At 45.8% G+C, this 461,373-nt stretch carries 425 protein-coding genes, 8 tRNA genes, 5 pseudogenes and 6 riboswitches (2 of these 444 running past the window's edge); of the genes and pseudogenes, 118 read left to right on the top strand and 320 right to left on the bottom strand.

Translation table 11 applies throughout. The annotated features are described in order from the left end of the window. On the bottom strand, window positions 1-94 hold the 5' portion of the coding sequence (locus MKY75_RS07630) for an ABC transporter substrate-binding protein (RefSeq protein ID WP_340884887.1). It extends 902 nt beyond the left edge of the window; the window shows 94 of its 996 coding nt (coding positions 1-94); its start codon is at window positions 92-94; its stop codon lies beyond the left edge, outside the window. A gap of 168 nt (window positions 95-262) precedes the next feature. Here MKY75_RS07630 and infC (MKY75_RS07625) point away from each other — a divergent pair, with 168 nt between their 5' ends. Further along, window positions 263-775 carry a translation initiation factor IF-3 gene (gene infC, locus MKY75_RS07625; protein WP_340884885.1) on the top strand — a complete coding sequence of 171 codons (513 nt, stop codon included), beginning with the start codon at window positions 263-265 and terminating at the stop codon, window positions 773-775. A gap of 185 nt (window positions 776-960) precedes the next feature. On the opposite strand, the gene MKY75_RS07620 is transcribed toward infC (MKY75_RS07625), so the two are convergent. Next, window positions 961-2,658 (bottom strand): DUF4179 domain-containing protein, encoded by a 1,698-nt coding sequence (locus MKY75_RS07620; protein ID WP_029516554.1) that lies wholly within the window; start codon window positions 2,656-2,658, stop codon window positions 961-963. Continuing rightward, entirely contained in the window at window positions 2,615-3,196 is a 582-nt protein-coding gene (locus MKY75_RS07615; RefSeq protein ID WP_238794812.1) for an RNA polymerase sigma factor, read from the bottom strand. The genes MKY75_RS07620 and MKY75_RS07615 overlap by 44 nt, the downstream gene beginning before the upstream one ends. A gap of 607 nt (window positions 3,197-3,803) precedes the next feature. Between MKY75_RS07615 and MKY75_RS07610 the strand changes: the two genes are divergently transcribed. Further along, window positions 3,804-4,574, top strand: a complete 771-nt coding sequence (locus tag MKY75_RS07610) for an ANT(4')-I family aminoglycoside nucleotidyltransferase (protein ID WP_029516553.1) — start codon at window positions 3,804-3,806, stop codon at window positions 4,572-4,574. Between the two features lie 450 nt (window positions 4,575-5,024). Then, on the top strand, window positions 5,025-5,573 hold the full coding sequence (locus MKY75_RS07605) for a hypothetical protein (protein WP_029516552.1): 549 nt from the start codon (window positions 5,025-5,027) through the stop codon (window positions 5,571-5,573). Between the two features lie 106 nt (window positions 5,574-5,679). Here the strand turns inward: MKY75_RS07605 and MKY75_RS07600 are convergent, their stop codons facing one another. Next, on the bottom strand, window positions 5,680-6,063 hold the full coding sequence (locus MKY75_RS07600; RefSeq protein ID WP_029516551.1) for a DUF423 domain-containing protein: 384 nt from the start codon (window positions 6,061-6,063) through the stop codon (window positions 5,680-5,682). 219 nt (window positions 6,064-6,282) lie between these two features. On the opposite strand from MKY75_RS07600, the gene MKY75_RS07595 reads away from it, so the two are divergent. The 3 genes from MKY75_RS07595 to MKY75_RS07585 all read left to right on the top strand — a co-directional run bounded on the left by MKY75_RS07595 (window position 6,283) and on the right by MKY75_RS07585 (window position 9,423). Beyond that, window positions 6,283-6,756 (top strand): hypothetical protein, encoded by a 474-nt coding sequence (locus MKY75_RS07595; protein ID WP_069012792.1) that lies wholly within the window; start codon window positions 6,283-6,285, stop codon window positions 6,754-6,756. A 32-nt stretch (window positions 6,757-6,788) separates the two neighbouring features. After that, a complete protein-coding gene (locus MKY75_RS07590) occupies window positions 6,789-7,640 on the top strand; it encodes a DegV family protein (protein WP_340884883.1) in 852 nt (283 codons plus the stop codon). Window positions 7,641-7,797: 157 nt separating this feature from the next. Further along, a complete protein-coding gene (locus MKY75_RS07585; protein ID WP_340884881.1) occupies window positions 7,798-9,423 on the top strand; it encodes an S-layer homology domain-containing protein in 1,626 nt (541 codons plus the stop codon). A 69-nt stretch (window positions 9,424-9,492) separates the two neighbouring features. Here the strand turns inward: MKY75_RS07585 and MKY75_RS07580 are convergent, their stop codons facing one another. Further along, on the bottom strand, window positions 9,493-11,082 hold the full coding sequence (locus tag MKY75_RS07580; RefSeq protein ID WP_340884878.1) for an amidohydrolase: 1,590 nt from the start codon (window positions 11,080-11,082) through the stop codon (window positions 9,493-9,495). A gap of 45 nt (window positions 11,083-11,127) precedes the next feature. Further along, on the bottom strand, window positions 11,128-11,826 hold the full coding sequence (locus tag MKY75_RS07575) for a 4'-phosphopantetheinyl transferase family protein (protein WP_340884876.1): 699 nt from the start codon (window positions 11,824-11,826) through the stop codon (window positions 11,128-11,130). A gap of 227 nt (window positions 11,827-12,053) precedes the next feature. Here MKY75_RS07575 and MKY75_RS07570 point away from each other — a divergent pair, with 227 nt between their 5' ends. Further along, complete coding sequence (locus tag MKY75_RS07570) at window positions 12,054-13,523, top strand: RICIN domain-containing protein (RefSeq protein ID WP_340884875.1); 1,470 nt, start codon at window positions 12,054-12,056, stop codon at window positions 13,521-13,523. Between the two features lie 109 nt (window positions 13,524-13,632). Here MKY75_RS07570 and MKY75_RS07565 read toward each other — a convergent pair whose 3' ends face one another. Both MKY75_RS07565 and MKY75_RS07560 read right to left on the bottom strand, forming a co-directional pair. Next, entirely contained in the window at window positions 13,633-14,148 is a 516-nt protein-coding gene (locus MKY75_RS07565; protein ID WP_013309488.1) for an acyl-CoA thioesterase, read from the bottom strand. Window positions 14,149-14,247: 99 nt separating this feature from the next. Next, window positions 14,248-14,796, bottom strand: a complete 549-nt coding sequence (locus MKY75_RS07560; RefSeq protein WP_029516544.1) for a helix-turn-helix domain-containing protein — start codon at window positions 14,794-14,796, stop codon at window positions 14,248-14,250. A gap of 334 nt (window positions 14,797-15,130) precedes the next feature. Here MKY75_RS07560 and MKY75_RS07555 point away from each other — a divergent pair, with 334 nt between their 5' ends. The 3 genes from MKY75_RS07555 (at window position 15,131) to MKY75_RS07545 (ending at window position 17,835) form a co-directional block, all read left to right on the top strand. Then, window positions 15,131-16,369 (top strand): MFS transporter, encoded by a 1,239-nt coding sequence (locus MKY75_RS07555; RefSeq protein WP_340884872.1) that lies wholly within the window; start codon window positions 15,131-15,133, stop codon window positions 16,367-16,369. 420 nt (window positions 16,370-16,789) lie between these two features. Continuing rightward, window positions 16,790-17,515 carry an AzlC family ABC transporter permease gene (locus MKY75_RS07550; RefSeq protein WP_340884870.1) on the top strand — a complete coding sequence of 242 codons (726 nt, stop codon included), beginning with the start codon at window positions 16,790-16,792 and terminating at the stop codon, window positions 17,513-17,515. Next, on the top strand, window positions 17,512-17,835 hold the full coding sequence (locus MKY75_RS07545) for an AzlD domain-containing protein (protein WP_340884868.1): 324 nt from the start codon (window positions 17,512-17,514) through the stop codon (window positions 17,833-17,835). Before MKY75_RS07550 ends, MKY75_RS07545 begins: the two co-directional genes overlap by 4 nt. A 44-nt stretch (window positions 17,836-17,879) precedes the next feature. Here MKY75_RS07545 and MKY75_RS07540 read toward each other — a convergent pair whose 3' ends face one another. From MKY75_RS07540 to MKY75_RS07520, 5 genes are all read right to left on the bottom strand, one after another. Beyond that, window positions 17,880-19,634: an ABC transporter ATP-binding protein gene (locus tag MKY75_RS07540; RefSeq protein ID WP_340884866.1), complete on the bottom strand. Its 1,755-nt coding sequence runs from the start codon at window positions 19,632-19,634 to the stop codon at window positions 17,880-17,882. Between the two features lie 133 nt (window positions 19,635-19,767). Continuing rightward, entirely contained in the window at window positions 19,768-23,022 is a 3,255-nt protein-coding gene (locus MKY75_RS07535; RefSeq protein ID WP_340884865.1) for a lantibiotic dehydratase, read from the bottom strand. Continuing rightward, window positions 22,997-23,674: a winged helix-turn-helix domain-containing protein gene (locus MKY75_RS07530; protein WP_165145125.1), complete on the bottom strand. Its 678-nt coding sequence runs from the start codon at window positions 23,672-23,674 to the stop codon at window positions 22,997-22,999. The genes MKY75_RS07535 and MKY75_RS07530 overlap by 26 nt, the downstream gene beginning before the upstream one ends. A 50-nt stretch (window positions 23,675-23,724) precedes the next feature. Beyond that, entirely contained in the window at window positions 23,725-24,987 is a 1,263-nt protein-coding gene (locus tag MKY75_RS07525; RefSeq protein WP_165145122.1) for a lanthionine synthetase C family protein, read from the bottom strand. Between the two features lie 76 nt (window positions 24,988-25,063). After that, window positions 25,064-25,216 (bottom strand): FDLD family class I lanthipeptide, encoded by a 153-nt coding sequence (locus MKY75_RS07520; protein ID WP_023987834.1) that lies wholly within the window; start codon window positions 25,214-25,216, stop codon window positions 25,064-25,066. A gap of 197 nt (window positions 25,217-25,413) precedes the next feature. On the opposite strand from MKY75_RS07520, the gene MKY75_RS07515 reads away from it, so the two are divergent. Continuing rightward, window positions 25,414-26,775 (top strand): lanthionine synthetase C family protein, encoded by a 1,362-nt coding sequence (locus MKY75_RS07515; RefSeq protein WP_165145119.1) that lies wholly within the window; start codon window positions 25,414-25,416, stop codon window positions 26,773-26,775. Here the strand turns inward: MKY75_RS07515 and MKY75_RS07510 are convergent, their stop codons facing one another. The 5 genes from MKY75_RS07510 to MKY75_RS07490 all read right to left on the bottom strand — a co-directional run bounded on the left by MKY75_RS07510 (window position 26,776) and on the right by MKY75_RS07490 (window position 31,083). Beyond that, on the bottom strand, window positions 26,776-27,510 hold the full coding sequence (locus tag MKY75_RS07510; RefSeq protein WP_165145116.1) for an ABC transporter permease: 735 nt from the start codon (window positions 27,508-27,510) through the stop codon (window positions 26,776-26,778). It abuts the gene before it with no gap. Between the two features lie 14 nt (window positions 27,511-27,524). Beyond that, a complete protein-coding gene (locus tag MKY75_RS07505) occupies window positions 27,525-28,232 on the bottom strand; it encodes an ABC transporter permease (protein WP_023987832.1) in 708 nt (235 codons plus the stop codon). Continuing rightward, entirely contained in the window at window positions 28,229-29,152 is a 924-nt protein-coding gene (locus tag MKY75_RS07500; RefSeq protein ID WP_023987831.1) for an ABC transporter ATP-binding protein, read from the bottom strand. The genes MKY75_RS07505 and MKY75_RS07500 overlap by 4 nt, the downstream gene beginning before the upstream one ends. Before the next feature lie 144 nt (window positions 29,153-29,296). After that, on the bottom strand, window positions 29,297-30,367 hold the full coding sequence (locus MKY75_RS07495; protein WP_340884863.1) for a sensor histidine kinase: 1,071 nt from the start codon (window positions 30,365-30,367) through the stop codon (window positions 29,297-29,299). Beyond that, window positions 30,364-31,083 carry a response regulator transcription factor gene (locus MKY75_RS07490; protein ID WP_340884861.1) on the bottom strand — a complete coding sequence of 240 codons (720 nt, stop codon included), beginning with the start codon at window positions 31,081-31,083 and terminating at the stop codon, window positions 30,364-30,366. The genes MKY75_RS07495 and MKY75_RS07490 overlap by 4 nt, the downstream gene beginning before the upstream one ends. A 164-nt stretch (window positions 31,084-31,247) precedes the next feature. Here MKY75_RS07490 and yhbH point away from each other — a divergent pair, with 164 nt between their 5' ends. The 3 genes from yhbH to MKY75_RS07475 all read left to right on the top strand — a co-directional run bounded on the left by yhbH (window position 31,248) and on the right by MKY75_RS07475 (window position 35,098). Continuing rightward, the gene (gene yhbH, locus MKY75_RS07485) at window positions 31,248-32,414 is read left to right on the top strand and encodes a sporulation protein YhbH (RefSeq protein WP_029516533.1); all 1,167 of its coding nucleotides are present in this window, start codon (window positions 31,248-31,250) and stop codon (window positions 32,412-32,414) included. Beyond that, a complete protein-coding gene (locus MKY75_RS07480) occupies window positions 32,411-33,853 on the top strand; it encodes a SpoVR family protein (RefSeq protein ID WP_069012807.1) in 1,443 nt (480 codons plus the stop codon). The genes yhbH and MKY75_RS07480 overlap by 4 nt, the downstream gene beginning before the upstream one ends. A gap of 213 nt (window positions 33,854-34,066) precedes the next feature. Continuing rightward, the gene (locus MKY75_RS07475) at window positions 34,067-35,098 is read left to right on the top strand and encodes an aromatic ring-hydroxylating oxygenase subunit alpha (protein ID WP_165145104.1); all 1,032 of its coding nucleotides are present in this window, start codon (window positions 34,067-34,069) and stop codon (window positions 35,096-35,098) included. Here the strand turns inward: MKY75_RS07475 and MKY75_RS07470 are convergent. The 3 genes from MKY75_RS07470 to MKY75_RS07460 all read right to left on the bottom strand — a co-directional run bounded on the left by MKY75_RS07470 (window position 35,085) and on the right by MKY75_RS07460 (window position 38,655). After that, on the bottom strand, window positions 35,085-36,266 hold the full coding sequence (locus MKY75_RS07470; protein WP_165145101.1) for a WD40 repeat domain-containing protein: 1,182 nt from the start codon (window positions 36,264-36,266) through the stop codon (window positions 35,085-35,087). The two genes, MKY75_RS07475 and MKY75_RS07470, sit on opposite strands and share 14 nt — an antisense overlap. A 122-nt stretch (window positions 36,267-36,388) precedes the next feature. Further along, complete coding sequence (locus MKY75_RS07465) at window positions 36,389-37,972, bottom strand: sensor histidine kinase (RefSeq protein WP_165145098.1); 1,584 nt, start codon at window positions 37,970-37,972, stop codon at window positions 36,389-36,391. After that, window positions 37,969-38,655, bottom strand: a complete 687-nt coding sequence (locus tag MKY75_RS07460; RefSeq protein WP_165145095.1) for a response regulator transcription factor — start codon at window positions 38,653-38,655, stop codon at window positions 37,969-37,971. Before MKY75_RS07460 ends, MKY75_RS07465 begins: the two co-directional genes overlap by 4 nt. Before the next feature lie 252 nt (window positions 38,656-38,907). On the opposite strand from MKY75_RS07460, the gene MKY75_RS07455 reads away from it, so the two are divergent. From MKY75_RS07455 to MKY75_RS07425, 7 genes are all read left to right on the top strand, one after another. Continuing rightward, window positions 38,908-39,609, top strand: a complete 702-nt coding sequence (locus MKY75_RS07455) for a response regulator transcription factor (protein ID WP_069012810.1) — start codon at window positions 38,908-38,910, stop codon at window positions 39,607-39,609. Then, window positions 39,606-40,967 carry a sensor histidine kinase gene (locus MKY75_RS07450; RefSeq protein WP_165145092.1) on the top strand — a complete coding sequence of 454 codons (1,362 nt, stop codon included), beginning with the start codon at window positions 39,606-39,608 and terminating at the stop codon, window positions 40,965-40,967. The genes MKY75_RS07455 and MKY75_RS07450 overlap by 4 nt, the downstream gene beginning before the upstream one ends. Before the next feature lie 22 nt (window positions 40,968-40,989). Then, entirely contained in the window at window positions 40,990-41,583 is a 594-nt protein-coding gene (locus MKY75_RS07445) for a PepSY domain-containing protein (RefSeq protein WP_165145089.1), read from the top strand. A gap of 118 nt (window positions 41,584-41,701) precedes the next feature. After that, on the top strand, window positions 41,702-42,253 hold the full coding sequence (locus MKY75_RS07440) for a PepSY domain-containing protein (protein WP_165145086.1): 552 nt from the start codon (window positions 41,702-41,704) through the stop codon (window positions 42,251-42,253). A gap of 206 nt (window positions 42,254-42,459) precedes the next feature. Further along, window positions 42,460-43,470: an aminoglycoside phosphotransferase family protein gene (locus MKY75_RS07435; protein ID WP_340884859.1), complete on the top strand. Its 1,011-nt coding sequence runs from the start codon at window positions 42,460-42,462 to the stop codon at window positions 43,468-43,470. An 18-nt stretch (window positions 43,471-43,488) separates the two neighbouring features. Next, window positions 43,489-44,385 carry an aminoglycoside phosphotransferase family protein gene (locus MKY75_RS07430; RefSeq protein WP_340884856.1) on the top strand — a complete coding sequence of 299 codons (897 nt, stop codon included), beginning with the start codon at window positions 43,489-43,491 and terminating at the stop codon, window positions 44,383-44,385. A 243-nt stretch (window positions 44,386-44,628) separates the two neighbouring features. Further along, complete coding sequence (locus tag MKY75_RS07425; protein WP_340884854.1) at window positions 44,629-45,504, top strand: arylamine N-acetyltransferase family protein; 876 nt, start codon at window positions 44,629-44,631, stop codon at window positions 45,502-45,504. 41 nt (window positions 45,505-45,545) lie between these two features. Here MKY75_RS07425 and MKY75_RS07420 read toward each other — a convergent pair whose 3' ends face one another. Then, a complete protein-coding gene (locus MKY75_RS07420; RefSeq protein ID WP_340884852.1) occupies window positions 45,546-46,568 on the bottom strand; it encodes a globin-coupled sensor protein in 1,023 nt (340 codons plus the stop codon). Window positions 46,569-46,863: 295 nt separating this feature from the next. Further along, window positions 46,864-48,759: a PrkA family serine protein kinase gene (locus MKY75_RS07415; protein WP_340884849.1), complete on the bottom strand. Its 1,896-nt coding sequence runs from the start codon at window positions 48,757-48,759 to the stop codon at window positions 46,864-46,866. A gap of 283 nt (window positions 48,760-49,042) precedes the next feature. Here MKY75_RS07415 and MKY75_RS07410 point away from each other — a divergent pair, with 283 nt between their 5' ends. After that, window positions 49,043-49,876, top strand: a complete 834-nt coding sequence (locus MKY75_RS07410; RefSeq protein ID WP_340884846.1) for a DUF2161 domain-containing phosphodiesterase — start codon at window positions 49,043-49,045, stop codon at window positions 49,874-49,876. A 19-nt stretch (window positions 49,877-49,895) separates the two neighbouring features. Here MKY75_RS07410 and MKY75_RS07405 read toward each other — a convergent pair whose 3' ends face one another. Both MKY75_RS07405 and MKY75_RS07400 read right to left on the bottom strand, forming a co-directional pair. Beyond that, complete coding sequence (locus tag MKY75_RS07405; RefSeq protein ID WP_165145068.1) at window positions 49,896-51,149, bottom strand: aminotransferase-like domain-containing protein; 1,254 nt, start codon at window positions 51,147-51,149, stop codon at window positions 49,896-49,898. A 50-nt stretch (window positions 51,150-51,199) separates the two neighbouring features. After that, window positions 51,200-51,856 carry a response regulator transcription factor gene (locus tag MKY75_RS07400; protein WP_029516517.1) on the bottom strand — a complete coding sequence of 219 codons (657 nt, stop codon included), beginning with the start codon at window positions 51,854-51,856 and terminating at the stop codon, window positions 51,200-51,202. Window positions 51,857-52,131: 275 nt separating this feature from the next. Here MKY75_RS07400 and MKY75_RS07395 point away from each other — a divergent pair, with 275 nt between their 5' ends. Further along, complete coding sequence (locus tag MKY75_RS07395; RefSeq protein WP_340884843.1) at window positions 52,132-52,539, top strand: hypothetical protein; 408 nt, start codon at window positions 52,132-52,134, stop codon at window positions 52,537-52,539. Continuing rightward, on the top strand, window positions 52,536-53,603 hold the full coding sequence (locus MKY75_RS07390) for a phosphodiester glycosidase family protein (RefSeq protein WP_340884839.1): 1,068 nt from the start codon (window positions 52,536-52,538) through the stop codon (window positions 53,601-53,603). Before MKY75_RS07395 ends, MKY75_RS07390 begins: the two co-directional genes overlap by 4 nt. Window positions 53,604-53,701: 98 nt before the next feature. On the opposite strand, the gene MKY75_RS07385 is transcribed toward MKY75_RS07390, so the two are convergent. From MKY75_RS07385 to MKY75_RS07330, 12 genes are all read right to left on the bottom strand, one after another. Continuing rightward, window positions 53,702-53,950, bottom strand: a complete 249-nt coding sequence (locus MKY75_RS07385) for an AbrB/MazE/SpoVT family DNA-binding domain-containing protein (RefSeq protein WP_013309439.1) — start codon at window positions 53,948-53,950, stop codon at window positions 53,702-53,704. 375 nt (window positions 53,951-54,325) lie between these two features. Next, window positions 54,326-54,790: a tRNA (uridine(34)/cytosine(34)/5-carboxymethylaminomethyluridine(34)-2'-O)-methyltransferase TrmL gene (trmL, locus tag MKY75_RS07380; protein ID WP_023987805.1), complete on the bottom strand. Its 465-nt coding sequence runs from the start codon at window positions 54,788-54,790 to the stop codon at window positions 54,326-54,328. A gap of 239 nt (window positions 54,791-55,029) precedes the next feature. Continuing rightward, on the bottom strand, window positions 55,030-56,121 hold the full coding sequence (gene serC, locus MKY75_RS07375) for a 3-phosphoserine/phosphohydroxythreonine transaminase (RefSeq protein ID WP_185156330.1): 1,092 nt from the start codon (window positions 56,119-56,121) through the stop codon (window positions 55,030-55,032). A 265-nt stretch (window positions 56,122-56,386) separates the two neighbouring features. Then, window positions 56,387-57,811, bottom strand: a complete 1,425-nt coding sequence (gene glnA, locus MKY75_RS07370; RefSeq protein ID WP_029516512.1) for a type I glutamate--ammonia ligase — start codon at window positions 57,809-57,811, stop codon at window positions 56,387-56,389. Between the two features lie 271 nt (window positions 57,812-58,082). Continuing rightward, window positions 58,083-59,120 carry a 3-deoxy-7-phosphoheptulonate synthase gene (aroF, locus tag MKY75_RS07365; RefSeq protein WP_013309435.1) on the bottom strand — a complete coding sequence of 346 codons (1,038 nt, stop codon included), beginning with the start codon at window positions 59,118-59,120 and terminating at the stop codon, window positions 58,083-58,085. A 261-nt stretch (window positions 59,121-59,381) separates the two neighbouring features. Then, on the bottom strand, window positions 59,382-60,338 hold the full coding sequence (locus MKY75_RS07360; protein ID WP_340884836.1) for a 4-hydroxy-3-methylbut-2-enyl diphosphate reductase: 957 nt from the start codon (window positions 60,336-60,338) through the stop codon (window positions 59,382-59,384). A 111-nt stretch (window positions 60,339-60,449) separates the two neighbouring features. Beyond that, window positions 60,450-61,928: a sensor histidine kinase gene (locus MKY75_RS07355; RefSeq protein WP_029516510.1), complete on the bottom strand. Its 1,479-nt coding sequence runs from the start codon at window positions 61,926-61,928 to the stop codon at window positions 60,450-60,452. Window position 61,929: 1 nt separating this feature from the next. Continuing rightward, window positions 61,930-62,619 carry a response regulator transcription factor gene (locus MKY75_RS07350; protein WP_029516509.1) on the bottom strand — a complete coding sequence of 230 codons (690 nt, stop codon included), beginning with the start codon at window positions 62,617-62,619 and terminating at the stop codon, window positions 61,930-61,932. A 149-nt stretch (window positions 62,620-62,768) separates the two neighbouring features. Then, entirely contained in the window at window positions 62,769-64,355 is a 1,587-nt protein-coding gene (locus MKY75_RS07345) for a S1C family serine protease (RefSeq protein ID WP_029516508.1), read from the bottom strand. A gap of 196 nt (window positions 64,356-64,551) precedes the next feature. Next, on the bottom strand, window positions 64,552-64,860 hold the full coding sequence (locus tag MKY75_RS07340; protein WP_029516507.1) for a hypothetical protein: 309 nt from the start codon (window positions 64,858-64,860) through the stop codon (window positions 64,552-64,554). An 84-nt stretch (window positions 64,861-64,944) separates the two neighbouring features. Next, window positions 64,945-65,520 carry a 3D domain-containing protein gene (locus MKY75_RS07335; RefSeq protein WP_013309429.1) on the bottom strand — a complete coding sequence of 192 codons (576 nt, stop codon included), beginning with the start codon at window positions 65,518-65,520 and terminating at the stop codon, window positions 64,945-64,947. A gap of 61 nt (window positions 65,521-65,581) precedes the next feature. Beyond that, entirely contained in the window at window positions 65,582-66,463 is an 882-nt protein-coding gene (locus MKY75_RS07330; protein WP_029516506.1) for a putative sporulation protein YtxC, read from the bottom strand. A gap of 240 nt (window positions 66,464-66,703) precedes the next feature. Here MKY75_RS07330 and MKY75_RS07325 point away from each other — a divergent pair, with 240 nt between their 5' ends. The 4 genes from MKY75_RS07325 (at window position 66,704) to MKY75_RS07310 (ending at window position 69,980) form a co-directional block, all read left to right on the top strand. Then, a complete protein-coding gene (locus MKY75_RS07325; RefSeq protein ID WP_029516505.1) occupies window positions 66,704-67,099 on the top strand; it encodes a hypothetical protein in 396 nt (131 codons plus the stop codon). 208 nt (window positions 67,100-67,307) lie between these two features. Beyond that, the gene (locus tag MKY75_RS07320; RefSeq protein WP_029516504.1) at window positions 67,308-67,802 is read left to right on the top strand and encodes a cation:proton antiporter regulatory subunit; all 495 of its coding nucleotides are present in this window, start codon (window positions 67,308-67,310) and stop codon (window positions 67,800-67,802) included. A gap of 4 nt (window positions 67,803-67,806) precedes the next feature. Then, complete coding sequence (locus MKY75_RS07315) at window positions 67,807-69,033, top strand: cation:proton antiporter (RefSeq protein WP_023987794.1); 1,227 nt, start codon at window positions 67,807-67,809, stop codon at window positions 69,031-69,033. A gap of 83 nt (window positions 69,034-69,116) precedes the next feature. Further along, complete coding sequence (locus MKY75_RS07310) at window positions 69,117-69,980, top strand: YitT family protein (RefSeq protein ID WP_340887075.1); 864 nt, start codon at window positions 69,117-69,119, stop codon at window positions 69,978-69,980. 96 nt (window positions 69,981-70,076) lie between these two features. Here the strand turns inward: MKY75_RS07310 and mqnC are convergent, their stop codons facing one another. The 4 genes from mqnC to metA form a co-directional block, all read right to left on the bottom strand. Then, window positions 70,077-71,210 (bottom strand): cyclic dehypoxanthinyl futalosine synthase, encoded by a 1,134-nt coding sequence (gene mqnC, locus MKY75_RS07305; protein WP_340884834.1) that lies wholly within the window; start codon window positions 71,208-71,210, stop codon window positions 70,077-70,079. A 432-nt stretch (window positions 71,211-71,642) separates the two neighbouring features. Further along, window positions 71,643-72,821, bottom strand: coding sequence for an aminotransferase class I/II-fold pyridoxal phosphate-dependent enzyme (locus MKY75_RS07300; protein ID WP_340884831.1), 1,179 nt, complete (start codon window positions 72,819-72,821; stop codon window positions 71,643-71,645). Then, complete coding sequence (locus tag MKY75_RS07295; protein ID WP_069012830.1) at window positions 72,818-74,002, bottom strand: PLP-dependent transferase; 1,185 nt, start codon at window positions 74,000-74,002, stop codon at window positions 72,818-72,820. Before MKY75_RS07295 ends, MKY75_RS07300 begins: the two co-directional genes overlap by 4 nt. Window positions 74,003-74,127: 125 nt before the next feature. Further along, window positions 74,128-75,045 (bottom strand): homoserine O-acetyltransferase MetA, encoded by a 918-nt coding sequence (metA, locus tag MKY75_RS07290; RefSeq protein WP_039269776.1) that lies wholly within the window; start codon window positions 75,043-75,045, stop codon window positions 74,128-74,130. Window positions 75,046-75,163: 118 nt separating this feature from the next. Next, window positions 75,164-75,289: riboswitch (SAM riboswitch) on the bottom strand. Between the two features lie 552 nt (window positions 75,290-75,841). Here metA and corA point away from each other — a divergent pair. Next, the gene (corA, locus tag MKY75_RS07285; RefSeq protein ID WP_023987788.1) at window positions 75,842-76,777 is read left to right on the top strand and encodes a magnesium/cobalt transporter CorA; all 936 of its coding nucleotides are present in this window, start codon (window positions 75,842-75,844) and stop codon (window positions 76,775-76,777) included. A gap of 160 nt (window positions 76,778-76,937) precedes the next feature. Here corA and MKY75_RS07280 read toward each other — a convergent pair whose 3' ends face one another. From MKY75_RS07280 to MKY75_RS07225, 12 genes and pseudogenes are all read right to left on the bottom strand, one after another. Further along, complete coding sequence (locus MKY75_RS07280; RefSeq protein WP_069012831.1) at window positions 76,938-77,945, bottom strand: HRDC domain-containing protein; 1,008 nt, start codon at window positions 77,943-77,945, stop codon at window positions 76,938-76,940. A gap of 166 nt (window positions 77,946-78,111) precedes the next feature. Beyond that, window positions 78,112-78,990 carry an ROK family protein gene (locus MKY75_RS07275; RefSeq protein WP_069012832.1) on the bottom strand — a complete coding sequence of 293 codons (879 nt, stop codon included), beginning with the start codon at window positions 78,988-78,990 and terminating at the stop codon, window positions 78,112-78,114. Window positions 78,991-79,212: 222 nt separating this feature from the next. Then, window positions 79,213-80,109 carry a 5'-3' exonuclease gene (locus MKY75_RS07270; protein ID WP_080710677.1) on the bottom strand — a complete coding sequence of 299 codons (897 nt, stop codon included), beginning with the start codon at window positions 80,107-80,109 and terminating at the stop codon, window positions 79,213-79,215. 72 nt (window positions 80,110-80,181) lie between these two features. Further along, the gene (locus MKY75_RS07265) at window positions 80,182-80,547 is read right to left on the bottom strand and encodes an arsenate reductase family protein (protein ID WP_141695545.1); all 366 of its coding nucleotides are present in this window, start codon (window positions 80,545-80,547) and stop codon (window positions 80,182-80,184) included. 12 nt (window positions 80,548-80,559) lie between these two features. Then, a pseudogene (locus tag MKY75_RS07260) lies at window positions 80,560-81,513 on the bottom strand (RluA family pseudouridine synthase); the annotation flags it as partial. A gap of 21 nt (window positions 81,514-81,534) precedes the next feature. Next, on the bottom strand, window positions 81,535-82,098 hold the full coding sequence (locus MKY75_RS07255) for a cob(I)yrinic acid a,c-diamide adenosyltransferase (RefSeq protein WP_029516494.1): 564 nt from the start codon (window positions 82,096-82,098) through the stop codon (window positions 81,535-81,537). A gap of 18 nt (window positions 82,099-82,116) precedes the next feature. Beyond that, window positions 82,117-82,686 (bottom strand): hypothetical protein, encoded by a 570-nt coding sequence (locus MKY75_RS07250; protein WP_069012834.1) that lies wholly within the window; start codon window positions 82,684-82,686, stop codon window positions 82,117-82,119. A 101-nt stretch (window positions 82,687-82,787) separates the two neighbouring features. After that, a complete protein-coding gene (locus MKY75_RS07245) occupies window positions 82,788-82,994 on the bottom strand; it encodes an aspartyl-phosphate phosphatase Spo0E family protein (RefSeq protein WP_069012835.1) in 207 nt (68 codons plus the stop codon). Between the two features lie 113 nt (window positions 82,995-83,107). After that, entirely contained in the window at window positions 83,108-84,319 is a 1,212-nt protein-coding gene (locus MKY75_RS07240; protein ID WP_029516491.1) for an aminotransferase class I/II-fold pyridoxal phosphate-dependent enzyme, read from the bottom strand. Between the two features lie 12 nt (window positions 84,320-84,331). After that, a complete protein-coding gene (locus MKY75_RS07235) occupies window positions 84,332-84,832 on the bottom strand; it encodes an Lrp/AsnC family transcriptional regulator (protein WP_340884829.1) in 501 nt (166 codons plus the stop codon). Window positions 84,833-84,975: 143 nt separating this feature from the next. Beyond that, window positions 84,976-85,362 (bottom strand): spore coat protein, encoded by a 387-nt coding sequence (locus MKY75_RS07230; RefSeq protein WP_069012837.1) that lies wholly within the window; start codon window positions 85,360-85,362, stop codon window positions 84,976-84,978. Between the two features lie 32 nt (window positions 85,363-85,394). After that, on the bottom strand, window positions 85,395-85,631 hold the full coding sequence (locus MKY75_RS07225; protein ID WP_013370103.1) for a hypothetical protein: 237 nt from the start codon (window positions 85,629-85,631) through the stop codon (window positions 85,395-85,397). A gap of 114 nt (window positions 85,632-85,745) precedes the next feature. Between MKY75_RS07225 and MKY75_RS07220 the strand changes: the two genes are divergently transcribed. Further along, window positions 85,746-86,984, top strand: a complete 1,239-nt coding sequence (locus MKY75_RS07220) for an NAD(P)/FAD-dependent oxidoreductase (RefSeq protein WP_165145053.1) — start codon at window positions 85,746-85,748, stop codon at window positions 86,982-86,984. Window positions 86,985-87,059: 75 nt separating this feature from the next. Here the strand turns inward: MKY75_RS07220 and MKY75_RS07215 are convergent, their stop codons facing one another. The 4 genes from MKY75_RS07215 to MKY75_RS07200 all read right to left on the bottom strand — a co-directional run bounded on the left by MKY75_RS07215 (window position 87,060) and on the right by MKY75_RS07200 (window position 92,034). After that, complete coding sequence (locus tag MKY75_RS07215) at window positions 87,060-88,313, bottom strand: MFS transporter (RefSeq protein WP_322251382.1); 1,254 nt, start codon at window positions 88,311-88,313, stop codon at window positions 87,060-87,062. 114 nt (window positions 88,314-88,427) lie between these two features. Next, a complete protein-coding gene (locus tag MKY75_RS07210) occupies window positions 88,428-89,138 on the bottom strand; it encodes a hypothetical protein (protein WP_069012840.1) in 711 nt (236 codons plus the stop codon). Window positions 89,139-89,192: 54 nt separating this feature from the next. Then, window positions 89,193-89,606 (bottom strand): DUF350 domain-containing protein, encoded by a 414-nt coding sequence (locus MKY75_RS07205; RefSeq protein WP_340887074.1) that lies wholly within the window; start codon window positions 89,604-89,606, stop codon window positions 89,193-89,195. Between the two features lie 58 nt (window positions 89,607-89,664). After that, the gene (locus MKY75_RS07200; RefSeq protein WP_340884827.1) at window positions 89,665-92,034 is read right to left on the bottom strand and encodes an endonuclease MutS2; all 2,370 of its coding nucleotides are present in this window, start codon (window positions 92,032-92,034) and stop codon (window positions 89,665-89,667) included. Window positions 92,035-92,183: 149 nt separating this feature from the next. On the opposite strand from MKY75_RS07200, the gene MKY75_RS07195 reads away from it, so the two are divergent. Further along, a complete protein-coding gene (locus MKY75_RS07195; RefSeq protein WP_029516484.1) occupies window positions 92,184-92,543 on the top strand; it encodes a phage holin family protein in 360 nt (119 codons plus the stop codon). A gap of 151 nt (window positions 92,544-92,694) precedes the next feature. Here MKY75_RS07195 and zapA read toward each other — a convergent pair whose 3' ends face one another. The 15 genes from zapA to ilvB form a co-directional block, all read right to left on the bottom strand. After that, a complete protein-coding gene (gene zapA / locus MKY75_RS07190; protein WP_340884825.1) occupies window positions 92,695-94,719 on the bottom strand; it encodes a cell division protein ZapA in 2,025 nt (674 codons plus the stop codon). A gap of 209 nt (window positions 94,720-94,928) precedes the next feature. Continuing rightward, on the bottom strand, window positions 94,929-97,376 hold the full coding sequence (gene pheT / locus MKY75_RS07185; RefSeq protein ID WP_340884824.1) for a phenylalanine--tRNA ligase subunit beta: 2,448 nt from the start codon (window positions 97,374-97,376) through the stop codon (window positions 94,929-94,931). A 28-nt stretch (window positions 97,377-97,404) separates the two neighbouring features. Further along, complete coding sequence (pheS, locus tag MKY75_RS07180; RefSeq protein ID WP_273041806.1) at window positions 97,405-98,436, bottom strand: phenylalanine--tRNA ligase subunit alpha; 1,032 nt, start codon at window positions 98,434-98,436, stop codon at window positions 97,405-97,407. Window positions 98,437-98,887: 451 nt separating this feature from the next. Continuing rightward, complete coding sequence (gene abc-f, locus MKY75_RS07175) at window positions 98,888-100,738, bottom strand: ribosomal protection-like ABC-F family protein (RefSeq protein WP_340887073.1); 1,851 nt, start codon at window positions 100,736-100,738, stop codon at window positions 98,888-98,890. Between the two features lie 365 nt (window positions 100,739-101,103). Continuing rightward, a complete protein-coding gene (locus MKY75_RS07170) occupies window positions 101,104-102,144 on the bottom strand; it encodes a polysaccharide lyase family 1 protein (RefSeq protein WP_318626829.1) in 1,041 nt (346 codons plus the stop codon). Window positions 102,145-102,423: 279 nt separating this feature from the next. Continuing rightward, window positions 102,424-102,494: transfer RNA gene (locus tag MKY75_RS07165), tRNA-Gly, on the bottom strand. A gap of 107 nt (window positions 102,495-102,601) precedes the next feature. Beyond that, a complete protein-coding gene (locus tag MKY75_RS07160; protein WP_340884822.1) occupies window positions 102,602-104,743 on the bottom strand; it encodes a bifunctional diguanylate cyclase/phosphodiesterase in 2,142 nt (713 codons plus the stop codon). Window positions 104,744-105,084: 341 nt separating this feature from the next. Further along, window positions 105,085-106,188 carry an ATP-binding protein gene (locus tag MKY75_RS07155; RefSeq protein WP_039269745.1) on the bottom strand — a complete coding sequence of 368 codons (1,104 nt, stop codon included), beginning with the start codon at window positions 106,186-106,188 and terminating at the stop codon, window positions 105,085-105,087. Window positions 106,189-106,525: 337 nt separating this feature from the next. After that, the gene (locus MKY75_RS07150; protein ID WP_029516478.1) at window positions 106,526-106,942 is read right to left on the bottom strand and encodes a hypothetical protein; all 417 of its coding nucleotides are present in this window, start codon (window positions 106,940-106,942) and stop codon (window positions 106,526-106,528) included. 263 nt (window positions 106,943-107,205) lie between these two features. Beyond that, window positions 107,206-107,745 (bottom strand): peroxiredoxin, encoded by a 540-nt coding sequence (locus MKY75_RS07145; RefSeq protein ID WP_023987763.1) that lies wholly within the window; start codon window positions 107,743-107,745, stop codon window positions 107,206-107,208. Window positions 107,746-108,068: 323 nt separating this feature from the next. Continuing rightward, the gene (gene leuB / locus MKY75_RS07140; RefSeq protein ID WP_029516477.1) at window positions 108,069-109,145 is read right to left on the bottom strand and encodes a 3-isopropylmalate dehydrogenase; all 1,077 of its coding nucleotides are present in this window, start codon (window positions 109,143-109,145) and stop codon (window positions 108,069-108,071) included. A gap of 203 nt (window positions 109,146-109,348) precedes the next feature. Continuing rightward, entirely contained in the window at window positions 109,349-110,890 is a 1,542-nt protein-coding gene (locus MKY75_RS07135; protein WP_069012849.1) for a 2-isopropylmalate synthase, read from the bottom strand. Window positions 110,891-111,014: 124 nt separating this feature from the next. Further along, window positions 111,015-112,007 carry a ketol-acid reductoisomerase gene (ilvC, locus tag MKY75_RS07130; protein ID WP_013309387.1) on the bottom strand — a complete coding sequence of 331 codons (993 nt, stop codon included), beginning with the start codon at window positions 112,005-112,007 and terminating at the stop codon, window positions 111,015-111,017. A 163-nt stretch (window positions 112,008-112,170) separates the two neighbouring features. Beyond that, complete coding sequence (gene ilvN, locus MKY75_RS07125; RefSeq protein ID WP_023987760.1) at window positions 112,171-112,656, bottom strand: acetolactate synthase small subunit; 486 nt, start codon at window positions 112,654-112,656, stop codon at window positions 112,171-112,173. 1 nt (window position 112,657) lies between these two features. Further along, on the bottom strand, window positions 112,658-114,403 hold the full coding sequence (ilvB, locus tag MKY75_RS07120) for a biosynthetic-type acetolactate synthase large subunit (protein WP_029516475.1): 1,746 nt from the start codon (window positions 114,401-114,403) through the stop codon (window positions 112,658-112,660). Window positions 114,404-115,016: 613 nt separating this feature from the next. On the opposite strand from ilvB, the gene MKY75_RS07115 reads away from it, so the two are divergent. Continuing rightward, complete coding sequence (locus MKY75_RS07115) at window positions 115,017-115,457, top strand: GNAT family N-acetyltransferase (protein ID WP_029516474.1); 441 nt, start codon at window positions 115,017-115,019, stop codon at window positions 115,455-115,457. Window positions 115,458-115,491: 34 nt separating this feature from the next. Here the strand turns inward: MKY75_RS07115 and MKY75_RS07110 are convergent, their stop codons facing one another. The 9 genes from MKY75_RS07110 to MKY75_RS07070 form a co-directional block, all read right to left on the bottom strand. Beyond that, window positions 115,492-115,839 carry a hypothetical protein gene (locus MKY75_RS07110; RefSeq protein WP_023987757.1) on the bottom strand — a complete coding sequence of 116 codons (348 nt, stop codon included), beginning with the start codon at window positions 115,837-115,839 and terminating at the stop codon, window positions 115,492-115,494. Window positions 115,840-116,100: 261 nt separating this feature from the next. Then, entirely contained in the window at window positions 116,101-117,060 is a 960-nt protein-coding gene (locus MKY75_RS07105) for an ABC transporter permease (RefSeq protein ID WP_340884820.1), read from the bottom strand. A 1-nt stretch (window position 117,061) separates the two neighbouring features. Further along, window positions 117,062-118,141 (bottom strand): ABC transporter permease, encoded by a 1,080-nt coding sequence (locus MKY75_RS07100; protein WP_069012850.1) that lies wholly within the window; start codon window positions 118,139-118,141, stop codon window positions 117,062-117,064. After that, window positions 118,134-119,672: an ABC transporter ATP-binding protein gene (locus MKY75_RS07095; RefSeq protein ID WP_029516472.1), complete on the bottom strand. Its 1,539-nt coding sequence runs from the start codon at window positions 119,670-119,672 to the stop codon at window positions 118,134-118,136. The genes MKY75_RS07100 and MKY75_RS07095 overlap by 8 nt, the downstream gene beginning before the upstream one ends. Window positions 119,673-119,813: 141 nt before the next feature. Next, on the bottom strand, window positions 119,814-120,851 hold the full coding sequence (locus MKY75_RS07090; protein WP_165145041.1) for a BMP family lipoprotein: 1,038 nt from the start codon (window positions 120,849-120,851) through the stop codon (window positions 119,814-119,816). 378 nt (window positions 120,852-121,229) lie between these two features. Beyond that, the gene (gene rplT, locus MKY75_RS07085) at window positions 121,230-121,589 is read right to left on the bottom strand and encodes a 50S ribosomal protein L20 (protein WP_007429517.1); all 360 of its coding nucleotides are present in this window, start codon (window positions 121,587-121,589) and stop codon (window positions 121,230-121,232) included. A 51-nt stretch (window positions 121,590-121,640) separates the two neighbouring features. Continuing rightward, entirely contained in the window at window positions 121,641-121,841 is a 201-nt protein-coding gene (gene rpmI, locus MKY75_RS07080; RefSeq protein ID WP_013309379.1) for a 50S ribosomal protein L35, read from the bottom strand. Between the two features lie 20 nt (window positions 121,842-121,861). Continuing rightward, on the bottom strand, window positions 121,862-122,359 hold the full coding sequence (infC, locus tag MKY75_RS07075; RefSeq protein ID WP_010349250.1) for a translation initiation factor IF-3: 498 nt from the start codon (window positions 122,357-122,359) through the stop codon (window positions 121,862-121,864). 309 nt (window positions 122,360-122,668) lie between these two features. Then, complete coding sequence (locus tag MKY75_RS07070; protein WP_029516470.1) at window positions 122,669-123,907, bottom strand: glycosyltransferase family 2 protein; 1,239 nt, start codon at window positions 123,905-123,907, stop codon at window positions 122,669-122,671. A gap of 610 nt (window positions 123,908-124,517) precedes the next feature. Between MKY75_RS07070 and MKY75_RS07065 the strand changes: the two genes are divergently transcribed. Together MKY75_RS07065 and MKY75_RS07060 are read left to right on the top strand one after the other, a co-directional pair. Further along, window positions 124,518-125,045: a phosphatase PAP2 family protein gene (locus tag MKY75_RS07065; protein ID WP_029516469.1), complete on the top strand. Its 528-nt coding sequence runs from the start codon at window positions 124,518-124,520 to the stop codon at window positions 125,043-125,045. 51 nt (window positions 125,046-125,096) lie between these two features. Next, window positions 125,097-126,230 (top strand): MGDG synthase family glycosyltransferase, encoded by a 1,134-nt coding sequence (locus MKY75_RS07060; RefSeq protein WP_029516468.1) that lies wholly within the window; start codon window positions 125,097-125,099, stop codon window positions 126,228-126,230. Between the two features lie 41 nt (window positions 126,231-126,271). On the opposite strand, the gene trmB is transcribed toward MKY75_RS07060, so the two are convergent. Both trmB and MKY75_RS07050 read right to left on the bottom strand, forming a co-directional pair. Beyond that, on the bottom strand, window positions 126,272-126,985 hold the full coding sequence (gene trmB, locus MKY75_RS07055; protein WP_340884817.1) for a tRNA (guanosine(46)-N7)-methyltransferase TrmB: 714 nt from the start codon (window positions 126,983-126,985) through the stop codon (window positions 126,272-126,274). A gap of 104 nt (window positions 126,986-127,089) precedes the next feature. After that, window positions 127,090-127,287: a hypothetical protein gene (locus tag MKY75_RS07050; protein WP_013309373.1), complete on the bottom strand. Its 198-nt coding sequence runs from the start codon at window positions 127,285-127,287 to the stop codon at window positions 127,090-127,092. 307 nt (window positions 127,288-127,594) lie between these two features. On the opposite strand from MKY75_RS07050, the gene MKY75_RS07045 reads away from it, so the two are divergent. The 4 genes from MKY75_RS07045 to MKY75_RS07030 all read left to right on the top strand — a co-directional run bounded on the left by MKY75_RS07045 (window position 127,595) and on the right by MKY75_RS07030 (window position 131,307). Then, window positions 127,595-128,548 carry a TIGR01212 family radical SAM protein gene (locus MKY75_RS07045; protein WP_029516466.1) on the top strand — a complete coding sequence of 318 codons (954 nt, stop codon included), beginning with the start codon at window positions 127,595-127,597 and terminating at the stop codon, window positions 128,546-128,548. Beyond that, window positions 128,549-129,130, top strand: coding sequence for a class I SAM-dependent methyltransferase (locus MKY75_RS07040; RefSeq protein WP_029516465.1), 582 nt, complete (start codon window positions 128,549-128,551; stop codon window positions 129,128-129,130). 169 nt (window positions 129,131-129,299) lie between these two features. Then, window positions 129,300-130,274, top strand: a complete 975-nt coding sequence (locus MKY75_RS07035; protein WP_340884814.1) for a type I phosphomannose isomerase catalytic subunit — start codon at window positions 129,300-129,302, stop codon at window positions 130,272-130,274. Window positions 130,275-130,299: 25 nt separating this feature from the next. Then, on the top strand, window positions 130,300-131,307 hold the full coding sequence (locus MKY75_RS07030) for an alpha/beta fold hydrolase (protein WP_029516463.1): 1,008 nt from the start codon (window positions 130,300-130,302) through the stop codon (window positions 131,305-131,307). A gap of 98 nt (window positions 131,308-131,405) precedes the next feature. On the opposite strand, the gene MKY75_RS07025 is transcribed toward MKY75_RS07030, so the two are convergent. From MKY75_RS07025 to MKY75_RS07015, 3 genes are all read right to left on the bottom strand, one after another. Further along, window positions 131,406-131,936 carry a YfiT family bacillithiol transferase gene (locus tag MKY75_RS07025; RefSeq protein ID WP_029516462.1) on the bottom strand — a complete coding sequence of 177 codons (531 nt, stop codon included), beginning with the start codon at window positions 131,934-131,936 and terminating at the stop codon, window positions 131,406-131,408. 139 nt (window positions 131,937-132,075) lie between these two features. Continuing rightward, window positions 132,076-133,374, bottom strand: coding sequence for a 2-oxoglutarate dehydrogenase complex dihydrolipoyllysine-residue succinyltransferase (odhB, locus tag MKY75_RS07020; protein ID WP_029516461.1), 1,299 nt, complete (start codon window positions 133,372-133,374; stop codon window positions 132,076-132,078). 5 nt (window positions 133,375-133,379) lie between these two features. Then, entirely contained in the window at window positions 133,380-136,271 is a 2,892-nt protein-coding gene (locus tag MKY75_RS07015; protein ID WP_340884812.1) for a 2-oxoglutarate dehydrogenase E1 component, read from the bottom strand. 521 nt (window positions 136,272-136,792) lie between these two features. Between MKY75_RS07015 and MKY75_RS07010 the strand changes: the two genes are divergently transcribed. Next, window positions 136,793-138,064, top strand: a complete 1,272-nt coding sequence (locus MKY75_RS07010) for an MFS transporter (RefSeq protein WP_340884810.1) — start codon at window positions 136,793-136,795, stop codon at window positions 138,062-138,064. A 222-nt stretch (window positions 138,065-138,286) separates the two neighbouring features. Here MKY75_RS07010 and MKY75_RS07005 read toward each other — a convergent pair. Beyond that, window positions 138,287-138,360, bottom strand: a tRNA-Pro gene (locus tag MKY75_RS07005). A 117-nt stretch (window positions 138,361-138,477) separates the two neighbouring features. Between MKY75_RS07005 and MKY75_RS07000 the strand changes: the two genes are divergently transcribed. Further along, window positions 138,478-138,783: a hypothetical protein gene (locus MKY75_RS07000; protein WP_318626831.1), complete on the top strand. Its 306-nt coding sequence runs from the start codon at window positions 138,478-138,480 to the stop codon at window positions 138,781-138,783. Between the two features lie 43 nt (window positions 138,784-138,826). On the opposite strand, the gene MKY75_RS06995 is transcribed toward MKY75_RS07000, so the two are convergent. Beyond that, window positions 138,827-139,231, bottom strand: coding sequence for a hypothetical protein (locus MKY75_RS06995; protein ID WP_340884808.1), 405 nt, complete (start codon window positions 139,229-139,231; stop codon window positions 138,827-138,829). Window positions 139,232-139,515: 284 nt separating this feature from the next. Between MKY75_RS06995 and MKY75_RS06990 the strand changes: the two genes are divergently transcribed. Then, a complete protein-coding gene (locus tag MKY75_RS06990) occupies window positions 139,516-139,728 on the top strand; it encodes a helix-turn-helix domain-containing protein (RefSeq protein WP_016820594.1) in 213 nt (70 codons plus the stop codon). Window positions 139,729-140,575: 847 nt separating this feature from the next. On the opposite strand, the gene MKY75_RS06985 is transcribed toward MKY75_RS06990, so the two are convergent. The 3 genes from MKY75_RS06985 to MKY75_RS06975 all read right to left on the bottom strand — a co-directional run bounded on the left by MKY75_RS06985 (window position 140,576) and on the right by MKY75_RS06975 (window position 148,984). Beyond that, window positions 140,576-141,013 carry a hypothetical protein gene (locus MKY75_RS06985; protein WP_340884806.1) on the bottom strand — a complete coding sequence of 146 codons (438 nt, stop codon included), beginning with the start codon at window positions 141,011-141,013 and terminating at the stop codon, window positions 140,576-140,578. Between the two features lie 23 nt (window positions 141,014-141,036). Beyond that, window positions 141,037-146,886, bottom strand: a complete 5,850-nt coding sequence (locus MKY75_RS06980) for an RHS repeat-associated core domain-containing protein (protein ID WP_340884803.1) — start codon at window positions 146,884-146,886, stop codon at window positions 141,037-141,039. Window positions 146,887-146,968: 82 nt separating this feature from the next. Then, entirely contained in the window at window positions 146,969-148,984 is a 2,016-nt protein-coding gene (locus MKY75_RS06975; RefSeq protein ID WP_340887072.1) for a fibronectin type III domain-containing protein, read from the bottom strand. Between the two features lie 358 nt (window positions 148,985-149,342). On the opposite strand from MKY75_RS06975, the gene MKY75_RS06970 reads away from it, so the two are divergent. Together MKY75_RS06970 and MKY75_RS06965 are read left to right on the top strand one after the other, a co-directional pair. Beyond that, entirely contained in the window at window positions 149,343-150,101 is a 759-nt protein-coding gene (locus MKY75_RS06970) for a DUF2087 domain-containing protein (protein WP_029516451.1), read from the top strand. A 155-nt stretch (window positions 150,102-150,256) separates the two neighbouring features. Further along, entirely contained in the window at window positions 150,257-150,598 is a 342-nt protein-coding gene (locus MKY75_RS06965) for a GIY-YIG nuclease family protein (protein WP_209949591.1), read from the top strand. A gap of 1 nt (window position 150,599) precedes the next feature. On the opposite strand, the gene MKY75_RS06960 is transcribed toward MKY75_RS06965, so the two are convergent. The 12 genes from MKY75_RS06960 to MKY75_RS06905 all read right to left on the bottom strand — a co-directional run bounded on the left by MKY75_RS06960 (window position 150,600) and on the right by MKY75_RS06905 (window position 159,651). After that, complete coding sequence (locus MKY75_RS06960; RefSeq protein ID WP_029516449.1) at window positions 150,600-151,160, bottom strand: GNAT family N-acetyltransferase; 561 nt, start codon at window positions 151,158-151,160, stop codon at window positions 150,600-150,602. Window positions 151,161-151,190: 30 nt separating this feature from the next. Next, window positions 151,191-151,748, bottom strand: coding sequence for a hypothetical protein (locus MKY75_RS06955; RefSeq protein ID WP_029516448.1), 558 nt, complete (start codon window positions 151,746-151,748; stop codon window positions 151,191-151,193). 306 nt (window positions 151,749-152,054) lie between these two features. Next, window positions 152,055-152,999, bottom strand: a complete 945-nt coding sequence (locus MKY75_RS06950) for a class I SAM-dependent methyltransferase (RefSeq protein WP_340884800.1) — start codon at window positions 152,997-152,999, stop codon at window positions 152,055-152,057. 115 nt (window positions 153,000-153,114) lie between these two features. Continuing rightward, on the bottom strand, window positions 153,115-154,326 hold the full coding sequence (locus MKY75_RS06945) for a rhamnogalacturonan acetylesterase (protein WP_209949683.1): 1,212 nt from the start codon (window positions 154,324-154,326) through the stop codon (window positions 153,115-153,117). Window positions 154,327-154,386: 60 nt separating this feature from the next. Next, window positions 154,387-154,869 (bottom strand): ribosomal maturation YjgA family protein, encoded by a 483-nt coding sequence (locus tag MKY75_RS06940; RefSeq protein WP_340884798.1) that lies wholly within the window; start codon window positions 154,867-154,869, stop codon window positions 154,387-154,389. Between the two features lies 1 nt (window position 154,870). Continuing rightward, a complete protein-coding gene (locus MKY75_RS06935; protein ID WP_209949598.1) occupies window positions 154,871-155,029 on the bottom strand; it encodes a hypothetical protein in 159 nt (52 codons plus the stop codon). A 62-nt stretch (window positions 155,030-155,091) separates the two neighbouring features. Then, the gene (locus tag MKY75_RS06930) at window positions 155,092-155,679 is read right to left on the bottom strand and encodes a GNAT family N-acetyltransferase (RefSeq protein ID WP_209949601.1); all 588 of its coding nucleotides are present in this window, start codon (window positions 155,677-155,679) and stop codon (window positions 155,092-155,094) included. Beyond that, the gene (locus MKY75_RS06925) at window positions 155,676-156,389 is read right to left on the bottom strand and encodes an HAD family hydrolase (RefSeq protein WP_039269708.1); all 714 of its coding nucleotides are present in this window, start codon (window positions 156,387-156,389) and stop codon (window positions 155,676-155,678) included. The genes MKY75_RS06930 and MKY75_RS06925 overlap by 4 nt, the downstream gene beginning before the upstream one ends. Window positions 156,390-156,639: 250 nt before the next feature. Further along, entirely contained in the window at window positions 156,640-157,197 is a 558-nt protein-coding gene (locus MKY75_RS06920) for a hypothetical protein (RefSeq protein ID WP_029516442.1), read from the bottom strand. 25 nt (window positions 157,198-157,222) lie between these two features. Continuing rightward, window positions 157,223-157,618, bottom strand: coding sequence for a hypothetical protein (locus tag MKY75_RS06915; RefSeq protein ID WP_029516441.1), 396 nt, complete (start codon window positions 157,616-157,618; stop codon window positions 157,223-157,225). A 145-nt stretch (window positions 157,619-157,763) separates the two neighbouring features. Next, window positions 157,764-158,849, bottom strand: a complete 1,086-nt coding sequence (locus MKY75_RS06910) for a saccharopine dehydrogenase family protein (protein ID WP_340884796.1) — start codon at window positions 158,847-158,849, stop codon at window positions 157,764-157,766. Further along, entirely contained in the window at window positions 158,836-159,651 is an 816-nt protein-coding gene (locus MKY75_RS06905; protein ID WP_340884794.1) for a class I SAM-dependent methyltransferase, read from the bottom strand. Before MKY75_RS06905 ends, MKY75_RS06910 begins: the two co-directional genes overlap by 14 nt. A gap of 172 nt (window positions 159,652-159,823) precedes the next feature. Here MKY75_RS06905 and MKY75_RS06900 point away from each other — a divergent pair, with 172 nt between their 5' ends. Further along, window positions 159,824-160,837, top strand: a complete 1,014-nt coding sequence (locus tag MKY75_RS06900; protein WP_318626841.1) for a LuxR C-terminal-related transcriptional regulator — start codon at window positions 159,824-159,826, stop codon at window positions 160,835-160,837. Between the two features lie 76 nt (window positions 160,838-160,913). Here MKY75_RS06900 and MKY75_RS06895 read toward each other — a convergent pair whose 3' ends face one another. From MKY75_RS06895 to MKY75_RS06825, 15 genes are all read right to left on the bottom strand, one after another. Then, the gene (locus MKY75_RS06895) at window positions 160,914-161,093 is read right to left on the bottom strand and encodes a hypothetical protein (protein ID WP_013309345.1); all 180 of its coding nucleotides are present in this window, start codon (window positions 161,091-161,093) and stop codon (window positions 160,914-160,916) included. Between the two features lie 77 nt (window positions 161,094-161,170). Further along, window positions 161,171-162,172, bottom strand: coding sequence for a sugar kinase (locus tag MKY75_RS06890; RefSeq protein ID WP_340884792.1), 1,002 nt, complete (start codon window positions 162,170-162,172; stop codon window positions 161,171-161,173). Then, window positions 162,169-163,230, bottom strand: a complete 1,062-nt coding sequence (locus tag MKY75_RS06885; protein ID WP_013309343.1) for an SPFH domain-containing protein — start codon at window positions 163,228-163,230, stop codon at window positions 162,169-162,171. Before MKY75_RS06885 ends, MKY75_RS06890 begins: the two co-directional genes overlap by 4 nt. A 169-nt stretch (window positions 163,231-163,399) precedes the next feature. Next, window positions 163,400-164,065 (bottom strand): HD domain-containing protein, encoded by a 666-nt coding sequence (locus tag MKY75_RS06880; protein ID WP_318626842.1) that lies wholly within the window; start codon window positions 164,063-164,065, stop codon window positions 163,400-163,402. A gap of 146 nt (window positions 164,066-164,211) precedes the next feature. Further along, entirely contained in the window at window positions 164,212-165,246 is a 1,035-nt protein-coding gene (locus tag MKY75_RS06875) for an NAD(P)/FAD-dependent oxidoreductase (RefSeq protein WP_340884790.1), read from the bottom strand. 189 nt (window positions 165,247-165,435) lie between these two features. Next, window positions 165,436-165,885: a hypothetical protein gene (locus MKY75_RS06870; RefSeq protein ID WP_340884787.1), complete on the bottom strand. Its 450-nt coding sequence runs from the start codon at window positions 165,883-165,885 to the stop codon at window positions 165,436-165,438. A gap of 28 nt (window positions 165,886-165,913) precedes the next feature. After that, the gene (locus MKY75_RS06865) at window positions 165,914-166,435 is read right to left on the bottom strand and encodes a GNAT family N-acetyltransferase (protein ID WP_340884785.1); all 522 of its coding nucleotides are present in this window, start codon (window positions 166,433-166,435) and stop codon (window positions 165,914-165,916) included. Window positions 166,436-166,482: 47 nt separating this feature from the next. Beyond that, window positions 166,483-167,481, bottom strand: coding sequence for a phosphotransferase family protein (locus MKY75_RS06860; protein WP_340884782.1), 999 nt, complete (start codon window positions 167,479-167,481; stop codon window positions 166,483-166,485). Window positions 167,482-167,483: 2 nt separating this feature from the next. Then, window positions 167,484-167,975, bottom strand: coding sequence for an 8-oxo-dGTP diphosphatase (locus tag MKY75_RS06855; protein WP_069012034.1), 492 nt, complete (start codon window positions 167,973-167,975; stop codon window positions 167,484-167,486). 267 nt (window positions 167,976-168,242) lie between these two features. Then, window positions 168,243-169,199 carry an aldo/keto reductase gene (locus MKY75_RS06850; RefSeq protein WP_318626846.1) on the bottom strand — a complete coding sequence of 319 codons (957 nt, stop codon included), beginning with the start codon at window positions 169,197-169,199 and terminating at the stop codon, window positions 168,243-168,245. Window positions 169,200-169,304: 105 nt separating this feature from the next. Continuing rightward, window positions 169,305-170,120: a helix-turn-helix transcriptional regulator gene (locus MKY75_RS06845; protein WP_318626847.1), complete on the bottom strand. Its 816-nt coding sequence runs from the start codon at window positions 170,118-170,120 to the stop codon at window positions 169,305-169,307. A 36-nt stretch (window positions 170,121-170,156) separates the two neighbouring features. Beyond that, entirely contained in the window at window positions 170,157-170,618 is a 462-nt protein-coding gene (locus MKY75_RS06840) for a hypothetical protein (RefSeq protein ID WP_318626848.1), read from the bottom strand. 11 nt (window positions 170,619-170,629) lie between these two features. Then, window positions 170,630-171,058 carry a GNAT family N-acetyltransferase gene (locus MKY75_RS06835; RefSeq protein WP_165144965.1) on the bottom strand — a complete coding sequence of 143 codons (429 nt, stop codon included), beginning with the start codon at window positions 171,056-171,058 and terminating at the stop codon, window positions 170,630-170,632. A 296-nt stretch (window positions 171,059-171,354) separates the two neighbouring features. Beyond that, window positions 171,355-171,708 (bottom strand): FlxA-like family protein, encoded by a 354-nt coding sequence (locus tag MKY75_RS06830; protein WP_165144962.1) that lies wholly within the window; start codon window positions 171,706-171,708, stop codon window positions 171,355-171,357. Window positions 171,709-171,809: 101 nt separating this feature from the next. Further along, window positions 171,810-172,052 (bottom strand): hypothetical protein, encoded by a 243-nt coding sequence (locus MKY75_RS06825; protein ID WP_340884779.1) that lies wholly within the window; start codon window positions 172,050-172,052, stop codon window positions 171,810-171,812. A gap of 287 nt (window positions 172,053-172,339) precedes the next feature. Here MKY75_RS06825 and MKY75_RS06820 point away from each other — a divergent pair, with 287 nt between their 5' ends. From MKY75_RS06820 to MKY75_RS25570, 3 genes are read left to right on the top strand one after another with little or no spacing between them, the layout of a single operon-like run. Next, window positions 172,340-172,915 carry a class I SAM-dependent methyltransferase gene (locus tag MKY75_RS06820; RefSeq protein WP_029516416.1) on the top strand — a complete coding sequence of 192 codons (576 nt, stop codon included), beginning with the start codon at window positions 172,340-172,342 and terminating at the stop codon, window positions 172,913-172,915. Window positions 172,916-172,930: 15 nt separating this feature from the next. Then, window positions 172,931-173,536, top strand: coding sequence for a DedA family protein (locus tag MKY75_RS06815; RefSeq protein WP_029516415.1), 606 nt, complete (start codon window positions 172,931-172,933; stop codon window positions 173,534-173,536). A gap of 39 nt (window positions 173,537-173,575) precedes the next feature. Then, the gene (locus tag MKY75_RS25570) at window positions 173,576-173,665 is read left to right on the top strand and encodes a putative holin-like toxin (protein ID WP_367988533.1); all 90 of its coding nucleotides are present in this window, start codon (window positions 173,576-173,578) and stop codon (window positions 173,663-173,665) included. Between the two features lie 202 nt (window positions 173,666-173,867). Here MKY75_RS25570 and MKY75_RS06810 read toward each other — a convergent pair whose 3' ends face one another. From MKY75_RS06810 to recQ, 3 genes are all read right to left on the bottom strand, one after another. Further along, on the bottom strand, window positions 173,868-175,181 hold the full coding sequence (locus MKY75_RS06810) for an alkaline phosphatase (protein ID WP_029516414.1): 1,314 nt from the start codon (window positions 175,179-175,181) through the stop codon (window positions 173,868-173,870). 176 nt (window positions 175,182-175,357) lie between these two features. Beyond that, a complete protein-coding gene (locus tag MKY75_RS06805; protein WP_069012020.1) occupies window positions 175,358-177,226 on the bottom strand; it encodes a B12-binding domain-containing radical SAM protein in 1,869 nt (622 codons plus the stop codon). Window positions 177,227-177,280: 54 nt separating this feature from the next. Further along, window positions 177,281-179,179, bottom strand: coding sequence for a DNA helicase RecQ (gene recQ, locus MKY75_RS06800; RefSeq protein ID WP_340884776.1), 1,899 nt, complete (start codon window positions 179,177-179,179; stop codon window positions 177,281-177,283). A gap of 223 nt (window positions 179,180-179,402) precedes the next feature. On the opposite strand from recQ, the gene MKY75_RS06795 reads away from it, so the two are divergent. Continuing rightward, window positions 179,403-180,416: an RluA family pseudouridine synthase gene (locus MKY75_RS06795; RefSeq protein WP_340884774.1), complete on the top strand. Its 1,014-nt coding sequence runs from the start codon at window positions 179,403-179,405 to the stop codon at window positions 180,414-180,416. An 86-nt stretch (window positions 180,417-180,502) separates the two neighbouring features. Here MKY75_RS06795 and MKY75_RS06790 read toward each other — a convergent pair whose 3' ends face one another. After that, complete coding sequence (locus tag MKY75_RS06790) at window positions 180,503-181,351, bottom strand: hypothetical protein (protein WP_029516410.1); 849 nt, start codon at window positions 181,349-181,351, stop codon at window positions 180,503-180,505. A gap of 684 nt (window positions 181,352-182,035) precedes the next feature. On the opposite strand from MKY75_RS06790, the gene speD reads away from it, so the two are divergent. Then, window positions 182,036-182,842: an adenosylmethionine decarboxylase gene (gene speD / locus MKY75_RS06785; protein ID WP_029516409.1), complete on the top strand. Its 807-nt coding sequence runs from the start codon at window positions 182,036-182,038 to the stop codon at window positions 182,840-182,842. 273 nt (window positions 182,843-183,115) lie between these two features. Beyond that, window positions 183,116-184,534 (top strand): NAD-dependent malic enzyme, encoded by a 1,419-nt coding sequence (locus tag MKY75_RS06780; RefSeq protein WP_029516408.1) that lies wholly within the window; start codon window positions 183,116-183,118, stop codon window positions 184,532-184,534. 85 nt (window positions 184,535-184,619) lie between these two features. Here MKY75_RS06780 and MKY75_RS06775 read toward each other — a convergent pair whose 3' ends face one another. Next, window positions 184,620-185,300, bottom strand: coding sequence for a serine/threonine protein kinase (locus tag MKY75_RS06775; protein ID WP_029516407.1), 681 nt, complete (start codon window positions 185,298-185,300; stop codon window positions 184,620-184,622). Between the two features lie 137 nt (window positions 185,301-185,437). Further along, on the bottom strand, window positions 185,438-186,169 hold the full coding sequence (locus tag MKY75_RS06770; protein ID WP_340884771.1) for an HAD family hydrolase: 732 nt from the start codon (window positions 186,167-186,169) through the stop codon (window positions 185,438-185,440). Window positions 186,170-186,527: 358 nt separating this feature from the next. Between MKY75_RS06770 and MKY75_RS06765 the strand changes: the two genes are divergently transcribed. From MKY75_RS06765 to MKY75_RS06755, 3 genes are all read left to right on the top strand, one after another. Continuing rightward, window positions 186,528-187,382, top strand: coding sequence for a hypothetical protein (locus MKY75_RS06765; protein ID WP_340884769.1), 855 nt, complete (start codon window positions 186,528-186,530; stop codon window positions 187,380-187,382). 112 nt (window positions 187,383-187,494) lie between these two features. Further along, window positions 187,495-188,250 carry a threonine/serine exporter family protein gene (locus tag MKY75_RS06760; protein WP_029516404.1) on the top strand — a complete coding sequence of 252 codons (756 nt, stop codon included), beginning with the start codon at window positions 187,495-187,497 and terminating at the stop codon, window positions 188,248-188,250. 20 nt (window positions 188,251-188,270) lie between these two features. Beyond that, entirely contained in the window at window positions 188,271-188,705 is a 435-nt protein-coding gene (locus MKY75_RS06755; RefSeq protein WP_013309318.1) for a threonine/serine exporter family protein, read from the top strand. 119 nt (window positions 188,706-188,824) lie between these two features. Here MKY75_RS06755 and MKY75_RS06750 read toward each other — a convergent pair whose 3' ends face one another. Beyond that, window positions 188,825-189,337 (bottom strand): GNAT family N-acetyltransferase, encoded by a 513-nt coding sequence (locus tag MKY75_RS06750; protein ID WP_069012554.1) that lies wholly within the window; start codon window positions 189,335-189,337, stop codon window positions 188,825-188,827. A gap of 197 nt (window positions 189,338-189,534) precedes the next feature. Between MKY75_RS06750 and MKY75_RS06745 the strand changes: the two genes are divergently transcribed. Continuing rightward, entirely contained in the window at window positions 189,535-190,263 is a 729-nt protein-coding gene (locus MKY75_RS06745; RefSeq protein WP_069012553.1) for an MBL fold metallo-hydrolase, read from the top strand. Between the two features lie 72 nt (window positions 190,264-190,335). Then, window positions 190,336-191,424: a M24 family metallopeptidase gene (locus tag MKY75_RS06740; RefSeq protein ID WP_069012552.1), complete on the top strand. Its 1,089-nt coding sequence runs from the start codon at window positions 190,336-190,338 to the stop codon at window positions 191,422-191,424. A 58-nt stretch (window positions 191,425-191,482) separates the two neighbouring features. Here MKY75_RS06740 and MKY75_RS06735 read toward each other — a convergent pair whose 3' ends face one another. From MKY75_RS06735 to MKY75_RS06725, 3 genes are all read right to left on the bottom strand, one after another. After that, window positions 191,483-192,181: a queuosine precursor transporter gene (locus tag MKY75_RS06735; protein WP_165144939.1), complete on the bottom strand. Its 699-nt coding sequence runs from the start codon at window positions 192,179-192,181 to the stop codon at window positions 191,483-191,485. Between the two features lie 250 nt (window positions 192,182-192,431). Continuing rightward, a complete protein-coding gene (locus MKY75_RS06730; protein WP_029516398.1) occupies window positions 192,432-193,829 on the bottom strand; it encodes an L-cystine transporter in 1,398 nt (465 codons plus the stop codon). Between the two features lie 216 nt (window positions 193,830-194,045). Next, the gene (locus MKY75_RS06725) at window positions 194,046-195,281 is read right to left on the bottom strand and encodes a PTS transporter subunit EIIC (RefSeq protein ID WP_340884767.1); all 1,236 of its coding nucleotides are present in this window, start codon (window positions 195,279-195,281) and stop codon (window positions 194,046-194,048) included. A 502-nt stretch (window positions 195,282-195,783) separates the two neighbouring features. Here MKY75_RS06725 and MKY75_RS06720 point away from each other — a divergent pair. Then, entirely contained in the window at window positions 195,784-197,484 is a 1,701-nt protein-coding gene (locus MKY75_RS06720) for a methyl-accepting chemotaxis protein (RefSeq protein ID WP_318626855.1), read from the top strand. A 121-nt stretch (window positions 197,485-197,605) separates the two neighbouring features. Here the strand turns inward: MKY75_RS06720 and MKY75_RS06715 are convergent, their stop codons facing one another. From MKY75_RS06715 to cobD, 10 genes are all read right to left on the bottom strand, one after another. Beyond that, on the bottom strand, window positions 197,606-199,225 hold the full coding sequence (locus tag MKY75_RS06715) for a cobyric acid synthase (RefSeq protein WP_069012674.1): 1,620 nt from the start codon (window positions 199,223-199,225) through the stop codon (window positions 197,606-197,608). 38 nt (window positions 199,226-199,263) lie between these two features. Next, the gene (gene cobS, locus MKY75_RS06710; RefSeq protein WP_340884764.1) at window positions 199,264-200,133 is read right to left on the bottom strand and encodes an adenosylcobinamide-GDP ribazoletransferase; all 870 of its coding nucleotides are present in this window, start codon (window positions 200,131-200,133) and stop codon (window positions 199,264-199,266) included. Further along, a complete protein-coding gene (cobU, locus tag MKY75_RS06705; protein ID WP_069012672.1) occupies window positions 200,130-200,696 on the bottom strand; it encodes a bifunctional adenosylcobinamide kinase/adenosylcobinamide-phosphate guanylyltransferase in 567 nt (188 codons plus the stop codon). Before cobU ends, cobS begins: the two co-directional genes overlap by 4 nt. Then, window positions 200,693-201,763, bottom strand: a complete 1,071-nt coding sequence (cobT, locus tag MKY75_RS06700; protein ID WP_340884761.1) for a nicotinate-nucleotide--dimethylbenzimidazole phosphoribosyltransferase — start codon at window positions 201,761-201,763, stop codon at window positions 200,693-200,695. The genes cobU and cobT overlap by 4 nt, the downstream gene beginning before the upstream one ends. A gap of 43 nt (window positions 201,764-201,806) precedes the next feature. After that, entirely contained in the window at window positions 201,807-202,640 is an 834-nt protein-coding gene (locus tag MKY75_RS06695) for an ABC transporter ATP-binding protein (protein ID WP_340884760.1), read from the bottom strand. Beyond that, window positions 202,637-203,683 (bottom strand): FecCD family ABC transporter permease, encoded by a 1,047-nt coding sequence (locus tag MKY75_RS06690; RefSeq protein WP_103047604.1) that lies wholly within the window; start codon window positions 203,681-203,683, stop codon window positions 202,637-202,639. The genes MKY75_RS06695 and MKY75_RS06690 overlap by 4 nt, the downstream gene beginning before the upstream one ends. After that, window positions 203,680-204,687: an ABC transporter substrate-binding protein gene (locus tag MKY75_RS06685; protein ID WP_029516389.1), complete on the bottom strand. Its 1,008-nt coding sequence runs from the start codon at window positions 204,685-204,687 to the stop codon at window positions 203,680-203,682. Before MKY75_RS06685 ends, MKY75_RS06690 begins: the two co-directional genes overlap by 4 nt. A gap of 207 nt (window positions 204,688-204,894) precedes the next feature. Then, window positions 204,895-205,086, bottom strand: a riboswitch (cobalamin riboswitch). 122 nt (window positions 205,087-205,208) lie between these two features. Continuing rightward, window positions 205,209-205,961: a histidine phosphatase family protein gene (locus MKY75_RS06680; protein WP_340884757.1), complete on the bottom strand. Its 753-nt coding sequence runs from the start codon at window positions 205,959-205,961 to the stop codon at window positions 205,209-205,211. A gap of 49 nt (window positions 205,962-206,010) precedes the next feature. Further along, the gene (gene cbiB / locus MKY75_RS06675; RefSeq protein ID WP_318626864.1) at window positions 206,011-206,982 is read right to left on the bottom strand and encodes an adenosylcobinamide-phosphate synthase CbiB; all 972 of its coding nucleotides are present in this window, start codon (window positions 206,980-206,982) and stop codon (window positions 206,011-206,013) included. Further along, on the bottom strand, window positions 206,972-208,075 hold the full coding sequence (gene cobD, locus MKY75_RS06670; protein ID WP_029516386.1) for a threonine-phosphate decarboxylase CobD: 1,104 nt from the start codon (window positions 208,073-208,075) through the stop codon (window positions 206,972-206,974). Before cobD ends, cbiB begins: the two co-directional genes overlap by 11 nt. A gap of 160 nt (window positions 208,076-208,235) precedes the next feature. Here cobD and MKY75_RS06665 point away from each other — a divergent pair, with 160 nt between their 5' ends. After that, on the top strand, window positions 208,236-209,237 hold the full coding sequence (locus MKY75_RS06665) for a lipoate--protein ligase (RefSeq protein ID WP_029516385.1): 1,002 nt from the start codon (window positions 208,236-208,238) through the stop codon (window positions 209,235-209,237). Window positions 209,238-209,399: 162 nt separating this feature from the next. Then, window positions 209,400-210,200 carry a Cof-type HAD-IIB family hydrolase gene (locus MKY75_RS06660; RefSeq protein ID WP_029516384.1) on the top strand — a complete coding sequence of 267 codons (801 nt, stop codon included), beginning with the start codon at window positions 209,400-209,402 and terminating at the stop codon, window positions 210,198-210,200. Between the two features lie 139 nt (window positions 210,201-210,339). On the opposite strand, the gene MKY75_RS06655 is transcribed toward MKY75_RS06660, so the two are convergent. Then, entirely contained in the window at window positions 210,340-211,251 is a 912-nt protein-coding gene (locus MKY75_RS06655; protein ID WP_029516383.1) for a DMT family transporter, read from the bottom strand. A gap of 132 nt (window positions 211,252-211,383) precedes the next feature. On the opposite strand from MKY75_RS06655, the gene MKY75_RS06650 reads away from it, so the two are divergent. Next, a complete protein-coding gene (locus MKY75_RS06650; protein WP_318626867.1) occupies window positions 211,384-212,877 on the top strand; it encodes an aminotransferase-like domain-containing protein in 1,494 nt (497 codons plus the stop codon). A 15-nt stretch (window positions 212,878-212,892) separates the two neighbouring features. On the opposite strand, the gene MKY75_RS06645 is transcribed toward MKY75_RS06650, so the two are convergent. Beyond that, window positions 212,893-213,663, bottom strand: coding sequence for an MBL fold metallo-hydrolase (locus MKY75_RS06645; RefSeq protein ID WP_340884755.1), 771 nt, complete (start codon window positions 213,661-213,663; stop codon window positions 212,893-212,895). Window positions 213,664-213,852: 189 nt separating this feature from the next. Next, window positions 213,853-214,914 carry a sulfate/molybdate ABC transporter ATP-binding protein gene (locus MKY75_RS06640; protein ID WP_029516380.1) on the bottom strand — a complete coding sequence of 354 codons (1,062 nt, stop codon included), beginning with the start codon at window positions 214,912-214,914 and terminating at the stop codon, window positions 213,853-213,855. A 221-nt stretch (window positions 214,915-215,135) separates the two neighbouring features. On the opposite strand from MKY75_RS06640, the gene MKY75_RS06635 reads away from it, so the two are divergent. Further along, window positions 215,136-215,537, top strand: a complete 402-nt coding sequence (locus MKY75_RS06635) for a secondary thiamine-phosphate synthase enzyme YjbQ (RefSeq protein WP_318626868.1) — start codon at window positions 215,136-215,138, stop codon at window positions 215,535-215,537. 172 nt (window positions 215,538-215,709) lie between these two features. On the opposite strand, the gene MKY75_RS06630 is transcribed toward MKY75_RS06635, so the two are convergent. The 3 genes from MKY75_RS06630 to MKY75_RS06620 all read right to left on the bottom strand — a co-directional run bounded on the left by MKY75_RS06630 (window position 215,710) and on the right by MKY75_RS06620 (window position 218,433). Next, complete coding sequence (locus MKY75_RS06630; RefSeq protein ID WP_029516378.1) at window positions 215,710-216,291, bottom strand: TetR/AcrR family transcriptional regulator; 582 nt, start codon at window positions 216,289-216,291, stop codon at window positions 215,710-215,712. Window positions 216,292-216,296: 5 nt separating this feature from the next. Further along, window positions 216,297-216,929, bottom strand: coding sequence for a YigZ family protein (locus MKY75_RS06625; RefSeq protein ID WP_023987635.1), 633 nt, complete (start codon window positions 216,927-216,929; stop codon window positions 216,297-216,299). Between the two features lie 148 nt (window positions 216,930-217,077). Beyond that, entirely contained in the window at window positions 217,078-218,433 is a 1,356-nt protein-coding gene (locus tag MKY75_RS06620) for a glucose-6-phosphate isomerase (RefSeq protein WP_013369975.1), read from the bottom strand. 250 nt (window positions 218,434-218,683) lie between these two features. On the opposite strand from MKY75_RS06620, the gene MKY75_RS06615 reads away from it, so the two are divergent. Continuing rightward, on the top strand, window positions 218,684-219,583 hold the full coding sequence (locus tag MKY75_RS06615; protein ID WP_340884752.1) for an NAD(P)-dependent oxidoreductase: 900 nt from the start codon (window positions 218,684-218,686) through the stop codon (window positions 219,581-219,583). A 108-nt stretch (window positions 219,584-219,691) separates the two neighbouring features. Here the strand turns inward: MKY75_RS06615 and ppnP are convergent, their stop codons facing one another. The 4 genes from ppnP to MKY75_RS06595 form a co-directional block, all read right to left on the bottom strand. Continuing rightward, entirely contained in the window at window positions 219,692-220,006 is a 315-nt protein-coding gene (ppnP, locus tag MKY75_RS06610) for a pyrimidine/purine nucleoside phosphorylase (protein ID WP_013309288.1), read from the bottom strand. Between the two features lie 214 nt (window positions 220,007-220,220). Continuing rightward, window positions 220,221-222,266, bottom strand: coding sequence for a transketolase (gene tkt, locus MKY75_RS06605; RefSeq protein WP_029516375.1), 2,046 nt, complete (start codon window positions 222,264-222,266; stop codon window positions 220,221-220,223). Between the two features lie 414 nt (window positions 222,267-222,680). Further along, window positions 222,681-223,580 carry a formyltetrahydrofolate deformylase gene (gene purU, locus MKY75_RS06600; protein ID WP_023987631.1) on the bottom strand — a complete coding sequence of 300 codons (900 nt, stop codon included), beginning with the start codon at window positions 223,578-223,580 and terminating at the stop codon, window positions 222,681-222,683. Between the two features lie 22 nt (window positions 223,581-223,602). Beyond that, complete coding sequence (locus MKY75_RS06595) at window positions 223,603-224,730, bottom strand: deoxyribonuclease IV (protein ID WP_029516373.1); 1,128 nt, start codon at window positions 224,728-224,730, stop codon at window positions 223,603-223,605. 416 nt (window positions 224,731-225,146) lie between these two features. On the opposite strand from MKY75_RS06595, the gene MKY75_RS06590 reads away from it, so the two are divergent. After that, complete coding sequence (locus tag MKY75_RS06590) at window positions 225,147-226,061, top strand: TIGR01777 family oxidoreductase (protein WP_029516372.1); 915 nt, start codon at window positions 225,147-225,149, stop codon at window positions 226,059-226,061. A gap of 201 nt (window positions 226,062-226,262) precedes the next feature. On the opposite strand, the gene MKY75_RS06585 is transcribed toward MKY75_RS06590, so the two are convergent. From MKY75_RS06585 to MKY75_RS06515, 15 genes are all read right to left on the bottom strand, one after another. Beyond that, window positions 226,263-228,065, bottom strand: coding sequence for a DUF6382 domain-containing protein (locus MKY75_RS06585; RefSeq protein ID WP_340884749.1), 1,803 nt, complete (start codon window positions 228,063-228,065; stop codon window positions 226,263-226,265). Between the two features lie 63 nt (window positions 228,066-228,128). Next, a complete protein-coding gene (locus MKY75_RS06580; RefSeq protein WP_025722689.1) occupies window positions 228,129-228,641 on the bottom strand; it encodes an A24 family peptidase in 513 nt (170 codons plus the stop codon). 86 nt (window positions 228,642-228,727) lie between these two features. Continuing rightward, window positions 228,728-229,723, bottom strand: a complete 996-nt coding sequence (locus MKY75_RS06575; RefSeq protein ID WP_039269666.1) for a TadE/TadG family type IV pilus assembly protein — start codon at window positions 229,721-229,723, stop codon at window positions 228,728-228,730. Further along, window positions 229,692-231,908, bottom strand: coding sequence for a DUF5702 domain-containing protein (locus MKY75_RS06570; RefSeq protein ID WP_165144916.1), 2,217 nt, complete (start codon window positions 231,906-231,908; stop codon window positions 229,692-229,694). The genes MKY75_RS06575 and MKY75_RS06570 overlap by 32 nt, the downstream gene beginning before the upstream one ends. A 40-nt stretch (window positions 231,909-231,948) precedes the next feature. Further along, window positions 231,949-232,617: a TadE family protein gene (locus tag MKY75_RS06565; RefSeq protein ID WP_029516367.1), complete on the bottom strand. Its 669-nt coding sequence runs from the start codon at window positions 232,615-232,617 to the stop codon at window positions 231,949-231,951. Then, on the bottom strand, window positions 232,617-232,808 hold the full coding sequence (locus tag MKY75_RS06560; protein WP_013309278.1) for a Flp1 family type IVb pilin: 192 nt from the start codon (window positions 232,806-232,808) through the stop codon (window positions 232,617-232,619). The genes MKY75_RS06565 and MKY75_RS06560 overlap by 1 nt, the downstream gene beginning before the upstream one ends. Before the next feature lie 13 nt (window positions 232,809-232,821). Continuing rightward, window positions 232,822-233,706, bottom strand: a complete 885-nt coding sequence (locus MKY75_RS06555; protein WP_340884746.1) for a type II secretion system F family protein — start codon at window positions 233,704-233,706, stop codon at window positions 232,822-232,824. Between the two features lie 6 nt (window positions 233,707-233,712). Next, a complete protein-coding gene (locus tag MKY75_RS06550) occupies window positions 233,713-234,504 on the bottom strand; it encodes a type II secretion system F family protein (protein ID WP_340884744.1) in 792 nt (263 codons plus the stop codon). Further along, complete coding sequence (locus MKY75_RS06545) at window positions 234,501-235,748, bottom strand: CpaF family protein (protein WP_340884742.1); 1,248 nt, start codon at window positions 235,746-235,748, stop codon at window positions 234,501-234,503. The genes MKY75_RS06550 and MKY75_RS06545 overlap by 4 nt, the downstream gene beginning before the upstream one ends. Window positions 235,749-235,763: 15 nt before the next feature. Beyond that, window positions 235,764-236,921, bottom strand: coding sequence for a ParA family protein (locus MKY75_RS06540; protein ID WP_340884740.1), 1,158 nt, complete (start codon window positions 236,919-236,921; stop codon window positions 235,764-235,766). 533 nt (window positions 236,922-237,454) lie between these two features. Next, window positions 237,455-239,782, bottom strand: a complete 2,328-nt coding sequence (locus tag MKY75_RS06535) for a histidine kinase (RefSeq protein WP_340887071.1) — start codon at window positions 239,780-239,782, stop codon at window positions 237,455-237,457. Window positions 239,783-239,997: 215 nt separating this feature from the next. After that, a complete protein-coding gene (locus tag MKY75_RS06530; RefSeq protein WP_069012197.1) occupies window positions 239,998-240,885 on the bottom strand; it encodes a metal ABC transporter permease in 888 nt (295 codons plus the stop codon). Next, the gene (locus MKY75_RS06525; RefSeq protein ID WP_029516359.1) at window positions 240,882-241,811 is read right to left on the bottom strand and encodes a metal ABC transporter permease; all 930 of its coding nucleotides are present in this window, start codon (window positions 241,809-241,811) and stop codon (window positions 240,882-240,884) included. The genes MKY75_RS06530 and MKY75_RS06525 overlap by 4 nt, the downstream gene beginning before the upstream one ends. A 5-nt stretch (window positions 241,812-241,816) precedes the next feature. After that, the gene (locus MKY75_RS06520) at window positions 241,817-242,581 is read right to left on the bottom strand and encodes a metal ABC transporter ATP-binding protein (RefSeq protein WP_029516358.1); all 765 of its coding nucleotides are present in this window, start codon (window positions 242,579-242,581) and stop codon (window positions 241,817-241,819) included. Window positions 242,582-242,595: 14 nt separating this feature from the next. Next, entirely contained in the window at window positions 242,596-243,567 is a 972-nt protein-coding gene (locus tag MKY75_RS06515; protein WP_340884737.1) for a metal ABC transporter solute-binding protein, Zn/Mn family, read from the bottom strand. A 238-nt stretch (window positions 243,568-243,805) separates the two neighbouring features. Here MKY75_RS06515 and MKY75_RS06510 point away from each other — a divergent pair, with 238 nt between their 5' ends. Next, window positions 243,806-244,582, top strand: a complete 777-nt coding sequence (locus MKY75_RS06510) for a DUF3153 domain-containing protein (protein WP_049816931.1) — start codon at window positions 243,806-243,808, stop codon at window positions 244,580-244,582. Between the two features lie 8 nt (window positions 244,583-244,590). On the opposite strand, the gene MKY75_RS06505 is transcribed toward MKY75_RS06510, so the two are convergent. The 3 genes from MKY75_RS06505 to MKY75_RS06495 form a co-directional block, all read right to left on the bottom strand. After that, window positions 244,591-245,016, bottom strand: coding sequence for a thiol-disulfide oxidoreductase DCC family protein (locus tag MKY75_RS06505; protein ID WP_340884734.1), 426 nt, complete (start codon window positions 245,014-245,016; stop codon window positions 244,591-244,593). Between the two features lie 128 nt (window positions 245,017-245,144). Continuing rightward, window positions 245,145-245,471 carry a hypothetical protein gene (locus MKY75_RS06500; protein ID WP_013309265.1) on the bottom strand — a complete coding sequence of 109 codons (327 nt, stop codon included), beginning with the start codon at window positions 245,469-245,471 and terminating at the stop codon, window positions 245,145-245,147. A gap of 123 nt (window positions 245,472-245,594) precedes the next feature. After that, entirely contained in the window at window positions 245,595-246,014 is a 420-nt protein-coding gene (locus MKY75_RS06495; RefSeq protein ID WP_029516355.1) for an organic hydroperoxide resistance protein, read from the bottom strand. A 585-nt stretch (window positions 246,015-246,599) separates the two neighbouring features. Here MKY75_RS06495 and MKY75_RS06490 point away from each other — a divergent pair. From MKY75_RS06490 to MKY75_RS06480, 3 genes are all read left to right on the top strand, one after another. Further along, window positions 246,600-247,919 (top strand): Nramp family divalent metal transporter, encoded by a 1,320-nt coding sequence (locus tag MKY75_RS06490; protein ID WP_340884731.1) that lies wholly within the window; start codon window positions 246,600-246,602, stop codon window positions 247,917-247,919. Between the two features lie 387 nt (window positions 247,920-248,306). After that, the gene (locus tag MKY75_RS06485; protein WP_340884729.1) at window positions 248,307-248,849 is read left to right on the top strand and encodes a PadR family transcriptional regulator; all 543 of its coding nucleotides are present in this window, start codon (window positions 248,307-248,309) and stop codon (window positions 248,847-248,849) included. A 13-nt stretch (window positions 248,850-248,862) separates the two neighbouring features. Beyond that, entirely contained in the window at window positions 248,863-250,062 is a 1,200-nt protein-coding gene (locus MKY75_RS06480) for an MFS transporter (protein ID WP_340884727.1), read from the top strand. A 99-nt stretch (window positions 250,063-250,161) separates the two neighbouring features. Here MKY75_RS06480 and kdpC read toward each other — a convergent pair whose 3' ends face one another. From kdpC to MKY75_RS06460, 5 genes are all read right to left on the bottom strand, one after another. Then, window positions 250,162-250,890 (bottom strand): potassium-transporting ATPase subunit KdpC, encoded by a 729-nt coding sequence (kdpC, locus tag MKY75_RS06475; RefSeq protein WP_340884725.1) that lies wholly within the window; start codon window positions 250,888-250,890, stop codon window positions 250,162-250,164. Between the two features lie 19 nt (window positions 250,891-250,909). Beyond that, window positions 250,910-252,940, bottom strand: coding sequence for a potassium-transporting ATPase subunit KdpB (gene kdpB, locus MKY75_RS06470; protein WP_340884722.1), 2,031 nt, complete (start codon window positions 252,938-252,940; stop codon window positions 250,910-250,912). Between the two features lie 37 nt (window positions 252,941-252,977). After that, window positions 252,978-254,654 carry a potassium-transporting ATPase subunit KdpA gene (gene kdpA, locus MKY75_RS06465; protein WP_340884719.1) on the bottom strand — a complete coding sequence of 559 codons (1,677 nt, stop codon included), beginning with the start codon at window positions 254,652-254,654 and terminating at the stop codon, window positions 252,978-252,980. Between the two features lie 149 nt (window positions 254,655-254,803). After that, window positions 254,804-254,881: a potassium-transporting ATPase subunit F gene (locus tag MKY75_RS25565; RefSeq protein ID WP_071559652.1), complete on the bottom strand. Its 78-nt coding sequence runs from the start codon at window positions 254,879-254,881 to the stop codon at window positions 254,804-254,806. A gap of 183 nt (window positions 254,882-255,064) precedes the next feature. Then, window positions 255,065-255,460, bottom strand: a complete 396-nt coding sequence (locus MKY75_RS06460; protein WP_340884718.1) for a hypothetical protein — start codon at window positions 255,458-255,460, stop codon at window positions 255,065-255,067. 115 nt (window positions 255,461-255,575) lie between these two features. After that, window positions 255,576-255,748, bottom strand: a riboswitch (cyclic di-AMP (ydaO/yuaA leader). A gap of 466 nt (window positions 255,749-256,214) precedes the next feature. On the opposite strand from MKY75_RS06460, the gene MKY75_RS06455 reads away from it, so the two are divergent. Next, window positions 256,215-256,700 (top strand): glutathione peroxidase, encoded by a 486-nt coding sequence (locus tag MKY75_RS06455; protein WP_029516350.1) that lies wholly within the window; start codon window positions 256,215-256,217, stop codon window positions 256,698-256,700. A gap of 145 nt (window positions 256,701-256,845) precedes the next feature. On the opposite strand, the gene MKY75_RS06450 is transcribed toward MKY75_RS06455, so the two are convergent. Then, window positions 256,846-256,928, bottom strand: a tRNA-Leu gene (locus tag MKY75_RS06450). Window positions 256,929-257,270: 342 nt separating this feature from the next. On the opposite strand from MKY75_RS06450, the gene MKY75_RS06445 reads away from it, so the two are divergent. Next, entirely contained in the window at window positions 257,271-257,492 is a 222-nt protein-coding gene (locus MKY75_RS06445) for an XRE family transcriptional regulator (protein WP_340884716.1), read from the top strand. A 125-nt stretch (window positions 257,493-257,617) separates the two neighbouring features. On the opposite strand, the gene MKY75_RS06440 is transcribed toward MKY75_RS06445, so the two are convergent. From MKY75_RS06440 to MKY75_RS06415, 6 genes are all read right to left on the bottom strand, one after another. Then, window positions 257,618-258,001, bottom strand: a complete 384-nt coding sequence (locus tag MKY75_RS06440; protein WP_013309253.1) for a helix-turn-helix domain-containing protein — start codon at window positions 257,999-258,001, stop codon at window positions 257,618-257,620. 93 nt (window positions 258,002-258,094) lie between these two features. Beyond that, a complete protein-coding gene (locus MKY75_RS06435; protein WP_029516348.1) occupies window positions 258,095-258,469 on the bottom strand; it encodes a helix-turn-helix domain-containing protein in 375 nt (124 codons plus the stop codon). Window positions 258,470-258,654: 185 nt separating this feature from the next. Next, on the bottom strand, window positions 258,655-259,110 hold the full coding sequence (locus MKY75_RS06430; RefSeq protein ID WP_023987598.1) for a MarR family winged helix-turn-helix transcriptional regulator: 456 nt from the start codon (window positions 259,108-259,110) through the stop codon (window positions 258,655-258,657). Between the two features lie 163 nt (window positions 259,111-259,273). Beyond that, window positions 259,274-259,356, bottom strand: a tRNA-Leu gene (locus MKY75_RS06425). A 15-nt stretch (window positions 259,357-259,371) separates the two neighbouring features. Continuing rightward, a tRNA-Lys gene (locus tag MKY75_RS06420) sits at window positions 259,372-259,447 on the bottom strand. An 86-nt stretch (window positions 259,448-259,533) separates the two neighbouring features. Continuing rightward, window positions 259,534-259,605 (bottom strand) — tRNA-Glu (locus tag MKY75_RS06415). A 245-nt stretch (window positions 259,606-259,850) separates the two neighbouring features. Between MKY75_RS06415 and MKY75_RS06410 the strand changes: the two genes are divergently transcribed. Together MKY75_RS06410 and MKY75_RS06405 are read left to right on the top strand one after the other, a co-directional pair. Next, on the top strand, window positions 259,851-260,612 hold the full coding sequence (locus MKY75_RS06410; RefSeq protein WP_029516347.1) for a DeoR/GlpR family DNA-binding transcription regulator: 762 nt from the start codon (window positions 259,851-259,853) through the stop codon (window positions 260,610-260,612). Window positions 260,613-260,681: 69 nt separating this feature from the next. Then, the gene (locus MKY75_RS06405) at window positions 260,682-261,557 is read left to right on the top strand and encodes a Cof-type HAD-IIB family hydrolase (RefSeq protein WP_340884714.1); all 876 of its coding nucleotides are present in this window, start codon (window positions 260,682-260,684) and stop codon (window positions 261,555-261,557) included. Between the two features lie 179 nt (window positions 261,558-261,736). On the opposite strand, the gene MKY75_RS06400 is transcribed toward MKY75_RS06405, so the two are convergent. The 3 genes from MKY75_RS06400 to MKY75_RS06390 form a co-directional block, all read right to left on the bottom strand. Then, window positions 261,737-261,825, bottom strand: a tRNA-Ser gene (locus MKY75_RS06400). Window position 261,826: 1 nt separating this feature from the next. Beyond that, a tRNA-Asn gene (locus tag MKY75_RS06395) sits at window positions 261,827-261,902 on the bottom strand. Between the two features lie 44 nt (window positions 261,903-261,946). Beyond that, the gene (locus MKY75_RS06390) at window positions 261,947-262,471 is read right to left on the bottom strand and encodes a SprT family protein (protein ID WP_340884712.1); all 525 of its coding nucleotides are present in this window, start codon (window positions 262,469-262,471) and stop codon (window positions 261,947-261,949) included. A gap of 144 nt (window positions 262,472-262,615) precedes the next feature. Here MKY75_RS06390 and cmpA point away from each other — a divergent pair, with 144 nt between their 5' ends. After that, entirely contained in the window at window positions 262,616-262,750 is a 135-nt protein-coding gene (gene cmpA / locus MKY75_RS06385; RefSeq protein WP_007429337.1) for a cortex morphogenetic protein CmpA, read from the top strand. Between the two features lie 104 nt (window positions 262,751-262,854). On the opposite strand, the gene MKY75_RS06380 is transcribed toward cmpA, so the two are convergent. The 6 genes and pseudogenes from MKY75_RS06380 to MKY75_RS06355 all read right to left on the bottom strand — a co-directional run bounded on the left by MKY75_RS06380 (window position 262,855) and on the right by MKY75_RS06355 (window position 269,672). Next, window positions 262,855-265,077 (bottom strand): Tex family protein, encoded by a 2,223-nt coding sequence (locus tag MKY75_RS06380; RefSeq protein ID WP_039269623.1) that lies wholly within the window; start codon window positions 265,075-265,077, stop codon window positions 262,855-262,857. 179 nt (window positions 265,078-265,256) lie between these two features. Continuing rightward, window positions 265,257-265,607 carry a type II toxin-antitoxin system PemK/MazF family toxin gene (locus MKY75_RS06375; RefSeq protein ID WP_007429335.1) on the bottom strand — a complete coding sequence of 117 codons (351 nt, stop codon included), beginning with the start codon at window positions 265,605-265,607 and terminating at the stop codon, window positions 265,257-265,259. A gap of 6 nt (window positions 265,608-265,613) precedes the next feature. Then, a complete protein-coding gene (locus MKY75_RS06370; protein WP_007429334.1) occupies window positions 265,614-265,895 on the bottom strand; it encodes a CopG family ribbon-helix-helix protein in 282 nt (93 codons plus the stop codon). Window positions 265,896-266,186: 291 nt separating this feature from the next. Then, window positions 266,187-267,383: an alanine racemase gene (gene alr, locus MKY75_RS06365; protein WP_340884711.1), complete on the bottom strand. Its 1,197-nt coding sequence runs from the start codon at window positions 267,381-267,383 to the stop codon at window positions 266,187-266,189. 269 nt (window positions 267,384-267,652) lie between these two features. After that, window positions 267,653-268,930 (bottom strand): outer membrane lipoprotein-sorting protein, encoded by a 1,278-nt coding sequence (locus MKY75_RS06360; RefSeq protein ID WP_340884708.1) that lies wholly within the window; start codon window positions 268,928-268,930, stop codon window positions 267,653-267,655. 110 nt (window positions 268,931-269,040) lie between these two features. Next, window positions 269,041-269,672 (bottom strand): annotated as a pseudogene (locus tag MKY75_RS06355) (LysE family translocator). A gap of 234 nt (window positions 269,673-269,906) precedes the next feature. Between MKY75_RS06355 and MKY75_RS06350 the strand changes: the two are divergent. Continuing rightward, entirely contained in the window at window positions 269,907-270,899 is a 993-nt protein-coding gene (locus MKY75_RS06350; RefSeq protein WP_340884705.1) for an ABC transporter substrate-binding protein, read from the top strand. 108 nt (window positions 270,900-271,007) lie between these two features. Continuing rightward, entirely contained in the window at window positions 271,008-272,738 is a 1,731-nt protein-coding gene (locus tag MKY75_RS06345; protein WP_340884702.1) for an ABC transporter substrate-binding protein, read from the top strand. Window positions 272,739-272,761: 23 nt separating this feature from the next. Here the strand turns inward: MKY75_RS06345 and MKY75_RS06340 are convergent, their stop codons facing one another. From MKY75_RS06340 to MKY75_RS06330, 3 genes are all read right to left on the bottom strand, one after another. Beyond that, window positions 272,762-274,393, bottom strand: a complete 1,632-nt coding sequence (locus tag MKY75_RS06340; protein ID WP_340884700.1) for a formate--tetrahydrofolate ligase — start codon at window positions 274,391-274,393, stop codon at window positions 272,762-272,764. 212 nt (window positions 274,394-274,605) lie between these two features. Then, on the bottom strand, window positions 274,606-274,914 hold the full coding sequence (locus MKY75_RS06335; protein ID WP_029516338.1) for a hypothetical protein: 309 nt from the start codon (window positions 274,912-274,914) through the stop codon (window positions 274,606-274,608). Window positions 274,915-275,012: 98 nt separating this feature from the next. Continuing rightward, the gene (locus MKY75_RS06330) at window positions 275,013-275,516 is read right to left on the bottom strand and encodes a DUF6933 domain-containing protein (RefSeq protein WP_029516337.1); all 504 of its coding nucleotides are present in this window, start codon (window positions 275,514-275,516) and stop codon (window positions 275,013-275,015) included. 303 nt (window positions 275,517-275,819) lie between these two features. On the opposite strand from MKY75_RS06330, the gene MKY75_RS06325 reads away from it, so the two are divergent. From MKY75_RS06325 to MKY75_RS06300, 6 genes are all read left to right on the top strand, one after another. After that, on the top strand, window positions 275,820-276,527 hold the full coding sequence (locus MKY75_RS06325) for a response regulator transcription factor (RefSeq protein ID WP_029516330.1): 708 nt from the start codon (window positions 275,820-275,822) through the stop codon (window positions 276,525-276,527). Between the two features lies 1 nt (window position 276,528). Further along, window positions 276,529-277,473 carry a sensor histidine kinase gene (locus MKY75_RS06320; RefSeq protein ID WP_049816929.1) on the top strand — a complete coding sequence of 315 codons (945 nt, stop codon included), beginning with the start codon at window positions 276,529-276,531 and terminating at the stop codon, window positions 277,471-277,473. Window positions 277,474-277,581: 108 nt separating this feature from the next. Beyond that, entirely contained in the window at window positions 277,582-278,505 is a 924-nt protein-coding gene (locus MKY75_RS06315) for an ABC transporter ATP-binding protein (RefSeq protein WP_029516328.1), read from the top strand. Next, window positions 278,498-279,193 (top strand): hypothetical protein, encoded by a 696-nt coding sequence (locus tag MKY75_RS06310; protein WP_029516327.1) that lies wholly within the window; start codon window positions 278,498-278,500, stop codon window positions 279,191-279,193. The genes MKY75_RS06315 and MKY75_RS06310 overlap by 8 nt, the downstream gene beginning before the upstream one ends. Window positions 279,194-279,315: 122 nt before the next feature. Then, window positions 279,316-279,460: riboswitch (FMN riboswitch) on the top strand. 178 nt (window positions 279,461-279,638) lie between these two features. Next, the gene (locus MKY75_RS06305) at window positions 279,639-280,586 is read left to right on the top strand and encodes a DMT family transporter (protein ID WP_165144889.1); all 948 of its coding nucleotides are present in this window, start codon (window positions 279,639-279,641) and stop codon (window positions 280,584-280,586) included. A gap of 240 nt (window positions 280,587-280,826) precedes the next feature. Next, window positions 280,827-282,857: a methyl-accepting chemotaxis protein gene (locus tag MKY75_RS06300; protein ID WP_165144886.1), complete on the top strand. Its 2,031-nt coding sequence runs from the start codon at window positions 280,827-280,829 to the stop codon at window positions 282,855-282,857. An 88-nt stretch (window positions 282,858-282,945) separates the two neighbouring features. Here the strand turns inward: MKY75_RS06300 and MKY75_RS06295 are convergent, their stop codons facing one another. Then, window positions 282,946-284,427, bottom strand: coding sequence for a carboxylesterase/lipase family protein (locus MKY75_RS06295; RefSeq protein ID WP_340884699.1), 1,482 nt, complete (start codon window positions 284,425-284,427; stop codon window positions 282,946-282,948). 153 nt (window positions 284,428-284,580) lie between these two features. After that, window positions 284,581-285,144: a GbsR/MarR family transcriptional regulator gene (locus MKY75_RS06290; protein WP_028543060.1), complete on the bottom strand. Its 564-nt coding sequence runs from the start codon at window positions 285,142-285,144 to the stop codon at window positions 284,581-284,583. 515 nt (window positions 285,145-285,659) lie between these two features. On the opposite strand from MKY75_RS06290, the gene MKY75_RS06285 reads away from it, so the two are divergent. Both MKY75_RS06285 and MKY75_RS06280 read left to right on the top strand, forming a co-directional pair. After that, window positions 285,660-286,883, top strand: a complete 1,224-nt coding sequence (locus MKY75_RS06285; protein WP_029516322.1) for a quaternary amine ABC transporter ATP-binding protein — start codon at window positions 285,660-285,662, stop codon at window positions 286,881-286,883. Next, window positions 286,858-289,455: a glycine betaine ABC transporter substrate-binding protein gene (locus MKY75_RS06280; protein WP_165144883.1), complete on the top strand. Its 2,598-nt coding sequence runs from the start codon at window positions 286,858-286,860 to the stop codon at window positions 289,453-289,455. The genes MKY75_RS06285 and MKY75_RS06280 overlap by 26 nt, the downstream gene beginning before the upstream one ends. A gap of 97 nt (window positions 289,456-289,552) precedes the next feature. Here the strand turns inward: MKY75_RS06280 and MKY75_RS06275 are convergent, their stop codons facing one another. From MKY75_RS06275 to MKY75_RS06250, 6 genes are all read right to left on the bottom strand, one after another. Beyond that, window positions 289,553-290,776, bottom strand: a complete 1,224-nt coding sequence (locus tag MKY75_RS06275; protein ID WP_029516319.1) for an ABC transporter permease — start codon at window positions 290,774-290,776, stop codon at window positions 289,553-289,555. A gap of 1 nt (window position 290,777) precedes the next feature. After that, on the bottom strand, window positions 290,778-292,142 hold the full coding sequence (locus MKY75_RS06270; RefSeq protein ID WP_165144881.1) for an HlyD family secretion protein: 1,365 nt from the start codon (window positions 292,140-292,142) through the stop codon (window positions 290,778-290,780). 23 nt (window positions 292,143-292,165) lie between these two features. Then, on the bottom strand, window positions 292,166-292,750 hold the full coding sequence (locus MKY75_RS06265) for a TetR/AcrR family transcriptional regulator (RefSeq protein WP_069011115.1): 585 nt from the start codon (window positions 292,748-292,750) through the stop codon (window positions 292,166-292,168). Window positions 292,751-293,005: 255 nt separating this feature from the next. Beyond that, a complete protein-coding gene (locus MKY75_RS06260) occupies window positions 293,006-294,370 on the bottom strand; it encodes an ABC transporter substrate-binding protein (protein WP_165144879.1) in 1,365 nt (454 codons plus the stop codon). A 125-nt stretch (window positions 294,371-294,495) separates the two neighbouring features. Next, window positions 294,496-295,317, bottom strand: a complete 822-nt coding sequence (locus MKY75_RS06255) for a carbohydrate ABC transporter permease (protein ID WP_029516315.1) — start codon at window positions 295,315-295,317, stop codon at window positions 294,496-294,498. Further along, window positions 295,314-296,279, bottom strand: coding sequence for a carbohydrate ABC transporter permease (locus MKY75_RS06250; RefSeq protein ID WP_069011113.1), 966 nt, complete (start codon window positions 296,277-296,279; stop codon window positions 295,314-295,316). Before MKY75_RS06250 ends, MKY75_RS06255 begins: the two co-directional genes overlap by 4 nt. Window positions 296,280-296,743: 464 nt before the next feature. Between MKY75_RS06250 and MKY75_RS06245 the strand changes: the two genes are divergently transcribed. After that, complete coding sequence (locus MKY75_RS06245; RefSeq protein WP_165144877.1) at window positions 296,744-297,535, top strand: polysaccharide deacetylase family protein; 792 nt, start codon at window positions 296,744-296,746, stop codon at window positions 297,533-297,535. A 153-nt stretch (window positions 297,536-297,688) separates the two neighbouring features. Here MKY75_RS06245 and MKY75_RS06240 read toward each other — a convergent pair whose 3' ends face one another. Continuing rightward, window positions 297,689-299,017, bottom strand: coding sequence for a prolyl oligopeptidase family serine peptidase (locus MKY75_RS06240; RefSeq protein ID WP_340884697.1), 1,329 nt, complete (start codon window positions 299,015-299,017; stop codon window positions 297,689-297,691). A gap of 101 nt (window positions 299,018-299,118) precedes the next feature. Then, window positions 299,119-300,000, bottom strand: coding sequence for an AraC family transcriptional regulator (locus MKY75_RS06235; protein WP_029516309.1), 882 nt, complete (start codon window positions 299,998-300,000; stop codon window positions 299,119-299,121). Between the two features lie 951 nt (window positions 300,001-300,951). Here MKY75_RS06235 and MKY75_RS06230 point away from each other — a divergent pair. Further along, window positions 300,952-301,752, top strand: a complete 801-nt coding sequence (locus tag MKY75_RS06230) for a Cof-type HAD-IIB family hydrolase (RefSeq protein WP_165144873.1) — start codon at window positions 300,952-300,954, stop codon at window positions 301,750-301,752. 218 nt (window positions 301,753-301,970) lie between these two features. Continuing rightward, window positions 301,971-302,540 (top strand): site-specific integrase, encoded by a 570-nt coding sequence (locus tag MKY75_RS06225; protein WP_238437686.1) that lies wholly within the window; start codon window positions 301,971-301,973, stop codon window positions 302,538-302,540. Between the two features lie 98 nt (window positions 302,541-302,638). On the opposite strand, the gene groL is transcribed toward MKY75_RS06225, so the two are convergent. The 7 genes from groL to MKY75_RS06190 form a co-directional block, all read right to left on the bottom strand. Then, the gene (groL, locus tag MKY75_RS06220; RefSeq protein ID WP_013309215.1) at window positions 302,639-304,267 is read right to left on the bottom strand and encodes a chaperonin GroEL; all 1,629 of its coding nucleotides are present in this window, start codon (window positions 304,265-304,267) and stop codon (window positions 302,639-302,641) included. A 73-nt stretch (window positions 304,268-304,340) separates the two neighbouring features. Then, a complete protein-coding gene (gene groES / locus MKY75_RS06215) occupies window positions 304,341-304,622 on the bottom strand; it encodes a co-chaperone GroES (protein WP_007429271.1) in 282 nt (93 codons plus the stop codon). Between the two features lie 359 nt (window positions 304,623-304,981). Further along, window positions 304,982-305,749: a twin-arginine translocase subunit TatC gene (gene tatC, locus MKY75_RS06210; RefSeq protein WP_069011109.1), complete on the bottom strand. Its 768-nt coding sequence runs from the start codon at window positions 305,747-305,749 to the stop codon at window positions 304,982-304,984. Between the two features lie 109 nt (window positions 305,750-305,858). Further along, window positions 305,859-306,116, bottom strand: coding sequence for a twin-arginine translocase TatA/TatE family subunit (locus tag MKY75_RS06205; RefSeq protein ID WP_039269589.1), 258 nt, complete (start codon window positions 306,114-306,116; stop codon window positions 305,859-305,861). A gap of 104 nt (window positions 306,117-306,220) precedes the next feature. Beyond that, window positions 306,221-306,703, bottom strand: coding sequence for a MogA/MoaB family molybdenum cofactor biosynthesis protein (locus MKY75_RS06200; protein WP_013309212.1), 483 nt, complete (start codon window positions 306,701-306,703; stop codon window positions 306,221-306,223). Window positions 306,704-306,817: 114 nt separating this feature from the next. Then, window positions 306,818-307,306: a cyclic pyranopterin monophosphate synthase MoaC gene (moaC, locus tag MKY75_RS06195; protein WP_029516247.1), complete on the bottom strand. Its 489-nt coding sequence runs from the start codon at window positions 307,304-307,306 to the stop codon at window positions 306,818-306,820. Between the two features lie 38 nt (window positions 307,307-307,344). After that, entirely contained in the window at window positions 307,345-307,998 is a 654-nt protein-coding gene (locus tag MKY75_RS06190; protein ID WP_069011108.1) for a 5-formyltetrahydrofolate cyclo-ligase, read from the bottom strand. Window positions 307,999-308,268: 270 nt separating this feature from the next. Between MKY75_RS06190 and MKY75_RS06185 the strand changes: the two genes are divergently transcribed. After that, on the top strand, window positions 308,269-310,233 hold the full coding sequence (locus tag MKY75_RS06185) for an ABC-F family ATP-binding cassette domain-containing protein (RefSeq protein ID WP_340887070.1): 1,965 nt from the start codon (window positions 308,269-308,271) through the stop codon (window positions 310,231-310,233). Window positions 310,234-310,780: 547 nt separating this feature from the next. Here the strand turns inward: MKY75_RS06185 and tsaD are convergent. From tsaD to tsaE, 4 genes are read right to left on the bottom strand one after another with little or no spacing between them, the layout of a single operon-like run. After that, window positions 310,781-311,845: a tRNA (adenosine(37)-N6)-threonylcarbamoyltransferase complex transferase subunit TsaD gene (gene tsaD / locus MKY75_RS06180; RefSeq protein ID WP_208332462.1), complete on the bottom strand. Its 1,065-nt coding sequence runs from the start codon at window positions 311,843-311,845 to the stop codon at window positions 310,781-310,783. After that, window positions 311,842-312,357: a ribosomal protein S18-alanine N-acetyltransferase gene (rimI, locus tag MKY75_RS06175; RefSeq protein WP_029516243.1), complete on the bottom strand. Its 516-nt coding sequence runs from the start codon at window positions 312,355-312,357 to the stop codon at window positions 311,842-311,844. Before rimI ends, tsaD begins: the two co-directional genes overlap by 4 nt. A gap of 17 nt (window positions 312,358-312,374) precedes the next feature. After that, window positions 312,375-313,211 carry a tRNA (adenosine(37)-N6)-threonylcarbamoyltransferase complex dimerization subunit type 1 TsaB gene (gene tsaB, locus MKY75_RS06170; RefSeq protein WP_340884694.1) on the bottom strand — a complete coding sequence of 279 codons (837 nt, stop codon included), beginning with the start codon at window positions 313,209-313,211 and terminating at the stop codon, window positions 312,375-312,377. 3 nt (window positions 313,212-313,214) lie between these two features. Next, window positions 313,215-313,694: a tRNA (adenosine(37)-N6)-threonylcarbamoyltransferase complex ATPase subunit type 1 TsaE gene (gene tsaE, locus MKY75_RS06165; protein WP_340884691.1), complete on the bottom strand. Its 480-nt coding sequence runs from the start codon at window positions 313,692-313,694 to the stop codon at window positions 313,215-313,217. A 134-nt stretch (window positions 313,695-313,828) separates the two neighbouring features. On the opposite strand from tsaE, the gene MKY75_RS06160 reads away from it, so the two are divergent. The 5 genes from MKY75_RS06160 (at window position 313,829) to MKY75_RS06140 (ending at window position 318,291) form a co-directional block, all read left to right on the top strand. Then, the gene (locus tag MKY75_RS06160) at window positions 313,829-314,359 is read left to right on the top strand and encodes a cysteine hydrolase family protein (RefSeq protein WP_340884689.1); all 531 of its coding nucleotides are present in this window, start codon (window positions 313,829-313,831) and stop codon (window positions 314,357-314,359) included. 590 nt (window positions 314,360-314,949) lie between these two features. Beyond that, a complete protein-coding gene (locus tag MKY75_RS06155; protein WP_209949652.1) occupies window positions 314,950-316,134 on the top strand; it encodes an acetyl-CoA C-acetyltransferase in 1,185 nt (394 codons plus the stop codon). Between the two features lie 54 nt (window positions 316,135-316,188). Further along, window positions 316,189-316,929 (top strand): acetoacetate decarboxylase, encoded by a 741-nt coding sequence (locus MKY75_RS06150; RefSeq protein ID WP_039269579.1) that lies wholly within the window; start codon window positions 316,189-316,191, stop codon window positions 316,927-316,929. 43 nt (window positions 316,930-316,972) lie between these two features. Then, window positions 316,973-317,638 carry a CoA transferase subunit A gene (locus MKY75_RS06145; RefSeq protein WP_029516237.1) on the top strand — a complete coding sequence of 222 codons (666 nt, stop codon included), beginning with the start codon at window positions 316,973-316,975 and terminating at the stop codon, window positions 317,636-317,638. After that, window positions 317,635-318,291 carry a 3-oxoacid CoA-transferase subunit B gene (locus tag MKY75_RS06140; RefSeq protein WP_029516236.1) on the top strand — a complete coding sequence of 219 codons (657 nt, stop codon included), beginning with the start codon at window positions 317,635-317,637 and terminating at the stop codon, window positions 318,289-318,291. Before MKY75_RS06145 ends, MKY75_RS06140 begins: the two co-directional genes overlap by 4 nt. Window positions 318,292-318,489: 198 nt before the next feature. On the opposite strand, the gene MKY75_RS06135 is transcribed toward MKY75_RS06140, so the two are convergent. Genes MKY75_RS06135 through MKY75_RS06120 form a run of 4 tightly spaced genes read right to left on the bottom strand, consistent with a single transcriptional unit; the run spans window position 318,490 to window position 319,945 of the window. Further along, window positions 318,490-319,194 (bottom strand): hypothetical protein, encoded by a 705-nt coding sequence (locus MKY75_RS06135; RefSeq protein WP_340884687.1) that lies wholly within the window; start codon window positions 319,192-319,194, stop codon window positions 318,490-318,492. 57 nt (window positions 319,195-319,251) lie between these two features. Further along, window positions 319,252-319,470 (bottom strand): hypothetical protein, encoded by a 219-nt coding sequence (locus tag MKY75_RS06130; protein ID WP_340884686.1) that lies wholly within the window; start codon window positions 319,468-319,470, stop codon window positions 319,252-319,254. Window positions 319,471-319,473: 3 nt separating this feature from the next. Beyond that, window positions 319,474-319,653, bottom strand: coding sequence for an H-type small acid-soluble spore protein (locus MKY75_RS06125; RefSeq protein WP_029516235.1), 180 nt, complete (start codon window positions 319,651-319,653; stop codon window positions 319,474-319,476). 52 nt (window positions 319,654-319,705) lie between these two features. Next, window positions 319,706-319,945, bottom strand: a complete 240-nt coding sequence (locus tag MKY75_RS06120; RefSeq protein WP_029516234.1) for a hypothetical protein — start codon at window positions 319,943-319,945, stop codon at window positions 319,706-319,708. 210 nt (window positions 319,946-320,155) lie between these two features. Between MKY75_RS06120 and ku the strand changes: the two genes are divergently transcribed. Next, entirely contained in the window at window positions 320,156-321,070 is a 915-nt protein-coding gene (gene ku / locus MKY75_RS06115) for a non-homologous end joining protein Ku (protein WP_340884684.1), read from the top strand. Window positions 321,071-321,092: 22 nt separating this feature from the next. On the opposite strand, the gene MKY75_RS06110 is transcribed toward ku, so the two are convergent. The 8 genes from MKY75_RS06110 to MKY75_RS06075 form a co-directional block, all read right to left on the bottom strand. After that, window positions 321,093-322,946 (bottom strand): ABC transporter ATP-binding protein, encoded by a 1,854-nt coding sequence (locus MKY75_RS06110; protein WP_340884682.1) that lies wholly within the window; start codon window positions 322,944-322,946, stop codon window positions 321,093-321,095. A 142-nt stretch (window positions 322,947-323,088) separates the two neighbouring features. After that, window positions 323,089-324,582, bottom strand: a complete 1,494-nt coding sequence (locus MKY75_RS06105; protein WP_165144699.1) for a nucleotidyltransferase domain-containing protein — start codon at window positions 324,580-324,582, stop codon at window positions 323,089-323,091. Window positions 324,583-324,610: 28 nt separating this feature from the next. After that, window positions 324,611-325,096: a lasso peptide biosynthesis B2 protein gene (locus MKY75_RS06100; RefSeq protein ID WP_029516230.1), complete on the bottom strand. Its 486-nt coding sequence runs from the start codon at window positions 325,094-325,096 to the stop codon at window positions 324,611-324,613. Window position 325,097: 1 nt separating this feature from the next. Continuing rightward, the gene (locus MKY75_RS06095) at window positions 325,098-325,400 is read right to left on the bottom strand and encodes a lasso peptide biosynthesis PqqD family chaperone (RefSeq protein ID WP_340884680.1); all 303 of its coding nucleotides are present in this window, start codon (window positions 325,398-325,400) and stop codon (window positions 325,098-325,100) included. Then, on the bottom strand, window positions 325,387-326,430 hold the full coding sequence (locus MKY75_RS06090; RefSeq protein WP_069011101.1) for a serine kinase: 1,044 nt from the start codon (window positions 326,428-326,430) through the stop codon (window positions 325,387-325,389). The genes MKY75_RS06095 and MKY75_RS06090 overlap by 14 nt, the downstream gene beginning before the upstream one ends. Before the next feature lie 199 nt (window positions 326,431-326,629). Beyond that, window positions 326,630-326,758, bottom strand: a complete 129-nt coding sequence (locus MKY75_RS06085; RefSeq protein WP_134902123.1) for a paeninodin family lasso peptide — start codon at window positions 326,756-326,758, stop codon at window positions 326,630-326,632. Window positions 326,759-326,810: 52 nt separating this feature from the next. Then, complete coding sequence (locus MKY75_RS06080; RefSeq protein WP_340884678.1) at window positions 326,811-328,736, bottom strand: asparagine synthase-related protein; 1,926 nt, start codon at window positions 328,734-328,736, stop codon at window positions 326,811-326,813. Continuing rightward, window positions 328,733-330,001 carry a sulfotransferase family protein gene (locus MKY75_RS06075; RefSeq protein ID WP_340884676.1) on the bottom strand — a complete coding sequence of 423 codons (1,269 nt, stop codon included), beginning with the start codon at window positions 329,999-330,001 and terminating at the stop codon, window positions 328,733-328,735. The genes MKY75_RS06080 and MKY75_RS06075 overlap by 4 nt, the downstream gene beginning before the upstream one ends. Window positions 330,002-330,214: 213 nt before the next feature. Here MKY75_RS06075 and ligD point away from each other — a divergent pair, with 213 nt between their 5' ends. Beyond that, a complete protein-coding gene (gene ligD / locus MKY75_RS06070) occupies window positions 330,215-331,117 on the top strand; it encodes a non-homologous end-joining DNA ligase (RefSeq protein WP_029516225.1) in 903 nt (300 codons plus the stop codon). A gap of 69 nt (window positions 331,118-331,186) precedes the next feature. Here the strand turns inward: ligD and MKY75_RS06065 are convergent, their stop codons facing one another. Both MKY75_RS06065 and cls read right to left on the bottom strand, forming a co-directional pair. Beyond that, window positions 331,187-332,131, bottom strand: a complete 945-nt coding sequence (locus MKY75_RS06065; protein ID WP_029516224.1) for a YitT family protein — start codon at window positions 332,129-332,131, stop codon at window positions 331,187-331,189. Between the two features lie 192 nt (window positions 332,132-332,323). After that, window positions 332,324-333,754: a cardiolipin synthase gene (cls, locus tag MKY75_RS06060; protein ID WP_029516223.1), complete on the bottom strand. Its 1,431-nt coding sequence runs from the start codon at window positions 333,752-333,754 to the stop codon at window positions 332,324-332,326. Window positions 333,755-333,900: 146 nt separating this feature from the next. Here cls and MKY75_RS06055 point away from each other — a divergent pair, with 146 nt between their 5' ends. Next, window positions 333,901-334,932: a M23 family metallopeptidase gene (locus MKY75_RS06055; protein ID WP_029516222.1), complete on the top strand. Its 1,032-nt coding sequence runs from the start codon at window positions 333,901-333,903 to the stop codon at window positions 334,930-334,932. Between the two features lie 45 nt (window positions 334,933-334,977). Further along, a complete protein-coding gene (locus MKY75_RS06050; protein WP_340884674.1) occupies window positions 334,978-335,439 on the top strand; it encodes a bactofilin family protein in 462 nt (153 codons plus the stop codon). 39 nt (window positions 335,440-335,478) lie between these two features. On the opposite strand, the gene MKY75_RS06045 is transcribed toward MKY75_RS06050, so the two are convergent. The 16 genes from MKY75_RS06045 to MKY75_RS05970 form a co-directional block, all read right to left on the bottom strand. Next, entirely contained in the window at window positions 335,479-336,564 is a 1,086-nt protein-coding gene (locus tag MKY75_RS06045; RefSeq protein WP_029516220.1) for an AI-2E family transporter, read from the bottom strand. A gap of 241 nt (window positions 336,565-336,805) precedes the next feature. Further along, entirely contained in the window at window positions 336,806-337,588 is a 783-nt protein-coding gene (locus MKY75_RS06040) for an ABC transporter permease (RefSeq protein ID WP_029516219.1), read from the bottom strand. Beyond that, entirely contained in the window at window positions 337,581-338,501 is a 921-nt protein-coding gene (locus tag MKY75_RS06035; protein ID WP_340884670.1) for an ABC transporter ATP-binding protein, read from the bottom strand. Before MKY75_RS06035 ends, MKY75_RS06040 begins: the two co-directional genes overlap by 8 nt. A gap of 108 nt (window positions 338,502-338,609) precedes the next feature. Next, on the bottom strand, window positions 338,610-339,101 hold the full coding sequence (locus MKY75_RS06030; RefSeq protein WP_039269558.1) for a hypothetical protein: 492 nt from the start codon (window positions 339,099-339,101) through the stop codon (window positions 338,610-338,612). A 131-nt stretch (window positions 339,102-339,232) separates the two neighbouring features. Next, window positions 339,233-340,210, bottom strand: a complete 978-nt coding sequence (locus tag MKY75_RS06025; RefSeq protein WP_029516216.1) for an LCP family glycopolymer transferase — start codon at window positions 340,208-340,210, stop codon at window positions 339,233-339,235. 14 nt (window positions 340,211-340,224) lie between these two features. Continuing rightward, window positions 340,225-341,565 (bottom strand): UDP-glucose dehydrogenase family protein, encoded by a 1,341-nt coding sequence (locus MKY75_RS06020; protein WP_165144669.1) that lies wholly within the window; start codon window positions 341,563-341,565, stop codon window positions 340,225-340,227. 51 nt (window positions 341,566-341,616) lie between these two features. Further along, window positions 341,617-342,426, bottom strand: coding sequence for a WecB/TagA/CpsF family glycosyltransferase (locus MKY75_RS06015; RefSeq protein ID WP_340884667.1), 810 nt, complete (start codon window positions 342,424-342,426; stop codon window positions 341,617-341,619). After that, window positions 342,404-343,645, bottom strand: coding sequence for a glycosyltransferase family 4 protein (locus tag MKY75_RS06010; RefSeq protein WP_340884665.1), 1,242 nt, complete (start codon window positions 343,643-343,645; stop codon window positions 342,404-342,406). Before MKY75_RS06010 ends, MKY75_RS06015 begins: the two co-directional genes overlap by 23 nt. After that, a complete protein-coding gene (locus MKY75_RS06005) occupies window positions 343,642-344,874 on the bottom strand; it encodes a glycosyltransferase family 4 protein (RefSeq protein WP_340884663.1) in 1,233 nt (410 codons plus the stop codon). The genes MKY75_RS06010 and MKY75_RS06005 overlap by 4 nt, the downstream gene beginning before the upstream one ends. Before the next feature lie 752 nt (window positions 344,875-345,626). Beyond that, complete coding sequence (locus MKY75_RS06000; protein WP_340884658.1) at window positions 345,627-346,889, bottom strand: hypothetical protein; 1,263 nt, start codon at window positions 346,887-346,889, stop codon at window positions 345,627-345,629. Then, entirely contained in the window at window positions 346,876-348,219 is a 1,344-nt protein-coding gene (locus tag MKY75_RS05995; RefSeq protein ID WP_340884655.1) for a flippase, read from the bottom strand. Before MKY75_RS05995 ends, MKY75_RS06000 begins: the two co-directional genes overlap by 14 nt. A 79-nt stretch (window positions 348,220-348,298) precedes the next feature. After that, window positions 348,299-349,288, bottom strand: coding sequence for a GDP-mannose 4,6-dehydratase (gmd, locus tag MKY75_RS05990; RefSeq protein WP_029516209.1), 990 nt, complete (start codon window positions 349,286-349,288; stop codon window positions 348,299-348,301). 21 nt (window positions 349,289-349,309) lie between these two features. After that, a complete protein-coding gene (fcl, locus tag MKY75_RS05985; protein WP_069012566.1) occupies window positions 349,310-350,248 on the bottom strand; it encodes a GDP-L-fucose synthase in 939 nt (312 codons plus the stop codon). Between the two features lie 36 nt (window positions 350,249-350,284). Beyond that, on the bottom strand, window positions 350,285-350,983 hold the full coding sequence (locus MKY75_RS05980; protein ID WP_029516207.1) for a sugar transferase: 699 nt from the start codon (window positions 350,981-350,983) through the stop codon (window positions 350,285-350,287). Window positions 350,984-351,068: 85 nt separating this feature from the next. Further along, on the bottom strand, window positions 351,069-351,755 hold the full coding sequence (locus MKY75_RS05975) for a CpsD/CapB family tyrosine-protein kinase (RefSeq protein ID WP_069012565.1): 687 nt from the start codon (window positions 351,753-351,755) through the stop codon (window positions 351,069-351,071). Then, window positions 351,736-352,485 carry a YveK family protein gene (locus tag MKY75_RS05970; RefSeq protein WP_340884653.1) on the bottom strand — a complete coding sequence of 250 codons (750 nt, stop codon included), beginning with the start codon at window positions 352,483-352,485 and terminating at the stop codon, window positions 351,736-351,738. Before MKY75_RS05970 ends, MKY75_RS05975 begins: the two co-directional genes overlap by 20 nt. A gap of 326 nt (window positions 352,486-352,811) precedes the next feature. Between MKY75_RS05970 and MKY75_RS05965 the strand changes: the two genes are divergently transcribed. Beyond that, window positions 352,812-353,180 (top strand): helix-turn-helix domain-containing protein, encoded by a 369-nt coding sequence (locus MKY75_RS05965; RefSeq protein ID WP_025720479.1) that lies wholly within the window; start codon window positions 352,812-352,814, stop codon window positions 353,178-353,180. Between the two features lie 53 nt (window positions 353,181-353,233). Here the strand turns inward: MKY75_RS05965 and MKY75_RS05960 are convergent, their stop codons facing one another. The 4 genes from MKY75_RS05960 to MKY75_RS05945 all read right to left on the bottom strand — a co-directional run bounded on the left by MKY75_RS05960 (window position 353,234) and on the right by MKY75_RS05945 (window position 359,299). Beyond that, window positions 353,234-353,416, bottom strand: coding sequence for a hypothetical protein (locus tag MKY75_RS05960; protein WP_029516204.1), 183 nt, complete (start codon window positions 353,414-353,416; stop codon window positions 353,234-353,236). 309 nt (window positions 353,417-353,725) lie between these two features. Next, window positions 353,726-356,023 carry a hypothetical protein gene (locus MKY75_RS05955; protein ID WP_029516203.1) on the bottom strand — a complete coding sequence of 766 codons (2,298 nt, stop codon included), beginning with the start codon at window positions 356,021-356,023 and terminating at the stop codon, window positions 353,726-353,728. A gap of 48 nt (window positions 356,024-356,071) precedes the next feature. Further along, window positions 356,072-357,673 carry a glycosyl hydrolase gene (locus tag MKY75_RS05950; protein WP_340884651.1) on the bottom strand — a complete coding sequence of 534 codons (1,602 nt, stop codon included), beginning with the start codon at window positions 357,671-357,673 and terminating at the stop codon, window positions 356,072-356,074. A gap of 13 nt (window positions 357,674-357,686) precedes the next feature. After that, window positions 357,687-357,767: riboswitch (cyclic di-GMP riboswitch) on the bottom strand. Window positions 357,768-357,922: 155 nt separating this feature from the next. Continuing rightward, window positions 357,923-359,299 carry a sugar phosphate nucleotidyltransferase gene (locus tag MKY75_RS05945; RefSeq protein ID WP_029516201.1) on the bottom strand — a complete coding sequence of 459 codons (1,377 nt, stop codon included), beginning with the start codon at window positions 359,297-359,299 and terminating at the stop codon, window positions 357,923-357,925. A gap of 49 nt (window positions 359,300-359,348) precedes the next feature. Between MKY75_RS05945 and MKY75_RS05940 the strand changes: the two genes are divergently transcribed. After that, on the top strand, window positions 359,349-359,675 hold the full coding sequence (locus tag MKY75_RS05940) for a hypothetical protein (RefSeq protein WP_322251287.1): 327 nt from the start codon (window positions 359,349-359,351) through the stop codon (window positions 359,673-359,675). Window positions 359,676-359,871: 196 nt separating this feature from the next. Here MKY75_RS05940 and MKY75_RS05935 read toward each other — a convergent pair whose 3' ends face one another. The 20 genes from MKY75_RS05935 to thpR form a co-directional block, all read right to left on the bottom strand. Next, window positions 359,872-361,200, bottom strand: a complete 1,329-nt coding sequence (locus MKY75_RS05935; RefSeq protein ID WP_340884649.1) for a UDP-glucose dehydrogenase family protein — start codon at window positions 361,198-361,200, stop codon at window positions 359,872-359,874. Window positions 361,201-361,205: 5 nt separating this feature from the next. Then, on the bottom strand, window positions 361,206-362,306 hold the full coding sequence (locus MKY75_RS05930) for a glycosyltransferase (RefSeq protein ID WP_029516199.1): 1,101 nt from the start codon (window positions 362,304-362,306) through the stop codon (window positions 361,206-361,208). 28 nt (window positions 362,307-362,334) lie between these two features. Continuing rightward, window positions 362,335-363,483: a glycosyltransferase family 4 protein gene (locus MKY75_RS05925; RefSeq protein ID WP_340884647.1), complete on the bottom strand. Its 1,149-nt coding sequence runs from the start codon at window positions 363,481-363,483 to the stop codon at window positions 362,335-362,337. Then, window positions 363,480-364,667, bottom strand: coding sequence for a glycosyltransferase family 4 protein (locus tag MKY75_RS05920; protein ID WP_340884644.1), 1,188 nt, complete (start codon window positions 364,665-364,667; stop codon window positions 363,480-363,482). Before MKY75_RS05920 ends, MKY75_RS05925 begins: the two co-directional genes overlap by 4 nt. Next, window positions 364,654-365,493, bottom strand: coding sequence for a glycosyltransferase family 2 protein (locus MKY75_RS05915; RefSeq protein WP_039269533.1), 840 nt, complete (start codon window positions 365,491-365,493; stop codon window positions 364,654-364,656). The genes MKY75_RS05920 and MKY75_RS05915 overlap by 14 nt, the downstream gene beginning before the upstream one ends. Window positions 365,494-365,515: 22 nt before the next feature. Continuing rightward, complete coding sequence (locus MKY75_RS05910; RefSeq protein ID WP_029516196.1) at window positions 365,516-366,895, bottom strand: lipopolysaccharide biosynthesis protein; 1,380 nt, start codon at window positions 366,893-366,895, stop codon at window positions 365,516-365,518. 5 nt (window positions 366,896-366,900) lie between these two features. Then, window positions 366,901-368,343, bottom strand: coding sequence for an O-antigen ligase family protein (locus MKY75_RS05905; RefSeq protein ID WP_340884641.1), 1,443 nt, complete (start codon window positions 368,341-368,343; stop codon window positions 366,901-366,903). A 5-nt stretch (window positions 368,344-368,348) separates the two neighbouring features. Next, complete coding sequence (locus MKY75_RS05900; RefSeq protein ID WP_013309155.1) at window positions 368,349-369,119, bottom strand: WecB/TagA/CpsF family glycosyltransferase; 771 nt, start codon at window positions 369,117-369,119, stop codon at window positions 368,349-368,351. A 4-nt stretch (window positions 369,120-369,123) separates the two neighbouring features. Then, entirely contained in the window at window positions 369,124-370,461 is a 1,338-nt protein-coding gene (locus MKY75_RS05895; RefSeq protein WP_165144645.1) for an O-antigen ligase family protein, read from the bottom strand. A 10-nt stretch (window positions 370,462-370,471) separates the two neighbouring features. Next, window positions 370,472-371,407, bottom strand: a complete 936-nt coding sequence (locus MKY75_RS05890; RefSeq protein WP_039269526.1) for a glycosyltransferase — start codon at window positions 371,405-371,407, stop codon at window positions 370,472-370,474. Then, window positions 371,407-372,105: a sugar transferase gene (locus MKY75_RS05885; protein ID WP_029516192.1), complete on the bottom strand. Its 699-nt coding sequence runs from the start codon at window positions 372,103-372,105 to the stop codon at window positions 371,407-371,409. Before MKY75_RS05885 ends, MKY75_RS05890 begins: the two co-directional genes overlap by 1 nt. Before the next feature lie 16 nt (window positions 372,106-372,121). Continuing rightward, window positions 372,122-373,015, bottom strand: a complete 894-nt coding sequence (gene galU, locus MKY75_RS05880) for a UTP--glucose-1-phosphate uridylyltransferase GalU (protein WP_013309151.1) — start codon at window positions 373,013-373,015, stop codon at window positions 372,122-372,124. A 39-nt stretch (window positions 373,016-373,054) separates the two neighbouring features. Beyond that, entirely contained in the window at window positions 373,055-373,693 is a 639-nt protein-coding gene (locus MKY75_RS05875; protein ID WP_029516191.1) for a CpsD/CapB family tyrosine-protein kinase, read from the bottom strand. Further along, window positions 373,677-374,420 carry a YveK family protein gene (locus MKY75_RS05870; RefSeq protein ID WP_029516190.1) on the bottom strand — a complete coding sequence of 248 codons (744 nt, stop codon included), beginning with the start codon at window positions 374,418-374,420 and terminating at the stop codon, window positions 373,677-373,679. Before MKY75_RS05870 ends, MKY75_RS05875 begins: the two co-directional genes overlap by 17 nt. A gap of 281 nt (window positions 374,421-374,701) precedes the next feature. Beyond that, on the bottom strand, window positions 374,702-375,340 hold the full coding sequence (locus MKY75_RS05865; RefSeq protein ID WP_029516189.1) for a response regulator: 639 nt from the start codon (window positions 375,338-375,340) through the stop codon (window positions 374,702-374,704). Between the two features lie 116 nt (window positions 375,341-375,456). Next, entirely contained in the window at window positions 375,457-377,094 is a 1,638-nt protein-coding gene (locus tag MKY75_RS05860; protein WP_029516188.1) for a sensor histidine kinase, read from the bottom strand. Between the two features lie 315 nt (window positions 377,095-377,409). Further along, entirely contained in the window at window positions 377,410-382,008 is a 4,599-nt protein-coding gene (gltB, locus tag MKY75_RS05855) for a glutamate synthase large subunit (RefSeq protein WP_340884638.1), read from the bottom strand. A gap of 463 nt (window positions 382,009-382,471) precedes the next feature. Next, complete coding sequence (locus MKY75_RS05850) at window positions 382,472-383,155, bottom strand: metal-dependent hydrolase (protein ID WP_104496511.1); 684 nt, start codon at window positions 383,153-383,155, stop codon at window positions 382,472-382,474. Window positions 383,156-383,310: 155 nt separating this feature from the next. Then, the gene (locus MKY75_RS05845) at window positions 383,311-384,123 is read right to left on the bottom strand and encodes a cell wall hydrolase (RefSeq protein ID WP_029516185.1); all 813 of its coding nucleotides are present in this window, start codon (window positions 384,121-384,123) and stop codon (window positions 383,311-383,313) included. Window positions 384,124-384,224: 101 nt separating this feature from the next. Then, the gene (gene thpR, locus MKY75_RS05840; RefSeq protein WP_340884635.1) at window positions 384,225-384,800 is read right to left on the bottom strand and encodes an RNA 2',3'-cyclic phosphodiesterase; all 576 of its coding nucleotides are present in this window, start codon (window positions 384,798-384,800) and stop codon (window positions 384,225-384,227) included. A 225-nt stretch (window positions 384,801-385,025) separates the two neighbouring features. On the opposite strand from thpR, the gene MKY75_RS05835 reads away from it, so the two are divergent. Beyond that, window positions 385,026-385,982, top strand: coding sequence for a D-2-hydroxyacid dehydrogenase (locus MKY75_RS05835; RefSeq protein ID WP_039269519.1), 957 nt, complete (start codon window positions 385,026-385,028; stop codon window positions 385,980-385,982). Window positions 385,983-385,986: 4 nt separating this feature from the next. Here MKY75_RS05835 and MKY75_RS05830 read toward each other — a convergent pair whose 3' ends face one another. The 4 genes from MKY75_RS05830 to MKY75_RS05815 all read right to left on the bottom strand — a co-directional run bounded on the left by MKY75_RS05830 (window position 385,987) and on the right by MKY75_RS05815 (window position 390,700). After that, window positions 385,987-386,973, bottom strand: coding sequence for a methyltransferase domain-containing protein (locus tag MKY75_RS05830; protein WP_340884633.1), 987 nt, complete (start codon window positions 386,971-386,973; stop codon window positions 385,987-385,989). A gap of 24 nt (window positions 386,974-386,997) precedes the next feature. Then, a complete protein-coding gene (locus MKY75_RS05825; RefSeq protein ID WP_165145386.1) occupies window positions 386,998-387,939 on the bottom strand; it encodes an MsnO8 family LLM class oxidoreductase in 942 nt (313 codons plus the stop codon). A 69-nt stretch (window positions 387,940-388,008) separates the two neighbouring features. Further along, window positions 388,009-389,424 carry a deoxyguanosinetriphosphate triphosphohydrolase family protein gene (locus MKY75_RS05820; RefSeq protein WP_340884631.1) on the bottom strand — a complete coding sequence of 472 codons (1,416 nt, stop codon included), beginning with the start codon at window positions 389,422-389,424 and terminating at the stop codon, window positions 388,009-388,011. Window positions 389,425-389,857: 433 nt separating this feature from the next. Then, window positions 389,858-390,700 (bottom strand): MerR family transcriptional regulator, encoded by an 843-nt coding sequence (locus MKY75_RS05815; protein WP_029516179.1) that lies wholly within the window; start codon window positions 390,698-390,700, stop codon window positions 389,858-389,860. Between the two features lie 120 nt (window positions 390,701-390,820). On the opposite strand from MKY75_RS05815, the gene MKY75_RS05810 reads away from it, so the two are divergent. From MKY75_RS05810 to MKY75_RS05795, 4 genes and pseudogenes are all read left to right on the top strand, one after another. Beyond that, window positions 390,821-390,985: a hypothetical protein gene (locus MKY75_RS05810; protein WP_239645149.1), complete on the top strand. Its 165-nt coding sequence runs from the start codon at window positions 390,821-390,823 to the stop codon at window positions 390,983-390,985. An 18-nt stretch (window positions 390,986-391,003) separates the two neighbouring features. Next, window positions 391,004-391,321 (top strand): annotated as a pseudogene (locus MKY75_RS05805) (DedA family protein); the annotation flags it as partial. Between the two features lie 18 nt (window positions 391,322-391,339). Then, window positions 391,340-391,903 carry a GNAT family N-acetyltransferase gene (locus MKY75_RS05800; protein WP_029516178.1) on the top strand — a complete coding sequence of 188 codons (564 nt, stop codon included), beginning with the start codon at window positions 391,340-391,342 and terminating at the stop codon, window positions 391,901-391,903. After that, window positions 391,903-393,621 (top strand): ABC transporter ATP-binding protein, encoded by a 1,719-nt coding sequence (locus tag MKY75_RS05795; protein ID WP_209949668.1) that lies wholly within the window; start codon window positions 391,903-391,905, stop codon window positions 393,619-393,621. The genes MKY75_RS05800 and MKY75_RS05795 overlap by 1 nt, the downstream gene beginning before the upstream one ends. Before the next feature lie 157 nt (window positions 393,622-393,778). Here MKY75_RS05795 and MKY75_RS05785 read toward each other — a convergent pair. The 22 genes and pseudogenes from MKY75_RS05785 to MKY75_RS05680 form a co-directional block, all read right to left on the bottom strand. Continuing rightward, a pseudogene (locus MKY75_RS05785) lies at window positions 393,779-394,154 on the bottom strand (transposase); the annotation flags it as partial. Between the two features lie 151 nt (window positions 394,155-394,305). After that, window positions 394,306-395,217, bottom strand: coding sequence for a nickel transporter permease (gene nikC, locus MKY75_RS05780; protein WP_103048940.1), 912 nt, complete (start codon window positions 395,215-395,217; stop codon window positions 394,306-394,308). A gap of 35 nt (window positions 395,218-395,252) precedes the next feature. After that, on the bottom strand, window positions 395,253-396,257 hold the full coding sequence (locus tag MKY75_RS05775) for an ABC transporter permease (RefSeq protein WP_029516174.1): 1,005 nt from the start codon (window positions 396,255-396,257) through the stop codon (window positions 395,253-395,255). Between the two features lie 29 nt (window positions 396,258-396,286). Continuing rightward, window positions 396,287-397,942 (bottom strand): ABC transporter substrate-binding protein, encoded by a 1,656-nt coding sequence (locus MKY75_RS05770; RefSeq protein WP_340884629.1) that lies wholly within the window; start codon window positions 397,940-397,942, stop codon window positions 396,287-396,289. Window positions 397,943-398,695: 753 nt separating this feature from the next. Beyond that, window positions 398,696-399,661, bottom strand: coding sequence for a glycoside hydrolase family 25 protein (locus MKY75_RS05765; RefSeq protein WP_340884626.1), 966 nt, complete (start codon window positions 399,659-399,661; stop codon window positions 398,696-398,698). A 153-nt stretch (window positions 399,662-399,814) separates the two neighbouring features. Beyond that, entirely contained in the window at window positions 399,815-400,261 is a 447-nt protein-coding gene (locus tag MKY75_RS05760) for a phage holin family protein (RefSeq protein WP_318626987.1), read from the bottom strand. An 88-nt stretch (window positions 400,262-400,349) separates the two neighbouring features. After that, window positions 400,350-400,616 (bottom strand): hypothetical protein, encoded by a 267-nt coding sequence (locus MKY75_RS05755; RefSeq protein ID WP_340884623.1) that lies wholly within the window; start codon window positions 400,614-400,616, stop codon window positions 400,350-400,352. A 58-nt stretch (window positions 400,617-400,674) separates the two neighbouring features. Then, the gene (locus tag MKY75_RS05750; RefSeq protein ID WP_165144612.1) at window positions 400,675-401,286 is read right to left on the bottom strand and encodes a hypothetical protein; all 612 of its coding nucleotides are present in this window, start codon (window positions 401,284-401,286) and stop codon (window positions 400,675-400,677) included. 14 nt (window positions 401,287-401,300) lie between these two features. Further along, entirely contained in the window at window positions 401,301-403,850 is a 2,550-nt protein-coding gene (locus MKY75_RS05745; protein ID WP_340884620.1) for a hypothetical protein, read from the bottom strand. Window position 403,851: 1 nt separating this feature from the next. Beyond that, window positions 403,852-404,526 (bottom strand): YmfQ family protein, encoded by a 675-nt coding sequence (locus MKY75_RS05740; RefSeq protein ID WP_165144606.1) that lies wholly within the window; start codon window positions 404,524-404,526, stop codon window positions 403,852-403,854. Next, entirely contained in the window at window positions 404,519-405,670 is a 1,152-nt protein-coding gene (locus MKY75_RS05735) for a baseplate J/gp47 family protein (RefSeq protein WP_340884618.1), read from the bottom strand. Before MKY75_RS05735 ends, MKY75_RS05740 begins: the two co-directional genes overlap by 8 nt. Continuing rightward, window positions 405,670-406,134: a DUF2634 domain-containing protein gene (locus MKY75_RS05730; RefSeq protein ID WP_165144600.1), complete on the bottom strand. Its 465-nt coding sequence runs from the start codon at window positions 406,132-406,134 to the stop codon at window positions 405,670-405,672. The genes MKY75_RS05735 and MKY75_RS05730 overlap by 1 nt, the downstream gene beginning before the upstream one ends. Next, window positions 406,127-406,534, bottom strand: coding sequence for a hypothetical protein (locus MKY75_RS05725; protein ID WP_014280222.1), 408 nt, complete (start codon window positions 406,532-406,534; stop codon window positions 406,127-406,129). Before MKY75_RS05725 ends, MKY75_RS05730 begins: the two co-directional genes overlap by 8 nt. Then, on the bottom strand, window positions 406,527-407,504 hold the full coding sequence (locus MKY75_RS05720) for an XkdQ/YqbQ family protein (protein ID WP_340884616.1): 978 nt from the start codon (window positions 407,502-407,504) through the stop codon (window positions 406,527-406,529). Before MKY75_RS05720 ends, MKY75_RS05725 begins: the two co-directional genes overlap by 8 nt. Further along, on the bottom strand, window positions 407,501-408,145 hold the full coding sequence (locus tag MKY75_RS05715) for a LysM peptidoglycan-binding domain-containing protein (protein ID WP_165144594.1): 645 nt from the start codon (window positions 408,143-408,145) through the stop codon (window positions 407,501-407,503). Before MKY75_RS05715 ends, MKY75_RS05720 begins: the two co-directional genes overlap by 4 nt. Window positions 408,146-408,181: 36 nt before the next feature. Then, entirely contained in the window at window positions 408,182-409,969 is a 1,788-nt protein-coding gene (locus MKY75_RS05710) for a hypothetical protein (protein ID WP_340884614.1), read from the bottom strand. 176 nt (window positions 409,970-410,145) lie between these two features. Continuing rightward, the gene (locus MKY75_RS05705; protein WP_007429164.1) at window positions 410,146-410,580 is read right to left on the bottom strand and encodes a phage tail assembly chaperone; all 435 of its coding nucleotides are present in this window, start codon (window positions 410,578-410,580) and stop codon (window positions 410,146-410,148) included. Window positions 410,581-410,656: 76 nt separating this feature from the next. Further along, a complete protein-coding gene (locus MKY75_RS05700; protein ID WP_007429163.1) occupies window positions 410,657-411,064 on the bottom strand; it encodes a phage tail tube protein in 408 nt (135 codons plus the stop codon). Between the two features lie 122 nt (window positions 411,065-411,186). Further along, on the bottom strand, window positions 411,187-412,653 hold the full coding sequence (locus MKY75_RS05695; protein WP_165144587.1) for a phage tail sheath family protein: 1,467 nt from the start codon (window positions 412,651-412,653) through the stop codon (window positions 411,187-411,189). Between the two features lie 2 nt (window positions 412,654-412,655). Beyond that, window positions 412,656-412,874 carry a hypothetical protein gene (locus MKY75_RS05690; RefSeq protein WP_340884611.1) on the bottom strand — a complete coding sequence of 73 codons (219 nt, stop codon included), beginning with the start codon at window positions 412,872-412,874 and terminating at the stop codon, window positions 412,656-412,658. A gap of 10 nt (window positions 412,875-412,884) precedes the next feature. Beyond that, window positions 412,885-413,745 carry a hypothetical protein gene (locus MKY75_RS05685; RefSeq protein ID WP_165144581.1) on the bottom strand — a complete coding sequence of 287 codons (861 nt, stop codon included), beginning with the start codon at window positions 413,743-413,745 and terminating at the stop codon, window positions 412,885-412,887. 468 nt (window positions 413,746-414,213) lie between these two features. Further along, window positions 414,214-414,690: an ArpU family phage packaging/lysis transcriptional regulator gene (locus tag MKY75_RS05680; RefSeq protein WP_165144578.1), complete on the bottom strand. Its 477-nt coding sequence runs from the start codon at window positions 414,688-414,690 to the stop codon at window positions 414,214-414,216. A 302-nt stretch (window positions 414,691-414,992) separates the two neighbouring features. Between MKY75_RS05680 and MKY75_RS05675 the strand changes: the two genes are divergently transcribed. From MKY75_RS05675 to MKY75_RS05660, 4 genes are all read left to right on the top strand, one after another. Then, entirely contained in the window at window positions 414,993-415,466 is a 474-nt protein-coding gene (locus tag MKY75_RS05675; RefSeq protein WP_029516156.1) for a helix-turn-helix domain-containing protein, read from the top strand. An 11-nt stretch (window positions 415,467-415,477) separates the two neighbouring features. Further along, a complete protein-coding gene (locus tag MKY75_RS05670; protein WP_029516155.1) occupies window positions 415,478-415,903 on the top strand; it encodes an ImmA/IrrE family metallo-endopeptidase in 426 nt (141 codons plus the stop codon). 194 nt (window positions 415,904-416,097) lie between these two features. Then, window positions 416,098-417,999 (top strand): 5'-nucleotidase C-terminal domain-containing protein, encoded by a 1,902-nt coding sequence (locus MKY75_RS05665; RefSeq protein ID WP_340884608.1) that lies wholly within the window; start codon window positions 416,098-416,100, stop codon window positions 417,997-417,999. A gap of 235 nt (window positions 418,000-418,234) precedes the next feature. Then, on the top strand, window positions 418,235-418,906 hold the full coding sequence (locus MKY75_RS05660) for a 3'-5' exonuclease (protein ID WP_029516153.1): 672 nt from the start codon (window positions 418,235-418,237) through the stop codon (window positions 418,904-418,906). A 46-nt stretch (window positions 418,907-418,952) separates the two neighbouring features. Here the strand turns inward: MKY75_RS05660 and MKY75_RS05655 are convergent, their stop codons facing one another. The 3 genes from MKY75_RS05655 to MKY75_RS05645 all read right to left on the bottom strand — a co-directional run bounded on the left by MKY75_RS05655 (window position 418,953) and on the right by MKY75_RS05645 (window position 421,148). Further along, window positions 418,953-419,930 (bottom strand): helix-turn-helix transcriptional regulator, encoded by a 978-nt coding sequence (locus MKY75_RS05655; RefSeq protein ID WP_029516152.1) that lies wholly within the window; start codon window positions 419,928-419,930, stop codon window positions 418,953-418,955. A gap of 71 nt (window positions 419,931-420,001) precedes the next feature. Beyond that, window positions 420,002-420,769, bottom strand: a complete 768-nt coding sequence (locus tag MKY75_RS05650) for a hypothetical protein (protein WP_029516151.1) — start codon at window positions 420,767-420,769, stop codon at window positions 420,002-420,004. Between the two features lie 223 nt (window positions 420,770-420,992). Further along, window positions 420,993-421,148, bottom strand: a complete 156-nt coding sequence (locus MKY75_RS05645; RefSeq protein ID WP_165144572.1) for a hypothetical protein — start codon at window positions 421,146-421,148, stop codon at window positions 420,993-420,995. 314 nt (window positions 421,149-421,462) lie between these two features. Here MKY75_RS05645 and MKY75_RS05640 point away from each other — a divergent pair, with 314 nt between their 5' ends. The 6 genes from MKY75_RS05640 to queF all read left to right on the top strand — a co-directional run bounded on the left by MKY75_RS05640 (window position 421,463) and on the right by queF (window position 425,629). After that, entirely contained in the window at window positions 421,463-421,903 is a 441-nt protein-coding gene (locus MKY75_RS05640) for a hypothetical protein (protein WP_069011543.1), read from the top strand. Between the two features lie 25 nt (window positions 421,904-421,928). Further along, window positions 421,929-422,633: an AIM24 family protein gene (locus MKY75_RS05635; protein WP_069011542.1), complete on the top strand. Its 705-nt coding sequence runs from the start codon at window positions 421,929-421,931 to the stop codon at window positions 422,631-422,633. Window positions 422,634-422,712: 79 nt separating this feature from the next. Beyond that, window positions 422,713-422,756: riboswitch (PreQ1 riboswitch) on the top strand. 133 nt (window positions 422,757-422,889) lie between these two features. Beyond that, window positions 422,890-423,573 (top strand): 7-cyano-7-deazaguanine synthase QueC, encoded by a 684-nt coding sequence (gene queC, locus MKY75_RS05630; RefSeq protein WP_025720578.1) that lies wholly within the window; start codon window positions 422,890-422,892, stop codon window positions 423,571-423,573. Next, the gene (queD, locus tag MKY75_RS05625) at window positions 423,566-424,057 is read left to right on the top strand and encodes a 6-carboxytetrahydropterin synthase QueD (RefSeq protein WP_318627003.1); all 492 of its coding nucleotides are present in this window, start codon (window positions 423,566-423,568) and stop codon (window positions 424,055-424,057) included. Before queC ends, queD begins: the two co-directional genes overlap by 8 nt. Further along, on the top strand, window positions 424,050-424,913 hold the full coding sequence (queE, locus tag MKY75_RS05620) for a 7-carboxy-7-deazaguanine synthase QueE (protein WP_340884606.1): 864 nt from the start codon (window positions 424,050-424,052) through the stop codon (window positions 424,911-424,913). Before queD ends, queE begins: the two co-directional genes overlap by 8 nt. A 218-nt stretch (window positions 424,914-425,131) precedes the next feature. Beyond that, a complete protein-coding gene (gene queF, locus MKY75_RS05615; RefSeq protein WP_029516147.1) occupies window positions 425,132-425,629 on the top strand; it encodes a preQ(1) synthase in 498 nt (165 codons plus the stop codon). A gap of 113 nt (window positions 425,630-425,742) precedes the next feature. On the opposite strand, the gene MKY75_RS05610 is transcribed toward queF, so the two are convergent. The 5 genes from MKY75_RS05610 to MKY75_RS05590 all read right to left on the bottom strand — a co-directional run bounded on the left by MKY75_RS05610 (window position 425,743) and on the right by MKY75_RS05590 (window position 433,906). Beyond that, window positions 425,743-426,576: an AraC family transcriptional regulator gene (locus MKY75_RS05610; RefSeq protein ID WP_029516146.1), complete on the bottom strand. Its 834-nt coding sequence runs from the start codon at window positions 426,574-426,576 to the stop codon at window positions 425,743-425,745. A gap of 216 nt (window positions 426,577-426,792) precedes the next feature. Further along, the gene (locus MKY75_RS05605; RefSeq protein ID WP_340884604.1) at window positions 426,793-428,172 is read right to left on the bottom strand and encodes a glycoside hydrolase family 32 protein; all 1,380 of its coding nucleotides are present in this window, start codon (window positions 428,170-428,172) and stop codon (window positions 426,793-426,795) included. Then, complete coding sequence (bglX, locus tag MKY75_RS05600; protein ID WP_340884603.1) at window positions 428,165-430,420, bottom strand: beta-glucosidase BglX; 2,256 nt, start codon at window positions 430,418-430,420, stop codon at window positions 428,165-428,167. Before bglX ends, MKY75_RS05605 begins: the two co-directional genes overlap by 8 nt. A gap of 18 nt (window positions 430,421-430,438) precedes the next feature. Continuing rightward, the gene (locus MKY75_RS05595; RefSeq protein ID WP_322251256.1) at window positions 430,439-431,845 is read right to left on the bottom strand and encodes a sucrose-specific PTS transporter subunit IIBC; all 1,407 of its coding nucleotides are present in this window, start codon (window positions 431,843-431,845) and stop codon (window positions 430,439-430,441) included. Between the two features lie 291 nt (window positions 431,846-432,136). Next, on the bottom strand, window positions 432,137-433,906 hold the full coding sequence (locus MKY75_RS05590) for an acid phosphatase (RefSeq protein WP_340884602.1): 1,770 nt from the start codon (window positions 433,904-433,906) through the stop codon (window positions 432,137-432,139). A gap of 286 nt (window positions 433,907-434,192) precedes the next feature. Here MKY75_RS05590 and MKY75_RS05585 point away from each other — a divergent pair, with 286 nt between their 5' ends. Both MKY75_RS05585 and MKY75_RS05580 read left to right on the top strand, forming a co-directional pair. Further along, complete coding sequence (locus MKY75_RS05585) at window positions 434,193-434,879, top strand: hypothetical protein (protein ID WP_165144557.1); 687 nt, start codon at window positions 434,193-434,195, stop codon at window positions 434,877-434,879. Window positions 434,880-435,087: 208 nt separating this feature from the next. Beyond that, entirely contained in the window at window positions 435,088-436,356 is a 1,269-nt protein-coding gene (locus MKY75_RS05580; protein WP_029516140.1) for an MFS transporter, read from the top strand. A 101-nt stretch (window positions 436,357-436,457) separates the two neighbouring features. Here the strand turns inward: MKY75_RS05580 and MKY75_RS05575 are convergent, their stop codons facing one another. After that, on the bottom strand, window positions 436,458-437,372 hold the full coding sequence (locus MKY75_RS05575; RefSeq protein ID WP_340884600.1) for an EcsC family protein: 915 nt from the start codon (window positions 437,370-437,372) through the stop codon (window positions 436,458-436,460). A 133-nt stretch (window positions 437,373-437,505) separates the two neighbouring features. Here MKY75_RS05575 and MKY75_RS05570 point away from each other — a divergent pair, with 133 nt between their 5' ends. Beyond that, entirely contained in the window at window positions 437,506-437,982 is a 477-nt protein-coding gene (locus MKY75_RS05570; RefSeq protein WP_340887069.1) for a GNAT family N-acetyltransferase, read from the top strand. A 249-nt stretch (window positions 437,983-438,231) separates the two neighbouring features. Here MKY75_RS05570 and MKY75_RS05565 read toward each other — a convergent pair whose 3' ends face one another. Further along, window positions 438,232-438,657, bottom strand: coding sequence for an Lrp/AsnC family transcriptional regulator (locus MKY75_RS05565; protein WP_165144551.1), 426 nt, complete (start codon window positions 438,655-438,657; stop codon window positions 438,232-438,234). Between the two features lie 159 nt (window positions 438,658-438,816). On the opposite strand from MKY75_RS05565, the gene MKY75_RS05560 reads away from it, so the two are divergent. Beyond that, on the top strand, window positions 438,817-439,569 hold the full coding sequence (locus MKY75_RS05560) for an MBL fold metallo-hydrolase (RefSeq protein WP_165144548.1): 753 nt from the start codon (window positions 438,817-438,819) through the stop codon (window positions 439,567-439,569). 76 nt (window positions 439,570-439,645) lie between these two features. Next, entirely contained in the window at window positions 439,646-440,545 is a 900-nt protein-coding gene (locus tag MKY75_RS05555) for an SDR family oxidoreductase (RefSeq protein WP_069011529.1), read from the top strand. 105 nt (window positions 440,546-440,650) lie between these two features. Here the strand turns inward: MKY75_RS05555 and mmsB are convergent, their stop codons facing one another. The 13 genes and pseudogenes from mmsB to MKY75_RS05490 form a co-directional block, all read right to left on the bottom strand. Next, complete coding sequence (gene mmsB / locus MKY75_RS05550; protein ID WP_039269462.1) at window positions 440,651-441,814, bottom strand: multiple monosaccharide ABC transporter permease; 1,164 nt, start codon at window positions 441,812-441,814, stop codon at window positions 440,651-440,653. Further along, window positions 441,798-443,348, bottom strand: coding sequence for a multiple monosaccharide ABC transporter ATP-binding protein (gene mmsA / locus MKY75_RS05545; RefSeq protein ID WP_340884599.1), 1,551 nt, complete (start codon window positions 443,346-443,348; stop codon window positions 441,798-441,800). Before mmsA ends, mmsB begins: the two co-directional genes overlap by 17 nt. Before the next feature lie 32 nt (window positions 443,349-443,380). Next, on the bottom strand, window positions 443,381-444,466 hold the full coding sequence (gene chvE, locus MKY75_RS05540; protein ID WP_061831190.1) for a multiple monosaccharide ABC transporter substrate-binding protein: 1,086 nt from the start codon (window positions 444,464-444,466) through the stop codon (window positions 443,381-443,383). A 361-nt stretch (window positions 444,467-444,827) separates the two neighbouring features. Then, a pseudogene (locus tag MKY75_RS05535) lies at window positions 444,828-445,011 on the bottom strand (DUF255 domain-containing protein); the annotation flags it as partial. 74 nt (window positions 445,012-445,085) lie between these two features. Next, a complete protein-coding gene (locus MKY75_RS05530; protein ID WP_340884598.1) occupies window positions 445,086-446,189 on the bottom strand; it encodes a hypothetical protein in 1,104 nt (367 codons plus the stop codon). A 272-nt stretch (window positions 446,190-446,461) separates the two neighbouring features. Next, window positions 446,462-447,370, bottom strand: coding sequence for a hypothetical protein (locus tag MKY75_RS05525; RefSeq protein WP_340884597.1), 909 nt, complete (start codon window positions 447,368-447,370; stop codon window positions 446,462-446,464). 30 nt (window positions 447,371-447,400) lie between these two features. Continuing rightward, window positions 447,401-447,628, bottom strand: coding sequence for a hypothetical protein (locus MKY75_RS05520; protein WP_340884595.1), 228 nt, complete (start codon window positions 447,626-447,628; stop codon window positions 447,401-447,403). Then, window positions 447,628-448,557 carry a GapS4a family protein gene (gapS4a, locus tag MKY75_RS05515; RefSeq protein ID WP_340884593.1) on the bottom strand — a complete coding sequence of 310 codons (930 nt, stop codon included), beginning with the start codon at window positions 448,555-448,557 and terminating at the stop codon, window positions 447,628-447,630. Before gapS4a ends, MKY75_RS05520 begins: the two co-directional genes overlap by 1 nt. A 22-nt stretch (window positions 448,558-448,579) precedes the next feature. After that, window positions 448,580-449,638 carry a nucleoid-associated protein gene (locus tag MKY75_RS05510; protein ID WP_340884590.1) on the bottom strand — a complete coding sequence of 353 codons (1,059 nt, stop codon included), beginning with the start codon at window positions 449,636-449,638 and terminating at the stop codon, window positions 448,580-448,582. A gap of 414 nt (window positions 449,639-450,052) precedes the next feature. Next, window positions 450,053-450,430, bottom strand: coding sequence for a transposase (locus MKY75_RS05505; protein ID WP_340884588.1), 378 nt, complete (start codon window positions 450,428-450,430; stop codon window positions 450,053-450,055). A gap of 12 nt (window positions 450,431-450,442) precedes the next feature. Further along, entirely contained in the window at window positions 450,443-450,718 is a 276-nt protein-coding gene (locus tag MKY75_RS05500) for a hypothetical protein (RefSeq protein ID WP_340884587.1), read from the bottom strand. A gap of 28 nt (window positions 450,719-450,746) precedes the next feature. After that, on the bottom strand, window positions 450,747-450,905 hold the full coding sequence (locus MKY75_RS05495) for a hypothetical protein (RefSeq protein WP_340884585.1): 159 nt from the start codon (window positions 450,903-450,905) through the stop codon (window positions 450,747-450,749). A gap of 9 nt (window positions 450,906-450,914) precedes the next feature. Then, window positions 450,915-451,454: a hypothetical protein gene (locus tag MKY75_RS05490; RefSeq protein ID WP_340884583.1), complete on the bottom strand. Its 540-nt coding sequence runs from the start codon at window positions 451,452-451,454 to the stop codon at window positions 450,915-450,917. A 353-nt stretch (window positions 451,455-451,807) separates the two neighbouring features. On the opposite strand from MKY75_RS05490, the gene MKY75_RS05485 reads away from it, so the two are divergent. After that, entirely contained in the window at window positions 451,808-452,155 is a 348-nt protein-coding gene (locus MKY75_RS05485; RefSeq protein WP_029516129.1) for a helix-turn-helix domain-containing protein, read from the top strand. Window positions 452,156-452,198: 43 nt separating this feature from the next. On the opposite strand, the gene hcp is transcribed toward MKY75_RS05485, so the two are convergent. The 4 genes from hcp to MKY75_RS05465 form a co-directional block, all read right to left on the bottom strand. Continuing rightward, complete coding sequence (gene hcp / locus MKY75_RS05480; RefSeq protein WP_028543172.1) at window positions 452,199-453,491, bottom strand: hydroxylamine reductase; 1,293 nt, start codon at window positions 453,489-453,491, stop codon at window positions 452,199-452,201. A 145-nt stretch (window positions 453,492-453,636) separates the two neighbouring features. After that, window positions 453,637-454,938, bottom strand: coding sequence for a response regulator (locus tag MKY75_RS05475; RefSeq protein WP_069010373.1), 1,302 nt, complete (start codon window positions 454,936-454,938; stop codon window positions 453,637-453,639). Further along, window positions 454,889-456,889 (bottom strand): cache domain-containing sensor histidine kinase, encoded by a 2,001-nt coding sequence (locus MKY75_RS05470; protein ID WP_340884582.1) that lies wholly within the window; start codon window positions 456,887-456,889, stop codon window positions 454,889-454,891. The genes MKY75_RS05475 and MKY75_RS05470 overlap by 50 nt, the downstream gene beginning before the upstream one ends. A gap of 34 nt (window positions 456,890-456,923) precedes the next feature. Then, window positions 456,924-457,931 (bottom strand): substrate-binding domain-containing protein, encoded by a 1,008-nt coding sequence (locus tag MKY75_RS05465; RefSeq protein WP_165144527.1) that lies wholly within the window; start codon window positions 457,929-457,931, stop codon window positions 456,924-456,926. Between the two features lie 218 nt (window positions 457,932-458,149). On the opposite strand from MKY75_RS05465, the gene MKY75_RS05460 reads away from it, so the two are divergent. After that, window positions 458,150-459,376 (top strand): acyltransferase, encoded by a 1,227-nt coding sequence (locus MKY75_RS05460; RefSeq protein WP_340884581.1) that lies wholly within the window; start codon window positions 458,150-458,152, stop codon window positions 459,374-459,376. Window positions 459,377-459,556: 180 nt separating this feature from the next. Here the strand turns inward: MKY75_RS05460 and MKY75_RS05455 are convergent, their stop codons facing one another. Then, window positions 459,557-459,826 (bottom strand): aspartyl-phosphate phosphatase Spo0E family protein, encoded by a 270-nt coding sequence (locus MKY75_RS05455; protein ID WP_141695431.1) that lies wholly within the window; start codon window positions 459,824-459,826, stop codon window positions 459,557-459,559. A 226-nt stretch (window positions 459,827-460,052) separates the two neighbouring features. Beyond that, window positions 460,053-461,373: the 3' portion of a helix-turn-helix domain-containing protein gene (locus tag MKY75_RS05450; protein WP_318627019.1), read on the bottom strand. It continues 77 nt past the right edge of the window; only the last 1,321 of its 1,398 coding nucleotides appear in the window; its start codon lies off the right edge, out of view; the stop codon is at window positions 460,053-460,055.

Raw genomic sequence — 461,373 nt, 5'->3', positions numbered from 1 at the left:
CTTCCGTCTTCGAGCTATCCCCAGCCGCACCGCAGCCCGCCAATACAATAGTAAAAACTACAAAAAATAATAGGCTATTCAACATCTTTTTCATTTCTCTCAATCACCCCTGTATGTATATTGCATTGGAAAATGATAATCATTATCAGTAAAAGATTATAGGGCTTAGTGACTTTTGTCAATACAGATAAATCTAAAATTGAATCGCAAACAGGTTCCGTATATGATAGCTTTATCATTATTTAAGGGAGGCTTCATTTACGTGGCGGTATTAATCAACGAGCAAATTAAAGCTGACGAAGTGGTACTCACTGGACTCGCAGGGGAGAAGCTCGGCGTTGTATCCAAGTCAGAAGCCTTGGCTATGGCCCGATCCAAAGGGGTGGACCTGGTCTGCACCTCACTGATGAGCTGTCCACCGCCCTGTAGCTTGGTCGCGAAGGGTAACGGAAAAGCGCTGGCGCAAAAAGAAGCCGCAGCAAGCAAAAATGTCGGCCGAGCCGCAAAAAACAGCGGCAAAGAAAAGATCAAGGAGCTTCGCTTCACTGCTCATATTGAGGAACATGATTACGACACGAAGCTGCGTCAGGCAGACAAACATCTGCGTTCCGGCAAACCGGTGCAGCTGGTCGTTAAAGCGTCTGGTGCAAAAGAAGCGCCTGTCGCCAAAGCGGTACTAGAGCGGCTACTAGTGGATTTGAAGGAAGCCGGAGTGAAGGATACTGGAATCCAGACGGGCGGCAAGGGCTCACAAGTGAAATTAAACCCTCGCTGAATGGCGAATCAGTAAATTGGACCAGTCACTTAGACCGTAGGAAACAGAGGGCCCATTCGGCCCTCTGTTATAAATTCCTTGGTTACAGGGTATGATTCAGGCTCTTTCTTGTCATAGCTACTTTGCACCAAGGGAGCATACCAAAAACGCTTCTCATCCATCAACCTCGATACATACCCGCTTGCTTATTTTAGGATGACGCCGTTCGTTCCCGTTTGCGGTATGACAAACGACCAATCGGCATCCTTGTACAAATGGTTGACGACCTTTCGTTTTAGCGTGAGCTGTTTCGGCATTTGATTTAGCCCATCAACGAAATATCCGGCATCCTCCTGCAGCTCGATTACACCTGAACGATCTGTTGTGTAGCCTCCGCCAAAAAACATCGAATACTCCTTATTATTTTCGTCAACGGCAACCCAAATGTCTTGCGTGAAGTTAGGACTACTGAAGATACCGCCTATCGGAATGGTCGCATACATTTTGCCCGAATTAGAACTGTTGGAACGAAGTTTGAGCCCCTTGAACAGATAAGCATCACCCGAGTCTTCGAATTTAACGGGATGCACAGCTGAAGTTTGAGCCGGGTCGAGCACGACCGACGCCTCGCTTCTCTCTCGAATTATATAGCCGTCCAATACGAATCGAATTTGCTGCTTATCATAGGCAAAATCATTAAACTGGTAGAACCAGTGCGTCTTGCCACTCCAACGGTCCAATCCAGATCGACGTCCGAATTCAGGGTCTCTGTTATCCCCAAGCCATTTCCCGTGTGCATCTTCCAGATGATACTTAAGCTCGTGGAACCCGCTTTGTCCGTTCAGCGCTCGGTCTGCGGCTTCTGGGGTCAACTCTGTAGTATATTCCAATGATCCGCCGCTCGGCGTCCGGGTAGCTCCCTGCATGTGAATACGTAAGCCGCTTGGCGTCTCATACGTTTTATCAATCGGAGTCAGCAACGTTTGCGCTTTGGCTTTGGTTAGATCTGCCTCCACATCCAGTCTCCAATCTCCTTTTACCGTTTTAATAGGAGCTTCCACATTAAGTTTGTCCGCATACAGCCTCAATTCACGGATATGTGCACTAAGCTGCAGCTTGTCGGTCAGTACCGGCCGCATAAAGTCGAACTCAATCCTACTAATATTCTCGTTGCCCCCTGTGCTTACTTCAAAAGGAACAGCGCCAACATCACCTCTCTGGTTATCAAAGAGGCTGAAATCGACATCTTGAATACTAAAATCCCCGGTTACAGCATTTCCTTCAACATCGAAAACTTCGATTCCGATAATCATTCTAGTCGAATCGGCGATAAGTTCGTTGACTTTCAGAGTGTAACCCTGATCTTTAGCACTGGCACCCGAAATCTGTACCAGTCCTGCTTCACGGACCTTCTTCATGCCATTATCCACATAGCTGTCTTTCGCAAACAGCGACCTCACCATATCTGCAAGAGTCGGCTGCGTATACAGCAGTGTGCTAACCACAAATACAACGACGGCGACCACCAAACTCCATACTTTAAACTGTGAAGTGCGTCTGGCAGCGCGGTAATGTTTCACCTGGGCGACGATGGACGTGTCATCGTACGCGGCTGCGTTCTGTTGCCGATTCCTGTATTCAGTCGGTCCCGTCAAGATCTGTGCCTCCGTTTCCGCTGGTTGCTCGCTCGGAGAGTATCTGGATACATCATGATCGCTCGCGTCGGCTCTGTCAGCTGGTTCGATCTCGATTCCTTCCAGCGCCAGCATCACCTGGTCGGTAAACTCATTAGATAGCCTTTCGTGAAACAACAAAATTTCCCAGTTTCTGTCTTCTATCGTCGATTTGCCGTCCTCTGTTTCAAGATTGGCTTTTTTCGTTGTTGTACGATCCCAGACTCTCATAACGTTGCCCCTCCTTGGCTTCTACGGTTTTGCGCAGACTGATTTTAGCACGGTGGACGGCGTTGTTAACCTGCCGAACCGACATGCCAGTAATACCAGCGATCTCCTTGTGACTCAGTTGGTTGGTGTAGCGCAGAATCAACACAAGTCGATAATGCTCGGGCAGCGTCTCTAACAAGCAATCCAATTCGAAACGCAGTTCCTTTTGCAGCAACTTCGATTCAGGTGTTTCACGTTCATATGTATCTTCCTGTGTCAGAGACTTTGGATCTTTTCGGCGTCCACGGTCCTTCTGCAAATTGACAGCAATTGTATACATCCAACCGGCAAAACTCTGCGTCGGGTTATGCGCTCCCAGTTTACGATAGGCTTTAAGTAGTGTCTCCTGAGTCAGATCCTGAGCATCCGCTTCGGAAGACCCCATCTTGCGGAACAATCCGTAAAGCTTATTCTGATAGCGCCGGACAATGCCCGCGTACGCTTGTTTATTGCCTTTTAGTACAGCTTCAATAATTGAATGATCGTCTGTCAGCTCCACGCGTTCCCCTCCTTTTAGGTCTGGCTTTTGTTTGTCTTGCTTCTAAGACTCCTAATCTGCATTTTTTCTCTCACTCGATCCATATAAAAAAGACCTTGAGTTTTTGTTGCCCTCGAGGTCTGAACATATGACTCATTCCTCTATGCCTAGTTCAGCTATGAGAAGATCAGCCTGTCCCGTTTTCATCTGTTTCTTTCTGGGCTAGTCCCATCCAAGTGCTATATCGTAGGGCACAAGTATTGGGTTTACGAAGATTGATTCGAGAAAAGAAAATTATTGACCATAATTTTTCTAGTTCCCTTAAAAAATAACTTCTTCAGATCATCGCTTTACTCATAAAATATATGCATTAAACTTGCCGCTATTTTCCACAGCTCTCCAGCAACAATTTTCAGCTATGGATTCACCCTATAACCCCCTATCATAGCCGTAAGCAAGATAGAAAAGGCAACATGCTTGCTAAAATAAACCCGTTTGGGTACAATCCCCATAACAAAATCGCTTGGGAGGAATTCGAATGAATCGAAAAAATGTCCCCCGTTAAGCCCGAGCTCCTCCATCCATGTTTTAGTTTCAACTCACCCTAATAAAACAGAGGAGGATACTAATGAACATGAATGGACCTGTCAACATTTCTCGAAGTGAGAGACTTCAGACTTGCCACGATATAGCTGCGAGGTTACATGAAGTATATAGAGACAAAATTCTGGCTATAGGGGTCTATGGATCTGTTGCCAAAGGTACTGACGGCCCTTTCTCGGACATTGAAATGTTTTGTGTACTAAGTGAATCAAACGGCCCCGTAGAATTTAGCCATGAATGGTCAGCGGGACCCTGGAAAGCGGAGGTGAACGTCTGTAGTTCAGACGTTCTTCTTAAAATTGCCTCTACTGTTGAGGGCGAATGGCCGTTGACACATGGCCCCTTCTTTTCCCCACTTCGTCTGTATGATCCTGAAGACTTTTTTTCTATATTAAAGGAAGCTGCCGAATCCCCCACAAAGGAAGATTTCAGGCATGCCATCAACGAAGTGCTTGTAGGTGAAATGTACGAGTTTATAGGAAAGCTTAGAAATATCCGTGTACATGGTCCTCTTACCTACTTGCCGTACTTGGTAATGCAGTTTGCTCAATATGGGGCTATGTTAGTTGGGTTGCATAATCAGAAGCTTTTCTCAACGGGTTCAATGGTTCTACCGGAGGCCCTGGAACTGCCGAGTCGTCCAGAAGGATTCGATCATGTAGTTAAGTTGGTTATGTCCGGAGATTTAGCTGAACCAGCGAAGATCATTTCAGCCTGTGAAGATTTCTGGAGTGGTCTTGTGAATTGGGCAGTCGAACATGACTACCTTATTCGATCACAACGGATCCCCTTTTGATCAAAAATAAAATTCGCTTTAATTTCACTTACTATAATATACCATGTTAATATATCATGTTTTTTATATGCCGAGTCCCCCTTTCGTTAAGGGGGAATTTTACTTTTCTTCTGGATGAATAGTACTTCTCCGTTATGTTTTTCCACTGTAATATATTTAAAATTTAAACTACTTGATTTCACCCACTACCTCCTTTATTCTCTGTATATGTAACTCTGTCTTTGCTTATCTATATCCGATGCTCACATACTTTCCTCATTCGTATACACATGCAAAAAATGTACAATTCCAGTGTACTCCATTAAAATTTTACACATAAAGCTTTATATAGATTTTATTTTTGTTAATATCCAACAACAGGGCCTTAGGCACTATGATAGATTACATTTTAATGATATATTGATAGGTACCATAAAAGACTAATTACCCATGGCTTGGGCTGGAGGATGTATGAAAAAGGAATCAAATCAAGACGAAACCAGTTATTTATTTAATGTAGATGTATTAGTTAAAGGCCGTTCGAATGTAGAGGCCCTTCAGTTCCTGCTTAATCTCTTGAGCCAAAACGAACACATTGCGGATAGCCGGATTCAATCCGGTATCGAACTTGGCAATTTAATTGAAGCTGCACTGTACCTAAAAAAACAGTCAGCCGTGAATAGCCCATCTGATGCAGCCGCTACGCTCGCGGAAAAATTTTCTAAAAAGAAATCAGCCGCAATTACGAACAAGCCGCCAGTCGTTCAAGAGATCAAACAATCCCACGTACAGCCAAAGCCTGCAACACAACAAGACCTTAGTACGTATGAATGGATCAAACGCTATATACATGATAATACGCTTGTACGGTTAATCGTAAACCGCTATGGTGGACAACGCAGCATTCCTTGCCGCATCCTCAATCTGGACCATGATAATAGCCTGCTGAGTGTGTATCATGTAGATGAGAAGCAAGTGTACTCCTTTAAAATGAATGAGATCGATGAAATCACATCGTAAATGTAAATACTTCACCAAAAAACGAAGCATGAAAAAAGAGAACGGTCAGGAAAAACATGATGTCTTTCTTGTCCACTCTCTTTTTTTGTATTATCCGAAAAGAACTTTAATCCTCTTTCTTCAGACCCATGGCAGCCCATGCCAGCAATATCCATCCTGCTATAAAACACACGCCTCCTAGAGGGGTGATAGCTCCCAGCACACGGATTCCGGTCAGACTTAGCACATACAAGCTACCAGAAAACAAAATGATACCCGTCAATAACAGACGAGCTGCCCATCTTAGACGGTTGGAAGGCCCCCACTGTCCAGCAGCCAACGCAATGATCAGCAAACCGACAGCGTGAATCATATGATATTTCACACCTGTTTCATATACGGCCAAAGCATCCGCGTCGATCCGGGCTTTCACAATATGTGCCCCGAACGCTCCAATGGCTACCGCCAACATCATCATTATAGATCCCGTAAATATCCATTTCCGTTGCATGTTTGTGTACTCCTTTTCATCTCATCCTTTTAGCCGAATGTTCTTCTTATTTTATCGAAACCGTATGAAGTTTACCAGCCAGCGTGTGTGAACAGACCGCATACAGAATTGGATGATTAGACCCTGTCTTTTGAAGGGTAATGTGTAGGGTGGCTTGCTTTTTTGTTTATTTTGTGGAAAATTAGTACCTGTTCGGACTATGTTCAAGGAGTGGAAAAAATGAGTAACCAAGATCCTAATTTGCAAAAGCCTGCTGCGTCTGAGGAGCACCCTGTTTTTTCAGAATCTCCTGTGTTCCAGCCTCCGGTCAAGCTCAAACATTCCGGTCCCGGAATTGCTTCTTTTATTATGTCGCTTGTCAGTCTGATCGGATATATTATTCTGGCTATTATGGTTATTAATCTACTGGCTCATTTCGGCCAATACCAGACGATGAACCCGGAAATCGCTCTGCAGCAAACCGGAACGGTATTGCTTCCTTTTATTTTTTTAGGCAGCCTGTTGCTGAATTGTAGCGGACTTGTCGTTGGTATCATTGGAATTGCGTTAAAAAATCGTAAGAAAACCTTTGCTATTACAGGCTTAATCATTAATGCACTTATTATTGTAGGCTTTATTGCACTTCTTGCCATCGGTCTTTCCGTTCCGAATAGCACAGCGGATATCTATCCTTCCTCCGTGCAATCTTTATAATTTTTCTGCATCACACAGAGAGGATTCAATGTATGAACAAAATTAAAATTTTTGCCGACAGTACCAGTGATATTCCTACTCACTGGCGGCAACAGTACGAGATTAGCATTGTACCTTTGTATACGGTATTTGGTGATGAAGCATTGCAAGATGGGGTGAACATTCAGCCGGAACAATTATTTCAACGTGTAAGCCGCGAGGGACATTTACCACGTACCGCCGCACCTTCTCCGTCGGATTTTATTCAAGCCTTTACGCCCTACATAGAACAAGGGGACGACATTTTATATATCAGTCTGTCTTCCGAGCTATCATCAACGTACCAGAATGCGCTACTCGCTGCCTCCGAATTTCCGGAAGGCCGCATTACGGTTTTTGATTCCTTGAATTTGTCGTGCGGCTTTGGCCTGCTTGTGATGAAAGCTGCTCGTGCGGCAACCAACGGCAATACGATAGAGCAGATTGTAGACATGTTGACGAAAACCAGGCCGCTAATAGATACGGAATTTGTCATTGATACACTTGAATACCTGTATAAAGGCGGAAGATGCTCAGGCATGCAAAATCTGATCGGCAGTCTTCTCAAAATTCGTCCGGTGATCAAAGTAATTGACGGAAAAATGACGCCAGCCTACAAAGTCCGCGGCAAACGTGAAAAAGCACTGGATCAGATGCTGCAAAACGCTCTGAATCAACGAGATCAGATGGATAACGATATCATTATTGTCGTGCACGCTTTGGCCGAGGAAGATGCGCTGATGCTGCAAGCTCGCTTGAAAGAAGAAACGAACGCACATGAGGTACTGCTAACTACAGCAGGCTGTGTTATTTCCAGTCATTGTGGTCCACAGACTATCGGTATTATGTATGCCAAAAAGGCATAGTTTATCCAATATCAGACCCGTTGCCGCATAGGTAGCGGGTTTTTTGGTATTTTTCCAGCAATTTAGCAATGAATAACTTTCCTCTTTTTGATAGTATTATTCGTCGAGTAACGAACTATGAATCTACAATCTATCATAAAAAAGAAGGTTATTTGGTATGAGTTCCAAACGATCACGTTGGTTAGCCAAGCTTACCCTATCAGCAACGGCAGCCATCACAATATTCACAACATTCTCTTCATACTTAGCTGCTCCAGCAGCAGCATCCGGCGCTACGTTCCAAGATACTGCACACAGCTATGCCTATCAGTCTATTATTTCCCTGCACGCTAAAGGAATTTTGAACGGTACACGACCTGGTTACTTCTCTCCTAAAAAGGCTGTTACCAGAGCCGAATGGGTTACCGCACTGGACCGTACACTCGGTCTGGAGCCTGTACAAGCACCCGTTCCCTCCTACCGAGATGTTGCCAAAAAGACGTGGTACTATGGATGGATTGAAGCGGCTTCGCAGCTCAATATCGTTCAGGGGGGAACGTCTGCCACATTCCAACCTAATAGTCCTATAACCCGTCAAGAAGCGGCTTTGATGATCGCACGTCTCATCCGCTCTTCGGGCGGATCAGGAGATGCTACTTCCTCCTTTACAGATACTGGCGAAATTGCAGATTGGGCTCTTGATGCGGTAATCACCGTAAATCGTTACGGCTTTATGAAAGGTGAAAGTAACTATTTTCGTCCTGCATCCTCTCTGACTCGTGAAGAAACAGCGGTCTTACTGGAGCGACTGCTAACGTATTCAACAAAACATGCTAACCAAACTGCTTCCACTGCTTCTTCCATCCGAATTGGCTGGCAATATGATCAAACCATTCAGCAGTTTGAAAATACGGTGCTCCAATCCAACATCAACACCCTGTCACCACGTTGGTTTTTTCTGAATGAAACAGGTATTATCAGCGATTATACCAATTCATCGCTGCTCACCTGGGCCAAACAGCATCATAAAAATATCTGGGCGATGGTAGGCAACCGTTCCAACCTGGCACTGACGCACCAAATTTTGTCCAGTGAGGTTCTACGAAATACAACCATAAGTCAGCTTGCTAATGCTGTATCTGTATACGGTTTGAACGGACTTGTCATTGATTTTGAAAATGTAGATGGTCAGGATCGTGCCAATTTAACATTGTTCGTCCAACAATTAAAAGCTAAGTTGAAGAGTCAGAATACGGTACTGGCGATTTGTGTATCTCCTGATTACGGAACGGACTGGACTGCCGCCTTTGATTATAAACAGCTTGGCGCTGCGGCAGACTATCTGATCCTGATGGGATATGACGAGCATTGGGGAGGTAGCTCGATCCCCGGCTCTGTGTCCTCACTGCCATGGCTTCGTGAAAGCGTGCGGCGTTTTGTACAAACCACCTATCCGGAGAAAGCGATCTTGGCGTTGCCATTATTTACACGGAACTGGACGCTTAACGCTAGCGGGCAATCAATCGCTTCCTCTGATATTTCACTAGATCAGCAAAACCAGCTCATATCCCGTTCCGTCTCCCAACCAATCTGGAATGAGGATATTCAGCAGTATACCGTGTCTTACAAAGACACACAGCTTCATAAGTTGTGGCTCGAGGAAGGACGATCCTTCACTCGTAAGTATCGCTTGGGACAGGATGCTGGGTTTGCTGGCTTCGCCTACTGGTATGCGGGCGGAGCCAGCTCTGATCTGTGGTCCAGTGTAAAAAACGCTGACCGATTTATAGAGCGTGGTTTATAAAATACAAAGCCTTCAACCTCACATGAAAAGTGAAGTTGAAGGCTTTTGGCATACATACTTAGCATCGGCCTATGACCGATATGCAACTTTCCCGTTTACAACGGTCATCCGTACCTTAACATCAAGTAAAGCTTGCGGGCTTTCCGATACATCACGGTCAATGACTGTAAAGTCAGCGGCTTTCCCTTCAGCTATCGTCCCTCTTTCATCAGCCTCACCAGCTGCTACTGCGCTTCCCGTGGTAAACAAACGAATGGCTTCATGTACATCCAGCTTTTCAGCGGGAAGATAGCCCTCATGCATTTCTTCCGGTTTGGCACGAGTCACTGCCGCGTGAATACCAAGAAAAGGGTTTAACGGCTCAATCGGCGCGTCACTACCTCCAGCACATGGAATACCTGCTTCCAGCAGCTTTTTCCAGGCGTATAAATATTCCGTCCGCTCTTTCCCCACCCGATCCAGTACCCAAGGGAAGTCACTTGCGACAAAACGGGGCTGGATGTCCGCAATCAGCGGCAGCTTCGCCATTCTCTTGACCAAATCCCCCCTAAGCACCTGTCCATGGATCAGGCGATCTGGCAAACCGCTTTCCTCCGTGAGCGCATGGGCCTCCATCGCTGTCAAAATCATGTGCGCTGCCCCATCCCCTATTGCATGTACAGCCACTGGAAAGCCTGCGGCCCTGGCAGCTGCCACCATCTGATTCAGCTCTGGCTGCGGTTGAATCGCCATTCCGCAGGTACGTGGAGCATCACTATAGGGTTCAGACAATAATGCCGTTCTTCCGCCAATAGCCCCATCGGCAAACATTTTTATCGCACCAATTTTAATCCACTCATTTCCAGTACCTGCACGCAGCCCTTGCATTTTCGCTTCTTCCAAAAATGGATGATAGATGAGCTGGTGTGTGCGAAAAGGAAGGCCTTCTTCTCTCAGCTCCCTGTAAATTCGCTGCATCGTCTCCACGCTGCCCAAAAAACGTAAATCCTCTGTGTGCGCAGCAGTCAAACCAAGCCTTAACGCATCCATAGAAGCCCGCCGAATCGTATCCTTCTTAACCGAATAATCCGGTTCTGGCTGCACGCTAGTAAAGGCAAAGGAGGCTTCCTCATAAACCAATCCGTTCAACCGTCCATCTGCGTCTCGTCCATAGGCCCCCGAAGCCGGGTCAGGGGTGTCCTCGTTAATACCCGCACGTCGAAATGCCTCTGAATTGGCCAAAAACGTATGAAAGCACGTACGAGTGAGATATACCGGATGCTGATCTGTAATGGCATCCAGCTCGGATATATCCGGAATTTCAACAGGAATAAAAGCATTTTCGTTCCAGTTAAGTCCTAAAATCCACTCTCCCGGCGGTGTTACAGCGACCCGTTTGCGTAGCATAGCCAGCATCTCGCCCTTGGAGGTAGCTGATGTTAAATCGAGCATAGATAACTTCATACCATGCATAGACAAATGCATATGTGAATCGGTTAAGCCTGGCAGTACATAGGCATCTTCCCAATCCACGGTTTCATATTCCTTACCGGACAACTGCAATTCAAGCTCCCGAGCATATCCGACGGCCTGTATCCGACCCTGCTGTACAACGATGGAGTCTCCTTTGGAAGCCCACTCCCCATACAACCGGCCGTGCTTGAACAAAACGAATGTCAACGCCACTCATCTCCTTTTTTCAACTATACGCATATCCACTACATATTAAGCCTGTGTTGCCACTTCCAAGCGTAGTGTATTTATATCTATCTGCTGCACCTGCTCGGCAAATTGGTCATGAGCTGCACAGACAGCCATTTTATAATCCTGATCCAGCTCATACTGATTAAAATGACAATACTCGGTGGTAAAGCCCTCTGTCGTGAAGCCTATGAATGGTTGTGCCTTTAGCTCAAATGAAAAAGACTTCAAGGGTAGGGTTAGTCCCTGCCCTACGGCCTTGACAAAGCTTTCCTTAAGCGTCCATAGATCGTAAAAATAGGATAAGCGGCTGTCTGCATCCTGACGCATTAACGCATTATACTCTGTGTCCGAAAAGCACACCCTACCTACCTCAAAATCAATAGGACGAAGCTGCTCAATGTCGATTCCAAGCGGGTGATCATCAATAGCGCATACCACCCATTTTCCCGAGTGAGAAACATTAAAATGGAATGCAGGTGCATTTATTAAGGAAGGCTTACCGAATGCATTGTATGTAAATTGAAGACTGGCATTCGATACCTTCAATTGCCGGCAGGCCAACCATCTTAGCAACACATCGGCATATAAGCCCCTCAAAGCATCTTCCCGATGTAAAAAACGATCTAACTTGTGCTGCTTTTCTAGTGAAACCCGATGTACCAGTAATTCATAATGCTCCTCAGCTTCCGGCTTGCTCGTATCAATCGCGTATATTTTCATGGTCGCCTCCTATATACCTAATGAATATCAGCCAGTTTGTAACACTCACCGTTCGATGGAAGTCTGTTAGATATGGATGGCGTGTGCCGTGTACATGGTCAATATACTACTCTAGCACTTTCAATTCAATATGGATACAATTGGGATAAGTAGCTCTATTAAAACTACTTTATAGAGACCATCAATGAAAGCGCTTTAAAACAGCACATACAGAGGAGGACGAAACAATGAAATATGATTTTGCCCGCTTGCTGTGTATTATGCTCTCTATTTTGCTGACGTTGAGCATTTTTCAGATGTTTTCACCTAAGATCGCTTCAGCCGCTTCAGCGAATGTCGTGAATGGCATTCAGTTTAAAGATACAGATGGAAACGTGGTCCATGCCCATGGGGGTGGTATGATTAAAGTAGACGGTTACTATTATTGGTTTGGTGAAAATCGTAATCCTAACGGCACGTTCAAGGCGGTATCCGCCTACCGTTCCTCTGATTTAAAAAACTGGGAGTTTCGTAAAAACGTACTGACCAGCAGCTCCGCCGTAGAGCTGAATGTTTCGAATATTGAACGTCCGAAAGTGATTTATAATGAAAAAACACGCAAATACGTATTATGGATGCACAAGGAGAATGGGGTTAATTACAACGAGGCCCGAGTGGCTGTCGCCTCCTCCGATACGGTGGACGGCGATTACACATATCAGGGTAGCTTCCGTCCTCTGGATTACGATTCGCGCGATATGACCGTATACAACGATAACGGTACAGCTTACCTTATTTCGGCTACCCGGGTAAACGCGGATCTGAACATTTATCGTCTGACACCGGATTTTCTGCAAGTTGAGTCGCTAGTGACTACACTTTGGCCTGGACAATACCGTGAAGCTCCAGCGATGTTCAAAAAAGGAGACGTCTACTTCCTGATTACATCTGGGGCGACCGGCTGGAATCCCAATCAGGCCAAGTATGCTACCGCATCCAGCATTGAAGGAACCTGGAGTAATACGATAAACTTCGGGGACGGTACGACTTATGGTTCTCAGTCGGCTTACGTGATTCCTGTTGAAGGGGCCCAGACAACTTCATACCTGTATTTGGGCGACCGATGGGCGGGTGCGTGGAGCGGTCCTGTGCAGGATTCTCAATATGTATGGTTGCCACTACGTTTTCCAACAGCGACTTCATTAGCTATGGATTGGTTCGACAGCATTAATATTGACACCGCCAGTGGTGTGGTCGAGGGGATAACAACGCCCCCCATTGCCATTGATCCGGATGCCTATTATCAGCTAGTGAATCGCAAGAGTAATAAGCCACTAAGCATTATTGGCAATGCAACGACGGACGGCGCAGACCTGGAGCAGCGTGCAGATTCTGGTGCAGCAAACCAGCAATGGCAGCTCAAAGATGCAGGCAGCGGATATTATAAAATTGTGAACCGCAACAGCGGAAAGCTAATTGGTGTTGAAAGCGGTACTACAACGGATGGTACAGTTATTGAGCAGTGGAGCGACGGAGGCTGGTCCAGTCAGCACTGGCAATTAGTATCCGTAACCGGTGGTTATTACAAGCTGAAAAATCGGGCAACTGGCAAGCTGATCGATATTTCTGAAGGCGCCACCGCCGATGGAGCCAAAGCCATTCAATGGGGCGATAATGGTGGGACAAATCAGCATTTCCGTGTAGTTAAAGTAGAATAGCCCAAGTTATTTTCAAAAGGAGCCGTATTCCGAGCAGATCATGGTGACTGCTAACGGAAATAACGGCTCCTTTTTACGTAAAACGATGAAATTGATAATCTTTAGTACGTTATAGTTCCCACGGATAATCTGTTGTCAGAAAACTAGCCAGCTGCTTGCTTTCTTCCCTCCGCTGACGCCGTATGGCTGCGCGTGATGGAGCCGTCTGGTGCAATTGTAACTGCTCTTCTGTTTCTGGAATCACCTGCGGCACGGTCACTTTACGGTTGTTCTCGTCCAATGCCACAAAGGTCAGGAAGGCGGTGGCTGCGATTTTTCGGTCGCCAGTCATTAGTCCTTCACGAATTACCTTTACGAACACCTCCATCGAGCTACGGCCTGTCCAGGTTACGAACGCTTCTAGCGTGACAGAATCACTCGGATGGATAGGTAGCAAAAAATCCACCGAATCCGTAGAGGCTGTAACTGTGTTCGTACGACACAGCTTAGCAGCTGCAATAGATGCGATATCGTCGATATACGACATCAATCGGCCGCCGAAGAGCGTGTTATGATTGTTGATATCGTTGGGAAATACTCGGGATGTCTTAAAGCAGTAGGTTTCTCGGATGTACTTGCTTTCCATGGGTTCTTTCCTCTCTTTTCCTCGTTGCTCTCTTTTATATCTCAGGATTTTGCAAAATCCTGATGTGGAAGCCTGTTTTAGACTATGCTAATCATCCCACTAATCCGCATAATAAATCAATACATAAAAATCGGCATCCTCATCCGAATCATTGCGGTAGGTATGTATGTCAGATACTTGAAATTGCACGGCATCCCCTGCACTCAGCTTGAGCTGTTGCCCCTGCATCTCAAAGTACATTTCCCCACGGATCATGAGAATCGTTTCCTCTCCCAAATGCTTCTCTGCCTGGTGTGTAAAGCCTGGCTTCAGACTTACCGTGAACACCTCAAACTTCTTTTCAGCGTGATACGGGAATACAGGGTAAACAAAATAGTTACCGTCTTCATCAATAACCGGATGCAGGTCTTCCCTTCGAATCTTCGTGATTTGCGGCGGGTCTTCTTTAAGAAAGGTGGAGAAGGATACGTGCAAACCGTTCGCAATTTTCCAAAGGGTTGTTACCGTAGGATTGGATTTCCCCTTCTCAATCTGAGCCAGCATTCCTTTGCTGACCCCTGTCAGTTCAGCCACCTTATCCAAACTTAATCCTCTAGTCTTCCTGATTTGAGCCAAATTAGAGCCAATAATATACTGCATTGAATCCACGGACGATGCCTCCTTGTATCCAAAAGTCTATATATGAAGAATACACAAAAGACTGTGTGTTCGCTATATATAGAAGCCGATCAAGGTATATACAAGGCTTAAACGGGAAGTAGGCATGCTATAATTTACTGTAATATGGTCAGGTTCCTCGTTAACTTCAACATGCCAATAAAAACATTTGACATTGAATATAAATGTCCTTAAACTTCACTTATTAAAACGTTTTTCAAAACTATTGTAATATCCTGAAGGAGGGCTGCTATCCTATGACTTTTCCGTCCCTGAACACCCAACAGGTGAGAAAACCAACGTTGACTATCTAGGAGGGACTAAATTGAATTCGCAAACCCGCAAGTCCCGTTACATGTACACGATGCAGCTGGCGACAATTTTTATTGGCTTTATTGTATTTGGCATCTCGGAAAATATTAAAGGCCCTGCTATTCCACGCATTCAATTCGACTTCAATCTGGATGAACAGCAGCTCGGAACATTGTTGTCTCTAAACGCACTTGGTTATTTGATTGCCTGCTCGTTCACCGCCGTTCTTGTCCGTAAGTGGGGAATCAAGGCGGTCAGCATCATTTCCTTTGCTTCCATGATCATCTCGGGAGTGTTCATCTATCTGTCGCACACGTATCCTTTCTTCGCCTCGTCCTACTTCTTGATGTATATTGGGAACGGCATGCTGGAGATTGCGCTCGCCATTTTGGGGGCGAGGATTTTTGTGAAAAATACCGGCACGATGATGAATTTGTCCCACTTTTTCTATGGGCTCAGTTCAACAGTCGCCCCTTTGCTGGCGACGGGCGTCATGTCACTGACGATATTTGGACATACGCTGGACTGGCGGGGGATGTATCTGGCTATGTTGTCTCTCTGCCTGCTGCCGATTGTGGCCGCGCTGCTCAGCACCTTCCCGGGAGACGATCTGCAGCATGAGGAACGGACCTCACTCAAGACCCTAACCCGCGATCCGGCACTCTGGATGATGGTAATGATCCTGTCGTTTGGGGTAGTCTCTGAGCTCGCAGTTGGGGGCTGGCTAGTTAACTTCTTAGAGAAAGCGTATTCATGGAGTACGGTGAAGGCGTCCAGCATGCTCTCAGCGTTCTTTCTTACCTTCTCGTTGGGGCGCCTGTTGCTTGGTCCGCTCACTGACCGGATGGGGTTTGTGCTTTCGACGATTCTATTCTCCGCCTTCTCAGCGATATGTACGTTCGCAGCAATCGCGGGTGGGGAGAGACTGGCGTTTCTCTTTGCCGTATCGGGTGCAGGCATTGCAATGATCTATCCGACCGTGATGGCGTTCATAGCACGGAGATATCCGAAGGATAGTGATACAGCTATTACATTCGTCGTCACGCTGATGGGTATAGGTAGTGTCATTGGCAACTATGTGATCGGCTGGGTAATCGAAGGGGTCAAGATAGTCTACGGCGCAACTACTGAGCTTGGCATGTTGCGCGGGCTTCAGGCGGGATATGGAGTTATCGGTCTATGCGCAGCCATCTGCGCGGTCTCGGGAATTATTCTCTACAGATATCTGAAAAAACGGCAGGAGCTTATATAAGTCACCATCTTAGGGTTGTCCCATAAGTCATGAACTGACTGGGACGCCCTTTTTTTACGAACTCCCCATTCAGTCAAAACAGTCCTTGTATGAACACATCCGATTTGAACACCGCTTTTGGATGCTGGCTGCTGCCAAATCGTCTGCAACCGGAACACGAGCGAAGCTTTTTGGTAAATACATAGCCTTCCTTGGGTCATCAATAGTAAATCAAACAGCTTTTTAAGGGCAATTCTCCTGTAGTCTACTTTATTAGACTGTAATTCTTCTGATTAGAAGAGTGTAGCCGAGAACGGATAATAAGACTACGTGTTCGCTATAGGTACTATTCAATATAACATACAATTGTGTAATATATTGATACATTACGACTTCCGTTATATACTATTAAAAAATTTATACACTGGGGGTAAGATTAAAATGTCCATAGCTTCGGAGTTGAGCGGAACGAAGCATGATTCACTCAGCTTTTTACAAGGGGTTAAAGATTGCATTCCTACATTGCTTGGTTATGTATGTATTGGGTTCGCGGCAGGGATTGTGGGTGCTTCGTCAGGGGTTAGCACCATGGAAATTGCCCTGATGTCGGCGCTTGTATACGCAGGAGCCTCCCAGTTTATTATGTGCTCCATGCTGGCTATAGCCAGTCCTCCATCTGTCATTATTTTAACGACATTCATTGTGAATGCCCGCCATCTGCTGCTAAGTGCATCGTTGGCTCCTTACTTTTCTAAATATTCACTATGGAAAAATATAGGTATCGGCGTTCTTTTGACGGACGAATCCTTTGGGGTAGCGTCGGATAAATTGGCTAAAGGCGGGCAGGTCAATGACCGCTGGATGAACGGGCTTAATATTACAGCTTATCTCGCCTGGATTGCATCCTGTGTGGCAGGAGGGATTCTCGGAAACTGGATTTCCCGACCGGAGGTTTTTGGTCTGGATTTTGCCTTGCCTGCGATGTTTCTTGCCCTACTCATTTCCCAGCTCCAAAGTGTCCATACCTCCAAACTCAAGCATCGTCTGCTGCTTGTGCTATGTATGGCTGTTCTGATGTACCTTTTGTCCTGGTGGGTGCCGTCACATATTGCTGTCATTGTAGCGACCATGATCACCGCAACGATTGGAGTGTTAACCGACAAATGAACATTAATCCCCATGTCCTGTATATCATTATCGGTGCCATGATTGTCACGGCGATCCCAAGGATCATTCCCTTTGTCGTGCTGCAAAGGCTGGCGCTACCCAAGCCAGTGCTACAATGGCTTTCCTATATTCCTATTTGTATTTTCACTGCACTCGTGATGGAAAATCTACTCGTCCGAACCGAGACCTCCGTCACTTTTAATGGGCAAGTGCTTATGGCTGTCTTTCCAACGCTAGTGACCGCCTTGTGGAGCAAAAACCTGCTGGCTACCGTCGTTGTCGGTATTGTGAGTATGGCTGTAATTCGACTGTTGTGGTGAAAATAAAAGTTACCCTCCTACAATAGGAGGGCGTCTGTCCTTTCTTAGGTTCCACCTGTCGTCCTTACTAACGAGGGCGACAAATCTCCTTCCTCAAAACCATGCGCTCGTTGTGAAAGATACGAGGAGGCTTGCAGCCTGAACATTTCTGCATACACTCCGTCTATATCCATTAAGTGTTCATGACTACCTGCTTCTACAATTCTGCCCTCCTCCATTAAAATAATGGTATCCGCCATACGTGCGGAAGACAATCTGTGTGAAATAAACACTCCTATTTTCTCATGAATAAGCTGATCAAACTTTTGAAAAACCTCTTTTTCCGCGTGTGGATCCAAAAAAGAGCTCGGTTCGTCCAAGACATATATATCGGCATTTCTCATAAAAGCCCTGGCTATTGCAATACGTTGCCACTGTCCTCCAGATAGCTGCTGTCCATCTTCAAACCATTTTCCAAGCAAGGTATTCATTTTATCAGGCATGCCGACTATCAAATCTGTAATTCCCGCCTTATCTATAGCTGTCCAAATAGCCTCATCATTTTCTCTGGAAACCACATTCCCAAAGCCTATATTATCTCTAACAGCCATCTCATAATGTACAAAATCCTGAAAAACAACGCCTATTTTTTCTCTAAAACTGTCTTTATCCAATTCATGTATAGAGTGTCCATTAATTAAGATTTCTCCTTCAAAATCGGAATACAGATGAGTTAGTAACTTCACAATCGTTGATTTACCCGATCCATTTCTCCCTACAATGGCCAGCTTCTCTCCTTGATGAAGCTTGAAGCTAACATTAGAAATGGCATTCTCCTCCGTGTTCGGATATCTAAACGATACATTCCGAAATTCAATACTGTGAATAGCGGACAAAGGCAATTGCTGAACTGATTTTTGTATTTTTGCCTCTTCTGGCATATCCAAAAAGTCAAATAGCTGCTTGATATATAAATTATTTTGACACAAGCTTAAAATCCCTTGTACAATGCTCTGCGATGTTGACTGGGTTAACGTGATACCCTGAATTAAGCTCACCAAGTTCCCCACTAAAATTTGACCAACATAAGTGGCTTGTATGGCCATGAAAATAATAAATGCACACGCACCCTGATTTACAATCTGAAATACAAGAGAAGTATAGGATCTACGAACCGCTAGCACTTTATCCTCGCGATAAAACCCTTCGAGTATCGTTTTGTATCTTTTTCGCAGATAGTCTCCCAATTGAAATATTTTCACTTCTTTAAAACTATTATCTCTTGTCACTAAAAACGACAAATACCAGGATTCACGTTGTCTTCCTGCTCTTTGAAAGTGAACATTAAATTCTCTTTGCCCGATACGTAAAAAAGAATAGAATGATAAGCATGGAATGAGAAAAATGAATAAGAACGCCCACCATCTCCATGCGATGAGAATAGCACCCGTCGAGAATAAGGTTACAACACTGCTAATAATGGCAAGAATTTGAGTAAATATTTCAAACGGCCTAAAATCTGCCTCTCCCTGAGCACGTTGGAGCATATTTTGCACATCTGCATCCTCAAACGACTGCAAAGACATCTTTTGTGCTTTTTCAATAATTCTGATATTTACCTGGTTCGATAGCCGGCTTTGAAACATTTTACGAAAAAAGCTTTCGCCAATATTGATCAGATCGTACAGCAAATTGACACCGATCAAGACGCCAAAAGCTATAAAAACAGGTTGAAAGCTGCCCCCTGACGCTCCGGCCACGACACTGTTGATTAATTCTCTCGTGGTTAAAAGGATCACAGCAGGAATTGCACCCTTCAATAAATTCGTAATGAGTATAGCAATCAAAAAGGAAGGATGTGTGTCCCAAAGCAGCCTGAATATACGAGGCCAAAATAAAAAGGTACGAAATATATTTTTATAGGACAAAGAGATCAGGTCATTGGTTTGTCCATTAGACTGTGACATAGCTTACCCCTTTCCTATGCAACAGGTTAGCTACTGTATGCTTAGCTAAAGCCATACATTTTATTTCTCGCTCCCTATTTACACCAAGCAGACGATTCAAATGCATATGAATGATACTGCCTAAAATATCATCAGGAGGATTGGTAAGTTCGTGATTATTTTTAGCCAGGATTATCGCTTGAGCATACTGCTGAATCATAGTCTGTCTTTTTTCTACAAGCGCTAAGAAAGCAACCTGTGTGTTCGTATCTGCTTGTCCAATCCATTCATAATTCGATTCTACAGCGGTAATCAATGTTTTTTTGACATCCCTGAACGCCTTCATATGAGGCTTGCAATCAATTCTCTCTTCTAGCCATTTCACTTGCTCCTGAATCGTTAAACCAAAACCACTCAGATAATGAATAATGTTAATCACAGCCGCAATCTCTATGTCCAGATTGAAAGCATTAGAGCGAATTCCCTTCATATAGGCGATGACCCATTGACTATCCACGTCAAAAACCTGTTCTGCCAGCTCCATAAGTGTCTGTCCTCCATACCTCTCCAATTCAGGATGGTATGTATCTATGACCATATTCGTTATTAGCCCCTCTTCACGTAACTCGGCTGCCCACTGATTTAATTGCGCCAAACCAGCTGCCCATAGCTTATCGGGCTCTCCCTGAAAACGTAAACGGATATGATGTTCAGGATCAACGTATCGCAAAAAGTAAAATTTTCGACTCCAATCCTTAAACCCCGGCTGTTTTAAGAGATGCCCTAGGCTTAAGCCTACCAGGTCAGTCTCTCTTTCCTTGACTCCGTACAATTTAAGGTATAGCCACTCCCCTCCTGGAAATATGCCTCTATGAATGCTGGAAGGAGGATGAGCAATGAAGTTTTGAGAATCCATATGGCTTTGTGAACTAGGGATACTCGGTTTCACCTTTATTTTTTTCTTCTTTAGTGGAAACACAAATTCTCCCATATATCTTCCTGCCGTCCCCTGTACTGGGGTATGGAAGGGATTACCCAAACACTCGGTAAGAAGAAGTTCCTGTCCTTCACGTGTCTTGCTCACCTCATGTAGCAATTCTTTGATATGGAAGAGGTTGCATAGGTCTAATAAAAGGCGATTATCCCCCATCGTTAGGTAAACATAACGCGGTACATTCCATTGTTGTCTCCACACATGGAAAAGTTCTTCTCCTTCTTTGGACTCGCATGATTCTGAAATATTCAATGAAGCTTTGCTCAGTTTCCACTGCGCAGCACTAATAATGATCTTTTTATAAACTAGTCTTGGCAAAAAAGGGGACTGCTCTAATGGCCCCCAGTCAAAATAAGACCATGTACCAATCTCTTTATTGGTAATATCCGTTAGAAATCTGAAAATATGTGGTGAAAGCTTGTAATTCAGCATATGTGTTTGCAAGGGGATTATTTCCTTACCCAAACGTCTGGACTTGACATAAAAACGATCATGAGTAGCACCCACCACTAAATCATCAATACAGAGTGTATGGTCCTCATCTTTAGAAGAGGTGGTTCCCGACACAATCTCATATGCCATTAAATTTTTGCTTAATGAGATATTTGATATTTTCCCCTGTTCCGGCATAAAAACCATCTCTGACAATAACGCATCGGGATGAAAGCATCGGTGATGATCATATATTTCAGAGAATTTTTGTACAAACTCCTCACTCAACATATCCAGAAAACGTCCAAAGGTTTTACCCGCTCTATTCGAGCCAGCACTGGCTCCAAGTAAAAGCGAATAGTCTCCAGCATCAACTTTTTCAGGAGAATCAGCAAATATACTGTAATAGATCTCCATTGATTCTGGGGAAGTGTCGTAGTTATCGGAAATCATCAGTTGCTCTAATTGTTCATCTGTAAGGGCGAGTTCTATTTCATGTTTAGAAATGGCATCCGAAACCCATTGAAAGAGAACTGCGTTGCGTTTAAATGCCTCCATGCCCATTGATTTTTTTTCATTTGAACGATACATTTCCGGTATACCCAGACCCCAATCCTCATCAAACAGTTCATGAATAGGAACCTCCTGATACACACCGTACTTTTCCAAGAAACGATTCAAATATTCAGCCAATTCGTCCGTTTTGGGGGATGCATACAATTTGCACATGACTTCAGCCCCTAATGAAACCTCATCAAGCACATGTTTCGGCAGCGTTACTTCTTTATCCAATTTAACATCAACTTGTACAGGTGTTTTTACAGAAATGATATCCAGCATTTTGTCACATAATTTCCGGTAGACCTTCTCTCCTTCTCCAATCGTGCATTGATTATATTGAAGTAACAAAGCATCAATTTCGTGTAAAATGTGAATCCAAGGATCGGAAATGTCCAGATTTTTAATTTTTTCGAATATGTAATGAAAGGGTGAATGATCCATTAACGGAGGTCTAAGCTCGCTCAAAATAAACTCTTGCTCTACTAGTTGCTGCAAATAATCAGCTATGATTTCCAAAGTAGCGTCAGGGAATGCCTTTAATAGTATTTCTTTCAGTTCCATCACCCGAATTGGATGTTCTGCAGCTTCAAACGTCATTCGAACAACGTCAGTAAGCCGAATGGAATTAAAAATTTCTGCCGAATCATCAGCTTCTGCTGCTCCATGCTTAGGTCGGAATGGTAATTTGGCTCGATTTCCTTTGATCATAACCGTTTTGTTTAGGAAAACCTTTAGTTGATTAAATATGGCCGGATCAGCTTCTATTTTTTGAATCAGTTTATATATCCATTCCATGTCGGGTCTAGCTCTCTTCAGATGCTTAGGATAGCTACCAATATCCAGATCGGTAGTCTTCCCGCAAATCCCCTGCCCCACTCCTGAAAATAACCCAAATGGAGTCGTTCGGGTAGTCATCCGAATAAAATAACGATAAAAGCTATTCAGCGTCTTCTCATACTTTTGTAGCTCTCCTTTATCATCCAAAGCATGACCATCATTCAAGTAATGTAAAAACTGCATTAGGGACGGAGAGGCTAATGATATGGCTTCTTGAACAACAGCTTCTTGGGATATCAACTTTAATCGACGAGTTATTTCCTCCAAAGTAAGCTGGCTGTCCACATCTTGATCCGAAAACACCTGAAAATATCGGTCTAGCGATAGTAATGGAGCTCTGATTAGAAAAAAATCACATGCACTAAACCATCTTTCATCCCGATCTCTCACTTCATTATGTAGTTTATGCGCATCAGTGTAATGCAGTTGTCTCTTCACAACTGACCACCTCCAAGTTTTTAGGAAATATATTCAACTTGTAACCGATTCCATGACATGTTACCAGAATTTTTGGATGACTTGGATCATCTTCTATTTTCTCTCTCAATTTTCGGATGTGCACATACACCGTATTAGACGTAGTAAAAGCATCCACTCCCCAGACTCTGTCTATAATGTGATCAATCGTAGAAGCACACTCTTTTGCAGTTAGAAGATACATTAATAATCGGAATTCCATCATAGTCAGCATATGCTCATGCCCTTGCTTCCAAATAACCTTTCCAGCAGGATCAAAAATGACATTGGGTGATAAACTAATAGCCTGCTGTTCTCTTTCCACTCCATATGCAGATGAAGCCATTGAAAACAGTTGTTTGAGGAGATCCAATTGCCGTTGGTCATCACTATGATAGGAAAGAAAGATAAATGGAACCGTGAATTTTTCTTTAATGGTGTGCCAGTAAGACAAGTCCTCTAGCGTTATATGATCCTGATTCAAAGCTACACCGATACACTGCTCATCAATCTCCGGTAGAGCCTGGTAAAGCGAATCATAAAACATGATTCGAATGTTTTCTGGAGTGCTTAAAGTCTCAAAAAAATGCTTAATCTTCCTAAAAGATGATATAACCATAAATTTTTGTTTCATCTAATCCCCCCAAAACCAATGCTTCAGATAAGCAATAAGGTAGAGCGCCCTTAAGAAATTAGAAACAATTCACTCCATCTCCCTGAATATTTAGGATGTTCTTTCCCAATTCCATAGTCCAGCAAACTTAACCCAATCCCTGTTGCTCCTTGCAGTATTCCTACATTATGAACATGAGTTGTCCCCTCCAAATCCCGGTATCCAAATGGGAGCTCTTCGTCGTATAAATTTACTAACTTTAAAGCTATCTGATCGGCAAAGTGTAAGGCTGCTATATTACCGGTTAAGCTATAGAATCTATGAGCCATATGAAGCAAACCGGCCAACCCGTGACAGAAAGTAGGGGATAGCGCGTTTAGTAGCTCATCATCTAAGCAAAATATGGATTCCATAGCTTTTTCCGCTATCTTTTTCCATTCTTCATTACTACACTCAATTCCTGCTCTGAATAATGTCCAAGCTATTCCAAAGGTTCCATGACACCAGCCTTCAATTTCTCTCATCCCTACTTTTTTCTCTCTCTTGTTCATTGAAGACGCTTGAGAGTTTACAGGCCAATACCAGCCATATTGATCCTCCTGAATTTGAATAAGCAAAAAATCAGCTATATGTTTTATAGCCTCATGTAGTCCTTCAACTTTGATCTTTTTTTGTAGGGCAGTGACAAGCAGTGCAAGTATTCCGGTGATACCATGCGCCAAACCTAGATGGATTGAAGCCGAATCTTCCCTTGACGACAAATGTATATATTCAGGTATAAAGTGCGTAATGGTGTCTAATAATTGACGAGACAGATCACACATCGTCTTGTCTTCAGCAACCTCCAGAGTGTATCTGCCCACTCCGAGCAGCCCATTGATGATATCCATTTGCCTACTGAACTCTGTAATTGTGTCAATTACAGGTAAATCCCCCCACTTTACTTCAATATACTTATTAAGCTGAGAGATTAGTTTGTTATAATTAGCTCTGTTATTGGAAGCTAATAATATGCCATAAGCTACTCCTGTTGTTCCATAATAAAGAGAAATACGAGGCAATAATAATAGAGAGTTAGTATCTAAGTACCGTAACTGACTATGCACATGCTCTGCCCAATTTTGATCTGGCTCCAGGTAACCCCATTCGGACAACAGCGCAAACACACCCGGAATTCCATCGGCAAGCGAGCCAGGATTCCAAGGGGGATTTCCACGTGAAGGTGAAAGGTTGTTTGTATGATTAACTATCTTTTCTGTATATGATAGGTCTATTAGCTTTTGTGCTATATACTTACTGATTTCAACTGATCTCCCCTTCAAATCTTCAACCATAAATCCTTCCCTCATTTTCGTAACTGGAAAAGACACGGTTATAGAAACCGTGCCTTTTTTCCATGTATTTTCGTTATTAACACGTTTTGCAGAAGGTAAGACTAACTTGACAATTCAAAGTACCTGTTGCACATGAAGGAGTACAGATAATACCACTGGCTGGTTGAACTCCTTTTGGAGCAACCTCATTTTTAGCTACTTGCAAGTCCAGATCAAATTGATTTTTCATCTTGTTACCTCCTTTTATTTTTTACAATTTTATTATAAGTTATATAATCTTAACTAGACTTTATATAATTCTTACATTTGTCTTAATTTCAACGAGTACATTTAAGATAAACCTTCATTATTTTTTAGTATTTTTAAGGACAACACACTAGATTTTAGTGACAATATAATGAAGAAAAAAATAATGGAGGCTTTCATATGAAAATGGATAGTTTTGTTATACAACAATCCGACCAAGTTCGTGCAAGAGATATTAGTAAAAAAATTGCTTTACGTCTATGCGAGCCCGAATCCGTCTATGCAGCAGTCCATGCGGAACACAATGTTTCGCCAGAAACAAAGTACCACCCATGGGGAGAAACTTCACTTTCGCATGGTTACCCTGGTAACATTCATTTACTATCGCAATGGCGTGCCTCAGACCCTTCGTATGATTGGAATAGAGCCATACATTCAAACATGGCTCAGATCCAATCCTCACTTGCTAAAAATGGTCTTCACGATCTCTCTCTTTACAGTGGCTGGGCAGGCATCGCTTCGTCCGTAAGAGAGGCTTCTAATCATGGAAAATACTACAGTAATTTCTTACAGCAAATACATCAATGGATGATGCCTCTTACAGAGCAATGGCTTCAGTCGAACACAGAACAATTAAGCCTTCACGAAGGTATGCCCATGCAAGCCTTTGACACCATTTCGGGAGCTTCAGGGATTGGAAGATATATTTTGATGAACTCAACCGATCCTATCTGTACTCCTCTTGTTGAGCCAATTCTTCAATTTCTTACCGATCTTACACATCCCATACATATTCACAATCGTTATGTCCCAGGGTGGTACTCCCCGCAAAAGTTTCAATTTTTAGACCGGGATAAACGTAACTATCCTCTGGGCAATTTTAATTGTGGAATGGCACACGGGATTCCTGGACCGTTGGCTTTATTATCTGTAGCTTACAGTGCTGGAATTGAAGTAAAAGGCCAATATCAAGCGATCGAAACCATTACGGAATGGTTGCTTAAGTATAAATATGAAGATACCTACGGCTACTACTGGCCTCATGTCGTTCCATTTGAAGCTGAAACAGGCTCTTTGCAGTTTGATTTGGAACGAGCAAGAGAAGCATGGTGCTACGGTACACCCGGCATCGCCTGTTCCCTATTTCTTGCCGGAAAGGCTCTCCATAACGATAATCTGCAAAAATTGGCTGTGAAAGCTTGTGTCGGTGCAATCTCCTATGAGATAGCTAAGCGGGAAATGGACTCTTCTGCACTCTGTCACGGTCTTGCCGGATTACTTACCATCTCTTGGCGAATGTGGTGTCATAGTAAAGAGCCTGCGTTTCTCCCGCTTATTCAACAGTTAACGAATTGTCTGCTTGATCGCTTTCAAATGGATAGCCCACTTGGATATCTGGACCCCGAGCCAAGGTCAGATGGCTCTTTAACTTGGCTGACAAAAGCGGGCATGCTTGAAGGCGTTGCTGGGATTGCAGCTGCTTTATTAAGTGTTTCTGAGAACAAAGAGATCGGTTGGGATTACATCCTCATGCTATCCTAACTACAACCAGTCCCTATTCACAAACATCTTTCTTCCACCATACAGATAGGCTAAAAACGTAAAAATGACAATCAGTCCGAGACTATAAGGCTCAACTCTGGGTGCATAAGTCGCTGTTTGCGGCATCATAATATAATAAGGAATCGTAAAAGGAAACCACGCACCTATGGAAGAGTGAAAGCCTGTTATGACAATATTAGGAACCACACAACAAATGGACATTCCCAGAGAAGCTCCAAAATTCCGAATTTTTATCGAGAGCATAAGCTGTAGTGCTGCCAGGGGAAAAATCCCAAGCCACCCTCCCAAACCGGTAGAAAGAACGACAGACCAAGGGATTTCTCCTGGAGCACCTACTATATTTCCACTTACAAAATAGCCTACTATAAATATAAGCTGATCCAGACCCAGTATGAGAATGAGCAATATATATTTTGCATAATAAATTTGTTGACGAGGATACGGGCTGCTTAATAAAATCTTCCATCCCCCATCCCGATGCTCATACGCACACAAAAGAGAAGCGATAATTCCACAATAGAGCGGATAAAAAAACATAGAGTGAAATTGCGCTGAATACGTATATAAAGTTAACCAACTGGGCGAAAAAAACTGCTTCAAATCATTCAGTTCCAGGACTCCCATTAAAGAATTTATGACCGCATCCAATATAATGAGAATCCAAACCATGATCCATTGAAGCTTTATTGTCTCCACGCGTAAAATAGAGCCCATGTATCTTTTCCTCTCTATTTGAATTCATGCTTGGTAAACTGTAGTGTACCAAGTCCCGTAAAGATGACTCCTGCACTTAAAGCAACGATCACCCAAATCATGTGTTCCTTCATCAGAGGACTTGATAATGCAGGGTACGACCAAGGCAATATTTTAATCCACAGAATACTTGTGCGTGCCAAAAACAAGCTTGCAATTGAACCGAATATACCAAACGCTAATGGGAATGCCTGATTAGTGAAAAGCGTAGACAGCCAAAGTTGAATTGCAAGTACTGGTAGGGTAGCCAAGCTTGCATTAATCGGCTGTAACAACATGATCCGCCAAGGAATGGGTTCGTTTGTATATAACACCCAGATGAGGCTCATACCTGCTACAGTGATCAAGGCGGTACCCAACTGCAGAATCACAATCCATACGATTTTGGATAAATAGATATAACTTCTGGGAACAGGCATGGCCATAAGCTGCTTCCATGTTTGAGTATCATGCTCTGTACCGGCCATAATGCTCGCCAAAAGTGTACCGCCAAGCAGCATCACAAACGAAAGGAACATAAACATAACGGCAAAACCAGCGTAGACACCTCCCGGTCCTTGCCGAAAGTAAAGATACCATTCCACAGCAGTCATGCCTGTAAGTACACACCCCTGTATAAGAGGAATCCACCAGCATATTTTCTTCAGCTTAAGCCCCTCTGCCTTTATAACCCGGAGTATCATAAGCTTCGCTCCTTACCTGTCAGTTCCAGGAATATCTCCTCCAATGTTTTTTTCTTCTCTGTGACCCGATAAATGGGATGATTGTGCTCCACAAGCACCTTGATCATCTCCGAAGATTGTTGCCGATCTACAATAGGAGTCACGACCTCATTTTGTTCAATCGATTCAGCCCCGGCCGTCCACCCATGCTGAATCAGTGCACCGGCAGCCAGAACAGGATCTGGGGTTTCAATGAATAATTGAGGCTTGCTTTTGGCGGTGAGTTCCTTCATCGTTCCCTGGAAGATCATTTCACCCTGATTAATAATTCCTACATAGGTTGCAATCTGCTCAATTTCGCTTAATAAATGGCTCGAAACCAGTACCGTCATTCCGTAGGCGCCAGGGAGGCTCATAATTAACTCCCGAATTTCCTGAATACCAGACGGGTCCAAACCATTCGTCGGTTCATCAAGTATTAACAATTTGGGGTTGGCAATAAGCGCCATAGCAATCCCCAGTCTTTGTCGCATCCCCAAGGAATATCCCTTTACCGGACGATACGCATCCTTGGTTAATCTCACTAAATCCAGCACTTCATGAATTCTTCGGGTCGGCAGTCCACGCATGGTTGTAACGATTTCTAAATTTCGATATGCGGATAAATGGGCATAATAGGCAGGTGATTCAACCAAGGAACCAATATCCTTCAATATTTCCATACGCTGATCCTTCAGCTTTTTCCCAAAAATCTCAATTTCCCCGGATGTGGATTTAATCAGCCCAAGTAGCATACGAATCGTGGTTGTTTTACCCGCTCCATTAGGTCCTAAAAATCCATAAATCTGCTGTCCGGGTACCTGGAGATTTATTCGTTTTACAAATTCCCGTTTTCCAAAACGCCTAGTTAGCTGCTGTGTATGTATTACATATTCAGACATTTCCTGATCTCCTCTCGACTTCTAATGCTGAAGCTTAAGTTACATACAGTTTACTGAAGTAAAGTAAACATCAGGTAAACAGTCCCTAAACAACAGGCAAAAAAACCGAGCAAACTGCAAAATGTGAGATTAGATGTTAAAAAATTAGATATTTAGCGGCAGTGAAATCTCCATCCTTGTACCCGCTTTACTGCCTGGTAGGATACGAAGCGTTCCGTTATGCGCCTCAATAAAGCTTTTGGCAATAGGTATTCCATGCCCTTGGGAATGAGATACCTGCATGTACTCATTGGAATTCATTCCTATTCCGTCGTCTTCGATAGAAATATGAAGCTTATCGTTCGCTTTGCTTACTTCCATGGAAACGTGTGTACCTGGAGGATTATGAATGATAGCATTAATCAAAAAATTCTGCAGCGCTCTGCCTAATAATTTACTATCGAAGGGCATAATACATGCCGCGTCCATTGACGTAAAAGAAAATTCGTATTGCTCGGCTGAAGGATGGTTAGCGATATCTATGACTGTACTACGGAGAAACTCCACAATGTCCTCCTTCTCCAATTGGATTGGCAATGGACCTTCCTTAAGCTGCATAGAAGCATTCAAATCCTGAATCAACTGCTTCATTTCCGTCACTTTCTCACTGATACCCATACTAAAGCTTCTTCTTTCTTCATCAGACCAGTCATACTCTTGAGCAGTTAGCATAGCCGCATATCCTTCAATATAAGATAATGGTGTTTTGAGATCATGGCTTACACCTGCTACCCACTGCTGTTTTCGTTTCTCTAATTCCACTCTCTCTTCCTCATTGCTGCGCAATTGAGCCGATAAGATGTTCATTTGTTCAAAAACTTCTTTATACAATTGATACGGAGGTTTATAACTATTTTTCTGATTTTTTTTGCCCTCCGGCAGTTCCAGTTCACTTAGCGGCGCTTGGAATTCCCCTGTCGCAATATTTCCAATCCATTTGATTACATACACCAAAGGTTTGCCTATATACCATCCGTAAGCAACTATGAACACAACACTCTGCACGATACCAAGTCCTGCCCAGAAGAGATCAATATTTATATTTTGAGATGCTCCAAATATACTTTTTATAAAAATATATAAGATCGTGCAAATAACAAAACATAGGACATAGGCCAGTACAAAGCACAACGTTACTTTCATAAAACGAAAGGACATCTTAACCAGAGAGTTCATCCTTGCTCCTCCATCTTGACTGACATCATTTTATAACCAAGCCCTCTTACATTGATTAAAAATTGCGGGTGCTTGGGATCAGGTTCTATTTTTTTCCGCAAACGGGAAATATGAATCACTACAGTCTTCTCATCACCCAAGAAGGCCTCGCTCCATATCGCCTCGTAAAGCTGCCGTACACTGAAAATACGGTTAGGGTGCTTGCACAAAAATACCAGCAGCAGCCATTCACGTGCCGGACACTCGACCTGCTTGTCCTCCACATACAACACACCGGATTCCAGTTCCAATCGAAAATATCCAAAATCTAAACTGCGTAAGGTCGGTTTCATGACCACTGTCGAAACTTTCCGATATTTCATTCGAGCCTTCATACGGGCAACGACTTCCAGCGGGTTAAACGGTTTGGTAATATAGTCATCTCCTCCGATACCGAACCCCATTAATTTGTCTAGGTCTGTATCTCTTGCCGTCAAAAAAAGAATAGGGGCATCGGTATATAGTCGCATTTGACGACATATCTCAAACCCATCACTATCAGGCAGCATGACATCAAGTACAATCACATCCACATGCGATTCCATCACGACTTGCAGCGCTTCCCGACCTGTTGCAGCGTGCTTAACTTGAAGGAACCCTTCTTTTTTCAACACCGTTGTTAGCATATCCCGCAATCCCTGCTCATCGTCTACTATAAGTACTGCAATTTCTTCCATAACCCAAGGTTCTCCATTCTTTTTTTACATTTTTTACTTTCATTATAAAAGCAAACGGGCAGAATTTAAATCGAGTTCCATCACATATCGTTCATCCCCGTGAATATACTTAATAACCAACAAGGCCAAACTGTGCCGTGTATCCACTTGGGGGGTGCCTAATAATGCCGGAACCACGCCAGCCATATTCATTCGTCGTATCCCGCGAAGATTGGTCGCTGCATCGCAAAGGGTACCAGGACCAGCAACGTCATCAGCAGAAGGTCAAAGATGTCATTAAGCAAAATCTACCCGATCTGATAACGGAAGAAAATATTATTATGTCGGACGGTCAACAGATTATTAAAGTGCCAATTCGCAGTCTTGATGAATATCGCTTCATTTATAACTATCAAAAGCAAAAGCATGTAGGCCAAGGGGATGGAGATAGTCAGGTGGGAGATGTCATCGGGCGTGATTCTGCCTCCCAGAAGCCTGGTAAAGGTGAGAAAGCCGGCGACCAGCCGGGACACGATATTATGGAGACGGAAGTCAGCATAGAAGAACTGGAAGATATGCTGTTCGAGGAAATGGAATTGCCGAATTTACAGCAAAAAGACAAGGATCAAATTGAGGTTGAATCTATCGTGTTCAATGATATACGTAAAAAAGGCATGCAAGCGAACATTGACAAGAAACGAACCATTCTCGAAAATCTACGCCGCAACGCCCGTGAAGGGAAACCGGGCATTCATCATATTAGTCCGGACGATCTTCGTTACAAGACATGGGAAGAGAAGACTATTCCCCAATCCAACGCGGTCATTATAGCCATGATGGACACCTCAGGCTCAATGGGCGCTTTTGAAAAATATTGTGCTCGCAGCTTCTTTTTCTGGATGACCCGCTTTTTGCGCCGTCAGTATGAAAAGGTGGAAATTGTCTTTCTCGCGCATCATACCGAGGCTAAAGAGGTTACGGAAGAAGAATTTTTTACCCGCGGAGAAAGTGGCGGCACGATCTGCTCTTCCGCTTATTTGAAAGCACTAGAGATTATCGACAAACGATATCCTCCTTCCAGCTACAATATTTATCCCTTCCATTTCTCGGATGGCGATAACCTGACCTCGGACAATGAGCGGTGCGTGAAGCTAATCGAGGAACTTATAAAGCGGAGCAATATGTTCGGCTATGGCGAAGTGAATCAGTATAATCGCAGCAGCACGCTGATGTCAGCCTACAAGAATATTAAAAAGGATCAGTTTATGTACTATGTCATCAAGGAAAAAGGTGAGGTATACCAAGCCTTACGCACCTTTTTTCGCAAACGGGAAGGGGGAACGGTGGGATGAGCACCGACCAGAAGGAGCTAGAATATGCGATATCAGAAATTATGGAGATTGCCGATGGATTCGGGCTCGACTACTACCCGATGCGATATGAGATTTGTCCGGCGGATATTGTTTATACGTTCGGAGCCTATGGTATGCCCACGCGCTTCAGCCACTGGAGTTTTGGAAAAACGTTTCACAAGATGAAAATGCAGTACGATTTTGGATTGAGCAAAATTTATGAGCTGGTCATTAACTCCAATCCCTGCTATGCCTTCCTGCTGGAAGGAAATTCTTTGGTGCAAAATAAACTAATTGTCGCTCATGTACTGGCACACTGTGATTTTTTCAAACACAACGCCCGCTTTTCAGCTTCTAATCGCAATATGGTGGAGAGTATGTCGGCCACAGCAGATCGAATCAACAGCTATGAAATGGAATATGGTTCAAAGACTGTTGAATCCTTCATTGACTCTGTACTGGCGATACAGGAGCATGTAGACCCACAGCTTATCAAACCAAGGCATCTGGATAAACAGCGCTATATGGAACTCAAAATCAAGGAGCAAAAAGAACCCAAAAAACACCAGCGTCCCATCGGACCTTACGATGATCTGTGGTCACTGGACACAGTAAAGCAGCATGATTCGGCCGAGACCGAGGGTATTAAGGTACGCCAGTTCCCACCGGAACCTGAAAAAGATATCGTCTGGTTTATTCAGGAATTCTCCGAGGTACTGGAGGACTGGCAGCGAGATATTATGACGATGCTGCGGGACGAAATGCTATATTTCTGGCCCCAAATGGAAACCAAAATCATGAATGAAGGCTGGGCCTCCTATTGGCATCAGCGGATTGTAAGGGAACTGGATTTGACCGGGGAGGAAACCGTTGAATTTGCGATGCTGAATGCTTCCGTCGTACAGCCTTCCAAGCAAAGCCTGAACCCGTACTATTTGGGACTGAAAATATTTGAGGATATTGAAAAACGTTGGGATAACCCAACCCGTGAGGAGCAAGAGCGACAAGGGCGCAAACCGGGCGAGGGTCGAGCTAAAATGTTCGAGGTGCGAGAGTTTGACTCAGACACCTCTTTTATACGCAATTACATGACCAAGAAGCTGACAGAGGATTTGGATCTGTACGTGTTTGAGAAACGAGGACCTGATTGGAAAATTACCGATAAATCCTGGGAAAACATACGGGATCAGCTCGTGTTTTCACGTGTGAATGGAGGCTCCCCTTATATCGTCGTCGAGGATGGAGATTACCTGCATACGGGCGAGTTGAAGCTCAAGCACCAGTACGAAGGCATTGAGCTAGATTTAAAATATATGGAGCGCACGCTTCCGTATGTATATCAGCTGTGGGGGCGCACCGTTCATTTGGAAACGATGATTGAGGGTAAGCTCGCCTTATTCTCATATGACGGTAAGAAGCATCATCGTAAGTTTGTATAGTCATGCAAAATCAAATAGCCAGCCTAATTTAAAAAAGGGGCATTCCTAAAAGGATATGCACCTTTTTTTACTATTTCATACAACCTTAAGCGACCTTCGTTTCTTGCCAATTTCAGGACACCTGTTTCGTTTTGGATCAGGGGTGTATTATACTAATATAATAAATGACCCACGGGTCATAATTGAGAAGCAGAACGAGGAGCGCTGATATAGATGAACACCCATCCCAGCTTTCGTGAAGTTCGTGAAAGTGATCAGCAGGTATTCCCGATCGCCTGGTATGCCGTTGGCTGGTCCAAGGAACTAAAGAATAAACCGCTTAAAAAGCGACTGCTTGGCAAAGATATTGTCCTGTACCGTGATGATCATCGTCAGGTACATGCCATCCATGCTTATTGCCCGCACCGAGGAGCTGATTTGTCGCTCGGCTATTGTCAAAACGGGCACATCACATGTCCATATCATGCATGGTCTTTCGATGAGAGTGGGCAGTGTGTGGATATTCCGGCACATCCGGGACGGGCTATTCCTGAATTTGCTCATACCTATGCCTATCCCGTGATTGAAAAAGCCGGTCTGCTGTGGGTATATCCTCAGGCCGTTGGCTCAAAGTCTGAGATAAACTCAGGGTTGGGAACATCCACATCCCCCCCTCCTCTGGAGATTTTTCCCGAGCTGGAGGACCCCTCTCTCATTTTGTCTCCCTACGATTCCGTGTGGAAGGCACATCTGACGAGAGTTGTGGAGAGCGTGCTGGATGTCGCTCATTTGCCAATTGTCCATAACAAAACGATCGGTAAAAAATCCTCCACCGACATTCATATCGAGTTTGAAGCAGATGACAATCATATTCGAGTGAAAAACGGGAAAGGTTTATTACAATATACCTTTCCACAGCAATGGATTTTGACTCCCGTAAAAGAAGGACGCAGCAAGTTTATTAATTTCGTCACCTTCACTCCGATTGAGCAAGAGTTAACTGCCATCTACGGACTGGCTGGACGTAATTTTGCCAGATTTGTACCGGGCATGAGCCACATTTTTTCCAGATACAGTGGCAAGGTGCTGGAAGAGGATCGGGCCGTGGTGGAAAGCCAGCATCCGCGTCCAATCCCAGAAGCGCTGCGAATGGAGGCACACGTCCCCGCTGATGGACCTCAGGTTCGGTTTCGCAACCGCTGGTATGATTTCCTTGTCAACGATGAGCCTCGTGTACGACTGGGTCCAGAAACTACTTCCTCTTAAATTCGACGATGTAGCTTTGATTGAGCTGTTTTCCACCTTCCGAGATGTTCTGGTACATGGATAAAAACCGGGCGGATGGGCTCCATACCGTTGGGCTGTCATAGGATTGGATATCGGTCGTAACCGGAGTGGTTTTACCCGTGGACTGGTCAAACACATACAGCCCTCTCATGCCTTGCTGATCCTCATCATAAATGGAATAAGCAAGCTTGGACCCGTCGCTGGACCAGCTTCCACGACTCATTAAAGTGCCTTGACCGACGATTCCTTTCTCTTTGCCCTGTTCATCCAAAATGATCATACGGGCTGGTTCGGATGTATTCCATTTCCGTTTTTCAATGGCAAAAGATTTACCATCAGGCGACACGGCAAAGGACATGACACCCTCTGCAATGGTCACAGCCTGAGGATGATTGAGGGTGAACCGATTCAGCACCGGATACCCTTGTTTATCACTGCCTGTATAAAATATGACGTTACCCACTTTTTCGACATGAGAAATCAACTCAGAGCGATTCGGATCTTGAAAACTCAATTCTTCAGCTTTGCCGTCGAGACCAATCAGCTGGATTTTACCATCCGGTGTGCCTGTAATGAGATGATTCTCATCGCTCCAACTCACTTCATTAGTCATATCCAGCTTGCCAATCGATGTAACCTTACCACTGCTTAGTTCCAAAATGTAGCCCTGAATATCATATTTGCTGTTGGGGCTACCTTCAGTAAAGAAGACATGGCGCTGATCCGGTGATACCACAGCAAGTAACTGTGGAGCTTTACGACCTGGTGTTAAAATCCGCTCCTTGTCTGTCTCTACATTATGAATCCACAGCTGGGTTTTACGCTCCACAATCAGCTCTTCGTCGCTCAGCCAAGACCTCGCGTAGACATCCCCCAGCCTGTCGATAGACGATACTACCAGCTCATCCGTTACTTGCTTCTGAGCCGCATCCGTGTCAATCACAGTAAGCTGTTGGCCCGGTTTCATACCGAATGCTGGATTTGTCTCTCCTGCGCTCTTCATGCCGCAACCGCTGAGCAATCCCACGGCGATTAAGCCGATCATAAGCAGCCCCGTGGCTTTCTGTCTGAAAATTCTTGTACGGGAATCTTCGCGATGAGAGGAACCGTTCTTTTGCCCATAGCTGTCTATGTTTTTCTTTATCATGTACAACGGCCTCCTTGTTAACGATACCCCCAGTTTAATGCCCGAACATCTCATGAATACATCGAATTGTTTCCAAGTTGTAAACAAGACACCATTCTAGCCCTGTGCTAACAATCGGCCGTTTACAGGGAGCTATCGTGAACCAAGAGGGGAAGTCTAAGCGAAAATTCATTACCACTTACATTCGTATGGCCGTTTCCATTTTCCAACCCACTATGGTCTGAAGCTGTAAGCTGCAACTCTCCCCCCATGCGCTCCGCCAGTCTGCGCGCCAGAGGAAGACCGAGTCCCGTACCGCTGTCCTGACGAGATCGATCACGACTTAAAGTAGCAAACGGCTCAAAAATCATGTCCCATTGCTCCCTAGGAATCCACGGACCGGAATTGCGTACATACACAATCACAGTGTCCTGTTCTACCCGATTCGATAACGTAATCCATCCACCGTCTTGATTATACTTTACTGCATTATCCAGCAAATTTAGTACAATATGCATCAGATGCTTAGGGTCTCCCCACACCTGGGCAGGAACGGTATCTATCGAAAAATTCAGTCTACGCGCTGCTGCTTTTCCTCGAATACGGCTCCCTGCATCTTCCAGTAACGAATGCAATTCCACAGCCTCCGTATGCAATTCAAAATCATATTTATCCAGCACAGATAGCCGCAGCGAGTCCTCGACAAGCTCGTACAACCGTTTTGTTTCCTTACTGATGCTTTCTCTCGCTTCACGCACCAGTTCAGGATCATCCCCATACATATCCAGTAAATCAGCATAAGCTTGAATAGAGGTTAACGGAGTCTTTAGTTCATGACTGATATTTCCAATAAAAGATTTTTGCTGCTGCTCTAGCTCTCTCAAACGCTGAACCGCTTCTTCCAGCCGAAGCTTTTCGTTTTCCAGCGCGGTAATGCTCTCCCGGATCACATGGCTCATCTGGAGCATTCCTTCATCCAGTCTTCCCAGCTCATCCTGCCGCCGCAGCAGTCTGGCTTCCGGATAATGCCCTGCCGATATCTGTTCAGAAGCACGAGTCAGTCTTCCGATGTCCCTCGTCTGGCGGCTGACATAGCCTAAACCCAAGATAAAGCTCAATACCAGCACCGCACCCCCCGTCCATAGAAACAAGTGGGCAATGGCCCGGTAGAACTGCTGCTGCGCTTCTGTTGAGCTGTGAAGCTGTACCACTCCCAGTAAGCCGTCCGGACCTTGAAGCGGAGCCAAATAAGTGATTGCGCTTCCTTCCGTAATGTATGCAATTTTGCCTTGGATCGCATAGGAGAGCGCCTGGCTGACATCTGTTCTAAAAGCCAGCGGTAGAGAATTGCCAACCTCATGCCCTTGACCATCATATAAAATAACGCGCATATTACTGGATACGCCCAGTTCCACTGCGAGTTGAGGTCCCTGCTTCTTCATAAAGTCTTCCGGTGATTGGCGCACTCCCAACAGGTAAGACTGTTTTACACGCATTTCTACAATTTCGGCCTGACGCTTTAAGCTGCGTTCCATTTGATCTGTCTGGTTAGCGCGAATACCAGTAAGCACGAGCCAGCTCAGCACACCGACAGTAAACAGCAGCAAAGCCGCAAGTACCAGCGGAAATTTCCAACGCAGGCTCAAGCCTGTAGGTTTGCATTTGCGCTTCTGCTGGTCGGTGGACCGCAAGTTTCCTTGCTGATGGAGTGAATGATGTTCGTTCACGTCATTTTCTCTGCCTTATAGCCGATACCATACACGGTCTGCAATATCGCCTGATGCGGCTCAAGCTTCTTGCGCAAACGCTGGATATGAATATCCACCGTCCGCGTTCCGCCCACATAATCGAAGCTCCATACCTGCTCCAGCAGCTCGTCCCGTGTATACACCCTTCCGGCATGAGATACCAACAGCGCCAGCACATCAAACTCCTTGGGGGTCAGATCCAGCGCTATGGATCCAAGTTCAGCTGTTCGGCTGGACGGACGTACCCGTAATGGGCCGAGTACCATTTCTGTTCCTTCAGGGGCAGGTGCTCCTTCTCGCTCCAGTCTCCGTACCAATGCTTTAATACGAGCGAGCAGTTCCCTCAGATCAAACGGTTTGCTCATAAAATCGTCCGCACCCAGCTCCAGTCCGAGCACCTTATCAACGATATCGTTTTTGGCCGTCAGCAGTAAAATACCGATGCCCTTCCGACTTTCCAAACGGCGGCACACCTCATATCCACCCAGTTTGGGCATCATCACATCCAGTATGAGCACATCCGGATGGAACAAACGTACTTTTTCCAAGGCGTCCTCCCCATCAACGGCGGTTTCCACCAAAAAACCCTCTCGCTTTAACGCATAAGCCAGCGCATTTCGAATGCTCGCCTCATCGTCCGCTATCAGTATTTTTTTATCCATGTCCTGCCCTCCCTGCTCTCGCTTCATTTTATTTTACGCTCCTGGCGACAAAGGGCAAGCCCGCGGCCTGAACTTATGTTACTGCAACTTTCCATAGCGCTATCGTTACACTTTGTCCCTTTTTAATGTCAAGGAAATATGACGCAGTATAAACGTCTCTTCCCTCACTGCCTTGCGCTTTGAAGTGTCTTACCTGTCCGTATATGCTAAAATACTTCCGTATCGGCTATTCGCCTACAGGAGGGCATGATCATGAAACATTCTATTTTGATCGTAGAAGACGAAGAGAAGATTGCCCGGCTTCTAGAGATCGAGCTTCAATTTGAAGGCTATCAAGTATGTAAAGAAAAAAACGGAATTGATGGGTTGGAGACGTATTGCAAAGGCAATTGGGATCTAGTATTGCTGGATATTATGATTCCCGGTCTCAATGGCATCGAGCTACTTCGGAGGATTCGTAAGCATGATGCGAACGTTCCTGTCATTTTGCTGACGGCTAAAAGTTCCATTGCAGATAAGGTCGAGGGACTCGATTTGGGAGCCAATGATTATGTTACCAAACCGTTTGTAATCGAAGAGCTGCTTGCACGTGTACGGGCCGCACTCAGAGTGGGTGCAACGAAAGACATGGCTCCACAAGTGGTAGATCAATGGCTTAGTGCCGGGGATTTACGTCTCCATGAAGGTACTCGTGAAGTTCTTCGAGGAGAGCACAACATTGAGCTTACACCGCGAGAGTTTGACTTGCTCGTTCATTTACTCAGACATCAGCGGCAGGTACTTAGCCGTGAACAATTACTGGAGAATGTATGGGGCATAGATTATATGGGCGATACCAATGTGGTCGATGTGTATATTCGCTACGTGCGCAATAAAATCGACCCTACGCGCCAGCTCCCTGAGCTGATCCATACTGTACGCGGAATTGGTTATGTTCTGAAGGAATCCTTATGAAGCTACAAAACAAAATCCATACGTATACCTCGTTATTATTCGGGATTTTACTTGTGGCCATTCATTTCTCAGTCTATTTCCTATTCAGCCAACTTTCGATAGACAGTCGAAAAGACCAGGTAGAGGCCGCAGCAGAGAACATGATTCGTGGGATTCAACGTGCTCCGGTATCCGTAGCCGCTGAGGATCTTCTCCGAGCCTATGTACCGCTGGATGGCATGCTTCGGCTAATGAAACCAGAAGGCGACTTTCTTCCCCCTATCACCTCTTCTTCCGAGCAATCTCTTAGCTTGATGAAGGGCGTTTTTGATGAAACACGGCAGGTTCGCATCATTACCTATGAAAGCAACCGTTACATTCTTGTATCGCTCCCCATGATTTGGACCAATGGCGAGGTTGTCAATCTCCAGGTGACCGAAAGTCTGCAACCGACGATGCAGACGCTACAGGTACTCAGAATCGTACTTGTTGCTGTCACTGGCATTGCGCTCATTCCTGTCGTGGTATCGGGAAGACTGCTCGGCAGACTGATTACACGTCCCATTACATCTATGATTAGCACGATGAAAGAAATTCAGCGCAGCGGGAAATTTAAACGTCTTCCGCTCCATTCATCATCACGCGACGAACTGGTCGAAATGGGTGAAACATTTAATGACATGATTGAACTGCTGGAGCGAAATTTCGTCAGGCAAGAACAATTCGTATCTAATGCGTCCCATGAATTGAAGACGCCGCTCACCATTATTGAAAGTTATGCCAGCCTGCTCAAACGGCGGGGGTTGCAGCATCCCAAGATTTTTGCCGAATCCGTTGAAGCGATCCATTCCGAGGCGATCCGAATGAAGGACATGGCAGAGCAGCTTCTTTTGTTGGCCAGAAACGAAGAACAGTGGAATGTCGTGCTGGAGCCTGTACGCCTGACCAGAATAGCGACAGAATTAAAGACTACATTTGAAAATGCGTTCGCCCGACAAATTCAACTGGATGTTCAGACAGAATGCATTGGCTATACCGATGAAAATAAGCTGAAGCAGCTCCTATTTATCTTTTTGGATAATGCACGCAAATACAGTGACGAGCCGATACACCTGATGATTGATACCGTGGACGGCACAACTCAACCCTGCATAAAAATCACAGATCAAGGAATTGGAATCCCGGAAGAAAAGTTATCTAAAGTATTCGACCGTTTCTATCGTGTGGATGAAGCCAGAAGCCGCGAGGAAGGTGGGGCTGGGCTAGGCTTATCATTGGCTACAGGAATTGCACAAGCTATACATGCTCAAATTGGGCTAGAAAGTGTAGAGGGAAGCGGAACAACTGCAACGATCATCCTCCCTACCGTTCCAAAATAATAAGTCAAAGGTGGGAATACCGATGAAAGCTATCTATGTGTGGATGATTGGAGGTACGCTGGCGGCTGTGTTGATTACAATTTGCCTTTTACAGTGGCCTTGGGCACGGTCGTTAGCAGCTTCTCCATTGGAAGAAAAGGCCGTCATCCAATCCGTTTTGCATCAGTATCCCGGTGAGGTGCTTGAAACGCAACGCTTGGGTGATTTTTATCTGATCAGGCTGGAACGCGCCAAAGGGAAATACGATATAAGAGCCAATGCCTATGACGGTGTCATCGACTCTATTAAGCGGACACAGGCTTATACAGATGCGAAGCAGGAGCCCCAGGACCACAAGCCCGGTACCTCACCAACCAGAGACACATCGAATCCAACTAATAAACCTGACCCAGCCTCTCTCGTCATTACGGAGAAAGAAGCAGCCAAGCTTGCTGCCCAAGCAGTTAACGGAACATCCGATGATATTGAGCTTCATCGCAACGACAAAGGCCTCTACTATCTGGTTGAGGTTGAGGTAAAAGATGGGCGTGAAGCAGTAGTACAGGTCAATGCAGTATCGGGCTCTATTGACTCTATAACTTGGGAAAAAGAAAAACAGGCGCACGACGAATCATGACGATTTGACGATCATCTTAGCTCATGTTTCTCATGGTTTTCTCATGATTCTATTATGTTCCTCTCATGTTCAAGAGATAAGCTGTATTCATGCTTATAGCACAAGGAGGAATGATGTAATGAAAAAAAATTATACATTAGGAATTATGGCAGCCACGGTTCTGCTTGGAGTTACGGTTACGGGTGTCTCAGCGAGTGCCGTATGGGCCGCTAAACCTACGGGTCTTATTGGAGCGACCGCCGCTGCCAACATTGCCAAGAAAGCTGTGGGGAATAATGCACAAGTTGAAGATGTCGAACTGGAGCGCAAAAACGGAAAGGTCTACTATGAGGTGGATCTCCAACAAGGAGATAGAGATTGGGATATAGATGTTGATGCTTATACTGGGGAAACCATCCGTTCCCATTCTGAGCTTGATCATGACTCGAATGACGAGTCCATCCTTAACAAGCCAAATCACATCACCCTGACTGAAAAGCAGGCTGGGCAAATTGCGCTTAAACACGTGCCCGGGAGTACCCTTTTGTCTTCTAAATTGGATAAGGAAGATGGACAGTTCATCTACGAGGTAAAGGTACTCACCAACGAAGGAACCGTTGAGCTTGAAATCCATGCATCATCTGGCGCAATCGTGGATACAGACGAAGATGATGATGACAACGAATATTAATCACCCAGGTCATAATCAGGGTAACTAAATACAGAGTTAATTAAAACGGAGCAGCGAACTTTCGCTGCTCCGTTTTTTTGACCCATGTGACACAGGAAAAGAACGAAGATGGCTCCATAAAACTGCACCTATTATTTCTTCATGAATAGACTGATAACTAACAGAGGATTACCTTGTTCTTCAATTCAAAGTCAAGTGAGGTTCTTATGGCGAAATCCTATACTAAAGCACAGATTCGCAAAATCACCCGTCGTTTCGGCCTGATTCCATTAAAATCAAGCTTAGTCTCATCATTATACCGAAAAAATGCAGTGATCCAGGTGAAAACGAAAAAAGGAACTTATGCATTAAAACCCTTTAGTCGTACAAAGATGGTCCGTTCAAATACGATTCAACAGATGGAACGAGCTGCGAGCCATATAAGGCTTTTGAAAAAGAGAAAGTATACCTATATGCCCGCATGGCTCCCCATTCATTCCGGCAAGTTATGGACTCTATATCAAGGAACGCCATTTTATGTAAGCCAGTGGGTCAAAGGACGGGGACTGGAGACCGCTGAAGATTTCGAAAAACTGGGGCGGGCACTTGCCACACTTCACGCCACCTCCACCGGCTTGCATCGGATGGATAAAGGAAAATCCCCTCCGACCATTCAACAATTGCGGATATGGAAAAACCAGGATCGTCTTTTTCAAAGAAAAATGATAAAAAACAGTCGCCATGATAAAACGTACCGTAACTGGTACAATGCTCACGGCGAAAACTGCAAACGTTTATCCAGGCGAGCATGGAAGGATTTGCAGGATGCATCCATCATAAGGCTGCTTCGGATGGAACATCGGCACCCCTCCTTGATACACAGTGATATCACTACCCCAAATGTCATTATTTCGGATGACGGTCATCTCAAAATCATTGATTGGGATCGGGTTAAGATCGGCTCAGTCTATGCTGATTTGGCAAAGGCCCTTATGAATACGACTCAATTCAATCCTGAATTTGTGCAGTCCTTGCTGAAGGGATACCAAAAACGCAAGCCACTAAGCCGAACTGAACGGAAGATTGTTACGGCTTTATATAAACTACCACGAGAAGCCTGGCACGCTTCCCGACACCCGCACCGTTCAAGAGATCGTGAAATCCTGGACCATTGGGATCAGTCGTGGCCTCTTCGATTACAAATCATCCATATTTTGCAGGAGTGGGCTCATGTATAAAAGAAAGTGAGGAGCAAAATGTCGATTTTATCGAACGTTGAGCAGATGTATGGAATCAAAATTCAGCGTACCCGTCAAATGAAGGACATTCACAAGATTGAGACCGCTAATACGACTTATTGCTTAAAACCCTACAAATTCCCGGAAGAAGAGATCCGTTTTATTACACGTGTCTTGTCCTACCTGGATGAGCGCGGGTTTACACGCAGCCAAAAGGTCTATCCAACAGTACAACAAACGGCTTACATGACCTATGAAGGTGTTTCGTATACATTAACCAATTGGGTTCATGGACTCAGACCAGAATTCACAAAAAGAATAGACTTCAAAAAGGGAATTGCTACTTTAGCCAAATTCCATTCCAGTGCCATGGGCTTTCCTGTCACTGAAGCTCCGCCATCCAGAATCCGTTATGAAAGCTTGAGCGATGAAATAGCTGGATACAAAAAACGCCTCATCCCATACAGAGGCACAGCACATCTCGTAGCTCTTTGTGAAGAAGTGTCCCATCGTCTACAGCAGCCCAAAGTTAGAGAAGCCATTGCTCGGGAGCAAAAAGCCGCCGCATTTATACACGGCGACTATAATTATCCCAATCTGATTAAAGACAAACAGCTCAAAATCCATTTGATCGACTTTGAAAATTGCTCCCTACATGTAAGGATGAAAGATCTCTCCCATCTTCTTCATCGGAATTGTCTTTGGAATGGGACAAAGATGCTGCGCGCGATAGATTACTATCAACGATATCGTCCATTGAGCACCCATGATTTGCATCTGCTTCACGCACTATTGATCTCTCCCTATCATGTGGTCCGCAATATCAGAATAGGCGGCTTCCGTTCTGCCAAACGAGTCATTCCCTCGTTCGTTCATTTGAACAAATACCGACGTGAACTCAGATCACTATTATAATCGGTCAGCTTGGAACTAAACAAAAAAACAGACCCGATGAAACGGTCTGTTTTTTTGTGTTCTGACAACAACTACAGGAAAAGCGCATGCCGCTAAAGCCAATCGACTTGCTAACTGTACCGGTACAATCAAAAATTTATAGCATTGTAAACAGCACTTCTCCCTTTTACAATGATGCTAAGACTCAATGCTCAATGGTTTCGAGAAGAGAATTTGGGAAACTAACAATAGAGGTGATTGTACATGTACACCATGACAAAAGAAGAAATAAAAGCTTATTTAAACAGAATCGGAATTCTCGAAATTCAGCCTCCTACCCTTCCCTATTTAGTTGAGCTGCATAAGGCTCATGTAAAACATCTTTCATGGCAAACATTGGACATTTTTGCAAGGAAGCCGGCAGCCATTGGTTTTCAAGAATCCATTCAACTCATTCTACATGGGAGAAGTGGTTATTGTTTTCATCTGAATGGTGCCTTTAGTGCACTACTATATTCACTAGGGTACAAAGTTTCTCTGCATCGTGCCGGAGTACAACCTCTGGGAGCTGAACCACGCATTAATTCATTTCATCTTGGACTAACAGTGAACTTGCTAAATGAGCATCATGAAGATGAAGTATGGATTGTTGATGTCGGGCTGGGCGATATGCCATATGAGCCTCTTCCACTCCGTATGGGAACTTATGAACAGGCTCCTCTTCATTATAAAGTCATGGAATCCGGGGTTGTTACAAAAGGTTGGCGGTTAGAGCATGACTCGCTTGCTTCATTTGTTGGCGTTGATTTTGCTCCTGCGGTTGTTCAGGATTTGGAAGAATTCATGCCGAAACATCATTTCTATAGCCGCTCAGCGGAATCTCCATGGTTTGACCTATTTCTGATTCGGCAAAGGCAAGCATTAGAGGCGAATGAACTCAGAGGATGTATTTGGAAAAAACGCGGGCTAAACGGTTTGGAAAAAATAGAGCTGGATCAGAAATCGCAGTGGCTGGAAGTGTTGGCAGATGTATTTGGCGAGCCGCTCGTTAACTACAGTCACCAGGAACGGGACGAGTTATGGAAAAGAGTACTTGCGGCTCATATGGAATGGAAAAAGTCTATGACTGAATCGTTATAGCAGTGAAGCCTCCAACGTAAGGATAGCCTTCAAGCCACATCTTACACCTTTAGCATTTCCGAGGAATGTTGCAGCATTTCCAATTCCTTCACCATGTTTTCGATCAGCTTTGTGAACGAAGCCAATTCCTCTGAGCTGGAGGCCTGTTGCCGGGCACTGGCTGTTGTTGCAGCGGTTTCGGATTGCACACTGTCAAGCATACGGGCAATATCCAGCACCTTGCGCTGAATTTGCTCCTGTGCTTGCTTCGAATTAGATGCAAGCTTTCGCACCTCCTGTGCCACAATTTGAAACCCGCGCCCTGCTTCCTGCGCATGGGCAGCCTCAATCGCCGCATTCAGTCCCAGCAGATGAGTCTGATCGGACAGTTCCCGGATCGTACCGCTCATCTGCTCAATATGCTTAATCTCGTCACTCAAATGCTGTACCAATTTCTCTGTATGTTCCTGCGAAGAAGCAGTGTTGCAGGCACTCTCCGCGATATTATCCGTATTTTCCCTAAGCTCAGCAATCATTCCGGTCAAATTTTGCGCAATTCGGGACACAACGGTCAGCACCTGCGTTTGTTCGTCGGCCAGCTCGTTAATTTGTTCCTTTTCCTTTTCCTGATAAGCTTCCAGTACAAGCTGGGAATCCAGGTTGAACATTTTGGAAAGAGCATGCACAATAGAAAACCAGTCCTCTATCCCCGAACGCTTTAAAATGTCGACTGCAATATCAAGATAAGCAATGTACGTGCCCAAATAATAATCGGAAGACAATCCGATTCGGGAATGTACCTGCCCCACAAAAAGACGGTGTTCGATAAACTGATCATCTATTTTTCCATCTGCGAGAGAAAGCCAGTATTCACGTTGTGTTTGTTTTAGTCGTTCAATATTCGACCATTTGGAAATAATCGACATGAGATGCGGAACCTTTTCTACATGCTCATAAAACCGATCTACCACCTTATTCACAATAGATTGGAATAGTCCCTGATAATGATGCAATAAAGCCAAATCATCATCAGTAATACCAATATATTGTATCTGTTTTAATCTACTCTCCGCGACATGAATCATAAGTTCCTCCAAATAATAGTTTACATAGATTTTACATTACCATATTTATCGGCAACTTTTTAGAAAATGTTAAAAAAGCAGAAGATTAATTATGATTTTTTTCATAGCAATTTCAGAAAAAAATATATAAACTCAACTGCTTAATGATACAAAAAAAGAATTCGGCAGCACCTGAAATCCCCTGTGCTTGCCGAATTCCCGCTAGGAAACACGTTCATCGGATACCTCACAACCGTATGACACCATCCAGATCAATCCATAGTTTCACCATGCTGTACTTATTTATTATTTCGTCTTACCGATTCAGGAGGCTACCTACATACCTTAACAGATCGTTAGCGCTGGCTCCTGTGTAGCCATGCTCCTCAATCAGTCGTTTAATCACCTCATTCATCCGTTTGAGCTGATTAGCGTCAGGCGTTTTGGTTGAAGTCGTAATCTTCACAATATCCTTCAAATCGGCGAACAGCTTCTTCTCAATGGCTTCTCGCAGCCGATCATGATGATGATACTCAAACTTCCGTCCCTTGCGAGAATACGCAGAAATACGGATTAATATTTCTTCACGGAATGCCTTTTTCGCATTTTCCGATACCCCGATTTGCTCCTCAATAGAGCGCATGAGCCGCTCATCCGGGTCGAGTTCCTCATCTGTAAGCGGATCGCGAATTTTCGCCCAATTGCAAAAAGCTTCGATGTTATCCAAATAGTTGTCGAACAGCGTCTTGGCTGATTCCTCGAAAGAGTACACAAAGGCCTTCTGCACTTCTTTTTTCGCCAATTCGTCATACTCCTTACGAGCCACGGAAATGAAATTCAGATAGCGCTCCCGTTCTTCCTTTGTGATGGAGGCATGTTGATCCAGACCATCCTTGATTGCTCGTAAAATGTCCAGGGCATTGATGGATTCCACATTTTGCTTAATCAATGCACTAGAAATGCGATTAATGACGTACCGCGGGTCTACCCCGGACATACCTTCCTCCAGAAACTCACTTTGCATTTCTTTCAGATCGGCTTCCTTGTATCCTTCGACCTCTTCACCGTCATACATGCGCATCTTTTTGACCAGATCCATCCCCTGTTTCTTCGTCTCCTTCAAGCGGGTAAGTACGGAGAAAATGGCAGCCGTACGCAGCGCATGAGGCGCAATGTGGATATGTCTCATATCACTTTGTTTAATGAGCTTGGCGTAAATCTTTTCTTCTTCAGACACCTTCAGGTTATAAGGAATCGGCATTACAATCATCCTTGATTGCAATGCCTCGTTCTTTTTGTTTGCAATGAAACTTTTATACTCGGATTCATTGGTGTGAGCCACGATCATCTCATCTGCACTGATGAGCGCAAACCGCCCGGCCTTGAAATTCCCCTCTTGGGTCAGAGAAAGCAAATTCCACAAAAACTTCTCATCGCATTTCAGCATTTCCTGAAACTCCATCAGTCCACGATTTGCTTTGTTCAATTCTCCGTCAAACCGATACGCACGCGGGTCGGATTCCGAACCATACTCCGTAATCGTGGAAAAGTCGATGCTCCCCGTCAAATCAGCAATATCCTGTGACTTCGGATCAGAAGGGCTGAACGTACCAATACCAATCCGGTTTTCTTCCGATATAAACACCCGCTCCACGCGGACCTTTTCAATATCGCCATCAAATTCTGTGCGCAATCTCATCTGGCAGGATGGGCAGAGATTACCTTCAATCCGTACACCCAGCTCCTTTTCAAAATCGGGACGCAGCTCATGGGGAATCAGATGAAGCGGGTCCTCATGCATCGGGCAGCCTTCAACCGCGTATACGGCTCCCTGATCCGTTCTCGAAAATTTCTCCAGGCCACGCTTTAGCAACGTGACCAGTGTCGATTTCCCCCCACTGACGGGTCCCATCAAAAGAAGGATACGCTTGCGCACATCGAGTCGCCTGGCTGAGGAATGGAAATATTCTTCCACCAACTTTTCCAGCGCTCGATCCAGTCCAAAGATCTCCTGCTCAAAAAATTTATATCGCTTATGTCCCCCAACCTCTTCTACACCAAAAGATTCAATCATCTTGTAAACCCGTGCATGAGCTGTCATCGCCGGCGTCGGGTCTTTCTTGAGTATCTCAATATACTCTCTAAAAGTGCCGCTCCAGGCCAGACGGTTGTTTTCCGCCCGGTACTCCGCAACGCGTTCAAAAATATTCATGCTCGGTTCCTCCCATGACTGCGTAATGACTATCCTCCACTCCGGATGATTATGGCTACACTCGTCACGCCTTTCAGGATATGATGCAATCCCCTTAAAAAAAGTGTAATACATACCTATGCAGATTGATTTCAGAATTGACCTATTTTTTGTGACAGGTCTCTCTGCTTTATCGAAAAAACCAAGGGATACACTGTGCTAAAATATACAACAACGACGCGGACCTGACGCATTATGGTACAATATAAGCTCGGAATAATGGGATAAAGGAGCGGAAGAAGTCATGGCGGTTCGGCATGAGACGGAGCTATACGCTCCGGTGAAAGCCTTTTTTGAGAACTTGGGATATGAAGTCAGAGGAGAGGTGCGCAACTGCGATTTGGTGGGTATCAAGCCAGGGCAACAGACACCACTGATTGTGGAGATCAAAAAGACGTTTAACCTGGCGCTTGTGCTGCAAGGCATGCAGCGTTTGAAACTAAGCAGCAATGTATATGTGGCTGTAGAACGGAATCGTGCCAAAAAAGGGGCCGTGAATCAGCGCTGGAACGAGCTGGTCGGACTGTGCCGCCAGTTAGGACTTGGCTTGCTTACCGTCACCCATTTCAAAACGAAGCCGCCGCTCGTTGAAGTACTGTGTAAGCCTGCGGTACCTAGCGACAATGCCCGCAATGCAGCAGCGGTACGCCCGGGCTCGCGCAAGGAAAAGTTACTGAGGGAATTTCACGCACGCAGCGGTGACCACAATACTGGCGGCAGCACCCGACGCAAGCTGGTCACTGCCTATCGGGAAAAAGCGCTGCGCGTAGCGGCAGCCTTGCAGAGCTTGGGGGAAGCCGCTCCGGCGCAGCTCGCTCGCATAGCAGCCGTCAGCACAGCTGCTGCCGTGCTTCAGCATAACTACTACGGCTGGTTTGAGCGCGTATCCCGCGGCCGCTATCGACTGACTCCGTTTGGCGAAGCTGCCTTGGACGAGTATGCGGCAGTACTGCAAGAACATGGCATTAAAACAGCCGCTGGAATGGACGCAGAGCTTGACGAGGACAGTGGACAGCGCCAGATTGCGGAAGCGCCAATCACTTACTCCACCGTTGCTGCGGAAACGGTGGATGACTGACATGGGGCGATGGTTTTTGCTAGCTCCGCGCAGTAAATTCACTAATCGTCTCACCGATCAGATTCATGCCCATAAGCAATTGCTCACGGCCCGGATGGCTGAAATTGAGGCGAATATGGGACGCGCCTTCACTACCAACCGCACATAGCGCACCTGGCATAAAGGCTACGCCTTTGGGTAACGCCGCCTTTAGCAGCAATGCGCTGTCCAGCCCCTCGGGCAGCTGCACCCATACATACATGCCACCGGACGGAATATGATACGTCACGTCTTTCCAAAACGGACGCTTGAGCAACTCCAAGATTAATTGAAGTCGAGTCGAATATTCCTTGTTCAGCATCGCTAAGTGCTCGTGCCATTGAAAACGCGAGCTGGTCAGCAATTGGAACAGCAGCCGTTGGTTCATCGTACTGGATTGCATATCAGCCAACTGCTTCAAGGCGTACATTCCTTCAATCAGCGGCGCAGGACCAGCAGCCCAACCCGTTCTCAGCGCAGGAGCAACGGTTTTATTGAACGAACCGATATAGAGCACTTGACCGCCCTGACCCGCATGATCCAGCGCAAATAGTGAGGGGTAAGTCTCTGCGAATTTTCGACTCTGACCATGCGGACTCTTGTCATGGGACTCATTTTTTTGCTTCAAATGCAATTCACCATAAGAATCGTCCTCAACTACCAGTACCTCATGATGCCTACACAGGTCCAAAATTTCCTGCCGCCTTGCCGCGCTCCACAAGGAGCCCGTGGGGTTCGTAAACGTTGGCGTGGCAAAAAAAAGCTTGGGTCGATAACGGATCATTAAAGCTTCAAGCTTATCAGGAATGACACCTTCCCCATCTGATTCTACAGGAACGATCTGTGCACCCTGCATAGATAGTACTTGTAAACATCCAGGAGATGTAGGATTTTCGACCAATACCGGATCACGCTCATCCACCATCAGCCTTATGATCAGGTCAATGGCCTGCTGACTGCCTGTCGTGAGAAGGATTTGACCTGGTGGTACTCTTACTCCTTTACGCTGTTCCCACTCACCCGCAAGCCATGCTCGCAAAGGGAAATAGCCCTCCGGTTCACCATACTGGAGGGCATCAGGGCCGGAGCCAAACACATCATGGGCCGCTTCTTCCAGCAACTTCACCGGAAACAGCTCTTGTGCAGGCAATTCTTCAGCCAGAGATATAAAGGAGTGTCTTCTCGCATTTTCCCGGATATGACGCACTGGAGAAGCCAACATCGCAGCCGTTCGTGAAGCAAAGGAATATTGCATGAACATCCTCCTTCTCCTGAAAAATAGGTCATGATCTCCGGGCTGACGCATCAGGCATATAGCTGCTTCCTCTGACGCGCATATAAGGCATAACGTTCAATCGCCTGCGCCCGGCTGGACACGCCTAATTTTGCATAAATTTTACGTAGATAATTATCAATGGAACGCCGGCTAACTTCGATCTCGATAGCAATTTTGTCATATGTAATTCCTTGTACAATCCGTTCCATAATAAACACTTCGGTTTGTGTCAATTCGTCAAAAGGCTCGGATGCCATTAATGGCATAAAGGGCCAGTTACCATACCGAATCCAATCCATCGGCAAGGAAGCAAATCCTTCGCGTAAACCGTTGATCAGATGGATTAACTGGCTCGGTGATGCCTGTTTGGATAACATTCCATTTGCTCCGAGCGAAATTAGCTGCTGAAACAAAGTAATATTATCCTCATCCGTCATAATAACAATATGGCTGTCCGGAGACAAGGCCCGCATTTGTGTCAAAAATGGTTCCGCCGTTCCCTCAGGCAACCTGTAGTCCATTAAAACGATTTCTGGTCGAATGGAGCAAGCTAGCTCCAAGCCTTCCGTTCCGGAGGAAGACATCCCTCTGACAAGCAAATCCTGCTGGTCTTCCAAAATAAGCTTTGTTCCCAGCATACTTGTAGGATGGATATCTATGATGACCACCTGCCATACTTTTCTCATATCTAAACCTCCTGATTTTACAAAAAAATACATAGTTAATAGCGAGAATAATCCTAAAATTGGTGATTGCATATGTAGAAATTGCGCGAATGTGAACGTATAGGAAGCGAAAAACGTTTAAGGAAATTGTATCCTAGGACTTCCTTCCGATGCAATCTCTTTTTCCAATATTTTTATACGACTATTTCGCTTTTGCGAAATAAATAGGCCCATGATAGAATTGGAACTGCAAATAAAGACTGGAAATTTGACTTTACACGGGAGTTGAAAATCGTATGCAAGCTTCACCTGAACGTCCTTCTGCCGAAGCTCGGCGGAGCAATTCAAGAAAGGGGTTACCCATAAAGGCTTTTCTGCTATTTTGGTTCATTCTTATTATACTAGGTGCTCTAGCAACCTATCTGTATAGCAATCACTTGAAGCAGCAAATGCTAAACGAGATGCAAACCCATACAGACCAACAGATTCAAGCACTCAATTCTGACTATGAAAAGCAACTGACTGCTCTTTCCAAGGAAGTTAGCGGATTGCAAGGCAAAGTCCAGTCCTTCAATGAACTACTGACCTTTACGAAGGATAATGCAAACAATAAGACCGATAACAGCAATAAATTGTATACCCAATTAAACGAAGTTAAGCAGCAACTTAATACACTTCAGAAAAAAATGGACTTGCTAAAATGAATGTAGACGCAAAACAAGTGAACCGGTTCTTTATGTTGGCCCTTGCTCCTTTTATCGGTTTGTTGGGGTGTATTTTGTTAGTGCATCCCTCATTGAGCTTTCCTGGGTCTACTTCTTCAAGTCTGCAAAAAGCTGAAGTCACTCTACAAACGCAATCAGTAGGCAAGCAGCTTGATGAAGCCAAGCAAACGGCAACGTACACCTTATCTACAATTCGCCGGACTTCTGAGCTCTACAAGCAAACGACCCAAACGATGAATCAGCTTGTCGTGACTGCCTCTACGCAGTCCAAGCGGCCCGCGGTCATCTATGATCGACGCATCACCGCCAAACTGGGAGTTCCCTATGAGCGGGTAGATAGCAACCGGATTACCATTGAATTGTTTAAGGTAAACCCGGGAATTTATCATGGCTACGCTATGAAGGTCAAACTTAAAGATCCTACTGCTATGAAAATGTCTTTGGGAAGTGACAAATTGGGTGGCTCCGAAACCACCATGCGTGCAGTCTTGAGACACGGAGCTATTGCAGGCATCAATGCAGGCGGCTTTGCGGATGGAGACGGCAAACGCTATCCATTAAGCACTACTGTCTTGAATGGCCACTACCTTACTGGCTTTCAGTCCAGTTTTAGGGATTTATCCTTCGTCGGATTGAGTAACGATGGCAAGCTTATCGGTGGCAAATTTTACAGTCAAGGTGCACTTGACAGCTTAAAGCCTACCTTTGGGGCTACCTTCGTTCCCGTCCTGCTGCAAAGGGGACAAAAAATGCCTATTCCTGACAAATGGAAAGTCTCCCCCAAGCGGGCCCCACGTACGGTCATTGGCAACTATAAAGATGATCAGTTGCTCATTATTGTCGTAGACGGCTACAATGAAAGCGGGGGTTCGGGCGCGACGCTCGAAGAACTGCAAGGAAAAATGTACAATCTAGGTGTTCAAGATGCCTATAATTTGGACGGAGGCGGTTCCTCGTCGCTTATACTTAACGGTCGAGTCGTAAACAAACCGTCAGATGGTAATTTGCGTCCAGTCCCTACTCATTTTTTGTTCTATAAATAGTCATGTGTAGTCTGCTACCAAATTAAATATGCTTGCCGACGTACGTCTCTATCCGAAAAAAAGCATCACGAACGAATGTCGTGATGCTTTTGCCTCATTTAGGAGGAATACTGTGTCATTTCTGTCAGGCATTGAGCACAAATATAACGGTCTTTGAAATCGTTCACTTGTTCTACTGACCCGCAGAATACACATTTTGGACGGTAACGCTCCAAAATAATGTGGTCACCCTGAACCAAAATTTCGACAGGATCTCCCTCATTCATTTGATATCTTTTACGCAGTGACTTAGGCAAAACTATTCTCCCCAGCTGATCAACTTTACGTACCACACCGGCAGGTTTCATCGTGATCGTACACCTCTCCTATTGAGTAATAACTTACAATTTCTTACCATGCGAAAAACTAGGTACAAAGACACTATTCTTTATGTAGTATTCGCTGTCTTTTTGTCGAATCCTGCTGATCACAGGAAATTTTATTACATTTTTTCATAAAATCATGAACCATATCAAAGTATGGTACAGAATGTCTATAATATTTTTATCGACCGGAAAGCCAATTATCATTAGCCCTAGTTGAGAAATTTCGCAAGTTTTTAACCATACAAGCTTGATTTAAGCTCTACTGTCATGTACTTTTGAGCAATAAAAGTGAAACTTTTATTAGCAACTAAGGTCCTGGTTCTTTATTCGCATTTATACTTGTTCACCTGATGCTCTTTATGATAAATCCGGAAAATCCATTTGTCTCAGCGCTTCATATACGATAATTGCAGCGGAATTCGACAAGTTTAGAGATCTTACTTTATCAGACATAGGCATCTTGATACATGTATCTGGATTAGCAGCTAACAATTCAGGAGGCAAGCCTTTCGTTTCCTTACCAAATACCAAAAAATCTCCATCCTGAAATGCAATATCACTATACCGCTGATTTGCTTTGGTCGTCGCATAAAAAAAGCGACCTTCCTGATATTTCTCCTGCACTTCAGCAAAAGACTCGTGATATTCAATGTGGACAGCGTACCAATAATCAAGTCCGGCGCGTTTTAACGTGGCATCGTCGGTACGGAAGCCGAGTGGCTTCACCAAATGCAGATGAGTTCCGGTTGCAGCACACGTTCTGGCAATATTCCCTGTGTTGGCCGGAATTTCCGGCTCGACAAGCACAATATGTAATGGCATCTCGTTTCGTTCCCTTCATCATTAAATTCATCAGACAAATAACCTACAGTTTAACCAAAGTGTATACATTGAAAACATACACATTCTTCTATTTTAACAAAATCAGACAGATATGAACATCAAACGACAAAAATTTCAACCCACACCACTAAAAGCCTTCCCCTATACACATTCAGGGAAGGCTCTACATTTACTTTTTCGATTTCAAATATCGTGTATCGAAATATATGTCGACGTAATCAACTGTTACGTTGCTTGAATCCGTCCATAAACTCGGCTAATGCTTGACAGTTCTCCAATGGAACAGCATTGTAGATTGAGGCGCGAAGCCCTCCTACGCTGCGATGTCCCTTCAGTCCGATGAACCCGGCCTGTTCGGATTCCTTAATAAATTGTTTTTCCAGCTCCTCATTCGCGAGGCGGAAGGTTACATTCATAATAGAGCGATCAGCGCTGTCCACACAACCACGATAGAAGCCTTCGCTACTGTCAATACGGTCGTATAGCAAAGCAGCCTTCTGCTGGTTCACACGCTCAATACCTTCCAAACCGCCTTCTTCCTGAATCCATTTCAGCACTTCATTCACCATGTATATGGCAAAAGATGGGGGGGTATTGTAGAGAGAGTTATTTTTTTCATATGTGCTATAACGCAACATGGTAGGAATATTGTCCGGTGAGGAAGTCAGCAACTCTTCACGGGCAATCACGACCGTCACACCAGAAGGTCCCAGATTTTTTTGTGCGCCAGCATAAATCAATCCAAATTGAGTAACATCAAAAGGCTTGCAAAAAATATCACTGGACATGTCCACAATCAATGGTACGGAACCCGTATCCGGAAATTGCTTAAATTGTGTACCTTCAATCGTTTCGTTGGACGTCATATGCACATAAGCAGTATTCTCAGGCAAGTCCAAGGAATCCACATTCGGAAGACGCATGTACTTCTCATCAGCGGAGGATGCAGCAATATGAGCCTTGCCCAGTAGCTTGGCTTCTTTATATGCCTTGTCCGACCAGCTACCTGTCATTACATAGCTCCCAGTCTGTCCTTCGCGCAAGAAATTTAAAGGTAGCATTGCAAACTGCGTACTTGCGCCCCCTTGTAGGAATAACACCTTGTAGCCCTGTGGATTGCCCAGCAGAGATAACAGACGTTCCTGCGCCTCATTATGAACAGATTCATACACAGCTCCACGGTGTGACATTTCCATGATCGACATCCCTGTTCCCTGGAAATCTACGAATTCAGCTTGTACACGTTCCAGTACTTTGAGCGGCAATGCCGCTGGTCCTGCATTAAAATTGTAGGCTCTCTTACTCAACAAATTCCCATCCCTTCTCTACTCTGGTGTGGATATTATCGCTATGATAGCAGTATTCATAAATGCGTTCAAGACTTGTATAAAAATGTTTTCAATTTCATTTATGATGTGACAGAGTTGTGAATGTTAACATATTTAACATCTTTATTCTGTGATTTTCACTTTAATATTAAAAGGTCCCCGGCATAAGACCGGAGACCTATTTTGAATAACAAGTGTTACCCGTAAGCTAATGTTTTTTATTCAAAGCAGCTATGCTATCGACTTATTAGCAGTCAAAATACAGGCTGTATTCGTGTGGATGAACACGGATGTTCACCGATTTAGCTTCAGAACGTTTGAGCTCTACATAGTTATCAATAAAGTCCTTCGTAAATACGCCGCCTTCAGTCAAGAATTCGTAGTCAGCTTCCAGAGCGTCCAGAGCCTCATCCAATGAACCAGGTACGCTACGGATTTTACCTTTTTCAGCATCAGACAGCTCGTAGATGTTGCTGTCAAGTGGACCATATCCCAATTCGATTGGGTTCAGTTTGCGCTTGATGCCATCCAGACCCGCCATCAGCATTGCTGAGAAGGCAAGGTAAGGGTTAGCCGTGGAGTCCGGTGTACGGAACTCGATCCGACAGCCTTTAGGAGTAACAGCTGCTACTGGAATACGTACAGCCGCAGAACGGTTACCTTTGGAGAATACCAGGTTAACTGGTGCTTCGTAGCCAGGAACGAGACGTTTGAACGAGTTGGTGCTTGGGTTGGTCAAAGCGATCAACGCAGGTGCGTGGTACAGAATACCGCCAATGTAATGAAGAGCCATTTCGCTCAGATTAGCATAACCACCTTTTTCGTAGAACAAAGGAGTGTCCCCATCGAAAATAGATTGGTGAACGTGCATACCGCTTCCGTTATCCCCAAAAATCGGTTTCGGCATGAATGTTGCCACTTTACCATATTGACGAGCTGTGTTGTGTACAATGTATTTATAAACGAGCAGGTTATCTGCTGTTTTCTTGAGTGTATCAAAACGGAAGTTGATTTCCGCTTGGCCTGCCGTAGCTACCTCATGGTGATGGCGCTCAATTCTCAGACCTGCTTCTTCAAGCAAACGGCACATTTCGCTACGGATATCTTGTTGGGTGTCTACTGGCGCTACAGGTACATATCCGCCCTTCACTCCCACTTTAAAGCCCAGGTTGCCGCCTTCTTCCTTACGATTCGTGTTCCAAGCTGCTTCCTCGGAATCTACGAAGAAGGAGGAGCTATTCATGCCGCTTTCGTAGCGTACATCATCAAAGATGAAAAACTCGGACTCAGGTGCAAAAAATGCTGCTGTGCCGACTCCTGCGGATTGCAGAAATTCCTCAGCTTTTTTTGCAATGCCGCGAGGATCGCGGTCGTATTTTTCGCCATCTGGCGTAGCAATGTCACACAGAATATTCAGTGTAGGATGCTGAGTGAAAGGGTCAATAAAAACCGCTTCTGCATCGGGCAGCATAACCATGTCGGATTCCTCGATGCCACGATAGCCGGGAATGGAAGAACCGTCGAAAGCAACACCGTTAACAAATGTTTCTGCATCTACTTCGGAAGCTGGCAATGAAATATGGTGAGCACGACCAGACAAATCTACAAAACGAAAATCTACCCACTCAATATTATTTTCCTGAATTGTTTTCAATACGTTTTCAACGGACATGTCTTCTTCCTCCCAATTTTTCCGAACATTAAGTCTTATACAACCCTGAAATGTTCATGATCGAATGTTTTTTTCTGTCGTCATTATAAATCTCAAACATGACACGGGTCAATAGCTATGTAAGGTATTTTTTAAACTAATGTTAGATATGCTTACGCCCTTGATAACATTTGGATAGCACAAAAAGCCCGAAACATCGGGCTTTTAGGCAATTTAAATCTCATTACTGCGTTGCAGCAAAACTTTTATGCATTAATGTTAAACATTGGTTTTAAGCAATGGTAGTAGGCGTGTGAAATGTTTTCCCCACAGCAGGAGCCAATATTTCCAAATCTTTTAGCAAATCTGAAAATTGATCTGGGAACAGGGATTGTACGCCGTCACCCGTCATCGAGTTGTCAGGGTCTGTATGCATCTCAATAATTAAACCATCCGCTCCGGCAGCAACCGAAGCCTTCGTCATAGGAACAACCAATTCACGTCTACCCGTGCCATGGCTAGGATCAGAAATAACTGGCAAATGGCTCAATTGTTGCAGCACAGGGATCGCGGACAAATCGAGTGTATTTCTGGTGTAGGTTTCAAATGTGCGGATACCGCGCTCACACAGCATAACATTCGGATTGCCACCTGCCAGGATGTACTCGGCAGCATTCAAAAACTCGTCATAAGTCGAGCTAAAACCGCGTTTGAGCAACACTGGCTTGCCGCAAGTTCCCAACTTGCGCAGCAGATCAAAGTTTTGCATATTACGTGTACCTACTTGCAGGATATCGGCATATTCCGCACAAATGTCTACGTATTCAGGTGTCATGACCTCTGTGATGGTCAAGAGGTCGTGCTTTTGGCCGGCTTCAGCCATCATGATCAGTCCTTCTACACCAGTTCCCTGGAAGCTGTAAGGCCCTGTACGCGGCTTAAAGGCACCTCCACGGAGAACTTGCGCACCTGCTGCTTTGACCAATCCGGCAATTTCATCTATCTGTGCAGCAGACTCAACGGCACATGGTCCACCCATAATGACAAGTTCGCCCCCACCGATATTTACACCTTTAATGGAGATAACCGTATTTTCCGGATGAAAATCACGGCTGGCCAATTTGTAGGACTTCGATATTTTAACCACATTTTCTACGCCTTTCATTTGACGCAGATGTTCAGCCAGCTTGGGCTCTACGCTACCGATCAATCCGATGATCGTGCGATCCGATCCCCTTGATACATGAGCCTGCAATCCTTCTTTCTCAATAACTTCAACAATAGCTTGAATATGCTCTTCAGGTGTTTGAACACCAGCGATAACGATCATTTTTTTCTTCCTCTCTATGAAACATATTTTATTAACCAGTAATAGATTGATATTATGACACTTAGACGCTTGTTCGCTTTTAAGCTTTTATTCGTTAAAGCAACTATACCTGTTTTAGCTATACTCGTCAAGGTTTAATTATCCCGAATTATTCAATATTCAAACCTAGTGAAGCTACCGGATAATATCTATAAATTTAAACGATTGAAAAGCCGCTATCCGGATGGTTGTATCCGAATAACGGCTGTAATCAATCACATACTATTTCGTTGTTTTTGACTTCTCTCGTACAGGAGGCAGCAGTTTTTTCATATCTATGGTTCGCTGAATCTCCCACGTATCCGGGTTAGCCGCATCATACTGCTCCAAATACGTAATAACCTCTTTGGTAATCAGTGTCGGCGTTGAAGCCCCAGAAGTCACAGCTACTTTGGCTACGCCTTCAAGCCACTCCCTCTTCAGCTCGGTTACATCAGAAATACGATAAGCTGTTGTACCAGCAATTTCCTCCGAAACCTGAGCTAATCGGTTTGAATTGTTACTGCGCGGATCACCGACAACGATCACCAGATCCGCCTGTCCAGCTTGCTCAGCTACCGCTTCCTGACGTACCTGCGTCGCCAAACAGATTTCATTGTGTATCTCAGCACCCGGGAACTTCTCCAGCAGCTTCTTCATAATGTGCTTGATGTCCCATTGGCTCATGGTCGTCTGATTCGTGATAAGGATTTTGCCAGCTGGCAACGTAAGACTGTCGATCTCTTCTTCCTTTTCAATCAGATGAACATGGTTAGGAGCAATACCGATAGCTCCCTCCGGCTCTGGATGATTCTTTTTGCCAATATAAACAATCTGGTAGCCTTCGGCAGACTTCTCCCGAATCAGATCATGCGTTTTTGTGACGTCAGGGCAAGTCGCGTCTACCGTAGTCAGCCCCTTGTCTCGTGCCAACTTGCGTACCTCTGGTGATACGCCATGAGCAGTAAAGATAACAGTGCCGCTCTCTACCTGGCTTAAAATCTCCATACGGTTCGGGCCGTCCAGTGTAATAATCCCTTCGTCTTCAAAGGAATTCGTGACATGACTGTTATGCACGATCATGCCCAATATATAAATAGGCCGGGGTAAGTCCAGATTTCTGGCTGCCTGACGAGCCAATACCATGGCATCGACTACGCCGTAGCAGTAACCCCGGGGCGAAATTCTGAGTACTTCCAAAATGAGCCCCCGCTTTCTTCGACACAGTATACAGCTCCGATAACTCGGTAGCTGTGGGCATCCAAGCCTTTACCGGCCAATTCTATGATGTAGTTGCCTTCCTATTATAGCCTATTCCAAAGGCGCGGAAAAGCTGACCGGAAGCCAGATGACAAATGTCGTTCCTTCTCCTTGACGCGTAACCACTTCCACAGACCCGTGATGTTCATCAATAATCCACTTGGCAATAGACAGCCCCAACCCAATTCCCTCTGTCACCCCGCGCGACTCATCTGCCCGGTAAAAGCGGTCAAAAATAAAGGGAACCTCACTCTTGTCCATTCCAATGCCCGTATCACTGATCCGTAGCCCTACCTGTCCTTGATAAACAATGGCATCAAATCGGACTGTACCTTCAGGTGTGTATTTGAATGCATTATCAATGAAAATGAATAGCATTTGCTGTAAATAATCCTTGCTCCCATCCATATAAATACCATTCAGCAACGAAAAATCTCCCACATTCCATTCGGCCGTTCGCTCTAAAAACTGAGCACGACGGGCAACCTCACTTACAAGGGGTTCCAGCGCAACGGGAGTCTTATCGAACGTTTTCCCTGTGTCTGCTCTCGCAAGTGACAACATATCACTCACCAAACGACTCATCCGTTTGCCTTCATCTGCCATGTCATTTAATGCCTCCATAGAAAGCTCACGAATCATCTCTTCATCCATATTCGGTCGCTCTCCTGGTTCGGTAGTCCACATTTTGAGCAAAAAATCAACGTTGCCACGGATCGTCGTTAGCGGCGTACGAAGCTCATGGGAAGCATCAGCCACAAAACGGCGCTGTGCACCGTACGCATCTTCCAACTCCTTGTAAAACACCTCTGTACGCCCCAGCATGTTGTTAACTGTCCCGATTAATTGTCCAATTTCATCTGGTGGTCCGTCATATTCAATCCGAACACTCAAATCATTACTGGATTGAATCTGATTTGCCCCCTCAATTACCTTGACCAGCGGCTTCATAGACTTGCGAGCCAGAAAGAGACCTGAAGTCGCAGCAGCAAGTAATGCAAACAACGAACCATATACAAGCACATTTTGCAACCTGTTCATGAGTCGATCCTGAGAGCCCGTGAATTGTCCTACCTGTAGCAACCCGACTACCAAGCCCAACTCCTCGGACTTAATGGGCTGTTGGTAAATCATAAAGGTATCCCCATTTACGTTCACACGCCGGATTCCCTCATTTTGAACTGCTCCTGTCGCTGTAGATGGAACAGGGAAGGTGATATTGAGGTCTTTCATGTTTTGGGTGGTTTTGGTAACACCTGATGTATAATTGTAAATTTGTACATATAGCTGTGAATCATCAATTCCACGTTCTTGCACTAAACCCAAATCCAGATTGGGGACTTCAAATAATCCCCCTTTAATTGTAAGCAGTAGCTGCTTGTTAATCCGTGGCGCCTGAGTCGTAAGCTGACTTTTTACTTCATTGTATGTGTAATAATAAACCAGTCCGTAAATAGCCAGACCAAAAATGACAAGCACTATAGCCAAGATGCTCGAATACCAAGCTGTCAGCCGCCACCGAATAGACATATTACACATCACCTCTTAAAATGTAGCCAGCTCCCCGAATTGTACGAATGAGACGTTTACCGCCATCCTGCTCCGTTTTTTGTCGTAGCATGGCAATATATACTTCGAGCACATTCGATTCTCCGCTATAGTCATAGCCCCAAATTTTGTCCATAATCAGATCACGCGACAGAACACGCTTCGGGTTTTGCATGAACAAATGGAGCAGTTCAAATTCTTTGGCCGTCAGTTCCAAGCGTTTGCCGCCACGAACCACTTCACGGGATTCGTTATCCAGTTGTAAATCCTCGAAGGTAAGTCTATTTCCGTTATTGCCCTGTTGTTCGGTTTTACGCCGCAAAAGCGCTCGCACTCGTGCCAGCAACTCCTCCAGAGCAAACGGCTTGACGAGATAATCATCGGCCCCTAGATCCAAGCCTTTAACCCGATTCTCAACCTCATCCTTGGCTGTAAGCATTAGGACAGGTACCGTGCTCCCCCCTTCCCGCATGCGACGGCATACCTCAAAACCATCGACTTGCGGCATCATTACATCCAGCACGACTACATCAGGCTCAGCTGTCAGCATTTTATTTAATCCCTCTGCTCCATTGGCGGCTGTCAGCACTTCATAGCCTTCAAATGCCAGTCCTCTGCGCAGCATGGAAACAATTTTTTCATCGTCATCAATGATCAAAATAGTAGAACGCATACACGATCGAACTCCTTTATCTCTTCTTTTCCCTCTATTGTAGCAGGAGTACACGCGCGTAGCATCTTGCTACTTCATACAGCAAGAAACGGAAGGGATCTTCCTTCCGTTTCTTGCGTGCACATGTTCATTTTTGTAAAGTTATCATCTTATTGCTGGAGCGTCGAGCTAAAGTCATTTTTATTGCCTATTTTCAGTTGAACATCTTTTTTCTGCCCAGCTCGTTCGATGTTAAGCGTCAGTGCTGTACCCACTTTTTGTTTTTGAATGAACTGGATCAGCTCTTGTGACGTGCTATAAGGCGTGCCATTGGCTCCGATAATCACATCGTAAGGACGCAGATCAGCCTGATAAGCTGGTGATTTGTATATAATATCTCGTACAACCGAGCCTTCGGTCAGGGTTGTTCCCAGTTCTTTGGCTACTTCAGGACTCAAATTTAACAGACTTGCACCAATGAAAGGTACAGGTTCTTTAGGGATAGGCTGGTTATTTTTCAGCTTATCGACGACTTCCAAAATCGTATTGGACGGGATCGCAAACCCGATTCCCTGTGCGTCTGCACTAACAGCTACGTTCATACCGATAACTTGCCCTTGCAGATTTAACAGCGGTCCACCAGAGTTACCAGGGTTAATGGACGCATCCGTCTGAATGAGATGCTTGTATTGCGTCGGTTTTCCAGTTGATTCACTATTAATGGTGATCGTACGTTCTTTCGCACTTAGCACCCCGGCTGTTACCGAATGCTCAAAGCCTTCAGGGTTGCCAATTGCGACCATCCACTCGCCGACTTTAGCGTTATCCGAGTCACCCAAAGTTACTGTCGGAAAGTTATTTTTGCCTTCAATTTTAAGTACCGCCAAATCAAGATCAGCATTTTTGCCCAAGACTTTGGCTTCGTAAGGCTTATTAGTTCCCTCTACTGTAACCTGAACCACACTCGCGCCTTCAACAACATGGTTATTGGTTAGGACGTAACCCGATTTATCAAAAATAAAACCGGAACCAATACCAAGCGGAGTCAGCTGTCCGCTGTTGCTACCTTCATTTTCATTACTGTTACCGCTGCTGCCACTGTCACCATACTGATTACCGAAAAAGTATTGATACAGCGGGTCATTGTAATAAGGGCTACTTTGTCTGCCGCTGCTGCCACTGGTTTGTTTGGCAAGCGTTTCGATTTTGACGACTGCCGGTCCAGCCTTAGCCACAACAGATTGAACATCAGCGGTACCTGAAGGCATCACAGCCGGAACTGCGCTTGGAGTCGAGCTGGTTGTTCCTGAATTAGTCGTTTCTCCGCTTTCAGCTGCCGCCGAAGTCAACGCCGTCTCGGGTGTGAACATATTTGTTCGGTCAGCTGTATACATCAATACTGTAATGACCAGCATCCCGGCCAAAAAAGATAAGAAAATTGTTTTCACCTGCGACTTGGGCTTATTCGGTTTGAATTGCCAGTTGCCGCCATTTCGACCCGAACCATCCTGTTGCTCAGGCATAGCACGATGGTATGAGGGAGGAAGGGGTCTTACTGCCTGCGGTGGCGTGATCTCAACATCTTTTTCCACCGACTGCCCTTCCTTACGTTGTCCGTCCGATTGAACTGAAGAAAAAGGGCCGTAAGAATAATAATATGAGGAACCGTTCGAATCGTTTTGCCGAGTTACGTTATCGGTATCAACCTGATCGTTGTCGTTCCGGCGTCCGGAGTTATTATTTTTAAATTCGTCCATTGTATATCTCCTCCCAAACCCTATGCTTCAAGGTGGTGTTGTTTAACTGACTTTATTTTGCACTTTAAACCTTAATTCCACCTTAAAAACAATTAAAAAGGAGATAAAACCTTAGACCTATTTGTACCTAACCACTTTTACTCAAAACGAAATGCCCCGGATATAATCCGGAGCATTATCGATTGTATATGCTTTTTTATTTCGTGTTAAAGTTTTCGTCGAACTTTTCATTCGGTGTTTGAGCATTGTTTTGAATTTTGTTGCGACTAGAGTTTTGAACTTTTTGTGCTACTGCACCTGTACCGCCTTGATCTGTTGCAAATTCTTCATCATACTTCTCATTTGGTGTCTGGAAGTTGTCTTGAATTTTATTTTGTTCAGACTGCTTTACCTTTTGTGAAACAACACCTACCGTATTGTCTTGTGCAAATTCCGCTTTGAACTGATTTCCTGTGCTTGCATTGAAGCCTTTGTTCGTGAAAGAACTTCCGCCTTGATTTGGCATAATTCTCAACCTCCCAGTATGTTTTGTGGGATAAACTCATCCCGCAACATAGTATGTGATGTTGGAAAAAACAATATTCAAGGATTATATGGAAGCATCCAGTGTCGCGGTCGGAATGGTTTTATGCGTTTCTATCGCCTTTTGGAGCGATTTCACCATCTTTTCCGTACATTTTCCGTTACCTTTTTTTATAATTTGAACATCCACATCTTTCTTGCCCCATTCAGAATACACCTGCCGGGTTGTTTTAAAATACAAATCAATTTTATTGCCCTTAATCGCAGAACCTGTATCTGCTACAATCCCGTATCCATAACCAGGAATGTACAATATGCTTCCCAAAGGAAACGTTTTGGGATCAGCCGCAATCGTAGACAGCGTGTTCTTGTCACGACGCACTTTTACACCGGAATACGTAATACCGTAACCGGGATGACTTGGCCGTTTGCCAGTCGATTCATAGCCTGCTGTATATCCTGTTGCTGTGACCGTCATGGTCGTAATAACCTGCTCTTCACGTGGAGCTAAAACAGGTGTGGACTGCCATTTCTTATGCTGGACCGGTTCTTTGTGACCGTAAACTTCATTACCGGGCAATACCAGACAGGTTGCGATTAGCACGGTTCCCAAAATCCGTTTCCATACCAACATGGATCTCATAAAAAACCTCCCCTTGAGGCAAAGGCTTTCCAGAAATCCATTGGTTTATACGAACAGATTATTATTTTTGAACATCCTGACCTGGATAAAATCTGCTCAGCTTCACTTTATCTTCAAAAATATGCAGGAGTGTCCGCACTATGGGGGTGTGCTCATCGTCTGTATGCAATATAATGGAAGCAGGAGAAATCGAAATAAGGGTGCTCACGATTCGATCCTCGACCTCCATTTCCAGTTCAATGCCTGGCATCTCGACAATGATGTCATCTGCATCGGGAGTCGGTATCGGCACCATGGCACTATCCAGAATCGTAAAATTATGTCCGCCTTGGTGAAGTACGTGTACGAGCGGAACTTTGCTTTCCTGAAAAAAAACAAAATATTTAAGCAACCCCATAAATTCTTCGTATTGCCGATCTGCCCAGAATTCTTCCATGGCATAGTCGACGATTTCTTCAAGCTCTTTTTTATACGCATGGAGCCTAAATTGAATCAGTCCTTCCAAATTGATCACACGAAGCTCCTTAAAATCCTTCTCCAGGAGAGTGGTCAGCTTACCATGACGCTTCAAACGACCTCTCGGGCCATCATCGTTTAACAGTGAACGAATCATACTGCGAATTTGCTCTGTATCCTCTTTCTCCAGCAGCGAACAGGCTTTGGTGAGAATGAGATTAAGCAGCCCCCACTCCTTGACCTCGATAATATAATCCGCTATTGCCGAAGACATGATGCTGTATACACAGGGGAGAAAGCTTTCAAACGCCGAATTGCTTTCTGTGCCCTTGCAGGTCCATGCCACTTTGTTGTCCAGCTGTCTGAAAGTGAATCGAAATCCGCGCCGTGACATATGTAGTCCCTTTGTTCTACTTTTGACCACTTCGTAAAACCGGTCGGGTTCCTGATCTCCGTCTGTATTGGTCCACACTGTAAACAGTTCCATTGGCTCACTCCTTTCGATCACTGCTTTCAGTATATGGCGGCCTCTGAAGGGTTATACGAAGTGAACGACTGGAAACAGAAAGACATAGTCAAAAGAGGATGATCAGGTTTCAAAAAGCCGGTTGGCGTGTTATAAACAATTACTGTGGTATAGGAAAAAAACGAAAGACGTTTGAATATTTAGGGTGGGGTATGTTAAGGTTAAATTAATATGAATTTTTCACAAGAGGGAGGAGATAAGATGTCAACGATGCTGAACATGCTGCGTACATTCATGATCGTCATATTGAGCCTCGTTCAGATTTTGTCCCTTCCTGTGACGTTTCATGCGGAAGACACTACTCAATCCCTTCAGTTTACTGCGGGATCTTCTCTCCTGTCTCATGCTGATGTTTCCTCGTTAGAAACCGATTCTCACGGTCTGGAGCACCATCCCAAACCAGCTATACGCAAATCCTCCCCTTTACTTCATCTGGTGATCGCTGCGGCCAAATCACTTCCCTTTGTCATTTTGATGGCGTTTGTGCTGCTATTGAGCATCCCTAAACTACGTCTGCCTTTTATTCCTGTCATTTGCAAACTAAAGAAGCAATTGTACTTGTTCCCCATCAAATTTACCTCTAGTTATGTGGCTTAACCTCCCTTAAGCATGCACATCACTACATTTGCATGTCTATTTGTTAACCGTTCCCAATAAGTGTAATACGTTAAGTATATTTATCAGGTTTTCTATGTTAATTTATAAAATTTAATACAAAAAGAAAGTTTTCATGTCACTCCCAAAGCATGTGATTTATTTCCCATACCATTCATTTAAATAACGTATCGTACAGGAGGCTTTACAAATGGATATTCGAGAGTCTATTTTGCCAGGAATCGGGATTAAGTATCGAATAGATGCAGAGAGTGGCGACCGAATTGTCATTATTATTCATGATGATGGCAGGCGTGAGTTGTATCACTTTGATTACGAGGATTTGGAACAAAGTATTTCTATGACAACCCTGAATGATCAGGAAGCACGATTGGTAGCCTCCATCATCGGGGGTATGACATATAAGCCGAAACAGCTTGAAAGTGTAGAAATGACGTTTGACGATTTTATTATCGAATGGTATAGAGTGGAATCTCACTATGCAAGTGTTGGCAAATCCATCGGTGAGCTGGATATTAGACAAAATTCGGGAGCCACTGTTATTGCCATTGTGGAGAAAAAGGGAATGAAATATGTAAATCCTGGTCCTGAAGTGATTATTAACGATGATGCCATTGTAGTTGTTGTTGGGGAACGCGATCAGCAAAAACGCTTTAAACAAATCCTTATGAACGGAAGCGGGTGATTGGATGGATCATCTGGTATTTGAGGTTGGATTGGCTATTGCTCTCATCGCTGCAGCCGGACTTATTTCCTCCAAACTGCGCTTCTCGGTCATCCCTTTTTATATCCTGATCGGAATGGCAGTTGGACCGCATGCGATGGAGCTATGGCATTTTGATTTTCGCTTTATCGAAAGCGCCCCTTTTATTGATTTTATGGGAAGAATCGGAGTGCTGTTTCTTCTCTTCTACTTGGGTCTGGAGTTTTCAGTAGGTCGGTTAATTAAATCAGGCCGCTCCATTGCCGTGGGTGGCACCATTTATATTGGCATCAATTTCACACTGGGGCTGGCTCTTGGCTTCCTGAGCGGCTTTCCTGTAGCAGAAACACTGGTTATCGCCGGAATTACAACCATATCATCCAGTGCTATTGCTGCGAAGGTGCTGGTAGATCTCAAGCGGACTGCCAATGCTGAAACTGAAATGATTTTGGGCATTATTATGTTCGAGGATGTTTTCCTCGCCGTATACATCTCCATCCTCTCCGGATTGGTTCTTAGCGATTCATCCTCGCTCGGGGGTGTACTGCTATCAGCTCTAATCGCGCTTGGCTTTATGCTTGCAGTCATTATTATCGGTCGTAAGGCCGTCCCTCTGTTAAATCGGATTCTCCGTATTCGCTCCAATGAGGTATTCGGACTTGTTGTTTTCGGCTCCCTGTTTCTGGTGGCTGGTTTTTCGGAAACGATTCATGTGGCGGAAGCTATCGGCGCCCTGTTAGTCGGTCTCGTACTGGCCGAAACGGAACATGCCAAACGGATCGAGCATTTAATTGTTCCTTTCCGCGATTTCTTTGGCGCTCTGTTCTTTTTCAGCTTTGGGCTATCCATTGATCCACTGTCCCTAGGAGGAAACGCGATATGGCTTGCGCTGGCAGCAGTCGTTCTCACGTTATTTGGGAACATTTGGGCAGGAATGTTGGCTGGGCGTACGGCCTCCTTATCTCCCAAAGCGTCAGCAAATATCGGCCTGACCATTGTGGCACGGGGTGAATTTTCGATTATCATGGCCAACTTGGGTAAAGAAGGTGGTTTACTTGATATTGTTCAACCTTTTGCAGCCATCTATGTACTCATACTGGCCATTCTTGGACCACTTCTCACAAAGCAGTCAAAACCTATTTTTAATATGTTAAACAAAATATTCAAGTTCAAGGACCCCCGCCTACGAAAAGAAGAAAGTAACTCGGCGTAACTGTAAAGCTGGATACGACAATCCATAGGAGGGAAGGCTATGCCGCACGCTATTAAACATGCCGAAACTCTATGAGGCGGCTTGTGAAGCCCGCTTCAGAAGATGCGAGCAGGTTCCCTGTCTTTTATACGGTGATTGGCGGAATTACGGCATCCGTCGGTCTGGAATTGTTTTTGCATCCGCATGATATGATCGCTGGAGGCGTCACGGGGATCTCCAGACTCATGTCGCTTTATACACAAGAGCATTTTGGGTTATTGCTATTCGTTTTGAACTTGCCACTCATGCTGCTGTATTCTTTATCCACTCACAAACCCATGCTGCTCCGTGCACTACCCGGCTTGTTCGCCTTTTCAGGCTCAGCCATCATTCTTTCGCCTTTTCCGGCAGTGAGCGGCCATCCGGTCGTATGTGCTTTGGGCGGCGGAATCTGTATCGGTCTTGGCGCAGGACTGGCAGCTCGTCACGGTGGTCTGCTTGATTCACTAGGACTTAACGAACCAGGCGATGGCCGTCCATCCACATTGTTGCTAACACACCGCAAGATTCCGTTAATACAGATTGTTATGCTATGTAACGGTCTGCTGCTCATTACAGCTGGCTTTGTGCTAGGCTGGGAGTCAGCTCTATATTCAGCCTTATCCTGCCTCGCCGCCTACGAAACGACCCGGCTGATGTTTACCGGTCTGACGCGTATGGTTTGTGTTGTCAGCAAGAAGCAGCCAACCGTCGAGGATGCTATATATCGCAGGTTGCGTATACACAGCACGCCTGTTGAAGGCTCTGCCCAGATAGAGGGCAAGATCAAAAGCGAATCTGAGGATAAAAAAGAACAAATGGTCATCGTTTACAGCGTTCATCTGTTGGATTTGCAGCGCTTTAAGGCAGTCATCCAAATGGCAGACCCGCAAGCTGAGATCATGTATATGAAACGATGGAAAGCATAGCAAAGTAACACATCAAAAAAACGCTTATCTGCACTAATCTATGTATAACGATTAGTACAGATAGGCGTTTTGTAATGAACACTATATTAACGGATATTAATTCTGCATGATAAAATCATGTTCAATACTGCTGGCACTGTCAAAAGTACGAATAATATCATAACGGGTATTACGCTGTGCCGGAATGTGACCCGTCTCGCAGATCAACTGTAAAATGGATTCAATGTTAACCTTATACGTTGCGCCTGCAGCGGAAACTACGTTTTCCTCAATCATGGTGCTACCAAAATCATCGCAACCGTAGTACAACGATTTTTTACCGATTTCAGGTCCCATAGTTACCCATGAGGATTGAATATGCTTGATGTTATCCAATACAAGACGACTGATCGCAACGGTCTTCAGATATTCCTCCGGCGTCTGACGTTCCTTCTTCAGGTTGGTATTGTCTGGCTGGAAGGTCCAAGGAATAAAGGCCAAAAATCCTTCAGAATTATATTTGTTTTCAATGCATTCGTCCTGAGCATCACGAACACGCAACAAATGCAGCGCACGCTCCTCCATCAACTCGCCAAAGCCAATAACCATCGTAGCAGTCGTGTTCATCCCAACCTTATGAGCCGTTTGCATGACATCCATCCAATCACGCCAAGAGCCTTTGAGACGGCTAATTTTGCGGCGTGTGCGGTCATCCAAAATTTCTCCACCTCCGCCCGGAAGCGAATCCAATCCAGCTTCATGAATGGCGCGGATTGTTTCTTCCATAGAAAGACCAGATTTCTCCTTCATTTTGTGAATTTCAGCTGGCGAGAAGGAGTGCATCGTAATATCGGGAAAACGCTCCTTGATACCTTTCAGCAAATCGGTATAATAACTGAACGGCAGATTCGGGTTCACACCGCCTTGCATTAGAATTTCGGTGCCACCTACTTCCTGCGTTTCCTTGATCTTCTGAAAGATCACCTCATCCGGCAAAACATAACCTTCATCAGAACCTGGTCTACGATAAAAAGCGCAGAAGCGACAGTATACGTCACACACGTTTGTATAGTTAATATTTCGTCCGATAACGAAGGTTTTAACGGGATCGGGATGCATGCGATTCATGACTTTATTCGCCGCATGACCGATTTTTTCTACCTCGTCTGATTCGAACAAAGCAACGGTATCCTCTAAATTCAGGCGTTCGCCGCGTAGGGCTTTATCTAAAATATGGTCGATTACACTCATGGTGTATCCTCCTTCGCTGTCACAGGGCGACGAAATGAACGACAGGACTTATGAACGAGAATGCTTTCACAAACCTGCGTTCGAACCCTGCCGTAATGTATGTTCATGACTAGCCTTGTATGTTGTCTGTGCTATTTAGCATAGTAAAACCTAATGATAATACTAACATATCTTTAGGTAAGGAACCATACTTATTCCCGCTTCTTTCTGCTTTTCACCTAGGAAAACAGGCAACTGCCAAGCTTATCTCAACGTTGCATATAGCCAAAAAATAAGAAAACAGAACTGAAAAGTGTCTTTTTTCACACTGTCGTTCATGTTATTTTATAGAAAACAGCAAGCCTCCTGAAATACTGGAAACTTGCTGTTTAGTACTGTACATATTTGCTCTCAGCGTGAAAACGACAAAGATGCTGCGGATGTGCTAACGCTCTAGCGCAGCGCCTCATCCAGATCACTGATCAGGTCGTCAATATCCTCCAAACCTACGGAGAAACGGAGTAGTCCGTTCGTAATCCCGCGCTCCAATCGTACACTATGGGGCATAGCCGCATGTGACATCATCGCCGGATACGACAAGATGCTTTCCACAGCTCCCAGACTCACCGCTACAATTGGAATACGTACGCGACTGAGGACTTCTTTTGCACGCTCACCAGAACCCACATCAAAAGATATCACTGCACCATAACCGCTGGATTGGCGCTCATGAACTTCACGCCCTGGATGATTCTCCAGACCCGGGTAGTATACCGCCTCAATGTCGTTGCGCTCGTTCAGCCAGTTAGCGAGCTTCGCTGCGCTCTTTTCGCTGTGAGCCATACGAGCCTCCAGTGTCTTCATACCGCGCATGAGCAACCATGACTCCTGCGGAGCCAACACGGTACCCAGTCCATTTTGGAGCTGCTTGATTTGTCTTCCCAACGATTCGGTACGTGCTACCGCAAGTCCTGCCAGCACATCGCTGTGTCCGCCCAGAAACTTGGTCGCACTGTGCAATACAATATCAACTCCCTGCTCAATCGGACGTTGATAATAAGGTGTCATAAAAGTATTATCCAATAACGTTAAAAGCCCGTTGTCCTGTGCCCAAGAAGTTATTCCTGCCACATTGGTAATTTTGAGTGTCGGATTGGACGGAGTTTCCATATATACAGCCCTTGTATTCTCCTGCAACGCCTCTTTCACAAGGTTGAGGTCCGTCATGTCGACGAAGGTCGTTTCGATATTCATCCGTTTCAAAATGGAGGTCAGCAGTCGATATGTTCCTCCATATACGTCCTCGGAAACAATGACATGATCTCCAGCAGACAAGAGCATAAATGTAGTAGAGATGGCCGCCATACCTGATGCAAAGGCAAAACCGCACGCCCCGCCTTCTAATAAAGCGATATAATCCTCCAAAGCTTGTCGTGTCGGATTACCTGAACGGCTATAGTCATGCTGTGGAGGATTAAAAATATCGTGATGGTGGAAGGTAGAAGCTTGATAGATCGGGACGCTCGATGCCCCCGTAACGCTGTCAATTTCAGAGCCAAAATGCAGCAGCTTGGTAGCGAACTTCCGCTCTTTGTTCAGATCCTGCCCGATCCTCCTCGCATCCTCTATCATTGCAGCTCTCCTCCTTCTACTTCTTGACGTGCCGCTTCCAACGCCGAACGTAAATCTTCAATTAGGTCGTCTGTATGCTCAATGCCTACGGAGAAACGCAACAGCCTGTCATCTACCCCGACTGCATCCCGAATTTCTGCTGGTATGTCCGCATGTGTCTGCACAGCGGGATAGGTCATTAACGATTCCACACCGCCGAGACTTTCCGCAAACGCAATGAGCTTAATGTGACGAAGCAAAGGTTCCACATAACGAGCATCCTTTACTTTAAAGGAAAAGATACCCGTATTTCCGCTGGATTGTTTATTTTGAATCTCACGACCTGGATGGCCTTCTAGAGCTGGATAAAATACTTCCGCCACAGCCGGATGCGTCAGTAAATAGTTAGACAGCACTGTTGCATTATGCTCGTGCCGGTCCATACGCAGCGCTAACGTCTTCATGCCCTTCATTAACTGGTAGCAATCGCTTGGGGAAAGCACTGCCCCTATGGAATTGTGCAGGAATGCAATTTCAGCTGATAGCTCTTTGCCTTTGGTTACGATCAACCCTGCCAGCACATCGTTGTGTCCGCCCAAATATTTGGTTGCGCTATGTACCACAATATCCGCGCCCAGTTCCAATGGCCGCTGGAAATATGGCGTTAGCAGCGTATTATCTACAATGGTAAGCAACTGATGTTGTGATGCCCATTTAGCCACCGCTCGAATATCAGTAATCATCATTAACGGATTTGTAGGCGTTTCTATGAATACAGCTTTGGTATTCGGTCGACATGACTGTTCGAGCGCTTCAAGATCGTTCGTATCCACATAACTGGCTGTCACACCAAATTTAGACAAAATACGCTCCAGCAAACGATACGTCCCGCCATACAGATCCAGCGATACTATGAGATGATCTCCCTGTCCAAACAATGCAAATACCGTTTGCAGCGCCGCCATACCTGAGCTGCATGCAAAGCCTGCATCACCCGATTCAAGTGCAGCAGAAGCCTCTTCCAGTACCTTTCGCGTGGGATTGATCGTCCGAATGTAATCAAATCCTGTGCTTTGACCCAGACGGGGATGGCGGAACGCCGTAGATTGGTAAATCGGGTAATTAACAGCCCCGGTTACTGGCTCTTCTACTGAACCGATTTGTGCCAATCTACTTTCGATTTTCCACTGTTTCTCACTCATATGAATCCTCCTGTTAACTTCCATAGTGGGTGCTATAACCAATCCTGCAAAAATGGATGTCAAAGACTATACTGCTGCGCTACTGCAAGGTGATACTCTACAAAGGTAAACTACATGCTCCTTTTTTAAATCTGGGGCCCGATATCATAAGGTGTTTCTTGGTATACATAATAGTTCAGCCAATTCGAGAATAATAAATTGGCGTGCGCCCGCCAAATTGAGGGGGGGGTGCGCTCAGGATCATCATTAGGAAAATAATTTTTGGGGACTTCAATATCCATTCCTTTGGCTACATCGCGGTCGTATTCCCATTTCAGTGAAAGCGGGTCATATTCAGAATGCCCAGTTACAAAAATTTGTTTACCGTCAAGCGTGGCTACGAGGTACACTCCAGCTTCTTCGGATTCGGATAAAACTTCTAATTCGGCGATATGATCAATATCTTCCCGACGAACCTCCGTATGCCTGGAATGAGGAGCATAAAACAGTTCATCAAAGCCGCGTAACAATTTTACTTTAGGTTTAATCACGGTGTGTGGAAATACACCGAAGCATTTGTAGTCGAGCCCATATTTAGGGACATCGAAATGATGGTATAAGCCTGCCTGTGAGGCCCAACAGATATGCATGGTCGAAGTTACATTCGTTTTCGTCCATTCAAAGATTTGCCGGATTTCCTCCCAGTAGTTCACATCCTCAAACTCAAGCTGTTCAACCGGGGCTCCTGTAATGACCATGCCGTCAAAACGACTGTTCTTGATCTCGTCGAACGTTTTATAGAACATGTTCAAATATTCTTGCGATGTATTTTTGGATACATGAGACTTCATGTGCACCAGCGTGACATCCACTTGCAACGGCGTATTGCCGACCAGGCGCAACAGTTGGGTTTCCGTCGTTTCCTTTGTAGGCATTAAATTCAAAATGGCGATACGCAACGGACGAATATCCTGATGATAAGCCAAGCTTTCATCCATTACGAAAATATTTTCGCCCTCCAGCACTTCCTTAGCAGGTAATGTGTCTGGGATTTTAATCGGCATGTAAACTCACTCCTTGTTCGGTAAGTTTTGCGAAAATCGTCTTGTTGAGATGCCGGGCATATAATAAAAAGACCTTTCTCTGGTTAGAGAAAGGTCATATTTGTATCCATATGCGCCTCTCTCATCTGTCAGGGCAACGCGCTTTGTACAAAGCGCGCGTCCTGCAAGAATTAGCACCGTGCGATTAAAATCGCCGGTTGCCGGGTATCATCGGGCTAGTCCCTCCACCTGCTCTTGATAAGATTTCGCTATATTCATTTTGGGTTCACAAAGTTCTTGTTGTTCACTTTAATGCATCGGCTGGGCTTCGTCAAGATGGGACTTGCAAATTTGTAACCTGCATTCACATTTTGTCTACCTTTTCCATAGGTTAAATCATATCCCTCCTATCGCTGAAGCTCTTGCCACTACTGTTGATTTTGCCCATGATTTTGCGCTTGAAAGGCCGTAGGCCGAGCGTTATACTATACAAGTGCTATTAGGCAAAAATATGGAGCAGTAGTGCAGACTTGAGTGTTTCCTGCGATACTGTGGCAATCTAAAAAAAGAACATTTGAGAGGTGAATCCGGAATGGAAGGCGACCCGAGTCCGAATAGGCGGCGATCCCTGAACAACAGCATAGGAATGACTTCAGCTTGCCGAAAGACGGGACGCCAGGCTCTGCATGCTCCAAAAGCCTCCGGCTTTTGATGAGAGTGCACGCTTACCCGCACCGGCTAACTGGCTAACTGAGTCCATTCCTTATGCTTAAGGTAAACGTATTTCCGTTACGGCGGAGCATAAGGAGTGACGTATATGAAAATCCGTTTGGTCAACAACGGGGTTTTTACCCCTGTCGAAGAAATTGAAATGGCGCTTACTGCACCGGCAGAAGGTTTTTATTGGATTGATGCCGATGTCGATGATTTGGCAGTGCTCCAGCCTTTATTTTCCATGCATGATCTTGCAGTAGAAGACTGTTTGAGTGAAGAAGAACAGCGTCCGAAGATTGAAATTTATGAAAGCCATTATTTTATCGTTGTAAATAGCATTCGTTTTGATGATGAAGAAATATTTTTGCGAGCTTTGAACATTTTTCTCGGCCGCCATTTTATCATTACGGTGACCAAGCAGAAAATCAATGAGCTTCGTACCCTCAAGCCTATGCTGTGGGAGCAAGAAGTCAGCCAGCCTGACCGTTTTATGTATCTGTTGGTCGACTTAATTGTTGACAACTATTTTCTGGTTGGTGACCGGATTGAGGTCCGCATTGAAAAGCTGGAAGAAGATATTCTAATGCATACGAAAAAGTCGCATTTGAACGAAATCATCGGCTTACGCAGTGAGATTCTGTGGCTGAAAAAAGTGTTGGGCCCGCAAAAAGAAGTCATCAATACCCTGAACAAGCGGGATTTGCGGCTCATCGACGATCAATTGCAAAAATATTTTAGCGACATTTATGAAAATGCTGTGAAAATTTCGGAGACTTTCGAAACTTACCGCGACTTGATGGGTAACCTTCGAGAAGCTTATCAATCCAGTATCGCCAACCGTGCCAATGAAATTATGCGTGTGTTTACAGCAATTACGACCGTATTTATGCCATTGACGGTCATTACCGGAATATATGGGATGAACTTCGATAATATGCCTGAGCTTCATACACGTTATGGCTATTTTGTCGTCATTGGTATTATGGTGGCATTAGGCGTCAGTATGTTCTGTATTTTCCGTAAGAAAGACTGGGTTTAAAAATAAAAGGGGAAAAAGTATCGAATTGGATACTTTTTTCTATTTTCAAGCTTGGTCATAAAAAGCAGCAGCCGTGTCCTGTGAGGAACTGGCTGCTGCTTTTTAGTATGTTGGACCCTGAATATACTTTAATACCCATCTTTATCCAACTAGTTCTATATTATCCAACATGTCGGCCGGGTACCTGCTGATGACGAAACCGTATACGGATCAGACGCAGACGCTCATAAATCTGATCCAGTCCTGTTTCGGTTGCCTTTTCTTCCCCATACACTTTCAGCATGACGGGCTTGAGCAACGTATCCCCCAACTCTTCATAAGCAGACCAGATAGCTGCCTGCTCCGCCTCAGATACATTCACCAATTCCTTGTGGATCAGCTTGTCCATATCAATACCGTCTCTATCCAAATGCTCCACAGCTTCAATCATCTCTCTACGATGCAAACCTGTCTTCATTCCGATATGCTCCAGTGAAAGACCGTCCGAAATGCCTTCAATAATCGTTCTAGTTAAGCTGAATTTGTTCAGCTCCTGCCTGTACTGGTTCTCTTTTTGCTTGTATAACCATGACAAAAAAACTTCTTCTTCCAGCGTCTCTGTTACCCAGTTCAACGGAAATGGCGTGGTCCGGTCATTTTGTGTCGTAATAGCCAATAGCTCCGTCCCATATTGCGACACCTTACCCTGACCCATACCAGGCAGCTCCAACAGTTCTTCTTCGGTATGGGGAAGATAAACGCTAATGAGTCGAAGCAATCGATTCGTAGCGATAAAATAAGGTGCTTTTCGTTCCGTTGCTGCTTTTTGCCGTCTCCACATCGTCAATTGCTCATACACTTCATCACGTGGAAACAAATCACTGTAGCAATACAGCTTTTGCAGCGTTTGTCCTCGTCCTGATGATCCTTCTTGCTCATGAAATACACCATGGATTAGGGGCCTGTAGCCCTCAGCCATTTTGAGCGCCAGCTCATGACGGTATACATGTAGTAATTCCTGCCACAAGCTGCCCTCATACCAAAGGTCGTCTATACTTTCATCCGGGACATGGTGTGTGCTCCAGCCTGCACTCCATTCCCCTTCATGCTGCCCAATCCATACCTGAGCAAAGTCCTCATAGCCCTGTTCATTCCGTTTGGACAAGCGATTTAAAAATACTATCTCCATGATTTCTTCCTCCCTCATATCGTTGAAAGACAGTCCCGCACAACACAAAAACGCAAAAAAAAGCACCTATCCTGCGTATTCGCAAGAAAGGTGCTTCCCTTTTTGAGCCGTACTATACTGTTGCCTATATAATAACCGTACCTTGGAGTGCCGTCAACCCTAAATTCTAATGATTCAGTTTTTCCTTTGCCAATGCCAGAGCACCGCACAATCCAGCATTATCACCCAATCCTGGAGATACGATATATTGCTCAATACCTGTTGTCAGACTCGAATGCTGCACGTATCCGTTCAAAAGTTTTTGTAGTTTGGTACGAATGAGCGGGAACAATTGGTCTTGCTTCATTACTCCCCCGCCCATAATAATTTTTTGCGGGGACAGGATTAATACATAGCTCATTAAAGCCTGTGCCAGATAGTACGCTTCCATTTCCCAGGCCGGGTGATCGACAGAAAGCTCATGTCCTTTAACCTTCCATCTTTTTTCGAGCGCAGGACCTGCTGCCAGACCCTCCAAACAATCTCCGTGATAAGGACATGTCCCCTCGTAAGTATCTTCTGGGTGACGACGTACCAGAATATGCCCCATTTCCGGGTGAGATAATCCATGTATCAGCTTTCCACCAACCAAAGCACCTGCCCCGATGCCTGTGCCTATCGTGATATACAGACAGTTGTCCAATCCTTTGGCGGCACCCCAAATAGACTCACCAAGTGCTGCTCCATTCACATCCGTATCAAACCCCATAGGCACATCAAAATGCTCTTTCAGTTTACCAATCAGATTGTAATTTCCCCAATGTGGCTTTGGCGTTGTTGTAATATAACCATATGTATCACTACCTTCGATAGGATCAATCGGCCCGAACGATCCTACGCCCAATGCTTCAATGCCCTTGCCTTCAAAAAATGCGATGACATTCTCCATTGTTTCTGCTGGTGTGGTTGTTGGAAAGCTCGCTCGTTCCAGTACCTCTCCACGTTCGTTGCCAATTCCACATACAAATTTGGTACCGCCTGCCTCAATTGCTCCCAATACTGTCATAGTTGCTGTTGTCCCCTTTCGATAATCCGGTTCTCTCTCCACTATATTCACCTGAAATGTACCTGAGGTCAATCCCCTAATCGCAATTGTATATAATCCTTCACAAGACGATATAACTCCGTTAACATAACGGTATACAAATAAGGACACTGACGCATCCAGCCTCAGCATCCCTATATAACTTACTTTACTTAAATTGTCGTACCAAGCCTAATAGCTTCATTATGATCCGGTTGCGACACCCATCAATGTACACAAGCTTTTCATTTCAAGCTGCTCAAACTTGTCTACAATTTGCACGTGATCCAACGTCAGCAGACAACTATCCAAAGCACATGCTACAGGTACACCACAGTGAATTTCAGCGAGTTTGCGTGAAAGATGCAGCATATCCAAATCACTCTCAATTTTTTTGCGGACCGATGGTGTTAATTGATCCAGATTCTCCAGAATGCCCTCAATAGAGTCGTATTCCTGCACCAGCTTGAGTGCCGTTTTCTCACCAATACCTCGTACTCCTGGATAATTATCGCTTGCATCCCCCATCAGGCCTTTAAGGTCCACCACTTGGCGTGGCTTAAGTCCTTTTTCAGTCAGCAGGGTCTCCGGGGTGTATACCATATAATTGCCGTGGCCTTTTTTCATAATAATGACCCGTGTCCGATCATCCACTAATTGAAGTAAATCATGATCTCCCGAGAGAATCATTACATCCATGTCCTCATTTTGCGAATAATGGCGTGCAAGCGTACCGATACAATCATCGGCTTCAAAGCCTTCCGCTCCAATGTTGGGAATGCCGAGGCTGTCCGTCACTTCACGAATCAATGTAAATTGGGGAATCAAATCATCGGGTGCGTCGGCTCGGTTTCCTTTATACGCAGCAAAATGTTCCCCACGGAATGTCGTTCCGCCCATATCCCAGCAACAAATAACATGTGTAGGATTAAACGTTTGGACTGCATCCCAAAAATATCGAATAAAACCATATATGGCGTTCGTTGGCACCCCAGCTTTTGTACGACGGATATAACCGTTTGCGGCGGTTGCATAATAAGCGCGAAATAGCAGGGCCATGCCGTCAACCAGCATTACGGATTGTTCATTGCGTTGTGTCACAGATTGTATTGCTCCCATTCATCATAATATTTAACCCCCACAGTATAACATATCGTGGGGGTAAATTGGGCGTTATTGAGCTCCCCATGTGCCCTCAAATGTTTCCTCTTTGAACCCTACCGTTACTTTGTTACCGTCGGTTACAATCGGGCGTTTGATTAATCTTCCATTTGAGGATAAAAGCGAAATTTGCTCTTCACGGCTCATGTCTCCCAGCTTATCTTTCAGCTTTAACTCTTTGTACACCTCACCGCTAGTATTGAAAAACTTTTTCAGCTCCAGCCCGCTTTTGCGAATCAATTCTTCCAATTCCTCCGGGCCGGGCGGCTGTTCAAAAATAGGAATAAGTTCCGTCTCATGCCCCTTGTTTTGCAGCCATTTCACTGCATTACGGCAGGTACTGCATTTAGAATACTGATATACTTTCAGTTGGCTCATCGCTAGTTTAACCTCCATTTGGTTTTCTCTTAAAAGCTCCTGCATTTCAGCCATATCGTCAGGTAGAGGAGCATAGAACGTCAGCCGCTCCCCGGTTACAGGATGCTCCAAGGACAGCTCTGAAGCATGTAAGGCTTGTCGAGGCATCTTGACATCAAGCTGATCATATCGCTCACGTTGCGCAGCATCATCAGGTGTAATCCGGTACATTTTATCTCCGATCAACGGGCAGCCGATATAAGTCATATGCACTCGAATTTGGTGCGTACGCCCGGATTCCAACTTTAGTCCGATACGGCTTCCCCCGTTCCACACTTCCTCCAGCTTATACAGCGTAAGGGCAGGATAACCATCCGGAGTCACCATACGCAAATGCGGATCATCCGGGTTGCGGTCAATCGGTCCGTCTACCTTACCTTCCTGCAGCTCAGGGCGCCCATGCACCAGAGCCGTATAGCGCTTATCCACCGTTCCCGCAATCATCTGTTCAGAAATATGCTGGTGTACATATGGATTTTTGGCTACGACCAGCACCCCCGTCGTCTCCTGATCAAGACGATGAACAGGACGAAACCGGAACAGCTCCCCCTTGGTCTGCCAATAATGCACAACCCCGTTAGCCAGTGTTCCTGTGTAATGACCATGAGTCGGATGGACAATCATGCCCGCCGCCTTATTCACCACTAACAGATGTTCATCCTCAAACAATATCTCAAAAGGAATGGGTTCAGGTAAAATATCATCAGAACGCTCGCGCTCCATGCGAATTTCTACTCGATCCCCGGATTTCACCTTTACGCTGATGTACACACGCGTCCCGTTCAGCATAATACCTTGCTCGGTCAGCTTGAGTTTGGATATTAACTTTCGAGAAATGTTCATACGTTTTTGTAAAATAGTCTTCAACAGCATGCCCTCCTCCTCCGGAGGGATCGTATATACGATAGGTTCATAGTACAAGCTCATCACAAATTCCCGGTTGCCTCCTTATTTGCGGAACACTTTTTTGCTGCGCACATATTCGACATCGGGTACGCCCTGACGGACATTCGCTGTGCGAGCGACGGCAAAGAAATAATCGGAAAGGCGGTTTAAATACCGACGTACCGCCGGATTGATGTCCGTATGTTTACCTAGTGTAACCGCACGGCGTTCTGCGCGTCGGCAAACCGTACGGCATACATGAAGCGTTGAGGATAATGTGCTACCACCTGGTATAATAAAACGCTCCACCTTCGGATTTTCCTCCTGACATGCATCAATCCAACCTTCCAGACGCTCTGCCAGCTCGTCCTTCACCTTATATTTGCTTTCACTGATTTTAACAAATGCCAAATCCGAACCACAATCAAACAGCTCCTGCTGTATTTCTTCCAATTGAGTCCGAATATCCGCAAACTCTTCCCCTTCGGCAAAGCTGATGGCTTGTCCTACAAAGCTGTTCAGCTCGTCAATTGTTCCGTACGCTTCCACACGATCATCATCTTTGGACACTCGACCGCCGATCACAGAAGTTTGTCCTTCATCACCTGTTCTAGTATAGATTCCCATTCCATTTCATCCCCTTTATCATTCCGTAAGTGCTTTCAGCACCTTGATGGCTTCTTCCTTATTGCTTGTACGAGGCGGAACGGTAGCAAATAATGTTTTGGAGTTATATTTTAGCTCCTTAAACATCTTCATCTGCTCCACCGGAATTCCGAACAAATGAGTTTCCTTGCTCACATCTGTTCCTTCTTCCTCCTGCCCCTTCTTCTTAAATACGCCGCCCTCGAACACGCCCCGGGCATACGTCTTCTTGTCAAAAGCATCATCTAACGGCAGATTCGAACCATTCTGTCCATACAGCTTCATGTCCTCTTCCGGCAAAAGAAACAGATCATGTTCCCCGGCCGCATATTCTACAACCAGCTTCTGCTGGTTATACAGCGGACTGACTGAAATCTCAATAGTCGGAGCCTGTTCGCCCAGCTTATCCTTAAGCTTTTGTGCCAGCTCCTCACGGATGACTGAAGCATCCCCTTTATCCATAATAAAAATGGAGAAGCTGTCCTTGTCCCGTCCCCCACATCCAGCCAATAATACAAGTGTCAGCATTCCGATGATCCACGGCGATAGCCTTTTTAGCCCCGCTCTCATATGTACGCCCCCTCTTCCATGCCATTAATATATCATAAGTTGTGAACGCAAAAAAAGAAGGCTCGACGGCCTTCTTCTTACATTTGGCTGACTTCACACAGTTAAACCTTGCATTCCGTACCATACAGCTTCATATATTCATTGATTTTCAAATCGAGCTTGCAACTGATCTCGATGACAAGATCAGAGGTGAAGGACTGCTCTTTCTGAAACGTCCGCATCATCTCATTGCGCAGGAACAAAATTTCATCTTCCAGAGAAATGTCGTATCCTATTGAACTAGACGAATTAAATCCAACATATGACATGAGCATTCCTCCTACAATTGAAAAATTGAACTTCCTGCTATCGATTTCAAATTATAGCATAGAAATTAGAAATAAAAGACTATTTTTTATGAATTACCCATAAAAAAATAATTTTAACCTTCTTTTCTTACTTTTTCTACAAAATGACCAATCCGATCCAGTGCCTCCGTCAGCTGAGCAACAGAAGTCGCGTATGAGCAACGAAGATAGCCTTCGCCTCCCAAACCGAACACATTACCTGGTACAGCCGCAACTTTAGCCTCTGCCAAAAGACGCTGTGCAAATTCATCTGAGCTGAGTCCCGTGCTTTGAATACTAGGGAAAACGTAAAAAGCCCCTCTTGGCTCATGGCACTCCAGGCCGATTTCCCGAAACCCTTCAACCATCAGACGGCGACGCTGATTATAGGCTTCTACCATACGATCTTTCTCACCCAAACCATTCCGCAACCCTTCCAGTGCCGCAACTTGCCCCATAGAAGGCGCACACATTACGGTGTACTGATGGATTTTGAGCATAGCGGCAATCAGATCGGGATGTCCGCATGTATATCCAATACGCCAACCTGTCATGGCGAAGGCTTTGGAAAAACCACTGACGAGAATTGTACGATCCATCATACCAGGCATAGCCGCAAAACTGACGTGCTTCTCTCCATAATTCAATTCAGCATAAATTTCATCAGAAATGACGATCAAATCATGCTTTTCCACGACTTCGGCAATCGGAAGCCAATCTTCATAAGTCATCGTAGCCCCAGTTGGATTGCTCGGATAGCATAAAATCAGCACCTTGGATTTAGGTGTAATTTTTGCCTCCAGCGCCTCAGCCGTCAGCTTGAATTCATCCTTAGCAAAGGTTTCAATACCTACCGGAATCCCGCCTCCAATTGCAGTGATTGGAGAATATGAAATGTAGCACGGTTCGGGCACGAGAATTTCGTCGCCAGGTACAATTAACGCACGCAAAGCAAGATCAATCGCCTCGCTTCCCCCAACGGTCACGATAATCTCATTTTTAGGATCATAACGGACTTCAAATTGCTCATTCAGATAATCACTGATCGCTTCACGCAGTTCTGGCGTTCCCGCATTAGACGTATAGCTGGTAAAACCTCGCTCTAATGAATAGACACAGGCTTCCCGCATATGCCAAGGGGTTGTAAAATCCGGTTCGCCTACACCAAGGGTAATAATATCCTTGTTGCCACCCACCAAGTCAAAAAACTTACGAATACCCGAAGATGGGATCTCGCGCACCAACGGGGACAAATAGGAACTCATAGCTTTGTTACTGTCGGTAAATGCTTCTGTTTTGAGATTCATCATGATCTTCCTTTACGGCGAAATCATCAGACGATTATCTTCCTGATGGTCCTCAAAGATAATTCCGTCCTGCTTGTATTTTTTAAGCGTAAAATTAGTCTTGGTAGACAAGACCGAATCAATAGGCGACAGTTTCTCCGACACAAAGTTAGCGACCTCACGAAGATTGCGGCCTTCAACCTCTACCAGCAAATCGTATGCTCCGGACATGAGATAGACCGATTTAACTTGCGGATACAAATAAATCCGTTCTGCAATCCCTTCAAAGCCTCTTCCACGCTCGGGTGTAATTTGCACTTCGATCAAAGCGGTAACCTTTTCGTCGTCGACTTTGTCCCAATTAACTACAGCGGCATATTTGACAATCACGTGTTGGTCTTCGAGCTCTTTCATTGAGATGCGTACATCCTGCTCGTCAACCCCCAGCATAGTAGCCATTAGAGTCGGTGTTCTTCTTGCATCTTCTTTTAACAATTCCAGCACTTTTAATTTCAATTCATTCAGCTCTGTCATTCTACATAAGGCCTCCATCGAAAGAGATTACTATACATCATACAATACGCACTTTAAACCTGCAAAGAAAAACCGTCCACTCCGGTAAACCCGGCAGGTGGACGGCTGTTATGGGAATCTGCTTCAAAAACAGAAAATCCCGTTTACATATAATAAGGGTTGTTTTGATGTGTAGACTGGCCTTGCTGGTGCATAGATTGACCATATACTCCCGCGGATGTCGACTTTTGCTGAATGAACTGTTGGCATTCTTGTTGGGTCTTGCGAGCTTCTTGAATCTGTTTGTCCAAATCGATGCGCAGTGCTTTAGTTGGAGTGGCGTACATATTATTTTGGCTCATCAGATGATACAAATCACCTTGCAGACGCAATGTATCATTCGTAAGGTCGGTGAACATCTGACGCACAGACGGACAATTGGATTCTGTCGTCGCCGTTGTGTATTCGCGCACTGTACGTTTCATATCAGCAAGAATGGTATAGAGCAAATCTTCTTCGGGCATAAATGACATATTGTTTTGTGAATACATTCTGTCAAACCTCCTTTATTGGTAAATCCAAATTACTGCTGTGGTTGCATTGGAGCAAGCTGCTGATGCTGTTGAAGAGCATTAGAAAGCAGATTCAAGTGGTGCTCATGAGTTCTTGCCAGTTGTAAACAGGCTTGTTGGATGGCTGGGTGCTGAATAGACGCCGCTGTGGCCGCACATTGTTTGAGTAGTAGTTCTTCATTGGAGATGGAGTCCACGATGTACTCCAGCTCTTTGCCTGACAGGGGTTGCATGTTCGTAGATTGCATAATCTCTGTGCCTCCTTAAAAGTTTTGTTGCACGCTGGTTATCTTGTCCGTTTGGCGAAATACTATGTACACATAAGAAATACTACATATTGCCTATGAGGAGTGCTATTTTATATGGAGTTGATAAGCGGGAATACATATTGGCCGAATACATTGGAGCAGGCGCTGGATTTTCCGCCTTTGGCAGAGGATTTAAATTGTGATGTATTGATCATCGGGGGAGGGATGGGGGGGGCCATCTGCTCCCGGTTATTGGGAGAACGACAGGTAGACACCGTGGTTATTGACAAACGCAAACTGGTAACTGGAAGCTCTTCGGCCAATACTGGCCTGCTGCAATACAGCAATGACAAGACCTTAACCTCTTTCATCAATACGTTTGGTGAAACGAACGGTGTACTGTTTTACCGCATGTGCAAGGATGCACTAGATCAGTTAGATAAGCTGGCTGCCACACTGGATACAGACCCTTCCTTTATTCGGCGAAGCAGCCTGTACTATGCAAGTACACTAGAAGATGTACAGGTGCTTCAGGAAGAGTACAAACAGCTAACCCGGTTTGGATTTCCAGTGGAGTACTGGGATGAGCAACAGGTTGCTGCCCGATTTCCTTTTCGAAAACCGGCAGCCTTGTACACACACGAAGATGCTGAGGTTAATCCATTTTTGTTTGCCCAGGGCCTGCTGCAATCTGCCAACCGTCTCGGTGTTCGCTTATATGAGCATACGGAAGCCAAGCATTTTGAATTCCATGATAATGAGGTCGTTTGTCATACTAACGGTGGAATGATCCGAGCAAAAAAGGTTGTTTTTGCAACAGGTTATGAAACACAAGAGATTAAAACCGATCAGGGAGCCGTTCTGCAAAGCTCTTATGCTATCGCCACCAATCCAATCGGAGATGCTCCCTTGTGGCATGAGCAGTGTCTGATCTGGGAAACGGCCCGTCCTTATCTATATATGCGCTCCACACCGGAAGGACGTATCATTATTGGTGGTTTGGATGAACCTGTATTGGACGCCAACCAACGTGAAATCAGGCTACTACACCAACAACAAAAGCTGCTGCAAGCACTACAGGAGCATTTTCCCAGTGTGCCATTTCAGATCGACTACGCTTGGGCGGCTGTATTCGGCTCCTCTCACGACGGCTTGCCGTATATTGGTCCACATCCGCGTTTTCCAAACTGCTATTTCTTGGAGGGTTACGGGGGAAATGGGACGGTTACGAATATGATGGCCGCACAGCTATTGGCTGATGAACTGACGGGCACACACCGACCTGAAATGGAGCTGTATTCTCTGACCCGTACGACCAAACCCTCGCCAGAAGCAACAAAACCAATGGTTTAACATATGAATACAAAAAGAACCTCCTTTCGCCTATATAAGTGAATTCTGAGGTTCTTTTTGTATCGAATTTTCCTGTTATTCCGTTTGCTTGCGCCAGCGTTGTGCATGGGAATGAGAATTGCTTCGCTTTATCTTCTGTTCCATCTTCAGCACATTTCGCATAAAAAACCAGCCGATCACTGGCATTAATGCAAGTCCAATCAACAACCAAATCATCGCTGTAGGAGCCTTGCTGATACTTAGGACGCCCAAGAAAATGAGTGTCCCGGTCAACCGGCCTACCATTAAGCACAGTTCACGCAGTACAACCAGTTCCACTCTCTGATTCGCATCTCCTTCACTCGTACCCATTAAATCAAAACTCGCTGAGATCATAGGAATTAAATACAAGGGCAGGAATATAGCGGTGCCGATCCCCATAATCAGTAGCGTGATATACTCCATACGCCACAATAATGGTAACAGCGCAATCACCAACAATACAGCACCCAACAGCATACCAGCCGAGCGATAGTGTGGCTTGAGCCATTTTCCGACAGCCCAAAAGCTGAAAAATGAAACCGCCGAGGTGATAAGTGAAAACTGTGCCAGCTTCCATTCCTGTTGAGTAGCTACATACACGAGCAGCGTAATCAGGAAGGCAAAAACCCCTTCACGAATGCCCTGGGTAACAAGTGATAACGACAAGGGACGCCACATGCTCCCTTTTTGTGACAATCGTTGCTTAGGCTCCTTCCAATTGTAGTTTCCTGTCGGCTTACGCTTGCGAAGAAAGAAACTAAGTACCACTCCTACGACATAAAAAGCTAAGGAAATACTGAATATTACTCGATAACCCGCATCATCCTCCATACGAGCAATAATCCAACCAGACAGCCAAGGACCCACGATACCGGAAAACGAACCCAGCAGACCGACCCATCCGTTAAAATGATCGCGACTTGCCTGATCTGTGACTTCGAAAAAAATGACATTAAACGCCAGCCAGAATAAACCTAATGCTGCACCCAATAACATTCCGAGCGGCCATATGTAGTTTACAGCCTGCGGTCCCGTATATAACACGATTAAATAAAACAGACCGGACAGTGCTGTCCCCACGCGCAGGGCATTCATTTTGTTATGTTCCTTGACCCATTTCCCAGCCACCCAGACCATAATTCCCAGCGCAATTTGTTGGCTGACATTAAACCAGCCAATCATCGCGTAATCCTGCCTGCTCTTCCATAAATATACGTTGAGAAATGTGCCTGACAATGCTGCTGCAAACACAAACAATCCATTCAAGCTTAATAGCAGAATGGATTGTCCGTTCAGGTTTGATTTCAATGCAGTTCCCCCTAACCGAAAAATCACCAATCAGCTTATTTCAAGCCAGTTGTTCAAAGATTTCTTCGATTAAGATGCCCGTATTAAGCTTGGGCCTATCCGGGGGATTGCTATTTAATTGTTGGAAATACCGCTGAGCTTCTCCAGCATCCGCAGTCGGTCATTCTCTGACAATGTGTGCTGGACATGAAAACAGCTAGGACAAACATAAACATTCAAGACGAATGGCAAGTCCAGAACAGGTTTGCCAAGTGCTGGCGACATCGACGGTTCAAAACCTTCTCTGGTTACGGTTTGCGAACCCGCATGCAGCATGTACTCTCCACATTGGGAACATTCAAGAACCTCATCTTGTCTGTCGAGTATTTGTTCAGCGCCTTGTTCATAAGCCATCAGATCCGCACCGCTTTCTTCAAATTTTTGCAAAGTATGCAGAACAGGTAGCTTATGCAGCTCATTATCCTGCAACAACGGTGCATCAACCGGTTTTTCAACTACGATTTCATCCTCTGCCTCATATAAAATATCCTGCTCTTCATCATCACCGAGCTGAATACTCAATGTACGATAACCCTTCAGGTCTTCTTTTCCATGAGCGTGAGGCGCCGGGGTTACAGAAGTCACATGATCATGTTTCGTCTCTTCATGTCCATGCTCACCGGCATGTCTATGAACAGGTGGAGAAACAGACTCATCTTCATCATCATCAGTGATGTCAGAGTACCCTTTCAGATCATTATGGCAATAGGGACACTCTTCCTCAGGGCCCAATTCTTCATCCCAAATAATTTCCATGTTACACCATGGACAAATAGTCATTTCCAAGCTTTATCATCCTTCCGTTCCAAGCGTATACCAAGCTCTAGTATACAGGATGTGTCAAGTTACACTGGCACCGATCACATAAGATAACGATATTGAAATAATCATGGAGAACAAGCCGACAGCACGGTTATCCTCTTTAATCTGTTGATCGATAGAAAATACCGGTGTCAGAAACTCAAAAAGAAAGTACGCCGCAAGTAGCAGTAAAAAGCCAACGAACGACCAAATCATCGTATCGTACACGCTGGATTTGGCTTCCATTGCAAAGCGGAGCACGTTGCAAATACCGAACATTTTCCCTCCCGTAGCCATGGCTACTGAAACATTGCCGTGCTTGATCTCTTCCCAGCATTTATAGCGGGTTACCAGCTCAAAACACGACAAAAATACAATTAGCTCCAGCACCGCCACCGAGAAATAACCCAGCATCATCCCCAACGGATGTGACAGCAATTCATCAATCGCCATCTTCACTTCGTCCCTCCCGTTCTACCAAGCGTTCCCGAGCAAAGCCGGCAACCCATAGCTATTCCAATTCAGCAACGGTTACGCCTGTGCCGCCTTCATTGTAATTACCGATACGGTAGCTTTTCACATGTTTATGCTTGCGGAGGTACTCCTGAATACCGGTTCTCAGAATACCCGTACCTTTGCCATGAATAATGTGTACCTGACCCAGATTGGCCAGAAACGCTTCATCCATGAAGCGGTCCACTTCCATCAAGGCTTCCTCCACGTTCGCCCCCCGAAGATCAAGTTCACTTCGTACGTTATCATCCCGTGTCCGTTTAACGCCAGTGACTGGTTTTTGAACTCTTGGAGTCGTTGTTTGGGCAGGTTGCAGTAGTTCCAGATCATCCAGACTGACCTTCATCTTCATGATCCCCAATTGAACCACAGCTTCCTTGGTACCGGACAGTTCAACCACGTGGCCTTTTTTATTCAGACTGTGAACGGATACTTCATCGCCAGCCATGATAGAACGAGTACGCGTAGCGGCCGGGCGTTTGACAGTACTTTTCTTGCGTTGCTTCGGTTCAGCCTCATCCAGTTCTCTGCGAGCTGCAATCAGCTTGTGCTCCTTAACCGAAGCCCCTTCTTCCTGAGCCAATTTACGCAAATCAGTAATGATTTTCTCAGCTTCGCTACGAGCCTTATCCACGAGAACTCTTGCTTCATCCTCAGCTTTTTCCAGCATACGGTCCCGTTGGGACTCCAGCTTATCCAGCTCCATCTGATGACGGCTACGCAATGCTTCCATTTCTTTACGCAACTGCTCCGCTTTTTCCCGTTCTTGCTCAGCTGTCAAACGGTTCTGCTCCAGTGACGCAATCATGTGCTCAACGCGCTGGTCTTCTTCTGTTACCTCACCACGGGCATAGTCTAAAATGCGCCCTGGCAATCCCAATCGCTCGGCAATGGCAAATGCGTTACTTCGTCCGGGGACACCGACCAGAAGGCGGTAAGTCGGGCTTAAGGTAGCGACATCAAACTCCATGCTTGCATTAATAATTCCTTTACGCTCATAGGCATACGCCTTCAATTCACTATAGTGAGTCGTCGCAACCATACGGCAACCCATGGCATGTATATGCTCCAAAATGGACACAGCCAAAGCCGAACCTTCCGCGGGGTCCGTTCCTGCCCCCACTTCGTCAAGCAATACAAGACTTTTGGGCGTCATATTTTTCAGGATGCTAATGATATTGGTCATGTGACTGGAAAATGTACTTAAGTTTTGCTCAATGCTCTGCTCGTCACCAATATCAGCATAGATTGCATCAAATACACACAGCTGGCTTTCATCCTCAACAGGTACAAACAGTCCAGACATCGCCATCAAACTAAGCAGGCCAATGGTTTTCAGGGTAACGGTTTTCCCCCCTGTGTTCGGTCCGGTAACGATAATGGAGGTGTATGAATTGCCCAGCTCCACATCTATGGGAACGACCTGCTCCAACGGAATTAGAGGATGTCTGCCTTTTTTCAGCTTCAAGTACCCTCGGTCATTCATTAAAGGCAAGGTTGCCTTCATTTCACGGGCGAGACGCGCTTTTGCAAAAATAAAATCAAGATTGCCCAAAATGTCCACATCATACAGCAACATATCCGCTTGTTCTGCGACAAGTGCGGTCAGCTTTTGTAAAATGACTTCAATTTCACGCTCTTCTCTCAGCCTTGTTTCCCTCAGCTTATTGTTCATGGCTACGATAGATTCAGGCTCGATAAACAATGTTGCACCTGACCCGGATTGATCATGAACAATTCCGCCAAAATAAGAACGGTATTCGGCCTTAACCGGGATCACAAACCGATCTCCACGAATCGTAATCAACTGATCTTGAAGCATTTTGGATACAGTTGAGGAACGAATCATGGAATCCAGCTTCTCACGAATACGCACTTCTCCCGAGCGTAGCTCCCGACGGATTTGTGAAAGCTCTGTGCTGGCAGAATCCAACACTTCTGCATTTTCGTCAATACAGCCTTTGATGGAGTTTTCTAAACCTCTCTGCTCCGAAAGCTGCTCACTCCAATACAGCAATGTTTCGACAGGATTTTCTTCATGCAAACTTGTCACGTATACTTGTATACGGCGTGCGGCCTGAACCGTTGTCCGAATGCCAAGCAACTCATGCGGGCTTAATGTTCCACCAATACGGGCACGCTTCACCGCCGGAGTGATATCCACTACTCCGTTAAATGAAGGCACTCCTTTGAGGCGATCAGCAGCATAGGCCTCATCCGTACCTTTCAGCATTTTCTTGATATGCTCCAAATCATCGCTGGGCTGTAGCTGAAGGGCTGTCTGTTGTCCCGTTGCCGTTTGGGCATAGTGACTTAGTTTATTTAGAATTTTTTGATATTCAAGGGTTTTGAAAATTTTAGAGTCCAACTTCACTACTCCTTTCACTTATATCTATATTATACCGAAAGCAGCAAACTTACGCTATTTGCCAACTCTGTTTTACACATAAGAAAGCTCTTCATGCCACACACTAACCTTTGTCTAACCCTGATTCAAAAAACAAAGGAGGTTATTCCGTGAGCATTCTCGGGCACATTGTACGTTTCATCGTTGCCGCTCTGGTGCTGATGGTCGTAAGCTGGATCGTTCCCGGATTTAGTGTAGGCGGCTTTTGGAGCGCGCTGATCCTAGCCATTGTCATTGCCTTGATTGGCTATATCGTCGAGGCGGTGTTTGGTCGACGCGTCTCCCCATTTGGACGCGGTATCGTAGGTTTTCTTGTGAGCGCTCTGGTGATCTGGGTCGCTCAATATGTCGTCGCTCATGTCAGTGTTTCCGTTCTGGGCGCATTGCTCGCTGCATTGGTTATCGGGATTATCGACCTGTTCATTCCGGTATCGACACCGTTTGAAGCCGGTCGCAAAAACGGGAATTAATTTCAGTAATCGCTTCTGGCAAAGCTGTCCCGAAGCAGAATTCATCTGCCAAAGGACAGCTTTTTGTCATTTACACCTCTGAGTGGATACAATAAACAAACAATCCCCGGCGATGAGCAGCCGGGGATTGCCTTACATGTATAATCCGTATCTACTGATCCTGTTCGATAAGTTCAATCCATTCATTATACTCAGTTTGAAGCTTGGTGTATTCTTCCTGTAATTGACGTAATTCCGTAGAAATCTTCTCCGTATTTTCCCGATCTACGTTCTGTTGTACTTGCAACAGACGAAGCTGATGCGCCGCCATTTCATATTTTTGACCCACTTCGTCCAATTCAGACTGCAAGGCCATTCGTTCCTGCTCTATGGACTGCTGTTCAGCCTTCGCCGTTTTGGCAGTTTCAACAGCCAAACGAATCTCCTCCTGAAGCTGTTCCTTTTGTTGAACCGTTACCGCTATTTCCCGCTCCCAAGAAGCAAATTCTTCCTTACGGGCAGCATCTTCAGCTTCCAAACGTTCCGCTTCAGCCTTCAACTGATCGTATTTAAGCTGCCATTCCAGGGATTCTTCCTCAGCACGTTCCAGTTCACTCCGCCGTTCTCGATTTTCCTTCTGGAGCTGCTTGATATTTTGCTCCAGCTGTCCAGCTCGGCTCTTCATGCTTCCATATTGCTCCTGAAGCGATTGATACGCCTTAGTTCCCTCTTGCTCTCGGACTTTGGCTTTCTCAAGCTCATCCTGCACGCGAATCAGCTCAGGTGAAAGCTCCTTGATTCTCGCTTCGAGTTGAACTAGCCGTTGCTGTTGTGAAGCAAATTTATCATTAATAGCTTCGAGCTCAGCCGCTGCGTGCTGTAATTGCACTTGTATTTCTTCCTTCTGCTCACGTGCTTCCAGCAGGGAGAGCTCCAGTTCATCAACTGCCACCTGGCGTTCTTCTGCAAGCTTCTTCCATGACTTCTCGCTTTCAGCTAGCGTAGCCAGCTCACTTTGCAACTTGCGAGAAGATACGTGAGCTTGCTCCAACAGCTTCTGCATCCGCCGCTGTTCTTCCTCCAGCTTAGACGTCTGCTGCTGCTTAGCCTTGGCTTCAGCTTCTAATTGATCATATCGACTTTGCAATTCTTCACGTGCAAGCGTATCTACCTGCTCTCGCTCTATCGCAGCCTGTCGCTGTGTTTCCAGCACAGACTCCAGCTCGGACTGTTGTTCCTTCAGTACTCTTGCTTGCTCTTGAGCCTCTCCCAGACGAGAAGAAAGCTCTGTACTGCCTGCCTGTACTTGTTCTAATTGTTCCTGAAGCTCCTCGACCCGAATCTCCTGCTCCAGTGCGGCTTCATCAGCTCGTTTCTGCGCTTCCTGATGCTGGAGCTTTTCCTCATTCAACGCCAATTCAGCCTGTTTACGTTCCTGCTCCAGCTGCTCATTCAGTCCGGAACACTTGGTTTGCCATTCGCTTACCTTCTTGCTATGCTCTTGCTGCAAAGCAGATCGCAGCTTGTCCAGTTCTGTGCGCTTTTGCTCCTGATGAGTCTTCTCTGCAGCTGACAGCTTGGCTTCTGCCTGTTTAGCCGCTTCAGATACTTCTTTCTTCATCTGCTCTTCTATCTGCCGGATACGCGCATTGGCCGCCTCCTGCTGCTCTTTCAGCTTGCGAGAAGCTTCTTGACGGGACTCCTCCAGTTCACGTTTAGCTTGTTTTTGTCCATTTTCAAGTTCAGCCGCCTTTTTCTCCTGCTGTTCCAGCTTTGCCCTCAATTGGGCAATCTCCTTGGCTGATACAGATTCGGTTTCCATCAGCTTCTTCTGCGTTGCTTCCTTTTCTTCCTTCAGTTGAATAAGAGATTGATGCATATCTGTATTTTTCTGCTGTTGTTCCCCTAGAGCTGTCTGGAGTTGCGCCAGATCTCCCCGGAGCTCTGCTCGTTCCGCTGCTAAGCGGTTCATATGACTCTGAATTTCCTGGATTTGTACAGCTTCTTCTGCCATATGAACCGCAGCCAGCACGGCAATTCGGGGCATATCCAGACGCGAATGAGCTTGAGAAATGCTGTGCATACGCTCATCCACGTAATTGGCAACCTGCTTCATATAATCGGTATTGCTGCCGACGAGTTTATAAGAAGTACCGTAGATCTCTACAGTGACGCGAGTACGATCTGGTGTAGTCACAATTATGCCCTCCTTCAATACTACTGTATGTTGATTCTAAGGTGTGTCCGGTACTATGGTAACCCGCCTTCCGTGAAGCGTTCAACCTTATTAGTCCGGCTTCCCCGCAGCGGGTAATTATCAGAGTAAGAGAGCTTCTATGATGATAGGCCAAAAAGCCGTATCGAACCTCTGTCACTAAGATTCGATACGGCTTCCCGCATTTCCTGCTACTTTCTCAATTCCGCTCCAAAAGTTTGTTCCAGAGACGTAACGACAGGAGTATGCGCCGCATTGATCTCTTCATCCGTCAACGTATGTTCCCAGTGACGATAGGTCAGAGAGATAGCTACGCTCTTCTTATCTTCACCAAGCTTACTGCCTGTAAATACATCAAACACTCGTGCATCCTGCAACAGCTCTCCGCCTGCAGCGTGAATAACACGAAGCAGTTCGCCTGCCTCAACGTCTTTATTGACCACGAGGGCAATGTCACGTTCCACGGATGGGAAGCGAGCCAGCTCTCTGAACTGAATATGAGAGTTTGCGTGTTCAATGACCTGTTGCAACGCAATTTCTGCAACATACGTATCGTTCAGCCCATAAGATTGTTGGAGCTCCGGATGAATCTGCCCAAGGGTACCGATCCGTTGAGAGCTTCCATTCACATCCAGCCATACCGAAGCGGAACGGCCCGGGTGGTAGCTTTGCGGTTGGTCAGCGACATAACGAATGCTGGCACTCAATCCGAAATAGTCAAACACCGTTTCAAGCGCGCCTTTAATATCAAAGAAATCAACCTTTTCAGCACCAATATTCCATTGTTTTTCACGGCGTACCCCAGTCAACAACAGACTCAGCACTTGAATTTCCTGCGGCTGGCGGGTTAATGTTTGTTCCTCTGTATAAAATACTGTTCCCATCTCGAAAATCGCCAGATTGTCTTGCTTCCGGTTCATGTTATACACCGCTGTATCCAGCATCTGCGGAATGATACTCGTACGCAAAACACTACGGTCTTCGCTCATAGGCATAGCCAAACGTACCGGATGGCTGCCTTCTGTCAGGGCATTAAATAACCCCGTACTTTGCGGATGTACAAAAGAGTAGCTGATCGTCTCCTGCCAGCCACCATGAGCCAGCAATCTGCGCAGGGAGCGGCGCAATGATTGTGATGCTGTCAAAGCTCCCGGAGTTGTAGGACCTTCAATCGGCGTGGTCGGGATATTGTCGTAACCATACAGACGAGCAACCTCTTCGATTAAGTCCACGTCAATGGTGATATCTCCACGGCGTGTAGGAACTTGAACTTCCAGTACCCCTTGCTCTGCGTCGCCACATCCGAAATGAAGTCTACCGAAAATCGTTTTCACCTCAAGCAGCGACAGTTCGGTTCCCAAATATCGGTTTATTTTATCTAGCGACAGCTTGATAACGCGGTTTTCAGCTTTTGCAGACGCAGATTCTACGATGCCCTGGTGTACAGTGCCTCCTGCATAACGCTGAATCAGCGCAGCTGCACGATTCACAGCAGGCACAACAGCGCCTGGATCAACCTCTTTTTCAAAACGCAGACTTGCTTCTGAACGCAGTCCAAGTTGACGAGACGTTTTGCGAACTGTACCGCCGTCAAACTTCGCAGATTCCAGCGCAATGCTGACCGTCGCATCCGTAACCTCGGAGTTGGCTCCACCCATCACGCCTGCCAATGCTATTGGTTTCACACCGTCTGTAATCAGCAGCATATGCGGCTCCAGCTTACGCTCCTGATCATCAAGTGTAATCAATGTTTCGCCTGCACGAGCGAGTCGAACTTCAATATTTCCATTTTCCAGCTTATCCGCATCAAAAGCATGCAACGGCTGACCGTATTCCAGCATGACGTAGTTCGTAATATCTACGATGTTGTTGATGGGACGAACACCTGCCGCCATCAGACGGTTTTGAATCCATAATGGGGAAGCCCCCACTTTTACACCTGTAATATAACGGGCCGCATAGTGCGTACACAGTTCAGGAGTATCTACCTTCACAGACAGATGATCTGCCGCTGCATCGCTAATTTCCACCAGATCCTTAGCCGGATCAGCCAGAGAAATATCACGTCCCAGAATCGCACTCACTTCATATGCTGCTCCGTGCATGCTCAGGCAATCCGAACGATTGGGTGTCAGATCAAAATCCAGCACCTGATCATCCAGCGCCAGCAGCTTCGTAATTGGCATACCAATTTCAGCATCCTCAGGCAGCACCAAAATACCTTCTTGCAATTCCTTTGGAAGCAGCTTGTCATTCATGCCCAGTTCTTTGGCCGAGCAGATCATACCCATGGATACTACACCACGCAGCTTGGCCTTTTTAATGTGGAAATCTCCCGGCAACTTTGCACCTACAACTGCAACAGGAACCTTTTGACCTGCATCCACGTTTTTGGCACCACACACGATTTGCAGATCTTCCTCCTGACCTGCATCGACAATACATACATTCAGCTTATCAGCATCAGGATGCTTTTCCTTGCTTTTAACATAGCCGACAACGACGCCAGTAATCCCTTGATTGCGCTGCTCGACCTCATCAATTTCTATGCCCGAACGGGTGATTTTCTCTGCCAGATCCTCCGCGCTTACCTGATCCAGCGATACATACTCGGACAGCCACTCGAATGATACTTTCATATGGGTTCACTTCCCTTGATATAGTTGTTTATTGACGCGCAAACTGTTTCAGGAACGACAGGTCACTGTTATAAAAATGACGAATATCATCGATACCGTATTTCAATATAGCAATCCGCTCTACACCCATACCGAATGCAAAGCCGCTGTACACCTCGGGATCAAAACCGCCCATCTCTAGCACTTTCGGATGGACCATGCCACAGCCCAAAATTTCAATCCACACGCGTTCGCCATTTTTCTTCACAAAAGTTACGTCTACTTCAGCACTCGGCTCTGTGAACGGAAAGAAGCTTGGGCGCAAACGGATTTCGGTCGATTCTCCGAACATTTCGCGTGCAAATTGAAGTAAGGTTCCTTTCAAATCACTCATGCGAATGTCTTTTCCAATGACAAGCCCTTCAATTTGGTGGAATTGAAAAGAATGTGTTGCATCGTCATCATCACGTCGGAAAACCGTACCCGGACAGATAACCTTAATAGGTGTTTCGCCCTTCATCGCTTCCATCGCGCGAATCTGAACTGGTGACGTATGGGTACGCATCAACAGATCCTCAGTCAGGTAAAATGAATCCTGCATATCGCGTGCGGGGTGATTTTTAGGCAGGTTCAATGCTTCGAAGTTATAATAATCCGTCTCAGCCTGTGGACCCTCAGCCACTCGATATCCCATGCCTGTAAAAATATCCTCGATTTGCTCAATCACTTTGTTGAGTGGGTGCAGTCCGCCTTGCGGCAGTGTGCGTCCAGGTAGCGTAACATCGATCTTTTCCGCTTGCAGACGCTCATTCGTTTCCGCTTTCGTGAACTCGTCTTGCTTACGGTTAACGACTTCTTCAATCGCCTCCCGCACCTCATTGGCTACCTGTCCAACAACCGGACGCTCTTCCGCGCTCAGCTTGCCCATACCGCGCAAAATTTCAGTCAATGCGCCCTTTTTTCCCGAGTATTTGACCCGTAGATCAGCCAGCTCCTTAGGTGTTGCCACCTTCTCCAATACTTCCAGTGCTTCTTCCTTCAAGGCCAGCAAATGTTCCTTCATTTGGATGGTTTCGCTCATCGCCTGTTCAGTCCCCTTTCTTCATATCCAGCTTTTCAGACAACAAAAAAAGGTCTTTCCTCCCGGTAAGGGACGAAAAGACCGTGGTACCACCCTCGTTAGACAATAAGCTTAGCTCACCCGGCGTTTTGCCTTACGGCAACATAGTTACAGGTGATTGTTCATGCTATGCATCATCGTCTCGCTCTGCACGTTATAACGGTCGTGAACCGGTATCCCCTACTTGCACATTCGCCATTCACATGGCGCCTGAGGTTCAAGGAACTGCTCCGGAGCGAACTTCAACAGCCCAGTATTTGCAGAAACGCTCTCAATCCTACGGCGCTTCCTCCCTGTTCAATCGGACACTGTCTACTCTTCTCCATCAAGACATTTTCAAAAATTCGAACTATTGTTCATTATTATATGCAAACTACCGCGCTTTGGCAAGCAGGGCATACGTTTCAACCCTTTAGATATCGAGATCATCCAACCGCTCCAGATTTGCACGAATGCGCCTGATTTCGCTCAACAACTTTTCATTTTCGTCATTCGTGCCCGTCATTCCCATCAACTCTGTAAGACGCAATTGTAATCGAAGACGTTCCTCACGCCGCTCCTGGTCTTCTGGCTCCCGTTGACGGCTCCGTTCATCTTCTTGCTTTTCGTCGGCTGTCCCCTCATAGATTTCATATCTGCCCCCCGGCTTCATATCGAGTAACCGAGTTGCCGTGCTCCTCACCAGCTCCCGATCATGTGAGACGAGCACCAGTGCTCCATCATAGTTACGCAAAGAATCCTCTACAATTTCACGGGTTTCAATGTCAAAATAATTCGTCGGTTCATCCAGCACCAGCAGATTGGCTCCACTAAAGTACAGACGCAGAAAAGCTACCCTGCATTTTTCTCCCATACTAAGTGTCCCGATCCTTTTAAACACGTCCTCTTTCGCAAAAAGAAAGCAGCCCAACACTGTTCTCGCTTCTGTTTGCGTCATCGTCGGAAGCGCAAGCAGACTGTCCAGCAACGTTTGATCCTCTGGGAGCTGCTCCAGCTCCTGTGAAAAATATCCGATGTTCAACTGTGGGTTGGCTGTGATTTTTCCTGTCTGCGGCTCCAGTTGACCTGTTAATAACCGAAGCAGTGTGGTTTTACCAATTCCATTGGGCCCCCGAACAGCCAGACGGTCTCCACGTGCAACGATCAGATTTAGATTTTTCACAATGATACGGTCGTCGTAGCTAAAGTCAACCTGCTCAGCACGCAGCAAATATTTTGCCTGAAACCCGCTGTCACTTAATTTCATGTGCAAAGACGGAGCTTCACGTGGTTGTTCTACCCTGTTAGCCTCCAGTCGCTCCAGTTCTTTTTCTTTCGCATGATAACGGGAGATATTTTTTTTAGCCTTGGCCTTATAGAAGCTCTGTGTAATAGCCACTTCGACTTTGGATGCGCTACGATGTGCCTGGTGAAACCATTCCCTGTAATTTCGAATCGTTTCCTCCAGTGCCTGTTTCGCCAGCTCCTGCTTTCGATAGCTGGCTTCCTGCTCTCGCAGTTCCCGCTCCTTTTGCGCTTTATATTCCTTATAGCCGCCTTTATAGCGTCCAATACCTGTCGATGCAAGCTCAACTATACTCGTAGCCACTCGATCCAAAAAGGCTCTGTCATGCGATACAAACAGCAGCGTTCCCGGATACGTGGACAGCCACTGCTCCAGCCAAAGCAAGCTTTCGGCATCCAAATGGTTGGTCGGCTCATCCAGCACCAGCAGCTTCGGCTGCCTGACCATCAGTCCGGCTAACCGCACTCTCGTCTTCTGTCCGCCACTCAGGTCACCATAAGCAATGGACCACGTCTGGGCAGGCATTCCCATTCGAGTGAGCGCCTTTTCCACCTCAGACTCCCAGGCAAAGCCTTGCAGGCGTTCGTATTCATCCATCAGCTCGCCGTAACGCTCCAAATGATGCTCCATATCCTTCCCAGCATCGGCTAGGTCAGCTTCCAGCTGTCCCAACGCTTGCTTGAGGAGCCAATGCCGAGGGCTGGCCTGCTGTGCGGCCTCCAGTGCGGTTCGAGACCCATCCACCGTATCCTGCTGCTTCAGCCAGCCCCGCTCTTCCAGTGGCAAATCATGCTCTACTTGACCAGAGGTTGGCGCTTCATCTCCCAGCAATATTCGTAATAGCGTCGTTTTACCTGCTCCATTTCTTCCAAACAGTGCGAGCCGTTCTCCTTCCATCACATCCAACGACACATTCTCAAATAAAGATGTCCCGTTCCAATCCTTTACTACATTGCGAATACGCAAAATCGTTCTCATACCGATCATCCTTTCCCAGCCCGGTTTTTTGACCCCGGAAGCAATAAAAAAAGCCGCAGAAGGCTGCGGCTTGCATACAAGGAATATAGAATGACTGTTATGAATCGTTTCAGAACATACGCTTATGAAAAATAACACCGTAAACGAATAAGCCAAATCCCGTTCCGGAATAAACGCATACGTCCCTACATTCATTTTCAGACACACTTCTCCCGTTGCAGCTTACAGCCGCCTGCCAGTAACTGTGCAGTTAAGTGGGAAAATCAGTGTGCTTACTTCATCGGACGTATGGTTACCTTCCTTTTTATGGGATAATTACTTGCGGTTAGTATAGCAGATCACAACACATTTGCAAATAACCCTCGTTATTTTCCAAATACCAAAGTTGTATTCGACGAGCCTGCATATTTCGTTACAAACTCTTTAGTATATTCAGGAGTCTGAACTTGATAGCTATAGTTCTTGCTTGGATTCCAGTTGGTTACACGCGATTTTTGGTTGTTGATGGTGGGAAAACTCCCTACATCTTTAAACTCGCCATTGCCTTTATCATCAAGAATACCGCCCTTTTCACTACCTTTTCCAAAGTAGTTGTACTCAGAATAGATTCTTGCATTCGTAGCAATGGTATAAGCAAGCTGAAAATTATTAATATAATTATTTTTAACATGGAAATATCCATATCTCATGAGTCCTGGACCACGTACAAGTAAGTTTTCAAAATAATTATTAGCGATCGTGATATGGGGCATGCCATCATAATTTTTATTGCCATCATCAGGATATCCCAAAATGAGACCATATTTATGATTAGCAAATTTGGAGTTACTAATGGTTACATAATCAGCCGATTGGCCTATGTACAAAAGTTTGTCCAGATCCGAGCCATTTGCATTATAACTGTGACCTGCAAACGTAACATGATCAATCCAATAATTTGTGCCCGCAGTAAGATAAAGTTGGATGTCATCGTTACCGTTAATGTTGGCACTGTGCTCAAAAGTTAAATTTTGAAAGATCACATTTCCCGAATTATTTGTTGTTTTCAAATGAATGTTAACCAGTTTGTTTTGCGCATAAGAACCAATGAGCGATTTGTTAGTACCAATGTTGACCACGGTTTTAGAGGAGGCAGAGATATTTTTTTCGATGACCAGAATTTTAGGAGTTGAATCCCCTAACTGGTTTTTCAAATCGTTTAGATTATTGATATAGATAATCTGACCGCCTTTTCCCCCTGTTGTGGCAGGCTTAGTAGCTCCATTTTCACTTTTAGCCTGTCCGGCAAAACCAGTCATTCCATTCGTCGACGTATTCGGAAAATCAGCAGCGGCGAACGTAGAACTTGCAGGGAAAGTAAGCAGCACCAAAGTTAATGCTAAAAACAGAAAAGAAATTTTCCTCATTGCAACTACACCATCCTTTTTTAAGTTAAATCCCAACAATGCGACTATACTTATTTTTTAGTAAATGGTAAATAGTTCTTTTTATCTGTTTATATAGCATATAAGCTAAATATTTTATATTTTATTTTGTGTGGCAATGTAAAAATAGTTCGTAAGAACGCAAAAAGCCGTGATACCCCATTGGCACCCCGGCTATAATGTATTTATCTACTCCAAACAAAACTCCAAACAAAACAAAAACCCTTGCGTCACAAGGGTTTCGAACTTCTTAAAATAGTAAGCGGGTGATGGGAATCGAACCCACGCTATCAGCTTGGAAGGCTGAAGTTCTACCATTGAACTACACCCGCATTTTATAATATCTCGATTCTTATGTATGGCACGCTTAACCTATCGTCAACCAGCTGAATCAGGATGTTATTTAGTATAACTTATCTTTCAGCAAAATGCAAGCATACTACATACTATCCTGAGCCAGCCAATTCATAGGTTCACGTAAAAACAATTTTTCAAAGATTTCTGCCGGAATGGGGCGACTAAAGTAATACCCCTGACCCTCATGACAATCTTGTGCCTGCAAAAAATGAAGCTGCTCCTCATTCTCTACCCCTTCAGCCGTAACCTTCAGCTTCAAATGGTGAGCCATGGAGGCAATAGTAGATACAATTGCTGCATTTTTGCTGTCGACCAGTACCTCATTTACAAAGGAACGATCAATTTTTAGACGATCAATCGGGAGATTCTTCAAATAATGCAATGAGCTATAGCCAGTTCCAAAATCATCAATACTGATTGCGACACCAATAGCCTTTATTTTTTTTAACTGTTCAAAGGCTCGATCCTTATCAAAGGTCATACTCTCGGTAATCTCCAGCTCTAGATAGCGTGCTTCAAGTTCCGTATAGGTCAAAATGCCCCGAATTACATCCACCAGCTTTTTTTGCTGAAATTGGCGCATGGATAAATTGACCGAAATCGGGATTGGTGGGTACCCAAGCTCCTGCCAATGCTTATTTTGCAGACAGGCCTCCCGTAACACCCATTCCCCCAAGGGCACAATTAAACCACTTTCTTCAGCCACCGGAATAAAATCGCCTGGCATCACCATCCCACGATGAGGATGATTCCAACGCACCAGCGCCTCCAAACTCGTTAGCTCGCCACTTTGCAGGTGGACACGAGGTTGATACACCAATGAAAATTCCTCATTTTCAAGCGCTCGCCGCAGATCATTTTCCAGCTGGAGTCTTTCATGCGCTCGCATCTGCATCGAACTAGCATACCGCTGAAAATTCACTCCCTGCTCTTTAGCACTATGTACAGCCGTATCCGCCTGCTGAATAAGCTGTTCACTCTGATTCGCATCCAACGGGTACAAAGCTATACCAACGCTCACCGTCACATGATAAGACTCACCATCAATATCGAAAGGCAGATCGAACAGCTTCACCATATCATCAATACGACTTCTCATAGCATCTGTATCTTCGTATCCCGTTAGAAGAAAGGCAAATTCATCTCCGCCCATGCTAAAGACAGCTTCCCCTTCATGGCTAAAATGCCCCAAGCGTTCGCCTACTGCATACAGCAAATAATTTCCTGCCATATGTCCAAGCGAATCATTAATCGCCTTGAAACGATCAATATTTAGAACTAAAAGCGCTACTGTCTCATCCGATTTCAATGATTTGCGCAATATTTTATCTAAACGTTGGGAAAGGCGGCGACGATTGGGGAGTCCTGTTATATCATCATTATAAGCAATGTGATTAAACTCAGATTCGGCTGCCTGTTTTTCACGATAAGGAACCAGAACCATCAACCGGACCAGCCCGCTCAACATGTTATAGAATGCTATCGCGTTGGTCAAAAGTCCCAATAGGTGATTAATATCGCTCATTTGCTCAGAAAATAAATAGAACAACTGACTCACAACACACAGTCCAATTCCACGAACCATAAGCAACATGCCTAACTCCGCCGGGCGGACTTTCCGATATTTTCGCACCCCGAAAATAAAAGTGAGCACAAGCAGTAACATGACAGCCAGATTTAACGTCCAGCCCAGGTTGCCTATTTCGTATCGTATACGTAGATCCGGTAAGCCTGCACCAAATTTCTTAATAACTCCTAGAATCAGCAAAGTGCAGCCTATCCCTGCCCACAAAGCCACTGTCTTGTATTCAGACTTCGTCTTGCTAAACGGGAGGAAACAAACACATAAGAGCAAGACAGAAGTAAAGGCACGATTTACAAATAGCAGCCATAACGAAATGCCCGGAGACAAAGCAAAGTCCGTCAGGCTTACGAAACTAAACGAAACAATATGAACAAGGTAAAGCAGACCAGCCACTAAAAACGTCGGGGCAATAAGAAGTCTCTGCAAGGATAACTGTTCCAGTAAAACGGACCAGGATTGATAAAAAATAGAAAAACAAATCGCAGCACAGGCAAACCCTATGATCGGATATAACAAGAAAAAAACATTATGGGAGTATATCTTATTCAAAGTTACGTGAAATAACTGAACCAAGACAAACAAAACTATCGCAGCAATGCCGATACCTATCGTTTTTTTTACTTCCAGCCGTATACTCATTCAGCCTCTTCAGCCCCCTGCATATCGGAGATTCCGATCATCTAAGACGTTTGACAGCTTTGGAAGCCGTTGTTTAAGTCTATAGTATCAAAAATAATGTTGTATTCTGGTATATAATAGCATTTAATCTGTGAAAGGTGAATCATTTTTTTGTCTTAAATTCATGAATTCATTTTCGCATTTACGCAAATAACCGAGCTTACAGCACCAAAAAAGCGCATCATCTTGTCAGATTATGCGCTTCAGATAACCTTTTCCAAAAAGGTGATACCTATACCCCAACGCTGCACAACATAAAAGAAATAGTATGTACAGGACCCCTCTGCGAAAACCTCCCCATATTAAACTACAGGAAGCGTGATTTTGAATTGTGTGCCACTTCCATGTTTACTGTCTACATGTATGAAACCTCCGTGATTTTTGATAATTCGATAGCTCACAGCCAATCCCAACCCGGTTCCACTTTCTTTTGTTGTAAAAAAAGGATCAAATAAACGCGTCAATGTATTGTGATCCATACCTAATCCGTTATCTTCAATACAAATGTGGACATAATTGCCCTCAAGCACTGTATGAATATCGATGCAGCCCTCTCGTTCCCCACCCATGCTTTCAATGGCATCCATTGCATTTTTAATCATATTGAGAATAACCTGCTTAATCTGCTTCACATCAATGGAAACCTTCATGAGCTCATCATTTTCGTCCAATGCAATCTGGCAACCCTTCATCAATGCTTCGCTTTCTGTCAGCATCACTACTTCTTTCAGCAGCCCCATCACAGATACAGCCGTTTTTTGCGGAGCCGAAGGCTTGGACGAATTTAAGAACTCATAAATAATGTCGTTCGCACGATCAATTTCTGTTAATATAATGCGGGCATACTCATCCCTGCCCAACTCCACCAAATGCGGTCGAAGCAATTGAATAAAGCCCCGGATTGCGGTAAGCGGGTTACGAATTTCATGAGCAATAGAGGCCGAGATGCGTCCCAGCATCGCCAGCTTATCGTTTTGATATGCTGTCTGCTCAATCTGCTTATAATCCGACACATCCTTGACGCTAAACAAAAAATCGCCATCCATCTGATCACCATAGGTTACTGTTATCAACCAATGCCGACCATACTCATCAATTAACTCATGATAGCGCTTTCTATGAAAGATAGTTTCTTTATAAATCCGCATGATTTTCTTCTTCTTAAACCGGCTTAACTCAGGATGATGCAAAATTTGCATCAAATTGCGACCTGCTAGCGAACTCCGTGGTAGCTCCAGCAATTTCGCCATTTGCACGTTAATAAAGGTCAGTACCCCGTCACTGTCAAACAGCATGATACCACTATCCAGGTTCTCCAGCACATTTTCATACTTGTTATTGGCGATCTGTGTGGAAGGACAAGCTCCCACGGTATCAAGCAAGGCTTCTTGGAATTCACTGATCATGCCAGGCTTCCCCCTTGTTTCGGAATGACAAACTGGCCGTATCGGACGCGTAATAATCTTGAAGAAAAGAAAGGCATCTATCGACTACCCTTCAATGGTGTAGAAAACAGTTACACAGAAATCCGACCATCTCTTTCCAATTCCAGTCTTATTTTATGATAGACAAGATTAAGGATCGCAGTCAATCGGAAAAAGTGTCGAATCCAAATTTTTATCCTGTTTTCTTTCGTCATAATATCTGCGCAACATTACCAAAATGAAAAATGAAGTTAGGAACAAGCGCCCTACACACCAAAGAAGCTCTCCAGAATTGAGAGCTTCTTTGGTGTGTAGGATGTCAACTGCCGCTCTTATTATGTTGAAGCCGGGATCGTCTTTGGCTCATAACGGCCAGTCTTCTCTTAAGCTCTCCCTGCCATTTTTCATCATTCATCTGTTTGGCTACCATCAATAAATCCAGGGATATGTCAATTTGACGCTTCACAATTTCAAACGCATCTTCACTTTCACGATTCACACAATTTTCAAATATCGTATCATCGTCTTCCATGACATAATCCTGAAAATCAATCTCGCTTGCCCCATCTCCATGTGCATATTCAGCCAAGATTTCATACTCATTTTCGACTTTATAATGAACTTCAATGCGACGACATACCGGGCAAAACAGCAAAGGAACATTATGAACTTGGGTGCGGTAATGCTTCAGCGTTCCCTTGGTTCCTACCATGCTTGCTCCACAGCAATAACTCATCCGGGCTCAGCCTCCTCTGAACAAAACCTGTTCTGCCTTGCTTATCTTCTACAATACCTTATTCGCTTTCGTCAGGCAAAATTCCTCCAGAACACAACAACATTTCCATAATTATTTGTTACCTCACTCTGCGTTGCCTCATTAAACAGGCTGTCCTCACATTTTCCGCTGCACAGAGCAGGCAAGCAAGCCCCCAATAACGGTAGAGTAACCGCTAGTTGGGGGCTTGTTTGTTTAATTAATTTCAACTTGTGAAGCTTATATTACAGATTTTGATCGCCTGGTTTCCAGTTCATTGGGCACAAGCCACCGGATTGCAAAGCTTGCAGTACACGCAATGTTTCTTCTACACTGCGACCTACATCGTTGTGGTTAACCACTTGATATTTCAATTCGCCTTCTGGATCAATGATGAACAAGCCGCGCAATGCAACGCCTTCTTCTTCGATCAGAACGCCATAATCGCTTGCTGTTTTTTTCGTGATGTCAGAAGCCAATGGGAAGTTCAGTTTGCCTAGACCGTTGTTTTCTTTAGCTGTGTTGATCCATGCTTTGTGACTGTGCACGGAGTCTACACTGATACCCAGAATTTCAGTATCCAGCTCTTTGAATTGGTCAGCAGCATCGCTCAATGCTGTAATTTCCGTAGGGCACACAAAAGTGAAATCCAGTGGATAGAAGAAAAATACGAGCCACTTGCCACGGTAATCGGAAAGCTTCACCGAACCAAATTCTTGACCGTCTCCAGTCACTGTTTCCAATGCAAAATCAGGGGCGGGTCTTCCTACCAATCTTTCTGCCATAATATGAAATCCTCCTTTAAAATATGTAAGAAAAACACCACATGTGCTTTCCTCAATCATCTGTATTGTAATAAACAACAACTTACTTGATAAATGTTATCATTCGCTGAAATCAAAGTCAATATTGTAACCATTACTTTTTTATAATTATTTTAAACTAGCTTAAAAATTCACATTTTATTCACATTTTGAACCTTTGAATATACAAATAGCTCCTGATTGCTCAGGAGCTACTGTGCTAAACATTTGCCAAAAAGCTAGACTGTATAACCTTACTATATAATAGGAAGCTTTTTTTCAGAACGGGTGCATTTACGGAGCTTTTAGCGAATAGCTGCAGCGATCAGATCACCCATTTGAGTTGTCGAGATTGCTTGAGATTTATCCACCGCAATATCCGCCGTACGGTGCCCTGCATCCAGTACCTCAGCTACGGCTTTCTCAATGGCATCTGCTGCTTTCTCGTACCCGAAGGTAAGACGGAACATCAAAGCAACGGACAAAATCGTTGCAATGGGATTCGCCAGGCCTTGACCTGCAATGTCAGGCGCCGAGCCATGTACCGGCTCGTATAGGCCGAAGCTGCCTTCTCCCAGTGATGCGGAGGAGAGCATGCCGATGGATCCAGTCAGCATAGCCGCTTCGTCACTGAGAATGTCACCAAACATATTTTCCGTCACGATGACGTCGAAGCTAGATGGACGACGCAGCAATTGCATGGCGCAGTTATCAACCAATACATGCTCCAGCTCGACATCCGGGTAGTCTACAGCAACCCGGTTCACTACTTCACGCCATAAACGGGAAGTTTCCAGTACATTAGCCTTATCCACCGATGCAAGTTTTTTGCGACGTTTTTGTGCAATTTCGAAAGATTGGCGCACGATACGCTCTACTTCTGTTACATTATATGCGCAAGTATCAACTGCTTCCTCACCCTGAGGACTTTCTCGTCTGAACTTCTCGCCGAAATAAATGCCGCCCGTCAGTTCGCGCACCACGATCAGGTCCGTTCCTTCCAACACTTCCGGTTTCAATGTAGACGCGTCCTTGAGACAGTCAAAGACGACAGCAGGACGAAGATTCGAAAACAGACCGAGCTCTTTGCGAATGCCCAGCAGCCCGGTTTCAGGACGAAGTTCCTTTGGATTGTTATCCCATTGTGGCCCTCCTACCGCACCCAGCAGAACAGCATCTGCAGACTGACATACTGCCAGTGTTTCTTCCGGTAATGGTGTGCCCTTCTTATCAATGGCAATCCCGCCGAACAGCGCATGCTCCGTTTCAAATGAAAAGCCGAATACTTCTTCCGTACGTTTCAAAATTTTCTCTGCCTCTGCGACCACTTCAGGTCCAATTCCATCTCCCGCTATTACCGCAATCTTTTTAACGTCTGCCATCACGTACACTCCTCTTGTTATACAGCCATACAACCGTATTTTTCATACCTTCTTTGTAACATATATGGCAGGGCTTTGACCAAGATATAGAATCTATCAATTCAATAGGCACAGCCTATAAGCTGGTTTTTTCATCAGAAAAAAAGAAAACAGGACCGGAAAAACCCGACCCTGTAAACCCAACTCTTAAGTCTGCATAAAAACTAAGATTTATAATCTACGCGATTACTGTAGTTTTTACGCTTGTCGATTAAACCATTCAGCGCATCCACGTAAGCCCGAGCACTTGCTTCCAGAATATCGGTGCTTACCCCGCGTCCCTGTACAGACAGTTCGTTTTGCGTCAGCACTACATGGACTTCACCCAGAGCGTCCTTACCATGGGTAACAGACTTGATGGAGTAATCTGAAAGTACAACGCTCTCACCGCTGGCTTGATCAATCGCATTATAGATCGCATCGACTGAACCATTTCCTTCAGCTTCTGTCTCAATAACCTGATCTTCATCGTTAACCAGACGCACTTGTGCGGAAGGCGTAGCCTTATTCCCGTAGGTAACAAAAATCGTTTCCAGCTTGAAGACTTCAGGTGCATCAGCCAATTTTTCTTCCAGCAATGCCAAAATATCATCGTCCGAAACTTCCTTTTTCTTATCAGCCAAATCCTTGAACTGCCCAAAAGCGCGATTCAGATCTTCTTCGTTCAATTCGTAGCCCAACTCGATCAAACGCTCACGGAAAGCATGACGACCTGAGTGCTTACCAAGTACCAGCTTGCTTTCTTTTAGACCGATACTTTCTGGTGTCATGATTTCATAAGTCGTTTTCTCTTTCAGCATGCCGTCTTGATGAATACCTGATTCGTGCGCAAAAGCGTTGGCTCCAACAATTGCCTTGTTGCCCGGCACTACCATCCCCGTCAAACGGCTAACCAAACGGCTCGTGCGCGCAATTTCAGACAATTGAAGAGACGTTTTGGCCTGGAAAAATTCCTGTCTCGTCTCCAGTGCCATGGCGATTTCCTCAATGGCCGTGTTTCCAGCACGTTCACCGATACCGTTAATGGTTCCCTCGATCTGATCCGCGCCATTCAGGATGGCAGCAAGTGTATTAGCAGTAGCCATTCCCAGGTCATTGTGGCAATGTGCACTCAATTGAATCTTCTCCACATCGATTACATTTTCCTTAATATGTTTGAATATATTTCCATACTCATAGGGTGTCAAGTAACCTACCGTATCTGGAATATTGACGACAGAAGCTCCTTCTTGTACAGCCATGGTGACCATTTCAACCACAAAATCAAGCTCTGTACGGCCTGCATCTTCCAAGGAAAACTCCACTTTAGGCAAATATTTCAACCCATAGCGTATGGCAGCACGAGCAGTTTCCAAAACCTGTGCCTTCTCCATCCGCAGCTTATGTTGACGATGAATAGGAGAGGTTGCCAAAAAAATATGGATACACGGGTCCTGAGCTCCCTTGAGTGCCTCGCGAACTGCATCAATATCCTGTTCCCTTGCACGCGAAAGACCAATCACCGTCGAATTTTTTACAGCTTTTGCTACTGCATTAACAGCTGCCAGATCACCCGGAGAAGCAGCCGGGAACCCAGCCTCCATACGATCAATTCCCAGCTTCTCCAACTGATGAGCGATCTCCACTTTTTCACGAGTATTCAAGTTCACGCCAGGTGACTGTTCTCCGTCTCTCAACGTTGTGTCAAATATATATATTTTGCGCAACCTAACGCACCTCCTCAGGATTAGGACCCTTAAATTACAATGCGGCTCACGCAATAAGCAGGGCCGCATTGTAATTAATATTTATAAATAATGCATGTAGTCGAATTCATAGTACAAAAGATTATTACTTTTTGATCCAATGCATCATTTCACGCAATTGTCCGCCCACCACTTCAATCGGATGGTTAGCTTCATTACGACGAGTAGCCGTCAGGAATGCACGTCCAGATTGATTTTCAAGGATGAAGTCACGAGCAAATTTACCTTGTTGAATGTCAGTCAACACATCCTTCATGGCTTTCTTCGTATCTTCCGTTACCACACGTGGTCCAGTTACATAATCGCCATATTCCGCTGTATTACTGATGGAATCACGCATCGTTGCCAATCCACCTTCATACATCAAGTCAACGATCAGCTTAAGCTCATGCAAACATTCAAAGTATGCCATCTCAGGAGCATAACCTGCTTCAGTCAATGTTTCAAAGCCCGCTTTTACAAGTGCGCTCACGCCGCCACACAATACCGCCTGCTCACCGAACAGATCCGTCTCCGTTTCTTCACGGAAGGAGGTTTCAATTACGCCCGCACGTGTACAGCCAATGCCTTTTGCGTAAGCAAGTCCGATTTCTTTGGCCTGACCCGTTGCGTCCTGCTCAATTGCGATCAGCCCCGGTACTCCAAACCCTTCTACATAAGTACGACGTACCATATGTCCTGGGGATTTTGGAGCAACCAGCAATACATCGCTATCTTTAGGAGCTACGATTTGTCCAAAATGAACGTTAAAACCATGGGAGAACAAAAGAGCTGCGCCTTTTTTCAGGTTAGGTTCAATTTCATTTTTGTACACAGAAGCTTGAGTTTCATCAGGTAACAAAATTTGAACCACATCTGCACGGCTTGTTGCATCAGCTACGTTCAGAACTTCAAAACCGTCGTTTCTTGCGACATCAGCCGATTTGCCTTCACGCAAACCAATAACAACATTCACACCACTGTCACGCAAGTTTTGTGCTTGAGCATGCCCTTGGCTACCGTAACCAATAACGGCCACTGTCTTTCCTTTCAATACGCTGAGTTCTGCATCTTTTTCGTAGTACGTTGTAACTGCCATGGTTAATTTCCTCCTTTTAATTGGACCCTTCATAATGAGCGGGTACTCCAAGAGACTTTCCCTCGTGATTAGCATCTAAAAATCTCTTCGAGTCCCCGCTCTTATGCGGGCGGTTCTTTATTGATGTAATGCGCTATAAGCGGTAATTCGTTAAAGCTCCATATTAAGCATTGCCACGTATCATAGCTGTAACCCCGGTTCGAGTCAACTCCCGAATACCGTAAGGCTTCAACAACTCGATCATGGCATCAATTTTTTCTGTATCGCCAATGACCTGTACAATCAAACTCGTCGTTCCAACATCAATTACAGCTGCTCTGAATGTTTCTACCACGCCCATAATCTCTGGCCGTTGAGGCGGTTCTGCCTTTACCTTTATCATCGCCAATTCCCGGGCTACCATTGGTTTGGAACTGAGATCGATGACCTTGATCACATCAACCAGCTTGTAAAGCTGCTTTTCAATCTGCTCTAGGTTGTTCTCATCCCCTACAGTCACAATGACCATACGGGATAATCCAACTTCTTCCGATTGTCCCACAGTTATGCTCTCAATGTTAAAGCCGCGGCGACCGAACAGGCCGGACACACGTTGCAAAACGCCGGGTTGATCATTTACCAGTACAGCAATGGTATTTTTTGTTGTCATTTTACTCGTCCCCCATCAGCATTTGATCAATTGTCGAACCTTGCGTCACCATTGGATATACGTTCTCTTCCTTGCTGACTACAAACTCGACAACGACCGGTCCGGGTGTATCAAGCGCCTCCTGCCAAGCCCGACGTGCCTCTTCCTTATTCGTAGCACGCAGCCCTTTGACACCGTATGCTTCGGCAAGTTTCACAAAATCCGGACTTCCCGCCAGGTCAATGTGACTATACCGATTGTTATAGATCAATTCCTGCCATTGGCGAACCATTCCAAGCACCTGGTTGTTGATAATTACGATTTTAACCGGAATGTTATTGATTGCACAGATGGCTAATTCCTGCGAACACATCTGCATACCGCCGTCCCCGTTAATCGATATTACCAATCTGTCGGGATTGGCCATTTGAGCACCGATTGCAGAAGGGAAACCAAATCCCATCGTACCGAGTCCACCAGAGGTGACCCATGAGCGTGGCTGATTGAATTTGTAATACTGCGCTGCCCACATTTGATGCTGTCCCACGTCTGTCGTTACGATTGCACCACCCTTGGTCGTTTCATCCAACAACTCAACAACCCATTGTGGTTTAAGCACCGTTTCAGAATCCTTATAAGAATAAGGTTTCTCATTCTTCCAATGCTGAATTTGCGCTCTCCATGCATCTGCCAGGTCCGCACGTTTCACATCCTGATTCAGCAATTCCAGCACTGCCTTCACGTCACCCACGATAGGAATATCCGCTGCAACATTTTTTCCAATTTCAGCAGGATCGATATCAATGTGGACGATTTTAGCTTGAGGAGCAAACCCATCCAACTTGCCTGTTACCCGATCATCGAAGCGGGCTCCGATACAGATCAACAGATCTGACTGTTGAATCGCCTGATTGGAGGTGTATGTTCCATGCATCCCCGGCATCCCCGTCCACAGTTCATGTCCACTTGGGAAACCACCCAATCCGAGCAATGTTGTCGTGATAGGAATTTCCGTTTTACGAACAAACTCGTAAAGTGCTTCATGTCCACCGGAGTATACAACTCCTCCACCTGCCAGAATGAATGGACGTTCTGCTTCGGAAATAGCTTGAGTTAGCTTGTCTAGTTGAATTTTGTTGGGCAACACTTTCGGGTTATAACCCCGCATGGTCACAGGTTCCGTTTGTGGGACAAACAACGTCTGGGCTGCAGAAATATCCTTCGGAATATCAATCAGTACCGGTCCCTTGCGCCCTGTGTTGGCAATATGAAATGCCTCATGGATGATTCGCGGTAGATCCTCTACATCTCTTACCAGATAGCTATGTTTCGTAATCGGCATTGTAATCCCCGTAATATCGGCTTCCTGGAAAGCATCCGTACCGATCAGGGAAGATACAACGTTACCCGTGATGACCACCAACGGCACCGAATCCATAAAAGCCGTCGCAATACCAGTTACCAGGTTTGTCGCTCCAGGTCCGGAAGTCGCAATACAGACGCCCACTTTACCGCTCGCCCGTGCATAACCATCTGCCGCATGAATAGCTCCTTGTTCGTGACGAGTGAGGACATGCTTGAAATCCTTAAAGCCATACATGGCATCATAGATATATAACACTGCACCACCAGGATATCCGAAGACACAATCTACTCCCTCCAGCAACAGGCTACGGAGTAAAATTTCCGAACCTGTAATCACTTCAGGCTTCATCCACTTTTCACGTAATTCATTGGTTGACCTAACTTCAGGAATTTGTGCACTCATTGGTCATCCTCCTTTACAAAATTTACATACATCTGACATTTGTAAAAACAAAAAAACCTTTCATCCCTAGAACAGACTTGCTGTTACTGAGGGACGAAAGGCTGTAGCTTCCGTGGTACCACCCGTGTTTGCCCGATATTTCGCAATATCGAACCTTGGCAGGTACAGAAATCACAAAGGATCTCCATATCTGGCGTCTGTAACGTAGACCGTACGATTTTCCCTAATAGGTGATTTAGTACGCCGTTAATACCATCGGGCCCAAATACTTTTCAGGAAAACAGCTCCAAGGTGAGCTCGTTAAAAAGGGATTTTGGTGAAGCTTGCAGCTAATGCCTCACTCTCTGAACAAAAGAGCCCTAATCACTTCGTCCTCTTCATTGCCGTTGAGTTCATGTCATTCTTTCAAATGTTTAGACACATTATATGTCTCCCATCTGGGATAGTCAATACCCATATTTCATAAAAATTTATGTTTCTTTTCTGAAGCACCTCCGAGTCGCACGCTTGTAAGAGGTACCCGCATATTATAAAAAAGACCACACGGTGAGACAGTACACTCCTCCAAAGCCACGTCTTATCTTGTTAAAAGGGTAGAAAAGGAGGCCCGTTTATGATTCGAAAACGCAGCTCTCAAGATGACAACATCATCTTTCGTCTAATCGAGCAAGAGCTTGTCCCCCTATCACATTTAAGTGCCCAGGAAATGGAACAAATACGCAAAGAATTACCCCGGCGCTTAAACCGGGGCATCACTTTTGTAGCTTGCAGACCGGATAATGCACAGGTTGTTGGCTTCATTCATGTTATGCTGCATGGCGAACTATTATACATTGATTTGATCGCAATCTCTTCGGCTCATCAAGGTATGCGATACGGAAAAAAACTGCTTGAGCATGCCGAACACTACGGACGACTGCGTCGCTGCAAGCGGGCTAAAGTGATGGTGGATGAAGACAATATCAGGGGGATCCACTTTTATCTGCGTCATCAATATCAAATGCTGCGATACGTAGCTTTGAGCCGATGCCACGAACTCGAAAAGTTACTGTAAAAAGTATCTTTTTCGGGCTCAGGATTTTGTATGACTAAAATAAATTAGGGTAATACGGATATCCTACCCCGGGGTATCCCCCGTCTGTATACGGGCCTGGTTGCGGACCATATCCTGGTCCTCCATAGCCCGGACCGTAGCCACCATATCCCCCACCATAGGCACCAATGTATGGAGCTGTGCCGATGGCAAGCAAGTCAAACAGCACCAGAGGAATAATTGCCTTCGTGTTCACTTTTTTCTTGCGGTTTGGTTGAAGAACCAGTCGGTTACCCGAAATGCGAATCAGCTTGCCGCTGACCTGGGAACCATCCTTGCGAGTAGCAAAGATGACTTTGCCGACAAGCTTCTCCACCTGCTTTCTGGTTACTGCCTGTTTCATCGTATTTCCTCCTTCTTCTCAACGGATGGACAGATTGAACGGCTCCTTGATAGCTCATCACCACCACAAAATAGACCGGAGCTGACAGGGGCCGAGCGTCCCGTCCAATCTGCATAGCACAGTCTATTCCATTCATGCCAGTAGCGTATGTTTAAATGCCTGCACAATATAAAAAAATCTGATACCTGCATATGCAGATACCAGATTTTTTATACACCCATGTACATTTTGCAAAACATACAGCATCAGTTGTTTATAAGTTTAACGCTTGCTTGGATCATAAAGTTGACCCAAAGCGGCCGGAGCGCGTGAACGTCCGACAGCCGCTACCAGTACAATAATCGTCAGGAGATACGGCAACATAAAAATAATTTCCTGGGGAATACTTTGTGACCATGCGAACAGCTGCACATAGTTGCGAATGGCTTGTGAAAAACCAAAAAACACTGCTGCGCCAAAAGCACCGAGCGGATTCCATTTACCGAAAATCATAGCGGCAATAGCAATATATCCCTGCCCCGAAACTGTATTGTGTGAGAACATGTTGGTTGTAGTCAGAGTGATTGTAGCTCCACCAATCCCAGCCAACGCCCCACTAATCATCACACCAATATAACGAAGACGATTTACTTTAATTCCCACGGTATCGGCCGCTCCTGGATGCTCCCCAACGGAACGCAAACGCAAGCCAAACGGTGTTTTATACAAGGTGAAATATCCAATAACAACCAATAGAATAGCTAGATATGTCGTTGGGTAAGCTTGGAAAAAGGCTTTTCCTGCAATCGGGATATCCACAAGGTAAGGGATGGATATTTCGTTGAAACCCTGAATCCGACCGGTGTCACCATCACCCTCAAATAAAAGCTTGACCATATACAGTGTACTACCTGCTGCCAGAAAATTAATAACTATACCACTTATTACCTGATCAGCTTTAAAGGTAATAGAGGCTACAGCATGAATTAGCGAAACCAGAATACCGAACACCGCAGCTGACAGCACACCTACCCAAGCCGCAGAGGTGCCTCCTAGTCCAGCTTGCTCGGCATAAAATCCGCCAACACCCGCTGCAAACGCTCCAAATACCATAAGTCCTTCCAATCCGAGGTTCGTCACACCGGATTTTTCTGAAAAAACCCCGCCGAGAGACGCAAAAATAATCGCCGTCGCAAAAACGAGCGTTGTATGGATTAATTCACCAAGTGTTAACCAACTCATTTTACAACACCTTCTCTTTCTTCCGCTTGGAGTAGAGCGGCTTCACAACCCAACGTACAATACCTTGGGCCGCAATGAAGAAAATAATCGAGCCAATGACAACCCGGATAATTTCGGGCGGTACATCTGCGCTAAAGCTCATCCCCGCAGAACCATACGTAAGCGTTCCGAACAAAACAGAACCGAGCAGCACACCAAATGGGTTATTCATCCCAATCAGAGCTACGGCGATACCGTCAAAACCGGTTCCCGGTGATCCTGCCATGACAGATTGGTAATGGAATACTCCCAGCACTTCAAAGGCCCCTGCTAATCCGGCAAAAACTCCACTAATGAACATCGCTTTTATAATATTACGATTTACATTCATACCTGCATAACGGGATGCATCCTGATTAAATCCGACAGCCCGCAGCTCATAGCCCTGCTTTGTTTTCCACATAAAAATGTAGAAAAAGACTGCTGCCAGCACAGCAATAACCGTACCCCAATGTACCCGAGCATTCCCCATCATCTGGGACAGCCATTCGATGGAAATTGAAGCAGAAGGCTGAATATCCACAGAACGATTCTCACCTTCCATAAGTGCGAACTGATTGATCACCAAATTAGCCAAATACAGGCCGATCCAGTTCATCATAATACATGTAATAACTTCATTCACGCCTCGTTTGGCCTTCAAATAGCCAGCAATCGCAGCCCACAGGCCTCCGAAAACTGCGCCTGCAATCACAGCCAAAGGTGCATGAATGATAGCTGGCAACCCATGGAGTTTAATGCCCACAATCGAAGCAGCTGTCATACCTACCAGAAACTGACCTTCGCCACCAATATTAAACAATCCGGCGCGGGCCGCAAAAGCAAATGCCAACCCCGTCAAAATCAGCGGAGTCATCTCGCGGATAGCCTCTCCAAAGTTATAAGAATCTCCGTATACACGGCTAAACAAAGCAGAATAGGCCACAATAGGGTCATACCCGCCAATCAGCATCACGATAGCACCCAGAAGGAGACCCAAAATAATAGAGACCAGCGCCAGTACAAAGGAGTCTTTTGTGAATATTTTCAATAGATTAGCCATTCTCTACTCCTTTCTTCACTGCACTTCCTGCCATCATCAGCCCCAGTTCCTGGTCATTCGTTTCTTCTGGCAGCACTTCCCCGACAATCTTGCCCTCATATATGACAGCAATTCGGTCGGATACATTCATAATCTCGTCCAGTTCAAAAGATATGAGCAACACAGCTTTACCTTGGTCCCTCTGCGCAATCAGTTGTTTCTGGACAAATTCAATAGCTCCAACATCCAGACCGCGTGTAGGCTGTGCTGCAATGAGAAGGTCCGGATTTTTATCAATTTCACGTGCAATGATAGCCTTCTGCTGGTTCCCACCAGATAATGCTCTTGCCTTCGTGTGAATATCCGGTGTTCTAACATCAAACTTTTCGATGAGACTTTTAGCCTGTTTCTCTATAGCATCTTTGTTCAAGAAGCCATTTTTACTGTAAGGCGCCTGGTAATACGTCTCCAGCACCATATTTTCACTCATAGAAAAATCCAGCACCAACCCATGCTTATGACGGTCCTCTGGTATATGTGAAACGCCTGCCTCTGAAATTTTGCGTGGTGACTGATTGGCCACCTCTTGTCCGAGCAAACGAATGCTCCCGCCATCCACCTTGCGTAAGCCTGTCAAAGCTTCGATCAGCTCACTCTGTCCATTACCATCTACTCCGGCAATCCCCAAAATCTCGCCCGCCTTGACCTGCAGGTTCAACTCATTTAGAACATGAATACCATCCTTGTTTTTAGAAATTACATTGTTCATTTCCAATACCGTTTGTCCTGGTTGCGCAAGCTGCTTGTCCACTTTAAAGGACACACGACGGCCCACCATTTTCTCAGCCAGCTCATTTGGTGTTGTTTCAGACGTCTTGACCGTATCAATAACCTGACCTCGGCGAATGATCGTAACGGTATCTGCAATTTGCATGATTTCTTTAAGTTTATGAGTAATAAGAATAATTGATTTGCCTTCAGCCACCAAACGTTTCATAATGTCCAGCAACTCAGTGATCTCCTGTGGTGTCAGTACAGCTGTAGGCTCATCGAAAATCAGAATATCTGCACCGCGATAAAGCGTTTTAATAATTTCTACACGTTGCTGCATACCCACAGATATATCCTCAATTTTGGCATTCGGATTCACCTGAAGGCCGTACTGCTCAGACAACCGCTGTACTTCTGCGGCAGCCTTTTTATAATTGATTTTCAGACCCTTACGTGGCTCCGAGCCCAGGACAATATTTTCGGTAACGGTAAACGGCTGTACGAGTTTAAAATGCTGATGCACCATGCCAATCCCCAGATCAATCGCCTTATTTGGACTATCAATCTGTACAGGTTTACCTCCGATTTCAATGGTCCCTTCATCCGGCTGATACAGTCCGAAAAGAATATTCATAAGCGTAGATTTACCCGCGCCATTCTCACCCAAAAGGGCATGAATTTCTCCCTTATGCAGCTTGATGCTGATGGAGTCGTTGGCAACGATGCCGGGGAATCGTTTTGTAATTTGCTTTAACTCAACGACGGGGGTCGCTGCATCCATGAGATCACCCTTATACACTTTATAGTATGTGCTCCAATGAGCTGATTTTGCCCGTTATAATCCATATAACTCCAGACGTAAGAACAAGGCTAGTCTTATGAACCAGCCTTGTCGCCACCTCTATATTCTTCAATCCAAAACTTATTTCGAAGGAACTGTAATTTCGCCCTTAATAATTTTTTGCTTGTATTGTTCTACAATATCAAGCACGTCTTTAGGTACGTTTTTCGTTGAAGTGTCTGCCAAACCAATGCCATTATCCTTCAGAGCCAGTGTTTCGACACCGCCCTTAAATTTACCGTCAATTACTTCTTTAGATACGCGTTTTACAGCTTCATCTACACGTTTTACCATCGAAGTCAATGTTACGTCGTCACCAAATTCAAGCGATTGGTCTTTATCCACACCAATAACCCATACTTGCTGACCTTGTTGCTTACGTGCGAGTGCTTCGTTAAATACACCTGTACCAGATCCGCCAGCTGCATGGAAAATAATATCTGCACCGCTGTTATAGATCGTCGCAGCCGCTGCTTTACCCAGATCCGGCTTATCAAATGCACCTGTGTAGTTAACTTCCAATTTTGCATTTGGATTTACAGCTTTAATTCCTGCTTCGAATCCTTTTTCAAAACGTTTGATCAACGGGCTATCTTGTCCACCCACAAAACCAATTTTGTTTGTTTTAGTAAGCTTACCAGCTACAACCCCCACCAAGAAGGAACCTTCATTTTCAGCAAAAACAACCGATTTTACGTTAGGCGCATCCACGACACTGTCAATGATCGCCAAATTCTTGCTCGGGTTGTCTTTCGCTACTTGTCCAATCGCATTCGCCAGATTAAAACCGATTCCCCAAGTCAGGTTAAAATCACCCTTAACAAATTGGTTCAGGTTAGGAATATAATCTTGATCGGATTTACTTTGCAGGTATTTAACTTTAACGCCTGATTCTTTCTCAGTGGCTTGTAGTGCCTCCCAAGCAGATTGGTTAAACGATTTGTCGTTTACTCCACCCACATCTGTAACCATGCCGATTTGGACATTCGATGTTTTGGCAGAACCACCTGTGTCTCCACCATTTGCGTTGGACGCACCTTGATTTTTGTTACCGCAGCCTGCGAGAATGACCGAGATCGCCAGCAGCATAACCAAAGACATACTGAACATTTTCTTCATGCTGATACTGTTCCCCCTTAGTGTTAGATCCCTGGACTGTCTCTTTTCTTTGAACATGTACATGCTCATGCATGTCATTTACTGACGAGACAGATCGTACAGAAGACTTACTTTAGAGATTATACAATTATGATCGGCTAAAATCTAGACAATTAATAACCTTGGGTCAATTTTTTTTAAAACCTCAACAATGTAAGCGCTACAATCTTAAAAAAAACATACATTCTTCCATCCTACGTCATATTTATTCGTATTTTGGAGAAAACAAAGTCTTTTCCGTACCATTGAGTATGTACAAAAAAAGGCATCCCTACACAGCGTACTGCTTGGGATACCTCTTTACCACTTTCGTGGTTTCCACGCCTTCATTATGAATAATTAAGCGTTGATTTTGCCTTTAGCAACAGTTGCCAAAGAGTTGAATGCATTAATATCATTGACTGCAAGATCAGCCAAGATTTTGCGGTTAATGTCCACACCAGCCAATTTCAGGCCGTGCATCAATTTGCTGTAAGACAAACCGTTCAAACGAGCTGCTGCGTTGATACGCACGATCCACAGTCTGCGGAAGTTACGTTTCGTCTGACGACGGTCACGGTATGCGTAAACAAGCGATTTCATTACCTGCTCGTTAGCTGTTTTAAAAATGCGGTGTTTGGAACCAAAATAACCTTTAGCAAGCTTCAATACTTTTTTATGACGACGACGAACGACGAATCCGCCCTTTACTCTTGCCATATCAAATGACCTCCCAAATAATGTTTATACTTTCTTCATTGCCGTGCTGTGCTATTTCAGGTTAGCAAGACCTTGTTTCAGACGCTTAACGTCCCCAGGTGCCATCTCAGGGTTAGTACCCAGAACGCGTTTTGCACGTTTGGATTTGTGGGAAAGCAAGTGGTTTTTGTAAGCTTTGTAACGCATTACTTTACCAGTACCGGTAATTTTGAAGCGGCCTTTAAGGCTGCTATGTGTTTTCATTTTAGGCATTGAACTTCCTCCTTAATTTGTCATTGACTCTTTGGAGCCAATATCATAATCATGCTGCGTCCTTCGAGCTTGGGTTGGCGCTCCACGGTACAAAGATCAGCAACTTCCAATTTCACACGTTCAAGAATTTTTTGACCCACGTTAGCATGAGTAATTTCACGACCGCGGAAACGAACGGAGCATTTCACCTTGTCCCCTTCATTCAGGAACTTCACCACATTGCGAAACTTGGTTTGGTAGTCATGTTCCTCGATGTTGGAACGGAACCATACCTCTTTGATGTCAACGATCTTCTGGTTTTTACGGGCTTCCTTTTCTTTCTTCTGTTGCTCATAGCGGAATTTTCCGTAATCCATAATCCGACACACGGGCGGCTTCGCTTGAGGCGCCACGTTCACGAGATCCAAGTTTGCGTCAATCGCCATTTGCAAAGCTTCACGCGTCGGTTTAATCCCGATTTGTTCACCGTTCGCACCAACTAGACGTACTTCTCTCACTCGAATCTCATCATTGATCATATGTTCCTTACTAATAACCCTCCACCTCCAGAACCTGTTATTGTTGTATTGTGTTTAAGCACAAAAAAGGGATGACGACTACACAGCCGACATCCCTGTCTGATACTCAATTCATCATGAAAGTTCAATTCACAAATCATTGGATCATGACCAGCCGGCAATACCGGACAGGTGAGAAGTCGGACCTTCTACTTGTTAATCCATACTTTTCAATTAACATACTCAAATATCTTATCACGGTGCAATCGAGGTGTCAACACTTTAATAAAAATTGATGACACCGATCTCTAGTTCTACTCTACCGTCTAATTACCCTTGCTTGCTCTGCACCTCTTCTAGGCGAACGACACGCGTATGCTGGGTATGGCTCCATTGCTTGTTGTTCTGCGTGAAGAACGCATAGACCGTAATCGGATACCACGATATCGCATAGACCGGGAACAGCAATAAGTACAGATATACTTTTTTGAATGTGACCTTTTCCAAAATCATTGCGAGCACAAAAGTAGCAACATTCAAACCAATAGCTATAACACCGGTCCAAGCTGGCAACTGTACATAGATGTTCTCGATATTAGGTCCACCAAAGAAGGCGATATCTATCCACATAGCTACTGTCATCAAGAAGGTGAGCAGTACGATATACACGTTCAGACCATAAAGAGCCATATCGAATTTAATCAGGCTTCTATGCTTGATACTTTGCCACAGCAACGGGAAGAAATAACGACGAGCAACCGTGAAATGACCTTGCATCCAGCGCAGACGCTGTCTGGAGGAGGCTTTGAACGTCAACGGCTTTTCATCATATACCTTGGCATCGTAATTAAATCTTGGATATACGTTGCACTGCGTGCAGCGCATGGTGAATTCCAAATCCTCTACGAGACTTGTCGCACCCCAGCCCATTTCCTTAAGCAGATTTGTTTCAAAGCACATGCCTGTACCACCGAGGAAATTAGCCATGTTCAGATTGTGACGTGACAGCTGCCACAAACGGTTGATGTACCAATAAGATACCCCGTATGCCGCTGTAATCCAAGAATCCTCAGGATTCTTAGTATCAATGTACCCCTGGATAACACGGGCACCTGTACACAGATCATTGTTCATTTCACTCAAGAAATTGGTATGCGCCAAATTGTCAGCATCAAACATGACGATGGCATCATATTGGCGTGGCATAGCCCATAATTCCTTGAGCATCCACTCAATAGCGTAGCCTTTACCACGCAGATTCGGATTCGTACGTTCACAAGCATTCATGCCGTGAGCGCGAACGATGTCCGCAGTCTTATCTGTGCAGTTATCACAGATTACGAACACATCGTAAAGTTCCTTCGGATAATCAAGTTGCTTCAAATTTTCCATCAATGCTCCGACAACCTGTTCTTCATTGTGGGCAGCGACTAAAATGGCAAATGATTTTTCTGGAGCCGCGTGCTCTTTCCTTTTCTTCCGAACCAATCCGAACAAGGAGAATGCAAACTGATAGACTGCGATCACCGCCAGTATGACCTGGAGCGTCACAAAAATAGCGTCTAACATGATCTCTTGTTACCCCCTTTTTATACCCCTTAAAATCTTGCGTTTGTTTGTTTTCTATCTGTGTAGCGCAAGTTGCGGCGCTTTTCGCGCCTTTTCTGTAGTTTTTGACCCGACCCTTGCTTTCTTCATTGGCTGTGCGCAGCCTCCTTTTGGCTGACACAGGAACGCCATTACGATTTTCGTTGGTTTTCAATCTTTTGTCAAAGCCCTTAAACCGGTCTCAGCAGCAAAAAAACACAACAAACTCCCGTTTAAACCGGGAATGCAGCGCTGGACTTCTCATTCATGACGTTTAGGTCTTATTTTCATCCATTTGCTAACTTTTTATTTCTTTGGTCCCTCCTTTTTGTGGGCCAATTAGCAACCACTTCTAAACACTCTATCTTATTAGACGGATGAACGCAAAGAAAGTTATACAATACAGCTTATATTCCATTAACATTTTTGTGTAGAATTGAACCAAGTAAGTTATGAATATTTAGTGATTCTTGAAATGAACAGCGTTTAAAAATATGATGAGAGCAAGAGAATAATTACTTATGGTCTGATTATGTCAAAATGACTCAAAATATTTGCCGACTGACCTGAACCGGCAACCGGAGGAAACCAAATGCAACGTCTAGTCGTAAAACTTGTAAGTCTGGAGCAGCAGTTGTTCAAATGGATCAACGGACGCTTACACAACCGTTTTTTGAACTTCTGGCTTTATTATCTCACACATTTAGGCGGGGCTACCTTTACTATAGCCTCCACACTCCTTATTTGGTGGCTCGCTCCGAACCCGTGGAAAGATTCCGGTATGAAGGGAGCCATCGCTCTTGGGGTCAGTCACATCCCCGTAGCTATCGTTAAAAAGCTGTACCCGCGGATTCGCCCGTATTTAGCGCTACCAGGTACAAATACATTCCGCAACCCCTTGTCGGACCATTCTTTTCCCTCAGGGCACACGACCGCTATTTTTTCAGCTACCGTGCCTTTTATGCTACAGTCACCGATGCTAACACTGCTGCTGTTGCCTGTAGCGACAATTGTAGGTTTTTCTCGGATTTATCTAGGTCTCCACTACCCAACGGATGTACTTGCAGGAGCGGTGATCGGAACGTCTGCAGCAATAGGAACGGTTGCATTCTGGCCTTAAAGCCGATATGGTATGATTGAGAACATCCCAGCAGGAACAGGTGAAATGAGAGTGGCTAAAAAACGAGTGTTATTATTATCGGAAGGTTTCGGTGCCGGACATACTCAAGCTGCCTACGCGCTCTCAAGCAGTTTGCGGAAGCTTTCTCCGAATGTGCAGACAAGAGTGCTGGAGCTGGGGAGTTTTTTGAATCCAAGAATGGCCCCCCTTATTATTACAGCATACAAGAAGACTGTCGTATCGCAGCCTCGCCTAGTCGGATTGGTTTACCGTCATCAGTACAAAAAATCATTAAACCGTCTTACAACGCTCGCTTTGCACCGTCTGTTCTACACGCAGACCCGAAACATTCTCCGGCAGCTTCGTCCCGATTTGGTGGTATGTACTCATCCCATCCCAAGCGCGGTAATTTCACGTTTGAAGCGCTTAGGTTTACATGTTCCGCTTTGTACTGTTATTACAGACTACGATGCACATGGAACATGGATTAGTCCCGAGGTTGACCGGTACTTTGTATCTACGCCTGAAGTCATGCGTAAGCTGCGAGCACGCGGAGTACCCGTCTCGAAAATCCAGGTGACCGGTATTCCCGTTCATCCAAATTTTTGGGAACATCCTGGGCACGATGAAATTAGAGAACAATTTGGACTTAAACCCATCCCGACCGTACTCGTTATGGGTGGCGGCTGGGGCCTTATGAATGACGAAGTTATACATCGTTCGCTTACTCAGTGGAGAGAGAACATTCAATTTATTTTTTGTTTGGGGCATAATGATAAAATTCGTCGTAAAATGCAATTAGATCCCAGGTTTAATCATCCAAATATTCATATCTTCGGATTTACACGGGAAATCGACAAATTAATGGAGGTATCGAATCTGCTCATCACCAAACCCGGCGGAATGACATGCACCGAGGGATTGGCTAAAGGGATTCCGATGCTGTTTCACAAACCTCTCCCTGGACAGGAGGAGGAAAATTGTCAATACTTTACGGCTCAAGGCTACGGAGAACCGATTACTTCGCTGGATGTTGTCGTGAAATGGATGAACCGACTGCTACACGATTTTCCAGAAATCGTCCGCAAACGACAGGAGCACGTCCACAATGTAGCGCGATATTATCCTCTTCAGAGCGCACAGAGTATTTTGGATATACTGGAACCGAACAGGGTGCTTTCCTAAAAGGAAGCACCCTGTCTTATTTTATCCATTTGATCTTTTTTTTATTTCCCGTACTTTTCAAGGCGTGTTTTTCCGTACTCTTCCAAAGCATCTTGGCCGATCAGCACTTCGACTCGATGAATATTCATACCCTTGCCCATGAACTTTTGTTCATATTCCGTCATGACATGCTCCTCGTTGATCCCCTCACGATGAAGGTTTAACGAAATATTCGTCATTTGTAAACCGCTATCGGCAAACGAATTCAAAGAAAACTCAAATAGTGTCTCCGAATCAGTCTTAAAATGAATTTGTCCTTTTCTGTTCAAAAGCTGACGGTACTTGTCCAAAAAACGCGGATGCGTCAAACGACGACGTGCATGCTTGGCTTTAGGCCAAGGATCACTAAAATTTAGATAAATGCGTTCAATTTCTCCTGGTTCAAAAACATTCTCGATCTGTTCAATGTTTGCCAGTGCCAATTTAATATTAGGCGGCGTATCAACCTCTGAATTACTCCAGGCCAGACGGGACTTTTCTGTTGCACGGCGAACCAGCTCATCATACATATCAAAGCCAATATAGTTAACCTCTGGATTCCGGAAGCTCATTTGGCTTATAAATTGCCCTTTACCCATACCGAACTCTACATGAATGGGACGATCATTACCAAAAAGCTGTTGCCATTTCCCCTTATACTGTGCCGGCTCCAAGATGACTAGATCCTGCTGTTCTTCCAGACTTTCCCGTATTCCTTTTCTTCCGCGTAAACGCATGTTACTCCTCCATATACTCTGTTATCAAGGAAAAAGGAATTTCACCCCCGCTTGAAGATACGGAAATGAAATTCCTTTTTCAATATATTTGGATTGGGGTCCAACTAATTTAATTGTTCATAGTCTACCCCATCAGCAGGTGAAAAATCAATTGTCTTTTGGCAAGCCGCTCTGATTTTTTGACGTGCGGTCGTTCCAATCTGACGATCCTGCCCAAAACGGACACCAGTCAATGCCAACGCCTCATCAAAGGTTAACTCAACAGTAACTTTATCCATACGCGTCTTATCCTGCGCATTCATAAAAGATCACCTCACGGGTTATTTGTGATGGAACCGACGTGCACTTACCCTAAAACAGGCGTTAGAAACAGCATAGCTGCCTCCCTGAAGAATAATCATTAGCAACGGGATAACTTTTATCTTCAGGATCGAAAACAGTCCTTTTATTGTATGTCTGGTACCGCTTACAATATAACATATTGTGTAACCTTTTTCAATCCGCAACGCCGTGAAATCCGCACATTTTATTGACTTGTTCGGTCAAATGATTCCCAATGAAGACTAATTTTTGTTACAATAGGGTGATCGTAAAAAAAGGAGTACACCCATGAAAACAGATTTATTGCCTGCTCCTCTCCTGTGGGGAGATAAACGGTTCCACACTTGGAATTACGAAATGCGTGAGCAATTTCAAAATAAAGTGTTCAAAGTCATGCTAGATGCGGGTTTTACCTGTCCGAATCGCGATGGCTCCATCGCTAAAGGGGGCTGCACCTTTTGTAGCGCACGCGGATCGGGTGATTTTGCCGGGCGTCGTCGTGATGATCTGGTCACCCAGTTTAATACGATTCGGGATCGACAGCATCTAAAATGGCCAAACGCCAAATATATTGGCTATTTCCAAGCCTACACGAATACGTATGCCCCGGTTGAGGAACTGCGAGAATACTTTGAGGTAATTCTGGAGCAGCCCGGCGTTGTCGGTCTGTCCATCGCTACACGTCCTGATTGCCTGCCTGACGATGTAGTGGATTACCTTGCCGAGCTAAACGAACGCACGTACCTGTGGGTCGAAATGGGTCTGCAAACCGTCCATGAATCGACCTCAGAGCTGATTAACCGCGCTCATGATACTCAATGCTATCTGGAGGCGGTGGAAAAGTTGCGCAAGCGGAATATCCGCGTGTGCGCCCACATTATTTATGGTCTGCCCCAAGAGACGCATGAAATGATGCTTGATACGGGACGTGCAGTAGCGGCTATGGATGTGCAGGGCATCAAAATCCACCTGCTGCATCTCATGCGCAAAACGCCTATGGTCAAGCAGTATGAAGCGGGATTGCTACGCTTTCTGGAAAAGGACGAATACGTGAAGCTGATTGTTGATACGCTGGAGTTTTTACCTCCCGAAATGATTGTTCATCGGTTAACCGGAGATGCCCCACGCGATTTGCTAGTGGGACCCATGTGGTCGCTCAAAAAATGGGAAGTGCTCAATGCCATTGATCATGAACTGAAGTCACGCGAAACGTGGCAGGGAAAATACTGGAGGCAACCTTAAATGGGATTCCTATCCGTCCTGAGCTACGCTCATCAATTGGTGGCTACGCGGGTGCAGCCAGGCGATACTGCTATAGACGCTACCGTCGGTACAGGAGCAGATACGTTATTTCTGGCAAAAGCTGCTGGCAAACGGGGCCGTGTCTATGGCTTTGACATCCAGCAAGAAGCACTGCATTGCGCCCGTCGTCGACTGGAAGAAAACGCTTCACCTTCATTAGCAGAAGTATCGCTACTACTACAAGGTCATGAGCAAATGCGGGAGGCCGTTCCGGACATGCTGCATGGCAAAGTCGCTGCGGTCATGTTTAACCTCGGCTACTTGCCATCCGAAGGCGCCGATCCTACGGTCATCACGCATACGCATAGTACGCTCGTCGCACTGGATGCTGCCTTACAATTGCTGCGACCACGCGGCATTCTGACTGCCGTACTCTATCCAGGGCATGCTGGAGGAAGTGAAGAAGCAGATGCCGTTCTTCAATGGGCTTCTGCTCTCCCGGTCTCCAGCGGTCAAAGCATTATTTATCGTCAATTACAACGAGCCGCTTCACCTTACGTAGTGGCAGTTGAGAAGAAATAATGTCGGATTTTAAACTCAGGTTATGAGCGGCTTTTTTAGCCGCCTTACATATATCATTTTTTTAGCTCGTTTGGGCGCTATTCATCCCAGTTTATTGCCCATCAGCACGTTATTGATTTCCCTATTCTGTTAGATCACACTCATTTACTCATTATGGAGGAGAGAAATTATGCTAAAGCCATACCCGCTGCAATTTCAACCTGAGTTCAAAGAGAGAGTTTGGGGAGGACGGGCCTTAGAGCAATTTGGTCTAACCCCACCAGAAGGACATATCGGGGAAGGATGGATGATTGCCGATCATCCAAACGGAACAACAACGGTCATCAATGGTGAGCTGGCAGGCAAAGGACTGGATGAAATTCGCGAGACCTACGGGCAAGATTGGCTCGGGGCCAAGGGTGTATCGGAAAAAGGCGGACGATTCCCACTTTTGATCAAACTACTGGATTGTAATGATGACTTATCCGTTCAGGTGCATCCGACAGATGATTACAAAGGACTTCCAGCCGGAGAATTAGGAAAAACTGAAATGTGGTACGTGCTTGATGCCAAGCCGGATGCCAAGATTATTTATGGTCTGACCGAAGGTGTAACCCGCGAGAGTCTGCGTACAGCTCTTGAAAGTGGGGACATCCTCGGCAGTTTGCGACAGGTTCCAGTCGAAGCAGGCGATACATTCTTCATCCCCGCTGGAACCGTACATGCACTGTGTGCAGGCGTTGTCGTTGCTGAAATCCAGCAAAATTCGGATACTACCTATCGCTTATATGACTATAATCGCCCCGGACTGGATGGCAAGCCTCGTGAGTTGCATATCGAGGATTCCCTCAATGTAACCTCCTACGCAGGCGCAGGCGCAACAACGATGAAAACGGACGGCTTACAGCCTGGAAAATGGCTCCAGCTGGCAGCCTGTGAGTATTTTGTTGTGGAAAAGGGTATCGTAGATGGAAGTTGGGCACTTTCTACAACGGAAGACAGCTTCACCATTCTCGTGATTTGTGAAGGCAGTGGGACCATAACATGGAACAATAATACCGAGTCTCTTTCCTGTAAAGCTGGAGATTGCTTCCTGTTGCCCGCTAACCTGAACGGTTACACGCTGAATGACGGAATGACCGTACTTAGATCTTATCTTCCTTAAGGCTTAAAGGATGTGATGTCTAATTATGCGGGAATACACCTTCACCATCGCTGAAAATGATGGAACAGAGCTTTTTGCCTACCGCTGGCTGCCCGATCAGAATTTGCCCATTAAGGGGATTGTTCAAATTTCGCATGGTATGTGCGAGACGTCCTATCGGTACATCCGACTGGCCGAAAAGCTTACTGCTTGCGGTTACGGTGTGTATGCCAACGATCATATCGGTCACGGGCGCACGGCTGGTGATCCTGATAAGCTGGGTATGCCAGGAGCTGATGCGTTTAATCGAATGGCAAATGGCATGCTGGAGCTAGGCGAAATTGTGGCTAAGGAATTCCCTGAACAGTCTCGTTTTTTGCTGGGTCACAGCATGGGGTCCTTTTTAACCCAGAAAATTATGTATGACGATCGGCAGACGTATCATGGGTTTATTTTATCGGGAACCAACGGAAGACGTGGTCTTCTAAAACTCGGAGAGCAAGTTGCTCTACTGCAAGCCAAACTGCAAGGAATGGATCATCGCAGTATGTTGCTCAACGCTATGGTCTTTGGAGGCTTTAATCGTGCCTTTCGTCCGGTGCGCACAGCGTTCGACTGGCTGTCCCGTGATCCTGAGGAAGTAGATCAGTTCGTGCACGACCCATTATGTGGAGCTATTTGCACGACAGGCTTTTTTCTGGATTTTTTCAGGCTATTGCAAGAAATCCATTGGCCTTCCTCGCTGAAACATATCAATCCCAAACTGCCAGTTTATATTTTTGCCGGGGATCGTGATCCAGTGGGTTTGTTCGGTAAAGGCGTGTTGTCACTAGTGGAAATGTATCGAAGCCTAGAGCTTCAGGACATAGAGTATCGCCTCTATCCTGATGGTCGCCATGAGATGCTTCATGAAACAAACCGCGACGAGGTGATGAGTGACATCGTAGACTGGCTCGACCGTCATGTTAATACAGAGGTGACCTCTGTTTCCACATTGTCTGGAGCCTCCGATGAACCTGAACAATCAACCTCGTCCAAGTCATCAGCCTTGTGAGGAAATAAGAAAAGAAACCTTTAAAACCACGATTAAAGTGGGATTGAAGGTTTCTTTTCTTATTCCTTTTTATTTTCCATTTGGGTTAGTTTTAAAAATCACCATGCATTTCGTTCTCTCAGGGAAGTAATATGAGCTGTGTGATGTTTACCATGCCAGGCATAGATACCGATGTTTCGTTCCAGGCGGATCGTCTGGCCCGATTCAGGATGAATAAACGATCGGTGTAGCTGATCCTCTCCCAACGATCGCAACACGGTCACCCACCGTTCATGCAGTCCTTCTAGCAATTGCAACGAGGGCTCCAGTGGAAGTTCCCTGGCGTCTGGTATTTCGGCCCAACGTCCCTCATCATATGGCTTGATCGTCGGTGTATCCTCCGTCAGCGCCAGCTTAAAACGGATATAGCTGTTCATATGGCTGTCTGCCACATGATGAACTACCTGCCTTATCGTCCAGCCCCCTTCACGATAAGGCGTATTTAGCTGCTGCTCATTCAGTCCTTCGACCGCCAGACGCAGCTGTGCAGGCAATTCAGCAATGTCGTGAATCCATGCGATAAGCTGTTCTTCTGTAATGGTGTCTGGAACAACGAATGATCCTATCGGATAGCGCAAGTCTTTGTCCAAAACAGTTCCCGCCCTTCTCTACATCTACTGACAGTAATGTCTGTAGCCTTATGTGATAACTATGCAGGAAAAAAAGCAGACTCGCAAGAGTCTGCTTTTGTCATACACGTAAAGAGGAGATACACTTACCTCATTTATTTTATCCTTCCAGTAACAATGATTCCGGATCTTCCAGCAATTCTTTGACCGTTACCAGGAAACGAACTGCCTCACTACCATCAATAATCCGGTGATCGTAGGACAACGCGATATACATCATCGGACGATTTTCCATTCGTTCCTCGTCGATGGCAATCGGGCGAAGTTGGATTTTATGCATTCCCAAAATCCCCACTTGCGGCGTATTGAGAATTGGCGTAGACAGCAGGGAACCGAAAATACCTCCATTGGTTATGGTAAAAGTTCCTCCTTGCAAGTCGGCCAGAGAAAGCGAATTGGAGCGTGCTTTGCCAGCCAAATCTGCAATGCTCTTCTCAATCTCAGCAAAGCCAAGACGATCGGCATCCCGCACAACTGGCACAACCAAACCTTCCTTGGCAGATACAGCAATCCCAATATCATAGTATTTTTTCAGTACGATATCATCGCCATTAATTTCAGCATTCACGGTAGGGAAGCGCTTGAGAGCACCAACCACTGCCTTTGTAAAGAAGGACATAAAACCCAAGCCTACATCATGTTTTTCCTTAAACTTATCTTTACGGCGTTTACGCACATCGAGAATGGCGGTCATATCCACTTCATTAAAAGTGGTCAGCATGGCAGCTGTCTGCTGTGCTTCAACAAGACGCTTAGCGATCGTCGCTCTGCGACGAGACATGCGCTGGCGTTCCACAGGCTTGCTGTACTCCGTTTGCGCTGGAGACGGAGGCGCAGGCTTGCTAGTAGCGGCAGACGCAGGTATAGATGCTGCACGTGATACTTCAGCGCTGTTATGCGTTTTTACGTCCTCCTGGAATACACGTCCGAGCGGGTCCTTTCCCTGTACCTGCTCAAGATCAATCCCGCGCTCACGCGCTAACTTCCGTGCAGATGGTGATGCCGTCTGGCCATTTCCGTCGCTATTCGATGAAATAGGCGGTGCAGACTTTTCTTCTACTTTAACGCCGCCTCCTACGGAAGACGGTGAAGTCGCTACGGACGGTGCTTCAGGCGCTTGAGTCGCTGCAACTTCTCCAGCACCGGTTGAATCCGCACTACCACTGCCGCTTCCGATCAGACCAACAGCTTCACCAATGACCACAGTATCTCCCTCCTGACGAAGGATTTTCTGCACCACACCTGCTTCTTCCGCACTAATTTCCAGATTGACCTTATCGGTTTCCAACTCCAGCAGAACATCTCCCTGTCCTACGGAATCCCCTTCCTTCACAAGCCATTTGGAGATTGTTCCCTCCGTGATGGATTCTCCCATTGCCGGCACTATAATATCGCTCACAGCCGCTACCTCCCCAGTGTAATATTGTTTTTGGAATCCTGCTTCAACGCCGATTGAATAATTCGCTGTTGTTCTAGGCTGTGTACTTGCTGATAACCGCTGGCCGGGCTTGAACGATCTGGTCTGCCTGCGTAACGAATTTCCGCTCCCTGTGGCACAACATTCCGCAGGCGAGGTTCAATGTAACTCCAAGCCCCCATATTTTTAGGTTCTTCCTGAGCCCATACGAACTCCTTAACATGCGGGAAGCGTCCGAAAATATTCCGAATTTCCTCTTCCGGGAAAGGGTATAACTGCTCCACACGAATAATATGCAGACGCTCTTCTGCCTCATTCTTATCCTTTTCCAATGCTTCTTCGAGATCAATGGCAATCTTGCCACTGCACAGTACAATGCGTTCTACACGATCCGGACGTGCACCCAGACCAGGCTGTTCCAACACAGGACGGAATGCTCCTTCGCTGAATTCAGAAGCAGGCGAAGCGACACGATTATTACGAATCAGGCTCTTCGGCGACATCATCACCAGCGGGCGGGCTTCCTCACTTTCGCTTAATGCAGCCTGACGGCGCAGCAGATGGAAATATTGGGAGGCACTGCTCAAATTAGCGACAGTCCAGTTATTTTGTGCGGACAACTGGAGAAAACGCTCCAGACGTGCGCTCGTATGCTCTGGTCCTTGTCCTTCGCTACCATGCGGTAGCAGCATCACCAGACTCGATTTCTGTCTCCATTTGGCACGGCCTGCGGAAATAAATTGGTCAAAAATAACCTGTGCACAGTTGGCAAAATCGCCGAATTGTGCTTCCCAAATCACTAACGTTTCAGGAGAATACACGTTATAGCCATATTCAAAGCCAAGGACAGATGCCTCAGACAATGGACTGTTATGAATACTGAACGAAGCACGTGCTTCCGGCAATGTATGCAACGGGCAATGTGTACGGCCTGTTTCAGGCTCATGCAGCACAAGGTTACGGTGAGCAAATGTAGCTCGCTCCGCATCTTGGCCTGTCATACGAATAGGCTTGCCGTCTGCGAGAATGGTAGCCAAAGCCAGCGTCTCCGCCAAACTCCAATCTACCTTTTCACCCTCGTTCAGAGCGGTTTTTCTACGCTGTAAAATTCGATCCAGCTTCGGATATACGTGAAAAGACTGTGGCCATTTGAGTAGGTTTTCATTGATTTGGCGCAGTTTTTTCAATTCCACTGCAGTACGTACCACAGAACTCTGATTCTTTTTCGCCTTCACAGGAGTAATCTCCGGCTCTTGTTCCGGTTGATTCTTCACCTGCTCATGCGCTTCCTTCAGTCTGTTTTGCACCTTTTCAATGAGGCCGGCATTAAACGCTTCGTCCACAATCCCCTGCTTCACCAGCTTTTGAGTATACAATTTGCTCACCGTCGGATGATTCTTCACCTTACGATATACCAGCGGTTGTGTTGTTTCCGGGTCATCGGATTCATTGTGACCATAACGACGGTAACCAATCAGATCAATCAGAAAATCCTTCTTGAAACGATTGCGATATTCGCCAGCCATACGAGCAGCTGCAATACAAGCTTCGGGATTATCCGCGTTCACATGCACAATTGGAATTTCATAGCCTTTAGCGAGATCACTGGCATAACGGGTCGAACGGGAATCAACACTCTCTGTCGTAAAGCCCAGACGATTATTCACAATAATATGAACTGAACCGCCATTGCGGAAGCCGCGCAAATTCGTGAAATTAAGTGATTCTGCCACGATACCTTCACCTGGGAAAGCAGCATCACCGTGCATAATAATGGTAGCTGCCTTGCTCACATCCAGCTTCGGATAACCAGCCTCACTGCGGTCTTCCTGTGCAGCTCGTGAAAATCCTTGTACCACCGGATTCACATATTCCAGGTGACTTGGGTTATTCGCCAATGTCAGACGGGCCTGCACCGCTCCCCCATCTTTTACAAAACGATCAGCACCCAGATGATATTTCACATCGCCAGTCCAGCCGTAGTTAATTCCTGTGGAACCTTCCGACGGAATCAAATCCTTATTCGGCGAATGATGAAATTCAGAGAAAATTTTACTGTAAGGCTTGCCCAGCACATGAGCTAGTACATTTAAACGGCCGCGATGCGCCATGCCCATCAGGACATGACTTGCTCCTGCATTTGTGGTTAGACGAATAATCTCGTCGAGAACAGGGACAAGCACATCATTACCCTCGATGGAAAAACGTTTCTGTCCGACAAATGTTTTATGCAAAAACTCTTCGAACTGTTCTACTTCTACCAATCTGCTCAGCAACGACTTGCGTTCCTGTGTGGTGAGGGGCTTGGAGGACCAGCCGGATTCTGCATAGCTGTTCAGCCAGCGGCGTTCCTCCTCGTTATGAATATGACTAAATTCATAGGCAATCGGACCTGTGTATGCTACACGTAACCGTTGAATGGCTTCCCATCCGTTAAGTGTTCCCGCAGGAGCGTTATCCCATATTAAAGAAGCTGGAAAAGCCTTCAAGTCTTGTTCAGTTAAACCGTAAGATGCTGGATTAAGCAAGCGTGTATCCTGCTCTGCATCCAGTTCCAACGGATCGATTTGGGCGGCTAAATGTCCGTATTCACGAATATTCCATACCATTTTACCCGCTGTAACCGCTTTCTGTAATGTATTCGAATCAAGATGCCCCAAAGCGCTTGTGGGGGGGCCTTGCAATTTGTTGTCTATCATGGAAGCAGCCGAGTATTCGGATTGTGGCGGCTCACCCCATTGATCAAATAGCTCGCGGTAAGCCGGGTCAACCGTTCCGGGGTCCGCTACATACTTTTCATACTGGTCCTGCACATAACCTAGATTAGGTCCGTAATACGCCTGCCAAGGTACCTGTCTGCTGCTCTCTTCCATTGTCATCTCGTTCCCTCCGTCAAATTTTGAAATTCATAGCTGGACGGAAATCATTTTCATTTTTTTTATTAATCTTCAATTTAAGTTGTTCACAATATGCTCACATTATATGAAATTCTTCATCAAAAGTCGAATTTCACAATTCTTATTCCTCTTCCATTGTATAAAGTTTTCTAGCTATGAGCATTTCCTTTTTCTCAACATATCCATGCGTAAATGAGATGAATCGGGCTAATCTGTAATCAAACACCTGGCAACTTAAATAACCAGCCGTCGAATATCAACTAACAGCTGGTTATTTAGTCTATGTTGCACCTCATAACGCCAAACGAGTTTGAATGCAACTTCCGAGTCCACCCCACTATGATTACCGTCAACAGCAGAATTTAAAAGGCACAAGGTCCGATACGATGCAAATTCAAACGTAAAGTGACATTAAAGTCACTTTTCTGTACAATATTCCTACTTTTCACTATTATTTTAATTAGGCATCTAAAAACCGCTTTGAAAGCGAAAGGGATGGAACTGTGACTGGATTAAAACAAGTACTCAGAAACAAGAATTATGTCAGGTTTTTTCTGGCAACCTTCGCCTCACAAATGGGAGGAATTATCGGGGTTACTGCATTCATGTTTTATTTGTTGAAACGGTTTACAAATCAGCCTTATTATGCAACGCTTGCCGAGTTAATGTATTCGCTTCCTATGCTGGTAGTATTTCTCGTAGTTGGAGTGCTGGCAGATCGGATGGACAGACAAAAAATTGCTGTTAATTGTGACTGGATCAGCGCTTTTTTATCCTTATGTTTGCTTATTTTTATTTGGGTCGATTCGATTCCTTTGATATTTGCCCTCCTGTTCATCCGTAGTGCTGCCTCCAAATTTTTCTTCCCGGCCGAAAGTGCCATTATACAGGGGATATTAAGCGAAGATGATTACACCATTGCCGCAGGCCTCAATCAAATGATGGGGAGTCTTTTCATGCTATTCGGAGGAACTCTCGGGGCTGTCGTTTACTGGCACTTTGGAATTACTGGAGCCATCCTAATTGATGCTGTTTCTTTTATTGTGTCTGCACTGCTTATTCGTTCCTGCAAAATTCCAAAGGAAGTACGCCTTCCGAACGGGGCACATCAATTCAAACAATTAAAATTCAAACTTGTCATGATCGATTTTAAACAAGGGTTTCTTTACATATTACGCAACAGACTATTGCTTTGGTTGGTTTCAGGCTTTTTTATGTTCGGTATTTTAAATGGTGGTTTTAGCGTTTTACCGATGTTTATTCTTAAATACAAGCTAGCTCCAGGCAATTACGAGCAGTATATGGTATGGACGGGTATTATTTTTGGGGCTGGTGTGTTGCTTGGTACCCTAATCGCTTCTCTCATCTCTGCCAAGCTAAAACTACACCAAATGATTGCAGCGGGAGTTCTGGTAGCCGGAATGGGTATGTGCACACTTGGATTTGTTAACCACATCTATGCTTTCCTGATTATCAACTTTGTCATCGCACTGATACTTCCGTTCATTAACATTGGTATAGGAGGATGGCTTCCTCGTATTGTAGATCCTCAAATGATGGGACGTGTGCAAGGTTTGATTAATCCGTTAATGATGCTGTCCCAGTCTCTTACATTAGGTTTCATTGCTATAAGCTTTCCTTCATTTATTTCAATTGAAGTCTTGTTTTTATTAGTTGGGATCTGTACCGTTATTGTAGGAATATACTACACTATTGTGCTTCCCCGTTATGCTGATTACAGTACTTCTTCCAAGACCCTTCAGGAATCTTTATAGGCAAATTAAAAAAGTCATACAGCAGACCATTCCGCCAGCGATTGCGATTGTTGAGTTGCCACTTCTGCCTCCGAATCCAGTTCAGAGGTGGCTTCATACATTCGTTGCATACGACTAGCTCGTCAAAACCCAGTAGAGACAAAGACTAATAGGGTATGTAATATTCAAAAAAAAACGCCCGGCAGACGCATTAGCTGCATCAGCAGGACATTTTGATTGAAATCGGAGTAGCGGGATTCGAACCCACGACCTCACCCACCCCAAGGGTGCGCGCTACCTAGCTGCGCTATACCCCGATAACCCAGTGTATGTAGATCGATGCTGTTATTTACTATTATATTCTGGTCATAAAATCCTGTAAAGGGATTATTTTCACGTTAAGAGGTCAAAAACAGAGATCATAGGAGCTAACCATGCAAAGCAAAAAATTACTTATCCCCATTGCATTACTTCTTTTAATACAGTTAAGCGTTCCTATCTGCTATACCTTTGCACAGGATAACCTTGTCATAGATCATGAAACGAAAGAGAGATTCAAAGAACAGTATGGCTTGGAAGAACCTCAGTCACCTATATTAGAGCAGCAGCAAAACATTTTATTCGGAGGTGATTGGGGCTTTAGTCCTTCTGCCGATGCTGTGATGCTGGAATTGACCATATGGATTCGGAATCCGCTCATTTTCATCAGTCAACAACTGATATATTCGGTGAAATCATAAGCTTTATTTCGACAAGTTCCATGATATAAAGCATAAGAATCATTTATTTCGTAGCAAATTGTCTGCCACCTAAGGTCACTTCATCCTTCTTATTGAAAAGGTTTAATTCAATAGGTCCCCTACCATGTAGCCACAGCAGTTCATCGAATAAAAATGTCAGTCCATCCTTGCCGCGTAAGCGTTCGATGATCTCCGTGACAACTTGCATAACTTCCCCTTGCACACCTTCTGCCAGTTGCAAACCTCCGCTTTCTCCATCCAAGTAAAGATGCATATGATATGATTGCTCCACCTTCTTCACATGGCGCAAACACAGTATGCCATTTTCGAGGTAAAAGAAATATTGTTGGTCATAAAGAACCCCTTCGCATATCTCATACATATGAGGTGAATCATATGGCCCCTGAGCCATGGATACCCGTTCCAATCCCATTACCCATTCTGTCATACATCCTCGCTCCATTCCTTTGTTCAAAGTTTCTTATTTGCCAATATACTTTCTTCTACAGGTAGTTTTTCAAACTAGGTGGTTGAACGATAATTAATTGCTAATTGTAAAACGTTTTGGTACGATAAGCATATTACTACGACGTTCACAAACAACATCTCAATAAATAAAATGCACATTCCAGTGTTATTTTTGCTGTTTCTAGAATACATTGAATAGTGTTTATTGTCAATACTTTGATGGTTCTTTTTAACACTATAGAGTGCATTTATCTGGAGGAAAATATGATAAAGATTCATCTTTCCCGTATTATGGGCGAAAAACGAATAAATATTGCCGAGCTTTCTCGCATGACTGGATTACATAGAAACGGAATCACCAAACTTTACAACGAAGAAACAGACGGTGTGAAATTTGATACGCTAGATAAAATTTGTAAAGCTCTAGACTGCCATGTTCAAGATGTTATCGAGTATGTAGAGGATGATACAAATTAGTAAAATGGACTTCTCTTGTTATGGGAAACTGTTTCAATTAGGTTTTCTAAAAGCTGCCCTTCAATGCAAACGCCCGAATTGCCTATCCAACCCTAAATACACTTTGTAGACCCCTTGCGTACTCCTTGGTGAGCTGATCAAATACTTGCCAGAAGACGACGAAGAGAGCCGTTAATATGCTTACGGCTCTCTGTTCTTTATATAATACTCCAAATACTTGTTTACCGATCTCCCACTCAAATTAGATTCGATGATCAAACTCCCTTCCTGTCAGGCGATTTTAAATAAATTCTCCCCATGTATATTTATCAAATAATGTATCAGGGTTATGTTGTCCCTTTAAAAATTGCGTACATTTTATTCGTTACGATCATCATCACATCCATACTCAAACCAGTGATAACAGGACGATTTACGCTAGTATAAGACTTTGGTTTAGGGCACTGTTTCCATCGTAGTAGTATCAGGTATGAACGCCATCCTGTATGCGGACTGTCAGCAATCCATCCCCCGTTGTATCGGTACTCTACGAGTTTTCCGTCGACTTTGACTTGAGTCAATCGGTTCTGATCGTCAAAACTGTTTTCACGCGGCTTTGTATGAGGAGATCTCTCCGTTTCCCTCGTAAGGCGGTTCCCTCTGGCACATACGAATAATCATCCTGATTCGGGTCGTGCTTTTCATTCTTGAGATGAAAAGCAACCACATGCAAGAGTTTTACATGTGGTTAATATAAAAAACCATAATTATTATTATCTTTCTTTAATCCCTTTCAAATCTCTTACCATTTCCTTATATGGATTTAGGCAACACTTCATTCCTACTAGGCATGACAATCCATTATGGTTTATTCAATTATTTCACTTTTTTTAGCTACTATACCTGATAGTTTATTTCCTGATAACAAGTAGCTTATTCCACTTTGCGATACTTCTAGTTCTACGTTACTTTTTCTCGATAGCCAAATAATGTATCCATCCTCAAGGTGTTCAATGGCTACATCACCATCAATTGATGATATCTCGAAAGAAGGTGTCCCATCAATCCATTCGTCAAGATGAAAATATGTTGAAATTCCATCTTTGAATTTCTTTGGACAAATACATTCAATCTCTCCGAGTTGCCCTTTCTCATTTAGCCAAATGCAACATCCATTGCCAAGCTGAGTAGGTTTACAATCATCCGTCATATTATCTGTGACAATATTGTAGGTTTCAATAGACGGAGTGTATGTGCATGACACCCTAGAGATACTGTGGTTTGCATCAATCTCTTTTAATAGCACTACTAAAGTTCTCCTTTCGCTCTTTATTTGAAACTGCCAGGTTGAACTCCAACAATTTCTTTACTTGTTGGATTGACATAGACCTTAGTTCCAGTTGATGGATTAGTATATATCACGCTTCCTGGCTCACCCGGAGTTGGCTTTTTACTAAGTGCTGTTGTGATATCATCTGGCATAATATCTTTGCGACCTGACTTAAATAGCCTATTGTAAGCATGTTGATTCATTTTGAATCCTTGACCACCAACTTCGACACCATTCTCCATCCACTTATCAAATACAGGCCGTCTGGTCGCCCTTAACTCAGCATTTCCATCTGCACTGAAAATTTTGGCTTTAGCTTGTCCAGTGTTCCTACCATTACTAGGTCCAAACATGGAACCCACAGTACCAACAAGACCCGAAGATTCATAAACATATCCTGTGATATAAGCACTATAAGCCTCTAGTAGGTAACTCTTAGCCCAATCCGCCTTCTTTTTACTATTTCCATAAGGGCTTGTTTGGGTCGCTAACCCAAATAAAAATTTAAATTCATTGTTATTGTCATTATACACAGGAGCAAAAATACTACCTATTTCTTCTCTCCACAGCCAATAATCGGCCTGCTTTTTAGAATGTACGTCCTTCATAGCTAGTTCTAATTCATATTTAAACTGTTCCAATGGTCCAGTTGAAATATAATGCCCGCTAGGATCAATATAAATCAATGGATTGTTTTGGACATACGTATACAAATTTAAACTTGACGGATTATTCTGCTCTCCTTGATACGCATCCTCATTAATAAACCTTCCACTATCAGGATCATACCATCTGGCGCGAAGGTATTGTAATTCCGTTGTATCATCCCATAATTCGCCTGAATACCGAAATGGGTTGTGGACTTTTTCTTCCTTCACTTCTTCATTGCCCCAAATATCATATTGATATTGATTCAACAACGCTCCGGAGGAATCCCTGATTTCAATAATATCTCCGTGACCATTATAGACGGGATAGGCTTCTGTTTGATCCGCATAGGCTATAGCCTCTAATTTGAGACCTCGAATATAGTTAGCTTTTAAAACAGGTTTTCCATTTTCAATCGTAGCCTCTGCTATGATTTGGGCACTGTTCCCATCGTAGTAGTATCGAGTATGAACGCCATCCTGTATACGTTCTGTCAGTAATCCATCCCCGTTGTATCGGTACTCTACGAGCTTTCCGTTAATCTTGACTTGAGTCAATCGGTTCTGCTCGTCGAATCGATTCTCCCTCGGCTTCGTATGAGGAGCTCTCTCCGTTTCCATCGTAAGACGATTCCCTCTGGCATCATACGAATAAGCATCCTGATTATCGGTGGAGGTAGCAATCCGATTCAGCTTGTCATACGTAAATGAATCCTCTACACCATTTTGAATACGCTTCGTGATATTTTTACCAGGATCATAGCTATATTGAAAGCTGTTCGTTTCCGCATCAGATCGTGTGTACTTTAATTCAACTAACTCAATCCCGTTATATTTGTTTTGCTGGCGATAATCATTTGCAGATACTGTTGAATCCAGCAATCCATTTTTGGTATAGGAATATTCCGAAATAGGCTTATCTTTTGTGTTTCCTACGGTCTTCAATCTGTTCAATTGATCATACGTATAGTCTACTTGCTCGCCAAACGGCCCTGTCATTTCAGTTCGATTTCCATTAGCATCATACTGATTGGAGAGCTTTAGACCATCCGGGTAAGACAGGGTATCTAATTGCTCCGTATACGGATCATACGCATAGGATGTTGTACCCGTTTGATCCGTCATGCTTAGGCGTTTGCCCGCAGCGTCATATACGTAGCTGACCGTCTCATCTTTTCCTACACGCGACTTCAACCGATTACGGCTATCGTATTCAAATGAAGTGACGTTCCCGTTGCGATCTGTTTTCTTGGATAAGTTCCCGTTGGTATCAAAATAACGCTTCTCATCCTGGTTTTTCTCATCCTTGGTTTGAATCACTCTACCCAATTCATCATACGCCTTCACCTTGGCATGACCATCCGGATATGTGATCTGAGTGAGATTGCCCAGCATATCGTAAGTGTACTTCGTTGTTTCGCCGTTTGGCTCCGTCACAGATGTTTGGTCACCCAAAGCATTATATGAAAATTGAGTCTCATTACCATTCGCATCGGTTTGTTTTAAAATCAGGTCGTTTACAGCATCATACTCTACTTTGGAAGTTATTTTCTCAATACCGTCCATTGCTGATTTCTCTTTGTTTTGCACCAGACGATTCCATTTATCGTAGATTTGAATTTGTTCATTAAGCTCACCATCTCGTTGAGTTACTTGACGAAGAGCATCATTATACTCGACTACTGCTTGTGATCCGTCCGCGTAGGCTGTTGACGTTGTACGGCTCCAAGCGTCATAGCCATAACGTGTCAGGTGCCCAAGTGCATCTTCACTGGATACTAATCTGCCGTTAACGTCATAAGCTGATTTGGATTTGATCACATAATCGTTACCTTCATACAGCCCTGACTCGATATTCCAGCCCAAAGCATTGTAACGTGTTTTTGTTCGTATCCCGAGCTCATTCGTAACCGTTACAGTGTTCTCAAGATCATCGTAGGCTACATGGATACTTTTACCGTCCGGATAGGTTACAGCCTTTACGCGATCCAGAGCATCATATTGATACTCAGTTTTCTGACCTTTCCCATCCAGCGAGGAAGTGATTAAACCAGTTGGCTTATCATACTCTGACTGAATGGTTACCGTAGATTTTTCTCCATCAATATTTGTAACCTCTACACTTTGTTTCGTAGGAAAAGCATGGTCGTAGCCACTGCTGTATTCCGTGGTTGTAGTCACGGACTTGTTACCGTTCGTAATCGTCTGAACCGTTGTATTTCCGTAAGCATCAATACCTGAATAATTTACTTTTTGTAGTAGTTCTCCCCCAGAATGATCCTTGGAGACGATGGCCTGTGTTACTTTCCCCTGCGGGTTTCGAGTGTACTCTGTAACTCCAGTGCTGTTAGAATCAATCGGTTCCGTAATGGTTTTAATCCTATGCTTGTCGTCATACGTATACGCAGTTTGTGAACCTTTTTCATCCACTGAGCTTGTCATATTACCGTAATCATCATATTCAGCAGCAGTTGTCAAAACGTCTCCATTTTGATTATTGCTGGACGAGGTACGGGTCGGAACAGGTACGGTATAGGCTTTGCCTGTCACCTGCTTACCGTATTGATAAGCTGTACTCTTTTCAGAATCTCCTGCTTTAAACACAGATTGATCCAGGTAATACTGTGGTGGCGTGTCTGCACTAATAAATTTTTTAGTATAATTGAAGGTCGAACGAACTAATCCATTGTCTGTTACAGTAGAGAACGAAGTATCTTTCACATAGCTCTCACCCATATCAGAATTATAATGAATCGTTTCCTGATTATAGTTTTCCGTTTGATTATTTTGATATGTGATTTGATCTACACGTGAGACCGCTCGATATGCCTCGTTTACCGAATTGGAGCCAATATAGCGTTTTACTGGCTGGTCTTCGTAAGTATACAAAGTAGAGGCTCCAGTAGGATGAAATACTTTGGTTAACAAAGCGTACGGATTAGAGATTTGTCTTTCTGGATGTGACGCACTCAAATTAAACTTGGCAGGTGCCAATGTATAGGAATATGTCGTTTTTCTGCCTTCGGCATCTGTAACTGAATCCAGTAATTCAACACCTTGTTCTGTATGTTTATGATAGACAACTGTGCGGTTTCCTTTAGACAAAGTAACGTCTGTAGCCGTATATTGAATATCAATCGAGTTACCGATCGCATCTTCTACCTTACTAAGCAATTTACGTTTATAAGTAGCATTGAGTTCATAATTGAACTTTATCGTGTTACGATATCCATCTTCAATTTGCAGCAACTGACCGTCTTTGGAGAAATATTGTTTTTTCATTCCATCCACAGAAGTTAATACATAGGCTGAATTTTCTCCATTAACTATTACTGAAGTGTCAAGAGTGAAGGTCAGTCCTTTCCAGTCGTAACCTTTAAGCTGGTCACCCTCAATTTCATAGCTTCCACCATCCCCCAAGTGCACGTACTGCTTGCCCTCCTTGGTTTCTACATAAGGCAAATTCCAGGACCACCCCTTGCCAAGAGGGCTCAATTGATCTTCCATGGCAGGATAGGTACGGTTTTGAAAAATAAATGAAGGTTGATAGGCTACGATCTCAGCAAAAACGGTAGCGTCCGCATCTGCTGCAATATAATATTTATTCCCATCGTCACTCGGAATTTCAGTCTGAGGATTACTGTTAATTAAATCCCTGTAATGTTCAGCCTCAGCAATAGTTGTAAATAGTGCTGTCTGTCGGCGAACAGCCGTTTCGAGACCCTCTGAGACAATCGTTTCAATTTGCGGCGATCCTTCCATGGTAAAGGCTGTTCTTGTCCTTCCACCTTTTCCATTACTTGTCCACTCGCTATAACCAATATCGCTAGTATAACCGGGCTTGGTAACAGTTCCGCTATAATCTTGCCTCCATTCTCGGGTATCAGCAGTTCCCTGATTGAAAACTGTTCCTGAATAATACGCCGTTCCTGATTCGGTACACATTACTCTACCAGGAGCGTAACTGGGGCACCTTGGATAAACCAGCATAGATGATAAACTTAAATCCCCTACATATGAATCCCTGTCATAATGCATTTTAGAGTCTCCACATGCCGGGCTACCTGGAAAGTATCGCGAAGCGTTACCCGCACTATCATAGTAGAACGTATTCATAACGCTGCATTGTTCCCAGAATATATTTTTAGAACTAGGACCTGTATAAGATCCCTTGATGACTCTGGCTTGTCCATCTTTGTTTAAGGTTCCCGTAAATCCATCTTTGCTGTACTTTATTGAATCGGGAAAAGCCTTCTCCCATTTTCCCGTTTGAGAGTCCTTTTCTACTCTGGACTCCGGAGCTGTAGTATAGGTTATTTTTTGCCCCGCTGCTTGACTAGCAGCTTCATAGGTTGTGTATGTGCCTATAACTTTGGTTTCCGGCTGAAGATTATAGGTATTCACATCAACATTCCCATCACCGTCTGTGTCCTCTTGTACCCATCTTTTTTGCTGATAAGCTACCTTGTACGACTTAGTAATAGGTTTCATCATCGCCTTAAAGTAGACATAATAGTTTTGCACAGCAGCACTGTTGTCGACAATTTCAGCGCCTTTGTCAAAAAATTGAGCACGATTTGTATCATATTGACGCGTCAATGAAAAGCTCAGTCCGTTTCGTCCAGGCAGAGTTAAATCTGTGTTTTGCAGCGATAAGCTACCTGATAAAGTGGATATCGATTCTTTATCATCGCCAACAGAATAAGGTGCTTCATTAAAAGAAGATTTATTGTAAACGGGCGCTTCCTCTCTAATAGGTGGAAGCTGTGGCACATTCGCCATGAGATTTAGTTTCAGGAAATCCGTCTTATATACATCTTCAGTGACTTTGTTCGTAGGAACAGGATCATCAGTTGGATAAACATCATCTGTAACACTATGAGAAATCAGGTTATCTAGTGGAGCATCCGATAGCTTATTATATACGTCACTTGTTACAGTCTGTGACTGGTTTTCCTCTGAAGGAAATAACGAAGCTACTGCCTGCTCGTAGCTTATATGATCCTGTTCAGCCATATATAACGCTGTATAAATTTGATTTAATGAATAACCTTTTCTTAATTGTTCCGAAAGAAAAGATGATGTGACTCCAAATCGGGCAGCCATTTGATCCGCCGAATATTGCGAACTGTCATTTCCTGCACCGAACACATTTGGAGGAACAATGCCGCTAATTGTACTGAAAATAAATGTGATAATCATGATCATTGCTATATGACGTCTTATTGTTCTAAATCGCAAGTTCTTCTCTCCATTTCCGACTTAAAATTGAGTTACATATCATTTATTGAGAACTGCCTATTTTTATCATCTGTATCAAGTTACCGTTAGGGTCATATTGATATTGGAAAACAACCCGACCATCTTGTTCAATATGCTCAAGCCTTCCATTAGCGTCATAAACATATTTATACTTTCTGGATAAGCCACTTTTAACATTATTGCTAAACTCCGAATAGTTACCAGCCGCATCCTTAGCTTTAACTGCAAACATATATATTTTCTGAGGTTCTAATTGGTCCGCTTGAAAGGTCAATTCCTTGGTATTGCCTATCAGTTGACCATCACGATACACATCATAGCTAACGACTCCAACATCATCGGTAGATGCTTCCCATGTTAAAACAATGCTGCCTGGCGTAGGTCTGGAGCCTGCTAATTTCTTAGGTTTGGAAGGGCTTGTTATATCCTTGGGCAAATCATCAATAGCTGGTATGCGATCCAAACGGCCGTTAAGATGTACTTTGTCTGAATCATTTAGATTCATTACTAGAGCTCGGGCCATATTAATCTCCGTTTGTAATTTTGAAGATTCTGCTTTTTCAACTGCCTGCGTAGCTGTCTTTAATTGTTCAGTATAGGCAGCTTTCGTTTCAATGCTTTTCTGTATTGCTACTACCCTTTCAACAAGCCTGCCCTTATCTGGCTCACGTAGCTTATTTATTAGCTCTACAGCTGTATTTACATCATTTTGTAATTGGGTTGTCTCGGCTTGTGCTACCGCTGCTGTAGCTTTGGCTAATTGTTCTATATATTTGGTATCCAAAACTTTTACAACAAAATTCTGCGATACAGACTTACCTAACGGGTCTGTAGCTGTAATCGTTATCGTGGATTCCCCCGAGCTTTGGGGTTGCAAATTCAGTATTGAGTTATTTCCCTTTGAATCCTTGACCAATTGATGGGTAACTACAGCTGAGTTGGAATTTGTACCCGAATATTGAAGTTGCTGCTGGTCTGGGTCTGTAAAATATTCGGATAAATCTTTATTTGAGGCTCCCTCATCCATTTCAATCATGGTAGCTGGAATGCCCTTAATCGTTACTGGCGTTCTATTAATCAAATTTATTACCGATTCCGTAACTTGCGACACATTTCCGGCACTATCTGTTGCCCGTGCCTGTATACGCGTCCCATACTCATTGACATCAATGGGAGAGTTGTACACTTTCCATTCGCTTTGATTGACACGGTATTCCCTTGTCGATGCATCAGAAGGATAGTTGATTGTCACTCTGATATTATTTGCTACTTCATTCACAGGGCTATTATTGAATGACGGTGGGGCAGGAGGTGTTTTATCAATGTTGTTGATCACCAATGAGTTTTCAGCGCTTATATTCCCGTAATTATCTGTACAACGAGCAAAAATGGTCGTGTTGTCGGATACTTGAAATGGGCTATTATATGTGGTCCACGTACCGTTCGCACCGATTTTATATTCTCGTTGATAATTACCAGGTACTCCGTCCAATTGGATAAGGACATTTTGATTCGTCATCCCTGTCATATTGGAACTTATGTGTGGACTGGCTGGAGTGGTTAAGACAATCCCTGAGTATGTAAAAGTCCCCGAACGTTTAGCTCCATCCCTCTCATCTTTATAAAAGTAACCAACCGTTATAGCATTAGAAGATACAGATACATAGTAAAATTTAACTGATAATGCAAATCCAAGATCTTTGGAATAAACAACTACATTATTGCGAGTGAAAGTGACGTAGGGAGAACTCGCTTGCACATGAACTATCGAACCATCTGACAAGGTTACTGCTTCATGTGTAGATGACGGTTCTGAAGGCGTTGGCTTTTCTTCAGGAGGTCCAATTGATCCTCCTCTGTCTGGTGGTGGGTACAGATCTGGTATTCCACCCGTAAAAGCTGCTGACACTTCTGCTTGAGGAAGCACAACTATGCTCCACGGAGATAAAAAAACAAATAGGCCCAGCATTGTTAAAACGAATGTCTTAGCATTCTTTCCTTTTCCTCGCTGCCTCACTTCGTTTAAAAAAAATTTCATTTTCAAAATCATCCCCCTGAATATAGTGGTAATGCCTAGTTAGAAGAATACTAAAATTAAAAATAATTTATAATTCAATCATATTTCGCCCTCTTTCAGAAAAATGTATTTTGATTTACATATGATAACAATGTCGTATTAAATTTGTATATAGCGAAGATTGTCGAAATAAAGAAAAATATATAAATATTTTTAAATTGCCATAAATTATGTTTAAAATAATAACATCCTTTTTTAAACATTATATGAATTTGAATATCCAATATACTTTAATAATCATCCCACTCATTGATCTAAAATAAACAAAATGTTATATTGTCTATAAAATAATCATCATTTAATCGAGGTGTTTGCTAAAATGGATCATTCCGAACTATTCTGGAATGCTGGTATCGAAGAACTGAAGCGTGGATATATTCGCCAAGGAGAGCAGGTCATTTGCTTGCTGGACGGACAGCGATTTGAGCAAGGCATCATATATCAGGATCAAGGGGTATTTTATGACGCGGAGAGGTACATGCGACTTCATATTGAGCGGACGTACGGTTCGGTCTTTGACTATTTGATCGGTCTGGACAAAAAGCTGACTGGACTGACGGATCATCAGAATCGGTTGCTTCAGTTATTTTATCAAGGCATGGGCGATGCGGACATTCAAAAGGAAACCGGAATCGGTAGCGCATCCACCATACGCAATCATCGCTTTGGTCTCAAAGAAAAAGAACGACAGGCCAAAGTATTTCTCACATTAATGGAGCTACTAAAGGAGAAAGATCGTCACGCTCCCGCCATTGTAGAAGTACCCATAGGAGCACGGATGGTGGACGAACGCTATAACATTACGGAAGACGAAAGACAAAAGGTACTCACGAAGTATTTTCCGAATGGTACAGACGGACGCCTTAAGACCTTTAAAATGCAAGAAAAGCACAAGCTGATTGTGCTGCGTGAAATTGCGAGCCGTTTTGTGAAGGGACAAATATATCATGAGAAGGATATCAATGCGATTTTACAGGAAGTGTATGACGATTATGTCACGGTGCGAAGATATATGATTGAATACAGTCTGTTGGATCGCAAACCGGATGGCAGTGAATATTGGTTGAAGGAATCTTGAAGCTAGGCGCTTATGAAATCAGCATTTTGCATAATTCGATTCCCAACGCTCGTAGGTACAATATATAGACGAACTAAAGCGTTTCGATCTATACATTGCTGATTTGAAAAGGCTCTTGGGATTTATGCAAAATGCTCAAATAGGAGGATTCGACAATGAATCGAAGAAAAGAACTGGTGCAGCAATACATGGAGATGAAGACAGAGGCAGGAATCTATTGCATTCGCAATACACGTAATGGGAAAATTTTCGTCTCTTCCACGCCGAATTTAAAGTCGCTGAATGGACGGCGTTTTGAGCTAAATATGGGTGGATTTAAGAATAAACAACTGCAACAGGAATGGAATGAGTATGGCGAAGATTCGTTTGAATTTGAAGTGCTGGACGTTTTGAAGAAAAAGGAATCCGCGTTCTTTGATGTCAAGGATGCACTAGCAAAGCTGGAGCAGACCTGGCTTGATCGACTCCAGCCTTACGGGGACAAAGGGTATTTGTAAATTACCAATCCACGGGATGCTCTTCCCGAAGGTATCCAAAAATAATAGCGTCGACAAATTGACCTTTTTCATAAAAATAGTCTCTCAGGTGACCCTCTTTAGTAAAGCCACTTTTGAGTAGCAGCCGTTTGGAGCCTTCGTTATCTGGATCAATGAAGGCTTCTATACGGTGAACCTGCGGCAAATGAAAGCCATAATCCACTACCACCGTCATCGCCTCTGTCATCAAACCCTGCCGCCAATATTCCGGTGCCAGCTCATAGCCGATTTCAATACGGGAGTGCTCCTTCTGCCAGTTATGAAATCCAATTGTACCCACGATCCGCTCAGGAGCTTTTTTTAATGTAATCCCCCAACGAAAGCCCTCTTGCTTCTCATATCTGGTTAGCATCGAACGAATAAATTTTTCGGCTTGCTCTACCTCTGTAAAGCTTTCCAAGTCATAATATTGTGTGACCTCATCCTTGGAGAAATAACCGAATACATCCTCCGCATCCCCTACTGTAAGCTGTCTTAAACGAAGCCGATCAGTTTCTAAAATCGGAAACGTTTCCATTGCCATGATCTATCTCCTCCTTCACATCGAAGAACCTTATCTTATCAGCCACCAGCCAATCCCAACTATCACTCCATTGATGAAGAATAATGCAATACATGCTCTCCACTTGCTGATTCCACTTGTTTGAAAAAAACCTGTCACTTTACTACGACACATGAACAACGTAAACAACAAATTCCAAATAATACGCATACCATATTTTACGTAGTATAAAGCAGGGTTTAACTGTACACCGCCCAACGTTGGAGGGACATCTGGAATAAACAGAATTGCACACGTATAACGCATGGTCTCATATGTAAAATAAAATACTGCCAGCCACCAAGCCCACTTCTTACCAAATAACATGCCGATACCGGCAGTCGTCCCTGCCAAACCGAGCAACGCGATAAATCCTTGAAACATGCCCCTACAAATGCCTACTAACGTAGCAGCCTCATTTAATGCATTAAGCGTCAATAGCTGGGTCACCAACAGAAGTGCTCCATTAAAGATCAATAAAATGGCTGAAATGCTTACACCTAAAGGTCGTTCGAAAACCACGTTGGTTACATAATCTTCTACTTCTTTTTTCGTATACAGATCTGACACTTCTTCTACTCTCCTAACCCAATTATATACATCCATTTTCGGGCGGGTTTAATAACAGTATGTTCTCGCCTCATTCCCATATATCGGCTTTTAGGAAAATATGGTTTAATCTTCCCTAAAATTCAGTTATCCGTAGGCTAATCATTATTATTCAGTGCAGCCATGCTGCTAATGATCATCCTCTATGGTGTCAAATTAGCGTCATGAGAATTTCTATCATCAACTGAATCCCAAATAGAGTAATATCTATCCTTATAATACCATTCCAAGAAGGAATCTGACAAATGAATGGACTACTACTAGCGCTTATGAATGTATACGCGTTATTTTCGTGGCCCTGTAACCTTCAGATGACTGGATATACTCTACCTCATAACCCATTCGGGCATCCAAAAGCCCTTCCATAAATGGAAGGCACGGACTGTAAATAAAACTCCCTCCGGGCCGAATGGCTCTAAGCAATTCCATATATTTGCGAGCGTACTTATGAATATTACCATCTGCCTTCAGATGATGATGTATAAAATGATTGGAGAATGCCATATGTGAAACGATCGTTCCCCATGTGCGTTCCCCAAAGGTGGTCTCTAACCAATCTCCTTGAGTGACCCAACCTTCTGTTTCAGCCAACCGATCTGTTCCGTAAGCCTCAATTCCACAGGCACGTAAATAAGTAACCAACCGTGCCTCAGATCCGCAACCAACATCTAGAACAGGCTCTTGCAAACGAGCAATGTCCAATCCTAGCAGATTGGCTTGCAACTCCGGCGTATATTCCTCACAAGGTATCCAAAAGGTATACTCACACTCTGCATACTTAGCAAACATTTCACGTCCGTTGGTACGAGTTAAAAAATCTCTCAAATGCCCGTAATGCTGCTGAAGCAGTAAGTCCAAGGTTGCTCTATCTATAAATTTCTTCTGGAACAGGTTCTCAATCCGGGTGAAAAGTCGATCATACAGCTCCGTAAGCTCCCTCACATGAGCTGTGTGAAAATGTAGATATTGATTGGTATTTACAAACTGGGACAGTATTTTAGCCGCTACATCCGTCACAAAAGCGTTATACATATGCTGGCGCTTCAAGCCTTGAAGCATGAGGATCAGTTCTGAGCTTCTCTGCGTCAGCCAGTACGTCATTTCCGTTGAAGGTCCTAACAGAACAGAACCCTCACGCATATAAAATAAACTCCGATGCTGATTGTACAGGAGTTGACCGTTAATAAGTTTATGAAGTTGAGCGACTGTCATTCTCGCTTCCTCCTTAAGATCCAGAACATTAAAGCCCTACCCAAGCCTAAACAATGTTATCTTTGGGTAGGGCCAGCTTATTTTCTAAGTATACCATGGCTATGGAAATAATGTTTTATTGCGAATCTTCCACCTGTACATAAGAGGATAAAGGAATATTCAGCTCACGTATTCCCTGAGCTACCAGCCGAGCTATTTGCTCCGCACCATATTCCTGAAAATGAGTATCATCCTTCACTCCATCAGGAAATGCAGGATACACCCCTGGCTCCACATGCAAAAATAACGGGAGTGTTCCTTCCAGTCCAAGTGTATCATAGTACGCTACGCTCAAGCGGCTAAGATCGACCAGTGCAACATTTGTCTCCGATGCTGTTTCCTTCATGGCCTGCACATATTCCGGGAAACTAATCCGAAACGAGGCACTTGCCGCATCATAATCCCGGCGGCCAACAGGAGTAATTAGCACAGGTGTTGCACCGCGTTGGATGGCTCCTTGAATGTAGGTTTTTAAGTAAACTTTGTAATCCGCGGGTGAAACATAACGCTCTTGGTTGTTGATCGCGGCATCATTATGCCCAAACTGAATGAGCAGATAATCTCCTGGACGGATATTGCGTAAAATATCATCTAACCGCCCTTGTACCAGAAAGGTTTTCGTGCTTCGTCCACCAATAGAACGGTTCACAAAAATAGGCTCATCTGTGAAGAACGGAGCAATCATTTGCCCCCAGCCCGCCTGAGGCTTCATCGCGGATTTATAGGTTTGAACCGTAGAATCTCCCGCAAGGTATACCGAAGGATGTTCTCCAGCCGTTCGAGCATCCTTTGGGGTAATAACCAAAGCGTTAATCTTCGCTTCATTACCTGAGAAATACAATTCGAGCTGACCGTCGATGAGTGCAAGTTCAAATCCAGCCTCGACAAATTGTCCTGCTGTTTTAGCAGTAGGTTCTACCTTGACGATGGACTCGGCTTTAACCGTAATGTCTGTGTTTCCGGCAGTATCTCCGGCAATCAGGGAAAGCGTGTAATCCGTCGGTGGTAAATTGACAACAAAGGATGATCCTTGAACACGAACAAAATCTGAGCGTATAGCATCACTTCCACCACGATCTTCTTCATTCACTTTGGAAAGATCGGTAAATCCATAGCCTCGCTCAGGCGTGTAAACATCATTGGCAGTGACTTGGGTGTAGCCGTCAGCTACCTTGCCGGGGCCAAAATCAAAACGAAGAGGTGCCACAAGCTGTTTTTCGGCTAATGCCTGCCCTGGGATAAGTATGGTTGCAAACAACAAGCTGAACCCTGCGCATAATCCAATCATCTTACCGAACAACCTGTGACGCTTTCCCTTTTGTTTCAAGCGCAACCCTCGCTTTTCAGATTATTTGAGTGGTTTGTCATCGTCTATACGTGTATTGATCCCCGCTAGCTTTTGACAGCCTTGGTCCAGCGCCCAGGATACCACAATGCCAACCGTGTACCTGATCAGATCCGCGGTCAGGAACCCTTTCCCAAGCACCAAGCCGCCCAGTGTCGTTGCCCGAATGTGGTTAATCCAGGGAGCCTGGTACATCTGGCTGAACTCAATGGCGAAGCAAAACAGCAAGCTGCCCCACAGGGCTACGGACAATTGACGATTCACCCCCAACATTCTCAGCCCAAAATAAATCATGCACGCCCACAAGGCATCCCCAAAGTGATTAGCAACGAATTCAGGCAACTGGGAGGAGAAAACTCGGCTTCCCAAACCCAACAAGATCGTGACCAGCACAGCAACAAGGTACGCAGCACGGGCCTTCCAGCGGAATTTCGCCTTTATTTCCCGAATGGCCTTCCTGCTGACGCTCTTACGAACGCTCCTCATGCTAAATCACCTGTCCTAATGCTGGGACATCTTCGCCAAGCTGCGGGAAATTTTTAAGCACCCTCTCTTGGATAGCGTTTGCAAGATTGCAGAACCTTTTGCTGATGTCATATTGTATGCACACCAACTTGTCTGTATTTTTCATAATATAATTAATCATAATGAGCCTCCGTAATATCGTACAAACATATCAGCAACTTCCAAACTATTCATGTGAGGATACTAAAATTCAATACCACGCACCTTGGCAAAAACCATTTCGTGTGCCATGCTCCCCTTTTCATCATACTCGACGTTTCTTAAAATCCCCTCCAGTGTAAAACCTGCACGTTCCGCTACCTTGGCGCTGCGCGTGTTTCTGGAATCACAACGAATCTCCACCCGATTGGCATGCAAATGCTGTATGGCAAAATCCGTAATACCGTGCACGGCCTCTGTTATGATGCCTTTTCCAGTCCAGGATGTTCTGAGCCAATACCCAATTTCAAATCTTCGTGTATCCCAATCAATCCGATGCAGACCGCTGCTGGCTACAAATTCTCCCGAAGCCGTATCAAATATATACAACATCATATCAGAGCGATCCAGAAATTTAAGTCTGGCTTGACGCGAACGGATTTCAGATTCCTCTACCGTCGGAAGATTTCTTGCAAACGGAAGCCAAGGCCGCAGTTCATTCGCACTTTCTCGCATCGCCTCATTGACTGCCGCTCCATCCCCCCACTGCGGAGCGCGTATGGTCAATCTCTCCGTCTGGAATTGGTCCGGGAACGATAAGAGAATCGGATTCGGTTGCTGCTCCATACTCATGATGCACCCTCCTCCTTATTCGTTGAATAACTGCGACGATCCAGCCAACCTGTGATTTCACGCAAACTCCCAATCTGATAGTCCGGTACAATGCCCGTTTCCTGCCACGTCATAAAGCCTTCCAGCCAGATGGTATGCAATCCTGCACTTTGTGCACCACGAATATCATTTGTCGGGTGATCGCCTACATAACAGGCATGGTCGGGATCGACAATGTCCAGCTCATTCAGAGCCAACTCGAAAATTCGAGGATGAGGCTTCTGGATGTTGACGCCACCCGACACGATAATAGAATCCACATAATCCCTCAGCATAACTCGGTCGATTTTCGCTTGCTGCGTGCGGAGTGAGCCGTTGGTAATAATACCGAGCTTCAAGCCACGCGACCGCAGTTCGGACAATACTTCCTTGGCCCCGTCCATCAACACCGTAAACTTATGAAATTCACTATACCAAAAGCCCAGCATCTCTTGTACTGACGTATCGGGATTTTTCAGTTCCAAGTCTGTATGCAGCTCGGTATACAGTTCCTTCTTATCCCGGTATCCGTCCCGATCCGCCAATCGTATCTGTTCAACGACAGCCGCGCGGATCGCCGGTTCTTCTGCCACTATAAATCGTTCTATAAAGCGCTCTGTATATGCCGCAAACGCCTGTTTACGATGAATAAGAGTATTATCCAGATCAAAAATGATTGCTTCTATGGACATAAATAGCTCCCTTCCTTCATCCTCTTGTATCGATTAGGCTGAAACAAACTGAATAATTCCTATTAGAAATAAAAGAAAAAAAATAGACAAGAAAATAATGATCATGTACTTCAAGATTCTCTTGGAGGTCGACTTTTGTTCTAGTTTGGTCTCGATCTGGGTCAACCTTTCTTTGATTTCTTCCAAATCCTGCTCCACCTTCACATCATGCTCCCCTTCCTTCGTTTCGACTTATTCATCTTCCTGACACTCACTCACACAAGTTGCTCCAAAAACGCACTTTTTTTACGGCATTAAAATCAATTTGTTCATAAGGCTTCTCCCCAAATTCCAGCTTGAAATACTCCTGCAAACATTCCCCATACACGATAATATCCGTTTGATATACGGAAAATACCGGATTTCCTTCTTCAGATGGCTGCTCTGGGATATATCGATGTCCGTTGATTGGGATTAGCTTGGGCACACGTAAAAACTCACGTTTACATATATCAACAGCTTCCGCCGAATCTGTCGGTTTTTCGCCCCATTCGGGAGGCCAGAATACATGCTGCTCTACATCAAAAATCATACCTTCTAACGGCCAATTCAACCTTTGCCGAATTACACCCATCCGCTGTGGTGACGTATCTCTCCAAGGGATAAAGCTTTTACCGATGGGAAGAACACTCATCAGAAGCTCCCGCAAATCGGGCGGGAAGTGAATATCATACCTGCTTTCGACGTCGGTAATCTCCTGCATGGATAAGCCTGGAGCTAGGGTCACATCGTGTTTACGTAATAAATCTATGATATAAGCGATATCCATCTCTTATCGACTCCTCAGCAACTACCTAGTTGACCGGATTGGTCAAGAGGCCTACCAGGCTTGTAACTTCAACTTCACCAACACGGCGCGGACCTTCCATGAAATATCCCCTTGTTCCTACCTGTATCCGATGTCGGTGTACCTTTTTCCTCATTTCTCCAAACAAAATCCACATTCTCGCTTGCCCTTCCCGCTGAACAGGACGACCAACATCCATAATCAGTTGACCATCTCCATCTTCAAACTCAGGATGTATGGCATAAATTCCCGTATTCCCGATGTCGTCACCCTCATAGGCAAAATCACAGCGATAACCCTGAATAGGCAGCTGTTTCCTGCCTCCTTCTTCCGGTGTGTAAAATCGATATTTTATTATAAAATCGTGCGGATGCTGTCTGCTATTTTCATAGGGGTTCCACATTTCATATCATCCCCTTAGGTCTTTTCCAAAAATATGTACTTCATTCTAGTGTAATCTAACAGGAAAAGAAATCCAAGACCTATCCGCAATGCGTTGCTGAATAAGCTTGGATTATATGAGATTCATTTATTAGAATGTATGACTTCTATGCTTGCTGTCCGTTCACCTGAATATCTGCGGCTACTTGCTGCCCTAACCAAGCCCGCATGCGATTCCATGAAAAAACCTGCTCCGTATGAAATACACCGAATGGAAGTTCTGAACGGTACAGGGCGAGCGCTGCAAAGACGGCTGCCTTAGCGGTTAAATCAGACTGATGGTGACCCCTTAGCCGACATTCGACCTTCGTCTCCTTGCCATTGAGAGTTCCTCGAGCATCTACCTTGACCGCTACAGCATTCCCACCTATATGTACCTTGCTAAAGCTGCGAACCACTGCATCACGCACGGTTTGCTGTCGGAGTAGACCTGAAACTCCTATCGTCCGAAGCCCTGCTAGAAGCCGAGTGGTCAAGCGCGAATCGAAGCAAAGGCGTGTGCTAACCGTAGGAACTTTGAGCGTACGAGGAAGTGTCTGCTGATCTGAAAAAGGAAATCGATACGCCCGATGACGACCCACTCCTGCACCAAAATCTGCCACTATTCCGCCAGTAAAGCTTTTTCGAGTCACAAAACGTCCCTGTTCTATAACCTCCAAATCGGCATGAATCTGATCTACTGTCCACTCAATAGCAGCCTGACCGTGTCGATCTCCCAAACCCAGCATCAAAGATATATTCAACTCATCCGTCTGATCCATGAGCTGTGTCGCTTGCAGTGCCAACAGATTGGTCAGTCCCGGAGCTAATCCTACACTTAACAGGGCTGTGGCCTGATGAGCTCGGGCCTCCTGATGACACTGCTCCACCTGACTCAAAAAGTCCGCATTCGCGGTAATATCCATGTAATGCACCCCATGTCGAAGGCAGGCACGTACCAAGGCCGTATTGTCCTGATCCAAACACATGATTACCAATTTGGCTTGCTCTAATATCGACGGGTCCATCGGCTCATGAATATTAAGCTGCAAGGGCCGTATCTTACCATTCGATTGTTGGCTAAATTCAGTGGCCCGTTCCAGACTACGACCTGCGGCAAATACCTTGCCGGGAAACATTTCACTTAACTCCGTGCATACCATTTTTCCAACATGGCCATACCCGCCAATGATGATGATGTTATCCTTTGTCATAAGCCGTTTCTCCCTCTTTAACCGCAAACCATGCGTTTACTAAAAAAGCGCCATAATACCGGGTGATGTGGGTAAAGCCTGCATCTATCAACAGTTCCTGTATTGCCGCATTGGACACTGGGTTTGACTCACGACCGATGGAAGCAGCGAATCGTTCCCAATCCTCCAGTGAAATGCCCTGGCTCAGCATATGACCTTTCCACGCCTGCATTTGGATGGAAAAAGAAGGCTCCTGTGAATTCCCATTAATAGAAGCTAAACAAAAAGGCGCACCCGGCTTGAGTCGAGTAGATATCTGGCGTAGCAACGCCTGTTTACTTTCCAAGCTTTGAAGAAAATGAAGCACCAGCAGGCAGGTTGCAGCGTCATAGACCGGTTCTCTGCATGATTCTTCGCTGTGCTTTTCGCGCTGTTCTTCAGGCTGTTCTCCAGACAACTCTTCCAACGTACCTGCAACAAACGATATTTTTGAACTGATGCCCGCATGTGTTACACGCTTACGTGCCAAATCCAGCATGTGCTCAGAGGGATCAACTGCCGTAAAGGACCATGCATCATGGCGCCCTCCGAGCGTAATCAATTCCTGACCGCCTCCAGCTCCGACAATTAGCACATTTGGATCTATATTTCGAATATGAGTTTGTGCTTCAAGCTGTGCGGCTATCAAACCGTCTGTCATCTCGTACAAATGAGCATATCCAGGTATTTTTAAAGCAATCGTATCCGCGTACTTATGCACATTCGGATGATTCCAGCTCATAGGTTGATTTGAGTCCGTATTTCCAATAGGGGTATGTCTCATATGTGCTTTCCTCCAAACATTTAGCCTTGATCTTCTCAGACCATTCATTTATTGTAGATTTAATTAAGAATCATTCTCAATTATAAAGACAATACGAATATCCACCATCCCATAAATGTGGGATTTAATAATCGCGCTTGAGAATCTCCAGCTTTCTCGATAGGAGCAAATGATGAACGCACACTACAAGCACACCCTAATCGACCGCTTGCGTACTCAGGTTACTTTCGATGCGGCGTGCTGTACCTCGGTAGATCCGCGTACGCTGCTTTCCACAGGGGCATTTACAGAGTCGGGTGTGGAGGACATTCATAACAAACTGCTAGAATACGAATACCTGCACGACGATATGATGAAATATGATCAGTTGGTGCGAGAAGGACAGTCTGTAGCGACGCTACATGGGTTTACACATGGCCAACCGGATCGGAGCACACGATATAGAGATGTTTTGCAACCCGCCGGATTCGGAGATGAGCTACGTGTTCCGTTTATGTACAAAGGGAGCTGTTGGGGATTTCTTACGTTGTTCCGTCATCATGGAAAACCTGTATTCAGCGAGGAAGAGCAACAACTGCTTGAAGCGTTAGCGCCGTCCATAGCCTATCATCTGCGTCAGGCCAGTGTCGGTTTATCTCCATCCCCTGCCATGATCACGGAAAATGGACTTGAGCCAGGAGTTCTCATGCTTTCCGATAAGCTAAAACCGATTTCGTCCAATTTAGTAGCAGAGCAGTGGCTACAGTTGCTTCGGCAGCAGGAGGGAATCCATGAAGACGGTCTTCCGGCTCCCGTCCGGGTGGTATGCTTGCGAGCGCTATCCACTGCCACTGCACCAGCACGACTATGTATCCCTTCCACAGACGCAGGAGCCCCATGGGTAACCATCAGAGCCACCCTTCTGCAAGGCGGACAGAAGCATACGGGACAGAAGCAGCTAGCCGTATGGTTTGAGGCTGCTAAAGCAACTGACATGCTACCGCTTATGGCTGAGGTGTACTCATGGTCCGAACGAGAGAGACAAATTGTCCAACTCATTGTTCAGGGCTTTTCGACCAAGGAGCTGGCCAGCGCACTTCATATTACTGCCTACACGGTGCAGGATCACCTGAAAGCGATTTTCTTGAAAACAGATGTAAGCAGCCGTCGTGAGCTAGTATGGAAGGTATATTCCAGATTCAATTAACCTATGTAAAAAAGACAGATGCCCCGATTAGGGATCATCTGTCTTTGCATCACTGCTCTATTGGAATGCCAGAGCCTTATTTCTTCGAAGAGGAGTTCGTATCATCGTATGACACTGGTGAGGGCTTCGCAATCCATTCATCAGCCTCAGGCTCGATATCCACGCCATTTTCCAGCTTCGTTTTCTCCATCAAGGAATCTCCGTCCTCGTCCTTCTTGTTGCGGATTTTCGCTTCGTCTTGAGTGTGGTCGCTCATGTTGATTCCTCCTTTTTTAATTTCATCTGATGGTTGTACCTTACTCATAATTACCCATTGCCGTCCTGTACAAACCTCTACACGACCAGATGCCCTTTTTTCTCCGCGGGTTCAATGATCGCCTCAATGCCAGCATTAAACTCCAGAAAGTCACTTTCTACTCCATCACTGAAAATAACTCCGTTTTCCGGCATCTGCGATGCAATCCGTAACGGTTTTTCGGCTGCTACCTGACCAAACACGAGATCCGCAGCAGTCGTTCGGCTGGGGAATGGTTCTCTCACCGTAAAATAAAGCGATGGCGAACTCCAGGTTGCACGATGATCATGACTCATTCCGTCTGCTGTCCCTTCCTGACTGAAGGCTGTACCTGGCATCAGCTGGCTTGGAGTCAGCGAGATTGGATGCCGTGTAGCACTGCCGACAATTCCGGCCGCTCCAGCCAGTACGCTGGTCAGCCAGCCTGTCGCTCCCAATCCGGTTGAAACGATAATGCCGCTGGAGGATTGCTGCTCTACTTGATCCTCCAGCCTTAGCTCATATCTCGCGGAAACATGAGTTTTGCGTCCAATGAACAAATCATTTACAGCATACAAGGATTGGCCATCATTTAATTGGGCCTTAGCCAGCGTAACTTCCTTAATTGGCCGTCTGTGCACGAATACATCCGGCACTACCCAGCGCAGGTCGGATACGGTAAACGGCAGCAATACCCCGTCCCAGCGCAATGGATCTGGATTCACACCGATAAGCGGCTGCTCGGTCAAATATTTTAAGGTGTTGGCTACCAGCCCATCCTGACCCAGCACCACCACTGTATCCTGCTCACCAAAAATAAAGTTCGGCACATGCTCCCGCTCCACAATCTGAACACGACCCAAGGCCGTTAACTCCGACGTTGCCGTTGCCACCGCCCTGCGGTAATTTTCGTCCTCCAGCACATAATCACTGAAATCCGCACCCAGCCGTTCCATAAAGAAGCGAGCCTGCTGCACCGTATTGTATCGGACAATCAGTTCCTCCAGTCGCGTTTTACGCTTCACCAAAATGATCTTCTGCTCTGTCATTCGGCCGCTCATCGTGTTCTTCCTCCAGACCCTCTCGATCCTGCTGATCCGCTTGCTCCCGTATCTGACATGAGACCTTGCAGCAGATCCGGCGTAATATTTAGCTGACCGATTTTTCCTGCATTTTCTGCAAGCTCCTGGAATGCAATCGCAATTAGTTTATCCGGGCTCATATCCATGTTAGCCATAGCTTGAAGTACGTTCGGTTCAACATCCTGCAACGATTTCATGACGGCTGTCAGCTCATAGGCCTTGGCATCGGCTTCTGCCTTTTTATTCGTGACGGTCAGCTCAATCAGCTCGCGTTTTTTCTCCTCCAAGGCCGTGTCAAATCGTAGCTGCTCCTCTTTCATCTCGCTTTGCTTTTGCTTCACAGAACGCTCGGCATCGAGTTGAGTTTCGCGGATTTGTTTCTTTTTCGTCTCCACTGCAATCTCAGTGTTCAGCTCGTTTTCCTTCACACGCCGCTCTTGCTCAATAGATGCATTACGACGCTCATACAAAGCATGATCCGCGTTGCGAAGAATCTCTTCCCTCGCTTGAGCCTCCAGCGCTCTCATCGTCTCCTTATTAGGTAGAATCGCCAAAATCGACAGCCCCATAACCTCAATGCCGAGCTTTTCCATTTCCGTATGCTGAGCAATATCCTTTGTCATGTTTTGGGCCAGACGTTCACTGGACTGAACAGCTTCTTTGAGCGGGACACGCTCCAAATACTTTTTGGTAAGCACCTTGGCAATGTTAATCACCCGTTGGGCCAGCTTGCTTGGATCATCCGAAATGTAACGTCGTTCCTTCAAGTCATACGTATAGTTTAAAATCTGCGTCGTTCTCCGATAATCCACAATTCGATAAGTCAGTTGCCCCTGTACCGTCACCGCCTGAAAATCATTTGTCATGTCCTCAAACATGAACGGCGCATCAATAGAAGAGACGGGCACGACAACAACCGAGGTGGTCGGGGCGTAGTAATAAAAGGATAATCCAACACCCTCCCGAACCACCTTCCCGTTTTTCACCTTCATCACATATTCACTGGGCTGAAATTTAACAAAATTAAATCCAAACATAGCTGCTTCCCCGCTTTCTTTACAATTTATATTATTTTGTTATTATCATTTTGTTATTAACAATAAAATAACACATGTTCCCGATAATATCAATATGACATTTATAAAAAACAAAGGCCGTTTCCCCTCCGATACGCTCGGTTAGAGGAAACAGCCTTATTAAATCACTTTATTTATCATCCACATTCCATTCTCTATAAAATTGCTCCAAATACATCTCCATCCATTGATGACGGACCTCCGCCAGCTCTCGGGCATAAGCGGTATTCATAAGACCTTTGAGTTTTAGCAGCTTTTCGTAAAAATGGAATATGGCACTTTTACCTGCGGCACGATACTCATGCTGTGAAAAATCTTTATCCGGGTGATGCATCATACTGCCTTTTGAGCCTGCATACATAAAGGTTCTTGCAATCCCAATTGCTCCAAGAGCATCTAACCGATCCGCATCCTGCACAACTTGACCCTCCAGCGTCTCCATGGGCGGGTTTTGTCCACCATTGTAGGACATCGTAGCAATAATAGTCATCACGTGCGCGATTATATCCAGATCACTTACATGCAGAAGCAGCCACTGCTCTACTTTATCCAGCCCGGCTTGTTTGGAATCATTTAATTTTTCATCCGCTACATCATGCAGCAGTGCTGCCAGTTCACAAATAAACGAATCTGCGCCCTCTTTGGCAGCAATTTTAAGAGACAGCTTTCTCACCCGGTCTATATGCCACCAATCGTGACCACTATGATCATGCTCCAACTGTTGCTGTACAAAGGGCTCTGCCTTTTGAATAATATCTGCACAAATCGCTTCCTGTTGCTCCGTTCGTCTCTTCATATGTCACCTTTCAATCCAGTCCATACTTTCTATGGTAGGTTCGTTTGATTTTTTAATGCAAACCACATCAATCGTAGTCGCGGAAGTTCTTTTACATTTTCCCTACCCTATCTCTAATCCTATATAACTTAATTCCGTATCTTACTCTACTCCACGACACCAAGCTCGCGGTTCTTCTCCTTAAAGCGGCTGTTATGAGAAGATACATATGCCGCTTTGTCAGCTGCTGGATCAATGTACAGCTTGGCGCTGTTCAATGCAAGGGCCGCATCTGTGAACGTACCGGCAATTAGATACAGCTTGCTTCCGTACTCGACAAAATCGCCTGCCGCGAAAATCCCCGGCAGATTCGTTTCCAGCTTTTCGCTCACTCGGGCATGCCACTCCCCCATATCCAGTCCCCAATCCCGAAGCGGGCCGAAATCGGATTTTAGTCCATGATTTACAATGACTGCATCGACATTCAACACCTGTATTTCGTCCGTATCTATATGACTGATCGTCACCTGTTCAATCGTCTCTCCATTGTTACTATGTAGCTGACTTACCGCGTATGGTGTGAGAACACGGACCGAAGATGACTTCATACGAGCTACATTTTTCTCATGTCCGCCAAAGTGATCCCGACGATGCACGACGGTCACACTCGCCGCAATAGACTCCAACTCATTCGCCCAATCCACTGCCGAGTCGCCTCCACCGGAAATCAGAACGTGCTTGTCCCGGAACGGCTCCAGCTCTTGTACAGTATAATGCAGGTTCGTAACCTCATAGCGGTCCGCCCCCTCAATCTCCAGCTTAGCCATTTTGAGAATACCATAGCCTACTGCCAGAACGATCGTGCGTGTCCAATGCTGTTCCCCTGTGGCAGAAGTTAGCAGGAACGTGCCATCCTCTTGCCGATCCAAACCAGTGATCTGCTGCCCCAGCACAATGGTAGGCTCGAACGTCCGCGCTTGCTGCTCCAGCTGATCAATCAGCTTTTCACATAAAACCGGGGTAATCCCTCCGACATCCCATATCATCTTCTCTGGGTATATGCGCATCCGTCCGCCCAACTCATGCTTAGCTTCGATCAGCTTGGTCTTCATATCTCTCATTCCACTGTAAAATGCGGTATACATACCGGCAGGACCACCGCCGATGATCGTTACATCATATAATTCCAAGGACACTGTCACTCTGCAACTCTCCCTATCATAGCGTAATATGTCTGCTCTTATTATAAGTGATAATAATTATCAATATCAATTAGGAAATAAAAACATGACCCTTAGAGAGGTTTTCGTGACCTTAGAACTGCATTTTATGGGTTAATATAGCTACTCATGCATGGAAGCATCCATATATTCATTTCCTCTTTCATTCTATCAAGTGAATGTTTCAAAAAAGTTACTTCCATCGATCATCCAATACTGTTCAGGTGAAGGTACCTCGTTCAAAAAGTTTTGATATTCCCCTTTCCACCCCACTGGGACATAGTGTTCAAACGAAGCTGGCTCAGGAAATAGCGAATAGAGAACTTTCTCATCAAAGTTAACATACAGAGCAGGATAGAACTCCAACACTTCATCCTGATGCTGAATAGCATCATCCAGCAACTGGAGCATTGAAGTTAGTTCCCCTGTAGCCACCTTATATTCACAGATGTGATCTAAAAATGCTCCTGCTGTGGTTTCATCCAAAATAGGGATACCAAACCGTTCCTCCATCTCGGTATTCAAAAACCAATATTCTCTTTCCGTCACATACCAATTCCAGTTTCCTTCAAAAATAACACCAACAATGATGTTTTGCGCATATTCAGGCCATAATTTCATGAGCTTCTCGCGTTCCTCTCTTTCTCACTCACAATTCGATCCAAAACCGGTTTACACGGTTTCCGTCTTCCTCTATGTAATCCTTGTCCGGCATTCCGCCGTTTTGTATGATTGTTTTTTTGGAGGAAATATTATCGGAGTCGCATACGACCAGGACTCGGGAAATCCCCAGCTCTTTTGCTTTTTCCAGCGCCAAGGCCAGCATTGTAACAGCGTACCTGTTCTCTCGTGCAGAAGGACGGATACCGTAACCGATATGACCTCCGGCATTCATTAGGTGTTCGTTAAGGACATGCCTGATATTCACCGCTCCCACAACCTGTTCATTCGCATTCACAAGCCAGTATGTGGAGCTTTTGACCCAGCCTTCAGACAGGTTCATTCCATTTTCCTGATTACTTAAAAACGTCAGCATACCTTCAAAATCGTACGGCTCTACAGAGATCACCCAAGGTACCATATGCTCCTGACTCTGTTTCCATTCCTCATAAAATGAAAGATAAGCTTCCTTCCAGTCCTGATCCGGCTTTACCAATCTGACGGTCTGCATCCCACTCACTACCTCCTCTTTAAACACTCAATTTGTCTGCTATTGCTTTATACCTCAATATCCATGAATTTTTGCGCCCAATCTGCAAAAGAGAGCTTATCATCCCAAGTGATTTGCTTCATCGCTTTGGCACATCCCCAGTTTAGAACCTGCTGATGCAGCATATGCACCCGGAAACGCTCAGTAAATCCTTCTTTAGCTTCCATCCCTTGTGCGTAAGCAGTAAGAAAACCTTTTGCCAATTCTTCTTCGCCGTTCTCCAGATACATGGTGGTTATTTTCGGAAGATCTGCAACCCCATCCCCAAAATAGGCTGTCGTAAAATCAAAAAGACCACTGACTCCCCAGCCCTTATTCCCATTCTGCACAAGGAAATTTTGCGGTTTAAAATCCCCCATCACGAAAGTGGCAGCTTCCAGCTGATCGAATGCTTGACGGGAGCCTTCCAATATTTCCTCTACCCATTCCATATCCTGTACAGAAATGTTCGAGTATTTTTTGGCATCCTCTAGCCAATAGCGAATTCGTCCATACAACCATACTCGATAAGAGACTTCAAAAGGACGAATGCCTAGAGTTGTTGTATCCAGCTCTCCACTGTTCTTAACCTTCCATCTATGAAGCTCTAACAAAACAGTAGCAAGCATTTCAACCATTTGCTGTTTATCCAGCGAGGTCAGCTTTGCTTGCAACTCAGGTGTATGTATATGCTGACCGTATAGACGGGGCATAACTGCATAGTTCCAGCCAAAAATGTCCTCTGTATGATCCACAAGATACGGTGTTGGCACGGGAATTGGAGTCCGCGCTTGTATTTGCTCCACCATAAACTTTTCTTCTACCCATTGCCCTGGAAAAAGCGGGTTCCCCTTCAGCACAAACTGCCCAGCCGTTGAGGAAACATAGAGAGTTTGCCCTAGGACACCTTCTGCCGTTTTTTCATAAGACAGCAAACGTCCCAAATCAAAACGATTCAGCATCCTTTGCACTTGATCAATTGTTACCTCGCCCAGCCGATTAGATGAGAAATATATGGTCGTCGTCATCTCTATACACCATAGCTCTTAATCGTTGCTTCCAGAGTTTCATCTGTATCCGCCAGCCACACGGAACTAACTTCAAACGTTCCTGGCTCAAAAAACAATGGAAATCTCCGCTTAAACCAATCCTGCATCGGCAGATTTAGCGCTTCTTTCATATCCACCCACAGCAGTTCTCCCTCGGGGGGATTTTTTAATAGTTCACCTTCAGTGGCTGTAGCCAAATAGTTAAAGACCATATATCTCAGCCCTTGGCTTGGGTCACAATATTCGTCGATTCCTTTAAATACGATTTTCGTAACGGTTAAGCCTGTTTCTTCCCTTACTTCACGAATGGCCCCATTCACAATGCTTTCTGGAAACTCTACTTTTCCTCCTGGAGCAATATAACCCGGAAACCCCTTTCGATTGGGTCTATTCATAAGCAATACCTTACTTCCGTCCTGAATCATACACATGGTATATATTTTGTGTGTCACTTCTGTTGTCAATCCGATCATACCTTTCTTTATTCACGATTCACTAAAATCTAGTTTTACTTTCACACCGACAAACTGTGGTTAAATATGGCATTTCCCATACTTTAACTCGTTATTTTGTAGAGCGCAATAACTCTAACCATAGACTAGACTTGAGAACTCATGCCTAAGTCGGTCAAAATTAGTAAAAAAAAGACCGCCTTTCTACAGAGCCGCTGGTACTACCAAGCGGCTCCAGAAAGGAACGGTCTTATCCTAAACTTAATCATCATGCCAATACTCCGTTTTCTAGGCACGCTCCGGATAACGAGAACCTGCTGCGAAACCTTTAGGCGAAATACGCTCGATCTCTTGAAGCTCTGCTTCCGACAAAGAGACCTGTAGGGCACCAAGATTTTCACGCACTCTTTCCAATCTCTTCGTTCCTGGAATCGGGACGATATGGTCGCCTTGCGCAAGCAGCCATGCCAGCCCCAACTGAGCAGAAGTACAACCTTTTTGGGCAGCCAGCTTTTCGATCAGGAGGACAACCTCTAGATTTTTGGTGAAATTCTCGCCTTGGAAGCGAGGGAAATGACGGCGGTAATCATCCACTGGCAGATCGTCAAATTTTTTGATCTGTCCCGTGAGGAAACCTCGACCCAGTGGACTGTAGGGGACGAAGCCGATTCCCAGTTCGTTTAGTAGCGGAAGGACATCGTCTTCCACTTCTCTGCTCCACAAGGAATATTCGGTTTCTACTGCGGTAATTGGATGCACCGCATGCGCGCGGCGGATCTGTTCAGCCGACGCTTCCGACAAGCCGATATAACGGATTTTCCCTTCCTTAACCAAATCGGCCATCGTTCCGACGGTCTCTTCAATCGGAGTATTGGGATCGACTCGATGCTGATAATACAGGTCGATATAATCAGTCCCCAGATGAAACAGACTGGCGTCTACGGATTTTTTAATATATGCCGGATCTCCCTTGGGTCCCTGAGTGTGTGTGATCCCGAATTTAGTGGCAATCACTACCTCCTCCCGACGACCCTTGAGCGCACGTCCAACTAGCTTCTCATTGCCGCCGAACTTCTGCTGTGCGTATTCCTCACCATAAAGATCTGCTGTATCAAACAACGTTACACCAAGGTCCAGCGCTCCCTGAAGTGTGCGCACCGACTCCTCGTTGTTCGGCATCATCATCGTGCCAAGGCCCAGAGCTGATACCTCCAGCCCTTCACATCCCAATTTCCTTTTCAGCATATCATGGTTCCCTCTTTTCTTTGGGTAAATGGATGGAATGAACATGTACTCATTCTAATAGACCCTTATGGAGGCAACCACAGTACGTTTATACTAGTAACAAGATTACCAGGCAGAGGATTGGCTTACTGGCGTGTAGATACAAAAGTGCAGACCCGGTTGGTCCGTAATACTTGCTAAAGAATTAATATCATAGGAAACTGCTTCCACAGCGCCAGGGATTTGAAGGGAAACCCGATTCACCTTTTTGAGCTGGATATGATGCTGCTTCCACATGGTGTCAAACTCCATACTTTCCACACGCAGCCGTTCTACCGTCTCCTCAAACCAAGGATCTCCTAAATACTTGTCATAATAGGTTCTAAAAACAGCTACCGAATAGGACGCGAATTCTTCCCAGTTAACCATTCGACGACGTAATTCGGAATCCACGAACAACAAACGAATCATGACACGTTCAGAAACGGACAGGGAAGAAAAATCGGTAATCACCTCATTCGCCGCGCTATTCCAAGCAAGCACTTCCGCTTTTTCATTGCTGATAAAGGAAGGATAGGACAACTGATCGATAATACGTTGCCACTGTGGATTCAGCATTGTCTGGATGGGCGAAATCGCAACCGTCTCATTGGGATTCCACAATTGAATTAGATGCGCTCTCTCATCATGAGTTAATTGTAGAGCTTCACCTATACTTTTGATAATCTCCTTAGATGCTGTTACTTCTCTACCTTGTTCCAGCCATGTGTAATACGTCGCACTGACACCTGCCAGCATAGCAACTTCTTCTCGGCGAAGCCCCGGTGTTCTTCTTCGCGGGCCCTGTGAAAGCCTAAGACCTGCCTGCTCTGGTTGAAGTCGATTTCTACGTGATTTCAGAAAAGCTCCCAACGTTTTCGATTTACTATTATCATTAGACATGTGTTACCTCTTTTCGAATCAATCGCTATAGAACGCTCACAGTCCCTCGTCAAACAACTGTAGGCCTATGATTTCAAAGGCGACACCGTCGCCCGCTTTAACGTTGACATCACCATTCATTTCTTCAGAATCCAAAATAAACGTAGTGTCTCCTACTACAATCTCCACACATTCTATCTCGTCTGCTTCGCCTTGCATCACTTGATGTATCGTTCCTTGAATCCAATAGTCGCCTAGCTTTGGTTGAGGTCGAAAAATCCCTGTCTCTTCAGTAGACTTCAGCCTTCTGAACCCCTCTATACTGGACTGAGAAGTCTCGACCGAAATTACACAACCGGGAATCATCTTATTCAAGCTTTGTTCATAGGGGACAACATACGCATATCCGGAGGTCAGTTCATGCCAAAAATATGTCCAGTAGCCGTATACTTTTTCCTTGCCAATATTACGAATGGTGATATGCTGATCTTTATTTATTTCCTTGATCTGTACGCGCATCTATAGAATCCTCAGTAGATATTTTTCTTATAATAATAGTGTTTAAAGCCTCTCGGAGCATCGTCAATGACACCAACGACTTCATACCCCTGCTTTTCATAGAATTCGGGCGCTTGGAAAGTAAAGGTATTAAGTTGTATAAAATCGCACCCTTTTTCTTTAGCAATTTGTTCAATTTCACCAAGTAGTTGTGAACCGTAGCCCTTTCCTCTGTAGCTCTGATCTACCCACAAAATATCAACCTCCACCCAGTTCCAACATAGTACACTTAGGAGACCGCCTATCACCTGACCGTCTTCATTTTTAAGCGTAAGATTAATCTCTTCGTATTGGGTTCGAATATCTGCTGGAACGTGTTTCGCATTAAACTCAATCAACTTGTTTCTGACTAAACGCGCTTCATCTCTACTACTTCGATTCATCTGAGGTTCCAGCGTCATGGCATAAATCCTCCAATTTGAAATGATTACTAGCACTTACTGATTTAAATATAGAAAATAATAGGGTTAAAATACTTTCATCTTCCTACTGTTATATATTGTATATACTTTTCTATGTTTAGTCACATGATTCAATTTAGATGGACAGAATTATTCTAATCTAAATATCGCTGATTAAAGTCGTTCCCTGGATTCATGCAAAATATTTAGTAACGAAAAAAGCAGGCCCCTCTGAAACGGAGAACCTGCTATCCTTTATATCCATCGTCTGCCATACAGGAGAAGAGAGGGGATGATTAAATTGAAATATCCAGTGATTTCCCAACTCCCGTAATATCGCTGCTGTTAGCGCTGTTGATACGAGTTGTTTCTGTGTTACTTGGAGCGGGCTTTTCCATTTTTGGAGTTGACGTACTGCTGGATTGCGAACTTTGCTGTGCAATTTGAGCTTCAATCTGTTTAATTTGTTGCTGAAGCTGCTTCATTTTTGTTTCTTTTGTATCTTTATTATCCTTACTTTGCTGTACCTTGTTGTACTCCGCTTCAAGTTGAGCTTTTTGCTTTTCCAGACTAGCTGTATCGTTGGTACTGGATGAAGATGAAGTGCTTGAAATAGATATAGAACTGCTGGATGTGGATGAAATGTTCATACGAGATTTCCCCTTTATAAAAGTATGAGTTTACACGTGTGGGCTAACCGGTTCTAAGCTATGGTGTTGCACTCTAATGACTATGACTACGATGATACAGATTATTCAAAAGTCTTAGCGATTTTATCGAATAAAGCCGATATTTCTTCATCTGTGGCATTCGTAGGAAGCGGAGCCTGCATTCCTCCCGTGTATTCCATGAATTCCTTACTCAATTCGAGTGAATCGTTAGATTTCTTGTGTGTGGTATGACCCGCGGTATTTAGTCCATTCTCATGTGACTTCACCGTATTCGAATGATCATAGGAAGTCGTGATAAGATGTCTGTTAATGGATAGTGACAAAATAGATCCCCTCTCAGTGTACATAATGTTTTTGGCTGCCCACCTACCTTTCATCGGTAGCAAATCTGAATGCAACCTGAGGGTATGCTGAATGATAACTGAATCAATACAGACTCATTAATACCGTAACCCTTTTATTATTTCCTAGACCATAGTCAAGGAAAATCCCCTCCGCAAGACGGGGGGATCAACCCTACTTGAGACAGGAGTAAGTAAAGGGATAATTTGTTACTCTTAGCAAAGAATAAATGAACGTATTTTAAAAATTGAAAGTAGGGAAATGATGTATGATCCGTATTAGCCATTTGGTTCACGAGAGACTTATGTTCCTAGTCAAATTTTTGTACTCGCCTGCATACGTGGGTAGTGTAACACCAAGTTCCAGATTTTTAGCTAAAAATATGATAGAATCCATTCCATGGAGTGAAGTTCATGCTGTTGCCGAGCTTGGTGCTGGAACAGGGGCAATTACCCAATACATCCCGTCTGCTGCTGAATTTCAACCTAAGGTTTTACTCTTTGAGAAAGACCAAACCATGCAGCAGAGTTTAAAAAGAAGATTCCCGAATTATCTATGCTATTCCGACTCGCGTGAGCTTCAGCTTGCTATGAAAAATGCCCAAATAGAACAGCTTGATTGCATAATCAGCGGGCTGCCTTTTTTCAATTTTCCACAAGCGATGCGGAATCAAATTGTAGAACAAATTCATCTATCGCTCAGGGATGGAGGAATGTTTGTGGCCTTTCAATACTCTAAACAGATGAAGCAGCAGTTAGGTGAATGGTTTGATATTGAAGAAATCAAGTTTGTGCCCATGAATGTTCCACCCGCATTCGTGTATGTATGCCGAAAGAAAGCTTAAGAAAGGAGGACGGGTATGGACGTGGAATATTTAATTTCCATCATCGAACAATACGGCTATGCGGCATTATTCTTTTCTCTATGGCTTGGGATTGTGGGTCTACCCATCCCGGATGAAGTCATTGTGATGACTGGCGGGGCTGTAACAGGCATGGGCATACTTCATCCGTTACCCGCTTTTTTAATTGTATATCTTGGGGTTATATCAGGCTTGTCCTTAGGTTATGTATTGGGGAGAACCGTGGGCACACCGATTCTAGAACGTTTACGCCGGAAGAAAAAAATGGACAAGTACATTACGTTTTCGGAAAAATTGATACATAAGTATGGGAACTTCACTATTTGCATCAGTTATTTGCTGCCGATCGTCCGTCACATTATTCCTTATATTGTCGGAATCAATAAAATGAGCTTCAAGCGCTATGCCCTCTTCTCTTATTCAACGGGTTTGATCTGGACGCTGATCTTCTTTCTACTCGGGCGTATCTTTGGCGATCATGTACAGGCAGTAGGAGAACTGATTCATCGTTATGGCTTGCAGATGGCATTGCTTGTCATCATGCTGACCATTATATTTTTTATAATGAAATTAGTATGGGGAAAGAAAACAACGGAGGAGTAAAGGTAGAACACGGTCGGCTAGTCTCCTGCAAAGGAGGCGATGCCTGTGGAGGTTAAAGATACATTGATGTTGATGATTCAATTTGCGACATTGGTGATCTTGATTCTTTCCTTCAACAAAAAGAAATAGACCGCCCTCTGGAAAAGGAATGCGGTCTATTTTACTAATTCAACCCTACAACTACCGCCCTTATAAGCGGCTGTTGTAAAAGAGTGAGGATGTTGGCTGCATCTTTGCTATTTTTCAGTATATACTTATTAGCTTTAGTTTATCACAGGAAAAACCATATTGCCAATATGGAAAGCCTTTAAAGTGGCGGCTTACACCCGAGCTATTTCTTTAATTGAAGCAACTTAACCAGCTTATCATGAATGGCAGTATTCGGGTAATTCCCGCTAAACTGAGAAGAGCCTGGGCCCATCGCGGTTAACGCCACATCAACAGATGTATGTCCTCCCGTGGTCCAGTCAATATAAAACTTTTCATTAGAGCCTTTTACAGTAAAAGGGCCGTCCTCTTTGGAAACACCTTCACCGGATTCATCCTCCGCATCTTCGCCTTCAATCGCCAAACCGCCCGTTTCATGATCTGCCGTCACCAACACTAATGTATCTGGATGTGCTTTGGCATAATCTTTAGCTACTTTAACGGCCTTATCGAGCTGTTGCCCAGCCTTAATCGTTAGCTCACCTTCATTGTCATGCGCCATCTCATCCGTTCCTTCTTCTTCTACCATCAGGAAAAAACCTTTTTGGTTTTTGGAAAGAACATCAATCGCTTTGGTCGTCATATCCGGTAAAGAAACCGTTGGATTGTAAGAGTTACCCTGCTTGTTGTGAGCTTGGAACATCTCTTCATTGGCGAACAGCCCCAGCAACTTAGAACCTTTGGCTGCTTTCATTCCTGTCTGATCCGTCACATAGCTATAACCCAGCTTCTTCGCTTGTTCTACCAAATTCCCTTGAGTTCCCTTACTCGCTTCCTCAGGATCTTCTGCCGGAGCATCTGGATGTTTGCCTACTGTTCCGGCAGGGTACCAGAAATCCTCACCACCGCCCAGAATAACATCCAGCTTGCTTTTCTCCAAATACTGTTTGGCAATCTCGCTTTGAGCGGAGCGTTTTTCGACATGCGCACCAAAGGCAGCCCCCGTTGCGTCTGTCACTTGGCTTGTCGTCACGACACCTGTAGACATGCCTGCTTTTTTAGCCAGCTCCATAATCGTTGTCACTGGTTTTTTATTCAAATCCATTCCAATCGCGCCGTTATACGTTTTCACACCTGTTGCAATAGCAGTCGCAGCGGCGGCAGAATCCGTAACCAGGTTATCCCCTGAACTTGTGCTAACCAGGCCGGTTACAGGCATGTTGTCCATTTCAAGTAATCCCGATTTCCCTACCGTCGCCAAGCGAATCGCGTTGCGACTTGCTTCTCCCATACCATCGCCGATAAAGAGAATGACATTCTTAGGGGCATCGACTTTCGCTGACGAGGTTTTCTGTCCTTTGGATACCTGTGTCGTAGTAGACTTGGTATTAGATGAGGCTGCAAAAGCGTTAGGGATATTAGCAGATAACAATGGCGCACTCAAAACGGTAATGGCACCTAAAGCAAGGATACTCTTTTTCATCGAACGCTTTTTCACAAGGTCACACTCCAATAAATTTAATATTCATATATGATAAAGTAATCATATATCTGCTTTGTAAAGCATCGTAAAGCAATAGATTACACGAATGTAAAATTTGGAGTGCTCACCTGTTTTTTATAAGACAAAAGAAGGCACCGACTCTTGGTATATCAAAGTCGTTGCCTCTTATATTAAATCGCAGCGATATTTTTGCCGATCGGCATGGTGTAGTAGAGCGGCTTTTGCTGTCCATTTTGCTGATAGACTACAAGCAGAAGCGTGCGGCCTTCGGCAGTCAATGGGCTACCCCCACTCAGGATATGATCCAGACTGAACGGCAGTACATCCAGCACAGCGTGCTTTTGCAGTTCTTTTTCACTCAGCTTCAAGGAAGCAAAGGCTGGGATAATCTCGCGGTATGGCTGCGGCTGTTGACTGCCTACATCCGTTCCGCCTGTACTCTCCTTGCTCGCATCTGCCACAAAATCTGCAACCACAGGTGACAACAGCGCATCCGGGTGCTGGAGAACCATTTTCATATAGCTGGACCAATCATTCTTCTCCAAGCTATGCTCCCACCAAATTTTACGCGGCTTATATTTATGGTTAAGGAAATAATCAAGCTTCATCAGTCCAAGCACCATATCCATTCGCTTTGTTCCACGCGATTCCAGAAAGGACTGGAGACGTGTGAACAAGTCTTCGAGCTGATGTCCGATTTTTTGCCAGCCCTGTCCTTCCCAGTAGTCTCCGAATTCCTGAAAGAAATCAAAGGCGGACGAGAATTCACGCTCAATCAGATAGTTGACTGTATGATCCATACGATGAGAGTTCCAGTATTTTTCCAATACATCTTCCAAGCGCTTGAGTCGGACGATATCGGCAAAGGAAAGGACGTCATTGCTCAGCATTTCATACGGCGCAACATCCATATACGTATAGTTATACTTGTCTGCGTCGATACGCAGTCCGGTGCCACGCAGCATTTTGAGGAAGCCAAGTTGAAGCTCTTCCGGGCCGAGCGCAAAAACGTCATTAAACGTTTTACGGAATGTGTTGTAGTCCTCCAAGGGCAATCCGGCGATCAAATCCAAATGCTGGTCGATTTTACCGCTTTGTTTGACCTTTGTAACAGTACGAGAAAGTTTGGTAAAGTTCTGGCGACGCTTAACCAGCTCATTGGTAGGATCATTCGTTGATTGGACGCCGATTTCAAAACGAAATACGCCCGGCGGCGCGTTTTCCGCCAAATAATCCAATACCTCGGGACGCATAATATCTGCCGTAATCTCAAACTGGAAGACACATCCACGGTGATTTTCAATCAAAAATTTGAACATTTCCAGTGCATAATCGCGTTTAATATTAAACGTCCGATCCACGAACTTGATTAGGTTGGCTCCATTGTCGATCAGATATAAAATATCTGACTTTGTGCGCTCAATATCGTAATAACGCACCCCAACCTCAATGCTAGACAGACAAAACTGGCAGCTGAACGGACAGCCCCGGCTCGTTTCGAAATAAACAACCCGTTTCCCGAGTTCCGGTATATCTTCTGCAAAACGATAGGGCGACGGCAGCTCGTTCAAGTCCGCTTTCGGGCGACCGGGCATCTGAATGACCTCTTCTCCCTTACGGTAAGCCAGTCCATACACAAAATGGAACTTGCGATCCCCTTCCAGCTCCTGCAGCAGTTGATGGAAGGTTTCCTCTCCTTCACCAACCACGATAAAGTCCACATTCGCCAAACGCTTCATCCAGTGATCCGTATCGTAGGATACCTCTGGACCACCCAGAACAATTTTGACTTCGGGCATAATCTTTTTCAACACATCAATGACTTTAATCGTCTCTTCAATGTTCCAAATATAACAGGAAAAGCCGATGACATCTGCCCCCCGTTGAAACAAATCGGATACGATGTTCATCACCGGGTCCTTAATCGTGTACTCCGCCAGCTCGATATCAAAGTCCTTTTCACTGTAGGCTTTGAGGCATCGAATTGCCAGCGAGGTATGAATATATTTTGCATTTAACGTTGATAAAATGACTTTCATAGGTCACAACCTTCTATAGTTTGCATGAACTTTTATATCCTTATCTTAGTATGGCTATTCAAAATCCTCGTACACATCGTCTGTATAAATCTCGTCCTCGCTTATCGTTCCTCCGATATTCCCTTGATTTTGAAAAAAATCAAGAAACGGCTTGCCGTACTTGCGGAACTTCACTTCTCCGACACCCTTGATCCGCAACATGTCTGCCTCGGATTGCGGGCTCGCTACGCTCATCTCACGCAGCGTCGCATCATTGAAAATGATATAAGACGGTACATGCTCCTGAGCGGCCAGATCGCGGCGGATCAGGCGCAATTGCTCGAACACGGTTTCGTTGACTGCAGCCGGGTATGCATCGCGTCCCTGTCGTCCGCGTGAACCTGCTCCACCTGCAAAAGCCGTGGCATGTCGCACAACACGCTGCATGACTTCTCGCTGGCCCTTCAGCACTTCAGCGGCAAGCTGCTGCAAGCGTACGACTGGATATTGTCCCTCGGACAACATCAGATAGCCTTCCGAAACAAGAACATTGATGATTTCGGCGATCTCTTTTTCCGTCCGGTTGCCCATCACGCCATAGGTTGGTAGGCTGTCAAAACCATACTGCAGCACTTTTTTGTTACGCGAGCCTTTCAATACCGAGGCGACCATCGAGACCCCATAACGTTCCCGCATGCGATGAATGCACGAAAAAATCTTTTGCGCATCTATGGTCATATCAACCAGTTCCCGTTCATCTGTACATGAACTGCATATGCCGCAAGCTTCATGCTCCTCCGCTTCTCCGAAATACTCAAGCTGTGCCGTACGTAGGCAACGAGTCGTGTAGCAATAATCAACCATCTGCTGGAGCTTGCGGTAGTCGTTGCGCTTGCGGTCTTCATCCTGTGGATTTTGCTCAATTAGGAACTTCTGCGTCACAATATCTTGCGGTCCGAACAGCAAAATACATTGACTCGGGTCGCCATCACGTCCTGCGCGTCCCGCCTCTTGCACGTAAGCCTCCATATTTTTAGGCATGTTGTAGTGAATGACATAGCGTACGTTCGATTTATCTATCCCCATGCCGAAGGCATTGGTTGCTACAATGACACGGATATCGTCGTACAGAAACCCTTCCTGGCTATCTGCACGCTCCTGATCTGTCATCCCGGCATGATAGCGTCCAGCCGCCATGCCTGCATCACGCAGCCGTTGGTACAAATCGTCCACGTCCTTACGTGTCGCCGCATAAATAATGCCCGATTCACCCTCATGCTCACGGGCGTAATTCAGTAAAAAGCTGCGTTTGTCTTCCCCACGCAGCACACTGAACGCCAAATTGGGCCGTCCAAGGCCTGTAACGAACGTCTCGGGTGAGCGCAGACGAAGCAAGCGCACGATGTCATCCATGACCTGCGGTGTCGCCGTTGCCGTAAACGCAGCCACGATTGGGCGTTCATACAGCCCGTCCACGAATGGAGCCACAGCCAGATAGCTGGTACGGAAATCATGGCCCCACTGCGATACGCAGTGCGCCTCATCTACCGCAACGCAGGAAATCGGCAACTGAGCCATTTCATCGCGAAACCAGTCCAGTTCCAGTCGTTCCGGTGCGACATACAGTAACTTCAAGTCACCATTCCGTGCGGCTCGTATGCGATCATTCACTTCTCGACCACTCAACGTACTATTGATGTAGGCAGCAGCAATCCCCATCGTGGTCAGCGCATCCACCTGGTCCTTCATCAGCGAAATGAGCGGTGACACGACAATGGTCAGCCCCTCATGCAACAACGCGGGGATCTGGTAGCATATCGATTTTCCGCCCCCTGTCGGCATGATGCCCAACGTATCGTTGCCCTCCAGCATACTGGCCACAATTTTCTTTTGTCCCTCCCGGAAATCGGGATAGCCATAAAATTTTTGCAGCAAGTCCTGCGCCCGTTCCAAGGTTGGTGCTTGTACACTCATAGTTTCAAAACTCCTCATATTTCTAGCGTCCTTGACGCATATCGGCTTTTCTTTCGTTACCTTTAGTTTACCGGGGTTCAGGGTAATGTTCAACCGCTAGAAGACTACCAATCTGGTTTAGTCCCTTATGGCGTTCGCTGTTTTCTCATGATATAGTGAACACGGTGCCGAAAATTTGTCCATAATTATGAAGAGACACGGTTCCAAGAAGGAGAAAGAACCCATGAACAATCGGAAACCCCAACGGAAAAATCATACAAAATCTACGTCAAACGCAAGCCATTCCAAACACAGTCATAAACCTGCCGGAAGATCTGGCTCCCATAGACCGGAAGCTCCACGGAGAACGAATGCTTTTGATAAAGCCCCTGCCAAAACATACATCGTCCAGGAGCCTGCCGAGCTGTTAAGCTTTTTAGTAGAGCATGTGACTGGCATGGGTCGCAACTCCATTAAATCAGCACTGGCTCGTGGGCAGGTGTCCGTCAACGGCATTCCGCGTACCGTGCATAATTTTCCACTGGAGCAAGGTCAGACTGTCGCTCTTTCCAAGGAAAAGGTAATTCCCGTCGTACCACTGACTGGGCTACGTATTTTGCATGAGGATGAAGCCATTATCGTTATCCATAAGGATGCCGGGTTGCTGTCCGTGGCTTCAGCGCAGGAGCAGGAAGTAACAGCCTATCGCCAGCTTACGGCCCATGTGAGACGCGAACATCCGTACAATCGTATTTTTGTACTGCATCGTTTGGATCGTGATACATCAGGAGTGATGATGTTTGCGAAAAGCGAAGCCATACAGCAGGAAATGCAAAAAGCGTGGAAGGAAGTTGTGTATGAACGAACATACATTGCTCTTGTAGAAGGACAGGTTAAAAAAGCTGAGGGTACAATCACCTCATGGCTGAAAGAAAGCAAGACGCTAAAAATGTATTCCAGTCCTTATCCGAATGACGGACAACACGCAGTCACTCATTACAAGCTACTTCAAGCCAATCGGCATTTTTCTTTGCTGGAAGTACGTTTGGAGACCGGACGCAAAAACCAAATCCGCGTACATATGGAGGATATCGGTCATCCCATTGTTGGAGATAAAAAATACGGTTCCAAATCCAAGTCGATTGGGCGCCTTGGCCTACATGCGAGGGTATTGTCTTTTATTCATCCCGTCACCGGGGTATTGCTGCGTTTTGAATCCGACATCCCTAAAACCTTTTTGAATCCGTTCCGGGAGTAGAATTGAGCAAAGCATACGGAGATTAGATAGAAAAATAGAAGAGGAAATGAGGGGGCTGTAGAAGGACAGCACCCTTTTTTGATTGATTAAGCGGTATACCTCCGAACACCATCAGCCATTTTCATCAACTCATCCCATATATATATGGGCGTATTACACACTGGACAATCTACCCAACCATTTAAATAGGGTAATTGGGCAATCAGCTTGTTCTCTTCAATTTTTTGGGCATATTCGTGTAACCACTGCATATTAGCACCTCTATGGTCCAATGAACGGGGGCGAATCGGTTGGGGAACCAGATTATCTGAATTTACAGGATCCTTATCATAGACAACCAAGGTGTCATTCTGTTCATCAGGCCAAATATAGAGCGGGGTACCGCAATGCGGACAATCCAGCGTATATTCGTCACCAGTATCGAAGCTTTGTAGCATATAAGCTACGCAGCGATAACCCTGAAAAGCGGCACCCGCAGCCAGAACATAGCGTTTACCGACATCTCCTTCGTGTTCTTTCGCATACAGCACCATTTCTTCAGTCAATTCTGCAAGTCGGACAATGGCACACCGATATTGCGCGTAAATATATTCAGCCAGACTAGAATCCACTTTCACCTGATCCCTTGTAAATTCCAAAGGAACTTTGGTATGTAAGGGATTGTTATTCTTCGCTTCGAATATTCCGCAAATGTTATATATATCTGCACGAATCCCTATATCAGAACTTTTTAACGCAATGTCTACAAGGTAAGGTACAGCCGCAAATGTACAAGTATACAACGTATTTTGGTGATACAGCTCCTCCCAATACAAGGTGTCAGCCATTTCGCCATCATATCCGGCTTGGAGCTGCTTCAACATTTCCGGGACGTATTGAGAAGAACCATAAGGGCCTTGGAGCAGAGTCCAGGCCGGATCGGACAAAGCCAGCATCTTGATACTCCTTCCACCGTTTTTCTTACAGTAAAGGATTTTGCAAAAATCCAATAAGCGACTTCCAATGAACAAAGGTATAGAACGAAGTAGTTTAGTTCGTCTATATCTTGCACTTCGGAGCGACTGGAATCGAATTGTGCAAAATCCTGACAGTAACATGGGATCGGTTTGTAAATTAAACTCGCTAACAAATTCATTTTAACTTCATAATTCTCAGCTTCTTACGTTTATTTTATTATACGCATATTATTAGCTGAAGTTGCTTTCTCGATTTATGCAATATACAAAATCACTATTTTTCCGGGTCTATAATCATATTCGGTTAAGCTTTCGGCATTGTGAAGGTGATACACATTAAATTACTGAATTACTAACCTGGTTCTTAAGTTCTACTACGAGTTCTCTGTCAGTTCAGTTCCTTCTTCGTATACATAGTTCATATTATAAGTCCTGTTACTTAAAAATTGCTGAGTAAGAAATAAAGTATATATACATTAAAATTTCCATACATGTAAAAACAAAGCCACTCCCCTGCCTGTTTTTAATTATGCCAAACGGGTAAGACATACTTGTTCAAGCCTTTAATCTAACAGCTACAGAACTGATTTTATGAATCGGTATATGAAAAGGCGTGTTGGGAATATTATGTATGAATACTGCGACTATAAGGGGAAATAGCCTATGACCATAACACCGGAACAGCGGATTACCCTGCACGGATTTAACAACCTGACCAAATCATTGAGCTTCAATATGTACGATATTTGTTACACCAAAACCAAAGAAGAACGCGAGGCGTATATTGAATATATTGATGAACAATACAACTCAGATCGGCTGACAGCTATTTTAAAGAATGTATCTGACATTATCGGCGCCCATGTGCTCAACGTAGCCCAGCAGGATTATGTTCCTCAAGGAGCCAGCGTGACAGTACTTATATCAGAGGGACCCATTGTGGAGGTTCCGACTGAATCTTATGCCGAGTCACCAGGCCCCCTACCTGAATCTGTCGTGATACAGCTGGATAAAAGCCACATTACGGTTCACACCTACCCGGAATATCATCCAGACGAGGGGATCAGTACGTTTCGAGCAGATATTGATGTCTCTACCTGTGGGGAAATCTCCCCGCTCAAGGCACTCCACTATTTGACTCATTCTTTCGACACCGACATTATGACAATTGATTACCGGGTACGCGGCTTCACACGTGATATGAATGGACATAAGCTTTTCATCGACCATGATATCGGCTCCATTCAAAACTATATTCCAGACGAAGTGCGCAGTCAGTATGACATGATCGACGTGAATGTGTATCAGGAAAATATTTTCCATACCAAATGTAAGCTAAAACAATTCGATTTAGACAATTATCTGTTCGGCTACACCAAGGAAAGTCTGACTGAAAAAGAGCAACAAAATATATCAACACGTCTCAAAATTGAAATGGACGAAATTTACTACGGTAAAAATATGACGTAACAGATCGAATGCGTGAAAATAAAGTGAATCATTTCATTGAAAAAAAGGATGATCGCTTGGACTGAAATACAGCCAGGCTTTCGTCCTTTTTTTGATACAAAATAAAAGATATTACTCAACTTGATCTGTACAAGCGAGTGATTGTTCACTATGATAGGGGAAGAAACCACTAATTTAAAATATCAGCATAGATTTTACATCCGCTTCATATTGTAAGCGCAATCAATCGATCCTACGTATGATTTTGTCATGGAAGACAAAGGAGGAATTTGCATGCAAGGCGGTATTGGCGGTAAAAATATCATTTTACGACTGGAAATTTCCACAGAGCACATCCAATTTGGTCAATTGATTACGTTGGTAAACGAACATGGCGGGGATGTAATTGCCATTGACGTCATCCGCACCTCTGAGAAGGTCACTGTGAGAGATATTACAGTCACCATTGCTGATCCAGCAGAAATCGATCAAATGATTGCCCGGATTAAAAAAGCACAAGGTGTTAAGGTATTATCCATCTCTGATCGTACCTTCCTATTACACCTCGGGGGCAAAATTGAAATGCAGCCCAAGGTCCCCATTCAAAACCGCGATGACTTATCCCGGGTATATACCCCCGATGTGGCACGCGTATGTATGGCGATTCACGAGGAACCGGACAAAGCTTTCCGTTTGACGATCAAGCGCAACACGGTCGCCGTCGTCTCTGACGGAAGCGCTGTCCTCGGGCTAGGCAACATCGGTCCCTATGCAGCCATGCCAGTTATGGAAGGCAAAGCTATGCTGTTCAAGCAGCTCGGGTCCGTCGATGCCTTTCCCATCTGTCTGGATACGCAGGACACCGAAGAAATCATTAAGGCCATTAAGCAATTGGCCCCAGCCTTTGGCGGTATTAATCTGGAGGATATTTCATCGCCACGATGCTTTGAGATTGAGCAGCGGTTACGTAACGAGCTGGACATACCTGTTTTTCATGACGATCAGCACGGTACAGCTGTCGTTTTGTACGCAGGGCTGATCAATGCGCTCAAGGTTGTCGGCAAGGCCCTGTCTGACGTCAAAATTGTCGTCTGTGGTATCGGGGCTGCGGGTGTGGCCTGTACGAAAATTTTGCTATCTGCAGGAGCAGTCAATATCATTGGCGTAGATCGTCACGGAGCGCTTACAGCGGATGAAACATACGAGCATCAAATGTGGAATTGGTATGCGCAGCATACCAACCCCGAACGGCTGTCTGGCACGCTGTCCGAGGTTCTGAAGGACGCTGACGTGTTTATCGGACTCTCGGCAGGCGGACTACTGCAACGAGAAGACGTGAAACGTATGAAAGAAGCCCCGGTACTGTTCACTATGGCTAACCCGGTTCCCGAAATTGCGCCAGAGGACGTCGAGGACATTGCGGGTGTCATCGCCACCGGACGTTCGGACTATCCTAACCAAATTAACAATGTGCTTTGTTTCCCAGGCATCTTTCGAGCAGCGCTCGACTGCCGTGCCCGTGAAATCAACGAAGAGATGAAGCTGGCGGCCGCCGAGGCCATCGCAGGCACGATCCGTCCTGAAGAACTAAACAAGCTGTATATAATCCCTGGTGTATTTAACGAGAGTGCGGTTCAACGGGTGCGTGAAAAGGTAATTCAAGCCGCAATTGCGAGTGGTACAGCGAGAAGAGTGCCTCGGGATTTCAGATAAAAGAAAAGGATTGCTCCCCTAAATGCGGGTGCAATCCTTTTTGCTATGGAAAGATGAGGCTGCATATCCGTTATCTTCACAGCGGTTATGACCTCCATTTAGAGAACAATTGACTGGCACGCTGGGCAAATTCCTCCAGATTAAAGTTGGAGTTGTCCAGCTTGTAGTACCATTTTTTAATCGTATCCAAAATCCATGAGGGAACTTTAACCTCCGAGATACCGGAATAAAACGTATGATACGCCCACACCAAATGCTCCCAGCGCTTGTCATCGCCTTCCTTCACGTATTCAGATACGTCCAATACCTTGGCACGCCCGTCTTGCATGAGTACATTCTTGAGGTGGATGTCACGGGGGTTCAGCCCCTTGGATCGGACAAATTCTCTCGCCTTTTCCACATCCAGAATGACCTGCTCTGGCACAGGAATTCCTTGCAGCAAACAATCCAGCAGCGTAATACCGGATTCATAACTTATGACAATATACTTGTCGCCTTTTCCGTAATAATGAGGAAAAAAGTCAGACCCTCGCAAACGCTCATATACGTCGGCCTCCGCATCTTTCTTGTCGATCGCCATGTCTGAGTACACCTTGAATGCGTAGCCTGGCAACGTATCCAGCGTAAATACGGCCGCATCTGTCCCGATGCCAATACAGCGGACGTCTTGAGTGGCTGTTTTAATGGTAACCGGATCATTATCCTCTGTACTGTATACGGTCACTTGACTTATGATGTCTTCTGCCTGCCTCCATTGTTCTACCATGCGCGATCCCCTCCTTTTCTGTTCTAAACCATTACCAATGAAATTAGATCTATAACAGATAAATAGTATTACGGGTTAGCTTTGGGAATGGCTTCAAAATAGGTTGATTCTTTTAGAAAAAACGGTATGTGCCGTGTCTAACGAGCGTCCGGCAAAAGCAACCTTCTTAACTCTGCATAGCTTGCCGCTGTTTTATAGATTCCTAGCACGTCAGTTTCCGGGGGAGCGTTCCTGTGATTGAACCAGATCACCTGCCAATTCGCAGCTATAGCTCCCGCCACGTCATTGCGCCAGGAATCCCCAATGTAACAGCAGTGCTCTGCTAACGTTCCTGTCCGTTCGTTCACTACTTCAAAAATGCGCGGATCAGGCTTGGCATAGCCAACGGTTCCAGATACAAAGATATGCTCTGCTGCAACATGATTTTCCAACGCCATAGCCTTGATCTTGCTCATCTGGTGTTCTTCAAGACCGTTTGTAATTAATCCAACTAAAAAGCCAGCCGAGCTCAAATCATTTATTAACGAGGTAGCCCCCTCAAAAGGCTCAATTCGGTACTGACGATCCAAATATTCTTGTTGAACATGTACTGCCTGCTCACGGGTAATTTCTATCCCGAATTCTTGTAAAGCCAGAATGAAACGGCTTTCTCTCATCTCATCCAGTTCATGCGTCCCTGCCTTCCCCTCCAGTAGTCCTCCTTTAGCCGATAGTACATCGCTGTAATAGCGAATACGATGGTAGGCTTTCTCAAAAGGAAAACGCTCACTCAATCCTAATACTGCTCGCAATGCATCGCGTGTAGGGTGCAAATGATCGTACATCGTATCATCTACATCAAAAAAAACAGCCTTCTTTTGCAAGTTCATATGCCCACTTCTTTCTGTTAAATCTTCGGATGTCGCTCCTTTTCACCTTGTCCTGATATTATACCCGTTGGCCTGTTGCGTTGCACCCTGTCCTTCACACTGCGCTCCTGCATTCACACTTCACGGTTGCTAACATACACTGAAAAAGACCGCATTTTCGCAAACTCACTTTACTTCTCTACCGAGCTAATATAGGTATCTTGTCCTGCTTTGCCCGAAAGCGTTTTATTTGACAACACACGGGTAAAAGGTCACATTTTTGAAAAGATTCGTCATACAGGTTTACATTTCGTGTAAAATCACGTACCTTTTAGGGATGGACGCTTTATGGATGTATTGGATAAGGGAGGCAGACACGATGGATTCCGGTTCTAACCTAGCCTATGGATCAGCTACACCTTTGATTGAGGCACTTATAGAATTTGAAAAGGAGCTCGAAGCGAACCGGCATTCTTTGAGTTTTGATTTGGGATTGATTATGGAGCAGGGCCGCGCGCCACGATATATGGCTACACCACCAGATGTTATTCCTTTTGCCCATGCAGGGGTGGACGGAATACATTATGGCTTTTTAACGGATTTTGGTCTTGAAAAGGACCTTTCACAGGCCCCTATCGTATGCGTATCTCCCGTCGATTGGACGGGTGTATGGGTGGTTGCCCGTCATTTGCAGGATTTTTTAAGTGTTGTTTATACAGAGAACAGTTCATTACAACGATACTACGCCAGTGGAGATGACTATTCTGGACATGCAGGTCAGCGACTGCCTCAGATTGTAGATGAACGTACCGCGTTTGTACGCGAATGCTTCCGGGAACGCTTTGGTATCGAACCGATTCAGGATATGGCTGCCTATATCGATAGTTTGCGTACAGAACGGAAGCACAATGAAGCAGCTCCTACGCTGAACGGCTTGGGCATTCAGGTATCTTCTTCTGCGAAGCATAGCTCTTCTAAGGAGAGTGCCCTCTTGACCGTAACGGAGCCTTTCCTTTGGGAACAACAAGGCGAAGCTGTGCGTGAGTTATTCCACAACGGTTCGCGTGAAGCCAGACTGGCCTTTATTCGAGATGCCCAGACACGGCATCTGTTCACCCATTCTGCCCTTCGTGCTTTTGTAGCTGGACAGCTTAAGTTGATGGGCCTATCTGAGGCCGCAACATATCTGGAAGAGTCCTACTATACCGTTATTCCTGATATGATAGAATCATGACGAATTCCTTGGATTTCCCTAACCTAACCGCCTCCGAAAAGGCGGCTTTTTGTGCTACAATAAATGAAAATAATAGGGTCGAACGGCCCGGTACGAATGAAAGAGAGCGAGCATGAATAATCATTCCTATCCTACTCCTGAAATCATTGAGGTTTGTCTGTTGGCGGGCAAACTGATGATGCAAAATGGAGCCGAAACCTATCGTGTTGAAGACACGATGTCCCGCATTGCTTCGGCCTATGGCATATCCCAGTCCCATAGCTATGTCACACCAACTGGGATTTTTTTTGCCATTAATGACTCGGAGCCTGCCACGCTCATTCGCATCGTAGAGCGGACCACCGATTTGCACAAGGTGACAGAGGTCAATTCCATTTCACGTAAAATCAGCACAGGTGATTTGTCTCCCCGCGCTGCCGTCAAGGAGCTTTCGGAGATTGAATGTGGTCCCCTCCGTTATTCTAACCGTATACAGCTGATGGCTGCTGCGTTGGCCAGCGGTTGCTTTATGATCATGTTTGGTGGAGTTTGGCGAGATTTCCCCGCAGCTGTGTTATGCGGAGGTATCGGATTTGCAGCCGTACAGTATTTTCACAGGCTCGTTAAGGTTAAGTTTTTCTCAGAGTTTTCTGCATCTTTTCTAATCGGTTTGCTGGCGGCTCTATTAACGATAGTAGGCTGGGGACAGATGATGGATAAAATTATTATTGGCTCTGTCATGCCACTGGTTCCAGGCTTGTTAATTACAAATGCCATCCGTGATTTAATGTCCGGGCACCTTGTTTCGGGTCTTTCCAAGGGAGCCGATGCTTGCCTGACGTCTTTCGGCATTGGAGCTGGCGTTGCGGTGATCATTTCTTATATGTGATTCGGAGGAGATTCAAGTCTATGCTTGCACAATTATTCACAAGCTTTATTGCCACCGCTGCATTCGGCATACTTTTCCATGCCCCTCGGCGCTCGCTACTGCAATGCGGTTTCGTCGGTATGCTAGGCTGGCTGGTCTATTATTCAACTACGGACAGCATGGGACCTGTGAGCGCCAGCCTTTTGGCAACGATCCTCATCGGCATCGTCAGTCAAGGCTTTGCGCGGCTGTACAAAATGCCTGTGATTATTTTCAGTGTCGCAGGCATGATTCCGCTCGTTCCAGGGGGAATGGCCTATAATGCCATGCGCCAGTTCGTACAACAACATTATCCGCAGGCACTGGAGCTGGCGATGAGCACGCTGATGATCGCAGGAGCGATTGCTGTCGGTTTGGTGCTGTCTGAAGTGCTTAATCAGATTTTTCACAGTATACGTTTTAAACCACAGCGCTAAAAGCGATGAAAATAGAAAAGCAAAAGAGGCTGCTCCCAAAATCATCTGCAGTGTATGAGACGATTTTGGAAACAGCCTTTTTCTGTACACGTTACAAAGAATATTTATATGTCATAAGCTTATTCATCCACTCGCTTACCCAATATCGCTAAATCTCGCTCTATGCTGTCCAGCACAGCTACACGCGGATAGTACCCCCATTGCTCAAAACCAAACTTCCGTAGCAGCCCAATACTTGGCTCATTATGACCAAAAACAAATCCCAACAACGTGGTAATCCCCAGTCTCGGACATTCATTTAGCAAGTGCTGCACCAGTCGACTTCCTGTTCCGGTTCCACGAGAATCCTCATGGACGTATATGCTAATTTCTGCTGTACCGTTATAAGCTGGACGCCCATAAAAGGACTGAAGACTGGCCCATCCGGCAATTGTACCCTTTTGTTTTAAAACCCACAAAGGCCGGTGGTTTTCCTGATGAGCCTCAAACCATGGAATTCGACTTTCCACTGTCACCGGTTCCAGATCTGCCGTGACCATTCGTCCTGCGATCGTAGAATTATAAATGTCCACAATATCGGGAAGATCCTCTTTGCATGCAAATTCAATGGAAAAAGATTGGTCGTTATTCATTATTCGTATCCGCCTCCTATTGTGTGATTTATTTATTGTACAAGACAAGCGCCCGATCAGCCATATCGAGTTGTTTTGCGGATTAGTCCCAAAGGGTTTTATAATAGAGCTTGAAGAAAAACAAAAACGGAGTAAGCGATTTAACATGACGAGACGGGAGGTATGTTTCGGAGTCAAGGATTCTGAAGCAGCTTAATATGAATATTGGAACTCAACTCTTGATTTTGGAAATACCTATGGAATCTTTTTTTGGAAAAACAACCATTTATCCTGTACTGCTCAAGGACGAGGATGGACTTACACTGATTGACACGGGAATGCTCGGCCAATTGGAGCCATTACGCAAGGCTATTTCAGATGTGGGTGAGGATATCAGCCGCCTGAAAAGAATTATTTTAACACATCAAGATATTGACCATATCGGAAATGTTCATGCACTGCTGGACTTGCTGCCGAATACTGCCCTGTTAGCCCATAAGGATGACGTCCCTTATATGACAGGAGAGCGACCATTTGTGAAGCTAACGCCGGAACGGATTAATCAGTTGGATACTACGCTCAAGCAACAAGCAGAGGATCTGATTCGCCGCCTGCCAGATTTGCGCTTTGCTCATATTCTTGAGGATGGTGAGCATCTACCCTATGGTGGAGGAATACAGATTATACATACACCCGGCCACACGCCCGGGCATATCAGCTTGTATGTGCCCGCACAAAAGCTGCTCTTGGCAGCAGATGAGTTGCTTGTAGTCGAAGGTGAACTGGTCGGTCCCGCTGAGTCGGCTACGCCGGATATGCCACTGGCCCTAAAGAGCCTCGATAAACTGACTGTATTGGATGTTGATAAGGTACTCTGCTACCATGGTGGTTACTATGATCAGAATGTACAGGCACGTCTGCAAACATTAAGTCAGGAAAGAGAATAAGTCATTCCATGCTATAAATAATGATGTATGAAGAGCTATAATGAATAAATAGGCAGAAAGGAATGAGACTTTATGAATGAGAAAATAACCCGACTGTATGATGAACTGAAGTCACAGTCTTGGGACGGCCTGCTTGTGACCGATCCTAAACATATTTACTACCTGACGGGCTTTGCCAGTGATCCGCATGAGCGTTTTCTTGGTCTGGTGTTGCTTCGGGACCAAGAACCAGAACTGATCGTACCCGCCCTGGATGCAGAAGCCGCCCAAGCTGCTTCTTCTGTGACTCGTATATCCACCCACACCGATACGGACAATCCATATGATCTGCTTCGTCAACGCACAGGCACCGGTGTGAAAGCATTCGCACTGGAAAAGGAGCACGTCTCCGTCCTCCGTTACGAACAGCTACATACTGCCATTGGCGCGGCTCAATATGTGGACCTGGGTCCAGTGCTTCAAGAAATGCGTGTGAGAAAAACTCCTGAGGAAGTACAACGTCTGAAACATGCAGCTCGTTTGGTGGAAGATGCCCTTCGTCACGGTCTCACCCATGTGCGTGAAGGGGTGACGGAAGTCGAGCTGGTGGCCGAAATCGAATACCAGATGAAAAAAATCGGTGCAGATGGCCCGTCTTTTGACACAACAGTGCTGTCTGGACCCAAAACAGCCTTGCCTCATGGTGTTCCGGGTACCCGCAAGCTGCAACACGGCGATCTGCTCATGTTTGATATGGGCGTATATTCCGATGGTTATGCTTCGGATATTACACGTACTTTTGCTTTTGGAAAGCTATCGACTGAGCTCGAAACAATTTATAATACGGTTCTTCGCTCGAACGAAGCAGGAATTGCCGCCATTCGCCCGGGAGTTTCCTGCGCATCCGTAGATCAGGCAGCACGGGCTGTTGTTGAATCCGCTGGATATGGCCCTGCCTTTAACCATCGAGTTGGACACGGCCTTGGCATGAGTGTTCACGAATATCCATCTGTACACGGAGGCAATAGCGATCTGCTTCATGAAGGCTTCGTGTTCACAATCGAACCCGGCATCTATGTGCCAGGCCTCGGCGGTGTGCGGATTGAAGATGACGTTCTGGTCACCTCTGATGGTGTTGAAGTGCTTACATCTTTTCCAAAAGAACTGACAGTGCTCGGATAAATCCATTTGCTATTCATTATATAAAAAGTATGAAAAAAGGAGGGGTAACCCCAAGCCATCATGGCTTTAGGGTTTGCCCCTCCTCTTCTATAAAGCTGAAATTGCGTGCAATGTACAAAATGGGTGTACCCGCCGCAGTCAATACAAATTTTAAGATGTAGGTGGTGAATAATATCTCGATCCATATCCCCCACGCATAACCGTAAAAGGCAATAGTACAGAAAATGAGCGTATCTATAAACGAGCTGATCATCGTGCTGCCATTGCCGCGAATCCAGAGCTGATGACGTTCCGGGAAAAACTTGCGAATCCAGGCGTACAGACGCACGTCCAGCAATTGACTGACTGCATAGGCTGTCAAGCTGGCAAGCGCAAGCCTTGGCAACAATCCAAACAGCTGTTGCATCGGGGTCTGGGCAAAATCCGTTGCAGTTGGCTCGAATTGCAGCACCATTTGCATCGTGACCGTCGTCATAATCAGAGTGAAAAAGCCGAACCACACAGCTTTACGCGCCTCTTTAGGCCCATATTTTTCATTCAGCAAGTCGCTGGCCATATACATAGAAACATACATCGTATTTCCCAATGTCGTGGTAATGCCGACCAGATCAATCGTTTTGGTTACCTGAATGTTAGCTAGTACAGTAGCAACACCAATCCAGGCGTACAGCCCTTTTTTACCGAACAACCGAAAACATAACAAAAAGAACATAAAATTGACGAGGACAAAAGCTGCCCCCCATAAAAGATTAAACATAAAATCCTCCTAGTTTTGATAGCGCGGGATGGTTGCGAACCGCGGTTCATCCGAAGCAAGCCGGAAAAACATTATTTTAATGTATCATAGATTAGGATTCGTGAACAGCTATAATTTACACTGTCCTAAGCCTAATATAAAGAGCCGACCTTAAGGTCGACTCTGAGTATTGAGGTGCACAGTGCACGTGTTACATATGCGATAGATGCGATATGAGACTGTAGTTTACACCATCTTGTCTATCTTTTACTTAAGAGTGCGCCGTTGCATCCAAATCCATACCTTGATTGTTGAACACGTCTTGATCGTTCTCTTTGAGCACCTTGCCTGAAATGAGACCTGCGGTAATAGAATCATTGACATTTAACGCTGTGCGACCCATATCAATCAACGGTTCGACTGAGATGAGCAATCCTGCCAATGCCACTGGAAGATTCATGGTGGAAAGCACGATCAGGGAAGCGAAAGTGGCACCACCGCCTACACCCGCCACGCCGAACGAGCTGACCGTAACGACTAAAATAAGCGTGAGGATAAAATCCCAGCTCGTTGGATCAATACCCACGGTTGGAGCAATCATAACCGCCAGCATCGCCGGATAAATACCAGCACAGCCGTTTTGTCCAATAGTCGCTCCCAAGGTCGCAGACAGATTCGCGATGCCATCGGACACACCAAGTTTTTTCGTTTGCGTTTCAACATTTAACGGAATGGTCGCCGCACTGGAACGAGAAGTAAAAGCAAAAACCAGTGTAGGCAATACCTTTTTCACATACGTCACCGGATTATAGCCGAACAAGGCCAGCAAAATAAGATGAATGATAAACATGACCAACAAAGCCACATAAGAAGCGAGCACAAACTTGATTAGCTTCAAAATTTCATCTGGATTGGTCGTAGCTACTACTTTAGTGATCAGTGCTAAAATACCGTAAGGTGTCAATCTCAGCACCAACGTTACAATCCGCATCACTACAGCGTACACTGCATCGATCACTTTACGGAAGGTTTGCGCCTGTTCCGGTTTTTTACGATCCAATCCGAGCACAGCCACCCCGATAAAGGCCGAGAAAATAACCACCGCCAGCGTCGACGTACGACGTGCTCCCGTCATATCCTCAAAAGGATTTGAAGGAATAAATTCCAGCACCTGCTGTGGAATGGTCATGTCCTGAACTGTTCCAAGGCGCTCTTCCATCTTCAAGCCCTGTGCTTGTTCCTTTTCTCCACCTTGAATCTCAATGGCCTTTAAATCAAATGACAGACTGGTTACAATACTCACTGAAGCAGCAATTGCCGTTGTAATCAGTAGTACTGCAATAATGGACACGCTGATTTTGCCAAGGTTCTGTCTTCCTTTCAAATTCATAATAGCCGAAATAATCGACACCATGATAAGCGGAATAACGACCATTTGCAGCAAACGGACATAACCATTACCTGCGAGGTTGAACCAATCAACTGATTTTGTAATGACCTCTGAGCCTGCCCCATAGGCATATTGTAGAATAGCCCCGTAGATCAGTCCGAAGCCAAGTGCGGCAAATACCCTTTTTGTAAAGGAGATGTGCTTTTTCTGCATCCAGACCAACACGCCGAGCAGTGCAAGCAGCACGATGACATTCAAAATAATAAAGAAGGTATCCATATATCATTTCCTCCAAACTTAAACGTAAGATGTTTTCTAAAGTGACCCTTCAATCCGAAGATTACTATATCACAAAGCCAACTATTTTTGTAGGTTTTATTGAAATAAAAATAATAAATCTGCTCCAGCCTTAGATTTATCAAAATGACAAACAGCAAGCCTTCGTAAGATGAAGGCTTGCTGTTTGTTATCCTGACACAACGACACGTATTCGATTTAGCTGCCGGGGCTCTTTTCCACAACCGAGTTCGGAGAAGCATTCATGCCAGATGTAGATACTACTTGCGAATGCTCATCTTTTTCATCCACAAAGCCCATAAAATACGTAATTACGCCAGCCGTAACAAACGAAATCAGTATACCCACAATACCGTACACAAGCGTGGGTTCAGAAAATAAAGGTAAGCTGAGCAGCCCAGCAGAGGTACCAATAGCAGTAAGCTCTGTTTCAAACAAACACATACAAGCCCCACCAACGGCTCCACCAATCATAACTGCTATTAACGGTTTTTTGAAACGGATATTGACACCATACATGGCCGGTTCAATGATTCCCAGCATGGCTAACAAACCTGTGGACGCAGCCAGCGTTTTGACTTTGGGATTTTTGGATTTAACACATACGCCAAATGTTGCGCCAGCCTGAGCGAAAGCCGCTGCAATGACCACGGGAAAAATATGGTCGTAACCCAATGTTGTAAGCGAGCTGATCATAATCGGTAGCATTATATATTGCATGCCTGCAATAATAAGCCAAGACATCGCGCCTCCGAGCAACAACCCTGTAAACACTTCTGCATTGTCAAACAACCAGCCTAGTCCATCCGATACATGTTGGCCGAGATAACTCCACAGTGGCCCGAAAGCGAACACCATCAAAGGTATAGTGATTATCAGTGTCAAAGTCGGGACAACCAATAATTTAAGTGAATAAGGGGTATACCTGTCTAACCATCTTTCGACACACGATGCTATCCAAACGACAACAAGTATGAGTACTATAGATGAAGCAGCTTGTGGGTCTATAACTGACAGACCGGCAAAACGTACCTCCTCACTTGACTGGAATAAACTTGTTAGTTGGGGATGGAATACGGATACTGCGATGGCTGCCGCAACAAATACATTGCTGCGCAGCCTTCTTGCCGCACTTGCCGCAACAAAAATAGGTAGAAAGTAATACACCCCATCGCTGATAGCCATTAAAATAGTATATACCTGCGGATCAGACAACAATAAACCGAAGGACATTAAAACTAATATAATTACCTTGATCATTCCTGCCCCAATCATTGCCGGCAAGATCGGAGTGAATACGCCTGATACATAATCTAATAGACGACTTATCGGATTTCCCCCTGTAGCAGTTCTGTTACTGCCGGAAGTTGGCTCTAGTTCATCTTCGCCTCTGACCTGCGAAATCATTTCTTTGGAAAGTAAATCCCCATTCATAACTACCTTTTCCCCTTTTATATGTATATTGAAGACCACTTTCGAACTTACCAAACCAAGCTTAGAAGAATATTGTCGTAAAAGCGGTATTCCTTATGCTACTTATATTACTTCTTTTTTACAATAGTTTTATAGAAGGAGTAATCTATTCGTTTTTATGCACCTGATAATTTACATCAAACTTACATCTAAACACCTAAGACCATAGTTATATATTTTTTTGTTTGTTTTTGGGCAAATATGACTATTCAACCGCCTGTTAATTATGTAAAATAGGTCTAACCTACTTTTTAGTAAATCATGGATTACTTCCCTTTCACATTCTTGTTCCTTGAATACAGCTGAAATATACATAGAATCCGAACATTTTCAGTCTTTTCTTCAAGCAAGGAGAGGAAAACAAGTAGATCATGGCGTGTCTAGCATCTTATTGGACAAGCGGCCTACATCAAGCAGGGGAATTCGTCTGACTTTATTACCATCATGTGAGAGGAGAATTTTCATGAAGAGTTTTAATCGTTCCATTGGCGCGAAATTACGAATTATGTTTTTGCTGATTCAGCTCTTTGCATCCCTTTTGTTCAGCATCAGTTTCTATGCAATATCCATGAGTATCATTAATAACAGTGTCATGCCTCAGGTAGACCAATTACTAGAAATTGGAGCTAAAAATGTATATCAGGATCTCAATATTTCCTTAGCTGTTCAGGCCGGGCAAGGAAGCGGTTCTGATTCCGGCTCCGCTATACAGATGGAATCCTATCTGCAGGACAAAGTCGATACCCTCAAATTAGAATCAGCATATATCGCGGTAGTGAAGGATGGTAAAGCCGAAGTCGTCGCACGGAATGTAAAATCAGTATACAAGGTCAAGGATGCACTCATTCCTGTAGAGGATGTAAAAAAGGCAAAACAAGGCGAGATGAATATCAGTGAAATTTATAGCGATTCGTACGGAGTACACAAAACCGCCTTCTTTGCTATATCGGGTAGTAATTTAGTTCTGGGCGTGAACGAAGATGTTGGATTCGTACAAGAAAAATCCCAACAAATTCTATGGATTTGCATAGGTATTACAGTGGCAACACTCCTGCTGGGCGGAATTATTTCTACCCTCGTGATACGTAAAGTTGTAAAACCCATTGCTGAATTGGTTCGTCATAGCGAAAAAATTGCTCAAGGTGATCTTTCACAAGAAGCGAAGGTTCATGGCGTCAATGAAATTGCGCAACTTGCCCGCAGCTTCCAATCGATGTCTCATAACTTAAAAGAAATGATCGGCCATGTGCTTTCTACATCCGGTGCGGTTGTTGGAGGATCGGACGAGCTGCTTCGTCGGACTGAGGCTATGAGTGTAAAAGTCCAGGATTCTACAGTTGCCGCAGAGGAAATAGCAAAGGGCAGTACCAGCATAGCTACAGCTGCTGCTGAAAATGCGCAGGCTATGGAGGAAATCGCTCAAGGTGTTCAGCACATCGCCTCCTCTGCCAATGATGTATCCGATCAAATCAGTGAAGCGACAAAAGAAACGGTTAACGGTACTACGCTCGCTCAAAAAGCTGTAGCTCAAATGTCACAGGTAGGACATGCTGCCGATGAATCGCTTCGATACATCCATAGTATGAATGAGCGCTCAGAAGCCATTGGCAGTATCGTTTCGGCTATTTTCGATATCACGAAGCAAATTCAAATGTTGTCCCTGAATGCCTCCATTGAAGCTGCCCGTGCGGGCGAACATGGACGGGGCTTCGCCGTAGTAGCCGGAGAAGTGCGCAAGCTTGCGGAGCAATCTAAAGAAGCCACACAAGAAATTTCCGACTATTTGGTTACCATTCAAGAAGTATCGCAACAATCTGTGGACTCTGTGACCCAGGTGAGCCGTGAAATTCATTCGGGAACGGAAATGGTTCAACAAGCGAGCTCAGCCTTTAACCAGCTAAGTGAGCTTATGCAAAAGATCAATGCTACGATTCAAACGGTATCTGCAGCAACGGAACAAGTATCCGCCAGCTCGGAAGAAGTATCTGCTTCCGTGGAAGAGACAGCTCTCATCGCTGCCAATGCACAGCATATGATTCAGGAAATCGGATTAAATGCCGATGAGCAACTGAATGAAATGGAAAGCCACAGCGAGGTTGTTCGCCAATTAAGCAAACAAGCAACCGAGCTGCAAAAGGCTGTCCAAAAATTTAAAATTACGTAAGCCGATACCATAGAGGATTTTGCAAAATCCTGAATAAAGAGAGGTATCTCTCAGTCATGAAAATGGCTGTAGAGATACCTCTTTATTTTTAAGAGCGATTTAAATAATCATTTTATGAAGTTTATGAATTCATTCCCATCATACGATAAATTTGCTCCATATCTAAATGAGCCCGAACCACCTCTGCGACACGGTCAAACTCTCGTTCCTTGGCTTCACGTACAGTAAAAGTGCTTTCTAAAGGTGCCAAGCCCTTGGCTTGTCGCAATCCATCCAGCCAGCATCGGCGAAAACGGTCATTATCAAACACACCGTGCAAATAGGTTCCCCATATTTTACCGTCTGTCGTACCCCAGCCTTCCTCAAAAACTGTTCCTTCGCCACGCCGGATATGGAATAACCTTTTCATTTCGCTTAGTTTTAAAGTTCCATCTGTAGGTGCGTATGGTTCCGTAACATACTCCGTAACGCCCATATGTATTTCATAACCTTCAATGCTTGGCTTAGAGGCATAACCCGAATCAGGCGTAGCGCTAAGCAAAAGCGGACAATGATTAGACAGGGTTCCTTGTACGCGTACGGTTTGCTTTTCCTTCAAAAAGGTCGTGGACAGAGCCAGCCAACCTAACCCCTCTGCCTGCTGCGGCAACCCAGATTCGACGGCTTCGGGATCAAAAAGTGCGGTACCCAGCATCTGATAACCTCCACAAATGCCAACTAGCTGTGTGCAGCCGGTATTCATAGCCTGCCGAATGTCTTTCTCCAGACCTCTCTCACGCAATTCCAACAGGTCTCCAATGGTGTCTTTGGTCCCCGGTAAGATAATGGCGTCCGGTACGCCCAACTGTCCGGCTTCTGTGACATAACGAACACTCACATCCGGCTCTGCGGCCAGAGCATCCGTGTCCGTAAAATTGGAAATCCGCGGATATCGTATCACTGCAATATCCAGTTCTTTATCCTTTGCAGATAGCTTGGGCTTCTTATCCAGTACTACCGAATCCTCTGCTTCAATGCGAATGTCTGGTAGATAGGGCAATACACCGAGTACAGGAATGCCTGTCCGTTCCTCCAGCCAGTCTAATCCCGGCTGCAGCAGAGACAGATCGCCTCTGAATTTGTTAATGATAAATCCGCGGATACGCTGTACTTCATGGGGTTCCAGCAACTCGATGGTTCCTACGAGAGAGGCAAAAACACCGCCCCGGTCGATATCTGAAATAAGCAACACTGGAGCATCCGCCCAACCTGCCAGATTCATATTTACGATATCGCGGTCCTTCAAATTAATCTCTGCCGGGCTGCCTGCCCCTTCCATAAGGACAATATCATAGGTATCGCGCAACCGATTCAGAGCATCCATAACGGTCTGCTTGGCTTTTGGCAAAAAATCCCTCCGGTAATCGGAGGCGCTCATATAGGCATAAGGTACACCGTGTACAACAATTTGTGAGTGCATATCTTTGACCGGCTTAATCAGAATCGGATTCATGTCGGTCGTGGCCTCAATACCGCAGGCCTCAGCCTGCACCCCCTGAGCGCGTCCAATTTCCTTGCCGTCTTCGGTAACATAAGAGTTTAACGCCATATTTTGCGACTTAAACGGTGCTGGACGATATCCGTCCTGCGTAAAAATACGGCAAAGCGCAGTCGTCACCACGCTTTTGCCCACATCCGACGCTGTTCCTTGAAGCATCAATACGGCTGCCGGGCTCGTGCAGGACGGTTCGAAAGTTGACAATTGCCTCTTCCCCTTTAACGAATTCATTTCAAATCTGGTCACAACCCGTACAAAATGACAATAAACAACAATAAAACAGTCTCCAGCAATTCGTTTAAAGTTCCGTATATATCTCCCGTAAGTCCACCCAAGCGGCGGTTAATACGGTTTGCCGTGAAGGTTCCAACACCGTAAGCCAAGAGCGGAATCAACACAAAACCTATCGAGATTGGAAGGCTTTCAGAATATGAAGGCAAGGTTTGTAAGCATGATCCTGCCAACGACAGATTCCCAGTATCCCTTGTTGCTGTAGCCAAACCTGCCAGAAGATATTGTCCTACGGCAGCACTCAGGGTCACTAATACAGCCCAGAATACGGCCAACCCTACGCGGCCACCACTCATATCAGCAAAACGCGCAGCCAGTCCATCATCATTACGGGCTTTAGGCCAGCGCTTCATCGCATGTACCATAAACCAGCGGCTCCAAACCATCGGAAGCAGCAGCAAGCCAGACACATTCCGTTCAACCAGCACCGTATATAGCAAAGAAGCCTTGAGCATGAGCAGCAACACGCAAGCAATAACGCCCATTGCCCCTACACGGCTATCCTTCATAATCTCCAGCATCCGTTCACGGGATCGGTAGCTGAACAAGGCATCAGCTGCATCCATCCACCCGTCCAAATGCAATCCACCCGTCAACCAAACCCAGACAACAAGAGTAAGAATCGCACACGGCAACGGCGGCAGCACCATAGAAGCGAGCGCCGCAAAGCCCCAGACGATGATGCCAATGACCACTCCCACCAGCGGATAATAACTTGCACTGCGTTTAAGCAAATCCGGGGAAAAATCCAATTCCGCCTTCACCGGAAGACGCGTTAAAAATTGAAAAGCAGCAGCAACAGCCTGACGTTCGCGGCTCATAGCTTATATTCCAGCCGTTTGAGTTCTACGGGAATACCCGCCGTCACCAAAAATACTTCATCACAAAGACGGGCAATCCGCTGATTCATAACCCCACTCAAATCCCGATACAGCCGACCAAGCGGATATTCGGGCACAATACCGTCACCAACCTCGTTGGTCACGATGACAAGCTGCCCCGGATACTGCTCCACAGCTGCCGTCAGTTCATTAATGGCAACTTTGGACGCAGCTTCGCCGTCCTCGCCTGCGGCCAGCAGCACGTTCGACAGCCACAGGGTCAGGCAGTCGACTAACACCATAGGCGCGGGTGATGGCTGCGACGCTTGATCGCCGCCAAGCCGTCGCAGCAGCTCCGGCAGCGCCTGCGCTTCCTCCAGCGTCTGCCAGTCGTACCCGGCAGACTCGCGCTGGACCCGATGAAGGGCGATGCGCTCCTTCATCTCCATGTCGTAGGCCTGCGCCGTTGCAATGTAGCATGCGCCAGGCGCGCGCGACATGCATAATCGCTCGGCAAAGCCGCTTTTCCCGCTGCGTGCCCCGCCGGTCACGAGCGCTTTCATCGCTGCGCGGCTCCCTGACCGTCCGATACGCCTGCATCGGCAAAGGTCGCCATTTCGCGCATAATGCGGCACGCCGCATCAATCAGGTGCAAGCTAAGCGCACCACCTGTGCCCTCCCCGAGCCGCATGTCCAAATGAAGCATGGGCTCCAGCTTGAGCTCGCGGAGCACCGCCGCGTGCCCGCGCTCGTCCGAGGCGTGCGAAGCGAGCATGTACGCAGCGCTTGCAGGCGCAAGTGCACGCGCTGCGAGGGCAGCTGCGCCGGAAATAAAGCCGTCCAACACGACTGGACAGCGATGTGCGGCTGCGCCGAGGATAACTCCTGCCAAGGCGGCAATCTCCAGACCGCCGACCTTAGTGAGCACGTCGAGCGCATCATTTGCATCTGGCTGGTTCACGTCCAATGCGCGGCAGACAACCGCTATTTTACGGGTAAGCCCAGCCATATCTACACCCGTCCCCCGGCCTACGATAACTTCCGGCTCCAGCCCGGTGAGAGCACATACGACCGCAGCGCTGGCTGTGGTATTCCCGATGCCCAGCTCTCCAGTAACGAATAGCCGTGTGCCACCTTTGACCGCTTCTGCTACAGCTTCAGCTCCGGTCAAAATCGCCTGTTCCGCTTCAGTACGCAGCATCGCTGGCCCTTTAGCTATATTCGAAGTACCCATGCGTACCTTTCGGTCCACCAGATTCGCGTGAGCGACATCCGCATTCACGCCAACATCTACCACCTTGACATCTGCGCCCGCATGGCGTGCCAGCACATTAATTGCTGCGCCACCTGACAGCATGTTATACAGCATTTGCTGTGTAACCTCAGCCGGAAAGGCACTGACTCCCTCTTCACACACCCCGTGATCCGCAGCCATGACCATAACCGTTTTACGATCGAATTCAGGCTTATCCACTCCTGTAATTCCTGCTAGCTGAATGACCACACTTTCCAACTTTCCAAGACTTCCCGGTGGCTTTGTTAATTGGTCCAAATGGGCTGAAGCTGCCGAGGCCGCCACCCCATCCGGCTGGGCAATGCTATCGATCAGCTGACGCAGCTTGTCGTTCATACCTTCCACTCCCTGCTCTTTTTAAGTGTGTTTCATCGTTTATTTAATCTGCTGTATCCGAAGCGCTCCTGCGCAGCAAGAGCTGCGGCACACCGCTATCAGGATGCGGAAGCATCACAGGCTCAACACCGTATACTCGTCGAATCCGATCCTCGGTTAATAACTTCGATGAAGCTCCCAATCCTTCAACCATTCCATCCTTGAGTACAAGCAAATCTTCGCAAAATTGGGCTGTCAAGTTAAGATCATGCAAGACCGCAATGATCGTCACACCCGTTTCTTGGCGCCAATCTGCCAGCAGTTCCATAAATTCAAGCTGATAGCGCAAGTCTAGGTAGGTCGTAGGCTCGTCCAGCAGCAATATTCGTGGCTCTTGCACCATCACCTTTGCCAAGGCTACACGCTGTCGCTGTCCCCCACTCAAACGGTCCAATGCTCTGTCCGCCAGCGTGGTAAGTCCCAATCGCTCCAGCACGCGATCCGTGATCGCCTCCACATCAACACCCTTTTCCCTGCCTAGCCAGTCCTGATGGGGAAAACGTCCCATTTCTACGACTTCCCTAACGGTGTATCCCACTGGAGGAAGCCCTTCCTGTTGGAGTACGGCTATGAGTCGGGAAAGCTCTTTTCTGCTGTAGCTACCGACCTTTTTGCCATAAATATGAACGTTGCCTGAAGTTGGCTGATCTACACCGGAAAGCAAATGCAGCAAGGTTGATTTTCCACTGCCGTTTGGACCAATGATCCCCCACCAAGTTCCTTCGGCGACGCTCCAGCTTATATTCTTTAACGCATGGAACTTTCCATAGGCACGTGTCAGACCCACTACCTCTAATGCCCGATTACGCACCTTCTGTGATTCACTTTGTTCTGTCACAGTAGTTCCCCCCTGCGCAGCTTCTTGTTCCGGTACAGGAGATATGCGAAGAACGGTGCCCCAACAAAGGCCGTCATTACGCCCAGAGGAATTTCTGTGGGGGCTAACAACGTGCGAGCCGCCGTATCTGCCCAAGCCATAAAAATAGCTCCACCGAGCGCAGATAATGGAACAATCATCCGGTAATCAGGACCTGTCACCAGACGAATGATATGCGGTACAACGAGTCCCACAAAGCCAATCACACCACATACCGAGACAGCGGCTGCTGTCAGCAGCGTGGAAATAATCAGAACAGATAGCTTCGTCGCATCTACATGAACTCCCATGTGCGCCGCCTGACGTTCACCCAAAGCCAAAATATTCAGCACACGTGCCCGGTTCCATAGAAATACCAGCCCTATGACCACATAAGGTAAAAGGATTCCTGTATATGACCAACCGCGCAGACTAAGACTTCCCATCGTCCAGTACAATATTTCATTGACCGTCTCCTTCGACATGGCTGTCAGAAAGGAAACAACCGCTCCCAGAAAGGATTGCATCACCACACCCGACAAAATGAGACTTTGTGTCGGAATTTTCCCACCTTCCCGTGCCAACGTCAGCACCATCCACAGCGTAAGCATTCCGGTCGTAAATGCCACTAGCGGCAGCGTCCATATGCCAACAAATGAAAATTGAAGGCCCCAATAAATCAGTACTGCCGCTCCTACCGAAGCCCCCGAGGATACCCCCAGTGTATACGGATCAGCCAAAGGATTACGCAGCACACCCTGAAATCCGGCTCCCGCCAGCGCCAGCGCTGCTCCTACCAACATTCCCAGTAACACTCGTGGCAATCTGACCTTCAAAATAATCTGCTCTGAGGATGTATTCCAATCCGGTGTAAACGTATCGCCTAACCACGGTAGGTGGTTAACCAGAATGCCCGTGATTTGGCTGACCGGAAGCTTGGCCGAGCCGATGCCAAGACAGAGCAGCAGCGTCAGCAACAGCAGGACAAGACCTGTCCCTCCAAAGCCGATCAGTTTACGGTTCATTTGAAAATTTCAGGATACACGCCCTTGGCCACTTCCTTGAGACCTTCCGTTACGCGTGGACCCGGACGACTGATCAAATTATCATCCACGGCAAATACCCGGTTGTGGCGAACAGCCGATATTTGATCCCATCCACTGCGAGCTTTAATGATATCACCGAGCGTCTGGCCCGTTTTGTCGTCCTTGACACTTTTGCTGTACAAAATCACGTCAGGGTTCGCAGCAATAATATTTTCCTCACTGATTTGGTACCACCCCTTCTGCGTGGCACCTACATTTTCGCCGCCCGCCAACGTAATCAGCTCGTCCATAAACTCGCCTTTACCCACTGTCCAGCCTGGTGAAAACTCGACGTATACCCGCAGCTTCTGCCCTTTACCGATATTTTTAATTCCTTCTTTTACTTCTGCTACATCTGCTCTCATCTTGTCAGTCACCGCTCTTGCTTCTCTCTGATGATCGGTGATTTTCCCATACAATTCGATGTTAGCCATGACATCTTCCACTGTCTTCGGTTCCGTTTTAAAAATCATAATTCCCATGTCGCGCAGCTTGGTCGTAGCCTGTTCACTAAGTGATATCCCTGCAAAAACGACTTCCGGGTTCGCAGCAATGATCGCCTCTTCGTTCGGTTTCATAATACCGCCCACTTTAGGCTTTTTCGTAGCTGCTTCCGGGTAATCAGAGTAGTCGGAGACGCCGACAATTTCCTTATCCAGCCCAATGGCGAACAACGCCTCGGTTTCTGCCGGGGAGACGGAAACGATTTTATCCGGCGCTTTTTTGAATGTAAATTCCTGTCCTGTTGCATCTTTAACTGTGAGCGGGTAAACCGTTTTGCCCGGAGGCTCTTGTGCGTTTACTGCCTGTCCCGGCTGCTGTGAAGAAGCCTGACCCTCTTTATTTTCTGCATTTTTTCCATTAGCGCCACATGCACTCAGCACAACTGCCAAAATCAGAGCCAATAGACCTGTTGTCCACACCTTTATTTTTTTTCCTGCCATGATTTGCACCCCTTCATAAATAAATCGTTAAGAGCGTTACTTGAACATCATCAGATATCTTCTAAATCTAGCCTTCTTTTCCTATCAAAAACCCCCGCATCCTCATATCAGGACACAGGGGTCACGTTAGCGCAGATCGTGCGCAGGCGGCAGCTTCTTTCCGCATGGACAGTCACTGCGAACACGTCATCCTTTCCTCGAAGGATTATGGTGACAGGCGGACGGGCAGGTATCCTGACTTATGGTAAAATACATGTCCTGAAATTCTTTCATATGCTTAGTAACATATAAAGAGGACTAACGGGCATGTTTCCATTTACAGTGGCGGGACCGCGCCGGATTCACACCGACTTCCCTTTTAACAGCGCAGGGAGGGAAACCATAGTTTCATCACGCTGCGCCGACCTCGTCTGCTGGATATTTGATGTAGTGGTAGTCAAGCCGTTCTTTTACTTGATGATTATAGGTTAAAATGAGGCGGCTTACAACCCAAACAGCCTCTTTATCCGCTGGTGTCTAACCTAATGAGGAAGCATTTCCGCTATGTAATTGTGCGGTCCTGCCAGCCTCAATCGAATCCTAAATGCTTCTCCCGGCCTCGGATTCAGACTCCAAAAATCATGGCCCGGTATCAGCATGCAAGCAAGCTGACGAATTACGCCACCATGCGTAACGACCAAAACAGAGGGCGGCGCAGCAGTCAAATCCATGGGTTGAACTTCCATAGCAACACGCCATTCATACAGAGAGTCAAGAAATTTCCGCAGACGATTTACAAAATCTGTCCAAGATTCTCCTCCAGGTGGGGTGATCCGTTGCGGCTCATCAATCCAAGCCCGATACAACGACACATCCTTGAGCATGTCATACGTTTTTCCATCCCACTCGCCAAAATGAAGCTCTCGCAGACATGGTTCCATCATAGGAGACATAGTAGATAGGGAAATTCCAGACGCCAATTCTGATTCCGGCACAATGATCTGCAAGGTCTGGCGACATCGCATTAAGTCGCTGCAATAGATTCGAGCAAAGGACTGACCTTGCAATTTTTCCTGCAAAGGCTTTAATTCCTGCTCTGCCCCCGGTAGCAAACCTAAGTCGGAGTGTCCCAGATATCGACGTTCCTTGTTCCATAAGGTTGTGCCGTGACGAACTAACACGAGCTCCATATCCCAATGCAGATCTTCTTTAGCATCATACGGCACCTTATCCTCCTGTGAGTTCGGTCTTTGTGCGTATTCTACTGTCCTTTTTGCTGCTATATCTTGTTTCAAGAAATGTCACTTCCTGCTCGATCATTATTCAGTGTGTCACTCCTCACCCTCACCGCACCCATCCCAAGGCAAAACAACCTGCGGCTCCTAACAAACACAATCCTACAAACATACTGGACACGGCGAACATCAGCTGGATCGTATGCCGTATATCTTTCGACTCTAGCGGTCGTATCCAATCCCCCATGTATGCACGAAAGGAGCGCACGCCATGATACACATTATATCCTCCAAGACGAATCCCCAATGCACCAGCAACAGCCGATTCCGGGAAGCCACTGTTCGGACTTGGGTGCAGACGAGCGTCTCGCTTGACTGTGCGCCAGCTTCTTGCAGCATCTCGTTTGTACATCCACGCCGCTATCACAAGCATTGCCGCTGTCAGGCGTGCTGGAATGTAGTTAGCCACATCATCTAGACGTGCTGAAGCCCAGCCTAAATGCAGATACTTTTCATTTTTGTAGCCAACCATGGAATCGAGCGTATTCACAGCACGATAAGCCAGCGCCAAGGGTGCTCCCCCGATCAAGGCATAAAAAAGCGGGGAAATAATCGCGTCCACGATATTTTCAGCGACCGTTTCAACCGTACCGCGTACAATCTCAGGCTCATCAAGTTGCTGCGTATCCCGCCCGACTATCATGCCCAGCTCCCGCCGTGCCGCAGCCAGGTCATCCGCCTGCAACGCTCGGTAGACTGCCATTCCTGCATCCTTTAGTCCTTTGGAAGCAATCGTGGTCGCAATCAGCACTATTTCTGCGCCGACAGATAACCACGGATGAATCCAGGCAAGCAATTGCAACAGCGCCCAGGCGAGCGCAAAGGAGCCTCCCGCCACAATGAGTGGAAGCAGTATACCTGCACGTTTCAGCCCTCGGTCACTTCGGACCTGGCAGCGAATCACTTTTTCCAATGCTGAAATGGCATGTCCCATACCGATGACTGGATGCGGCAACCACCTCGGGTCACCGATCAGCCTGTCCAATAGATAGGCTGCCAGGATAATCAAGCTAACTGTCACGCCGCTCCTCCTCCTCCAGCACTTCACCCAATACAGATAGCAGCCTGTTATTGGCTTCTGCATCCTTGACTGCAATCCGAAAATGGCTCGTCGTCAGTCCCGGATACATAGCACAGCTACGTATAAGGATTCCGCGTTGTCCAAGCGCCTGCTGAATAGCTGATGCGCTCCACGTACCCGGCGCCCTTGCCAGCACGTAATTGGCTTCGCCGGGAACGACACCGCAGCCCCATTCCGCCAAGCCGGTCAACAGACGGTTGCGCTCCGCAGCAATCAGCTCCTGTGTTCGGCGCTCATATGCTTGCCCACTTTTCAGACATGCCTCCCCAGCCAGCAACGCTAACCCATTCACACTCCAGGTCACCTGTTTGGCCGTCATTCGCCGGATATAGTCCGGATGAGCAATCGCATAACCCAATCGTAGGCCAGGAATGGCATAAAATTTGGTCATTGACCGGATCAAAATCACATGAGGATAGCGATCCAGCACAGGCAGCAGTGAGATTCGCCGTTCCAGCGGAATAAAATCAATGAATGCTTCATCCACCACCAGCACAGTACCCGTTGTGCCAGCCGCCTCTGCCAGCTCGCACAGCTCCTGCTCACTATATTGGACGCCATTTGGATTATTCGGCTGCCCGAGGAACAAAACATCTACCTGCTCCATGAGCTGAAGGATGTCCTCCACGTCCGCCTTCCATTGAAGCGAGGCCTTCCCATACACCCGGTTGACCTCGGCTCCGAATTTGCCAGCCAGCTCGGCATATTCCGAAAAACACGGCTCCACTGTACCCACACGCTTAGGAGCTAGTCCCAATAACAAGAGCGCCATGCTCTCAGCCGCTCCGTTTCCGATACTTAACGACTCCGGTGGAACATGCAGTCGCCGTGCGAGCATATTTTTAAAATTCCGATGCCCAGGGTCTGGATAGCGAATCACAGTGTCAAATGAGTGTTGCAGCGCCTCAAGCACCTCAGGCGGTGGACCAAGCGGATTAATATTTGCACTAAAATCTACAAAATCAGCAGCAGTCCCGCCAAATGTCGCCGCAGCTGTTTCCCTGTCCCCGCCATGACCGTAAACCTCTATCATTGCCTCTCATCCTTTCCGCCCGTTTCCAATCATTTAGCTCCATTATGAGGCTGCTTTTTGCGTCCCGTCAATGCAAATGAGCTTTTGTACATGGCTCACTTGGGTTACAATAGAAGGAGGCACACATAAAATTACACAGTTTATATACGGAGGAATGGACATGCTGTTCATCGACAACCAAGGGATACACGATCCAGCCATTAATCTTGCTATTGAGGAATACGCGCTCAAGCATCTACCGCTGGACGACAGCTATTTGCTGTTTTACATTAATCAGCCTTCTATTATTATAGGCAAGCATCAAAATACCATTGAAGAAATCAACGCCGAGTTTGTCAGAGATAACAATATTCAAGTCGTTCGTCGCCTGTCCGGCGGCGGTGCTGTATATCATGACCTCGGTAATTTAAATTTCAGTTTTATTACCAAGGATAACGGGGAGTCCTTTCATAATTTCCTCAAATTTACGCAACCTGTGATTGATGCTCTGCGCCAAATGGGAGTAGAAGCTGAAATGACAGGCCGCAACGATCTGCAGGTCGGAGAACGTAAAATTTCAGGAAACGCCCAATTTGCCACACGCGGACGTATGTTCAGCCACGGTACATTGATGTTTAACCTGAATCTGGACAATGTGGCTGCATCACTGCATGCCAATCCCGAAAAATTCAAATCCAAAAGCACTAAATCTGTCCGCAGTCGCGTAGCTAACATCAGCGAACTGATGGACCGTGAGATGACCATAGAGCAATTTCGCGAGGAACTGTTGCGTTTCATATTCGGATCAGAATTGGATCAAGTACCTCAATATAAGCTCACCGATACCGATTGGGCCAAAATCCATGAAATATCCAAAGAACGTTACCAATCGTGGGATTGGAACTACGGTCTATCCCCCGAGAGCAATATAAAGCACACACGTAAATTTCCAGTCGGTATTATTGATATCCGCATGGATCTTAAGGAAGGCTACATTCGTGATATTAAAATCTATGGGGATTTCTTCGGTGTGGGTGACGTTGCTGATATTGAAAATATCCTGCGCGGCAAGCGTTATGATGAAGGTGAGGTACGTCAAGCCTTATCCTCTCTCGATTTGAAGCACTATTTTGGTAATATTGAGTTGGACGATTTTGTTGGACTTGTATTTTTGGAAGACTAACCGTTACTTTTTCCCATCGTTTCAAACCAATACTTCAGTGGTTATAAGGGGACAGGCTCTTATAGGAGCCGTCCCCTTTTCCTTGCGATATTGTCATTTTGAATATTATAAGATACAATTTTAGCATTGCCCCATGATAGAGATAAAGGAGAGAATACCGATATGTATAAATTAATTGCCATTGATATTGATGATACACTCATTAACGACCAAAAAGAAGTTACACCAGCGACACAACAGGCATTAGAAGCTGCTGTAGCGAAAGGTGTGGTGGTTACCCTCGCTACTGGACGAGCTTATGCCTCTGCACACAAAATTGCTCGCCAGACTGGTTTGAACGTGCCGATCATTACGTATCAAGGAGCTTTGGTTAAAAACCTGCTGGACGAAAACGTGCTGTATGAGCGTTATGTTCCACTCGTGGCTGCACGTCGTCTGTATGAATTCTGCGTGGAACGCAATCTGCATCTACAAACGTATATTGATGACAAATTGTACACACGTGAAGATAATCAGAAAATCAAAGATTACACGGAGCTGAACAACACGGAATATTTTGTAGAGCCTGTATTCAGTAAAGTTATAGAGCAGCCGGCTCCTAAATTGCTGATTATCGACGAGCCGGAAGTGTTGGATGAATTAATTCCTGAACTTCGCGTACTGCTTGGCAATGAAGTTCACATTACAAAATCCAAGCCTCACTTTCTGGAAATTATGCACCATGAAGGCACCAAGGGTCACGCGCTTACCTTCCTTGCAAACCATTTTGGCTGTGAACTGTCGGAAACGATTGCCATCGGCGACTCTTGGAACGACCATGAAATGCTTGAATGCGCTGGTCTCGGCATAGCGATGGAGAATGCCATTCCTGATTTGAAGAAGCTGGCTGATTACATCACTCGCAGCAATAACGAAGATGGTGTTAAGCACGCCATCGACAAATTCGTACTCAATGTTGAATAAGCAAAAAGTGCCTGCTCCCATAATTCTTAAATAAAGTAATACAACAACAAAGCCTCCAAACTGTCGCATGATCAGTAACATACGACAGTTTGGAGGCCTTTTCTGTCAGATCATATAATAACCTGACCGCTATAAAATATCAGGCAGCAGAACGTAACTTACGCCTGTTCACCAAACGGATAATTCCATTGTTCATAAGGATTAGTCCGGTCACAATGAGCAGCACCCCAACCAGCATCCACCAGCTTACATGCTCTCCATACAACAACGCTCCCAAGCCCACCGCAATCGGCGGTGATATATACAGCCACGTCGTCGGAAACAGGGGATTTGTACGCTCCATGAGCCAGTAGAACAGTGTATGTGCAATCATCGAACCAAACAGGATCAGATAGAGTAAAGACCCCATGGCAGGAAGGTACTGCCACCCCTCAGAACTCCACGGTTCCGTGATCGCAGACAGTAACAGCAGCATCCATCCCCCATGGATCATTTGCGCCGCATTCAGGGCAATCGGGTTCGTTTCACGAAATACATCCATCACTCGCTTGGAATAAAGAGCTCCCCCTGAATAACACAGCTCCCCCAGCAAAATAACAAGGCATCCCGCCAGCCACAGACCACTGATCTGAACCGCCAATCCGGGCAGCACAACCAGCACCACACCAAGAAAGCTGATCATGCAGCCAACGACCGTAATCCGTGACGTTTTTTGCCGTAGCAGTACAGATTGCAAAATGACGATCATCATCGGCCCGGTAGCTGACAGAATAGCTCCGATCCCGGAGCTGACATATTGCTCTGCCCAATACAAGGCCGAAAAGGTACCGAAGGTCGTTCCTGCTCCAATCAGCAACATTTCCTTACGCCATAATAACGACCATTTCACCTTTCCGGTCAGCTTCATAGCAATAAATAATATCGCACCTGCGGCGAAAAAACGTACCCCTGCCGATAAAAACGGCGGAAGCCCGGCTTCCACTCCCACTTTTATGGCCAAAAACGTTGTGCCAAAAATAAGACACATTACTGTAAACGCGATCCCAATCATGATACGTCCCTCTCCCTTCAGTTGCTTTTAAGCATACAGGGAGACGAACAGAACAGTTGTATAACTACAGAACAGTTGTATACGTTTTTGAAGTGCTATATAGTACAATACACACAAAGGAGCGTGGATAGCATGGGTAAGAACAACAGCGAACTACTTTTTCCAGCCGATCATGCCTTAAAGCTGTATGAGCAGGTTATCCATTATGTAACTGTGCGGATCGATCGCGGGGATTGGCAAACAGACATGAAGCTGCCGTCCGTACGAAGCTTGGCTCAGGAGCTGGGTGTACATCGGCTAACTGTTTTCCGGGCATATCAGGAGTTGAAGCAACGAGGACTGGTCTATGTAAGGGACAAATCAGGATATTACGTTCATGCTTCCCAAGCGACTGGACATGCAAAATATGCTGGCTACTCGAGACATACGTCCATAGACCTCACGATTCACTCCAAATCTGCCCATGCGGCAGATGATCCGTCAGTTTCAGCCTGGAGAGGAATGGATGGACTTACCCGCGTTCAATCAGTGAATGCGAATTTCCAGTTTTCCAAAGCGCTGATTGACCCCTCTCTCCTGCCCAACCGATTTTGGGGAGAGCTGATGATGCAGGTTTTTGAAAAGCATCCGAAAGTAGCAGCCACCTATTCCGCTGTACAGGGTGATACCGAGCTTCGGGAGGCCATGGCGCAGCATTTTAGCGTGGATAAGCATTTTGCTTTATCACCGGATGAAGTGATGATTACCTCGGGAGCACAGCAAGCCATTGATTTAATTGCCCGATCTCTGCTCCATACAGGAGACCGTGTATTGATCGAACGCCCTGCTTATGGTCCTGCCATGGAAATATTCCGCAGACAAGGCGCACGTCTGACCATGACCGATATTCGACCAGAAGGATATGATATGGACCAGATTGAGTGGTGCATGAAAACGGAAAAACCACGTCTCTTTTATATGAATCCGACATTCCACAACCCGACGGGCTTTACGGTCCCCGATGAGCAACGCAAACGACTGCCTGAACTAGCCGAGCGCTACGGCTGCCTCATTGTTGAGGATGACAGCACCTATGACATCAGCTTTGGGCAAAAGCCTCCTTCTCCGATTTTCGCCTATGATGTTTCGGGAAGCGTCGTCTACATTCGAAGTTACAGTAAATATGTCGCACCCGGTCTACGAATCGCAGCCGTGACCTGCCGACCACAGCTTATGAACAGCCTGCTGAACGTCAAAGCGTTAGTGGACAATGGATCGCCACTGCTGAATCAAAAGCTATTTTTAGAATACTTTCAATCTCCACGTATGCAGCAGCATATTAAAAAACTATGTATCGCGCTCCAGATTCGTAAGGAAACGATGGAAGACAGTCTCCGCGATTCCGGTTGGACATGGACCAGCCCAGCGGGAGGACTCAACCTGTGGCTCCAGCTGCCTTCTACGTTGAAACCTAATGAATTACTTGCCAAAAGTGTACAAGAATCTGTATCCTTTGTCCCCGGCAATGTATTTGATCCCATCGGCGCAGAGGGTAAAACGCATGTACGACTGTCCTATTCATACGCCAACGAGCTACAAATCAAAGAAGGAATCTCCACCCTTCTACGTATCAGTCGAACGATGTAAAGGTAAAATGCACCTTTATTCTAACGGCAAACTCATGCCGGTGTGTGCCAAACCAATCCCTTCCAGAAGCCCATAGTTGCGTGTGACATCCACATCATGGGACATATGTGTAAATACTGTGCTTTGGGGTTTAAGCCTTCCTATAAGCTCCTGAGCCTCCAGCATGTCGTATACGGAACGGGTGGCATACTCGGCCTCCTCATGATAAAAACTCGTTCCCAGGACGAGCAGATTCAGATTGTGCAAGGGGAGAATTTCCGCCTCATTTAATCCAATCGAATCCGAACAGTAGGCCCACGAGAAGCCGTCCTTTTCCAGGCGATAAGCGTAGGCATATCCGTTCTTCCCGTGATTCACACGCCATCCCCGGATATTCCACCCGCCAAGTTGGGCTCCCTGATCTACTGGAATAAGATCCAAATTTCCAGAGAGCCAGGAAAATTGCCGCAAGATCGTGTCGATCACTTCCTGTGGCGCGTACAAGCGACCTCTGTTCCCAGTCCAGCGACAGGCATCTGCCCATTCTGGTAATCCTCCAATATGGTCAAAATGTGCATGTGTCACAAGGATCGTAGGGATAAAACGCAGATCGCGTAATTCTAGCTGTCTGCGCCAGTCCGGGCCACAATCAATCATAAAGTCCTCCGTCTCGCTTTCGATCAGCACAGACGATCTCAATCTTATGTTCGCCCCTGTCGTGCGAGCTTCTGTGCATACGAGACAATCACAATATACACGCGGAACCCCCATTGCATCCCCCGTGCCAAGAAAAATAAGCCGATTCATGGTTTAACTCCTATCTATTTGGGTCTTTTTACTACTATTATAACGAACAGACCGATTCTACGTAAATCATCTGCGTAAATCCTTCCAGCGTCCAACGCCAAAAGGAGCATGCCCAAAGCCGTGAAATCAGGCTAGACATCCCCCCAAGCGTGATCATATATATTTGAGAATTTTGCAAAAGCCTGATTTTTAAATGATGATAGGCATGGGATCTTCCTTCAGGCGGTTTTCCACCATCCAGCTGGACTGGTCATTATATAGATAGGCTCGATGCACCAACACTCGCACCTGCTGACCAGGTTCCAGCGTAGACTTCTCCAGCGAACGGTACGTCATGAGACGATGGTCCCCAACTTGTACTTCAACCATCCACTCACTTCCACGAAAATGCAAATGCTTCACTACGCCTTCCTCGGTCGCCGACAGAAGCGTAAATTCCTCGCTTGGCCCGACATCAATATACTCCGGACGGATCAAGGCACGTGTTCCCACTCCAGCAGCTTCTTCGAAGCCTTTGAGACTGCCTGCCTGTTCAATCACCGTAGATTCCCCAATGAAGGAAGCCACGAACGGGGTACCCGGTTTTTTATAAATATCCCAAGGCGTTCCCTTCTGCTCCAGTCGTCCCTGATTAATCACCATAATTTCATCCGCTACTTCAATCGCCTCATCCTGATCATGGGTGACAAAAATTGAAGTAATACCCACCCGCTCAATCAACTCTCGCAGCCAGGTGCGCAGCTCCTGACGAATCTTGGCATCAATAGCTGCAAAAGGCTCATCCAACAGCAGCAATTGAGGCTCTGGTGCCAAAGCACGCGCAAAAGCAACTCGCTGTCGCTGTCCACCTGACAACTGATGCGGATAACGATGCTCAAATCCTTTGAGCCCCGTTAGTTCGACCAACTCCGTGACCCGTTCCTTGATACGGGTTTTGGAGCTTTTTTTCACTTTCAGACCAAAGGCAATATTGTCGTAGACGCTCATGTGCTTGAACAAAGCATAGTTTTGAAATACAAATCCGATTCCACGTTCCTGCGGGGACAGCTCGTTTACCCTTTTTCCATGAAAATGAATTTCTCCCGCATCCGGTTGCTCCAGACCCGCCAAAATGCGAAGAATGGAGGTTTTCCCCCCACCACTTGGACCGAGTAAGCCAATAAGATGGCCCGCCTGAATATCAAAAGATACGTCCTTTACTGCATGAAAATTACCGAAATGCTTGTTTAATCCTCTTACTTCCACATGCATATCCGTACACTTCCTTTCCGCTTCTGGACCTGTTCAGGAACAGCAGCAGCCTTGCTTACCGCAAAGCACGTACCTCATTTAAAATCATTTAATTATTCCAATGCATATACTATGTTTTTTCTTATGTGATACTTTATCAAAGGAAAGTAATTTTCGTCAACTCTATATATTATCTTAGGAATTAAAAGGGTAAAGTATTAAGAAGAAAGGAGATGGAGTTATTGTTGCATACTTTAGAAATATCTACTACACAGCGAGATGAAATACGCGATATTACACGAGAGGTTGCTTCATTGATCGAAAAAAGCGGGGTGCAACAAGGAACCGCACTTGTTTATTGTCCACACACGACAGCCGGCATCGCCATTAATGAAAATGCAGACCCAGATGTCAAACATGATGTGATGTTAAGACTAGATGAAGTCTATCCGTGGAAGCATCCCCAATATCGCCATATGGAGGGAAATACAGCGTCCCACCTAAAATCCATTACGACAGGCCCCTCACAAACGATCATCATCCATGACGGAAAGCTGTTGCTCGGACGATGGCAGGGACTTTATTTTTGTGAATTCGACGGACCACGCAGACGCCAATACCATGTAAAAATCATGGAGTGCTGACGGACCAGGTAAAAAAACAGACCATGATGTTTTCCTACTGGATGCATCATCGTCTGTTAAATTCTTAGTCGCTTTCGCAAAGTACCGTAATGATAAGTCACCGTCATGAAGTGCATACACCTAGAAAAGCGCCCTACATGTTCATGGGTGAAGCGTGTGAATGCAGGTACGCTCATAGGTGTCTGCACAGCAGCTTTACATGTGCTAAAGCAGCGGGCCTAATTTCTTCAAATGTTAAACCGTCCTGAATATAAAAGGATACAAAGCCATGCATGGATAAAAACAGACTTTTCGGTACCCTTGAGCAATCTTCCTCCGAATGCCCCTGACCACTCAATTCTTGACGGATCATGGATGCAAATAGTTCGACACAACGGTTTTGCTCTGTGCGACAGTATGCAAATAGTTCTTCATCGTGCATCATGAACATAATTTCGTATTGATATGGATTTTCCAAACCAAAACGGATAAATTCCAGCATCAAGTACTCTAGTCTGCTCAAGCCATCATCAGGTGTGCCTGTTGCTGCTTGCAGTAGAATCCCACGCAATGTATTAAAATCTTCAATCACAATGGCATAGAACAGTTCAGCCTTCTCTTTAAAATGATAGTATAACGAACCATGACTGTAACCCAGATGCTGGCCAATGCTGCGCATTGAAATCGCACGGTAGCCCTTGGTAATAAACAAGTGCCTGGCCGCTTCCAGAATCCGCCCTCTTGACAACTCCTGTTCTACTGCTCTTCTAGCCATATTATTTATTCCCCTTCAATAAAGTAAAGCTGCTCTCCCTCCGACACAAGCGATTGCCCCTGCGTCAAGTCTGTTATCCAGTTGCTAAAGGATTCCGCATCACCAGCCAGCGGCAGACAGGTTAAGGTAACTTTATCCGTAAACATTGTTTCTCCAGTGCGGATGCTGCGATTGCGTAATTCATTTTCCACTTTGCCCAACCAGGTATAATCCAATTCTACAAAAACTTCACGATGCAGCACACGCGTAATTGCATCCCCTGCCTCGATTGCTGCAACAGCACCATCTGAATACGCGCGAATCAGACCGCCTGCTCCCAGCAAAATCCCACCAAAGTAACGGGTAACAACAATAGCGACATTTTTCAGCTTCTGGTTGCGGATTACCTCCAAAATAGGCTTTCCAGCCGTACCGCTCGGTTCTCCGTCATCCGATTGCTTTTGGATTTCGTCTCTTTCCCCAATCATGTAAGCAGAACAATTATGGGTAGCGTTCCAATGCTCTTTTTTGATGCGCTCTATGAAAGCAGTTGCTTCTTCCTCAGTTTGAACAGGCTGAATGTGGCCGATAAAACGGGATTTTCGAATCACAATTTCCTTGTTGCCGGCACCGCGTACGGTTCGGTATTGTTCCAACATACACGTATAACCTTCCTTACTTCATTTTACAAGAAAGCAGTCCCCCGCTTCTGGCAGCTGGTGAACTGCTTTCCTGTACTTTAATTGCTGCTATACACTATAACACTTCTGACCGAAATCCTGTTTCGCATCAGAGATTACAGCACTCTTATTCAGACAATCTCGCTTCAAGCTCAGCTTTTTCTTTTTCGAAGCCTGGTTTGCCGAGCAGCGCAAACATGTTCTTCTTGTAAGCTTCTACGCCCGGTTGATCGAACGGATTTACGCCCAACAGGTAGCCGCTGATGCCGCAAGCTTTTTCGAAGAAATAAGCAAGATAGCCGAAAGAGTAAGGGCTCAAGTCAGGAATATTTACAATCAAGTTCGGTACTTGTCCGTCTGTGTGAGCCAGCAATGTACCTTGGAATGCTTTTTTGTTTACAAAATCCACAGTTTTGCCTGCCAGGAAATTCAGTCCGTCCAGATCATCCTCATCTGCTTCGATGGTGATGTGACTAGGTACATTTTCTACTTGGATTACCGTTTCGAAAATATTGCGGCTGCCTTCCTGAATGAATTGTCCCATGGAGTGCAGGTCTGTCGAGAAATCAACAGAAGCAGGATAAATGCCTTTGTAATCCTTGCCTTCGCTTTCTCCGTACAACTGTTTCCACCACTCGGATACAAAATGAAGAGACGGCTCATAGTTTACGAGAATTTCAATTGCTTTACCTTTGCGGTACAAAGCGTTACGAACGGCTGCATATTGATAAGCCTCGTTCTCAGCTACATTCGGGTTGCTGTATTCTTTGGAAGCGTCTGCCGCCCCCTGCATCATTTCTTCGATGTTAATGCCTGCAGTAGCAATCGGCAACAAGCCTACTGCTGTCAGCACAGAGTAACGACCACCCACATCATCAGGAATAATGAAAGATTCGTAGCCTTCTTCGTTAGCCAGTTTTTTCAAAGCGCCACGTTCTTTATCGGTCGTTGCATAAATACGTTTGCGCGCTTCTTCTTTACCGTATTTTTTCTCCAGAGCTGCACGGAATACGCGGAATGCGATAGCTGGCTCTGTTGTCGTACCTGATTTGGAAATGACGTTCACAGAGAAGTCTTTACCTTCAATCAGTTCCAACAGATGATTCACATATGTAGAGCTGATGTTGTTGCCTGCAAAATAGATAGCTGGGCCCTTGCGTTGATCTTTAGGCAGTGCATTGTAGAAAGAATGCGACAGCATTTCGATCGCAGCACGTGCTCCAAGGTAAGAACCGCCGATACCGATTACGATCAGTACTTCGGAATCGCTTTGAATTTTAGCAGCAGCCTTTTGGATGCGCGCAAACTCTTCTTTATCATAATTGGTAGGCAGGTCGATCCAACCTAAGAAATCGGAACCTACACCGGTTTGGTTGTGCAGTTGCTCATGAGCCAGCTTGATAGGCTCTGCAAAATAATCAATTTCGTGCTGACCTACAAAGGAGAGAGCTTTAGTGTAATCAAAAATAACTTTTTTAGACATGTTTGGAACCTCCTGTTTGGTATTACTAAGACCATGAATACGAACATAAGGACTTAGGAATAGGATACTTTAATTTGCTGGGCCTGACAAGCTTGCGTTACCTATGTATCCTGTGCTTGACAGCCCCTCCTGTAGATAGGGTAGCATGCCCATGCTACAATTAACTGAGATCAACCTGTTTCAATATTCAATTCAGGGCCGACTCGCATCTGCATCGGACGGCAACTTCCAACAAGAAAGGTGATTAGCAATGAAAAACATCGGATTTATCGGACTGGGCACCATGGGCGCCCCGATGGCATCCAATCTGCTAAAGCAGGGATTCGGAGTCACAGTTTATAATCGCACCGCTTCGCGCTGCGAGCCACTGGAAGAGCAAGGCGCACGTACAGCTTCAACCCCTCGTGAAGCAGCTGAAGGTCAGCACTTGGTCATTACCATGGTCAGTGATGATCATTCCATTCGTGACATCTATTACGGCGAAGACGGTGTGTTTGCCGGCCTTACGGCTGGCATGACCGTGATGGACAACAGCACGATTTCACCTGAGCTGGTCAAACAACTAGCCGCCGAAGCGGACAAGCTGGGCTGTTCCTTCATTGATGCTCCCGTAACAGGCAGTAAGCCTGCCGCTGTAGACGGCACACTCGTGTTCATGGTTGGTGGTAATGCAGAAGCCATTGCGGCACAATCAGATGTTTTTGATACCCTGGGCAAAAAGGTACTTCATATGGGACCTAATGGAAGCGGGGCCGTAGCCAAGCTCGCTCATAATACGATGGTCGGTATTCATAACCTCGCTCTGGCTGAAGGCTTTGCTATCGCGGCTAAATCCAGCATCCCGGCAGACAGCTTCCTTGAATTGGTACAACTCGGATCGGCAGGCAGCAAGGCCGCTGACCTGAAAGGGCGCAAAATCATTGAGCATGATTTTAGCAACCAGTTCTCACTTGCCTTGATGCTTAAGGACTTGAAGCTTGCTTCCTCACTAACAGACAGCCTGTCCATCCCCGCACCTATGTTATCCATTGCCAAAAGCCTATTTCAAGCCGGGCAAACGCAAGGCTACGGCGACGAGGACCTATCCGCTGTCGTGAAGACATACGAAGCATGGATTGGCCGCACCATTGGTGGTCAACCTCTCGAATAAGCTGTACCTTTCTGTGTAACTATACTGCTGTGCTTGTGTACATATGGCATAGCTTTAGGGTAAGCACACTTAGCTTGAAGGCTGAGTGTGCTTACCCGTTTTAGCTTACTATTCGGGATAAGAACAGCAATAATCAGTTACACTTCGTACTTCCAGCTTGAAGGAAGACTTTGCAGGTACGTGAAAGGTTGCTGTCCCTTGTATTTCCAGCCATTCCTCAGTACCTGGAAGTAACACTCTCAGATCCCCTGCCAAAATCTCCATAATCTCACGGGAATCCGTGCCGAACTCGTACGTTCCTGGCAGCATAATCCCCAGTGTAACCTTACTACCGTCACCCAGGATGACTGTACGGCTTGTAACCTGACCATCGTAATAAACGTTTGCTTTTTTAACTACGCTTACTCCATCAAACTGTGTCATTCGTTATCCCCTCATCTGCTCTCAATGGTTGAATGAATATTGGTGCATCATAACATAGATTTGATTCCAGCTTCAGTATGAAAATACACACTGTATCACGTATACAATACACTGGAATTCCAAAGTGATCTTTTCGCAAAACATCAACTGTATGAAACAAACAGCCGTAAGCCTTACTCAGGTTACGACTGTCTGTTTTAGATGCTCCAATGTTTTATTTCAACAAAGCTTTCACACGGCTAACAACATTCTCTACTGTAAAGCCGTATTCCTTAATCACGCGATCGCCAGGTGCGGATGCGCCGAATGTACTGATACCGAGAATGTCGCCTTGGTCGCCAACATATTTTTCCCAGCCCAGTGGATATGCCATTTCTACAGCCAAACGAGCTTTCACTTCTGGCAGCAGAACGGAATCTTTGTATGCTTTGTCTTGTTTTTCGAACAGATCCCAGCTTGGGAAGCTGATAACACGTACTTGAATACCTTGTTCTGCCAGTGCTTCCTGAGCTTTAACAGCCAATTGCACTTCGGAGCCTGTAGCTAGAATTTGAGCAACTGGTTTGCCATCTGTTGCATCTGCAACCACATAAGCACCGCGTTTGATACCTTCGCGTGCATGCTCAGCACTAGCAGCCAGGATTGGCAGGTTTTGACGAGTTAATACCAGAGCAACCGGGTTTTTCTTGTTTTCCAGCGTGTAAGCCCAAGCAGCAGAAGTTTCATTACCGTCCGCTGGACGAATTACTGTCAAGTTCGGGATAATACGCAGGGAAGCCAATTGCTCGATCGGCTCATGAGTCGGACCATCTTCACCTACAGCAATACTGTCGTGAGTCAGAACGTAGGTTACAGGCAATCCCATCAGAGCTGCCAGACGAACAGCTGGACGCAGATAGTCTGTAAATACGAAGAATGTACCGCCGAATACTTTTACACCTTGGTGCAACGCCATACCGTTCATCGCAGCAGCCATACCAAATTCGCGGATACCGAAATAGATGTTACGACCGGCGTAGTCTTCTGGCGTAAAGTTCGTCAGGTTGTTCAAATGTGTCATCGTGGAGCTCTCCAGATCGGCAGATCCGCCTGTTAGGAAAGGTACGTTTGGAGCTAATCCATTCAGAGCATTACCAGAAGCTACACGAGTCGAAACGGCTTTGTCTTCAGTCGTGTACTTCGGAAGGTCACGATCCCATCCTTCTGGGAGATCGCCGTTTACAGCTGTTTCGAACTGAGCTGCCAAATCAGGGTGAGCTGCTTTGTATTTGGCGAACTGTTCATCCCATGCTTTGTTCGCTGCGATACCGCGCTCTTTTACTTTAGCAAAATGCTCGCGAACCTCTTGTGGTACGTGGAAGTCCTCTTCGTATACCCATTTGTAGAATTCTTTAGTCAGCTTGGCTTCTTCTGATCCCAGCGGGGAACCATGAGTACCGCCGTGTCCGCCTTTACCTTGTTTGTTCGGGCTTCCGTAGCCGATGACAGTTTTCACTTCAATCAGCGTAGGACGTGTCGAGTCGCCTTGCGCTTCTTCAATGGCTTTTTGGATGGCTGGAAGGTCGTTACCATCTTCTACGCGCAGTACTTGCCAGTTGTAAGCTTCAAAGCGTTTGGCAACACTCTCGGAAGAGGACAGATTAAGCTTGCCGTCCAGTGTAATATCATTGGAATCAAACAATACAATCAGCTTGCCCAGTTGTAAGCGACCAGCCAGCGAGGCAGCCTCGTGGGAAATACCCTCCATCAGATCGCCATCGCCGCAGATTGCATACGTGAAGTGATCTACAACTTTAAATTCGTCCTTATTATATGTTGCGCCCAGTTGAGCTTCAGCCATTGCCATACCTACGGACATTGCGAGACCTTGTCCCAGAGGACCGGTTGTAGCATCTACACCAGCAGTGTGGCCAAACTCAGGGTGGCCCGGTGTAAGGCTACCCCATTGACGGAATTGTTTCAGTTCTTCCATAGGAAGATCATAGCCGCTCAGGTGCAGAAGGCTGTATAGCAACATGGAACCGTGTCCTGCAGACAATACAAAACGGTCACGGTTAACCCATGTAGGTTGATCGGGATTATGATTCATCGTTTTAGCAAAAAGTTGGTATCCCATTGGCGCGGAGCCCATCGGCATACCAGGATGTCCCGAGTTTGCTTTCTCGATGGCGTCAATTGCCAACGTACGAATAGTTGTGATGGACAAATTGTCGATCGTGGAGTTTTCATCCTTTTGAATCGCTTGGTTCTGGTCAGTCATGGTTAGCCTCCTCATATTGTAAAAAGTATGTCAATTGCATTCGGTCATACTCCCCAACATCACCGCCTGATACAAAAACGATATCTGTTGAAGTGAGTGAATCTGCTTGAATGTTTCAATATGACTTATACATTCTTAAGTATTGTACCATTTGCCGTGAAAGTTTGCCAGATCGTTTATAAAGATGATTGTGGGAAATGTAGTACCGTGTCCTCATATAAATATACCCGTAATGTATTAACCTCATTTAAAAAAATATAAAATCACAAAAATATTATGTACTGACCGGCTATAAGGCTAATAATTCACATGAGGATTTTGCAAAATCCTTATATAAAAAAACAAAGCCCGTTATGCGATGGGCTTTGTTTAACAAAAAATATAGATTCACAAATTTTTTCTAAAATTTTAAGATTAGTTAAAAACGACTGTTTTGTTCTCATGAACCAGAATACGATCCTCTGCATGCCACTTCACGGCTCTTGCCAAAACGACCCGCTCTATGGTGCGACCGATCCGTTTTAGCTCATTTACATCATCTCCGTGGCTTACACGCTGCACGTCCTGCTCAATGATCGGGCCGCCGTCCAATTCTTCAGTTACATAATGCGCAGTAGCACCAATAATTTTCACACCGCGATTATAGGCTTGGGCATATGGCTTCCCACCCACGAATGCAGGCAGAAAGGAATGATGGATATTGATAATTCGGTTGCGATAATGCTCAATAAACTTGGGAGATATAATCTGCATGTAACGGGCCAAAATGATAACGTCAATGTCTTCGCCAATAACCTCTAGTTGGCGACGCTCCGCCTCCGGCTTGGTATCGGCGGTTACCGGAATATGGTGATATGGGATACCAAACGATTCCACATACTCCTTCATATCCGGATGATTACTAACCACCAATGAAATATCCGCGTCCAGATCTCCTGCCTGCCATTGCCACAGCAGTTCTACCAAACAGTGATCTTCTTTGGAAACGAAAATAGCCAGTTTTTTCTTGCGGCTAACCGCAGAAATCGTCCACTCCATACGGAATTGCTCAGCAACAGCGGCAAAATCCTGCTCCAACTGTGGCTGGGTTGCACTCAAATTCGGCAGATCAAATTCAATCCGCATAAAAAACATACCGCCCGACGGGTCCATTGTATATTGGTCAGATTGAACGATATTGGCCCCATGCTCGTACAAAAAACGGGACACGGCCGCTACAATACCTGGTCCATCTGGACAAGATACAAGCATACGCGCGCGGTTTTCATGGGCAGATAGAGTGCTATTTGGCTGATGTTTTACGTGAATTTCCATGTGGCTATTAATCCCCCTTAGCTTATACCGTCACTGGCAAATGACTGCCGGCAAACCAGGCAATCAACCGTTGATTAATGTGTTCTTCGCTCAAATCTGGAAATAGTGCTGCTTCCGTTATCATGTCATACAGACGCTCCAACGGCTCACGTGGATCGGCTTTTCTTGCTTTGGCATCATTTTTCAGCAGAGCCCAGGTGTCCAGAACAAATTTACGGACATCCACATCCTGTTTTTTGAAAAACGAATGCAATTGCTCTACCTGACCCAAAAACTCATCCCCAAAGCGCTCCTTTACATTTCCGCGAAGCAGGGCAATTTCAACCTCATACATCGGACGCTGAGTTTTGGCTTCCTTCCCAATCCATGGCGTCTCCAAAATAAACGGACGTCCTTGAAGTGCTTCATGATGCACCACATTATGAATAGTCTGATAGCCAATCCAGCCTGATCCGATCGGAGTATGGCGGTCTTTATGAGCGCCAACTGGATTTTTACTGTCATTAATGTGAACAACTGCAATGCGATTCAAGCCGACAATACGGTCGAACTGCTCCAATACACCGTCCAGATCATTTACGATATCATAACCCGCATCGTGAATGTGACAGGTGTCCATACAAACCGTAAGACGCTCGTTACGCTCTACTTTATCTATAATGGAGGCAATCTCCTCAAAGCTACGCCCCATTTCCGTTCCTTTGCCTGCCATCGTTTCAAGCGCGATGTTAACATCTGTCTCCTTCACGCCGTTCAGTACCTCGTTCAAACCATCGGCAATACGCCCGATTCCATATTCCGCATCCTTATCGGTAAAAGCGCCCGGATGCAGCACAATATTTTTCACACCTATCGCGTGTGTGCGCCGAATTTCCTCCTGAAGAAAGCTGACCGCAAGCTCATAGGTATTTTCTTTGTAAGAGCCAAGGTTGATGATATACGGGGCATGCACCACGATATCTTCCATTCCCTTCTCAGCCATTAACTGCTTGCCTTCCTCCAAATACATGGACTCCATCGGCTTACGACGCGTGTTTTGCGGTGCTCCCGTGTATATCATAAAGGAGCTGGACCCGTAAGTAGACGCTTCTTTTGTAGCGCTGAGCAGACCCTTGTCCGAGAAGGACACATGAGAACCAATTTTCAGCATGACCCTGATTCATCCCCTTATCCTGTTATGCTTGTCTTATTTTAATTTAATCATTTTAACGTGATTATTGAAATCAAACAACATAGCTTTTATGGCAACTTTCTTAAATCAGGATTTTGCAAAATTCGATTCCAGTCGCTCCAAAGTGCAATATACAGACGAACCAGACCATTTCGATCAATATATTCTTCATTGAAAGTCGCTTATTGGGCTTTTGCAAAATCCTCAAATAACTCTATTAAGGGAATACGTAGATAAAGTACACATCAGAATATATGTTAGTCAAACAGGGGTAAATAAAATCATGGATTGACACTTAACCGTATAAAGGACATTCATATGAAGTTTTTTTCTCTCGAAAAGGGTTATATTCTATAACGGATGTATTTTTGTGAATTGGAAGGAGAGCTGGCTCCATGAACATCATCGTATGTGGAGGAACTGGATTGGTGGGGAGTGCACTGGTCAAAAGCCTGCTAGACGACGGATACACCGTGAAAGTCGTTACCCGCAAGCCACTGGTAGGACACGAAGCGAGCCCCCGCTTGCAATATATGAGCTGGAACGAATTAAAACAAAAGCCTGAAGTACTGGAAGGCACAGATGCGGTCGTTAATTTAGCAGGCGAAACGCTGAATCAGCGCTGGACGGATAAGTCCAAACAAAGAATTCTTCAATCTCGACTGCTATCTGTTGCCCGGTTGGCTCAAGCATTGAATGCTCTACAAAAAAAACCGAAAGTAATCATTCAGGCTTCTGCTGTTGCCGCCTATGGTACATCCCTGACCGAAACATTCGATGAAACGAGCCCGCGCTGTTCGGGAGATTTTCTGTCTCAGGTGGTTGAGCAATGGGAAGAAGCAGCCAATGCCTACCCTTCTGAAGCCCGTTTAATTAAGTTACGCATTAGCCTTGTGCTGGACAGAAAAAAAGGGGCATTCCCACTCATGAAGATGCCTTATAGCTTCGGATTCGGCGGCAAAATAGGTAGCGGCCATCAATGGATGAGCTGGATTCATATTGAAGATATCGTTCGTCTGATCACGTACTGCATCCATACGACGGAAATTGTCGGGGCAGTGAATGCTTCATCACCACAACCCTTGACGAACGACCAGTTTGGGAGGACAGTAGCTACGGTATATCACCGTCCGTACTGGTTTCCCGTCCCCAGCATTCTCGTTTCAAAGCTAGTTGGTGAGATGAGCACGCTAGTATTGGATGGTCAGAAGGTAATACCGCGCAAAGCGCTGGAGCACGGATTTAAGTTTCACTATCCTTCACTTAAGGACGCTCTTAAAGAACTCCATTCTTCCCAAAAACAGCATTGAATTGAAAAAGAGGAACTCTTGGCTGGTAGGTAGTGTCACTACCAGCTTAGGGTTCCTCTTTTTAGTCAGATACAATCTCTCAAGCAGACTACAAGTTATTAAGATGCCCCATTTTATTCCCATGAATAGTCCACTATTCATAAAGAAAGAAGCTCTGAATATAACAGGCCTCTTCTTGACATATATCCATATAACCTTCATTTATGATGCATTGGAGGATTTAAAAGAGTCCAACCGGTAAGTATAAGAAACTCCAGCGATTTTAAAAGTATCTCCATCCTTCATTGTGTACTCCTTATAAGGCACCATAGGCTCTCCATTCAGAACAGTTCCATTCGTCGAGGATAAATCCTTAACAATGTGGCTATGTTCTCCTGTAACTATGCAAAGCTCAATATGAGAACGGGAAGCTCCATCCGTATGCTCTACAAACTGAACCAGTTGCGGATCTCTCCCGATGATAAAACTGCCTGCAACGAATTGGTCTGGCTGCAACCGGATGCGCTCTGTCCCTCCACTACCTGGTGGCTTGCGATCCAGGCAAGCCATCGGTGATTGCTGCACTGGTGAAATCTGCATCTCTTGATCTGCACGAAGCAGCATCGTTTCCTGCTTAGATGCAGCATTTAGAAGCTCCGTTACCCCGGAGAGAGACTTATAATAAGCCTCGCTGGTATCACTGGCTTCCAATTCATTTCCCCGTTCCGCACCTTTCCACGATGGCTCGTGTAAGTCACAATTTGCTGAAGTTTTCTTACTATTTTCCGCAACTCGATTTCCCACGCTCTTAGATTCTGAGTTTGGAAAAGTCCATCTCCAGTCCTCCGGCCCTTGATCACTCGAATCGGAAGATTGCTTGTCTTGATGATGACGTCCCGCTACAAATCCGGTCAGCTTATCTACCTGATAACGATCATTTTTGCGCTGTGCTGGGGAAGAAGTAGTTCCTAACCATTCCGAATCCAATACAGGTACTGAATCGCTGTACATATGAGATGAAGTTCGATTGCGCTCCCATTTCCCCGTCCAGCTTATATAAGCAACAGCGGCAAGTACCAAGGTCAGCACCATGGAAATAATCAACGGTACCGTCTCTGGATGGTCCAGATAAATATAACGCCACACGATGGCCGAAGCGAGCAGACATCCGAGAGCAATGTAGGTTTTATATTTTTGCAATCCAGGCTCCACATCTTCTACTTCGTTTTCTGTTACATGCTCGGAATTCTCCTCTGGTTTCACGGACGGTTTGAGCCGATTGATCCGTTTAAGCTCCTGAATCTCCTGTAGAGTTTCCCGATGCTCTCGCGCGTATGTTCCGCCACGATCCGTATAGTTCCCCTGTGAGGTATGGGCAGATAGGATAGGATCGGCTGATGAAAAGGCTCGCTCTTCCATACTTTCTGCCTGCACGCTAGCACTCTCTGTACCAGCCTTCATTCCTTGCAACAGCAGTTCCTTTAGCAAACCCAATTCAAATTCATTTCTATCACACAGATCGAGTATGCGTTGTATATTTTCTCCCTGAAAGTGGGCCACACGAGTCATTAAACGAATAACCATCTGCTTAAATTGACTGCCTGTTTGCCCTGCATACTGTACACTGCGTAAAGGAACATAGGTTAAACTGGCGGTTTCCCTTGTACCTGAACCACTTAGAAAAATATAATCCTCGTGCAAAATAAACTGGCGAATATCTAACATATATTGCGGGCTGCGATGGAGGGCATCTGCCACTTCAAAAAGAATCCGGTAGAAATCAGAAGTCGACACGCCCCCACCTTTCCATAACTGGGAAAGCATGCGTTGCCCCGAAATGTCGTAATGTAACTCAATCTGAAAATCGACTTCCTTTATTCTAAGTTCCAGTAGACCGGGAATCCGATTACCAGTCATCATTCCAGTTTGCACGGAATTTAAATCATCGGTTTTGAGCCCGTCTTCCTTGTTTAGAATCATAAATGTCCCGCCGTTCCGGGCAAAATCCCTGCTTAAACCAAACAATTCATGACCTCCTTAACAATTTCCTATCTCCGTGAGGTAGCATGATCTCCCCCAGCGGACATGTCATGGCAAGAAGTAAAGATAAGCACTGATCGCCCCCGGAATGACTGCCGTCATAAAAGGAAACCTGAGGTGTGCTTCATTTCCACTGGTCAGTGCTTTTCCACTGCGAAATAGAAAAAATCCTCCTAAATTAAAAGCTACGCGCCGCAGTCTCATGATGGTTTCCCTCTTCCATAGCAAAATCCCTATGCCAATAATACCTGCAAAAAAAATCGAATATAAAGCTGACTGCCATGCAAAAGCGGCACCTGTCCATGCTCCAATCAAGCCGAACAGCTTCACATCTCCTGCACCAACAGCTCCCATCCAGTACAAAATCAGCATGAACCCAAATCCGGTACCCAGTCCAGCAACAGCAAATAAAAAACCGTGCCATCCCCCAAATAGAGTATTGAATACCAAGCCTACCACTATGCCGGGCAATGTAAGCTTATTAGGGATTTTCATGCTACGTAAATCCGTAACTAACGCAATCGCGAGCAGAACTCCGCATACAATATACATCCACGTCAATGCGATCTTCCCCCTTTATAAAAATAGAACTAGCAGACTGCCAAATCATTTTCCATCGTAGCTATCCCTACAAGTCTATATCCATCCTATCCATCAGCTGGCTTTTCCACGGTAAACGGAACTTCTATACGTTGACCATCCTCTGTTTCAATTACAAAGCTCCATTGACCAGGTGTTGTGTTCGTTCCCACAAACCAGTTCCATTCTATAATCCCGTCCGCGTTGGCAGAGGTCCAGCCCAAGTGCTGAGCTGTGCTTTCACCCGACTTATAAAGCACAGAAAGGTTAGCAGTCGTCCCAGGCTCAACCTTGGCCTTGATTAAATTGTACACACCCTTCACAGCAGGTTCAGGCTTAACAAGCAACTGTATGGAATGCTCCGCATCCTTGTCTCCCGTCGCATTTCCTGTACCTGCTCCTTCCCCTGTGTCGCCAATCCAAAGACGTTCCTCAGCTGCCGCCTGAAGCACAATGCTGCGATACAGAAAAGGAACCTTCATCGGCAGTTCATACGACAGTTCTACTCTAAAATATGGGTCCTTAGTTCCTGTAAGAGCAGGTACATGTACGCTCGTTATATGAATACGGTCATATTCCAGAATGCTTTCCTCCATAAAAGGCTTTAGCATCGGCTTCAAAACAGGATCGAGTGCAGCTTCCGTAAATCGCCCCCGCAGTTCCTCCATCGGCTTTTGACCGCCCTGAACAGCGCTTTCTACCCAATCACCAATTGGAGGTGGCAACTGGGCAGCGAATTGGCTTGCATATTCACTCACAGATAACTTGGGCAGTTCATCCAGCGGTTCACGCACTGCATCTATTTTTGCGGACGCCGCCTCCACGGCTAGAGAAACTGGGTAGATTTTAGCCGAAACCTGTTTAACCGCTTCTGAAGCGGTGGTCTGCAACGCTGTAGATACCAGTGTCATCTGAACCATATAAATGAGAAAAATAATAAAAAACAGAAACATTGGCAACACCAATGACGCTTCTAAAACAATACTTCCTTGTTCACATTGCTTTTGCCCACAAACTTTCCGTAAACACCGATTAATAGGAAAAATGCGCTGTTTTCGTGACATAGTACACACTTCCCTTAATACTCTCGCCTTCTTTTGAGGCGGTCCCGAGCATCTTCATTACCCCAGGTAGAAACCACAGCCTCATCCCATTCTTGACCTCACCCGTTGCATACGTTTGCCGCTCAGCAGGATTGACATCTGTATTCAGACGGATCAGAGCCAGCATACGGGACATTTTTCGTTCATTATTGCTATGGAGCATCAGGAACAATCGCAAATGATCCTTGTATGTCATTCGAAATTTCAGAAAATCAGACAATGGCACGTCCCCCTTTTGTGCCAGCATAATCATGTCTTCTATCGCTTTTTCTACTCCATATAACAAAGCTGCCGCCAAAACGACCAGCGGATTACCTTTTGAGCTGTTCTTAACCAATCCCTCCATTGTTCGAATGGCAAGTCTCATAGCAAAAATTTCTCCATAGGCGGATGCCAGATTACCCGTCGGATTATGGAACCCATACAAGATGTACTCAACTTCCTGATTATTCACCTCTAGCTGATCTCCCAAAATCTGTGCAGCATTTCCCACATTTCCACCCGATCCGGCCAAACTGCCAAAACGACTAAAATCCACATGATGGAAGTAAGAAAGCGCGTATTCATTCTGGTAAAACTCGTCTCCCAGTTGAGTCAGTAAATTGGATGCCGCACCGTATAGACCATCCATACTATCCATGGAAGATCCTGCTGCATCATAGGTGTCATAGGACAAATCAGCGGATACAGATGGACTGGATGTAGACTGGTTAAACGAAATACTTTCATTGTAATACTGCTCCAGATTTTGGAATTGTTCTGCACTTTGTTTACCCTTGGATAGAACCTCAATAATCCGATAGGCTTGTTTGAGTTTGTTTTTCGCCTCTTTTTCCATTTTCTTGCGTTCTTTGTCCGGGCCGCGTCGCGTATCCATCGTCCTGGCTTCACCGTCGAGCACATTGGCGGGTCCCGCCCAAGCATACGCATTTAAGTATTTATCTATCTCCTTAAGCGTAGAAGCGACTTCTTGCTTGAGCATGTCTGCATTCAAAAATGGATCTGTATAAAAGGATAACGTACGCATCATACTCGTTATTCTATTGTTAGCAGTATTTATAGAAGTCCGTTGCTTTTCAATTTCTGCTTCCCATTGCTCAAATTCCTTGTCTGGAATCAACAAATCCTCTGCTTTTTGCCGTGCGCTTCCTACCGAAGGATCTGCGTTGGAGCCTGTCCCGCTTGGAGTAGGGGCTGCTGAAACCTCATCGTAGCCTGCATTGGCCGCCCTCTGCTTATATTGGGCAATGACTTTGCGCATCTCTTCATTAATCTGTTGGGCCTCATTTAACGGTTCCTTGGCTTCCAGAAGCAACTTATCATGTTCTTCCCCAGCCTGAACCATGATCTGACGCAGGCGATCAAGCGCTGCCCTCGCTCTACGTGCATACTTTTCCATCTGCATGATTTTAACGTCGTCCACACTCTTCTTATTGTCTTCATATACATGTACGTAATGCTTATATTGAGCGGCAATATCGGCTACAACCTCAAGCGGGTCCCATATATACTGATTGGGCATATAGGTGCCCCTCTGTTTAATAATCCGCTTGCGAACCTCTTCCATATAAGCTCCTGCTTTACGCTGCTTCTCCAGCATGTCATCCAGTTTGGCCTCTCGTCTGTCGTATAGCTTTTGCAGCCGTTTCAGCAAATCTACCGTATGAGAAGCCTCTTTCATATTTTGAGAGAGCGGCTTCAGCTTTTCGAGCACTTCAAACGTAAAATCGACAGGTGCTTTATACTTCATCTCTTCACGGATCTGCTCGTTAAATATGGCATATTTACCAAGCTCCCTTTCCATTTGCAGGGAACTAGAATCCAGCTTCATATTCATAAGCGGTAGCGTTTCTGCGCGTGCCGTACGCCGCGCGCTATCATTCAGCACTTTGACCATAATTTGTTCTCCGCCGCCTTCGCCATAAGCAAACAAACCGTACTCCTGTTGTAATGTCGGATCATAAGCAGACATCACTGAACGAACCGCCGCATGGGTCAGCCGTTCGGTCTGCACATGCAGTGCAGCAATTCTCGCGTAATCAATAAATACAGCAATAAAACCGAACATGACCGCCAAAATCAGAATTAAAAAGACCGTGACAGCACCTGATTCCCCGTCCTTTGTATTGTGACCCTTACCAAACACCCGCTTCCTCCTTCCCAGTTACATTCCTATTCCTTACTTCTCACTGACCATTTTGACCATATTGCATCAATACTTTGCCTACAACTGCCGAATCTACCTTTTCACCTGATCCTCTGCCCATAAACTTCGCACCATAATAACGGACCAACTCCACCGTACGAATCCATTCCACAGGTTCGACCACGCCAGAGCTCATTTTCCCTTGAAAATCTGTCTGATCTAAAAACTGATTCAGCAAAGGTACCTTCACGATTTTATTTAACTTTGTGGTCACCTTACGGTGAATCATACTGTTCTCATATGTCATCTGCCCCTGCATGCCCGCAGGCATATTATTTTCTGCATTGGACAGCTTTTGAGCAGGTAACGAGCCTCCCCCATTGCCGCCTGGAACCTGTACACTTTCCTGATTGTTGGCTCCGGTCCAGCCAAACAGGGCTCCGAGCATAACATCATCCTTCAAGCGCCAATAGAGAGAATCTCGTTGCCCCTGTGTAAATGCTCCTGTACGTGGGTCCTTGAAGCTGTTATCCCAACTGTAAGCGGCCCTTTCTGAAGCAGTAGCAGCGACCTGCACCAATATAGACTTTTGATATATGTACAGGCAAAAAAATAACATCACAAAAATGACCAGCAGTAGAATGGGAAAGACGAGGGAAGCTTCCAAGGAGAAGCTCCCGTCCTCTTTTTGTGCCAATTTGCGCAGCATTATGAATCCATAAAATCGTTACTTTTTTTATCCGCCTTTTTCAAAAGCCCTTCTACAATTTTCTTGATCTGATCCTTAAAAATAATTGCCACCGCAATCAGAATGGCAATGATCAGGATCATTTCTAACGTACCCAGACCATCCTCATCCTTGTACAATTTACGAATACTGCCTGTTACTAATGTCATCATCGTTGTATTCCTCCTACATATTCATCATCATTAAAGCCGGAGCGCCCACCAGCACAATTACCGTTAGCAAAATCAGCGCCATCGGGAATACCAGCTTAGATGAAGCCTGCTCCCCTCTTGTGCGGCTAATTGAAGTCCGCTTGCCCCATAACGTCTGGGACAACTCACGTAAAGCCATCACGAAATCGCTCCCGCCGCGCCTCATATTCAACAAAACTGTCGTCGTAAATACTGTCATTTCCTGAATACCACAACGTTTGCTCAGGTGCTCAAATGCCTGTTGAAAGGAAAAGCCGCTTTCCCATTCTGCCACCGTCTGCCTCAGTTCTCGATACAACGGATGTTCCGTATCCGCCCCTTTACGTTCCACGCAATGTAGCAATGCCCGTTGTACCGTCTCACCTGCACCTACTAAAAGCATCATTTTACTCAACAGTTCAGGCAGTTCCATTAAAATTTGCTGATCCCGCTTCTGTACTTTCCCGTGCAAATCCTTGATCAGCGCGATGGGTACCAGAAGACCAAGTCCCAATCCGAGCACCAGCCCGGTCGCATCCCCACCCAGCAAAAGCGATACTATAGCTCCACCAGCAGCCATCATATATCCGTAACCCAACATTTCTGCCAGAAAAAGCATCGTTTTTTCTCCGCTGTTGCGCATACCATACAGCTTTTGCACCGAACGCTGGAGCTTGAACATTAGCAAAGGCAGCCTATGAGTAGCACGTGAAGCATGAATCATGTGTACAAATGGGACTGAAAGTCTTTGCAGCCGCAGTCCCTCCAACTTCATATGGCGAAAATGCGCATACTTAGCACCGTGCATCTGGTTCAGCACCACCCAACCTCCCACTTGCAGAACCAGCATGACCAGACAAATCAACATCACCACACCCATCTCTCCTTACACTTCAATCTTCATAATGTGGTTGATCCACACGAGACACCCACCAAGCACCAATAAACAAAAGGTTGATAAAATCATACCTGTACCGCTGTATAAGGGCATCATGTAATCACCCGCTGTCATGGTCATAAACAATACAAACAAAAAAGGCGCCGCAAACATAACCCTCGATTCAAAACGTTTCTGCGCAATCATTACACCGATCTCCTGCTGAATTTCCAGCTTCTCACCAATGACACTTGAAGCTCGTCTTACGACTTCCACCAGATCACCTCCGGTTCGTTTGCAAGCCGCAAATACGTCCGCAAAATTCGTAATATCTTCCATCTGCGCCCGACGGGCCAAATCCTGCAAAGCGGTTTCTACAGGCTGTCCGATTTCGAGACAGGCGGTAATAATGTTAAATTCAAAAATCAGGTCGTGATCTCCATCTGGACTAAGCAATCTCAAATCCTCTACTGCCTCACGAAAAGCATTCTCCACCGACCTTCCCGCTGAAAGAGAAGACGAGAGCGAATATAAAGCCTGTTTGAATTGGATGCTTAGGGCAGACCTGCGTCTTTGCAGCAAAAATTGCCTAAAATAACGAGGCATCACCCCAGCCCCGGCAGCGCACAGCAACGATAATATCCATTGGTGATAAAATAAATAACCGATCATCGCGAACAACACGCCACTAAAGAATATGCACAGACTTTTTTGTACTGTCGATAATGTATACACCGTATAATCTGGCAGAGAAGGGGCCTCACGTGATACTTGCTTGGCCGCCGTTTTTCCTGACTTCACGCTGATACGCCTCCCCTGTGCCAGTTTTCCGGATTGATCCCGGCCATTTGCAGCTTCAACGTATGTTGCAGACCCTCGCCACAACGTTCCAGACCTCCTACGATTCGCCCCTTGCTTTCTCCTCGCTCCTGAAACCGATAAAGGGGGTTAAGCGTCACCTCACCCTTTTCAAAACCAATCACTTCGCTAATTTCCAGCACTCGTCTGGATTTGTCGCGCATCCGTGACAGATGAACAAATATATCAATGGCCGAGCTGATCTGCTGTCGTACTACTCCAAGCGGAAGCTCTGCCCCTCCCAGCACCATCGTTTCCAGCCGGCTGACCATATCGCGGATATTATTTGCGTGGCCAGTTGACAGCGATCCATCGTGTCCTGTGTTCATCGCTTGCAGCATATCCAATGCCTCACTCCCCCGGACCTCACCCACCACAATGCGGTTGGGCCGCATACGCAGGGAGGAACGAATCAGATCACGAATTGTGATTTCTCCCTTCCCCTCGGTGTTCGCATTCCGTGTTTCCATGGAAACCAGATTAGGGACCGTCACAATTTGCAGCTCTGCTGAGTCTTCAATAGTAATAATCCGTTCAGACGACGGGATAAACTGGGATAATGCATTCAGAAAAGTTGTTTTACCAGAACCCGTTCCTCCGCTTATAAAAATGTTGTACTTGCTACGTACCAAGTCCTTGAGCATAGCAGCGGCTTCTGCATCCAGCGCACCCATTCGTATCAAGTCATCCATCGTCATAGGACGCTCGGGAAACTTCCGTATGGTCATCGTCGGACCCTTGAGAGCAACTGGAGGCAGCACAATATTTACGCGTGACCCATCCTTTAATCGGGCATCCACAATGGGGGAAGCCTCATTCACAATTCGATTCACTCCGGCTACAATCGTCTGGATTAAATCCTCCAGTCGCTCGCGGGACTCAAATTGATCGGGTATCTGCATCACCTCACCAGCCCGCTCCACAAAGATTTCCCGGTGACTGTTGATCATAATTTCCGTAACGGTCGGGTCGTCAATCAATGGCTGGAGTACGTCCATCCCACGGAAAGAGTTAAAAATCTTGCGGACAAGCGCGTGCTTCTCACGGGAAGTTAAGCCTACTAGCTCTACATCGTGTAAAATTCGATTTTCAATATGCCGTACCAGATCTGCATCCTTTACCGAAGACGTTACGTCCAGCCCGTTTCGGATATCTGCTCGCAATGCCTTAAATCGTCCCTCATTCATGTTCATCAGCCCCTTTTAAGACCAAACGGTGGCCGGATGTGTTACACCGTCCACATTCAGCAGCTCCCGGCATAGATGACGAATTTCCCGCTGATAAATCGGTGAACTTAGCAACAGCTCACGGTGCTGCATCTGTTTCCATGAAGGTATATAGGGTAACGCTCCGTTTAGCTCCATGAAGTCACGAGGTAACGAGTTGATCATAGTTCCCATATAGCGGTTCACCACAAAGCTGGTTTTGCATATCATGTCTTCAAGCCCTTCAGGCAGCGTGGTTTCTAAAACATCCAGCCATAATCCGCACTTGTGCATGCTCATTAAATCGTCTGCCAGCAGCCAAATCAGCTTATGACTAGCTTCAAGCACGGCTTGAGCCCGATCACCTTTTTCAGAATCGCCATCTACGATCACTACATCATACTGTCCACTTTCGGCAACTGTTCGAATCAGCTCTTTCGCTTCATCACAAGTCATATCCGTCAGCTCCTTGCGATTATAGACAGGCTGAAAAGTATCCGCCTGAATTTCAGGGCGACGAACACAATAGGAAGCCATGGATAACGGAGTCTCCTCACTCCCTTCTGCCTTGAGATCATAGAGCAGCCTGGACAGCCCTTCTCCTTCTGCTCCGCTAGCACTGCCTGAACCAGTGAATAATGAGCTTGAATCCACCGTCTCCAGATTCAGATAGAATACCGAATATCCCTCATTCCCCAGCTGTTTGGACATATTGAGTGCGGCCGTTGTCTTGCCCAGTCCTCCGGAAGCTGCTACCATGCCGATAATCATCCCACCTTCCCGGCTGTTTACACTTTTCCGACCATTTGACTTCTGTCTCGCCGTTTCCAAAATAAAACCGACCAGTTCAGATAAAGGCTGATATTTTAATAAAGGCTGTCCATATTCGCTCACTTGTTCTCCCTCATGCAATACCAAACAAGGAATATCAGCAGCTTCCCTGTCTGTCCATAGATTCAAAAAGGGAGTTTCACCAACCACCACATCCGGTCTTTTCATTCCGCTAGTTTCCATCATGTATTGATGAAATGCCTCCGGTTGCGAAAAAGCCGTTATTCTCAGCCTTCTAGCGTACTCGCTTCCGTGAACATAATTCAGCAGCGGCTCAATATAATCCCGACCTTCTACGGCTAATACCACTTTCACTGGAATCATAATGCTCATCCCTTCCCTAACACAACAACGCAAAAAAGCACCGTTCATCCATCCGTAAGTACATACGGTTGGTGAACGGTGCTTCCGTCACGTGCAATCTATTTACTGGTAGAATAGCATAGCGCTTATATTAGAGCAAGTATTTTTTGTGCAAGTATCTTCCAAAATCCTCGTACTAAGAGAAGGCGGGCAGTCTAGCCCCGCCTCCTACCATCTTCATCTTAGTAGAATTTGTGGTGACGACGATGACAGTCATGATGGCGATGATGGCGATGATGACGTTTCCGGCAATGACATTTCTTATCAAAATCTTCATGTTTCCGATGATCACGTTCAAATTTAGGTTTAAACTTAATGACAGTCACCTTAATGATCTTCTTAAAGACACGTTTTTTTGGCTTTGGAAAATGACAATGATGCTTACGATGTTTAAACATTTAAATTCGCCTCCATTTCTTTGAGATAGAATATACTATGGAAGCAGCGAACCATCGGTAACCAGCATATGACTATTTATGAATTTGCTGGGCTAATTAATGATCTACCTCCAGCTTAATATCCGGGTCATAATCCGCCACAATTAGAACATCCATATGACGTGCTTGACGGAGAATCCTCGGCACAACCGCAGACTTCCCCCAACAGCTACTTCGGGAAGACTGCCCCACGATAAGCTGCGTTCCTGAATATCCTTCCACCGGAGCAATCAAAATGTCGGCAATCTCGCGTCGGCTGGAAACAAGCCGCATCTCAAAGGTTCCCCCCAGTCGGTGGGTCAGCAACTTTAGTTGTTCCAGACGAGGGTTCAGTCTCTCGGGTATACACTCACCGACATGAGCATACGTCACAATCCACACAGCCTTTAGCCGAAAGGCGATACGAAAACCACGGCGGATCAACCTTTCAGCATTTTCGCTTAGCGTCACGCCTACGAAGATCACTTCCTCCCTGCGCCACGGTCCCCGAAGTGATTCGTGTCGATCCCAGGATTCTAACCGCTCATCTACGTCATCTGCCAATTCCCGCAAAGCAAGTTCACGCAACGCAATCAGATTGCCCAGTTTAAAAAAGTGGCTAAGTGCCTGTTCCACCTTCGCAGGATCGTATATTTTGCCCTCACGCATACGCTGCTGCAACGATTTGGGAGCCACATCAACAAGCTGTACTTCATCGGCCAGACGCATCATATGGTCGGGAACAGTCTCTCTCACTCGTATGCCAGTAATCTGTTCTACCGCATCATTTAAGCTCTCCAGATGCTGTACATTCATTGTAGATATCACAGAAATCCCTTGTTCCAAAATGGCGAGCACATCCTCATAGCGCTTGGATCTCAGACTTCCTGGGACGTTGGTATGAGCCAGCTCATCAATTAGCACCACCTCGGGATTGCGCCTGAGAATAGCTTCGGTGTCCATTTCTTCCAAGTGTGCGCCATGACGCTCAATGGACTGACGAGGGATCATCTCCAGAGAGCCTACCTGGGCCAATGTTTCTGCTCTTCCGTGCGTTTCCAGCAATCCGATAACCACATCAATCCCGCTCTCCAGCAGATCGTTTCCCTCTCTCAGCATCGTGTATGTTTTGCCGACCCCCGGAGCAGCGCCAATGTATACCTTGAGCTTGCCTCGCAGGATTTTGGCTGCCTCAGCCTGTGCTTCCTCAACGCTCAAACGATGATACGGGTCATTCTCTTCTACCTCCTGTCTCATCGTTGGTAAAATTCGCTCACCCTCCTGCTCGGCTCGGTCCGCAATCAGCAGTAGATCCATATTTTTCATTCGTTTTAAAATCCCGTTCACCAGCGATCCTTTCATCAGCTCCTGCCACGGAGTCTGCCGAGAATGTCCCATAACAATACGGGTAACATTGTGCGTCACCGCATAATGAATCAGTTGGCGAGGCAACCTTCTGCGGGAAAAAAGCGGGATTTCTTCAAATGTTGATCCTATCTTGTCGGCCAATTGCTCAATTGAGCGCTTAAAGGCTGCTGATTCCTTGGACAGCTTGCGCTTCGAGCTGACAAAGGAGACTACTAGCATATCTCCACCCAACCGCTTGGCGACCTGTTCCCCCCTGCGTACATAAATGGACCCATTCCAATGATATTGGACAGGTACTAAAATACGCTCTGCGGCTCCTGACGCCCCGTGCAAGCCCAACTCCTCCCGGTGCCGTTCCAGCGAATCATTCACATCCTCTGCTACCAATCGCAAGGCAAGCTCACGCAATTTACCCAGATTTCCCCGGTGAAACATCTCAGGATTGGGCGTATGCATGTAGCCTTTCGCCAGCCGTTCCAAAATCATCTCCGGGGTGGCATCAATCAGACGAATTTCATCCGCCAGCTCCAGTGTATCAACCGGAACCGTATATTCCGCTTCAAAGCCTGTCAACTGATATACCCACTCCGTAATTCCTTCGAGTTCATAAACATTGACCGTCGTAATGACGCTAATCCCCTGCTCCAGCAAATACCGAATATCCTCCAGCCGTGTTGGAAATGGGGCGTCTTTCCGGTTATGATGTGCCAAATGATCCACCAGTACCACCTCAGGATTTCGTGCCACCAAAGCTTCCACATCCAGATCCTTTTGCTCCTCACCATCTTTTATCCAATGAATACTAGGCACTCGCTCCAACGTGCCGACCTGTTCCACGGTCTCAGGCCGCTGCATGGTCGATACCGCACAAATCACAACATCGATACCTTCATGCTGCAGCGACCGTCCCTCATGCAGCATGTGATACGTTTTACCCGAGCCACTGACCGCACCCATGTATATTTTGAGTCTGCCTCGATGCAATTTGTTAATCGAATCCAGTATTTCCTCTGGTGATTTACGTTTGAAGCTCTCCACTTTCGTTCCTCCCCACAGCGTAGCCGCTCGTTCCGTCCATCTTATATGGTTGTAATGAATGTACTCCCGTGTCCCAATCAATTCAAGATGATCAATCAAGCTTGCCCCAAAAAAAGCCGCACAGGGTAGCATAAGCGCAAAAAAACGTGCATTCAGGTCTCCTATGCCTGAATGCACGCTATTTTGGGTAACTCATATGGGATCACTTCCTACAATCACTTGCTATCTTCGCCAACGATCCCCCGTTGTTGAATTAACTTTTGCCATACCACACCATGAGACGGGGAAAAGAGAAAAGCCAAAAGCAGCAACACACCCGATACACACAGCATACATGCCGCAATAGAAGCATCCAATACACTTGCTGTGTAAAAGCCTGCGACCGAGCTGATGGCCCCAAGTCCGACACTGTATACAATCATACGGGACAACTTCTCCGTCAGCAAATAAGCGGTAAGAGGCGGTACAACGAGCATGCCAACCACCAGAATTGCGCCCACGCTCTCAAATGACGCCACCGTCGTTAATGAGACGAGACTCATCAGCAGATAATGAAAAAAAACAACTGGAATGCCTAATGAAGCTGCCAAAGCGGGATCGAAGGAAGTAATTTTAAATTGCTTGAAAAAGCCCCCTATCACGAGCAAATTGATCAAAAACATCGCACCCGTAATCCACACAGCCCTCGGACCGACATCAAAGCCAGCTATCTCTAACGTATTCCACGGCACATAAGCAATTTCCCCATATAAAACGTGATCCATATCCAGATGGGCATTGGAAGCAAACACGCTGATCAGCAAAACACCGATAGCAAACAATGTCGTAAACACCACGCCAATAGCAGCATCACTTTGCAGACCGCTTTGTTGGAACAGCTGAATCAAATACACCGTTAGAAGACCCAGCACTGCCGCACCAAACATCATCCACACCGAATCTCTCGATCCGCTGATGAGAAAGGCAATGACAATCCCCGGCAGTACCGCATGACTGATTGCATCACCGATCATAGCCATTTTTCGGAGCACAAGAAAGCACCCAACGATACTACATCCCCCTGCCACTAACATTCCCGTCAAAATTACATAAAATGAACTCATAGGGCACGCTCCTCCCTTGGCTGTGTTCCGACTGTCAGCTCCAGATTTTTCCTGGCGTTCAACCGAACGATAGCCTTGGAGATCATCCCGCGCTGCGGCGCAAAAATCAAGCTCATTCCAAACACCACAGTCGCACACAACACACATAACGGTCCTGTAGGCAGATTTTGCCCCAGAGAGCTAATGAGCGTCCCACCAAGCCCCGCTATAGCACCAAACAAGCCTGATAGACACACCATGACACCCAGCTTCTCTGTCCAGTATCTTGCCGACACTGCCGGGGTAATCAGCAAGGCAGCCATCATTATGACTCCCACGGCCTGAATGCCAGCAACCACCGCAATGACAATCAATAGCATCAACAACTTATCCAGCCAACCTGCCGGAAAACCAAGTCCGCGCGCAAAGCCAGGATCAAAGCTGAGCAACTTAAATTCCTTGAAAAATAATATACATATTCCGATGAGTACCACTGAAATTACCGCCATCGTATAGACATCAGACAATACCATTGCCGCAGCTTGACCAAATAGAAATTTGTCCAATCCGCTTTGGTTTCCTGCGCCACTATGCTGAATTTCGGTCAACAACATAATGCCAAAGCCAAAAAATACCGACAGCACCGCTGCAATCGCCGAATCGCTTTTAATTCGCGAATACCGGGTTAACGCACTGATAGCAAAGGTCGCAACAATCCCTGCAATGGCGGCCCCAATCATAAATCCAAACACAGATTTTGTACCTGTGATCATAAATGCCACACATACCCCCGGCAAAGCCGCATGTGCCAAAGCATCTCCCATGAGCGACTGCTTGCGCAAATACATAAAACTGCCAATCACCCCGCTGCTTAAACCGAGCAAAATGCAGCCCAGCAAAATCCACTGCATGTTTGGATCGGTCAAAAGCGTTGCCAAGCTTGTCATACTGCTCACCTCACTCCAAGTATCGTGCCGGAATCCGGGCCTGTTTTGAGTATACTCAGACGCCCGCCATACGTACGCTGCAGATTTTCCTCGGTAAAAATATCTGTCGTCTCTCCAAACGCCATAAGATGCCCGTTCAACAGCATAACCTGATCAAAATAATCCGTGACTGTAGATAAATCATGATGAACGACAAGCACGGTTTTACCCTGCTGTTTCAGATCGTTGAGCAATGAAATAATGGCTTTTTCCGTTGCAGCGTCCACACCGACGAACGGTTCATCCATAAAATAAAGCTGAGCGTCCTGCGCGAGTGCTCTGGCTAAAAAAACACGTTGTTGCTGGCCGCCAGACAATTGACTAATCTGTCTGTCTGCATATTGGCTCATTCCAACTTTGTCCAAACTCTCCATTGCAGCCTGACGATCTGCTGCTCCCGGACGCTTAAACCAGCCCAATCTGCCATACCGTCCCATCAAAACCACATCCAATGCGTTCGTCGGAAAATCCCAATCCACCGACTCCCGCTGTGGTACATAGCCAACCTTAAGCAGCTGTTGCTTATAGGGCTTGCCGTAAACTAGCACCTCGCCCCTAAGCTTTGGAATCAATCCAAGCGTTGCCTTGATCAGTGTAGATTTCCCAGCCCCGTTCGGGCCGATAATACCAATCAGCTTGCCTTCCGGCACCTCAAAGGAAACATCGAACAAAACGGGCTTTTTTTGATAAGCTACCGATAAATCACGAACGACAAGTGGTGAATGCCCCATGTATCTCTGCCTCCTTATTTAAGAGCTTTAACAATCGTATTGACGTTATGCTTGACCATTCCGATATATGTTCCATTTTCTGTGCCCTCTTCACCCATGGCATCCGAATACAGCTCGCCACCAACCTCAATTGTATGACCTTGCTGAGCGGCCCCCTGAATAACCGCATCTATGGCCTTTCTCGGAACACTAGATTCTACGAATATGGCCTTGACTTTATGCTCCACCAAATAATCTCGCAGCTTGGTCACATCTTGAGAACCCGCTTCTGATTCTGTGCTCATACCTTGAAGTCCTCTCACTTGAATGTGGTAGGCATCTCCGAAATAGCCGAAAGCATCATGTGCCGTGACAAGCACGCGCTGGGCTTCCGGTATACTGGCAATCTGCTCTCTCGTGTAATCATCCAGCTTTCGCAGCTCAGTAAGATAGGCTTCTGCGTTGGCCTTATATTCCTCCGCATGAACAGCGTCTAGCGTCGACAATTCATCTCTGACGGTTTCTACCGCAGACATCCAATTCTGTACGTTAAACCAGATATGTGGATCATGCTCAGATCCCATTTCCGGGCTACCTGCACGCAACTGATCCTGTGTGATGTTTTTGGACACGGGTATGACGGGTTTTTGCTTGCTGATTTTCTCCAGAATGTCCTGCATTTTACCTTCCAGATGCAACCCGTTATAAAAAATAACATCGGCCTGATCCAGCTTGCGCATATCTCCCTGTGAAGCCTTGTACAAATGCGGGTCAACGCCTGACTTCATAATTCCCGTGACCTCCACATGATTACCGCCGACCTTGCCGACAATGTCAGAGATCATACCGATGGTAGCCGTAGCCTTTACTTTTTGTCCCGTCTCTCTCGCACTTCCCTGCTCTTTCTTCTTAGCATCGGTACATGCAGTCGCTAGAACCAGAGCTAGAGACAATACTCCAACTGTCGTTACCCAGCGCGGCAAAGCCTTCTTAAACTGCTTGTTCATGTTTTAAAATCCTCCTTTGAATTTCGTTTTGGGACAAACTATTTCCTTGATTCAATTATTTTTTATCAATACTATATTTTAGAGTATACACTAAAGTTTTTACCTAGGGAAACATTTTGTGAAATATAATTCTTCTTATGTATTTCGTTATACCGTTCGATTTTCGTTCTCCCAATGTGTAATATATAGAAGATATCCAATCGTTAAACCAAAGAATACATATAAAGAGGTGTAGGTCATGAAGCCAATAGGGTACAGCCCATATCGGAACAAACGTCGGCAAGTTCGGATACGAAAAATACTGCTCATTTTTATGCTGGTATGCTGTCTGCTTGCCCTAACTTCCTGTGCTCGAGGTGACATCCATGTAGATGTTCATCTCGATCAAAGTGTAGATATGGATGCGACGTTCAGCGTAAACAACCAGACACTGATGATGTTGGACAATCCCGGGGTGCTAGATCAATTAGTCAAGCGTATTCAAAGCAACAATGTAGATGTACAGCCGCTAGCTGAACAGGGAAGAAAGGGATATCAAATCAAGGGGCATTATCAAGGAGATTGGAGCACAAACAAAAAAAATCCCAGTCAGGGATTACATCTACCTGAGGGATTAGAAATAAAGCGCGCTGTGAGCCAACATTTTTTCACAACGAATATTGATCTTACCATGAAGCTCGATCTACCACGGATGCTTCCTGAAGAAGCTCAAGGACTGAGTGACAAATTTAAGCAAATGAATGTGTTTGCGCGCAAATTACTGGAGCGGCAGCTGGATCTTAACTTCAGCCTATCCTTACCCATCCAACCTGCTACCCATAATGCGGACCGTGTGTCGGAAGACGGAAAAACACTGTACTGGAACATTGCTCCATTGGAATCTAACGAGCTAAAATTGTCTGTTAACGTGCCCAATGTACGACATATCATGTATGTAGCTGTTACGAGCCTGATATTGATCGTGATCGCTGTGATCTTACTAATTCGTAGACATCGCTCCAAAAAAGAAACTTAAAAAAGAAACTAAAAAAATCGTTGTCTAATTTCTGGTGGGGGGATCAGACATTGATCCTCTTCATCCTTGCCAAACCAACGATATCGGTTACGCGCCACCCAGTTATAGACTGCGTTGCGCACAAAGCGGGGTACCAGGATGAAACCATAGGCCAGCGGGTATGGAAAACGAAGACGTTTGGCAATTCGCAAAGCCGCGGTGGACCTTGTATAATACGTACCGTCTTCAATCAGCACGAACGTATCCAGCTGATCCGCAGATAGTCCTCCTGCACGTAATAGTTCTTGTCCTGCCTCGGATTGCAGGGAACCAAAATGAAATGTTCCCTTAGGGTCACGCTTGATAATAAAGCGGACTGCTCCCTGACAAAAGTGGCATACCCCATCCACCAACACAATGGAGTAATCTGAATGAGCATGATCAGACTGGTTCATATAGCATTTCACCTCCAGGAAATCAACGGCATGAATACAATCAACGCAACCATATGAATATAAACAAAAAAACGCCGAAAGTATCCGACGCTTGTTTAGAAATGTATAGTCTTTACCTGTTCGAAAAACTAGCTCAATGCTTTCTCAAACAGCTGTTTCGTATTAATTTGCTCTAAAAACTCCTCATGGAACTTATCCATACACTTGCAGATAAAATCCTTATGGCATACCGGGCAAGGCGTCGTTAGCAGTCGACTAATATTCGTCAAGGTCCACTCCGGATGACGTTGAGAAAAAACGCGGCACTCCGTTCCATCGGCCAAACTCATTTTAAACTCATAAAGCCCTTCTTTTTCGTTGCTGCCAGCCAGCGTGAAATTAACAATATTCGGTCTGTAAGACATCATATCACCCGTATTTTTCAAATTTGTTTCGTACCTGATGACCAGAATCACCTAAGCCATCTTAATGAATTTTGGCGATGATGTCAAATGGTCGTGAATCTCAGCGAATCAAGATCTATGTGCAAAAGCCCCCGATAAATCGGCGGCCAGAGTGTAGAAGTTATAGAAATGCAGTCAAATGACATTAAGCTCGACATCAATGTTACCGCGTGTTGCTTTGGAGTACGGACAAAAATCATGCGCTTGGCGTGCCAAATCTTCGGCCAGGGCGCGTTCAATACCGGGTATTTTCACATCCAGACGTACCGCCAGCTGGAAGCCGCCATCGCTTGGATCCTTGCCGATAGATACGTGGCTAGTGACCTCAACATTGTCCACCTTCACCTTAGCCTTCCGGGCCACATTAGCCAATGCGCTCTCATAGCAGGCACCATAGCCTGCCGCAAACAATTGCTCTGGATTCGTAGCTTCTCCACCTGCGCCACCCAGTTCCTTCGGCGTGCTGAGCTTATGCTTCAAAACTCCATCGGATGAAGCGACTGAACCGTCTCTTCCACCATGTACCGTTGCTGATGCTGTGTATAATGCTTCCATGATTTCATCTCTCCTTCACTATATTTTTTGCATTCCGCAGGAACCTATCGTCATGTTAATACATGATTTCCTTCTCGTATGTACTTTAAACGAACTACATAAAATGAATCATTTGAAATATGGATGTAAACTAGTACATTTACCGTTTAGTTCCACCCCACCATGTTTACACTATATGTTATAGGTCCCTACTTGGGCCGTCTACATTGAACAACCATCTCCACCAGTCGTTTAATTTTCGGGGACGGAATAAGGTAAGACCATTTTATGGTCCTACCCATTCGATGGGATAACTCTGTCGCACGTGAGAAGGAAATTCACAAAATATGGAACGGGCCTTCACCCGGTAGATGGACAACAATTTAAAAAATCCAAAACGACCAAGCCGCTCCCCTCAGAGCGATATAGCTTGGTTTTTCTATGGTTCAGCTTATACGATGGCCATATTGCTTCAAAAATACGATTAACTTGCTTGACCACACAAAAGTTGTACTAGACAAAAACTATTGGGAGTGTACAATAGGGATAACACAATCGTTATGTCACTAATAATATATTTCAACATCCATAAAGAAGGTGAAGCGTATGAAAAATACAAAGGGTAACTTCGCGGAAATCGCTTCACTGTCGGAAGTGAATCGTTCCTTGAGCGTCCCAAAAGACGGGACCTGGTTTCGGAAGTTTCTTGCCTTTGCTGGACCCGGCTATATGGTCGCAGTCGGCTATATGGACCCCGGCAACTGGGCTACAGACATCGCCGGCGGATCAAAATTCGGCTACACGCTGCTTAGTGTCATTCTAATCTCCAACCTAATGGCCATCCTGCTGCAAGCCTTATCTGGCAAGCTTGGCATTGCCACAGGTAAAGATTTGGCTCAAATGTGCCGTGATGCCTACAGTCGTCCTGTCGCGATCGGCTTATGGCTCTTGTGCGAAATTGCCATAGCAGCCATGGATTTAGCCGAGGTCATCGGTTCAGCCATTGCGCTGAAGTTGCTGTTTGGTCTACCGTTACTATACGGAGTTATCATTACCGCATTTGATGTTATGCTCATTTTACTGCTGCAAAACAAAGGCTTTCGGGCATTGGAAACCCTCGTCATTGTACTGATGGCGACGATTGCCGGCTGTTTTGGCATTAATCTCATTTTGGCACAACCGGAATGGGGCGGCGTATTGGGTGGCTTTGTACCAGACTCGCAAATTTTGACGAATCCAAGCATGCTGTATATTGCTATCGGTATTATGGGTGCTACCGTAATGCCGCATAACCTGTATCTGCATTCTTCTATTGTACAAACTCGCAAATTTGAGCAGACTTCAGCAGGTAAACGGGAAGCTATTACATTTGCAACTTGGGATTCCAGTATAGCGCTGATGTTCGCATTATTTATTAATGCCGCCATCTTGATCGTGGCAGCTGCTGTATTCCATACGGCAGGAAGAACAGATGTAGCCGAAATTAGCGATGCCTACTATCTGCTTTCGCCCCTACTGGGAACCACACTGGCGAGCATACTATTTGGGGTAGCGTTACTCGCCTCAGGGCAAAATTCAACCGTAACAGGCACTTTAGCCGGGCAAATCGTGATGGAGGGCTTTTTGAATCTTCGTCTTTCACCTTGGTTGCGTCGTCTGGTGACCCGCCTCATCGCGATCATTCCAGCGGTCATCGTCACTGCCATCGCAGGTGAAAAAGGTGCGGAGGAACTGCTTGTGCTGAGCCAGGTCATCCTGTCCATCCAGCTTCCCTTTGCCATCATTCCATTACTGCTCTTTACCAGCGACAAAAAGATTATGGGCGAATTCGCAAATAAAATGTGGCAAAAAGTACTAACCTGGCTCGTGACCGCAGTCATTATCATCTTGAATGTAGTACTCATCATCCAAACGATTTCAGGTTGAACAATAATGCTTACAGACGCCTAGCTACACCCAAAACAGGAGATATCCAAAACGCCATAAAAGGCGTAGTGATATCTCTTTTCTTTATGCTTAGCTCCGCATTCTTTTCCACAAATCTAACATCAAGCATGCTCTCATGATCTCCTTACCCGACACGGATCGAATATTCCCGAGTTGTAGAGCGCTCCCCTTACTTACGAACCTGTTCGTATTGCTTTTCAAAAGCTCTTTTTAACTTCAAAAGTCATATTACCAATTTTCAATTGTATGTCTATTCATTTAAGTAAAATTCTTTACTTCCTTAGTTTGTAATGCTACAGTAAAATCACAATACTAAATGTTTAGTATTAAAAGTTTATTATTAAACTATATGGAGGAGATATTATCTTGAGTACAACACGTGTGATGGTTCTTGGGCTCTTGCTGCAATATGGGGCAATGTCAGGATACGAAATACAACAGAAAATGCAATCTGCACAAACGGATAAATGGGCTTATGTGCAACCAGCTTCCATATATCATGCCTTAAAAAAAATGGATTCAGAAGGAATTGTACAGTTAGAAACGTTAGAACAGACAGGGAACCGGTCCAAAGCTATATATGCTATCACGGAGGCAGGAAAGAGTGAGTTTAGTCGGCTTTTAATCGAATCATTTAAAGAATCTTCTGTTGTATTTCCAACAGCACTGTACACAGCTTTAACCTTTATGGATGAGGCTGGGCTCCATGAAATTGAAGAAGCTTTAAGTTTTCAGCAGCAAGCCGTCGAAAAAATCTATAGAGAAATGAAATTAGGGCAAGAACAAAAAGCTGAACTTATGGATATCCCTGTAAACGTTATGTTAATTTTCAGAAATATTTATGATCAATGTGAGCTTCAATTAAAATTTGTCAAACAAATTAAAGAGGAAATCAGAAGAAATTTATGAGGAGGATGTAATAATGAAACTGAGTAAAGGAGCACAAAATAAGCAAAAAGCTGCACTAATGGTTGTCGGATTAGCTGTATTCATTGATATGTTAATCTATGGATTAGTCGTTCCCATTTTGCCAAGGTATGCAGATTCTTTGGGCGCAACTCAAACTGAAATCGGATTTTTATTCAGCAGTTATGCAATCGCATTATTTATAGCTACACCTGTTTTTGGCCTATTAACGGATCGGATTGGGAGAAAGACACCTCTATTATGGGGGTTAATTGGACTCATAGCCTCCACTTTAATGTTTACCATAGCCCACACTTTCTGGCTACTTGTAGTGGCACGCGCTCTTCAGGGAATAGCAGCCGCAATGACCTGGACAGCAGGACTCGCTCTCTTGGCTGATCTATACCCTTCTGAAGAACGTGGTAAAGCCATGGGCTTGGCATTATCCGGTCAAGCCGCCGGAACCCTTCTCGGACCAACAATTGGCGGTTGGTTGTATCAATGGGGAAGTTACCAGCTTCCTTTTTACTTTGCCATCTCCTTGGCCGTCATCGATGCTATACTTCGACTAATTCTCCTACATGATATTCCGGAAGCGAAAAATGAAAAGTATATTTCCCCTTTCTCGTTCATGAAAAATAAAGATTTGCTTTTGGTTATTGGAGTGGTGATTATCGGCGCATCCATCCCAAGCGTACTTGAGCCAACATTACCGTTACACCTACAGCACAATTTTAGCGCTAACCCAGGACTTATTGGATTATTATTTGCTATTCCCACACTTGCTTATGGCCTGGCAACACCTTTTATAGGACAGTTTTCTAGTAAAATCGGCTATAAAAACGGAATTCTCCTCGGTCTACTTATGGTATCCATCGCACTTCCTCTAACTGCACTTCCAGCAATATTATCGCTTCAAGCTGTTATTTTAGCTATTTTAGGGGTTAGCATGGGTATGGTCCTTGCTCCCTGCTTACCTCAACTTGCTGATATCTCTCAACGAAGTGGAATTCATTCTTATGGAATTACTTTTGCACTCTATAACACGGCATACTCGATTGGCCTAATGATCGGCCCTATTTTGAGCAGTACTCTCACGGATCTAATGAATATTAAGTTCTCTTATTTAATCATAGGCATTATTGTATTTATATACATGTTCGTACTCGCTTCAACCTTAAGGAAAGCCAAAAATTCATATCCCCATAAGAAATAAAACATTTTATTACATATTTTTACACCACAGAGCATTCCAGTCCCTGAAAAAAAGGTATCCCTCAAGCTTATCGCTCAGGAATACCTTTTTTTGATCCATCTATAGCTTGACATGCTCTACTTTCATTTGCGCCTCAAGCGCGAGATTCAGCTTGAGCACGTTGACACGCGGCTCGCCGAACACGCCGGCGCTGCGGCCTTCTGTCTGCTCCTGCACCAGTGCTCTCAGTTGATCCTGCGGGATACCCGTCAAGCCGCTAATGCGCGGAATTTGCATCCATGCCGCCTGTGGCGAGATGTGTGGGTCCAGACCGGAGCCGGAGTTCGTAATCAGGTCCACCGGAACCTGACTAACAGGCACATCCGGGTTATGCTTCTGCCAATCCGCAATAGAGTCCTTGACTCGCTGTATCAAGGCCGGATTCGACGGTGCGTAGTTACTAGAGCCTGAACCAACCCCATTATAATCAACGCTCGATACCCGACCTTGAAAAAACGCCGAATCAGTGAAAGACTGCCCAATCAGTTCGGAGCCGACCACCCGCCCCTCCGCGTCACGAAGCATACTGCCGTTTGCTTGCTGCGGAAACAGAACCTGCGCTATTCCTGTACTGGCTAGCGGATATGCCAAACCGCACAAGAGAATCATCAGCACCGAAGTTCGCAAAGCCACTCCAATAACTGTACTTCCTCGCATCTCTTGTCTCTCCGGTTGTCCTTCCGCCACTGTCCCGGTCCCTGTACGTTTGTTATGACCTTGCCCGCCAGATTCGGCTTTTTCGTGCGCAGCAAATCTGCGTCCAGACATTATCCGATAAAAACCACTCATGTCATTCACCCTTTCTGCGCTAAATCCACAAATGCACCAGCAAATCAATGGCCTTAATGCCGATAAACGGTACGACCATACCGCCCAGACCGTAAATCAGCAAATTCCGTCCCAGTAGGCGATCCGAGCTCATCGGTTTATACTTCACGCCCTTCATGGCCAGCGGAATCAGAAGCGGAATAATAACCGCGTTAAAGATCAGCGCCGACAAAATAGCGGACAGCGGGGAGCCAAGCCCCATGACGTTCAAAGCGCCCATTTGGGGAATGGCCAGCATGAACATCGCCGGGATGATGGCAAAATATTTGGCAACATCGTTCGCAATGCTGAACGTTGTCAATGCTCCGCGCGTCATAAGCAGCTGCTTGCCGATCGCGACCACCTCAATAATTTTAGACGGATCGGAATCCAGGTCCACCATATTAGCCGCTTCTTTGGCTGCGACTGTGCCGCTATTCATGGCAAGGCCGACATCCGCTTGCGCCAGCGCAGGTGCATCATTCGTGCCGTCTCCGGTCATGGCAACCAGCTTTCCCTGTTCCTGCTCGCGTCGGATAACCGCGATTTTGTCCTCCGGCTTGCTCTCAGCTACAAAGTCGTCCACTCCCGCTTCTCGTGCAATTGTAGCTGCTGTCAGCGGATTATCTCCGGTACACATGATCGTACGGATACCCATTTCCCGGAGCTGATCAAACCGTTCCTTCATGCCTGGCTTCACTGTATCTTTCAAATAAATAATGCCGTATATCTGATCATCCAGCGCGACTGCCAGCGGTGTACCTCCTTCAGAGGCTACCTGATTCGCTTTTTCCTCCAGATCGGCTGGAACACTGCCGTTTTGCGATACGATCCATTGCCGAACAGAATCCACCGCACCCTTGCGTACCTTTCGTCCATCGGCCAGATCCAGACCACTCATCCGGGTCTCCGCCTTGAATTCGATAAAGGTTCCACCTGCTGCCAAGGATGCATCCAACGTATGCTCCTGTTTGCGCATCAATTCGAGAACCGAGCGACCCTCTGGCGTCTCATCCTTCATTGAGCTAATCGCGGCCCACTTCACTAACTCTGCCTTCTCCACGCCCTCTACAGGCACGAATTCACTCGCCATTCGGTTCCCGAAGGTGATTGTACCTGTTTTATCCAGAATCATCGTGTTGATATCCCCAGAAGCTTCTACCGCCTTGCCTGACATGGCCAGTACGTTAAACTGGGTGACTCGGTCCATACCGGCAATCCCGATAGCTGACAACAGTCCTCCAATCGTGGTCGGAATCAGACAGACTAGCAACGAGATCAGCACAGGAACAGGCAAATCAATGTTAAAATGACGGGCAATCGGCGCTAGCGTAACCACCACAATTAGAAAAATAATCGTCAAGCTAATCAGCAAAGTGTTCAGTGCAATCTCATTCGGCGTTTTTTGCCGCTGTGCGCCTTCCACGAGCGAAATCATTTTATCAATAAATGTCTCGCCCGGCTCTGTCGTAATTCGCACCTTAATCCGGTCACTGACTACTCGCGTCCCGCCGGTTACCGAGCAAAAATCACCACCCGATTCCTTGATGACCGGAGCCGATTCTCCCGTAATTGCAGATTCATCCACCGAAGCCAGACCTTCAATGACCTCACCATCGCTTGGAATCATTTCGCCCTGGGAGACAATAACCACGTCCCCCTTACGCAATTCGGTTGAGCTAACCACCTGAATGTCATTTCCGATGAGCTTGTTAGCTTGTGTATCCTGCTTGGATTTTTTTAAAGAGGCAGCTTGTGCCTTACCCCGCCCCTCCGCGAGCGCTTCGGCAAAGTTGGCAAAAAGCAACGTAAACAACAGAATAACAAACACGGCCAGGTTAAAGCCCATTTCCTTTCCAGTTCCAAAATAACCGGGAAACAGTAGCATTAGCAGCACGACCAATGTACCGATCTCCACGACGAACATGACAGGATTTTTCATCATGATCATCGGATTTAATTTTATAAAGCTATCCTTGATCGCATGCTTCAAGATGCTTCTGTCCAGCATGTGTTTGCGTTGTTCCTTCATGATCAAACACCCCGTTCATCCATTCTCATTTTCTTCTTCACATGGTCAAAAATTCAGCAACAGGTCCCAATACGATGACGGGTAAAAAGGTCAACGCACCAATCAGCAGCACGACCCCGATCAGAATGGCTCCAAATAACTTGTTGTCCGTGCGCAGTGTCCCCGTCGTCACCGGAGTCGGTGCTTTGGCATTCAACGAAGCCGCCACAGCCAACAATGCAATCATAGATACATATCGTCCGAAGAACATAACCATCCCCGTTGTCATGTTCCAGAATACGTTGTTATCCGAAAGACCTTCAAACCCCGAACCATTATTTGCGGCAGATGACGCATATTCATAGAGCACCTGAGTCAACCCGTGATAGCCAGGGTTAGTGACCGCATCGTATCCCCAATGACTCATAAATGCAAGTGCAGTTGGGGCGAGAATGAGAAACGGATGTACCAAAATGGCAATCGCGATCAGCTTCATTTCCTTGCCTTCAATTTTCCTTCCCATAAATTCTGGAGTTCTCCCGACCATCAGTCCGCATATAAACACACCCAGAATCGCATACATCAGCATATTCATCAGCCCGACACCCTTGCCGCCAAAAATGACGTTTAGCATCATTTCTCCCAAAGCAGCCATACCACCCAGTGGGGTTAGTGTATCATGCATATTATTGACCGAACCTGTCGTTGCCGCTGTCGTGACCGCAGTGAATAAAGCCGATTGTCCAATGCCGAAACGAACCTCTTTCCCTTCCATGCTTCCCTGAGAAGCATCCACACCCAGTGTCTGGATTAACGGATTACCTGTCTTTTCAGACACGTACGTAATGGATAGAAAAATAAGAAACAATACCATCATGGAGCTAAAAATAATCCAGCCCTGCTTACGATTACGGGCAAACAATCCAAAGGTATACGGCAACGAAGCCGGCATTACCCACATTGCCAAAATTTCCAGCACGTTCGTCCAAGGACTTGGATTTTCAAAAGGATGCGCAGAGTTAGCTCCCGCATAACCGCCCCCGTTCGTCCCCAAATGCTTGATGGACTCCAGAGAAGCAATAGGTCCCATAGAAATCTGCTGCTGTGTTCCGCTCAGCGTCGTAAGATCCGCCGTAGGCTGTAGCGTCTGCGGTACCTTCAATCCAACCAGCACCAGCGTTAGCACAAAGGCCAGCGGCAGGAAAATCCTTATAATGGCTTTAATAAAATCTTGAAAAAAATTGCCCATCCCTTCACCGCGCCGCGTCAATCCCCTCATAAAAGCCGCAGCAACCGCAAAACCGGAAGCAGCCGAAGTGAACATCATCATCGTGACGAACGCCATCTGTGTCAGATACGTAAGCCCGCTTTCTCCGCTATAATGTTGGAGATTTGTATTCGTCATAAAGCTGATTACCGTATTAAAAGCTAGTGATGCTTCCATATTACTGTTTCCCGCCGGATTACCGGGAAGCATTCCCTGTAAACGCAACAGCAAGTAGCTGATCGCCACAAGCACGACGTTCGTAGCAATGAAACTCATAACATACGTGGTCCATCGCATGCTCTCCACTTTCTTCAAACCTACTACCTTATAAATCAGCTTTTCTGTTCTGCCAAAAATCCGATCCGTCCGATTCGGTTCATTCGAGAATACATGATACATATATGTACCCATTGGCTTTACCAAGAGCAGCAATATAAGGATCACAATTCCAATTTGAAGCAACTCCATCCTCTATTCCTCCTTCAAAATGCTCCTGCGTTTGGAACAACAGACCCGGTTCAGACCATCTATGGAGTGCACACGTTTGCGAAAACCTGCTACCTATGATGCTTAATATTCAGATCTGTTGTTCCCGCCCGCTCTACCCCTATAGCTGACTAGAACTTTTCAGGGTTCAGGAGTGCGTAGATTAAATACATAAACACAATAGCCGTAAGCCCAAGTATAACAATCATCCTCTTCGTCCTCCTTTAGAGGTCTGCGCATCACACCAGCGTACAAACAGCAATATCACTCCATAACTCACAGCCATGACGAGCAGCATGTATATATCCATCATGTTCATAACCTCCGTATCGGTCCTCAGATCGCCATTCTTATTTCATCATAAAATCATAAAACAACTATGTTATAAGTGCTTATCCGTTCAGCAGAAAACCCACCTCTCCGTTCAATGTGTAGATCACATGGTCCGCTCCCAATCCCCGATAAATTCCTTGTGGATTACAGCCGTGCGTAATAACATAGATCGATTCCGATGTTAGTGGCCGACATATTTGCAGGAAACGGCAAGTCAGATTCAAGCTGTTCTCGAACAAATACACACTACCAATTTCTTTTTTTGGAAATTTCCATTTTCCCGCTTGCATGGTATTGATGCGGACAATGTGCTCCACACCCATTTTTTTGAGCTGTCGTTCCTCCTGGGCGCTATTCGTGAGAACTGCAAACGCCAATTTTTTGAACATAAGCAATTTCACAAAACTTCTGCCCGCTTCATTCGGTGCAGTGACAATAATTAACCGACCTTCCATCAGTAGCTCCTCTCCCGGTATAAAAAGACAACAAAAAGAAGCCGAAGGAAAAAGGCTTTCCTCCGGCTTCTGACATATCCATGATAAAATAAACCATGGCTGCACACGGCGGTTTGTTGCCTCTCCCTGTACGCTTACGAGGTTAGCTGTCGGATTCGGACGTGAGAGTCGCCCTATTTCTGGCACTTGACCGGAAAATTCACCCCATGAGACACACGGCTTCCGAAGCCGTACAGTCTCGATTGGTTCCCCCGCTTTTGCAACTGCAAAATTCAGCGCTATAGACATTTCGTTGTTGCTTCATTCAAGTTAATTTGAAATTACGTCTTGAATCATACACCCGCGCATGGAAGACTGTAAAGCTCAACTGCAGGGTTATAAATCGGGCTTTAGAGCATAGAAGATTAATAATAACGCTTACAATGCAACTATGCTTCTCACATCTCCTTTAATCTCTGTTTTTCATCCCTTTTTGAAAATGACAAGCATGTCAATATTGGCGTAGGGTAAAGCGTTATTGGCCTTTTTTTGTAAAAAGAGAAGAAAATACGCTATATGTACCAGCTAAACACCGATTGAACCCGCTTTTATAAGAAGAAACACCTTTATTCGCTCCATTTGCGGTGCGATTTACTGTTTTGAGCAAAATACGATTTTACAGCGCCTGAAGGCTTTATACAGCTTTTCCAGCCTTGCAACCCTTCTTTAAATTGTCTAAAATTTAATTGCTGAATATTGAATGAGGAGAGATGCTATGACCGTTTATGAATATGATGCGCAAACCCTGCAAGGGAAACAAATTCCGTTATCCACATTTGAAGGGAACGTTCTGCTTATCGTGAACACTGCCAGCAAATGTGGGTTAACCCCCCAATACAAAGCGCTACAAGAGCTATATGACCAGTATCATGAACAGGGGCTCGAAATTTTGGGATTTCCCAGCAACCAGTTTGCCAAACAAGAGCCAGGTTCCAATGAGGAGATCTCCGAGTTTTGCCAGATCAATTATGGTGTCACCTTTCCGATGTTCGCCAAGACAGATGTCAATGGCGATCAAGCACACCCCTTATTTCGCTACCTGACCCAAACAGCTCCGGGGGTATTAGGGTCCAAAGCGATCAAATGGAATTTCACTAAATTCTTAATTACAAGAGAAGGTAACGTATTTAAGCGCTATGCACCGCAAACCACGCCAGATAAGCTGGCGGGAGATATAGAGAAGCTTTTGCAGCAAAACTGACATTCTTCATTATCACAGTTAATAAACGACCTGTTGCAACCGTGGCTTCCGTGACTAAAGAATATAACGAAAAATACTTAACAAAAAAAGCACCCTTTCACGTAAACCGTGTCAGGATGCTTTTTTAACTAGGTCTTGCATATAATGCGGTCGAGAGGACTCGAACCTCCACGGGCGTACGCCCACTACCCCCTCAAGATAGCGTGTCTGCCATTCCACCACGACCGCAAATCATAATGTATTGAGGCAACAGATTTATTATACTCTCTCATCAACTATTTGTAAACAAAAATATTATAATTATTTTAACTTACATATATGAGCGATAATAATACCGTCCTGTATAAAGATAACCGCTTGCTGAACTATGCATTAATGTTGCCCCCTTACGGATTATCAGAACCACTTGGCACTTAACTAAGTAATTAATTTGACAAAATAACGTATTTACGATTGTAAAAACACGTATAAAAGTGTATCATAGTTTCAGATGGTTAATTCTAACATGTTTACTGATGATTATTATAACACACCAATTATTCCGTAAGAATCCGTAAGGGGCGATTTCTTTTGAACAACAAAATGCCTGTCACCTCCTTCGGGTGGGCCATCAAACAACGGCTTGTCGAACTTCGACTGGATCAGAAAACATTTTGTGAGACACACAATATTCCGCCTTCACGCTTGTCCAATCTGATTCACGGCACCCGCAAAGCACAAAGGTACAGAAAACAAGTTGCTGCAATTCTGAACATCGACGATAAAGATTATAAGGAGGCATCGCCACTCTAAATCCAACAAGCATTCCAGTTACATACAGGTCATTCCATATCACCAAGAAACCAAATAAACCCGTAAAGCGAACCCCTCCAGTTCGTTTACGGGTTTTCAACCCAGACAATCTTTAGCCAAAAAAATCATTCCGGCTTTGTTTTATCCTTCTCACTTTTTTGCTTACGATATTTCGCAAATTCAACATATTCTAAAATAAAATTCTGTTCTTCCGTCTCAAGATCTTCTGCCTGGCAATTCAGTGGCCCCATCACTCCAAAAAAATAAGCAGCCTTCTGCTCCTGAAGTACGCCTTCTCCCGGCTTAATCCCTTTCATTAACCAATCGAGCGATACATTAAAAAAGTCCGAAATCTGAATTAAATGAGTGGTACCCGGCGTTGTTTTCCCCCTTCTCCAATCACCGAGATTCCCTGAACTGATTTTAAGCTTTTCACAAAATGCCTTCTTGGTCATTCCCCGATCTTTAATCAAAGCTTCAATCCGTTGATAAATAGTTTGATCTCCCAAAATGTTTCCCCTCCGAAACAGTAACTTTTTCTGAAATAATTTTCATTTTTCAGCCTTACTCATTAGTAATCCCCATTAAATCCTAAGCAACCATTACCCCATAGTAGAATTGCGCTGGTTTTTCTCTTTACGAAAGCGGGTAAATTCAATATACTCAAGTATAAAATTTCTTTCCGCCTCACTAAGCGGTTCCTCCTGGCAATTCAGTTGCCCTGAAGCGTCAAAAAAATAAGGGTCTTGCGACTCCTTTAGCACCTCACCCTGTATATCTCGACCCAGCATAATCCAGTCCAGACTCGCATCAAAAAAAGAAGCGATTTCAATGAGTTTATTCGTGCCTGGCGTCGTTTTTCCTCTTTTCCAATCCCCGAAGTTCCCTGTACTAATGCCTAACTGCTGGCAGAACGCCTTTTTCGTCATTCCCCGTTCCTTGATGAGTTCCTCGATGCGATGGTAAATAGATTGCATAGAAGTTCCTTCCTCCCTAGCAGGCTCTCAAATAACGATATCATGTTCTCTGTTCCCATTTCAAAGATCACGTATGCTAAAATTACCGAATTATGTATGTTGGTTCCCATTATACCACAACACGCAACAAAAACCGCCTGTTTTCCGAAGAAAGGGCGGTCTTTAAGCCAGTCCACTTACGCCAATCACGTAGCAGAGTTGTCGATTTTAAGTAAAATATGCTTCAATTCATTCAAAGTTTCACTCAGATGCAATAAATCTTCTTCTGGCAGATACACCAGTCTTTCTTGAATTTTATTGGAGAAGGTATGAAATACCTGTTCACAAAAAGCATCGCCTTCCTGTGTAATCGCCACATTCACGACTCTGCGATCCGAATCACACGACTGGCGGTCAGCCAACCCATGCTCCACCAGTTTGTCCAGAAGAGGAGTCATGTTCGGACGTGAGACATTAAGCTGTTTGGATAAATCAGATACCGTAGACGAACGTACTTCACGCAGGAGCATTAGCACCTGAAAGTTATTAGGCGACAAGTGTAATGGGAAATCGAGCGGACCGTAGGTGAAAAATTTCTTCTTCACAATCGGAAACAAGCCCAAAATATTTTCTGATATATTTCCTAACAGTTGAGTGTCCATATTTTTCACCGTCACTTCATAAGTTTATACTTATCATTCTATAACATTATGGCGTTATATTATACTATGGAATCATTATTTCATCATAATCATTACTTTATTACATCATTACACAAATAAAAAAAGCCTCTACCGCGAGAGACTTTTCCGTTCATTCCATTGATGCGGTCGAGAGGACTCGAACCTCCACGAGCGTACGCTCACTACCCCCTCAAGATAGCGTGTCTGCCATTCCACCACGACCGCATAACAAAATATAAATGGTGAGCCATGAAGGACTCGAACCTTCGACACCCTGATTAAAAGTCAGGTGCTCTACCAACTGAGCTAATGGCTCATGCTGTTCATCCAAGCTGTCCGCCATTAGACCAGACCTCAGGAATTTCCCTTAAGCATGCAACATGTAGTCTATAAAGACAACAATGACCCGTAGGGGATTCGAACCCCTGTTACCTCCGTGAAAGGGAGGTGTCTTAACCCCTTGACCAACGGGCCTTATTATTATGCGCCAACTTGGCGACAAGAAAGAGTATATCAAATAGAATAACAAATGGCAATACTTATTTTTGAAATTTTAAAAAAAGCAGTTTTTATCATTATAAAATGCATGTTCACTTACATTAACTTATCTATAATCATCTAATCCCTGAAAAATTATGATAAATGATTGCAATATCACTTATATTTACTTATAATCACTTACGAGATACCGAAATCATTATATATCAGAGGAGCTTTCTATGTATCAGGAAGAACGAATGTTAAAAATCGTTGATTACTTACAGCTTCACAAGCGTATTTCGGTGGATGATATTTGTGAAATTTTTAATGTTTCACGGGATACGGCCCGTCGAGACCTGGTAAAACTTGAGGAGCATCAAAAAATTATTCGCACCCGCGGCGGCGCCCTTCTCCCTAAACTGCATCACGATCCAATTGGAAATTATAACGAAAGACTGCTTACTGTATCTGAGGAGAAACAAGTGATCGGACAATTGGCTGCCAACATGGTACGAGATAGGGATCGTATTATATTGGATTCCTCTACCACCGTACAGGCGTGTGCAGAAAGACTGAATGTGCAGGAATGTTCGGTTATCACCAATTCAATTAATCAGGCTGACGTACTATCTGGAAAAGACGGTGTCTCCATTCATCTGTTGGGAGGCCGCCTGCAAAAAGAACACCGATATGTATATGGCTCGTCCGTAATCGCCACTTTGTCTCACTATTTTGTAGACAAAGCTTTTATCGGGATTGGAGGCATATCATCTCACGGACTAAGCCTGATTCATGAAGAAGACGGTATGCTGAAGCATCAGATGATGAAACAGGCGGATCAGGTGATCATCCTTGCGGACCATTCGAAATTCGGAATTAATTTCCCGTATCGTTTTGCTGATTTATCTGAAGTTAATATCGTGATCACCGATCGCTTGCCAGAACCAGCAATGCTGGAAATTTTGCAACATCATGATATTGAAGTTGTTGTCCCCTCATAAAATATGAAACTGCTTAGCTAGAACTCAAGATTTATCACAGAGATATCGAAAGACAGGAGTTGGAGAGAAATGAAACTGTTTGCGATTGATATGGATGGAACACTGCTGAACGAGGAAGGAAAAATAAGCAAAGTGAACGCGGAGGCTATACGCCAAGCACAAAAGCAAGGCGTTCAGGTGACAATTGCCACTGGTAGAGCCGCTTATGACGCCTGGACAAAGCTAGAGGAAGCAGAACTTATAACTCCCGTCATTGGAGCAAACGGAGCAACCGTACACGATGTGCATCGTCGTCAGTTAACCTCTACTCCTATAGGCCGCAGTGAAACGTTTGAAGTGCTGAACTGGCTGCACGACAACGACTTTTACTATGAGGTCATGACAGACCGCGCTATTTATTCTCCACAAAACGGACATCAGCTACTTGCTGTTGAAATGGATCGATTGCTGAGCGCCAACCCGGATATTTCGCTGGATACATTATTACACGCAGCCGAAAAACAATATGAACAGACCGGACATACCCGCATCGCTTCATATGAGGACATTCCACTGGATGTAGAGATTTATAACGTGCTCTGTTTCTCCTTTGATCAAGCCAAATTGGATCGGGGCCGTGAGCGTTACCAAAGTTTTCAGGGCCTGAACATGGTCATCTCTTCAGACCGTAACTTTGAAGTCGAGCATAAGGACGCGTCTAAAGGTAATGCATTGCGTTATCTGGCGAATCATCTGAGCATTCCCATGCAGGAAGCTGTAGCGATTGGGGACAGTTACAACGATATCTCCATGCTGACAATGGCAGGAAGAGGCATTGCCATGGGCAATGCAAAAGACGACATTAAGGCCGTCTGCTCCGAAGTGACTCTGACTAATACGGAAGATGGCGTTGCTCATGCTCTGTTGAACATACTTAAGACAGTTGAGGCTGACACTGTGAAATAGAAGTCATTGGCTGCTTACAAGACAGGTTGACGTCGCTTCATGGCGTACGCAGCACGTTCGTCTCTCCACTTAAACGAATTTCAGTCCACCGTTATTTTCAAAGCAGATCTAGACAAAAAGGACGCTCGCAAGCATCATTACAATGCATACGAGCGTCCTTTTTCTACTTAAAATACCAACGGAGAGAGAGGGATTCGAACCCTCGCACCGCTTTCGCAGCCTAACCCCTTAGCAGAGGGTCCCCTTATAGCCACTTGGGTACCTCTCCATGGCTCCCCGAACAGGACTCGAACCTGTGACAACTCGATTAACAGTCGAGTGCTCTACCAACTGAGCTATCAGGGAACATTACTGTAAATTATCTTACAGTATGGTTAATTTACCATGATTCAGGGGGTGCCGTCAAGTGCCAACAGGCGAAGCTTACCTCCACATTTCCCACAGCGATATCGCTGAGGATTCATCTTACGCTTGCGCATATACTCCTGTTTACAGGAAACGCATACTAGCTTGTAACGATAAGGCTGAGGCTTACGTTCCGTTCTTCCCGGCAGAGTCTGACAATGCCTGCTTCCTCCTACACGGGCCAACCATGCTTTGAAGTCAGCATCTCGATGCTGATAGCCCATCCCGTGCAAATGTAAATGATAATGGCACAGCTCATGCTTAATAATTTTCTCCACCTCAGAACGTCCGTAAGCTGCGAGTTGATGTGGATTAATTTCAATATGATGACTTTTCATAAAATACCTACCGCCTGTGGAAGACAGACGTGCATTAAAGGTGGCTTGATGTCGAAACGGCACACCGAAGCTCTCCAGCGAAATGCGCTCTACCCATTCTTGAAGCTCTTCATTACTCATAGAATGGCTCATTGAATGGTTCATTGAATTGTTCAGGGACTTGGACTCCATCCTTACGGTCTCTCCTCCTTCGCTCCTTACTGACAAGCATATTATAAAATAACGACCGAAGTCTAACCCCCAATTCATAAGCACACTTTAGGTACCCACCCCATATGCTAAACATACAGATGTAACGCAGAGGAGGAGATCGGCTTGCCTCAATGGCTCAGCAACCAGCTCATGCGGGCCTTTTACAAAAAGGACCGGCGCCAAATTAAACTGTTGAACGATTGTTGGTTTTTTTATCATAAAGCACCTGGCGTGGAGTTCGATGCCAACAACGGGTAAAAGCTAAAGGCATCCAAAATGAAAGCCGGAATCTCCGATGCAGTTCGGAGATTCCGGCTTTTGTTAACCCTTCACAAGAAGGTTGCACAGTTTTATTTAAAGTATTATGCCTGCGATTGCGCCTCTGCAGGAGGTTTCATCGTCAGACCAACCCTGCCTTTTTTCAAATCAACATTTAACACCCACACCGTTACGTTATCACCGACAGATACGACATCCATCGGATGCTTTACGAAGCCACTGCGCAGCTGTGAAATATGAACCAACCCGTCACTTTTAATACCGATATCGACAAACGCGCCAAAATCAATGACATTGCGGACGGTTCCCTGAAGCTCCATACCCGGTGCCAGATCCTCGATCTTCAGCACATCCTTGCGGAATACAGGTAACGGCAGCTCGTCACGCGGGTCACGGCCCGGACGCTGGAGACTGTCCAGAATATCCTTCAGTGTCGGCACGCCGACTTCCAGCTTCGCAGCTAGTTCGTCAATGTTGGACACGTTCAGTGCTTCCGTTGCAGCCTTGGTGCCCAGATCGTGGGCATTGATGGCCAGTTCCGCCAACAGGCGGTCTACGACAGCATAGGATTCAGGGTGAATCGGTGTGCGATCCAGCGGATTTTCTCCACCCGGTATACGGATAAAGCCAACAGATTGCTCGTAGGTTTTTGCACCAAGACGCGGCACCTTCTGCAACTGACGACGGTTGCTGAATTTACCGTTTTCCTCACGGTACTTAACGATGTTTTTGGCAATCGTCGCATTGATCCCTGCTACATAGGATAACAGCGCAGAAGAAGCCGTGTTCACATCTACACCGACATGGTTAACGGCTGATTCGACAACGTCCTTTAAGCTTTCATCCAGATGTTTCTGCGACACATCATGCTGGTATTGGCCTACACCAATAGCCTTCGGCTCAATCTTGACCAGCTCAGCCAGCGGGTCCTGCACACGACGTGCGATGGAAGCCGCACTGCGCTCGGCCACGTCTAAATCGGGAAATTCCTCCTGTGCCAGCTTGGAGGCAGAGTATACGCTTGCGCCCGCCTCATTGACGATCAGATACGCTAGACTGCTGTCACCAATGTCCGCGATGACTTCCGCTACGAATTGCTCTGTCTCGCGCGAAGCGGTTCCGTTACCAATGACAATCAATTCGATCCCGTATTGGGCAATCAGCTGCTTGAACTTTTCAGCAGCCTCGCGCTTCTTGTTGTTCGGTGGTGTCGGATACGTCACAGCCACTTCGAGCAGCTTGCCGGTGTCATCGACAACCGCCAGCTTGCAGCCTGTCCGATAGGCCGGATCGACACCGAGCACACGTCGGCCCTTGATCGGAGCCTGTAGCAACAGGCTGCGCAAGTTGCCTGCAAAAATGGAGATCGCCTGCTGCTCGCCCTTCTCCGTCATTTCAGCGCGCACTTCACGCTCGATAGACGGCGCGATAAGTCTTTTATACGCATCCTCAATGACACTGCGCAGCAGATCTTGCACGACAGACGATCCTTTAATCACTTGGCCTGCCACGTAATTGTAAATAGAATCTGGCACTACCTCCAGACCAACCTTAAGAATGCCTTCCCGCTCCCCGCGATTAATCGCCAGAATACGGTGAGGTGGCATTTTCTTAGCGAGTTCACGATAGCTGTAGTAGTTCTCATACACGGATTCTTGCTCTGCGTCCTTCGCTTCGGAGGTCAGCATACCATGGTCCAGTGTATATCGGCGTACCCATTGGCGAATAGCCGCATCATCCGCTATATTTTCAGCTAAAATGTCCAAGGCTCCTTGGATGGCCGCCTCAGCGCTGTCCACTCCCAGTTCCGCATTTACATAAGACTCAGCTTCTTTCAGAGCATCGCCCTGCTTCGGCTGGCTCCAGATCCAGATGGACAGCGGCTCCAGTCCCCGTTCCTTTGCTACACTGGCGCGGGTTTTGCGCTTTTGCCGATACGGACGGTACAGATCCTCCACTTCCTGAAGTTTAACCGCAGAGGTGATAGCCGCCTGCAGGTCTTCCGTCAGCTTGCCCTGCTCATCAATAATGCGGATGACCTCTACCTTACGATCCTCCAGATTACGCAAATACACTACACGATCTTCAATTTCACGTAGCTGATTTTCATCCAGCTCTCCTGTCATTTCCTTACGATAACGCGCGATAAAAGGAATTGTATTCCCTTCATCCAACAAACTGATCGTTGTCCGGATTTGCTTGAGTGCCAGCGACAGCTCTCTCGCCACTTGTTTGACAATCCGCTCTTGGCGTTCTGCTTCGTTCGGCTCCTGCCGGATTTCCGTCTTCGTTTCCTCGTTAGACAAACCTATCCCTTCTTCCTCACAACTCTTGTCATACAGCATGTCTTTCATTATCACAAAAAATGATTCAAAGCGCCAGCAGGTGCCGTTAGAGCAAGCCCTACCTGCATTTTTCATCAGACACGCAAAAGGACAGCGCCCAAGCGCTGCCCTTTTCCCGTTTCACTCGTCGTTCCATCACGCTAAAAATCAATCAAACCGAGACTGATTTGTAGCGAATCGCTCACTTTGCGCATAGTTTCTTCATCTAAGTGGGTGATTTTGTCGGTAAGCCTTTGCTTGTCGATCGTCCGAATTTGCTCCAGAAGAACAACAGAATCACGATCAAAGCCATGCGTCGCCGCGTCGATTTCCACGTGTGTAGGCAGCTTTGCCTTCTGAATCTGAGCGGTGATAGCTGCCACGATCACGGTAGGACTAAACCGATTGCCGATATCATTTTGAATGATCAGCACAGGTCTGACGCCACCTTGCTCGGAACCGACTACGGGTGAAAGGTCTGCAAAAAAAACGTCGCCGCGCTTTACGATCAATATGGATTACACCCCGCTAACTGTACGGCCCAAGGTGCTGTTTGCATCTTCCTCCGCGTGAAAGGCTTCGGATGCCATGGTCAAGTTAATTTTAGCCATTTCCATGTATCCACGCTGCATAGCTTCACGAATGTAACGTTTTTTACGTTCGCCTACATACAGCTTCATGGCCTGCCTGATAAATTCACTGCGGTTGGAATTTTCCATAGCTACGATCCCGTCCACTTCCTGTAAGAGATGATCTGGCAAACTGATCATTATTCTTTTGGTGTTCTGCAAATTGGCCAACTTCTCTTCCACCCCCAAAACCTTGTCGCCATTGTACCATTATAACGTTATTCCCGGTAATTTATTCAAACGGAATACAAGAATGTATATGATATTCGTATATCATCTATGCTGCATTCCATTATAAACTACGCAGTTCGTTTTCGTACAGGCGTTTGATCCCCGAAATACAAGTGTCAGCGGAGCCTGATGCGTCTTTTGACAGTTATAGCGCTCTTTTCTTTCCTTTATACATATTTCGGGACGTTCTGCGAAAACTCCTGCTTTTATTCGGTAATTTGCGTTATGAAATTAATTCCAGTGGGTTGGAAGAAGCGAGTTCACTCGAATAACAGGAACATGGCCTCGTGTGTATACACGCGGTACCCTGTCTGCGATCATGCAGATCACCTCATAGTGGATCGTACCAAGCTTGGATGCCAGCTCATCCGCCGCGATAGTTTCGCCGGACTGCTGACCGATGAGAACAACCTCTTCGCCGGTTTGGATTTCTTCCGCATCTTCTGCGAAAGATTGTAAGGATACCATACACTGGTCCATGCAAATCGTGCCGAGTACCGGGACGCGGCGACCGCGTATCAATACTTCGATCTTCCCACTCAGCATGCGGGAGTATCCATCCGCATAGCCGATTGGCAGTGTACCGATCCGTTCTTCACTGGTAGTCACATACCGGGTGCCATAGCTAACTCCCCAGCCAGGAGGAAGCGTCTTGGTATAAACTACCGCCGTCTTCAATGACAATACAGGCAGCAGTTCAATCGCTCGCCGGTTAACCTCATCAGACGGATACAGACCGTATATACTGATACCAATCCGCACCATATTGGGGGAAAGAGAAGGGGTATCAATGGTAGCGGCGCTGTTGCCCGTATGTATAATGGGAATGGTGATACCTTGTTCCCTTAGCGCTTCCGCCACGCCCCGAAACCGATCATATTGTAGCAGTGTATAGCTTTTGTCTTCTTCATCCGCGCGGGCAAAATGGGTGTACATGCCTTCCAGCAGCACCTGCTCTAATTCGTGAGCCTGCCGGACAAAAGCCATAGCCTCTTCTCCAGGCAGCAAACCCAGTCTTCCCATGCCGCTGTCTATTTTGATGTGCACCTTCAGCTTGCGTTCATTTCCTTGGCAGTCCAGTCTGCGGATACCCTCCAGCACTTCTTCACTGAACACAGTCAATGAGATATCATGCTCCCAAGCCGTTTGTACAGCTTCCGGTGGGGTATAGCCGAGTACAAGAATCGGTAGCTGAACCCCCGCATGACGAAGCTCCAACGCTTCATCCAGAAAAGCGACGCTCAAATAATCCGCACCAAGGCGTTCCAATTCCTTTGAAATTTCCACGGCACCGTGTCCGTAGGCATTCGCCTTGACACAGACCAGTATCAGCTTATCCGCTGGCAATGCCTTGCGAAAAGCTTCATAGTTGGCGCCAAGGTGATCCAGGTTGATTTCGGCCCGGGTCGATCTGTATTGTGCTTGCAAATCCAGTCACCTTCTTCAATTGTTAGCCTGTAACATAACCTTTTACCATTCGGAGTGTGGCAAAAGTGCTTGCTTCCAAAGGTTAATGGTAATGTTCAAAAACGTGGCTGTCAATGGCAGGGGGGCTTTACCAGCCTCCTCTACCATCTCTACAATAGAACAGGATATACAAGCGATGCACATCTTAGACTGCGAATGAACAAAAGACGGATACGGGCGGCAGCAGAGCATTTTTACACTCTAGACCGTCTGCATCCGTCTATAAAATTTTATTTACCCGATTGATCCTGTATAGAAGCGGCAATTTGTATCATTTCGCTCACAGGCAGGTCAGCACTGGTGATTCTGAACTCGATTCCGTCATTCATCCAGGTCATCGTCTGCTGTTCGCTTCCGGTCAGCACGGCGAAGCTTCCTCCAATATCAACCAGTTCGCCTGCGGCCAGTGCGACCGCCCGATCTTTTGGACGTGCCTCCACAATGGTATAATTATACGTTCCACTATACCGCAGCATCACGGCATGTGTACCATTATCCTCCAGCTCCGGCGTATCCTTGATCTGTACTCCGGCTGGCGTGTAAGACGGTTCGATCAAGCCGAACTCACCCATCACAGCTTCTGCCGCATCTGTTCCCGCTGACGTTCCGTTTGCGGCATCCGATGTGCCCGGGGTTTGTTGCTGCGCCTCTGCGTTGGCTGCTTTGTCCGGTTTGGACGTATCGTTTGTGGCAGTACCGTCCACCTTGGCTTGCCCTGACGGTTGCTGGACTGCATCCCCTGCGGTCCCCTGCTCTTGTCCGGGTTCGCCAGTCGTCACGCCAGTCGTCCCATCCATCGCACCGGAAGGATCAAGCTGACTGCTGGGATCTACTGCTCCGGAAGATGGCGCCCCTGCGCTACCTGTACTCGTCTTACCTGAAGCCATATTCCGCTCCATATCAAAAGAGTCCTTGTCAAACTTCGTATCAAAAGCAAATTGATCGAATTTCAGATCAACAACTACCTTGGCATTCGCATCAGACACCTGTACCTGAGTGGGTGCATAGTCATTTTTGGACAGCCATATCTTTTGTCTCACCAGCGCATGGCTGTTGTAATTCGCTGCCACATCAAACACATAGGATTTATCGTCGGTAGCCAACTGACGGGAGGCATCGCCGATAATGCTGCGAACCAACGTTTCATATAAATATACTTGACCCTGATTGTTTGGCCAGTCGCTTTTGAAACGGAAGCTTTTGTTCAGGCTGGGTGTTAGCACAAATACACCCTCATCATTACGAAGCACAATTTGCGTAACATCCTTTTTCTCGTTCGTCATGGCAATTCGGTAATAGGACGGCTTGCGGTAGGAAATATCCACCTTGTATTCCTGCGGCGTGTCGCCGGTATGCAGCGTCATCAAAGCTGTACCGTGGTAGCTGTTCAGGTCGCTCACCACGTCACTCAAATCTTTAACCACATCGTCCGCGCTCTTCTTGCCGCACCCGGCCAGCAGCAGCGTTACACACATGACCATGGCGAGCATCCATGAAATCCGGCGCATGTCATCAACCCCTTCAGCACATGTTTTAAATGAATTAGTACATGTCTATGAAGGACTTGTTCGATTTATGCAGACTGGCATGACAAGCTTGAACGTATCCTTGCGTAATGCTATAAAATCTTTTGGAGAGTGATCATAAATTCATACAGAAAATAAATCGAAAAACCGATCAAAACCACGCCTGCACCGATCGTAACCCACTTGATAGCGGTTCGATTCATGGCTTTCCGTGTTGTGGCTACGAGGGTCATCAAGCCTAAATCATGGATAAGAATACCAAACAAAATACCTAAGCCAACAATCAAGAATTGACTTGTATTTGACCGATCAAATGAGCTTGCCAGCACAGTTCCAAAAACACTCACCCAGAACACTAAATTTCCTGGTGAAACAGCTACAAGCAGCCCATTTTTATAGGAAGAAAATAATGATTTCGTCTTTTTCTCTCCTTCTAGCGCAATATCATGATCTGCATTTTTAATGCTGTCGTACCCCACGTAGCACAAAAAAAGGGCTCCAACGAACCACATAATCACTTGTACCACAGGTAATGACAAGACTGAGGCCAGACCAAAATACAAGCCAGTAATTAATAACAAATCGATGGTCATCCCCCAAGGCCCACAATCCAACCATGCATGAATCCATTCTTTAGCCCTTGCTTCGTCATTTCAACCGTAATTGTACCTACAGGTAGTGATATAGAGAAACCTAGTAAAACATATGTAATAAACAATGCCATTTCAAAACCCCTTTCAAATGTATAAAAATGCTATTCTATACCATAAAAAATGACAAATCAATAAATTTTGAAGAATGAGATGAGCTAAGAACACATGGGACTTATTTTGTACAAAATCGGATTCATTGACCAAGTTTGTCCATTGAGTATTGAGGGTCCAGCGCTTATCATAGCTTTTGTGATAATAATTCTCATTTGCAAAATTCTGAATCATTCTATTATACGGAGGTTGCTATGACCAACAAGAGCTCGACAATCAACAAAAAATCTACTCGACCATACACTGCTCTCATCTGCCTATTCTTTCTTATGGGGGCATTGCTGCTGGGATGCGGCGCATCTGACAATCAGAGTGCAAGCAGCAACACGACAGCATCTACAAAAACATCGGAAGCTGCCACAACTCGTGAATACACAGACTATAAGGGACATACAGTGAATATTCCCACGACTCCTCGGCGCATTGCTTACTTTGGAGAAAACTATGGGGATTTATTGGTTTTAGGCGTACAAGCTGTAGGTACATCAACTTCTATGATTGAAGGCAAGGTTTACGAAAAGCAGGTTCAGAACGTGGCTGATCTGGGGTTCCCGATTAATTTGGAAAAAGCCTTGGAACTACAGCCTGACCTGATCATTACCGCCGATACAGATGAAAAGCAATACGCAGCGTTAACAAAAATTGCACCTACAATTATGTTCGATACCTTTGCTCCGTTAAACGAACGTTTGCTGCATCTCGGAGACATTGTGAACAAGAAAAAGGACGCTGAAGATTGGCTTGCCCAATATAAAATAAAGGAAGCGGAGATGTGGACCAAACTTCACGCAGAAGGTGTTAAGGCGGGGGAAACTGCTTCAGTCTTTACCTACTATCCAGGTGACCGTTTATTCGCAATGGGACGGACAGGACTGTCACAATTACTGTATGAAAAGAATGGTTTCAAACCTACCCCTCCTATCCAGAAAGCACTGGATGAAGACAAAGGATTTGTACAAATATCTCAGGAAGTGATCGGACAATACGCTGGAGATCGGATTTTCATACTAAGAACACCAAGTTCAGAAGCCGAACAATCCACCGAACAGTTAATGAAAAGCAAGCTGTGGCTCCAGCTCCCTGCTGTCAAACAGGGTCGTGTGTACACTCAGGATATTGGCAAAACTGAAAGTGATGCTTCCACTCGAGAATGGCTGCTGAAGGAATTGCCCAAGCTCATCAGATAAAATTGGAGAAGCTTATCGACACTTGTTGATAGGCTTCTTTTTTGTTGAACCTAAAGGAGGTATACTCATATATACATGATAACCATTCTCAATAAAAGGAGCAATACTGTGAACCAGTCTTCGTCGTCCGTATATCCTCCTCCGTTCAGCTCACTGCTTTTTCATTTTAAAGAAATTGCGTTGATTGGTGAGCCTACCGATGAATTATTATCACGTCCCAGTTCATATCACTGTCTTCTTATGTTCATCAGTGGGACAGGGATGGTGGACATTGGCCCAGAGCAGTATCTATTCCATACAGGTCATGGGTATTGGCTAGCTCCAGGTGAATCCTATCAAATCGCTCCCCTGAATGGAACTGTACCTGAATACTACAAAATCACGTTTGAGGTCATCGCTTTGACGTCGGAACCACAAGCGGACATGGCCTTGGCTGAACACGCAGGGCGCATGCCGTCCATATATCATGGAGCTGTCCTGCCGGAACCGCGCGAATACATCGTCTCCTCTTCTTCCTCCAAACTTATTCAGTTGATTGAAGAGTTATTTTATAGTACCCAACAAACGGTACAGCCGCATAACCAAACATCCGTATTACGGCAGCAAATCATGTTTCAAGAGTTGCTCTTGCTGTGGCAGGAAGATCACACCGATATTGATCAAAACAATACCTCTAATCCGGCATTGCCAGCATCGGTAGAAGGCACTCTCTCATATATGGAAAACAACTATGAAAAGCCCATTACCGTCAAGCAGCTTGCCGAGCAGGCGAACGTTTCCATATGGCAATACTCACAAATGTTTCGTAAAATCACAGGCAAAAAGCCGCTGCATTACCTCACTGAGCTGCGCTTGAATCATGCCAAGCGGCTGCTGCTGGATTGCAAACGGCCTTTACGTGAAATAGCCCGTCAGGTTGGTTTCTCTGACGAATATTATTTTAATCGACGGTTTAGGCAAATGACCGGGATTCCCCCTGGCAAGTACGCACTTTCTGTCTCCGGTTCTGTGCGCGTCAAGGATTGGACGGGCCACCATATTCATATTCCGCGTCGAGCAAGCCGCATCATCTATCATGGAGAAACGATGGGCGATCTATTGGCATTAGGGGCCAAAGCCATCGGCGGAAGTCTGCAACTCAGTGAATACAGTGTCTATAAACATCGTCTTGTGAATGTTGCCGATGTAGGCCTTCCACTGGATGCCCGCTTGACCAGTGCTCTTGATCCTGATCTAATTATCATCGCCAATTCGGACGAACAGGAATATAAGCGCATTGCCAGCATCGCCCCCACCGTCACCTTCAACTCCTTCGCCACGCTGGAGGAACGGATGCGTACACTTGGCGCCTGGCTCGGTAAGGAGCGAGAGGCCGAACGCTGGTTGTCTACCTTCACAGCCCGTAATCTGGCAATGTGGCAGCAGCTCGGTACGCAAATCACAGCCGGAGAAACGGCCTCCGTCTTCATCTTCGATCATGGTGATCGGCTCTTTGTCATGGGTATGTCCGGATTCTCGTCGGCCCTCTACCACCCCCAGGGCTTTCAGCCCGTTGAACCGATCCAAAGGGTGCTCGACGAGGGACACGGCTTCGCGGAAATAGATCCAAGCGAATTGCCTGATTACGCCGGGGACCGCATTTTTATGCTTGTCCCGACAGCCCCAGAATCCAAACGTACGCTGGAACGCATGATCAGCAGCCCTCTCTGGCGCAGCCTCCCTGCTGTACGTCAAGGTCGGGTATATTTCGTAGAAGCTGAACGCTGGAACTGGAGCGATGCCATAACCCGGCAAAAACTGCTTACTGCACTGCCCAAACTGCTTGGCACTTCATCCTGAGAAGCTGTCATTTTCTAAAGATACTACATTAGACCTTGAATGCTTCCATCTGCCTCCAGAGACATATGCTCAGCTGCTGGGGATTTTGGTAATCCTGGCATCGTCATAGTATTGCCTGTTTCCACGACCACAAAGCCTGCCCCTGCAGACAAAGCAACGCTGGACACGTGAATGGTAAAGCCTTCCGGTGCACCTAGCAGAGAAGGTTGATCTGAGAAAGAATACGGCGTTTTGGCCATGCATACAGGCAGTTGTCCAAAACCAAGCTGCTCCATACCGGCCAACGCCCGTTTGGCCGCAGGAGTGTAAGCTACCTCTGCCGCACCGTAAATCTCCTTCGCAATAACACTAATTTTCGCTTGCAAATCAAGGGTATGCTCATACAATGGTGCAAAATGGGCTTTGTCCTCCTGGAGCAGGTTGAGCAGGCTTTGGGCCAGCTTTTCTCCCCCTTGGCTTCCCTGTGCCCACACCTGTGACAACTCTACGGGTACTCCCAGCTTGAGGCATTCCGAGAAAATCAGTTCCAGCTCGGCTTCGCTATCTGTTACAAAATGGTTGACCGCTACCAGTACTGGCACGCCAAACTTTTGCAAATTCCGTACATGCCGATTCATGTTGGCTAATCCAAGTTGCAATTGCTCCAGATTTTCTGCGTCCAGCTCATTTTTAGCTACACCGCCGTTATATTTCAGCGCTTTGGCGGTTACGACCAACAGAGCCGCATCTGGCTGCAAACCGGATTGACGGCACTTGATGTCAAAAAACTTTTCTGCCCCCAGCTCAGCCCCGAACCCAGCCTCCGTGACAACCACCTCTCCCAGCTTCAGGGCTAGCTTCGTACCGATCAAACTACTGCATCCATGCGCAATATTCGCAAAAGGTCCGCCGTGCACAATAACTGGAGTTCCCTCCAACGTCTGCACCAGATTGGGTTTCAATGCTTCCCGAAGCAGCACAGCCATACCTTCCACCGCATGTAGTTCCTCAGCTGTTACCGTTTCGCCATCTTCGTTATAACCAATCACCATCCGACCCAATCGCACTTTAAGATCGTCCATATCTTCACTTAAACATAATACGGCCATCACTTCTGAAGCCGAGGTAATCAGAAAACCACTTTCTCTCACTGCTCCATTACCTGACCCCAATCCGGTTACAATGTTTCGTAAACTCCGGTCGTTCATATCTACAGCGCGTTTCCACACAATCCGCTCGGGTTTCAACCGCAAAGCATTTCCATGAAATAAATGGTTATCGATCATCGCTGCCAGCAAATTATGCGCTGCCGAAATCGCGTGAATATCACCTGTAAAATGGAGGTTGATGTCTTCTGCTGGAACAATCTGGGCTTGTCCTCCCCCAGTTGCTCCTCCTTTCATGCCGAAGCAAGGGCCAAGGGACGGCTCACGTAACGCAGCAACGGTTTTATGCCCCAGCGCATTCAGCGCCTGCGACAGTCCAATGGTGGTCAGCGTTTTGCCTTCTCCCGCTGGCGTGGGGTTCATCGCCGTAACCAGCACCAGCTTTCCATTCGGACGATCCTTTAACTGCTCCCACAGGGACGGGTTCAGCTTTGCTTTATATTTTCCATACGTCTCTAGATGTTCTTCTTCAATTCCTGCTTCTTTGGCTATATCAATAATCCTCTTCATCTTTCGTTATGTACCCCCCGTTTTATAAGTCTGACCGATGGTGTCAAACCCTGTATCGTTTTATTTTACCAAAGTGTGCCGCTTATTGCGCTATGATTCATTTCATCGCAAGCGTTGCTATCATGTGAGTTATTAAAAAAGAGCCTCCCCCGCCCGTATGGACTTTGGTGGATGCCCTTTTGATACGTCTCGTTTAACAAACAGCTCTCAAATTAACCTGCAAAGTTAGCAGCGTAATTTTCAGCAATAAATCCCTTAGAAATCAGGATAGATTGGGATTTCTTAGTAGCAGGGCCATAGCCTTGGGACAGCAGATCATTAATATGTAAGCGATTATAAATGAAGCAAAATACAAAGTTGGACGCCCCACTCGTAAGGATCGATACCAGAAAAATAATAACAGCCCACTTCCAATCCCCTCTAAACAACGCAGGGAAAAAACCGAAAAAGAGCGTAGTCCATGAAAAACCTACTTTGCGTTCCTTGATCATTCCAGTTTTATTTCTTAATTTAATCTTCATTTACCCCTTACCTCTCTTTATATAGTCTTTTAGAACTATATTAGATTATATAGGACAGAGGGAATAAATGGAACTCATTTCGTAAAATCATAAATTTCTCAAATACGCTCTAGTTTATAATGCTTTTCCAGCACTTCTTTAAAAACATCAACAGGGTACTTGTATTCAACAGTTTTGAAAACAATCCGGTTATTCCACTGGTTTTTTTCCAGTTCGCACCCATGCTCCATATCCAGTTCCTTCATAATAAATATAATCTCATCTAAGGTTACCAACACACTATGTCTATTCGTCGTAGTTGCCAGCATCTGCTCGCCTTCCTGTGTGTATGCCTTCACGATCTGCTCATCAAACCCTTCGCTGATCATTAATTCCTTCAAGGCTTGTATAAAAAGAGTCGGCAAGTTTTTGTACTGCGATTTTTTAATCCCAAACAGCGTGATGCTTAAGCGGGATATATCATGCATAAACACTATATTTTTTCTTCGATTCAGTAAAAATAAGCTGGCATGCCAACTATTTAAAGGCGGATAAATATCAACTTGAAGTGGTTCAGTCTCCCATTCCTTCAGCAGTTTTTGTGTTCCTCGTATGACAAACATCGTTGCTCTCCTTTATTGACGCTCCTGTACCGCAGCGTGATTCGACATACCTGATTTCTTGTATAAAGCATGTCACGTATATCATAACATCGTATTCCAAACACCGGATTATAAACTCTTTCAGTATAATAGAGGAAAGATATATTGCCAGACACAGCTGATTACGTAACTCCCTGGGACGATCCAGGGAGTTTCCATTTTTTCTTTGGATATTTTTTATGGAAATCCCCTCCACTGCTCTATATAATTCAGGTACAGTTCGTCACACGAGCTTAATCTAAAAATTAGGGGTGTTCCACACCTATGCCACAGCATATTTTACTTATTGAAGACGATCTATCCATTGCCGAAATGCTACTTAAAGCACTCACTAAGGAAGGATACAGCCTAACCACTGCCTATGACGGGGAAGAGGGGCTTCTTGCCTTTGAACGTCATACCTATGATCTGGTACTGGTGGATTTGATGATGCCGAAGGTGGACGGTATGGAGGTGATTCGACGAATTCGTACCCATAGCGCCGTCCCGATTCTGATTATGTCAGCCAAGGACAGCGACGTGGATAAAGCGCTTGGACTGGGCTTTGGGGCAGACGATTATATTGCCAAACCTTTTTCAATGCTGGAAATGACCGCTCGTATTCAGTCCGCGATCCGAAGATCTACTACATATGCCCGTCAGCAACAGCAGGAGGAACAGCCGCAAGCACAAGTTTTGACCTACGGCAGTCTGTGCATTGATTTTGATCATTTTACAGTCATACGCAATGAAAACGAAATTCAGCTAACAGCCAAAGAATCCGATATTTTGAAGCTGTTTGTAGCCAATCCAAACCGGGTATTTACAAAAGCACAATTATACGGATTTATTTGGAAGGACGATTATATGGGCGACGAGAACGTGATTAACGTCCATATTCGCCGCCTGCGTGAGAAAATTGAAGAAGATCCCTCTCATCCTGTCCACATTAAAACGCTATGGGGCATTGGCTACAAATGGGAGAATGGCTGATATGAACATCGAAAACATTTCTGAATGGATTGTCGGTCTCATCATGTCAGTCGTTATAGTATGGCTTTGGCGGGAGCGTATGGCCAATAAGCGCAAAATAAGGGATATCCGAGCCCTACTAGAGCGAATAGTGACGGTGAATCATGCGGAAAAGCTGCTATATGTCACAGGTGACGTTGAACTGCAACGACTCATGACGGAAATTAATCGACTGCTGGACTTGAATCTCAGAGTGTCTGCAGATTACAACCGTAGCCAAATTGCTATGCGCAAAATGATTTCGAACATTTCACACGATCTCAAGACCCCGCTTACGGTTGTGCTTGGATATGCCGAGATGCTGGATGGCGATCCGACTATTTTGCCGGAAGAACGTATAAAGCTGCTATCCAAAATTCACCAAAAGACAAGCGAAGCGATTGAGTTGATCGGAAGCTTTTTTAATTTGGCGAAACTGGAAGCTAATGATACGGATATTCCGTTGACACGACTGGAAGTGGGAGAACTGTGCAGACGCAGCATTTTAGAGTTTTATGACCTGCTGACTGCACAGGGGTTTACTGTGCATATTGAGATCCCGGAGTACCCCATTCATGCCTTGGGGAACGAAGGAGCGATTGGGCGGGTGCTGAATAATCTGATCTCGAACGCCATTCGCTACGGGGCAGATGGACGGACGCTAGGCCTGACGCTGTCAGAACAGCAGGATACAGTGCGTATAGAGGTATGGGATCGTGGCAAAGGCATACAGGAATCTGAGCAAGATAAAGTTTTTGAACGTATGTACACACTGGAGGACTCCCGCAATAAGGCGGTACAAGGCAGCGGACTGGGCCTTACGATTGCCAAACGTCTGGTTGAAACGATGAACGGAGAAATTCAATTGACCAGTAGACCTTATGAGCGGACAGTCTTCTCTTTTACATTGAAGAAAATCAACTATTAATCGAACTCAACATACTCAACTTAATAAATTTGTAAGAATCACGAAAGAAAAATGAACATTTCGCCCTTTATCCTTGAATTATCAGCAGTATACGAAGGGAGAACACCCATGACTTACGTAATACGTACACATCAGTTGACCAAAGCCCTGAAGGGCAACGAAATTGTAGCAGGAGTCAGCATGAATGTGCGCAAGGGAGAAACCTATGGCTTTCTCGGCCCCAACGGGGCAGGCAAGACAACGATAATGAAAATGATTACGAATTTACTCAAGCCGACATCGGGTGAAATTGAATTATTCGGTGAAAAACTAACGCCAAAATCGTATCATCTGCTCGGACGGATGGGTTCGATTATTGAATACCCGATTTTTTATGACAGGCTGACGGCGCAGCAAAATCTGGAACTTCATTGTGAATACATGGGCTACTATAATAAGCAGGCTGTCCGAGATGCCCTGGAATTAGTAAACTTGCAGAATGCGGGTGACAAGTCGGTAAAAGACTTTTCACTGGGAATGAAACAGCGTCTCGGGATTGCCCGCGCTATTGCGACTAAGCCAGAGCTACTCATTTTGGATGAACCGATTAATGGTTTGGACCCCGTGGGAATCAAGGAAATCCGCCAACTATTCCACATGCTATGCAAGGAATATGGGATGACTCTGCTCGTGTCCAGTCATATTTTAGCGGAAATAGAGCAGATTGCGGATACGGTAGGCGTGATTAATCACGGAAGGCTGATTGAGGAAGTGTCGATGGAACAGGTGCGAGAAACCAATACGGAATACATCGAATTTACGACCAACGATTGTAAAAAGGCGGCCTACGTCCTCTCCCATCATCTGAATCTGAATAATATAAGGGTGCTCAATGAACAGAATATACGTATTTACGACTCAAATGTACCGCAGAAACAAATTACGAAGACGCTCATTTTAAATGATATAGAAGTGGATTCCATTCATCAGAAAAGCAGTACGCTAGAAGACTACTTTTTGCGGCTGTTAAACGGAGGTGATCTCCATGCTTAAATTGATGCAATTGGAGCTGAAAAAATTTCATCTGGCGGGTTATATCCGTTCAGCACTGATCGCCAATGCATGCATTCTTGGGTTGCTCTGTATCATCGCGCTGGACAGCCAAAGTACAGGAATACCCGAATTTACACAGTACACTCAGCTTCTCGATCTCATGGACATGCTGGTCAGAGCCACATTTATTGTGTTTGCCTCTGTTCTTCTGTGCCGCTTTATCGTAGGGGAATTTAAGTCCAAATCGATTACGATCCTGTTCATGTATCCGATTCACCGTCAGAAGCTGATGATCGCCAAGCTCTTGGTTGTGCTGCTGTTTACCTTCTTATCTATTATTATTTCGGAAATAATCATTACGGCTGCTATTCATCTGCTCAACCAGCTTGTCTTGATTGTACCCGATAACCTTACTCTTTCGATACTGGGTCAACAATCAGCACGGACGCTGATCAATGCCGTTGCTGCCAGCTTTATGGGACTGGTTCCGCTGTATATGGGGATGCGAAGATACTCTGTACCCACCACCATTGTGACCTCAATCCTGATTGTAGCATTGCTTTTCTCCAATAATAACGGCGCTACACTTAGCTCCATAGCCCCCGTGCAAATAGGCTTCTCTATACTGGGAATGCTGGTGGCTTATGCAGCGATTCGACGCATTGAGTATAAGGATATTACTTCATAGTATGTAACTTAGTAAAACGCTTTCGAAAAATAGATGAAAATCATTGTTAGATATACACACATTTTTCACTGGACTTCATTCTAAAACAGGTATATCCTATAGGAGAAATTAAAAAACGGAATAAGGATCTTCGGGGTAGGGTGAGATTCCCAACCGGCGGTATGGCTCATGGAGCTAAGCCCGCGACTCTGTATCTGGCAACAGGATACGGACTGATTTGGTGAGATGCCAAAGCCGACGGTAAAGTCCGGATGGAAGAAGATCGAAATATCAACATGCCGCGAAGTGGATGAATGCTGCGTTATGGGTTTTGCAGTAGCAGTAACTTCATTTAACTTGCATAAAGCGGCAAGTTTATTTGATCAACCCCCGTCTTGCATGGCCTTTCGCCATAGACGGGGGTTTTTGTGCCACCGGTCCTGTATTCGCAAGGAGCTAATTGAGTATGAGTCAATCTTCTACTGTACTAACATCCAAAGGTTTTGATCATAGCTCCCACATGAAAAGCGGTTTTTGGCTGGTCGCAATAGGAGCAGCCTTGTGGGGCGCTGATCCGCTGTTTCGTATTATTTTGCTAAAATCATTTACTTCAACACAAATTGTACTAATGGAGCATATGCTGCTTTTCCTTGCTCTGACACCGATGCTGTGGAAACATCGTGAGGAACTCAAAGCGGTACGGCTTCGTCAAGTTTTCGCTATTTTGTTCGTCTCGTGGGGCGGCTCGGCTCTGGCCAGCGTGATTTTTACCATGGCGCTCAGCAACGGTGATCTGAATGCTGTACTCTTACTCCAGAAGCTTCAACCATTGGTCGCTATTATTCTGGCCCGCGTTATATTGAAGGAAATGCTGCCGCGTCATTTTGGATTATTAATTGTCGTCGCTCTGTTCGGGACGTATCTTCTGACCTTCGGTTGGTCGCTCCCCTTCGGGCATGTTCGTGATTTTGCCCAGGTCGGTAGTCTACTTGCACTGGGTGCAGCGGTTCTGTGGGGCGGTTCGACAGTCATGGGAAGCTACTTGCTTCGTTCAATGAAATATGAAACGGTAACCTCCCTCCGCTTCATGGTGGCGCTCCCTCTGCTGATTGTCCTCACCTCTGTAGAGCATGCGCCATGGAATATGCCTGCCGGTACATGGGCAGGCGCAGCTGTGATTATCAACTTGCTATTGCAGGCATTGCTTCCGGGTCTTCTTAGCTTATTGCTGTATTACAAAGGCTTAAGTACGACCAAAGCGTCTTATGCTACGATGGCAGAATTGAGCTTTCCCATGGTGGGGGTCGTGATTAATTGGATCGCATTTCAGCAAATCGTTACTGTAGCGCAATTGACTGGTTTTATGCTCATCTGGATTACGCTCTTTATGATTTCACGTCAGCAAAAAAATTAACAGTTCAATGTCCCCTTCATGACTCACCCAAGCCAAATTTTGAAGATGCTTTTGCATCTCCGATTTGGCTTTTTATGTGTTCGCATTAATATTAATCATAGTTCTTTAGACCTGTTTTTCAAAAAAAGTGTCTAAAATATGCTACTATTTCTCGTTTCCCAATGATTACATCTATAAAATTCGTCGGTTTATGTCGAATAAAACAATGTAGTGATCATCAGACACAGAGGAGCAAGAACTATGACTAAAACAAAACAAACAGTTCCGTGGTGGAACAGGTTTCTCAAGCAGTTTTATTTAATGAGGACAAGATTAATAATATCTTTTTTAGCTGTGTTATTGATTCCGAGCGTACTTATCGGGTACTTTTCTTATCAGGGGGCTACGACACAACTCAGTCAGCAAATGGGCGGTTCCGTATACACGAATCTGTATCTGATCCGGAGCAATGTCAATCAGTATGTAGCGCCTATTATGAAAGACCTGGACGTGCTTACCACTGAAATCAATTCTGATTCCATTGGTACCAACCAAGAGACCCTTCAGAAAAAGTTAGATGTTATCGTCAAGGCTCACCCCGAGCTAGATGCAGCGCTTCTCGGCAATGAGAAGGGGCAATACATACGTTCGCCGAAAAAACAGGAGTCCGATTATGATCCCAGGGAGAGAAAATGGTACAAAAACGCGATGCTGGAAAAGGGTAAAGTATTCGTCGGTGTTCCAGTTGCCAGCGTCACGACAGGGAATTTAGTCGTTAATATATCGGGAACGCTGGAGGACGGTGAAGGAGCTGTTGCCCTGGCTTTGAACCTGGACAAAATGAGTGAAAGTCTGCAGTCTGTTAAGATTGGTGAGCGCGGAGGACTCATTATTGTTGATTCTGAACATAAAGTTGTATCTGGGACTGGAACAGCTTTCAACAAGACAGGCAAAAAAGCGGCTGACGCCATAGAAGGACTTCCCGAAGTGGCGACAACCGTCGAAAATGATACTCCTTCCATGTCGCAAATTCAATTTATGAATCGAGATATGCTGGCCTTTACACTTAAGGACCCTCTCACCGGTTGGAGCATTGTCGCACTGTCGGATCTGGAGGATTATAGTGATGCAGCCCAACCAATTCTGAAACAAAGCCTGATTGTGATTGTTATTTCCATACTTGCCGCGGCGATCATCATTGTGCTTATGGTCCGCTCATTCTTAATTCCGCTGCGCAAGCTGCAAGCAGGAACACGCATCGTCCGTGACGGAAATCTGACCGAACGTGTTAATCTATCCAGCAAGGATGAGTTCGGCGAACTGGCACAGAATTTTGACCAGATGACGCATTCCTTGCATACGATGGTCTCAGAGGTCAACCAAACCTCCTCCCGACTTGCTTCCTCTTCCCTGATAATCAAGGAAAGCACAGAGCAAACGACGGAGTCCGTACAACATGTAGCGGAAACGGTTATGGAATCCGCGGAAAATGCAGCCACCAGCGCCGAGGCATCCGAGCAGACCGCTAATGCCGTTGAAGAAATGGCGAAGGGTGTCAGCACCATTGCCGAATCGGCAAGCTCCATCGTGGATTCAGCAGGACAAACCGAGCATGATGTGGCTCAAGGCAGCCAAATGATCAGTAGTGTACGGACCCAAATGGACCGTATTCTGGAGGCTGTCAGCCAAACGGCTAGCTTAATGGATGAGCTATCCCAGCTCTCGGACGATGCGAAGCAGATGAATACGGCTATTGCCGCCATTGCCAAGCAAACCAATTTGTTGTCTCTGAACGCGTCTATTGAAGCTTCCAGAGCTGGCGAAGCCGGGCGTGGATTTGCCGTAGTCGCTATAGAGGTACGCAAGCTGTCTGAGCAATCCAAGGAAAGCGCGGATTCCATCAGTCAGATTATTACTCAGATGCTCGATTTGATTCAACGCTCTACCGCTACCATGAACGGTAATGTTCGTAACCAGGTAGGTGAAGGTATGCGTATTAGCCAAGATGCAGAAGGTGCATTTACGAATATTGAGCGCTCTACTTCTCATATCGTGGAACAAATTCAAAGTGTGTCCGCTGCTGCTGAACAAATCTCAGCCAGTACAGAGGAAGTCTCCGCCACTGTTACCCATTTGGCAAGCCTGTCTCGCAATTCGGCGGACAGCTCGCAGACAACATCTGCTGCTGCTCAGGAACAAATGGCAGCTATGGAGGAAATTGCCTCTTCGTCACAGGAGTTGTCCAACATGGCGCAGGATTTGCAACAGCTGGTTAAGCGATTTAAGATTTAACTTACTACTAACAAAAGCCTTCGTCCGTATACAAATTACGGGCGAAGGCTTTTTACATTTGAGTTCTTGATATGCTCTCTCTTGTTACTTATAGGGTCATCTGACCGGTTAAATGACGGCGTCTATCTCCTTCAGGGTCGTGCTCCACCTTAATATTCTGATGGAAAATAGCTGTAGTCCGCTCTTCTCTGTCGTACATCGGCCAAGCCCCCTCGGACAGCACTGGCTTCCCATCACGTGCAAAAGCAACCCATGCCTGCTGCATATCTTGAGCCAGCTTCTGCATCGAAGGTTGAATCTCTAATCCAAGCTTATCTAGCAGCTCCAGATTATCGAAAACAAACGCAATCTCTGCACCGTGAACCGCTTGTCCAAAGGTAGGATGCCCCGGCAATGTCCAATCAAAACGATACATCCATACAGGCGCATGCGCCGACTGTGCAACAGCAAGAGCCAACGCAGGACGCCAAAAAAATAGATCGGTCAACATTTGCGCCTGTCCCTCAATCGTAACCGGAAAAGGTTCTATCAGGTCGCCGATGTCTGACATGCCCGTCATCATTTCCAATGCCTGTCTCGCTGTCGACTTGTTCATTAGATGGGATTCTTTTCGGATGAAATAGCCCCCCTCATGCAAGTTCGTTCCAATCAAAACGGAAACCTGCTTTGCTGAACCTTGCGCGATTGCAGACAGGGGTACATCTGGCAAGGTCACACCGTCCACAACGGGTTGATAGATCATCGCCATCCCTGGTCCGATGACTTCATGCGTCTTCGCCATCGCTAGCATCAGCGCATCTGTCGGCAGGCTAAACAACCTCTCTGGATGCTGAGTGTCCACACCCAGCTGCTGTAGATACACAGCCGTCACTTGCTCGGCCTGTGAAGTTGGCAATACCTGCGACGCACCGCTCTGCAAAATTGCACGCTGGAACAGTCCTTTAGCTGCTGGCATCGCCAATAAAGCGGCAATACTCATCGCGCCTGCTGATTCACCGAACACCGTCACTTCGTCCGGATTGCCGCCAAAGGCAGAGATGTGATCCCTAACCCATTCCAGCGCAGCGATCTGATCCAGTAGTCCCGCATTAGAGGTCAGGCCATCTCCCTTTGGAGTCAGATGCAAAAATCCTAACGGCCCCAATCGATAATTGATCGTAACAACCACAACATCGCCATTCTTCGCCATGCGTTCCCCGTCATATAAAGGTATAATCCCGGACCCCGTGACAAAGGCACCGCCATGAATCCACACCATCACTGGACGTCCCTTCTCAGGAGTCTTCGAAGCAGGTGTCCAAACGTTCAGGTATAAGCAATCCTCTGACTGCTCAGGCGGCTCCACCAGATTTCCAGTCATACTTTCAGCGGATGGCATAGGTTGCGGACAGATTGGCCCAAAACTCGTCGCAGCCCGCACACCCTCCCAAGAATCCAAAGGCTGGGGCGCGTGAAAACGTAGTTTTCCAACAGGAGGCTGTGCATATGGGATACCTTTCCACACATGATATCCATTTCCCGTTTCCCCACGTAATTGACCTAAACGAGTATGTACCGTAATACTTTCCATTATGAAGCCCCCTTTATTTCGTATGTTCAACACAACGGTATAATATCAATCTTTACATATCTCTATTATACCCTTTGCACACGGCCAAACCAAAAAATACCGGAAGCACTTTTGCGCTCCGGCATTTTTATAAACAAGATAGGGAAATAGCGATTAATCCCGAACTTCTTCTTTTGGAATCAGCTTGTAAATTTCTTCGCTTTCCATAGAGTCAATTAGTCGATCTAGCCACTTGTAATAAGCGACGGCCTGCTTCATTTTCATACGATCTTGCTGAAGAATCGCCTTAAATTCCTCGTACTCTTCACCCTGATTCATCAATCTGTCCAGCTCATCAATGGCTTTGCGCAGTACCAGTAAATTTGTTTCTACCGCTTTTCTCCATTTAATAGCGAAGAAGTCAGTAAATGTTTGATGCCAGTCATATTCAACTTCATACAAATCCTTGCGTGAGCCTTTGCTCCATACCTTATTTACCATTTTCAGATCCAATAATGTGCGAACTCCTGTACTCATGCTCGTTTTGCTCATTTCCATTTCACGGCCCATCTCGTCCAGCGTCATTGGTTTATCCGCAAAAAAAAGCAAACCGTATAAATGCCCCGCAGACAAAGTAATCCCATACAGGTCCATGTTTTTACCTATAGCTTCTATGACACGTTTGCGAATTTTTTGCAGCGAAGCCTGCTGCTCATCACCTAACTGGTACAAGCTCATGCTTGCAACCTCCTAATTTTAGAGCATTTTGCACAACCTAGTATGAACGATTTACCCGTAAAAGATTAGCTTTGACGCAATATATGAAATCTTTCAACAATAAATGAAATGTTTCAAAAGCAAAGCTTCTGTCTATATTACAACAGCATGGGTCGTTCAAAATCATAATTCGCAAAATTGCTAATGATAGTAAACTTTTTAAATTATGGATATACATAAATCTTTTTCTTATGGTTATATTTCATTGTCTATTTTAAAAAAAGCACTATCGGTTGTAAAGTTCCGAATGTTTGAGCATTCTATAGAACGAAGGAGCATATCGAAGGAAACTTTGTACAGTTTTTTCTGTACGTACTTTATGAACAGTTTTTTTGTTTGAAATGTAAGCAATGCTTCTGTTACAATTAATTTTGTCATTAACCGTTCAGGATGTTCAGAATTATGATTTTTATACTCAATCCTTAATGCAACATGGGGTTAATACCAAGCAAAGTATAGAAAGAAGAGGTGTATGTATGACGATTTTGGAAGTCAAAAATGTCAGCAAACTCTTTGGTCCTCACGCAGAGCAAGGTGTTCCGCTCCTGGAGCAAGGCTGGGGCAAGGAAAAGTTGGCCAAAGAAAAACAGATTACTGTTGGTGTCAATAAGGCCAACATGGAAATTAAGCAAGGTGAAATTTTCGTAATTATGGGGCTATCGGGCAGTGGCAAGTCTACTTTAGTGCGAATGCTAAATCGCTTGATTGAGCCTACCTCTGGTGAAATTCTGGTCCACGGCAAAGATCTCCGTAAGATGAACAAAGAACAACTTCGCGAAGTTCGTCGTAAAACCATCAGCATGGTTTTTCAAAAATTCGCCCTGTTCCCACATCGGACTGTACTAGAAAATGTAGAATATGGTCTTGAAATTCAAAAGGTAGAAAAAGCACAGCGTCAGGAAAAGGCGCAACAAGCGCTGGAACTGGTTGGTCTTAAAAACTGGGGCGATAAAATGCCCGATGAATTAAGTGGCGGTATGCAACAGCGTGTCGGTCTGGCACGGGCGCTGGCTAATGACCCTGAAGTGCTCCTGATGGATGAAGCATTCAGTGCATTGGACCCTCTCATTCGCCGTGACATGCAGGATGAGCTGTTGGAGCTTCAAGATAAAATGAAGAAAACCATTGTGTTTATCACCCATGATCTGGATGAAGCGCTGCGGATTGGTGACCGGATTGCATTGATGCGAGACGGTGCGGTCGTACAAATCGGTACACCGGAAGAAATTATGATCCAACCGGCTAACTCTTATGTAGCCCGCTTCGTCGAGGATGTGGATCTGTCCAAGGTATTGACGGCTGCTCATGTCATGCTTCGTCCAGAAACCATCACCATGGATCGTGGTCCGCGTGTGGCTCTGGAATTGATGCGGGAGCGTGGGATTTCCAATTTGTTCGTCATTGACCGCACCAAAAAGCTACTGGGTGTTATTAACGCCGAGGATGCTGTTCATGCACTGCGCAATAATTTGAAAATTGAAGATATTTTGATCACGGACGGACCGCAGGTTGCTGCCGAGACAGTCATTAATGATTTATTTGAAATTACAAGCTCGTCCAAGGTGCCGCTGGCTGTGGTCGATGACAAGCAAAAGCTGCTGGGCGTTATCGTCCGTGGAGCATTGCTCGGCGCACTTGGTGGAGATGTTACCACTACGAAGGAGGTGAATGCCCATGATACCGAAACTGCCAATCGCTGAGTGGATTCAATCCATTGTAGACTGGATGGGTATTCATCTGGCTGGATTGTTTAATGTTATTTCTTCCATTATAGAAGCTGTAGTTGGCTTTTTCTCAGGCCTGTTCATGCTTCCGCACCCTCTGGTGTTCATCGTAATCATCGGGATTATCGCCTTTATGATCGGGCGGGTTCAGCTTACGCTATTTACTGTCATCGGCTTCCTGCTGATTGATAATCTTGGTTATTGGAGTGAAACAATGAATACGCTCGGACTGGTCATCACGTCTGCGCTCGTATCCATTGTTATCGGGATTCCCATCGGGATCTGGTGTGCATACAGTAAATCGGCATCACGCATTATCACGCCTTTACTTGATTTTATGCAGACGATGCCTGCGTTCGTGTACTTGCTCCCAGCGGTTACCTTTTTCAGCCTGGGTGTTGTGCCGGGTGTTATCGCATCTGTTATCTTTGCTATCCCCCCAACCATTCGCATGACCAACTTGGGGATTATGCAAGTATCGGGTGAGCTGATCGAAGCATCAGACGCTTTTGGTTCAACATCTGCGCAAAAGCTGTTCAAAGTTCAGCTTCCACTTGCATTGCCTACCTTAATGGCTGGTATTAACCAGACGATTATGCTGTCACTGTCTATGGTTGTCATTGCTTCCATGATCGGTGCGGAAGGCATCGGTGCTGTTGTGTACCGTGCTGTGACACAGCTGCAAATCGGTAAAGGTTTTGAAGCCGGCTTAGCTGTTGTCGTTCTGGCTATTGTGCTTGACCGTTTTACGCAAAACCTGTTTAAACCTACGCAAAAAGGCAAAAGCCGCGTATCCAGCAAGCAAAAAGTATGGATTACTTCTGCAGTTACAGCTGTCATTTTGATCGCTGGTGCATCCCAATATTTTGTGGGTACAGATCATTCCGCATCTGGCAAAGGTAACGCTGCTGCCAACCCGGTTGGCGAAGAAGTCGGTTACAAAATTATCGGTATTGATGCCGGGGCAGGCATTATGAAATCGACTGCCAAAGCAATTCAAGACTACAATTTGTCTGATTGGAAGCTGGTTGAAGGTTCCGGTGCAGCTATGACGGCCACACTGGACAAAGCCATTAAAGCGAAAAAACCGATCATTATTACAGGTTGGACTCCACACTGGATGTTCAACAAGTATGATCTCAAATATTTGGAAGACCCTAAGAAGTCTTATGGTGAAGCCGAGGGGATTCATACGATTGCCCGTAAAGGCTTGCAGCAGGATGCTCCTATCGCTTATGAGTTTCTAAAACGTTTCAAATGGACACCAGAAGATATGGGTGAAATGATGGTCGCCATTCAAGCCGGAACCAGTCCTGAGCAAGCTGCCAAGGATTGGGCGGAGAAACATGCCGACAAGGTTCAGGAATGGACTCAAGGACTGCAACCTGTCAATGGTGACACCTTCAAGCTAAGTTATGTGGCTTGGGATTCTGAAATTGCCAGCACCAATTTGCTAAGTTATATTTTGGAGAACAAACTGGGTTACAAAGTAACCGCACTTCAAGTTGAAGCAGGTCCTATGTGGACGGGTGTCGCTAGTGGTGATGTAGATGCTTCACCGGCTGCATGGCTGCCGTTAACACATGCGGATTACTGGGCTAAATACAAGGATAAGCTCGACGATCTTGGGGCTAATATGAGCGGTGTTAAAACCGGATTGGTCGTTCCAGCTTACATGGATGTTAAATCGATTACTGATTTGCAGGATAACGGAGCCGAAGCGGCTCCGGCTTCCGCCACAACTGGGGACTTTGGCAAAGAGGTCGGCTACCGCATTGTCGGTACCGACCCTGGCGCCGGACTAATGAAGCTGACCGCTAAAGCTATGAATGACTATGGCTTATCCGACTGGAAGCTGCTTGAAAGCTCTGGAGCTGCTATGACTGCTACACTGGATAAAGCTATCAAAGCCAAGCAGCCTATCGTCGTAACAGGTTGGACTCCTCACTGGATGTTTAATAAATATGATTTGAAATACTTGAAAGATCCTAAAAAGGCGTACGGTGATAAGGAAGAAATTCATACAATCGCCCGCAAAGGCTTGAAGCAGGATGCTCCTGTGGCTTATGAATTTCTAAGCCGATTTAAGTGGACTGCTGAAGATATGGGTGAAGTGATGATCGCGATTCAGGACGGTACTGCCCCACAGCAGGCTGCCAAGAATTGGGCTGATAAACATCCTGACAAGGTTCAGGAATGGATCAAGGGTCTGCAGCCCGTCAACGGCGATCCTTTGAAGCTAAGCTACGCTGCTTGGGATTCTGAAATTGCCAGTACGAACGTATTGAAATATGTATTGGAACAAAAATTGGGCTATAAAGTAACAGCTCTGCAAGTGGAAATCGGCCCGATGTGGACTGGCGTGGCCAGCGGAAGTGTAGATGCTACCGCAGCCGCTTGGCTTCCATTGACGCATGCTGATTATTGGGCTCAATACAAGGATAAGGTGGATGACATCGGAACCAGCATGACTGGCGTTATGTCCGGACTTGTCGTTCCATCCTATGTGCCGATTGATTCTATCGAGGATCTTCAGCCGCCGCAATAATATTTTTTCTGCTTTTAAACCATACGAACAAGCAAAAGGCAGATCAGGGTTTACTCCTGATCTGCCTTTTTGTGATATCCAATATTTAGAGTTGCTCTCAGCCTTTTAGCGTGAATCCTTCTTGAGCGGACACATCGGCATGCTGCTCTGTCGTCTGGTGCTGTCTAAAGAATAACGGATAGATCGCGAAAGACACCAGCAGACTTACACAACCAATGACGCCTAGAGCAATCATATCTTTGAAGATGTATGTGATATCCAGTCCTTTGAGCGTGATGTTCCGTACAGCATCCAGGTAATACGTCAGTGGCAATATCTCAGCAAGCCCCCGCAAGAAGCCGGGCATTGCCTCTAATGGCCACGTATAGCCTGACAGCATAAAGGAAGGAACAGCAATCAGCATCAGAGTTTGGGTCGCATCTACTCTGGTTTTGGAAAAGAGACTGAACAGGAAGCCTAATCCGCACAAGGCAAAGTTAAAAACCAGCGACACTAAAATCAACGGCAATACCTGTCCCCTAAACGGAATATCGAAGCATAAAGCGCTGATACTGAATACAGTCAGCACATTGAAAGCTCCCGCTGCATAATACGGTGCCAGTTTGGCAATAGCCAAACGCCAAGGGGTATTTCTCCATGCGCCAAATCTCCCCCAAGTCCCTGCTTCCTTATCACGCGTGCAGGACAACGCGATACCAAGCAGCAAACACTGCTGGAGAGCCGCAGAGATAACCCCTAGGGGCATGAAAAGCTTATAATCATATACCGGGTTAAATAGCACTCTGGATCGGAACGGGATGGTAGTCAGCGTCGATGCGGCCTGATCGGCGTTCATTCCCTTTTGTTTCATGGAATTGACTGATACTCCGGCACTCACGCTACTAATAACCTGATTCGCAATCCGACTGGCACTATTGGAATACATCATATTACTGCCGTCAATCAGCGTGAGCACGGGTGGATTCTCCCCATGCTTAAGCCGAGTAGTAAAGTTGTCGGGAATGACGATTCCGACCTTAGCTTCTCCAGTCTCTACTTGACGGACTACATCATCCTGATTGTTTGCTTGCCGTGTAACGGCAAATGAATCGGTCGAATCAAACGCCTGAATGATCTGGCGACTGAGTTGCGAATTATCTCCGTCGTACACGGTGACAGGCATCTCGGTAATCCGCTGATGTGAATATAGGAAGCCGAATAGTATCGTATACACAATCGGCGTAATCAGCAGAATAGCCATAAAGCGGCGGTCCCGGAAGATGCTCAGCCATTCCTCGCGAAACACATCGCGGATACGAAGTCTTTCCTGTGAATCCTGCATATTACTGCGCCCCTTTGCCTGTAAACAGAACCGTGGAGCCTGTTGGAACCGATGCAGCAAGGTCTGGCAATGCTACTTTAACACCGAAGGAACGGACATCCTTGTCACCGGAGCTTTGGCTCGGTTTTTGAATGGCAAAGTCAGCAGCCGATTCTAACAGAATGACTTTACCCTTCAGCTCCTTACCGCCAGACAGCAATTTAATTTGGACTGTATCCCCTGCTTGAAGACCGTTCAGAGACGTTTCAGGTACATAGAATTTAGCCCAACGTTGTGTCGAAGTTTCAATGGTATAAACCGGGAACCCTGCACTAGCCATTTCACCTAAGCTAAGCGACTTGGATTTTACGATTCCATCCTCAGACGCACGCAGCGTAGTGTAGCTCAAATAGGTCTGAGCCTCCTGAAGCGCGGCTTCCGCTTGGGCTACCTGTGCATTGGCACCTGCAACCGCAGATTGAGCCTGCTCAACTGTGGATTGCGCCGCCTTCACCGCAGATTGCGCTTGTTCTACCGAAGCCTGAGCGGCTTTGACATCTTCCTGTTGCAGAGCAACTTTGCCCGCTCCTGCCTGTGCTTCCTTCACCGCAGCCAAGGCTTGGCGGTATTGAGCTTCAGCCGCCGTAATTTCCTCCTTGCGGCTTCCCTCCCGTGCCATATCCAATTTTTGCGACTCTGCATTATACTTGGCCACTGCCTGTTGATGTTCCAATGTCGCTTGATCCAAAGATGCCTGGGTTGCTGCACCGGCTTCTTGAAGCTTTTTGGCACGCTCCAGATTTTTAACGGTCAGGTCCAGCGTTTCCTTGGCTACCTTCACAGATACTTGCAATTGCTCAAGCTCCTGTGGTCTTGCCCCGCTCTTGAGGGCATCCAGTTTTGCCTTGGCAGCGTTCGCAGCCGCTTTGGCCTGTTCAATCTGGCTGGAGGAAGCCTCTGCGGTCACACTGACCGATGTCGTGCCTTGGCTTTTCTTGGCCTGAGCAGCACTCACAGTAGCCTGTGCCTGGCCTACGCCTGCTTGAGCCTGCAACACTCCAGCTTTTGCTTTGGATACATTACTCTTGGCTGCCAGCAATGCCGCCTGTGCCTGCTTCACCTTATCTTCCAACTCGCGACTTTCCAGATGGGCTAACACCTGCCCTTTTTTCACCTGATCGCCTTCTTTGACGAGCATCTGGTCAATCCGTCCTGCCATTTTAAAGCTGGCATTGAGGGTATCCGACTCCACATAAGCCGTAGGAATGGAAGAAGACTGATCCGCAGACAAGCTGCTTCCACCCCGTGGAAGAGCAGTTAAGGCATATATCCCAACCGCGATTAAAATAATAAGTACGACATAAATCGTATATTTTTTAGCTTTCATGTTTTCATCACTCCATCTGTATATTAATGTTGCATGCCCAATGCATTACACACAAAAACTTCAATACTTTCACGAACCTCTTGCAGATTCATCGTTTCGCCCCAAACCATTGACCTCATCGGTGCAAAAATGTAAATCCCAAATAAGCAATTGGCTGTTGTTTTGGCATCCAGCTTACTTGAAATTTTCCCATGAAACTTGCCGGAATCGATCTCTGCCTCCATAAAATCAAAATAGTCAGCCAGCACCTGCCTAATATTAAAATGCTGCTCTTGCGAAACCCAGCCCTTACTGACCAATAGACGGCAAAAGTCCGGTTCTCTCACAATAAACTCAATATGTACTTGGATTAGCTTGCGAATCCTAAGCTCCACCTGATCTTTAGGAGTATGAGCCATTGCTTCATGGATATCCCGGACAAAACGCTCCATCCCCATCTTCAAAATGTAAATGTACAATTCTTGCTTGTTTTTAAAATTGTAATACAGGGTTCCTTTGGCTATGCCACAAACTTTGGCAATTTCCTCCATATTTGTTTCATTAAATCCTCGTTCAGAAAAAGCTTTGAGTGCGCCGTTAAAAATAATTTCCTTTGTCTGCTGTTTCATGCTTCCTCCTTTTTTGAACTGACCGTCCAGTACAAAAATTATGTATTTATTATAAGCCCATTTTTAGTTATCCAGCAATAGGAAAAATAAAAATATTTCATTTTAGACAATTCGTCTAAACGCTTATTCTAAAAGTGAAAATGCAAAAACGGATCGAATAAGTGAGGGGGTCACTCATTCGATCCGCTATGTCATAAAATCGGATGATAAGGGGGCCATTCTACGGATTATCAACCGATTTTAAGGGAAGGCCGACTATTTTTTCACGGTTTGATTATATTGCGCAATTTTGCCTGTAATTTCTTGTGTAGCTTGATCCAATGCCTGTTTTGGTTGTTGCTGGCCACTCAGCACAGCCTCGATTGCACCTTCGACGATTTGACGCGCTTCTGGGAATACGCCCATCACTGCGCCCTGTGTAGCGGTGGATTGTGCCGATGCATGCAATTGGTCAACCGCCGTCTGGAATTGCGGATATTTTACCATATTGTCTTTAAGTACCTTTTCGTCATAGGCCGCTTTCGTGATCGGGAAGTACCCGGTATTCACACTCCATTGTGCCTGTACAGCTGGGGAAGCGACGAATTTAATGAACTCCCATGCTGCCTTCTGCTGGGCTTCGGGCTTGTTGTTCATGATGTACAAGCTTGCGCCGCCTACAACCACGCCGCCTTCTTTAGCTTCATTGGCTCTTGGCAGGAATCCTGTGCCTACTTCAAATTTATCGCCAACCTGCTCCACAATATTACGCAGCGAAGCGGTGGAATCCAGCGTCATTGCAATTTGCCCTGCGGAAAAAGCCTTTGCCGTATCGTCCGAGTTACGTCCCAGATTGGATACAACCTTTTCATCGATCATTTTCTTCCACCACGTTAGGGTTTTTACACCTGCATCCGAATTCAGCATGGATTCCGTTGCCGCTTGATCACGACCATTGCCATTATTCACATAATCTGCGTTCTGATTGGCAAACAGTTGTTCCATAAACCAGCCGTAGATGGCAATGGAAGCACCGGATTTACCATCCTTGCTCAAGGCTTTAGCAGCCTTTTCGAACTCATCATACGTTTTCGGAGGATTAGCTGGCTCAAGTCCTGCGGCTTTGAATGCATCCTTGTTGTAATATAAAATCGGGTTTGACGTATTGAACGGCATGGCGTTCAGTTTACCATCAATCGTATAGTATCGTGTAATATTCGGCTCTAGCTGTGACAGATCGAACTTGTCTGCATCAATAAATTGTTGTACGGGTGTGATCATTTTGGAGTCGATCATGAATTTACTACCGATTTCATATACCTGAATGATGTCCGGTCCGCTGTCGGAACCAAGCGACGCTTTCAGCTTGTTCAAGCTATCATCATATTTGCCTTGATATACTGGCTCTACCTGAATGTCCTTATGACTGGCGTTAAAATCAGCAGCGATCTGCTTGATTGCTTTTTCACCGTTACCGGACATCGAATGCCACCAAGTCAGCTTCACTGGGGAAGCCGCTGCTGCTCCATCACTACCATTACTCGGCTTCTCTGCAGCAGTATTATTGCTACAACCTGCTGCAACCACCATGGCAGTCAGAATAAGCAGGGTCAATGCACTTTTCAGACGAAAAAATCTCATAATCTCTCTTCTCTCCCTTTGATTAAATGATTCTTGAATTGGCATTCTCTTGCGATATTCTTGTGTGTTGATGCTCTGTATATGGGCTGCTTGCGCAGGTGTTGCTTATCATTTTAAATATGTGGTCAGCCTTTAAGTGCACCCGCCGCCATTCCACGAACCAACTGTTTTAGTCCAAAGATCAGCAGGAGCAGAGACGGTAAAATGACAAGAGCCGTACCCGCAAATACCAGATTCCATGAAGTCGATTCCTGAAATTCGAGCATGGATATGCCGATCTGTACCGTGCGCATATTCTCGCTATTGGTGATCAGTAAAGGCCAGAGGTACGAATTGTACATATTCAGGAACGAATACACAGCCAGTGTTCCGAGCGCAGGGCGCGATAACGGAAGCACATGGAACAGAAAGTAACGGATATGTCCGCACCCATCCATACGAGCCGCCTCGAACAGTTCCTTGGGAAGCTGGAGAAAAAATTGCCTTAACAGGAATGTCCCGAATGCCGTCGCCAGAAAAGGAACCGTCAACCCTTGATATGTATCAAGCCAATTCCAGCTCCGTACCGTCAGGTAGTTTGGAATAATGGTCACTTCCCAAGGGATCATCATTGTCGCAACAAACATGCTGAAAATGAAGTTTTTTCCCTTGAATTCCATTTTGGCAAAGGCATAGGCCGCCAAGCTCGCTGTAATCAGTTGCCCAATCATTGTAAGACCCGAAATGAGAAATGTATTTCCAATAAAGGCTGCAATCGGAACGATTTCAAACACTTCAGTAAAATTGGCCATATGAAAAGAATGCGGGAAAAAGCTTGGTGGGTAAGCGCTCGCTTCCTCGGGAGACATGACTGCCATAAAAAACGTATATATAACCGGATACAAAATGAGAGCAGCTGCAATCGTAAGCAGCACATACAGCAATGTAGAATTCAGGTGTCGTTTCATTGGTAATGCACCTTTCTTTCCACCCATTTGAACTGAATCATCGTGAGCAGCAGAATGACAGCAAACAAGACAATGGCCTGCGCGCTCCCCGTTCCGAACCGGAAATTAACGAAAGCTTCCTGATAGATGGAATACACAAATACATTCGTACTGTTCACCGGACCGCCTTTGGTCAAAATGTTAATTTGAGCAAAAGACTGGAAGGCTCCAATGATAGAAACTACGGTTACAAAAAAGATCGTCGGTGATAACAGTGGCATGGAGATACGCCAGAACGTGACGAGCGGGCCAGCTCCGTCCATTTTGGCACTTTCATACATATCATCTGGAATCCCTTGAAGTCCGCTCGATAAGATAATGTAATTGAAGCCTAGATTCATCCAGATGGTCATTATGGCTACTGAAAACAGCGCCCAATCGGGGCTGGTCAGCCACGGAACCGGATGGATATGTAGCAGGGAAAGCACATAGTTGAACATCCCCAGTGTTGGATGAAAAAGAAATTTCCAAATGACCGCAGATGAACCGACCGACAACACCATCGGCAGCGAAAAGGCAAACTGGAAGATACGCATTCCCCGCAATTTACTGTGTGTAAGTGCAGCCAGTACCAGCGCCAATAAAATACCTACTGGTACGGTTAACAGTGCAAACAGGAGTGTCACCTTAATCCCTTGCAGAAACAGTCCCGAGCTGAAAAGTGTAGTGAAATTATCTAATCCTACATATGCTGCAACGTTTCCTGCGGGATCTGTAGAATGCAAGCTGAGATAAACGGACTTGATCATCGGATAAAACATAAATACAGCAAACAAAATAAGCGATGGAGCCAAAAAGGTATACGCCAGCGCGTTTTCGCGCAGTCTTTGAATTTTTAGCGAACCCGTGCGTATGCGGGCTTTAGACGAAGTCTGTTGCTGACTCCTCGTCCCCAGTCCCATAGATTTGTTAAGCTCACCCAAAACGGAGCGCCCCTTTCTTTTCAAACCAACCTCAGTAAGTGTATCGTTTCGATGTAAAGGGAACGTCAAGTGGGCTGGAGTAAAATGTTAATGTTTTTTCTTATTGTAAAAGCAACTCTCTATAGGTATGAGCACAAGGACGGTTATAACCCTGTTGAGCTAGCGTTCGATCCAAATACAATCTGTCTAGTTAAAAAGACAAAAAAACCTCCAATTCCGTAAGGAGCCTGCCATTGGCCCATTACGAAGTTGGAGGTTTTAGTTATCTCTATACAATCTCCACTCGGCAGGTGGGTGAACACCTCGTTCACACCCTGATTAATCAGCGTGATGTTCCCTCTAGAATCCGACAAATAGATCTAATCTTGAGTGATTTGAAATGATGAATCTTAGAAACGGGGAATGGTATGCGCTCTTTCTTGGCAGGCTAATGTGAGAATACGTAAGAACGGAGAAGAAGCCTGATGAAATATAACCGATTACTATCTGCAAGTATCGCTGTTTCCTTGTTTTGTGCCAGCTTGTGCCCCACAACCTATACAAATACTGCACAAGCCGCATCTTACACCTCCCCTACTCCTACAAAGGGAAGAGCCTATTATGAAGAACGCGGCGACATTGTATGGGAAGTTCCTACCCATCGCAAGTTGATTGCCCTCACATTCGACGACGGACCGGATGGACGCAATACGCCTGCCATTTTGGATTTGCTTAAAGAATACGATGCTAAAGCGACCTTTTTTGTCGTCGGCAGTCGTGTAGAAAAGCTGCCTCAACTTGTCAAGCGGGAACGAGAAGAAGGGCATGAAGTTGGCAACCATACCTTCCTTCACTCATCCTTTCAGTATATTTCTCGCAACAAAGCTCTGTCCGAATTGGATCAAGCTCAGGCGAGCATCATACAGGCAACTGGTGCGGGGACCCATCTTTTTAGGCCGCCCGGCGGCTCCTATACCGATTCGCTGGTCAAGCTCTCCAAGGAGAAAGGGCTGAAAATTATTTTATGGTCCTGGCATCAGGACACCTTAGATTGGCGAAAACCCGGTGTACATCGTATCGCTAATAAGGTCCTTCGCAACGTCCGTAACGGCGACATTGTCCTCATGCACGATTATGTACATCAAAGTACGCAAACCGTTGAAGCCTTGAAAATTATTCTACCTGAGCTCAAGAAGAGAGGTTATACCTTCGTTACGGTATCTGAATTACTCTCTAATCGGGAAAAACCGGATGGGCTGATTGAAGTGAATAAGTGAAAGGAAGAATTAAACTCCGTCAATTATTTGTTGACGGAGTTTTATATAGCGTTGCAGTATGAGACTCTTGGCATTTGGTTTTGAAAAGGATCTCATCCCCCAAAATATAAAAAGCCGCGATTTACGCGGCAATTAAAAGATCATTGCTATACTTCAGTCCAATGTTTTGGAGGCAAGCCATTGCATCATCGTTGTTTTCTTTCCGTTAATCACCTTCGATACTTCGTTGTTATATACGTAAATCCAAGACCAATGGCCGTTGTATTCATACGGTGTTTGGTCGCTCTTCTTGTACAAACCAGAGGTATCCACTACGTTATCAAATAACGACATATGAACATCCTTTGCTCCAGCATTCACTAAACGGTTGTAAGTCGGAACCGTATAATCGTTGGGCGGAACCACGGTGTCGGTTTTGGCAGCCACAAACCAGATCGGCAGGTCCTTCATTTCGTTAATCTGTTCATCGGTTATAAGACTATCCTTCAAGGCTTCACATGCAACCACAGCTGCTGCAAAATAATCTTTATAGTCACGGATCATCAGCATAGTCATGTAACCACCGTTGGAGTCTCCACCAATGTAGATTCGATCTGTATCAATGTCTTTGTTTTGGGCCACGTAATCCTTAATTAAGGACATCAATGCTTGCTCATACTTGGAGGTTCCGTCCCCAAAGCTTGTAAAGCCATCCATCCAGTAGGTTGGGGTCTGAGGTGCCAACACATAAGCCCCGCCAAAATAGGATTGGATATCCTTAGAGGCAAAATTTGCTGCTTTATTTCCGGCAATCGGAATCGTTGGATCGGTACCTCCCTCACCCATACCATGCAGCCAGATCACCAAAGGGTTTTTCACTTTGTCTTTTGCCGGTGCATAGTCTGCGTAGGTTAAAGTAACTCCATCAAAAGTAGATTTACCGGTCGCAAATTGATCAACCAACTTCCGTATCTGTCCTGCGGAAGTATCAATCTTCAAATCGGAAATCGTTCCGGATTTGATTTTAATAGCTTTTTGCTGCGTGATCGTGTATTTGTTATCATTCCATGCATTAAACCCGGAGCCTGCCGCATCATAATGAATAGCGGAGCTTAGTGTTAATGTCGGACCGATTTCCATTTCCAATACAACATAGCTTCCGGTTTTATTTACAGGATTTCCACTTTTGTCCGATACATAGGCCTTGGTGACTTTCCGGTTGCCATTTTCAATAAAGGGATTTACCAACCGATTGTCGCTTCTTCCCACATGCACCTTAAATGTATCCTTAGTTATCGCATCTTTAGGGACTGGCTTACCCAGGTTAACAATGATCTTCGTAATGGCTGCTCCCCAATCCTTAACTTCCGCAACCGTCCGGTATGAGGTGGGCTGTATCTTTACATCCTTGGCCCATGCACCGGAGCTGAAAACAAGAGTCGTACCGATAGCTAAAGTGAGTAACATAGTTGTCTTAGCAGCCTTTTGAAACCGTTTAAACATGATGTCTTACCTCCCAGATCCATTAATAGAACGCTTACATTGTTTATTTTAATAATCTTTTTAATTTGCATCCTGTCTTTTATTAGCCTAATTCAGGTCAATTACTGACTCCTTGCTCCAGAATACCTCTTGTTCTCTTTTCGATATTGATGCGGTGTTGCCTGGAAAACCTTCTTAAATACCCTGGCAAAAGACTTCTCGTTCGGAAAACCGTGCTCCAACGCAATTTGTATGATGGAATGATCCGTATTCATAAGAACACGATAAGATCTCTCCAGACGGATGGCATTGATATATTGAAATAGAGTCATCCCTACATGCTTCACAAAAAAACGGGACAAATATTCGGGAGATAGTCCAAAAACCTGGGCTATGGAATCCAGGGATAAGCTTTGATCGTAATTCTCTTTGATATAATTGGTTATCAGCGTCAGCCGCTCCAAATATTTATCAGAGTTAAAGCCGGGGATAGATTCATTGTCCATTTTAAAATGCATTAATAACAGATACACCAGTTTATAAGATAGCGATGTTAAATGGATATGTGCTAAAGAATCATTATGCTGATTGAGATAAGCCACAAATAAGGTGTTTAGCAAATCACGCAGCTCCGCAAAATGCTGTAATCTCTGCTCGTTAGTTTCGAAAATGGATATACAGTCAAATGAAATGGGGTTACTGCCGTTGACATTTGCTCTAATAAATTCAGAAGGAATCAGAACGGTTATGGCCTCTCTTCCTTTTCCCTTAGCCACAGAAAAGGAATGAATAGCATTCGAATTAATGAGCACAATATCTCCTTCTTTGGAGCTATAGCTCGCACCATCAATATAGATATGGTCAATTCTTCCTGAAAGTACATAGGATATTTCGATGCTATCGTGCCAATGCCCAGGTATGTATGCTGGTTCATTGGAGGAATGAACTATAATTTTTAACGGAAAATGATTATCTGCCTGGACCAGCTCATATTTGTATTCCAAGTTTATCGCTCCTCTCAGATGTGACCTCATAAATAGAAGAAAATGGCTTCAGCAGAGTGCCGAAACCACTTGTATTTAACCTCCCTCTCTCTATAAACAAAAAAACCTAAGTATAACAAAATACATAAGATCCTTGGATCTTAACATTTTGTTCCTTAGGTTTTGCCTGCGTAACAGTAACAATCCTAGTGCTATTCATTTAATTAAGCTAAGTATATAGTGGGTTGAAATACATGTCAACGCTTTCATTTTAGAGCGTAATGAAGTGAAAAAACTGGATTAATTTTCGCCTATAAACGTTTTTGAACTTAACTCTTATTTTATAACATGGTTTGTTCCCTGTTCAGAAAATTTCATTTGCCTATATTCATTCATATTCCCGAGATTGTGATTTTTTATGTGATTTTTTGTGATTCAAATAACGAAATATTCATCACATATCGGCCTCATCAACAATTTCCTTCTATTGTATATTGAGGCATAGGAAGTAGCAATGATATTTCTGAAATTTAATATTCTCTAAAATACCTCTTCCTAAACAGCTGGCATTTTAACGATCACATATCATAATTGTGGCTTGGTAACTTGGAAAAATGTACTGAAATTAATTTATTGACATGAAACCAGTTACATATTTTAATCTTGTTTTGTAGCGAGAGATCATAGATAAGCATGTGACCAACTCGTTTTGAATTTTTTTAAGGACATTTTAAATGTCCATTATAAAGTATTTAAAAAAAGAGTTTTATGAATTTCACAGGAGGCGAATTTGATGGGAATATTAGGTGGATATATTGACCACGTGCGTTTTGATGGGTTCGTATTTTATCATTAGCGCAATTGTATATTCGCAAAAGTTCAAATTCTGGTGGAAAACATGCAAGTGAAATACGTCGATCATTGCAATCAGAAGGATAAACAAGACAAACAAAAAACAGGAGGGTAATAAGTATGATTAAACTTGTAGTCACTGATCTAGACGGAACATTTCTGAACAATAAAAGTTTGTACGATGTCGAACTTTTCAAAAAAGTTTATGCAGAGATGCAGCAAAAAGAAGTCACATTTGTCGCATGTACAGGTAAACAATGTGAACGTGTTGAAAAATTGTTTGACGAACATGGCAAGGGAGTTTGGATATTGGGTGACAGTGCTGCTCGAATTAAAAAAGATGGCCAAGTGGTTAAAGAGTTTAGTATTGATCGAGATCTAGCTCTACAGGCAATTGATCAAATTCAAGACTTCGACAACAATATGACACTTATTGTATGTGCTAGTGATGCTGCGTACGTTCATTCTTCCATTTCAGAAGACATGTATAACGTTGTTAAAGGCTCCTATGAACGTGTATTAAAAACAGACTCCTTTGCAAACATAGATAGCTGTTTTATCAAAATTACGGTCTTCGACACGGAGGGACGAAGTACAGCATTAAGAGCGCATGTTGAGAATACGTTGGGTGGGAAAATTTATATTGTTGATTCAGAAGCTAGATGGCTGGATATCACGGCATTGCATACGCATAAAGGTGAGACAGTAAAGAAACTGCAAGAAATGTTGGGCGTCACATACGAGGAAACAATGTCATTTGGTGACGGCGAGAATGATGTGGAACTCATGGCAATTGCGAAATACAGTTTTGCAGTGAGTAATGCTTGTGAAAATACTAAAAAGGCAGCAAACTTCATTACTAAGTCAAACGAAGAAAATGGTGTTCTTCTCACGATTCAAAAAATACTGGATTTGCAGTGATCCTTTCCTTGTCTGTCAACTGGTATTGCATTATGTAAAAGAGGGGGCAATGGTGTGATTGCCCCGCTCATGAAAATGATCAGCATATCGTATCAAATTAATAGCAATGCATTATTAGCGAAGCAAAACGTCAATTTACAGTTAATAAGTATTTAGAAATATTCGTTGAATATAGCATCCTTCATCTTGAACAAGCTGATGACATTGAAATCTTTCACTTGCTTGCCTTTTCAGGGATACGATCTGGGGAACTCTGTGCTTTAAAAGATACGGACTTTAACTTTGAATTAAATGAGTTACGAATAACCAAGACACTTTACAATCCTGATAATAATATGCGTAAATACATTCTAACTCCACCCAAATCTACAGGATCTATTCGTAAATTTAATATAATTGATAACGTTATGAATTTGCTCCAAAGACACATTGTTAAACAACAAGCTTTCAGACTTGAATGCAAGAAATTATTTGATGATTATCATGAAAACAACTTTGTTTTTGCCCACAAGAACGGCTACCCACTCATTCAAAAAAATATATTAATCCGTATGGAACGTATTCTCAAGAAAACCTCAATTAAAAAGAAAGCTACTCCTCACATTTTTCGGCACACTCACATATCGATGCTGACTGAAGCTGAAGTTGATATCAAAACAATCATGAAGCGAGTTGGTCATGATGACGCAAAAACGACATTGAAAGTCTATACACACGTTACGGAGAAAATGAAGAAAAATGCCAATGCGAAGATTAAAAATCACTTCTCAGACATCCTTCAAATCTGACTCGTTGCAGAGAATGTGATTTTTATGTGATTTTATAGAAAAAGGCTCCCTCTCGGGAGCCCTTTAAATAGCGGTATTACAGGGTTTTGAGGCCCTAATTACATCATGCCGCCCATTCCACCCATGCCGCCCATGTCAGGCATTGCAGCCTTTTCTGGTTCTGGCTTGTCAGCGATAACCGCTTCAGTAGTCAGGAACATTGCCGCTACGGAAGCAGCGTTTTGCAATGCATAACGAGTTACTTTCGCAGGGTCAACGATACCAGCGTCGATCATGTTTACCCAGTCGCCAGTAGCTGCGTTAAAGCCTACGCCAACTTCTTCGCGTTTCAGACGCTCAACGATTACAGAGCCTTCTTCACCTGCGTTAGCAGCAATGGTGCGGATTGGAGCTTCCAGAGCGCGCAACACGATGTTCACGCCTGTTTGCTCGTCGCCTTGCAGTTCAACAGCTGCAACTGCTTTGTATACGTTCAGGAGCGCTACACCACCACCGGATACGATACCTTCTTCAACCGCAGCACGGGTTGCGTTCAGAGCATCTTCGATGCGCAGTTTGCGTTCTTTCAATTCTGTTTCAGTAGCCGCACCGACTTTGATGACTGCTACGCCGCCGGACAATTTAGCCAGACGCTCTTGCAGTTTCTCTTTGTCGAACTCGGAAGTGGTTTCTTCCAGTTGCGTACGGATTTGGCTAACACGAGCGTCGATGTCGGCTTTGTTTCCAGCACCGTCAACCACAATCGTATTTTCTTTTGTGATACGCACTTGACGTGCTGTACCCAGTTGGTCTACGGAAGCTGTTTTCAGGTCCAGACCCAGTTCTTCCGTGATCACTTGACCGCCTGTCAGGGCAGCGATATCTTGCAACATTGCTTTACGACGGTCACCAAAGCCTGGAGCTTTAACAGCTACAGCGTTGAATGTACCACGCAGTTTGTTAACAACCAGCATAGCCAGCGCTTCGCCTTCGATGTCTTCAGCGATCAGAACGAGTGGCTTGCCTTGTTGTACAATTTTTTCAAGCAATGGCAGGATTTCTTGTGTGTTTGTGATTTTTTTGTCTGTGATCAGGATATACGGATTGTCCAGTACAGCTTCCATTTTGTCCGTATCTGTAATCATGTACGGGGAAATGTAGCCACGGTCAAATTGCATACCTTCAACCACTTCCAGCTCTGTTGCAAACCCGCGGGATTCTTCAACCGTGATTACACCGTCTTTGCCCACTTTTTCCATAGCTTCAGCGATCAGTTCGCCTACTTCGTCATCAGCAGCGGAAATACCAGCTACTTGAGCAATGGATTGTTTGCTTTCGATTGGTTTGGAGATGGCTTGCAGTTCAGCAACAGCCGCTTTAACCGCTTTGTCGATCCCTTTACGGATACCGATTGGGCTAGCGCCAGCAGTTACGTTTTTCAGGCCTTCTGTGATGAGGGCTTGAGCCAAAACAGTAGCAGTAGTCGTACCATCACCAGCTACATCGTTCGTTTTGGTCGCTACTTCTTTAACCAGTTGAGCGCCCATGTTTTCGAACGCGTCTTCCAGCTCGATTTCTTTTGCAATCGTTACACCGTCATTAGTGATGAGCGGGCTACCGAATTTTTTCTCCAGTACAACGTTACGGCCTTTCGGTCCGAGTGTTACTTTAACAGCGTTAGCCAATGCGTCAACCCCGCGCAGCATAGAGCGACGAGCGTCTTCACTGAATTTAATATCTTTAGCCATTTGTGATAAACCTCCCTATGGATTATGAATGATTTGTTTCAATTCCTATATTCAGGTCTTGTCCGGGTTCCGGTTAACCGATGATCGCGTGGATATCGCTTTCTTTCATAATCAAATATTCTTTACCTTCATATTTGATTTCCGTTCCAGCGTATTTAGAGAAAATGACACGGTCGCCTTCTTTTACTTCCAGAGGAATACGGGCACCGTCTTTCAATGCGCCTGCGCCAACCGCGATAATTTTGCCTTCTTGCGGCTTTTCCTTGGCAGAGTCAGGAAGTACGATCCCGAAGGAAGTCGTTGTCTCTTGCTCAATTGCTTCCACCAATACGCGTTCACCCAAAGGTTTGATCATGAAAAAATAGCCTCCTTATTAAGTGTTTTATCCTGTAATTTGGTTGTTATGTTGTATGTATTAGCACTCGACAGTCGTCAGTGCTAACAACCAACTTTATGATACTCAACTTGGGATTGAATTTCAAGTCCCTAATGTATTTTTTATGGGAATTTTTATGGACAGCCCTTCCCGATTATATCCATCTATCTGAAAAATAACCGTTAACTCAAGGCTAATGGTTATTTTTCAGGGGACTAAGCCGCTACTGTTCATGCTCTGTACATAGTCATGATATACAAATGCTATTCATCATCTGCAAGTTGCCATGAAGCGCGACCCGAATAAATTATTTACTGAGCCATTCAAGTCCTGCCTTATTATTCTGAAGCTACACGCAATTGAGCCTCACGTTCCTCCTGTGCACGCAGTTGCTTGCGGTACACGACCGAAGACAAGTACACGCTCACTTCATATAACACCAGCAACGGAATCGCCACCAAAAAATCGGAAATAAAATCCGGCGGGGTAATGACAACCGCGACAAACACCAGCAGAAAATAAGAAATCTTCCGCCATTTGCGAAGCCGCATTGGTGTTAAAACATGAATCCCCGTCAGAAACATGATAAGCAGGGGGAGCTCAAACAGTAGCGCTACAGGCAGTACAATATTAAACATAAAGGTGAAATATTGTGCGATCCCGTACGTTTCCTGTAATCCCATACTTTTGGTGACAGACGATGTAAACTGAATCGCCATCGGGAAAATAATGAAATAAGCAAAAGCTGTCCCAATGATGAATAAAAGCAGCACATAAGGCACATACCGCAAAGTCGCACTTCGTTCTTGCGGCCTTAATCCCGGGCTGACAAATTTCCACAGTTGGTAGCATGCAAACGGTAGCGCCACCGCAATCCCGATGATCATGGCAATCTTCATGTAGATACCAATCCCGTCCCAAAAGGAAAACGCGTTTAACTGAAAAGCTTGCGCCGAACCGGAGCGAATAAGCCAGTCATAGACAGAACCCGCCGCGAACAGACCACCAGCCAGTGCCAATACAAATACAATTAGCACATAAATTATTCTGCGGCGAAGCTCACCCAGATGTTCCATTAACGGCATTTCATGCTCTGATGGGGTCAAATCCACTCCTCCTTTCTGAACGGAACGCAGCAGCGCCTCCTAAAAAATAAAGCCCTTCACTGAAGAAGAGGCTTTTGTTTAGTACAAGATCAAGAATCGATCACTAAATCTATGACAAGCGTTTATCCTCAGACTGAGGCTGAGGTTGAACTTCTGAAGACGTCGTTTGTGATGCTTTGACCACACTATCTTTGCTGTCTTTACGCTCAGTCCGTTCATCTTCTGATAAAATATCGCGTGCCCCGTTTTTAAACTCACGGAATGTACGCCCTACAGCTCGACCCAGCTCAGGCAGCTTGTTCGGACCAAATAGCAGCAGCGCCAGAATAATTAACAAAATATAACCCGGTGCTCCAATATTGGGCATGTGTAGTAATCCTCCTTATGTTGACGAACAAAATAAGAATCTTTGTCCGTTTTACGGCCTTATAAATTCTTATAGGTATCATACCACACACGATGTGCTGCCTTCTACCGGAACTGACCTGTCACCATAAGCAACGCTTCTGGAAGCTGGTCCATTATCGCCGCCAAATTTTCATGCACGCCTTTGGGCGTTCCTGGCAAATTGACGATCAGTGTACGTCCGCGTATTCCCACGATTCCACGGAATAGCATAGCCGCTGGATTTTTCTGCATCACGATCATTCTCATGGCCTCTGCCATACCCGGCACTTCCCGTTCCACGACCCGCCGAGTCGCCTCGGGTGTCACATCACGAATGGCCAGCTCAGTCCCGCCCGTAGTTAGTACCAGGTCTGCATGAAAATAATCGGTCATTTCGATTAAAGCTGCAATAATTTCATCCGGTTCATCGGGAACGATCCGGTATTCCACAATCTCTCCGCCCAGTTCTTCTTCGATGAGTTCCCGGATGACCTGTGCGCTTGTATCCTCACGCTCTCCCCTTGCCCCTTTATCACTGGCTGTTAGGATCGCCGTTTTCCACACCATAAGATCACCCTTCTCCTATCATGAAAGAATACTTTCTCTTCTGAAAATCAGAAACAGCCACGCTGCATCCTGCATCACATCACAGTACCCTCTCGGCGACAATGTTTATCTATGTCAAGGTTCCCGGTGGTCCTCCCGTTGAAAATCCCCATGCTTGCCACCTGTTTTGGATTGCAGCATGGTAGGGCCGATGATCATATCTTTTTGCAGCGCCTTGCACATATCATACACGGTTAACGCTGCGGCTGAAGCCGCTGTCAAAGCTTCCATTTCTACACCTGTCTTACCTTCGGTCTTCACTTCAACTTCAATATGAAGCACATCATGTCCATTATCGGAAAAAGTAATGTTCACGCCTGTCAGAGCCAGTGGATGACACATCGGTATCCAGTCTGACGTTTTTTTCGCGCCTTGAATCCCTGCGACCTGGGCCACAGCAAGAACATCACCCTTGCCGATTCTTCCTTCTTTTACAGCCGTCAATGTAGCCGGATTCATCGTAATCTGAGTCACGGCAACTGCTGTACGAACCGTAGACGTTTTACCCGAAATATCTACCATACGAGCACGTCCCTGTTCGTTAAAATGAGTAAAGGAATCCACGACTCCCTCACAGCTCCTTTCACATACCCAACTTTACTTCATTCATCATTTGTCAATTTTGCATAATCACAATCTAAGCGTCCATCCAGAGTAAACAGCACGTCCACTCGCAAATCCCTTGGCTCCATGGGCACCTGTGTCAGCAATTGTCCCGGCAGTAGCAGCGAGACATACAGCGGACCTACGTGGCTGTTGTTACGCTTCTCTGCCTCTACCTGTACGGTAAAGCGGTCATAATAGCCTCCGCCGTAGCCAATCCTGCCCCCACGACGATCAAAGGCCAGGCCAGGCACAACAACCCAGTCAATTCCCGTCCACATTTCAGGCGACCATTCCTTGCATGTCAAAGCAGGCTCAGGGATGTTCCAGATGCCGGGTACAATATCTCCGTTCTGATCCATCTCCCTCAGCTCCATCGTCCGAGTTACCGAATCCACTCTTGGAGCCAGGACACGATCTCCCTGTGACCAGCAATGCTCAATGAGGGGAGTCGTCGAAATCTCGCTGCCAAAAGAGAGATAACTAAATAAGGTTAGCTTATCTCCGTTTCTGTCTATTCTAAGCTGCTCCCATGCCTCGATTGCATGCCGACAGGCCACAGCCGATGCCTTCTGCCTTGTCAGCGGGTCCATGGAGTCACGCGCCTCCCGTTGCTGTAAACGCAGCGCGTTCTTCACATTACAGACATCCATCACATCCGCCCTCCCGGACAATCGTCGATAATCTTTAAAACGTTGCTATTGTCCCATTTGTCAGTAAGTGCTGTACGTTGCAAGTTTTTTTCATTCTTTTTCACTTCTCGCTTAAGTTTATCATTGTTTATACAAATTGACTACACGCGGCTCAAGGGTTTACAGGGTGAAAGCAGTGCAATAGTGGGTAATTTCATGTAAACTGGAAGGAAGGTACCTGCGAAAAAAGCAGGTAGAACTGTGCAAAATGTAATGGAGGAACGATACGCTATGCTATTGCAAGTAACCGGAATTACTAAATCTTATGGAATTGAGCCCGTTCTGAACGGGATTAACCTTCAAATATTAGAACGTGAACGTATTGGACTCGTAGGTGTAAACGGGGCAGGCAAATCGACCCTGCTCAAAATCATTGCTGGTGAAATATCCTATGACAGTGGACAAATTTTCAAGGCGAAGGAGACCAGCATCGGTTATCTGGCGCAAAACAGCGGCTTGAATTCTGATCGTTCTATCTGGGGGGAAATGATGCTGGTGTTCACTCCGCTGATTGAAGCGGAACGGGAACTGCGGCAAATGGAACAGGACATCGCTGACCTGGCCAATGCTCAAAACGAAAAACGCTACGCAGATCTGCTGGAACGCTATGCACGTCGTTCAGACTGGTTCAAGGATCACGGTGGTTATGAAATGGAGACCCGTATTCGCAGCGTGCTGCACGGTATGGGCTTTGGCTCATTTGCACCTGAGACGCCTGTAGCTACTCTGAGCGGAGGACAGAAAACTCGGCTTGCGCTAGCGCGCATCCTACTGCTCGCACCAGATGTCCTTATGCTCGATGAGCCTACCAACTATCTGGATATTCAAACACTGACCTGGTTAGAGGACTATTTGCGCGGCTACTCCGGTTCTCTGCTGGTCGTATCACATGACCGTTATTTCCTGGACCGACTGGTAACGACGATTATTGAAATCGAACGCCATCGTTCTACCCGATATACAGGCAACTACAGCCGCTACATGGAGCTGAAGGCTGCCGAGTACGAAACGAATCTTAAGCATTACGAAAAGCAGCAAGGAGAAATTGCCCGTTTAGAAGCATTCGTACAACGTAATATTGTGCGGGCTTCCACGACCAAACGCGCTCAAAGTCGGCGCAAGCAGTTAGATAAAATGGAGCGTATGGATCGACCCATGGGAGACTTGAAAAAGGCTCATTTTTCCTTTGAAACAGCCCATATGTCAGGTAAGGAAGTACTGGAGGTCCGTGACCTCTCTGTGGGATATGAAGGGAAAAAGCCTTTATTCCAGCACGCATCGTTCGACTTAAAACGTGGAGATACCGTGGCACTGATTGGTCCGAACGGGATCGGAAAATCGACGTTGCTCAAATGTCTGACCGGATCACTTAAACCTGCTGCGGGCTCCATCCACTGGGGCACGAAAATCAAAATCGGTCTGTATGACCAGGAGCAGACGAACCTGAACCCTGCCAATACCGTACTGGAGGAGTTGTGGAGCGAGTATCCTCATATGGAAGAAGCACGTATTCGTACAGTGCTGGGTAATTTCCTGTTTAGCGGTGACGATGTACTGAAGAAGGTAGCTTCATTAAGCGGAGGGGAAAAAGCCCGCGTATCTCTGGCCAAGCTCATGCTGCGCGAAGCCAACGTATTAATTCTCGATGAGCCTACCAACCATCTGGATCTGTTTAGCAAGGAAGTGCTGGAAGCGGCTTTGATGGACTATGACGGTACACTGTTGTTCATTTCCCATGACCGTTATTTCCTGAACAAAATGGCGGAACGTGTCATCGAGCTTCATCCTGGAGGGATAGAACATTTCCTGGGGAATTATGATGACTATGTAGCCAAAAAGCAGGAATTGGAGGAAATTGCACAGGAAGCTTTGGAGGCAAATCAGGCCGCACGCGGCAAAACATCGGCTACCTCTGCATCCGTGACAGACGAGACCACATCCAAATCACGCGCCGCCACCTATGCTGCAGACAAACAAGCCAAAAGCGAGGAACGTAGCCGTCAACGCAAGCTGGAGGCATTGGAAAACCAGATCAAAACGCTGGAAGAACAAATTTTAGGGCTGGAGGAACAAATGACCCTACCTGAGATTTATCAGGATTACACAGCGCTTCAGAATATTCAGGCACAGCTCGACACCCATAAACAGGAATTGACTGAAACCTATGCCTCTTGGGAAGAGCTGTTAGAAGAATAGACACTACTGCATAAAATATTAGCCTTAAAAATTTCACATTTTCCTCTTCTATTTTTTTGTACACAAGATTATCCACAACTTATGTGTATGAGTGAGATTGAAAAATGGCCTTTTGGGCCATTTTTTTATTGATAAAAAGCCACTTTCAAATGAAAACCAAATTTATCCACCCTTTTATCCACATTATCCACAGATTTCACAAGAACTAAAGGTGTTACATATCCCCCAACTTGCTATCTCCAAAAAGTCTTAGCCTGCTTGCTTCGGGCTGGGTTATCCACATTTGAAACGGTATATGTGGATAACTTTGTTCACAACTTGACAAATCACATCATTATTCGGGCAATATCAAAATTCCAGATTTTTTTGATGGATTATGAAAAATCGTGAACCATTGTGACGAATCATGTGAGGGAATGAGATGCTGCCATTCTTTTGCTCAAACTCCTGTATTTTATCCTCTTGAATTTATATTTTTATGATCGTTATGGTGCGGAACAAAAAAGACACGGCTCAACTGTGCCATGTCTTGCTCATTCTTCTTCAATTAAGTTTGGACAGACCATTCTTCCAGAGACAGCCCTGGATCAGCCTTCATATCCAATGAGGTAAATTCCCCGCGCTTCCATTTGGCGTAGGCCGCAGCGCCGATCATCGCTGCATTATCTGTGCAATATTTCATTGATGGTACAAGCAGCTCGATTCCTTCGCGCTCACAGCGCTCCCGCAATGCTGTACGCAGTCCGCGATTAGCAGCCACACCGCCACAAAGCAGGAGCTGCTTCGCACCGTATTCACGCATGGCACGAATCGCCTTTTCCACCAGCACCTCGACGACCGACTCTTGAAAACCTCTTGCGATCGCTCCGACATGAACGGTTTCTCCGCGCATTTTCGTCTGGTTAATTACATTCAGCACCGCCGATTTCAAACCACTAAAGCTAAAGTCATAAGAATCTGGCTCCAGCCATGCACGCGGCAAAGTAACCACTTCCTCCGATTCATGAGCCACACGATCCACATGCGGACCGCCGGGATACGGAAATCCAATGGCTCTCGCTACTTTGTCGTAGGCTTCCCCAACCGCATCATCCCTTGTACGACCAATGAGTTGAAAATGACCTTCGGACTCCATCAGCACTAGCTCTGTATGTCCTCCTGACACAACGAGAGCAATGCACGGATATACGATATCATGCTCCAACTGATTGGCATAAATATGTCCCGCGATATGATGCGTCCCGATTAACGGCTTGCCGAATGCCAAAGCAGCACTCTTAGCGGCGACAATACCAACCAGCAATGCGCCAACCAGTCCTGGTCCTTGTGTCACGGCAACCGCCGAAATCTCACGAGGGGTAATTCCCGATGTTTGCATGGCCTCGTCCAGCATATAGGTGATGCTCTCTACATGTTTGCGTGAAGCCACCTCTGGTACAACACCACCAAAGGCTTTGTGTGTTTCAATCTGACTGGAAATCAGATTCGAGAGCACCTCTGTGCCATTTTTCACGACAGAAACAGCCGTTTCATCACAGCTCGTTTCCACTGCCAGTATATAGCAAGGCTCGCTGGAGGCGGAGCCTGTACCTGCTTTTTCCTCTTGCGTCATTGCTTCTGCACGCTTCCTTCCTGTTCACCGGATGCCCCATGCGCGGGAAGATCCGCCCACATGATCACGGCATCCTCGTTATTATCCGAATAATAGCCTTTGCGCACACCCGCGGGCTTAAAGCCTTTTTTCTCATACAAGCCCTGAGCGATCCGGTTCGTTACCCGCACCTCTAGCGTCATACGTTCCATCCCTAAATAAGAGGCGGTCTGCATCAGCTCATTCAACAGCTTGTCTCCAAGCTTGCGTCCGCGATAAGCCTCACGAATCGCAATATTCGTAATATGGGCCTCATCCATAATCGTCCACATGCCTGCGTAACCAATGGCTTGTCCGTCTAGTTCCATAATCATATATTTAGCGAAATGATTCATCGTCAGCTCATTGCGGAATGCTTCCTCCGTCCACGGTAGCGTGAACGCTTCATGCTCAATCTCCAGCACATCGGGAATATCATCCAGTTGCATCAAGCGAAACTCAAGTTTCTCTTCCCTCTGTATGTTCTTTGCCATGTTGTTCACCGCTCTCTTCAGCGCTGACGAAGCAGATTGGCTTCCGCCTCCGCCAGCTGGGTATAATTAGGAACCAGCGTATGTAGCTCGTCATGTTCCTGACGAAGCAGCTTATCCGCCCCAAGGCGGCCAACCCATCTTCCTTCCAGCTCATAAGGTACAATACGAAGCTCGCTCCAAGCACGCAGACGCTCAGCTGTTTCGGCGTGAACCGTCGTTTCACCGACTAGCCAAATGACTGGAGGACGCTCTTCAGAGGGCAAAGCCTCCAGCCGTTGCAGCAGGTCATCGGTCCAAGCAGTCATTAAGCGAATTGCATCTGGCTCCAGCCGTTGCGGACTCTCGACGTCGTCAACTGTATTCACGGCGAACAGCCCCGTGTAAACCTGACCACGGCGCGCATCCAGCACAGGCACAATCCAGTCTGCTGCCTGCGCTCCGGACGAACCGTTATTCACAGACTCATTTTTATCTTCTTGTCCCTTCATCTCGATGCCGCGATTCCAACCACCCCACGCCAAAGCGTGCAAAGTCGATATGGACGTCACCGGGATACCCCAGGCCCAAGCGAGTGTTTTGGCTGCAGTCACCGCAATCCGGATACCGGTATAAGACCCCGGTCCAACACCAACTGCAATACCATCTACATCATCTCGTGTCAGCTCTTCTTCAGTCAGCAGTCGTTCCAGCTCGGTAATCACATGCACGGAGTGATTACGTTCGCCATAGACGTTGCTTTCTCCCAGCAATTCTCTTCCGTTCATCAGAGCGGCCGCCATCACGGTCGTCGCTGTATCTAACGTCAAAAACCGCTCACGCGGCTTTACATTCACATCTGTATGCTCTCTTTGCATGGTTCAAACTCCATTCTCCCGCAAACTGCGGCACCATTGTTCATAAGGCTCGCCGTACCCGGTCAGGTGAATCAAGCGCTCCCCCACATCCGTTGTTTCTATATACATGTGAAGCCGCTGCTCCGGCAATATATCCGGTATAATACTACCCCATTCCACCAGACATACTCCTGTCCCGTAAAAATATTCGTCCAGCCCGAGATCCTCCGCCTCATCCTGGGAAATCCGGTACACATCCATATGATACAAAGGCAATCGGCCCTCGTACTCCTTAATGAGGGTAAAGGTTGGACTATTTACGATACCCGGCACACCTAAATGGCTGGCAAAAGCCTTGGAAAAAGCAGTTTTGCCCGCCCCCAGATCTCCATCCAGCACAATCACTGTTCCGGGAACCGCTTTGGCTGCCAAAAAACATGCCAATGCCCCGGTCTGTGCCTCTGAGACAGAACGGAACGTAAACTGTTCCTGCGAAATTGTCATATATTTTAATCACCTTTCGTCCGAATCGGACCCTTCCAACTTGTTCTTTATTATATAGTTCACCTTATGTCGCCGCAAGGCATGAAGACATGCTATTGTAAGTTAGATGATACACACAGGGAGGGATCGAAACGATGGGACAAACCGTTTTACTCTTGATTGATGTTCAGCAGGCGATGTTCATGTATGATGAGAAGCTGTATCGCGAGCAGGAAGTTGTATCGCATTTACAGCAGCTTTTGGACAAAGCCAGAGCTACAGGTACACCCGTGGTTTTTGTACAGCATACCGATGAAGCGGATGAGGATTTCCGGGAAAACAGTGTAGGCTGGGCCATCGCCGATGTGGTGCGCCCTCTTCCTCATGAACGAATTGTCCGTAAATCATCCTGGGACAGCTTCTACCAAACCGAATTGGGCCATGTGCTGAAGGAACTGGGGGCCGATCAGCTCGTAATCGCGGGGATGCAGACCGAGTTTTGCCTCGACACGACTTGCCGAAGCGCCTATAGTCTGGGATACCAGAACAACGTGCTCGTATTGGATGCGCATAGTACATTTGATAGCAAGGTGCTGAGCAGTGAACAAATTGTAGCTCATCATAATGAGATGCTTGGCAATCGTTTTGTGCGTTTACTCACGACAGCAGATGTACATTTTTCGTGAGTTATTGATCCAATTCACAAGTTTTCACTATCTCGCAAAGACGTCATCATTTTTATTGGAATTCCAAATGTATTCAATTGGATTGGCAACCTGCCTAGCTTTTTCAAGACCAGATTGGTCAGAAACAAAGCCGCCTTCAGAAAATTCTGGAGGCCTTTTTTATTTTCCAGCTGAGTTAGGCGATATTTGTGAGGAAAATTTTTTTACGTATGGATTGTAACTTTCATTTTTAACATAAAATTCAATTTATGATCATGGTTTTCAGAAAAAACAAGAAAATAACAGAAAACGTTAGAATGGCCTAATTATTGTGGCCTATATGACCCTATAAACATCTGTACATAGATATATGTAAATATTTGAACATTGAGCAAAAAATGCATTAGAACTATGATAAAACTGGTTTTAATTTCCAACGAGAGAAGGCGATCGAACCGTCACATTCACTGTCTTAGACACCATGAATATGCCCGCATGCAAATATATCTTGCAGTCGCTACGTCTCTTAGGTTAAGAGCGGAAATTACGAATTGAAGTGCAATCATGGATGTATTGTGTTTTGAACACAGCGAAAGGAATGTGAGTTTTTAATGAAAAAAGTAGCTTTAGTAAGCCCGTTGAGAACAGCGGTCGGCTCTTTTAACAAAACCCTTGCGCCTCTAAGCGCTTCCGAACTGGGAGCAACCGTGATGACAGCATGCCTTCAGCAAAGTAAATTAGAGCCTTCTTTGATTGATCAGATTTATTTGGGAAATGTTCTTCAGGCGGGCAATGGACAAAATCCTGCCAGACAGGCGGCATTAAAAGCCGGTATCCCTATTGATGTACCCGAAACAACGATAAACACGGTTTGCGGTTCAGGACTTCATGCCGTTGCTTTAGCTTACAATTCAATATTGGCTGAACAAGGCAACATCGTCTTGGCCGGAGGCATGGAGAGCATGTCGAATGCCCCTTACCTGCTAAGAAATGCAAGAAACGGCTACAAACTTGGTAACGGTGAGTTGGTAGACTCCCTGGTGGCCGACGGCCTTACATGCCCGATCAACCATTACCATATGGGAATTACCGCAGAAAATGTTGCCGATAAATATGGAATTTCAAGAATGGAGCAGGACGAATTTGCCTATCAAAGCCAGATAAAGGCCGTAGAAGCAAAAAACAAGAAGCTTTTTGAAGAGCAGATTGTTCCAGTCATGATCAAAAACAAAAAAGAAACTATTTCTTTCACAGAGGATGAACACATAAGAGGAAATACAACGAAAGAAAAACTTTCTCAATTAAAACCTGCGTTTAAGGAGAACGGAACGGTTACCGCCGGGAATGCTTCGGGAATCAATGATGGCGCGGCGGCCGTACTTGTGGTATCGGAAGACAAATGCAAAGAACATGCATTAAAGCCATTGGCATATATCAAGGGTTATTCCCTTGTTGGCGTTGACCCTGCATATATGGGAATGGGGCCAGTGAAAGCCATTTCGACACTTCTGAAGCAGCAAGGTATATCCATCGATGCCATTGATCTTTTTGAAATTAATGAAGCGTTTGCCTCACAAGCATTAGCGGTAGTGAAGGAGCTAGGGGTCAGTCTGGACAAAGTGAATGTCAATGGGGGCGCGATCGCGATCGGGCATCCTGTCGGGGCCAGTGGTGCTAGAATATTGGCTACGTTGGTTCATGAAATGGTGCGAAGATCTTCACGTTACGGCATCGCCTCGTTATGCATCGGAACAGGAATGGGCATAGCGATGCTGGTTGAAAATGCGCTCATTTAAAGTGCGTATTCAAGATGAATTTTAGAATATCTGTTAAAGGGAAGGGAGACCGTTATGAATCAAAAAGATGTACTTTCACTCCAATCCATGCCTGCGGCTAGCGGCAGCTACGGGCGCCCGCCATACCGCTTCATCAACCGGGAATTTTTTATCATTACCTATGAGACCGATCCCGCTGCGATTAGACAGGCGGTCCCGGAACCTCTTCAGCCGGATGGAAGCAATACGGTTTCCTATGAATGGATCAAGATGCCCGATTCATCCGGGTTAGGAAGTTATGAGGAAAGCGGTATTGTCATTCCGTGTACTTTTCAAGGAGAACCCTGTAATTTTGTCGCCCAAATGTATTTGGATAACGCGCCTGCTATTCTGGGGGGACGCGAAGTCTGGGGTTTTCCGAAAAAATGGGCAAAGCCTCGCTTGATCGTTGAGGAGACGGAGACGCTGACGGGTACATTGCATTATAACAACGTCCTGGTGGCCACGGGAACTATGCCTTTCAAATATAACATTCTTGATGAAAAGGAAACGGCAAAAGCCATCGCAAAAACACAAGTTAATTTAAAGTTAATTCCTGATGTTGACGGTACCCCCAAAATCGCTCAGTTAGTAGCGTATAATCTTGAGAACATTACTGTAAAAGGAGCCTGGTCAGGGCCTGCCAGATTAAGCCTGATCCCCCATGTTAACGCTCCTGTGGCAGATTTGCCGGTTAAATCTTATATTGGCGGGAAACATTTTATTGCTGATTTAACGCTTCCATATGGAAGAGTCCTCTACGATTATCTTCAATAAAGTTTGCTTTCCTAAAAATATATATATATAAGGAGAAGGAACCATGAATAACAAAGTAATCTCCGCTGAAGAAGCAGTTAAGAAGGTCAAAGACGGAGACACGGTGATGGTCGGAGGTTTTCTGGCAGGAGGCTTTCCGGAGGAGCTGGTTCGTGCGCTTGTCGACACCAATCCCGCCAGCAATCTTGCGATTGTTTCCAACGACACAGGCACACCAGAATTATCTATCTATAAGCTTGTAAAAAGCGGCAGAGTAAAGCGAATTTTTGCATCCTATATCGGCTCCAATCCGGAAACGGGAAGGCTCCTGATGACGAAAGAAGCTGAGGTCCAACTCTTCCCGCAAGGCACGCTCGCTGAAAAAATACGCGCAGGAGGAGCCGGTTTGGGCGGGGTTTTAACACCTGTAGGTGTAGGCACCGTTGTAGAGGAAGGAAAAAAGAAAATCAAAATTGATGAAAGGGAATATTTGCTCGAACTCCCGCTCAAAGCGGATGTGGCGTTAATCAGAGCCCATAAGGCTGATGAAGCGGGGAATCTTGTCATCAACGGCTCTTCACGTAACTTCAATATGGTTATGGCTACAGCGGCAGAGTATGTAGTTGCTCAGGTAGACGAATACGTAAAGACGGGTGAAATTGATCCCAATCATGTCAACGTTCCCGGAATATTTGTCGACGCAATTGTAAAGGTGGGTGAAAACGCATGAATAACAGAGAATTCATTGCTCGAAGAATAGCCCAGGAATTCAAAAGTGGTGAAGTTGTCAACCTTGGTGTCGGATTGCCTACAATGGTAGTGGACTATATCCCCGAGGACATTCATATTATGCTGCAGGCTGAGAACGGAATCCTCGGTGTAGGCCCCAAAGCGGCTCAGGGAAAAGAAAGGCTCGATTGTATCGATTCAGGCGGAAACTACGTTACAACCATGGAAGGAGCATGCTTTTTTGACAGTGCACTTTCATTTTCCATCATCCGCGGAGGGCATGTGGATATCACCGTGCTGGGCGCCCTGGAGGTCGACGAGAAAGGCAACCTTGCAAGCTGGATGATCCCTGGGAAAAAGGTGCCGGGTATGGGGGGAGCCATGGATTTGGTAGTTGGAGCCAAGAGAGTGATTGTAGCCATGGAGCATGTGAACAAAAATGGCGCGCCGAAAATACTGGAACAATGCAAGCTGCCCTTGACTGCTGTAAATGTTGTAAAGACCATAGTAACCGAAAAGGCTGTCATTGATGTTATTCCGGGTAAAGGGCTGATGCTAAAAGAAATTGCTCCGGGTTTGACGGTGGAAGACGTTCAATTAGCAACAGAGGCTAAACTGATAGTTTCACCACATTTGAGGGCCATTGCAGTGTGAAGGTCATAGAAAGGAACCAACTGCATCTTCAAATTAACTTGTCTGGCATTTAACTCGTCCCTACGACTGCACTTGTTATTACAAAAAAAGGTTCGCTAATTGCTCATTGAGCAATTGCGAGCCTTTTTTTGGTGGAGCGGGACCTTTCAAGCAGCATCTGCGATGAAAGCCTACAGCTGTGCAAATAAAATGCGCCTTTTATGAGCGTAAAATCCAATCCGCTACATGCTCAGCCACCTTCGTATGGTTAAGATAAGCAAAGAAGTTGTGGGGATTGGCACGCCCAGTGTGACTATCTTTCCAGAATGTCTGAATAAGCGGCTGATCATCAATACTTTCTATTAAATTTCGATTCAGCATCAGATGGAAATCATCTTCAACCCTTGCATCATGCGCAATGTAGTCATCCTCGGCGTTAATATTGGTCCAATGTCTGATATTTGCGGGATACATACCGTCCTCAGGCTCATTGGAATCATACAAGCTGCGCTTTACGGCTGGCTCGCCTAGCGGATTACCCAATGTTAGCCATTCGTTAAGTTTGTGTTCCCATAGATGTTTGTATTCGCTCATACGTGAAAATTTCCATAAAACATCGTAAGCCACCATGCATCCCATACTATGGGAAAGCAGCATGACATCCCCTCCACTACTTAAAGCCTGGGCTAGAGGACACTGTAGCCTTTCGCGAATTTGGGAGCCTATTACACGACTGGTTAAATAGGCTCCCAGATCAGGGAGAATCCTTTTGATCGCACGGGTACTCATACCAAACAAAGAGAGGTAAGGGCTGAGTATTTTTGCAGCATCATCATAGAAGTGTATAGTGGGTTCATTGGCTATCAGACGCTCGTATTCCTCCGGGGTCATATGATCCGTTGGTCGATTAATTAATTGTTCCATACTTTCGTCGTAATAATGGTCTGGAACGTAGAAATCTCCATCGTCTTCTTCAAAAAGTTATCTGTACCGAGGCTGACTCTTTAATAAAAGTCGATTGTTGATGTCACCATAATAACTAAATGTCAGTAAAATCTGCTCTTGCTCCAGTTTTTGTGCCGCTTCCTCGTTCACTCGACGCAATCCTGCGATCAGTGCTTTTTTAATAAGACGAAGCATTTCGTCGCATCTGGGCTTTTTGTCACGGCCATGGATAATGACCAGATGTTTGGTTCCCATCTCCTACCGCTCTTCCAGACGATCCACACGGACGGTTTGAGTATTGCCGGGGTTGCTGCCCACCTGTACGGTAGCCATACCGTTTGCTTCATCCACATGCTCAATCCAAATCGGTTTGCCATCCAATTGTACGGCAATATTTTCAGATGAATCATAAATGGCTTTTGCTCGTTCCACGTTCATGCTGTTCTCCTCCTGCTGATTGTTGGTGCATTAATTTAGAAATGTAGGTCACCTAGTCTTCATCTATAAGTCGTTCAACATCCAATGAAGGAAAGCTATGGGAAGGCGAGGTTGAAACTACAGCCTCCAAATCCACATGAGCCACAGCAACGGGAAAAGGCGGCTGAGTTCCATGTGAAAGGGCAAACTCGGGCGGCAATGCATCTTGTTCGCCTGCGGCGGGACCCCGAAAGGCGATATGGCTTTGACCCACACGATGACTGATCTGCCGAGGATAGGATTTTCCGGACATAAATTGTGTACCCCCTTTGAATCGGATATGCCTTACTATGTACCAAAATTGCTGTAACCATGCGCAATCGGCAGCAATTTGCAGTCTTCATCTACACCTCATACAATCACTTATACGAAGCATACTAAGTGAAAATCATATGCTCATATCCCGGGGTGCCCGGAATCGAAGGATGCAAAATGCGGATTAAAGAAAAGGAGGACTGGCGGTATGCATACGGTCTGGAAAGGCGCGATCAGCTTCGGGCTGGTTCATGTGCCCGTTAAAATGTTTTCAGCTACGGAGGATAAGGACATTTCCATGCGTTACATTCACAAGGAGTGTGGAAGCCCACTTAGCTATGTACGAAAGTGTCCCGTTTGTGACAAGGAGGTTGAGTGGGAGGAAATTGGAAAAGGTTACGAGTATGAAAAAGGAAAATTTGTCATGTTCGACAAGGAGGAACTGGAGCAAGTTAGCGGACAAGCGGATAAAAATATCGTGATTTTGGATTTTGTTGATTTGCAGGAAATTGATCCGATTTACTTTCAGAAAACGTATTATTTGTCCCCGGATCAGGCCGGCTCCAATGCGTATAAGCTGCTCATGAATGCAATGAAGGATACCGGGAAAATCGGGATTGCCCAAATCTCCATCCGCTCTAAAAGCAGCTTGGCGGCGATTCGGGTGTTGGATGAATGTTTGGCGGTGGAGACGATGTTTTACCCCGATGAAATTCGTCCCATTGCTCAAGTTCCTAACTTACCGGGGCAGGAAGAGGTTAAAGAGAAGGAGCTGACCATGGCCAAAATGCTGATTGAGCAGCTATCTACACCTTTTGATGCAGCCAAGTATACGGATCAGTACCGCGAGCGTCTGCTGGATCTCATTCAGCATAAAGTTGCTGGTGAAGAGGTGCGAATCGCCCCAACACAGCCTCAGACCAATGTAGTAGATTTAATGGCCGCCCTTCAGGCCAGCATCGAGGCAGTGCAACCTGTCGTTACCGATCCCGGCCCTTCTGCGAAAAAACGCCCTGCGCGTAAACCAGCAGCCCCAACAGCACAGCAGGCGGTGGCAGGCGACAACCTCTCTCCGACTCCAGTCAAAAAGAAAAGAAGCACTGCCAAACGTAAAGAAACTTAAGCTGAGTTACAAAAAAGTCTGGTTAAGGGGTGGCGGTGACACTGCTTTGATACGATAGTAGCTGACTGAACGCCCCCCGCTCCTCTTGTTCCAGTTGGCGGTAGTTCCCCTGCTGTATGACCTCGCCTTGATCCAGTACGACAATTTGATCCGCATGTCTGATGGTCGACAGGCGGTGAGCAATGACGATCAACGTCATTTGACCTTTCATCCGTTCCAGTGCTGCCTGAATTGCGGCTTCATGTTCACCATCCAGCGCACTTGTCGCTTCATCTAGTATAAGTACCGGAGGATGATGCAAGATAGCCCGTGCTAATACTAGCCGTTGACGTTCTCCTCCAGACAGACGAATCCCGCGATCCCCAATGATCGTGTTCAGCCCTTCGGGCAGTCTGGATACAAAGTTGTCTGCTGCTGCAAAATGTAACGCCTCCCATAGCTGCTGCTCACTAGCATCCTTATCCGCTAGCATCAAATTTTCGCGGACAGTCGCATGAAATAAAAATGGATCTTGTGACACGTAGCCAAACGACTGCCGCCACTGGGGCAATAATTCGTCGCCCAGAACAAGCCCGTCTATTGTAATCTGCCCCCCAGTTGGACGTAAAAAACCCATCAGGACATCGACCATTGTACTTTTACCCGCTCCTGATTTCCCTACAATGGCTGTCATTTCCCGGGCGGGTATGAACAAATTAATATGACGCAGTGCAGGCTCTGCTGCACCCTCGTAGCGATAATCCAGATGGCTGCATTCAATCCCATGACGAAGGGACAGGGGTTGCCGTTCAGATGCAGATGATAGATTGACCACCGCGGATGGAACGCGAGTCTCAGAGGATGCAAGTGCAATCAATGACGGATCTGTGAAAGCTTCGCACTCTTGTTGCACCTTGGTGACACTTTCAAAAGCGGAGATCATAGACATGATGTATTCCAGACTCGCTTGAATAAGAGCAAATCGAGGCCATAAGCGGGAAAATATAAGAATCAGCACAATCAGTTTTTCAGGTGTAACATGCAGCCACTGCAGCGATATAAATATGACACAAGCGACAAAAACAGCTGCCATTGCACGATGAAAAAACTGTGTGGTCGCATTTTGCCGGACAAATTGAGTCGTATTATCCTCCATGCGTTGCGTCAGGGAGCGAAACCAATGGATATTCGCCGCTTCCAACAGATTGCTTTTTATATCTTTCATACCGTTCATGTGATCCGTAATTCCAGCAAAATAAACCTGTGACAGTTCAGTCGTACGATCACCTAATTGTTTGGCATTTCGAATGGAGCGGCGAAACACAACAAACAGCCCCAATCCACTCAGAAATACCAGTCCGGTTAAAGAGGGGGATAACCAAAAAGCCAGCGCAATCTGGATCAGCGTAAACATGACGGCTGTAGTCAGTTGAAGAAGCAAATTTGTTCCCTGACTGACACGCGCCAGCTCGGTCGTCATCACATGGCTAAAATCAGATTTACGCTGACGCAAATAAAAGGCCCACTGCGCCTTCATAAAGGAAGTGTACACGTCTATTCGAAGAGAACGCATAAAACGCTGCTGAATCCGCGAATTCAGGATGGATTGGTAACGCTGAAGCAAAGCCTGCCCTGTAAGCAGCGCTACAAAAACCATCAACATCCCCGGCAATAGCCAGCTTTTAGGAACGAACGGCAAAAAATGATCCAATCCATCAGACAGAAATGGCATCCCTGAATGACCGACAAATACGCCGATGGCCGCCAGCATAGGAACAAGCATATAAATGCCAAAACCCTCCAGTAGACTGACAATGATCATACACCCAATATTGAGAAATAACGCACCGCCGTTCACGCTATACAGCTTTGTCATATATAATCGCAGGTGAACCATAATGCACACTCCTTATTCAGGACTTTGCAAAATTCGATCCCAATCGCTCCAAAGTGCAATATATAGACGAACTAGACCATTTCGATCTATATATTGTTCATTAAAAGCCGCTTATTGGATTTTCACAAAATCCTCTATCGAGTCAGTGCTTTGAAAATCGCCGCTTCAGCCAGAGAAATGGACGTAAAGGGATATACAAAAAATGCAGCTGACGAGGCAATGGAAAAACGCTCGAATCGCCCGTAGAAGGAAACAAACGGCTGATGAGATACCATAGTCTGTGTCTTGGCTCTTTTAAGGAAAGCAAGTAAGTGCGGCTGACCGGCTGATAGACAGCCCTGTTTTTGGTCATGACTTGGCTGGAGGCAGCAGCTGGAGTCATCGGGGCACAACTGGTAGCGGTGCTCATCGGGCTATGATCGTCGTTACTGGCATCTTCCGTGATGCTAGTAACGCCACGGGTGGCAAGCATGGCTGCTTCGCCAGAGGTACTGCATACTGAAGGACCGCCACCTGGAGGGGCGGCCTCCGCTTGCTCCGCCAAGGCTCTGCTGTGCAGCAGCTCTGATGGAGCAAGCCTACCTGTACCCGACCCGTGGGTGATCGGGTACAGTGCGGGTACGCTGGCCTGCATGAAGGCCAGCGCGCTCAGCGCGAGCCTATGCGCCTGCCGGGTAGCCGATACCGGACGCATCGGCTCCGGTATCGGCGTACCCAACAGCGCAGCGGCGAGTGCCCAAGCCTGCCCGCCAGCAGGCAGGCCCCCGTAGCGGCGCATCATCGGCAGTAGCGCCTCCCAATCGACAGCACATATCGCAAGCCTGTCGATGTCAACCAGCCAGCGCAGCCTGAACCAACCGTGACGCGCACCATGCGCACTCAAGTACAGAAATTGATGCTCGCTGCCAAGCGTATACATACAGGACGTCATCACAGTCCTGTTGTCGGCAGATCCCAACGGTACCTGCCGAATGGCTCCTGCAGCTTTGCCCTTTTTCCGGCAGTTCCACAGCTCGTTAAAAGAGGGTTCCCCACCCCCATCCGGGTGAAGCCGCCAATGCAACTCTATCTCTACCCGTTTTTGCGGATGTAAATAGGATGCATGATGGTCCTTCCATTTCCAACTGCCAAGGACACGCACTTCTCCGCTCTTGGACGAATATCCAGCTTCCTGCATCCAATGCTCAGCCTCATCCATATCGTCAGGGGCAATGAGTAAGTCTATGTCCTTGGAAGTACGCAGAGAAACATCCCCGTATAATTGCTGCGCCAGAGCAGGCCCCTTCAACATAAGCACACGAATTCCATGAGCTATGAGCAGCCTGGTCAGACGCTCGGCTTCTGCTTGAAGATGGAGCATGCGAAGCGTGTTTCGATGATATTGCGCCTGAAGGTTTCGCAACAATTCTGCGGGAATGAATGGATGATTCAATGTTTTTAGCTGGAGATACACCGTAGGTACCACTCGATGGTGCTCGGTCAGACGTAAAAAGCGGACCCAATCCATCTCACGCAGCTGGGTAGCAGCAGTCGTATCCTGCCAATGAATAACGTCCTTCCCCAATAGAGAGAGTAACAACGTTAATTCTTGATCCTCATTCCAATTCGCAAGTTCCAAAACAGACTTGGTGGGCATGCATTCTTCTCCTTCGTGTCTCATCGCATTAAAGTAAAGAACTACTTTTATCTTCCATATTCTTATTTGTATCCATCACAGCACGTCTTCCGAATATCCCCACCACCGTAAATGCTTCCATCTCCCGTTTCCCCGTAACATAAATCGGTCCGCTACGTACCCATGCATGTGCAGCCAAGCGTCCAGCGGCATTTTTGGCTGTACCCAGATACAGCGTGCAGTCCAGTTTCCTGCGCCCCAGCAACGTCATCGCCGCAGCGGCTTGTACAAGACAACTACTACGCCAAGGAGTATAACTGCTTGCCAGCTCTACAGCGTGTGAAATCTGCTGAATGGACTTCTCTTGCCCAACGTCACACTGCCATGGGGTTTCTTCCATACGTATGCCCCAAGCCCTTGAGTAATCCCAAAAAGAACGACGCTGGCGCAGCCTCGCCCATCCCAGCTCCAGCCAGGCTTCCGGCAACAATCTTCTGACTTCTGGAGACAGGAGAAGAAGCCGTTGTATCCGCATGTTATACCGGCTCCCGTAGAAGCTTTAACAGTCCTTCCCGCTCCAACTCAGCCACAAAGGTATGTACCTGCTGTCTGCACTGTTCCTCGTCCACCTCATATTCGTTCGTCAGGACAGTTACGATATCGCCAAGTGAAGGACCGGATTCTGCCAGTTCCCAGATTCGTCCTCCTGTGTAGCCTAAATTGTAATATTTACCAGTGTTAATGCTCATCATCACTTTTTCTCCGTCCACATCACTGACGTAGACCTCTTCATTGTAAATGACGCGATAATGATCCTTAGCTGGATTAGTGGCTGCCATAACTCTTTTCCTCCTTACGAATGAGTTCAAGTACCCGTTGTACAACCTCGGACGCAGTAAAGACGGAACTATCCCTCAGCAAGCGCCAGCCCTCCACTTTCCGAGCCATCCTAGCCGCTGTATCAAACGACCATTCACTCAAACCCATTCGCGGAATAATCACCCTGCGATATGTATGTTGTAGTAATGTATGCAAGCACTCCAGAACGTTCAAGGGCTGTTCCGTAACCGACACTAGCTCCCCTTCGCGCATCAACGCACGGGTTGGAGAATCTGCCACCAGCTCGAATACGCCCCCTAAGGGCAGCGGATCGTTATAAAAATCATCTACAGCGGGTACGGCATATTTATTCAGCTCACCTGCAAGCGTACGCAGATCTGTGTATTGTGGCATTACAGAATTGTCGTCAGTTAGGGACTGTATGTGCTTTCTTTTGCGTACATGCTTGTTCTCCCGTAAAGCCTCCAGTTGGAGCAAGCTTTCAAGCCCCAGCTTTTGCTGCGGATAAGCTGGATACACAATGGCAGAGGAACCCGTAGCTTTTACAGCAATCACGTCATCACTAACCATCTGATAACCTGCCTGCCTAAAAACAGCAGCCAATGTCGATTTCCCCGTACCCGATTCACCCACAAATGCGTAGGCCCTCCCCCCGATGACGACCGCACTTCCGTGAATAGGTAATATTCGTCTTTGCATCAGCAGAACACCCATGCATGTACCCAGCACAAACAGCCGCACGGTGTCAGGATCAGCCCCAGAGAATATACTTACCTCGATCTCCTTGCCTTCCCTGACGGCATAAATGGCCGTGCCCGGTATTCGGAACATAAATCGCTCATCCAGCATCACAAAATTGGCCTGCTCCAGCTGACCACTCCATGCAGTCAAATCAGCCTGTCGAATGACTACATCCTCTACCACTCCTGGTGCTGCCAGCATCAGCTCAGGCAGATTCAGCTCACTCGCAATCCTGAGTCCAAAGGCCGTATATTTCGTCCAACTGACATTTGCACTCCTGTCATGCACGTAGGACTCACTCCTCTGTCTTTAAAAATCCCGTCTTTATTTCTTGGGCAACACCTCTAACCCGAAAGAAATAAAGACGGCTGTATATTGAATACGAGTCCAATGGATCATGCTATTTTCGTTCATTCAATCGTTATCGGCCCAGTTGTCTGGCTTCCAGTCCAACATTGGCTGCATGTATAACATGTATAACCATCTATTAGCTTGGATTATAGATATCGGCATCGTGGTCGGACACCCAATCAATCTGTCTCCAGCCTTTACCCGCCATAGTCTGGCTAATATCCAGCACCTCTATCGTCGGTTCCTGCCATTCTTTTTTACTCATTTCATCACCTCCCCTCCAACGAATGGCGAACTGTCTGACCGAACAGATTCGATCAGTTGAATCTACAGAGAAAACGGTACACAATCAGGCTATGCATGAGTAGTCTTATATTCGGATCAGACGCCTGCTCAGGGCCGGGGTGGTGAAGTTTTGCCATAGCCGTCTTAATAAACTCAATATTGAGATATTCGGCGGCTCGTAAATCATGACACATCAGTTGAAGCTCCCCCATAAACGTATCCCAACAAGGAAGCATACGATGTAGCCAATCTGCAGGCTGCACGCCGCGTACCCGCTGGTTCAACCGAACATCATCAGGTAGATGATCACGCATGGCCGTACGAATGAGGGCACGGTCCCGACCGTTTTGTACATACTGCTCAAAAGGCACCGATAAGCAAAAGCGAATTACCCGGCTGTCCCCGGTCGGATCACGTTCCCATAGGCCGTAACGTAGTGAAAGTTTGGTCGCGACCACACCATTTTTGTTGGCAATCGCCAAATTTGAGAACTTCTCTTTTCTCGTCTGATCGGCATTTTTCATCCAACCTGTTCCGCTCAATACAGGAATATCTTCTACATTCATCCGTTGGGCAAACTCTGGGTGAATCAGTGAAGGAACGGGACTGCTATGGCCACGCCGCAGCCATAAACGAGGTTCAAGTGAAGTCGCTTTCTTCAACATCACGGGGAGTAGATGAGACATACGCCTGCCCGTAAGCTTGCTGTACCGCCTCAATCCCTGAAAGGATTGCAACCAGTGCAAATGACGAAACTGACGGGCATAATAGTCCAGTGCAGGGCCCCACGATACGGAAAAATTGCCTCGTGCTCCGGTCAACAGTACACCGACATTGTGTTCCTGCGCTTTTTCATAAAAACCTCTGATCCAGAAGGAGTTTTCAAAATATTTGTAGGGAGCCTCCATCAAATCCAGCCAAATATCAATTTCTGAAAACGGACTTTTTCCCTCAAAATCCATATAGTTCTCGTGAATGTTGCCCACATAGCGAGCCGTAGAATGAATGTAGCTTCGTTCGTTCGCCAGCAATGTAGGCGGTGTCCAGTCTGTAAAATCTTGAACAGGCACATAGCTGTAGGCATGTAGCGGCTTTTGTTGCAAGTGCAGCGCTGGCGCGGCAAAGCTGGCAACCGCTCCGGAATCCAGCCCTCCGCTCAAGGCAGCCCCTACAGCGCGATGCGTCCGTAATCGGGCAGTGACCGCCTGTGTGAACACCTCGTGGAAAGCTTCTATGTACTCACCTCCTGTTTTGAGCCGCAGTGGCTCTACCTCATCCAGGCATGCATATTTATGAAGGGTTCGCTTCCCCTCCTCCATAGTGAACCAATGTGCAGGAGGAAGCTGGTTGATATGCTTGTAGGCGGTCGTCCCGATATCGACGGATTCCTGCATGGTGCGGATGGACAAAAATTCGGCCAGCCACGGTTCATGCAGTTCTTTTCGCAGAGAGGACAGGGCCAAAAGCGGAGCGACTACCGTGCTAAACGCGAATCCTCGGTCATGTTGGTAGATGTACAGCGTACGATGGCCTGTCATATCTCGAGCACCATATAATCGATATTCCTTGGCATCCCAAATGACAAAGGCAAAATCACCTATCAGATAACTGGCTGCCTCCACTCCCCATTTGTCATATGCCAGCAAAATCAGCTCGCTGTCCGTGATATCTTGCCGCCGTTCCTGCTCAACTCCCAGCCGTTCAAACAGCTCGGAACGATTGTCAATAATCGCATCCGCCGTGATTGCCAAATCTCTTAGCTCATCATAAAAGGGAAGACGCTCATGAACAGATTCCGGGGTCACATACTGGGCATGACAACCCAAAAAAATAGAGCCTTCACACCAAGCGCATACGCGGTCAGCGGGATATTTCCGCAGGGCCTGCATCATTTTCCCGCCTTCTTCGGTGCATACAGACTCATGCCCAAAGCTATAGATTCCGGCAATCGCACTCACGTTCTTCCCCCTTTTTCTTTTCCTATACTTGATAATGCTACAGACGCCAAGTACCTGAGTTTACGGGCCAAGAGGCTGCGAGATCGGAGACCTTGATGTGGGCGTTGATAGCTTTGAAGCTGAGCGATAAGACGGTTCCGCTCCTCATAGCTATGTGCCAACCTGTTTTCCAGTGATTGGATCCGTCGATCGTTCACGCTCTGGTCCACATGCATCCATGTCGGATCTTGGGGTGGAGTATGATGGATTGCATTTGTCATGAGTTCTCTGTTATCTGTATCCTGTTCTTCCAGCATCCGATAAGCTGCCTTCCATTCAAAGCCGCTTTGCTGGAGGAATTGTTGTGTACGTCGACTCAGCAGCTCCATATCTGGCTCATCTTCAAAGCGAACTCCAGTCATCTGTTCAGCCTGCTCCAGCGCTTCCGCGTAACCAAGTTGCTTAAACATGCGGGACCCAATGCTTCTGCAATACAGCTCAATTTCCCTTTTACTCAACACATGTTGCCAGCTATGTACCGAATCCTGATGCGCCTGTTCATGCTCTCCTACGAATGGATCGCCCGCTCCCATACTATAAAAAAGACTGGATTTGGGCGTATCCGCGAAATCTCCGTACTTTTCCATCCCCGCTTCATAATGGATTCCCAAAAAACTGCACAGTTTCTCGATCTCCATCGTTGGATTGGATACGAGTTGTTCATACCTAAGCGGGTATGCAAGTGGATGAGGTGTAGCAAAATAATGAGTATAACGGAACAAACCAACCGTAATATCCGTCATTTTCATATTAAAATGCGGACTCCCCAGTTCCTCCAGTAGTTGAAAACGTCCGTTCCGTAGCTGATTGACCTTTTTGAATGAGGCCACAATGGCCAAAGGGTTTCGGATAAGCCACAACCTGCGGGCAGCAGGGAATAAACGGTCTATAAATTCCAGCACCGTATAGTAACGCGGGGATTTGTCGATAAGCATATCTGCTGTTGTACCTTGAAGCAAACCATTATATATTTCAAGTGCATACGAACGGGAGGCCTGCTCCAATACGTCGGAGGGGACCATACCTTTAAAAAATTGCCGGAGTATCCCTGTTCCTCCATATGGACGTGCATGTGACTGCGGAAGATCATATAAACTGAGCAGAAACCACATTTCCTGCGTGGCAAACAGGCGGGAATGGTTTTGCAAAATGGCGGTAAGCAACGAGCTTCCACTCCGAGGGACACTTAACAGGAATACCAGCCCTCCGCCTTGCTTTTCAATCAAGCAAACTCCTCCTCTACCTCTGCTCAAGACACTTTAATAGATACATACCGTATTTTTATTATAAATTTATGATACATAATGTATCTTGTCAATCCTTTTGATGGATAAATTCAGCACTTCACGTTCATGTTAAACCCTATGTAGATCTAAAAGCTTAACAATCAGCCTGTAAATAAAGATTTTGCTGCATATTAGCCAAAGGAGGATAGCACAATGGGACAAGCTGTTAAAGGTACTATTACCATTGAAGGTCAGGAAATTCCTATCACCAACCCGGATAAACCGCTGTGGCCTGAAGCAGGCGTGACTAAGGCGCTGTATCTTCGCAAGCTCGCGGTACTGGCTCCCTTCCTGCTCAAATATTGTCATCATCGTCTGCTGACCGTCATCCGCTGGCCACATGGGATTCACGGTGATTTTTTTTATCAGAAAAATGCCCCACGTCCTCGGCCGGACTATATTGAAACCGCCCTGCATGATGGCATTGAATATATCGTGCTCGGCAAATTGCCACAACTCCTCTGGCTTGGTAATCAAGCTGCGTTGGAATTCCACCCCTCTCTGCACGAAGCGGGAAACAAGCTGCCCTGTGAATGGATGATTGACCTTGATCCATCCAGAGAGGTGGAGCCACGTATTATGGAGGCAGCCTCTATTGTCGGTGAAGTACTGGCTTCGCTTGGTTTGGACTCCGTCCCCAAAACATCCGGGGCCACAGGTGTACAAATTATCGTTCCGATCCGTACAGGCATAACCTTCGACGAACTTCGCAGCATCGGGCTATTAGTCGGACAGTTTGTGACAGAAAAGCACCCGCATCTGTTCACACTCGAAAGGTTAAAGAAGGATCGTGGAACAGCCATCTATTTTGATTATTTGCAGCATTATCAGGGGAAAACTCTGGCCGCTCCTTATACCCCGCGGGCACGCCCCGGCGCTACGGTCTCCACCCCGCTAACATGGGAAGAGGTACGGCAAGATGTATCACCACTTGACTACCATTTGCTGAATATTGAGGAACGACTAAATCAGGTAGGCGACTTGATCGACAAGGTTCCTCCCCAACCTGTAGAAGATGTCCTCAAGCATATGCGCACCAAGGCACACCGAACCTGATCCATGCTTGGAAGAACAAAAAAGGGGACGAACCCCGCAGCCATTAGGCTGAGGAATTGTCCCCTTGCGCTAGTGTATTCCTTTTTTCTTAAAGCGTCCGCCCTTCACATCGTGAATGTTACCGATCGCAACGAAAGCGTGCGGGTCCCAATCTTCAACGATGCTCTTCAGCTTCGCTTCCTCCAGTCGGGTGATGACGACGAAAATCACTTTCTTGCTTTCGCCTGTAAAGCCACCTTCACCTTCCAGATAAGTTACGCCCCGTCCAAGACGATCCGTCAGGGCATCCCCGATATCACGGTATTTGTCACTAATAATCCAGACCGATTTGGACTGATCCAGACCTTCAATCGTAATATCAATCATTTTCATGGCGATATAATAAGCAATCATGGAATACAGGGCATTTGGCCAACCGAACACAAAACCTGCACTTCCCAGAATGAATATGTTAACGAACAGTACGATCTCACCGACCGAAAAAGGAGTCTTTTCACTGACGAGAATAGCTACGATCTCTGTTCCATCCAGCGAACCGCCGGACCGAATCACAAGACCCACCCCAACACCGAGAATGACGCCCCCAAAAATAGCGCCGAGCAGCGGTTCACCAGGAGTCAACGCACTTACATTGTGAAGTAACGCGGTTCCAATGGACATAACGACGATACCGAATAATGTGGATAAAGCGAAGGTTTTACCAATTTGTTTGTAGCCGATAAGTAAAAATGGAAGGTTCAACAGGGTCAGGAAAATACCGAGCGGATAGCCAGTAATCTTGGAGGCCATAATGGAAATACCTGTAACGCCTCCGTCAATAACGCCGTTAGGAACCAGAAATATTTCCAATCCCACTGCCATCAGAGCTGCACCAACTACAATCATGGCTGCACGCTGAAACAGGCGTTTTACTTTGTTCTTCGGATTAGCTGGAATTTTGCTGATCTTGGTCAACTCTCCGGTCACATCTGTAATCTCAGATAAACTTTGGACTTCCTTGCTCACTACACTCATATATAAATCCCCCCGTTACAGTATGATATATTGGACAAAAAAGGGGCTGCTATCCGCAGTCCCCTATTCTTTACCGCGCTATTTATATAAATAGTATATCACAAAACTGTGATTTCGCGCAAAAAAGTTAGCAAAGAGCACATAAATCACAATAAAGCGGGATTATAGCGATAAAAACGACGAAAATCGCCTTTAAAGGAGTGGAGAGAGCATGCGAGTTAGAATTTCAGCTATTTTCTGAGATCTAGGCCGTCTGCGGAACACGTTTAAATCTATGCGTGAGGAGTTGGAAATGTCCTCTACAAAATCTGCCGAAAGCCGTTCCAGCGCTGAATTAGCAAAAACTACAGCGGTCAACTCAAAATTATAGAAAAAGCTGCGCATGTCCATATTGGCGGTCCCGACCGAGCCGAGTAAATCATCGACAATCACCACTTTGGCATGAATAAATCCTTTTCGATATTGGTAGAACTCCACCCCTGCCTCCAGCAGTTCTTGTACATAGGACAGAGACGCCAAATGAACTAACTTCGAATCGGACTGATAGGGAATAATAATTTTCACATCTACGCCACTGACTGCCGCCAGCTTGAGCGCCTCATAAATGCCCGGATCGGGAATAAAATACGGCGTCGTAATCCAAATCCGCTTTTTGGCAACTGTGAGCGCCCCAAAGCACATTTCCTGAATCGTATCCCATACCTGATCGGGACCGCTGCTCAAAATCTGTACTTCCTCATCCCCGGTACAGGTATGTGGAGGAAATAAATTCACATCCATCAGTCTCTCCCCTGAGGCCAGCTTCCAGTCACTAAGAAACGCATTTTGTAGAAAATAGACGCTATCTCCTTCAATCTGCAAATGCGTATCCCTCCAAAATCCTACTTTGGGGTATTTTCCGAGATAATCGTCGCCTACATTAATCCCTCCTACAAATCCAACCATGCCATCTACCACCACGATTTTCCTGTGATTGCGATAGTTAATCCGGCGGTCCAGTGTGGCGAAAAACGGAGGTAGAAAATAATGAAATTCCACTCCCGCCTCACTACAGGTGCGAATAAAGGAATAGGGTAAATTGTAGCTCCCCACACCGTCTACAACGAATCGTACTTTTACTCCCTCACGTGCCTTGCGGATCATGACCTCTTGAAACTTTCTTCCGATTTCGTCGGCCCGAAATATGTAAAACTCCACATGGATATGATGTTGCGCATGTTCCATCGCTGCCAGCATGGCCTCGAAGGCTTCTTCACCGTTCGTCAGCACACGTGTGCGGTTACATCCAGTCAACGGGTTTTCCGACATACGAATTAACTGGTTAAACAGGCGCTCCTGATGTTTGAAATGAGGATTATGCATTTGCTCCACATGTTCAATGACCTTGGATTGCGCCCATAGACGCTCGCGGAATTCACGAAACAGCTGCGATCCCCCTTTTCGAACCACTTTACGCTTCTGATAATCCTGTGCAACAAAGTAGTACACGACAAAGCCAATGAGCGGGAAGCAAAACAAAATAAAAAGCCAGGCTACCGCTTTGGACGGCTTGCGAAATTCAAAGAGCAGGATCGTCCCGGTCTGAAAAATAAAAACAATTAAAACCAACAGCAACCACAGCATGTCTAAGCCTCCTTATATATCTCAGGATTTTGCAAAATCCTCATCTACGTTTTATACTAAGCTCCAATTTTTTTGACATGTTTGCCTCTTAAGCTGAATAGATAGTAACCAAGCACTATAGGAGCGATGTCCGGAAAGGAGCGATTATGAAAAAAGGAAGCCTAAATCGCCGGATGACCCTGCTTGTTATTCGGGATGCACAGCAACCGCCCAAGCAGCTACAATGCTCTACAGCCGCTGTCATTCTCGTCCCGACTCTTGTGATCGCGTCTATCTCTACGCTCGTGATCGGGCTGCAAATCCGTTCTTCCCATATTATTTCCCAAATGGAAACGAATCTTGCTGTCCAGAGTTTGCAGATGGAGGTCACGGTAGCGGACAAGGATGCAGCCATTGGGCGACTACGGCAGGAAGTCATGGAGCTGACAAATCAAGCCACCCATATTCGTGAACGCCTTCAGCGCGTAACAGAGCTGGAACAGCAAATGCAACAATTCATTCGTAAACACGGAAACTCATCTGCCACAAGTAACCATAAAAAGACCATGACTCCGCTCTCCTGGGATGCTTCCGGCCATATTGGGGGTGAGCTGATCGCAGTACATGAAAATACTGCCTTCCTAACTCGCCAGGCAATGGATGATTTTCAGGAGATCGAATCTCTGTTGGACACGGTGGAACGTACGGTTCCTCGCTCTATTCAGCAAGCAAATGCCGTCCAGCAAAATCTGGAGCGCAAACAAGCCGCACAGTTACTCCAGACTCGTAGGCTGGCTCTTGCCGTGCAAGGGAAACCCTCCGTTTGGCCTGTAGGTTCACGGCGAATGACCTCCAGCTTCGGCTATCGCAGCGACCCTTTTACGGGTAGATCTGCCTTTCATTCAGGCGTGGACATTGCCGGACAAACCGGTGATCCTGTCTATGCAGCAGGAGCAGGCACCGTCTTGGAGGCTGCTTCTAGTGGAGCCCGCGGCAAGTGCATCATCATCCAGCATCCTGACGGACTCCAGAGCTGGTATATGCACCTGAGCGGCATGCAGGTGGCTCCAGGAGATCGTGTCCACAAAGGACAGACCATCGGTCTGCTGGGAAGTACCGGGAGAAGCACAGGACCTCATCTTCATTTTCAGATCGTCAAGCATAACCAACCTGTCGATCCATTACTGTATGTACAATGAGGATTTTGCAAAATTTTCACAATAAAAGATTGGGGGAAAACCATCATGTTTAAGGAATCCAAAAAAAAGCTCTCCACCCCAGCTATGGATACACTGCTCGCTAATGGCACCAGCTTTGAAGGTACAGTTGAAGCAGAGGCCAATATTCGGATTGACGGTCATTTTCAGGGCGATATCCGTAGCACTCGTACTGTCGTCATTGGAGAATCTGCTGTTGTACGTTCGGACATCTTCGCACAAGACGTCATTCTTGCCGGTAAGGTGTTCGGCAGCATTACTACAGAAGGACGACTGACCATTACGCCGACAGGTGAACTATACGGTAATACCGCGACCGCTGCATTGGTCATTTCTGAAGGCGGTGTACTGGACGGCACAAGTCAAATGAACCGAACAAAGGATGTAGAGTTGTCAACTTCTACGAATGAGCCAAACGACGAAACCCAATCTAGTTTCAGCAAAGACAGGGAGGACAGCCAAGCCGCTCTGCAATCCGAAGCAGGGTAAAATCAGGATATACTCCTTTAAATCCAGTGCATTCTCCATTCATTCCATAATATCCTCCACTCTGCGTTCCAAAAATAATTGGTATACCTTGCGTATGACGATTTTTCCGCACATATACAATGGAATCACCAAAATGATACCCAGAATCCCGAGCAGGTCGCCACCAACTAACAGTAAAATAACGACAGTCAACGGATGAATATCCAGCTGTTTACCAAAAACTATAGGTGACAGCCAATTATCCTGAATTTGCTGTGCAGCAATCACCACGACCAGCGACCAGAGCGCCATCGAAGGTGATTCGAGAAATCCAATAATAACCACGGGTATAGAAGCAGCCACTGCCCCCACATAGGGAATAAAATTAAGGAAAATCGAAATAACGGCGAGCAGCAAGGCATAAGGCAAACCAATAATTAAAAATCCAAGGAACATCATCACACCCAACGCGACATTGATCAGCACCCGACTGACGATAAAGCTGCTGAGTGCACTATCGATATCTTCCATAACCTCCAATGCGTCCTTGTGATATTTTTTAGGAAAGAAGTTTAGCATTTTAGGGCCAAACTTGCTCCCTTCCTTCAGCATGTAATAGAGCAATATGGGAAAGGTAGCCAATACGATAAAAAAGTAGGACACGAACGATACCAGCTTTACCGAATAATCAGATAGCGTCGAAAAGGCTTCGTTCAACGTATCTGACAGTTGTGACAGCGGGTCTTCACCCGGAGGCAGCACTTGTCTCAAGGATTGATTATGCCGCCATTGGCTCAATTGATCAACCAGACTTTTAATGAGCTTCGGCGCATTTTCAAATAAATTGGTTACTTGATCACGCAGCGTAGGCCACACACCCCATGAGAAAACAAACAATAACACTCCAATGACCAAATAAATCAGCAAGATGGAGATCGATCGTTTGATTTTTCTCCGTTCCATTACATCCACAATCGGCCTTAATAAATAATAGAGGAAAAAAGATAGCATTAACGGTACCACCAGCAAGCTGACCAAAGATACGAGAGGACTAAATATAAAACTTACTTTGGTGCCCAAGTAAATGATGAGTAATAGCATGACGATACCTGTAGTTACACGAAAAAAACGATTATTTTGCAGCATACCATGCGGCCCCCTCTGTTCTATTTCTCTCTACCTCTTTAAACGCAAAATGACCCTATTGATTGATTCTTGCTGAAAATAGATTACAATATACCCCTGCACGCAGAATATGTAACAAAAATGACATAGATACTGGATAAAACAGTGTTAAATGAGGATTTTGCAAAATCCTGAAATAACAAAAGGACGTCCAAATGCTGAGCATTTGAACGTCCTTTGTGTAACTCTAAGACACTGCGATTTAGGTTGAAACATCCCGTTTTACGAAAACCACCCAGGCAATGGCGATAAAAATTACATAATAAGCGGCCAGCACGGTGAGCGAAAAGGTTAGACTGGAACTTACCGTACCCGGCGGCATATCTAGATATTTTTTCAGATCCATATGCGTAAATAGTACGTATTTGGTCCATTCAAAACGATCTGTGCTGAACAAGCCAATAGAGTTATAGATTGTTTTGGTGAACATCATGAACAGCGACAGCCCAATCGCCAAGGCACTGGAACGGAAAACAGCGGACAGCATAAAAGCAAAGGCCATCGTCACGAACAAGGCAATATAGCTATACAAGAAGTTCAACGTTACGTAAGATATCGGATCACTGAACAGCGGAACAGAACCCGCTGGTGCATCCTTGGATAACATCAGCCATGAGGACAGCGTAACCATCAAGATCAAAATGATCGTTCCGAGCAAACTGAACAAAATCACGGATATATACTTGGACAACAATATTTTGCTGCGAGTCCAAGGTCGGATGAGCAGCAGCTTAATCGTTCCCCAAGTAAATTCACCAGCCACCGAATCAGCAGCTACAATGACCGTAAACGTCGTATTGAGGAAAAACGTAAACAACGTCGTCAACGCAATCCCATCCCACACACTGACCTGATCGGAAACCAGGGAGATCAGCATCGGAATCGCAGCAGTGATGACCGCCAGCAATCCCAGCATAATCCATGTGCGCACACGCAGGTAAATTTTCAGATTTTCGTTATGTACCAGTTTGAAGAAATCACCCAATAAACCCGCCTCCCGTCACTTCCAAAAATTGATCTTCCAGCGTACGGGCAACCGGGCGAATCGCATATACTTTAATTCCGTTTGCAGCCAGCAGGCTGTTCATCTCTGCGATCTGTTCCCGCTCCAGGTGAAGCAGCAGTTGATTACCTTCAACGCGTCCTGCTCCAGCAAGCGCATAGGCTTGTTCGGCATCATTTACCTCAAAAGCAATTTCCGCCGTCTGCACTTCCTCCCCTGTGTTCTTCAGTTGCTTGATATCAACCAGCCGTCCGCTCTGAATAATGGCTACACGGTCGCACATCAGCTCCATCTCGGACAACAAATGACTTGATACGAATACGGTAATTCCCTCCGTACGGGTCAATTGACGCAAATAATCCCGCAGTTCACGAATACCCTGCGGGTCCAAACCATTGGTCGGCTCGTCCAGCACAAGCAGCTTCGGTCGATGCAAAATCGCCTGAGCTACTCCAAGTCGCTGTCGCATCCCGAGCGAATAGGTTTTTACTTTATCGTGAATCCGGTTTCCGAGTCCCACCAAACGAATCGCTTCATCCACGCGTTCTTGGGTCACCCCAGGAGACATTCGCGCAAAATGCTGCAAATTTTGATAGCCTGTCAAAAACTTGTACATCTCCGGGTTCTCAACAATCGCTCCGACATGGGAAACGGCCTTTTCAAAATCAGTATTAATGCTGTCTCCACAAATATGAATATCGCCCTTGCTGATCGAAATCAGGCCAACCATCATACGGATGGTTGTCGTTTTTCCCGCACCATTGGGTCCAAGGAAACCAAATACCTGCCCCGCCGGAACATCCAGCGTCAGATCATCCACGATCGCTTTGGAGGAAATGATTTTACTCACACCCTCCATACGTATGACGGGAACCTGTCCTGTCGCTTGCTGCATGCTATGAAACTCCTTCCATCCGGAGTGAAGCTGTTATCCATTTACTGTACATTTCCGGTTTTGGAAGTATTGTACCATATTTAACCTTTTAGAAACACCTCGCAACCTCTATTCCTTGTCCTTGTATATCCAAAGCACCCGCCATTTCTCATCTTCCTGCGTCACATAACAAGGCTGTACGATATCAAAATTACCGAATCGGGTCTTGTAATGCTGAGTGACCGTAATACGGTAAACTTTCCCTAACTCTTCTCCATTCTGATCCGTACGAATGTCATATTCAGTCTGCGGCTCCCCCAGTTCAAACGTGAACGTATCCGTCCCCATATCCTGCATAAAAACGTGCGCACGCTGCTGTACATACGTAGATTTCTCGAATTTCTTTTTTATTTGCGAATGAAAAAGCTCCCATGAACCTCCGAAATTTCCCGATTGCTCCATCGTGTAGAACTCGTTCAGTGCTTCTACCGCTTGATCGCCCTCGCCTGTAGACATCACCCCACGCAGACCCAGCCACAGCAGCCATAACAATCCACATATGATGGCAAAATATAATAGCTTACGAACGAACGCCGAAGCCGCTCTTCTTCTAAACAGCACACACTGCCCCTCCCTCTGTTGGACTATACCGAATTCTCTACAGATGTATGTGGGACAAGCCTTTTTTAGAAGACTTTAGAAGAAAATAACGGGTGACCTCCCAACAGGGCACCCGCCTACATAAGGCTTACCTAAGGCGATATGGTAGTGGTAAGCATATGCTTCTCCAGCACTCCATGGATACGCTGGCGTTCCTGTTCATCCACCATGTAATAATACACCCCGTTGATTTTACGCCCATGTCCCTTCAGTTCAACGGTATCCGTCTGCTTGAGGGACGGACCGATCCGGGTCAGGAAGGTGGTCATATCGTCAAAGGTAATGTCTGTGCGAATCTGCTCCCCCGCTGCCTCCAGTATCGGTTTTACCCTCAACAGCCCTTCCTTGCTGATGGACTGGGCAAGAATTTGCTTGAGTAGCTCCCGCTGGCGAGCATTTCTTCCGAGATCCCCACGTGGATCATCGAAACGCATACGGGCGTAGGCCAACGCCTCAGCCCCGCTCAAGTTCAAATTACCCTGTGCAAAATGATGACCCTCATATTGAAAATCAAGTGGATTATGAACCTCGACTCCCCCCACAAGGTCCACCATTTTCGCAAACCCTTCCATGTTCATCTGTACATAGTAATCTATCGGATAGTTCAAAAAATGTTCTACCGTACGGATCGACATATCCACGCCCCCAAAAGCAAAAGCGTGATTGATTTTGTCCTCACGCCCCCTACCGATCAACTCTGTTCGCGTATCGCGCGGAATGTTGAACATCAACATAGAGCCTTCGGCAGGGTTAACAGACAAGACGATCATCGTATCCGATCGTCCTGGATCGTGAGACCGCCGATCTACGCCCAGCACCAGCACGGTGAACGGCTTGAACTGGGAGATGGCTGCCGGATTGGGTGTAATTGATCCAGAGTCTGTATCTACGGATCGCCCTGCTCCGCCCGTTGCAAGGGTAGAAACCGCCCCAGGCTGCACGATGCTGCGCGGATGATACATCGCATTCGCCGCTGTTTTAAAAGAATGATACACATAAGCGGTGTAGGCAGTAGCCCCTATGACCAATAACGCCGCAGCCCCCAATGTTATCTTCAGCCACCGTTTCATATGCAGCCTCCCCTTTACGGATTTACTACAGACTGATGACGATCTACATCCAGATTGTTCATCTGTGGCCTACCGACAGAATAGTATGCAAAGACGGATTGTCTGATTTGCTCCTCGCTATACACATTGCGTCCATCGATCATAATAGGATACTTCATAAGCTCATTCAGCTCACCCAGCCCGATTTCACCAAACTCCTCCCATTCCGTCAATAGACACAGTGCGTCGCATCCCTCTGCTGCTTCCCGTGCGCTATCTGCCCACGTTACTTCCGAGCTGTCCAGCAGTCTGCGGAAGTTAGCGGTAGCGATCGGGTCATATGCACGGATTTGCGCCCCTGCCTCCAGCAGCGACTGCATAATATCCAGCGCCGGGGCATCTCTTACGTCATCTGTATTCGGTTTAAAGGCCAGTCCCCATATACCAATCGTTGCTCCTTCCAGATCACCCAGCGCCTCTTTCAGCTTACGAATCACGTTAAAGCGTTGACCCTGATTCACTTCCACCACAGATTTCAGCAGCTTGAATTCATAGTCCACGTTGCCTGCAATTTGGATTAGAGCTTGTGTATCCTTTGGGAAACAGGAACCCCCATAGCCGATACCTGCAGACAAAAAGGAGGAGCCGATCCGCTGATCCAGCCCCATACCGTGTGCCACACGTGTAACGTCTGCGCCCACCTTTTCGCAAATATTTGCAATCTCATTAATAAACGAAATTTTGGTCGCCAAAAAAGCATTCGACGCATACTTGATCATCTCCGCCGAACGGATATCTGTGGTTACGATATTTGTCGTCAACGGCTCGTGCAGTGTAGTCAGCACAGCGGACACATGCGGATCGGAAGCTCCGATGATGATTCGATCTGGCTGTAGGGTGTCTATGACTGCTGAGCCTTCGCGTAAAAATTCAGGAACCGAAGCCACACCAAAAGAATAGTTTGTGCGGCTCGCAATCCAATTTTGAATACGTTCGTTCGTTCCGACAGGCACCGTGCTTTTGGTGACAATGACTTTGTAGCCATTCATGGCGTCTGCCACCTCGCAGGCTGCTTCTTCAATATAGGACAGGTTCGCTTCCCCGCCCGGCAGTGAAGGCGTGCCGACCGCCAAAATAACAATTTCAGCCGCCTCTACCGAAGCTGCCGTATCTGTTGTAAAGCTTAGTCGGCCTTGTTCTACATTATCTTTAATTAGAGCCTTTAATCCCGGTTCATAAATCGGCACCCCACCTGCACGCAACTGAAGAATTTTGTCCTCATTCTGATCTACACAGACGACGGTATTTCCGAGTGCGGCAAAACAGACCCCCGACACCAGCCCCACATACCCTGCACCTATTACACATAGCTTCAAAGCAACTCCCCCTTTTACATGCTGTCTCATTGCATCCTGCTATTACCGACTTCAATTCTCTATATCTCTTCCTGGAAGCCGATTATGATAAAGCGTAAGTCGTTTGTTTTGCCGATAAGATTTTAGAAAACGGTATACATACATCGGATTGTTATAGGCATACCTCTTCCATAAACGTCTCGGTTCGCAGATCAGACGATACAGCCACTCCAGCCCCAGCTTTTGTACCGCTAGCGGCGGTCTACGAACCTTTCCAGTGATATAGTCAAAGGCCGCCCCTACTCCAATCATCACGCCATGAATGCGGTCTTTGTTTCGATGCATCCATATTTCCTGCTTCGGGCAGCCTAAGCTGACGAATATGATATGCGCGCCAGACGCATTGATTTCATCAATGATCCGCTCCTCCTCATCTGGGTGAAGCTCACGAAATGGCGGTGAAAAGCTGCCCGCGATGCGGATCCCGGGGTAATCCTGTTCTACTCTTTCTTTTAAGCTATCCAGCGTATCCGGCGTACTGCCGTAAAAATATATACTCACCTTCGTCTGTGGCGCACGTTCGCACAACTTGAGCATCAGACTGGGACCATCTACCCGATCCTGATGCTCAAATCCGTACAGCTTGAGCGCCCATACCAACGGCATACCGTCCGGAGTACACAGATCTGCTTGAGTGAGCGCTTCGTAGAACTCGGAATGATTCCCGGCTGTGACAATGGAATGCGTGTTGCAAATACAAACATAGCCGTCCTTTCGTTCGACTGCCCATTGTTCCAGCATGTGTACCGTCTCCTGAAACGTAAGTGCTGCAATATCTGCATCCGCAATCCTTCCGACTCTATATTGGGGCAGCTGCTTCATAATCATGCTCCTCCATCGCCTCGCTATATATCGCCATCAGCTGCTTCACATTCACTTCTTCCGTATAGCGTGCAGCGTAGTTTTCCGACACCTTCTGTCTCATAACTGCATAGTTTTCATAGGCTACTGCACAGCGAATCACGGTCTTTATATTCTCCAAATCATCATGTTGAAAATGGAAACCCGTCACCCTGTCCTCTACGACTTCCTCCAGTGCACCGAGCCGGCTGCATAATACCGGAGTTCCAACAGAAAAAGACTCTACAATGGTCATGGGAAATCCTTCATACCAAATGGAAGGCACCATGACATACATGGCCCGGCTCATGCAATCCAGTACCGTGTCTCCATCCTGCTTACCGAGAAACCGAACATCTTCCTGTGGATAAGCAGCGGTCAATTCAGCCTTTTCCGGACCATCTCCAATGATGACCAGTCTCAATCCCCCCCGATCTTCCAACTGTGACCAAGCTTGCAGCAGATTGCGAACCCCTTTTTCAGCTGAAATCCGTCCCACGAACAATAAATAACGATCATTCGGGTCATATTGGGTTTTCACTGTTTTATGATGGACAAAATTTGGCTTTACCGCGATACGATCCAGTGGAATACCGCTTTCGGCAAATTTGTCCCGTGCAAACTCTGTCAGCGCGATATAGCGACTTACCTTGTGCTGCCATGTGCCGATCAGATCGTTGAACTTAATCATCGCCGCTACCGGAATCGTCTGAAGCTGTGAACCTCGATAGCATCCATGACGGATGGAATGCAGCAGCGTGCCGTGCAGACATTTTTCACAAACCTTATTCCCTCGCATAAAGGTTGCCGCCGGACAAATCAGCCTGTAATTATGCAGTGTCTGGACAACCGGAATCCCCAGCCGTTCACAAGCATGATAGACCGAAGGGGATATAACCGGAAAAAAATTATGCACATGTACCACATCTGGCTTCATCTGTAAAAGCAGCTTCTTGATTCTTTTGAATTCCGGCAGAGACCATGCCGCCTCTACCGCCAGCTTTGCCATGTTCGCTAGCCCTCTGCTTTGAATGCTGTCGTTGTGCACATAGTAATGCTCTGTCTCTATTCCTCTGGAACGCAGCATAGCCGATTCTTGCTCGACAACCTTGTCTTCTCCCCCGCTTTGCTGATAAAAGTTATGGATGATCAGCACCTTGCTTACAGGAGGGTTCATCTGTCTGCTGACCTGTTGGCTCACGTGGCTGCCCCTCTTTCCTGCGTTGATTGCATAGCGTGGTTAGAATTCTTGGGCTTGACCCCTTGATGGCTTACGATTTCATCTGCGATGTGATCCCACGACATACGCTCGACCGTAAGAAAAGCCTCCTCCGCCATACTTCGTCTCAGCTCAGCATTATCCAGCAAAGCGCCTATTCGACCAGACCATTCCTCTTCTGAAAAGCTTCTCAGCATCACCCCGCTCACTCCGTCCTCAATCAAGGTAACCGAGCCCCCGTTTACCGAAGAGATAATCGGGACGCGAAACAGCATACTTTCCAGCAGTACCATACCAAAAATATCGTATTGGGTCGGAAACAGCATCACATCCGCCGCTCCGTAAACCTGCCACAGATGACGTTGCTCCACTCTTGTAAAATGTATAATACTGTCCGTTATTCCCAATTCATGAGCATATGTCCAGTAGCGGTCTGTGTCCGTCTTCCGTCCATTCCCGACCATTAACAAAAGGCAGCTAGGATGCTTTTGGAGCACCCTTTTGAACGTACTCAGCATAAAACGTATATTTCTCCGTTCCTCCAGTACACCAACATACAGTAGTACCGGACGATCACCGATTCGACGCAGCTCATTCGCGACCTCACGGTTTTCCTCACGTTCTCCGCTTATGTCTTCACTGTTGTTGCTGATGTCACTGTTGAATGCTCTCTCTACTTTACTGCGATCTAGTCCGACTCCAATCGTAACCACGTTGTCAAAACCTTTATTCTCCAGATAGCGCTTGGCGAGATCGGATTTGACATAGGTACGGCGTAGAGATTTTGTTACCTTCGGCAGCAGCATAATATCGTACAGTTTGCGGATCAGCGCGTGCGTGTTATCCCGGTATGGGCCGTGATACAACGACAGCTTATCGGGACATTTACGGGAAAGCAGATAGGTCATGATCTGGTTGTATTCTGTAGTAATGACCAGACCATAAGCATCCAGAAAAGAATCTTTGAGAACATCTCTGTAGATGCTGTTGCTTAAGAACTTAAACCCGTGGAGCCAGATAATACGCAAGGTGCATCCTTCGTGACGGTAGACTTGTTCCAGATGGGTTTCCTTACGATCGTTGTAGTAAACAATGTCGCAATCATAGCCTTTTCGAACGAGTGCTTTGCCCAAACCGACTTCCTGTAAATTGTATGAGTCCCCGTTCACCTTGCTGGCAAAATTGCGGAGATACAATATTTTTCGAATCATCATCAGGGCTCCTGCCATTTCATATTGAGTGAGTTATGGAGCACGGAGGGTTCAGAGAACGCTGCGCGTTCCATTTGATCTTCCGATCGCTGTTGCAGTGGGATTCCTGGATATATAAAACATTCCGAGGTAGGAATCCCACTGCAAAGGCGAACGCTAGCGCTTCTTCAGATTCAAATGGACCGCTCCGCTGCTGACCACCGTGTCCATAAAGTCACCCCATTTAAAAAAAGGGAATGCTGGGTATGAAGTGCCCTCGCTGCGTGGATACGCGAGCAAATGCATGCAGGGCGCTGACCTCGTCGAACAGCTTGTGAGCTTGGTACGGTTATGGCAAGCTCACAAAACAACATGGAACTACTACCGCTAGCTGACCAAGATGCCTTAACTATGGCTAGACTGTCGCCTGTCCAGATTGTTATCCACCGGACCCTGTCACCCTGACAGAGAACTGTACAGAGCATTAATTACGCCGGGATGCATGCCCGGCATAGAAGTTCTAGGCGATAGGGCGAAGCTATCACCAGGCGGCTTTTACCTTCCCCACCCAATAGGCTGGGGGAAATTCTTTTTGGCGGCGGTGGGTAGCGGAGGGTAAGGATTTGAATCTGGAGAAGCGGCAGCGTTCGCCTTTGACGAGGGATTCCGCCCTTTTACAGGGCCTATTCAATCTAGGGAATCCCTCGTCAACAGCGATCGGAAGATCAAATCCGTCCCGCAGCGGACTTCCATCCACAAAAGTCGCTCCAGGATCAAATCCGTCCCGCAGCGGCCTCCCCCCTCCAACTTGAATGTTCCCGTTGCCTCTCCTCCGTCATCTGCATATTAAAATGATCTGCCCCTTTGAGCTGGGCAGCTGCCATATCTGCCACTAGAGTTACACTCGATTCCATCGGCACAAAGCGGTATTTGTAAGCTGTAAGCCGATGATCGGTTTCGTGAAATAAAATATCCTGAGCGTAATTCCCCCATCGGTCCTTGGGCATCAAATCAATGGTCATACCGGCATGCGCAGAGGGCAGCAGCATATTAGAGCCGTGGATGCCGATCACTAATCGGCTGGCTGCATATACCTTGCAGACCCGCAGCTCACTTTCCCGGTCGAAGCGTGTGACACGCTCATCAGAAATCCATGCCGGGAAACTCCCGGTACGCCCAAGTCCAGCGACTGTAAAGCGATGATCCGGGAAGCTTTCTCTCAGCCTGCGGAACAGCCGTATGATTTTACTGCGCTGATGATAAATTAGCGGTTTTAGCCCACGTTTGAGCTGCGGAAATTTCTGTACCGCTCTTGCGATATGATGGCTGCCGCTCCACAAGCGGTCTTCCCTCCATACGAAGGTAATGCGCGGCTCCGGCTCACGATCCTCGTTATAACGGGAGACACCTGTAAACTGCTCAATATCAAACTGATTGGGATGTGAATACGCCGGGCTGACATACACCTCATCAAAACGCATCAGTTCCTCAATCATCCGATGATGTAGTACAGGATAAAAGTTTCGTGCCCTGCTGAACGGCACATCAACCGTCCAAATTTCAGACACATATGCTGGCACCATCCACTCCAGCGACTTTTGCACAATGACGATGATGCCCAGGTCCGGCGATTGCTCGTATTCGCGTTGCACATTGAGCAGCTTGAGCAAAGCATGACCATACAAATAATCCATTGTGTTGACGATGATTACACGTGTAGAAGCTTTCATTTTATGCACGGTCATGCCGACTGCTAAGTCATAGGAAGGATTCATCAACGATTGTCGCAAAGGTTCTCCGAGCCATTTTCTCGACTTCGCATCACCGGTCAGAATATAGTCAGGCATTTCTACACGATAAGGTGAATACGTAGCATGGCCGACCCTCATGTCCTCAAGATATTCGCGTCCGCACCCCTCACACATAGTGCTGACACATACATGGATTCCCTGCCACAGCACCTCTCCACCACGTACCTTACCTCCACAATGCGGGCACTGTTCCTCATGCCGAACAAACGGTTTAATGGGTATCATGATTGTTCTCTCCAACTTTCGGTACTGTAATATGAACACGCCAGAAGGTCAGGATGGACTTCATCATCCAACCCAAATTAGATTTAACTTCCTTAAACAACAAATCTAATAGAAATACAGATATCGTAAAGGACAAAATCGTCGCCACTAACGACCCTCGGACACCAAGCAACGGGATTAGCGCGTAATTGAAAGCGATATTCGTGACCGCCCCCACCACCGAGGTCAGCAGCGTGTATCTGAACAAATTTTCATTGGTAATAAACAAGCTTTTAGCAACACTGAAGTTGGTGAAAAACAGACGAATCGCGAATAGAGACAACAGCGAACCTGCTTCGGTAAATTCTCTCCCATACAGCACAACCACTACCCATTGGGATAGAAAAAATAAAGGTACCGAGGTCACAAGAAAGCATATAAACATCAGCCGATACACCTTGGACAATGTCTGTCTGTATTCGTCGCTTCCTTTCTGCTTGGAACGTGTCACCACCGGAGCATAAGCCGTTGTCAGAACGACCGGAATGAAGCCCAACACTTCGATGAGTCGGAGTGCAACGGAGTATTGCCCAACCGCAGCGTTTCCCAGCAGTTCACCGATAATGACTTGGTCGATCCGTGCCTGTACATATACAGCGGAGGATGACAGTATAAGCGGCCAGCTGTGATTCATGATTCGCCGAGCTGTGGCTAAACGGAACGTCCATCGGTTCACACGTCGTCCTTCCTTATGGAAGAAATACAGCAGCAGCAGGCTTCCCAACAAAAACTCTCCATGAGCACACAACGCCACCATCCATATCGGAACACCCGATAACAACAAAATGATTTTGACAGTGGAGCCGAGAACAAAAGCGGTATTCTTGGCAACAACCGTGTATTTGGACAGCATCTGCGCACGAAACCAGTAGTCGATGATATCAAACAATTGAAATACCGAGGCCGTAGCCAAGATCAGATTGATCAACCGTACCGAACTGTCTTCCGGTCTGAGTAGTGAAATGAAGGAATAGGACAGTACAATGGCTATTAGAGTACCTAACAATTTCAACAGAACCGCCGTACCCAATAGCTCATGCTCATCCTTGGGGTCTTTGACAAGATCGCGTACTAATATAGAATCAAAGCCAAGGGTCGTAAAAATCAGAAACATCCCGAAAAAGGATTCCGCATAATTCCACTTTCCCAGTTCCTCTGGTCCCAACACTCTCGCCATGATGATGCTGACTGCCAGGCCGAACACCATGCGAATCATTTTGTCACCGAACAGCCAGGATGTATTCACCAGCAAACTTCTGCGCGGTTTGGCGCGTTTTTCGACTAATGTCATAGGTTTTACTCCATCTTGAAAAAATGACCTTGCGTACAGCGAAGAGACCCCCCGCCCAGGCGGATGGCCTCTCCATCTCTTACACGACGACAGAAGCTTCAACTGCAGCCTGCCTTTTTACCCGCTCCAAGTCTGTATCCACCATCATACGAATGAGCTGCTCGAAGCCTACTTCCAATCGCCAGCCCAGCTTTTCTTTCGCCTTGGCACAATCGCCGAGTAATAGATCTACCTCTGCCGGACGGACAAATTGAGGATCGATCACGACGTAATCCTCATAATTTAAACCTACATGGGAAAAGGCAATTTGCAGCAGTTCACGCACAGAATGCATTTCTCCCGTGGAAATGACGTAATCATCCGGTTGATCCTGCTGAAGCATCAGCCACATCGCCTTTACATAATCCCCTGCAAAACCCCAGTCTCGCAGTGAATCCAAATTTCCCATGCGCAGCTCTTGCTGCAACCCCAGCTTGATACGAGCTACCGCATCCGACACTTTACGCGTTACAAATTCCAATCCTCGACGTGGGGATTCGTGATTGAACAGAATGCCAGAGCAAGCAAACATATCAAAGCTTTCACGATAGTTCACTGTAATCCAATGGCCGTACACTTTGGCAACACCGTAGGGACTACGTGGGTAGAACGGGGTCGTTTCTGTCTGCGGTGTCTCCAGCACCTTACCAAACATCTCGCTGCTTGACGCCTGGTAAAAGCGCGCTTCCGGTTTGGCAATTCGAACCGCCTCCAGCATATTGGTGACAGATAATGCTGTAATCTGCCCTGTAGCCAACGGCTGCGGCCATGAGGCCGCTACGAAGGATTGAGCAGCCAAGTTGTAGACCTCATCCGGGTCGGACTGCCGGACGGCTTCAATCAATGAAGCCAGATCGGTCATATCACCGGAAAGCCAGTGGATGTCATTCTGGATATGCGCTACATTTTCAAAGTTCGGTGTGCTGGTTCGTCTGCGCATCCCGTACACCTCATAATCTTTGGATAGCAGCAATTCAGCCAGATAGGACCCGTCTTGCCCGGTAATTCCTGTGATCAGCGCTTTTTTCATTCCAATTCCCCCACCGTTTTTTTATTGTTCAACCAGATCCAGACCTTGAAATGCCTGATACACAGACTTTAATCCCTCTTCTAGTGAAATACGCGCCGACCAGCCCAGCCCGGAAATTCGGGATACATCTACCAACTTACGCGGCGTTCCATCAGGAGCGGAGGTGTTAAAGGTAATTTCTCCCTCATAGCCGACTACATTCTTCACTCGCTCAGCCAGCTCACGAATGGAGATATCCTCACCTACGCCGATATTTACAATTTCATTTCCCTCATAATTGTTCATTAGGAATAGACAGGCCTCAGCCAAATCATCAGAATGAAGAAATTCTCGCCGCGGCGTACCAGAACCCCATACTTCTACAGTCGGAGATTGATTCAGCTTGGCTTCATGAAACTTGCGGATGAGCGCAGGCAACACATGAGAAGTCTGGAGATCAAAATTGTCGCCCGGACCGTATAAATTCGTCGGCATCACAGAAATAAACCGGGTTCCATACTGACGGTTGTAAGACTGACACATTTTAATCCCGGCAATTTTAGCAATCGCATAGGCCTCATTAGTAGGCTCCAGTTCACCCGTGAGCAGATATTCTTCCCGTAACGGCTGCGGAGCAAATTTAGGATAGATACAGGTAGAACCTAGGAATAATAGCTTACTTACATTTGCCCGGTATGCCGCATCAATCACATTTGTTTGTATAAGCAGATTGTCACGGATAAAATCAGCCGGATATTCGTTATTCGCCAAAATCCCACCAACCTTGGCCGCTGCCAAAAATACATAATCCACAGGCTCTGTTTCAAAAAAATGATCTACTGCCTCTTTATTACGTAGATCCAGCTCACGGCTTGTGCGAGTAATAATATGACGGTAACCCGCTTCCTGAAGCGCTCGGACAATAGCGGAACCCACCAGTCCGTGATGCCCTGCTACATATATGTTGGAATGAAGATCCATACTTATCCCCTACCTTCTTCGTGAAAATGAAAGACTTTAATACGCATCCTTGGAGCCTAGCAGCACACGAAATGTTTTCAGCATAATAATCATATCTGTGCGGAAACTGCGTCTGGATATGTACTCCAAATCCAGTTCTACCATCTGGTTAAAGCTTAGATGATTACGGCCGCTGATCTGCCATAAACCAGTGCAGCCCGGTGTAACCGTCAGACGCAGCTTATCCCTCACTGTGTAATCATGGACCTCTCTTGGCAATGGGGGTCTGGGTCCTACCAGACTCATCTGCCCACGCAGTACATTGAACAGTTGTGGCAACTCGTCGATGCTCGTTCTGCGAAGAAAGCGACCCACACGGGTAATTCGGGGATCGTCCCGCATTTTGAACATCGCACCCTCAATTTCATTTTCCACCAGCAGTGCAGATAATCTGGCTTCGGCATCAGACACCATGGAACGAAATTTGATCATGCGAAACGGCCGCTCATTTTTTCCAATACGTACTTGATAAAATATTGCACTTCCTTTGGGGTCCTCCAGCTTAATCAGCAAAATGACAAGCAGAAATACCGGGCATAGCACGATGATTCCAATGAAAGACAATATAATGTCCATGCTTCGCTTCACAAACGGGTATACGTTCCATCCTTGCCGCCGTTCAAGCCCATGAGCGACCGAATAAACATCCACTGACGCACCCCGCACTTCGACCTCATTCGAGCGGGAAGAAGACACGTCTCATCACCTCGCTCCTTATTAATAAGTATTATTTATACATTGTTAAAAGAATTTTATATACTCTCATTTTCCTCCTTTTTATTCATGTCAGATTGCGTTCCTCCATCCCCCGCTCGGCACGGGTATTCGAACGCTTCACATTATTAAGTACTACGCCCAGAATGCGTGCCTTTACTCTTTCCAAATTCGCTTTTGCTTTCTTGACGACATCCTTTTTGACCTTCCCTGCCTGCACCACCAGAATGACTCCGTCACACATGGCGCTTATAATGAAGCCATCCGGAAAGGACAGCAACGGCGGTGTATCCATTAGGATCACGTCATAATGTTCTTTCAGCTCAACTAGCAGAGCATTCATTCTGCGAGAACTGAGCATCTCGGACGGATTGGGCGGGTTCGGTCCGGCTGTAATTGCATGCAGATGGTCAATCCCGGTTTCTTGAACCACATCCTGCCATGCCTGTTGATTGGCAAGCACCCGTGTCAGCCCTGTATGATTACGCAAACCAAACATATGGTGCAAGGAGGAACGGCGCAGATCCATATCCATAATCAGCACCTTTTTCCCCTCTTGCGCATAGGTTACAGCCAAATTGCTAATTGTGACCGTTCTGCCTTCACCCGCCTGAGCGGACGCCACCATCATAACCTCAATCGGCTCGTCTATAGAAGAAAACTGGATGTTAGTGCGAAGCATGCGGTACTCCTCCGAAACGGAAGACTGAGCATGTAGGGATGTAACGAGCTGATTATTGATTAATCGCGGCATATTGCCCTTCACCTACCTGTTTAGGAGTTGTAGTGGAGCTGTCAGAGCGTTTATCTTCTTTTTTCATTTTCGTAATCAGGGCTAGGGTAGGCAGACCGAGTTCTATTTCAATATCCTCTTCATTCTTAAATGTATCATCCAGTACCTCCAGCAGAAACGCCAAGCCTATTCCCAACAATAAAGAGGTGGCAAAAGCAATAAATATCTGTATAGTGGCATTACTGTTCACGGGAACTGCTGGATCATTCTGACTGGCTTCGCTTAGGATGGTGACATTGTCCATTTTCATGATAGAGGGGATTTGCCGTTTGAATACTTTGGCTACCGCATTGACGGTTTTCACAGCCTTCGTATACGATAAATCGCGGATTGTTACATCCATAACCTGTGAATCACCTGCGGTGTTCACTCTTAATTTTTGCGCCAATGCTGACGGAGTGACCTTAAGATCGGGGAAGCTGGCGACCACCTGATCCATAATCGCCGAGGAGATCATAATTTGCTTATAGGAGTTCGTTAAGGCTATATTCGTTTGAACTACACTGTAATCGACGACACCTGCACGATCCGGTCGTGGCGTCTGGTTGATAATGAGCTTTGCGGTAGCTTCATAAATCTGCGGGGTAAAATACATATTTTTTATGCCCACTACAGTACATACTAGCAGTACGATGCTACCAATCAACCACATTCTTTTACGGATCAAACGGATGTACTCTTTCAACTGCACAAGACCAGTCCTCCCTGATTGACTTGTTTTCGATGCAATAACGCTTGTACTGATCCTCTGCATAACGGGGAAAAGAACGGTGCATGACCCTCTAATCTATAGTAAAATGTTGTATAATAGCGCATAGAAGGTCTAGCCAGCGAATAAGCACAAAATGCTCATCATCGGTGGCCTCTTAGGGTATATAAACGAAGACATCAGTGAAAACTATTAAATAAAGATACGTTATGTAACTTACATAACTAATTTATGATACAAAACGTATCTTGTCAAGCGTAAACTTGCTTTTTTACCTTTCTTAACCTTGCCTTCAGGAGGAAAAACGGATGAATTATGGCACCCGCATCGCTGAATTACGAGAACATAAGGGATTAAAACAAGAGGAACTAGCACAATCCCTCGGAATTACGCGGGCAGCTCTTTCTCACTATGAAAAAAATAGGCGCAAGCCAGATTTCGAGATCCTGACCAAGCTCGCTGATATTTTCGGGGTAACGATTGACTACTTGGTGGGACGTACGAGCCATCCGGCGGCAATATTGGATTCAGATGTGAGGGAATTTGTGGACCAGCTTGAACTGTCCGATGAGGATATTCTGCAACGTTTCAACCTGACCATTGATGGACGCACCTTGTCTGAGGAAGAAGCCAAACGTTTTATTGCATTTGTCCGAATGGAACGAATGATGGAATAAAGAAAGCGGCCGACTGCTTCACGTCTCGCTCAAGTAAGACCAGCCGTTGGAATTTACACGCGCTTGTCCTTCCGGTATGTGGTTCCATCCGCGTCGCTTTCTAGCCATTCTGGCATCGTGAACCCACATTGGAGCAAAATGTCCCGGATGTCCAAGTGGATGGCAGCTTTGTCTGCTTTCTGTACGTTGTTTTGAAAAAGAGGGTTGTTCCCCCCTAATTCTGTCTCCTTGTTCATTCAGCACTAACCTCACTTTATTATTCTTGGTCACCGGAAAGAAATTTCCCACAAACCTTGTATGTATAGTCACGAACAAAACTATTATATATGAATACACACCTGCAATGTTGTCGTCTTATGACGAGAATAAAAAAGGATTTTCTTATTTTTTTCTTCATTATACGTAAAGTATTGGCAAATCAGAACGATTTTCCAACAAAAAAGAACCTGTCAGGTCCTATTTTCTCCTGATAGGTTCTTTTTTGTTTTATTTCGAAATGATGTTAGGTATTCGAACTCTAAGGTCCTATATGCATTCCGATCTGATTAAGCGGCCTCGGCTGCCTGGGAAACCTGAGTACCTCCGGTCGCTCGGACTTTGTAGACATAGTGGCCTCCGGCTTTTACCGTGCGGTCTGTATACGTGCTTCCCGCTACTTGCGAGGCAATCACCTGATAGGCCCCGTCGGTTCCGTCAGCACGCAGCACATCATAGGAAGATACGCCTTCTGCCTGAAGCCAATTAATCTCTACCGCCCCATCCTGAACAGAGGCAGCCTTCACCCCTGTTGGAGCTGAAGCTGCGGTCTGATCTGTACTTTTTAATTCCAAAATATATTGTACCGCTTCGCCAGGACCCAGCTTTTCTTCAAAATCAAGGGCAGGAGAAGCCTTGAGCCCTGATATGGAACGCTGTGCCTGACTGTAAGTGGAACCCGCTCCAAAACGTTCACCCGTGTACAAACCGGCATTCGGCATTGTCACCCGTACACGAACGGTCTGCGTGGTGGATTCGAAATTCACTAGATTCACCAGCAATTTGTTTGAAGTAGCGCCGCTACCTGCCAGCGGTTTAAGCTTGGACGTATCCACCGCACGCACATACACCATTTTATCCTTGGTATCCTCTGGATTCAGCACTGTATAAGTCAGAGGTTTTCCATGGGTGGCATAGGCTAGACTCAAGCGTCTCATGATCTTAACACGAGTGTCCTGTCCCTGCCCGAACGGATAAATTTCTGTGTTGGCCGGGTTATGACTTTGCAGATCGAAGCCTGTTTTAAACAGCGTATAATCTTTATAAAAAGCAGCGTGCTGGATAAACATATCGGCAAACCCAATTTGTGAACGCATAATCCGGTCGAATGCGGCTGCTTGTGGCTGACTAGCCCCATAATCTGGATTATCTCGATGCGTATCATTGGTACCGAACTCCGTGTTCAGCATCTTCTTCGCCAGTCCGTCGCTCGAACCGCCGAAGGTTTTCAAATTTTGAATGAAGCTGCCCCCGCCCTCTTCATTATACGATTCACCGTAGGCGTGTCCGTTGGTCAGGTCAGTGACTTCCTCCAGCTGTTTACGCTGCGCCGGGTCTCGCTCCCATCCATCCGGATCACCGCATTTTTTCGTACCTCCGGTTTGATTTTTGCACGCCTTGGTAGAGTACGTCGGCCAGTAGGCCCAACCCGGCGCTACCGTTTTGAGATGCGGTGCCAATTGCTTCCCTTCCGTATTCAACCACTTAGCTACAGCCAGATTTACCGCCTTGGAGCGATTAAATAATCCAGGTTCGTTATCTACTTCATAATATTGAAGATAAGAACCGTATTTTTTTACATAATCGCGCAACTTTTGCTTGGCCGTTTCTGGCAGAGAACCATCTTTTTGCAGCTTGATATCACCTGTATATAAATACAAAGCAGACGATTGCATATTATACTGCTTTAACGTTTGATAGTAATCATCCACGTCTGTACATGCCTTGCCCACATTGCTGGCACAGGTGACCCTCATGACATTGCCACTATAAGCAATTCCCAGCCATTTGAGAACGTATGGTAAATGCTTAACTGCACCCTGATCATAATAAAATTCTTTATTGTTCACATTTGTTCCGGTCAGTATATATTTACCGTGTACCGGTTCGGTCGCAGGTGAAGCTAACGTCTCCAAGCTCAAGTCATCCCAAGTCCACCACACATTTTTATCTTCTGCAGAGGAGCAGTATAGGCAGCGCGCTGTCTTTAGCTTGAGTACGTTAACACCGCTTTGCAATTGCTCTTTGGGTATATACAGCTCGTAGTTGTTTTTGAAATTATAAGCACTCCCAGTACCGGATACTCCGGCAATCTGAATAATACCGGACAGCTGTTGATTTGAAAATACAGCCATTTGTGGGACTGCTTTGCCCGCATCTAAAATCCGAACACGGAATATCATACCATTGGGAGGAATCTGATTCAGCTTATACTGGAGTGTCAGTTCAGGGTTCGTGGACGCATTCAAACCGGGAGGAATATCTCCACTGCTGAGCAATACCGGAACTGTTGTACTCTCTTCTGCTACCGACAACGCTGACATTGCTCCTTTAGCAGATGATTCGGTAGAGGCAGCTGCTGTAGAAATGTCGATATTATCCCTGCCGACCACACCTTTGAATTCCGCTGAAGAGTCATCCCTCTGCCCCAGCTTCCATACTGGACTGGCAGCTGCTACTTTATCCGTCTGCAATTCTGCGCTTCTTGAAGGCGTGTATATAAACCAAGCGATCATCGCTATAGCTACGATCGCTAGTAGTCCAGATAAAACTACTGTATACCTATGGGATAACCATTTTTTTATCATATGATCGACCCTCTCTCCTCAAATTTTTGGACCGGGAAAGAGTATTAATCAAGGAAGAAACAAAGCGTTTCCGGGAATCACCGCTTTCGCTTCATGCTGACTTTCCCACATTAGACGTGCCATCGCGTCGCCTTTTTCATCATAGTATTCTACTTTTAAATCTACCATTTTGCCTGCTTCCAAAGTCATACTGCCTTTACGCTCTGTCCAGCTTTGTTTGAACCAGCTGTCAATCACCAACTTGCCGTCTACCCATACACGGATACCATCATCGGATATCGTGGTGAACGTATAGGTCTCGCTATATTGCGGTTTGATTTTACCCGTCCAGCGAACCGAGAACTGATCGGCATTCACCTTAGGGTCAGCGGCATTGGCACGCCAGTTGTAGTCCAGCTTGCTATCTGTACGGATCAAAACAGGACTTCCATTCAAATTCATATTGTTAAAATATTCGCCACGCAACCCGTTCACATATACCACATCAGGAACAGAAGGAGGAGTCGGAGCTGGGGGAACGATCACTACTGGCGGAGCCGGGATAGGCTCACTTTGTCCCTCGTCCGGTAAGGTCGGTATATCTGTCCCAGGTGGTTGAATCGTTTCCAATCCATTCTTCACATCATCCCGCGTCAAACTCCTCGAATCATTCATATAATCCTGAATTTGATTTGTTGTGTTATTCTCAGTCAGCATCTTGCCCCAAGTCATGGAATATACCCATTTAGGTTGAGCCTGCAACACCTCAGAACTAGGCATCTCACCGTGCTCCCCAATGGCAATCGGCTTATTCCGTGCCAGCCCAAGCAGACCTTCGTAATGACTTTGCTTAAAATCATTGTTGTAAATATCTACTGCCAAGATGTCCACTCTGTCATCCCCCGGGTATTTCGGGGTGTACGGGACAGTATACGAATTGGGCGCATTCGGACTCCATACCCACAGCAGATTGTTCAATTGATGTGTGTTGGTAAAACGGTCGTACATGATATTCCATAGCTGATTGAAATTATTTTTGTTTCCCCACCAGAACCAGTCGCCATTCATCTCGTGGTAAGGTCTCCACAAAACCGGAACCCCTGCATCACGAAGCTGCTTTAACGATACAGCGGCCTTATCCAGATCGGCAATGAGGAGGTTATACTGCGTAGTACCTGGGGTCACGTATTTGTTGAACTCTGTCTGACTTACTTTCGCCTGTACATTGGCCCAAGTCAGTGGCCTACCTGGTAGCGCTTCATGAAAAGTCATCGTCACAATACCACCGGATCTGTCCCAACGGATAGCACTATCGACGACATTTTTACGTTGCGCTGCTTCTGTAGCGTCAGATTGACCAGAGATAGCTCCCATCTCATAGCCGTGTACACCTACATATGCCTGACTGATTTTTTGGACCTTGTTACTTAATTCATCCGGACTTTCCAAATAATCATGCTGACCGGTGACTATTTTTTTCCCTGAGATGTTGAGTAAATAATTGTATAGTTCACGGGCCTGAGTAGAAGCGTCCGAATTAACAGGTTGTAATGAAGCGGCATTCGCCACAGACAGAGAATCACCAAAACCGACGGGCAACAATGAAAAAAGCATAACAACGGGGAGTACATGACGTATCAGTCGATACAGAGGAATAAAATTGAATCTCACTTTCGCTCTTCCTTTCGGTAGCCAGGCTGCCATCCTTGTGGAAGGCCCTTTAGCTTTGCGTACCTGCCTTTCGACAGGGCTGCGTTTATCGTTGGAAGGAGTTTGGATTCCTTCTTACCCTAAGTATCGACTTTATTTTACCAAAATTTAATAGGTCATGTTCATGAATTTACAGGTTTTCGCCCAAATTCGACAGTTTGAGCCATGAATTTTCATGAATTTGTCTTTTTTTCGTTTTTACGAAAATAATTATGAGATAAATTGGTGACGGGAAATTTCATTCCAATCCATACAAAAGCGGACAATATCCTCTTCAACCAATTCAGAGCCAGTCTGCACCTCAATAAAATCCACATCTGTCACAGCCAAAATGCTATGCTTCGTCCCTTCAGGAATGCGGACTACATCACCAGCCTTTACTTTGTGTAGCTTCTCATTCAAAATAATTTCCGCTTCACCGCTAATAATGGTCCAGATTTCACTCCGTTTGAAATGAAGCTGGTAGCTGATATTTTTGCCTTTTCGTACGCGGATTCGTTTGGTCAATACCTCGTTACCCTCGTCATATTTGACATAATCCACAACCCGATACTGCCCCCAACGACGTTCTTCATACATTGGACGCTGATCATGAGCCTTGAGCACTTCTTTAATACGAGGACTTTCTGCCTTATTGGTCACAAGAATGCCATCCGGGCTAGCCGCTACAATCAGATCATTCGTTCCAATGATCGCCACAGGAATGTCTAACTCGTTAATAAGACTCGTATTGACGCAATCCTCCGTTACTACACCTCTGCCCACTTGTTGATTAGACATTTCTTCTGTGAGCGTATTCCAAGTACCTAAATCCTTCCAAAAACCATCATACGGAAGAACTACAATGTCCTTTTCCTTCTCGACTACTTCATAGTCAAAACTGATTTTTTCCAGAGATGCGTATTGCTTTTGCATTTCTTCATAATTCAGCGGCAATCCCTTGGATGCCAAGATATCCAGCAAATAACTTAATTTGAACGCAAAAACCCCGCAGTTCCATAGAGCATTGCGTTCAATCAGACGCTCCGCCTGCTCCCGGTCGGGTTTCTCTTGAAAATGGCTCACTTCGCGGTAGCCAGTGCTACCTTGGGTGGCATCGTTTTTCGGAATAATGTAACCATATTTCTCTGAAGGATAGGAAGGGACAACCCCGATTAATGCAAGCTTGCCTTCACTCTCCTGAAGCGTATGTTCCAGTTGGGCTACGGAGGCGAAGAAAGCATCCTCAACATAAGGATCTACAGGCAATATAGCTACAATTTCATCAGGTGAAACACCTGCAATGGAATATAAATAAGTCGCTGTCAGCGCAATCGCAGGAAAGGTGTCTCTGCGTTCTGGCTCAACAATGATACGCGTATTCGGCCCAACCTGACTCTGGATCATTTCGACCTGTGCTCTCCCTGTCGCAATAAACGAGGATTCTGATAATCCGTTGTCTCCCAATTGTCTCCATACCCGCTGTACCATGGATTCCGAAGTCCCCTCCGGGCTCTCCAGTACCTTCAAAAATTGTTTGGAACGGGAATCGTTGGACAAAGGCCATAATCTTTTACCGGAACCACCAGACAAAAGTACGAGCTTCATAACTCTCCACTTCCTCTCTATAATGTATGGGTGATCGGATGGGGCAGGGTTGAGTAGTCCGCTACGGGCTGGATTTGATCTTACGATCGCTGTTGGACCGGGATTCATTCGATTATATAAAATCGTATATAGGTTTGAATCCCGGTCCAAAGGCGAACGCTATCGCTTCTCCAGATTCAAATCCACCCCTGCGCTACTCAAAAATGCATCATGCCGATCATACCGTTTATTGCAAAAGGCGCGACCGGACATTATTAAGTCCGGTCAGCCTGTTAGCGCTCACGCGCTCGGCCCAGCCGCGAGGCGCTTTGATCGGAAGGAGCGGCATCAACCGCGCCGCTCCTTCCGATACGCCCTTCCTACTCCCATCCCATAAGGTGGGAGTTTAAAACTGTGACTCCACGGCGGAAAGCAACGGAGCGGGCAGAATTGTTCTGAAGAAGCGTCAGCGTTTGCCTTTACCCCCGGATTTTAACCTTTGAATGTTTTACACAATCAAGAAAATCCGGAGGTAACAGCAATCGGAAGAACAATCTGCACGCGCAGCGCCTCCCCCACCACCACAGTCACTTTTAAGCTTCCACTTTATCTCTGTTCCACCCACTCATCCGCGGACGACCCACGGAATAGTATTCCAGCCCGGAGCCTTGAATCTGTTCCTCAGCGAATACGTTACGACCGTCAATTAGAACCGGTTTGCGCAGAAGGGAGGCCAGTTGTACGAGATCGACCTTTTTGAACTCTTCCCAATCGGTCAACAGGCACACAGCGTCGCTACCTTCGGCGGCTTGCTGTGGGGATGAGCACCACACAATATTCGGGTGATCCACGTGCTCCTTGAATTTATCCATCGCAATGGGATCATACAGCTTGACAATTGCGCCTGCCTGAATGAGCGTTTCTACGATTTCCAGTGCTGGAGCTTCGCGGATGTCATCTGTATTTGGCTTGAAGGCGAGGCCCCAAATGCCAATCGACACACCGTTCAGTTGACCCAGCGATTCACGCAGCTTGGATACGATCATAAATCGCTGGTCGGTATTCACCTCGACCACCGATTTCAACAACTTAAATTCATAGTCTACATTACCCGCAATTTGGATAAGCGCATTTGTGTCTTTTGGAAAGCAAGAGCCACCATACCCGATCCCTGCTTGTAGGAAAGAGGAGCCGATCCGTTTGTCCATACCCATACCATCAGCCACACAGGTTACATCGGCGCCAACCTTTTCGCAAATATTAGCGATTTCGTTAATGAACGAAATTTTAGTTGCCAGGAACGCATTGGACGCGTATTTGATCATTTCAGCACTACGGATATCCGTCACATAGATTTTATCCGTGAACACCTGATGCAGAGTGACCATTGTTTCACGCAATCCAGTATTGTCCAAACCAATAATGATGCGATCCGGATGAAGCGTATCATTGATAGCTGAGCCTTCTCTCAGAAACTCCGGCGCAGATACGATATCGAAAGACAAACTCGTGTGACGAGCCAATACGTCCTTAATCTTTTCGTTCGTTCCGACAGGTACAGTACTCTTGGTCATAATAATCTTATACCCGTTCATGGCTTTCCCAACATCAGCAGCCGCCTGTTCAATGTAGGACAAGTTCGCCTCGCCGTTAGCCAGAGAAGGCGTACCTACCGCCAAAATGACGATATCCGACCGGCGTACCGCATCAGCCAAATCCGAAGTAAACTCCAATCGACCTGCTTCCAGATTCAGCGCAATCAATTCCTCAATACCCGGTTCATAAATCGGAGATTCTGCCCGGTTCAACATGTCGATTTTGTACTGCTCCAGATCGACACAAATCACCTCATTACCTTTTTGCGCAAAACATACACCCGAGACGAGCCCAACGTATCCAGTACCAATTACAGCCAGCTTCATTCCGTTCATCCTCCTTTTAGAAAGTTCACATAGGCTTGTTCTACATACTTTTTTAGTTGATCCTTGAAGTTATCTTCATCAAATTTGCGGGCATGGGTAATGATATCGTCCACATTCCATGCATGCTGCTCGACCTTTGCGACGGCCTCTAGCACATCCTCTACTTGATGCTTGCGGAAAAATACGCCGTTCACATGAGGAACAATCGTATCCAGCGCTCCCCCACCCTGAAAAGCGATAACAGGCCGTCCGGCCGCATTCGCCTCCAAAGGCGTAATACCGAAGTCCTCTTCGCCCGGAAAAACGAGCGCTCGGCATTCTGCCATCAGCTTGTTAACCTCTTCGTCCTCAAGCCTACCGAGGAACTCAATGTTCGGGGCAGCCATACCTTCGAGTCGTTTACGATCTGGTCCTTCACCCACAATGCGCAGCTTGAGACCGTTACGTTTGAATGCTTCGATCGCGAGATCGATGCGCTTGTAGGACACCAATCGGGATACGATCAGGTAATAGTCACCGATGTTTGTAGCGCGTTTAAAACGGGATGTATTAATAGGTGGGAAAATGACATCCGAATCCCTTTGGTAATAGTGCAAAATTCTTCTTTTAACAACCGAAGAGTTGGCGACAAACTGGTCTACGTTGCGCGAAGTTTTGGCATCCCATGTTTTCAACCGGTTCATGTACAGCTTTAGCATGTTTTTGAGCAGGTTGGATTTGGACTGCCGGGCCATATATGTATCGTAATCCCAGGCAAACCGCATCGGTGTGTGACAATAACAAATGTGAAACGTATGTTTGGGTACCTGGATGCTTTTCATAAATGCACTGCTGGAGCTTAAAACAATATCGAAATCCCTAAAATCAAAATCACGGATAGCGATGGGATATAGCGGCAGCACTCCTTTGAAGTTGGCCTTCACTCCTGGGACTTTTTGTAGCCAAGTGGCTCTAATATCCGCATCTTTCAAGTTACGCGACAGGCGGTCGTCGCTGAACACCGTTGTGAAGATAGGAGCCTCCGGATACATATCGTGGAATACCTCTACTACCCTTTCCGCTCCGCCCATTTGGATTAAGTAATCGTGTGCTATCGCTATTTTCATCTAAATCATCCTTTAACGCGAATGTCGGTCAGACTCCTGCCAACAAACCCTTATAGTAATGAACTATATCCTTAACTGTGTTCTCGATGACAAAATGCTTCTTGACCCGTTCCATCCCTCTCTCACCCATCTGCTGACGTTCCTGTGGATGCTCCAACATCCAGCGGATGGCTTCTTCCAGCTTAGCCGGGTCACCCGGTTCAATAAGTAGCCCGGTTTCATGGGGTACCACCGTTTCCTTGGGTCCACCCTCATTGGAAGCAATCACTGGGAGACCAGCAGCCATGCCTTCAATAATGACCTGGCCGAATGGTTCTGGTGTGATAGAGGTATGAATCAGCAAATCACAACGCTGCATCAGGCCTTGAATGTCATCGACGTGCCCCAGCAGATTGACATTAGCCAACCCGTATTCGCGCATCGTAGACTCTAATCGTTGCTTGTATTCCTCTTCTCCGAACAATGCATCTCCAGCCAGCCAGAATTTCACGCGCTGATCTGGTAAAAAGGAACGTGCCGCCTCCAGTAAAATATGCTGTCCCTTCCATTCCGCCAATCTGCCGACCAATACGACGTTAAACGAGTCATCACCACGTGAATGCGCAGCCGTGTCACGTGCTGTAATTGCTTTGGCAAAAGCGGAATAAACGACGAGCGTTTTTTTGTCCGGGGGTAACTCCAATGCACTCAGCGTGGACTTGGAATTGGCAATCACTCCGTTGGGCAAAAAGCGGGACATCAGCCGAATCCCTTTGGCTACAATCGGCTTCAGATACGGCGGACCGATGTGGTCACGGATATGCCAGATCAAGGGCAGCTTCGCCGATTTGGCAGCTACTGTACCATACAGTGCAGACTTGAGCGAGTTCGTGTGAACGCACACGACCTTTTCCTCACGCAGCAAGGGCGCAAGTTTTCTACCGTATGCCAGCAAACGAAAAGCTGCCGCAGGCGCACCTAGATTCACGGCGTTCCGTCCCCGATTGCGAATCGAATCGTCCAATGGAACGATGCGCACATCAATATCACGCTGCCGAAGCCGATCTGCCAAATCACCATCCTCTGCCAAAATAACGAGCGGGTCGATATGTTCCCCGATATTCGTCAGTATGTTATACAAAGCGACTTCGCCGCCGCTCCATCTTGCCGTATGGTCAATATAAGCTACTCTCATCATTTCGCCGCCGCCTTTCTGTCAAGGACCTGTCGGAACACCTCTTCCACCTGCTCCGCTACATGTCCCCATGTATATCTGCTCAGGACATGGTCCCGGCATTCCCTTGCATTCGGTAGAAGTTCACGATGATCCAGCACACGCAGCAATCCTTCAGCAATGGCTTCACTGTCCGTTCCCTGGAACAATAGCTCGGGACGGAATCCTCTTAAAATTTCCTTGCTACCGCCCACAGGAGTGGCCAGCACTGGCAGTCCCGAAGCCATTGCCTCCACCGTGATCAGACCGAAACCTTCCAGCGCCTGTGTAGGTACGACGAACAAATTCGATGCTTGATGGTACAGTGGAAGCTCCTCATCCGACACATAACCGAGCAACCTTACATGGTTATGAAGATTGTATTCCGCTACCTTGGAAGCCAATTCCTCCATCAAGGGGCCCTTCCCTCCAATCAGCAGCAGATGATCAGGATGACGCTCGGTTACTCGTCGCCATGCTTCGAGTAGCTGTAGCAGTCCCATTCGATTAACAAGACGACGAACGGTTAGCACAATCGTCGCGTTTTGCGGCAAATTCAGATGCTCTCGTACTGCTCCCCGATCCTCTGCTGGGTGGAACCTTTCTACATTCGCCGCTCCGGGAATAATGTGAATTTTGCTGAGTGGAACCTTATAGTGCTCATGCAAAATATCCCGAAAAGTCTCGCTTAGCACTATAAATTTATCCGACAGACCGTAGGCCTTCATTTCAATGGATTTAGCCAACGTCGTTTTTAGAAAATGCTTGATACCCTGTCCTTCAATCTTCATTTCCTCCGTCCACGGTCCGTGAAAGGTGGTAACTACCGGGATTCCTCTTTTTTTCGCCTCCAGCGCTGGCCCGACACTATAGGGAGCAAAATGGGAATACAATATATCCATCGGTTGCTTGTCGAACAACTCTGCTGCATATTTTTGCATTAGCTCCCGGCGCTTCCAGATGGATTGCTGCTTGCTGCCAATCGTATGAATCCGAATACGGTCGGGTGCTTGCGGCTGCTCGTCACTACAGATTAGAGCATCCAACGTATTGCGCTCTAACGTAAGCTGCTCACAGATCGATTGGAAATATGTGTTGAGGCCTCCTGGCTGCAAAGACGGCCAGCTCAACCCCGTTGCCGCAATACGAAATCCGTTATTGTACGACATAGCTGGTTTCTCCTTTCTGCTCGGTATGTCCGTCATCCACGATTTCTATCTTTTTTCGCCGCTTGGTTAGCTCATAATGCTTGAAGCAGACGAGAAACTCATACATCACCCAGAAAACGGCTACGGCAAAACCCGCCAATCCCTTGCGGTATAAGCCTTGGACAAAATACTTCTGCACAAAGCGGGCAGGAGGCCGCCACAACAGTCTGGTCATCCGAAAGGATCTTCCTTTGTTAAACGCCGTCTCTGCTTCCAGATCTGTATATTTATTAAAACGGGTCATATGATCACTGATGCTGCGGAAGCCGTAGTGCCATAACACACCCTCCAGATTGACAATCTGGGAAGAGGCTACATCCGGCATTTCATGAACAAGACTATTCGTAATGCCATAAATACGACGATTGTACAAACGAACCAGATATTCGCCTTTATTCATCCATTTGCCGAGAAAATCACCAATCCGAAATACGGAATATGCTTTGGCCGGATCGTGGAGCGTTTCTTTTACTTTCAACAAATCTCCAAGCAACTCTGCATCCACTACTTCGTCCGTATCAATCAGGAATATCCAATCAAATTCCGCTTTTTCAACACCAAACATGCGCTGCTTGGCATAACCGGGCCACGGGTTAGAAAACACCCGACAGCCCAAGGATTCAGCTACCTGAATCGTATTGTCCTTGCTCCCTCCGTCAATGACGACGATATCGTCCGCAAAGGGCTTGCAGGATTTAATGGCGGCTGTGATTCGAGTGCCATCATCCTGAGCGATAATAACTACGGATATCCGGTTGTCCGCGGGAACGCTAGACATGTGGTTCATTAGCGGGTGCCTCCTTCTTTATCTAACCGTTAACTGGCTTTTTCCGGATGTAGTGTGACATCGTTGATCGGAGCCATTGAAAATCTTGTTTGGAAATAAGCAGTCTTGGAATCTTCATTTTTAGAACGAATTTAACATTACATAAAATGAAAATGAACCGTAGAATCCCCGAAGACAGCATTGCTATCCCTGCACCCGTCAATCCATATCTCGGCACGAGTATGGACAGCAATGGAATGACGAGCGCCAATCCGACACCCTGTAGAATGGTAACCAGTTTGGGCTTACCCAACGCCATAAATTGTTGTGCCAGCACCATGGTCCCTCCACTGATAGCAACCTCAAGCACAAGGAACCGGAATACCGTAAGCGCTTGTTTAAACTCTTGACCATATAACAATGTAAATACGAACGGAGCAATCAGCATCAGCATCATCGCAGCCAGAAAGGTTGCTGTTGATGTCACTCGAAATGCCCGAAATGTTATGTCCACCGCCTCTTCCTTATTCAGACCAGAGGCTTTGGGAAACAGCACGACAATGATCGAGGTAGAAAATACATTCACCATCCTGGCCAAGCTGACCGCTACTGCATATAAACCGAGATCAGCGGGTCTGAGCAGACCCGCAATCAAAATCTGATCAATATAAGTGGAAACCTGCCCCATGAGATCATTTCCGTATGAACCCATACCGTAGGTAAAGAGATTTTTAAATTGCGTCCAGCTGTTCTTTACCTTGGGTTTGTACAGCCGAATCATTCGTATCGTGACACCGATATAAATCGGCAAGCCTGGTAGTAAATAAGCCAATGCCGAGGTGTACGGATTCATATTTCCGGTTAGGATCAGAATCGCCAGACCCAGCAACGTACTTAGCGGTACCAGATACCGGAATAAATTGTACTGCTTATATTCCGAGCGAACTTGAAGCAATGCATTATTGATCTGTGAAATCGCTATGAGCGGACACATCATCATGGAACACTGCGCGAAAAGGATGACCGATGAAGAAAAAGAGCGCAGCCAATAAGGAATTAGAAATACTCCGACGAGTGTCGCCAAGCCCCCGAACATGGTAGCCAGCAACAAGGCCAAACCATACAGCTTGCCCGTTTCCTCTGGTTTCCTTTTGGCATTGTAAATCAATGCAGACGGGACACCGAAGCTCATGCAGAAGGCGAGAAATTGGGACCAGTTCACCATCGCGGTCTGTTCCCCGCGTCCAGTAGGACCCAGGAACCGTGCTGTTAGCACACCAGTCAACATATTCACGACGAGAATCAGCATACTGAATATCATCGTTTTTACCGCTGCAGAGCTGTTATCCTTGCTTTTGGCAAACCGAATCACCGTGGACCATAGTGTCCGGACAGGTGCGGATAATGCTTGTAAGTTTTGCACAGCCTTTACCTTCTTTCCGCGATGACATCTTTTGCCCATAGTCCTATTCCGATCATCATCCAGATCAGATAGCCGCGCATACCCGGGAAACCATTATCCGATATGAGACTGGCTACAGCTCCGGCCCACGTAGCCAACGCCAGTCTAATATAAGGCTGACTGGAATCTCGTTCGGCAATACGGACAAGAAGGCGCTTGATGATAACGAACAGACCGCCGAAGAAAAAGAATGCTCCGAAAATACCGAAGGTGAGGAAAATGGCAATATATCCATTATCCATAATCCCAAGTTCGCCGAGATCGCCGCCGTTATCAAGCTTGGTTCCAATTCCTACACTCCCGATCCCCTGCCCGACCGGATTGCTAGTAATCGCCGGAAGCATCGTATGCAGTAAATCCAAACGTTCGTTGTACGAATGATCCTGTTGAATATCCGTCAGCGTCTGCATGCGAGCCACCAAACCCTCTGCTCCTGGAAGTTTTGGAACAATAATGTAGAGAAGAAGACCGACGACAGCTAGTTGAAACAAGGTCTTCCACTTTCCCTTGGAAGATGAACTGAGAATGTAAGCCAGCAACATAACGAATGCAATCAGCCAGGCTGAACGTACCAGCGTGATCAATAGACAAACGACCGTCAGCAAAATTCCGATCCATCCCAACGTACCTCGCCACCGTTTTTCCATTAGCATGGGTACAAGTGCCATTGCCAGGAAAATAGCGCAGGGACCGGGCGAGTTCATGGAAGAAAATACTCTGATTTGAAGTGGTTCTGGAACACCAATGGAATTCATTTCTACATGATTCATCCAAAATGCATCCCACGGAGGCACCGTCAAGTACTGGATAATGCCGTAAATTGCCACAAGAACAGCAATGTTGGCATATGAATACAGCAGTCGGTCCAGCTCCTTCGCCTTCATGGGCTTAATCGCAAGATAAGGCAACAGGATCAAAGGAACCAAATAATTGGCTAAATCATAAGCAAAAACAATACCATTTTTGAATAACCCGACTACACTTCCGTAGGCCAATTCTATACCGAAAAATACAGCAATTCGGGTCAATGGTTTTTCCGCCTGATGAATGCCTCGCAACACAGGAATAATCAACATACTGCTTACCAGCAGCGGTGCCACGCTCAACAAGGAAACCGAGTGATACGTTCCTTCCATCCAATCCGCAATACGGCGGATTTCCGGGCCTACTGCCCACACTACCAGCGTGTAAGGAATCAGTAGCCGGGATTGCAAGATCGCCAGCAGGAAGGCCGGAAAAACGAGCGCCAGCAATATGGCTCCCTGCTGGCTCATGGTGGGATTCATCTTGGCGCTGGCAAATCCGATGGCGAGTGGCAGCATACAAGCCAGCAACCCCATGCCGATCATGCCGATTCCACGCCGATTTCCTAGCCAAACGGAAATCTGCTGATCTGCCAACCGACTCATGTTTCTCACCCCTGACCTCCCTTCATCCGCTTCCGCTTGAACATCTCCTTAAACAGCAGAACGAGAAATTGGGAATCCTCAATCAAATATCTTTTCCACAATCGTTTAGGCTCCTGAGACAACCTCCAGAACCATTCAAATCCCGTCTTCTGCATCAGCTCCGGTGCTCTCTTCACATTTCCCGACAGGAAATCAAAGGTCGCTCCCACCCCAATCGAAATCGGAGCGCGGTAAGTCTCATAATATCTGTAAATCCATTTTTCCTGTTTAGGTGCGCCTACACCAACAAAAACGATGTCCGGGCGAGCCTCTTGCAGCAATTGGACAATGTGTCTGTTCTCCTCTTCGTTTTTCTCAAATCCATAAGAAGGAGAGTAACAGCCCACCACGTTCATGTTCGGATAAGATTCCTGGAGATTGAGCATAGCCTTCTCAGGAATACCGTCAGCTGCACCCAGAAAAAATAAACGATAGCCTCGATCCTCAAAAGCCTCCCCCAACCGAGTGAACAAATCTGACCCGGACACTTTTTGTTTGAGGGGCTTTTTCAGTAACTTGGACGCCCATATGATAGGCATCCCATCGGCCACTACAGCTCCGGCATCTGAATACACCTTGCGGAATTCATCATCCTTGCGAAGCTTGATCACATGATCGACATTACAGGTCAAAATGTAGGAATGACGCTGATGTTCAATAGAAGTATCTATAAATTCGAGTAGATCATTAAAATCGTAATTATCAAAGTTGACATCGAACATGTTCACTCTGCTCATCGTATCACTTCTCTTTGCGAAAATCGGTTTGAGTAGATGTCTGGTATAACGCGTTTAAATACCAGCAAAATGGAATAATCATCTGAACCGTCGACAACGTATTATCTGAAAACGAGTAGATCAGAAAGCCTGCAATTAAGCTTGCAAAATAAGGTTTGATAGACTTGGCAAGCGACCGGTAAATGAGAGCGAACACGATCAGCAATGAAAGCATTAATAGCCCGCAACCGATATATCCCGTGTCAAAATAAAAGCGAATATACTCATTATGCGGTACAACGAAACCATTGAATAACGTCCCGTCGTTCGCAACCGTTACCGCGCCAAGACCTCTACCTGACCAAGGGTAATCATGTACTCTGTTCAAAAAATATTCCCATGCCTCCGAGCGTCCCGATAGGTCAATGCCTGTATCGGTCTCCCGTTCGAAGGAGCGTTTTTTTAAATTGTTCCATTGCAGGGCCACCGCCCCCAGAGCAACCAAAAACGATCCGGCCAGCGGTAGCAAATAATTGACTTTCCCCTTGAGGTACTGACGGGCAATATCAAACAGATACACAGCAAACAGTAATAACAATGCCAGAATCGGTCCACGTGTACCGGTGGCGATCAGAATCAAAAAGTTCAGTGCCAACACTGTGTAATAAAAAGCGGCTTGCTTGGGTTTGCGCTTGACCTCAATTAGAGAGACGGCAATTCCGAGAAAGGAGAGCATTGCCAGATGCGGCGGTATATTCGCTCCTTGTACTCTGACTGCGCCCGTAAATTCCACATCCGTAAACGAATGCAGCCCTAGAACCTGCAAACCCAGCCCAATGACCACACTAATAATTGGCAACAGACTGATCAGTCGGATATGCTTTTCTGCCACATCCTTTTTCCACTGGATCAGTAAAAAAAAGAAAGGGAGTGATAAACCGACGAACGCCTTGACGGCAATCGAGGTCGTTAACAAAGGCATCCATGCTGAAAATCCAAATGTGATCCCCAGCATGATCACCAATGCCCAGACCGGATAGCTGAACTTGAGACGTATGCCATACACGAGCATGCACGGCACCAGCAGAGCCAAAATGCCCAATTTGTACAATGACAAAATCTCAATACCGAACACGCCGCCCTGATACAGAGAATCGACTGAGACTGCTGTACTTAGCAAAACAGCATAGCTGATGCGCTCCGGATGATGGATAGAAACAGCCAGCAAGAGCAGTAAACATACCGCCGCAATACTGACCACCGGCTGATAGGTAGCCGCAATTCCTACAGCAAGAGCGCCCAGTAGAAAAATAAAAACATGCTGTATGGTGTTTATTCTAGTAGTCCAAGGATAGTTACTCATGTTCCATCTTTCACCCCGCAGCTGACTCGCTTTTCCGGTTGCGCAGTGTATCCAGCGTCCCACGGATACTTTCAAGCCTGCACCGGTTCAACAGCTTCCTGCCCTCACTACGTGCCAGCAGGGAATCCGCCGTGATGTATAACACTTTGGCTGCCGTCTTCGCCATCAGCATCGCGTTGCCGCGCAGACCTACGGCCTGAGCAGCGTTAGACATGCCCTGACAATAGTAGCGGTTCATGATCCATTCTTTCGTTAACCGTGAAGCCGGCACAAAATGTTCCACAGACATGTGTGGATGATACATAATCGTTCCACCATTTTTACGGATTTGCTCGAATACCCACGATTCTTCACCAGATAGAAGGATATCTCCCTTTCTGCCTAGATGAAGCGGGAACATAACGGCGGCAAAAGCCGTTTTGCGCATCGCCATATTCGCTCCGAATGGATTCAGTCCCGACGGGTACTCACGAACGGCTTTGCCCAAATCAATAATCGTGTAAGGCAGTTCAAGCGGGCCTGTCAGCCAACCCGGTCGTTCCGTCTCAAACATAGGGTCAATTTTCCCACCCATAGCCGTCAGCTCAGGATTGTTCCCGAATGCCGACATAATCGTTTGCAACCATGTAACACACGGAATTGCATCATCATCGAGAAAAGCAATGACTTCCGCTCTTGATAACGTAATACCTGCATTACGAGCTGCAGACAGTCCTTGCTCTCGCTCATAATGATATCGGAGATGGATATTCTGACCATGTGCGACAGTGAACCTTTTGATCGTCGCCGCTGTATGATCGGTGGACCGATTATCGACCACAATGATCTCAGCCAGTGCAAGGTCTTCCAGCTCCAGCAGGGACATTAACGTTTTTTCCAGCAGATCCGCCCGGTTATAGGTGCAAATAACGACGGATACTGCGGGACATCGCTTGAATGCATCCATCAATAAGCATCCTTGGAGAACAGCATTTTAACGCCTGTTTTCATGATGATTTTCAAATCGAGCCACGTATTGCGAACATGAATATACTTCAAATCCATTTGCACCATTTCTTCGAAGCCTACACTGTTACGTGCGCTCACCTGCCAGTAACCCGTACATCCCGGTGTTACAATCAGGCGTTGCTTATCATAATCGGAATATTGCTCGACCTCGCTGGGCAACGGCGGACGCGGACCGACTAAAGTCATGTCGCCGACCAACACGTTCCACAGCTGCGGAATCTCATCAATACTCGTCTTGCGCAGAAAACTGCCAATTTTCGTGATCCGAGGATCGTTTTTAATTTTGAACATGGCGCCGCTCACTTCATTCAGCTCCATCAAGTCCTTTTTCAATTCCTCAGCATTGGACACCATTGAACGGAATTTATACATATCGAATAACTTCTCATTCTTGCCCACCCGAGTTTGCTTGAAAAACACGCTTCCCTTTGGGTCTTCGAGCTTAATCAATACGCCTACCACTACAAAAAGCGGAAGCAAGACGATCAAGCCCACGAACGACAGCAGCATATCAAGGAGGCGTTTTGTGACCAGGTAGGACGTTTTATCCTGAACTTGTGTATTTCCGTATGGCATGTAAAACGCTTTACCTGACATGACAGCCTCGCCGTCCTCCGGTAAATTTTCCATGCTCATGCTGACGTACCCCCTCTCAACCTGCCGTGGTTGCTTTCTCGGTCTTTTTCAACCATTCATTCATGGCCTCCATAACCGGATACTTCAAATCATCGCTGGCAAGTGCAAATTCAAGTGTGGTTAAAATATATCCAAGACGCTCACCTACGTCATAACGTGTGCCTTCAAAATCATAGGCGTACACACGCTCACTCTGATTCAGCTTTTGGATCGCATCCGTCAACTGAATTTCGCCGCCAGCTCCTTTTTCCTGAAGATCAAGATATTTGAAAATTTTCGGTGAGAACACGTAGCGACCCATAATAGCCAAATCGGATGGCGCTGTGCCTGGAGCCGGTTTTTCTATAAAATTATTCACTCGGTACAAGCGTCCGTCCTGCTGATCCGGTTCAATGATGCCATACCGGTTCGTAAATTCCTGCGGTACCCGCTGCACACCGATAACCGAATTTTGAGTTTCCTCATACTGATCCATCAGCTGGCGCAGGCAAGGCTTCTGACCTGTTACGATATCATCACCCAGCAGCACACCAAACGGCTCGTCCCCGATAAAGCGTCTTGCGCACCATACCGCATGTCCAAGACCTTTGGGTTCTTTTTGGCGAATGTAGTGAATTTCCACTCCCGAAGAACGCTGTACTTCCTCCAGAAGCTTCAGCTTACCGTCCTCGAGCAGTTTGGATTCCAGCTCAAATGCGTTGTCAAAGTGGTCCTCAATGGCACGTTTGCCTTTACCCGTAACGATAATAATGTCCTCAATACCAGAAGCAATCGCTTCTTCCACGATATATTGAATCGTAGGCTTGTTGATAATTGGAAGCATTTCCTTAGGCATCGCTTTGGTGGCAGGGAGGAAGCGCGTACCTAACCCTGCTGCTGGAATAATGGCCTTTTTCACTCTTTTCGTCATCGCACTCATTCTCCTTGCTTCATCGAATTTTGGTGTTGCTTACTTCACCTGATTCATCACAATTCCAACCAGCGTCGCACTGGCCTGCTCCATGAGTTGCTTTGTTTTGCGCAGATCTTCCCGTTTGGTACGACCATGTTTAGCAACGAGAATCACACCATCTGTCAAGCCTGCAATCAGGCGGGCATCCGTATAATTCAGCGCCGGAGCTGAATCGAGTAAGATGATGTCATATTCACGTTTGAGCTCTTCCAGCAGCTCAGCCATACGTTCGCTACCGAGCAGATCCGCTGCGTTGTACAGGGTGTCTCCACCGGGAACAACCGATAGCTCCAGGCCACCATGCCTAACGATAGACTTGGAAGAAGCCCCACCGCGCAAATAAGCCGATAGACCTCCGGTATTCTCCATTCCGAATATCTCGTGCAGCGCTGGCTTATGCAGATTGCAATCCACCAGAGCCACCTTCTTGCCTTCTTGTGCAAAAGAAACTCCGATGTTGGCGAGCAGTGTTGTTTTACCCGCTCCGCTTTCCGGCGAGGTCAACAATAGAACCGTCCCACGGTCCTTTTGTCCAATCACCTGCTGCCGAATGTATGTACGGAGGGATCGAAATGATTCCGAGATATACGATGATGGATTACTTTCTGTAATCAACATGTCATTCAATCGCAGCATATTTACGCTCCCCTACCCGTTCTTTGGAATTTCCAGCTGCTCCATCGATGTCCTTCTTGCGAATGACTGGAATCGATGCAATTACCGGAATACCGATGTCTGCGTCTGCCTCTTTTTCCGAGCGCAGCGTGCCGTTAATGCTTTCCAGGAACACAATCGTGCCCAATGCAATCATCAGCGATACGAGAAAACTAATCGCAATATTCATGAGCGGGTTCCCATTAATCGGGTCAGGATTGGCCTGAGGATCCGCTTCATTTAAAATTTTCACATTATTCAATTCCATCAATCCCGGAACCGTCTGTACGAATTTCTGGGTAACCGCGTTTACAACCGCTGCGGCCTGTGGATAGCTCCCTGCCTCAAACGTCAAACCGATAACCTGACTTTTATCCGAGGATTTAATCTGCAGCTTTTCTGCCAACTTCTGCTGTGTCAAACCGAATTCGGGATGAGTCGCTACAACAGCGTCCATAATTTTAGGTGAAGTGAGAATTTGCTTGTAGCTTTCCACCAAATTAAGACTTGTGTTGACGTCGTTCAGATTGTTGCTCCCCTGCTTGGCGGAAATATGATTAACCAGCAGTTGGCTTGAAGCGGAGTAGACTGGCTTCACGACATTGTCGCTCACAAAGTATGTTGTTACACATGAGAGAATGACAAAAATCGCAATCAGCCACAATCTTCTTTTAATCAGGACTAGATAATCCAAAATGGTTTTCTCCACAAAAATCCTCCCTCCTATACAATTTCTCTTCATATTTAAGTATGACTTTATTGTAACAATTGGCTCTGTGAACGACATGGAACCGAATGGCACTTTCTCCCTCACTACAGGGGGAGGGAAATGTATACTTTCGGATACAGCATGGTATACTTTTGTACCATACATTGTTGATTATGGAAAAAGAAATCGAAAAAAGCCTCAAAATCACAAAAATTGGTGATTTTGAGGCTTTTCATTCCACTCGCATATGAAAGTGCAATGCAACTTATAGAGTCAGCGCATCATACCATGTTTGTTGGCTCGTACTTCGCCAGACCAATGGCATTGGCATACAACGCTGCCTGCGTGCGATCCGCCAGCCGCAGCTTGGCCAGGATCTGACTGACATGCTTTTTGACTGTAAACTCACTGATAAATAATCGGGATGCAATTTCACGATTGCAAGCTCCTTGTCCCAACTCGACCAGCACTTCCTTTTCCTTTGGCGTCAGGTCGTCCGTCAGATTGCCCGCATCTTCACGCAGCTTGTTTTCGAGAATAGCCGGATCATAATATTTGCGTCCTTTGTTGACAAGATGAATCGCGTAAATTAGTTCCTCAGGCAACGCTTCCTTAAGCACATAACCGTCCACGGAAGCTTCCTCTGCTTTCAGAAAATCTTCACGTGTTGCGGAAGAGGTCAGCAAAATAAATTTACTTCTGAAACCACGTCCGCGCGCTATCTTGATAATATCCAGCCCTGATTCATCAGCTAGTTTCAAATCCAGCAGCACCAGATCCGGATCCGTTTCCTCAATCACCACAAGTGCTTCCTGTTGATTCTGGGCCTCTCCCGCAAACTGAACATTGGGCTGCATGGATATAACCGCAGCGAGTCCTTTCCGTACTAAAGGATGATCATCGACAATGACAATTTTCATGATTCGGCCTCCTGTCTACAGTTCAGGATTTGCATAATCCCTATGTATCCGATTGTTACCGCAGATTTTGTATTGCAGAATGTTCACACATTTTATTCGAGAATTTTGCAAAATCCTCATTCATAAGCATTTACCGGAATGGACAATCGGATCTGTGTTCCTTCTCCGATTCGACTTGAAATATCAAATTCGCCTCCCATCGATTGAGCTAAATATTCCATATTCATCATGCCCAGGCCCCCGCCTGCACTGACCGCCTCACCTCCTGCTACCATTCTCGCCGTCTCAAACCCTACTCCGTCGTCATGAATAGACAGTCTAATCACTTGGGGCGTCAATTTTAACTTCACATCAATTCGCTTGGCCAATCCATGACGGATTGCGTTCCCCGCCGCTTCGGAAATGATGCGGAACAAAGCCTTTTGGTACAAATACGGAAGTGAATAATGATCACCATGAATGTCAAAATCAATTTGTACATGATTCAGCTTGGATAGTGTATGCAGATGACTTTTCACCGTCCCTAACCAAGTTGAGCCTCCACTTTTTTTCGAGCTTAGACTATGAATCGCCCCTTTCAGCTCTCTAACCGCTTGGTTGGCAGATTGCTGAATTAGATCAATTTGCTCCTCCACCTGCTCCTTTGGCTGATGACACCAGGTTTGCCGGAGAGAATGCGTTGCGTACACAATACCAAAAAGGCTCTGAGAAACATTGTCATGCATTTCATTTGCAATCCGGTTCTGCTCATTCGTCACAATCAATTGATTCTCAATACGCTCCAGCTCATAGCGCTCCAAAAACACAGCACTCAGCTCAGCCAAGAATATCAGTTGTTGCACGAGCCAGCGTCTTCCTGTCAGACTTTGATCCGGTCCCAGCTTGAGGCCAATCGTCGCTACAAAGCGGGTCGTCATCGGTACGGTGATCATGAGAAAGTCGCCCCATTCTGGCAGATGTCTGAAAAATGGTTCGCGTTCTTCCCTGAACTCCTCCCGGTAATTCTCCAGTTCCTCGAATAGCTGCTCCTCCTCCTCCACCGTCCAGCCTGTCTGGCTGCTTGCCGGTGCATCCTCCTCCTGACTATCCAGCCAGAAAAATGCACGGCTCTGCTTGGTAAGCTTGACAGTGTAATCCGAGATGACCTGACCCAGATTTAATGCCTCATTATGGCTGGTCGTCTCCATGATGTGGTAAATTGACTTGATATGATCCATCGTCTCATTGGCTTGTTCTTTAGCCACCTTCAGTTCGTCCTTCATGACGCCGATAACCTGCATTGCCATCGTGGTTACGATCAATACCAGAAACAAATTAATGTTCTGCAATATAAGATCCCACAAAAAATATTGACCTGGTGTAAAAAAGATATAACAAAATGTAAGCACCAAACCGATATAAGAAAGTAGGAGCGTCCAGCTGTACCTCATAGATAGATGAGCACAAGCTACCAGCATGGGAGTAATCACATACCATTTGAACGGGCTATTTATCCCTCCGGTCGGGAATAACAACAAAATGATCCCTGCTGTTTCTAGTGCAATGCTACATTTCAATACCATATCATGAAGTCTGTATTTACGGTAAATCCAAGTAAATGCTGTAACGGATAAAAATAGAAACCCAATCAGTAACAGCTTCTGCCACACGATTAATCTAGATGATTCGAACAGAAAAACAAGTGACGTTAAAGATAGTGATACATAACGGTATAGAAAAATCATTTTGTCTTCTGCTGACTTCCTCAACTTCATCCTGTCACCCTATTCTGTGTTTTGAAGGGACGATGGGCATATTAGGTTTGTGTACTCTAAAAAATCATAACCAATCCAAAAATAAATAACAAGACATAAACTCTTACGTAAACGGTTACATTCCAAAAAATTTGGTACTTTTTATAACATATTTACCGTTTCAGGAAAACATTTTGGGGGTAATGTCAGAATTTATGACGTTTGTCAAGGAAATAAATCACATTTTTGCGACCTAAAAAAGACTTGCTGGTACCACTGTGATTACAACAGCGGTATTCAGCGAGTCCTTTTTTAGTGAACCTGGTAGTCTACATTTTAGCCCCCGGCACGTGCTAATTCACGCATATTGGCTTCAAATGCTGCCAATAGAGCTTCATCTCCGCTCAAACCAGTTGCCTCTTCTTTTTGGATCTGTTCAACCATACGCTTGTAATCCTTTGGAATCACTCGTACAAACTGCTGAATCGCAGTCTGCCAATCATCCAAAATACGTTGTCCCGCTTCACTACCCGTGTAAGTGACATGGCGTTGAATCAAGCCGCGCAACTCCGCTGCTTCTGTAGGTTCTTCCACACCTTCCAGCAACACCATTTCCAGATTACAACGGCTCAGGAACGTCCCCTCAGGGTCATAGACATATGCAATACCTCCGGACATTCCAGCTCCAAAATTCCGTCCGGTTCCACCCAATACAGCTACACGTCCGCCTGTCATATATTCGCAACCATGATCTCCAACGCCCTCAACAACAATACGTGCGCCGGAGTTCCGAACGGCAAAGCGCTCGCCTGCGATTCCGCTAATGTAAGCTTCACCGCTGGTCGCTCCATACAAGGCTGTATTTCCGATAATAATGTTCTCTTCTGCCTTAAAGGTCGCTTTGTGAGACTTTTTCACAATAACCTTACCGCCAGATAGCCCTTTACCGACATAGTCATTGCTATCGCCTTCCACACTCAACGTGATGCCTTTCGGAATAAATGCTCCGAAGCTCTGACCTGCCGATCCAATAAAGTTAAAGCGAATCGTATCCTCAGGCAGACCCGCCGCTCCATACTTACGGGTGACCTCGCTGCCCAGAATCGTCCCTACCGCCCGATTCACGTTTGTAATAGGTAAGGTACCCTCAACAGGCGTTCCGTTCTCCAACGCTTTCGCAGCCATCGGTACGAGCTGCTGCATGTCGAGTGTTTCTTCCAGACCGTGGTTTTGGCGTTGTACACGGTAACGTACACTACCTTCTTCCAACTCAGGAACATGCAACAGCAAGCTCAGGTCTACGCCCTTCTTCTTCCAGTGCGAATCGGCGTTCACGGTATCCAGGCAATCCGTACGTCCAATCATTTCCTGAATCGTACGGAAGCCCAATTCCGCCATAATTTCACGGACATCTTCTGCAATAAAACGCATAAAATTCACCACATGGGCAGGATCGCCCATATAATTTTTGCGCAGCTCCGGATTCTGCGTAGCCACACCAACCGGACATGTATCCATTTGGCATACCCGCATCATAATACAGCCCAACGCCACGAGCGGCGCTGTAGAGAAGCCGTATTCTTCCGCGCCCAACAGGGCAGCTACTACCAAATCGCGGCCAGACAGCATCTTGCCGTCTGTCTCCAATACTACGCGGTCGCGCAGGTTGTTTAGCATCAGCGTCTGATGCGTCTCCGCCAGACCCAGCTCCCAAGGCATACCCGCATGACGAATGGAGCCTTGCGGAGAAGCGCCTGTACCACCGTCGTAACCGCTGACTAGAATAATGTCAGCACGGCCTTTAGCTACCCCTGTAGCAATCGTACCTACTCCTACCTCTGACACCAGTTTCACGTTAATGTCAGCACGCGGATTGGCGTTTTTGAGATCATAGATGAGCTCTGCCAAATCCTCGATAGAATAAATATCGTGATGCGGCGGTGGTGAAATCAAACCTACTCCTGGCGTAGAGCCACGGACCTCAGCGACCCAAGGGTACACCTTACGTCCTGGCAGTTGTCCACCTTCGCCCGGCTTCGCGCCTTGCGCCATTTTGATCTGAATTTCGTCGGCATTCACCAAGTAATTCGATGTTACACCGAATCGGCCCGATGCTACCTGCTTAATCGAACTGCGACGAGAATCACCATTGGCATCCGGTATGAAACGTGCAGGGTTCTCCCCACCTTCACCCGTATTGCTCTTGCCACCGATCCGATTCATCGCAATCGCCATATCTTCATGCGCTTCCTGACTGATCGAGCCAAAGGACATGGCTCCTGTCTTGAAGCGACGCATAATGGATGCAGCGGATTCCACTTCATCCAGTGGCACAGGCTCACCAGCATGCTTCAATTGAAGCATGGAGCGAATCGTCAAATACTGTTCAGATTCACCCTGTACCAGCTTGGCGTATTTCTTGTAAAGCTTGTAGTCTCCCGAGCGAACCGACTGCTGGAGCAAATGCACCGTTTGCGGGTTAAACAAATGCTCTTCCCCATCGTTACGCCATTGATATTCGCCGCCCGAATCCAGCACTTTGTCGTTGCCGTCCTTGTCGGTGAAAGCACGATTATGATGAACCAGCGCTTCTATAGTCACTTCCTCCAGACCAATACCGCCAATGCGGGAAGGTGTCCAGGTGAAATAACGGTCAACAAAATCCTGTTTTAAACCTACGGCCTCAAAAATTTGCGCCCCACGGTACGACTGAATCGTGGAAATACCCATTTTGGACAATATTTTAACGACACCCTTCGTTGCCGCTTTAATATAATTTTTAACTGCCTTTTCGTGCGAGATGCCGCGCAGCAAACCCTGCTGAATCATGACATCCAGCGTTTCAAAAGCCAGATACGGATTAACCGCACTCACACCGTAGCCAAGCAGCACCGCATAATGGTGAACATCCCTTGGCTCGCCGGACTCCAGCAAAATACTTACACGTGTGCGGGTACCCTGTTTAATCAAATGGTGATGCAGGCTGGAAACAGCTAGCAACGCCGGAATGGCTGCATTCTCCGCATCCACTCCACGGTCGGACAAAATCAGGATGTTATGACCTTTGTCAATGACACGGTCAGCCGCCTCAAACAATCCTTCCAGCGCCTTGCGTAAGCCCTCAGCACCTTCCTTCGCTTCAAAGAAGATCGGGATCGTCATCGATTTGAAGCCTGGACGGTGCACGTGGCGAATTTTGGCAAACTCCTCATTCGATAGCACCGGCGAATCCAAACGAATCTGGCGACAGCTTTCCGGTTCTGGATGCAGTAAATTGCGCTCTGGTCCAATCGTAGTTGCGGTTGACGTTACAATCTCTTCACGAATGGCGTCAATCGGCGGGTTTGTGACTTGGGCGAACATTTGTTTAAAGTAATTGTACAAACGTTGCGGACGATCAGACAGCACCGCCAATGGTGCGTCGTATCCCATTGAGCCAATCGGTTCTGCACCTGTAAGTGCCATCGGCTCCAGAATTTTGCGCAGTTCTTCAAACGTATATCCAAAAGCGAGCTGAAGCTGATTTACATTTTCATGTTTAGGCTCCGGCTGTTCTAGTGCTTCCGGCAGCTCATCCAAATCAACCAAGTGCTCATCCAGCCATTGCTGATAAGGTTCCTCGGAAGCAATACGTTCCTTTAACTCTTCGTCAGAAACGATACGGCCTTCTTGGGTATCAACCAACAGCATACGACCCGGACGGAGACGATCCTTATAGAGCACATTTTCAGGATCAATATCCAATACACCCGCCTCTGAAGACAGTGCGATCAGATCGTCCTTGGTCACATAGTAACGTGCAGGACGCAGACCGTTGCGGTCGAGAATCGCCCCGATTTGGATACCGTCTGTAAACGCCATTGCAGCAGGTCCGTCCCACGGCTCCATCATAGTGCTGTGATATTCATAAAATGCCCGCTTCTTCGGGTCCATGGTTTCATGCTTGTTCCAAGGCTCCGGCACCATCATCATGGCTACATGAGGAAGGGATCGTCCGCTCAGATACAGAAACTCCAGCGTATTATCAAACATGGCTGTATCCGAGCCATCTGGGTTAATGACGGGTTTTACCTTCTTAATGTCTCCGCCAAATGCTTCGCTTTCAAACTGCGCCTGGCGCGCATGCATCCAGTTCACGTTGCCGCGCATCGTATTAATTTCACCGTTGTGAATCATAAAACGATAAGGATGCGCACGATCCCAGCTCGGGAACGTATTCGTACTAAAACGGGAATGGACCAGCGCGATCGCTGATGTCACCCGCTCATCCTGCAAATCCAGATAAAATTTACCTACCTGCTCGGTTGTCAGCATTCCTTTGTATACAACCTTGCGACAGGACAAACTTGGAATATAGAACGACTCACCGTTCTCATCCTCTTGGTTATAGCGAATAGCAAGCTCTGCACGTTTGCGAATGACATACAGTTTCCGTTCGAAGTCCAACTCTTCCTTCAAATCGCTACTGCGACCGATGAATACCTGACGCACACCCGGTTTAGCTGCTTTTGCCGATTTACCCAGCATTTCGTCATAAGTTGGAACATCGCGAAAACCCAAACAATTTTGACCTTCGTCCACGATGATATCTCTTAGCTTCTGCTCATGCACCTCACGAACTTTTGGATCATTGGATACAAAAAGCATACCCACGCCATAATGTCCGGCCTTTGGCAATTTGAAGCCCAATCGCTCCGCTTCCTCTTGAAAAAACAGATGAGGGACCTGAATCATAATCCCTGCTCCGTCACCGGAGTTAGGTTCACTTCCCTGACCGCCCCGATGCTCCATATTCACGAGCATGGTCAAAGCCTGACTTACAATATCGTGCGATGGTTTTCCCTTGATGTGGGCAACAAAGCCCATGCCGCAGGCGTCTTTTTCGAATTGGGGATCATATAGTCCCTGTTTGGGTGGTAAACCTGTCTGTCTCATGGAACGCAACCTTTCTGTTATAAAGTCATGCTGGCCTGAAATACAGGCGGCCGAATAGAAGACAGTGGCAACAAGAGGTAACTCAAAGAACAACTACGAGGAATGGGGGACAAAACATGTGACGTATTCAAGGCGGTACGGTCCACCGAATGCGTATGTTTTTCAATAATTATGCAATGGCTTGACTTGAAAAATACGTCGATTCCACTGATGAATCTAATTAGTTCTATCATTTTATCATTGACCTATCATGTTAGCAATTCAAAGTTTTTATGATTGTGATAATAAATCTTTTACATTACAGCTTCAACGTATCAATGCAAATTTATCTCATTTTTATGTATAAATATTCACTTTTAAAAAACAACCTTTCCTATTCCTCTAAGGAACAGAAAAGGCTGACAAAGGAGATACGATAAGTTAATAGACCATCTAGTGTATTCACGCAAATCAGATATCCGTATTAAAATTCGAGACTTTCGCCGGGCTTCAACGCTTTCCCTTCAATGCCTTCTTTGTGCAAACGATCACAGAAGCCATCTCCGTCCTGCTCAATACCCGGGAACGTATTGTAATGCACTGGTATTACGCGACTTGCACGCAGCCATTTTGCTGCCAGCAGTGCATCCTCCGGTCCCATCGTATAACCATCTCCGATCGGCAATACCGCAGCATCGATGGAGTTAGTCTCCCCAATGAGACGCATGTCGCCAAACAGACCAGTATCCCCTGCATGGAAAAAGGTTTGGCCTCCCATGGTCAATAAAATCCCCGCCGGCTCTCCCATGTAAATGGGTTTTCCGTCCACCGTCAAAGATGAGCTGTGAAACGCAAGTGTGAATTTCACATGGAAACCGTCAAAGTGGTGCCCCCCACCCAGATTCATACCGTGAGCTTTGGCCCCCAAGGATGAACAATATTCGGCCAGTTCCGCGACCGCGATTACTGGACAATCATTGCGCTTGGCAATTTCAACAGCATCTCCAAAATGATCGGCATGACCGTGTGTCAACAACACGGCATCCACCTGAATATCCTCGGCCTGTACGGTTGCTTTAGGATTTCCCGTCAAAAAAGGATCAATAATAATCCGTTTCCCCTCTGCCTCTACCAGTACAACTGAATGTCCATAATATGTGATTTTCATATCATCTACGCCTCCTTTGTCACTTTCATTATTTGGGTTACTTTCCTTTACCTATTATACCTCTTTTGCATACTGGCTTCACCTGTACCACAAAATCCGTTCACAAAGCTGAACCCTATTGTTTAGAAAGGGCTGTTATTTGTAGAAGGGTGCCTTTATTTATAAAAGGTATGATGACCGATCGTTTTCACCTTGGTACGGGAATGATGAACCGTAAGGTCCTGGGCCAACGTAAGCGACAGGAAAAAACAGGTGTTATCAGGCACGGCTTTATGGCCGTTCAAAGCAGCAGTAACCGCACGAATGCTGTCCTGGTTGGGCTGAACACGACGAAGACGCCCGTTCGCGACCGGACTAAATTGCGCTTTTTGATAAATCACTGCCTGAATCGTATCGGGAAATGGGGCTGACCGCAGCCGGTTTAAGACAACGTTGGCAACTGCCACTTTGCCTTCGTACGGTTCGCCTTCTGCTTCTGCCATCACTATTTTTTGCAGCAGGAGCAGTTCTTTAGCGGAGACAGTATAGCTCCAGGTAGACAACGCCTTGTCATCCTGCGTGAGCATTTTTGTCTTCGTAAAGTAGATGGTTGTAGGAGGGGTTAGGATTGCGGACTTGCTATGCTGGACCTCAGGCTTTTTCTTGCCTGTAGCAACGTTATTCCGAGCTTGTTCCGCCTGCTTCATCTGGGAAGCGGGTAACGGAGTCGGCATGATTTCTTTCCAGCTTGGCTGCCCATGAGCAGCAACAAAGATGGGGCTTGTCCTGTTAGACCCTTTATGGGTCCCCATCCTGTCGCCATATGTAGGAGCTGCAGAGTTCCCTGACCAGCTCAGAGAATGCATGGATGCATTTTTATGATTATTCTGTGTTTGCTGAACCTCAGCGTAGAGGCCTATCCCCAATATACAAACAAGCAGCACACTCAAAAGAGGTGCAAACCAACGATGTTCTTTAATAATTTCCATAATGTTCCTCCCGTTAACTTAAGCACATTCCTCAGATATGTAACCCAAAATGCGCTTTTTGAATAACGCTGAAACACTATATCACTAAATTCGCTGATAGATCAAGGGTTTCGCCTCATTAATGGGAATGTTTGAATTATTTGGTACATTGGTTTTTGACCCAATCGTGTTGCATATAAAACAAATTCTCCCACTTCCCAAGGCCCACCGCTTCGGTCATTGGGCTGCCACACAGAAGCTGGAATGGGCTGTCCCCCTGTGTACGAACGTGCTACGGTGATATGAGGTCGATAGGGTCTGTCCTCAGGTTTAAAACCAAGCGGTTTGGTAGCACGAAGTATAGACTGATATAGCTGCTCTAGCGACTCTCGCTGTTCAGTCACTCCTTTCCAAAGTACACGTGGAAATTCTTCACGGCCAAAAAAACCTGCTTCTCCAATACCAAGTGTGAACGGGTGATGCTCAGCTGCCGCTTGAACTAAAACCTGCTCAAGTTTCGGGATAACTGAGGTCTCCACATCACCCAAAAACTGAAGTGTCACGTGGTAATCTCTGAAATCAATCCATTTGCGAAAAGAAAGATCACTCAAATCCTGCTCCACCCAATGATGTAAGTTCTTCTTGTGCTCATTTGGGAGAGCAATAGCTGTAAAAAGTCTTTGCGATTCATCTTTCATCAACCTTTACCTCCTTTGCTATAGATATTTGTGGATATCTCAAAAGAAGCTGTTTGGATTGTCCCTAATCAGGGTAAAGCCATTTGTTGTTATATATAGTGACACCGCGAGCTCGTTTTTATCCTTCTTATGCAATTTTTTCAGCAATCTGTTATTCTTGAAAAGATGGTTCGCCAGAATATATTGGAAACTCCAAGGAATCAAAAATCGAGGAGGCTGTGAACTATGGGAAACATTTTAAGCTTACATCAACTGACGGAAGAGCAAAAAAAACAAGTTCGTGCAGCGGCTTCGGGCTACGAGTTGATTATTGGCAAAGCTCAGGAATTAGAATCTAAGCAAATCCGGGAGGCCGAGATTATTCTGGGCTGGTCCAAGCATATTGCCGAAGATGCATTACATCCAGACAGCAAGCTGAAGTGGATACAAACCTGGTCGGCTGGGATTGATAAGCTACCGCTTACCGAATTGGAGAAGCGTAACATTTTACTCACGAATACGAGTGGTGTTCATGCCATTCCAATTACAGAGCAGATCTTTGGAATGCTGCTATCGCATACACGTTATTTACAGCAAGCAGCTCTCTTGCAGCGTCAGAAAACATGGCAACCACCGAAAGGCCAACTGACGGAATTACGTGGCAAAACGCTGTTGATTACAGGCGTTGGCGAAATTGGCCGTGAAACAGCGCGGATTGCAGAATCCTTTGGCATGCGGGTAATCGGAGTCCGCCGTTCTGGCAAGGAAGCTCCGCATGTAGAGCATATGTATACTAACGAACAACTACACGATGCATTGGGAGCAGCGGATATCGTGGTAAATATATTGCCATTCACCGAGGAGACTCATCACTTCTTTGACGAAAAAGCATTTGCAGCTATGCGTAAGGGAGCCTTCTTCATTAATGTAGGTCGCGGTGGAACCGTTCATACGGATGCGCTTGTACGCTCTTTGGAGCAAAAGCATATTGCCTTTGCCGGACTGGATGTATTCGAGGAAGAACCACTACCTGCGTCACATCCACTATGGAGTCTGGACCATGTTTTGATCACACCGCATATTGCAGGCGATACGGACCGATACGCCGAACGAGCGGTAGATATTTTTCTTACTAATTTGAATGCCTATGCCGCTGATCAGGAACTGCCGTTGAATTTGGTTAACTATAAAACTCAGTATTAACACACTACTTACAGATCCAGATTTCCCGACTCATACCTGTCTTATGTATGCGACATTGCTCCGTAAGGGTCCAACCTGACTCGGATAACAATGTTTCCATCGGCTCCGTGCTCACGACCACCGCCCGCGCGGCCAAGCGTCTCAGACTGCGCAGCATCTTCTTTTGTTCATCAGCCGGGAGCACGGAGCACAGGTTATAGGGCATATCCAATATGGCCGCATCGTATGTGCCTTCGAGCTTATTCATATCCCCGAGTTTCACTAGATCTTCTTCATATCCAAAATGACGCAAATTCACTCGTGCCCCACGCACCGCCAACGGATTGATATCACAACCGCGAATATCCTTTCCCATACTCAATGCCTCAATCATTACATTGCCCATACCACAACACGGGTCTAGCAGTTTCAATGAGCCTGGTTCTCCCTTTGTTGCTATTAGATCAGTTGCTGCCAAATTCACAAGTGCCCTAGCTACCAGAACGGGTAGTCCAGTAGAATAATTTTGCGGCTTCTGACGACGCTCCTGCCACGATCTGTCGCTATACTGACACCTGCCCAGTAGCCACCGTTGTCCTATCCGAATAACACCAAGGGTGATATCCGGTGTCTTCATTTGCGCCTGCCCATGAATACGCGCGCCAATCCGGCGTTCGATCCCGCGCCGCTCGTCATAGCCGGCCTCATGGTCACCTTCTTTAAGGCACAACACCTTGAAAGTCTTTCCTTCCTCAAGCTGTAACATAGAGGCTGCTTCGCATAGCTCTTCCAGTGTTCCCGCATCTGTCACTACATCCAGCCGAAGATGAATAAACGGGCTGGTCCCCGGTTCCAGCCGTCGATGGGACAACAGGATGGAATCCTGCACGGGCGGCTGACCGAACAAACATTTTAATTCCAAAAGACATAACTCACGCTCTGTTTCATGACACGCATAGGTATACACGTAGCTTGGTTTCATTTCATCGATATTCGTTTTCTGTTTATTCATGTCAGATCTCTTTTCATCTTTTCATTAGGAATCAAGGCTAGAATTTACGGCCTCCGCTATTAGACGGTAGGAGTGAAGCCGCTGCTCATAATCGGGAATCGGTGTGACCAACAGAAACTCATCGTTATCATATTTAATCTGCAAGCCACGTAACCGTTCGGCAATAACCGACGGCGTTCCCACCAGCCAGCTGGCCCGAATTGCCGGGTCGCCCAATGTAATCTGAGCAGCCCATTGCTGCGCCAGCTCATCCGTCAAGGCACATACTGCGCCTACAGCAACCATGGTACGTGGCTTGTCTATCCGATTGGATGGCTGAAAGCTGGAGCGGTAAATGCTGAGCATCTCTTCTGTTTGATGTTCACTCATAAACTGACCGAATACATAGCCTGTTGAATACTGGGCGGCATATTCGGCACTTTTTCGGTTTGTGCCCAGCATCCACACTGCTGGCGGCTGTTCAGGCATTGGCCGGGCAAACACAGGCACCTGTTCATATTCGTAAGTACCTTCCAGCAAAGCCAATAGAGCTTCCATCGTCTGTGGCAGCTCCGTCACATGTTGAAGAAAATTGCCGCTCAGTGCCATCGAAGCATGAGGTCCCCCACCAGGTGCTCTCCCCAGACCCAATTCGACTCTGCCAGGATATAGAGCGGCCAGCAGATGAAACCATTCCGCGACCTTGACTGGACTATAATGCGGAAGCAAGATAGCACCCGCACCCAGTTTGATTGTCTTCGTCACTGCCCCGATATGAGACAGCAGCACTTCCGGGCTGGAGGAAGCCAGCCCCTCCATATCATGGTGCTCCGAGGTCCAGTAACGTGTATATCCCCACGCTTCTGCCTGTCTCGCTAGTTCGCCAGCTCGTTGAACCGCCTGCTCCGGACGGTTACCGGGCAGCAACGGCACCATATCGAGCACACCGAGATTCAACCTTTTTATAGATAAAGACCGAGATGGCATAGACACAATCCTCCCTCCTACTATCAGCTATAAACCAGTTTCTTCTACTATATAGGGGGAATTTAAAGGTTAATCCAGATCATAAATGGAACCCACCTTCAGGCCGTATAACTCATTATAGATTTTTTCAGCAAAAGCATCGGTCATGCCTGCAATATAGTCTATGACCATATGCTCCCATGTCCAGATCGGCTTCGTCTTGGCTTGGTCGCGCTCATAGCGCTGGAGCCAGTCGCTTGGAATAATAGATTTGGATGTTTCCGGGTCCAGAAAAGCCAACCAAAGTCGTTTGAGCATCCACTCACTCCGTTTTTGCAGTCGCTGTACGCGCAGATCGCGGATCATCGTAACCCAAGCAAAGCTTTTCAATACACTCACAGTACGCAGCATATCCAAATCTTCGTTTCCATCCCGTACAAAGGTCACCTTTTTCCAATTTCCATCATCAATGACACCCAAGCTGCTGACAAACAGACTGACCCAGTATGCCTTCACTTCACGGCGGGTCCGGGAATAATCGTGTTCACACATCGGCATCTTGCCATTCCACACCTTCAAAAATTCACTCAGTACAGCCGCTACCTTCTGCTCAATCTGAGCCAGTTGCCAGCCTTGCCAGAAGCTATCCTCCAACGTGGTGATTTTCTCCGTAATCAGACGAATTAAATACGGATCATACAAGAAGTGCTCGTGTACCTCGATTTTTCCAGCCTTAATCCCATCCTCCAAATCATGCGCAGAATAAGCGATATCGTCGCACAGGTCCATAAGCTGGGCTTCCAGCGTTTTTTTACCATCAGGGATACCCCAATCCTCGCGGATGGAACGTATATATTCCCACTCATGCAGATACAACCCTTTTTTGTTCAGAATCCCTGGGTACGGGTATTTGTTGATCCCCAGTAACACAGCGTCCGACAAATTCAAACCATCCACGTTCTCACGCTTCTCCAAAAACATAATCAGCCGGAAATTGTGCGCGTTCCCTTCAAAATGCTCATAAATTCGTCGCTCACGCGCATAGGCCTCCTGTCCACGCTTGGACTCCGGTGTGAAGCCTCCGGCAGAGGATATCTTTTCTACCTTTGTTTCAATCAGTTGATCCAAAATCCCGTCCAGTACTTCTTCTCCCTTGTGTCCGAACGGGGGATGCCCAAAGTCATGTGCGATGGAAGCACATTCTACCACTTCAGGGTCAATGATCAGTCCTGCGTTACCTGCCTGTTCCAGCTCTACTTCAGGATAGCGGCGCAGCAAGCTTCGGGATGCTTCACGCGCAATTTGCGCTACCTCCAAGGAATGCGTCAGTCGTGTGCGATAATAATCGCCCGTGCCTGCACCAAATACCTGTGATTTACCCTGCAACCGACGGAAAGTCGGTGAATGAATCAAACGGGAGTAATCCCGTTCATATGCGGCCCGTGAAGCGTCGCTTCGTGTCTGTTCCGCAAATTGCCGATGCTCTCTCTTGTCCTGCCATGTCATAAATCCCACTCCCTACGTACTCAATTGGAGTGATTATACATTTTTTTCGCGCTTCATGAAAGCTCACATGACTTTCAGTTGTATATGTAAGCATCAAACTATCCCACCTAGCGCATTATCGCCTATCAAGCCAAGCCAGTGGTCAGACGATGAGTAATAAAAAAAACAAGTCCAAAAAAACTTAATATAGGGTAAATAGTATAATAAAATAAAACTAGACTTTATATTTAATGGTTTTGAGTTTGATTATTTTCTACAGCGTTACTTCATAAACGCGCTCGATTGTTGAAGATTATTTATTAACTAAGACCTGTTGAATTGCCCCCTAATGCTATCATTTTAATTGTACCTAATTATCAGGCTTGTTGTTGAGAGAGATTTTGAAAAATTAAAAACGCCTATCTAGCAAGATAGACGTAAAGTATAACAAGCTTTAAAGAGGTTGATAACTCACCTCACGCGTTTTTACTTTCACACTAATTTTTGTAATATAATCTTTTTCCTCTTTTGCTGCAATCGAGTGCAGTAAATATTCCTCATAAATATCACCATCTAACGCTAACTTCTCCTGTTCTAAATAAGCGAGTAGCGTATTATAAGTCTCAGTCTGTGAGATTTCATCATAAGGTCCTTGATGATAAATGACCGCGTAGTGTCCAGCTGGTTTCATTCTTGCTGACGGGTCATCTAGGCGACAAAATAGGTAGCTTACGCCTTCAAACTTCTTATTTAAAAAATCTTCTTTTGTATACACAGTACCGTATGCGGCTGTACTTTTAATCCCAAGCTTTTTTAAAAATGGCGTAGTTTGCTCGTAAAGTTCCCCCATTGATAACGACGACCAATCTATTTTCTCGTCGCTATACACAACAGGTTCGGCTGGTAATTGCTTCATCAATACTTCTCCAAATGATACTTCTTCCATCTCTTTTGTCAGGGCAACCGTTCGTTCTAGGAAAAACTGAATATCTTGTAACTTTTGAATTTCCATTGCCGCTTTTTCTTGCTGTTCCATTGCTAATTGTTGTAACGCTTGTACGTTAGGCGCGTCAAAATACGTTTTGAGTTCTTTAATCGGTACCTCAACTGCACGAAGCGATTGAATCGCTACAAATTGATCGAACTGCTCAAATGTGTAGTAGCGATAGCCATTATCAAAGGTGCCTGCAGGCTTAAATAAATCGATTTTATCGTAATAAAGCAATGTATCTTTATTGATTTCAAGTAACTTGGCAAATTCGCCTGTCAAATATGTTTTTTCGAATGTATTTTTCATCTCTTTTCACTTCTTTCTTTACTCTGGAGTTACTCCATACCTTACACTATTCCTTGCGAACATAACACGAAAACATAAATGAGACAAGCAATTACTAAGGTGTTGAACGCACTTAGGTTGATGAGGAAGAGTGCCATGGGGTATATTGATCAATTAATTGAAAACTACGGGTACGCAGCGGTTTTTATTGTGCTTGCCCTCGAGTTATTTAGCCTTCCGATTCCCGATGAAGTGATGGTACTATTATTTGTTGGCTATTTCACGAAAATCGGGCTGTTACATTAGAGTTTTTCTTTCTTAGCTGTTTTTAGTGGGTCATTGATAGGCATGCTTGTTAGTTATGAAATAGGCAAAAGAATCGGTAGTCCACTACTAATTTGGCCTGGTAAATGGTTTGGTTTCTCACTGAAATGGCGTAATAAGGCAGAACGCTGGATTCAAAAATACGGATCCCCGGCCATTATCGTCAGCTATTTTGTTCCTGGCATGCGCCATGTTACGGGGTACTTTTGTGGCATTTCGCATATGCCTCTAAAATCGTACATGCTATATGCTGGGGTGAGTGCTTTACTTTGGAGTCTACTATTTTTAACAATCGGACGAATATTTTACTCAGTTTAAGAGAAAGGTGTTTTAGAGATGACAAAACAAAATGAACAAATTACGATAGCCCCTGTACCGCAGGAAGAGCTAGCAATATTTAAGGAAGAATTACAAGAGGCATTTATGAAAGGGTTACAAGATAGTTTTCAAGAAGCAGAGGATCCAACAGAAATGGGACCAATCCCATCCGATGAGGATTTCGAGCATTCACTTACTGCAAAAGATTCGGTTGTGCGTCAAATTGTACTAAATGGCGAAAGAATCGGTGGCATCGTATTAAAAATTAATCCCGACACACAGCGAAACGAAGTGGACTTCTTGTATACAAAGGCTAATGCACACGGCAAAGGTCTTGGTACAAAGGCATGGGAAGCGATAGAAGCAGCTTTCCCAAAGACGAAGGTTTGGGAGCTACATACACCGTATTTTGAAAAGCGGAACATCCATTTTTATGTGAATAAATGTGGCTTTAAAATTGTGGAGTTTTATCACCGAGGCAATCCAGGACCGAGTATTGAAGGAGAAGAGCCTGAATCTGATGCAGATTATGAGTTTTTCCGTTTTGAAAAGGTCATGACAAAAGAAAGCAGTGAAGCGTAATGCAAGGAAAGGTCTCACAGCTTTGGGCATTGATGAATCGCAGTCAAATGGCGAAGGGGCAATTAGTCTTTTTATTTTTCATTAGTTTAGTGGAGGTTGCAGCTGGGCTTGCTGTCCCCCTGTTAACGATGAAGCTCATTAATCAAATTTCAGATGCGGGTTTTGCCGTAACATCACTCTTGCCAGTCATTGCGATTTTAATTGTGCAAGCGATGTTAAGTGCCATTGCTTTTTATCTGATGCGCCGTTTAGGTGAAAAGGTTGTCGCGAATTTAAGGACAGAAGTATGGGAACATATGCTACATTTACGTTTATCGTATTATGATGCGCATGAATCAGGCGAAACGATGAGCCGCATTACGCAGGATACAAATGTCGTGAAGGAGTTTGTGACCGAGCAGCTCGTGTCCTTTGTGTCAGGACTATTTGCGATCCTCGGTGCCGTTGTTGTTTTACTATGGATTGACTGGAAAATGACATTGCTACTCCTGATTGCTGTGCCACTGACAATTTTTGTGACGTATCCATTAGGCGAAAAAATGTATGCCATCTCAGTAGAAAATCAGGATGAGCTAGCAGGCTTTGGCGGACGATTAGGACGTATTTTATCGAATATTCGTCTTGTGAAAGCGTCGCAAACGGAGCAGCAGGAGCTAGCAGGCGGTAAAAAGCAAATTCAGCAGCTGTACAAGTACGGTTTAAAGGAAGCGAAGATTGTTGCGATTCTTTCACCACTGATGACGCTACTCATGATGGTCGTATTGATTGCGATTTTCGGCTATGGCGGCTCACAGGTAGCAACAGGAGCAATCACTTCAGGCGAGCTTGTTGCCATTATGATTTATTTAGTGCAAATTATTATGCCATTTACACAAATGGCGACGTTCTTTACCAATTTACAAAAAACACTTGGTGCGACAGAGCGTATTGTTGAAGCACTCAATGTGAAGCGTGAAGTACAAGACGGGAAACCAGTATCTGCTACACCACTACCTATCCACTTCCAAAACGTATCGTTTAAATATAATGAAAAGTATGTATTAAATGACATGACATTTACGTTAGAACCGAATGAAACGACCGCCTTTGTCAGCCGAAGTGGTGGTGGGAAAACGACGATGTTCTCCCTTATTGAACGATTTTATGACGTGACATCAGGTGCGATACTGTATGGTAACGAAAACATTGAGCAATTTAACTTAACAGAGTGGCGTGGGCTGTTTGGCTATGTAAGTCAAAATGCACCGTTATTAAATGGAACGATTCGTGACAACGTCATGTACGGGACGAATGGAGCAAGCGAACAAGAGGTACTTGCCGCATTAAAAGCAGCCTATGCCTATGATTTTGTCATGCAGCTGGACAAACGCCTCGATACAGAGGTTGGTGAAGGAGGTATTAAGCTTTCAGGTGGTCAAAAACAGCGTATTGCGATTGCTCGTGCGATTTTACGAAGTCCGAGAATCTTATTACTTGATGAGGCGACATCGAACTTAGATAACGAATCAGAGCGTGAAGTGCAGCTTGCCCTTCAAGCGTTAACGAAAAACCGGATGACGATCATCATCGCCCATCGATTATCCACGATTACAAGTGCAGACCAAATCCTTGTCTTTGAAGAAGGACGCCTGTCAGGTCAAGGCACACATGAAGCATTACAAAAAACACATCCGTATTATCAACAACTTTGGCATAATGGTCGTTTGACTGAAGATTAGACTATAGGATGCAAAAAGGTTTCTAGTAAGTTACTTTCGTGTTCTCTTTGAAAGTAAAGACATTAAAATAACTAATGAAATGGAAGTGGGACAGAACAAAATTTCACTTCCTAAATATTAACAATTTTACATATTCAATCAGCCTCTAAATGACAACATGGCGACGCTGAAAGGCCTTAATGCGATTGTGACGACCTTCTACCGTTGCGTTTGTCCACCGACATTGATGGTAGTTTACGATTTCTATGTTCCAATTGCGCATCGTTTTTAAGGTGCTACCAACAGCAGGGTGGTCCATCTTTTCGCCTTGCTCACACCAACGCTCAATCCCAGTTTGGCAGCACTAAAGTTAGGCGAGCAGTCATTGCTTCCTTCCATTCCCATACGCTGCGAAGCAGCGGGGAGAAGGTTAGTAGCGTCTCCAGTCGGGTACGGCTCTCCTCTACCAGCGATTCTGCAGGCGGATTGAGTAAGCGATGGTGGGCTTTTAGGTAAGTCCTTGCCCGTGGCAATAGCGTAGACTGAACGGTTTTCCCATGCTGTTCGCTCAGGCTTAAGATACTGATGCCTAATTTTCAAAAACGAAATTATGCAAAATGCTCATGTAAAAAGGTGTCCCCCAGCCATTTGCTACAGGCCAGAGAACACCTTTTACTCAACTTTATATCCCTCACCACTTTTGCTCTAACGCTTTGCCCTCGGGTCCAATACATCCCGCAGCCCATCACCCATCAGATTAAAGCCTAATACGGTCAGCATGATAGATATCCCCGGAAAAATAACTGTCCACGGCGCGTTCTGGATATATTGCCGCGAATCGGACAACATTTTACCCCACTCTGGCTCAGGGGGTTGTGCACCCAAGCCCAGAAATCCAAGCGCTGCTGCTTCAATGATGGCCGTTCCGATCCCCAACGTTCCCTGTACGATGATCGGTGTCAGGCTGTTAGGCAAAATATAACGGAGGATGATTCGTGTATTATTGGCTCCAAGTGCTCTGGCAGAAGTGATATACTCCTCTGTTTTGACACTCAGCACCTTAGAGCGAACTAACCGTCCATACGTTGGGACATTGACAATGGCAATGGCGTACAACGCATTTTCCAATGAAGGCCCTAGAATGGCCACAATAGCAATGGCCAGCAAAATCCCCGGAAATGCCAGTAAAATGTCGAATAGCCGCGAGATGGCCATATCTGCCCATTTTCCGTAAAATCCTGCGATTAAACCTAAGGCGGTTCCTACAATCATTGAACCAATAACAGACAAGAAACCGACCCACAACGAGATTCTGGCTCCATACAGCGTGCGAGTCAGTAAATCTCGACCGAGATCATCCGTACCGAACCAATGCTCCGCAGAAGGAGGCTGCAAACGGCTCACCAAATTTTGCTCTTTATAGTCAAAAGGAGCAATCCACGGCGCGATCAAAGCAATGATGACAAAGAAGATAATAATGCTCAGGCCGACGAACGCCATTTTATTGTGACGGAATGCCCTCCACGCGTCCCTCCAAGGGCCAGTCACAACAGGCAAATGCGCCAATGTACTGCGTGTCGTCGGTATGTTGTTGGGTTCCATTGAAAATTGTGACATCGGACAAGCTCCCCCTTGAACAATTGACGACTTGATTACTGATAACGGATACGCCGGTCGAGAACCGCGTACAACAAATCGACAATCAGATTAATGATGACGAACAGGAACGCTATGATCAGAATTCCGCTTTGAATAACCGGATAGTCACGCGAGCTGATCGCTTCAAAAATGTACCGTCCGATGCCGGGCCAGGCAAAAATGGTTTCTGTCAGTACCGCGCCTCCCAGTAGTGATCCCGTCTGAAGACCGATGACAGTAAGTACGGGGATCGCAGCATTTTTAAGCGCATGTTTGTACACGACTTGAAAAGATGCCAGCCCCTTCGCCCGAGCCGTACGGATATAGTCCGCATCCATAACCTCCAGCATGCTGGAACGGGTAATGCGCGCAATGACCGCCATTGGAATCGTTCCAAGTGCGATACTGGGCAGGATCAAATGCTTGATGACGGTCCACACCTGATCCATACGCCCACCTATGAACGCATCAATCACGGCTAAATGTGTCACAGCTTCCACCGGATCACGGGAATTCATGCGTCCGATGGAAGGAAGCCAATGCAGCTTATTTGCAAAAATCCATTGCTCCATCAAGCCCAGCCAAAAAATCGGCATCGATACTCCGACCAGTGCAATGACCATGCTGACATAGTCAAACCAGGAATTTCGCTTCCAGGCACTCACGATGCCAGCGTTCATTCCAACTACTATGGCAAAAAACATGCTCGCTACTGTCAACTCCAGCGTAGCCGCCAGATAAGGAAGCATTTCCCGGGCAATCGGCTGTCTGGTGCGAATGGAATCACCCAAGTCTCCATGTGCCAGTTCACTCAAATAGGTTCCATATTGCTGAAACCACGGCTTATCCAGTCCCAATTGCTCACGTAGCGCCTGTTTGGACTGTTCCGTAGCTTTATCTCCTAGTATGGTTTCCGCCGGATCACCCGGAATAGCATGAATAATCGAAAATACGATAAGCGTCATGCCCAGTAATACAGGAATCAATATGGCCAGTCTTTTTACAATATATGAGTTCATATCCTATTCACCGCCTGCTTGCGTTTGGGCTATTCAAAATAAATATTTCCGTACGCTTCCATACCTGCCGGAGAAGGTACAAAACCCTTGAGGTTCGCTTTACCTGCCATCAACGGTGTGCTGTGAACCAAGGGAATCCACGGTGCATCCTGTTTAATAATCACTTGTGCTTGTTTATACAGTTCCCCACGCTTGTCCTGATCGACCTCAACCTGCGCCTTCACCAATACTTTGTGGAGTTCCTCATTCACATAAAAACTACGGTTATTGCCTGGAATCGTATCCTTGTCCAGCAATGTATAAAGGAAATTATCCGGGTCACCATTGTCCCCGTTCCATCCCAACATGTACAGATCATCCTTCTCTCCTGCTTTAAGATCATCCAGATACGTAGCCCATTCTGGAGATTGGATGTTGACTTTGACGCCTATTTTTTCAAAATCGGCTTGAATGGCCTCTGCCACCTTTTTGCCGTCAGGCATGTAAGGACGAGATACGGGCATTGCATAGAAGGTTAACGGCTCGGGAAGCCCGTTAGGAAAACCCGCTTCCGCCAGTAAAGATTTAGCCTTATCCAGATCATAGGCGTAGTCCTGAATACTATCGTTGTACCCCCATAACGTAGGTGGCATCGGATTGACCGCAGGCTTAGCCTGCCCTGCAAACAATGCATCAATAATGGCCTGCTTGTTCACTGCGTGATTCAGCGCCTGGCGCACCTTGGGATTATTGAATGTTTTTTTCTTTAAATTAAATCCAATGTACGCCACATTAAAGGAGGGACGTTCAATTTTCACCAATTCGCTATTACCGTCTAGCTGCTTTGCATCATCCGGATTCAAATCCTCCATTAGGTCAATTTCTCCATTTTGCAGAGCATTAAATCGCGCGGTATTGTCGGGTATGGAACGAACAATGATCTTTGCCAACTTCGGCTGGCCCTCTTTCCAATAGTTTGGATTCTTCTCCAGCGTGATGGTATCGTTCCGTTTCCATTCCTTAAATACAAAAGGCCCCGTGCCGATCGGATTACTCTTGAAATCAGCCTTTTTCTCCTGAATTGCCTTGGGACTTGCAATACTAAAGGATGGCATAGCGATATTTTGTAAAAACGGCGCCTGCGGCTTGTTCAGTGTAAACTGGACACTGTTCGCATCTACCGCTTTAACCTCCTTAATCACCCTACTTCCTTCAGGACCGAACATAGAATCATAATAGTCAAACGAGTCACCTTCAAATTTGTATGGACTTTTTGGATCAGCCCAGCGGTCAAAGTTAAACACAACCGCTTCAGCGTTAAAGTCACTTCCATCATGGAATTTTACACCCTGACGCAGCTTGAACGTATAGACCAGCCCATCCGGTGATACTTCCCAGCTCTCTGCAAGCCCCGGTTGGATCTCCGTTGTGTTTTCCTTATATTCCAGCAGTGTGTCGAACACTTGCATTCCAATTTTTAGCGACTCGCTTTCAGTCACAATGGCAGGATCTAGCGCCACGGAATCTCCTCCGCGTCCATAAATAAGCGTGTCCTGCACGCCCTCTCCTGCTCCGCTTGGTGTTTTCCCTGCCTCTGGCTTTGCTCCTTCACCTGATCCCCCACAACCGGAAAGCGCCAAAACAGCTCCTAGCGCAAGCACCAGCAGAACGGTCCAGATTTTGTGTTTTGCATACTTTTTGCTCATGCAGCAAACCCCTTTCACACCTTATATATTGTTAATTCGTTGATACCGGATGAATGCCAATTCTTGAATTGACATGACAAGCTTGTCCTCAAGCTGTAATCCCAGGTTCCGAGTTCATCAAATAGGTGTAGTAGGACAGAAGTGTTCATAATCTAGTGGTGTAAGAGATGCTGTAGGGTAATGAATAAATGTGATGTGATAAAGAGAAAGAGGAGTATGTAAGGTCGTGGTGAAAGTGTGACATATACTCACAAACAGTGAATATTATGCTCAAACAAAGTTGATTATTGGATACTTTACTATAAAATCTGGAAGCCGACAAGGGGGTTTTTCATACATTACGATATGTTTTTATACATCATGTCAATTAATATTACAAACCAACTTACACGATCATACCAAATATATGCTCCTGCTGGGGGTCTTTAACCTCCAAGCAGGAGTATAATCTTACCTCAAAAATGTATTCAGCACCGGACCTCCATCCTGTATATCCTATTCCCAGGTATGTTCTGAAATAAACAAACATACAAGAGCTTTTACCGCTTGATCTGGCTGGTAGACATGCTGCATTTTCACCCAATGATTCACACTTTTAAAACGTTCTAGTTCAGCTTATGTAGAAATCATGAAGAACATCACTTTACAATAAGTGCAGGCGGTTGCCTTTGAACCGCCTGTCTATTTACGTTTCAGGCGTATGGCTTAGTTCGCATGAAAATAATCCCTTTTTCGCATAAAATTCATAAAAGATCATTTGGTCGTTTTAAACACACCCAGACGGTTCAGTACGACCAGTAAGCGATAAAAATCGTAACTGCTTGGCAGTTTCGCATCCACAATCGGGCTTGCTGGATGAAATGCAACAGCGGCAGCCATTGCTTCCTTCGCCCAGGCCGGTACAGGCATAGCCTGACGCGCCTCCAGCTCAGCTACCCGCTGATCCACTTTTTTAATATAAGCACTTTGTTCATTCAACGTCTGCTTGAGCACATCTTTGCTGTTTTCAAGAGCAGCGACCTGCTGCTGCAGGGCCTTAAATGCCGCTTTTTCCTCTGCTGTCATTGACTCATCCCCCTCTTCTCCTGCAAATGCTTGGCGTAGCTCGGCCTCTGTTCCGGCGTATACATTCAGGTCAACCGGCCCTTGAATTCCATCAACCCGTCCACTATCGCTGTATTGCCAAAAGTCCCAGTTCTTCCATGCTGTGGTGTCGCCGGGCACCCGTGTACTATAACGTGCAATCCACAGCTTATAACTGCCCAATGGCGCTTTGAAATGGGCAGCAAAAGCATTCCCTGTGTATACCATCGGCTTACAGCCGCTTACCCGTTCAAATTCCGTTACAAATGCCAACGCAACCTCATGAATCGTGGCCGAGCTAAGCCCTCCCGGATTATTTTCGTAATCCATCACCGCTGGCAAGTCCAGCGCTTTCGCCCCACCCACCTGCTCCAACACCTCGGCGAAATGCCTGGCTTCTGTTTTTGCTGCATTTACATTGGTCGCATCTACAAAATGGTACGCTCCCAGTAAGAGCCCGGCTGCCTTGATCCCTTTTGCATTCGTGATAAATGTCGGATCGACGTAACGCTGTCCTTGACTCGCTTTAATAAAGGCAAACGATTTACCATCGGCTCGTACACGCTTCCAATCAATCGTTCCCTGATATCGGGACACGTCAATGCCTTCGGTAGCATTAGGGCTACGACTTTGCATAAGGCGCTCCCTCCCTGTCATTATAATGTTGTAGCACTCTGTCTCTGTTATATATGCTTGGACCATCCATACGGTCTGGGCTTTTCCACTTTTATACCGAAAAAAGGGCATAAAGGTAGTCAGCCTATTTGGGTGGTGGTCACTGGTGGCACTTTATGAAACTTTATTCTCTTTGTCGGAAGGGTCGGTTGACTTTATTTTTTCTCCACTTGACTTGGACTCAAAAATAGCTACCGCATTCCGTAAAATATCCGGCATCGGCACTCCCATTCTGCCCACATTTTCAATAATGGACAACAGCTCGTTCGCTAAATAAAAGAAAACGACGGCATCCCGGAAGTAATGTGCATCCCCGAGAATACCGTCGATTAGATGAGCTACCGTAATGAGCAAAAACACGGTAACCTTGCGAAAAATACCGTAATACCCCTGGCGGCTTTTTAGCTCCCCATTAATCCAGGCCGCTGCCCATCCGGTGAAAAAGTCGATCACGACCATCCACCACAGCAACGTCAACATTGTGGTCCACCCCCCGAAAAAATAACCGATCAAGGTCCCCGTGGAAAACCCCAGCCAAATCTGATCGATCTTTTCATGCATATTTGTTCCCCCTTTTGAACCTAGGTGTAAAGTGAATGCCCTTGGACTAATCCAAGGGCATATAAACAATTATTTTTGTTTTGTTCTCTTATACTGTTTTCTTACGGAAAATAGAGTTATACCATTTAACCGTTTCTTCCCGTTCATTCAGAGCATCAGTTGATGATGAATTATCTACGTTGCCCGCTGCTAGATCAGAACGCTTGGATAAAATAATCTTCATTACTTGTTCACGTTGCTTTTCATCTAAAGCGTAGCTTCCAATGATCGTTGCTATATCGCCCTCTCCTCGCTCATAGCGGGTGATGCAAGCATGAGCACAAATACGCATTTGTGCCTCTGTTAAAGCGGCCATGTTTATAGTTTCACCTCTTTTATATAAAGATGCTGTTACATATAATCCTCAGTACACGTTATTTTCCTGTGTTACCAAGCATAAGCTGGGTCAACGTCACTTCGAGATCTGCAATCCGCTGCTTCAGTTGATCTGTCTCGCTTGGCTGTTGTTCTGCTTTTTGTGTCAGTTCCTTAATTGCTTCCTCACTCAATCCTTCACTCCAGAACGTCGTTGGGTCTCTTCGTTCTGGGGCCATGAATGTCTGAGCAGAATATATAGGTTCGTCTCCACGTTCGTTTTCAGGTTTGTTTTGCCATTCATCATGCTGCTTCTGAAATAAAGCTTGGGATTCGTTGTTCAACTCCTCATAGGCTTTTTGCGCTTCTATCAGCTTTTGATCATATTTCGCTTCGTAGGCCAGCCAACCTTGGATGTCAAAACGAGGATGGTATAGACCTGGTGGTACTGGAATCCCTACTGTATAACCAGCAGGGATGCTTTTTGAACTTGTTCCATCTATGGTACTAGAGCTACTGTCAGTATGCTGATGGGTGTCTAGTTGCTGGTTTGTACCAGATAGCGTGAGTGAAGATGGAGTATAAAAAGGAACGACACCTGAAAAGGTATCGTCCACCAGTTCGTCCTCCAGATAGAGGCCATCTGTATTTACTTTAGGTACTGCTTTCATGTGCCAACCCTCCTTTATCTATTCGCTAAGAACTTAATACCATCTAACCTCATCCAAGCCAAGGATACAGTAGACTCCATTTGCACATTGCCATTTTCACTCACAAGTACTTTTATAGCAACATCCGCAGAGCCCGTGTTGCCCGCACACATTAAGGCAACGAGTTGTTTAGGTCTATATCCTACAGGCAAGCGGAACATTACGAACGTACCTGCTGCGGGTGGCTTAACAGACCCTTGAAACGTCACAAGACCGTCCGAGGATTTAACGTACTCTACCGGAGAAAATGCAGCCTCAACAGTGACCCCGTTTAGCAATGTCGGATTCAACACATCAGGATTATCTTTGTCAGCCTTCTTATTCTCCAGCACAGACACCCGCGCCGTGTTCTGCTGTACGCTATCCGTCAAGTCCGCGAGCAGCGTCTTTTCGTTGGCTGCGTAAGAACCTGTGAACGGTACGATTGGCGAACGATCAAGCATAAGATACGTAACGGTGTATGCTTCGGACGCAATGTAATCGCGTTCTGGCGTATACGCAAGCTCGCCAGGTGCTTGACTTGTGGAAATCACCCTGAATGTATCATCCTGTTTCGACGTTCTGAACACATGTAGTATTTTCTTGGCTTTACTCTTTAACAGCGATTTTGGTAACCCTTCACTGTTTATCTGATAGTTCAGTCCTACAGATTCATACTGTGGTTTTACTGATTCTCTCAGCACAATGCCCGTACCTACTTCAACTTGATTGTCACCCTCAACAAAGGATAATTGCCCCTCTGAAACGATAGGTTCCACAGTAGGAGTTGCGAGTTGATATACGAGCTGGTACGGTGTATACCCTGCATATGACTGTTGCGGTGCGGATTGTGTGAAAGTAGGAGTTCCCACGCGTTGAACCCAATACTTAGTACCTGTACCGCTCCAGGTTGCTGTGGTCATGGTTTGAGCATCAGCAGGAGTGATGGTGTTAGCATCGTACGCCTTATATCCGTAAAAGTAGGCTTTGATATCGTCTAATGTCGGTGTGTAGCTGTCTGCCCATCCGCTGTCTGTAACGGGGACAGATATAGCAAAATTTAAAGCTATCGGGTCTATCGACCATCTATCCGCATTAGACTCATGGTCACCCCAAAACAATATTTTACCGTTGTATTTTGCTGCGGCTGCACCAGGACTACCATAGTTATAGTTAGCACCTGGAATTACAGGGTATATAGTTTTAAATCCTGTCTTATTTGCTATACCATTCACTGCTGTAATCTTGCCGCCTTCTAACAGGACGCTTTCAAACCGTTTCACTTTGAAATATTGACCATCACGTTCAAACACTGTATCAGCATTAGCCCCTGTAACTGGATCGGCGTACAGGTCTGTTTGCAATGCCAACATGGAATCCTCGCGCGGCTTGAATGCTTTAGCTGTGCTGCCGATGTTGAGCATTGGCTTTGTCATGGTAACGGCTGTTGATGATGTCCCTAGCAATCGGATATTAGCAGCTCGACTCGTTGCTGTGAATGTGGCGCTTAACAACCCCGAACCCACTGCCTCAACTATAATAGCGGACTCAGGATCGTCCGTAACCGTAACCCTACCAGTCGCCCCACCCGATTGAACTGATACAGTGTACTTTTGTCCGGGCATTAGCGGCGATACAGTGTGTACTATTTTGTTATCCAACGTGACAGTAATGCTCTTTTCGTCCACTATGGTAGGTGTCCCCTGTTTGGCTGACCACTCAAAGAAAGAAGGCAACATATTCTCCCCATACCGAATCGCATACGGATTACGTACAGGCATTACGCTTTCCACATATGGATATTTGGTAACTATCTGTTCAGCGGTCATGCTGTCTAAGGCAGCATAATCTGAAGCGCTGATCTCATAAAGACGAATAGCGTCTGCATAAAAAGCTTGGCCAGTTGCTGTTGAAATTGATGCAACTTCTAAGTTCATCTCAGTATCGTTTGTCGGTGCACATTTTGTATAGATCGTTACAAATCGACTCTGATCTTTGGACTGTTTGAGCGCCTTATTACCACCTGTAGAAAAGTTTACATAGATATTACTTGAGGCATTGATGTTTTTAACATCAGCCAGGGCGACATAGTATCTTCCACCAGTAAGCTTTAATCCGGTACTATACACGTTATACACACCGGAGGCATTCTTTGCAGTCACCTTGATAGATCCCGTACCCTGCGCCTTATTAGATGTATCCAGTGCAAGATCAGCTTCCCAACCTAAAAGGCTGTCAATTCGGTCACAAGAGCCTATCCGCCCCAACATATTCACCAACGTACGTCCACTTAGTCCCGTCAGCGAAAATGGCGCAGCCTTTTCCGTATGAACAATCTGTACTCCGGGTTCGAGAGTTACTGCCTTACGCTCTGTCGTATCCAAACGCTTCTTGATCTCATTTACACCGTCATTCACGTCACCCACAAATTCATCTACAGAGCGCCAGTTTTCATCCAAATACTTCTCCAGATCAAAATACGTTGTTTTGGGCGATGTGCGGTCAATTTGATTCAAGCCAAGATTTGGTGTTTTTTCACTTGCCATGTTATGCGCCACCTCCTAAATATCTATCCTGTGTTGTATGTTCATTTTCATAGAGGGTCATAGACTCGACCTCGGCAATGGTCAGGTAACGTAATTTGTACTCCACCGCCATGTGAGCGGGCTTGATCTCCTCAATGGCTGCTTTAAGATCCTCCACGTTAGGCGGAATCCCGATGGTATCGATAAATTTGACCGTAAATCCCCATTCGGCAGGGTGAAAAATAACATCTACCGTACCTCCGTCATACGCCTCTGCTACATTTTTGACAAGCCGACCGGAAAAAGTTCCTGCCCCTCGTAGCTTCGATTCCACCACCGCACGCCGTTGGTCCAATGGCTTCGCCAGATCGGTTTCAATCCCCAGCTCCATTTCCCAGCGTTCCAACCCCCATGTGGCGGTACGCACGAAAAACTGTCCCACTGTTGCATCCATTGCAAGATACAAGGCGTCCAATTCGCTTCCTTTAGCATCCATATCGGAACGCATCACGCGTGAGGTTTCATAATAGGCAGGCAAATAGGAAAGCAGCTCGCGTCCCCGTTCGCTGCTCATTTGACCCATTGCATCTTCCGCTAGAGTTACTCGATTAACAAAAGTGTCACTACGGTTTGCACGTTTTCCCTCGTCTGAGTTATTCAAAAGCTCTTCAAAACTGTTCATTCCGCTGTTACTCACTGACGCTCACCGTCCCCAGCACGGCCACCTGACCTGATCCAATCTCAATATTCTGATTGCTCAGTCCATTGATTTTCAGTTCAGAGAAATCAATAATAATTGGAATGTCCAGCAGCACAGCGGAAATCCGGGTGTACCGTACCAACGGATCTGCCTTGTAAAAAGCAAGCTGCTTCAAATACGTCCGCACACCGTTTTCAATCAGCTTTTTGATTTCATCCAGAGTGGATGGCTTCTCTTTGGTCCGCTGTACCTTAACCGAAACGTTTATTACTACTTCAGCCGCTGGCATGACCGTCACCACGGGGCCCGCTGGTGCCAGCCCTTCCCCTTGCCCATCCTGCGTCGGATCAATATACTTCTGCACCGCAGCCACGATATCTGGGCTGGCTGCTCGTTTGTCCGTATCCAGCACATATAACCCCACTGTTCCCGGCCCCTTCCAGAGCGGAACTACTTCCACGCCACCCACTCCAGCAATCTCATTCGCCCACTGGGTATACTGCGCCTTGTTGCCACTGGTGCCCTGGTTCCGCACCTTGGCATAAAAACGCTCCAGCAACAGCTGGTCGCTCTCAACGTCTGTGCCGCTTTTGGTTTCCTCCGTATTGATCACAGAGGCAACCCCGCTAATCGGAGTGGCCATCACCTGGATGACGCCCGCAGGTACATTACCGCTGCGCCCGGGGTTGACCGCCCGAATAGCCGCTTCCCCGGCACCTTGTTCATCCAGCGTGACCGAAGCCGTGGTCGCATACTCAATAGAAGCTTCCCCGGATACATCATCTGCCGGGGTCGCCACCAAGGTTCCCGCCGGGACAGTCGTTCCCGCTGTGCCCGTGAACGTAACCATACCTGAGGCCGCAACCGCTTCTCGCCGTGTCACCCCATGCTCTGCTGTCCGCAAATCCAGCTCCGGCGAACGAAAATCCGGGTTGTCGCTGGCTGCTGTGCTGGCAAAGCCCCGACGCAGCAGCTCCTGCGCCCAGATCGCCGCTTCCGAGAGCATGAATGCCACCGGCGCCTGCGCATCCCAAATAAAAGAGCCCTCGGACTTATCAATATCCGAAGGCACTTTTTCCAGCATTCGATTTAAAATTTCCTCTTCCGTCTGGTCTACCAAATATTCCGGCAAGTCTGCCATTAGATCACCACACTTTCCACAATTTCCGTTTCATCCCGCACGTTCGTAATCTGGCAGCTAAAATGGCATGCCTCGCCTTCCCAGCGAAACGTGAACTGATCCACACTAGCCGTACGTGCATCTGCTAGTAGCGCCTCTGTGACCATGCGTTTAATTTCACTTTCCTGCACACCGTGCCCATAGCTGCTGCCAATGAGCTCCTCCAGTTCACTGCCATAGTCAGGTGAATAGATCACATGCCGGTAGCGAGGAGTGCGAATCGCTTTTTCACACCACTGTACCCAGGCTTCTTTCTCGCCTGTAGTCACGATTTTACGGCTAGGGCTCATAACAAACTCGCCGGCTTCAAAATCAAACCTCCAGCTTCGCCCAAATACTGCACGGTTATCCTCCAGTATATCCGGGTCGGTCATATCCTTGTCTGTCCAGATCATATCATCTGTTTCGGGAAATAAATTAGCCACGTCCACTCACCACCTTGCACACGACCACCACATCATTGCCGCTATTCACCCGAACCGCAAGTACACGATCTCCAGGCTTGAGTCCTTCGTTCAAACTGAGATTCACATCCTCCAGCTCGTCTTCCCCGATATAAAAGGAAGTTTTCAGCTCTTTGCCTTCCCAATTTTCTGATTCCACTGCGGTTGAGGTACCTTTGTACATATGGCGTGGTACAGATAGCAGTCCCGGCAGCTCCGCGACCAGATAATCCTGAAGCTCATGTTTAAAATCGTCCAGCTTGAGTCCCGTGGAGGTGATCGTGCCTAGTACCGCGCCTACTCCACTCAGCGCTTGCTTGGTATGCTTATGAAATGAAGATTGCAGCGCAGTAGCTAAATGCCCGTAGGGGTCCTTATTCAAGGTAAAACCTCCTTTTTACATCGTCATACGTTCCGAGCTCCAGCGACATACTGCCGGGGTTGCCCAATTCCCTGCTCACTGAAATGACCAACAGCTTTATGGAACCTAACATTACCGCGTCTCCTGCTCGGATCGTGTTCATATCCGGTGCATTTACCGATATCGTTTGCTGTATGCCTCTCAGCTTACTTTTAGCCAGCTCACGGGCTGCTGCACCGGACTTGACCTCGTCATCCTGCACGATCACCTGAAGTGTCCCATATTTGGCAATGTCCTTTTCCTCAAGCGCCATCACCTTGGAAGGAACCTCATTACCTGTTTCACTAGCCGCCGTAGCCAGCACTTTCACCCTCGTAGCTGCACCTTCCAGCGTGCGGGACTGTGTCGTATCAGTCACTCTCTCCAAAACATACACGTCTTTGTTCGTTCCTAGCTCGTACAGCTCCAACCCGGAAGAAATCATCCGCGGATGATACAGCTTTCCCCCCGCCTTTGCCGTTTCGCGCAGATCTCCCAGCATCATAGAATAGATGGACTGTGTGCGGTATACGGCGCGTCCCAGCGTTTTTTTCGTATCTGGCAATGAAGCGATTTTCAACTTCCAGTCCCTAGCATACTTCTGAAAACGCTGAGTAGCCGTCTGCTTGGCAGGGAGTAAATATTCATCCTCTGACTTGTCCAAATACACTGTACGGTCATACAACGTCAGCGTCATGCGTTTAAGCCCGTTGTTAGATGTTTCTACTTCCCAAATCACGGCAGGGGACAATAAGGGAACATAATCTTTTTTACCATAAGGAATCCCGCTAACCCGAATGGACATCCCAGGGAAAATAGCGGGCATATCCGGAGTAACGACAAGATTGACCGTGCCCTGATAGGCGATTTGCTCCAGCGAATCCCTCAAATTAATGTTTTCCACAAGCGGCGACAAATCATATTTATCCTGTAAAATGACTTTATAGCTCATGACAACACCAGCTTTTGCCCCGGTTTAATTGCATTCGGATTTTGTCCAATAACCTTTTTATTAAGCTGATAAATACGACTCCATTGCGAACTGTCCCCCAACTCCAGCTTGGCAATTTTGGACAAGGAATCCCCGGACTTAACCGTATATGTTTTTTTCTTTTCTTTCATATCTGTGCGGGGCTTTTTGTTGACCGCAGCCGCCTTACTTCCTGTGCCACCAGCTTTTTTGGCAACTTTCATATCACTCCAGGTCCGCAGTGACAGATCAAAATTCACATCCCCATACTCGCCGCCGCGAAAGGTGGAATTATGAGAAGCTACAATTACAGGTACATTCACGGCTGTCTCCGTAATAATAAAACGTAGCGGGTTCTTGGATAACAAAAAGCCATTTAACGTGTTCATGGCCTCCTGCGGATCAGGGATATCTTCATATGTGCAATACGCTGGATTGTACTCTTTCGGAAAAAAAGAAGAGAAGGAGATTTCCTTCACCTTCTCCCCTTGCGGGAAGTCAAACTCCCCATAGGATAAAATCGTCGTTGTATCAAATCCCTTTTGCCGTGAGATCGTCACTTCCTCAGGATTTACTGGAAACTGAAATTTTTTCCCTTTACCATCCGTCAAACTAAATTCCATCTCTTTCCTCCCTCCCCATTACTCCCATCTACTGTATTACTTAGCTACAGCGCCTACAGGCTTGGTGTTCTGCGTTGCACGCAGAATTTCAGCTTTGAGACGGTAGCCAATTTGCATAATAAGCCCATCCACATCCAGCTTGTTCTCATGCACAGTGACCTGTACAGCCCCCGCAGGAAGATTGAATTGGTTGGTAGTTTCGGTTTTAAAATCCTTCAAAAAGCCAGACAGTGTTCCCATTTGTTCAGGACTGATCTGAACTACTTGAGGAGTTGGATTGCCATTGGCCTTGCCTTTAGCTTTGGCTCCATTGTTCGCATGAGCAGCAGTATTCAGTAGTGGGTTGGGATTGACTCCCTGGTTAGCTATAGCCATCGGTCCATAAGGATTAGGGACACCTTTTGCACCTGGTTGCTGAGGTCCATGCATCACTTGAGAGCCGGGGGGTAACCCCGGAAATGGTGGCATAGGTGTTAACGGTTTGGTAGCCACAGCTACAGCAGGTTGAGGTGGTATAGCAGGTTTAGGTACTTCAGGCGGCTTAGCTGGGGCTTTCTTAGGTTCATCTTTTTTACCAAAAGAGAAGAAATCAGAAAAGCCTTTACCGAAATCTCCAGCCTTATCCGAAAGCCAACCTGTTACCTGGGAAGCTTTTTCTCCAAGAAATTTACCAGCGGACTTCGCTTTGTCCATCATGGCTGGACCATAATCTGAGACTAATCCACCAATTTTTCCACCAACAAAGTCTCCCGCCATACCCCCAAGTGTAGAACCAACCACAGTACCAATACCCGGAAGCAAAAATGAACCTATAGCTCCACCTATCGCAGAACCAGCAGTTCCGCCTACAGTTGAACCAATAGCTTCTGCACGTTCTTTACCAGAGGTAGCCTTCGCGATGTTCACAATATCCATTCCATAGCTTAAAGGTCCCAACAGTTTTTTCGCTCCACCTTTTAGAAGGTTTTTGAATAAGCCTGATCCGGCTTCCTCAGCTGCACCTGCAACACTACTTGGTCTGATAATACTTGAAGCTGCATCTGCCGCAGCACTCGAACTTGCAGCGCTAGGCACCACACCAGCGGCTTCACTCGGATTTATCATCCCCAAGCTTTTAGCCTGATCAAACAATCCCTGTCCACCTTCAATTAAATCTGAAGCCCCCCCAAATTTTTCTAAAAACTCACCCCCAGATTTCCCTACATTAATTGCTTTACTAGCAAAATCTTTAAACTTCTCTCTTCGGTTAGCTCCCTGGAGTGGTCCCTTTAAAATACCAAAATCAGTTTTAAATTTTTTAAATGCTTCAGGAGCTTCAGATATGCTCTTTACTCCTTCACCAACTTTTTTTACATTACCAAGAAAATCCTTTACCTGAGTTAATGCATCCTTAGGCTCTTCTTTTTTCTCTGCAGCTGGTGTCACAGATCCCAACTTAGTACCTAAATCAATAATAGCTGCTGTATTAGTGTTTACAGCTATAGTATTCAATTGCACTGCAGTGCTTAGCAAAACGATACTTGGATTGTTATCAGCCTTTGGGGAGCCTGAGCCAGATTGAGAGTTTACCTTCACATTCACACTTCCCGAGGCGTTAATAATCTGGGATTTAACCCGGTTAATCTTGTTCAACAGATTATCCAATCCTTTGGAAGCCATATCGTTCAGCACAATTTCCGGGGCCATGCGAGTGCGGCCAATTTTCAACACACGGCCTTGAATCCGCTCAAAATAGCGTTCCATTGCACGCAATTCTCTGTTCGCCTTAATGACGTTTTTAGGATCAATCACAAGGTTCATGCGGTAATTTAATGCTTCTGCCATCTATCATATTCACCTCCTTGTTTATGCCTTTGAAGCTGCTATGCTATCCATTTCCTGTTCGGCAAACGCCAGCAGCAGCATACGCTCGCCGCGGGGAAGCCGCCAAAAGTCTCCGGGGCGGAGGTGGTGCCGGACCCACAAGTGGTACAGCATCGTCGTCATTCCCCCGGAGCCGATTAGTTTTTTAGGTCGGCAATCTCAACGCCAAAACCGGACAGTTCCAGCACCTTATCCCCTACTGCATCCAGTTCACCCGCCAGCAGCATACGGCGGACAGACTGTTCGCCACCGGACAGCTTCAAACGGCTTGTAATCCGGGGATCGCCCCAACCATTAAGGGACAAGCCTTTCACTTCCAGCTTGCCGGTAGCTTCCGAAATCAACAAGGCGTTGAACGTTTCAGTATCTACCTTCTCATCCACTGCACCTTTCACAGTCCGTCGAATCGTGCAGCGTTCACGAATGCTGTCCACTTTGCTGGAGGTCAAACCGTGCAGAACAATTTTCATATCGAGGCGCTTGATACGTACCGTTTCCTCTGGTAGTTTTTCAGCAGCTTCAAACAGGCTGTCCAAAATTTGTTCTTCTGTCATATTCTCATTCAAGCTCATAAGTCATTCTCCCTTATTGTTCATTTGTATTTGGGGAACGGAACGCCTGACAGCATCCCATCCCCCGTTTTTCAATTTAGTTTGCTACAATCGGATCAAGAAGCTCATAGCCTTCAAAGGTGAAGGTCGTTTCTTCCTGTACTTCTTCACCCGCTGTCCAGTTGGCCAGTTGGATTTTGTCAGGAGTGCAACGAATAAGACGAATACTTTCATGTCCGAAGGCTTCTGGATCATCCAATTTAGTAATAATCTCAAAACGGTTAAAACCGCGACGAATCATATCGGATGTGACCTTGTAGCCACTCATTGTTCCCGTCCCTTTTTTGATACCGCGCTTGTGCACCTTCCACTCGTTGCCCACGAGATTCAGCTCGCGTTTTTCCATTTCTACGCTAGCTTCCAGCTTATTGATATTCGTCTGCCACACCCCGTCCACATGCGCCTGACCATACGTACCTAAAATGACTCTTGAAGCATCCAACATTTCTTTTTCCTCCTCAAAATAATCCATAATATAGTTCGGGATTTCATAAAATCCTCGTTGTTAACAAGCTACTTCATTTCTGCCGATTGCCTGCGAAATGCTTATACACGTAAAATGCTTATTTATTGCACGTAAAATGTGCCGAACAACTGCTCCATCACGTCGGTGAGCTTCACGTTCCATTGCAGGAACACTTGATCCGGCTCCGGTTTGATGACTGGCGCATCGCCGTAGTAAGCCGGGTCGAGAATGACATCGTAGCCATCTGCTTCGATGACATTGCTCAGCGACAGCTGTGCCAGGTATTCTTTGATTGCACCGATAAGTGCCAGACGGCCTTCCACCGTATTGTTGATTTTGCCAATGTAAGTCTCTTCAGCTGCACGCTGCAAGTCAGCGTTAATAGCGTCCATGACACGGATGGAACGAATTTTCTTCCATGCGTTGTTTTGCCCGGCAGATGGATTCACCAAGCTGTTGATCCCGCGCAGCGCTTTGACCTGACGACCGTCGAAGAACAGCAGGAAGACACCGTTACGGACAGCCTGCTCCTGCTCGGAACGTGTCCAGCGGCGGGTTACATCCTCAAAAGGCGTAACCGCATATGTTGCCGATTGATTCAGACGTTGACCTGCAATCAGGCCAGCTACATAAGCAGCCGTTTGGGCGGAACTGTAATCCGAACCTGCCAGACGTACGCCTGTACCAACGTTCACGATGCCTTCATGGTTTAGGGCCAGGGAACGTGCAGAGGCCAAGCTGACGGCTGTTTTGGACACATCATCTGCCGCAGAACCGCCGAATACAGCGATTACGCCTTTACCTTCGCCACGGACACGCTTGATCCAGGCAGCGAAGCTTTGCAGCAATGCCAGATCAGCTGCATAATCCAGAGCCAGGACATTAAACTCTTGTCCTTCAAGTGCTTCTTGCATCGCGATGTAATCGGCATTAACCAGCTTGCTATTGCCGCTGTTGCCGCCAGTGAGGTGTACGCCGCTGACATCCACCGGAATGCCGCCGTCGCCGACAACCTCAGCCTTCACCCATACGTTTTCGCTGTTCTCGTTCATGGCCTTGGCAATGGAAGCAGCCGTACCGTCACTGCCTTTGTACGTGCCGAGCAGCTTGGTTCCTTCATAGAGGCGTACTTCACGAGCTTGCTCATCACCCAAAGTTGGCTGTACAGTTACAGCAAAACCATTACCACGGCTACCTGTGTACAAAGCCTTGAGGCGCAGCACATCCGCCGGGGTCGCACCGCCGCTTTTCAGCGTCACAGATGCTTCAGCAGCTGTATCATCTGCCAAACGGTAGGCTAACAGCTTTTTCGGACCGCCCAGCAAAGCCAGATACAGCGTCGAATACGCGGTCGCACCGTCCAGACTGTCACCCGAAAAGATTTGACTGATTGCCGTTTCACTGCCGATCTCTACAAACTCACGTACAGGGCCCCAATTCGCCTTAACGGGCACAACGACCGTACCACGCGACCCACCTTGAATTGCTGAAGCTGCTGCTGCCTGAAAATTCATATACAAACCCGGCAATACCGGTTTATTCGTGTTTTCCCATGTTCCGCCTGCCATAATTAGTCCACCTTCGCTTTCATAAATTGTTCGATTTTAGTGTGTGCTTCTGCTACCGTAAACAGCTTGTCCTGTGTGCCAAAAAAGGCGCCTGCCAGCACTTCTTCTTTCACGGAAAACAATTGTTCTGCGTGCTCCTTTAGCTCCTCCAGCGTATAGCGAGGGCCACTTGCTTCCTGCCCGGCATATACCGGGGCCTTCTCATGGTCTTCCAAGGTCACTCGGACCACCTCATTTCAAAATAGGATGAATTTCCACTCTGCGAATCAACGCCGCTTCCTCAACTGGGCGCATACGCCGCTGTACTAGCATCAGCCGAAGCTGACCATCTAAAATGGCATCCGCCTGCAAATCGGCTGAAGCTTCAGCTGTAGACATATAACGGCCTTTGTCCTGATCCAGAGGAAGCTGGATTTGAGCGGCAAAGCCCTCGATCAGTGCGGAAGCTGCGCGGTTTTCTTCAGTGGTGTCCGGGGCGGTAATATGCCCGATGAACCGTTTGCGCAGCTCATACATGGAGGCTCCCGCCATCCTAGTTTCGCAGCCGCTCATCCGCCACAGTACCGCTTGCCGCCCCGGCTGTGCGGGCCATGCGTCGGCGTATACCGACCACGTTTCACCCAGTTGCTTCTGCGTCCAGCGGACCAGCGCGGCCAGCCACTCTTCCGGCTGTGTAGCACCGTTTGCTGGAGCGGGTGAACCACCTTCCGACTCAGGCACATACACGCCAAAACGCAGCGTTCTATAGGCCTTGCCCGTAACAGTGTCCAGCTTTTCTGCATCCCGCACGCCCAAATAGTGCGCGGTAAAAGCCGATGTGTCCTCACCTGCACCTGTCACTGGTTCCCGGTGCAGCCCAGCAATCAGGGCATTCGCCCATACATCAGCCTGCGCCAGCCCGGCTTGTCCTGCGTACAGCTTGATGCGAACAACCTGCCGATAGCCAGCCCAGGAAGACTTCCAGATTTCCTCACCCAGCGCCATAACAGCATACGGCTCCTCTGCCGTCTGCGACGGTGGCTGAACATCGTATACACGCCCTTGCAGCGCTGGAATAATTTCAATAAGCTTTTGCTTAAAGGCTTGTCTCATTCTGCGGCATGCCACCTTTGCGTACCCTGCGTGCGCATGTTGTGGCTATTCAGCCAAGCTTTTTTCCACTTCCGTGTTCTCATCCGGCGTAGCCTCGTACTCATGCATTGCAGCATCCCTTGCTTAGGCAACACGACTCCTCCTTTCTATTCAACGAATTCCCGGGAACCGACAGAGACGATCACCGCATGAAAAAACCGGCCCTAATGGCCGGCTAACGTTTGACTGTGTGTGTCTTCGGTATGTCCTCTTGTCTTGATTCCCGATGATATAATCTTACACCCTAATAACGAATGCGTTGCCGGGGAAATGGACGATAAAAGCAGAGACTAGGGATGATGTCGGGAGGTTTTTAGAGAACGTGTGTTCCTATTATAAAAAAGGCCTTGATCCCTGTTATTACAGGAAATCAAAGCCTTTAGGAAATGATATTAAATTATAAACGAGAACAAATGGATAATTATTACATCACCCCGATTTTCGATCCGCGCCCTTCTGCAAGCCTGCCAAATTTAAAACGCCTTGGTCCGCCAGCGCAAGCGCCATTTTGTAAAAAGCACGTGTGCGAAGCTTCGTATACGTATCCTTGCTGACTGGCGGGTCTAACACGTAATTGTAAACCTTGTAATCAAACACATCGTCATCCTTTAAATAACGTTCACGGATGAGCAGCTGTTCGCGTTCATTCAAGCGACTCACTACGGCATCCACCATTTCGCAGTAGGCCAAGCGGGCGGCAGGAGCATCTACATTATATACGGCTGTCCGGGCCGTTGGATCGCTTGTCACATTTGTTGGGCCGTTCGGTCGATCCGTATAGCCAGCAGTAATAAAGCTCTCCCGATCCATAAAAGTAATCGTTTTATAAATCCGGTATTTCTCAAACACACCCTCCAATGCATTCTGCGTTTTGCGACGGTCCAATTCGGGTAAGTTATTTCTCATGTAAAGCAACACTCCTTATCTTATGCCTTTTGACAATGATGTATTTTTAAATGAAGATTTTGCAAAATCCTCAAATAGAAAACGTTCATGTTTACATTTTGTTCCCCTTTTGTTCGTATCTTGAGTATAACATAACATTATTTAGGATAGGTATCCATCCTCAAAAAAAGCAGTATAGCTCCAAAAACAGGATATTCGCTTTATTTTCCTATGCCTTTTGGCATATTACGTGCTTTTACTATTTACCTAATGGTATAATAAAAGCAATATCTATGATTCTCTTGCAGAAAGGAGCCCCCATTGTGGAACAGCCAGCATTCGGAACTTACTTAAAACAGCAGCGCGAGCACAAACACTTGAGCATCAACCAATTGGCAGACGCCGCAGGTATTAGCAATTCACAAATTTCCCGCATTGAAAATGGACTGCGCGGAATCCCCAAACCTTCCACTCTCCGCAAAATAGCGGATGCGCTTAGCGTATCCTATACCGAAATGATGAAGGCCGCCGGATATTGGGGAGACGATGATTCAATGGAGCAAAATCAACATGAACTTTATCGTTCTACTGTGCCAGAATGGGCAACCTCCAAAGACCGCCGGGATTTTAAAAAAATGCTGGAGGAAGACGACGAATTAATGTTCGATGGTATTCCGCTGGATGAAAAAGATCGTCAACGGATCAAGGACGTGCTGACAGGTCTGTTCTGGGAAGCCAAGCAGATGAACAAACATAAAAAGCCCAAAGAGCCCCGAACGGGCAAAGATCAGGGATAGCAGGTGATCGTATGAACGAGCTTATTCACAAACTTGTCCGAAAATACCGTACCAACTGTCCCTTTGATATTGCGAAAGCTCTGGGTATCCATATCCGATACTGCGATCTAGGCCCCACAACCAAAGGGCTGTATTACCACAAGTTGCGTAGAAGATTTATCGTTATCCACAATGGCCTCACACCCGAATGGGAACGGTTCGTCTGTGCGCATGAATTGGGACATGACCGACTGCATAAAGGCATTAGCCGCTTTTTTATGGAGGAGCACTCCTACTTTTCCCCAGGAAAATTTGAACAGCAGGCCAATCGGTTTGCCGTGCTTTTGTTGAGTGAAGGAAAACCGCCACTAGCTGACGAAACGTTGGATCACTATTTACCCCGGATCGGGCTGCCCAAAGAGACTGCCCTTTTTTTTGATCACAAAACAGAACGCTAGTTCCCCACCCGTAGGTTACTGTTTATTACTTCCTCTATAATATAGGTAACTAGACGATGGGTTTAACAACCGATATATCAAAAAATTTTAGTGCTTTGATATAAAATAGAAGTTATTTTTACAATCATCTGATAAAATGTGGTCGTAAGCGGTTTCTCTAATTCATTCATTTTATGGGAGGTTGAAGGAACAACATGAACTCATGGAAAAAACTCTCGTCGATCCTGACGACTGCCGCGCTTTTACTTGGGTGTCTCGGTACAGCAGCAGCAGACCCAGCAACCCATGTGGGAACAGCGGGAACGGCAACGACTCCAGTCAGCGGTAAACACATCACCATCCTACATACGAACGATACCCATGCCCACGTGGTCGCGAATGACAAGGAAATGGGATTCGCCAAGCTGGCGGGTATCATTGATCAGTACCGGGCTTCTAATCCCAATACACTGCTGCTAGATGACGGGGATACCGTTCATGGAACGACCTTCGCTACTTTGGTTAAAGGTGAGAGCATTGTGAAAGTGATTAACAAGCTGCGCTATGATGCTATGGTTCCGGGTAACCACGAGTTTAATTATGGTTGGAAGCATCTTGTCGAGCTAAGTAAGGAAATTCAGTTCCCTGTGCTCAGCGCCAATATTAAACAAACAGACGGAACACGTTTGTTCAAACCCTATGTTATTAAAGAAGTGGACGGCGTTAAAATCGGTATTATCGGTCTGACTACGCCAGAAACAGCATATAAGACGAATCCTAAAAATGTTGAGGGTATTCAATTCACCGATCCTGCGGCTGAGGCCAAAGCGGCTGTTGATGAAATCCGCAGCAAAGTAGATGTCGTTGTTGTTCTTGGTCACCTGGGGCAGGATGTGTCTAGTAAGGACACCAGCCTCAAAGTTGTTAAGGAAGTGCCTGGCATTGATATTTTCATCGATGGACACAGCCATACTGTACTGGAAAAAGGCTTGGTTAGTGACAATGGTACATTGATCGCTAGCGCAGGTGAATACACCAAGTATCTGGGTGTTGTGGACTTATGGGTCGACGGCGGTAAGGTTACGCAAAAGCAAGCCAAGCTGATTGATTCGACTCAAGCAGTGGACGTTCAGCCCAACGCTGAAATTGCTGCATTGATCGCCTCCATTCAAAAGGACCAGGAACCTATTCTAAAAGAGGTTGTAACGCAAACAAGTGTGGATCTGGAAGGAGCACGCGAAAAGGTACGTGCAAGTGAAACCAATCTCGGTGACCTACTCACCGATGCTATGCGTGACGTTTCGGGAGCAGATGTGGCTTTAACGAACGGTGGCGGCATCCGGGCTTCCATCAAGACAGGGACAGTAACCAAGGGAGACGTCATCACTGTGCTACCTTTCGGCAACCAGATCGTTACCTTGAAGGTGAAAGGCTCTGACATTCAGGCCGCACTGGAAAATGGTACAGCCTCCTATCCAGAGCCAAGCGGAGGTTTCCCGCAGGTATCAGGTATCTCGTTCAAAATAGACACATCAGCAGCCAAAGGCAGCCGTGTTCATTCCATTCTGATCGGCGGAAAGACACTTGATCCTGAGGCAACATATACACTGGCCACCAATGATTTTACTGCCGTAGGTGGTGACCAATATACGATGTTCGCTAAATATCCACAGGCAGGTATGTTCGGCTCGCTTGATGAGGCGTTAATCCGCTACATGCAAAAGGTGGGCTCCGCTAGCCTGCAAGTACAAGCAGACGGTCGCATTCAAGAAGCCAAGGCTGACGGTAAAATGTCTGTCCCTGCCACACAAGCTGCGCCATCTGCTTCAACCGCAACACCCGCACCTGTGCAGGAAAAGCCGCAATCCGTCTCTACACCGGCTGCGAAACCAGCGCCCGCAAAACCTGCACCGGCAAAGTCTCAAACAGCCAAGCCACAGCAGACATCCGATTCTGCACAAGTTACAAATAGCCATGTATATGTTGTGAAATCCGGGGATACGCTGTATGACATTTCCCGCAAACATGGTACCACCTGGCAACAGCTTCAACAGTTGAATAAGTTGAAGAATCCTCACCGTATTTATCCCGGACAAAAGTTAGATTTCCCGGCCTAATTCGATAGCTAGCAAAGGCAGCATCCTAGTGGTTCCGGATGCTGCCGTAGGTCAGGCGTTTATAGATATGCGATAGTCCAAGCTCATTTGGACATCGCATATTTTTTTAAAAAGCAAACCTTTTAACCGCTGACAAGTTGTGAACCGAGAGGTATGATGGAGAAGAGTCACTCGGGCAAGAACATTCGTCCCGATCCCCATCGGGATCAGTTATATGTGTGGAAGGAGTCCAGAAATGCAATACATTATTTACGATCTTGAATTTACCGTTAGTCGTAACGCCAGATATTCCTCCGAAATCATTGATATCGGTGCCGTCAAAGTTGTTCAGGGAGACGATGGCCTATACGTTGCGGATACGTTTCACAGTTTTGTAAGACCCTCGAATCGACCTGTACTCTCTACTGATACCGTTCAGTTCACGGGTATTACTCAACGAGACATTGATGCCGCTCCACTATTTCCTGAAGCTGTGAAGGAGTTCATAGCCTGGCTCGGTACGGATTCCCCTTATTATTTATGCGCATGGGGCCCGGATGACCGTCAGAAGCTGGTATCCCATTGTCGTACCCATCATGTAGATCTCGGATGGATTCATAATACAAATGATATACAGAAGCAGATTTCCCGTCTGCTTGGTTCCAATGGAAAGTACCGTCAGTTGAGCCTGTCTCAGGCGCTGGAATTGTGCAACATTGACTTTGACGGTCAACAACACCGGGCACTGGATGATGCCGTGAACACCGCTCAGGTTTTCATGTACCATTTTGATCGTATTACATTAGTTCATAATGCTGCTGACGATGAGGAAAGCCGTGGATCGAAGCTCGTCTACTCCTCACCTGAAGAAGAGCAGGAACAGTACAGTCCTTTTGGCAATCTCGCCAACCTGTTTAAGGACCGTTAAGCGGATAGCTCCCCGGCCCGTTCCGGGGGATCTCCCCCTGTTATTCTTAATTTCCTGCCTTTTTATCGAAATAGAATGCCCCCCAGGTCCGCAGCATTTCTTGCATTCGTTTGCGGTACCGTAAAGGCTCCAGGATCTCGGCCTCAGCTCCATAGGAAGTGAGCCAATCCAAAAATTCACGGTCATGATTGACCGTCACCTCAAACAACAAACTTCCATCCGGCAAATCCTTAAGAAAAGGCTTGATGAACAGTTCCTCTTCTTTGACCCGATATACAGACTCGGCAGAAAAACGTACCACAAACCGGATATTCTGATTTCCTTTGGTCACCGACCAGGTCCCTTTAAAAAACATTTCCATTTCAGTTGTATTTTTTTGAAACGTATACGGCAAAATTCTCATGTTCCGAAATCGGCTGATCCGAAAGGTTCTCATCGCGGATTGCTTGTGACAAAAACCAAGCATATAGAATCGCCGATCCTGCGGAACCAAACAATAAGGATCCACCTGAACGAGTGAAACATCTTCATTTTGAGGCGAACTGTATTCCGCTTCAATGGTCTGCTGCGTAAGACTCGCTAAAACAATCAGCCTGAGCAGATAGGGCTGGTTTTCCCGATCAAGTGTCGAGCCGAGCCGGACAATATTTTTCATTTCCTGCGCGAAGCTCGTCTGTTCCATCTTTTTTTTCTGACTAGAGGCCATCACTTTCTCATAAGCACTTTCAAAAGCTGGCGGTAAAAGAGGCTTTACCGTTTCCATAATCTCTCCCAGCTTAGTAAAAGCCTCTGCCTCTTCTTCCGTCCAATTCAGAGGATACAAAGCGAAATTGCTAATAAAAATGTACCCCTTGCCATGCCCCATATTCGCAATCGGTATATGCATAGCGCTTAGCGCCTCCATATCTCGGTATATGGTACGTTCTGATGTTTCACAACGTTCGGCAAGCTCTCTTGCCAATATCCCTGGATTTGCCTGAACAATAGTAATAATCCGCATTAAACGTATCAACCGATCAGTCAAGGAAGTCTCTCCTTTACAAAAAGATAGTAAATTAGACTCACTATATTACACAAATAAACTAGCATAATTGCCTATCTCAAAGTATCATTTTCAGTAAAATGAACATCTTCTAGCGATATTGCCTTATTGAAAAAGACTTTAGAACTATACGCTGTAAATGATACAAAAGTACCACTCCATTTATTACGTATAGCCAGAAGCAACTCGGCTTCCTGCAGGTAGTCCATATCATCGCTTCTTGCTGCACGTATAAGTAATTCATCTGCTTGTCTGGTAAGGATGAACGCCCCTTGCTCATATTCCCCTTTCTCGTACATACGCAATGCCTTTTTTACAATAGGGGACGTCTCATTCAGCTTTATGTATTTTTCCACCTTCGGGTTGGATGGAATGCTCAGCAGACCAAGATGATGCGTAAAATGGATGTAGAGCTGGTCTGTCCGGATCATCGTTCGCTTTTCCTGCGATGGCTTGCGCCAGCTCCACTCCATCATTCCAATCGTATGTCTTCCGGACGAGTGAGCCGGTATAGAAAACGTCAAAATAGCCTGTCTATATTTTCCCCGCCGTACATCACCACAGTGAACAAACATGCTATCTCCGTTTTCCGAGCGTTTAAAACCGAGCCTTACCCCTTCAGCTTTTAATAGACTTACCCCGTTTTCTGGAATGAACTGGAGTTGAAGGTCACATCCCGCTGCTTTCGGTATTAGATTTCCTTTTCTTTTACGTTTAGCTCCATAGCCCCATTCTATCAGTAGATTTACTTGTTTGGACCCATTCGCAGATATAGACTCTTTGTCCCATGTGTACGTTACATTGAGCATTGACTTCACCACTGGTAAATTCCCCCTAAAAGAACATGTAACTCTAAATTAACAGTGTTATCTGACACTATATTGTCAGGGAACGTATGTTTGATTGTGAAAATTATACATGGGAATCTTTATGAAGGGGGACCTAGTTTGGTAAATAACATTTTAAACCATTTGAATTACATGAACGCGCAAAAATAGCCCGGCGTATGCCGGGCTATTTTATAGTCTACTTCTATACTTAAACTTATGAGATTGTAGTTTCTGTTAAAGAAACATTCGTTTTTGTGCAAATATCAGATATAGGGGCAAAAGTAGTACTATCTACGACGAGATCCTTTGATAACGGCTTTCCATTTACAGTGATTTTTAAAGTTTTATAGTTTTGTTCTTTCTCATTCATCTTGCAAAATCTCCTTCTATATTAATTTTTAATATATTTCAGTTTATATATTCATATTTAAGACCTGATCAGGTGCGGATCGTTCTTTACTCGTATGCTAGAAAAAATGCCGGAATGTTGCCGCTTCCTTGATATACCCGTTTTTTGGTACACTTAAACTCATATATCGACTTTTTTTGAGATCATTTTCTCCGTATTTATCGTCCGTTTCTTCAAAAATCTGCATCCGTATCGTTATATTATACGTAACCATGTCATATGGGTAATGATCTATATCATCTAACATCTTGGTTTATCAAAAGGGGGAACATCTCTTGGCACGACCAACTTGTCGCTTTGCTTTGTATCGCCGCATTGTCTGCGCTGCTATAGCACTTTTGTTTATTTTTGGGATAACTCGTGTACCCGAAGTACATGCTGCTTATTGGGATGATGTATATCAGGGCTTCGAGCAATTTTCGCGGTTACCTGGTGATGTATATCAGCTCAAGGAAAGCTATCGACAAACCCAGGAGGATCTGGAAAAGGCCCGTAACAGCTTAGAAGCCTATCAAGAGCAAAACGCCCAATTGCTGGAGCAAAACCGCAAGCTGACTGACACAGTCACAGAATTAAAAAATCTTCAAACCCAGCGCGATCAGGCTTCACATCGAAATAAATTGCTCATTATCACAGCTATAATTCTGCTGGCCGGTTATTTTATGGGTATCCGACTGTTGCGTTACGGGATGCGTCGACGTTCGGGAAGATACTAACTGTCTGAAAGGATGAAAGGTCTGAATGGACATACAAGCAGGACAACACCATGATGAAAGCGTCGGTTCGGTCGTAACGCTCGATCTGGCGGAAGGAGAAAAGCTGCACGTTCTGCATCCGCAGCAAATCATCGCATACCGCGGACCCAGCTCAGGCCGCAGTGATAAACTGATGAATATTAAGGGCATGTATCGCAAACACAAACTGATTCAGGCCGATTTCACAGGAGCTTGTCGCCTAATTGCTGCACTTCCACCTGGCTTTAGTCTAAAAATGATTAAGCTTGAAGGAAGCGATGATCTGTTATACGATTTTCGCAACCTGTTCTGGTACAGCTCCGGTATCCAAATGCGTACTAAGCTGCTAAGCATGAAAAACATGTTGTTTAGCCGTGATGTTATAAAAATGAAATTTGATGGTGTGGGTCAAATCGGTCTTTTGACGCAGGGATTGGTGTGTCAGGAACAGCTTCATCCGACAGAACCGATATATGTGGATGCGAGCAGCGTCATTGCCTACCCCGAAAACGCCCATCTGGAGTTGACCGTGTACGGCAACCATCTGGCCAGCCAGCATATGAACTATCATTTTAAAATGACCGGACAGGGTACCGTACTATTCCATGCCGGGGAGCATCATCGGCGGCTCCAACAGGATATGAACGACGATGGCGTGATCAAGCGATTTTTAAGGGAAGTCATTCCATTTGGTGGAGTGTTTATCAAATAGCCCTGCCATGCTATAATGACAATGCTAAAGCCGTCTGTCCTCGTGGCAGATACTAATGAAGAAAATCCATGCGTCATGCATGGGAGAGGTTCGCGAACTCCCTCTATAAAAAACTAACGATGCTTTGTCCTCCGCAAGAAAAATGATTTCTCGGGGCAAGGCCTGTTTTTTGTTGAAGTCGGTTCAAGAACTCTCCTTCTTCCAAGTGACAAGACTTGTGTCTTGCACCATTCCAAGAAGATCGAGAGGTTTTTTTATGTTTGCAAACGAAAAAGCAGTCGTCGTATTCAGCGGCGGCCAAGACAGCACAACCTGTTTATTTTGGGCAAAAAAACATTTTGCTGAAGTAGAAACTGTGACGTTTGATTACGGTCAACGCCACAAGCAGGAAATCGAAGTAGCCGCTGGAATCGCCCGCGAACTGGGTGTTCCGCAAACGGTACTGGATATGAGCCTGCTTAATCAACTAGCCCCTAATGCCCTCACACGCACAGACATTGACATTACTCAACAGGAAGGCGAACTGCCTAGCACCTTTGTAGACGGTCGCAACCTACTGTTTCTGAGCTTCGCGGGAGTTCTCGCCAAGCAAAAAGGAGCGCGCCACATCATTACAGGCGTATGTGAGACGGATTTCAGCGGCTATCCTGATTGCCGGGATTCCTTTATCAAATCGCTGAACGTCACACTGAATCTTTCGATGGACTATCCCTTTGTGATTCATACCCCGCTTATGTGGTTGAACAAGGCCGAAACTTGGCACATGGCCGATGAGCTGAAAGCTTTTGAATTTGTAAGAACACGTACACTAACGTGCTATAACGGCGTCATTGGCGATGGCTGTGGCGAATGCCCTGCTTGCAAACTTCGCCGTGCTGGACTGGAGCAATATCTCGCGGTGCGCGGAGCTTCATCCCAAGGAGTTGAAGGTCATGCGTGAGCCAGGTACCTTTCGCATTGTCGATAAGCTCCAAGAGTTCGGGACAGACATTGAGCGCTCTCAGCTGCGTTATCACCGCAAACGTGTACTCGTCAGCAAACAATTTACATTCGATGCAGCACATCATTTGCACTGCTACGAAGGCAAATGCAAAAATCTGCACGGACATACCTATATCGTCGTATTTGGCATAAGCGGCATACCGGGCGAAACGGGTCTAACGCTAGATTTTGGTGACATCAAAACGATCTGGAAAGAGCGGATTGAGCCTTTTCTGGACCACCGTTACTTGAATGAGACGCTTCCTCCAATGAATACAACGGCGGAAAATATGGTCGTCTGGATCTTTGAACAAATGGAGTCAGCCTTGACCTCGGAGGCATACTGCAACCGTGTCGAAGGTGGACGTACCGAGTTTGTACGGTTGTTCGAGACACCTACCAGCTACGCCGAGTTCCGACGGGAGTGGATGCTCGATGAGTAATACCGTGACTACTCACCAACCCATGACAGCCTCCCACGGCACCCAAATAGCCCCTATTCCCGTACTGGAGGTGTTTGGTCCCACTGTTCAGGGCGAAGGTATGGTCATTGGTCGTAAAACGATGTTTGTTCGTACCGCAGGCTGCGATTACCATTGCTCGTGGTGCGACTCCGCCTTTACCTGGGACGGCAGCGCCAAGGATCAGATCCGTCGTCTGAGTGCCACGGACATTTGGCAGGAGCTGAAGGCCATCGGCGGCGAACGCTTTTCGCATGTGACCCTTTCTGGAGGCAATCCTGCCCTGCTACCGCAGCTTGGGGAGCTAATCACCCTGCTGCGCAGTCAAGGCATTGCCACCGCTGTCGAAACACAAGGCTCCCGTTGGCAGGAATGGCTGTACGATATCGATGAGGTAACCCTATCCCCGAAACCGCCCAGCTCTGGTATGACGACCAACTGGGACGTGCTGGATGATATTATCGCCCGTCTGTCGAACCGGAAAATGGCTTATGAGTCCCGAGCGACGTCCCACGTCGCAATCGCAACAGACTTGAAGGAACCCGCTAATGAATCTGCGCGGCTCTATACCGGAGCTTGCAGCTTGAAGGTCGTCATCTTCGATGACACCGATCTTGCCTATGCCCGCACTGTTCACGAGCGCTATCCACACGTACCGCTGTTCCTTCAGACGGGTAATCCAGATGTAAACACGGAGAATACCGGACAGATAGCGGAGTCTCTACTCCATCGTTATGAATGGCTTATCGACCGTGTCATGGACGATTCCCTACTAAACGATGTAAGAGTACTCCCGCAGCTCCACACCCTCGTATGGGGCAACAAACGCGGCGTATAACACTTATATGTAATATATTCCGTATGCGCTGTATGTGATACACAAAGGAGAGCATTACTCACTTCTACCCCAACCTACACGTAAACGAGTAGGACTTTATGGTGATGACGGCGGTCGGCAGCGAAGCGGAGACTCAAATCATTCGCGGAGCGACCTCCCACCACCATAACTCCCTCTCTCTTTTACCAAACCAACTTACTTTAAGGAGCCTTATCCATATGACCGGAAGAACACCCGAAGAAATGACCGATGTTACCCTGCTTGGCAATCAAGGCACACAATACACTTTTGCCTATGATCCCGCCATTCTCGAAAGCTTTGATAATAAACATCCCTATCGGGATTATTTTGTAAAGTTCAATTGCCCGGAGTTCACCAGCCTGTGTCCGATTACAGGACAACCTGATTTTGCAACCATCTACATCAGCTACATTCCCGATATTAAAATGGTAGAAAGCAAATCCCTTAAGCTGTACCTGTTCAGCTTCCGTAACCACGGCGATTTCCATGAAGACTGCGTCAACATCATCATGAATGACTTAATTAAGCTGATGGACCCTCGATACATTGAAGTATGGGGCAAATTCACGCCACGCGGCGGTATCTCTATCGACCCGTACACCAACTACGGCAAGCCAGGAACAAAGTATGAACAGATAGCGGAGCACCGCATGATGAATCATGATATGTACCCAGAAAAGGTTGATAACCGTTAAGCTAATAACTCTTCTGACATAGCGTAAATATCAAGGGGTTGTCCTAAAGTCATCAAATGACTCAGGGACAACCCCTTCGTTTTACTGAAAGGAGACTGTGCACGCTTGTGGCATTACACATCCAGATCAAATCTTGATTTTTTATATTCATACGGTGTTTTACCCATAACTTCTCTAAAAGCTTTTCTGAAAGATTTCTCGTTTGGAAACCCGACCTCGTAAGAAATTTCTGTAAGTGACTTATTAGTTGAATCCAGTAAATCGATCGCCTTCTCCAAACAAAGAATTTGCTTGTATTCGGTAAACGTCTGGCCTGTATATTTATGAAACATTCGCGACAAATAAGCCTCCGAATAACCGCAGATACGGGCCGTTTTAGCCAAGCTAATATTTTCAGTATAATGCTCTTTAATAAAGTCCATGATTGTCTTTATCTTTTGTTGCTTTTCACTGAATACTTCCGGTGGAATGTCTGTCGTCTGACTAAAATGATTGACAAGCAAATATTTCAGTTCAATAATTCGGCTTTGCTCTAAAATGTAGTCGTATTTGCTTTTGGAAATATGTAGATCATATATATCCATAAACAATCCTCTTAATTTAGAGATTATAGGTTCTTCAACTTGTTTCTCTTGCGTGTTTAAATGGATGATTACTTGTTCATTGGCAAAGAAAGTGTCTGGAAATTGCAGCACTATGACCTGGTTCTCCGTAATGCTCTGCGTGGAATGCGGAACATTGCTGTTAATGAATAGCGCATCCTTTTCCATCAAAATAGTTATTTTTCCTTCATGCCACACCTTTAGACTTCCACTTGTACAGTAGATCAACTCCATATTGCTGTGAAAATGCATAGGAATGACTCTTTCTGTATCTCTGGATTGGAACATAAAAAGGTTAATCATTTTTTTTCTGTCTATTTCGATATGTTCATATATTTTTTTCATCACCACACCTCATCAGCCAGCCATGAGTAATTCATCTGTATTCTATATTAAGGCATAAACTCTTATACTAATACTCATACTATACCGATAGTAAAATGCCCGGACAAGCAGAATCTATTCAACGGACCAAAAATAAAAAAGAAGGCAGTTCTTCCCGCAAACGGGATAATGAACAGCCTTCCTTAACCTGCTTGCAACCCGGCAAGCAAAAAAATGTTACCCTACACATTCCTGCAACTGATACATTCTAACTTCTCCTACATTGTCTCCTGCCTCAAGTAATACATTGCTTTGGTCTGCATCTTCTATGAAATAACGCAGGGAAAACACTTCTTCACCCTCATTCACAAAGATCTCCAGGCTTGAGCTTTCAATGAATATTTGCATTTCTGCAAGCTTATTATTTAATGTTGCTCTTCTGTACTCTCTCTCGCCAGTCAACCAGTTTGTTCTCCAAACGGTCAGACTGTTTTGTTCCTGATCATAGTCAATTTGCACAGCATCCCTTATGATCATTTTAAAATTTTCTGTCAGTAAGGAAAAATCAACAATTAGCTCCGCTTGTGTAGAAGGCAGCACCCACTCACTACTACTTTGAATTTCCCCTTTGTAATGCGTGCCATCCAGTCTTAACAATTGTAATTCCGGCAATGGTTTCTGGTACAACACACCGTTCATCAGCACAACTTCTCTAGGAAGTGTTAATGCATGAATCCAGCCCTCCTGAATGGTCGGGACAGCCCTCTCCGCTTCCTCATTCATGGCGCTCATCCATCCGAACATAATGGTTCTGTCATTAACTTTGAATGATTGTGGAGCGTAAAAATCAAATCCTCGATCAAGCTCTTTAAAATCGGAAAGGTCCCCGTTGAATTTGCCTGTATTCGATAATTTGCCAACCATATATCCCGATTGATTAGGATTTTTATAATATTCGCCTCTCTCCGGTAAACCCTGAGGAGAGAAAACAAAAACATCATTTTCGGCAAAATGAAGTACGTCCGGACATTCCCACATATATCCAAATTGGTGGTCATGATCAACAAATGATCCTTGGCATTCCCAATCGGACAAATTTTTAGATTTGTAGATAAGTGTATCTCCAGTCAAATCTTCTCTTTGGGCGCCAATAATCAACCACCAGTTCCCGTGTTGGTCTCTCCATACTTTCGGATCTCGAACATGCCTAGTGTAACCTTGGGGATGCTCAAACAAAGGGCCGATTTTTTGAAAATACTCTCCATCCTCCGAAATCGCGGCGCATTGATAGCTTTCTTTTACTCCATCATCTCGGATTACATTTCCTGTGTAAAACAGATACAGCTTTTCATTATGAACAATGCCCCCGCCCGAATAAATGCCATCCTTGTCATACCATTCCGAAGGCTCCAGCGCGACACTTTTCCTTTGCCAGTGCACCAGATCGCTGGAAACAACATGGCCCCAGCATTTATTTTTATGCTCAGTTCCTTTTGGATTCCACTGATAAAACACATGATATTGATGATTGAAATAAGCAAGTCCATTAGGATCATTGAGCAAACCGTAAGGAGGGGTAATATGATATTTCAGGTTATACGCGTCGCTTTTATTCATGCTCATCCTCCGGTAAAAAAACAAAACTAAAACTCAGCAAAATTTCCTGCGAGCTTGACCCGATATAAACATCAAATTCACCGGGTTCACTTTTGTATTGCATTTCACGATCATAAAATTTAAGCATCTCTTCATGAATTGAAAATTCAACATTTTGGGTCTCGCCACTTTGCAAAAACATTTTTTTAAAGTCTTTTAATTCTTTCACTGGCCTTGCAATACTTGCAAATTTATCGCGAATGTATAATTGGATCGTTTCCTTTCCATCATAAATTCCAGTGTTGGTAACAGAAATACGGATATCAACTGACTCATTTTTCTTCATTTCTTTTTGGCTAATTGTTAATAGGCTGTATTCAAATGAGGTATAGGATTTGCCATAGCCAAATGGATACAAGGGTTCATTCACTTCATCTATATATCGGGATGCAAACCGATAAGAGCCATTTTCCTTTAAATTCGGTCTGCCTGTATTCAACTCATTGTAGGACATCGGAATTTGTCCCACGCTCCGTGGAAAGGTCATGGCTAATTTCCCCGATGGATTGACTTCCCCATACAGTATATTGGCCAGTGCTTCTCCGCCCATCGTTCCTGGATACCAGGCTTGAACAATAGCGTCCACTTTTCCGGCTACTTCGGTAAGAATCAAAGGTCTTCCACTATAAACGATCAGAACCGTCTTTTTGCCCAGTAAACTTAATTCATGGAGTAGTTTCATTTGCGGCTTAGGAAGCGTCGGGTTCGTTCGCGATCCCCCTTCTCCGCTCTGATAAATACTTTCTCCCAAGGCGAGGACAATGACATCCGCTTCGTTAGCATTTCGGATTGCTTCGCGCAGCAGGGCCTCCTCATCGACTGTTTCAGCAGCCAGCTTGTCCGCATATTTGCCAAGGGCTTCTCTTGCATTAGCAGGAAGCATGTGCGCCCCTTTGCAAACCGAGAGATTGTCGGGATCAACATGCTTTAATAATCCCATTTTCAAATTGACGGTATCCGCCTCATCCCCCTTAATGGCCCACATGCCCAGGGTGGAGTTTTCATCTGCGTAAGGACCGATTAAAGCTACTTTGGTATGTTTAGACAATGGCAGCAGTTGATTTTCATTTTTCAGCAAGACTACGGATTCTTCAGCCAAGGACAGCGCGGCTTTTTTATGTTCATCTGACAGAATGCTGTTTCTCGACCGCTGAACGGTTTCCTGTAATCCGCGGAACGGGTCCTCAAACAGCCCCAAATCATTTTTCAGCTTTAAAATACGGTATACCGCTTCATTCAAAAGCTCCAACATATGCTCGTTATCAGATACTACTTTCTCCAATTGATTGGCGTATACTGCTGTCTTCATATCCACATCAACACTAGCCAACAATGCCAGCCTTGCAGCGGAAGCCTCATCTTCGGCATAACCGTGCATGATCAGTTCTTCTATAGCGGCGTAATCCGAGATCAACACACCATTAAAATTCATCTCTCGTCTTAGCACGTCGCGGTTAAGCCACTCGTTTCCTGTTGCAGGAACGCCATTCAAGGTATTAAAGGCCGTCATAACAAGCTTTGCCCCCGCCTCGATTGCAGCTTGATACCCTGGCAAATAATATTCTCGCAGCGTGTGCTCCGACATATCCACGGCGTTATACTCACGTCCAGCGACAGGTGCCCCATAAGCGGCAAAATGTTTGACGCAAGCGGCAATTTTATTGGCTGGTATGATATCCTCCGAGTTTCTCCCCTGGATCCCCTGAACCATGCTTTCGGCATATTTCTTCGCCAGCAAAGTGTCCTCTCCAGGCGATTCCATCACCCGCCCCCAACGGGGATCTCTAACGATATCTACCATGGGGGAAAAGGTCACGTGCACACCTTCGTCATAACATTCCTGGGCAGCAATCGAACCTGCATGTTCTATACCCTCATAATTCCAACTACATGCTTGTGCAATCGGAATCGGGAAGATGGTTCGATACCCATAGATAATATCTGCCATGAACAGCAGCGGAATTTTATGAATCGATTTTTCCAAATAATCCGTTTGCAGTTGGATAATTTTTTCTGGATTAGTGATGTTCAATATGGAGCCTGTGTTATATATATTGTAGCCGGCGTTTAACCCTAATTTTTTTAAAGGACCCGTCACAACAGTGTCTATATCCCCTTCAAAAAAATCACCGGTCAGTTGGATGAGCTGGCCTATTTTCTCTTCTATTGAAAGGCTGTCCAATTTCTTAAGCAGTGTGTTGTTGTCCATGATTCTCCCCACATCATTTTATTTGTGATCTGTTTTTTCTTTAAACCCAAAGATCCACGTTAGTGCAAATGCCACAGCAAAGCCGATTACACAAACTAAGATATATATGAATATCTGATTGTTCAGGTACAATAACATTCCCGGTAGGGCTGTGATTGACATGCCCGTTGCTTGAACATTAAATATACGTGCGAAGAAACCGCCAACCGCTCCGCCAATCAAGCCCATCAAGAACGGTTTGCCATATCGAATGTTCACCCCAAAGATAGCGGGTTCTGTAATACCCAATAACGCAGACAAGGTAGAAGGATACGCAATGGATTTGGTTTTTACATTTTTAGATTTTAGACCAACAGCCAATGCAGCACCCGCTTGTGCGCAAATCGACGCTGAACTGATCGGGTTCACCATATTCCAACCATTGCCTACTAACATCTGTATTTCAATCAGGTTTAAGGCATGGTGCAGTCCGGTAACTACAATAATCTGATTGATGCCACCGTAAATAAATCCGCCGATGCCGTATGGTAATTTTAAAATGGCGGTAACACCCATTAATATTAAAGTTTCCACCTCGTGAAAAATGGGACCAATCACGAACAATCCTAATACCAGTGTTATTAATAATGTCAGAAACGGTGTCAGAATTAAGTCCAATGCATCCGGGACTGATTTTCTGATTTTCTTCTCCAGCATCGCCCCCACGACACCTATTATGAAAGCAGGCAAAACCGAGCCCTGATAGCCTGCAATTTTAATGAATCCGAAAAATACTAGTGGTTCCTGAACTTTTTGAGCGACATCCCAAGATGTAGGCAACGAAGGACTTACTAACATTAATCCAATCAATATCCCCAATAGTGGTGATCCACCAAACACCCGGAAGGCCGACCAACATACCAACACGGGTAAAAATGCAAAAGCCGTATCGGTCAATATTTGCGTAAACAATATGAAATTCGCAGAAATATGATCAGGTGTAAGTCCAAATAACTGGAGCAGTGCAGGCTGAGTTACTAAGCCTCTAACTCCCATAAATAATCCTGTAGCTACCAATGCAGGCATAATCGGAACAAATACATCCCCGAAAACACGGATCATTCTTTTGAACCGATTATCACCTTGAGTGGAGGCCATCTCTTTCAAATCAGCCTTTGATGTAGCAGATATGCTTTGGCCAACCATGGCATCGTATACTTTATTTACAGTACCGGTTCCAAAAATAATTTGATATTGCCCAGAGGTAAAGAAAACGCCCTTGGCCTTATCAATATTTTCAATAAATTCATCATCAATAATTTCTCTATCTTTTACAATCAGCCTCAGCCGTGTGGCACAATGTGCCATGGAAATAATATTGTCTTCTCCGCCAAGCCCTTTAATGACATCTTGGGCTATTTTAACGTATTCTTTTTCAAGACTCATCAGTCTCTTCCTTTCCTCTGTTCCTCTTAGTTAGTCTGAATCATTTAAAACTTTTGATCAAATATGCTTCTTAAGAATATCATGACTGCGCTTTCAAACAGCGGGATTATTTTACTACATTAAGGTCAAATTTTGACCTTTTTATATCCTTAATTATAAATGCATACTAGCAACTGGTGCCTGATGAAACAATAAAGTGCACCCTAGAATACATACTGGAATAACCTTCTGGTTTATCCCCGTGTATTTTAAAGGTGCACTTCAATTGTTGTATAGAGAGTGACTTACGTTTTACTTAGTGACTTTCAACTGAGCACTGTGAGCTGTATAGATAACCTTCACTTTATAATTGCTTGGTAAACCTACCGTTTCAATCGAAGAAAATGCTCCATTCCGTTTACCATAAGTTAAGATCGTAGCACCATTAGCCGGCACATATTTGTTAGAGAAATTCAGGCGTAATTTTCCGTTGAGTATGGCTGTTCCCTTTATTTTGAGCACATCATTTTTAGTGCGTAGGTTAAGCTCAAGTGTTCCCTTGGCAGATTGTCTGTAATTTCCGCCAATAATCAGCTTCCCAGAAGCATTTTTAAGAAGAGTTCCCCCGTAATTCGTAATTCCGCCACTTCCGAAAGCCGTGTCCGAAGTTCCCTCCAAAGTACCTTGGTCGATCTGTGTACCACCGGAATACGTATTGTTGCCCATTAGCTTCAACGTACCTGTTCCCTTTTTAGTCAGCTTTCCAACGCCAGAAATATTGTTGCGCCAGCGATCCAATGCATTGAAACCACCTTTGGAAGCGTCCATATTTACCGTCACATTATTGGCGAAAGCACCGTAGCCATCCGCAGCGGAAAACAAGTTCAATCGTCCCCATCCCTCAGCATCATCAAGTACAGGATAGCCGGAAGGAATCCCCGTGGTAGCCAAAACCCAACGACGTTGTGTGCTATCCAGGTAAGGCAAGCGTGTCTCCAATAGTACCTCAGCTCCCTTAGGCACTATCATAGGCGTCGCGGTTGGATTAACCTGACTGAATCCGTATGTTAATCGTTGATTATAATTTTTTTTGTTTGTGGCATAATTGCTGAACCGATCTGGAGCTGTACCTTTTTGAGACAGCAGTTGTTTACGAGCATCCTGATAAGCCGCTTTCTTCAAGCTGCTATTGGCCGGATCAGACAGGATAGCAGCAGCCATCGCCGTTGCCATGACACGCCCTCCCATAACATCAAGCGGGGAATGCATACCGGCAACAACACGGTTATTGCCCAGCTCTGAAGCTCGCGTCAGCAGTTCTTGATAACGCTCCGGCACGGCATAGGCCATAGCAATAGAACTGAGATACGCAGCATTGGTATGACCGCTAGGAAAGCCGCCATCGCTAGTAGCATCAGCTTTGAGAGCGGGAATAAGGCTCGGAACAACTACTGAGTTATCGCTCCAGCGAAACGGGCGAGGATAGCTAAAATAAGACTTAGCCGGGTTCGTCGTAGAGTATTCCCCGCGCAAGGTATTTACCAGATTTACGATGTTGCCGAGATTGGAGCTTGTACTCCCAGCATTCGTTCCCTCATCTTCGTATTTCTTAGTCAGGGCATCTGCCGGAATGTCGTTGATTGTTGTCGTGGCACCTGCATTCTTACGATATACATCAGTGAGCGAACCCAGCCCGTCGATCACACTGTAGCTCTGGTTTCTGCGATCATCCAAATAAGCCGCATTGGCCTCACTGGAAGTGCGACGGGCAGCGATATCAATCACTTTTTGAATATTGGCGTTCAGCACGCTGCTGTTTAGCTTGGTACCTGTATCCCAGGTAGCGCCGGGAGTCCAAAGCTTATTAAATTCGGAGAGCAACCCGAGGGTCGGATTAGAGCTTTCCGTCTTATTTGCAGAACTATTATTTTTATAATGATCTACGAAATATCCCCACGACGGTTCTGTTGGAGTTACCGCTGTTGGTAGGGTTGCTGCACTCGCATAACTTCCACCCAGGGAACCTAGAAGTAAGGGTAAAGATAGTAATGCAACTGATAATGGTTTCCTTAGCGATTTCATTCTCAAATCAGATCCTCTCTTCTCTTGTGCTCTTCATACTTTCTCTACGGAGCTATTATCTATATAACAAGATGTATGACATAAAGAATCATATCTTACGTTTGTTAAATCAAGAGCTTGGTTTTGTTAAATAATTCTTGCTTATTTATATGTAAAAGAATATCAACAACACTTAATATAGAAATAGTTTTAGTGTGTTTGTAATACTTTCGCCATGTTGATATGTGCTTATGATCAATATAGTTGGAGTAGTGGACCATAAAATTTAATTAAGGTAGGTCGTCTTATGAGCGAGGAAACTATTGCTTTCAAGTGTGGATCGTGTAAACAGGTACCAGATAAACCCCTATTAAAAGACAAAAATGTTGAGATTGTGGCCATCGAAGATGCTATGGACTGGGCAGATTTCAAGCATGATACTCCAGATCTAAATACTGAAATATGGGAAAGAGCATTGAAACCCCCGGCAAAAGGTGACTTAAAAAAAGTACAAGTATATTTTCCTTTTCATATGTCTGTTGGAGAAACTTTTTGGACTCTATTCAGACCTGCTTATTCACATTTTAATGGTTGGGATGAGCATCCTGAGGAGATCAACTTCTCTGCGTTTATTAAATGTAGATTTGAAGACATCATATCCAAAAATGAAAAAAAAGCTTGGATCAATGTCAGAGTGGAGGAAGTTCTGTTATTAAAAGATGTATGTAATAAAATCCCAGCGCGTGATGGAGCAGGCTATTTGGATTCATTTCATATGTTTGGAGAGCCTCAACTATTTCAATACAAGGATTGGATTTTCTTGGATGCAAACGCACAAAGTAATCTTGGTATTTGGGCATTAATTAAAAGAGTTAAGGATTATAACCATTTGGTGGCATATGGATCGTGGGAATTTCATTCCAACATGGTCTACTGTGGAAATCTAATAATTCCTGAAGATGAGTTGAACTCATTCATGCATATTAGCGAGTAAAATGACAAGTAAAGGATACCTTAAAACAAATACAATGCACCCAGAGCAAGATAATCTATCGTGAATTAAAGGATCGTGCAATAAAGAGTATCCAGCAGAATGGGCAAGCAGTAATGAGTAAAGTGGGACTTTATCCCACTTTCAGCCATTTGCTGCAAACGGATCGCTTCCTATATCTTAAAATATACATACATATTCGGAGGTTGCCATGACTAGTAAATCTGCTACAAAAAATGAAACGGGTCAATCGCTCCCCCTCCCAGGGCCGCAAGTGAAAGGCACCGTTTTTGCGATTCTGATTGCGATCAGTTTCGTCCATCTGTTCAATGACTCGATTCAATCGGTCATTCCAGCGATCTTTCCGATCTTAAAGGAATCTATGAGCCTGAACTACACGCAGATCGGCTGGATTTCATTCGCGATCAATTTTACAGCTTCAATCATGCAGCCTGTGATTGGCTTGTTTTCGGACAAACGGCCTACGCCCGCTATCCTTCCCATCGGCATGGGCTTTACGCTGACTGGCATGCTGTTGCTCGCCTATGCTGCCGATTATAAAGCGGTGCTGATCGCAGTCATCTTCGTGGGTCTGGGCTCGGCTGCCTTTCACCCTGAAGGCTCGCGCGTATCCCATATGGCGGCCGGGCCGCGTCGGGGATTGGCACAATCCATTTTTCAAGTTGGCGGTAATGCGGGCCAATCGCTGGCGCCGATGCTCACGAGCTGGATTTTTATCCCGTTGGGACAATTTGGTGCGATCTGGTTCACAGGTATTGCGGCAGCGGGAATTGTGGTGCAATCGTTCATCGCACGCTGGTACGGTAACGTCCTACGTACAGAAGGCATTGCACGCAAAAAAGCGGTGGCACGCCGCATGAAGCCCGAAGTGCGTAACCGCGTTATGTTTGCCATGATTGTCCTCATTCTACTGGTATTCGTCCGTTCGTGGTACTCGACCTCGGTCGGAAGCTACTATTCGTTTTACCTGATGGAAGTATTTAAAATGCCATTGGCTGATGCACAGCTTTACATTTTCCTGTTCCTCGGAGCTGGAGCGCTGGGCACCTTCTTTGGCGGTCCGCTGGCGGACCGTTTTGGTAAACGCAATATGATATTTCTGTCCATGGTATTAGCTGCACCACTCGCGCTGGCACTACCTTATGCTAACCAATTCTGGACGGCGATCCTGCTGGCAATTATCGGATTTATTATGCTGTCTAGCTTTTCGGTCACAGTCGTATATGCACAAATGCTTGTGCCTGGTAAAATCGGGACCGTGTCTGGTCTCATTACGGGCCTGGCTTTTGGCCTTGGTGGTGTGGGCGCACTCGTACTCGGCAACTGGATCGACAAAGTAGGCATCACCCACATCATGTTCCTATGCGGCTTTTTGCCACTGCTCGGCATCTTAACCTTCCTGCTTCCTACAGATAAAACCCTGAACCGCTGGGCGGAAGAAAATGGAGCCGAAGTGTAACAGGCTAACGTGTGGCGGCCATCCTGGCCGCTGCACACCTTTATAGCCAACTCACGTGTTTCCTCACGAAAAAAATTCCCCCGTTTATACCTAAGTTGCAATCAGTTCTCTACTTCTGCCAAACGCATCAAAATCCGACGCTTCCGATACAGCATTTTCCCTGCTTCAGCTACATCACTAATAGCACTTCGATTCGCGATAGACCCGAACAAAATGCCCGCAATCGGGACCATTTGAAGCAGCTTTTTCCATCCAAACTGATCACGATAGGTGTTAATGACCTCTCTCCATCCCTGCATCTGGGAAAAAACCTGTGCCTGACGTGAAGGATCATCGAACAAAGCCAGCTCCTCTAATACGGCCTTCTTCCCCACAATATCGGATGAAGCAAATTGCATACATTTAATAATAAAAATGCGTTCCTGCTTATCATGGGGATTAAAGCCATAGCACAAGGCTATTTCCTGAAGCACTTTGAGCGACAAGCCGAGCAAAAGAGGAATATCCGCCGCAATCGTAAACACACCACCAATCCCCGTTGTTGCTCCCTGAGCGGTGGCAAAGGTAATGCGAGCCGATGTCATATCGTCGGCAGTCCGATCCATGATGGTTAGCGGGAGCTCAGCCGCCTGCTTCAACTCCCACATAGGTTCGACACTATGTTCTGAATCAACGTTTTCCCCGGCACGAGGCAGGTCCTGCGTATCCGAAGCGGAATCTGCACCATTTTGCTGAATGACATGTTCATGGGCCGTCTTTTTCAGCCTGTTCAGAACCGTTTCTTCCTTCACCAAATATTTGCCGCCGTTCTGAATGAAGCTACCCAACTCGTTAAGGAGTTGCTCCAGCTTGTCTTTAATGATTTTGGGCGTCAGCCGATCCAGCAACATAAAAGGCCATCTGCCGATTTTTTCCCAGAAAAAAATGTCCTTCTGTTCCTTCTCCCATTTTTCAATATTCTTCAACTCATGACGCAATACGTCCTGGCTTTCCCGATATTCTGTAAGCTGCTTCATAAGCGTAGACGTCTCCTTTTGACTATGCTAGTTTATGTATGGGTAATACGTAAGCAAGGCGAGTTCAGGTTTCTTTTTTTAGCAAACTAGATGATAAAGAAAGTTAAAAATCCATACAGATCGGAGTGTAATGATGAATAATGTAGAGCTTGTCCCTTACCATTGTGGGCATGATGCCATTTTACATACCTTCTACTTACCTGAGGAGCAGAAGCAGTTTACTGGAATGCCGGATGAAATGCTCATACTGGCCAAGGAAGATCCGCACCGCCATCCTGTCGTGATTACGGCTACTAGAAGACCCGTTGGATTTTTCATTTTATACAATGGGGATGAATTAGCGGACTATACGAATACTTCTGAGGCACTGCTGCTACGCGCGTTCTCTATTCATTACGCAGATCAGGGACAAGGATTCGCCAAAAAAGGGCTGCTTCTACTACCACAGTTCATCGCCAGACACTTCCCACATATTCGCGAGATTGTACTGGGCGTCAATGCCCGTAATCTGTCTGCCCAAAGTCTGTATCGCAAATGCGGCTTTATAGATGAAGGTGACACTAAAATGGGTCAACACGGCTTGCAGCATATTTTTAAAATGAGCCTATAAGAGGTTGTTCAAAAAGTCGTCTTTCCATAACGAAGCTATTCAAGAAGCGGATTCGACGTCGAATCTTGAATTCAGCCGGGCCTTCCGTTGCTCACGTAGATCTGTCTACGCTCCGCTACTCTGTCCCTAGCTTCATCCAACCTTCTCGGTCCTGAAAAGCCGTTTTTTTGAACACACACTATAAGTTGACCTCGATAGCCCTCGCCCAAATAGAAAAGCTTTCGGCACCAACGCCGAAAGCTTTTATCGTTAAATCTCACCAATTGAAAAACTCAATTTGTAATTACCAAACTTCGTAAGCTCATCCAGCATGGTATTTAACTCTGTCTGTGAGGACATGCGCACCCGCATCCAATAACAGCCCTCCCCACTCACCCGGTGGATTTCAACAATATAGGGATGCTCCCGTGCAAAAGCCTGGAAAGCACTGTGAGTCGTTCCTGAATTCAAAAAAACCGTAATAAAGGCATGAATCGTCTGTCCAATTTTTTCAGGGTTCCAGCGCAGCGTATAGCCTTCGATAATGCCCGCATCCTGCATTCTTCGAACACGCGCCCCTACGGCTTGGCCTGTCAAATGAACAAGCTGGCCGATCTCCTTGTGCGATAAAGAGCTGTCTTCAATTAAATGATGAAGAATGCGCAGATCGGTGTCATCAGGTGCGAATAGTTCCATAGTTATTTTTCCTTTCATGATGAAACGATAATGCTGATTTTCCTTTCAGCAAACCGTAGCCTGTAGCTCCTTGCGTCAGATATGATTGTAACAGAAACAATGAACTACCGAAAATACACTTGGTCAAAAATAACATTCATCACAAAGGAGCTTTCATATATGAAAATCACACTAATCCGTAACGCAACCTTATGGCTGGAATACGCTGGAATAAAATTTCTGATCGATCCGATGTTGAGCGATGCTGGCGCAAATCCGCCGGTCCCCAATACGGAAAATGCCCGCCGTAATCCGCTGGTTCCCTTGCCGCCACAATGGCAGGCACTCGGACAGCCTGACGTTGTCATCGTCACACATTTACATCCCGATCATTGGGACCCGGCAGCAGTACGCTGGTTGGACAAACAAATTCCTGTCTTCTGCCAGCCCGGAAATGAAGAACAAATCACTGCTGATGGTTTTACACAGGTTACCCCGATTCCGTTGGCTGGTTCTGTGGGAGAAATTGAGATTATCCGTACAACCGGGCATCACGGCACCGGAGAAATCGGGGAGCAGATGGGACCCGTATCCGGCTTTGTTTTTCAGGCACCAGGTGAACCTGTCGTCTATTTGGCCGGGGATACGATCTGGTGCAGTGAAGTCGCGGAAACACTGGATAAATACCGTCCTGACTGGACAATTGTGAACGCTGGAGGAGCACGGTTTACGGTAGGTGATCCCATTATTATGACTGCCCAAGATGTAACGGCGGTAGCACAACATGCCCCTTATACACAAATCGTGGCTGTCCACATGGAAGCAATCAATCATTGTCTACTAACTCGCTCAGAGCTTACGGAACATATCAACCGTGAAGGTTTAAAGGGGCGCGTCCATATTCCGGCAGATGGAGCGACGGTTTCGGAGTAAGGCAATCGTCCTGAGTCACCGTTTGCGCCTATTTTGAATATATTGGATTTCAAAACGTATAAAGAAGGGATTATCGATGAATTGGCAATATCCTAATTACGGTACAGAAACCCAATGTAAAGAAGTTCCGATTACTTTTCCTCCCCAGCATCAATATAGACAGCCGGGGTTGGAATACCTAATGGTTCCACGCCCTATTTATGATAATCCAAAGTATATCGGCACTGGAAAGCTTCAGGATCGGGTGGCTATTATTAGCGGTGGGGACAGTGGTATTGGTCGCGCGGTTGCAGTGGCATTTGCCAAGGAAGGGGCCGATGTGGTCATTGCCTATCTCGATGAGCATCGAGATGCCATGGAAACCCGTGATGTCATTCACAGGCTTGGCCGACGTTGTTTGTTAATTCCGGGGGATCTAAGGCTAAAAAGCAACTGCTGTCTGGTTGTTCAACAAACGATGGAAACCTTTGGTCGTATTGACATCCTGATTAACAACCTAGGTATTCAGTTTGTGCGCGAATCGTATCTGGATATCAGTGAGCAGCAGCTTCGTGATACGTTTGATACGAATATTATTTCCTTCTTCCATATGACTACAGAAGCATTGCCGTATATGCGGGCTGGGGCTAGCATCGTCAATACGGCATCGGTGACAGCCTATGTGGGTCAAAAGAATATGATCGACTATTCAGCTACCAAAGGAGCTATCGTCAGCTTCACCCGCGCTTTGGCTAATAATCTGGTCGATCAGGGTATTCGCGTGAATGCCATTGCGCCCGGTCCGATCTGGACTCCGCTGAATCCGGCCACACAGTCGCCTGAAGTCATTCGCACCTTCGGCAGCAATACACCAATGAAGCGTGCCGGGCAGCCTTATGAATTGGCTCCTGCCTATGTGCTGCTGGCTTCGGATGACGGTTCCTACATTACAGGCCAAACGCTGCATATAAACGGCGGCCAAATGGTCACCACTTAGTTTCGTTGGCTGATAGCCACAAGACCCAACAAGCAAGAAAACCTCCAGCATCCACATTTCTAGTGGAACTGGAGGTTTTCTTGTTTTACGATACCGAATCTGAGCTTAAGCAGATCTTTTGTTTTTGTTGTAAATATCGAAGGCAACCGCCAGCAGCAGCACCAAGCCCTTGATTCCTTGCTGCCAGTCAATACCCAGACCGATCAGAGACATACCGTTATTCAGTACGCCCATGACCAAACCACCGATAATGGCTCCAAAAACGGTTCCGATCCCGCCGGATGCGGAAGCTCCACCGATAAAGCAGGCTGCGATGGCATCTAGCTCGAAGTTCGTACCCGCTCTCGGCGTAGCCGCGTTCAGACGTGCAGCAAAGATCAGACCGGAAATGGCGGCCAGCACCCCCATGTTGACGAATACCCAGAACGTTACTTTTTTCGTTTTGACACCGGACAGACCCGCTGCCTTTTCATTTCCACCCAACGCATACACATGACGTCCCATAATCGTGCGGTTCATGACGAAGGAGTACACAACGATCAGTATGAACAGCAGCACGAGAATGTTAGGTATCCCCGCGTAGCTCGCGAGCATGAAGGTGAACAGATTGATGACCGCAGCTACCACAATCAACTTGAGTACAAATAAAGCTTGTGACGGAACCTCGAATCCATATTTAAGCTGAGAACGACGTTCGCGAAGTTCGTTCACGATAAACCATACCGTGAGTGCAATGCCGACAATGATGGATACCAGGTTATAACCGGTAGATGAAAAATCCGGCAGGAAGCCTGAACTGATTTTCTGGAAGCCCCCCGGAAATGGAGAGATCGATTGACCTTCCAGCACAATCATGGTCAATCCACGGAAGAGCAGCATTCCCGCCAATGTAACGATAAATGCCGGAATCCGTACATAAGCGACCCAGAACCCTTGCCATGCGCCGATTAACGCTCCGACCAGCAAAGATGCAATCACAGCGATCCATGCTGGAAGCTGCCAATCGACCATCATTATGGCGGCAACCGCACCGACAAAAGCGGCTATGGAGCCGACGGACAAATCAATATGTCCAGTGATGATGACCAGCACCATCCCGATCGCCAGCACGAGAATATAGCTGTTTTGCAGAATCAGATTGGTAATATTAATCGGCTTCAACAGCAGGCCGCCCGTCAGCACCTCGAACAAAATCATAATGACGACCAGCGCAATCATCATGCCATATTGGCGGATGTTATTTTTAAATAGTTTAGTTATGGTTTCCATGCTTCACGCCTCCTGACTTGGTCATATATCTCATCAACGTTTCCTGCGACGCGTCCTCACGGCTAACCTCTCCAGTGATCCGCCCAGCATTCATGACATAAATCCGGTCACACAAACCTAGTACCTCTGGCAGCTCGGACGAAATGACCAGCACTCCCTTGCCTTCAGCGGCAAGTCGATGAATAATGGTATAAATTTCATATTTGGCACCCACATCAATGCCGCGTGTCGGCTCATCCAGAATCAGAATATCCGGCCCGGCGAAAATCCATTTGCTCAGCACCACCTTCTGCTGATTGCCACCACTCAGGTTACCCGTTTTCTGTAAAATGCTCGGCGCTTTGATGTTCATGCTCTTTTTCATTTCCTCTGCAATGACGACTTCCTCCTGCTCATTGACGACAGCGCCCTTCGTCAGCTTGTTCAGGCCAGTCAGCGAAATATTACGCTTGATATCATCCATCAGAATGAGGCCATACTCCTTGCGATCCTCTGTCACATAGGCAAAGCCGTTGTTGATCGCGTCCGTAACCGTGTTGTTCTGGATCGGCTTGCCGTCTTTAATCAGCTGACCAGAGATGTTACGTCCATACGACTTGCCAAAAATGCTCATCGCCAGCTCGGTCCGTCCCGCTCCCATCAGTCCGGCAATCCCGACAATTTCACCGCGACGGATGTTCAAATTCACCTGATCCAGCACCTTACGGTCTGCATGATGCTCGTGATACACCGTCCAATCCTTCACTTCCAGAACGACTTTGCCAATCTTGGCATGACGCTCTGGATAACGGCTGGTCAGATCACGTCCAACCATCCCGCTAATGATCCGATCCTCCGTAACCTCATCCTTTTTCATATCCAGTGTCTCAATCGTCTTCCCGTCACGCAAAATCGTGATCGAATCTGACACCTTCGCGACCTCATTCAGCTTATGGGAGATGAGAATGCAGGAAATACCCTGCCTTTTAAATTCCAGCATCAAATTAAGCAGATTTTCACTATCATCCTCATTCAACGCCGCTGTCGGTTCATCGAGAATAAGCAGCTTTACCTTTTTAGATAGCGCTTTCGCAATTTCGACCAGTTGTTGCTTCCCGACCCCGATGTTCGTAACTAATGTATTGGGATTCTCACTCAAACCGACCTTGGACAGCAGATCGCGTGTACCCACAAAAGTCTCTTTCCAATCAATCACACCGCCGTTGGCGCGTTCGTTGCCCAGATAAATATTTTCCGCAATTGAGAGATACGGGATCAGTGCCAACTCCTGATGGATAATGACAATGCCCAGTTCCTCGCTCTGCTTGATATCCTTGAACTCACACGTTTTGCCCTGGAAAACAATATCCCCTTCATAGGTTCCATGCGGATATACACCGCTTAGTACCTTCATCAGCGTCGACTTGCCCGCACCATTCTCACCGCACAAGGAATGGATTTCGCCTTCCTTGACCTTGAGATTTACATTTTCCAATGCCTTCACGCCGGGAAAGGTTTTGGTAATTCCCTTCATTTCCAAAATGATTCCAGTCATGGGATACGCTCCTTTCGGTTGGATTCTTACACTTATTTCAGTCCGATTTGCTCTTTGGTGTAATAGTGACTGCCGACAATATCCTTCTCCACATTCGTCCGATCTACCGAGATTGGATCAAGCAAGTAGGCAGGAATGATCTTTTTACCGTTGTTATAGGATTCGGTGTCATTCACTTCCGCTTGTTTGCCCTGTAAAATGCTGTTGGCCATTACGACCGTTTGCTCAGCCAGCTTGCGAGTATCCTTAAATACAGTTTGCGTCTGCTCCCCAGCCACAATGGACTTGATGGAAGCCAGCTCCGCATCCTGCCCTGTAATGATCGGCAGCGGCTTGTTCGCTGATCCATATCCGACCCCTTTCAGGGATGAAATGATACCGATGCTAATGCCATCATAAGGGGATAGTACCGCGTCCAGATTAGCCCCCGAATAGTAGGCACTCAGCAGATTATCCATCCGCGACTGTGCTAAAGCTCCATCCCATCGCAGCGTAGCGATCTGCGCCATCGTCATCTGCTTACTACGCACGACCAATTTGCCGGAATCAATATAAGGTTTCAGTACGGACATCGCACCATTAAAGAAGAAATAGGCGTTATTATCATCCGGTGAACCACCAAACAGCTCGATATTGAAAGGGCCTTTGCCTTCCTTGAGTCCCAGCTTTTTCTCAATATACGCCGCCTGTAGCACGCCCACCTTGAAGTTATCGAAGGTCGCATAATACGTCAGATACGGTGTGTTGCGAATCAGACGGTCATAAGAAATGACCTGAATGCCTCGGTCGTGTGCCTTCTGAATCACATCCGTCAGCGTGTTTCCGTCGACCGAAGCGATCACCATAACATTGACGCCCTTGGTGATCATATTTTCGATTTGGGAGATTTGATTTTCCACTACGTCCTCGGCGTACTGTAAATCCGTTTTATAGCCTTGCTCCTGAAACAACCGAACCATATTTTCTCCGTCCCCTACCCAACGCTCGGACGATTTGGTCGGCATGGAAATGCCCACATAGCCTTTTTCCTTGCTGCCCGTTCCACTCTCCGCCAAATTACAGGCCGAAAGCATCAGGGCCAAAACCAGAAGCCATACGACAACAGCTCCTTTTTTCATATGAAGTTCCCCTTTCCTCATGTGATGCGGGTCAATTTGAAGGTAAGTGCTGATTAGAGTTGAATTAGATAGCGCTTACATAAGTGAGGCAATGAGCGCCTCTCCTTTTTTTATGTGCAAACACATGGTATCATTCCAGGCCGGGAAAGGTCTTTGCTGGTTTTGAACTTTTTTTATAAAATTTTAACCTTTGTGTGGGGGGAAGTAATTGGAGTTGGAATAAAGATCGTCGAAGATCGCTCATATACCTTGAAAACGCAAAAAGACTTTAGCCTTTTTACGATTGGCAAAGTCTCAATTTGTTGAATCATTATATCGGATATCTAAATAGTTCACACTTTATTGACAATTCACTAATGACAAGTACATGTTGGTAATTAAGTAGATATGCCGAATAGAAAGGAAGATAGGGTTTATTCTCGCGCTTGGCGATCTCAAAAACTTCTTCGGACCAAGGAAACCAAGTTCACCGGATTATGAGCATGTTGCAGTAGATATGGCGGTTTTCCCTTAGCTAATCTATTGGGTGCTTTTTGAGTTGTTATGGGGCATCACCTCTTTTCGGGTGGGATTTAGGTAATAATATGTTTAATGTTAGTTTACCTCTTAGAATACATTATTAATCTCTAAGAAAATGATTTAAATTATCATTAAGATATTGTTGATACCCTTCATGAATATTATTCATATCGTAAGGATGCCAGGAGAGCGAGGTTCGCTTATCTAATTGCATAAGATAATTGCATTCAAAGTTTTTACGTTCTTTCGAAATGTTTTTTTGCGCTTCCCAAAACCCTCCTATTACTCCAACACCTACTCCCAATGCCTGCAATTCACTTAATAATGATTTGGGCAATTGACTAAAAGCAGAAATAATTGTTACTAACGCGGGTACCATAACTGTTTTTAATCCTAGCACTGCACTGATTTTAATATCACGCATGCTTTTAATATATTCTTTTTTAGATTCTCTAAGTTCTTTTAAATGATCGTTAAGAATATCAGAAATAACTTTGGGATCATTACAAGCAGAGATACTCGTGCTGACTTCTCTTATACTTTGAAAAAAACGTTTTCTTTCTTGAGAGGAGTTTTCTCTAAATTTTATCAACTCAACTGGTGTAAGATTCATAATATTCCCACCAGTAAATCCAGACACCGTTACTGCTACAAGAGAAGTCAACATTTCTTCAGACTCAAAATCATTTAAATTCCCATCATATTGAAAAAAATTTGACCCACACCAGGCTTCTGCATAATCTGTTGATAATGATAAATTGTTTTTTTTAGCAATATGATCCGCTAAATAAAGCATGTAAATAGAAGCAATATCGTGAGGAACATCTAGCCATTTTTTACTATTGAAATCTGCATTGTCTGCGATTATTAACTGACGTAATTTTACATCCGCCTTATCTTTATGCAATTCCACGTAATCCTTCTTCATATAATTAGACTCATCTAAAGCCGCAGCCCACCAGTTTCCATTAAGCTTTAAGTTTTCAATAAATTTCGCACTCGCTTCCAAAGAATAACTCAAAGGGTCAATATCACAAATGATGTCGCTATTATAAATTATCTCCTGTATGTTTCTGGAATCTTGAGGACGATATTCCTTCGGAACAATTCTATATATCCTATCCCACATTAAACACGCTGACCATAACCATCTAGGATCGCGGAACTCAATAGTTGGGTAATATAGAGTATAATTATTATCCATAACATACCCCGGATAGAAATTTATGATCAATCACTAATACGGTCATTTAGGAATCCCCTCTTCACCTATATTCATTCTTAATCTCCCACCTATTCAGTCGGTATTATAAACATTTTAATTTTATCATATTACAGAGGTTCCCTAATAAAGATCCCTGATACATTTAACATCTAAACCTTTTTTTAAAAATTAAACTTTTATCCACCTCTACTAAATTTTCAAATAAATAGTACTCAGAAGGTAACATGTTTTGAGTGCTTAGATTTAACTATTTAAACTACTATGCTGTTCTCTCCAGCTTGCTTTTCACTGATAATTCTTTCATAATTTTCCAGTTTAATGTTATCAAATTTATCTAAAATTAAAAATTCCATTTCTCGTTGCTCTTTATTGCTTAATGATACTTTCTTTCCACCATGATCATAGACTGATAAATTAGTTATATGAACTTCAAACTCTGTAGAAGCGTCCAGGCTTTTTAGATATTTATGAAAGCCAAAATCAAGTGAACAGTAGAGTTTTCTTCCCTTATGCTCCATAACAAAATTTGCGTCTACAGATTCTAAAATCACAAAATTTTGATATTCGATCTTACTGATGAACTCAAGATCATGTAAACTAGTCTTCTTTTCTCCTCTAATCATTAATGCATGTACTCTATCCTGCATCCATTTCATTTCTTCTGGTAATTGTTTACTTCGATCTGGACCAAAACTTACATATGGAATTTTTTCAAATTTTAGTAATCCATCAGAAGAACCGTCTGTAAAAGAAATCAAAAATTTAATCCTCTCAAGATTCGAAAAATCGCCTGATGTGATACGCAAAATTGGATTGTCTTTGCGCAAATGTTGAGATGCTTTAAACTTTTTCTCTATTTCTTTAACTAGTCTATCATTGTATTCTTTAACTTCTTTAGTAGTAAACTGAGAAGTAATATGAATTTTAGCTCCTTTTTGGCGTATCAGGATTGCTCCGTTATGGACCGTATTATGATTAGACCAGTCTCTTGATCGATTGGCCTTTTCTATTTTGTAATCAAATACTATTGCTTTTCCAGCTTCTCTAATTTGAAATTTCGGGTCGTTTAGTAATTTATAATGGACATTCTGAAGTTGTATCGCATCAGGCTTACCAATCAGTGATTGCAAAGTATGTTTATCTGAGTCAAGTTCCAACACAATGGTGCGGTGTTTCAGAAAGTCTTCTCTTTATATATGCTTATTTCTCAATAAATTAAATTCGGACGAATTCAACAAACAAGTCATTAATATTGGTATCGTTAAGGATTTATCAGACCCTTGAATATAAATCCCTCTATTACGAAGTATTTCTTTTACATCACCTTCTGTGACCTGAGAATCTCGAAGTAAATCCCTTAACATTGTCCCATGAGGTAAGTAATCATTTAAATTAAACATTCCTTGTTTTTGATCCATTAATCCTCCACCTCCATTGAACGAAAATTCCAGTCAAAAGAACTTACTGAGACTTTTTCCGCAAAATTCTCATCCTTAAAGTTTTGCAACACACTCTGAACTATTGCCTGATGTTTTCGAGCTTGATAGTCAGGATATGCAATAATAATCTTATTTCCCCATCCATGAGTAAGAGTTTGTGCTCTACCAACATCTCCTCTTAATGTTGACTCATCAAATTTTTCTATCATAGCAAGTATTAAGATTTCTTCGCTACCATTGATAACTTTTAATGGTAGCACACTTGAATTTATATATTGTAAGGGCATTGAGTAACCACTATTTTCATAATCTACATAGTTAAATCCTGTATTGATATAAAAAAACTGTACCTTTTCTTTCCCAAATTTCCTATGTGAAAAATCAAGAACTCGAATAATAAAACTAATACGGTTATTATCGACAATGTAAACCGGATAATTCGGAACTTCAATAGCTCTGAATTCTTTCAATTCAGTAATTATATCTCGATCTATTTCTTCAGTTGGAGACAAGTAAAATAGAACACCAGCATATTCCACTTTTCTTATGGATTGATTTATGCGCTGGTTTCCAATATTCTCATCTTCAGTAATGCATTCTATTCCTTGTAATAGTTCCTCCACATATTTACGAGTTTCAGCTTGATTATCTCTTCCATACTGCCGATACTTAGCCGAAATAACTATTGTGTCTTGAGTATCAGGCTCCAATAAACTATCAATTTGGTTTACTACAAAATCAATCCCATGCGTGGACCTATTGCGAGACGCACTATCTGAACGATGTTTTTCGGGGTACGCACAATTGATATCTATATTGGTAATTGGTCTCTTCCAGCCTATAAGGTTCAAAAAGCCCTGAACAATATTTTCACCAAATTCTCCTGTTAACTTCGATAATTCACCCATCTTTATCCTCCCTCAAAGCAAGTTATTTTTCTTCGTGAAAATAAAGTTTATAAACGTTCATATTACGTTCCGGATCATAACTCCGTTCTAGGTTACGAAGAGCACTTGATGGCTGTCCTTTAATATAAATATCAAAGGTTTTATCCAAACGAATAATATTCTTTGTGCGATTATTTGACTTGTTTACAGCTCTTTGAGAAATGTCAAAGGTCTCCGGAAGATTAATTTCATCTTTTACTTCAGTTTCTGTTTTTAACTTTGAAAAGCCATTCAAAACAGATTCATTTTTATCCAGTACTTCTTCTGCAAAATGATCAAGATTAAAAACCTCATTTGAACTAAAATATTTAAGAGCTCTAGATTTTCTATCCAGTTTTTCTCCCGCATTTTCAGAAGGGTATGTATTTTCAATAGCTTTAGTACACAATTCCATATAAATTTCTGTTACCGTATCGCTGTTCTGAACGGAAGATACACTTAGGAATTGATCCTTCCAATACTTAGCTTCTTCACTGGTCTTATTTTGATTGTCTATAACAGCCACACGATATCCATCTTCATCGGCAATATTAAAAATCAAGCACCCTTTGTCAAGACGATTAATACTAATACCTTCTTCAGCTCTAATATTAAATGCTTCACCATTCTCTGTTACTTTCAGAAAAGTCTCCTTAGTTTCAGCTTTAAATAGGCCAATAGCATCTGTGGTATTTCCTTCAATACGACAGTTAGATATGTATAGCATGAAAAATTCACCATTTTTAATGCGCGGATGCGTTGAACTTTCGTAGAGATGGCGTGCTATGTTAGAAGAGAGTTCATAGAATAAGTTTAAATTCGCAAATATATCTTTTGAATACATAAAAACTTCATTAAAAGATAAATTTGAATTGTGAGTAAAGGAATATAAAGAGTCCATTTTTATAAAGGGTTTTAAAAAATGCCTGAACATGAGTTCTTTAAAACCATCATCCTCAATTGAAGTTAGTTTTTTCGATAATCTCAATCCCTCTTGGCGCATTTTATTACCTATTATGTGAATAACCATACTTTTTATTTCGGAATTCGATAAATCTATCATTTTTAACACCCTCTTAATATATTTAGTTTTTTAATTCCAATTCATAACGAAGAACTTAGTTACCACTTAAGACCTACTATATTAGTAATTCTACAGACCTAGCAAAACCCCTGCATAATTTTACAATATTGGACAATTTATTTGATGTCTTAACAGACTCTGAAGTAGATTCAGAGTCTCCAATACTGTTACAAGCTATTTACTTTAAATATTTTCTTAAAAATACATCTATAACAAACACCAGAATCCGTGAAATAACTTAAGATACCAAAGTAGGCCCTGTTTCGTACTTGCAGCCACCACAATCTGACTACCATAACAGTGAAAGAGGGAATGTTAGTCATAAGGAAACAGAGCTTGCTCTGAAGTAAGCTCGTTCCTAATATATATTCGTTACCTCTTATCTCGACAGCGTCATGTAAAAATGGCGAAACGTTGGGAACCAGGGAGACTGTGCCGCCCAAAGGGGAGTTTGGTCTGCCTTGCATGCCCCACCAAACGCGAGGCCACCCAAATCAAGTTCTCAATGAATGTTTTCACCCGTCTGCGATGCACCTTCGTGCGTACCGGAGCATCTGGCTCTTGCAGAGAAATTTTCCCCATGGCTCGTAGTAAATTATACGCGACCAACCCTGCACACAGGACCATAGGGTTCGTGGCAAATTTGCCGGAGGGCAAGCGTTCCTGATTCAGGTCCGTCTTGAGTTCGCTGTGAAACTGTTCGTTCGTCGCATGATCCCGGTAGAGTCTAACCACTTGCCATGGCGAACAAGTCAGGGTGGTAAAAAACACCTGCACTTCGACTTACGGAACCAGTAGGAGCTTCCCGCTGGCTTCTATGGTTCGCTCAATCACGTTATACAATGCCCGAATCGGACATTCCAGTTTCTTGTCCGTGCATGGCACAGCACCGAGATACATACGTTTACCTTCCCGTTCTTCACAGCATAGACCGTCCTGCCTGGCGATCATCAGCCATTCTTCCGGGGACTCCCGGCGCAGGTTGCGCTTGACGATGAAATCGACGTTTGGGGTCAGATATACGTTCAAATTCTCGGCATCATCATTACCAGCATCCATGCGCACAAGCAGTGGCGAATCGGTGATTCTACGGGCATAGTCCAGACTGCGAGATTAGAAACGCAGCCGCTTCCTTTTGAACATGAGTGCTGGCTTCGCACAGATTGACATTCACACCGTCCCCTTCCTGACCGAGGTAAGCAAGGAACGGCGCGTAGCCATCCACCTTTTTGTACGTTAGCGACATGCCATTAGCTCAGAAAGAACCGGGTATTATTGATAAAAGATCTACCGATTCATTGAACGAATTTTCTTTATAAATAGACGGATACCGCTTAGACGGATCAGCTACGATCCGCTGTGACAGAGACTCTAGAATAGAGTCCGTTTTATAAAGCAACTTGTCTACTTCCTCCTGTCTCATCGTCTCCTCGGATGCTTCATCCTCTCCCGAAACCAGATAATGTACCGTACCGATAAACAGCACCATATCTAAATTGGGCTCAGCATCTGTGTGAATTAAAGGGAATAGGTCAGTCATGGATCGAATGTACGATGGAATGATTTGGTTTCGATGAACATACATGGCCTTAGCCATAGAAAACATCGCTCGATCACAAAGAATGAGGCAGTTTTGAAACTGATGATGGTCGCGCATCATCTGTGCAAGCTTGATCTGGTATTCGGCAAGCTTTTGAAAATCCATCATGCAATTGAATATGTAGGTATCGCTGTACTTGGGCAATTTGAAATCAGAATCACTATGTAGTTGGGGACTTAAGGAGTAATGTTTCATGGGGAATCAACTCCTGAATTAAAATTTCATAAATAAGGGTTTTGCAAAATCCTGAAACAAATGTGAGCAACGTAGCACAAATATGTAACCATCAAGATGTATAATTTTCTAGCTACCGGACAAGCTTCCTAATAAATATTACTATATAGTAGTTTTTAATTCAATTTACTTACTAACACTTATTAATTAGATGTAACTCTTTCTCTACACTTCTAACTAGAGGATTTTGCAAAATCCAACAAGCGACTTCCAGTAATAATATATAGGTCGTGATGATCTAGTTCGTCTATATATTGCACTTTGGAGCGATTGAAATCGATTTTGTAGAACCCTTACTATAGAGAGGTGTATTCATGTCAGAACTTTTGGAATTAGTCGGTACACGTATTCGAGATATTCGAAAGTCTAAAGGGCTTTCCCAAGAAGCTTTAGCCGAAAAAGCAGGATTCAATTCGAGTTATATTGGATTTATTGAGCGAGCGGAGAGAAATATATCTTTGAAAAATCTGGAGAAAATAGCGAAGGCATTGAACGTGGGCGTCTATCAGTTGCTTACATATGTGAAGGACAATGATGAGCTTACCGAAGAACATTCAAGTATAAAAACCATTTTAACTCTCCTAAGAACTCGTGAATCCAAAGATACTGAACTGGCATTAAAGATTCTTACGGACATCTTTATAAGAATCGATGAACGATGAAACAAAAAAAGGAACTGCGCTTTGCAGTTCCCTCATCAACCTCTTACGACAACGCCAACATCGCTTTCATATCTTCCTCTGCGGTCGTAATTAGCTTCAAGCCAAACATCTCCACTAGTACATCCAGCACGCCAGAAGAAATAAACTCAGGCGGCTTCGGCCCAATGCGAATATCCTGGATGCCAAGACTGAACAAGCCCAGCAGGATGGCAACGGCTTTTTGCTCAAACCAGGACAACACAATGCTGACAGGCAGCTCGTTCACCGTACAACCGAATGCATCCGCTAATGCCAGAGCGATTTTCACAGTAGAACCCGAATTGTTGCATTGCCCCAAATCAATATAACGCGGAATTCCTGTATCTCCAACGGTTCCATAATCCACGTCATTGAAGCGGAATTTACCGCAGGACGTGGTCAAAATGACCGTATCGTTCGGCAAGGATGTAGCCAGCTCGCGGTAATAGTTGCCGCCTTTGCCTGGTGCGTCGCAGCCTGCGATGACGAAGAAACGGCGGATATGTCCGTCTTTAACGGCCTGAATAATCTCAGGAGCCAGCCCGATAACTGTCTCATGATGATATCCCGTTGTAAGCACCTGCTCTGAATCTACATCTGCGGCTGGCAGAGCCAACGCGCGCTCGATCAATGGTGAAAAGTCGTCGTCCATGATCTTGGCTACTCCCTCCAGCCCGGCTACTTCATAAGAGAAGAAGCGGTCTGCATACGTGCCTTTAATCGGCATAACACAGTTCGTCGTAGCCAGAATTGCGCCCGGGAACTCTTCGAACAGTCTACGCTGATCGTACCAGGCTTTACCGATATTCCCTTTGAGATGTGCATATTTCTTCAATGCCGGATAACCGTGAGCAGGCAGCATTTCCGAGTGAGTATAGATATTAATGCCCTTGCCCTCTGTCTGCCGCAGCAATTCCTCCAGCGCATACAGATTATGTCCGGTCACGACGATGCATTGGCCTTCGATTTTATTTTGGCTGACCGTAATCGGCTGCGGAATGCCAAAACGATCCGTATGCGCACGATCCAGCACATCCATGATCCGTACAGCCGCATTTCCGACCTTCATCGCCATTTCCAAATGCTCTTGTACATTAAAGTTAGAATTGGTTAAGGTCATATATAACGCTTCATGCGTGATGCGATCTACCTCAGGATCGGTATAGCCCAACTGGCGAGCATGTGTCGCATAGGCAGCAATCCCTTTTAATGCAAAAATCATCGTATCCTGCAAGCTCGCTATCGTCTCATCTTTCCCGCACACCCCAACTACTTTACACCCGCCACTCGGCGTCTGTTCACACTGATAACAAAACATATCGTTTTCCTCCAAATATTTATAGATATTTGTTCGTTATCCCCAGCGTAACAAACCCCTGAATGCGTAGGTGTGATTACACACACATTTTTTTAGCATTTATCATCATAGAACAGTGTAGGACAATTCCACATGCCAATCATTCCTACTCCAGCGAATTTTCCTGAATTCCCCCGCCTTTACGGTACTGCACAGGGGACACACCCATGGTCTTTTTAAAAGCGGTGCTAAAATAGTGCTGACTGTCGTAACCCGTACGTTCTGCTATATCATAGATAGACAACGTCGTGGAATCCAGTAGCTGCACTGCTTTACGGATACGGGCACGCGTGACGAGGGTCACGAAACTGTCGTTGAGCTCCTTTTTGAGCACACGGCTGAGATATACGGCGGATACCTGTAGCCGCGAGGCAAGGGCTTCCAGCGTCAACTCCCGATCGGCGTAGCCTTCCTGAATAAGCTGCCGAGCACGGCGTACGATGGGAGACAGCTGCGATTCGCCATACACCCGATCCCGACACATCCGGTACGCATCCATTGCGCCTTCCAGCCCACCCGCGTTGGATTCCACATGCGTATGAACCGCTATATTCAGGTAGCGTCCAATCGCCTGCTCTATGGAAGCGCCAATCGTCTCGGGTGCCTCCTGCCACAGGCATATGCCGATCAGCCCGTTCGCATCGCGGAACAACACATGTGGCAGGTCCTCCAGCAGTTCGCCAATAATATTTTCAGCGGCAAAAAGAAACAACTGTCGGTCATTCTCGCGCATAATCGTCTGCCGGGCCTCTGCCGCTGGCCACCGTACGACACCGATCTGAGCAGGCGGCCGCGATGGAAGCCGTAAAAACGCCAACTGCTCCATGACATCTATGCCCGTATGTTGCCCTTCCAGCCATTCCAGGCAAAACCGCTGGCGCAACAACGGAATATTCCGCTCAATCTGCCCGGCAGCTTGTTCTACATAGGCGGCACGCTTACGCTCTTCCTCGAGCCGCTGACCGAGCCGTGACAGCGCAGCATGAAGCTGCTCAGCATCTACCGGCTTCAAGATATAATCCTCTACGCCAAGTCGGACTGCCTCCTGCGCATAAGCAAATTCATCATGCCCGGAAATGATTAGACAGCGGCACTCCGGACGTACTTCCCGCAGCCGACGAATCAGTTCAATCCCGTCCATGAACGGCATATTCATATCGACCAGCATGATATCTATGCGAAGCTGACCCACCAGCTCCAGCGCTTCTTCACCATCCTCCGCCTCAGCTGCAACCTCCATGCCGAGTGCCGCCCAGTCTATGCAATCCCGTATCCCCTCTCGGATGATCGGCTCATCATCTGCGATCAATACTTGGTAACGCTGTGCTGTCCCTGTTATCACTTCCGTTATGGCCTGGTCAATCAGACTCACCGTCGTTGAGTTGTCTCTGCCCTTTGATTTCGTCATCCTGACCCTCTCCTTTTTCATGCGGCTTCTTCAGTTGCGCCATATCCAGCAGCAGCGGATGAATGATCGTCACGCAGGTGCCTGCTCCTTCTTTACTATCCAGTACAATTCCATATTCCTCACCAAAAGATAGCCGGATACGCGCTTGTACATTCAGCATGCCGTAGCTTCTACCATTTGTACTAGCCCCACTTTGCTTCTGCTGTCCTTCCATCGCCTCCAGCGGTATTTCCAGCAATTCACGCAGCTCACGCAGCCTTTCTGCCGCCATCCCTGCGCCATCATCACGCACCGTCAGCAGCAGCTTGTCGCCTTCAGCTTTAGCTTCTATCCAAATCGTGCCTGGGCCACGTCTGGCCTTGATGCCGTGATAAATCGCATTTTCCACTACAGGCTGAAGCATCAACTTCAACACGAACAGATCCTTTAGCTCGTCGGGTACATTCAACTCCCAGCGAAGTCGGTCACGATAGCGGGTTTGCTGGATTTGCATATAGCTCGATATATGTTCAATCTCAGAGCGCAGCGGAATAAAGTCATCTCCCTTGCTCAGCCCGAGACGGAACAATCTCGATAGCGCCCCCACCATGTCGGACACGTCGTCCGCTCCATTTCTTCGGGCCATCCAATGAATCGTATCTAGCGTATTGTATAGAAAATGGGGCTTAATATGCTCCTGAAGGCTGCGCAGCTCGGCATCCCGTTTTTGCCGTTCTCTCAGTTCGCTAAGTGACATGAGACGGCGAATTTGCTCCAGCATCCGGTTAAAGCTCCGCCCCAGCATTCCGACTTCATCCCCACGGTCACTCCATTGGCGAACTGTAAGATCCCCTGTCTCTGCCGTCCGCATATAGGACATCAGCCGGAAAATTGGCTGCGCAATGGAACTCGACAATCGCAAGGATGCCGTTAAGCCAAATAGACATACAATGAAAACAAAACAGACGACATAGAACTGAATTTGCCGCACTTCCAGTGTAGATTCGCGTGCTGGGAATACCCCCACTGTTCTCCAGCCCGTAAATTCGGAAGCCCTGAACATGAACAACAATTCCCTGCCCCCAGCTTCACGGGTAAACATCCCGCTGTCACCTGCCCCGAACCATTGCGGTGGAATGCGCTCAATCAAAGGCATATCCGGCCTGTACACGCTGCGTCCCTCAGCATCTGTCACCATTAAATAGCCACTTTTGCCCAAGGTTACATCTCTGGCGGCCTGCGACACAGCCCGTAGCTTGAGGTCAATCATTATCGCGCCTAGCACGCGTCCGGTTTCCGAATCCGTAACCGAACGAACGACGGAGACAATTTCACTGTCCTTGTACCGGACATGAGTGGTCACATTACGGTGGCTCGGCTGTCCTAGCACAGTGAATATGCCTGCATGCTGCGCCGCCTGTTGGTACCAATCTTCTTCCGTCAGGCTACGCGTGCTTCGAGCATACATTTCGTTGCTGATATAGTCGCCTTTTTCGTTCACGATCAGAATCCCTGCAATTTCAGGATATAACGTAGTATAGCCCTGCAAAAATTGCTTCATTTTATACAGCGTATCCTGCTCCTGTACAGAACTTAATGCCTGCTTGGAGCTGAGAGCCTGATTTTGCGCCGAGTTCTGAGTCTGCTCCCCCTGGTTTTCCGGTGTTATTACACTCGCATGACCCGCGTGGCCGTCAGCCAGCGTCTCCCCTTTCCAGAACTCCCCGATATCGGGGTTAAAAGCAATCAGATACGTCATGTTCTGCAAATTTTCCATTTTGGTGTCCAGTGCTTCATTTACCTTGCCAATCAACTGCATCGTATGGTCTTCCACCTGCCGCTCAATAATCCGTTCCACCGTCCAATTGACCAGCAGACCTAATCCCAGCGAAGGTACAATGCCAAACAACAGGAACAACAGCATGAGTTGATAGCGTAAGGGCATATTGCGCAAGCGTAACCGCGGCATCATGTAGTGCACTCCTAGCTGGATACGCTTCCAAAATTTATTTCGCATAATAATCATCTACATTCGCCTGGGTGACAACAGAGATTCCAGTGTCTACCCGCACGGGCAGCGGAGTGTTGTCTCCAGTGGAAGAAGGCGCAGGAGTCGTCAAATGATGATGCAGATGAAACAGATATTGAAGCGACCAATAGCCCATATTCCATGTTCCCTGGGCAATTGTTGCCGAGATTGTGCCACCACGAATCATATCCAATGTCGCTTTATTCGTATCAAAAGAAATGATTTTCAGCGGGTGGCTGTTTTTTTGACTCAGTACCGCTTCACCTACACCTGTTCCTCCCGTTGCTTCGGTCACAAAAATGCCCGCCAGTTTCGGATAAGCTTTCATCAGCCTTTGCGACTCATCCCGGGAGACCATCGCGTCTGCGCGGCCATCCGCTACTTCCACCACCTTCATGGCAGGATACTGCCGCTGTATGGTATCGCGAAAGCCACGCAAGCGTTCCTCATGATTTTGCTGACCGGGTAGCGTCAAAACAGCGACTTGACCTTCTCGTCCCAACAGCTCTGCCATTTTATCCGCAGCGGTCACGCCCGCCTTATAATTATCCGTGCCCAAAAAAGAATACGCCCGACTCCCCGGCGCTTCGGCATCAAATAGTACCACAGGAATGCCCGCATCCAGCGCCTTATTAATTACCGGAATCAGAGAGTGAGGATCAATCGCTGATATGGCAATCCCTGCGGGCTTACGAGCAATCGCCTGCTCAATAACGGTCGTCTGCTCCTGCGCATCATAACGGGTAGCTCCCCGATACTCCACAGTCACTCCCAAAGCATCTCCTGCATCCTCGAAACCCTTGAGCCCGCTTTTCCAATACTCCAAGCCAGACTGGAAGGTAATCATCATATAGGTTTCTCCGATGCTGCCTCGTAGCCCCTTATCTTCCCAAGTACCATTCAACGGGCCAGTTTGTTCATACCTGAACACATAGAGAGCAAAGGCCGCAATCAACAGCATATATACCAGCAGCGTTTTTTTCATCCTTCCTCTCCTTTTCCTGTGTGTATCCTTAAGTTATAAATTCACTTTAATTTATTCTGGTTTCACTTAGATTGTAAACGCAATCATATTAAATTGGAACTACTTCACTCTTCTTACTTTCAGGTGGCGTTAATCCTGCACTAATGTTTCTACGTTACAATACCTACAATTGTGCTAGGAAAAACATATGCGTATCTTGAGGAAAAGGAGTGATATGGATGAGCAAGCCGCGTATCGCGGAGTGGACAGAACTACGGGGCCTCGCCTACCTCGCTGTCGTGCTTCAGCATTGCATTGGCGAATATATTTATCGCAGCGACATCCAACAGCCAGATTCCGTTATGCTCGCGATGCTGTATCATTTGACACGTTTTGGCACACCGACGTTCGTTTTCCTGTCTGCGGCGCTGCTTTTTTATAATGGTAACAAACCGATTGGCTACCCTCGCTATATTGGCAGGCGGTTTCGAGATATTTATGTTCCTTTCCTCTGCTGGACGGTTATTTATTGGGTATGTACTCAAAACTGGTCAACGGCGCAGTGGGGAAATATTTATTTTTACAAAGGTATGTTCGAGGAAATGATCATCCCCGTCAGCGGATATCATCTATGGTTTGTAGTGATGATCTTTCAGTTTTATATTTTGTTTCCTTTATTTTCAAAAGCAGCCGGGCAGGTTCAAGTGTTTCTACGCCGTTACAGCACGAAAAGACGCAAACAGCTTGTTTTGGCTGTTATGCTGATTGCCGCTGTGGCTTACGCTTTGTTGTTACAATGGTCCTACTATGACATGTCTGCATGGAGCACTGGGTTGCCGTCCTTTTGGCAGACTCTGTTAGATTACCGCACTTATAACTTTGTTATGTATTTTTTCTATTTTATGCTGGGCGCAGTGTGCGCCTATATGACGGACACCTGGCGGGGATTGGCCCAACAGACGTTACCGTGGAATGTATTTGTCTTTATTGGTCTATTCATGCTTATGGGTCACACAATGCTGATCCAGTCGGGTGATACGATCAATCTCAATATTTCTACTTATTTGAAACCAAGCACCTTCGTGCTGATTGTCTCGCAGTTGCTTTTGTTGTATGGACTGCTGCTTCATTTGCAAAAAGATACGCGATCCGAGCCGTTTCGCCGTATGCTGAACTGGATCGGACGCTATTCCTTCGGAGGATATCTGGCCCATGCGCTCGTGCTGTCCTTCATATCCTACTACACCCGCCCGCTTGCACTGGGTGATCATCATTTTACAGCTACGCTCATTACGTTTGTCGTCGTGGCAAGTGTTTCTCTGGGCATCAGCTGGCTCTTTGCCCATCTGCCCGGCGGCAACTGGATTGTTGGCTCCAAAGGCAGACAGCGGTTGAACTGGCATTCGTTTCGTTTCCAGTTCCTTTCCTCTAAGCGCGCTTCCAAAAGCACGCAGGAGCTTGGCTAAACTTGTGCGTCTGTGTTTCAGCATGGGGTTATAAATCCAATGGACTTTGGCAGGGCTCTCTTATGGAGCTCTGCTTTTTTGTTGCCTTAGTATGCTGCCCCCAAAAAAGTGATTAACATTTTATGACATGAATATGTATTTTATTTTAAAATAAGTCATTATATAGAATAATAATAAACATTACGTGGGAGAAGTCACAGTTTTGCATAAAGAGAAAGGGGAGGATGGACTGAACATAACATCGTCGTTGTTAATGATCTGATCCAAAACATGGTGAGGCTGCTTTCTGGTCTGATACATACGGTTGTACTGATTAATCAGTTCATCCAAAAGCATAGACTGTTCAAGTACACAAGCATGTCCGAAGCCATACTCTGCGTAAAGATCATGCAAGTGTTGTCTGGCGTGTTCCATTTGTTGAATTAACGTTTCCGTTTTATCCCTGTTCATCCTGCATACCTCCTATTGAATCTTATTTTAAGGAGGGATGCCCAACTACTTAAGAACCTTTTTTGAATCAAAAAATTACAAAATAATACAAAAAAAGACCAGCAATAAGCTGGTCCAGGGTAATAAATTAGTGCTTGGTCAAGATCCACCAACGTGTCCTTGTGTTTGGATTGTGTCATGGCTTAGATTTCCAGCCTGGGCTGGTACTGTGAATACCAGTAAAAAGCTAGTTACCGTCAAGCAGAAAGCCATCCTTTTGATCATTTCTCTCCCACACCTCCTCATAAATAGATTGGAACTGAGCATGTGTTTCAGGAGCCGCATGTGTTTTGAAATGAGAAAATAGTCCAAAACAATTGGCAATAAGTAGTACGTGGTTAATTGTAACAGCTTTTTCAAAAGCGTTTATTAAACAATTGAAACCATATGGATATCTGCCTTTATTTAGGCTGTACTTAGCCATCTTGTACCAAAATCGCACGTATTCTTCAGGTAAAACTTGTTGTGTATACATGTCAGAAGATAACGGCTCCTGATACGCTGCAATTTGGGATTCAAAACGCTTAAGGATATGGTCTACATCTACATTGTACCGATTAGCCACTTCAATGACGTTTATTAATTCGGAAAAAATCTCTTTTTCGGCAGCCATATGTTCTACGTAATCCGGCAGAACACTGATGTCCCCGGACATAAGTCTATTGACGTACGTATTAATTTTCGCCCATTGCAGATACTGCTTCTTCCAATAGAGAGACTCGGAATCTTGTTCCTTCACCCAACTTAGATCGGCATAACCTCGAATATGTTCTAATGCCTGTTCATGATCGCCTTTTGCATCACAAGCATTAGCACACAGCAACTCGGAGTAAACTATGTATACAAACAGCGGCCTGCTTAGCCTTTTTCGCGGCTCTGTTCCTTTACGCTTGGAGTTATGAACCAAATTATATTGGATCTGTCCTAATTGACCCATCTGATGGGCAAATTCATACACCTTGTCCCACATACTTAATGATCTGTACACGTTCGCCAAATCTTTTAATGCATCTAATTGCTCTATCTCGTCTAAACGATCCACAAAAGGAGCAAATTCAATGGCAGCTTGAAGATTTACAGCTCTATCTTGTCCAATATTGATTTGGAACAAACGATACTGGCAGACCGCCAATCGCTCTGAATGCTGCTGCTTCTCACTTTCAGCCACCTTTTTGTAAAGGTATGCCGCTGCTTCGTTGTAACCGTCTTTGTATACATTTTCGGCAACTTCAAAGAGCGATGGCGGATAATTAGGATTATCCAATAACATAATTACAACTCGCTGCAAGCAGTCGAGTCGTCCTAGTTCAATGCATCGGTACAGAAAAGGGCTTATTTTTTTCCAGTTTAGCGGAGATTCTTCAATGCATTCTTCAATATAACGTTCGTAAAAATAATCCGGTGGTAAATTCATTCCCGCAGTAATACTATCCAGTTGATGAACAGAAATAGATCGGTTACCAGTCACAATGCTACTAACTGTACCTACATTCAAATCAATCGTATGA

Source organism: Paenibacillus sp. FSL L8-0663, from assembly GCF_038008125.1.
Lineage (GTDB): Bacteria > Bacillota > Bacilli > Paenibacillales > Paenibacillaceae > Paenibacillus > Paenibacillus polymyxa_D.
The sequence above is the reverse complement of the archived record's forward strand: the minus strand, read 5'-3'. Positions and strand labels throughout refer to the sequence as shown.

Bases quoted from the DNA above. Each gene is read 5' to 3' on its own strand.
- MKY75_RS07620 (WP_029516554.1), bottom strand. From the start codon at position 2,658: ATGAGAGTCTGGGATCGTACAACAACGAAAAAAGCCAATCTTGAAACA.
- MKY75_RS07610 (WP_029516553.1), top strand. From the start codon at position 3,804: ATGAACATGAATGGACCTGTCAACATTTCTCGAAGTGAGAGACTTCAG.
- MKY75_RS07605 (WP_029516552.1), top strand. From the start codon at position 5,025: ATGAAAAAGGAATCAAATCAAGACGAAACCAGTTATTTATTTAATGTA.
- MKY75_RS07600 (WP_029516551.1), bottom strand. From the start codon at position 6,063: ATGCAACGGAAATGGATATTTACGGGATCTATAATGATGATGTTGGCG.
- MKY75_RS07595 (WP_069012792.1), top strand. From the start codon at position 6,283: ATGAGTAACCAAGATCCTAATTTGCAAAAGCCTGCTGCGTCTGAGGAG.
- MKY75_RS07590 (WP_340884883.1), top strand. From the start codon at position 6,789: ATGAACAAAATTAAAATTTTTGCCGACAGTACCAGTGATATTCCTACT.
- MKY75_RS07585 (WP_340884881.1), top strand. From the start codon at position 7,798: ATGAGTTCCAAACGATCACGTTGGTTAGCCAAGCTTACCCTATCAGCA.
- MKY75_RS07575 (WP_340884876.1), bottom strand. From the start codon at position 11,826: ATGAAAATATACGCGATTGATACGAGCAAGCCGGAAGCTGAGGAGCAT.
- MKY75_RS07570 (WP_340884875.1), top strand. From the start codon at position 12,054: ATGAAATATGATTTTGCCCGCTTGCTGTGTATTATGCTCTCTATTTTG.
- MKY75_RS07565 (WP_013309488.1), bottom strand. From the start codon at position 14,148: ATGGAAAGCAAGTACATCCGAGAAACCTACTGCTTTAAGACATCCCGA.
- MKY75_RS07550 (WP_340884870.1), top strand. From the start codon at position 16,790: ATGTCCATAGCTTCGGAGTTGAGCGGAACGAAGCATGATTCACTCAGC.
- MKY75_RS07545 (WP_340884868.1), top strand. From the start codon at position 17,512: ATGAACATTAATCCCCATGTCCTGTATATCATTATCGGTGCCATGATT.
- MKY75_RS07530 (WP_165145125.1), bottom strand. From the start codon at position 23,674: ATGAAACAAAAATTTATGGTTATATCATCTTTTAGGAAGATTAAGCAT.
- MKY75_RS07525 (WP_165145122.1), bottom strand. From the start codon at position 24,987: ATGGTTGAAGATTTGAAGGGGAGATCAGTTGAAATCAGTAAGTATATA.
- MKY75_RS07520 (WP_023987834.1), bottom strand. From the start codon at position 25,216: ATGAAAAATCAATTTGATCTGGACTTGCAAGTAGCTAAAAATGAGGTT.
- MKY75_RS07515 (WP_165145119.1), top strand. From the start codon at position 25,414: ATGAAAATGGATAGTTTTGTTATACAACAATCCGACCAAGTTCGTGCA.
- MKY75_RS07510 (WP_165145116.1), bottom strand. From the start codon at position 27,510: ATGGGCTCTATTTTACGCGTGGAGACAATAAAGCTTCAATGGATCATG.
- MKY75_RS07505 (WP_023987832.1), bottom strand. From the start codon at position 28,232: ATGATACTCCGGGTTATAAAGGCAGAGGGGCTTAAGCTGAAGAAAATA.
- MKY75_RS07500 (WP_023987831.1), bottom strand. From the start codon at position 29,152: ATGTCTGAATATGTAATACATACACAGCAGCTAACTAGGCGTTTTGGA.
- MKY75_RS07495 (WP_340884863.1), bottom strand. From the start codon at position 30,367: ATGAACTCTCTGGTTAAGATGTCCTTTCGTTTTATGAAAGTAACGTTG.
- MKY75_RS07490 (WP_340884861.1), bottom strand. From the start codon at position 31,083: ATGGAAGAAATTGCAGTACTTATAGTAGACGATGAGCAGGGATTGCGG.
- yhbH (WP_029516533.1), top strand. From the start codon at position 31,248: ATGCCGGAACCACGCCAGCCATATTCATTCGTCGTATCCCGCGAAGAT.
- MKY75_RS07480 (WP_069012807.1), top strand. From the start codon at position 32,411: ATGAGCACCGACCAGAAGGAGCTAGAATATGCGATATCAGAAATTATG.
- MKY75_RS07475 (WP_165145104.1), top strand. From the start codon at position 34,067: ATGAACACCCATCCCAGCTTTCGTGAAGTTCGTGAAAGTGATCAGCAG.
- MKY75_RS07470 (WP_165145101.1), bottom strand. From the start codon at position 36,266: ATGATAAAGAAAAACATAGACAGCTATGGGCAAAAGAACGGTTCCTCT.
- MKY75_RS07460 (WP_165145095.1), bottom strand. From the start codon at position 38,655: ATGGATAAAAAAATACTGATAGCGGACGATGAGGCGAGCATTCGAAAT.
- MKY75_RS07455 (WP_069012810.1), top strand. From the start codon at position 38,908: ATGAAACATTCTATTTTGATCGTAGAAGACGAAGAGAAGATTGCCCGG.
- MKY75_RS07450 (WP_165145092.1), top strand. From the start codon at position 39,606: ATGAAGCTACAAAACAAAATCCATACGTATACCTCGTTATTATTCGGG.
- MKY75_RS07445 (WP_165145089.1), top strand. From the start codon at position 40,990: ATGAAAGCTATCTATGTGTGGATGATTGGAGGTACGCTGGCGGCTGTG.
- MKY75_RS07440 (WP_165145086.1), top strand. From the start codon at position 41,702: ATGAAAAAAAATTATACATTAGGAATTATGGCAGCCACGGTTCTGCTT.
- MKY75_RS07435 (WP_340884859.1), top strand. From the start codon at position 42,460: ATGGCGAAATCCTATACTAAAGCACAGATTCGCAAAATCACCCGTCGT.
- MKY75_RS07430 (WP_340884856.1), top strand. From the start codon at position 43,489: ATGTCGATTTTATCGAACGTTGAGCAGATGTATGGAATCAAAATTCAG.
- MKY75_RS07425 (WP_340884854.1), top strand. From the start codon at position 44,629: ATGTACACCATGACAAAAGAAGAAATAAAAGCTTATTTAAACAGAATC.
- MKY75_RS07420 (WP_340884852.1), bottom strand. From the start codon at position 46,568: ATGATTCATGTCGCGGAGAGTAGATTAAAACAGATACAATATATTGGT.
- MKY75_RS07415 (WP_340884849.1), bottom strand. From the start codon at position 48,759: ATGAATATTTTTGAACGCGTTGCGGAGTACCGGGCGGAAAACAACCGT.
- MKY75_RS07410 (WP_340884846.1), top strand. From the start codon at position 49,043: ATGGCGGTTCGGCATGAGACGGAGCTATACGCTCCGGTGAAAGCCTTT.
- MKY75_RS07405 (WP_165145068.1), bottom strand. From the start codon at position 51,149: ATGCAATATTCCTTTGCTTCACGAACGGCTGCGATGTTGGCTTCTCCA.
- MKY75_RS07400 (WP_029516517.1), bottom strand. From the start codon at position 51,856: ATGAGAAAAGTATGGCAGGTGGTCATCATAGATATCCATCCTACAAGT.
- MKY75_RS07395 (WP_340884843.1), top strand. From the start codon at position 52,132: ATGCAAGCTTCACCTGAACGTCCTTCTGCCGAAGCTCGGCGGAGCAAT.
- MKY75_RS07390 (WP_340884839.1), top strand. From the start codon at position 52,536: ATGAATGTAGACGCAAAACAAGTGAACCGGTTCTTTATGTTGGCCCTT.
- MKY75_RS07385 (WP_013309439.1), bottom strand. From the start codon at position 53,950: ATGAAACCTGCCGGTGTGGTACGTAAAGTTGATCAGCTGGGGAGAATA.
- trmL (WP_023987805.1), bottom strand. From the start codon at position 54,790: ATGCCATTACATATTGTGCTTGTCGAGCCGGAAATTCCGGCCAACACA.
- glnA (WP_029516512.1), bottom strand. From the start codon at position 57,811: ATGTCCGTTGAAAACGTATTGAAAACAATTCAGGAAAATAATATTGAG.
- aroF (WP_013309435.1), bottom strand. From the start codon at position 59,120: ATGATCGTTATCGCTGGTGTTCAAACACCTGAAGAGCATATTCAAGCT.
- MKY75_RS07355 (WP_029516510.1), bottom strand. From the start codon at position 61,928: ATGTCTATTCGGTGGCGGCTGACAGCTTGGTATTCGAGCATCTTGGCT.
- MKY75_RS07350 (WP_029516509.1), bottom strand. From the start codon at position 62,619: ATGCGTTCTACTATTTTGATCATTGATGACGATGAAAAAATTGTTTCC.
- MKY75_RS07345 (WP_029516508.1), bottom strand. From the start codon at position 64,355: ATGGACGAATTTAAAAATAATAACTCCGGACGCCGGAACGACAACGAT.
- MKY75_RS07340 (WP_029516507.1), bottom strand. From the start codon at position 64,860: ATGCCAAATCAAGGCGGAAGTTCTTTCACGAACAAAGGCTTCAATGCA.
- MKY75_RS07335 (WP_013309429.1), bottom strand. From the start codon at position 65,520: ATGAGATCCATGTTGGTATGGAAACGGATTTTGGGAACCGTGCTAATC.
- MKY75_RS07330 (WP_029516506.1), bottom strand. From the start codon at position 66,463: ATGGAACTGTTTACAGTGTGGACCAATACAGACGGAGATCAGGAACCC.
- MKY75_RS07325 (WP_029516505.1), top strand. From the start codon at position 66,704: ATGTCAACGATGCTGAACATGCTGCGTACATTCATGATCGTCATATTG.
- MKY75_RS07320 (WP_029516504.1), top strand. From the start codon at position 67,308: ATGGATATTCGAGAGTCTATTTTGCCAGGAATCGGGATTAAGTATCGA.
- MKY75_RS07315 (WP_023987794.1), top strand. From the start codon at position 67,807: ATGGATCATCTGGTATTTGAGGTTGGATTGGCTATTGCTCTCATCGCT.
- mqnC (WP_340884834.1), bottom strand. From the start codon at position 71,210: ATGAGTGTAATCGACCATATTTTAGATAAAGCCCTACGCGGCGAACGC.
- MKY75_RS07300 (WP_340884831.1), bottom strand. From the start codon at position 72,821: ATGATAGAGGATGCGAGGAGGATCGGGCAGGATCTGAACAAAGAGCGG.
- MKY75_RS07295 (WP_069012830.1), bottom strand. From the start codon at position 74,002: ATGAGTGAGAAACAGTGGAAAATCGAAAGTAGATTGGCACAAATCGGT.
- metA (WP_039269776.1), bottom strand. From the start codon at position 75,045: ATGCCGATTAAAATCCCAGACACATTACCTGCTAAGGAAGTGCTGGAG.
- corA (WP_023987788.1), top strand. From the start codon at position 75,842: ATGAAAATCCGTTTGGTCAACAACGGGGTTTTTACCCCTGTCGAAGAA.
- MKY75_RS07280 (WP_069012831.1), bottom strand. From the start codon at position 77,945: ATGGAGATAGTATTTTTAAATCGCTTGTCCAAACGGAATGAACAGGGC.
- MKY75_RS07275 (WP_069012832.1), bottom strand. From the start codon at position 78,990: ATGACAGTATTGGGAGCAATTGAGGCAGGCGGTACCAAATTTGTATGT.
- MKY75_RS07265 (WP_141695545.1), bottom strand. From the start codon at position 80,547: ATGAGCCAACTGAAAGTATATCAGTATTCTAAATGCAGTACCTGCCGT.
- MKY75_RS07255 (WP_029516494.1), bottom strand. From the start codon at position 82,098: ATGGGAATCTATACTAGAACAGGTGATGAAGGACAAACTTCTGTGATC.
- MKY75_RS07250 (WP_069012834.1), bottom strand. From the start codon at position 82,686: ATGAGAGCGGGGCTAAAAAGGCTATCGCCGTGGATCATCGGAATGCTG.
- MKY75_RS07245 (WP_069012835.1), bottom strand. From the start codon at position 82,994: ATGTCATATGTTGGATTTAATTCGTCTAGTTCAATAGGATACGACATT.
- MKY75_RS07240 (WP_029516491.1), bottom strand. From the start codon at position 84,319: ATGAATCTCAAAACAGAAGCATTTACCGACAGTAACAAAGCTATGAGT.
- MKY75_RS07235 (WP_340884829.1), bottom strand. From the start codon at position 84,832: ATGACAGAGCTGAATGAATTGAAATTAAAAGTGCTGGAATTGTTAAAA.
- MKY75_RS07230 (WP_069012837.1), bottom strand. From the start codon at position 85,362: ATGTATTCACAAAACAATATGTCATTTATGCCCGAAGAAGATTTGCTC.
- MKY75_RS07225 (WP_013370103.1), bottom strand. From the start codon at position 85,631: ATGCAATCTACGAACATGCAACCCCTGTCAGGCAAAGAGCTGGAGTAC.
- MKY75_RS07220 (WP_165145053.1), top strand. From the start codon at position 85,746: ATGGAGTTGATAAGCGGGAATACATATTGGCCGAATACATTGGAGCAG.
- MKY75_RS07205 (WP_340887074.1), bottom strand. From the start codon at position 89,606: ATGGCGATTGATGAATTGCTGTCACATCCGTTGGGGATGATGCTGGGT.
- pheT (WP_340884824.1), bottom strand. From the start codon at position 97,376: ATGAAAGTATCATTCGAGTGGCTGTCCGAGTATGTATCGCTGGATCAG.
- pheS (WP_273041806.1), bottom strand. From the start codon at position 98,436: ATGAGCGAAACCATCCAAATGAAGGAACATTTGCTGGCCTTGAAGGAA.
- abc-f (WP_340887073.1), bottom strand. From the start codon at position 100,738: ATGAGAACGATTTTGCGTATTCGCAATGTAGTAAAGGATTGGAACGGG.
- MKY75_RS07170 (WP_318626829.1), bottom strand. From the start codon at position 102,144: ATGAGGAAAATTTCTTTTCTGTTTTTAGCATTAACTTTGGTGCTGCTT.
- MKY75_RS07160 (WP_340884822.1), bottom strand. From the start codon at position 104,743: ATGAGTATACGGCTGGAAGTAAAAAAAACGATAGGTATCGGCATTGCT.
- MKY75_RS07155 (WP_039269745.1), bottom strand. From the start codon at position 106,188: ATGATCAGTGAATTCCAAGAAGCCTTGCTTGATACCGTGGGAGCTTGT.
- MKY75_RS07150 (WP_029516478.1), bottom strand. From the start codon at position 106,942: ATGAGTTATTGCTGTGGAGCAAGCATGGTAGGAACCAAGGGAACGCTG.
- MKY75_RS07145 (WP_023987763.1), bottom strand. From the start codon at position 107,745: ATGGCAGAAAGATTGGTAGGAAGACCCGCCCCTGATTTTGCATTGGAA.
- leuB (WP_029516477.1), bottom strand. From the start codon at position 109,145: ATGGCAGACGTTAAAAAGATTGCGGTAATAGCGGGAGATGGAATTGGA.
- ilvC (WP_013309387.1), bottom strand. From the start codon at position 112,007: ATGGCAGTTACAACGTACTACGAAAAAGATGCAGAACTCAGCGTATTG.
- ilvN (WP_023987760.1), bottom strand. From the start codon at position 112,656: ATGACAACAAAAAATACCATTGCTGTACTGGTAAATGATCAACCCGGC.
- ilvB (WP_029516475.1), bottom strand. From the start codon at position 114,403: ATGAGTGCACAAATTCCTGAAGTTAGGTCAACCAATGAATTACGTGAA.
- MKY75_RS07115 (WP_029516474.1), top strand. From the start codon at position 115,017: ATGATTCGAAAACGCAGCTCTCAAGATGACAACATCATCTTTCGTCTA.
- MKY75_RS07110 (WP_023987757.1), bottom strand. From the start codon at position 115,839: ATGAAACAGGCAGTAACCAGAAAGCAGGTGGAGAAGCTTGTCGGCAAA.
- MKY75_RS07105 (WP_340884820.1), bottom strand. From the start codon at position 117,060: ATGAGTTGGTTAACACTTGGTGAATTAATCCATACAACGCTCGTTTTT.
- MKY75_RS07100 (WP_069012850.1), bottom strand. From the start codon at position 118,141: ATGGCTAATCTATTGAAAATATTCACAAAAGACTCCTTTGTACTGGCG.
- MKY75_RS07095 (WP_029516472.1), bottom strand. From the start codon at position 119,672: ATGGATGCAGCGACCCCCGTCGTTGAGTTAAAGCAAATTACAAAACGA.
- MKY75_RS07090 (WP_165145041.1), bottom strand. From the start codon at position 120,851: ATGAAGAAAATGTTCAGTATGTCTTTGGTTATGCTGCTGGCGATCTCG.
- rplT (WP_007429517.1), bottom strand. From the start codon at position 121,589: ATGGCAAGAGTAAAGGGCGGATTCGTCGTTCGTCGTCGTCATAAAAAA.
- rpmI (WP_013309379.1), bottom strand. From the start codon at position 121,841: ATGCCTAAAATGAAAACACATAGCAGCCTTAAAGGCCGCTTCAAAATT.
- infC (WP_010349250.1), bottom strand. From the start codon at position 122,359: ATGATCAATGATGAGATTCGAGTGAGAGAAGTACGTCTAGTTGGTGCG.
- MKY75_RS07070 (WP_029516470.1), bottom strand. From the start codon at position 123,907: ATGTTAGACGCTATTTTTGTGACGCTCCAGGTCATACTGGCGGTGATC.
- MKY75_RS07065 (WP_029516469.1), top strand. From the start codon at position 124,518: ATGCAACGTCTAGTCGTAAAACTTGTAAGTCTGGAGCAGCAGTTGTTC.
- trmB (WP_340884817.1), bottom strand. From the start codon at position 126,985: ATGCGTTTACGCGGAAGAAAAGGAATACGGGAAAGTCTGGAAGAACAG.
- MKY75_RS07050 (WP_013309373.1), bottom strand. From the start codon at position 127,287: ATGAATGCGCAGGATAAGACGCGTATGGATAAAGTTACTGTTGAGTTA.
- MKY75_RS07045 (WP_029516466.1), top strand. From the start codon at position 127,595: ATGAAAACAGATTTATTGCCTGCTCCTCTCCTGTGGGGAGATAAACGG.
- MKY75_RS07040 (WP_029516465.1), top strand. From the start codon at position 128,549: ATGGGATTCCTATCCGTCCTGAGCTACGCTCATCAATTGGTGGCTACG.
- MKY75_RS07035 (WP_340884814.1), top strand. From the start codon at position 129,300: ATGCTAAAGCCATACCCGCTGCAATTTCAACCTGAGTTCAAAGAGAGA.
- MKY75_RS07030 (WP_029516463.1), top strand. From the start codon at position 130,300: ATGCGGGAATACACCTTCACCATCGCTGAAAATGATGGAACAGAGCTT.
- MKY75_RS07015 (WP_340884812.1), bottom strand. From the start codon at position 136,271: ATGACAATGGAAGAGAGCAGCAGACAGGTACCTTGGCAGGCGTATTAC.
- MKY75_RS07000 (WP_318626831.1), top strand. From the start codon at position 138,478: ATGCAAAGCAAAAAATTACTTATCCCCATTGCATTACTTCTTTTAATA.
- MKY75_RS06995 (WP_340884808.1), bottom strand. From the start codon at position 139,231: ATGACAGAATGGGTAATGGGATTGGAACGGGTATCCATGGCTCAGGGG.
- MKY75_RS06990 (WP_016820594.1), top strand. From the start codon at position 139,516: ATGATAAAGATTCATCTTTCCCGTATTATGGGCGAAAAACGAATAAAT.
- MKY75_RS06980 (WP_340884803.1), bottom strand. From the start codon at position 146,886: ATGATTATCACATTTATTTTCAGTACAATTAGCGGCATTGTTCCTCCA.
- MKY75_RS06975 (WP_340887072.1), bottom strand. From the start codon at position 148,984: ATGAAATTTTTTTTAAACGAAGTGAGGCAGCGAGGAAAAGGAAAGAAT.
- MKY75_RS06970 (WP_029516451.1), top strand. From the start codon at position 149,343: ATGGATCATTCCGAACTATTCTGGAATGCTGGTATCGAAGAACTGAAG.
- MKY75_RS06965 (WP_209949591.1), top strand. From the start codon at position 150,257: ATGAATCGAAGAAAAGAACTGGTGCAGCAATACATGGAGATGAAGACA.
- MKY75_RS06960 (WP_029516449.1), bottom strand. From the start codon at position 151,160: ATGGCAATGGAAACGTTTCCGATTTTAGAAACTGATCGGCTTCGTTTA.
- MKY75_RS06950 (WP_340884800.1), bottom strand. From the start codon at position 152,999: ATGACAGTCGCTCAACTTCATAAACTTATTAACGGTCAACTCCTGTAC.
- MKY75_RS06945 (WP_209949683.1), bottom strand. From the start codon at position 154,326: ATGATTGGATTATGCGCAGGGTTCAGCTTGTTGTTTGCAACCATACTT.
- MKY75_RS06940 (WP_340884798.1), bottom strand. From the start codon at position 154,869: ATGAGGAGCGTTCGTAAGAGCGTCAGCAGGAAGGCCATTCGGGAAATA.
- MKY75_RS06935 (WP_209949598.1), bottom strand. From the start codon at position 155,029: ATGATTAATTATATTATGAAAAATACAGACAAGTTGGTGTGCATACAA.
- MKY75_RS06930 (WP_209949601.1), bottom strand. From the start codon at position 155,679: ATGAGTATGGAGCAGCAACCGAATCCGATTCTCTTATCGTTCCCGGAC.
- MKY75_RS06925 (WP_039269708.1), bottom strand. From the start codon at position 156,389: ATGTCCATAGAAGCAATCATTTTTGATCTGGATAATACTCTTATTCAT.
- MKY75_RS06920 (WP_029516442.1), bottom strand. From the start codon at position 157,197: ATGGATATCGCTTATATCATAGATTTATTACGTAAACACGATGTGACC.
- MKY75_RS06915 (WP_029516441.1), bottom strand. From the start codon at position 157,618: ATGTGGAACCCCTATGAAAATAGCAGACAGCATCCGCACGATTTTATA.
- MKY75_RS06910 (WP_340884796.1), bottom strand. From the start codon at position 158,849: ATGACAAAGGATAACATCATCATCATTGGCGGGTATGGCCATGTTGGA.
- MKY75_RS06905 (WP_340884794.1), bottom strand. From the start codon at position 159,651: ATGAGACATACCCCTATTGGAAATACGGACTCAAATCAACCTATGAGC.
- MKY75_RS06900 (WP_318626841.1), top strand. From the start codon at position 159,824: ATGAACGCACACTACAAGCACACCCTAATCGACCGCTTGCGTACTCAG.
- MKY75_RS06895 (WP_013309345.1), bottom strand. From the start codon at position 161,093: ATGAGCGACCACACTCAAGACGAAGCGAAAATCCGCAACAAGAAGGAC.
- MKY75_RS06890 (WP_340884792.1), bottom strand. From the start codon at position 162,172: ATGAGCGGCCGAATGACAGAGCAGAAGATCATTTTGGTGAAGCGTAAA.
- MKY75_RS06885 (WP_013309343.1), bottom strand. From the start codon at position 163,230: ATGTTTGGATTTAATTTTGTTAAATTTCAGCCCAGTGAATATGTGATG.
- MKY75_RS06880 (WP_318626842.1), bottom strand. From the start codon at position 164,065: ATGAAGAGACGAACGGAGCAACAGGAAGCGATTTGTGCAGATATTATT.
- MKY75_RS06870 (WP_340884787.1), bottom strand. From the start codon at position 165,885: ATGAAATTATGGCCTGAATATGCGCAAAACATCATTGTTGGTGTTATT.
- MKY75_RS06865 (WP_340884785.1), bottom strand. From the start codon at position 166,435: ATGCAGACCGTCAGATTGGTAAAGCCGGATCAGGACTGGAAGGAAGCT.
- MKY75_RS06860 (WP_340884782.1), bottom strand. From the start codon at position 167,481: ATGACGACGACCATATATTTCTCATCTAATCGGCTGGGCGAGGTAACA.
- MKY75_RS06855 (WP_069012034.1), bottom strand. From the start codon at position 167,975: ATGATCGGATTGACAACAGAAGTGACACACAAAATATATACCATGTGT.
- MKY75_RS06850 (WP_318626846.1), bottom strand. From the start codon at position 169,199: ATGCTGAAAAGGAAATTGGGATGTGAAGGGCTGGAGGTATCAGCTCTG.
- MKY75_RS06845 (WP_318626847.1), bottom strand. From the start codon at position 170,120: ATGTCTAATGATAATAGTAAATCGAAAACGTTGGGAGCTTTTCTGAAA.
- MKY75_RS06840 (WP_318626848.1), bottom strand. From the start codon at position 170,618: ATGCGCGTACAGATCAAGGAAATAAATAAAGATCAGCATATCACCATT.
- MKY75_RS06835 (WP_165144965.1), bottom strand. From the start codon at position 171,058: ATGACGCTGGAACCTCAGATGAATCGAAGTAGTAGAGATGAAGCGCGT.
- MKY75_RS06830 (WP_165144962.1), bottom strand. From the start codon at position 171,708: ATGAACATTTCATCCACATCCAGCAGTTCTATATCTATTTCAAGCACT.
- MKY75_RS06820 (WP_029516416.1), top strand. From the start codon at position 172,340: ATGATCCGTATTAGCCATTTGGTTCACGAGAGACTTATGTTCCTAGTC.
- MKY75_RS06815 (WP_029516415.1), top strand. From the start codon at position 172,931: ATGGACGTGGAATATTTAATTTCCATCATCGAACAATACGGCTATGCG.
- MKY75_RS25570 (WP_367988533.1), top strand. From the start codon at position 173,576: ATGCCTGTGGAGGTTAAAGATACATTGATGTTGATGATTCAATTTGCG.
- MKY75_RS06805 (WP_069012020.1), bottom strand. From the start codon at position 177,226: ATGAAAGTCATTTTATCAACGTTAAATGCAAAATATATTCATACCTCG.
- recQ (WP_340884776.1), bottom strand. From the start codon at position 179,179: ATGAGTGTACAAGCACCAACCTTGGAACGGGCGCAGGACTTGCTGCAA.
- MKY75_RS06795 (WP_340884774.1), top strand. From the start codon at position 179,403: ATGAACAATCGGAAACCCCAACGGAAAAATCATACAAAATCTACGTCA.
- MKY75_RS06790 (WP_029516410.1), bottom strand. From the start codon at position 181,351: ATGCTGGCTTTGTCCGATCCGGCCTGGACTCTGCTCCAAGGCCCTTAT.
- speD (WP_029516409.1), top strand. From the start codon at position 182,036: ATGACCATAACACCGGAACAGCGGATTACCCTGCACGGATTTAACAAC.
- MKY75_RS06780 (WP_029516408.1), top strand. From the start codon at position 183,116: ATGCAAGGCGGTATTGGCGGTAAAAATATCATTTTACGACTGGAAATT.
- MKY75_RS06775 (WP_029516407.1), bottom strand. From the start codon at position 185,300: ATGGTAGAACAATGGAGGCAGGCAGAAGACATCATAAGTCAAGTGACC.
- MKY75_RS06770 (WP_340884771.1), bottom strand. From the start codon at position 186,169: ATGAACTTGCAAAAGAAGGCTGTTTTTTTTGATGTAGATGATACGATG.
- MKY75_RS06765 (WP_340884769.1), top strand. From the start codon at position 186,528: ATGGATTCCGGTTCTAACCTAGCCTATGGATCAGCTACACCTTTGATT.
- MKY75_RS06760 (WP_029516404.1), top strand. From the start codon at position 187,495: ATGAATAATCATTCCTATCCTACTCCTGAAATCATTGAGGTTTGTCTG.
- MKY75_RS06755 (WP_013309318.1), top strand. From the start codon at position 188,271: ATGCTTGCACAATTATTCACAAGCTTTATTGCCACCGCTGCATTCGGC.
- MKY75_RS06750 (WP_069012554.1), bottom strand. From the start codon at position 189,337: ATGAATAACGACCAATCTTTTTCCATTGAATTTGCATGCAAAGAGGAT.
- MKY75_RS06745 (WP_069012553.1), top strand. From the start codon at position 189,535: ATGAATATTGGAACTCAACTCTTGATTTTGGAAATACCTATGGAATCT.
- MKY75_RS06740 (WP_069012552.1), top strand. From the start codon at position 190,336: ATGAATGAGAAAATAACCCGACTGTATGATGAACTGAAGTCACAGTCT.
- MKY75_RS06735 (WP_165144939.1), bottom strand. From the start codon at position 192,181: ATGTTTAATCTTTTATGGGGGGCAGCTTTTGTCCTCGTCAATTTTATG.
- MKY75_RS06730 (WP_029516398.1), bottom strand. From the start codon at position 193,829: ATGGATACCTTCTTTATTATTTTGAATGTCATCGTGCTGCTTGCACTG.
- MKY75_RS06725 (WP_340884767.1), bottom strand. From the start codon at position 195,281: ATGAATGGGGATTTACTTTCCAAAGAAATGATTTCGCAGGTCAGAGGC.
- MKY75_RS06720 (WP_318626855.1), top strand. From the start codon at position 195,784: ATGAAGAGTTTTAATCGTTCCATTGGCGCGAAATTACGAATTATGTTT.
- cobS (WP_340884764.1), bottom strand. From the start codon at position 200,133: ATGAGCCGCGAACGTCAGGCTGTTGCTGCTGCTTTTCAATTTTTAACG.
- cobU (WP_069012672.1), bottom strand. From the start codon at position 200,696: ATGAAAGCGCTCGTGACCGGCGGGGCACGCAGCGGGAAAAGCGGCTTT.
- cobT (WP_340884761.1), bottom strand. From the start codon at position 201,763: ATGAACGACAAGCTGCGTCAGCTGATCGATAGCATTGCCCAGCCGGAT.
- MKY75_RS06690 (WP_103047604.1), bottom strand. From the start codon at position 203,683: ATGAACCGTAAACTGATCGGCTTTGGAGGGACAGGTCTTGTCCTGCTG.
- MKY75_RS06685 (WP_029516389.1), bottom strand. From the start codon at position 204,687: ATGGCAGGAAAAAAAATAAAGGTGTGGACAACAGGTCTATTGGCTCTG.
- cobD (WP_029516386.1), bottom strand. From the start codon at position 208,075: ATGATAGAGGTTTACGGTCATGGCGGGGACAGGGAAACAGCTGCGGCG.
- MKY75_RS06665 (WP_029516385.1), top strand. From the start codon at position 208,236: ATGCTGTTCATCGACAACCAAGGGATACACGATCCAGCCATTAATCTT.
- MKY75_RS06660 (WP_029516384.1), top strand. From the start codon at position 209,400: ATGTATAAATTAATTGCCATTGATATTGATGATACACTCATTAACGAC.
- MKY75_RS06655 (WP_029516383.1), bottom strand. From the start codon at position 211,251: ATGATTGGGATCGCGTTTACAGTAATGTGTCTTATTTTTGGCACAACG.
- MKY75_RS06650 (WP_318626867.1), top strand. From the start codon at position 211,384: ATGGGTAAGAACAACAGCGAACTACTTTTTCCAGCCGATCATGCCTTA.
- MKY75_RS06645 (WP_340884755.1), bottom strand. From the start codon at position 213,663: ATGAATCGGCTTATTTTTCTTGGCACGGGGGATGCAATGGGGGTTCCG.
- MKY75_RS06640 (WP_029516380.1), bottom strand. From the start codon at position 214,914: ATGCATGTGGAAGTAAGAGGATTAAACAAGCATTTCGGTAATTTTCAT.
- MKY75_RS06630 (WP_029516378.1), bottom strand. From the start codon at position 216,291: ATGGCTAGAAGAGCAGTAGAACAGGAGTTGTCAAGAGGGCGGATTCTG.
- MKY75_RS06625 (WP_023987635.1), bottom strand. From the start codon at position 216,929: ATGTTGGAACAATACCGAACCGTACGCGGTGCCGGCAACAAGGAAATT.
- MKY75_RS06620 (WP_013369975.1), bottom strand. From the start codon at position 218,433: ATGTCTAAAAAAGTTATTTTTGATTACACTAAAGCTCTCTCCTTTGTA.
- MKY75_RS06615 (WP_340884752.1), top strand. From the start codon at position 218,684: ATGAAAAACATCGGATTTATCGGACTGGGCACCATGGGCGCCCCGATG.
- ppnP (WP_013309288.1), bottom strand. From the start codon at position 220,006: ATGACACAGTTTGATGGAGTAAGCGTAGTTAAAAAAGCAAACGTTTAT.
- tkt (WP_029516375.1), bottom strand. From the start codon at position 222,266: ATGACTGACCAGAACCAAGCGATTCAAAAGGATGAAAACTCCACGATC.
- purU (WP_023987631.1), bottom strand. From the start codon at position 223,580: ATGGAAATTCACGTAAAACATCAGCCAAATAGCACTCTATCTGCCCAT.
- MKY75_RS06595 (WP_029516373.1), bottom strand. From the start codon at position 224,730: ATGCTGAAAATTGGTTCTCATGTGTCCTTCTCGGACAAGGGTCTGCTC.
- MKY75_RS06590 (WP_029516372.1), top strand. From the start codon at position 225,147: ATGAACATCATCGTATGTGGAGGAACTGGATTGGTGGGGAGTGCACTG.
- MKY75_RS06575 (WP_039269666.1), bottom strand. From the start codon at position 229,723: ATGTCACGAAAACAGCGCATTTTTCCTATTAATCGGTGTTTACGGAAA.
- MKY75_RS06565 (WP_029516367.1), bottom strand. From the start codon at position 232,617: ATGCTGCGCAAATTGGCACAAAAAGAGGACGGGAGCTTCTCCTTGGAA.
- MKY75_RS06560 (WP_013309278.1), bottom strand. From the start codon at position 232,808: ATGATGACATTAGTAACAGGCAGTATTCGTAAATTGTACAAGGATGAG.
- MKY75_RS06555 (WP_340884746.1), bottom strand. From the start codon at position 233,706: ATGGGTGTGGTGATGTTGATTTGTCTGGTCATGCTGGTTCTGCAAGTG.
- MKY75_RS06545 (WP_340884742.1), bottom strand. From the start codon at position 235,748: ATGAATGAGGGACGATTTAAGGCATTGCGAGCAGATATCCGAAACGGG.
- MKY75_RS06540 (WP_340884740.1), bottom strand. From the start codon at position 236,921: ATGATTCCAGTGAAAGTGGTATTAGCCGTAGAAGGTCGGGATTATATT.
- MKY75_RS06530 (WP_069012197.1), bottom strand. From the start codon at position 240,885: ATGAGTTCATTTTATGTAATTTTGACGGGAATGTTAGTGGCAGGGGGA.
- MKY75_RS06525 (WP_029516359.1), bottom strand. From the start codon at position 241,811: ATGACAAGCTTGGCAACGCTTTTGACCGATCCAAACATGCAGTGGATT.
- MKY75_RS06520 (WP_029516358.1), bottom strand. From the start codon at position 242,581: ATGGGGCATTCACCACTTGTCGTTCGTGATTTATCGGTAGCTTATCAA.
- MKY75_RS06515 (WP_340884737.1), bottom strand. From the start codon at position 243,567: ATGAACAAGCAGTTTAAGAAGGCTTTGCCGCGCTGGGTAACGACAGTT.
- MKY75_RS06510 (WP_049816931.1), top strand. From the start codon at position 243,806: ATGAAGCCAATAGGGTACAGCCCATATCGGAACAAACGTCGGCAAGTT.
- MKY75_RS06505 (WP_340884734.1), bottom strand. From the start codon at position 245,016: ATGAACCAGTCTGATCATGCTCATTCAGATTACTCCATTGTGTTGGTG.
- MKY75_RS06495 (WP_029516355.1), bottom strand. From the start codon at position 246,014: ATGGAAGCATTATACACAGCATCAGCAACGGTACATGGTGGAAGAGAC.
- MKY75_RS06490 (WP_340884731.1), top strand. From the start codon at position 246,600: ATGAAAAATACAAAGGGTAACTTCGCGGAAATCGCTTCACTGTCGGAA.
- MKY75_RS06480 (WP_340884727.1), top strand. From the start codon at position 248,863: ATGAAACTGAGTAAAGGAGCACAAAATAAGCAAAAAGCTGCACTAATG.
- kdpC (WP_340884725.1), bottom strand. From the start codon at position 250,890: ATGAGTGGTTTTTATCGGATAATGTCTGGACGCAGATTTGCTGCGCAC.
- kdpB (WP_340884722.1), bottom strand. From the start codon at position 252,940: ATGAAGGAACAACGCAAACACATGCTGGACAGAAGCATCTTGAAGCAT.
- kdpA (WP_340884719.1), bottom strand. From the start codon at position 254,654: ATGGAGTTGCTTCAAATTGGAATTGTGATCCTTATATTGCTGCTCTTG.
- MKY75_RS25565 (WP_071559652.1), bottom strand. From the start codon at position 254,881: ATGATTGTTATACTTGGGCTTACGGCTATTGTGTTTATGTATTTAATC.
- MKY75_RS06460 (WP_340884718.1), bottom strand. From the start codon at position 255,460: ATGGAAGGTCGGTTAATTATTGTCACTGCACCGAATGAAGCGGGCAGA.
- MKY75_RS06455 (WP_029516350.1), top strand. From the start codon at position 256,215: ATGACCGTTTATGAATATGATGCGCAAACCCTGCAAGGGAAACAAATT.
- MKY75_RS06435 (WP_029516348.1), bottom strand. From the start codon at position 258,469: ATGCAATCTATTTACCATCGCATCGAGGAACTCATCAAGGAACGGGGA.
- MKY75_RS06430 (WP_023987598.1), bottom strand. From the start codon at position 259,110: ATGGACACTCAACTGTTAGGAAATATATCAGAAAATATTTTGGGCTTG.
- MKY75_RS06410 (WP_029516347.1), top strand. From the start codon at position 259,851: ATGTATCAGGAAGAACGAATGTTAAAAATCGTTGATTACTTACAGCTT.
- MKY75_RS06405 (WP_340884714.1), top strand. From the start codon at position 260,682: ATGAAACTGTTTGCGATTGATATGGATGGAACACTGCTGAACGAGGAA.
- MKY75_RS06390 (WP_340884712.1), bottom strand. From the start codon at position 262,471: ATGGAGTCCAAGTCCCTGAACAATTCAATGAACCATTCAATGAGCCAT.
- MKY75_RS06360 (WP_340884708.1), bottom strand. From the start codon at position 268,930: ATGCGCCGGATTTCATGGATGCTCGCCATGGTCATGTGTGTAACGCTG.
- MKY75_RS06350 (WP_340884705.1), top strand. From the start codon at position 269,907: ATGACCAACAAGAGCTCGACAATCAACAAAAAATCTACTCGACCATAC.
- MKY75_RS06340 (WP_340884700.1), bottom strand. From the start codon at position 274,393: ATGAAGAGGATTATTGATATAGCCAAAGAAGCAGGAATTGAAGAAGAA.
- MKY75_RS06335 (WP_029516338.1), bottom strand. From the start codon at position 274,914: ATGAAGATTAAATTAAGAAATAAAACTGGAATGATCAAGGAACGCAAA.
- MKY75_RS06330 (WP_029516337.1), bottom strand. From the start codon at position 275,516: ATGTTTGTCATACGAGGAACACAAAAACTGCTGAAGGAATGGGAGACT.
- MKY75_RS06325 (WP_029516330.1), top strand. From the start codon at position 275,820: ATGCCACAGCATATTTTACTTATTGAAGACGATCTATCCATTGCCGAA.
- MKY75_RS06320 (WP_049816929.1), top strand. From the start codon at position 276,529: ATGAACATCGAAAACATTTCTGAATGGATTGTCGGTCTCATCATGTCA.
- MKY75_RS06315 (WP_029516328.1), top strand. From the start codon at position 277,582: ATGACTTACGTAATACGTACACATCAGTTGACCAAAGCCCTGAAGGGC.
- MKY75_RS06310 (WP_029516327.1), top strand. From the start codon at position 278,498: ATGCTTAAATTGATGCAATTGGAGCTGAAAAAATTTCATCTGGCGGGT.
- MKY75_RS06305 (WP_165144889.1), top strand. From the start codon at position 279,639: ATGAGTCAATCTTCTACTGTACTAACATCCAAAGGTTTTGATCATAGC.
- MKY75_RS06300 (WP_165144886.1), top strand. From the start codon at position 280,827: ATGACTAAAACAAAACAAACAGTTCCGTGGTGGAACAGGTTTCTCAAG.
- MKY75_RS06295 (WP_340884699.1), bottom strand. From the start codon at position 284,427: ATGGAAAGTATTACGGTACATACTCGTTTAGGTCAATTACGTGGGGAA.
- MKY75_RS06290 (WP_028543060.1), bottom strand. From the start codon at position 285,144: ATGAGCTTGTACCAGTTAGGTGATGAGCAGCAGGCTTCGCTGCAAAAA.
- MKY75_RS06285 (WP_029516322.1), top strand. From the start codon at position 285,660: ATGACGATTTTGGAAGTCAAAAATGTCAGCAAACTCTTTGGTCCTCAC.
- MKY75_RS06280 (WP_165144883.1), top strand. From the start codon at position 286,858: ATGATACCGAAACTGCCAATCGCTGAGTGGATTCAATCCATTGTAGAC.
- MKY75_RS06275 (WP_029516319.1), bottom strand. From the start codon at position 290,776: ATGCAGGATTCACAGGAAAGACTTCGTATCCGCGATGTGTTTCGCGAG.
- MKY75_RS06270 (WP_165144881.1), bottom strand. From the start codon at position 292,142: ATGAAAGCTAAAAAATATACGATTTATGTCGTACTTATTATTTTAATC.
- MKY75_RS06265 (WP_069011115.1), bottom strand. From the start codon at position 292,750: ATGAAACAGCAGACAAAGGAAATTATTTTTAACGGCGCACTCAAAGCT.
- MKY75_RS06260 (WP_165144879.1), bottom strand. From the start codon at position 294,370: ATGAGATTTTTTCGTCTGAAAAGTGCATTGACCCTGCTTATTCTGACT.
- MKY75_RS06255 (WP_029516315.1), bottom strand. From the start codon at position 295,317: ATGAAACGACACCTGAATTCTACATTGCTGTATGTGCTGCTTACGATT.
- MKY75_RS06245 (WP_165144877.1), top strand. From the start codon at position 296,744: ATGAAATATAACCGATTACTATCTGCAAGTATCGCTGTTTCCTTGTTT.
- MKY75_RS06240 (WP_340884697.1), bottom strand. From the start codon at position 299,017: ATGTTTAAACGGTTTCAAAAGGCTGCTAAGACAACTATGTTACTCACT.
- MKY75_RS06230 (WP_165144873.1), top strand. From the start codon at position 300,952: ATGATTAAACTTGTAGTCACTGATCTAGACGGAACATTTCTGAACAAT.
- groL (WP_013309215.1), bottom strand. From the start codon at position 304,267: ATGGCTAAAGATATTAAATTCAGTGAAGACGCTCGTCGCTCTATGCTG.
- groES (WP_007429271.1), bottom strand. From the start codon at position 304,622: ATGATCAAACCTTTGGGTGAACGCGTATTGGTGGAAGCAATTGAGCAA.
- MKY75_RS06205 (WP_039269589.1), bottom strand. From the start codon at position 306,116: ATGCCCAATATTGGAGCACCGGGTTATATTTTGTTAATTATTCTGGCG.
- MKY75_RS06200 (WP_013309212.1), bottom strand. From the start codon at position 306,703: ATGGTGTGGAAAACGGCGATCCTAACAGCCAGTGATAAAGGGGCAAGG.
- MKY75_RS06190 (WP_069011108.1), bottom strand. From the start codon at position 307,998: ATGGATGTCTGTAATGTGAAGAACGCGCTGCGTTTACAGCAACGGGAG.
- MKY75_RS06185 (WP_340887070.1), top strand. From the start codon at position 308,269: ATGCTATTGCAAGTAACCGGAATTACTAAATCTTATGGAATTGAGCCC.
- tsaD (WP_208332462.1), bottom strand. From the start codon at position 311,845: ATGACGCAAGAGGAAAAAGCAGGTACAGGCTCCGCCTCCAGCGAGCCT.
- rimI (WP_029516243.1), bottom strand. From the start codon at position 312,357: ATGGCAAAGAACATACAGAGGGAAGAGAAACTTGAGTTTCGCTTGATG.
- tsaB (WP_340884694.1), bottom strand. From the start codon at position 313,211: ATGCAAAGAGAGCATACAGATGTGAATGTAAAGCCGCGTGAGCGGTTT.
- tsaE (WP_340884691.1), bottom strand. From the start codon at position 313,694: ATGACAATTTCGCAGGAACAGTTTACGTTCCGTTCTGTCTCAGAGGCA.
- MKY75_RS06160 (WP_340884689.1), top strand. From the start codon at position 313,829: ATGGGACAAACCGTTTTACTCTTGATTGATGTTCAGCAGGCGATGTTC.
- MKY75_RS06155 (WP_209949652.1), top strand. From the start codon at position 314,950: ATGAAAAAAGTAGCTTTAGTAAGCCCGTTGAGAACAGCGGTCGGCTCT.
- MKY75_RS06150 (WP_039269579.1), top strand. From the start codon at position 316,189: ATGAATCAAAAAGATGTACTTTCACTCCAATCCATGCCTGCGGCTAGC.
- MKY75_RS06145 (WP_029516237.1), top strand. From the start codon at position 316,973: ATGAATAACAAAGTAATCTCCGCTGAAGAAGCAGTTAAGAAGGTCAAA.
- MKY75_RS06140 (WP_029516236.1), top strand. From the start codon at position 317,635: ATGAATAACAGAGAATTCATTGCTCGAAGAATAGCCCAGGAATTCAAA.
- MKY75_RS06135 (WP_340884687.1), bottom strand. From the start codon at position 319,194: ATGGAACAATTAATTAATCGACCAACGGATCATATGACCCCGGAGGAA.
- MKY75_RS06130 (WP_340884686.1), bottom strand. From the start codon at position 319,470: ATGGGAACCAAACATCTGGTCATTATCCATGGCCGTGACAAAAAGCCC.
- MKY75_RS06125 (WP_029516235.1), bottom strand. From the start codon at position 319,653: ATGAACGTGGAACGAGCAAAAGCCATTTATGATTCATCTGAAAATATT.
- MKY75_RS06120 (WP_029516234.1), bottom strand. From the start codon at position 319,945: ATGTCCGGAAAATCCTATCCTCGGCAGATCAGTCATCGTGTGGGTCAA.
- ku (WP_340884684.1), top strand. From the start codon at position 320,156: ATGCATACGGTCTGGAAAGGCGCGATCAGCTTCGGGCTGGTTCATGTG.
- MKY75_RS06110 (WP_340884682.1), bottom strand. From the start codon at position 322,946: ATGGTTCACCTGCGATTATATATGACAAAGCTGTATAGCGTGAACGGC.
- MKY75_RS06105 (WP_165144699.1), bottom strand. From the start codon at position 324,582: ATGCCCACCAAGTCTGTTTTGGAACTTGCGAATTGGAATGAGGATCAA.
- MKY75_RS06100 (WP_029516230.1), bottom strand. From the start codon at position 325,096: ATGCGGATACAACGGCTTCTTCTCCTGTCTCCAGAAGTCAGAAGATTG.
- MKY75_RS06095 (WP_340884680.1), bottom strand. From the start codon at position 325,400: ATGGCAGCCACTAATCCAGCTAAGGATCATTATCGCGTCATTTACAAT.
- MKY75_RS06085 (WP_134902123.1), bottom strand. From the start codon at position 326,758: ATGAGTAAAAAAGAATGGCAGGAACCGACGATAGAGGTGCTGGATATT.
- ligD (WP_029516225.1), top strand. From the start codon at position 330,215: ATGGGACAAGCTGTTAAAGGTACTATTACCATTGAAGGTCAGGAAATT.
- MKY75_RS06065 (WP_029516224.1), bottom strand. From the start codon at position 332,131: ATGAGTGTAGTGAGCAAGGAAGTCCAAAGTTTATCTGAGATTACAGAT.
- cls (WP_029516223.1), bottom strand. From the start codon at position 333,754: ATGCTGTGGTTGCTGTTGGTTTTAATTGTTTTTATTTTTCAGACCGGG.
- MKY75_RS06055 (WP_029516222.1), top strand. From the start codon at position 333,901: ATGAAAAAAGGAAGCCTAAATCGCCGGATGACCCTGCTTGTTATTCGG.
- MKY75_RS06050 (WP_340884674.1), top strand. From the start codon at position 334,978: ATGTTTAAGGAATCCAAAAAAAAGCTCTCCACCCCAGCTATGGATACA.
- MKY75_RS06045 (WP_029516220.1), bottom strand. From the start codon at position 336,564: ATGCTGCAAAATAATCGTTTTTTTCGTGTAACTACAGGTATCGTCATG.
- MKY75_RS06035 (WP_340884670.1), bottom strand. From the start codon at position 338,501: ATGCAGCAAGCGACAGGACAGGTTCCCGTCATACGTATGGAGGGTGTG.
- MKY75_RS06025 (WP_029516216.1), bottom strand. From the start codon at position 340,210: ATGAAACGGTGGCTGAAGATAACATTGGGGGCTGCGGCGTTATTGGTC.
- MKY75_RS06015 (WP_340884667.1), bottom strand. From the start codon at position 342,426: ATGAAGCAGCTGCCCCAATATAGAGTCGGAAGGATTGCGGATGCAGAT.
- MKY75_RS06005 (WP_340884663.1), bottom strand. From the start codon at position 344,874: ATGATTCGAAAAATATTGTATCTCCGCAATTTTGCCAGCAAGGTGAAC.
- MKY75_RS06000 (WP_340884658.1), bottom strand. From the start codon at position 346,889: ATGATACCCATTAAACCGTTTGTTCGGCATGAGGAACAGTGCCCGCAT.
- MKY75_RS05995 (WP_340884655.1), bottom strand. From the start codon at position 348,219: ATGACATTAGTCGAAAAACGCGCCAAACCGCGCAGAAGTTTGCTGGTG.
- gmd (WP_029516209.1), bottom strand. From the start codon at position 349,288: ATGAAAAAAGCGCTGATCACAGGAATTACCGGGCAAGACGGGTCCTAT.
- fcl (WP_069012566.1), bottom strand. From the start codon at position 350,248: ATGGATCTTCATTCCAACATATATGTAGCAGGGCATCACGGACTGGTG.
- MKY75_RS05975 (WP_069012565.1), bottom strand. From the start codon at position 351,755: ATGCCGCGATTAATCAATAATCAGCTCGTTACATCCCTACATGCTCAG.
- MKY75_RS05965 (WP_025720479.1), top strand. From the start codon at position 352,812: ATGAATTATGGCACCCGCATCGCTGAATTACGAGAACATAAGGGATTA.
- MKY75_RS05960 (WP_029516204.1), bottom strand. From the start codon at position 353,416: ATGAACAAGGAGACAGAATTAGGGGGGAACAACCCTCTTTTTCAAAAC.
- MKY75_RS05955 (WP_029516203.1), bottom strand. From the start codon at position 356,023: ATGATAAAAAAATGGTTATCCCATAGGTATACAGTAGTTTTATCTGGA.
- MKY75_RS05945 (WP_029516201.1), bottom strand. From the start codon at position 359,299: ATGAAGCTCGTACTTTTGTCTGGTGGTTCCGGTAAAAGATTATGGCCT.
- MKY75_RS05935 (WP_340884649.1), bottom strand. From the start codon at position 361,200: ATGAAGCTGGCTGTAATTGGTACTGGATACGTTGGGCTCGTCTCGGGT.
- MKY75_RS05930 (WP_029516199.1), bottom strand. From the start codon at position 362,306: ATGAAAATAGCGATAGCACACGATTACTTAATCCAAATGGGCGGAGCG.
- MKY75_RS05925 (WP_340884647.1), bottom strand. From the start codon at position 363,483: ATGATGAGAGTAGCTTATATTGACCATACGGCAAGATGGAGCGGCGGC.
- MKY75_RS05920 (WP_340884644.1), bottom strand. From the start codon at position 364,667: ATGTCGTACAATAACGGATTTCGTATTGCGGCAACGGGGTTGAGCTGG.
- MKY75_RS05915 (WP_039269533.1), bottom strand. From the start codon at position 365,493: ATGAACCACATGTCTAGCGTTCCCGCGGACAACCGGATATCCGTAGTT.
- MKY75_RS05905 (WP_340884641.1), bottom strand. From the start codon at position 368,343: ATGAGTCGGTTGGCAGATCAGCAGATTTCCGTTTGGCTAGGAAATCGG.
- MKY75_RS05900 (WP_013309155.1), bottom strand. From the start codon at position 369,119: ATGAGCAGAGTGAACATGTTCGATGTCAACTTTGATAATTACGATTTT.
- MKY75_RS05895 (WP_165144645.1), bottom strand. From the start codon at position 370,461: ATGAGTAACTATCCTTGGACTACTAGAATAAACACCATACAGCATGTT.
- MKY75_RS05890 (WP_039269526.1), bottom strand. From the start codon at position 371,407: ATGGATGCATTCAAGCGATGTCCCGCAGTATCCGTCGTTATTTGCACC.
- MKY75_RS05885 (WP_029516192.1), bottom strand. From the start codon at position 372,105: ATGAGCATGGAAAATTTACCGGAGGACGGCGAGGCTGTCATGTCAGGT.
- galU (WP_013309151.1), bottom strand. From the start codon at position 373,015: ATGACGAAAAGAGTGAAAAAGGCCATTATTCCAGCAGCAGGGTTAGGT.
- MKY75_RS05875 (WP_029516191.1), bottom strand. From the start codon at position 373,693: ATGCTGCGATTGAATGACATGTTGATTACAGAAAGTAATCCATCATCG.
- MKY75_RS05865 (WP_029516189.1), bottom strand. From the start codon at position 375,340: ATGAAAATTGTCATTGTCGATGATCATCCTTTAGTACGGAAAGGACTC.
- MKY75_RS05860 (WP_029516188.1), bottom strand. From the start codon at position 377,094: ATGAAGTTGAGGAAGTCAGCAGAAGACAAAATGATTTTTCTATACCGT.
- gltB (WP_340884638.1), bottom strand. From the start codon at position 382,008: ATGAGACAGACAGGTTTACCACCCAAACAGGGACTATATGATCCCCAA.
- MKY75_RS05850 (WP_104496511.1), bottom strand. From the start codon at position 383,155: ATGAAAATCACATATTATGGACATTCAGTTGTACTGGTAGAGGCAGAG.
- MKY75_RS05845 (WP_029516185.1), bottom strand. From the start codon at position 384,123: ATGGAAATTATTAAAGAACATCGTTGGTTTGCACCTCTTTTGAGTGTG.
- thpR (WP_340884635.1), bottom strand. From the start codon at position 384,800: ATGAAAGATGAATCGCAAAGACTTTTTACAGCTATTGCTCTCCCAAAT.
- MKY75_RS05835 (WP_039269519.1), top strand. From the start codon at position 385,026: ATGGGAAACATTTTAAGCTTACATCAACTGACGGAAGAGCAAAAAAAA.
- MKY75_RS05830 (WP_340884633.1), bottom strand. From the start codon at position 386,973: ATGAATAAACAGAAAACGAATATCGATGAAATGAAACCAAGCTACGTG.
- MKY75_RS05825 (WP_165145386.1), bottom strand. From the start codon at position 387,939: ATGCCATCTCGGTCTTTATCTATAAAAAGGTTGAATCTCGGTGTGCTC.
- MKY75_RS05820 (WP_340884631.1), bottom strand. From the start codon at position 389,424: ATGACATGGCAGGACAAGAGAGAGCATCGGCAATTTGCGGAACAGACA.
- MKY75_RS05815 (WP_029516179.1), bottom strand. From the start codon at position 390,700: ATGAAAAATACATTCGAAAAAACATATTTGACAGGCGAATTTGCCAAG.
- MKY75_RS05810 (WP_239645149.1), top strand. From the start codon at position 390,821: ATGAGGAAGAGTGCCATGGGGTATATTGATCAATTAATTGAAAACTAC.
- MKY75_RS05800 (WP_029516178.1), top strand. From the start codon at position 391,340: ATGACAAAACAAAATGAACAAATTACGATAGCCCCTGTACCGCAGGAA.
- MKY75_RS05795 (WP_209949668.1), top strand. From the start codon at position 391,903: ATGCAAGGAAAGGTCTCACAGCTTTGGGCATTGATGAATCGCAGTCAA.
- nikC (WP_103048940.1), bottom strand. From the start codon at position 395,217: ATGTCACAATTTTCAATGGAACCCAACAACATACCGACGACACGCAGT.
- MKY75_RS05775 (WP_029516174.1), bottom strand. From the start codon at position 396,257: ATGAACTCATATATTGTAAAAAGACTGGCCATATTGATTCCTGTATTA.
- MKY75_RS05770 (WP_340884629.1), bottom strand. From the start codon at position 397,942: ATGAGCAAAAAGTATGCAAAACACAAAATCTGGACCGTTCTGCTGGTG.
- MKY75_RS05765 (WP_340884626.1), bottom strand. From the start codon at position 399,661: ATGCAAAGTCGTAGCCCTAATGCTACCGAAGGCATTGACGTGTCCCGA.
- MKY75_RS05760 (WP_318626987.1), bottom strand. From the start codon at position 400,261: ATGCATGAAAAGATCGATCAGATTTGGCTGGGGTTTTCCACGGGGACC.
- MKY75_RS05755 (WP_340884623.1), bottom strand. From the start codon at position 400,616: ATGGCCGCTTTAACAGAGGCACAAATGCGTATTTGTGCTCATGCTTGC.
- MKY75_RS05750 (WP_165144612.1), bottom strand. From the start codon at position 401,286: ATGAAAGCAGTACCTAAAGTAAATACAGATGGCCTCTATCTGGAGGAC.
- MKY75_RS05745 (WP_340884620.1), bottom strand. From the start codon at position 403,850: ATGGCAAGTGAAAAAACACCAAATCTTGGCTTGAATCAAATTGACCGC.
- MKY75_RS05735 (WP_340884618.1), bottom strand. From the start codon at position 405,670: ATGGCAGACTTGCCGGAATATTTGGTAGACCAGACGGAAGAGGAAATT.
- MKY75_RS05720 (WP_340884616.1), bottom strand. From the start codon at position 407,504: ATGAGCTATAAAGTCATTTTACAGGATAAATATGATTTGTCGCCGCTT.
- MKY75_RS05715 (WP_165144594.1), bottom strand. From the start codon at position 408,145: ATGGAATTTAGTTTGACGGATGGTAAAGGGAAAAAATTTCAGTTTCCA.
- MKY75_RS05710 (WP_340884614.1), bottom strand. From the start codon at position 409,969: ATGGCAGAAGCATTAAATTACCGCATGAACCTTGTGATTGATCCTAAA.
- MKY75_RS05705 (WP_007429164.1), bottom strand. From the start codon at position 410,580: ATGAGCTTGAATGAGAATATGACAGAAGAACAAATTTTGGACAGCCTG.
- MKY75_RS05700 (WP_007429163.1), bottom strand. From the start codon at position 411,064: ATGTTGGATGCTTCAAGAGTCATTTTAGGTACGTATGGTCAGGCGCAT.
- MKY75_RS05695 (WP_165144587.1), bottom strand. From the start codon at position 412,653: ATGGCAGGCGGAACATGGGAAAACACGAATAAACCGGTATTGCCGGGT.
- MKY75_RS05685 (WP_165144581.1), bottom strand. From the start codon at position 413,745: ATGAGACAAGCCTTTAAGCAAAAGCTTATTGAAATTATTCCAGCGCTG.
- MKY75_RS05680 (WP_165144578.1), bottom strand. From the start codon at position 414,690: ATGAGAAATAACTTACCCGAATTGGACCGTCGCAAAACGCAGAATGCA.
- MKY75_RS05670 (WP_029516155.1), top strand. From the start codon at position 415,478: ATGAACGAGCTTATTCACAAACTTGTCCGAAAATACCGTACCAACTGT.
- MKY75_RS05665 (WP_340884608.1), top strand. From the start codon at position 416,098: ATGAACTCATGGAAAAAACTCTCGTCGATCCTGACGACTGCCGCGCTT.
- MKY75_RS05660 (WP_029516153.1), top strand. From the start codon at position 418,235: ATGCAATACATTATTTACGATCTTGAATTTACCGTTAGTCGTAACGCC.
- MKY75_RS05645 (WP_165144572.1), bottom strand. From the start codon at position 421,148: ATGAATGAGAAAGAACAAAACTATAAAACTTTAAAAATCACTGTAAAT.
- MKY75_RS05635 (WP_069011542.1), top strand. From the start codon at position 421,929: ATGGACATACAAGCAGGACAACACCATGATGAAAGCGTCGGTTCGGTC.
- queC (WP_025720578.1), top strand. From the start codon at position 422,890: ATGTTTGCAAACGAAAAAGCAGTCGTCGTATTCAGCGGCGGCCAAGAC.
- queD (WP_318627003.1), top strand. From the start codon at position 423,566: ATGCGTGAGCCAGGTACCTTTCGCATTGTCGATAAGCTCCAAGAGTTC.
- queE (WP_340884606.1), top strand. From the start codon at position 424,050: ATGAGTAATACCGTGACTACTCACCAACCCATGACAGCCTCCCACGGC.
- queF (WP_029516147.1), top strand. From the start codon at position 425,132: ATGACCGGAAGAACACCCGAAGAAATGACCGATGTTACCCTGCTTGGC.
- MKY75_RS05610 (WP_029516146.1), bottom strand. From the start codon at position 426,576: ATGAAAAAAATATATGAACATATCGAAATAGACAGAAAAAAAATGATT.
- MKY75_RS05605 (WP_340884604.1), bottom strand. From the start codon at position 428,172: ATGAATAAAAGCGACGCGTATAACCTGAAATATCATATTACCCCTCCT.
- bglX (WP_340884603.1), bottom strand. From the start codon at position 430,420: ATGGACAACAACACACTGCTTAAGAAATTGGACAGCCTTTCAATAGAA.
- MKY75_RS05595 (WP_322251256.1), bottom strand. From the start codon at position 431,845: ATGAGTCTTGAAAAAGAATACGTTAAAATAGCCCAAGATGTCATTAAA.
- MKY75_RS05590 (WP_340884602.1), bottom strand. From the start codon at position 433,906: ATGAAATCGCTAAGGAAACCATTATCAGTTGCATTACTATCTTTACCC.
- MKY75_RS05585 (WP_165144557.1), top strand. From the start codon at position 434,193: ATGAGCGAGGAAACTATTGCTTTCAAGTGTGGATCGTGTAAACAGGTA.
- MKY75_RS05580 (WP_029516140.1), top strand. From the start codon at position 435,088: ATGACTAGTAAATCTGCTACAAAAAATGAAACGGGTCAATCGCTCCCC.
- MKY75_RS05575 (WP_340884600.1), bottom strand. From the start codon at position 437,372: ATGAAGCAGCTTACAGAATATCGGGAAAGCCAGGACGTATTGCGTCAT.
- MKY75_RS05570 (WP_340887069.1), top strand. From the start codon at position 437,506: ATGAATAATGTAGAGCTTGTCCCTTACCATTGTGGGCATGATGCCATT.
- MKY75_RS05565 (WP_165144551.1), bottom strand. From the start codon at position 438,657: ATGGAACTATTCGCACCTGATGACACCGATCTGCGCATTCTTCATCAT.
- MKY75_RS05560 (WP_165144548.1), top strand. From the start codon at position 438,817: ATGAAAATCACACTAATCCGTAACGCAACCTTATGGCTGGAATACGCT.
- MKY75_RS05555 (WP_069011529.1), top strand. From the start codon at position 439,646: ATGAATTGGCAATATCCTAATTACGGTACAGAAACCCAATGTAAAGAA.
- mmsB (WP_039269462.1), bottom strand. From the start codon at position 441,814: ATGGAAACCATAACTAAACTATTTAAAAATAACATCCGCCAATATGGC.
- mmsA (WP_340884599.1), bottom strand. From the start codon at position 443,348: ATGACTGGAATCATTTTGGAAATGAAGGGAATTACCAAAACCTTTCCC.
- chvE (WP_061831190.1), bottom strand. From the start codon at position 444,466: ATGAAAAAAGGAGCTGTTGTCGTATGGCTTCTGGTTTTGGCCCTGATG.
- MKY75_RS05530 (WP_340884598.1), bottom strand. From the start codon at position 446,189: ATGGATAATAATTATACTCTATATTACCCAACTATTGAGTTCCGCGAT.
- MKY75_RS05520 (WP_340884595.1), bottom strand. From the start codon at position 447,628: ATGGATCAAAAACAAGGAATGTTTAATTTAAATGATTACTTACCTCAT.
- gapS4a (WP_340884593.1), bottom strand. From the start codon at position 448,557: ATGGGTGAATTATCGAAGTTAACAGGAGAATTTGGTGAAAATATTGTT.
- MKY75_RS05510 (WP_340884590.1), bottom strand. From the start codon at position 449,638: ATGATAGATTTATCGAATTCCGAAATAAAAAGTATGGTTATTCACATA.
- MKY75_RS05500 (WP_340884587.1), bottom strand. From the start codon at position 450,718: ATGGATGCTGGTAATGATGATGCCGAGAATTTGAACGTATATCTGACC.
- MKY75_RS05495 (WP_340884585.1), bottom strand. From the start codon at position 450,905: ATGTCGCTAACGTACAAAAAGGTGGATGGCTACGCGCCGTTCCTTGCT.
- MKY75_RS05490 (WP_340884583.1), bottom strand. From the start codon at position 451,454: ATGAAACATTACTCCTTAAGTCCCCAACTACATAGTGATTCTGATTTC.
- MKY75_RS05485 (WP_029516129.1), top strand. From the start codon at position 451,808: ATGTCAGAACTTTTGGAATTAGTCGGTACACGTATTCGAGATATTCGA.
- hcp (WP_028543172.1), bottom strand. From the start codon at position 453,491: ATGTTTTGTTATCAGTGTGAACAGACGCCGAGTGGCGGGTGTAAAGTA.
- MKY75_RS05475 (WP_069010373.1), bottom strand. From the start codon at position 454,938: ATGACGAAATCAAAGGGCAGAGACAACTCAACGACGGTGAGTCTGATT.
- MKY75_RS05470 (WP_340884582.1), bottom strand. From the start codon at position 456,889: ATGATGCCGCGGTTACGCTTGCGCAATATGCCCTTACGCTATCAACTC.
- MKY75_RS05465 (WP_165144527.1), bottom strand. From the start codon at position 457,931: ATGAAAAAAACGCTGCTGGTATATATGCTGTTGATTGCGGCCTTTGCT.
- MKY75_RS05460 (WP_340884581.1), top strand. From the start codon at position 458,150: ATGAGCAAGCCGCGTATCGCGGAGTGGACAGAACTACGGGGCCTCGCC.
- MKY75_RS05455 (WP_141695431.1), bottom strand. From the start codon at position 459,826: ATGAACAGGGATAAAACGGAAACGTTAATTCAACAAATGGAACACGCC.